Source organism: Veillonella sp. Ser01, assembly GCF_053850375.1.
On record NZ_JBSPUA010000001.1, the window covers coordinates 230,687 to 692,059 of the forward strand.

The 461,373-nt window shown below is 36.9% G+C and carries 438 protein-coding genes, 6 tRNA genes, 1 other RNA gene, 2 pseudogenes, 4 riboswitches and 1 other annotated feature (2 of these 452 only partly in view); of the genes and pseudogenes, 218 read left to right on the forward strand and 229 right to left on the reverse strand.

Translation table 11 applies throughout. The features are described 5' to 3' along the window. Both ACWTVK_RS01075 and ACWTVK_RS01080 read left to right on the forward strand, forming a co-directional pair. Window positions 1–694, forward strand: partial view of a DUF2971 domain-containing protein gene (locus ACWTVK_RS01075; protein WP_456045673.1) — the 3' portion only. Its footprint begins 596 nt before the window's first position; 694 of the gene's 1,290 nt are visible here — the last part of the coding sequence; its start codon lies off the left edge, out of view; the stop codon is at window positions 692–694. A gap of 124 nt (window positions 695–818) precedes the next feature. Next, window positions 819–1,499, forward strand: coding sequence for a hypothetical protein (locus ACWTVK_RS01080; RefSeq protein ID WP_456045674.1), 681 nt, complete (start codon window positions 819–821; stop codon window positions 1,497–1,499). A gap of 406 nt (window positions 1,500–1,905) precedes the next feature. Here the strand turns inward: ACWTVK_RS01080 and ACWTVK_RS01085 are convergent, their stop codons facing one another. Beyond that, window positions 1,906–1,983, reverse strand: coding sequence for a putative holin-like toxin (locus ACWTVK_RS01085; RefSeq protein WP_223209338.1), 78 nt, complete (start codon window positions 1,981–1,983; stop codon window positions 1,906–1,908). Window positions 1,984–2,204: 221 nt separating this feature from the next. On the opposite strand from ACWTVK_RS01085, the gene ACWTVK_RS01090 reads away from it, so the two are divergent. Next, window positions 2,205–3,416 (forward strand): hypothetical protein, encoded by a 1,212-nt coding sequence (locus tag ACWTVK_RS01090; protein WP_456045675.1) that lies wholly within the window; start codon window positions 2,205–2,207, stop codon window positions 3,414–3,416. A gap of 208 nt (window positions 3,417–3,624) precedes the next feature. On the opposite strand, the gene ACWTVK_RS01095 is transcribed toward ACWTVK_RS01090, so the two are convergent. Further along, entirely contained in the window at window positions 3,625–3,702 is a 78-nt protein-coding gene (locus ACWTVK_RS01095) for a putative holin-like toxin (RefSeq protein ID WP_414008492.1), read from the reverse strand. Window positions 3,703–3,922: 220 nt separating this feature from the next. On the opposite strand from ACWTVK_RS01095, the gene ACWTVK_RS01100 reads away from it, so the two are divergent. Beyond that, complete coding sequence (locus ACWTVK_RS01100; RefSeq protein WP_456045676.1) at window positions 3,923–5,185, forward strand: hypothetical protein; 1,263 nt, start codon at window positions 3,923–3,925, stop codon at window positions 5,183–5,185. Between the two features lie 445 nt (window positions 5,186–5,630). Here the strand turns inward: ACWTVK_RS01100 and ACWTVK_RS01105 are convergent, their stop codons facing one another. Beyond that, window positions 5,631–6,842, reverse strand: a complete 1,212-nt coding sequence (locus ACWTVK_RS01105; RefSeq protein WP_456045677.1) for an L-lactate MFS transporter — start codon at window positions 6,840–6,842, stop codon at window positions 5,631–5,633. An 86-nt stretch (window positions 6,843–6,928) separates the two neighbouring features. Beyond that, window positions 6,929–7,016, reverse strand: a riboswitch (ZMP/ZTP riboswitch). A gap of 621 nt (window positions 7,017–7,637) precedes the next feature. On the opposite strand from ACWTVK_RS01105, the gene ACWTVK_RS01110 reads away from it, so the two are divergent. Next, window positions 7,638–8,408 carry a hypothetical protein gene (locus ACWTVK_RS01110; RefSeq protein WP_456045678.1) on the forward strand — a complete coding sequence of 257 codons (771 nt, stop codon included), beginning with the start codon at window positions 7,638–7,640 and terminating at the stop codon, window positions 8,406–8,408. A 226-nt stretch (window positions 8,409–8,634) separates the two neighbouring features. Here the strand turns inward: ACWTVK_RS01110 and ACWTVK_RS01115 are convergent, their stop codons facing one another. Further along, window positions 8,635–8,712 carry a putative holin-like toxin gene (locus ACWTVK_RS01115; RefSeq protein WP_223209338.1) on the reverse strand — a complete coding sequence of 26 codons (78 nt, stop codon included), beginning with the start codon at window positions 8,710–8,712 and terminating at the stop codon, window positions 8,635–8,637. Window positions 8,713–8,933: 221 nt separating this feature from the next. Between ACWTVK_RS01115 and ACWTVK_RS01120 the strand changes: the two genes are divergently transcribed. After that, a complete protein-coding gene (locus tag ACWTVK_RS01120; protein WP_456045679.1) occupies window positions 8,934–10,280 on the forward strand; it encodes a hypothetical protein in 1,347 nt (448 codons plus the stop codon). 120 nt (window positions 10,281–10,400) lie between these two features. After that, the gene (locus tag ACWTVK_RS01125; protein ID WP_456045680.1) at window positions 10,401–10,997 is read left to right on the forward strand and encodes a hypothetical protein; all 597 of its coding nucleotides are present in this window, start codon (window positions 10,401–10,403) and stop codon (window positions 10,995–10,997) included. 125 nt (window positions 10,998–11,122) lie between these two features. On the opposite strand, the gene ACWTVK_RS01130 is transcribed toward ACWTVK_RS01125, so the two are convergent. The 3 genes from ACWTVK_RS01130 to ACWTVK_RS01140 all read right to left on the reverse strand — a co-directional run bounded on the left by ACWTVK_RS01130 (window position 11,123) and on the right by ACWTVK_RS01140 (window position 14,838). Further along, window positions 11,123–12,352 (reverse strand): threonine/serine ThrE exporter family protein, encoded by a 1,230-nt coding sequence (locus ACWTVK_RS01130; protein ID WP_456045681.1) that lies wholly within the window; start codon window positions 12,350–12,352, stop codon window positions 11,123–11,125. Between the two features lie 14 nt (window positions 12,353–12,366). Next, on the reverse strand, window positions 12,367–13,770 hold the full coding sequence (locus tag ACWTVK_RS01135) for a YkvI family membrane protein (protein WP_456045682.1): 1,404 nt from the start codon (window positions 13,768–13,770) through the stop codon (window positions 12,367–12,369). Window positions 13,771–14,178: 408 nt separating this feature from the next. Next, the gene (locus tag ACWTVK_RS01140; RefSeq protein WP_456045683.1) at window positions 14,179–14,838 is read right to left on the reverse strand and encodes an HAD family hydrolase; all 660 of its coding nucleotides are present in this window, start codon (window positions 14,836–14,838) and stop codon (window positions 14,179–14,181) included. A 139-nt stretch (window positions 14,839–14,977) separates the two neighbouring features. Here ACWTVK_RS01140 and ACWTVK_RS01145 point away from each other — a divergent pair, with 139 nt between their 5' ends. Then, window positions 14,978–15,817 (forward strand): hypothetical protein, encoded by an 840-nt coding sequence (locus ACWTVK_RS01145; protein WP_456045684.1) that lies wholly within the window; start codon window positions 14,978–14,980, stop codon window positions 15,815–15,817. A 224-nt stretch (window positions 15,818–16,041) separates the two neighbouring features. Here ACWTVK_RS01145 and ACWTVK_RS01150 read toward each other — a convergent pair whose 3' ends face one another. Together ACWTVK_RS01150 and ACWTVK_RS01155 are read right to left on the reverse strand one after the other, a co-directional pair. Then, window positions 16,042–17,349, reverse strand: a complete 1,308-nt coding sequence (locus ACWTVK_RS01150) for an APC family permease (protein ID WP_456045685.1) — start codon at window positions 17,347–17,349, stop codon at window positions 16,042–16,044. 15 nt (window positions 17,350–17,364) lie between these two features. Next, complete coding sequence (locus tag ACWTVK_RS01155) at window positions 17,365–18,105, reverse strand: gamma-glutamyl-gamma-aminobutyrate hydrolase family protein (RefSeq protein ID WP_456045686.1); 741 nt, start codon at window positions 18,103–18,105, stop codon at window positions 17,365–17,367. A gap of 237 nt (window positions 18,106–18,342) precedes the next feature. Here ACWTVK_RS01155 and ACWTVK_RS01160 point away from each other — a divergent pair, with 237 nt between their 5' ends. The 3 genes from ACWTVK_RS01160 to ACWTVK_RS01170 all read left to right on the forward strand — a co-directional run bounded on the left by ACWTVK_RS01160 (window position 18,343) and on the right by ACWTVK_RS01170 (window position 21,625). Next, window positions 18,343–19,380, forward strand: a complete 1,038-nt coding sequence (locus ACWTVK_RS01160; RefSeq protein WP_456045687.1) for an AEC family transporter — start codon at window positions 18,343–18,345, stop codon at window positions 19,378–19,380. A 192-nt stretch (window positions 19,381–19,572) separates the two neighbouring features. Then, the gene (gene tnpA / locus ACWTVK_RS01165; protein WP_005380067.1) at window positions 19,573–20,034 is read left to right on the forward strand and encodes an IS200/IS605 family transposase; all 462 of its coding nucleotides are present in this window, start codon (window positions 19,573–19,575) and stop codon (window positions 20,032–20,034) included. A 223-nt stretch (window positions 20,035–20,257) separates the two neighbouring features. Further along, on the forward strand, window positions 20,258–21,625 hold the full coding sequence (locus tag ACWTVK_RS01170) for a hypothetical protein (protein ID WP_308522894.1): 1,368 nt from the start codon (window positions 20,258–20,260) through the stop codon (window positions 21,623–21,625). A gap of 77 nt (window positions 21,626–21,702) precedes the next feature. Here ACWTVK_RS01170 and ACWTVK_RS01175 read toward each other — a convergent pair whose 3' ends face one another. The 3 genes from ACWTVK_RS01175 to ACWTVK_RS01185 form a co-directional block, all read right to left on the reverse strand. Further along, window positions 21,703–23,259, reverse strand: coding sequence for a putative polysaccharide biosynthesis protein (locus tag ACWTVK_RS01175; protein WP_005386176.1), 1,557 nt, complete (start codon window positions 23,257–23,259; stop codon window positions 21,703–21,705). A 3-nt stretch (window positions 23,260–23,262) separates the two neighbouring features. After that, window positions 23,263–24,192 carry a class II fructose-1,6-bisphosphate aldolase gene (gene fba, locus ACWTVK_RS01180; protein WP_155086741.1) on the reverse strand — a complete coding sequence of 310 codons (930 nt, stop codon included), beginning with the start codon at window positions 24,190–24,192 and terminating at the stop codon, window positions 23,263–23,265. A 252-nt stretch (window positions 24,193–24,444) separates the two neighbouring features. Next, window positions 24,445–25,344 carry an RluA family pseudouridine synthase gene (locus ACWTVK_RS01185; RefSeq protein ID WP_456045688.1) on the reverse strand — a complete coding sequence of 300 codons (900 nt, stop codon included), beginning with the start codon at window positions 25,342–25,344 and terminating at the stop codon, window positions 24,445–24,447. A gap of 217 nt (window positions 25,345–25,561) precedes the next feature. On the opposite strand from ACWTVK_RS01185, the gene ACWTVK_RS01190 reads away from it, so the two are divergent. From ACWTVK_RS01190 to ACWTVK_RS01245, 12 genes are all read left to right on the forward strand, one after another. Then, a complete protein-coding gene (locus ACWTVK_RS01190) occupies window positions 25,562–27,178 on the forward strand; it encodes a WG repeat-containing protein (RefSeq protein ID WP_456045689.1) in 1,617 nt (538 codons plus the stop codon). A gap of 311 nt (window positions 27,179–27,489) precedes the next feature. Next, entirely contained in the window at window positions 27,490–27,984 is a 495-nt protein-coding gene (locus ACWTVK_RS01195) for a YajQ family cyclic di-GMP-binding protein (protein WP_456045690.1), read from the forward strand. 71 nt (window positions 27,985–28,055) lie between these two features. Beyond that, on the forward strand, window positions 28,056–29,174 hold the full coding sequence (gene cbiD / locus ACWTVK_RS01200) for a cobalt-precorrin-5B (C(1))-methyltransferase CbiD (RefSeq protein WP_456045691.1): 1,119 nt from the start codon (window positions 28,056–28,058) through the stop codon (window positions 29,172–29,174). Continuing rightward, a complete protein-coding gene (gene cbiE, locus ACWTVK_RS01205) occupies window positions 29,150–29,776 on the forward strand; it encodes a precorrin-6y C5,15-methyltransferase (decarboxylating) subunit CbiE (RefSeq protein WP_456045692.1) in 627 nt (208 codons plus the stop codon). Before cbiD ends, cbiE begins: the two co-directional genes overlap by 25 nt. Further along, entirely contained in the window at window positions 29,773–30,360 is a 588-nt protein-coding gene (cbiT, locus tag ACWTVK_RS01210) for a precorrin-6Y C5,15-methyltransferase (decarboxylating) subunit CbiT (protein ID WP_287521616.1), read from the forward strand. The genes cbiE and cbiT overlap by 4 nt, the downstream gene beginning before the upstream one ends. Window position 30,361: 1 nt before the next feature. Continuing rightward, window positions 30,362–31,123, forward strand: a complete 762-nt coding sequence (cobM, locus tag ACWTVK_RS01215; RefSeq protein ID WP_105089359.1) for a precorrin-4 C(11)-methyltransferase — start codon at window positions 30,362–30,364, stop codon at window positions 31,121–31,123. A 4-nt stretch (window positions 31,124–31,127) separates the two neighbouring features. Next, on the forward strand, window positions 31,128–32,273 hold the full coding sequence (locus ACWTVK_RS01220) for a cobalt-precorrin 5A hydrolase (RefSeq protein ID WP_456045693.1): 1,146 nt from the start codon (window positions 31,128–31,130) through the stop codon (window positions 32,271–32,273). A gap of 29 nt (window positions 32,274–32,302) precedes the next feature. Beyond that, window positions 32,303–32,992, forward strand: coding sequence for a precorrin-3B C(17)-methyltransferase (gene cobJ, locus ACWTVK_RS01225; protein ID WP_004697003.1), 690 nt, complete (start codon window positions 32,303–32,305; stop codon window positions 32,990–32,992). Continuing rightward, window positions 32,989–33,777, forward strand: coding sequence for a precorrin-6A reductase (gene cobK, locus ACWTVK_RS01230; protein ID WP_129823128.1), 789 nt, complete (start codon window positions 32,989–32,991; stop codon window positions 33,775–33,777). The genes cobJ and cobK overlap by 4 nt, the downstream gene beginning before the upstream one ends. Then, a complete protein-coding gene (locus ACWTVK_RS01235) occupies window positions 33,764–34,429 on the forward strand; it encodes a precorrin-8X methylmutase (RefSeq protein ID WP_105085833.1) in 666 nt (221 codons plus the stop codon). The genes cobK and ACWTVK_RS01235 overlap by 14 nt, the downstream gene beginning before the upstream one ends. Before the next feature lie 239 nt (window positions 34,430–34,668). Continuing rightward, window positions 34,669–35,664, forward strand: a complete 996-nt coding sequence (locus tag ACWTVK_RS01240) for a FecCD family ABC transporter permease (RefSeq protein ID WP_456045694.1) — start codon at window positions 34,669–34,671, stop codon at window positions 35,662–35,664. Further along, window positions 35,664–36,452, forward strand: a complete 789-nt coding sequence (locus ACWTVK_RS01245) for an ABC transporter ATP-binding protein (protein ID WP_456045695.1) — start codon at window positions 35,664–35,666, stop codon at window positions 36,450–36,452. Before ACWTVK_RS01240 ends, ACWTVK_RS01245 begins: the two co-directional genes overlap by 1 nt. A gap of 157 nt (window positions 36,453–36,609) precedes the next feature. Here ACWTVK_RS01245 and ACWTVK_RS01250 read toward each other — a convergent pair whose 3' ends face one another. Both ACWTVK_RS01250 and ACWTVK_RS01255 read right to left on the reverse strand, forming a co-directional pair. Then, complete coding sequence (locus ACWTVK_RS01250; protein ID WP_456045696.1) at window positions 36,610–37,551, reverse strand: ABC transporter substrate-binding protein; 942 nt, start codon at window positions 37,549–37,551, stop codon at window positions 36,610–36,612. Between the two features lie 52 nt (window positions 37,552–37,603). Beyond that, window positions 37,604–38,593, reverse strand: a complete 990-nt coding sequence (locus ACWTVK_RS01255) for a sirohydrochlorin cobaltochelatase (RefSeq protein ID WP_456045697.1) — start codon at window positions 38,591–38,593, stop codon at window positions 37,604–37,606. 1,667 nt (window positions 38,594–40,260) lie between these two features. Here ACWTVK_RS01255 and ACWTVK_RS01260 point away from each other — a divergent pair. The 29 genes from ACWTVK_RS01260 to ACWTVK_RS01400 all read left to right on the forward strand — a co-directional run bounded on the left by ACWTVK_RS01260 (window position 40,261) and on the right by ACWTVK_RS01400 (window position 76,720). Continuing rightward, window positions 40,261–41,142, forward strand: a complete 882-nt coding sequence (locus tag ACWTVK_RS01260; RefSeq protein ID WP_456045698.1) for a sirohydrochlorin cobaltochelatase — start codon at window positions 40,261–40,263, stop codon at window positions 41,140–41,142. A 207-nt stretch (window positions 41,143–41,349) separates the two neighbouring features. Then, window positions 41,350–42,204 (forward strand): sirohydrochlorin cobaltochelatase, encoded by an 855-nt coding sequence (locus tag ACWTVK_RS01265; protein WP_456045699.1) that lies wholly within the window; start codon window positions 41,350–41,352, stop codon window positions 42,202–42,204. A gap of 86 nt (window positions 42,205–42,290) precedes the next feature. After that, window positions 42,291–42,998: a precorrin-2 C(20)-methyltransferase gene (gene cobI, locus ACWTVK_RS01270; protein WP_105085826.1), complete on the forward strand. Its 708-nt coding sequence runs from the start codon at window positions 42,291–42,293 to the stop codon at window positions 42,996–42,998. A 29-nt stretch (window positions 42,999–43,027) separates the two neighbouring features. Beyond that, window positions 43,028–44,407 carry a cobyrinate a,c-diamide synthase gene (locus tag ACWTVK_RS01275; RefSeq protein WP_456045700.1) on the forward strand — a complete coding sequence of 460 codons (1,380 nt, stop codon included), beginning with the start codon at window positions 43,028–43,030 and terminating at the stop codon, window positions 44,405–44,407. A 2-nt stretch (window positions 44,408–44,409) separates the two neighbouring features. Next, window positions 44,410–44,952 carry a cob(I)yrinic acid a,c-diamide adenosyltransferase gene (cobO, locus tag ACWTVK_RS01280; RefSeq protein WP_456045701.1) on the forward strand — a complete coding sequence of 181 codons (543 nt, stop codon included), beginning with the start codon at window positions 44,410–44,412 and terminating at the stop codon, window positions 44,950–44,952. Window positions 44,953–45,100: 148 nt separating this feature from the next. Then, window positions 45,101–45,490: a class II SORL domain-containing protein gene (locus ACWTVK_RS01285; RefSeq protein ID WP_265138870.1), complete on the forward strand. Its 390-nt coding sequence runs from the start codon at window positions 45,101–45,103 to the stop codon at window positions 45,488–45,490. Between the two features lie 220 nt (window positions 45,491–45,710). Beyond that, window positions 45,711–46,940 carry an aspartate kinase gene (locus ACWTVK_RS01290; RefSeq protein ID WP_308522908.1) on the forward strand — a complete coding sequence of 410 codons (1,230 nt, stop codon included), beginning with the start codon at window positions 45,711–45,713 and terminating at the stop codon, window positions 46,938–46,940. 7 nt (window positions 46,941–46,947) lie between these two features. Beyond that, entirely contained in the window at window positions 46,948–47,265 is a 318-nt protein-coding gene (locus tag ACWTVK_RS01295) for a hypothetical protein (protein ID WP_005386222.1), read from the forward strand. Window positions 47,266–47,431: 166 nt separating this feature from the next. Then, entirely contained in the window at window positions 47,432–50,341 is a 2,910-nt protein-coding gene (locus ACWTVK_RS01300; protein WP_456045702.1) for an insulinase family protein, read from the forward strand. 117 nt (window positions 50,342–50,458) lie between these two features. After that, a complete protein-coding gene (gene gluQRS, locus ACWTVK_RS01305) occupies window positions 50,459–51,427 on the forward strand; it encodes a tRNA glutamyl-Q(34) synthetase GluQRS (protein ID WP_456045703.1) in 969 nt (322 codons plus the stop codon). Window positions 51,428–51,548: 121 nt separating this feature from the next. After that, window positions 51,549–51,923: a CoA-binding protein gene (locus tag ACWTVK_RS01310; RefSeq protein WP_456045704.1), complete on the forward strand. Its 375-nt coding sequence runs from the start codon at window positions 51,549–51,551 to the stop codon at window positions 51,921–51,923. Between the two features lie 9 nt (window positions 51,924–51,932). Continuing rightward, window positions 51,933–52,253, forward strand: a complete 321-nt coding sequence (gene trxA / locus ACWTVK_RS01315; RefSeq protein WP_060924199.1) for a thioredoxin — start codon at window positions 51,933–51,935, stop codon at window positions 52,251–52,253. Window positions 52,254–52,631: 378 nt separating this feature from the next. Next, on the forward strand, window positions 52,632–60,554 hold the full coding sequence (locus ACWTVK_RS01320) for an ESPR-type extended signal peptide-containing protein (RefSeq protein ID WP_456045705.1): 7,923 nt from the start codon (window positions 52,632–52,634) through the stop codon (window positions 60,552–60,554). Between the two features lie 264 nt (window positions 60,555–60,818). Continuing rightward, a complete protein-coding gene (gene mraZ, locus ACWTVK_RS01325) occupies window positions 60,819–61,250 on the forward strand; it encodes a division/cell wall cluster transcriptional repressor MraZ (RefSeq protein WP_009351750.1) in 432 nt (143 codons plus the stop codon). A 9-nt stretch (window positions 61,251–61,259) separates the two neighbouring features. Beyond that, on the forward strand, window positions 61,260–62,192 hold the full coding sequence (gene rsmH / locus ACWTVK_RS01330; protein WP_456045992.1) for a 16S rRNA (cytosine(1402)-N(4))-methyltransferase RsmH: 933 nt from the start codon (window positions 61,260–61,262) through the stop codon (window positions 62,190–62,192). A 21-nt stretch (window positions 62,193–62,213) separates the two neighbouring features. Beyond that, window positions 62,214–62,618 (forward strand): cell division protein FtsL, encoded by a 405-nt coding sequence (gene ftsL / locus ACWTVK_RS01335; protein ID WP_060924202.1) that lies wholly within the window; start codon window positions 62,214–62,216, stop codon window positions 62,616–62,618. Window positions 62,619–62,673: 55 nt separating this feature from the next. After that, window positions 62,674–64,158, forward strand: coding sequence for a UDP-N-acetylmuramoyl-L-alanyl-D-glutamate--2,6-diaminopimelate ligase (locus ACWTVK_RS01340; protein WP_456045706.1), 1,485 nt, complete (start codon window positions 62,674–62,676; stop codon window positions 64,156–64,158). Between the two features lies 1 nt (window position 64,159). Beyond that, the gene (locus ACWTVK_RS01345; protein ID WP_456045707.1) at window positions 64,160–65,518 is read left to right on the forward strand and encodes a UDP-N-acetylmuramoyl-tripeptide--D-alanyl-D-alanine ligase; all 1,359 of its coding nucleotides are present in this window, start codon (window positions 64,160–64,162) and stop codon (window positions 65,516–65,518) included. A 58-nt stretch (window positions 65,519–65,576) separates the two neighbouring features. Then, window positions 65,577–66,563, forward strand: a complete 987-nt coding sequence (mraY, locus tag ACWTVK_RS01350) for a phospho-N-acetylmuramoyl-pentapeptide-transferase (RefSeq protein WP_456045708.1) — start codon at window positions 65,577–65,579, stop codon at window positions 66,561–66,563. Window positions 66,564–66,647: 84 nt separating this feature from the next. After that, complete coding sequence (murD, locus tag ACWTVK_RS01355) at window positions 66,648–68,018, forward strand: UDP-N-acetylmuramoyl-L-alanine--D-glutamate ligase (RefSeq protein WP_456045709.1); 1,371 nt, start codon at window positions 66,648–66,650, stop codon at window positions 68,016–68,018. After that, window positions 68,018–69,127 (forward strand): undecaprenyldiphospho-muramoylpentapeptide beta-N-acetylglucosaminyltransferase, encoded by a 1,110-nt coding sequence (gene murG / locus ACWTVK_RS01360; protein ID WP_287533551.1) that lies wholly within the window; start codon window positions 68,018–68,020, stop codon window positions 69,125–69,127. Before murD ends, murG begins: the two co-directional genes overlap by 1 nt. Before the next feature lie 14 nt (window positions 69,128–69,141). Beyond that, the gene (gene murC / locus ACWTVK_RS01365) at window positions 69,142–70,524 is read left to right on the forward strand and encodes a UDP-N-acetylmuramate--L-alanine ligase (RefSeq protein ID WP_456045710.1); all 1,383 of its coding nucleotides are present in this window, start codon (window positions 69,142–69,144) and stop codon (window positions 70,522–70,524) included. Continuing rightward, complete coding sequence (locus tag ACWTVK_RS01370) at window positions 70,521–71,453, forward strand: D-alanine--D-alanine ligase family protein (RefSeq protein ID WP_303939167.1); 933 nt, start codon at window positions 70,521–70,523, stop codon at window positions 71,451–71,453. The genes murC and ACWTVK_RS01370 overlap by 4 nt, the downstream gene beginning before the upstream one ends. Window positions 71,454–71,480: 27 nt before the next feature. After that, window positions 71,481–72,338 (forward strand): cell division protein FtsQ/DivIB, encoded by an 858-nt coding sequence (locus ACWTVK_RS01375; protein WP_456045711.1) that lies wholly within the window; start codon window positions 71,481–71,483, stop codon window positions 72,336–72,338. Between the two features lie 23 nt (window positions 72,339–72,361). After that, window positions 72,362–73,057, forward strand: a complete 696-nt coding sequence (locus ACWTVK_RS01380) for a DUF881 domain-containing protein (RefSeq protein ID WP_105085810.1) — start codon at window positions 72,362–72,364, stop codon at window positions 73,055–73,057. Beyond that, window positions 73,054–73,398 (forward strand): small basic family protein, encoded by a 345-nt coding sequence (locus tag ACWTVK_RS01385; protein WP_295203248.1) that lies wholly within the window; start codon window positions 73,054–73,056, stop codon window positions 73,396–73,398. Before ACWTVK_RS01380 ends, ACWTVK_RS01385 begins: the two co-directional genes overlap by 4 nt. Window positions 73,399–73,536: 138 nt before the next feature. Then, window positions 73,537–74,580, forward strand: coding sequence for a cell division protein FtsZ (ftsZ, locus tag ACWTVK_RS01390; protein ID WP_456045712.1), 1,044 nt, complete (start codon window positions 73,537–73,539; stop codon window positions 74,578–74,580). Window positions 74,581–74,661: 81 nt separating this feature from the next. Beyond that, entirely contained in the window at window positions 74,662–75,231 is a 570-nt protein-coding gene (locus tag ACWTVK_RS01395; RefSeq protein WP_105085807.1) for an outer membrane beta-barrel protein, read from the forward strand. A 241-nt stretch (window positions 75,232–75,472) separates the two neighbouring features. Further along, on the forward strand, window positions 75,473–76,720 hold the full coding sequence (locus tag ACWTVK_RS01400) for a pyridoxal phosphate-dependent aminotransferase (protein WP_303939179.1): 1,248 nt from the start codon (window positions 75,473–75,475) through the stop codon (window positions 76,718–76,720). A gap of 61 nt (window positions 76,721–76,781) precedes the next feature. Here the strand turns inward: ACWTVK_RS01400 and ACWTVK_RS01405 are convergent, their stop codons facing one another. Beyond that, window positions 76,782–77,051 carry a DUF896 domain-containing protein gene (locus ACWTVK_RS01405; RefSeq protein ID WP_295838175.1) on the reverse strand — a complete coding sequence of 90 codons (270 nt, stop codon included), beginning with the start codon at window positions 77,049–77,051 and terminating at the stop codon, window positions 76,782–76,784. A 123-nt stretch (window positions 77,052–77,174) separates the two neighbouring features. On the opposite strand from ACWTVK_RS01405, the gene nth reads away from it, so the two are divergent. From nth to ACWTVK_RS01605, 40 genes are all read left to right on the forward strand, one after another. Next, complete coding sequence (nth, locus tag ACWTVK_RS01410) at window positions 77,175–77,810, forward strand: endonuclease III (RefSeq protein WP_370816127.1); 636 nt, start codon at window positions 77,175–77,177, stop codon at window positions 77,808–77,810. 1 nt (window position 77,811) lies between these two features. Then, window positions 77,812–79,251, forward strand: a complete 1,440-nt coding sequence (locus tag ACWTVK_RS01415; protein WP_456045713.1) for a hypothetical protein — start codon at window positions 77,812–77,814, stop codon at window positions 79,249–79,251. A gap of 110 nt (window positions 79,252–79,361) precedes the next feature. Continuing rightward, on the forward strand, window positions 79,362–79,631 hold the full coding sequence (locus ACWTVK_RS01420) for a YdbC family protein (protein ID WP_005386267.1): 270 nt from the start codon (window positions 79,362–79,364) through the stop codon (window positions 79,629–79,631). A 79-nt stretch (window positions 79,632–79,710) separates the two neighbouring features. Further along, window positions 79,711–79,908 (forward strand): 50S ribosomal protein L31, encoded by a 198-nt coding sequence (gene rpmE / locus ACWTVK_RS01425; RefSeq protein WP_004696185.1) that lies wholly within the window; start codon window positions 79,711–79,713, stop codon window positions 79,906–79,908. Between the two features lie 57 nt (window positions 79,909–79,965). After that, entirely contained in the window at window positions 79,966–80,871 is a 906-nt protein-coding gene (locus tag ACWTVK_RS01430; protein ID WP_303938465.1) for a DUF1385 domain-containing protein, read from the forward strand. 2 nt (window positions 80,872–80,873) lie between these two features. Further along, window positions 80,874–81,956, forward strand: coding sequence for a peptide chain release factor 1 (prfA, locus tag ACWTVK_RS01435; protein ID WP_005386269.1), 1,083 nt, complete (start codon window positions 80,874–80,876; stop codon window positions 81,954–81,956). Next, a complete protein-coding gene (gene prmC / locus ACWTVK_RS01440; protein WP_456045714.1) occupies window positions 81,949–82,818 on the forward strand; it encodes a peptide chain release factor N(5)-glutamine methyltransferase in 870 nt (289 codons plus the stop codon). Before prfA ends, prmC begins: the two co-directional genes overlap by 8 nt. Window position 82,819: 1 nt before the next feature. Next, window positions 82,820–83,851, forward strand: coding sequence for an L-threonylcarbamoyladenylate synthase (locus ACWTVK_RS01445; RefSeq protein ID WP_456045715.1), 1,032 nt, complete (start codon window positions 82,820–82,822; stop codon window positions 83,849–83,851). A 112-nt stretch (window positions 83,852–83,963) separates the two neighbouring features. Then, entirely contained in the window at window positions 83,964–84,410 is a 447-nt protein-coding gene (locus tag ACWTVK_RS01450; RefSeq protein ID WP_456045716.1) for a low molecular weight protein arginine phosphatase, read from the forward strand. Window positions 84,411–84,421: 11 nt separating this feature from the next. Beyond that, complete coding sequence (gene rpiB / locus ACWTVK_RS01455; RefSeq protein ID WP_105093888.1) at window positions 84,422–84,859, forward strand: ribose 5-phosphate isomerase B; 438 nt, start codon at window positions 84,422–84,424, stop codon at window positions 84,857–84,859. Between the two features lie 45 nt (window positions 84,860–84,904). After that, window positions 84,905–86,137 (forward strand): serine hydroxymethyltransferase, encoded by a 1,233-nt coding sequence (locus ACWTVK_RS01460; RefSeq protein ID WP_105085798.1) that lies wholly within the window; start codon window positions 84,905–84,907, stop codon window positions 86,135–86,137. A 187-nt stretch (window positions 86,138–86,324) separates the two neighbouring features. Beyond that, window positions 86,325–86,951 (forward strand): uracil phosphoribosyltransferase, encoded by a 627-nt coding sequence (gene upp / locus ACWTVK_RS01465; RefSeq protein ID WP_060924220.1) that lies wholly within the window; start codon window positions 86,325–86,327, stop codon window positions 86,949–86,951. 207 nt (window positions 86,952–87,158) lie between these two features. Continuing rightward, complete coding sequence (locus tag ACWTVK_RS01470; protein ID WP_060924221.1) at window positions 87,159–88,184, forward strand: sugar-binding transcriptional regulator; 1,026 nt, start codon at window positions 87,159–87,161, stop codon at window positions 88,182–88,184. Between the two features lie 58 nt (window positions 88,185–88,242). Then, window positions 88,243–89,253: a type I glyceraldehyde-3-phosphate dehydrogenase gene (gene gap / locus ACWTVK_RS01475; RefSeq protein WP_456045717.1), complete on the forward strand. Its 1,011-nt coding sequence runs from the start codon at window positions 88,243–88,245 to the stop codon at window positions 89,251–89,253. Window positions 89,254–89,266: 13 nt separating this feature from the next. After that, window positions 89,267–90,445: a phosphoglycerate kinase gene (locus ACWTVK_RS01480; RefSeq protein WP_105085796.1), complete on the forward strand. Its 1,179-nt coding sequence runs from the start codon at window positions 89,267–89,269 to the stop codon at window positions 90,443–90,445. 1 nt (window position 90,446) lies between these two features. Continuing rightward, complete coding sequence (tpiA, locus tag ACWTVK_RS01485; protein ID WP_105085795.1) at window positions 90,447–91,217, forward strand: triose-phosphate isomerase; 771 nt, start codon at window positions 90,447–90,449, stop codon at window positions 91,215–91,217. A gap of 13 nt (window positions 91,218–91,230) precedes the next feature. Continuing rightward, window positions 91,231–92,757 (forward strand): 2,3-bisphosphoglycerate-independent phosphoglycerate mutase, encoded by a 1,527-nt coding sequence (gpmI, locus tag ACWTVK_RS01490; protein WP_456045718.1) that lies wholly within the window; start codon window positions 91,231–91,233, stop codon window positions 92,755–92,757. Window positions 92,758–92,872: 115 nt separating this feature from the next. Continuing rightward, window positions 92,873–94,156: a phosphopyruvate hydratase gene (eno, locus tag ACWTVK_RS01495; protein WP_456045719.1), complete on the forward strand. Its 1,284-nt coding sequence runs from the start codon at window positions 92,873–92,875 to the stop codon at window positions 94,154–94,156. A gap of 188 nt (window positions 94,157–94,344) precedes the next feature. Continuing rightward, a complete protein-coding gene (locus ACWTVK_RS01500; RefSeq protein ID WP_456045720.1) occupies window positions 94,345–95,355 on the forward strand; it encodes a GspE/PulE family protein in 1,011 nt (336 codons plus the stop codon). Next, window positions 95,339–96,358, forward strand: a complete 1,020-nt coding sequence (locus tag ACWTVK_RS01505) for a type IV pilus twitching motility protein PilT (RefSeq protein ID WP_456045721.1) — start codon at window positions 95,339–95,341, stop codon at window positions 96,356–96,358. Before ACWTVK_RS01500 ends, ACWTVK_RS01505 begins: the two co-directional genes overlap by 17 nt. A gap of 8 nt (window positions 96,359–96,366) precedes the next feature. Continuing rightward, complete coding sequence (locus tag ACWTVK_RS01510; protein ID WP_308522150.1) at window positions 96,367–97,542, forward strand: type II secretion system F family protein; 1,176 nt, start codon at window positions 96,367–96,369, stop codon at window positions 97,540–97,542. A 94-nt stretch (window positions 97,543–97,636) separates the two neighbouring features. Next, the gene (locus tag ACWTVK_RS01515) at window positions 97,637–98,083 is read left to right on the forward strand and encodes a competence type IV pilus major pilin ComGC (protein WP_060924230.1); all 447 of its coding nucleotides are present in this window, start codon (window positions 97,637–97,639) and stop codon (window positions 98,081–98,083) included. 206 nt (window positions 98,084–98,289) lie between these two features. After that, window positions 98,290–98,856 carry a prepilin peptidase gene (locus tag ACWTVK_RS01520; RefSeq protein WP_456045722.1) on the forward strand — a complete coding sequence of 189 codons (567 nt, stop codon included), beginning with the start codon at window positions 98,290–98,292 and terminating at the stop codon, window positions 98,854–98,856. After that, window positions 98,811–99,272, forward strand: coding sequence for a hypothetical protein (locus ACWTVK_RS01525; protein ID WP_412414874.1), 462 nt, complete (start codon window positions 98,811–98,813; stop codon window positions 99,270–99,272). Before ACWTVK_RS01520 ends, ACWTVK_RS01525 begins: the two co-directional genes overlap by 46 nt. Window positions 99,273–99,279: 7 nt before the next feature. Continuing rightward, a complete protein-coding gene (locus tag ACWTVK_RS01530; RefSeq protein ID WP_456045723.1) occupies window positions 99,280–99,636 on the forward strand; it encodes a hypothetical protein in 357 nt (118 codons plus the stop codon). Then, window positions 99,633–100,208 carry a hypothetical protein gene (locus tag ACWTVK_RS01535; RefSeq protein WP_456045724.1) on the forward strand — a complete coding sequence of 192 codons (576 nt, stop codon included), beginning with the start codon at window positions 99,633–99,635 and terminating at the stop codon, window positions 100,206–100,208. Before ACWTVK_RS01530 ends, ACWTVK_RS01535 begins: the two co-directional genes overlap by 4 nt. Further along, window positions 100,189–100,596: a hypothetical protein gene (locus ACWTVK_RS01540; RefSeq protein ID WP_456045725.1), complete on the forward strand. Its 408-nt coding sequence runs from the start codon at window positions 100,189–100,191 to the stop codon at window positions 100,594–100,596. Before ACWTVK_RS01535 ends, ACWTVK_RS01540 begins: the two co-directional genes overlap by 20 nt. A gap of 9 nt (window positions 100,597–100,605) precedes the next feature. After that, entirely contained in the window at window positions 100,606–101,460 is an 855-nt protein-coding gene (locus tag ACWTVK_RS01545) for a hypothetical protein (RefSeq protein WP_456045726.1), read from the forward strand. Further along, window positions 101,444–102,040, forward strand: a complete 597-nt coding sequence (locus tag ACWTVK_RS01550) for a fimbrial assembly protein (RefSeq protein ID WP_456045727.1) — start codon at window positions 101,444–101,446, stop codon at window positions 102,038–102,040. Before ACWTVK_RS01545 ends, ACWTVK_RS01550 begins: the two co-directional genes overlap by 17 nt. A gap of 205 nt (window positions 102,041–102,245) precedes the next feature. After that, window positions 102,246–102,437, forward strand: coding sequence for a hypothetical protein (locus tag ACWTVK_RS01555; protein ID WP_082717862.1), 192 nt, complete (start codon window positions 102,246–102,248; stop codon window positions 102,435–102,437). A gap of 127 nt (window positions 102,438–102,564) precedes the next feature. After that, window positions 102,565–103,449, forward strand: a complete 885-nt coding sequence (locus tag ACWTVK_RS01560; protein WP_456045728.1) for a shikimate kinase — start codon at window positions 102,565–102,567, stop codon at window positions 103,447–103,449. Then, complete coding sequence (locus ACWTVK_RS01565; protein ID WP_456045993.1) at window positions 103,421–104,335, forward strand: ATP-dependent 6-phosphofructokinase; 915 nt, start codon at window positions 103,421–103,423, stop codon at window positions 104,333–104,335. Before ACWTVK_RS01560 ends, ACWTVK_RS01565 begins: the two co-directional genes overlap by 29 nt. Window positions 104,336–104,507: 172 nt before the next feature. Continuing rightward, the gene (locus tag ACWTVK_RS01570; protein WP_105085731.1) at window positions 104,508–105,590 is read left to right on the forward strand and encodes an efflux RND transporter periplasmic adaptor subunit; all 1,083 of its coding nucleotides are present in this window, start codon (window positions 104,508–104,510) and stop codon (window positions 105,588–105,590) included. A gap of 12 nt (window positions 105,591–105,602) precedes the next feature. After that, a complete protein-coding gene (locus ACWTVK_RS01575) occupies window positions 105,603–106,325 on the forward strand; it encodes an ABC transporter ATP-binding protein (RefSeq protein ID WP_456045729.1) in 723 nt (240 codons plus the stop codon). Then, on the forward strand, window positions 106,318–107,529 hold the full coding sequence (locus ACWTVK_RS01580) for an ABC transporter permease (RefSeq protein ID WP_456045730.1): 1,212 nt from the start codon (window positions 106,318–106,320) through the stop codon (window positions 107,527–107,529). Before ACWTVK_RS01575 ends, ACWTVK_RS01580 begins: the two co-directional genes overlap by 8 nt. A 225-nt stretch (window positions 107,530–107,754) precedes the next feature. Next, window positions 107,755–108,219 carry a PaaI family thioesterase gene (locus ACWTVK_RS01585; protein ID WP_298632623.1) on the forward strand — a complete coding sequence of 155 codons (465 nt, stop codon included), beginning with the start codon at window positions 107,755–107,757 and terminating at the stop codon, window positions 108,217–108,219. Window positions 108,220–108,255: 36 nt separating this feature from the next. Next, window positions 108,256–109,278, forward strand: coding sequence for a phenylalanine--tRNA ligase subunit alpha (gene pheS / locus ACWTVK_RS01590; protein ID WP_456045731.1), 1,023 nt, complete (start codon window positions 108,256–108,258; stop codon window positions 109,276–109,278). Window positions 109,279–109,287: 9 nt separating this feature from the next. Continuing rightward, a complete protein-coding gene (gene pheT / locus ACWTVK_RS01595) occupies window positions 109,288–111,732 on the forward strand; it encodes a phenylalanine--tRNA ligase subunit beta (protein WP_456045732.1) in 2,445 nt (814 codons plus the stop codon). A gap of 88 nt (window positions 111,733–111,820) precedes the next feature. Continuing rightward, entirely contained in the window at window positions 111,821–114,244 is a 2,424-nt protein-coding gene (locus tag ACWTVK_RS01600) for a DUF3656 domain-containing U32 family peptidase (RefSeq protein WP_456045733.1), read from the forward strand. Between the two features lie 13 nt (window positions 114,245–114,257). After that, entirely contained in the window at window positions 114,258–116,636 is a 2,379-nt protein-coding gene (locus ACWTVK_RS01605; RefSeq protein WP_456045734.1) for an endonuclease MutS2, read from the forward strand. 172 nt (window positions 116,637–116,808) lie between these two features. On the opposite strand, the gene ACWTVK_RS01610 is transcribed toward ACWTVK_RS01605, so the two are convergent. After that, window positions 116,809–118,899 (reverse strand): transglycosylase domain-containing protein, encoded by a 2,091-nt coding sequence (locus ACWTVK_RS01610; protein WP_303939244.1) that lies wholly within the window; start codon window positions 118,897–118,899, stop codon window positions 116,809–116,811. A gap of 162 nt (window positions 118,900–119,061) precedes the next feature. On the opposite strand from ACWTVK_RS01610, the gene tyrS reads away from it, so the two are divergent. The 6 genes from tyrS to ACWTVK_RS01640 all read left to right on the forward strand — a co-directional run bounded on the left by tyrS (window position 119,062) and on the right by ACWTVK_RS01640 (window position 126,146). Continuing rightward, window positions 119,062–120,270, forward strand: coding sequence for a tyrosine--tRNA ligase (tyrS, locus tag ACWTVK_RS01615; RefSeq protein WP_287513395.1), 1,209 nt, complete (start codon window positions 119,062–119,064; stop codon window positions 120,268–120,270). A gap of 230 nt (window positions 120,271–120,500) precedes the next feature. After that, window positions 120,501–121,142 carry an NUDIX hydrolase gene (locus tag ACWTVK_RS01620; protein WP_456045735.1) on the forward strand — a complete coding sequence of 214 codons (642 nt, stop codon included), beginning with the start codon at window positions 120,501–120,503 and terminating at the stop codon, window positions 121,140–121,142. A gap of 76 nt (window positions 121,143–121,218) precedes the next feature. Beyond that, complete coding sequence (ppsA, locus tag ACWTVK_RS01625; RefSeq protein ID WP_456045736.1) at window positions 121,219–123,600, forward strand: phosphoenolpyruvate synthase; 2,382 nt, start codon at window positions 121,219–121,221, stop codon at window positions 123,598–123,600. 98 nt (window positions 123,601–123,698) lie between these two features. Next, a complete protein-coding gene (locus ACWTVK_RS01630; RefSeq protein ID WP_233188286.1) occupies window positions 123,699–124,328 on the forward strand; it encodes a helix-turn-helix transcriptional regulator in 630 nt (209 codons plus the stop codon). A gap of 10 nt (window positions 124,329–124,338) precedes the next feature. Further along, window positions 124,339–125,160 (forward strand): pyruvate, water dikinase regulatory protein, encoded by an 822-nt coding sequence (locus ACWTVK_RS01635; protein WP_105085717.1) that lies wholly within the window; start codon window positions 124,339–124,341, stop codon window positions 125,158–125,160. After that, on the forward strand, window positions 125,157–126,146 hold the full coding sequence (locus ACWTVK_RS01640; RefSeq protein ID WP_456045737.1) for a deoxyguanosinetriphosphate triphosphohydrolase: 990 nt from the start codon (window positions 125,157–125,159) through the stop codon (window positions 126,144–126,146). The genes ACWTVK_RS01635 and ACWTVK_RS01640 overlap by 4 nt, the downstream gene beginning before the upstream one ends. A 105-nt stretch (window positions 126,147–126,251) precedes the next feature. Here ACWTVK_RS01640 and rpmB read toward each other — a convergent pair whose 3' ends face one another. Continuing rightward, window positions 126,252–126,440, reverse strand: coding sequence for a 50S ribosomal protein L28 (gene rpmB / locus ACWTVK_RS01645; protein WP_005386334.1), 189 nt, complete (start codon window positions 126,438–126,440; stop codon window positions 126,252–126,254). A gap of 223 nt (window positions 126,441–126,663) precedes the next feature. Between rpmB and recG the strand changes: the two genes are divergently transcribed. The 32 genes from recG to ACWTVK_RS01805 all read left to right on the forward strand — a co-directional run bounded on the left by recG (window position 126,664) and on the right by ACWTVK_RS01805 (window position 156,524). Continuing rightward, a complete protein-coding gene (recG, locus tag ACWTVK_RS01650; RefSeq protein ID WP_456045738.1) occupies window positions 126,664–128,706 on the forward strand; it encodes an ATP-dependent DNA helicase RecG in 2,043 nt (680 codons plus the stop codon). A 132-nt stretch (window positions 128,707–128,838) separates the two neighbouring features. Beyond that, window positions 128,839–129,024 (forward strand): 4-oxalocrotonate tautomerase, encoded by a 186-nt coding sequence (locus ACWTVK_RS01655; RefSeq protein ID WP_060924254.1) that lies wholly within the window; start codon window positions 128,839–128,841, stop codon window positions 129,022–129,024. Window positions 129,025–129,099: 75 nt separating this feature from the next. After that, window positions 129,100–130,554, forward strand: coding sequence for an IMP dehydrogenase (gene guaB / locus ACWTVK_RS01660; RefSeq protein ID WP_129823092.1), 1,455 nt, complete (start codon window positions 129,100–129,102; stop codon window positions 130,552–130,554). Window positions 130,555–130,569: 15 nt separating this feature from the next. After that, window positions 130,570–131,292 carry a WecB/TagA/CpsF family glycosyltransferase gene (locus ACWTVK_RS01665; protein WP_060924256.1) on the forward strand — a complete coding sequence of 241 codons (723 nt, stop codon included), beginning with the start codon at window positions 130,570–130,572 and terminating at the stop codon, window positions 131,290–131,292. Window positions 131,293–131,306: 14 nt separating this feature from the next. Then, window positions 131,307–131,948 (forward strand): phosphatidylserine decarboxylase family protein, encoded by a 642-nt coding sequence (locus ACWTVK_RS01670; RefSeq protein ID WP_060924257.1) that lies wholly within the window; start codon window positions 131,307–131,309, stop codon window positions 131,946–131,948. Beyond that, window positions 131,941–132,612 carry a CDP-diacylglycerol--serine O-phosphatidyltransferase gene (gene pssA, locus ACWTVK_RS01675; RefSeq protein ID WP_456045739.1) on the forward strand — a complete coding sequence of 224 codons (672 nt, stop codon included), beginning with the start codon at window positions 131,941–131,943 and terminating at the stop codon, window positions 132,610–132,612. Before ACWTVK_RS01670 ends, pssA begins: the two co-directional genes overlap by 8 nt. A 19-nt stretch (window positions 132,613–132,631) precedes the next feature. Then, a complete protein-coding gene (locus ACWTVK_RS01680; protein ID WP_456045740.1) occupies window positions 132,632–133,894 on the forward strand; it encodes a glycosyltransferase family 2 protein in 1,263 nt (420 codons plus the stop codon). 17 nt (window positions 133,895–133,911) lie between these two features. Further along, entirely contained in the window at window positions 133,912–134,673 is a 762-nt protein-coding gene (surE, locus tag ACWTVK_RS01685; protein ID WP_298633014.1) for a 5'/3'-nucleotidase SurE, read from the forward strand. A gap of 54 nt (window positions 134,674–134,727) precedes the next feature. Then, a tRNA-Leu gene (locus tag ACWTVK_RS01690) sits at window positions 134,728–134,811 on the forward strand. Between the two features lie 103 nt (window positions 134,812–134,914). Beyond that, window positions 134,915–135,706 (forward strand): hypothetical protein, encoded by a 792-nt coding sequence (locus ACWTVK_RS01695; RefSeq protein WP_456045741.1) that lies wholly within the window; start codon window positions 134,915–134,917, stop codon window positions 135,704–135,706. 68 nt (window positions 135,707–135,774) lie between these two features. Beyond that, a complete protein-coding gene (gene acpS / locus ACWTVK_RS01700; RefSeq protein WP_456045742.1) occupies window positions 135,775–136,146 on the forward strand; it encodes a holo-ACP synthase in 372 nt (123 codons plus the stop codon). Window position 136,147: 1 nt separating this feature from the next. Further along, complete coding sequence (locus ACWTVK_RS01705; protein WP_456045743.1) at window positions 136,148–137,719, forward strand: NAD(P)H-hydrate dehydratase; 1,572 nt, start codon at window positions 136,148–136,150, stop codon at window positions 137,717–137,719. Between the two features lie 2 nt (window positions 137,720–137,721). Further along, on the forward strand, window positions 137,722–138,666 hold the full coding sequence (locus ACWTVK_RS01710) for a ComEC/Rec2 family competence protein (protein ID WP_456045744.1): 945 nt from the start codon (window positions 137,722–137,724) through the stop codon (window positions 138,664–138,666). A 245-nt stretch (window positions 138,667–138,911) separates the two neighbouring features. Next, window positions 138,912–140,009: an N-acetylmuramoyl-L-alanine amidase family protein gene (locus tag ACWTVK_RS01715; RefSeq protein ID WP_303940723.1), complete on the forward strand. Its 1,098-nt coding sequence runs from the start codon at window positions 138,912–138,914 to the stop codon at window positions 140,007–140,009. Window positions 140,010–140,012: 3 nt separating this feature from the next. Then, complete coding sequence (locus ACWTVK_RS01720) at window positions 140,013–140,573, forward strand: GerMN domain-containing protein (RefSeq protein WP_456045745.1); 561 nt, start codon at window positions 140,013–140,015, stop codon at window positions 140,571–140,573. Between the two features lie 105 nt (window positions 140,574–140,678). Next, a complete protein-coding gene (gene thiL, locus ACWTVK_RS01725) occupies window positions 140,679–141,659 on the forward strand; it encodes a thiamine-phosphate kinase (RefSeq protein WP_456045746.1) in 981 nt (326 codons plus the stop codon). Continuing rightward, window positions 141,649–142,143, forward strand: a complete 495-nt coding sequence (gene tsaE / locus ACWTVK_RS01730) for a tRNA (adenosine(37)-N6)-threonylcarbamoyltransferase complex ATPase subunit type 1 TsaE (RefSeq protein ID WP_456045747.1) — start codon at window positions 141,649–141,651, stop codon at window positions 142,141–142,143. Before thiL ends, tsaE begins: the two co-directional genes overlap by 11 nt. Then, on the forward strand, window positions 142,127–142,885 hold the full coding sequence (gene tsaB, locus ACWTVK_RS01735; protein WP_456045748.1) for a tRNA (adenosine(37)-N6)-threonylcarbamoyltransferase complex dimerization subunit type 1 TsaB: 759 nt from the start codon (window positions 142,127–142,129) through the stop codon (window positions 142,883–142,885). The genes tsaE and tsaB overlap by 17 nt, the downstream gene beginning before the upstream one ends. Then, the gene (gene rimI / locus ACWTVK_RS01740; RefSeq protein ID WP_456045749.1) at window positions 142,885–143,334 is read left to right on the forward strand and encodes a ribosomal protein S18-alanine N-acetyltransferase; all 450 of its coding nucleotides are present in this window, start codon (window positions 142,885–142,887) and stop codon (window positions 143,332–143,334) included. The genes tsaB and rimI overlap by 1 nt, the downstream gene beginning before the upstream one ends. Continuing rightward, window positions 143,331–144,362: a tRNA (adenosine(37)-N6)-threonylcarbamoyltransferase complex transferase subunit TsaD gene (gene tsaD, locus ACWTVK_RS01745; protein WP_456045750.1), complete on the forward strand. Its 1,032-nt coding sequence runs from the start codon at window positions 143,331–143,333 to the stop codon at window positions 144,360–144,362. The genes rimI and tsaD overlap by 4 nt, the downstream gene beginning before the upstream one ends. 2 nt (window positions 144,363–144,364) lie before the next feature. Beyond that, a complete protein-coding gene (locus tag ACWTVK_RS01750) occupies window positions 144,365–145,753 on the forward strand; it encodes a sensor histidine kinase (RefSeq protein WP_456045751.1) in 1,389 nt (462 codons plus the stop codon). Continuing rightward, window positions 145,754–146,320: an ANTAR domain-containing response regulator gene (locus ACWTVK_RS01755; protein ID WP_105089276.1), complete on the forward strand. Its 567-nt coding sequence runs from the start codon at window positions 145,754–145,756 to the stop codon at window positions 146,318–146,320. It abuts the gene before it with no gap. Between the two features lie 201 nt (window positions 146,321–146,521). Further along, window positions 146,522–146,803 (forward strand): co-chaperone GroES, encoded by a 282-nt coding sequence (gene groES / locus ACWTVK_RS01760; RefSeq protein ID WP_004696047.1) that lies wholly within the window; start codon window positions 146,522–146,524, stop codon window positions 146,801–146,803. A 111-nt stretch (window positions 146,804–146,914) separates the two neighbouring features. Continuing rightward, window positions 146,915–148,540, forward strand: coding sequence for a chaperonin GroEL (gene groL, locus ACWTVK_RS01765; protein ID WP_024066582.1), 1,626 nt, complete (start codon window positions 146,915–146,917; stop codon window positions 148,538–148,540). Window positions 148,541–148,911: 371 nt separating this feature from the next. Then, complete coding sequence (locus ACWTVK_RS01770; RefSeq protein WP_456045752.1) at window positions 148,912–149,328, forward strand: DoxX family protein; 417 nt, start codon at window positions 148,912–148,914, stop codon at window positions 149,326–149,328. A 58-nt stretch (window positions 149,329–149,386) separates the two neighbouring features. After that, complete coding sequence (locus ACWTVK_RS01775; protein WP_456045754.1) at window positions 149,387–150,643, forward strand: diaminopimelate decarboxylase family protein; 1,257 nt, start codon at window positions 149,387–149,389, stop codon at window positions 150,641–150,643. A gap of 296 nt (window positions 150,644–150,939) precedes the next feature. Further along, complete coding sequence (sufC, locus tag ACWTVK_RS01780) at window positions 150,940–151,683, forward strand: Fe-S cluster assembly ATPase SufC (protein ID WP_308522117.1); 744 nt, start codon at window positions 150,940–150,942, stop codon at window positions 151,681–151,683. Window positions 151,684–151,691: 8 nt separating this feature from the next. Further along, window positions 151,692–153,101: a Fe-S cluster assembly protein SufB gene (sufB, locus tag ACWTVK_RS01785; RefSeq protein ID WP_060924274.1), complete on the forward strand. Its 1,410-nt coding sequence runs from the start codon at window positions 151,692–151,694 to the stop codon at window positions 153,099–153,101. Window positions 153,102–153,110: 9 nt separating this feature from the next. Further along, entirely contained in the window at window positions 153,111–154,157 is a 1,047-nt protein-coding gene (locus tag ACWTVK_RS01790) for a SufB/SufD family protein (RefSeq protein WP_456045755.1), read from the forward strand. Window positions 154,158–154,169: 12 nt separating this feature from the next. Beyond that, window positions 154,170–155,399 (forward strand): SufS family cysteine desulfurase, encoded by a 1,230-nt coding sequence (locus ACWTVK_RS01795; protein ID WP_060924276.1) that lies wholly within the window; start codon window positions 154,170–154,172, stop codon window positions 155,397–155,399. Between the two features lie 14 nt (window positions 155,400–155,413). Beyond that, a complete protein-coding gene (sufU, locus tag ACWTVK_RS01800; protein ID WP_024066921.1) occupies window positions 155,414–155,839 on the forward strand; it encodes a Fe-S cluster assembly sulfur transfer protein SufU in 426 nt (141 codons plus the stop codon). A 1-nt stretch (window position 155,840) separates the two neighbouring features. Beyond that, entirely contained in the window at window positions 155,841–156,524 is a 684-nt protein-coding gene (locus ACWTVK_RS01805) for an HAD hydrolase-like protein (protein ID WP_105093854.1), read from the forward strand. A gap of 108 nt (window positions 156,525–156,632) precedes the next feature. On the opposite strand, the gene ACWTVK_RS01810 is transcribed toward ACWTVK_RS01805, so the two are convergent. Further along, window positions 156,633–157,139 carry an S-adenosylmethionine decarboxylase family protein gene (locus ACWTVK_RS01810; protein WP_005386379.1) on the reverse strand — a complete coding sequence of 169 codons (507 nt, stop codon included), beginning with the start codon at window positions 157,137–157,139 and terminating at the stop codon, window positions 156,633–156,635. Between the two features lie 214 nt (window positions 157,140–157,353). Here ACWTVK_RS01810 and ACWTVK_RS01815 point away from each other — a divergent pair, with 214 nt between their 5' ends. The 26 genes from ACWTVK_RS01815 to ligA all read left to right on the forward strand — a co-directional run bounded on the left by ACWTVK_RS01815 (window position 157,354) and on the right by ligA (window position 189,058). Beyond that, window positions 157,354–157,833 carry a CtsR family transcriptional regulator gene (locus tag ACWTVK_RS01815; protein WP_456045756.1) on the forward strand — a complete coding sequence of 160 codons (480 nt, stop codon included), beginning with the start codon at window positions 157,354–157,356 and terminating at the stop codon, window positions 157,831–157,833. 48 nt (window positions 157,834–157,881) lie between these two features. After that, window positions 157,882–158,379, forward strand: coding sequence for a UvrB/UvrC motif-containing protein (locus ACWTVK_RS01820; protein WP_456045757.1), 498 nt, complete (start codon window positions 157,882–157,884; stop codon window positions 158,377–158,379). Window positions 158,380–158,391: 12 nt separating this feature from the next. Next, a complete protein-coding gene (locus ACWTVK_RS01825) occupies window positions 158,392–159,459 on the forward strand; it encodes a protein arginine kinase (RefSeq protein WP_456045758.1) in 1,068 nt (355 codons plus the stop codon). Window positions 159,460–159,562: 103 nt separating this feature from the next. Continuing rightward, window positions 159,563–162,010: an ATP-dependent Clp protease ATP-binding subunit gene (locus tag ACWTVK_RS01830; protein WP_456045759.1), complete on the forward strand. Its 2,448-nt coding sequence runs from the start codon at window positions 159,563–159,565 to the stop codon at window positions 162,008–162,010. A gap of 168 nt (window positions 162,011–162,178) precedes the next feature. Further along, a complete protein-coding gene (radA, locus tag ACWTVK_RS01835) occupies window positions 162,179–163,552 on the forward strand; it encodes a DNA repair protein RadA (RefSeq protein WP_024065771.1) in 1,374 nt (457 codons plus the stop codon). Between the two features lie 15 nt (window positions 163,553–163,567). Then, window positions 163,568–164,719, forward strand: a complete 1,152-nt coding sequence (locus ACWTVK_RS01840) for a PIN/TRAM domain-containing protein (RefSeq protein ID WP_308522111.1) — start codon at window positions 163,568–163,570, stop codon at window positions 164,717–164,719. Further along, on the forward strand, window positions 164,703–165,878 hold the full coding sequence (gene ispD / locus ACWTVK_RS01845; RefSeq protein WP_456045760.1) for a 2-C-methyl-D-erythritol 4-phosphate cytidylyltransferase: 1,176 nt from the start codon (window positions 164,703–164,705) through the stop codon (window positions 165,876–165,878). The genes ACWTVK_RS01840 and ispD overlap by 17 nt, the downstream gene beginning before the upstream one ends. A 2-nt stretch (window positions 165,879–165,880) precedes the next feature. Beyond that, the gene (gltX, locus tag ACWTVK_RS01850) at window positions 165,881–167,350 is read left to right on the forward strand and encodes a glutamate--tRNA ligase (protein ID WP_456045761.1); all 1,470 of its coding nucleotides are present in this window, start codon (window positions 165,881–165,883) and stop codon (window positions 167,348–167,350) included. Between the two features lie 134 nt (window positions 167,351–167,484). Further along, a complete protein-coding gene (locus tag ACWTVK_RS01855; protein WP_227282943.1) occupies window positions 167,485–168,438 on the forward strand; it encodes a bile acid:sodium symporter family protein in 954 nt (317 codons plus the stop codon). A gap of 157 nt (window positions 168,439–168,595) precedes the next feature. Then, window positions 168,596–168,801 (forward strand) — a binding site (T-box leader). Between the two features lie 49 nt (window positions 168,802–168,850). Continuing rightward, entirely contained in the window at window positions 168,851–170,299 is a 1,449-nt protein-coding gene (cysS, locus tag ACWTVK_RS01860) for a cysteine--tRNA ligase (protein ID WP_456045762.1), read from the forward strand. Continuing rightward, on the forward strand, window positions 170,289–170,765 hold the full coding sequence (locus ACWTVK_RS01865; protein WP_308522107.1) for a Mini-ribonuclease 3: 477 nt from the start codon (window positions 170,289–170,291) through the stop codon (window positions 170,763–170,765). Before cysS ends, ACWTVK_RS01865 begins: the two co-directional genes overlap by 11 nt. Window position 170,766: 1 nt before the next feature. Continuing rightward, on the forward strand, window positions 170,767–171,498 hold the full coding sequence (rlmB, locus tag ACWTVK_RS01870) for a 23S rRNA (guanosine(2251)-2'-O)-methyltransferase RlmB (protein ID WP_060924287.1): 732 nt from the start codon (window positions 170,767–170,769) through the stop codon (window positions 171,496–171,498). A gap of 2 nt (window positions 171,499–171,500) precedes the next feature. Next, window positions 171,501–172,034: an NYN domain-containing protein gene (locus tag ACWTVK_RS01875; protein ID WP_004697429.1), complete on the forward strand. Its 534-nt coding sequence runs from the start codon at window positions 171,501–171,503 to the stop codon at window positions 172,032–172,034. A gap of 72 nt (window positions 172,035–172,106) precedes the next feature. After that, on the forward strand, window positions 172,107–172,781 hold the full coding sequence (sigH, locus tag ACWTVK_RS01880) for an RNA polymerase sporulation sigma factor SigH (RefSeq protein ID WP_105085683.1): 675 nt from the start codon (window positions 172,107–172,109) through the stop codon (window positions 172,779–172,781). A gap of 5 nt (window positions 172,782–172,786) precedes the next feature. Further along, on the forward strand, window positions 172,787–173,023 hold the full coding sequence (gene secG, locus ACWTVK_RS01885; RefSeq protein ID WP_105086005.1) for a preprotein translocase subunit SecG: 237 nt from the start codon (window positions 172,787–172,789) through the stop codon (window positions 173,021–173,023). Between the two features lie 55 nt (window positions 173,024–173,078). After that, window positions 173,079–175,442, forward strand: a complete 2,364-nt coding sequence (rnr, locus tag ACWTVK_RS01890; protein ID WP_456045763.1) for a ribonuclease R — start codon at window positions 173,079–173,081, stop codon at window positions 175,440–175,442. An 8-nt stretch (window positions 175,443–175,450) separates the two neighbouring features. Further along, window positions 175,451–175,921 carry an SsrA-binding protein SmpB gene (gene smpB, locus ACWTVK_RS01895; protein WP_004697155.1) on the forward strand — a complete coding sequence of 157 codons (471 nt, stop codon included), beginning with the start codon at window positions 175,451–175,453 and terminating at the stop codon, window positions 175,919–175,921. A gap of 154 nt (window positions 175,922–176,075) precedes the next feature. After that, entirely contained in the window at window positions 176,076–176,576 is a 501-nt protein-coding gene (locus tag ACWTVK_RS01900; protein ID WP_105085681.1) for a hypothetical protein, read from the forward strand. Beyond that, window positions 176,576–177,307 carry a 6-carboxyhexanoate--CoA ligase gene (locus ACWTVK_RS01905; protein ID WP_456045764.1) on the forward strand — a complete coding sequence of 244 codons (732 nt, stop codon included), beginning with the start codon at window positions 176,576–176,578 and terminating at the stop codon, window positions 177,305–177,307. The genes ACWTVK_RS01900 and ACWTVK_RS01905 overlap by 1 nt, the downstream gene beginning before the upstream one ends. A 1-nt stretch (window position 177,308) precedes the next feature. Next, the gene (bioF, locus tag ACWTVK_RS01910; protein ID WP_456045765.1) at window positions 177,309–178,469 is read left to right on the forward strand and encodes an 8-amino-7-oxononanoate synthase; all 1,161 of its coding nucleotides are present in this window, start codon (window positions 177,309–177,311) and stop codon (window positions 178,467–178,469) included. 175 nt (window positions 178,470–178,644) lie between these two features. Then, window positions 178,645–178,986: a transfer-messenger RNA gene (ssrA, locus tag ACWTVK_RS01915) on the forward strand. Window positions 178,987–179,257: 271 nt separating this feature from the next. After that, window positions 179,258–180,385, forward strand: a complete 1,128-nt coding sequence (locus ACWTVK_RS01920) for an efflux RND transporter periplasmic adaptor subunit (RefSeq protein ID WP_303939776.1) — start codon at window positions 179,258–179,260, stop codon at window positions 180,383–180,385. A gap of 14 nt (window positions 180,386–180,399) precedes the next feature. Then, entirely contained in the window at window positions 180,400–183,582 is a 3,183-nt protein-coding gene (locus ACWTVK_RS01925) for an efflux RND transporter permease subunit (protein ID WP_456045766.1), read from the forward strand. A gap of 155 nt (window positions 183,583–183,737) precedes the next feature. Next, window positions 183,738–184,679 (forward strand): manganese-dependent inorganic pyrophosphatase, encoded by a 942-nt coding sequence (locus ACWTVK_RS01930; RefSeq protein WP_456045767.1) that lies wholly within the window; start codon window positions 183,738–183,740, stop codon window positions 184,677–184,679. A gap of 104 nt (window positions 184,680–184,783) precedes the next feature. Next, window positions 184,784–186,973 carry a DNA helicase PcrA gene (gene pcrA, locus ACWTVK_RS01935; protein WP_456045768.1) on the forward strand — a complete coding sequence of 730 codons (2,190 nt, stop codon included), beginning with the start codon at window positions 184,784–184,786 and terminating at the stop codon, window positions 186,971–186,973. 81 nt (window positions 186,974–187,054) lie between these two features. Beyond that, window positions 187,055–189,058 carry an NAD-dependent DNA ligase LigA gene (gene ligA, locus ACWTVK_RS01940; protein ID WP_456045769.1) on the forward strand — a complete coding sequence of 668 codons (2,004 nt, stop codon included), beginning with the start codon at window positions 187,055–187,057 and terminating at the stop codon, window positions 189,056–189,058. Between the two features lie 215 nt (window positions 189,059–189,273). Here ligA and ACWTVK_RS01945 read toward each other — a convergent pair whose 3' ends face one another. Next, a complete protein-coding gene (locus ACWTVK_RS01945) occupies window positions 189,274–189,798 on the reverse strand; it encodes a hypothetical protein (RefSeq protein WP_456045770.1) in 525 nt (174 codons plus the stop codon). A 26-nt stretch (window positions 189,799–189,824) separates the two neighbouring features. Then, the gene (locus tag ACWTVK_RS01950; RefSeq protein ID WP_456045771.1) at window positions 189,825–190,352 is read right to left on the reverse strand and encodes a hypothetical protein; all 528 of its coding nucleotides are present in this window, start codon (window positions 190,350–190,352) and stop codon (window positions 189,825–189,827) included. A 202-nt stretch (window positions 190,353–190,554) separates the two neighbouring features. On the opposite strand from ACWTVK_RS01950, the gene gatC reads away from it, so the two are divergent. From gatC to trmFO, 28 genes are all read left to right on the forward strand, one after another. Next, the gene (gatC, locus tag ACWTVK_RS01955; RefSeq protein WP_456045772.1) at window positions 190,555–190,845 is read left to right on the forward strand and encodes an Asp-tRNA(Asn)/Glu-tRNA(Gln) amidotransferase subunit GatC; all 291 of its coding nucleotides are present in this window, start codon (window positions 190,555–190,557) and stop codon (window positions 190,843–190,845) included. Window positions 190,846–190,856: 11 nt separating this feature from the next. Continuing rightward, a complete protein-coding gene (gatA, locus tag ACWTVK_RS01960) occupies window positions 190,857–192,317 on the forward strand; it encodes an Asp-tRNA(Asn)/Glu-tRNA(Gln) amidotransferase subunit GatA (RefSeq protein WP_456045773.1) in 1,461 nt (486 codons plus the stop codon). Then, window positions 192,314–193,762, forward strand: a complete 1,449-nt coding sequence (gene gatB, locus ACWTVK_RS01965) for an Asp-tRNA(Asn)/Glu-tRNA(Gln) amidotransferase subunit GatB (protein WP_105093834.1) — start codon at window positions 192,314–192,316, stop codon at window positions 193,760–193,762. Before gatA ends, gatB begins: the two co-directional genes overlap by 4 nt. A 169-nt stretch (window positions 193,763–193,931) precedes the next feature. Further along, window positions 193,932–194,348 carry a DUF4229 domain-containing protein gene (locus ACWTVK_RS01970; RefSeq protein WP_456045774.1) on the forward strand — a complete coding sequence of 139 codons (417 nt, stop codon included), beginning with the start codon at window positions 193,932–193,934 and terminating at the stop codon, window positions 194,346–194,348. A 63-nt stretch (window positions 194,349–194,411) separates the two neighbouring features. Beyond that, a complete protein-coding gene (locus tag ACWTVK_RS01975) occupies window positions 194,412–196,250 on the forward strand; it encodes a DUF4080 domain-containing protein (RefSeq protein ID WP_456045775.1) in 1,839 nt (612 codons plus the stop codon). 39 nt (window positions 196,251–196,289) lie between these two features. Then, complete coding sequence (locus ACWTVK_RS01980; RefSeq protein WP_456045776.1) at window positions 196,290–197,255, forward strand: TIGR01212 family radical SAM protein; 966 nt, start codon at window positions 196,290–196,292, stop codon at window positions 197,253–197,255. Between the two features lie 8 nt (window positions 197,256–197,263). Beyond that, window positions 197,264–198,277: a PhoH family protein gene (locus ACWTVK_RS01985; protein WP_005386516.1), complete on the forward strand. Its 1,014-nt coding sequence runs from the start codon at window positions 197,264–197,266 to the stop codon at window positions 198,275–198,277. Window positions 198,278–198,279: 2 nt separating this feature from the next. Further along, the gene (ybeY, locus tag ACWTVK_RS01990; protein WP_005386517.1) at window positions 198,280–198,756 is read left to right on the forward strand and encodes an rRNA maturation RNase YbeY; all 477 of its coding nucleotides are present in this window, start codon (window positions 198,280–198,282) and stop codon (window positions 198,754–198,756) included. Further along, entirely contained in the window at window positions 198,749–199,648 is a 900-nt protein-coding gene (era, locus tag ACWTVK_RS01995) for a GTPase Era (protein ID WP_456045777.1), read from the forward strand. Before ybeY ends, era begins: the two co-directional genes overlap by 8 nt. 53 nt (window positions 199,649–199,701) lie before the next feature. Then, window positions 199,702–201,033, forward strand: coding sequence for a hemolysin family protein (locus tag ACWTVK_RS02000; RefSeq protein WP_303939791.1), 1,332 nt, complete (start codon window positions 199,702–199,704; stop codon window positions 201,031–201,033). After that, window positions 201,020–201,724: a DNA repair protein RecO gene (recO, locus tag ACWTVK_RS02005; protein ID WP_456045778.1), complete on the forward strand. Its 705-nt coding sequence runs from the start codon at window positions 201,020–201,022 to the stop codon at window positions 201,722–201,724. The genes ACWTVK_RS02000 and recO overlap by 14 nt, the downstream gene beginning before the upstream one ends. Window positions 201,725–201,789: 65 nt before the next feature. Continuing rightward, the gene (locus tag ACWTVK_RS02010; protein ID WP_456045779.1) at window positions 201,790–202,311 is read left to right on the forward strand and encodes a hypothetical protein; all 522 of its coding nucleotides are present in this window, start codon (window positions 201,790–201,792) and stop codon (window positions 202,309–202,311) included. A gap of 96 nt (window positions 202,312–202,407) precedes the next feature. Next, window positions 202,408–203,211: a DUF3100 domain-containing protein gene (locus ACWTVK_RS02015; RefSeq protein ID WP_456045780.1), complete on the forward strand. Its 804-nt coding sequence runs from the start codon at window positions 202,408–202,410 to the stop codon at window positions 203,209–203,211. Beyond that, window positions 203,204–203,665, forward strand: coding sequence for a hypothetical protein (locus ACWTVK_RS02020; protein WP_308522093.1), 462 nt, complete (start codon window positions 203,204–203,206; stop codon window positions 203,663–203,665). The genes ACWTVK_RS02015 and ACWTVK_RS02020 overlap by 8 nt, the downstream gene beginning before the upstream one ends. 132 nt (window positions 203,666–203,797) lie before the next feature. After that, window positions 203,798–205,117, forward strand: a complete 1,320-nt coding sequence (locus tag ACWTVK_RS02025) for an amidohydrolase (protein WP_456045781.1) — start codon at window positions 203,798–203,800, stop codon at window positions 205,115–205,117. A gap of 494 nt (window positions 205,118–205,611) precedes the next feature. Further along, a complete protein-coding gene (locus ACWTVK_RS02030; protein ID WP_371444418.1) occupies window positions 205,612–205,782 on the forward strand; it encodes a hypothetical protein in 171 nt (56 codons plus the stop codon). 711 nt (window positions 205,783–206,493) lie between these two features. Beyond that, window positions 206,494–206,859, forward strand: coding sequence for a hypothetical protein (locus ACWTVK_RS02035; RefSeq protein WP_456045782.1), 366 nt, complete (start codon window positions 206,494–206,496; stop codon window positions 206,857–206,859). 368 nt (window positions 206,860–207,227) lie between these two features. Then, complete coding sequence (gene glyQ / locus ACWTVK_RS02040; RefSeq protein WP_039969172.1) at window positions 207,228–208,103, forward strand: glycine--tRNA ligase subunit alpha; 876 nt, start codon at window positions 207,228–207,230, stop codon at window positions 208,101–208,103. Between the two features lies 1 nt (window position 208,104). After that, window positions 208,105–210,156 carry a glycine--tRNA ligase subunit beta gene (glyS, locus tag ACWTVK_RS02045; RefSeq protein WP_456045783.1) on the forward strand — a complete coding sequence of 684 codons (2,052 nt, stop codon included), beginning with the start codon at window positions 208,105–208,107 and terminating at the stop codon, window positions 210,154–210,156. A 167-nt stretch (window positions 210,157–210,323) separates the two neighbouring features. Further along, window positions 210,324–210,710: a MarR family winged helix-turn-helix transcriptional regulator gene (locus ACWTVK_RS02050; protein WP_005386549.1), complete on the forward strand. Its 387-nt coding sequence runs from the start codon at window positions 210,324–210,326 to the stop codon at window positions 210,708–210,710. Window positions 210,711–210,841: 131 nt separating this feature from the next. Further along, window positions 210,842–211,183 carry a 50S ribosomal protein L19 gene (rplS, locus tag ACWTVK_RS02055; protein ID WP_005377523.1) on the forward strand — a complete coding sequence of 114 codons (342 nt, stop codon included), beginning with the start codon at window positions 210,842–210,844 and terminating at the stop codon, window positions 211,181–211,183. Window positions 211,184–211,250: 67 nt separating this feature from the next. After that, entirely contained in the window at window positions 211,251–212,156 is a 906-nt protein-coding gene (ylqF, locus tag ACWTVK_RS02060) for a ribosome biogenesis GTPase YlqF (protein WP_456045785.1), read from the forward strand. Next, window positions 212,149–212,946 carry a ribonuclease HII gene (locus ACWTVK_RS02065; RefSeq protein ID WP_456045786.1) on the forward strand — a complete coding sequence of 266 codons (798 nt, stop codon included), beginning with the start codon at window positions 212,149–212,151 and terminating at the stop codon, window positions 212,944–212,946. Before ylqF ends, ACWTVK_RS02065 begins: the two co-directional genes overlap by 8 nt. 277 nt (window positions 212,947–213,223) lie before the next feature. Continuing rightward, the gene (locus ACWTVK_RS02070; RefSeq protein WP_060924313.1) at window positions 213,224–213,622 is read left to right on the forward strand and encodes a YraN family protein; all 399 of its coding nucleotides are present in this window, start codon (window positions 213,224–213,226) and stop codon (window positions 213,620–213,622) included. A gap of 11 nt (window positions 213,623–213,633) precedes the next feature. Continuing rightward, window positions 213,634–215,214, forward strand: coding sequence for a YifB family Mg chelatase-like AAA ATPase (locus ACWTVK_RS02075; protein WP_456045787.1), 1,581 nt, complete (start codon window positions 213,634–213,636; stop codon window positions 215,212–215,214). A gap of 8 nt (window positions 215,215–215,222) precedes the next feature. Continuing rightward, window positions 215,223–216,449: a DNA-processing protein DprA gene (gene dprA, locus ACWTVK_RS02080; RefSeq protein ID WP_456045788.1), complete on the forward strand. Its 1,227-nt coding sequence runs from the start codon at window positions 215,223–215,225 to the stop codon at window positions 216,447–216,449. After that, on the forward strand, window positions 216,439–218,865 hold the full coding sequence (topA, locus tag ACWTVK_RS02085; RefSeq protein ID WP_456045789.1) for a type I DNA topoisomerase: 2,427 nt from the start codon (window positions 216,439–216,441) through the stop codon (window positions 218,863–218,865). Before dprA ends, topA begins: the two co-directional genes overlap by 11 nt. After that, window positions 218,858–220,174 (forward strand): methylenetetrahydrofolate--tRNA-(uracil(54)-C(5))-methyltransferase (FADH(2)-oxidizing) TrmFO, encoded by a 1,317-nt coding sequence (gene trmFO / locus ACWTVK_RS02090; protein ID WP_456045790.1) that lies wholly within the window; start codon window positions 218,858–218,860, stop codon window positions 220,172–220,174. The genes topA and trmFO overlap by 8 nt, the downstream gene beginning before the upstream one ends. 137 nt (window positions 220,175–220,311) lie before the next feature. Here trmFO and lgt read toward each other — a convergent pair whose 3' ends face one another. Further along, a complete protein-coding gene (gene lgt / locus ACWTVK_RS02095; protein ID WP_456045791.1) occupies window positions 220,312–221,136 on the reverse strand; it encodes a prolipoprotein diacylglyceryl transferase in 825 nt (274 codons plus the stop codon). A 151-nt stretch (window positions 221,137–221,287) separates the two neighbouring features. Between lgt and ACWTVK_RS02100 the strand changes: the two genes are divergently transcribed. The 3 genes from ACWTVK_RS02100 to ACWTVK_RS02110 all read left to right on the forward strand — a co-directional run bounded on the left by ACWTVK_RS02100 (window position 221,288) and on the right by ACWTVK_RS02110 (window position 226,007). Beyond that, the gene (locus ACWTVK_RS02100; RefSeq protein WP_456045792.1) at window positions 221,288–222,892 is read left to right on the forward strand and encodes a glycosyl hydrolase family 18 protein; all 1,605 of its coding nucleotides are present in this window, start codon (window positions 221,288–221,290) and stop codon (window positions 222,890–222,892) included. Window positions 222,893–222,982: 90 nt separating this feature from the next. Then, complete coding sequence (leuS, locus tag ACWTVK_RS02105) at window positions 222,983–225,451, forward strand: leucine--tRNA ligase (protein ID WP_456045793.1); 2,469 nt, start codon at window positions 222,983–222,985, stop codon at window positions 225,449–225,451. Between the two features lie 76 nt (window positions 225,452–225,527). Next, window positions 225,528–226,007, forward strand: a complete 480-nt coding sequence (locus tag ACWTVK_RS02110; RefSeq protein ID WP_009352594.1) for a deoxycytidylate deaminase — start codon at window positions 225,528–225,530, stop codon at window positions 226,005–226,007. An 88-nt stretch (window positions 226,008–226,095) separates the two neighbouring features. Here the strand turns inward: ACWTVK_RS02110 and ACWTVK_RS02115 are convergent, their stop codons facing one another. Further along, window positions 226,096–227,325, reverse strand: coding sequence for an aminopeptidase (locus tag ACWTVK_RS02115; protein ID WP_456045795.1), 1,230 nt, complete (start codon window positions 227,323–227,325; stop codon window positions 226,096–226,098). 111 nt (window positions 227,326–227,436) lie between these two features. Here ACWTVK_RS02115 and ACWTVK_RS02120 point away from each other — a divergent pair, with 111 nt between their 5' ends. From ACWTVK_RS02120 to ACWTVK_RS02145, 6 genes are all read left to right on the forward strand, one after another. After that, window positions 227,437–228,006: a helix-hairpin-helix domain-containing protein gene (locus ACWTVK_RS02120; protein WP_456045796.1), complete on the forward strand. Its 570-nt coding sequence runs from the start codon at window positions 227,437–227,439 to the stop codon at window positions 228,004–228,006. Beyond that, window positions 227,963–230,185, forward strand: coding sequence for a ComEC/Rec2 family competence protein (locus ACWTVK_RS02125; RefSeq protein ID WP_456045797.1), 2,223 nt, complete (start codon window positions 227,963–227,965; stop codon window positions 230,183–230,185). Before ACWTVK_RS02120 ends, ACWTVK_RS02125 begins: the two co-directional genes overlap by 44 nt. 11 nt (window positions 230,186–230,196) lie before the next feature. Continuing rightward, the gene (holA, locus tag ACWTVK_RS02130) at window positions 230,197–231,174 is read left to right on the forward strand and encodes a DNA polymerase III subunit delta (RefSeq protein WP_456045798.1); all 978 of its coding nucleotides are present in this window, start codon (window positions 230,197–230,199) and stop codon (window positions 231,172–231,174) included. A 2-nt stretch (window positions 231,175–231,176) separates the two neighbouring features. Continuing rightward, a complete protein-coding gene (locus ACWTVK_RS02135) occupies window positions 231,177–234,965 on the forward strand; it encodes a PolC-type DNA polymerase III (RefSeq protein ID WP_456045799.1) in 3,789 nt (1,262 codons plus the stop codon). Window positions 234,966–235,091: 126 nt separating this feature from the next. Beyond that, complete coding sequence (locus ACWTVK_RS02140; RefSeq protein ID WP_456045800.1) at window positions 235,092–235,301, forward strand: hypothetical protein; 210 nt, start codon at window positions 235,092–235,094, stop codon at window positions 235,299–235,301. A 56-nt stretch (window positions 235,302–235,357) separates the two neighbouring features. After that, window positions 235,358–235,816: a hypothetical protein gene (locus ACWTVK_RS02145; RefSeq protein ID WP_456045801.1), complete on the forward strand. Its 459-nt coding sequence runs from the start codon at window positions 235,358–235,360 to the stop codon at window positions 235,814–235,816. A gap of 97 nt (window positions 235,817–235,913) precedes the next feature. Here ACWTVK_RS02145 and poxB read toward each other — a convergent pair whose 3' ends face one another. After that, window positions 235,914–237,656 carry a ubiquinone-dependent pyruvate dehydrogenase gene (gene poxB / locus ACWTVK_RS02150; RefSeq protein ID WP_456045802.1) on the reverse strand — a complete coding sequence of 581 codons (1,743 nt, stop codon included), beginning with the start codon at window positions 237,654–237,656 and terminating at the stop codon, window positions 235,914–235,916. 287 nt (window positions 237,657–237,943) lie between these two features. Next, window positions 237,944–238,059, forward strand: a riboswitch (FMN riboswitch). 68 nt (window positions 238,060–238,127) lie between these two features. Between poxB and ribD the strand changes: the two genes are divergently transcribed. From ribD to ACWTVK_RS02200, 10 genes are all read left to right on the forward strand, one after another. Beyond that, the gene (gene ribD, locus ACWTVK_RS02155; protein WP_456045803.1) at window positions 238,128–239,342 is read left to right on the forward strand and encodes a bifunctional diaminohydroxyphosphoribosylaminopyrimidine deaminase/5-amino-6-(5-phosphoribosylamino)uracil reductase RibD; all 1,215 of its coding nucleotides are present in this window, start codon (window positions 238,128–238,130) and stop codon (window positions 239,340–239,342) included. After that, a complete protein-coding gene (locus ACWTVK_RS02160; RefSeq protein WP_456045804.1) occupies window positions 239,323–239,979 on the forward strand; it encodes a riboflavin synthase in 657 nt (218 codons plus the stop codon). Before ribD ends, ACWTVK_RS02160 begins: the two co-directional genes overlap by 20 nt. A gap of 18 nt (window positions 239,980–239,997) precedes the next feature. After that, a complete protein-coding gene (locus ACWTVK_RS02165; protein ID WP_438320119.1) occupies window positions 239,998–241,200 on the forward strand; it encodes a bifunctional 3,4-dihydroxy-2-butanone-4-phosphate synthase/GTP cyclohydrolase II in 1,203 nt (400 codons plus the stop codon). Between the two features lie 72 nt (window positions 241,201–241,272). Further along, window positions 241,273–241,734, forward strand: a complete 462-nt coding sequence (gene ribH, locus ACWTVK_RS02170; RefSeq protein WP_456045805.1) for a 6,7-dimethyl-8-ribityllumazine synthase — start codon at window positions 241,273–241,275, stop codon at window positions 241,732–241,734. A 196-nt stretch (window positions 241,735–241,930) separates the two neighbouring features. Further along, window positions 241,931–242,809, forward strand: coding sequence for an Hsp33 family molecular chaperone HslO (gene hslO / locus ACWTVK_RS02175; RefSeq protein WP_456045806.1), 879 nt, complete (start codon window positions 241,931–241,933; stop codon window positions 242,807–242,809). 109 nt (window positions 242,810–242,918) lie between these two features. Beyond that, window positions 242,919–243,713 carry an S-methyl-5'-thioadenosine phosphorylase gene (gene mtnP / locus ACWTVK_RS02180; protein WP_456045807.1) on the forward strand — a complete coding sequence of 265 codons (795 nt, stop codon included), beginning with the start codon at window positions 242,919–242,921 and terminating at the stop codon, window positions 243,711–243,713. A 42-nt stretch (window positions 243,714–243,755) separates the two neighbouring features. After that, on the forward strand, window positions 243,756–244,820 hold the full coding sequence (gene mtnA / locus ACWTVK_RS02185; protein WP_295793603.1) for an S-methyl-5-thioribose-1-phosphate isomerase: 1,065 nt from the start codon (window positions 243,756–243,758) through the stop codon (window positions 244,818–244,820). A 75-nt stretch (window positions 244,821–244,895) separates the two neighbouring features. Beyond that, complete coding sequence (locus tag ACWTVK_RS02190; RefSeq protein ID WP_295793604.1) at window positions 244,896–246,140, forward strand: adenosylhomocysteinase; 1,245 nt, start codon at window positions 244,896–244,898, stop codon at window positions 246,138–246,140. Between the two features lie 120 nt (window positions 246,141–246,260). Further along, a complete protein-coding gene (locus ACWTVK_RS02195; RefSeq protein WP_456045808.1) occupies window positions 246,261–247,550 on the forward strand; it encodes an amidohydrolase in 1,290 nt (429 codons plus the stop codon). A gap of 104 nt (window positions 247,551–247,654) precedes the next feature. Next, window positions 247,655–248,317, forward strand: a complete 663-nt coding sequence (locus tag ACWTVK_RS02200) for a hypothetical protein (protein WP_456045809.1) — start codon at window positions 247,655–247,657, stop codon at window positions 248,315–248,317. A 111-nt stretch (window positions 248,318–248,428) separates the two neighbouring features. On the opposite strand, the gene ACWTVK_RS02205 is transcribed toward ACWTVK_RS02200, so the two are convergent. Continuing rightward, on the reverse strand, window positions 248,429–249,178 hold the full coding sequence (locus ACWTVK_RS02205; protein ID WP_456045810.1) for a class I SAM-dependent methyltransferase: 750 nt from the start codon (window positions 249,176–249,178) through the stop codon (window positions 248,429–248,431). A 145-nt stretch (window positions 249,179–249,323) separates the two neighbouring features. Between ACWTVK_RS02205 and ACWTVK_RS02210 the strand changes: the two genes are divergently transcribed. From ACWTVK_RS02210 to ACWTVK_RS02220, 3 genes are all read left to right on the forward strand, one after another. Beyond that, a complete protein-coding gene (locus ACWTVK_RS02210; RefSeq protein WP_456045811.1) occupies window positions 249,324–250,262 on the forward strand; it encodes a DUF1848 domain-containing protein in 939 nt (312 codons plus the stop codon). Window positions 250,263–250,400: 138 nt separating this feature from the next. Further along, complete coding sequence (locus tag ACWTVK_RS02215) at window positions 250,401–251,309, forward strand: HAD family hydrolase (protein WP_456045812.1); 909 nt, start codon at window positions 250,401–250,403, stop codon at window positions 251,307–251,309. 1 nt (window position 251,310) lies between these two features. After that, a complete protein-coding gene (locus tag ACWTVK_RS02220; RefSeq protein WP_456045813.1) occupies window positions 251,311–252,054 on the forward strand; it encodes a DUF4241 domain-containing protein in 744 nt (247 codons plus the stop codon). Window positions 252,055–252,165: 111 nt separating this feature from the next. On the opposite strand, the gene ACWTVK_RS02225 is transcribed toward ACWTVK_RS02220, so the two are convergent. The 3 genes from ACWTVK_RS02225 to ACWTVK_RS02235 all read right to left on the reverse strand — a co-directional run bounded on the left by ACWTVK_RS02225 (window position 252,166) and on the right by ACWTVK_RS02235 (window position 254,998). Further along, window positions 252,166–252,315, reverse strand: a complete 150-nt coding sequence (locus ACWTVK_RS02225; RefSeq protein WP_024066213.1) for a hypothetical protein — start codon at window positions 252,313–252,315, stop codon at window positions 252,166–252,168. A gap of 514 nt (window positions 252,316–252,829) precedes the next feature. Further along, window positions 252,830–253,447, reverse strand: a complete 618-nt coding sequence (locus ACWTVK_RS02230; RefSeq protein ID WP_456045814.1) for a phosphatase PAP2 family protein — start codon at window positions 253,445–253,447, stop codon at window positions 252,830–252,832. Window positions 253,448–253,642: 195 nt separating this feature from the next. Beyond that, window positions 253,643–254,998: a VanW family protein gene (locus ACWTVK_RS02235; protein WP_456045815.1), complete on the reverse strand. Its 1,356-nt coding sequence runs from the start codon at window positions 254,996–254,998 to the stop codon at window positions 253,643–253,645. Between the two features lie 105 nt (window positions 254,999–255,103). On the opposite strand from ACWTVK_RS02235, the gene ACWTVK_RS02240 reads away from it, so the two are divergent. Further along, complete coding sequence (locus tag ACWTVK_RS02240) at window positions 255,104–256,114, forward strand: site-specific integrase (protein ID WP_456045816.1); 1,011 nt, start codon at window positions 255,104–255,106, stop codon at window positions 256,112–256,114. A gap of 122 nt (window positions 256,115–256,236) precedes the next feature. Here ACWTVK_RS02240 and ACWTVK_RS02245 read toward each other — a convergent pair whose 3' ends face one another. Beyond that, window positions 256,237–256,545, reverse strand: a complete 309-nt coding sequence (locus ACWTVK_RS02245) for a LysM peptidoglycan-binding domain-containing protein (RefSeq protein WP_105094378.1) — start codon at window positions 256,543–256,545, stop codon at window positions 256,237–256,239. A 253-nt stretch (window positions 256,546–256,798) separates the two neighbouring features. On the opposite strand from ACWTVK_RS02245, the gene lexA reads away from it, so the two are divergent. Next, window positions 256,799–257,470, forward strand: coding sequence for a transcriptional repressor LexA (gene lexA / locus ACWTVK_RS02250; RefSeq protein ID WP_005386617.1), 672 nt, complete (start codon window positions 256,799–256,801; stop codon window positions 257,468–257,470). Between the two features lie 70 nt (window positions 257,471–257,540). Here lexA and ACWTVK_RS02255 read toward each other — a convergent pair. The 27 genes and pseudogenes from ACWTVK_RS02255 to cobU form a co-directional block, all read right to left on the reverse strand. Then, window positions 257,541–257,642, reverse strand: a pseudogene (locus ACWTVK_RS02255) (aspartate 1-decarboxylase); the annotation flags it as partial. Window positions 257,643–257,665: 23 nt separating this feature from the next. Continuing rightward, window positions 257,666–258,553, reverse strand: coding sequence for a 4-hydroxy-tetrahydrodipicolinate synthase (dapA, locus tag ACWTVK_RS02260; protein WP_456045817.1), 888 nt, complete (start codon window positions 258,551–258,553; stop codon window positions 257,666–257,668). Window positions 258,554–258,574: 21 nt separating this feature from the next. After that, a complete protein-coding gene (locus ACWTVK_RS02265; RefSeq protein ID WP_295783303.1) occupies window positions 258,575–259,606 on the reverse strand; it encodes an aspartate-semialdehyde dehydrogenase in 1,032 nt (343 codons plus the stop codon). A 23-nt stretch (window positions 259,607–259,629) separates the two neighbouring features. Further along, a complete protein-coding gene (dapB, locus tag ACWTVK_RS02270) occupies window positions 259,630–260,427 on the reverse strand; it encodes a 4-hydroxy-tetrahydrodipicolinate reductase (protein ID WP_456045818.1) in 798 nt (265 codons plus the stop codon). Between the two features lie 74 nt (window positions 260,428–260,501). Beyond that, window positions 260,502–260,673: riboswitch (Lysine riboswitch) on the reverse strand. Between the two features lie 41 nt (window positions 260,674–260,714). Beyond that, on the reverse strand, window positions 260,715–262,379 hold the full coding sequence (gene recN, locus ACWTVK_RS02275) for a DNA repair protein RecN (RefSeq protein ID WP_456045819.1): 1,665 nt from the start codon (window positions 262,377–262,379) through the stop codon (window positions 260,715–260,717). A 4-nt stretch (window positions 262,380–262,383) separates the two neighbouring features. Further along, window positions 262,384–262,839, reverse strand: a complete 456-nt coding sequence (gene argR / locus ACWTVK_RS02280; RefSeq protein WP_303938411.1) for an arginine repressor — start codon at window positions 262,837–262,839, stop codon at window positions 262,384–262,386. A 320-nt stretch (window positions 262,840–263,159) separates the two neighbouring features. Beyond that, complete coding sequence (locus tag ACWTVK_RS02285; protein WP_060924590.1) at window positions 263,160–263,735, reverse strand: class I SAM-dependent methyltransferase; 576 nt, start codon at window positions 263,733–263,735, stop codon at window positions 263,160–263,162. 27 nt (window positions 263,736–263,762) lie between these two features. Continuing rightward, a complete protein-coding gene (locus ACWTVK_RS02290) occupies window positions 263,763–264,647 on the reverse strand; it encodes an NAD(+)/NADH kinase (protein ID WP_105085621.1) in 885 nt (294 codons plus the stop codon). A 9-nt stretch (window positions 264,648–264,656) separates the two neighbouring features. Further along, a complete protein-coding gene (locus tag ACWTVK_RS02295; RefSeq protein ID WP_303938408.1) occupies window positions 264,657–265,460 on the reverse strand; it encodes a TlyA family RNA methyltransferase in 804 nt (267 codons plus the stop codon). Further along, entirely contained in the window at window positions 265,457–265,936 is a 480-nt protein-coding gene (locus tag ACWTVK_RS02300) for a divergent PAP2 family protein (protein ID WP_370815988.1), read from the reverse strand. The genes ACWTVK_RS02295 and ACWTVK_RS02300 overlap by 4 nt, the downstream gene beginning before the upstream one ends. A 28-nt stretch (window positions 265,937–265,964) precedes the next feature. After that, on the reverse strand, window positions 265,965–266,843 hold the full coding sequence (locus tag ACWTVK_RS02305; protein ID WP_298631577.1) for a polyprenyl synthetase family protein: 879 nt from the start codon (window positions 266,841–266,843) through the stop codon (window positions 265,965–265,967). 9 nt (window positions 266,844–266,852) lie between these two features. Next, a complete protein-coding gene (gene xseB, locus ACWTVK_RS02310; protein WP_298631581.1) occupies window positions 266,853–267,059 on the reverse strand; it encodes an exodeoxyribonuclease VII small subunit in 207 nt (68 codons plus the stop codon). Further along, complete coding sequence (gene xseA, locus ACWTVK_RS02315; RefSeq protein ID WP_370815984.1) at window positions 267,034–268,257, reverse strand: exodeoxyribonuclease VII large subunit; 1,224 nt, start codon at window positions 268,255–268,257, stop codon at window positions 267,034–267,036. The genes xseB and xseA overlap by 26 nt, the downstream gene beginning before the upstream one ends. A gap of 2 nt (window positions 268,258–268,259) precedes the next feature. Continuing rightward, window positions 268,260–269,213, reverse strand: coding sequence for a metallohydrolase (locus ACWTVK_RS02320; RefSeq protein WP_456045820.1), 954 nt, complete (start codon window positions 269,211–269,213; stop codon window positions 268,260–268,262). Then, on the reverse strand, window positions 269,213–269,617 hold the full coding sequence (gene nusB / locus ACWTVK_RS02325) for a transcription antitermination factor NusB (protein ID WP_105089189.1): 405 nt from the start codon (window positions 269,615–269,617) through the stop codon (window positions 269,213–269,215). The genes ACWTVK_RS02320 and nusB overlap by 1 nt, the downstream gene beginning before the upstream one ends. Next, window positions 269,607–270,002, reverse strand: a complete 396-nt coding sequence (locus ACWTVK_RS02330; RefSeq protein WP_456045821.1) for an Asp23/Gls24 family envelope stress response protein — start codon at window positions 270,000–270,002, stop codon at window positions 269,607–269,609. Before ACWTVK_RS02330 ends, nusB begins: the two co-directional genes overlap by 11 nt. Before the next feature lie 12 nt (window positions 270,003–270,014). Then, window positions 270,015–270,395, reverse strand: coding sequence for an Asp23/Gls24 family envelope stress response protein (locus tag ACWTVK_RS02335; protein WP_105085612.1), 381 nt, complete (start codon window positions 270,393–270,395; stop codon window positions 270,015–270,017). Window positions 270,396–270,529: 134 nt separating this feature from the next. Continuing rightward, window positions 270,530–271,087: an elongation factor P gene (gene efp / locus ACWTVK_RS02340; protein ID WP_060924599.1), complete on the reverse strand. Its 558-nt coding sequence runs from the start codon at window positions 271,085–271,087 to the stop codon at window positions 270,530–270,532. A 15-nt stretch (window positions 271,088–271,102) separates the two neighbouring features. Beyond that, a complete protein-coding gene (locus ACWTVK_RS02345; RefSeq protein WP_156719123.1) occupies window positions 271,103–272,176 on the reverse strand; it encodes a M24 family metallopeptidase in 1,074 nt (357 codons plus the stop codon). Window positions 272,177–272,246: 70 nt separating this feature from the next. Next, a complete protein-coding gene (locus ACWTVK_RS02350; protein ID WP_213467976.1) occupies window positions 272,247–272,945 on the reverse strand; it encodes a pseudouridine synthase in 699 nt (232 codons plus the stop codon). Next, window positions 272,945–273,583, reverse strand: coding sequence for a histidine phosphatase family protein (locus ACWTVK_RS02355; protein WP_024066067.1), 639 nt, complete (start codon window positions 273,581–273,583; stop codon window positions 272,945–272,947). The genes ACWTVK_RS02350 and ACWTVK_RS02355 overlap by 1 nt, the downstream gene beginning before the upstream one ends. A 7-nt stretch (window positions 273,584–273,590) precedes the next feature. Then, complete coding sequence (locus ACWTVK_RS02360; RefSeq protein ID WP_456045822.1) at window positions 273,591–274,721, reverse strand: pyridoxal phosphate-dependent aminotransferase; 1,131 nt, start codon at window positions 274,719–274,721, stop codon at window positions 273,591–273,593. Window positions 274,722–274,745: 24 nt separating this feature from the next. Next, a complete protein-coding gene (locus ACWTVK_RS02365) occupies window positions 274,746–275,630 on the reverse strand; it encodes a GHMP family kinase ATP-binding protein (protein ID WP_456045823.1) in 885 nt (294 codons plus the stop codon). A gap of 65 nt (window positions 275,631–275,695) precedes the next feature. After that, window positions 275,696–276,589: an adenosylcobinamide-GDP ribazoletransferase gene (cobS, locus tag ACWTVK_RS02370; RefSeq protein ID WP_456045824.1), complete on the reverse strand. Its 894-nt coding sequence runs from the start codon at window positions 276,587–276,589 to the stop codon at window positions 275,696–275,698. After that, window positions 276,589–277,581, reverse strand: a complete 993-nt coding sequence (cbiB, locus tag ACWTVK_RS02375) for an adenosylcobinamide-phosphate synthase CbiB (protein ID WP_105094364.1) — start codon at window positions 277,579–277,581, stop codon at window positions 276,589–276,591. The genes cobS and cbiB overlap by 1 nt, the downstream gene beginning before the upstream one ends. Window positions 277,582–277,593: 12 nt before the next feature. Continuing rightward, window positions 277,594–279,111 (reverse strand): cobyric acid synthase, encoded by a 1,518-nt coding sequence (locus ACWTVK_RS02380; RefSeq protein WP_303939962.1) that lies wholly within the window; start codon window positions 279,109–279,111, stop codon window positions 277,594–277,596. Further along, complete coding sequence (gene cobU, locus ACWTVK_RS02385) at window positions 279,104–279,682, reverse strand: bifunctional adenosylcobinamide kinase/adenosylcobinamide-phosphate guanylyltransferase (RefSeq protein WP_295215423.1); 579 nt, start codon at window positions 279,680–279,682, stop codon at window positions 279,104–279,106. Before cobU ends, ACWTVK_RS02380 begins: the two co-directional genes overlap by 8 nt. A gap of 63 nt (window positions 279,683–279,745) precedes the next feature. Here cobU and ACWTVK_RS02390 point away from each other — a divergent pair, with 63 nt between their 5' ends. Then, window positions 279,746–280,081 (forward strand): hypothetical protein, encoded by a 336-nt coding sequence (locus ACWTVK_RS02390; RefSeq protein WP_105085603.1) that lies wholly within the window; start codon window positions 279,746–279,748, stop codon window positions 280,079–280,081. A 47-nt stretch (window positions 280,082–280,128) separates the two neighbouring features. Here ACWTVK_RS02390 and ACWTVK_RS02395 read toward each other — a convergent pair whose 3' ends face one another. The 11 genes from ACWTVK_RS02395 to ACWTVK_RS02445 form a co-directional block, all read right to left on the reverse strand. Further along, complete coding sequence (locus tag ACWTVK_RS02395) at window positions 280,129–280,644, reverse strand: cob(I)yrinic acid a,c-diamide adenosyltransferase (RefSeq protein WP_156719116.1); 516 nt, start codon at window positions 280,642–280,644, stop codon at window positions 280,129–280,131. 65 nt (window positions 280,645–280,709) lie between these two features. Further along, a complete protein-coding gene (gene ndk, locus ACWTVK_RS02400) occupies window positions 280,710–281,117 on the reverse strand; it encodes a nucleoside-diphosphate kinase (protein WP_005386668.1) in 408 nt (135 codons plus the stop codon). 22 nt (window positions 281,118–281,139) lie between these two features. Beyond that, a complete protein-coding gene (htpX, locus tag ACWTVK_RS02405) occupies window positions 281,140–282,015 on the reverse strand; it encodes a zinc metalloprotease HtpX (protein WP_456045825.1) in 876 nt (291 codons plus the stop codon). 55 nt (window positions 282,016–282,070) lie between these two features. Next, entirely contained in the window at window positions 282,071–282,985 is a 915-nt protein-coding gene (gene thrB / locus ACWTVK_RS02410; RefSeq protein ID WP_456045826.1) for a homoserine kinase, read from the reverse strand. A gap of 3 nt (window positions 282,986–282,988) precedes the next feature. Further along, window positions 282,989–284,278: a homoserine dehydrogenase gene (locus ACWTVK_RS02415; RefSeq protein ID WP_105089177.1), complete on the reverse strand. Its 1,290-nt coding sequence runs from the start codon at window positions 284,276–284,278 to the stop codon at window positions 282,989–282,991. 24 nt (window positions 284,279–284,302) lie between these two features. After that, entirely contained in the window at window positions 284,303–284,752 is a 450-nt protein-coding gene (locus ACWTVK_RS02420; protein WP_005386672.1) for an ACT domain-containing protein, read from the reverse strand. 15 nt (window positions 284,753–284,767) lie between these two features. After that, window positions 284,768–285,760, reverse strand: a complete 993-nt coding sequence (locus tag ACWTVK_RS02425) for a lysylphosphatidylglycerol synthase transmembrane domain-containing protein (RefSeq protein ID WP_456045827.1) — start codon at window positions 285,758–285,760, stop codon at window positions 284,768–284,770. Then, window positions 285,757–286,611 (reverse strand): ChbG/HpnK family deacetylase, encoded by an 855-nt coding sequence (locus ACWTVK_RS02430; RefSeq protein ID WP_456045828.1) that lies wholly within the window; start codon window positions 286,609–286,611, stop codon window positions 285,757–285,759. The genes ACWTVK_RS02425 and ACWTVK_RS02430 overlap by 4 nt, the downstream gene beginning before the upstream one ends. 185 nt (window positions 286,612–286,796) lie before the next feature. Then, the gene (locus ACWTVK_RS02435; RefSeq protein ID WP_456045829.1) at window positions 286,797–287,591 is read right to left on the reverse strand and encodes a TrmH family RNA methyltransferase; all 795 of its coding nucleotides are present in this window, start codon (window positions 287,589–287,591) and stop codon (window positions 286,797–286,799) included. 1 nt (window position 287,592) lies between these two features. Beyond that, the gene (locus ACWTVK_RS02440; RefSeq protein ID WP_456045830.1) at window positions 287,593–289,338 is read right to left on the reverse strand and encodes an ABC transporter ATP-binding protein; all 1,746 of its coding nucleotides are present in this window, start codon (window positions 289,336–289,338) and stop codon (window positions 287,593–287,595) included. Continuing rightward, window positions 289,325–291,052: an ABC transporter ATP-binding protein gene (locus ACWTVK_RS02445; protein WP_456045831.1), complete on the reverse strand. Its 1,728-nt coding sequence runs from the start codon at window positions 291,050–291,052 to the stop codon at window positions 289,325–289,327. Before ACWTVK_RS02445 ends, ACWTVK_RS02440 begins: the two co-directional genes overlap by 14 nt. A 286-nt stretch (window positions 291,053–291,338) precedes the next feature. Between ACWTVK_RS02445 and tpx the strand changes: the two genes are divergently transcribed. Both tpx and ACWTVK_RS02455 read left to right on the forward strand, forming a co-directional pair. Then, the gene (gene tpx / locus ACWTVK_RS02450; RefSeq protein WP_287499895.1) at window positions 291,339–291,854 is read left to right on the forward strand and encodes a thiol peroxidase; all 516 of its coding nucleotides are present in this window, start codon (window positions 291,339–291,341) and stop codon (window positions 291,852–291,854) included. A gap of 111 nt (window positions 291,855–291,965) precedes the next feature. Next, window positions 291,966–292,361 (forward strand): phosphate-starvation-inducible protein PsiE, encoded by a 396-nt coding sequence (locus ACWTVK_RS02455; protein WP_105089170.1) that lies wholly within the window; start codon window positions 291,966–291,968, stop codon window positions 292,359–292,361. Window positions 292,362–292,454: 93 nt separating this feature from the next. Here the strand turns inward: ACWTVK_RS02455 and ACWTVK_RS02460 are convergent, their stop codons facing one another. The 50 genes from ACWTVK_RS02460 to ACWTVK_RS02705 form a co-directional block, all read right to left on the reverse strand. Next, window positions 292,455–294,359: a type I glutamate--ammonia ligase gene (locus ACWTVK_RS02460; protein WP_303938952.1), complete on the reverse strand. Its 1,905-nt coding sequence runs from the start codon at window positions 294,357–294,359 to the stop codon at window positions 292,455–292,457. A 238-nt stretch (window positions 294,360–294,597) separates the two neighbouring features. Next, the gene (locus tag ACWTVK_RS02465) at window positions 294,598–295,041 is read right to left on the reverse strand and encodes a GatB/YqeY domain-containing protein (protein WP_456045832.1); all 444 of its coding nucleotides are present in this window, start codon (window positions 295,039–295,041) and stop codon (window positions 294,598–294,600) included. 81 nt (window positions 295,042–295,122) lie between these two features. Beyond that, on the reverse strand, window positions 295,123–295,302 hold the full coding sequence (gene rpsU / locus ACWTVK_RS02470) for a 30S ribosomal protein S21 (RefSeq protein WP_004695751.1): 180 nt from the start codon (window positions 295,300–295,302) through the stop codon (window positions 295,123–295,125). Window positions 295,303–295,459: 157 nt separating this feature from the next. Then, complete coding sequence (locus ACWTVK_RS02475; protein WP_105089168.1) at window positions 295,460–295,804, reverse strand: histidine triad nucleotide-binding protein; 345 nt, start codon at window positions 295,802–295,804, stop codon at window positions 295,460–295,462. 11 nt (window positions 295,805–295,815) lie between these two features. Then, window positions 295,816–297,111 (reverse strand): tRNA (N(6)-L-threonylcarbamoyladenosine(37)-C(2))-methylthiotransferase MtaB, encoded by a 1,296-nt coding sequence (mtaB, locus tag ACWTVK_RS02480; RefSeq protein ID WP_456045833.1) that lies wholly within the window; start codon window positions 297,109–297,111, stop codon window positions 295,816–295,818. 24 nt (window positions 297,112–297,135) lie between these two features. Beyond that, window positions 297,136–297,867 (reverse strand): RsmE family RNA methyltransferase, encoded by a 732-nt coding sequence (locus ACWTVK_RS02485; protein ID WP_456045834.1) that lies wholly within the window; start codon window positions 297,865–297,867, stop codon window positions 297,136–297,138. Further along, window positions 297,864–298,727: a 50S ribosomal protein L11 methyltransferase gene (locus tag ACWTVK_RS02490; protein ID WP_456045835.1), complete on the reverse strand. Its 864-nt coding sequence runs from the start codon at window positions 298,725–298,727 to the stop codon at window positions 297,864–297,866. The genes ACWTVK_RS02485 and ACWTVK_RS02490 overlap by 4 nt, the downstream gene beginning before the upstream one ends. Before the next feature lie 55 nt (window positions 298,728–298,782). Then, a complete protein-coding gene (dnaJ, locus tag ACWTVK_RS02495; RefSeq protein WP_456045836.1) occupies window positions 298,783–299,940 on the reverse strand; it encodes a molecular chaperone DnaJ in 1,158 nt (385 codons plus the stop codon). A gap of 16 nt (window positions 299,941–299,956) precedes the next feature. Next, window positions 299,957–301,798 (reverse strand): molecular chaperone DnaK, encoded by a 1,842-nt coding sequence (dnaK, locus tag ACWTVK_RS02500; RefSeq protein ID WP_119207150.1) that lies wholly within the window; start codon window positions 301,796–301,798, stop codon window positions 299,957–299,959. A gap of 28 nt (window positions 301,799–301,826) precedes the next feature. Next, window positions 301,827–302,372, reverse strand: a complete 546-nt coding sequence (gene grpE, locus ACWTVK_RS02505; protein ID WP_456045837.1) for a nucleotide exchange factor GrpE — start codon at window positions 302,370–302,372, stop codon at window positions 301,827–301,829. Between the two features lie 12 nt (window positions 302,373–302,384). Next, window positions 302,385–303,401 (reverse strand): heat-inducible transcriptional repressor HrcA, encoded by a 1,017-nt coding sequence (gene hrcA / locus ACWTVK_RS02510; RefSeq protein ID WP_456045838.1) that lies wholly within the window; start codon window positions 303,399–303,401, stop codon window positions 302,385–302,387. Between the two features lie 398 nt (window positions 303,402–303,799). Continuing rightward, the gene (locus ACWTVK_RS02515) at window positions 303,800–304,402 is read right to left on the reverse strand and encodes a nitrite/sulfite reductase (RefSeq protein WP_456045839.1); all 603 of its coding nucleotides are present in this window, start codon (window positions 304,400–304,402) and stop codon (window positions 303,800–303,802) included. Between the two features lie 81 nt (window positions 304,403–304,483). Next, the gene (hemW, locus tag ACWTVK_RS02520) at window positions 304,484–305,668 is read right to left on the reverse strand and encodes a radical SAM family heme chaperone HemW (RefSeq protein ID WP_456045840.1); all 1,185 of its coding nucleotides are present in this window, start codon (window positions 305,666–305,668) and stop codon (window positions 304,484–304,486) included. A 4-nt stretch (window positions 305,669–305,672) separates the two neighbouring features. Further along, window positions 305,673–307,472, reverse strand: a complete 1,800-nt coding sequence (lepA, locus tag ACWTVK_RS02525; protein ID WP_456045841.1) for a translation elongation factor 4 — start codon at window positions 307,470–307,472, stop codon at window positions 305,673–305,675. A gap of 38 nt (window positions 307,473–307,510) precedes the next feature. Beyond that, complete coding sequence (gene mnmA / locus ACWTVK_RS02530) at window positions 307,511–308,572, reverse strand: tRNA 2-thiouridine(34) synthase MnmA (protein WP_105094344.1); 1,062 nt, start codon at window positions 308,570–308,572, stop codon at window positions 307,511–307,513. 199 nt (window positions 308,573–308,771) lie between these two features. Then, complete coding sequence (locus ACWTVK_RS02535) at window positions 308,772–310,010, reverse strand: methionine gamma-lyase family protein (RefSeq protein ID WP_295232025.1); 1,239 nt, start codon at window positions 310,008–310,010, stop codon at window positions 308,772–308,774. Next, the gene (gene miaA / locus ACWTVK_RS02540; protein WP_456045842.1) at window positions 310,007–310,936 is read right to left on the reverse strand and encodes a tRNA (adenosine(37)-N6)-dimethylallyltransferase MiaA; all 930 of its coding nucleotides are present in this window, start codon (window positions 310,934–310,936) and stop codon (window positions 310,007–310,009) included. Before miaA ends, ACWTVK_RS02535 begins: the two co-directional genes overlap by 4 nt. After that, entirely contained in the window at window positions 310,933–311,745 is an 813-nt protein-coding gene (locus tag ACWTVK_RS02545) for a class I SAM-dependent methyltransferase (RefSeq protein WP_456045843.1), read from the reverse strand. The genes miaA and ACWTVK_RS02545 overlap by 4 nt, the downstream gene beginning before the upstream one ends. Before the next feature lies 1 nt (window position 311,746). Beyond that, on the reverse strand, window positions 311,747–313,810 hold the full coding sequence (mutL, locus tag ACWTVK_RS02550; RefSeq protein ID WP_456045844.1) for a DNA mismatch repair endonuclease MutL: 2,064 nt from the start codon (window positions 313,808–313,810) through the stop codon (window positions 311,747–311,749). After that, entirely contained in the window at window positions 313,810–316,443 is a 2,634-nt protein-coding gene (gene mutS / locus ACWTVK_RS02555) for a DNA mismatch repair protein MutS (protein ID WP_456045845.1), read from the reverse strand. Before mutS ends, mutL begins: the two co-directional genes overlap by 1 nt. 2 nt (window positions 316,444–316,445) lie before the next feature. Then, window positions 316,446–317,762, reverse strand: coding sequence for a tRNA (N6-isopentenyl adenosine(37)-C2)-methylthiotransferase MiaB (miaB, locus tag ACWTVK_RS02560; protein WP_456045846.1), 1,317 nt, complete (start codon window positions 317,760–317,762; stop codon window positions 316,446–316,448). An 8-nt stretch (window positions 317,763–317,770) separates the two neighbouring features. After that, complete coding sequence (locus ACWTVK_RS02565; RefSeq protein ID WP_129822993.1) at window positions 317,771–318,646, reverse strand: Asp23/Gls24 family envelope stress response protein; 876 nt, start codon at window positions 318,644–318,646, stop codon at window positions 317,771–317,773. A gap of 15 nt (window positions 318,647–318,661) precedes the next feature. Further along, window positions 318,662–319,471, reverse strand: coding sequence for a PHP domain-containing protein (locus ACWTVK_RS02570; protein ID WP_233188272.1), 810 nt, complete (start codon window positions 319,469–319,471; stop codon window positions 318,662–318,664). A 135-nt stretch (window positions 319,472–319,606) separates the two neighbouring features. Continuing rightward, a complete protein-coding gene (locus ACWTVK_RS02575; protein ID WP_456045848.1) occupies window positions 319,607–321,325 on the reverse strand; it encodes a proline--tRNA ligase in 1,719 nt (572 codons plus the stop codon). Then, complete coding sequence (gene ispG / locus ACWTVK_RS02580; protein ID WP_456045849.1) at window positions 321,319–322,404, reverse strand: flavodoxin-dependent (E)-4-hydroxy-3-methylbut-2-enyl-diphosphate synthase; 1,086 nt, start codon at window positions 322,402–322,404, stop codon at window positions 321,319–321,321. The genes ACWTVK_RS02575 and ispG overlap by 7 nt, the downstream gene beginning before the upstream one ends. 18 nt (window positions 322,405–322,422) lie before the next feature. Then, on the reverse strand, window positions 322,423–323,439 hold the full coding sequence (gene rseP / locus ACWTVK_RS02585) for an RIP metalloprotease RseP (protein WP_456045850.1): 1,017 nt from the start codon (window positions 323,437–323,439) through the stop codon (window positions 322,423–322,425). An 8-nt stretch (window positions 323,440–323,447) separates the two neighbouring features. Further along, a complete protein-coding gene (locus tag ACWTVK_RS02590) occupies window positions 323,448–324,593 on the reverse strand; it encodes a 1-deoxy-D-xylulose-5-phosphate reductoisomerase (protein ID WP_456045851.1) in 1,146 nt (381 codons plus the stop codon). A gap of 18 nt (window positions 324,594–324,611) precedes the next feature. After that, entirely contained in the window at window positions 324,612–325,436 is an 825-nt protein-coding gene (locus ACWTVK_RS02595) for a phosphatidate cytidylyltransferase (RefSeq protein WP_303940408.1), read from the reverse strand. Between the two features lie 3 nt (window positions 325,437–325,439). After that, the gene (locus ACWTVK_RS02600) at window positions 325,440–326,204 is read right to left on the reverse strand and encodes an isoprenyl transferase (RefSeq protein WP_456045852.1); all 765 of its coding nucleotides are present in this window, start codon (window positions 326,202–326,204) and stop codon (window positions 325,440–325,442) included. After that, window positions 326,185–326,436 (reverse strand): hypothetical protein, encoded by a 252-nt coding sequence (locus ACWTVK_RS02605; protein WP_105085568.1) that lies wholly within the window; start codon window positions 326,434–326,436, stop codon window positions 326,185–326,187. Before ACWTVK_RS02605 ends, ACWTVK_RS02600 begins: the two co-directional genes overlap by 20 nt. Next, entirely contained in the window at window positions 326,436–326,996 is a 561-nt protein-coding gene (gene frr, locus ACWTVK_RS02610; protein WP_005386731.1) for a ribosome recycling factor, read from the reverse strand. The genes ACWTVK_RS02605 and frr overlap by 1 nt, the downstream gene beginning before the upstream one ends. Window positions 326,997–327,001: 5 nt before the next feature. After that, a complete protein-coding gene (pyrH, locus tag ACWTVK_RS02615; protein WP_024066541.1) occupies window positions 327,002–327,727 on the reverse strand; it encodes a UMP kinase in 726 nt (241 codons plus the stop codon). A 62-nt stretch (window positions 327,728–327,789) separates the two neighbouring features. After that, entirely contained in the window at window positions 327,790–328,470 is a 681-nt protein-coding gene (gene tsf, locus ACWTVK_RS02620) for a translation elongation factor Ts (RefSeq protein ID WP_105085567.1), read from the reverse strand. Window positions 328,471–328,585: 115 nt separating this feature from the next. Further along, window positions 328,586–329,299 (reverse strand): 30S ribosomal protein S2, encoded by a 714-nt coding sequence (gene rpsB / locus ACWTVK_RS02625; RefSeq protein WP_060924643.1) that lies wholly within the window; start codon window positions 329,297–329,299, stop codon window positions 328,586–328,588. 248 nt (window positions 329,300–329,547) lie between these two features. After that, window positions 329,548–330,198 carry a ribulose-phosphate 3-epimerase gene (rpe, locus tag ACWTVK_RS02630; RefSeq protein WP_303940417.1) on the reverse strand — a complete coding sequence of 217 codons (651 nt, stop codon included), beginning with the start codon at window positions 330,196–330,198 and terminating at the stop codon, window positions 329,548–329,550. Window position 330,199: 1 nt separating this feature from the next. Beyond that, the gene (gene rsgA / locus ACWTVK_RS02635) at window positions 330,200–331,063 is read right to left on the reverse strand and encodes a ribosome small subunit-dependent GTPase A (RefSeq protein WP_105085565.1); all 864 of its coding nucleotides are present in this window, start codon (window positions 331,061–331,063) and stop codon (window positions 330,200–330,202) included. 7 nt (window positions 331,064–331,070) lie between these two features. Beyond that, the gene (gene pknB / locus ACWTVK_RS02640; RefSeq protein ID WP_456045994.1) at window positions 331,071–332,996 is read right to left on the reverse strand and encodes a Stk1 family PASTA domain-containing Ser/Thr kinase; all 1,926 of its coding nucleotides are present in this window, start codon (window positions 332,994–332,996) and stop codon (window positions 331,071–331,073) included. A gap of 27 nt (window positions 332,997–333,023) precedes the next feature. Beyond that, the gene (locus ACWTVK_RS02645) at window positions 333,024–333,725 is read right to left on the reverse strand and encodes a Stp1/IreP family PP2C-type Ser/Thr phosphatase (protein WP_303940418.1); all 702 of its coding nucleotides are present in this window, start codon (window positions 333,723–333,725) and stop codon (window positions 333,024–333,026) included. Next, entirely contained in the window at window positions 333,718–334,764 is a 1,047-nt protein-coding gene (gene rlmN, locus ACWTVK_RS02650) for a 23S rRNA (adenine(2503)-C(2))-methyltransferase RlmN (protein ID WP_105085563.1), read from the reverse strand. Before rlmN ends, ACWTVK_RS02645 begins: the two co-directional genes overlap by 8 nt. 18 nt (window positions 334,765–334,782) lie before the next feature. Beyond that, window positions 334,783–336,138, reverse strand: a complete 1,356-nt coding sequence (gene rsmB / locus ACWTVK_RS02655; protein WP_456045854.1) for a 16S rRNA (cytosine(967)-C(5))-methyltransferase RsmB — start codon at window positions 336,136–336,138, stop codon at window positions 334,783–334,785. Continuing rightward, window positions 336,131–336,913 (reverse strand): DUF116 domain-containing protein, encoded by a 783-nt coding sequence (locus tag ACWTVK_RS02660; RefSeq protein ID WP_456045855.1) that lies wholly within the window; start codon window positions 336,911–336,913, stop codon window positions 336,131–336,133. Before ACWTVK_RS02660 ends, rsmB begins: the two co-directional genes overlap by 8 nt. After that, window positions 336,897–337,907, reverse strand: coding sequence for a methionyl-tRNA formyltransferase (fmt, locus tag ACWTVK_RS02665; protein ID WP_456045857.1), 1,011 nt, complete (start codon window positions 337,905–337,907; stop codon window positions 336,897–336,899). The genes ACWTVK_RS02660 and fmt overlap by 17 nt, the downstream gene beginning before the upstream one ends. After that, window positions 337,900–338,388, reverse strand: a complete 489-nt coding sequence (gene def, locus ACWTVK_RS02670) for a peptide deformylase (protein ID WP_005386746.1) — start codon at window positions 338,386–338,388, stop codon at window positions 337,900–337,902. The genes fmt and def overlap by 8 nt, the downstream gene beginning before the upstream one ends. Window positions 338,389–338,401: 13 nt before the next feature. Further along, a complete protein-coding gene (gene priA / locus ACWTVK_RS02675) occupies window positions 338,402–340,585 on the reverse strand; it encodes a replication restart helicase PriA (RefSeq protein ID WP_456045858.1) in 2,184 nt (727 codons plus the stop codon). 62 nt (window positions 340,586–340,647) lie between these two features. Next, a complete protein-coding gene (metK, locus tag ACWTVK_RS02680; RefSeq protein WP_105085557.1) occupies window positions 340,648–341,838 on the reverse strand; it encodes a methionine adenosyltransferase in 1,191 nt (396 codons plus the stop codon). A 49-nt stretch (window positions 341,839–341,887) separates the two neighbouring features. Continuing rightward, window positions 341,888–341,988, reverse strand: a riboswitch (SAM riboswitch). Between the two features lie 101 nt (window positions 341,989–342,089). Continuing rightward, window positions 342,090–343,283: a bifunctional phosphopantothenoylcysteine decarboxylase/phosphopantothenate--cysteine ligase CoaBC gene (gene coaBC / locus ACWTVK_RS02685; RefSeq protein ID WP_456045859.1), complete on the reverse strand. Its 1,194-nt coding sequence runs from the start codon at window positions 343,281–343,283 to the stop codon at window positions 342,090–342,092. Window positions 343,284–343,336: 53 nt separating this feature from the next. After that, window positions 343,337–343,552, reverse strand: a complete 216-nt coding sequence (gene rpoZ, locus ACWTVK_RS02690; RefSeq protein WP_060924653.1) for a DNA-directed RNA polymerase subunit omega — start codon at window positions 343,550–343,552, stop codon at window positions 343,337–343,339. Window positions 343,553–343,556: 4 nt separating this feature from the next. Continuing rightward, complete coding sequence (gmk, locus tag ACWTVK_RS02695; protein WP_105085555.1) at window positions 343,557–344,186, reverse strand: guanylate kinase; 630 nt, start codon at window positions 344,184–344,186, stop codon at window positions 343,557–343,559. An 8-nt stretch (window positions 344,187–344,194) separates the two neighbouring features. Continuing rightward, complete coding sequence (gene remA / locus ACWTVK_RS02700; protein WP_005386753.1) at window positions 344,195–344,464, reverse strand: extracellular matrix/biofilm regulator RemA; 270 nt, start codon at window positions 344,462–344,464, stop codon at window positions 344,195–344,197. A 14-nt stretch (window positions 344,465–344,478) separates the two neighbouring features. After that, complete coding sequence (locus ACWTVK_RS02705; protein ID WP_119208187.1) at window positions 344,479–345,360, reverse strand: YicC/YloC family endoribonuclease; 882 nt, start codon at window positions 345,358–345,360, stop codon at window positions 344,479–344,481. A 127-nt stretch (window positions 345,361–345,487) separates the two neighbouring features. Between ACWTVK_RS02705 and ACWTVK_RS02710 the strand changes: the two genes are divergently transcribed. Continuing rightward, window positions 345,488–347,203: an Rqc2 family fibronectin-binding protein gene (locus tag ACWTVK_RS02710; RefSeq protein ID WP_456045860.1), complete on the forward strand. Its 1,716-nt coding sequence runs from the start codon at window positions 345,488–345,490 to the stop codon at window positions 347,201–347,203. A 41-nt stretch (window positions 347,204–347,244) separates the two neighbouring features. Here the strand turns inward: ACWTVK_RS02710 and ACWTVK_RS02715 are convergent, their stop codons facing one another. The 13 genes from ACWTVK_RS02715 to ACWTVK_RS02775 all read right to left on the reverse strand — a co-directional run bounded on the left by ACWTVK_RS02715 (window position 347,245) and on the right by ACWTVK_RS02775 (window position 358,300). Beyond that, window positions 347,245–347,712 (reverse strand): hypothetical protein, encoded by a 468-nt coding sequence (locus ACWTVK_RS02715; protein WP_005386756.1) that lies wholly within the window; start codon window positions 347,710–347,712, stop codon window positions 347,245–347,247. 11 nt (window positions 347,713–347,723) lie between these two features. After that, the gene (coaD, locus tag ACWTVK_RS02720; protein WP_119206422.1) at window positions 347,724–348,215 is read right to left on the reverse strand and encodes a pantetheine-phosphate adenylyltransferase; all 492 of its coding nucleotides are present in this window, start codon (window positions 348,213–348,215) and stop codon (window positions 347,724–347,726) included. A 4-nt stretch (window positions 348,216–348,219) separates the two neighbouring features. Further along, a complete protein-coding gene (rsmD, locus tag ACWTVK_RS02725) occupies window positions 348,220–348,771 on the reverse strand; it encodes a 16S rRNA (guanine(966)-N(2))-methyltransferase RsmD (protein WP_119206423.1) in 552 nt (183 codons plus the stop codon). Between the two features lie 67 nt (window positions 348,772–348,838). Further along, a complete protein-coding gene (locus ACWTVK_RS02730) occupies window positions 348,839–349,837 on the reverse strand; it encodes an NAD(P)H-dependent glycerol-3-phosphate dehydrogenase (protein WP_456045861.1) in 999 nt (332 codons plus the stop codon). 3 nt (window positions 349,838–349,840) lie between these two features. Continuing rightward, a complete protein-coding gene (plsY, locus tag ACWTVK_RS02735) occupies window positions 349,841–350,437 on the reverse strand; it encodes a glycerol-3-phosphate 1-O-acyltransferase PlsY (RefSeq protein ID WP_024066174.1) in 597 nt (198 codons plus the stop codon). Then, window positions 350,437–351,771 (reverse strand): ribosome biogenesis GTPase Der, encoded by a 1,335-nt coding sequence (gene der / locus ACWTVK_RS02740; protein ID WP_060924659.1) that lies wholly within the window; start codon window positions 351,769–351,771, stop codon window positions 350,437–350,439. Before der ends, plsY begins: the two co-directional genes overlap by 1 nt. A 113-nt stretch (window positions 351,772–351,884) precedes the next feature. Further along, window positions 351,885–353,783, reverse strand: coding sequence for a bifunctional 4-hydroxy-3-methylbut-2-enyl diphosphate reductase/30S ribosomal protein S1 (locus ACWTVK_RS02745; protein WP_456045863.1), 1,899 nt, complete (start codon window positions 353,781–353,783; stop codon window positions 351,885–351,887). Then, a complete protein-coding gene (locus tag ACWTVK_RS02750) occupies window positions 353,774–354,394 on the reverse strand; it encodes a lysophospholipid acyltransferase family protein (RefSeq protein WP_105085548.1) in 621 nt (206 codons plus the stop codon). The genes ACWTVK_RS02745 and ACWTVK_RS02750 overlap by 10 nt, the downstream gene beginning before the upstream one ends. A 1-nt stretch (window position 354,395) precedes the next feature. After that, the gene (cmk, locus tag ACWTVK_RS02755; RefSeq protein ID WP_456045864.1) at window positions 354,396–355,070 is read right to left on the reverse strand and encodes a (d)CMP kinase; all 675 of its coding nucleotides are present in this window, start codon (window positions 355,068–355,070) and stop codon (window positions 354,396–354,398) included. An 8-nt stretch (window positions 355,071–355,078) separates the two neighbouring features. After that, entirely contained in the window at window positions 355,079–356,326 is a 1,248-nt protein-coding gene (locus tag ACWTVK_RS02760) for an NAD(P)/FAD-dependent oxidoreductase (RefSeq protein WP_456045865.1), read from the reverse strand. Further along, complete coding sequence (locus ACWTVK_RS02765) at window positions 356,323–357,051, reverse strand: pseudouridine synthase (RefSeq protein WP_456045866.1); 729 nt, start codon at window positions 357,049–357,051, stop codon at window positions 356,323–356,325. The genes ACWTVK_RS02760 and ACWTVK_RS02765 overlap by 4 nt, the downstream gene beginning before the upstream one ends. A gap of 1 nt (window position 357,052) precedes the next feature. Beyond that, a complete protein-coding gene (gene scpB / locus ACWTVK_RS02770; RefSeq protein WP_105085544.1) occupies window positions 357,053–357,562 on the reverse strand; it encodes an SMC-Scp complex subunit ScpB in 510 nt (169 codons plus the stop codon). Window positions 357,563–357,574: 12 nt separating this feature from the next. Next, on the reverse strand, window positions 357,575–358,300 hold the full coding sequence (locus tag ACWTVK_RS02775; protein ID WP_456045867.1) for a segregation and condensation protein A: 726 nt from the start codon (window positions 358,298–358,300) through the stop codon (window positions 357,575–357,577). Between the two features lie 167 nt (window positions 358,301–358,467). Here ACWTVK_RS02775 and ACWTVK_RS02780 point away from each other — a divergent pair, with 167 nt between their 5' ends. After that, window positions 358,468–360,300 (forward strand): phosphoethanolamine transferase, encoded by a 1,833-nt coding sequence (locus tag ACWTVK_RS02780; RefSeq protein ID WP_156719556.1) that lies wholly within the window; start codon window positions 358,468–358,470, stop codon window positions 360,298–360,300. A 109-nt stretch (window positions 360,301–360,409) separates the two neighbouring features. Here ACWTVK_RS02780 and ACWTVK_RS02785 read toward each other — a convergent pair whose 3' ends face one another. The 34 genes from ACWTVK_RS02785 to ACWTVK_RS02950 all read right to left on the reverse strand — a co-directional run bounded on the left by ACWTVK_RS02785 (window position 360,410) and on the right by ACWTVK_RS02950 (window position 389,854). After that, window positions 360,410–360,865: a DUF523 domain-containing protein gene (locus ACWTVK_RS02785; RefSeq protein WP_105086000.1), complete on the reverse strand. Its 456-nt coding sequence runs from the start codon at window positions 360,863–360,865 to the stop codon at window positions 360,410–360,412. A gap of 133 nt (window positions 360,866–360,998) precedes the next feature. Then, window positions 360,999–361,087, reverse strand: a tRNA-Leu gene (locus ACWTVK_RS02790). A gap of 14 nt (window positions 361,088–361,101) precedes the next feature. Continuing rightward, window positions 361,102–361,176: transfer RNA gene (locus ACWTVK_RS02795), tRNA-Cys, on the reverse strand. A gap of 9 nt (window positions 361,177–361,185) precedes the next feature. Further along, window positions 361,186–361,260, reverse strand: a tRNA-Gly gene (locus ACWTVK_RS02800). A gap of 7 nt (window positions 361,261–361,267) precedes the next feature. After that, window positions 361,268–361,343, reverse strand: a tRNA-Phe gene (locus ACWTVK_RS02805). Between the two features lie 5 nt (window positions 361,344–361,348). Beyond that, window positions 361,349–361,424: transfer RNA gene (locus ACWTVK_RS02810), tRNA-Asp, on the reverse strand. Between the two features lie 50 nt (window positions 361,425–361,474). After that, the gene (locus tag ACWTVK_RS02815) at window positions 361,475–362,071 is read right to left on the reverse strand and encodes an MBL fold metallo-hydrolase (protein WP_119208202.1); all 597 of its coding nucleotides are present in this window, start codon (window positions 362,069–362,071) and stop codon (window positions 361,475–361,477) included. 13 nt (window positions 362,072–362,084) lie between these two features. Beyond that, window positions 362,085–363,572, reverse strand: coding sequence for a TrkH family potassium uptake protein (locus ACWTVK_RS02820; protein WP_308521990.1), 1,488 nt, complete (start codon window positions 363,570–363,572; stop codon window positions 362,085–362,087). A gap of 12 nt (window positions 363,573–363,584) precedes the next feature. Next, window positions 363,585–364,925, reverse strand: a complete 1,341-nt coding sequence (gene trkA, locus ACWTVK_RS02825) for a Trk system potassium transporter TrkA (protein ID WP_303940513.1) — start codon at window positions 364,923–364,925, stop codon at window positions 363,585–363,587. Between the two features lie 5 nt (window positions 364,926–364,930). Then, complete coding sequence (locus ACWTVK_RS02830; RefSeq protein ID WP_295198978.1) at window positions 364,931–365,839, reverse strand: CvfB family protein; 909 nt, start codon at window positions 365,837–365,839, stop codon at window positions 364,931–364,933. 1 nt (window position 365,840) lies between these two features. After that, window positions 365,841–366,203 carry a ribosome silencing factor gene (gene rsfS, locus ACWTVK_RS02835; protein ID WP_024066146.1) on the reverse strand — a complete coding sequence of 121 codons (363 nt, stop codon included), beginning with the start codon at window positions 366,201–366,203 and terminating at the stop codon, window positions 365,841–365,843. Between the two features lie 12 nt (window positions 366,204–366,215). Then, window positions 366,216–367,337: an LCP family protein gene (locus ACWTVK_RS02840; protein WP_119208207.1), complete on the reverse strand. Its 1,122-nt coding sequence runs from the start codon at window positions 367,335–367,337 to the stop codon at window positions 366,216–366,218. Window positions 367,338–367,349: 12 nt separating this feature from the next. After that, the gene (yqeK, locus tag ACWTVK_RS02845; protein WP_456045868.1) at window positions 367,350–367,919 is read right to left on the reverse strand and encodes a bis(5'-nucleosyl)-tetraphosphatase (symmetrical) YqeK; all 570 of its coding nucleotides are present in this window, start codon (window positions 367,917–367,919) and stop codon (window positions 367,350–367,352) included. Between the two features lie 3 nt (window positions 367,920–367,922). Then, window positions 367,923–368,537, reverse strand: a complete 615-nt coding sequence (nadD, locus tag ACWTVK_RS02850; RefSeq protein WP_456045869.1) for a nicotinate-nucleotide adenylyltransferase — start codon at window positions 368,535–368,537, stop codon at window positions 367,923–367,925. A gap of 139 nt (window positions 368,538–368,676) precedes the next feature. Continuing rightward, a complete protein-coding gene (locus ACWTVK_RS02855) occupies window positions 368,677–369,936 on the reverse strand; it encodes a glutamate-5-semialdehyde dehydrogenase (RefSeq protein WP_456045870.1) in 1,260 nt (419 codons plus the stop codon). A gap of 9 nt (window positions 369,937–369,945) precedes the next feature. Continuing rightward, the gene (gene proB / locus ACWTVK_RS02860) at window positions 369,946–371,067 is read right to left on the reverse strand and encodes a glutamate 5-kinase (protein WP_456045871.1); all 1,122 of its coding nucleotides are present in this window, start codon (window positions 371,065–371,067) and stop codon (window positions 369,946–369,948) included. Window positions 371,068–371,133: 66 nt separating this feature from the next. Beyond that, a complete protein-coding gene (yhbY, locus tag ACWTVK_RS02865; RefSeq protein WP_024066152.1) occupies window positions 371,134–371,418 on the reverse strand; it encodes a ribosome assembly RNA-binding protein YhbY in 285 nt (94 codons plus the stop codon). Window positions 371,419–371,426: 8 nt separating this feature from the next. Beyond that, window positions 371,427–372,698, reverse strand: coding sequence for a GTPase ObgE (gene obgE / locus ACWTVK_RS02870; RefSeq protein ID WP_060924669.1), 1,272 nt, complete (start codon window positions 372,696–372,698; stop codon window positions 371,427–371,429). A gap of 17 nt (window positions 372,699–372,715) precedes the next feature. Further along, on the reverse strand, window positions 372,716–373,855 hold the full coding sequence (locus tag ACWTVK_RS02875; RefSeq protein ID WP_456045872.1) for a S41 family peptidase: 1,140 nt from the start codon (window positions 373,853–373,855) through the stop codon (window positions 372,716–372,718). Window position 373,856: 1 nt separating this feature from the next. Further along, entirely contained in the window at window positions 373,857–375,062 is a 1,206-nt protein-coding gene (locus tag ACWTVK_RS02880) for a murein hydrolase activator EnvC family protein (RefSeq protein WP_456045873.1), read from the reverse strand. Beyond that, complete coding sequence (gene ftsX, locus ACWTVK_RS02885) at window positions 375,062–375,949, reverse strand: permease-like cell division protein FtsX (RefSeq protein ID WP_105085529.1); 888 nt, start codon at window positions 375,947–375,949, stop codon at window positions 375,062–375,064. The genes ACWTVK_RS02880 and ftsX overlap by 1 nt, the downstream gene beginning before the upstream one ends. Further along, complete coding sequence (gene ftsE / locus ACWTVK_RS02890; RefSeq protein WP_303939547.1) at window positions 375,939–376,625, reverse strand: cell division ATP-binding protein FtsE; 687 nt, start codon at window positions 376,623–376,625, stop codon at window positions 375,939–375,941. Before ftsE ends, ftsX begins: the two co-directional genes overlap by 11 nt. A 14-nt stretch (window positions 376,626–376,639) precedes the next feature. Further along, on the reverse strand, window positions 376,640–377,572 hold the full coding sequence (locus ACWTVK_RS02895; RefSeq protein WP_456045875.1) for a transketolase family protein: 933 nt from the start codon (window positions 377,570–377,572) through the stop codon (window positions 376,640–376,642). Next, window positions 377,572–378,408 carry a transketolase gene (locus ACWTVK_RS02900; protein ID WP_060924672.1) on the reverse strand — a complete coding sequence of 279 codons (837 nt, stop codon included), beginning with the start codon at window positions 378,406–378,408 and terminating at the stop codon, window positions 377,572–377,574. The genes ACWTVK_RS02895 and ACWTVK_RS02900 overlap by 1 nt, the downstream gene beginning before the upstream one ends. Window positions 378,409–378,441: 33 nt before the next feature. Further along, window positions 378,442–379,542, reverse strand: a complete 1,101-nt coding sequence (gene csaB / locus ACWTVK_RS02905) for a polysaccharide pyruvyl transferase CsaB (RefSeq protein WP_105089106.1) — start codon at window positions 379,540–379,542, stop codon at window positions 378,442–378,444. After that, window positions 379,535–381,577: a DUF5693 family protein gene (locus ACWTVK_RS02910; protein WP_456045876.1), complete on the reverse strand. Its 2,043-nt coding sequence runs from the start codon at window positions 381,575–381,577 to the stop codon at window positions 379,535–379,537. The genes csaB and ACWTVK_RS02910 overlap by 8 nt, the downstream gene beginning before the upstream one ends. A gap of 12 nt (window positions 381,578–381,589) precedes the next feature. Then, window positions 381,590–382,285: an LmeA family phospholipid-binding protein gene (locus ACWTVK_RS02915; RefSeq protein WP_024066682.1), complete on the reverse strand. Its 696-nt coding sequence runs from the start codon at window positions 382,283–382,285 to the stop codon at window positions 381,590–381,592. Between the two features lie 8 nt (window positions 382,286–382,293). Then, a protein-coding gene (gene prfB / locus ACWTVK_RS02920; protein WP_456045877.1) for a peptide chain release factor 2 occupies window positions 382,294–383,401 on the reverse strand; the annotation gives its coding sequence in 2 pieces (ribosomal slippage) (window positions 382,294–383,343 and window positions 383,345–383,401; 1,107 coding nt in all). A 121-nt stretch (window positions 383,402–383,522) separates the two neighbouring features. After that, window positions 383,523–385,958: a preprotein translocase subunit SecA gene (secA, locus tag ACWTVK_RS02925; RefSeq protein ID WP_456045878.1), complete on the reverse strand. Its 2,436-nt coding sequence runs from the start codon at window positions 385,956–385,958 to the stop codon at window positions 383,523–383,525. Window positions 385,959–386,174: 216 nt separating this feature from the next. Further along, complete coding sequence (gene hpf, locus ACWTVK_RS02930; protein WP_024066679.1) at window positions 386,175–386,702, reverse strand: ribosome hibernation-promoting factor, HPF/YfiA family; 528 nt, start codon at window positions 386,700–386,702, stop codon at window positions 386,175–386,177. A gap of 240 nt (window positions 386,703–386,942) precedes the next feature. Continuing rightward, complete coding sequence (locus tag ACWTVK_RS02935) at window positions 386,943–387,140, reverse strand: cold shock domain-containing protein (RefSeq protein ID WP_005386847.1); 198 nt, start codon at window positions 387,138–387,140, stop codon at window positions 386,943–386,945. A 523-nt stretch (window positions 387,141–387,663) separates the two neighbouring features. Further along, the gene (locus ACWTVK_RS02940) at window positions 387,664–388,383 is read right to left on the reverse strand and encodes an amino acid ABC transporter ATP-binding protein (protein ID WP_024066677.1); all 720 of its coding nucleotides are present in this window, start codon (window positions 388,381–388,383) and stop codon (window positions 387,664–387,666) included. Beyond that, a complete protein-coding gene (locus ACWTVK_RS02945; protein WP_024066676.1) occupies window positions 388,380–389,036 on the reverse strand; it encodes an amino acid ABC transporter permease in 657 nt (218 codons plus the stop codon). Before ACWTVK_RS02945 ends, ACWTVK_RS02940 begins: the two co-directional genes overlap by 4 nt. 11 nt (window positions 389,037–389,047) lie before the next feature. Next, window positions 389,048–389,854 carry a basic amino acid ABC transporter substrate-binding protein gene (locus ACWTVK_RS02950; RefSeq protein ID WP_456045879.1) on the reverse strand — a complete coding sequence of 269 codons (807 nt, stop codon included), beginning with the start codon at window positions 389,852–389,854 and terminating at the stop codon, window positions 389,048–389,050. An 896-nt stretch (window positions 389,855–390,750) separates the two neighbouring features. Between ACWTVK_RS02950 and ACWTVK_RS02955 the strand changes: the two genes are divergently transcribed. After that, window positions 390,751–391,353: an HD-GYP domain-containing protein gene (locus ACWTVK_RS02955; protein ID WP_004693025.1), complete on the forward strand. Its 603-nt coding sequence runs from the start codon at window positions 390,751–390,753 to the stop codon at window positions 391,351–391,353. A 47-nt stretch (window positions 391,354–391,400) separates the two neighbouring features. On the opposite strand, the gene ACWTVK_RS02960 is transcribed toward ACWTVK_RS02955, so the two are convergent. The 16 genes from ACWTVK_RS02960 to polA form a co-directional block, all read right to left on the reverse strand. After that, window positions 391,401–392,096, reverse strand: coding sequence for a ComF family protein (locus ACWTVK_RS02960; protein ID WP_456045880.1), 696 nt, complete (start codon window positions 392,094–392,096; stop codon window positions 391,401–391,403). Next, a complete protein-coding gene (gene recD2 / locus ACWTVK_RS02965) occupies window positions 392,096–394,249 on the reverse strand; it encodes an SF1B family DNA helicase RecD2 (RefSeq protein WP_456045881.1) in 2,154 nt (717 codons plus the stop codon). The genes ACWTVK_RS02960 and recD2 overlap by 1 nt, the downstream gene beginning before the upstream one ends. Then, window positions 394,249–395,013, reverse strand: a complete 765-nt coding sequence (locus ACWTVK_RS02970; protein WP_105085516.1) for a shikimate kinase — start codon at window positions 395,011–395,013, stop codon at window positions 394,249–394,251. Before ACWTVK_RS02970 ends, recD2 begins: the two co-directional genes overlap by 1 nt. Window positions 395,014–395,026: 13 nt before the next feature. After that, window positions 395,027–395,959, reverse strand: coding sequence for a riboflavin biosynthesis protein RibF (gene ribF, locus ACWTVK_RS02975; protein WP_456045882.1), 933 nt, complete (start codon window positions 395,957–395,959; stop codon window positions 395,027–395,029). 2 nt (window positions 395,960–395,961) lie between these two features. After that, a complete protein-coding gene (locus ACWTVK_RS02980) occupies window positions 395,962–396,903 on the reverse strand; it encodes a tRNA pseudouridine synthase B (RefSeq protein ID WP_456045883.1) in 942 nt (313 codons plus the stop codon). Then, window positions 396,903–397,847 (reverse strand): DHH family phosphoesterase, encoded by a 945-nt coding sequence (locus ACWTVK_RS02985; protein WP_456045884.1) that lies wholly within the window; start codon window positions 397,845–397,847, stop codon window positions 396,903–396,905. Before ACWTVK_RS02985 ends, ACWTVK_RS02980 begins: the two co-directional genes overlap by 1 nt. Window positions 397,848–397,864: 17 nt before the next feature. Continuing rightward, window positions 397,865–398,221 carry a 30S ribosome-binding factor RbfA gene (gene rbfA, locus ACWTVK_RS02990; protein ID WP_005386857.1) on the reverse strand — a complete coding sequence of 119 codons (357 nt, stop codon included), beginning with the start codon at window positions 398,219–398,221 and terminating at the stop codon, window positions 397,865–397,867. A 9-nt stretch (window positions 398,222–398,230) separates the two neighbouring features. Next, window positions 398,231–400,681: a translation initiation factor IF-2 gene (gene infB, locus ACWTVK_RS02995; RefSeq protein ID WP_105094294.1), complete on the reverse strand. Its 2,451-nt coding sequence runs from the start codon at window positions 400,679–400,681 to the stop codon at window positions 398,231–398,233. Window positions 400,682–400,696: 15 nt separating this feature from the next. Further along, a complete protein-coding gene (locus tag ACWTVK_RS03000) occupies window positions 400,697–401,002 on the reverse strand; it encodes a L7Ae/L30e/S12e/Gadd45 family ribosomal protein (RefSeq protein ID WP_105094293.1) in 306 nt (101 codons plus the stop codon). A gap of 12 nt (window positions 401,003–401,014) precedes the next feature. Further along, on the reverse strand, window positions 401,015–401,284 hold the full coding sequence (gene rnpM, locus ACWTVK_RS03005; RefSeq protein WP_105085510.1) for an RNase P modulator RnpM: 270 nt from the start codon (window positions 401,282–401,284) through the stop codon (window positions 401,015–401,017). A gap of 2 nt (window positions 401,285–401,286) precedes the next feature. Beyond that, window positions 401,287–402,363, reverse strand: a complete 1,077-nt coding sequence (gene nusA / locus ACWTVK_RS03010; RefSeq protein ID WP_456045885.1) for a transcription termination factor NusA — start codon at window positions 402,361–402,363, stop codon at window positions 401,287–401,289. Window positions 402,364–402,380: 17 nt separating this feature from the next. Further along, window positions 402,381–402,839, reverse strand: a complete 459-nt coding sequence (locus ACWTVK_RS03015; RefSeq protein ID WP_105094291.1) for a ribosome maturation factor RimP — start codon at window positions 402,837–402,839, stop codon at window positions 402,381–402,383. A 263-nt stretch (window positions 402,840–403,102) separates the two neighbouring features. Then, window positions 403,103–403,798 carry a hypothetical protein gene (locus tag ACWTVK_RS03020; RefSeq protein WP_456045886.1) on the reverse strand — a complete coding sequence of 232 codons (696 nt, stop codon included), beginning with the start codon at window positions 403,796–403,798 and terminating at the stop codon, window positions 403,103–403,105. After that, on the reverse strand, window positions 403,782–404,336 hold the full coding sequence (locus ACWTVK_RS03025; protein WP_105094289.1) for a lytic transglycosylase domain-containing protein: 555 nt from the start codon (window positions 404,334–404,336) through the stop codon (window positions 403,782–403,784). The genes ACWTVK_RS03020 and ACWTVK_RS03025 overlap by 17 nt, the downstream gene beginning before the upstream one ends. 147 nt (window positions 404,337–404,483) lie before the next feature. Then, window positions 404,484–405,098, reverse strand: a complete 615-nt coding sequence (gene coaE, locus ACWTVK_RS03030; RefSeq protein WP_456045887.1) for a dephospho-CoA kinase — start codon at window positions 405,096–405,098, stop codon at window positions 404,484–404,486. A 34-nt stretch (window positions 405,099–405,132) separates the two neighbouring features. Beyond that, window positions 405,133–407,754, reverse strand: a complete 2,622-nt coding sequence (polA, locus tag ACWTVK_RS03035; protein WP_456045888.1) for a DNA polymerase I — start codon at window positions 407,752–407,754, stop codon at window positions 405,133–405,135. Between the two features lie 273 nt (window positions 407,755–408,027). On the opposite strand from polA, the gene rpsT reads away from it, so the two are divergent. Both rpsT and ACWTVK_RS03045 read left to right on the forward strand, forming a co-directional pair. Continuing rightward, entirely contained in the window at window positions 408,028–408,288 is a 261-nt protein-coding gene (rpsT, locus tag ACWTVK_RS03040; protein WP_009351773.1) for a 30S ribosomal protein S20, read from the forward strand. A 144-nt stretch (window positions 408,289–408,432) separates the two neighbouring features. After that, window positions 408,433–410,637 (forward strand): RNA ligase, encoded by a 2,205-nt coding sequence (locus ACWTVK_RS03045; RefSeq protein ID WP_456045889.1) that lies wholly within the window; start codon window positions 408,433–408,435, stop codon window positions 410,635–410,637. A 249-nt stretch (window positions 410,638–410,886) separates the two neighbouring features. Here the strand turns inward: ACWTVK_RS03045 and ACWTVK_RS03050 are convergent, their stop codons facing one another. The 30 genes from ACWTVK_RS03050 to ACWTVK_RS03195 all read right to left on the reverse strand — a co-directional run bounded on the left by ACWTVK_RS03050 (window position 410,887) and on the right by ACWTVK_RS03195 (window position 444,030). After that, window positions 410,887–412,059, reverse strand: a complete 1,173-nt coding sequence (locus tag ACWTVK_RS03050) for a phosphopentomutase (RefSeq protein WP_456045890.1) — start codon at window positions 412,057–412,059, stop codon at window positions 410,887–410,889. A gap of 21 nt (window positions 412,060–412,080) precedes the next feature. Next, on the reverse strand, window positions 412,081–412,614 hold the full coding sequence (locus tag ACWTVK_RS03055; RefSeq protein WP_195186035.1) for an NUDIX hydrolase: 534 nt from the start codon (window positions 412,612–412,614) through the stop codon (window positions 412,081–412,083). 157 nt (window positions 412,615–412,771) lie between these two features. Further along, entirely contained in the window at window positions 412,772–414,628 is a 1,857-nt protein-coding gene (locus ACWTVK_RS03060) for a hypothetical protein (RefSeq protein WP_456045891.1), read from the reverse strand. Window positions 414,629–415,210: 582 nt separating this feature from the next. Continuing rightward, complete coding sequence (locus ACWTVK_RS03065) at window positions 415,211–416,113, reverse strand: hypothetical protein (protein WP_456045892.1); 903 nt, start codon at window positions 416,111–416,113, stop codon at window positions 415,211–415,213. 1 nt (window position 416,114) lies between these two features. After that, window positions 416,115–416,915 (reverse strand): hypothetical protein, encoded by an 801-nt coding sequence (locus ACWTVK_RS03070; RefSeq protein WP_456045893.1) that lies wholly within the window; start codon window positions 416,913–416,915, stop codon window positions 416,115–416,117. Then, on the reverse strand, window positions 416,890–417,063 hold the full coding sequence (locus ACWTVK_RS03075; protein WP_456045894.1) for a hypothetical protein: 174 nt from the start codon (window positions 417,061–417,063) through the stop codon (window positions 416,890–416,892). Before ACWTVK_RS03075 ends, ACWTVK_RS03070 begins: the two co-directional genes overlap by 26 nt. An 18-nt stretch (window positions 417,064–417,081) precedes the next feature. Next, complete coding sequence (dut, locus tag ACWTVK_RS03080; RefSeq protein WP_054747232.1) at window positions 417,082–417,531, reverse strand: dUTP diphosphatase; 450 nt, start codon at window positions 417,529–417,531, stop codon at window positions 417,082–417,084. Between the two features lie 10 nt (window positions 417,532–417,541). Beyond that, a complete protein-coding gene (locus ACWTVK_RS03085) occupies window positions 417,542–419,611 on the reverse strand; it encodes a polyribonucleotide nucleotidyltransferase (protein WP_316596118.1) in 2,070 nt (689 codons plus the stop codon). A 123-nt stretch (window positions 419,612–419,734) separates the two neighbouring features. Next, the gene (rpsO, locus tag ACWTVK_RS03090; RefSeq protein ID WP_005386879.1) at window positions 419,735–420,001 is read right to left on the reverse strand and encodes a 30S ribosomal protein S15; all 267 of its coding nucleotides are present in this window, start codon (window positions 419,999–420,001) and stop codon (window positions 419,735–419,737) included. A gap of 172 nt (window positions 420,002–420,173) precedes the next feature. Then, the gene (locus tag ACWTVK_RS03095; protein ID WP_024066235.1) at window positions 420,174–420,971 is read right to left on the reverse strand and encodes an ABC transporter ATP-binding protein; all 798 of its coding nucleotides are present in this window, start codon (window positions 420,969–420,971) and stop codon (window positions 420,174–420,176) included. A 10-nt stretch (window positions 420,972–420,981) separates the two neighbouring features. Then, window positions 420,982–421,854, reverse strand: coding sequence for an ABC transporter permease (locus ACWTVK_RS03100; protein ID WP_105094266.1), 873 nt, complete (start codon window positions 421,852–421,854; stop codon window positions 420,982–420,984). A 14-nt stretch (window positions 421,855–421,868) separates the two neighbouring features. Continuing rightward, window positions 421,869–422,846: an ABC transporter substrate-binding protein gene (locus ACWTVK_RS03105; protein WP_287533620.1), complete on the reverse strand. Its 978-nt coding sequence runs from the start codon at window positions 422,844–422,846 to the stop codon at window positions 421,869–421,871. A gap of 24 nt (window positions 422,847–422,870) precedes the next feature. After that, entirely contained in the window at window positions 422,871–423,848 is a 978-nt protein-coding gene (locus ACWTVK_RS03110; protein ID WP_119209000.1) for an ABC transporter substrate-binding protein, read from the reverse strand. 131 nt (window positions 423,849–423,979) lie between these two features. After that, window positions 423,980–424,357, reverse strand: coding sequence for a hypothetical protein (locus ACWTVK_RS03115; RefSeq protein ID WP_456045895.1), 378 nt, complete (start codon window positions 424,355–424,357; stop codon window positions 423,980–423,982). Window positions 424,358–424,407: 50 nt separating this feature from the next. Next, window positions 424,408–425,799 (reverse strand): aminopeptidase, encoded by a 1,392-nt coding sequence (locus tag ACWTVK_RS03120; protein WP_456045896.1) that lies wholly within the window; start codon window positions 425,797–425,799, stop codon window positions 424,408–424,410. A 70-nt stretch (window positions 425,800–425,869) separates the two neighbouring features. Beyond that, the gene (locus tag ACWTVK_RS03125) at window positions 425,870–426,853 is read right to left on the reverse strand and encodes an exonuclease domain-containing protein (RefSeq protein ID WP_456045897.1); all 984 of its coding nucleotides are present in this window, start codon (window positions 426,851–426,853) and stop codon (window positions 425,870–425,872) included. 6 nt (window positions 426,854–426,859) lie between these two features. After that, window positions 426,860–427,900 (reverse strand): glycosyltransferase family 9 protein, encoded by a 1,041-nt coding sequence (locus ACWTVK_RS03130; RefSeq protein ID WP_456045898.1) that lies wholly within the window; start codon window positions 427,898–427,900, stop codon window positions 426,860–426,862. After that, complete coding sequence (locus tag ACWTVK_RS03135; protein WP_456045899.1) at window positions 427,900–428,919, reverse strand: glycosyltransferase family 9 protein; 1,020 nt, start codon at window positions 428,917–428,919, stop codon at window positions 427,900–427,902. Before ACWTVK_RS03135 ends, ACWTVK_RS03130 begins: the two co-directional genes overlap by 1 nt. 92 nt (window positions 428,920–429,011) lie before the next feature. Next, complete coding sequence (locus ACWTVK_RS03140) at window positions 429,012–429,506, reverse strand: D-glycero-alpha-D-manno-heptose-1,7-bisphosphate 7-phosphatase (RefSeq protein WP_060924701.1); 495 nt, start codon at window positions 429,504–429,506, stop codon at window positions 429,012–429,014. Next, window positions 429,506–430,471 carry an ADP-glyceromanno-heptose 6-epimerase gene (gene rfaD, locus ACWTVK_RS03145; RefSeq protein ID WP_105085490.1) on the reverse strand — a complete coding sequence of 322 codons (966 nt, stop codon included), beginning with the start codon at window positions 430,469–430,471 and terminating at the stop codon, window positions 429,506–429,508. The genes ACWTVK_RS03140 and rfaD overlap by 1 nt, the downstream gene beginning before the upstream one ends. Then, window positions 430,468–431,946, reverse strand: a complete 1,479-nt coding sequence (rfaE1, locus tag ACWTVK_RS03150; protein ID WP_456045900.1) for a D-glycero-beta-D-manno-heptose-7-phosphate kinase — start codon at window positions 431,944–431,946, stop codon at window positions 430,468–430,470. The genes rfaD and rfaE1 overlap by 4 nt, the downstream gene beginning before the upstream one ends. Window positions 431,947–432,042: 96 nt before the next feature. Continuing rightward, on the reverse strand, window positions 432,043–432,612 hold the full coding sequence (gene gmhA, locus ACWTVK_RS03155) for a D-sedoheptulose 7-phosphate isomerase (protein ID WP_060924703.1): 570 nt from the start codon (window positions 432,610–432,612) through the stop codon (window positions 432,043–432,045). Further along, on the reverse strand, window positions 432,612–433,538 hold the full coding sequence (locus ACWTVK_RS03160; RefSeq protein ID WP_456045901.1) for a dipeptidase: 927 nt from the start codon (window positions 433,536–433,538) through the stop codon (window positions 432,612–432,614). The genes gmhA and ACWTVK_RS03160 overlap by 1 nt, the downstream gene beginning before the upstream one ends. Before the next feature lie 25 nt (window positions 433,539–433,563). After that, the gene (gene nrdR, locus ACWTVK_RS03165) at window positions 433,564–434,040 is read right to left on the reverse strand and encodes a transcriptional regulator NrdR (protein WP_119209008.1); all 477 of its coding nucleotides are present in this window, start codon (window positions 434,038–434,040) and stop codon (window positions 433,564–433,566) included. Between the two features lie 198 nt (window positions 434,041–434,238). After that, window positions 434,239–437,685 (reverse strand): pyruvate carboxylase, encoded by a 3,447-nt coding sequence (locus tag ACWTVK_RS03170; protein ID WP_456045902.1) that lies wholly within the window; start codon window positions 437,683–437,685, stop codon window positions 434,239–434,241. A 285-nt stretch (window positions 437,686–437,970) separates the two neighbouring features. Next, window positions 437,971–439,317: a M18 family aminopeptidase gene (locus tag ACWTVK_RS03175; protein ID WP_456045903.1), complete on the reverse strand. Its 1,347-nt coding sequence runs from the start codon at window positions 439,315–439,317 to the stop codon at window positions 437,971–437,973. A 234-nt stretch (window positions 439,318–439,551) separates the two neighbouring features. Beyond that, window positions 439,552–440,952: an anion permease gene (locus ACWTVK_RS03180; protein ID WP_456045904.1), complete on the reverse strand. Its 1,401-nt coding sequence runs from the start codon at window positions 440,950–440,952 to the stop codon at window positions 439,552–439,554. Window positions 440,953–441,089: 137 nt separating this feature from the next. After that, window positions 441,090–441,923, reverse strand: a complete 834-nt coding sequence (locus tag ACWTVK_RS03185; protein ID WP_009350926.1) for an Mrp/NBP35 family ATP-binding protein — start codon at window positions 441,921–441,923, stop codon at window positions 441,090–441,092. Window positions 441,924–442,046: 123 nt separating this feature from the next. Beyond that, the gene (locus ACWTVK_RS03190; protein ID WP_456045905.1) at window positions 442,047–443,240 is read right to left on the reverse strand and encodes an aminotransferase-like domain-containing protein; all 1,194 of its coding nucleotides are present in this window, start codon (window positions 443,238–443,240) and stop codon (window positions 442,047–442,049) included. Window positions 443,241–443,292: 52 nt separating this feature from the next. Beyond that, complete coding sequence (locus ACWTVK_RS03195; RefSeq protein WP_005386912.1) at window positions 443,293–444,030, reverse strand: TVP38/TMEM64 family protein; 738 nt, start codon at window positions 444,028–444,030, stop codon at window positions 443,293–443,295. Window positions 444,031–444,308: 278 nt separating this feature from the next. On the opposite strand from ACWTVK_RS03195, the gene ACWTVK_RS03200 reads away from it, so the two are divergent. Further along, window positions 444,309–444,701, forward strand: coding sequence for a thioesterase family protein (locus ACWTVK_RS03200; protein WP_456045906.1), 393 nt, complete (start codon window positions 444,309–444,311; stop codon window positions 444,699–444,701). Between the two features lie 159 nt (window positions 444,702–444,860). On the opposite strand, the gene ACWTVK_RS03205 is transcribed toward ACWTVK_RS03200, so the two are convergent. Together ACWTVK_RS03205 and ACWTVK_RS03210 are read right to left on the reverse strand one after the other, a co-directional pair. Then, window positions 444,861–445,883, reverse strand: a complete 1,023-nt coding sequence (locus ACWTVK_RS03205) for a branched-chain amino acid aminotransferase (protein ID WP_456045907.1) — start codon at window positions 445,881–445,883, stop codon at window positions 444,861–444,863. Between the two features lie 87 nt (window positions 445,884–445,970). Further along, a complete protein-coding gene (locus ACWTVK_RS03210; protein ID WP_456045908.1) occupies window positions 445,971–447,161 on the reverse strand; it encodes a hypothetical protein in 1,191 nt (396 codons plus the stop codon). 158 nt (window positions 447,162–447,319) lie between these two features. Between ACWTVK_RS03210 and ACWTVK_RS03215 the strand changes: the two genes are divergently transcribed. Then, entirely contained in the window at window positions 447,320–447,985 is a 666-nt protein-coding gene (locus ACWTVK_RS03215; RefSeq protein ID WP_456045909.1) for a fumarylacetoacetate hydrolase family protein, read from the forward strand. Window positions 447,986–448,186: 201 nt separating this feature from the next. Here ACWTVK_RS03215 and ACWTVK_RS03220 read toward each other — a convergent pair whose 3' ends face one another. The 18 genes and pseudogenes from ACWTVK_RS03220 to ACWTVK_RS03305 all read right to left on the reverse strand — a co-directional run. Continuing rightward, complete coding sequence (locus tag ACWTVK_RS03220) at window positions 448,187–448,684, reverse strand: methylated-DNA--[protein]-cysteine S-methyltransferase (protein WP_456045910.1); 498 nt, start codon at window positions 448,682–448,684, stop codon at window positions 448,187–448,189. A 102-nt stretch (window positions 448,685–448,786) separates the two neighbouring features. After that, window positions 448,787–449,566, reverse strand: a complete 780-nt coding sequence (locus ACWTVK_RS03225; RefSeq protein ID WP_456045911.1) for a protein-ADP-ribose hydrolase — start codon at window positions 449,564–449,566, stop codon at window positions 448,787–448,789. A 111-nt stretch (window positions 449,567–449,677) separates the two neighbouring features. Beyond that, a complete protein-coding gene (locus tag ACWTVK_RS03230) occupies window positions 449,678–450,445 on the reverse strand; it encodes a putative quinol monooxygenase (RefSeq protein WP_456045912.1) in 768 nt (255 codons plus the stop codon). Window positions 450,446–450,466: 21 nt separating this feature from the next. After that, a complete protein-coding gene (locus tag ACWTVK_RS03235) occupies window positions 450,467–450,952 on the reverse strand; it encodes a prolyl-tRNA synthetase associated domain-containing protein (protein WP_456045913.1) in 486 nt (161 codons plus the stop codon). 78 nt (window positions 450,953–451,030) lie between these two features. Further along, window positions 451,031–452,047 carry a DMP19 family protein gene (locus ACWTVK_RS03240; protein WP_456045914.1) on the reverse strand — a complete coding sequence of 339 codons (1,017 nt, stop codon included), beginning with the start codon at window positions 452,045–452,047 and terminating at the stop codon, window positions 451,031–451,033. 147 nt (window positions 452,048–452,194) lie between these two features. Beyond that, a complete protein-coding gene (locus tag ACWTVK_RS03245) occupies window positions 452,195–452,773 on the reverse strand; it encodes a hypothetical protein (protein WP_456045915.1) in 579 nt (192 codons plus the stop codon). 120 nt (window positions 452,774–452,893) lie between these two features. Next, window positions 452,894–453,259 carry a hypothetical protein gene (locus ACWTVK_RS03250; protein WP_233188263.1) on the reverse strand — a complete coding sequence of 122 codons (366 nt, stop codon included), beginning with the start codon at window positions 453,257–453,259 and terminating at the stop codon, window positions 452,894–452,896. 178 nt (window positions 453,260–453,437) lie between these two features. Then, on the reverse strand, window positions 453,438–454,964 hold the full coding sequence (locus ACWTVK_RS03255; protein ID WP_456045916.1) for an SMI1/KNR4 family protein: 1,527 nt from the start codon (window positions 454,962–454,964) through the stop codon (window positions 453,438–453,440). Between the two features lie 30 nt (window positions 454,965–454,994). Next, window positions 454,995–455,465: a glycosyl transferase family 4 gene (locus ACWTVK_RS03260; RefSeq protein ID WP_456045917.1), complete on the reverse strand. Its 471-nt coding sequence runs from the start codon at window positions 455,463–455,465 to the stop codon at window positions 454,995–454,997. 138 nt (window positions 455,466–455,603) lie between these two features. Further along, on the reverse strand, window positions 455,604–456,023 hold the full coding sequence (locus tag ACWTVK_RS03265; RefSeq protein ID WP_456045918.1) for a bacteriocin: 420 nt from the start codon (window positions 456,021–456,023) through the stop codon (window positions 455,604–455,606). 28 nt (window positions 456,024–456,051) lie between these two features. Next, window positions 456,052–457,113: an ankyrin repeat domain-containing protein gene (locus ACWTVK_RS03270; RefSeq protein ID WP_456045919.1), complete on the reverse strand. Its 1,062-nt coding sequence runs from the start codon at window positions 457,111–457,113 to the stop codon at window positions 456,052–456,054. A 116-nt stretch (window positions 457,114–457,229) separates the two neighbouring features. Next, on the reverse strand, window positions 457,230–457,883 hold the full coding sequence (locus ACWTVK_RS03275) for a DUF4304 domain-containing protein (protein ID WP_456045920.1): 654 nt from the start codon (window positions 457,881–457,883) through the stop codon (window positions 457,230–457,232). A gap of 105 nt (window positions 457,884–457,988) precedes the next feature. Next, window positions 457,989–458,264, reverse strand: coding sequence for a pyridoxamine 5'-phosphate oxidase family protein (locus ACWTVK_RS03280; protein WP_456045921.1), 276 nt, complete (start codon window positions 458,262–458,264; stop codon window positions 457,989–457,991). Between the two features lie 347 nt (window positions 458,265–458,611). Beyond that, window positions 458,612–459,082: an SMI1/KNR4 family protein gene (locus ACWTVK_RS03285; RefSeq protein ID WP_456045922.1), complete on the reverse strand. Its 471-nt coding sequence runs from the start codon at window positions 459,080–459,082 to the stop codon at window positions 458,612–458,614. A 181-nt stretch (window positions 459,083–459,263) separates the two neighbouring features. Continuing rightward, complete coding sequence (locus ACWTVK_RS03290; RefSeq protein ID WP_456045923.1) at window positions 459,264–459,812, reverse strand: methyltransferase domain-containing protein; 549 nt, start codon at window positions 459,810–459,812, stop codon at window positions 459,264–459,266. Between the two features lie 150 nt (window positions 459,813–459,962). Next, a pseudogene (locus tag ACWTVK_RS03295) lies at window positions 459,963–460,529 on the reverse strand (23S rRNA (uracil(1939)-C(5))-methyltransferase RlmD); the annotation flags it as partial. Window positions 460,530–460,600: 71 nt separating this feature from the next. Beyond that, complete coding sequence (locus ACWTVK_RS03300; RefSeq protein ID WP_308522567.1) at window positions 460,601–461,080, reverse strand: pyridoxamine 5'-phosphate oxidase family protein; 480 nt, start codon at window positions 461,078–461,080, stop codon at window positions 460,601–460,603. A gap of 92 nt (window positions 461,081–461,172) precedes the next feature. After that, on the reverse strand, window positions 461,173–461,373 hold the 3' end of the coding sequence (locus ACWTVK_RS03305; RefSeq protein WP_456045924.1) for a BdrN protein. It continues 240 nt past the right edge of the window; only the last 201 of its 441 coding nucleotides appear in the window; the start codon falls outside the window, past its right edge; it ends in the stop codon at window positions 461,173–461,175.

The window sequence follows — 461,373 nt, forward strand, 5'->3', positions numbered from 1 at the left end:
AAAAAAATTACTTAGTAATGATATATCAGAATATGAGTATAAATTAAATTGGTTAAGATATGAGTTTCCATATCATTATATTGACGCACTTCTTAATGTTGTAACACCCAATATTTATATTACTTGTTTTTCAAAAACATATGACAATAGTGCTATGTGGGCCTATTATGCTGGTAATCATAAAGGAATATGTTTAATTTTTGAAGAAGCTGATTTAGTCTCAGATTTATTTGATTATAAGGGTACTTCTTTACAAGATGTGAATTATAGTGATGATGGAAGTTATGGGGAGTTTTTTCAATTACTATTAGACGAGATTCAAGATAAATTATTTTATCCTAAAATTGATACTTCTATGTATAGAAATCAAGATTCTTTTAATGATTTTTGGATTAAGAATTCTATTAAAAAATCTTCGTATTGGATGCATGAAGCTGAATCTAGATTATTAATTCTAAGTGAGACTATTGAAAGTGGAATAAAGATTTTTTATAATCCCCGCTGTTTGAAAGGAATAATTTTCGGAGCAAATTGTAGCACAGAGGATAAAATTAAAGTTATAAGAATATTAGAAAGCTGGAAACGTGAGTCTAAAATTGATGAGTTACCTAGACTATATGATATATATTTTGCTGAAAGTAAAGTAGATCCTTATAAATATAAACTTGAATTATATGATTACAATATTCTATAAATTTATTTATTATGAATATAGGTAGGAGTATTTAATCAATAATTTTTTATGAAGTATAAAGGTTATATGATGATTAGTGAATTTATATAATATTTTAATTATTCTTAGTAAAGGGGAGTATGGCATGAAGAGTGATTTAATTACAGTAATATCAATATTTATTTCTTTATGTACGTTAATTTTTACTGTATATAAGTTTCAAAAACAGAAAAAATGGAATTCTGAACTTGAAAAGTTAAAATATACATTTGAACATAATTTGACAAGTTATAAGATTTATATAGAGTTAAAACACAAGAGAATTATAAAAGTTAATCAATGCATGATCGAGGCATATAGTGCGGTTATGAATATATCTTCATCTTTTCAAACATACCCAGACTTCTCTAGATATACTATGATTCAAATTTCTAACTTTTTAGATAAGATATCTTTAGGAGAAAACGAGAAAGACCATATAATGAGTCATTGGGATTTAAATAAAGAATATGCGATTAAAGAAGTATTATATTGGTATAATAGATATAGATGTAAAAAAGCTACCAAATTAGTTAATAAATTAAAAAGACATATATTATATGTTCGCTTATATATAAAGGAAGATGATTTTAAATCTTTATTTGAATTTACACATAAACTAGATAGTATTTTAATACATACAGAAACACTTTTAGATGAAATTAGAGGTTTAAGTTTTGATAATCGTGATTTAAATCGAGATATTCAAAGTATGGTAGAAGAAGCTTCACTGTTAAATGATTCTTTGGTTTCTTTGTTGAGAAATTCATTAGAAATTGACTTTTGATATAAGTTTCATCAAGCTAAATTATTGTATGCGGTATTTTAAAGGCAAATATAGTTTAAATATATTATATAATCAAATTTTTTTCTTACTGATTTAGTATTAGATTGCTAGGATGATAACAATGGACAACCTTTTATAGATTTAATTAGACGTATTGATAGTAAACTAAGAGAAGTTATTGAAGCTTTTGATTGGAAAAGTTTTAAGTTATAACAATAAAATAGGGAAAGAAATCATATGATTTCTTTCCCTGTTTAGATATGATATAATTATATCAAAGTGAGGCATAAATGGTTTCGACGTCAGACTTCGCTTCTAAAGTAAAAATTTGAAGAAACGGTCTGACTTCTATGTCGGGCCTTTTTTCATGCCACGATTAGAAAGCTAGCTTTTAGCTAGAGGTCAATCACTTTGCTGCCATGATAATGGTCGCCACAAGTATGCCAAAGGAAATCATTAACGATAACACTTTGAATGTACTCATATTGATCACCGCCAATCCTCGAGTTGATTAGCAAAGACTGGACCCATTTAGAGGCCTCAAGTTCAATATAGTGCTGTTAATTATAAAAGTAATTAGATTAGAGGTTCCTAATAGTCACCTAGGTGACCAATAGGAACCTTTTTCGTTTTGTAATCGTATTCATAATTGTGTTCTTATTATGTTACAATACAGTTAAAATTACTTTTTGTGGAGAGATGTATATGTTAAAACGATTATTATTAAGTGCTATTGTATTGAGTACTGTTAGTGTATCTAGTTATGCTGTTGATGTAAATATTCCCGGTGCAGATCTAACTATTCCTAAGAATGCGTATGAACAAGAAATTTATAGGACTGAGACAATTAAGAGTGCTTATGATGTAGAAACTCGAAAGATAATAGACTCGATTATTTTAAAAGAGGGAATGCCTAAAGAGTTTGGTACTAATGTTAATGATGCTGAAGCTGAAAGCTTTAAAAATGAGTTATATTCTATTAAGCGTCGTCAATTTGACGGCAATACAATTGTGAATTTACATAATAATGATGGTGGACTATCGGTTACACTTCCATTTAGCGCAATACAGAAAGAGGCTATAACTGATTTCCCTAATTCAAATGCTCATTATTTAGTAGAATCACCTATGATTGTTGCAGGTATTATTGAAAATAAAACACCAAATACTACTGAAAAAACTGATATCATTTTTAACTATGATGGCTTAAGTAAAAGTTCTTTGAGAAAGACCACGCTTAGAGGGGCTGTTGAGATGGAGATTATTGGTTTAAAATTTGAACTAAGTAAACATCCAAATCAGGAGTATAATGTTATCCTTTATCCGCGTGCAACGAAGCTGGTTACATCTAATGATATTAATACAATAATGGCAAATTATATATTGCCTTCAATTCATTCTCTTAAAGATTTAGATGACTATAGCCGAGTAGAAAACTATAAGAATTACTCTTTTAGAGTACCTAAAACAGCAGTAAAAGATAAAAAGATAAATGAAAGAGTAGACGGTGTAACCTTTACAATAGACAAAGATATAAATCAACGGATTCGTATTGAACCTAATAATGAATCTGAAAAAGGATTATTTAGTACAGTTGATGAGATTAGTATATTAAATAAGATTGATAATAAGTCAGCAGAGCTTTTTGGTATCCCTGGAGCAAAAATGATAACAAAGGGATTCCATACTTATGTTTGGAATGATGGTATACCAGGGTTATTACTAGATCTTGAACTAGATAATCAACAGGGAATATTGATGTTTATTACTTATGATGAAAACTATAAGTATGTAAACACAATCCAATACCCGCTAGATACTGGTGTATATAGTAAAGCACAATTACGTAGATTAATTACTGATGTAAAATTATCATCTACTGGTAATCTGTATGAAGGTGATGTTTGGATTATTTAGTTAAAACTATCTATAAATGAAACAAGGAAAGAAATCATACGATTTCTTTCCCTGTTTAGATATGATATAATTATATCAAAGTGAGGCATAAATGGTTTGGACGCCAGACTTCGCTTCTATATTGATTTAATTGAAGAAACGGTCTGACTTCTATGTCGGGCCTTTTTTCATGCCACGATTAGAAAGCTAGCTTTTAGCTAGAGGTCAATCACTTTGCTGCCATGATAATGGTCGCTATAAGTATGCCAAAGGAAATCATCAACGATAACACTTTGTATGTACTCATATTGATCACCGCCAATCTCTAGAAGATTAGCAAAGGCTGGACCCATTTAGAGGCCTCAAGTTTAATATAGTTCGGTCAAAAATAAAAGTAAATAGATTAGAGGTTCCTAATAGTCACCTAGGTGAGCAATAGGAACCCTTTTCGTTTTGTAATCGTATTCATAATTGTGTTCTTATTATGTTACAATACAGTTAAAATTACTATTTGTGGAGAGATGTATATGTTAAAACGATTATTATTAAGTGCTATTGTATTGAGTTCAATTTGTGTATCTTGTCATGCTATAGATGTAGACCTACCTGGTGCAAACTCCAAAATACCTGAAGATGAGTATAAAGATTATGTATATCTTAGTCCTCAAATCGCATTGGAGCAAATTGCTAGTACACAGGCTATGATTAATCAAATTAAAGCTGATGGTACTTTTGAAAAATTAAAAGAATGGCGTAAGATATCTGATGATGCTGAATTGGAGAAAACGTTACGCCATGATTTTAAGCAGTTTATGACGCCAATAGATGGACAAACAGAAATAATAGAACATACAGAAAATAGTGGGATACAGCTCACAGTTCCATTTTCAAGTGTATTTAAGATTCAAAATAGTGAACATAACTATACCTTAGAAGGTCTTACTGGCAGTACATATGTCGCTAGAGATTATAATGTTGTTGAAAAAGGTGGTTCTGAAAGAACATTTATTTATAAAAAATTAGATAATACAAAATATTGGAATCTAAACGTTACTAATTTAGATAAATCAAATCAAGGTACTATTGTAGGCATTACTTTTACAAGCAAAGATAATCCTAATACTAGTCATAGTATTGGTACGTATGTTGCAGGATCTGAATCAGAGTCAGAACGTAATATAAAAGCGAATAGAATTCTTGCCAATTATGTGTTGCCTTCGGTACGTTCGTTGAATAGACTTAACGAATTTTCTACTATTACGATGTCGAAGAATTTACAGTATCGGGTACTAAATGGTTCAACTCGTACAGAATCGACAGATAAGGACAGTATATATGGATCTAAATCTTATACTATAACGCATAAAGGACCACATGGAGTAAATCAAGTCCTTCAGATGATTCCACTACATGATAAGCAACAGCATTTTTTATTGAATGCCAAACCAGATGATCCATATAACTTTGAGACCCATATTGAGTATATTAATTCTTTATATGGTCATACCTTAAATAAAGAGATTAGATTGTCTCGGATTAGTAAAAGTTTCGTCTGGTTTGATGGTATTCCGGGGTTATTATTGGATTATGAATTATCTAATGGAGAGGGGAGATTAGAATTTATTACACGCGATAAAGACTATGAATATCGTCATATTGCTTCATATCAAGTAAATGGCTATTATACTTTGGAGCAACTAAAAAATATGTTGTTAGATGTAAAGTTGTTAAATACTGGAGATATGTATAATAGAGATATTGACTTATTTAATCTAAGATCAAAGTCTTAGCTTATTTTGAATTGCAATAAGTAATAAAATAGTAGAGCCTAATAAACATATATATGCCTATTGGGCGCACAATGATAACAGGGAAAGAAATCATACGATTTCTTTCCCTGTTTAGATATGATATAATTTATATCAAAGTGAGGCATAAAGGGTTTCGACGCCAGACTTCGCTTCTAAGGTTTAATATTGAAGAAACGGTCTGACTTCTATGTCGGGCCTTTTTTCATGCGTCCACTCACCGCCAATCTCTAGAAGATTAGCAAAGGCTGGACCCATTTAGAGGCCTCAAGTTCAATATAGTGCTGTAGATAATAAAAGTAAATAGATAAGAGGTTCCTAATAGTCACCTAGGTGACTAATGGGAACCTCTTTCGATTTGTAATTAATTGGGGAAATTTTGGTTGTGATTATTCACTTACAATTTTTATATTACTAGAATTAAGTATCAGTTATGGAGCCCTCGTTTGCCGTATATTTTTAAGATTATAGCAATTATTGTATTTAATACGAATAGAAGCGCAAAGCATATTAAGGCTGTAGTATATCCATATCCTGCTTCGTGAAAGTATGAAACGAGCATGGGCCCAACGATGCCTGCTAATCCCCAAGCAGTTAAAATGCGGCCGTGAATAGTGGAGAGTTGGCGTATGCCATAGAGGTCTGCGAGATATGCTGGCATACAGGCGAATCCGCCGCCATAGCAGGTGATAATGAGAAGAATTAAAACTTGGAATGTAAGAGCATTATTGGTTTCGGCAAGTACGTAGAATGCGATGATTTGTATAATAAAGAATAGTATGTAAGTTTGTGCACGGCCAAAGTAATCGGAGATAGTAGACCATGCAATGCGACCTCCACCATTGAATATGCCGATGATACCAACTAGTGATGCAGCTGCTGCAGGTGTCATACCAATGGTTTCTTGTGCCATAGGGGACGCTAAGGATAGAAGACCTATACCACAGGTAATATTAATAAAGAAGATCCACCAAAGGGCACCGAATTGCCAAGTTTTCATAGCATCATTGGCTAGCATGCCATGGTTATGGACATACATAGTGGATTTATCTTTCGTAGTTCGAGGCGGTTGTTTTGGTTGCGGTGCTTTTAAATAAAGCGAAGAGGTACCCATAACTATGAGGTAAATTATGCCGAGAATAATGAAGTTATTCACTAAGCCTACCTGAGCTACAAGGAATTGCATAAGCGGTCCTGCAATGAGTGAAGCAAATCCAAACCCCATAATAGCTAATCCCGTAGCAAATCCTGGGCGCTTAGGAAAATATTTTACGAGCGTAGATACCGGTGTTATATAACCAATACCTAGTCCGATACCGCCGATGATACCATAGAAGAGATAGAGTAAGGTAAGATTATGAATGCTAAGAGCATAGGCCGTACCAAATAGGCCTGCTACCCAGAACACCATGGAAAGAAGTCCGCTTTTCTTGGGACCTATTTTTTCTGCAAAAGATCCTAAAAAGCCTGCAGATAATCCAAGCATCAGAATAGCTAAGGAGAAGGTCCATGTTGTTTGTGACATGGTGAAGCCCATATCAGCCATGATAGGTCGTGTAAGCACGCTCCACGCGTACACACTACCGATGGATATATGTAGACCAATAGCTGCTAGTGCAATAAGCCAACGATTTCTCATAAGAAAACTCCTTTCATATAGGTGAAATAATTAATGATTTCTCCAACATATTTGCTATGAGAGAACAAAAAAAGACCGTCTGAACAAAATTTTGCCCAGACGGTCGGCTATCACACGATGTGTGCTACTGTGCATGTAGTCAATTCTACTTATCCGTCAGCCCAGTAGGAATATATTACTAATATAGCAATTGAGAGGATATCTTGTCGGTGATATAATTCACTATCGTATGCACCATGAACATTTATAAGTGAAAACAGAGAAAGAAATCCTTGGATTCCTTTCCCTGTTTAGATATGATATAATTTATATCAAAGTGAGGCATAAATGGTTTGGTCGCCAGCTCTCGCTTCTCGAAAATGAAATTGAAGAAACGGTCTGACTCCACTGTCGGGCCTTTTTTCATGTGTTCTCTCACCGCCAATCTCTAGAAGATTAGCAAAGGCTGGACCCATTTAGAGGCCTCAAGTTCAATATAGTGCCGTTAATTATAAAAGTAAATAGATTAGAGGTTCCTAATAGTCACCTAGGTGACCAATAGGAACCTCTTTCGTTTTGTAATTATTTTAATCAATATCTTTTTATTTGTCGCAATATATTTTAGAATTCATCTTATAGTAAAAAGAGTCTTATCTATCGTTCTGAATTTTGGGTTTTATAGATTTATTTCAATAAATTTTTACTATATAATGAAATTATTATGAGCTGCACGTTGTATGATTTATTTTATTGTAGTCAATTCAGTTATTAAGGAGCTAATGATTAGTTTTTCTTTTATTGAAGGCGGTGTCCTAGATGAATGTAAATCATGTATTATTAATATTTAAATCTGCATTAGAATATGCTGATTTTAAGGGGATTAATAATTTGTTAGCAGATAATTGTCAGTATATTAATGTTGAGAGGAATATATTAAAAAATGGAAAGATAGAAGTATATGATTTTCTAAATTCAATGGCAAAAAGGACCAGAGATGATAATTTAGCTGTGTATGCACATATGATGACACTTAGTGAGGGAACCAACAAAAAAGAGTTGTTTTATAAAGGTCAAAGAGGACTCGCTATTGCATACAATGAAATGGACAATTATGCTATAGGTATGTTTATTGAGTTAGATTCAAATAATTTTATTAACAAAATTATTGTTAGTAATAATATTCCGAGTTTTAGACTTGATAAACATCGTGCTGAAAATAATTCCCCTCCTATAGATTACATTTTTTATAAGGAGCCTGTTGATTTTTTGGATTGGCTTACAGCCATTAGTATTTGGTTAGAAACTGGATATGTAGATAAGCATTCTTTTTATGATTCACTTGCTGATGAGTGCTGTGTACATTTTCAAAGAAAAAATCAAGAACCTATTTTGTTGTTAGGTAAGGAAGAAATTATAAATGACTTTGATAAGATGATGAATTTATTTTTCTATACTATGCCACATATAATTAATGATAAGAATAATAGATCCTTTATAAAGTATGGACCTATGACGATTGAAATCGGTCGTAGTTTAGCGGGACCAGCAAATTCTATACATATTTATATTGACGACACTGGAGATTAGTTTGCATATTATTTCTTGTATAGGTTCATTATGCTTTAAAACAAAAAAGAAATCATAAGATTTCTTTCCCTATTTAGATATGATATAATTTATATCAAAGCGAGGTATAAATGGTTTGGTCGCCAGACTTCGCTTCTAATAAGAAAAATTGAAGAAACGGTCTGACTTCTATGTCGGGCCTTTTTTCATACCACGATTAGAATGCTAGCTTTCAGCTAGAGATCAATCACTTTGCTGCCATGATAATGGTCGCTACAAGTATGCCAAAGGAAATCATCAACGATAACACTTTGAATGTACTCATATTGATCACCGCCAATCTCTAGAAGATTAGCAAAGGCTGGACCCATTTAGAGGCCTCAAGTTCAATATAGTGTTGTCAATTATAAAAGTAAATAGATTAGAGGTTCCTAATAGTCACCTAGGTGACCAATAGGAACCTCTTTCATTTGGTAATTATTTTCATAAAAATATATTAACTATGTTACAATACAGTTAATATCATTATTTTGTGGAGAGAAGTATATGTTAAAACGATTATTATTAAGTACAATTGTAGTAGGCGTTGTTTCTGGTTCTAGTTTCGCTATTGATGTGAATATATCAGGGGCAGATCCAAGTATTCCACATGATGCGTATCAAAGTTATGTATATACCGATAAGTATATACAAATGGATAAGCATAAAATAGTAAGTGAATCTTATCGGACTATTAAAGATGACCCACGAATGGTAGATTTTAGAAAAGAACATTCTATATCTGACCAACAATTACAAAAGGTGATAGAAGATCATGCTCTAAGGTTACAAGGTGTAGTTGAAGGAAAAACTGATGTAATTTTACATTCTAAGGATGGTGGGATACGATTTACAGTGCCATTGGTATTAGATTATAAAGCTAAAATTAATAATCCATATGATTCTATTATATATTCTTGGGATACTAGATATATACCATTAGTTGTAGAAATTGAAGATTATCCATATGAAAAAAGTCGAGATTATATGGGAAAACCAGCTGAGTTTATAACTGTCTCTGACATTAGAAAAGCCATTAAACGTGCAATTCAACAAGCTAATAAATCTGATGTACGCTTAGTTGAAGATTCTTTAAAAGGTGGCCCTTTCACATATTCAGGTTTGAGAGACTCCTACTGGGAAATATCTGCATTTAATGATATAAAAGAAAAAGATGTGTTCTGGGGAAATTCAGTTAATTTTTCTCTTGAAAATGAGCCAAATGTTCAATACCACATTGGCTTTATTATAGAACCAAAAGCAGATAATAACCCTTCTATTGATAAAGCTAATAGTTTATTGGTTAATTATATGTTACCATCTATCAAACCATTAGCTAATATGAATGGATATTCTAAACAGATAGGATCAAAAGATAATAGTATATTTACTTATAGGGTGTTAAATAATAGTTCAGTTGGATATAGAGAATTTAATGGTCGTTATATTAAATCTTATAATTATAACGATGTGATTTTTCAATATGTAGATTATGTTAGAAAATTAGAAAGTAACAATGAAGACCCATATGGCTATGTTCATGATATACTTTCTTTGGGACGAGAGAGTGCAGTAAAATCGAATCTTATTAAAAAATATGATTATAATTTAGTCTGGAATGATGGTACTCCAGGTATTTTTCTAGAACAGGAGAATTTTGATGGTAGTGGTGTAATGCAATTTATAACACAAAATGGAAAGGATAGGTTTGTTAATACTATTTACTATAAAAAACTAGATGGAAATCTCACAAAGCAACAGCTACGTGAAATGTTAATTGATGTAACTATATCTAAACAATATAATAAAAACTCTGATTCTATTGATATATTTAATATTGTAGAAAATGGGTAATATATGAAGAGGAGCCTAAGATAAATGAGCTTTTAGGTTCCTTTTTTATAATGATTAGATTCATTAAAATAAATCATGTTACAATACAGTTAATATTAGAGTTCAATGAGGGATATTTGTATGAAGCGTTATATTACACTACTTAGTCTAGGCTTGTGTTTAGTAGCACCGATGCTTTCACAAGCCAGCGATACAAAGACTGTTATGCATGTTACGAATGTACATAATGGTCAATATGATGCGGCATTAGATGCTATTACAGATACAAAGTTTTATGGACCGTATCAATTCCGAGTATTAAAGGATGCTATTGAAACGCAGGGCGAAACAAAGGACATTGATGGTAGGGTGTTTAGAACCTCTGATGGGGTATTTATGCATGTAAAGGCTAGATCTATCGATAGTACGAGTTCCACGTTAGATGCTGAGGTTAATGAGCTTGTTAAAGATAGGACGATTCCTGAACCTACAGTTAAGATGATATTGCCTGTTAAGCATGATGTAATAGAGGTCAACAATGATGGCGTGCGTAGTTTACTAGTTGAATTTATGTATGGGTGGCCATTAGAGTATCGCACGGATATGGTATTAGTGACGGATTATGAAGACACTCGATACTACTATAATTTACAGTTTTATCGACATAAGTTACCTGAAGGTATTCGTATGGAACAGTTACGCCAAATGATTATGGATGCGCAGTTCAGTTATAAATAAGTGATATCTAATTAGCACAATATAGTTATAAATAAAAGAGGTTCCTAATGGTCACAGTAGTGACTCATAGGAACCTCTTTTATCGGGCAAGTAATTTATATAAATTTGTTATAGGGGTATATTATTTATAAGTGTTTTTTTTTGATTAGTGGTGGTTTTATATATTTTACAATTGCGATAGATATAGCAATTGTAAAAGCTATCAAAAAGGATTCTTTTGCGAAGCTAATGGCAATAGTTTCTTGTCCCATTAGCATATAATAAATGGATCGATAAAAGCTGAGCCCTGGTAGTAAAGGGAATAAGCTAGTCATTAGGAAAACTATAGCAGGGCATTTCCGTTTAACAGCCAATATTCTTGATGCTATGGCGATGATAAAACCACTGATGAATATGGAGAGCATAACATTAGACTGTAGTGAAGATAATGTTAAGAACAAGAACCATGAGATGAATCCTAATATTGTACAATCGATAAAATGTTGTTTAGCTACACGGAATAAGATTGCAAATGCTGTCGTACCAATACCAGCCATTATACTACGCATAAACATAGAGGTTAAGGAATTAGTATCTAAATTAGAGGTATAAAGAGGAATCATTTGTGTGTTGAAGAGTAGTGATTGTACTACTGCGACCCCTACAGCCATTGAAATACAGGTGAGTAACGCGCCCATCATAAGGGTTATTCCTGTATTATAGTTATTCTGGCTATACTCTCTAATAGCATTGACGAAAGGAACTCCGGGAACAATGTCAATCATGGCTCCTAGTAATATAACTGATAGGTTGGAGCCTAATTCAAAGTGGATAAAGAGATTACCCAATAAGGCTATTAGAATACTACCTAAAATGGTAATCAATACATCAGAGCTAAGTATGCGTTTGATGGTACACATATAGACGCCTAATATTAAGCCTATAATACCGGCAATTATAGAGTCTGTTATAGAACTACCAATTGCATAGCTAAAGCCCGAAGCTCCTAACGTATAAGCTACTAATCTCCAAAAAAAAGAATAGTCTGACATGGTATCAATTTGATTAAGTTCACTTTCAATCTCCTCAATAGTAATATTTTTTTGTGTGATACGTCGGGAGAGAGCATTAACAGATTCAATTTTACTGAGGTTAATATCGACTTCAGGAACGTTATAAATACGAGTAATTTCAGTTCCATCAGCTTTCTTAGCAGTTGCAAAAATACCTCTATTGGATACGTAGGCTTCTAAATCTTTAAAATTCATAGCTCGTGCTATGTAGTTCATAGTATCCTCTGTACGACTGATTTCGGCGCCACTGCTAAGTAGTATTTTTCCAGCTTTTAGTATAATTTCTAATTCCACACCTGTCATTATTTCCTCGTTATTCATTTTACTTCATTGTTATTTATATTGGACTTTTTGATAGGTCTATCTTTAGAAGATTCAGTTGATTTTGATTCTTCCTGTTGTTCTTGTAGAATATTGATATTTTGATGTATAACTTCTTCGTCTATTGAGAGATGCTCTTCCACATAGTCTTTTAGCTCTTGAACTGTTTCCGTATTTGAAAGTATTTCTTTTGCTTCATTATGAATATCTTCTTTAAGAGATTTTGTATCTGCTTGACTAATATCACCTAATGTATGGAATAGTTCACGTTCTTTTTCTGAAAGATTTTTGTGAGGACTATGTTTTTTTAATGATAAATGGAGCATCTTTCTTCGGAAGAGTTTTTCCATAATGATATCTTTACGATCACGGAGCCAGCCATAAATAAGAATAATTAGGAGCAATAGTCCCATATAACCGAGAATTGGGTAGAGGATACTAATCAAATCTTTAAAACCAAAGAAACTACATATATATCCTATGATTACTACAGAAATAATAATAATTCTCATTCTTTTTGTGCTGCCGTTGGCAAAACGTCTAGCAATAGAATAAAAAAGAGAGAATGCTGTATTAAAAATAAGTGAAAAGACTGTGATTGCATATATATATGCTAGCCAAGGATGAATTTGATTGGCAATAGCAAGAATCGGCAAATCTGCATCTTTTACGGTATCTAGATTTGCAAAAATAGAGATAGCAGCTATAAAAACAACTAATCCGACTAATAGGCCGCCACGAGTGCCACCTTTTTCAGCAATACCAATACGAACAACAGAACCACCTAAAATAAAGGCCATAGAAACAGCTGTCATAGCACATAGAGAATAATAATTAATGACAGAAAACCATACATTGCTTGTGGCTGGTTTGATTGTGTGGGCTAAAGCCTCTAATGTAGTCCAATCATGACTTTTACCAATAAAAGAGTAGCCTGTAATGATGAATATCATAACAATCATGATAGGAGTAAAAACACCTAAAACATTAGTTATTTTGTCAAAGTTCATAAATGATACGGTTATGATTAAAAGTGAGCAAATTAATCCACCAACCCAAAAAGGGAATCCAAATTGTTGTTCTAAGTTTGAGCCTGCGCCAGCAATCATAACAAATCCCATAATAAAGCTACCAGAGATTAGTACAAAATCAAGTATTCTTGTAATAATAGGATGGGAAATCTGTGTAAAAACTTCTTCATGATTGTCTGCACGATAGTAACTCCCCAAAGAAAGCATGATTTTACCAAATGCGGCATTTAATAGACCTAGTAATAGAACACCAATGAGACCTATTTGGCCAAAACTTATGAAATATTGTAGAAGATCTTGTCCACTCGAGAGTCCTGCACCTACAATAACACCTATGTAGGCAAATGCAATTTTCCATGATTGTTGCATTATATTTTCCTCCTTCCAAATACATAACTTAGTATACAAAATAATATTATATCATACTAATGATTCAGGTGATGGAAACCTCACCGCCAATCTCTATAAGATTAGCTAAGAATGGACCCATTTATAGACCTTAAGTTCAATACACTAACTATTGAATTGACGGCGTGTCCATGTGAAAGTACTGCCTCATAAATGTAACATATATCACATTTTTTAGGCAATAGATTGGAGATAGTATCTATGCGTAAAAAATATAATGTAAAAGTTAAAATAAATTAGAGAAAATAAAAGAAAAACCGCGAAAAATGAGAGATCAAATATTTTAATTCCCGTTTTTGAGCGGTTTTAAGATGTAAATCGTTTATTTTATATGAATTTGTTATGGATTAATGATTATAATTTAGGATGTTATTTATTTAAGTTTTCCACAATGCTTAGAATATCTTCTGCTTTACGAGCAATGTGTGTTACGCCTAGTTCTTGGTGGAGAGATTCTTCTCTAAAGCCCCAGGTAACACCGATACAGAGTAGACCAGAGTTTTTTGCAGTAGCTACGTCAACTTCAGAATCACCTACATAAATAGATTCTTCTGGTGTAGAGCCTAGTTCTTTTAAGGCTTGGAGTACCATGTCTGGAGCAGGTTTACGTTGTAAGCCAGGTCTTTCACCGATGGCAACAGGTAAGCGATCGCCAAAGTATTCTTTGTTGAGAGGTGTTACACCTTCTTGGATTTTGTTAGATACGATAGCCAATTTATAGCCTTTTTCACGCAATGCATCTAGCATATCTAAGATGCCAGGATACGGTGCTGTAGTATCTTTTAGATGTTCTCCATAGTAGGTTTTGAACTCCTCAATATATGGTTCTAATTCATGATCTCCTACTGTACTAGGCAAGCATTGACGCATCAAGTACGTTACTGCATTACCAAGTGCTGCCTTTACCTCTGCTAGAGACTTTTCAGGAAAGTTATGTGTACGTAGTACATAATTTACAGCATTCGCTAAATCTGTAGCCGTATCGAGCAATGTGCCGTCGCAATCAAAAACGATGGTTGTATATTTCATGGGAACCTCCGATGTTAAATCAATATGTACTTTATAAGTATATGATAAATATGGAGAAAATCAAGAGAATAGCCGTATTAGTTACTATAATTATGTTACAATAGTAGCAGTAATTATTACAGTGTATTGGAGGCGTAGTATGACTGAAATACAAGCTCTTTTATTGATAAAATCGATTCTCGAATCCGCAGATATTCATGGTGTCGAATCTTTCTTGGCAGAGGATTGCGAATACATGTCCACTGGTCGTGGTATTATTGGCCGCAATCGCAATGAAACGATTGAGTTCTTATCCTCCATGGCTGAGTCTATCAAGGCAGATAATGTGCCTGTTACGTGCAAGGTCATGCATATTACCGATGTGTACGAGGAGGATGCGTTATTCCATGAGGGCCGTCATGGTTTGACTGTTTCTTATGAAAGCGGCGATAATTATGTGTACATGATTTTTGTAGATGTAAATGATGAAGGGCTCGTAGACCGCATCGTATCTAGTCAGGAAAACTATAGTATTGAGTATGATGATCTTCGCTTTGGCGATGATGAAAGCGAGTATGCATTCATTTCTGCACCAACTACTGTGAAAGATTGGATTACAGCCCTCAGCATGTGGCTTGAAACCGGGAATGTTGATGTAGACGATTTCTACCAATATATAGATGAAGACACACGTGTTGTATTCCAAAAGGGGGATGCTGAATCGATTACCCTTGAAAGCGGCCTTGATGTAGAAGATTACTTTGATCAGCTCATGAACCAACACTTTGATGCGGTACCTCATATCATTCGCGATGAAGAAGATGCCCTTATTTTAACCTATGGTCCTATGAGTGCCATTGCAACCCTCAATGAAGAAGGCGCACTAGCGCTTATTAGTATCTATATTGACACACGCGACGAAGATGAAGCCACTGATGAAGTTGGCTATATCGAAGAAGAACTAACCAAAACAACAACTACTGAAGAAGATTTATTTTAATTAACTCTATCAGTAACATGTACTAGACTTAGTCTAAATATATATGGTTAGTGTGATACTACCAGTTAAAAGTATTATATTTAGTCTAGAAATGTAAAAAACTACCAGTTAATTTCACGTTGTAGTAGATCGCCCTCCTGTTATTGAAGATCGGTTTACAAAACAACATGACTAACTGGTAGTTTTAAATTTAATTAGAAATAATTATTTTTAACTGGTAGTATCTACATTTCATCATGGTCTTTAATGAGACCAGCTTTTTTCTTTTTCCAATAGGAGTAGTAGAATGGCAAGATTACGATACAGCCACCTAGACCCCATAGTAATTGGTTAGTTTGTGCTTGGGCGAGCATCCAAAGGGATGTGCCAATAGCGATGACTGGGATTAAGTAGCCACCAGGGATGGTGTAGGACCGAGCTTTATCTGCCCATTTGCGACGGAAGATAATAACGGCCAAACATGTTGGTAGGTATTGTGTAAAACGAGATACTGCACTAATAGCTGCTAGTGTAGTAAAGGAACCAGACCATGCGAGTAATACACTAGCAATGGCTGTAACAATAGCTGCGACATATGGTGCATTGTAACGATTGCGTTTGGCTAGAGCACTTGGCAACATACCATCTTCTGCCATGGATGTTGCTACACGAGGTGCATAGTAAGCTTCTGCAAAGTTGATACCACCCATAGAGATTAAGGTACCTATTAATACGATATACATACCAACAGGACCAACGATTGCATTAAACGCATCTTGTACTGGAGCTTTTGTATTTGCTAAGTCAGTACCAAGTACACCAATTGATACGGCAAGGATAGCCATATATAGGACAGATACAAGAAGCATGCACATGATAATAGCACGAGGCAAATTCTTTTTAGGGTTTTTCATATCCTCTGCAGCAATGGCAATAACTTCAAATCCTGTATAGGCAAAGAATAGAAGAACTGCTGCTTGTGCAAATGATCCATCTACATAGATGTCTTGAGGAAAGAGTGGTGTAAAGTTAGCACCATTTATAAAGAAGATACCAATGGCAATAAATAGAGCAAGAGGAACAAGTTTAGAAATGGTAATTAAGTTATTAACGAATTTAGATACATTAACACCAAAGATATTTACAATCGTAAGACCTATGATTAAGATACCTGAAATGACATCTTTTGCAAAATCATTACTTAATGCTGGTACTGCTGCGCCGAGTGCGGTAGCAAAGCCAACGGCCATGGCCGCCCAAGCAATAACAGTTACAATCCATTTGAGAACGCCCACTTCAAAGGCCCAAAAGTCACCTAATGCGTGCTTTGCATATAGATAAGGACCGCCATTACGTGTGAATAGGCTAGCTGCTTCTGCAAAGCAAAGGGCGATACAACCTGCAATAACGGCGTCAAATAGTAGGACGCCTAAACTAGCGGAACCAATGATAGAATACGCTTTGTTTGGTAGTAGGAAGATACCAGTCCCTACAATACCATTGATGCCTAGGAGTACAATACTCCAAAAGCCAAATTTTCCTGTTTCTTTCATACTAAAACCTTCCTACTATTTAGTTATATTTTCTCGAGCTGCTGTTACAAAGGCAGTAAATAAACGTTTTGCATTCTCATCTGTTTCAGACATCATTTCTGGATGGAATTGGCAGGCTACTAACCAAGGATAGGAGGAGTCTTCTAAACCTTCTACAGTACCATCCTTAGCTCTTGCTACTACTTGTAAACCTTTACCAACATGTTTTACTGTTTGATGATGGTGAGAGTTAGTAATCCATGTGGAGCGACCAATTGCACTGGCTAGTTTTGATTCAAATTCAATATCTACTGTATGAGTGCCAAGAGAAGGTGTTTGGTTTTGTGAATGTTTTATCGTACAGTTTTCGTCATACTTTAAATCTTGGTATAGAGAACCTCCACGATATACATTTAAAATTTGAATGCCTCGGCAAATACAAAAGATAGGAATCTGTTTTTCTTCCGCTGCTTTCAATAATGCAAAATCAAATTGATCTCGTTCAGGGAATACATCGCCTAGACCTTGCAATGGTTCTTCACCATAATTAAGTGGGGATACATCGTGACCGCCAGATAATAATAAGGCGTCGAGTTTTGCCACTGTTTCACGGGCTACGTCGAGATTTTTTGTAAATGGAATGATAACTGGAATGCCACCAGCCTCTTCAATGGAGCGTGGATAATCATGGTTTACATAAGAACGTAACAAATCTACATAGGCACCACTAGTATCTCGTAAGATATTACCAGATACACCAATAAATGGTTTTGTCATAATATCACCTCATATGTGTAAAATATTGTACAATTAGTATAATTTTAGTATATCAAATATTCGTGAATAAATAATACTACTATTGTAATTAATTATAAAACTTATACGTACTAAAATATGTTAAGAATGATACATTTTCTAAAATTCATATTGCTTTTGTAGGAAAATCATATACATATATGTTTTGTTAAAAACATGGTATGATAGATTACGAATAAACTGTACGGGAGGTTTACTATGGTTTTTCTTACATCCTTACAGAGCATCATACCTATTGTATTGCTAATCTCGCTAGGGTATATATTAAAAGGGCGAGGGATGTTTCACCCTATATTTAGTGGTAACCTATCTAGATTTATCATGTCTGTTGCGTTACCAGCCGGTGTATTCGTATCTGTATTGCATCATCTACATACATCGGATTTATGGAATCTTCGATATGGGATGCTAGCCGTTACATTAACCTATGTAATTGCGTATATCGTTGCTTTTATCATGATGAAAGTACTGAAAGTACCTCGAGGTAGGCGTGGTATTTTTATAAATATGGTAGTTAATGATAACTGCTTATTTATTGGATTGCCAGTGCAAATCGCCCTCTTTGGTCAAGATGCGCTACCATATTTCTTGTTATATTACATCGGTAATACCATTTCAGTATGGATGGTAGGGGTATTCCTTATAGAATTAGATCCACTACCTAATGTCGAATTAGGTTTTGATAATAGTAAAACGGATGGTATAAGTAATAGCACAGTAGATACAGAAACAAAGCGTAAGAAGTTTAAATTTGATTTAAAGAAGTTATTACCTCCACCATTGTTAGGGTTCTTTGTAGCATTGATATTCTTATTCTTTGAAATTCCTTTAGCACCAATTTTACATACTACATTGAATTACTTAGGTGATATGGTAACCCCATTATCTTTGATTTATATTGGTATCGTACTTCATGATGCGGGGCTAAAAAGTATGAGTCTTAATAAAGATTCTATTGGTGGTATTATCGGTCGTTTTGTAATTTCACCGATTATTATGTTCTGTGTCATTCTGGGTTTGCAATATGGCGCAGGTATCGTCCTAGAACCAATAGCAATCATTACCTTTGTTGTACAATCGGCAGGGCCCGTTATTGCAGTATTACCAATTGTAGCCAATGAATCGAAATCTGACTTGCCATTTGCTACAGGGCTTGTCATGATTAGTACTATATTATTTGTAGTAGCTATACCAATTATTATGGAAATCCTAACTATGATAGGCATAACAGCATAAACAATAAAAAGGTCTGACTATAATGTCGGACCTTTCTTATTATTGTCTTTAGACTGGTTCGCGACGTAGTCGCGAATTATTAAACCACCCGCTATGCGGGTGCGGCAACGAAAGTTATACAAAAAAATCACCTTGCTTAAGTATAATGTAGGTGTTCAAGCCGCATTATATGCAAAAGAAAGGTGATTTTATATGGCAACAAAGACACAGAGCCTTGCGCACACAAAATGGTTATGCAAATACCACATAGTATTTACACCTAAGTATAGACGTAAAGTTATATATAATCAATACAGAAATAGTTTACGTGAAATACTGAGACGTTTATGTGAATATAAGGGCGTCAAGATTATAGAGGGGGAGCTTATGGCTGATCATGTGCATATGCTAGTATTAATCCCACCTAAAATATCAGTATCATCTTTTATGGGATACTTAAAAGGGAAAAGTGCATTAATGATGTTCGATAAACACGCAAACTTAAAGTATAAATTTGGAAATAGACACTTTTGGTCCGAGGGTTATTATGTTAGTACAGTAGGTTTAAATGAGGCTACAGTAAAGAAATATATACGTGAGCAAGAGTTACATGACCAAATGAAAGATAAACTTAGTGTAAAAGAATATGAGGACCCTTTTAAGGGTAGCAAGTAATACACATCCCCTTTAAGGGGAACGTTACGAGTCAATGGCTATGCGGCTTGAACGTAGTGAAAGCCAGCGCCTTTAGACGCTGGCCTAGTACTACGGGCTTATAGCCCGTGAGCAAACCACCCGTTTTACGGGTGGTTCTGATTTACCTAAATATGTAAAAATGATAAACTATAAAATAAGTGTTAAAAGTATAAAATATCCTATTGCGTTTGAGGAGAGAATTATGAAGTTAAGGCGTTTACTAATATTAAGTTGTATTGGTGTTATAGGTGCAATGGGCATTTCTCAAGCCATTGAGGTTAATATTCCGGGAGCGCATCCAGATATTCCTAAAGAGGCCTATCAAGAATATCGTATTCAGGGGGACGTGGCAAAAAAAATTGATGACCGTCAAGCAAGGGAAGTAAAAAAATGGGCACAAAATCAACCAAATTATAATAATGAAAAATTAGCTGATGATATTTATAGATCACAAGAATTAGTGAGGGCGATTTATCAGTCTAAAACTGTATATATTATTACAGATAATGGGGCAGATATTAAATATACTAGTCCAAAAGAAAGTATATTAGGATGGTCTATTGATCCTAAACATTTTTCTAAATATCCTATTAAGAATGGTGGCATAACTTTGTCAGGAGTAGCTGATTATGGCTATGAAACAAGACCACAACCTAAAGGTTCTAAGTGGGAAAATACAAATGTTGAGTATGCAGACGTAAATAAATCTATCATACAGGATGTGATTAGAAAGAATTTAGAAAAAGAAAAGATAGTTCCTCGGTTTGTAGATGGAGGTGTTTTTACATATCCTGGTCTAGAGAAAGCAACTTGGGATGTAATAGGCTTAGATAATCATCATGTAGAGGGGACAATTAATTTTACGTTACCGAAAACACCGACTCTTTCTTATCATATAGGGCAATCTCTCAATAATGATATTATAAAAAATATTATTAAAGACGATACGCAACGTTCCATCTCGGACACAATGGGACCATTGGCTAATTTTGTGTTACCTTCGATTAAGTCTGCTAGTGATGTGTTGGAATATACTGATCCAGTACGTCTTGGACCTTATACATTCAGAGTATTAAAAAATAGTAAATTTAAGGAGCATGAAGTTATAGGTAAAGCGGATTATGATATCTATCAAGCAGGACGTATTAAGGCTGTATTGGGTAAGCAACCTTTAGCAGAAGGTCTTAGTGTTGAGAAAAAGAATATTCTATATAGTTATTTAAGAATGATTGTTGAAAATCATGGATTAAAAGGGCATAAACGATTACAATATGCCACAGTTTGGAATAATAGTGTACCTGCATTATACTTTGAAGCGGTTAAAGAAAATTCAACACTCTTTGGTATGGTATTATATGATAATCAAAATATATATACGTATTATTTATATAAACCACATGATGTTCATGTAAGTAATTATAAATTGCGTGATGTGATTCAATATGTAGATATTAAATCTAGTAAAGGGTTATTTGACAAGGCTACTGTAGGGATTGGTTTTACTCCGAATCGAATCCAATTTATGGAAGTACGTCCAGATAATAAAAAAGTTGTTAATGATAAAAAATAAGTAGCAATAAAAAATAATGTAATAGTTAGCGTAAAAAAGAGGTTTAACACTTAAGTGTTAAACCTCTTTTGTTATGATTATCTAAAGAATCTACCAATGAGTGGCATGCTTGCACCATCATTTTTATTAAGTCCTTTTAGAAGAACCATGATAATAACATAGAGCAATAAGCCTTCGATACCTGTGAGTATGAAGTTAACCCACATTGGTAAGATATCTGTTAAGTAGTGGTAACTCATAAAGATGAGTATACCCATGACACCGGCACTGACCACATTTTTCCATAGAAGGGAAATATCGAGGAAGTAGCCTGTATATTTTTTGATATAAATCAAGTTTAGCAATGCAGCAAAGCCAATATCAGCAACTGTTGCCCAAGCAGCACCGCCGATACCAAGCCATGGGATGGCCGTTAATGTCCAGTTCAAGATGACTTTGATTACTAACGCAATACCCATATTAATTACAGGAATACGCGGTTTGTTAAGACCTTGTAAGATACCTGTTGTTACTTGGTGTACACCGAGGAAGAAGATAGAGAACGCTGTAATTTGCGTTGCTAATTCTGCCTTAGGTGCATTATAAATCAAGGTTACTGTTGGGGCAGCTAAGACATATAATAGTACCGTAAATGGTACAGTAGCCATAAATGTCAATCTCATGGAGCCAGAGGTACGTTCATAAATACCTTGATGATCGCGTTTGGCAAAGGCATGAGAGATAGCTGGAACAATGCTTGTTGCAAGAGCCGCTGTAATAATGGTTGCCAAGTTGATGAGCGGCACTGCCATACCTGTAAGATAACCGAACAGTTCTGTTACTTCATTCATCGGAAAACCAGCATCTAAGAGTCGACGTGGTACGATGAGCAAATCGAGGTTAGCCGTCAGTGGCAACATGATACTTGCTAAGGAAATTGGAATAGACAATGTTAAGAGTCGTGACAAAATTTCTTTAGCTGACTCACGGGGACCATCGTAGCTTTCACCAGTGCTACTTGCCTTAGGCAATTTGTAGTAATAGTACAAGAGCACTAAAAAGGCACCAAAGGCACCGACACCAGCACCTAAGCTAGCACCACCTGCAGCAGCTGGTAGACCATAAGGTAACAAGATAGCTGCGGCACCGAGCATGACGATAACACGTAACAGTTGTTCTACGATTTGGCTGACCGCCGTTGGCGTCATCATTTCATAGCCTTGGATATACCCGCGGAAGCAGGAAATCCACGTTACAAAGAATACTGCCGGAGCGAGCGCGATGATAGAGTAGTAGGCACGGCTTTCAGCAATGAGACCACTAGAGATTAGCCAATCTGCACCAAAGTACATGGCAAGACTGGCGATAAAGCCTGTAATGGTTAACATTGTAAAAGATATATTGAATACTCTCTTAGCACCACCAAAGTCGTGTAAGGCTAATCGTTCTGCCGTCAAAATAGAGATGGCAATCGGCACACCTGCGCTCGAAATTTGTAATAGTAACAAATAGATAGGAAAGGCCATCTGGTAGATACCGATGCCTTCACCACCCAAAATGCGGGATAGAAGAATCCAGTTAATACTACCGATGGCTTTCACTACGAAACCGGCAATGGTTAAAATTAAGGTTCCTTTTAAAAATCCACTAGCCATTGATTATAGTTTGTTGGAAGAACCTAATACATTTTTGATTTTGTGAGCTACCATGCCTTTAATAGCATCACGAGCAGGTCCTAAGTATTTACGAGGGTCAAATTCGGATGGATTTTGAGCCAAGTATTCACGTACAGATGCAGTCATAGCAAGACGAAGGTCTGTATCGATGTTGATTTTGCAAACTGCCATTTGAGCTGCTTGTCGAAGCATTTCTTCAGGTACGCCTTGTGCACCAGGAATGTTGCCACCGAATTCGTTACATTTAGCTACGAATTCAGGCAATACGGAGGATGCACCATGCAATACGATAGGGAAGTTAGGCAACAATTCGCCAACTTTTTTCAAACGATCAAAGTCGAGGTAAGGGTCGCCTTTGAATTTATAAGCGCCGTGGCTAGTACCAATAGCAATTGCTAAGGAGTCTACACCTGTAAGATGTACGAATTCAGCAGCTTGTTCTGGGTCAGTGAAGCGAGCATCTGCATCGGATACATTTACATCATCTTCAACACCAGCTAAACGGCCCAATTCTGCTTCTACTACAACGCCATGAGCATGAGCATATTCAACAACTTGTTTAGTGATTTTTACGTTTTCATCGAAATCATGGTGAGATGCGTCAATCATAACAGATGTAAAACCGCCATCTACACAATCTTTACAGATTTCGAAGGAATCGCCGTGATCAAGGTGAAGAGCGATAGGTAAGTTGCTGTCTTCAAGAGCTGCTTCTACGAGTTTTACAAGGTAAATATGCTTAGCATATTTACGAGCACCTGCAGATACTTGCAAGATAAGAGGGGATTGTTCCTCTTTTGCAGCATCTACGATACCTTGTACGATTTCCATGTTGTTTACATTGAAAGCGCCAACAGCATAGCCGCCTTCATAGGCTTTTTTGAACATTTCTGTAGTAGTAACTAATGGCATGTTGTCCTCCTTGGCCATAGGGCCTGTCATATCATGTTATTAATACTGTGACTGCTAGTATTTCTAGCGCATATGAGCTAGATAAAAAACTAGTGTTATTGCAATCATATATCAATTCAAGTTAAGTATATCAAGAAACACTATAAAGGGCCAATATTTTTTGTATAACTTATGCATAAAATTCGTTAAATTTTATGGCCCATGTGGGCTAATTTTTATGTATTAGTGTTTATTTTGTAAATAATGATTACCTTAGTAGGTCAGTAATGCCTTCATATCCGATGGTATTGGTGCCTGTAGTTCTAACCATTCATCTGTCATGGGATGGTAAAAGCTAACTCGTGATGCATGGAGTGCTTGGCGTCCAATATAGTTTAAATGACCACCATATAAATCATCTCCCGCTAGGGGATATCCCAGTTGAGATAGATGGACACGAATTTGATGGGTTCGCCCTGTATGTAACAAACATTGAACATGAGTGAAGTATTGGTCTCCCATATTTTGACTAATGACATTACTACCAAGAACCGTTATATCTGTGTGAGCTGGTTTACCTTCGCTCGTACAACAACGCTCGATAATACTACCTGGTTTGCGTCCGATAGGCCAATGAATGCTTATAGAATTAGCAGGTAATTGACCTTCTACAATAGCATCGTAGTTTTTATGAAAATGAGTTAGCTTTTTATCAAACGCATGTTGTACTACAGAGGTTTTTGCAATGATAACAATGCCAGAGGTATCCTTATCCAATCGATGAACAGGATGAAAATCATAATGCTGATTTGTCTCTTGGTAGTAATGTAGAACACCATTTGCTAAGGTATGATCTCGTACCGTAGAGGTGGGATGCATGAGTACACCAGCCTCCTTGTTGATAACTAGAATATACTCATCTTCGTAGACAATATCTAGATTCATAGGGCTTACACTAAATTCTTGCTCAGGTGTTAATTCCATAACGAGATGATCACCACCATGTACTAGGGTGTTCCACGTAGAAGCATTGCCATTGACTGTTATGATACCGTCATTTCGCAATCGCCGCCTCATACGTTGTGAAATATGCTGTTGTTTTATAATATGATTCATAGATTGCGTATGTACGTCAGAATCTACAATCAAGTCGATTATGGTTGCTGTTTTCATGGCTTTTATTATATCAAATAAATAGTAAATGAAGAATTTTTCATTATTTGTTGTATTTATATAGTCTCGTATAGTATAATCTTTATTAATGTATTTTATATATTTTTTATATGTAAGCATGTAAGCTTTTTATGGTACTGCAATTTTGTTTTAGCAGTTCAATTTCTTAGAACCATATAGAGAGTCAATATGGTTTACTTTGTAAAAGGAGAGGTTTATGAATCTTAACAAGAAATCCTTATTAGTCGCTTGTGTGTTGGCGGCTATGTCTACAAGTGCTTTCGCAGCATCTACTACAACATCTACTACTAGTACAACAGTGATGAATCAAGATACACCAACATCTACTAGTACAAAAGTTACACGTGAACAACATACTTCGACTCTATCTACATCTACAACAACAACTACAGAAAAATCTTCAAACCGTTCTAGTAGTACCTCTGTGGGCGTAGGTGTTGGTATTGGTCGACTTGATACCTTCGTACCTATTTCTGGCGCTGTTAAAGAGCCACCAGCAGGTGTAAAAAAGGCTATGAAGGTATTGAAAGATGACTCCTTATTACAACAAGGATATTTAGGCCTTGTTAAAGAAAAAGGAAAATGGGGTATCGTAGGTACTAATGGTCAAGTCGTACTTGCGCCAGCCTATAAATCTTTAGACGCATCTAGTAAAAAGGATGGTACTTTCTTTGTTGAGGAAGGTAAAAATAAAATTTCTCACATTAAAGGCGATGGTACTGTATTAGAATCCGGCAAAGAAGCGCAAGAAGCTTTATATAGCAGCCTTAATGAGAAGAATACAGCTGTTAAAGAGTTGAATGATTTTGATCCTAAAACTGTTAGTCAAAACTATCCAAGTGATTCTTATGTAGCTTTCACAGAAAAAGGTAAATTAGGATTTAAAGATGCTAATGGCAATGTAGTAATTCAGCCTCAATTTAAAGCATTATCCGATGTAGAAACTAAATTTAGTGAGGATCGCGCCTTTGTAAAAGCTAATGGTAAAGTGGTAGCTATCGATGGTAAAGGTACTGTATTGTTTAACGCTCCATCTAATGAAGTATACCCATATAAAAATGGCTTAGCTGAATTCCGCCGTAAGGTTAGTCACTTTGGCCTTGGTGGTATTCTAGGTCTTGTAGGTATGGGCTACTTGTATAATCATGGTGGTGTATATCTTGATGGCCTTGGCGGTCTTGTAGATGACGGCATGAAGCGCGGTTATATTGATCGTAATGGTGCTGTTGTAATCGATAGCAAAAACGATTATGTGTACCCTATGGAAGAACATGGTACCTTGGTTCGTAATGAAGGCAAATTAGGCTTTATGAATCGTCAAGGTCAATATGTAATTCAACCTGGCAACTATGAAGCTGGTACAATCGATGTAAACAACGTGTTGTTAACATTAAAAAATAAAGATACTAATAAATATGGTATTTTCGATATGGAAACAGGCAAACAAGAGGTACCGTTTAAATACGATACTATTGAGTTTGTAGGTGAACATGAAATGTCTGTCACTAACGATACAAATCGTTATGTAGTAGATATGGCTACTGGTCGCGTTATCTATAAAGGTGATAAATCTATGAACGTAAAAACCTTCCTTGGTGATACGTATACATGGGTATATAACAAAGACGGCAATTATAAGATTCTATCCCTTGATGGTACAGTGACAGAAACTCCAGTTATGAAAGATATTTCTGGTACTGGTAGCTTCTCTCATGGTTACAGCCCAGTAAAAATTAAAGGTAAATGGGGGGTTATTAATTCTAAAGGCGAGTTAGTAGTTCAACCTTCTTACGATGAAATTACAATTTTATAATGATTATGTTAAGACTGTACTTGTAAGAGTGCAGTCTTTTTCTATTTCTTGACTATATTGATTATATGTATAAATTTTTTGTATTTATCTATATATTTATTCAATAGATATTCAATGGACAATCCTCTTATGATTAATAATAGTTATAATTAAAAATATCGATTTACCTAGAAAATAAGCCTGTTATAAGGTATAATTATAGAGATATATTCCGATTTGGTGTACATTTACACTTTCACTTGGGATATGAGGATGATGAAAGTAATGCTATGAACCCCATGCCCAACGGGTTCAGGTGTAGGAGGTATAAAATGGCTAAAGATTGTTCCTTTGACGTTGTGTCCGAAGTGGATATGCAAGAGGTAGATAATGCGGTAAACCAAGCTAAGAAAGAGATTGGTACGCGTTATGATTTCCGTGGTTCTAAAGCGGAAATTAGTCTTGAAGGTGACACTATTAAAATCATCGGTGATGATGAATATAAATTGAATACCATTATCGATGTATTAAAAGGCAAAATGGTTAAACGTAACGTAGCGATTAAAAATCTTGACTACGGCAAAGTTGAACCAGCTGCTGGTGCTACAGTTCGCCAAATCATTACTATTAAAAAAGGCATTACAAAAGAAAATGCTAAAGAAGTAGTAAAAGCAATTAAAAACATGAAAATTAAGGTACAAGCATCTATCCAAGAGGATCAAGTGCGCGTATCTGGTAAGGATAAAGATGATTTGCAAGCAGTAATCCAAATGTTAAAACAATTGGATATCCCTGTAGAATTGCAATTCGTTAACTTCCGTTCCTAATAACATATGTCTATAAGATAGGGTTAGTTAAATTCGCATGAGTTGCTAACCCTATTGGTGTAGGAGGCCTTATGAGAGTAGAGGACATGAAGGGTGGCTATACCACAGGTTCATGTGCTACGGCAGGTATGAAAGCTGGTTTATTGGCCCTCTTAGATAAGAACATCGTGGACCAAGTGGTCATTGAAAATCCTCAAGGTCAGTATATTGAAGTGCCTATTAAAGCCGTAGAGGTTATATCCGATACAGAGGCTAAGGTGACCGTTATGAAAGACGGCGGCGACGATCCTGATGTAACTCATGGCAATGATGTGGAAACGACGGTGACTCTTGATAATACTGGTGAACTACGATTCCGAGCGGGATTTGGCGTTGGAACGGTAACTAAACCGGGCCTTGCGATGCCGCCAGGAGAACCGGCTATCAATCCAGGGCCTAGGGCGATGATGAACATCGTCTTTGAAGAGCATTGTGTACATGGTCAAGGTGTAACGGTAACGGTGAGCGTACCAAACGGTATGGTTTTAGCTAAGAAAACGTTAAATCATACCCTAGGTATCGAAGGTGGTATTTCCATTATCGGTACTACGGGTATCGTTAAGCCTATGAGTGAAGAAGGGTTCAAGAACTCTTTAGTACCTCAGCTAAAGGTTATGAAAGCTAATGGTTGTGAAACGGCTGTTCTTGTGCCGGGCCGTATTGGTCAAGATTTAGCTGAACAAGTATTAGGTATTCATAAGAACCAAATGGCCGAAACGAGTAACTTTATTGGCTTTATGCTTGAAAAAGCCGTTGAAATTGGTTTCAAGCGTATCTTGATCATCGGTCATATTGGTAAGCTCATAAAATTAGCTAGTGGTAGTTTCCATACCCACAATCGCATGAGTGATGGCCGTATGGAAAGCATCGTAGCCTATGCCGCTTTAGAAGGGGCATCCCAAGCGGTGTGTGAAGAGCTATTTAATTGCCAAACCACAGAGTCTACGTTCCCTATTTTAGAACGAGAAGGACTGACTGGCGTATACCAACGTGTTGTAGATCGTGCATCATTACGTAGTGAGCGATATATTGCTAACGAAGCGGAGGTAGGTATCATTATTACCACCTTAAAAGGTGAGATTTTGGCAATGGATAAGCATGCAAAAGAGATAGGAGAGCTTGAACAATGGCACATACCTTGTATATCGTAGGCATTGGTCCGGGCAATCCTGATTATGTGGTGCCTAGAGGCCTTAATTTAATTAAACATGCCACTATATTGGTCGGTAGCGAACGGGCCCTAGAGGACTTTCAAGAGCCTGGCCAAATTACATACCCTGTAACAGGTAAGCTTAGCCTACTGGCTGAGCAAATTGAGCGTGAGCTCAACGACCATGATGTTGTAGTTATGGTAAGCGGTGATACAGGCTATTATAGCTTGTTACCGTATTTGAAAAAGAAAATTACCGCTAACCCTATTGAGGTGGTACCAGGCATTAGTTCTATGACCTTTGCCTTCGCACGACTCAATGAGGTATGGCATGATGCGGATTTAATGAGCTTTCACGGTCGCCAACCGGCACCAGAGAAACTCGTATATGAAGCAGGTAAAAAGATGGGGTTCTTAACGGATCCTGAATATAATCCGGCGCATATTGCGCGTATTTTAATAGATGCAGGTTGGCCAAAAGAAACGAGAGCAGCAGCCCTTGAGCGCTTAAGCTATGATGACGAAAAAATCGTAGACTCCACGCTAGAGGTGTTAACTGAGCTTGAAGGCTTTGGTCATTCTGTAATGGTGGTACTAGGATGAGACATTTTTTCGGAATTCCTGATGAGGAATTTATCCGCGGCGACGTGCCGATGACGAAATGCGAGATTCGCAAAGCCGTTATGAATGAGGCGCGTATCGAAGAGGATAGCATTGTCCTTGACGTAGGTGCTGGTACTGGATCGATTTCTATCGAAGCAGCCTTGGCAGCTCCTAAAGGGCATGTATATGCGATTGAACGCTTTGATAAAGGCATCGACCTTATCAATGAAAATATGAAGAAATTCAATGTAAATAATATGACAGTCATAAAGTCCAAAGCTCCAGAAGGCATGGAAGAATTGCCTGACCTTGATGCGGTTATCATCGGTGGTAGTGCTGGTGGTATGACTGGCATCATGGACGAAGCACAACGTCTATTAAAAGTAGGCGGTCGTTTAGTAGTTACTGCGGTAACGATGGAAACAGGTTATACCATCTTAAAAGAATTGAAAGGTCGTCCTTTCACTTATGAAGGGTACCAAATGTCCATCAGCCGTTACCGCAAGGCTGGTCCATATCATTTGTTAGACCCATTGAGTCCGATTTTCATTGTATCTGCAACGCGTATCGCAGAAGGAGAGTAATATGGTTGACGTACATATCGTAGGCGCAGGCCCTGGGGATCCCGAGTTAATTACTCGCAAAGGGTATCGTTTAGTGCAAGAGGCAGACGTTGTTATCTACGCTGGCTCCTTGGTAAACCCTGCCATTTTAGAGGCTTGTAAACCAAGCTGTGAAATTCATAACAGTGCTACTATGAACCTTGATGAGGTGTTGGCTGTTATGAAAGCTTCTGTTGAGGCTGGTAAAAGCGTAGTTCGCCTTCACACAGGTGACCCGGCAATTTACGGTGCGATTCAAGAGCAAATGGATGCACTGGCTGGCATGGGTATTTCTTATGAAGTTGTGCCAGGTGTAAGTTCTTTCCTTGCTACAGCAGCGGCTTTGAAACAAGAATATACACTACCTAATGTATCTCAAACAGTTATCATTACACGCATGGAAGGCCGTACACCGATGCCTCCAAAGGAAAAATTGCGCATGTTAGCATCTCATGAAGCAACTATGTGTATTTTCCTTAGCGTTCAAATGTTAGATAAGGTTGTAGCTGAACTCATCGAGGGTGGTTATGACAAAACGACTCCAGTGGCTATCGTGGTAAAAGCGTCTTGGCCAGACCAACGCATTATCCGCGGCACATTGGAAACCATTGCGGAAATCGTAGCGAAAGAAGGCGTATTGCGCCAAGCTATGATTGTAGTAAGCCATGTATTAGATAGTGAATACGAATTATCTAAACTTTACGACAAAGGGTTTGCTCACATGTACCGCAGTGCTAAGGACTAGTATAATGAAAGAACTAGAAACTGGTGCGCCTATGACGGGAACTAAGAAAAATAGAACGGCTATTCTTTCCGTTTCTGAACGAGGCGCAAAGCTAGGTCAACGCATCAAGTCTTTGGTGGCACCTCATGCGGATTGCTTTGAAAAAGAAAACCGTTCTTCTGGTGGAGAGGCTATTTACTTTGACTCTCTTAAAAACCATATTGGACAGATTTTCAAAGATTACGACCAAGTGTTATGTATTATGGCACTCGGTATCGTAGTGCGCATGATTGCACCATATATTGAGCATAAATCCAAGGATCCTGCTGTAGTTGTAATGGACGAAGTAGGACACCATGTAATTAGTTTATTATCTGGTCACCTTGGGGGCGCCAACGAATGGACGCAGTCCATTTCGCTGGCTATCGATGCGGACCCAGTCATTACAACTGCTACGGATGTAAACGGATTGCCAGCGCCTGACGTGTTGGCGCGCCATGAGCATTTGTTGGTGGATGATTTTCAAACCTTAATCAATGTGAACTCTGCCATCGTAGGGGGAGAGCCGGTTGATTATTATATCGATGCAAGCTTAGAGAATGCTGAGCATTTAGCGGAAGTTACAAAAGCTCATATTGGTGAACATGGCATGGTTCACCTTGTTTCTTTGGAGCAACTAGAGTCTATGCCATGTAAAAATGAAAGCTCTGAAGAGGGTGCTTCTCGGGTGGTCATTACGGACAAAGTAATAACCGAGTATGGTCATCAATTGATTTTGCGCCCTCGTACCTATACGATGGGTATTGGCTGTCGTCGAGATACACCGAAGGAATTAATCCTTGACGCCATACAACAGTCTCTGGCAGCGCATAAGCTTTCACCAAAGAGCCTTGTAACGGCAGCATCGGTTATCGTTAAACAAGACGAAGTAGGCCTCTTAGAGGCTATGCAAATTATGGGGTGGCCTATCGTGTTCTATACACAGGACGAGATGGCACCACTCATTGAAGAACAAGAATTAAAAGAATCTAATTTTGTAAAAGGAACTATAGGAGTAGGAAACGTATGCGAGACAACGGCATTATTAGCGGCCAAGAGCCGAACATTAATACAGCACAAAACAATTTATCCCAAAACAACGGTAGCCATTGCACAGGTAACATCAAAGTAATCGGCATCGGCCCTGGCGATGAAGAGTTTATGACACCTCAAGCGCGCGAAGCTATCTTAGCGGCTGATCGCGTTGTAGGTTATTTGACATACCTTGACTTGATTAAAGACCTTATCGAAGGTAAAGAAACTGTAGGTACTGCAATGATGCAAGAAGTTGATCGTTGCCAACAAGCTGTTGATTTGGCGGTAGAAGGTCATCAAGTAGTTGTAGTATCCTCTGGTGACTCTGGCGTATACGGCATGGCAGGCCTCGTATTGGAACTTGCTAACAAAGTACCAGCAGAAAAACGCCCTTCCGTAGATATCGTGCCAGGCCTTAGTGCTGTAAACGTAGCAGCATCTGTATTGGGTGCACCTTTGATGCATGACTTTGCAGTAATTTCCTTGAGCGACTTGATGACTCCATGGGATCTTATTAAAAAACGTGCTGACCTTTGTGCACAAGGCGATATGGTTATCTCCTTGTACAACCCACGCAGTAAAAAACGCGTTACTCACTTAGATGAAGTTCGCGAAATCGTCCTTAAATACCGCGACCCTAAAACACCTGTTGGTATCGTGCAAAAAGCAGGTCGTCCAGGTCAACATATGGTAATTTCTGACCTTGAAAACTTCACAAAAGAAGAAGTAGATATGCAAACACTTGTTATCATTGGTAACAGCCAAACCTATGTTGAAAATGGTCGCATGATTACACCTCGAGGCTACAAATTATGATTTGGGTCATTGCCGGTACTTTGGATGGTCGTACCTTAGCAGTAGAAATCCAAAAACGGACTGGTGAAGATGTGCTTGTTACGGTTGTCAGTCAATATGGGGCAGAGCTTGCTGCCCATAAAGGCATTACCGTACATACGGGCCGTCTTGACCAAGAGGCGATGCAAAACTTGATTAAAGAGCACAATGTACGACTCTTAATTGATGCAAGTCATCCGTATGCTGCTATTGTTACAGCTACGGCTCAAGATGCAGCAAAGGCCGAAGGTATACCTTTTGTTCGCTTTGAACGTAAAGAGGTACCATTACCAGAGTATGATAAATTACATATCGTAGTGGATGAAGTTGAAGCAGCGAATTTGGCAGGCAAGTTAGCAAAAGAAAATAATAACCATGTGTATTTGACTACTGGTAGTAAGACAATGCACATCTTTGCTAAATCTGAAGCCTTGCAAGATTGTGAAGTATGGACACGCATTTTGCCAACTGCAGAGGTGTTACAAATGATGGAAGACCTCAATGTGAGTCCAAAACGCATCGTTGCTGTACAAGGTCCATTTTCTTACGATATGAACCGCATTATGTTCCACGATACAAAGGCTAGCGTTGTAGTTATGAAAAACTCTGGCCTTGTAGGTGGTGCTGATACAAAATTACAAGCAGCCATGGATCTTGGCATCCATGTTATTGTTATCGATCGTCCACGTGTTAAGATTGAAAGCCACGTGGTATCATCGAATGATGAATTTTTCAAATTATGGGAGGACACTAATGGATTACGTTAAAAATCCTAAAGAGATTGAAGATAAAAGTATGCAAATCATTTACGACTATGTAAAAGATTTAGGTTTAACAGATGATGAAGTACGTGTAGTATCCCGTACTGTACATGCTTCTGGTGACGTTGAATACGCTCAACTCGTAAGAATGAGCCCTGGTGCTGTTCAAAAAGGTATCGAAGCCTTGGAAAATGGTGCTAATATCTACACTGATGTAGAAATGGTGCGCACAGGTATCTCTAAACCAGCTCTTAAAATTCGCGGTAATGAAGTACACTGCTTGATCAAAGATGAAAACGTAGCTAAAATGGCTAAAGAATTGGGTGTAACTCGTTCCATTGCGGCTATGCGTACATTTGGCAAACAATTAGAAGGCCAAATCGTTGCTATCGGCAATGCTCCTACTGCATTGTACGAAGTATTGCGCTTAGCTCTTGAAGAAGGCATTAAACCAGCTCTTATCATTGGTATCCCTGTAGGCTTCGTAGGCGCTGCAGAATCCAAAGATTACTTGATGGAAGTATCCCCAGTTCCTTACATCACTGTAAAAGGTAACAAAGGTGGTAGCCCAATTGCTGCTTCCGTATGTAATGCATTGCTTTACACAGACGTTAAACGCAATGACATGCTCTTCGTAGAAGGTAAAGAGTCTAAATAATACAAAACCCGAATCGTATTTTTGTAGTTCTGCGATTCGGGTTTTACTGTATATTTTAGATACTACCAGTTAAAAGTAATATTTTTTACTAGCAATAGTGTGCTCTTTTCTTAGATACTACCAGTTAAAAATAAATATTTTTAACTGGTAGTATCTCTATAATTGGTGGTACTAGGTCTAAAATATAGAATTTTCAAAATGACTTATTTTGTATATGAAGATATGGAGAGGGGGTTCGTATGGCATCTATTAACGAACGAAAAGCTTTTCGTTTATCAGTGATTTTTATCTTACTTATAGCCGTTATAGCTTGTATGATTATATCTCTTATCTGGGGTTCTACACCTGTATCGCTAGCAGAGATATGGAGAACGTTATGGTCTGATGAATTAACAGATACGGCTTCACAGATTATTTGGAATATTCGCTTGCCCCGTAATATTGTGGCTGCTTTGGTAGGGGCCTGTCTTGCAGTATCGGGGGCTATATTACAAGCGGTTATGAAAAATCCGCTGGCGGATCCACAAATTGTAGGAGTATCCTCTGGTGCGGGCCTTGCCGGTGTTATCGTTCTCATATTATTCCCTGGTTACGATTATATTGTTCCTTTAGTAGCCTTTTTAGGTGCCATGGGGGCGGCCCTTATGGTATACGCACTGGCCTGGAAAAATGGGGTTAGACCTAGCCGTATTATATTAGCTGGTGTGGCTGTAGCTGCCTTCTTAGGCTCTGGTATTTCAGCGCTTCTCGTATTTTACGGGGACCGTGTACAAGGTGCTTTGCTCTGGATGGTAGGGGGCTTATCGGCTCGTAGTTGGCCACAGGTTGAGGTTATATTCCCGTACGCCATGATAGGTCTTTTCCTAGCTTGTTTAGGGGCAAAACGACTTACCATTTTAAGCCTTGGCGATGAGACTGCAAAAGGTCTCGGTCTTAAGGTTGAACAAACACGCTTTATGATGACTGCTGTAGCTGCTTTGTTAGCGGCGGGTGCCGTTAGTATTGCAGGCCTCATCGGCTTTGTCGGCCTTGTGATTCCTCATATGCTACGGCTTATTATCGGTAACGACTATGCGTATCTATTGCCAGGGTCTGCACTATTAGGTGCTTTTGTTCTCGTTGTGAGCGATACAGTAGGGCGCGTTCTCATGAGCCCTATTGAAATTCCTGTAGGCATTATCATGGCCTTCTTTGGGGCACCGTTCTTCTTGTATCTATTAAGGAGGGATAGCTGATGAGTACAAATAATTCTGCTATTGCTGTAAAACAGCTATCCGTAACGCTTGGAAATCGCCATATTTTACACGATATTTCAGTATCGATTCCAATGGGGAAAGTTACGACCTTAATAGGCCCTAATGGTTGTGGTAAAAGTACGCTTTTACGAACTATGATTGGGTATATTTCTAGTCCTAGTGAGTGTGTAACCATCTTTGATAAGCCATTATCCTCTTATTCACAAAATAAACTGGCTCGTCAAATGGCATTCTTACCACAAGTACCGAATATGCCGAAGGATATGACCGTAGAGGAGCTGGTGTACTGTGGTCGTTATCCGTACCAAAACTGGTGGAAGAATACGGCAAAAGAGGATAGAGAAATCGTAGATTATGCATTGTCTATTACGAAAACAGATCATCTTCGTCATCAGCTCATACCATCTCTATCTGGTGGTGAGCGGCAACGAGTTTGGATTGCTATGGCATTAGCACAAGAGCCAAAACTCCTTGTATTAGATGAGCCAACAACCTATTTAGACATCAATCACCAACTTGAAATTATGGAACTTTTAAAACGCCTTAACAAAGAGCAAGGTTTAACAGTTCTCATGGTGTTACACGACTTAACACAGGCGGTACAATACTCTGACTATATGGCTGTTATCAAAGCCGGTCACTTAATCGCAGCAGGAAACACAAAGGATATTACCTCGGATTCACTTTTTAAAGAGGTGTTCTCTGTAGACGTGCAAGTAGATAACTTTGATAATAAACCATATGTACGTGTGAAGGGCTTATTGTAGTTGTTGTTTGATAACTAGTATTATAGTGGTAACAAACATTATGAAAAGCATAAAATGGTAGTTATCAAAATATAATTAAGTTTGAATAATAGATATGAAAAAAAGGGCTATAACTAGAATGTACTAAATGCATTCTGTTATAGTCCCTTTTTTGTTTTTAAAACGTTACGTCTATGCCGTATGCTTCTTTTACTAAACGAGCCATAGCCTCAGGTGTTTGTAGACCTGGGTTTAATAGGAATAGTTTGGAAGGTAAATAAATAACGCGGTTATTTTGTACTGCTTTCAAATTAGCCCATGCAGGATTATCTGTCATGGCTTTTTTCATTGATTTAGTGATTTCTTCTTCTTTACCCATTGTTACAACAAAGATAATGTCAGGATTATCTGCTGCTAATGTTTCTAAAGAGTAAGGTACTGTTTTATCTGTTGTTGTTTTGTCCAAATGACTAGTTACAACATTTGTCATACCTAAGTCTTTAACCATCGAGGCTGTGATAGCAGTATCGGTTTCAGCTGTTACACCTTTACCAGTAGCACGTAATACAGCTACGCGGGCTGGTTGTTGGCTTTTAACGGCATCTTTTACTTTGGCAATGTTATTTTCATAGGTGGCAATGACAGTTTTTGCTTTATCTTGATGATTAGTTAACTCGCCAAGGAATGTTAAAAGTGGCACATTATCCTTAATACCATCATAGTCAATTAGAACGGTTGGAATTTTGCTAGATTGCAGTTGCGCTTCATACTTTTTATGTTGGTTTTCAAGACCTAATACTACATCTGGATTCAGACCTAGTAATTGCTCCATGTTAATGTTTGCAGTTTGCCCAAGAGCGGGTAGAGCTTCAATTTCAGGTGGCAATTTATCTGTAGTACTCACACGACTAATAGCTTTACCATCTACAGCATAGAGCATAGATAATACAGAATTAGATAAGACCGCAATTTTTTGAGGATCCTTTGGCACTGTATAAGTTTGACCATTAAAGGTCAATTCTTTTGTAGTAGCAGAAGAGCTGGATGTGGATTTACCACACCCAGCTAGTGCTAGTACAATCATAACCAAAGCGATACTACCAAGTAGTAGTTTTTTCATGATGTACTCCTATGTACGTTATGTAACGATACTAGTTAAATTGTAAAACTAATTATTTTTGTAATGCATCCCAAGCTTCATTAGCACGTTCCACGAAGATATTACGGATATTTTGGTTTTCACCTAGACCGTGAAGATAAGTATCTACTTTGAAACCGTCTTTTTCAAGAATGGATTTATGGGAATCTGGTTCATTACCTGCCATGTCGTTATTAGCATGGTCACCAGCTACCATCATGAATGGCATCAATGTAACATGTTTAATGCCATGCATTTTCAATTGAGGTACAACTTGTTCAAGATTTGGAGTGCCTTCTACTGTGTAGATGTATACGTTTTTCAACCCAAGGGAGTGAATACGATCTTGGATTACAGAGTAGTAAGCATTGGAAGGATCTGGAGTACCATGAGCCATGATAAGAAGGGCATCTTCTTTACCTAATTTAGGGAATTGAGATTGAACGGCTTTAATTGTTTGTACAACTTCATCGGTTTGGCCTTCTTGACCCATCCAGTACATAAGTGGAGTACCAAGGGTCATTTTTTTGAAGTTATTTTTGTAAAGGTTATAAACTGCTACATCATAGTTATATTCCATACCAGGAATAACATCTAAAGATGTTAAAGCTACACGAGAATAACCTTCAGATTTTAATGTATCTAATGCCTCTTCAGGTGTAGGATAGGTAATACCTTCTTTTTGTTGGATACGGTCACGGATGATATGGCTAGTGAAAGCAGTTACCACTTTAGTGTTTGGATGTGCTGCTTTAATAGCGTCTACAGTTGCATCAATAGTTTTAACGCGAGTTTCTTTGTATGTTGTACCAAAGCTCATAACAACGATAGCATCTTTGTTTTGAAGATTTTGAAGCTCTTTAGTTTCATGTGTGCGAACACCAATAGTAGATGCCTCTTTTAATGCTGGTGTAGGATCTTTGACTTCTTCATTTAATTGGTATGCTGCATGAGATACAACAGGTGTACCAACGGATACTGCTAAACCTAAAATGGCGGATGCTAATGCTAATTGTTTTTTCATTTTAATACTCCTATCCATAACTAAACTACAGTCTATACAATAATCTTAGTAGTGTAGATAAATTAATATAAATCCTTATAGGTTTATAGACTACTATAGATTAATTGCATATATAACCTCAAGCCAATCGTAACAAAGGGTAATAGGGGTGTCAATAAACCCCATACCCCTAGAAGTATAGGAAAAATAAGGTGTTTTTAAGAAATTAATGTGATGAACATAGTATAGTATTAGCTTTTATAATTACATTCTTTTTGGTTATAAGGATATGAATATGTGAATACATGAGTAATTTTATTTGATCTTTATTTAGGCATATTTTGATGGGGCCCCATAATATTACTACAAATATATTAAAAATGATGCCCTATACTTGTTTGCTCCTCGTTCCTGATGTCGCTACACAAGTACAGGGCATCATTTTTATTACTGTAGTTATGTAGGCGTCCCATCAAAATATGATATATAATAAATATAAATATAAAATTTTAGTAAAATAAAATTATCATTTAAAAGAGAGAAGGACTATGTTTGTTTTTTGAGAGAGAACAAATCCTTTTAAAACAGAATGTATACGATCTACTACATAATACTAGGATAGGTGGAAAAGCTTTTTTATTTATTATTTGGTAAGAGCTCTTGGCAATTTGTAAAAGACCTCTAGGTTTATATTCTATGAAATAGGAAATAGTTTATGATATATGATTTATTAATTTTAGGCATTAGCATATGGTTATTGTATGATATTTTTCTTATGTATAAAGTAAAGAATAAATCACAAGTCCTAATAGAGTTTATATTGTTTGCTGTATTAATTGCTGGATACTTAATAAATAAACTGTATGAAATTAACTATTTTGTATCAGATACATATTTTTATTTAGGTATGGTATTAGCGGTTATTATATATTGTTGTATATTATGGTTACATAGGTATAGATATATAAATACTGACGACGAGAGAAAAAAGAAAAGTATAATTAATTCAATTCTAACAATTCATGCAATCATATTTTTATATGGATTAGTGATAGTTTGGGTAGTATTCTTTTAGATTTTAATATGATTCTTAATTAAAAAATGGTGTTGGACTCCTTTGCGTTCAACACCATTTTGTGTATCTTGAAGTAATAGTGTAATGTATATATTAAATAGATTAGAGTACTATGGTTTTAAATTAGTAGGGTAGATATATTTGTGAATATTCTAATTGGTCTCTTTGGCTTATTAATGGTGAATTATCTCGTCATTATGGCTAGGTAACGAATAGTTAAAATTGTAATTGGTATCTTAGGGAATTGTATCTTTGGACCTTCATTATTTAGCGATTATATTGCTTTACCAAGTTATATGATTGCTTTGAAGTATATTTTAATTATTATTCTTTGTGTTGCTTGTGTCTTTGATCTATGGCGTCATAATCGCTCTGGCAAAATTACAGCTGGAGACAAGAGAAGGTATGATACCTTTACAGGTCGAATTAAGTTTATTGTTATATTTTTCCTTCTTTTATGTGGTGTTGCATCAGTTATACATTGTTTTGGTTGATTTTGATATTTTTTCTCATTGACTTCTATACATTAATCTTGTACTATTATTACATAGTAGTTGATAACAATTTTCAGTTATGAAGGTTGTATCATGTATGAGCGATATGGAGGTCACATATGAAAGGCATAATTATTGCATCCTTTGGATCAATTTATCAAGATGCTGTGGAGAAATCCATCGGCAGTATAGAGAAAAAAGTACGTTCCATGTATAGCGATATGGAGGTACGCCGTGTATTCTTATCTGATGCATTAGTAGAGAAGTGGAACGAGAAGTACGACGATAAGATTTCTTCTTTCACAGAAGCTATGCAAGATTTTGCTCGTCTTGGCATCGATGAAGTATACATTCAACCTGTAACATTAGTAGCAGATCAGTGTTACCAACAAATGCGTAAACAAGCATTGAAGTTTTTACATAGTAATGAATATGGTTTTAATCAAGTAAATATTGGTAAACCATTACTTACATCATTAGGTGTAAAAAACTATGCTGACGATTATGAAGCGACATTAGAAAGTATCGTGCGTCATGTTAATACAAAAGCACTTAATAAATCTGTAGTGCTCATGGCAAATGGTCAAAATCAATTAGAGTTTAGTACATTACAATTGAAAGCCATGTACGGCGCAGCACCAAATGTAGTAGTATTTACTACAAATGGGTTCCCTACATTTAAACAAGTACTTACATTATTAGATCGTATGGGACATAAAGACTTGTTAGTAGTACCATTAGCTCTTATTGGTTCTACACATTTAATGGACTACCTTGGTGGTGAGCGTTCTGACTCCATTTATGCATTGCTCGCTGAAGAAGGGTACAATGTAGATATTTGGAATGAAGGTCTTGGTGAAAACCCTTATGTACAAGATTTATTTTTGAAACATTTAGGCCAAGCTATCCGCATGTCTGATCGGAAGCGTCCCATGCCTCGTGAATCTGTAAAACCTGTAATGACAAACTCTCGTATGGAAGCACAAGGTATGATTTCTTAGTTTGATCTCTCATATAATTAGACATACATCTCTCCACACTCCTTTATATACGTAAAAGTCCTCCTTGTTGGAAATCCAATGAGGAGGATTTTTACTTTTACTATGAAAAATATTTATAATATCCATTTTATACGTCCTATGGTATGCCCCTAATGTGTCGTCTATGGTATGATTAAGATACATTATTAATTAGATAAGGAGACTTTCATGAAACAAGCTATTTTAGTTGTTGCTTTTGGGTCCACTGTTGACAGTGCTCGTGAACATAATATTGACTCCGTTGTGGAGCATATCCGTAAATCCTATCCAGATTATACTGTGGAATTAGCATTTTCTTCTCGTATTATCGTCAAGCGTTTACGTGAACGTGGTATTGAGGTACCTACCGAACAAGGGGCGTTAGAAAAACTTATCCAAGCAGGGTATACGCATGTGTATGTACAACCACTTCATTTCACTGGCGGTGAAGAGTTTGATAAATTGAAAAATAATATCCTTGCTCATGAAGGGGAAGGTCAGCTGGAAGTGCTACGTGTAGGTAGACCTCTTGTATACTATATGGGCCAAGAAGAGCATCCAGATGATTACCAAATCTTAATTGACCGTTTCATTAAATCTCTCAATATTTCTAAGGACGACGGTTTATTACTTGTTGGTCATGGTGGCCTAGGCTCTGGCAACTCCTCGTATGGTAATTTACAGTTTAAATTAATTCGTGATGGCCTTACAAATGTACGTATCGCCGTTTTAGAGAATGCTCCTTATGTGGCTGATGTAGCTATGCCATGGGAATGGCTTGATGGGAAGCGTCCAAATACAATTTATGTGCACCCATTATTATTAGTTCTTGGAGATCATGCACAAAACGATCTTTTTGGTGACGAAGAAGATAGCGTTATTAATGAGCTTGCCGATTATGGTTATGAAGTTAAACCAATCCATAGCGCACTTGGTGAATATGAAGCAATACAAGATATCTTCCGTCAACATGTGCAAGATTGTATTGATGATTTGTATGGCAAACGTAGTCCACATCGCCCAACAATTCCAAATATTAAATAGTAGTTTTGTATATCTTGCATAAATTAGTTATAATAAAAGATATGAAATTTATAAATAGAATGTAACTATAAGAATAGGAGAACCCCATGAAAGGTAAATTATATGGCATTGGCGTAGGCCCTGGCGATTCTGAATTAATGACTGTAAAAGCTGCTCGTATTGTAGGTGAAGCAGATATTATTATCACACCTAAAACAGAAAAGAAAGATGGTTCTGTAGCACTTAATATTGCTTCCCCATACATTCAAGAACATACAGAAATCGTTCCTGTAGTATTCCCAATGGTATTGGATGATGCTACACAAGAGGAAGGCTGGCAAGAAGCAAAACGCATTATCTTGTCCTACTTAGATCAAGGTAAAAGCGTTGTGTTCTTAACATTGGGTGATCCTATGTTCTACAGCACATACATGTATGTATATCGCTTGATTGAAAATACTGGTCATGAAATCGAAACAATTCCTGGCGTTACTGCTTTCTGTGCTATTGGTTCCCACCTTGGTTATCCAATCGTAGAGAAGGAAGAAGTATTAGCTATCGTTCCTGCTACAGCACCTAAAGAAAAAATCGATGCTGTATTAGCCGTAGCTGATGATGCAGTAATCATGAAAGTGTACAAAAACTTTGATGAAGTACAAGAAACATTGCTTAAACACAATATGGCAGATGATGCGGTTATGATTAGCCGTGTAGGTTTGCCGGATGAGCAAGTATATGTAGGCCTAGACAATATGCCAAAAGATACTAAACTCAACTACTTATCTACAATCCTTGCAAAACGTAAGGACCGTTAACAAACACGTCGTATTACGAGGTAATATCTATGAACACAGTACAGATTCCACGTGTTGTCATTGCTGGCACTAACTCTGGTGTAGGGAAAACAACTATCGTAGCGGGCTTATTGGCTGCTTATGCAAATGGTGGACGTACGGTGCAATCCTTTAAAGTGGGCCCGGATTATATTGATCCGGGCTTTCATAAAATTGCATCCGGCCGTGACAGCTACAATTTAGATACGTGGCTCGTGCCACCTCACAAATTAAATCCTTTCTTTGCTACTATGGCGCATGGAGTAGACCTTGCTATTATTGAAGGTGTTATGGGCCTTTATGATGGTGGTCGAGAAGGCGTTAGTTCTACAGCTCAAATTGCTAAGCAATTGAATGCACCGGTGGTGCTTGTTATCGATTGCAAAGCTATGGGTGAAAGTGCGGCAGCTATTGCTAAAGGTTTCCGTGATTATGATCCAGAAGTAAATTTTGGCGGTGTTATCTTGAACCGTTTAGGTTCTGCTAACCATGAGCGCATGGTTCGTGAAGGCATGGATAAGATAGGTGTACCTGTTATTGGTGCTATTTATCGAGATGATCGTATGCACTCTCCGGAGCGCCATTTAGGACTCACACCTATTACTGAGATTGATCCAACAGAGGCAATCAACACGATTCGCGAAGCCGTTGAGAAAATGGTAAATTTAGATCAATTGTGGGATATTGCATTTAGTGCACCTGCTATTGAGTTGCCAGAGGCTGTAGATGCTAAATCCGTTGAAAAGCGAGTTAAAATTGGCGTAGCCTATGATGAGGCGTTCTCTTTCTACTATCCTGCAAGTTTATCTGCCTTAGAAGAGAAGGGGGCCGAGCTCGTTTATTTTAGCCCTCTTAATGATTTAGTGATTCCCGAAGTAGACGGCCTTGTATTTGGTGGTGGCTTCCCTGAAATGTTCTTGTTCCAACTCTCTAGTAACGAGTCAATGAAGGAATCTATCCGTGAAGCTAATGAAAAAGGTATGCCTATTTATGCAGAATGTGGGGGCCTCATGTATTTATGTGAAAGTATCCATGATTTTGAGGGCGCCGTATATGATACAGTAGGTATTGTACCTGCTAATTGCATTATGCAACAAAAGCTACAAAAAGTAGGGTATGTTACGGCTACAGCTAAGCGAGATACCTTATTAGGTGCCGCAGATACATCTCTTCGTGGGCATGAGTTCCATTTCTCTACGATGGAACCAACTGTAGAGAATTTCCCTTGGGCCTTTCACTTAGAAGGAGGTCGAAGACCTCAATCTTATGATGGTGGCTATGCAACTGATAATGTATTAGCATCGTATTTACATTTGAACTTTGCTGGTTCTGATGAAGGTGCACAGCATTTTGTTGATATATGTGCTAACTATAAAGCTAAAAGGAGCTAAATATGAGTGAACGAGGCTTAATTTTAGTTAATACTGGCAATGGTAAAGGAAAAACTACGGCTGCTTTAGGTGTTGCATTGCGTGCTGTTGGTCAAGGCTTTAAGGTTCTCATACTACAATTTATTAAAAGTGGTAATGGTTATGGCGAACTAGCGGGGCTTGCCAAATTAGGTGACCAAGTAGAAATTCGTTCCATGGGTAAAGGCTTTATTTACTATAAACGGGATGAGGTTAGCGACGCTGAATTGGCACGTCACAAAGAGGCAGCCCAAGAGGCTTGGCGTACACTGATTGAAGAGGTAAATTCAGACCGATGGGATCTTATCATTATGGATGAAATCAATAATGCCATTAATTATGAACTTATTGATGTAAATTCTGTAGTAGATATGCTTAAATATAAACCTGAGCGTTTACACGTTATTTTAACGGGTCGTTATGCGAAGCCTGAAATCATTGATATAGCTGATACAGTAACAGAAATGAATGTAGTAAAACACGCCTATGAAAAAGGAATTAAGGCTGCTAAAGGGATTGAGTTCTAATACGCAGAGCTTGAATATAAATAAATCTAAAATTTTCGAAAAAGTTCTTGCTAAAACTATATCGAAAATGTATAATATAGTCATAAGCACAAGGTGCTAAATATTCTTGACATTAAGTATGTATATAACAATAACCAGGAGGTTAACTATGGCTGTACATGATTACATTAAATCCGGCGATTTCGCTACTGAAAAACACGTTCCTGTTATCGAGACTGTTGACACTGTAAAAGCAGGTGAAACTTTCCACGTAACTTTGTCCGTTGGTAAAGACATTGCACATCCAAACACTGTAGAACATCACATTGATTGGATTAAATTGTACTTCGTAGCTGAAGGCACTCAATTGCCATACGAAGTTGGTACTATCGCATTCAACGTTCATGGTGACGGTGCAACTGCTAACGAAGGTCCTGTAGTTGCAGTTTCCGAAGGTACTTTAGCAGTATCTTTGAAAAAATCCGGTAAATTGATTGCTGTATCTTACTGCAACATCCACGGTTTGTGGGAATCCGAAAAAGAAATCACAGTTGCTTAATTAACTGAATCAACTAATAAAGACCAGCCTTAGGGCTGGTCTTTTTGTATGTAAATTTTAATAATAACAGAAATAATCACACTAAAGTTATGTCCGCACTCAAAAGAGTTTTGTTTTTGCTCAATGGATAAATTACCTTATATCCCTTTACAGTGCTATTTGTTTGTGGTAAAGTATATGCATATTGATTTTTAGTAGATAAGTTAAATGAGGGATTATTGTGGCCTTAATCGTTAAAAAATTTGGTGGTAGTTCCGTAGCTACACCAGAAAAAATATTTAATATTGTTGATCGCGTCCTTCGTGAGAAGCAAGCAGACGATAAAATCGTTATTGTTGTATCCGCTATGGGTGATACAACAGATGACTTGGTAGCATTGGCTAAAGAAGTAACATCTAAGCCTTATGGTCGTGAAATGGACCGCTTGTTATCTACAGGTGAGCAAGTAACGATTGCATTAATGGCGATGGCTTTCAACGAACGTGGTCATAAAGCTATGTCCTTAACAGGTGACCAAGCAGGTATTACAAGTAGTGATACATTCAATAAAGGCCGTATTTTAGGCGTTGATCCCAATCGCGTATTTGAAGCTTTGGATGAAGGCAATATCGTAGTAGTTGCAGGTTTCCAAGGTATTACTGAATATGGTGATATGGTTACATTAGGTCGCGGTGGTTCTGATACAACTGCTGTTGCATTGGCAGGCGCTATGAAAGCTGATGTTTGTGAAATATTCACAGATGTTGAAGGCGTTTACTCTACAGACCCTCGTGTTGCAAAAGAGGCTTTCAAATTAGAAGAAGTAACATATGGCGAAATGCTTGAGATGGCACGTCTTGGTGCAGGTGTAATGCAACCTCGCGCCGTAGAAATGGGTTTCCGTTATGGTGTACCTATTCACGTACGTTCAACATTTAGTGACAATACAGGTACTATTATTCGGGAGGATTATACTGTGGAAGCAAATAAACACGTAATTACTGGCGTAGCTGATGATACTAATACAGCAAAAGTAGCCCTTGTAGGCGTTGAAAATAAACCAGGTGTTGCAGCAACTGTGTTCAAAGCATTGGCTGCAAAAAATGTGGATGTTGATATGATTGTTCAATCTATCCGCGCCGTAGGTGAACCTAAAACTGACCTCATCTTCACTGTAGCTATGGATGATGTTGTACTAGCTCGTGAAGTATTGGCAGAATTACAAAAAACTGTTGATATTGAAGCTGTAAATATCGACGAACGCATGGCAAAAGTTTCTATTATCGGTGCTGGTATGCTAGGTCAACCTGGCGTAGCTGCGCAAATGTTTGATATTTTGAGCCAAGAAGGCATCAATATTGAAATCATTTCTACTTCTGAAATTAGTATTTCTTGCCTTGTTGCTGAAGACCGCGTTAAAGATGCTGTTCGTGTAATTCACAATGGCTTATTGTTAGACCAAAGAGGTTAATCTATTTATGGATAGTCTACGTAGTTTTATGGATGAAATGCTCAATGACCAAGGTCGTAAGGAAGGTTTCATTAGTGATCTACTAGGAAATCTAAAAAATCAGCCTATTCCAACATTGGAGCAAGCTCAAACTGGTTATACTACGGTAAGTAATTTACATGGCATTTTCTACGATTATGATAAGGCCGAAGTTACTATTTCTTATAAGGTGGTACCTGATATGTACCCACCGTATACGTTAAGCTTTGTACAATTCCAAGCAGTGTTAGAAGGCTTATTAACCTTGCGCCGCAATCAAAAGTGGCAAATGCAACATAATAAATAAAATGAACCCCATAGGTAGTAATGCCTATGGGGTTTTGTGTTTCGATAATTATTCTTAACATCTATATTCGATAATTATTCTTAACATCTATATATAGAGTTGTCGATGTGTTATAATGAATTGTTAGGAAGAAATTAATTATATTTATATAGAAAGAAGGGACAGCATGGAAATAAATAAGGTTTATTCTGGCTTTCGCCTTGACCGCATTGAGCGCATTGATGAGATCAATGGTACCGCTTATGAAATGAAGCACGAAAAGTCTGGTGCTCGTTTAATTTATATTGATTCACCAGATTCTAATAAAGTATTCAATATTGCGTTTAGAACAACACCTCACAATAGTACAGGTGTGGCACATATTATGGAGCATTCTGTTCTATGTGGTTCTCGAAAATTCCCATTGAAAGAGCCCTTTGTTGAACTTGTAAAAGGTTCTTTAAACACGTTCCTGAATGCTATGACATATCCGGATAAAACAATGTATCCTGTAGCCAGCAAGAACGATAAAGACTTCCATAATTTGATGGACGTATATCTTGATGCAGTATTCTACCCACGTGTTCGCGAAGATGCAGAAATCGTAATGCAAGAAGGTTGGCATTATGAGCTAGAAAATGCAGATGATGAACTCACCTACAAAGGCGTTGTATTTAATGAGATGAAAGGTGTTTATTCATCTCCTGACTCTGTATTGGAACGCCAAATGATGCGCGAGCTTTTCCCAGATACGACTTATGGTGTTGACTCTGGTGGGGATCCTGACTATATTACAGATTTAACGTATGAAGAATTCCAAGAGTTCTATCGTGTTCACTATCATCCATCTAATAGCTATATCTTCTTGTATGGTGATATGAATATTGAAGAGCAATTAGCATTCTTGAATGATGAGTATTTAAGCCATTTTGATGCTATTGAGGTTCATACTGAGGTAGCTCTACAAGCTCCATTTACAGAAGGTAAAGTGGTGAGCTATCCGTATAGTGTAGGTTCTGAGGAGCCAACAGACAATCGTACATTGCACTCCTTTGCGTATGTATTGCCTGATGTAACACCAGAACACAGCTTGGCATTTGAAGTGTTAACACATGCTTTGTTGACATCTCCAGCGGCGCCTTTGAAACAAGCTTTGGTAAAAGCTGGTATCGGCTCTGACGTAAGCGGCTATTATTTAGATAGCATTCGTCAACCTATGTGGACTGTACAAGCTACAGGTTCTAATTTAGATAAACAAGCTGACTTGCAACGTATTGTAGAATCTACCTTACAAGATCTTTGTGACAAAGGCTTAGATAAAGAATTATTAGAGGCTTCTTTGAATAGCATTGAATTTGCTCTTCGTGAAAGTGATTTCGGTGGACGTCCTATCGGTTTAGCGTATATTATTCGTATGATGGATAATTGGCTATACGATAATGACCCGTTGGAACTATTACACTATGAAGAGGCGTTAACGAATATTCGAAACGGCTTAGCTGGTACATATTTCGAAGATTTAATTCGTCATTCTATCTTGAATAATAACCATAAAGTTCTTGTATCTATCTATCCTGAACGTGGTCTTCAAGAGCGTAAAGATGCAGAGGTTAAAGAACATTTAGCTGCTGTAAAAGCGAATATGACAACAGAGGAGATTGACGCGATTGTAGAACAAACAAAACGCCTTAAAATTCGTCAAGAAACTCCAGATAGTGATGAAGCTCTAGCGTCTATTCCATTGCTCGAGTTATCTGATTTAAATCCTAATATGGAAGCTGTAGAACGCCGTGAAAGTAAAATTAGTAATACGACAGTACATTTTGTGCCTACTTTCACAAAAGGTATCAATTATGTAGGCTTGTACTTTAAATTGAACTGCCTCACAGAAGAGGACTTATTCTACGCTGATATTTTAAGTGATATCCTCGGGCGTGTTGACACATCCGAGCGCGGTTATGAAGCACTAGCTAAAGATATCAATATGAATTTAGGTGGATTGAGTTCTGACATTACGGCCATTAGTAAAGATGGTAAGCGCGATGAGTTTACACCTCTTATGATTGTACGTGCAAAAGCATTACATGCTAAACTACCTGATTTATGTCGCTTGATTAATGAAGTGGTACAAAAGGCAGATTACAGTGATGATAGCCGTTTAACTGAGCTTGTTCAAGAAAGCAAAGCTATTTGGGATAATGAGGCATTCCGCCGCGGTAATTCTATCGTGAGTCAACGTGTTATGGCTCAAGTTTCTGCAGTTGGTAAGTTTAGAGATAATGGCAATTTAGGTTACTATCAAAAAATCAGCGAATTAGCATCTAATCCAGCAGCGTTGCCATTATTACCGGAAAAATTAGCTGAAGTAGCTCGTAAAATTTTCCGTGCTAATAATGTAGATATTATGTTTGTTGGTGAAGAAGGCGAATTAGGAGCTTTTGAAAACCTAATGAAGCCATTGGTTGAGACTTGGGATACTACTGAATTGAGTAATGATGTATTACAAATCACTCGTCTTTCCGGTAATGATGGTATCGTTACAGCTGGTAAGGTTCAATACGTAGCTCAAGGTGGTAATTTCATCGATCATGGTTTCAAACATGTTGGTCCAATGAGCGTGTTAGAAACGATATTACGTTATGAATACCTTTGGATTCGTATTCGTGTTCAAGGTGGTGCTTACGGAGCATTTGCTAATTTCTATGATGATGGCAATATGATTTTCTGTAGTTATCGTGATCCTAACTTGTTAGAAACTTTAGATGTATATAAAGAGTTGCCTCAATATCTTCGTGACTTCACATTGACTGATCGTGAAATGCGTAAATATATTATTGGTACTATGAGTTCTTTAGACTTGCCAATGACGCCAGCGTTGCGTGGACCACGTGCAATGGGTATGTACTTCAGTGGTGCTAAACTAGAGGACAAAGTAGAGTTCCGTAAACAAGTGATTGCATGTAAGCCAGAAGATATTGTTGCACTAGCAGATGTAGTAGAACCTGTATTGAATGATAATCATATTTGCACAATGGGTAACGAACAAAAAATTAAAGATGCTGGTAATGTTTTTGATAACATTGTGTCTTTAGGCTAAATAATTTCATATCTATAAATGATATTGCTTTAATTTTTAGTTTGACATATCTTTAGATGGATAAGTGGCATATTCATAATGAATATGCCACTTGTTTTCTGCTATAGGAGAGTTCTCATGAAAGGTAGATTTGCGCCTAGTCCAACAGGATATATTCATCTTGGTAATGTGTGGATAGCACTTTTATCATATATCTCTACACGCCAACAAAAAGGAGAATATGTTGTACGGATGGAGGATATAGACCTGCAACGGTCAAAACGAGAATTAGGTGAAGCTTTACTAGATGATTTAGAATGGCTTGGCTTTGAATGGGATGAAGGGCCTCGTGTAGGTGGACCTGAGGTATCTTATTGGCAAAGTGAAAGACAAACATATTATGCGGACATATTAGAACATCTAGCATTAGAAAAGCTAATTTATCCTTGTTTTTGTAATAGAGCACGGCTACAATCTATAGCATCAGCGCCTCATGCAGGAGAAGTAGTTCATCGTTACGATGGTAAATGTAGGCATTTACGTGATTTTGAAATACAAGATTTACGTAATACTAAAGAGCCATCCTTGCGCCTAGCTGTGAATACTTGTGATTTAAATTTTTATGATCGCTGGCAGGGGGCTCAACATATCCATTTAGAATGCGAATTAGATGATTATGTACTACGTCGTGGTGATGGTATGTACGCATATAATTTGGCAGTCGTATTAGATGATATAGCTATGGGAATAACTGAAGTGATTCGCGGTAATGATTTACTTGATACAACAGGGCAACAATTATATTTATATAATACATTACAACAATGCTATTCTTATAAAGATATAGAAGTTCCTAAGTATGGTCATGCACCACTTTTAGTAGATACAGATGGAAATAGACTTTCTAAGCGTCAAAAGAGTATTACAATCCGTGAACTACGAGAACAGCAATGGTCAGCATCTAGAATTTTATGGGAATTAGCTGTCGCTGGTGGTCTTATAGATGAAAACAGATATACTCATCGAGAAATAAACCTTTCTGAGTTAGTGAATTTAGATCTATCGTGTTCTAGTTTAAGAGAAAAAACAATTGTTATTAAGCGATAATAGATTGATTTTAGTTCTGAAATATTTGCTAAAAGAGTATAATTCTTTAACTATAAAATTCGATATGCTATATTGACAATATTCGATATCCTGTTATAATAGTATACAAGAGGTGGTCAAAATGACAATTCAACAAGCTTTAAATCAAAAAGTGTGGGCCGTTATTGGAGCCACTCATAAAACCGAAAAGTTCGGCTATAAGATTTATAAATGTCTTAAAGATCACGGATATGAAGTATATCCAGTTAATCCTAATATTGCAGAGATAGATGGTAACAAATGTTACCCTAGTCTTTCTGCACTTCCTGTTGTACCAGCTGTGGTAGATTTTGTTGTGCCAGAAACAGCGGGTTTAGCTTCATTAGATGAATGTAAAGAACTTGGCATTCCTACTGTGTGGTTACAACCGGGAGCGGATAAACCATCTGTTGTTGAAAAAGCACATGCTTTAAACCTGCATGTCATTCAAGATTGTGTATTAGTTCAACTACCGTAGGAGGGTACAATGAGCGAATTAAAAGAATTAAAAACTGCTGAATATCAAGATTTAGTAAATCAAGGTGGCGTTACTGTTATTGATTTCTGGGCTCCATGGTGCGGTTACTGCGTACGTATGATGCCAATCATCGAAGAAATCGCAGGTGAGCTTGAAGGTAAAGCTAACTTTGTAAAAGTGAACACTGATGAAGAACCTGAATTAGCACGTAACTTACAAGTTGAAGTATTGCCAACATTCGTTATTTTAAAAGATGGCGAAGTAGTAGATCGCAAAATTGGCTTCATGCCAAAAGGCGACCTTCAAGGTGCCATTGAATCTAAATTCTAATAATCGGTATAAAACTATATAAATAGAGGCAAAAAAACCTCATCAATGTATAAAACATACATTGATGAGGTTTTTTTCATAATTTCTATAGAAGTAAATAAAAAGTATCGCATAAATATAAAATTAAAATAAAATATAAATTTTCATTTTACATAATTCAATATTATTAATAACACAGTGTTTATGCGGGTGATTCCTTGATTTTTAATGAGTAAAAAATGAAGCATAAGTTTAACTTATTAATTTTTTAATGGAAATTTAAAATAATATATGGTAGTATTATGTTAAATATTGTGAATATTTAGTGAAAAGAGTGCAATATTTGATTTATTTCTTCATTGTGGGGTGAGAGCCACAAATGTTGGGAGGGAACTTAATATGAATAAGGTATTCAAAGTTGTATGGAGTGCAACGAAGCACGCTTATGTCGTAACGTCTGAGTTAGCTAAGTCTCACCAAAAATCTGCTACTACAATTGTAGCAGCCGTTATTTTGGCGGCTAGCTTTTCTGGAGGTGTTGCTAATGCATCCAGCCCTGAGGATTGGGCTAGAGCTGATCTTATTGGTAGCCAAAGATGGTTAACACCTGATCAAAATGCTTGGGGTCATATGCAAGATCAACATCAAGTTGATCCACAACAATTAGACCAACAGCAACAACAGCAACAACAACAGCAACAACAACAATGGCAACAACAAGTGCCGCAACAAGAGCAACAGCAGCAACAAAGACGTCCACGTCCACAAGTGCCGCAACAACAGCAACAATGGCAACAACAAGTGCCACAACAGCAGCAACAACAAATCCCTAAAAAAGGCGGTTCCAATGGTAATACCGTAATTAATAACTACTATACAGTTGTAACTACTGATGTTGAAAATGTTAAGAAAAATACACATAACATTAACGTTGTAAATAAAAAGGTAGATATCAATACTACTAATATTAATACTGTTAATAATAAGGTTGAGAGTGTAAAAACTGACATTAATAAAATCAATGCTAATATTACTAATATCAACGCTAAAGTTGATAAAAATAGCAAAGATATTGAAGGATTAAAAGGTCATATTGGCACTCAAATCACTAATATTAAGCAAGACATCACAAATATTAACAATAATATTGATGCTAAATTTACTAAAATTAACAACGATATTGATGTAAAAATAGATAATAAAATCACTAATATTACAAATAATGTTGTTAATAATGTAAATACTAACATTGATGCTAGTGTAAAAAAACATATTGAAGCTAATAATACTAATATTATTAATCAAGTAAATCAAAATATTAAAAATGAAATACAAAACAATAACACTACAATTCTTAATCAAGTAGATCAAAAAATTGAAAATAATAACACTACTATTATTAACAATGTGAACAAAGATGTAGATGTTAAGATTAATGATATTAAAACAACTATCAATAATACGAAAAATGAGTTAAATACTAACATTTCTAATGTTAAAAATGAACTCAATCAAAATATCAATAATGTAGATGTTAAAGTTAGTGATAATAAAAAAGCTATTAACAACTTAACTGTAAATGTTAATAATAATAGCAAATCTATTGCTGATTTAACTGCTAAAGTTAAAAATAACACACAAAATATTGACGCTAATAATACTTTCATCATGGAAAACCGTAAACTTATCGGTGATAACAAAAAAGCTATCAACGATAACAAAAAAGCCATTGATGATTTGAAAGGTAAAGTTGGCACAACAATTAATAATATTAACACAACTATTGATAATAAAATTAGTGAAAATAACACTAAGATTATCAATGAAGTTAATAAGAATGTAGATGTAAAAATCAACGATAGCAAAACAAATATTATTAATGAAGTTAACAAAAATATTAATACTCAAATTGAAGCTAACAACACAACTATTATCAATCAAGTAAATACTAACGTTGATAATAAAATTAATGCTGTTAAAGCTGATATTACTAAGATTAATAATTCTGTAACTGATTTAAGTGCTAAAGTAGATGCTAATACTACTAACATCACTAATAACACTACGAATATCAACAAAAATGCGACTGCAATCACTGAATTAAATACTAAAGTTGATAAAAATCATACTGACTTGATGAAACGATTCGACTATCACAATGAAGCGTTAAGCAATCATGAAGGTCGCATCCAGGCGCTTGAACAAGATAATGAAACAATTAAAACTGACGTAGCTAATACTCAAAATCAAGTTAATATCAATACTAAAGATATTGCTGACTTAAAAGGCAAAGTTGGTCAAAACATCGGTAATGTTCAAGTAGATATTAAAGATATTAAAAACAATATCACTAATATCAATAGCAAAGTGGACGCAAATGTAACTGCAATTAATAACGTTAATGTAAAAGTTGACGGTGTTAAAGGTGATTTAAATGGCCTTAAAGACCGTGTAGATCGTCATGACCAACGTTTAGACTACTTACAAGATAATATTACTGATAACTCTACACGCATCTCTGTTGTAGAAGATGGTGTAAAAGCTAACCAAAAAGCTATCGATGCATTAAAAGGTCATGTTGGCACACAAATCACCAATATCGAAAATACAATTACTAATAAGATCAATGAAAACAATACAGTAATTAATAAAAATATCGATACTAAGATTGAAGCTAACAACACTGTTATTAACCAAAATATTGATAAAAAAATCAATAATAATAACACAACAATTATTAATAAAGTAGACCAAAACATTGATGCTAAGATTACTGAAAATAATAAAGTAATCAATAATAATATCAACAATGTAAATGTAAAAATTGATGGTGTTAAAGGCGACTTAGATGGTCTTACTAAACGTGTAGCTCAAAATGAAAAAGACATCAATGTAGCTGGCACAATTGCTATTGAAAACCGTACACTTATCGGTGCTAACAAAAAAGCTATTGATGAGTTAAAAGGTCATGTTGGTAATCAAATCACAAATATCGAAAATACAATTACTAATAAAATCAATGAAAACAATACGGTAATTAATAAAACTATCGATAATAAGATTGAAGCTAACAATACTACTATTATCAATAAAGTAGATAATAATATTGATGCTAAAATCAATGCTAATAACACAACAATCATTAACAAAGTTGATAAAAACATTGATGTGAAAATCAACGAAAATAATACACAAATTAACAATACAATCAACAAAAAAGTTGGTGAAGTAAATGTTAAGATTGATGGTGTTAAAGGTGATTTGGATGGACTTAAAGGTCGTGTAGATCGTCATGATCAACGTTTAGACTACTTACAAGGTAATATTGAAGATCATTCCACACGTATTTCCGTAGTTGAAGATGGTGTGAAAGCTAATGCAAAAGACATTAATGTAGTTGGCAATATTGCTTTGGAAAATCGTCAATTCATCGGCAATAACAAAGCTGCTATTGATAAAAACACTAAAGCTATTGATGCATTAAAAGGTCAAGTTGGTACTACAATTAAAAATATCGAAACTACAATTAATAACAAAATTACAGAAAACAATGTAACTATTAATAAAAATATCGATACTAAGATTGAAGCTAATAACACTGTTATTAATCAAAATATTGATCAAAAAATCAATAATAATAACACAACAATCATTAATAAAGTAGATCAAAACATTGATGCTAAAATCAATGCAAATAACACTACTATTCTTAATAAAGTTGATAAAAATATCGATGTAAAAATCAATGAAAATAACAAACAAATCAACAACACAATCAATACTAAGATTGGTGATGTAAATGTTAAGATTGATGGTGTTAAAGGTGACTTGAACGGTCTTAAAGGTGATTTAGATGGCCTTAAAGGTCGAGTAGATCGTCATGATCAACGTTTAGACTACTTACAAGACAACATTGCTGATCACTCCACACGTATCTCTATAGTTGAAGATGGTGTGAAAGCTAATGCAAAAGATATTAATGTAGTTGGTACAATTGCAATGGAAAACCGTCAATTCATTGGCGATAATAAAGTTGCTATTGCAAACAATACTAAAAATATCAACATCAATGCTAAAGCTATCGATGAGTTAAAAGGTCAAGTAGGTCAATCCTCTACAGTTATCAACGATATTAAGAAACAAATTACTAATATCAACGGTAAAGTAGAAAACAACACTACAAGTATTGCTAATAACACAACTAATATTGCTAAAAATACTACAGCAATTAACAACGTAAACGTTAAAGTTGATGCTAATGCAAACGCTATCGTAGACAATAGCAAACGTATCGATGCAACTAATGTGAAAGTAGAGGCTAACACTACTAACATTGCTAACAATACAACTGCCATTAACAATGTGAACGTTAAAGTTGATGCTAATGCAAAAGCAATCGTAGACAATAGCAAACGTATTGATGCAACTAATGTAAAAGTAGATGCTAACACTACTAACATTGCTAACAATGCTACTGCAATCAACAACGTAAACGTTAAAGTTGATGGTGTTAAAGGTGATGTAGCTGGCCTTACTAAACGTGTAGAACAAAATGAAAAAGACATCAACGTAGCTGGCACAATTGCTCTTGAAAACCGTAAATTCATTGGCGACAACAAAGTAGCTATTGCAAATAACACTACAAATATCAATGTTAATGCAAAAGCTATTGATGAATTAAAAGGTCAAGTAGGTAAATCTTCTACAGTAATCAACGATATTAAAACCCAAATTACTAATATCAATGGTAAAGTAGAAAATAATACTACTAACATTGCTACTAATGCTACAAATATTCAAGCTAATGTAGTAGCAATCGCTGATAATAGCAAACGTATCTCTGAAAATTCTACAAACATCGCGAACAACACTACAAACATTGCTAATAACACAACAACTATTAACAATGTAAACGTTAAAGTTGACGGTGTTAAAGGTGATGTAGAAGGCTTGAAAGGTCGCGTAGATCGTCATGATCAACGTTTAGACTACTTACAAGATAACATCGTAGATAACTCTACACGTATCACAGCAGTAGAAGATAGTGTTAAAGCTAATACTAAAGATATCAATACAGTAGGTACTATTGCTCTTGAAAACCGTAAATTCATTGGCGATAACAAGAAAGCTATTGATGATTTAAAAGGTCAAGTTGGTAAAACAGTTCAAAATATCGAAACTACTATTAATAACAAAATTACTGAAAACAATGTAGTTATTAATAAAAACATCGATACTAAGATTGAAGCTAACAACACTGTAATTAAGCAAAACATTGCAAATGCAATCAATGAAAATAATACAACAATTATTAACAAAGTTGATAAATCTGTAGATGTTAAGATTGCTGAAAACAACAAAACGATTGACAATACAATCAATAAGGTAAATGTTAAAGTTGATGGCATTAAAGGTGACTTGGATGGTCTTACTAAACGTGTTGACCAAAATGAAAAAGACATCAATGTAGCTGGTACAATTGCTATCGAAAACCGTACATTCATTGGCAATAACAAAGCTGCTATCGACAAGAATACAAAAGCTATCGAAGCATTGAATGGCAAAGTTGGTACTACTATCACTAACATCGAATCTACTATCAATAACAAGATTGAAGCTAACAATACTACAATTCTTAACAAAGTAGATCAAAATATCGATGCTAAGATTACTGCTAATAACACAACAATCATTAACAAAGTTGATAAAAACATCGATGTAAAAATCAATGAAAACAACAAACAAATCAACAATACAATCAATACTAAGATTGGTGATGTAAATGTTAAGATTGATGGCGTTAAAGGTGATTTGGATGGCCTTAAAGGTCGTGTAGATCGTCATGATGAACGTTTAGACTACTTACAAGGCAATATCGTTGATCACTCTGGACGCATTAGTGCTAATGAAGATGCTATTAAGAAATTACAAGGTCAAGTTGGTACAACAGTTACTAATGTTGAAAACACAATCAACGCTAAGATTGAAGCTAACAACACAGTAATTAGAAACGATATCAACACTGCAATTACTAATAACAACACTGTTATTAACAAAAACATTGAAACTGCAATCAACGAAAATAACAAAACAATCATTAACAAAGTAGATCAAAATATTGATGCTAAGATTGCTGAAAATAATACAGTAATTAATAACACAATTAATAACAAAGTTAATGAAGTAAATGTTAAAGTTGAAGCTAATGCAAATGCAATTGCTAATAATAGCAAGTCTATTACTGACGTCAAAGCAAATGTTGCTAATATTAACAATAAAGTAGAGTCTAACACTACAAATATTGCTAATAACACTGCAGCTATTGCTAATGTAAGCAAACAAGTTACAAATAATACAACTAACATTGCTCACAATGCAACAGCTATTGCAAACATTAGCAAACAAGTTGCTGGCAACACTGCTAACATCACAGATGTAACTGCTAAAGTAAATGCTAATACTGGTCGTATTGAATCTAATACAACAGCTATTAATAACTTAACTGGTAAAGTTGATGCTAACTCTCAAGCTATTGAATCCTTGAAAGGTCAAGTTGGTAAAGGCAATACTACAATCGTTAATGTAGCTCAAAAAGTAGAAAATATTACTCAAAACATTAACGCTCAAAATAGTAACATCCAAGCTAATACTGTAAACATTCAAAATAACACTTCCAATATTAATAACATCAAAGCTAATGTTGTTAACGTTGAAAAGAATGTAAACAATATTAAAGCTGATGTGACAGTAGTTAAAGCTGATATCACAAACATCAATGCTAAAGTTGATCAAAAAATCAATATTGTAAACAACAACATTACTAACGTTAAAAACGATGTGAAGAGTATTGATGCTAAAGTTACAAATATTGATAACAAAGTTACTAATATTAACAATAAAGTAACTAATATCGATAGCAAGGTAAATGATATTGATGTAAAAGTTAATAATCAAAATACTGTAATCAACAATATCAAAACTGATGTATCTGGTTTGAAAGATCAAGTTGGCAAAAATACTGAAGCAATTAAGAACTTACAAAATGTAAGCGCTGATGTAAACAAAGTGAAAGAACAAGTTAATGTTAATACTCAAAAAGCAAATGCTAACGAAGAACGCATTAAAAATGTTCAAAGCCAAGTTTCTGTTAATACTGAAGCGATCAAACATAACACTGAAAACATCAATATTAACAAAGCAGCGATCAAACAAAATGCTGAAGCAATTCAAAATACTAATGTAACTGTACAAAAAGTAATCAACAAAGTTGATGAACATAGTAAAGTTATTAACGATGTATCTAAACAAGTTAATACTAATACAACTAATATTGCTAATATTAATAATGTTGTTAACCAAAATACAACTAATATTACAAATGTAACTAACCAAGTTAATGCAAACACAAGCAATATTAGCAAAGTATCTAGCCAAGTTAATACAAATACTACAAACATCAATACTCTAAATGCTAAAGTAGATACTAATGTTACTAATATTACTAAGGTAGATAATCGTGTAACTGCAGTAGCTAACCAAGTTAATGAAAATGCACAATTAACAAAAGCTGTTGGTACTCTAGCACTAGAAAATCATGAAAAAGTTAGTGTATTAGGTTTACAAGTAAACAAAAATACAGAAGACATTTCTAACAATGCAACAGCAATTGCAAATGTAAACACTAAAGTTGATGAAAACGTTACATTAACTAAAAACATTGGTGCTATTGCATTAGAAAATAATGAAAAAGTTAATGTATTGGGCTTACAAGTAAATAAAAATACTCAAGATATCAGTACATTAGCAGAAGCTGCAAATTATAGCTTGAAAGCTTCTAACATTGCATTACAAGATCATGCAACACTTGTACAACATGATGCACAAATTGCAGAAAACTCTCGTCGCATTAGCAGCGTAGAACGTGATGTTAAAGTGGTAGGTGCTAATGCAGCAGCTTTGGCAGCATTGAAACCTATCGAATACCATGAAGGTCAAAAAGCTCAAATTATGGCAGCTGTTGGTACTTACAAAGGTAAAACATCTACTGCGTTGGGTGTAGCTCATTATGCAAATCCTGATTTGTTAATCCATGCTGGTGCAGCTTATGGTGGTGACCATAGCGTAATGGCAAATGCTGGTGTAACAATCGGTATTGGTAATGCTCCTACAGCTCCTAAAGCATCTCCTGCAACTGTAAAAGTTCTTGAAGACAAAGTGGCTGATTTGCAAGCACAAAACAAAGAAATTCGTGAACTTCTTGATAAAGTGATTGCACAACAACCACAACAAGCTCCAAAAGCAGCTGTAAAAACAACTAAATAATATGCCTCCCAACCGATGGATTACATAATAATCTATCGTAGGTATAGAAACCGCGTAGCAGAAATGCTACGCGGTTTTTTTATGATCCAATTATTATTTATTTTCGAACATATGTATCGAAGAAAAAACGAGAAAAATAGAGATTATGAAAGAAAAATATAAAAAAGTGGGATAAAAATGGATTTTTTATTGTGAATGGTGGGGAATTGTGGTAGAATTTACCATATAGTGGTGGATAAGGAATAGTAAAGGGCGGTGATACGTATGTTCATGGGAGAATATAATCACACCATTGATACAAAAGGGCGGATGATTATACCCGCGAAAATACGTGAACAACTAGGTGATTTGTGCATAGTCACAAAGGGCTTAGATGACTGCTTAGCTATTTACACCCAAGAGGCGTGGAAGAAAATTTCTGATGCCTTACAATCACAATCCTCCACTAAAGCTAGCGTACGTGCCTTAAAACGTTTTGTTTTCGGTAGTGCTGCTGAGCTTGAATATGATAAACAAGGTCGTGTCCTCATTCCTGTACCACTACGTGAATATGCGAGCCTTGATAAACAGGCCGTTATTGTTGGTGCTGGGGATCACGTTGAAATTTGGAGCCGCGAAAAATATGATTACTATGATGATCAAGTGGCTGAAAGTATGGAAGAATTAGTCGAAGGGCTTGAAGGGATTATGTTATAGGAGGCTATGATGGAATTTAATCATACCAGCGTACTTTTACGCGAAACGGTGGACTCCGTCGTAACTAATCCAAAAGGCATTTATGTGGACTGTACCCTTGGTGGGGCAGGACATGCGCACGCAGTGGGCGAAATGCTTGACCCAGAAGGCATGATAATCGGTTTAGATCAAGATGAAGATGCATTGAGCGTAGCTCGACAGCGTCTATCTGATTTAAAGTGTCAGGTGTTAACGATACCGACAAACTTTTCTAACTTAAAGGAAGCCCTTCAAAATGAGGGCATCTATGAAGTAGATGGTTTTATCTTTGATCTTGGCGTATCAAGTTATCAATTAGATACACCAGAACGTGGCTTTTCATATATGAATGATGGTCCACTTGATATGCGGATGGATAAGGAAGCACCATTAACAGCAGAGGAAGTTGTTAATGAATATGATGCTGAAGCACTATTGCAAATTATCCGTGACTATGGTGAAGAACGATGGGCTAAGCGGATTGTTGAATTCATCGTTAATGCACGTCAAGAAAAACGAATAACCACTACTGGTGACTTAGTTAGAATTATTAAACAAGCAATACCTGCGAAGGCGCGTCAAGATGGACCGCATCCGGCAAAACGGACGTTCCAAGCCATTCGCATTGAAGTAAATAGAGAATTAACTATCTTGCATGATAGTTTTGTAGATGCTGTATCCATGTTGAAACCAAAGGGGAAAATTGGGGTTATCACATTTCACTCCTTGGAAGATCGAATTACAAAACAAACTTTCAAAGAGTTGAGTACAGCATGTATATGTCCTCCAGAACTACCGATGTGTGTATGTAACCACAAAGCTGTTGTGAAGGCGAAGAATAAGGCTATAGAGCCAAGTGCAGGGGAGATTGAGGTTAATCCGAGGGCTAGAAGCGCGAAGTTGCGCGTAGCCGTCAAGTTGTAGAATTGGAAGGGGTTAGTGTTTATGTTAGCGAGAAAGGCTGTTGTGGGCCAAGTAAAAAGCGATGTGTTGGTCGCTTCACAAGGGAGAAAACGTAGTGCAAGTGTGGCTCTAGATTTGAGTCCTATGATGTGGCAAGTTGTATATGGTATTGCTGCATTGGTTGCATTTTTGCTTATTATGATGGTTATGAATGCATACAGCACAAAATTGGGCTACGAAGTAGTTAAAACACAGCAAGCTGTAGTACAATTAACAAAAGATAATGATGCTTTGGATGTTGAAGTGGCTTCCTTGAAGTCGCCCGTTCGTATCCAACAAATCGCAGAACAACAACTAGGGATGGTTTTGCCTGATTCTTTTGTTTATAGCACAAAAAGCGCTGTTACTGAACGCACTGTACAAGAGAAACAGCAAATTATAGACTAGCAGGCAAAGCAGCTCGTATTGGGCTGCTTTCCTTTGCGTGTAAAGGAGATTGTATATGAAACAATTACAAGATATAGTAAAAACCTTACAAACAACGCATGTAGAAGGTAATACAGCTGTTAAAGTATTAGATATTACAGCTGATTCTCGTGCTGTAAAAGTAGGTAGTTTATTTATTGCTTTAGATGGTGCCACTGTAGATGGTCATAATTATGTAAATAAAGCCGTAGAAGCTGGCGCAGTAGCAGTACTTGTATCTAAACCAGTAGAGGTAAGTGGTGATGTTTGTGTTATCACTGTAGAGGACACTCGTAAAGCTATGATGGCATGTGTGCCGTATTTCTTTGATTATCCAGCAAATTCCATGCGTATGATTGGCGTTACTGGTACGAATGGTAAAACGACTACAACACATATGATTCGTCATATTTTAAAAGCTCAAGGTCATAAAGTGGGCGTTATTGGTACTGTTCATATTATGATTGGTGATACAACATATCCAATTCATAATACGACACCTGATGTAGTGGATTTGCAACATATTCTTCATCAAATGGTAGAGGAAGGTGTTACACATTGTGTAATGGAGGTTTCTTCACACGCATTGGCATTGGGGCGAGTTTCTGGTGTTGAATATGATACAGCGGTATTTACAAACTTAACACAAGATCATTTGGACTTTCACAAGACCTTTGAAAATTATTTGGCAGCTAAGTGTAAATTATTTGAACAAGTTAGCGCACCTAATCAAAGTAAATCTGGTAAAGGGGCTATCATTAATATCGATGACGAATATGGTCATCGAGTAATTGAGAAAACAACGGCACCTATCATTACTTACAGTATTGATGGTAAAGGTACGTTGAATGCTCATGATGTAGAAATGACACCTAAGTCTAGCCGTTACACTGTCTCTTATGATGGCCATGACTATACAGTAGCTATGAATACCACAGGTTTATTTAATGTATATAATACTTTGGCTGCTATTGGTGCTTGTCTATTAGAAGGCATATCTATGGAAGATATAGATAAAGCATTGAAAACATTTAGCGCTGTACCTGGTCGCTTTGAGTTAATCGAAGAAGGTCAATCATTTGCAGTTGTTGTAGACTATGCACATACACCGGATGGTTTAGAAAATATTTTACAAACTGCAAAGGCTATTCAAGAAAATCGCATTATCGTAGTCTTTGGTTGTGGTGGTGACCGAGATGCGACAAAACGCCCTATCATGGGTCGTATTGCTGCACAATATGGTGATGTAGTATATGTAACATCTGATAATCCTCGTACAGAGGATCCTGTACAAATTGTGAAAGATGTAGAAGTAGGCGTTAAAGAAGGCCTTCGTGAAGGCTCTCATTATGAAGTAATCGTTGATCGTCGGGAAGCGATTCAACATGCAATACAAAATGCAAAACCTGGGGATATTGTACTAATTGCTGGTAAGGGGCATGAGGATTACCAAATCTTAAAGGATAAAACGATTCATTTTGATGATCGTGAAGAGGCGCGAGCAGCCCTCAAGGAGATCTAATATGGCAGAATTTACATTGTCTCAAGTGGTAGACGCCACAGAAGGGACGAGTACACATACCGAAAATATTAAGTTCTTAGATGTATCTACTGATACAAGAACGATTGAATCAGGCTTTTTGTTTGTAGCCTTAAAAGGTGATACCTTTGATGGTCATGATTTCATCAACACGGCCATTGAAAAGGGCGCTACAGGTGCAATCGTAGAAAAAGGTCGTGCCGTAAAAGGTATCGCATGTATCGAGGTTGAAAATACCTTGGTAGCGTATCAGAATTTGGCTCGCTATCATCGCCGTCGCTTTGATATTCCTGTAGTGGCTATAACTGGTTCTTCTGGTAAGACTACAACAAAGGAAATGGTGGCTGCTGTACTTGGTACAGAATTTAATGTTTTGAAAACTGAAAAAAACTTTAATAATGAAATTGGTTTGCCAAAAACATTGTTGCGCTTAACTGCAGAACATCAAGCATGTGTCGTAGAGATGGGCATGCGTGGTCTTGGTCAAATTGAAGAGCTTGCATTGATTGCGGAACCAACTATGGGCATTATTACCAATGTTGGTACTAGCCATATTGAGTTGTTAGGCTCTCGTGAAGCCATTGCACAAGCTAAAGGTGAATTAATTCGTTGTTTGCCTGAAAATAGTGTGGCTATTCTCAATGAAGATGATCCATATGTTAAGGCTATGGATAGCCTTGCTAAAGGTAAAACTATTACTTATGGTATCGAACGCAATGCTACATGTATTGGTAGCCATTTGCGTTATAAAAAAGACGGTATTAAGTTTACTTGCAAATGTTATGACGAAGTTTTCGATATCTTCTTACCTATGATTGGTGAACACAATGTATATGATGCATTGGCAGCAATTGTAGCTGGTCGTGTTTTGGGGATTAAATCCAACACCATTCGCAAAGGCTTAAGCGAGTTTACCGGCACTCCTATGCGCCAAGAAATCGTACCATTTGAAGATATTGTTATCTTAAATGATGCATATAATGCAAATCCTTCCTCTATGGCTGAAGCGATTAAAGCATTAGGTCAACTAGAAGGTAAACGTAAAATCGCTATGCTTGGTGATATGCTTGAGCTTGGTGATTATACTGAACAAGCGCATCGTGAAATAGGTCAATTGCTTGCTGAAGAAGGTTATAGTGTAGTATTCACATTTGGTGATGCTGCGGCCTTCATCGCTAAGGAAGCAAAAAAAGCAGGTTTAACTACATTCCGTTGTAATAGCCATTTAGAAATGGCTAATGCCTATAGCGATATTCGTGAAAAAGGGGATGTTATCCTTGTCAAAGGTTCCCGAGGCTTGCGAATGGAACGGGTTGTTGAAGAGTTAAAAGATCGAGAATAAAAGGTTGCGGCTAGTTATATCTAGCCGTCATCTGTTTATTAATGAGTAGAGGGTTCATATGATATATCATATTCTATTAGCCTTTGTAGTGACCTTTATCATTACAGTAGTGCTAGGTAAAATTGCTATTCCTATGTTGCGTTCTTTACACGCACAACAAAGTATTCGTGAAGAAGGTCCAGAAAGTCATCAAGCGAAAGCGGGTACGCCAACAATGGGTGGTGCTTTCATGATGATTGCCCTTGTTCTTGGTGTTGCTATTTTCGCACCATGGAATGTAGGTACAGGCATGTTATTATTTTTAACATTGGGCCATTGTTTATTGGGCTTCTTTGATGATTTTGTAAAAGCAGTTAAAAAACGTAATCTTGGCTTAACAGCTAAGCAAAAGTTGCTAGGTCAATTTATTTTGGCGGCCATATTCTGTTACTGTATTACTGAAATTATGGTTATTCCTACCACATTGTGGATTCCTGTAGCAGATATACATCTTCAATTAGGTTGGGCTTATTATGTTTTGGCGTTTTTAATTATCGTAGGTGCTACGAACGCAGTAAATCTTACAGATGGTCTTGATGGATTAGCTAGTGGTACCTCTGCTGTAGCTGCCATTGCTTTCTCCGTGATTGGTCTTATGGCTGCATCTACAACAAATTCTGCTGGTGCTGAAAGCGTTGCTTACTTTGGCGCCATTGTAGCCGCTGTTTGCCTTGGTTTCTTGGTATACAATGTAAACCCTGCGAAGGTGTTCATGGGGGATACTGGATCCTTAGCTTTAGGTGGTGCTTTTGCGGCTATGGCTATTTTGACTAAAACAGAATTGCTACTCGTTGTAATTGGTGGCATTTTTGTTATGGAAGCATTGTCCGTTATTATTCAAGTTATATCCTTTAAAACTCGTGGTGTGCGCGTATTTAAAATGAGCCCAATTCACCATCATTTTGAGTTGTCTGGTTGGGCTGAGCAAACTGTTGTTAATCGCTTCTGGTTTGGTGGCGCTGTATTAGCTGTTATTGGCGTCGTTTTAGCGACTATAACTTTGTAAGATAATACTTAACGGAACACGCAAATAATGGTATGCTTATAAGATAGGAATACATTATTTTTGTTGATAATTTAGGTGATATAGATGGAATACGGAGATAAACATATACTTGTTCTTGGCGCTGGTGCCAGCGGTATAGGCGCATCTTGGGTATTAGCTCAAGTTGGGGCCCATGTAGTGTTAAATGATTATAAGCCTGTTACACTGCCTGCAGATGAGGAAAAAAGACTTGTATCAGCAGGTGTAGATATTATTACAGGTCGACAAGATGAATCCTTGCTTGATGGCGTGGATCGCATTGTTATTTCTCCAGGTATTTCTCTAGATATTCCCATTGTAAAAGCCGCTCAAGCTCGTGGTATTGATGTGGTTAGTGAAGTAGAAGTGGCTTATGAGTTATCTAAATCGCCAATTGTAGCCGTTACAGGTACAAATGGTAAGACCACTACTACAACATTATTAACTAAGGTATTGGAAGGAACTGGAAAGCCAGTTCGCGTTGGTGGCAATATCGGCGATTCTCTTAGTGAAGTAGCTTATTCCATGCCAGCAGATGGTTTTTTGGTAGCTGAGTTATCTAGCTATCAACTAGAAACAATTAAGCATTTTAGACCGATTGGTGCTATTATGCTCAATATTACACCAGATCATTTAGCTCGTCATAAGACGATGGAAAATTATATTGCTGCGAAGGAACGCATCTTTGAAAATCAATTGAGTACAGATTTTATGGTGCTTAATATTGATGATCCTATTGTAGCAGACATGAAACATCGTGCACCTAGCCATATCCTTGAAATTAGTCAACATCAAGTGGTTTCAAATGGTGCTTACTATGATAAAGGACAATGTTATGTAACAAAGAATGGTACAGCAACACCTGTTATTGGTAGTGCTGATATCCACATTCCAGGTAGCCATAATATTGAAAATATTTTAACTGTTATCGCTTTAGCTTATGCGTTAGGTGTACCGGTAGAAACCATTCATCGTATTATAAGCGAGTTCCATGGTGTTGAACACCGATTAGAGCGAGTTAAAACTCTTGATGGAATTACATTCTATAATGATTCTAAAGCTACTAATGTAGATTCTGTTGTAAAAGCATTGGAATCCTTTGATCAATCCGTTATTTTATTAGCTGGTGGTCATGATAAAATGACTCCGTTAGAAGACTTTATGCAGCTTGTTAAAGAGCATACAAAAGCTGTTATCTTTATGGGGGAAGCAGCGGATCGATTTGAAGCTGCTGCAAAAGAGGCTGGTGTTCAGCCTATTTATAGAGCTTCATCTATGAAAGATGCTGTAGAACAGGGGTATAAATTGGCTGCCCAAGGTGATATTGTATTATTATCGCCAGCTTGTTCAAGTTTTGATTGGTATAGCTGTTTTGAAGAACGTGGCGATGATTTTAAAAACTGTGTTCATATGTTGCAAGAAGGGAGACACCATTAATGAAACGTATCATTATTTCAGGTGGTGGCACTGGTGGACATATATACCCAGCAATAACTATATATAAGGAAATTATGAAACAGAACCCTGATGCACAGGTTTTATATGTAGGAACGGAAAGGGGCTTAGAGGCTACCTTAGTGCCTAAAGAAGGCATTGAATTTACTACGTTACCTGTACAAGGTTTGCAACGTAAATTATCTTTTGGTACGTTGGTGACGTTAGGCAAGACTGCTTTTTCTCTTGTGAAAGCTAATGCAATCATTTCCAACTTTAAGCCTGATGTAGTTATTGGTACGGGTGGTTATGTTTGTGGTCCTATTCTTATGGCCGCAGCATTGCGCAATATTCCAACGTTGATACAGGAACAAAATGTCATTGCAGGCATTACAAATAAAATTCTAAGCCGTTTTGTTGATGTAGTCGCTATGGGCTACAAGGATGCAGAATCATCTTTTTCAAAGGCAAAACGCGTAGTATATACTGGTAATCCAGTACGTCCTGATGTATTAGTAGATACTAGGGAAGATGGACGTAATTATTTTAATTTAAGTGATGACACGTTCACCGTTCTTATAGCCGGTGGTTCTCGTGGGGCGAGAACTATCAATAATGCTATGATAGATGTACATAAGCATTTTCAAGGAACAGAAGGAATTAAATTAATCCATATTACAGGGGATGGGGAATATCAATCTGTGTTATCTCAGCTTGGTATTACCGATGGTGATGGTTTAGGTAATTCCTCATTGATCTTGCCATATTTACACGATATGCCAAAAGCATTAGCGGCAGCTGATTTAGCGGTCTTTAGGTCTGGTGCTATCGGTCTTGCTGAACTAGCAGTTCGAGGTATTCCGTCTGTATTGGTACCATATCCATATGCAGCGGAAGATCATCAAACCTATAATGCCCGTATTTTTGTTCAAGAAGGGGCAGCGCATATGATTGTTGACCAAATGTTAAGTGCCCATGATTTGATAGGGGAAATTGAAATGTTTATGGCCAATCGTGATTTATTGTCACAAATGGGAGAACGAGCGCTGCAGTTAGGTAAACCTAATGCAGCTCATGATATTGCAAAATTAGCATTATCTATTGCAAAGTAACAAGGAGAGGTTTTATGTTAGACGGTATTCATAAGATTCATCTTATTGGTATAGGTGGGTCTGGCATGCGTGCTATAGCGAATATTTTAATTCAAAAAGGTTATGACGTATCTGGTTCAGATGTAGCTGATTCTGCAGTTATTGAAAAGTTCAGAAATATGGGCGCTACAGTTCATATTGGCCATAATAAAGATTATGTAAAAGGCGTTGATGCTGTAGTTCGTTCTACGGCTATTCGCGAAGATAACCCTGAAATTCTAGCTGCTAAAGAGCAAGGTATTACAATTTTACACCGTTCCGATATTGTAAAAGCTGTGTTAGACGTAACAGATGGCATTGCAGTAGCTGGTGCTCACGGTAAAACTTCTACTACATCCATGATTGGTCAAATTTTAGTAGAAGCAGAAGCTGATCCAACAGTTATTATCGGTGGTGAAGTAGATTATTTAAAAGGTAGTAGTTGCCTTGGTAAAGGCCATTTCTCTGTAGTAGAAGCAGATGAAAGTGATGGGTCTTTCTTGAAACTACGACCACATACTATTGTTATTACTAACATTGAAGATGATCACATGGATCACTACAAAACAATGGATAATTTGTTAAATGCATTTTGTGAGTTTGTCGAAACGTTACCAGAATCTGGCAAAGCAATCGTATGTGGAGATAATGAGAATATTCGTTATGTTATGAGCCGTGTAAATCGTAATTTCATTACATATGGCTTAAGTGATAATAATGACTATGTAGCTAAAAATATTCACTATGTAGACTCTACTTTGGTCTATGATGTATACCATAATGGTGTGAATGTTGAGCGCATTCGCTTACGAGTTCCTGGTGAACATAATGTATTGAATTCGTTGGCTGCCTTTGTTGTTGCTCATGATTGCTGTGGTGTAGAAACGCGCACCATTACTAAAGGTTTAGGTAAGTTTATCGGTGCAAAACGTCGTTTCGAAACAAAAGGTCACGTAGCAGGTGTATGGGTTGTTGATGACTACGCTCATCATCCTACAGAAATTAAAGCAACATTGAAAGCAGCAAAAGAGTTGGAAAAACATCGTGTTATCTGTGTATTCCAGCCACATCGCTTTACTCGCACAAGCTTGTTAAAGGATGAATTTGCTACTGCTTTCACAAGCGCTGATGAAGTATATATGACAGATATCTATAGCTCTGGTGAAGATCCAATCCCTGGTATTGATGGCAATACGATCCCAAATGCTATTAAAGCGGCCACAGGTCAAGACGTAAATTATGTACCATCTGTTGACGATTTGCCTGAGGTATTAGCGAAAATAGTAAGACCTAACGACCTAGTTATCACCATGGGTGCAGGTTCTATTAATCAATATGGACCAAAATTATTAGCTATATTGGAGGAAGGCTTACAATGAAAGATAAAAAAATAATCGTATTAATGGGCGGTCCTTCCAAAGAGGCTGAGGTATCTCGTCGTACTGGCGCTGCTATTGCAGAAGCACTTGAAAGCAAAGGTTATAATGCCCAAACTTTAGAACTCAATCCGCGCACTGTATTAAAAGATATTGAAGACTTAGGTGGCGAGGTTGTATTTAATGCAATTCATGGTCGTTACGGCGAAGATGGTGCGTTGCAAGGTCTATTAGAAATGGCTGAAATTCCATACACTGGGTCAGGTATTATGGCTCATGCAGTAGGTATGAATAAAAAAGTAAGTAAAGATGTATTTAAAGGTGCTAATATTCCTACTGCAGCATCCGAGTCCTTTAATGGTAATCTTGAATCTGCAGAAGCTATTATTAAGCATATTCGTAAGGATTTTACAATTCCAGTAGTTGTGAAGTCTGCTACGCAAGGTTCTAGCATTGGGGTTACTATTGTTCGCGATGAAGCTCAGTTAGAAGAGGCTGTAACGGAAGCTCTAAAATATGATCCTATTCTTGTGGTAGAACAATTTCTTGATGGTCGTGAATTTACAGTATCTGTATTAGATGGTAAAGCATTGTCTGTTATTGAAATCCGTCCACATTCTGGTGAATATGATTACAAGAGTAAGTACACTGTAGGTGCTACTGAGTATTTAGTGCCAGCGCCTATTAGTGCAGAAATGACTGCTGAAATGCAACGCATTGGGGAGCTTGTGTATCGTGAAGTACAAGGCAGTGGGGTAATTCGTGTTGATGTTATGACAGACCATGCAGATAATATGTATGTTCTTGAATACAATACTGTGCCTGGTATGACAGCAACATCTTTAGTACCAAAAGCAGCAAAAGAAATGGGAATTGACTTCCCAACATTATGTGAAAAAATTCTATTAACAGCTAGTATAGGGAAATTTTAAGGGCTAATAGAAGATAAGGAGTTAACTATGGATGATAAGCAAAACCATCCATCCAACTCTGGGGAGATGCAGTCTTCTACACCTGTTCGTGATGAACGGGCTGTATTTAGAAAACGAGTGTTAAAAATCGGTGGTGCAGTTACTCTCGTGTTGGTGGGGTTGTTTACACTACCTATTCCTTTTGGATCCTTAAAAGTTACTGGATCGGATAAGGTAACTGTACAAGATGTAATGGTAGCTGGTGATATTCATGAACCTGTTAATATATTGCAGATTAGTACAGAAAAATTAAAAACTAGATTATCAAAAGATTTACGTGTCGAAGAGGCTCAAATTAGCTATCAGTTGCCACTGACAATGGTGGTAAATGTTGTAGAACGCAAGGCAGTTGCAGTCGTACCGGCTCAGTTTGGATACTTAACCCTTGATAGTAAGGGACAAGTGATTGCATCTGAGCCAGCTATACAAGACACATCCGTTCCTATGATTTCTGGTGTGAAAGCTGGAAATATACTATTAGGTGATACGGTAGTAGATAAACCGATATTGGCGGCTCTTGAATATTTGAACTCACTCGATGAGGAGACATTCAAGAATATTGCAGAGGTTAATATTGGAGATCCTGATGCGATAATGGCATATACTGTTTCAGGTATACAGATTCGACTGGGAGATGGCAAAGACTTAGCTAAAAAAGCAGAGCTAACTCAGTCGATGTTACAAGATATTAAAAAGACACATGGTAATGTACAGTATATAGATGTTAATGTTTCATCGCCGTACATTAAAACCGATGTGATGCCTGAAGTTAAAAAGCATCAGAATGGAGCACCGACTATAGAAAATTCATCTACTAAGAAGGATGATAAAAAACAAGATAGATAAGGTCATGTTGAATATAAAGGTAGATGATTGTCGTGAGACACGAACGGTGGGCAATTGCCATAGTCAGCTGTATATTAGGGTTCATGGTTGTTACCCAATATAAGATGACTCAAGATAATATAGAAGAAAATATTCGCTTACAACGGACTGGCGATTTGGCGGTACAATTGAGAGAGGCCCAGAGTGAACGTGATGCTTTGTTAAAGCAAATTGAGTCACTAAAAAAATCTGGTGCCAATGGCGGTGGTAAAGCTGATGAACAGCTCATGATGAAAGCGGCTTTAACTAATGTTAAAGGGCCGGGCGTTAGTGTATTGATTGAAGATAGCTTAAAGCCTGTACAAAGTGGGGAAAATCCCAATTTGTATGTAATTCATGATGAAGATATTCTAAGAATTGTTAATGAATTACGGGCTGGTGGGGCTGAAGCGATAGCTATTAATGATCAACGCCTCATAGGAACGTCTGAAATACGATGTTCAGGCCCGACTATTACTGTAAATGGAAAGGTTTTTGGAGCTCCCTTTACGGTGAAAGCTATTGGAGATCCAAAGACATTAAATTCTGCGCTCACTATGCGCGGTGGTGTAGTAGATTCACTTAAACATTGGGGAATAAAGGTAACTATAAAGCAAGAAGAGGATGTAGCGATTCCTGCTTTCACAGGTACTTTTAGAGAAGAATATATGAAGCCTAATGAGTTAGGAGGTAAAGAATGAATATCTATATCTTTGCCATCATTGGCCTAATTATAGGGGCTACCTTAGGATGGATAGCACCACTTCATATCCCTGCTAGTTATTCGAATTATACTTCTGTAGCTGTTCTAGCAGCTTTAGATGCAGTATTTGGTGGCAGTCGAGCAGCATTGGAAAGAACCTTTGATCTCAGTAACTTTGTCATTGGGTTCTTTTCAAATATGGTATTAGCTGTTATTCTTGTATATGTTGGTGATTTAATAGGCATTAACTTATACTATGTGGCTCTTATTGGATTTGGGTTACGTGTATTTATTAATGTAGGCGCTATACGCAAAATAATTATGACTAAGCGGTTCTAATAAATCCCATTCTATATAGTGGAAAGTTTTCAAATTTTAGTGTAAAATAAATGTAATTGTTATAAGATAGTCAGTATATAAATCGATACATTGGGACGTATATTGATACAATAGATAACGATAAGAGGAGGAAGTTCAATGTCTGATTTTGCAAATATTAAAGTTATCGGTGTTGGTGGCGGCGGTAATAACGCTGTTAACCGCATGGTAGATAGCGATCTTAAAGGTGTTCAATTCTTGTCTGCTAATACAGAAAGCCAAGTGCTTGAATTGTCTAAAGCGGATGTAACAATTCAAATCGGCGAAAAAGTTACTAAAGGCCTTGGTGCTGGTGCTAATCCACAAATCGGTGAAGAAGCAGCTCAAGAAAGCCGTGAAGAAATCATTAAAGCTCTTGAAGGTGCTGATATGGTATTCGTAACTGCTGGTATGGGCGGTGGTACTGGTACTGGTGCTGCTCCAATCGTAGCTGAATGTGCTAAAGAAATTGGTGCATTAACAGTAGGCGTTGTAACTAAACCTTTCGCATTTGAAGGTAAACGTCGTCGTGCACAAGCAGAAAAAGGCATTGAGTTCTTGACTCAAAAAGTTGATACAATTATCGTTATTCCTAATGATAAATTGTTACAAGTTGTAGATAAAAAATGTTCTTTGAGTGATGCATTCCGCACAGCTGATGATGTACTTCGTCAAGGTATCAAAGGCATTTCTGATTTGATTCAAGTTCCTGGTTTAATCAACCTTGACTTTGCAGACGTAAAAACTATCATGACTGAACAAGGCGAAGCTTTGATGGGTATTGGTATTGGCGAAGGTGAAAACCGCGCTGCAGATGCTGCAAAAATGGCTATCAATAGCCCATTGTTGGAAACTTCCATCGATGGTGCTAAAGGCATCTTACTCAACATTTCTGGTAGTGCAAACTTGAGCTTGTTCGAAATCAACGAAGCAGCTGAAATCATTTCTGAAGCAGCAGACCCTGATGCAAATATCATCTTCGGTTCTGTTATCGATGAAAGCTTGGGCGATAAAGTTCAAATTACAGTTGTGGCTACTGGCTTTAATTCTAATGCAAAAAGCGTACCAGAATTCGGTAAAACAACTACTACATCTCGTCCAGCATCCACTACAACAACAACTAACAGCGGTATCCCAGATATCCCTGTATTCATGAAACGCTAATTTATAGAGTGTATAATAAAAACATTCGTAAATAAGTAACTTAGTAAGACATATCTTGAGATATGTGTATAGGAGGTACAAATGAAGAAATTAGTATTATTAACTCTAGCAGCTACAGTTGTGGCAGGTAGTGCATTTGCAGCGGCACCTGTAACAAAAATTAGCGACGGTTCCACTAAAGTACAAGCTGATTATGCATTTAAACAACATGTATCTAAAGGTGGCGGCAATAGCAACGACGGTTTCGGTGTTTCTTTGCAACACGATCTTTCCAATAAAACTGCAGTTCAATATTCTTATGATAAATTGAATGCAAAAAATGGCGACATTAAAGATCATCAATTAGCATTAGTTTATAAAGTGCATCCAAACGTAAATGTATATGGTGCTGGTACTGCAATTCGTACAAATGATACAGAATTAGGTTTCCAAGCTGGTGTTATTGGTCATGTGCCATTGACAGAAAAAGTAAACGGCTTTGCTAAAGCTGGTTGGGGTAACGATATTAAACAAACTTACCAAGTAGGTGCTCAATATGAAGTTCGCCCTGATGTAGACTTGAACGTATACTATGGCTATGATAAATATAGCGTAAACAACAATGATAAAACTGTAAATGGTTTACACGCTGGTGTAGGCTACTCCTTCTAAGGATACTAAAGACCACTCAAATGAGTGGTCTTTTTTTTATAAATACTAGCATATGATTTATAAAAATATTTTGTATAGGATATTGTATATATACTATATACCTTAGCTTTTTTACAATTCAGATTGTAATTAGTATTTTTTCTTATGTATACAATATATTTCTTAAATACACATTGTATAATTAAATAAGTTTAGGTATGATAGGTGTGTAATATTCATTTTAGATAGGATGGTGCAAGTTATGACAAGTGTTGCTGCAAAGCATGCAAAAGGGAAAAAATTAAAGGACGTGATCTTTGTTACTGCTGGACAAGCAATAGCTGATGCAAAAGAAAATGGTCGTGAGAATGTTGTAAACGGTACTTTAGGTGCTATTTATGATGAAGAAGGTAACTTAGTTTTCCTCAAAACTGTTAAAGAAGAATATTTGGGGCTTTCTGACATGGAACATATTGGTTATGCTCCGATTGCAGGTGTACCTGAGTTCCTTGCTGCTGCAGAGGCGGAATGCTTTGGACAATCTCGTCCAGAAGGTCATATCCGTAGTATTGCTACTACAGGTGGTACAGGCGGTATTCATCACTTAGTTCATAACTATACAGAACCTGGTGATGAGGTGTTGACTGCTGATTGGTACTGGGGTGCCTATCGTATACTTTGTAGCGATGTAGGTCGTACACTTGTTACCTATTCTCTATTTGATGAACATAATAACTTTAACCATGAAGCGTTCCAAAATCGTGTAAATGAATTAGCTGCGAAACAAACAAATGTTGTAATTTTGTTTAATACACCTGGTAATAACCCAACAGGTTACTCTATAGAGGACAAAGATTGGGAATCTATTCTAAATTTCTTAAAAGAACTCGTTGCTATAGGCCGTAATAATGTAATCATTGGCATTGATGTTGCATACCTTGATTATTCTGGTGAAAAAGAAGAAGTTCGTGCATTCTTTAGTAAATTCAGTCATTTGCCAAAAGAAATCCTCACATGTGTATGTTACAGCTTGTCTAAAGGCTTCACTATGTATGGTCAACGTGTAGGTGCTATGATTGGTATCTCTGATGACGAAGAAATTGCTGATGAATTCTTAGAAATTAATAAATCTACAAGTCGTGCTACGTGGTCTAATATTTGCCGTCCTGCAATGCGCACGATGGCTAATATTGTAGCAGATCCTGTTAAATTTAAGGCCTATGAAGATGAGCGTAATAGCTATTATCAATTGATTCGCGATCGTGCTGATATATTTAAACAAGAGGCGGCACAAGTTGGTCTTCCTATGTTGCCATATCGCGGTGGTTTCTTTATTACGATTCCTACAGATTCTGCTAATGCTATCTGTGAAGAATTGAAGAAAGAACATATTTATGTTATTGCCTTAGCAAATGGTATTCGCGTTGCAGCATGCGGTATTCCTAAATTCCAAATGACAGGTCTTGCCGAAAAAATTTATAATGCCATGAAACGCCTTGGTAAATTATAATAGATAAGTAAAACTTATGTGAAAAGCCACTTGATACATGGATCAAGTGGCTTTTCTTACATTAGTGAATGTCTTTATGTTCTTTAATATCTTTGTCAGCTTCTTTAGCCAAGTTTTCAAGTGCTCGTTTAGGCGCTGTACGTTCACCTGTTTCTGGATCCACGAATTCAACACGATCCAATGTATCTGTGATTTGGCCTCGAATGAAGCTTAAGTAAATCTCATAAAGTTCTTTTTTTTCTGCTAATTCCTCTGGTGTGAGTTGTTGCCCAGATTTTTTCTTTGCTGCTAGTTCATTTATACGTTTTAATGTATCGTTAATATTGCTCATATTGACCTCCTGTATTCTATATTAGAATAACTTGATTTATTATAACATAGAACTAAATGAATACGTATGGTAAGATATAAGTTGTACGCGTCTGTACTTTCACAAGTGAGAAAGGAGAGCTGTATGCGTGTAACAAAAGCAATAAAGGCAGAACAATTGAAATTATTGGAAGAGCATTATTTTGATGCAAAACCTGCCCTTGAGTATACAAATGAATTTGAATTATTAGTGGCAGTTGTATTATCTGCACAATGTACGGATGAGAGAGTTAATATCGTTACTAAACGGTTATTTCCTGAACTAAATCATCCGGCTAAGATGCTAGCAGTTGGGGTTACCAAATTAGAAACTCTTATTAAGGACTGTGGCCTTTATAAATCTAAAGCCAAAAATTTGATTGCAACTTGTCAGATTCTAGTAGAACAATACCATGGGGAAGTGCCACGGGAATTTGACCAACTCGTTGAATTACCTGGTGTAGGTCGTAAGACTGCAAATGTGGTAGTATCTGTATTGTTTGGTACGCCAGCGATTGCTGTAGATACTCATGTATTCCGTGTGTCTAACCGATTAAAACTGGGAATTGCTAAAACACCAGAAGAGATGGAATTAAAGTTGCAGAAGGCAATTCCTAAAGAGGATTGGGCTGCTGCCCATCACTGGTTAATTTACCATGGACGTAAACTATGTAAGGCTCGTAAGCCTTTATGTGAAGAATGTTTTTTAAATCACTTATGTCCTTCAGCTGGAAAGGTTTAATATGAAAGTAAATAACGAAGAATTTATTGCCCTTTGTGCTACTCATGGCATTGAAGGTATTGATATTGTAAATGAGTTAATGCGTTTTAAAGTGTTAGATCAATTAATTTCTAGTAATGCCAGCTCCCGTGAGTGGGGCGTTACGGCTGATGATTTATATGCGTTAGCGGAAAAATCTACAGTAGAGTCTTTTGGCCCTGTTCCATATGATTTGAATACATTCCAAGCTCTATATGGCCCTTCCTTTAGAGTCGAATTATTTGATTTTATTAGCGATACAGGTATTTTAGATGGTCTAGATGTTGGTACTATCTGGGAGACTCCTGTTCGTGAAAGTATCGAAGCCCATAGTAAAACGGGAGAACTCGTTCTATATGCTTATGTAGAAGAATACGCAGGTATGATTGAAGAAATCCTTCAATCTTATGAAGATAAAAAAGTTGTGCTTTATACGGCATCTCCAGTGTGCTATAGCATTTTGACACGTTTATATCCGATGGCGCAAATTATTAATCAATGGCCTCATCGCAGCTATTTTGATCATATCTTTACAGGAACGGTTGGCATGTTCCAATCCTCTGAAGATATTGTGGAAGAAGTGGCTAATGGTTTACATAACTTGGTACCAGAAGGGACGGCTCAATTGTTCTTACCGGCTACGATGGCACAAAATCAATTGGGTTTGAACAATATGGCATTACAATTCTTCTTGAACCAAAAACGTGTGGAAGCTATCCGTGAGTGGACTCCATTAGGAGCATACGAAATTGTATATGGCAAATATGATGTTAAAAAGATGCGTGTTGGCCTTCGTGAACGCGTTGGCGAAGAATGGAAAACGATTAATTATATTCCATTGCCTCATGGTGTGTTCGCTCAATTGCCCGTCTTTACCGTATTAAATTATGGCTTGTCTTTGCGTTCTATTTTGCTACCAGGTGGTCAAACTGATGTAGCCTTAGGACAAGATGGTATTTACTGTATCGACAGCCGAGTTTCTGAATTAGGTCGTAATGCTCTTGTTGAAAATGGCGCTTATTTCCTTACATTTAAACGTCATACAGACCATGTAGATGTAGATATTACTACAGAAGCACCAAAAGAGGACATCTATTGGATGTTCCCAGATGCTGAATTAGCCTATATGTGGTATGCATACTTCTGTAGCACTATTGGTCAAACATTGATTCAAGAAGTTTCCATGCTCGTTCAAACAGATGAGTCATTCGGTTATATGCTTAGCAGCGTACGTCGACGCGTGTTAGATGTTAACGACGAGGCTCAACTAATCACATCTGTTCAAGCAGCTGATGAAGCGTATATCAAGGCTGTGACAGAAGCGACAGAGGATTGGAAATCTACAGTAGATGAATTAGGCGCTCAAGTTATGCCACCAACAACATCTATTGATATTGAAGATTATAGCGATTATAAAAATTAATTGTAAAAGTCTAATATTTAGTTTAAAATATATCGTATCCTAAAAAATATAAACTACTAAATATAGTAGGTATGAAACATACTACACGAATGTGTAAGAAAGGAGGACTCATGGCTGTTATTAATTTTGAAATCTTCAAAGTTATTGGTACTTTATCTGAAGATAAAGACGGTTGGAAAAAACAATTAACATGCACTAGCTGGGGCAAATATAATCCTAAGTTTGACCTTCGTGCTTGGGATAGTGAATATACAAGCATGAAAAAGGGTATTACCCTTTCTTTAGAGGAGCTCATCGCATTGCGTGACATCCTTAATGAAAGTGACTTAGAGACCATCCTAGCTGAGTCTATTGAAGAAAAACAAGCATCCAAGGAATAGTATTGGCAACTTGCATTTGTGCATATGTCATGCTATAATCTATAAGAATAATATTGATTGTCGGAAAGAGGTGTATAGAATGAAACAAGGTATTCATCCAGACTATAAAGAAGCTACAGTAACTTGCGGTTGTGGCAACACATTCAAAACTGGCTCTGTAAAAGAAGACCTTCGTGTAGACGTTTGCTCCAAATGCCATCCGTTCTTCACTGGTCAACAACGCGCAGCTCAAGCTCGTGGTCGTATTGAACAATTTAACAAACGTTACGGCAAATAATTTGTCATGTAATGTAGCATCTATTGGCAGGGCTATGGGCTCTGCCTCTATTTGTTTATGAGAGGAGCTCTTGTGAACACAGAACGTATTAAAAAGTTTGTCGGTGGACAAGCTGTGATCGAAGGTGTCATGATGAGGGGGCCTGGTGTTACAGCAACAGCTGTACGAGAACCATCAGGAACCATTGTAGTTCAAAAAGAGCCTACAAAATCTATTGCTGACACATATCCAATTTTGAAAAAACCATTTCTTCGTGGCTGTGTAGCCCTCTATGAATCTCTAGTCATTGGCATGAAGGCATTGTCCTTCTCCGCTAAAGCCGCTGGCGATGAAGAGGAAGAAATGTCTAATAGTGAAATTGCCATTACGATGGTTATTTCCACCATATTTGCGATAGCTGTATTTTTGGCATTGCCTACATTTATCGTAAAATTTATTCCTGGTGTACAGGATAATCATGTAGTATTAAATCTCATTGAAGGTGTCATTCGTTTAGTTCTTTTTCTACTCTACATTTGGGGTATTGGTCTTACGAAGGATATTCAACGAGTTTTCCAATATCATGGGGCAGAGCATAAAACAATTCATACCTATGAATTAGATTTGCCTCTTACCGTAGAAAACGTTCGTCAACAAAGTCGTTTACATGCTCGATGTGGTACAAACTTCTTACTCATCGTTATGGTAGTAAGTATCTTTGTATTTGCCTTTTTAGGTTGGCCTAATTTGTTAGAACGTATTCTGAGCCGCGTACTGCTTATGCCCGTAGTAGCAGGTATTGCGTACGAGGTTATTCGTCTTGCTGGTCGTAGTGAGCATTCCTTTGTGAAAGCTCTTATCAAACCAGGTCTTGCATTACAGTACATGACCACACGTGAACCAGAAGATGATCAAATTGAAGTCGCTATACGAGCTCTTGAAGAGGTTCGCCCTCCTGAGAGTGATGCATATGAAGAGGAATAAACATGTTAGTAGATAAATTACAAGTTATTGAAGATAAATTTATGGACCTGGAGCAGCGCATCAGTGACCCTGAAGTGATTGCACGCCAAGATGAATGGCGTAAATTAACACGTCAACATGCTCAATTATCTGAAACAGTTGAAACATTCCGTACTTATAAAAAAGTATTAGCTGGTATTGATGAAGCTATGGAAGTTATTGAAGATAAATCCATGGATGAAGAATTCCGTGAAATGGCACAAGAGGAATTAAAAGAGCTAAAACCTCAAAAAGAGGAATTAGAAGAGAAATTACAAATCCTTTTATTGCCTAAGGACCCTAATGATGATAAGAATATTATCATTGAAATTCGCGGTGGTGCCGGTGGTGATGAAGCAGCACTATTTGCAGGCGATTTGTTCCGTATGTACACAAAATATGCGGAAAGCCAAGGTTGGCGTTGCGAGATTATCGATGCCAATGAGCCTGAATTAGGTGGCTTTAAAGAGGTTATTTTCTCTGTAGATGGTGAAAATGTATACTCCAAGATGAAATTTGAATCTGGTGTACACCGTGTACAACGTGTGCCTGCTACAGAAACACAAGGCCGTGTACATACGTCTACCGTTACAGTAGCGGTATTGCCAGAAATGGAAGATGTTGATATTGAAGTTAATGAAAAAGACTTAAAAATCGACACCTATCGTGCGAGTGGTGCGGGCGGTCAGCATATCAATAAAACGGAGTCTGCTGTTCGTATTACCCACTTACCATCTGGTATCGTTGTAGCATGTCAAGACCAACGTTCTCAATTACAAAACCGTGAAAAAGCTATGCGTGTATTGCGTGCAAAATTGCAAGACCAAGCTGAACAAGAGGCTATTTCTAGCATGGCAGCAGACCGTAAGAGCCAAGTTGGTACAGGTGACCGTAGTGAACGTATTCGTACCTATAACTATCCACAAGGTCGCGTAACAGATCATCGTATTAACTTAACATTGTATAAATTAGATGCTATTTTAAATGGCGATCTAGATGAAATCATTCAAGCCTTAAATGCTGCTGACCAAGCGGCAAAAATGCAGGAGGCTAATACAAATGTATAAGGAGATTTGGACAATCGGTCGTATTCTCCAGTGGACAGAGCAGTACTTTCAAAGCAAGGAGATGGATACACCTCGACTTGATGGGGAAGTACTGCTTTCTCACGTTTTAGGCAAGGATCGTATTTATCTATATACCCATTATGACCAACCGCTTATTCAAGAGGAACTCGATGCTTTCAGACCTCTCGTTCAAGAACGAGCTAAGGGGCATTGTGTAGCGGCTATTATTGGGGAAAAGGACTTTATGGGATTGACCTTTAAGGTTAATGATAAGGTATTGATTCCACGACCTGATACAGAAACGTTGATTGAGCATGTACTAGGCACGTATCAAAAGGATAGTAATATTCGTATCCTTGATGTATGTACGGGCCCTGGCACGATATTATTAAGTCTATTACACTATTTGCCGAATGCGTGTGGCATGGGTATTGAAATATCTCCCGATGCTTTATCATTGGCTAAGGTAAATAGTGAAAGATTTAACTTAAATGATCGTGTTCAATTGTTAGAGTCTGATATGTTTTCTGCTCTAGATGGTAAAAATGAACAGTTTGATCTCATCGTATCAAATCCACCTTATATCCGTACTGGGGATGCTAAATTATTGTCTCAGGACGTATTAAATGAGCCCCATATTGCCTTGTTTGGTGGTGAAGATGGACTTGATTTCTATCGTATTTTGGCTAAAACATGTGGCACATATTTAAAATCGCAAGGCCATATTGCCTTTGAAATAGGTTTTGATCAAGCTGAGGCTGTAAAGGATTTATTAGAAGAAACAGGGCAGTACTCTAATATTCGATGTATTACTGACCTCGGCGGAAATGACCGCGTTGTAACAGCTGTGTATGAGGGATAATATGGATACTCAAATTATTACAAATCCATCAGATCAAGAACTAGATATGCTTGCTCGCGCTTTGCGTAATGGCGAATTAGTGTCCATTCCTACAGAAACTGTATATGGACTTGGCGCTAATGGGCTTGATCCGGAGGCAATGGATAAAATCTACGCCGCTAAAGGTCGTCCATCCGATAATCCACTTATTTTACATGTTCCTAATAGTGAAAGTATAAAACCTTTAGTAACAGAGGTTTCAAATACGGCACAATTATTAATGGATACATTTTGGCCTGGTCCATTGACAATCACATTGCCTAAATCAGATTTAGTGCCAGATCGTGCTACAGGCGGTTTATCTCGTGTTGCTTTACGTTGTCCTGATCATGCGATTTGTCGAGTTTTATTAGAGCGTACCGGTGTACCGGTAGCAGCTCCTAGTGCTAATATATCTGGACGTCCAAGTCCGACAACGGCACAAGATGTTTACCATGATATGAAGGGCCGTATTTCCTATATTTTAGATGCAGGACCATGTATGATTGGTGTAGAGTCTACTGTTGTGGAAGTACATGATGACAAGGTCATTATATTGAGACCAGGTGGAATTACAAAAGCACAGCTAGAAACTGTTGTTTCTACTGTAGAGTACGACACAGCCTTAGTGAGTACTGAAACTAAGCCTAAGGCACCTGGTATGAAGTATACCCATTATGCTCCTGATGCACCTATGACAGTTGTTGTAGGTAGTCCAGAGCGGGTGGCAAGTACTTTTAAAGAGCTATCAAAGGGGATAGAAGGTCCTATAGGTTGTTTAGTGAGTCATGAAACGTATAACCTTATGAAAGAGGATACACGCTTTATATTCCATTGTTTTGGCAATTATGGTGATGCCTTATCATTAGGCCATGACTTTTATAAAAGCCTATTATATTTTAACGAAAATCATGTTACCTTAATCTTGGCAGAAGGTGTTGATGACGACGGTTTTGGTGTTGCCATTATGAACCGCATGGAAAAGGCATCGAGTCATCATATCATTTATAAGTAAATTTACTGAAATAAAAATGTCCACTGATAATAGAAATATGTCTTTACATATTGGATGAATTTGCTATAATGTATAAAGTAATCACAAAATGTGATTAAGTAAGGATGTTATTATGAATATTTTATTTGTATGTACCGGTAATACTTGCCGTAGCCCTATGGCTGAAGGTATTACACGGGCCCTTGCAGCGGAGCAACATAAGGATGTGACGACTGTATCAGCTGGTCTATTTGCCGCCTATGGAGCAAAACCAACTGAACAAGCCGTGGAAGCCGTCCGTTCCATTGCAGATATTTCTGATCATGAATCGAGACCATTGACAATGGAGCTCGTAAATGCAGCAGATCTTATCATTGGTATGACGAAAGATCACAAATCTGTACTACTTCGCCAATTCCCGTTTGAGGAAAGTAAAATCAAAACGATTTCCGAGTGGGGTGGTCACGATGGTGATGTTACGGACCCATATGGGTCTGATCAAACCGTATATAATCAATGTGCGGAACAAATTTATCACTTAGTAGAGGCTGGTCTTACATCAGTGCCTCAGAAGGCGTAGGAGATGAAATTATGAAAGTTGCAATCGGTTGTGATCATGGCGGATTAAATTTAAAAGCATCCGTTAAGGAATTGTTAAATGCATTGGGACATGAAGTAGAGGATTTTGGCTGCCATACAGCTGATTCTTGCGACTATCCTGATATTGCTGTACCTGTAGCAAATGCAGTCGTATCTGGTCAAGCAGACAGAGGTATTTTGATTTGTGGTACTGGTATTGGTATCGGTATTGCAGCAAATAAGATTGCAGGTATTCGCGCTGCTCTTTGTCATGATACATTCTCTGCTCATGCATGTCGTGAACATAATGACGCTAATATTCTCACAATGGGGGAACGCGTTATTGGTCCAGGCCTAGCTAATGATATTGTTGCCATCTTTATGAAAACAGAGTTCGAAGGTGGCCGTCACGCACGCCGTGTAGAGAAAATTAAAACATTAGAGAAGTAATACATCATTACCTATATATATTCGTTTTGCACGAGGAGGATACTCATGAGTTTCTTAGAAAAACAAGACCCTAATATTCAAGCTGTTATCAATCAAGAATTAGCACGCCAACGCGATAAATTAGAAATGATTGCTTCTGAAAACTTTGTTTCTCAAGCAGTAATGGAAGCTCAAGGTAGCGTATTAACTAACAAATATGCAGAAGGGTATCCTGGTAAACGTTATTATGGCGGCTGTGAAAATGTTGATGTTATCGAAACATTAGCTATTGAACGAGCAAAACGCTTGTTCGGTGCAGAACATGCTAACGTACAACCTCACTCTGGGTCTCAAGCAAACTTTGGTGTGTATTTCGCATTATTACAACCAGGTGATACTATTGTGGGTATGAATTTATCCCATGGTGGTCATTTAACTCATGGTTCTCCTGTTAACGTATCTGGTACATATTTCAATGTAGTACCTTACGGTGTAGATGCAGAAACACAACAAATCGATTATGATGAGTTCCGTAAAATCGTTTTAGAAGCAAAACCTAAATTGATTATCGCTGGTGGTAGTGCTTATAGCCGCCAAATTGACTTCAAAAAAATGGCTGATGTAGCTCATGAAGTTGATGCTATCTTCATGGTAGATATGGCTCACTTCGCAGGCCTTGTAGCAGCAGGTTTACATCCAAATCCTGTAGAATATGCTGATATCGTTACTACAACAACTCATAAAACATTGCGTGGCCCTCGTGGTGGTATGATTCTTTGCAAAGAAAAATATGCAAAAGCAATCGACAAAGCTATCTTCCCTGGCATTCAAGGTGGTCCTTTGATGCATGTTATCGCTGCTAAAGCTGTAGCATTTGGTGAAGCATTACAACCTGAGTTTAAAGTATATGCACAACAAGTTATCGATAATGCAAAAGCATTGGCTGCTGCATTGCAAGAAAAAGGCTTAACAATTGTTTCTGGCGGTACAGATACTCACGTTATGCTTGTAGATGTTCGCAATACTGGTTTAACAGGTAAAGAAGCAGAACACTTACTTGATGAAGTAGGTATTACATGTAATAAGAATACAATTCCATTTGATCCAGCTAGCCCATTTGTAACAAGTGGTATCCGTCTTGGTACACCAGCTCTTACAACACGTGGTTTACAAGTAAAAGATATGGAAGAAATTGCAGACATCATTGCAACTGTTCTTAAAAATCCTGAAGATAAAGCAATTCATGAAGAAGCAAGCAAACGTGTGGCAGCACTTTGTGAAGCGTATCCTTTATACTAATCTATTAGACTAACTATAGCAATTACATATTTGTAGTCCTATAAACCTATAAGTAGCATAAAAGGGGTGTGCCTAGGCATATCCCTTTTAATATTTTTATGGCATGATTTATCAATCTGTGATAGAGTAAATATGAATATTAAATGGATACCAATAGGGTATGTAAATTATTTATAGGAGGACAGTCATGAAAGTTAATGTTATGACACATCCATTGATTCAACACAAAGTTACATTGATGCGTGATGCAGAAACAGGCTCTAAGGATTTTAGAGAATTACTTGATGAGATTACTATGTTGATGGGTTATGAAATCACTCGTAACCTTCCATTAGAGGATGTAGAAGTACAAACACCTTTAACTAAAATGACTGGCAAACGTATTGCAGGTAAAAAATTGGGTATTATCCCAATTCTTCGTGCTGGCCTAGGTATGGTTAATGGTATGCTTAACTTGATTCCAACTGCAAAGGTTGGTCATATCGGTTTATATCGTGATCCTGAAACATTGAAACCAGTAGAATACTACTGCAAGTTACCTTCTGATGTAGGTGAACGCGACTTTATAGTTACAGATCCAATGCTCGCTACTGGTGGTAGTGCAGCAGCTGCTATTACATTGTTAAAGGAAAAAGGCGCTAAAAATATTAAGTTAATGTGTCTTGTTGCGGCTCCTGAAGGTGTGGAAGCAGTAAATAAAGAACATCCTGATGTTCCTATTTATGTAGCGGCCCTTGATGAAAAACTTAATGATCATGGTTACATCTTGCCTGGTTTAGGCGATGCTGGTGACCGTATCTTCGGTACAAAATAATATAATCATATAAAACGACATAGTTTAGGTACAAAGTTGTATAAAATATCTAAATTATGTCGTTTTCTACTATAAAGTCTTGAATAAAATCTACATAGGGTATACAATACAAGTGTAAAAGTATTTTTTTATTTTAGGTGGGACGAATTTTGTTCACATGGGACGAAAAACGATTCATACAATCCCAACGGGTAAAGGAGGGACCCGATGAACGAGTTTCTAATGATATGTGAACGTATTGTTCCTGAAATCGTTAGTGTATTAAAGGAGCGATACAAAATATTAAACCACCTAGTTTATGAAGAGCCTATAGGCCGTAGGACATTAGCTACTGCAACGGACCTTCCAGAGCGAACCGTACGAAGTCATATTGAGTTGATGCGTGCTAATGGTCTTGTAGACATTTATAAACCAGGAATTTTTCTCACTGATGAGGGACATGCAATTGTTCCAAAGTTGCGAAATTTTTTAAATGAATTAGATCGTATTAACGAGCTAGAACATCGATTGACTGAAGCACTTCATATCGATAGGGTTATCATCACGCCTACAGAAGGAACGTTGATGGTTAAAAAGTTAGGTTTTGCAGCAGCAAAGCTATTACAGGAATTATTAGAACCTGACTCTGTAGTTGCTATCAGTGGTGGCAGTACAATGGCTGCAGTAGCTGAAGAGATGCCTGTATTACCATTTAATCCTATTGTTGTACCTGCCCGTGGGGGCGTTGGTGAGGTAGTTGAATATCAAGCTAACGTAATTGCTTCAGTGCTGGCTGAACGACTTCGTGGGACCTATAAAATGCTCCATTTACCTGATGGGCTTTCACAAGACTCATTGCATATGCTCATGACTTGCGAACCTCAAATTAAGGAAATAGGGGATCTCATTAGTAGGACTGACGTATTATTGTTTGGTATTGGTACAGCTATGCGCATGGCGGATCAGCGCCATATAGCTGATGATGTGCGTAAGCAGTTAGTAGATAATCATGCTGTTGGCGAAGCTCTTGGTCAATATTGCGATATAGATGGCAAGTTGATTTATTCCACTAATAATATTGGGTTATCACTTCCGGATGTTGCAAAAATTCCAAATGTGATTGCTGTGGCTGGTGGCCAAGACAAATCGAGTGCCATTATTGGTGTTATGAGAGCTTGTCAAAAAGGCATACTTATCATTGATGAGCAAGCTGCAGAAGGTATGCGTCAATTGTTACAAATTTCAGCGTTATAAGTGAAGTTAGTAGTTAAATATTTTGTTAGAATATTTTTGTTATTAGGAGGATCTAACAATGGCAGTAAAAGTTGGTATTAACGGTTTTGGTCGTATCGGTAAATGTGTAGTTCGCGCAGCGATTAACAATCCTGACGTAGAAGTTGTAGCAATCAATGCTACTGGCGATAATGAAGGTACTGCATTATTATTAAAATACGACTCTGTTCATGGCACAATTCCTAACGAAGTAACATTCGATGAAGACAACATTTATGTTGATGGTAAAAAAATCCGCGTATTCCATGACCGCGATGCTTCTAAATTGCCTTGGTCTGAAGAAGGCGTAGAAATCGTTATGGAATGTACAGGTAAATACCGCGATGCAGAGGAAGCAAAAGTTCATTTGAATCAACCTACTGTTAAAAAAGTATTGATTTCTGCACCTGGTAAAAATGAAGACTTAACTATGGTTATGGGTGTAAACCAAGATATGTATGATCCTGCAAAACACCACATCATCTCCAATGCATCTTGTACAACAAACTGCTTGGCTCCATTTGCTAAAGTTTTATGCGATGAATTCGGTATCAAACGCGGTATGATGACTACAATTCATTCCTATACAAATGACCAAAAAATTCTTGATGCACGTCATAAAGACCCTCGTCGTGCTCGTGCAGCAGCTATGTCTATCATTCCTACAACTACTGGTGCAGCAAAAGCTGTTGCTAAAGTATTGCCTCAATTAAAAGGTAAATTAGATGGCTTTGCATTGCGCGTTCCAACTCCAGACGTATCTGCTACAGATCTTGTTTGCGAACTTGAAAAACCTGCAACTAAAGAAGAAATCAATGAAGCATTCCGCAAAGCAGCTGCTGGCGAATTAAAAGGTATCTTAGGTGTATCTGATGTGCCATTAGTATCTTGTGACTTCAGCTCCGATCCACGTAGCTCCATTGTTGACGTTGATTTAACAATGGTCATGGATGGCAACATGGTAAAAGTTGTTTCTTGGTATGATAACGAATGGGGTTACTCTGAACGTCTTATCGACATGGCAGCATTCGTAGCAAGCAAAGGCTTATAATCGGGAGGCTTTGATGAAACAAACAATCGAAGGTTTACAAGTAGATAATAAAACAGTATTTGTTCGTGTTGATTTTAATGTTCCTATGAAAGACGGTGTCATCACTGATGACACTCGTATTCGTAGTGCATTACCTACTATCAATTATTTAATTGAAAAAGGGGCAAAGGTAATTCTTGCTTCTCACTTTGGTCGTCCAAAAGGGGAACGCAAACCTGAAATGTCTTTGGCACCATGTGCAAAACATTTATCTGAGCTTATCAACAAGCCAGTAGCATTCGTAGATGACTGCATTGGCCCTAAGGTTGAAGAGGCTGTAAAAGCATTACAACCAGGCGATGTATTGATGCTTGAAAACTTGCGTTACCATAATGAAGAAACTAAAAACGACCCTGAATTTGCTAAACAATTGGCATCTCTTGCTGATGTAGCAATCAATGATGCATTCGGTGTATCTCACCGAAATGCAGCATCCGTAGTTGGTATTGCTGACTATATCCCTATGGCAGCAGGTTTCTTGCTCAAAAAAGAAATTGATGCATTAAGTGCAGCTGTTGTACATCCTAAAACACCTATGGCGGCAATCATTGGCGGTGCAAAAGTAACGGATAAAATCTCTGTTATTTCTAACCTTTTGCCTAAAGTTGATGTAATGATCATCGGTGGCGGTATGGCTAATGCGTTCATTAAAGCACAAGGTTGCAATATTGGTAGCTCCTTATTTGAAGAAGGTCAAGAAGCTATTGCTACCGATCTTGTTATGGAAGCTCGTGTAGCAGGAGCTAAATTATTAACACCTATCGATGCTGTAGTAGCAGATGCTTTCAGCAATGACGCTAACACTAAAATCGTTGACGTTGAAAATATTGAAGATGGTTGGATGATTCTAGATATTGGTCCTAAAACACGGGAGCTCTATGTAGAAGCATTGGCGCCAATGAAGACTATTATTTGGAATGGTCCTATGGGCGTATTTGAAATGGAAAACTTTGCAGCTGGTACTAATGCAGTAGCAAAAGCTGTAGCTGAATCCGATGCGATGACTATCGTTGGTGGTGGCGACTCTGTAGCGGCTATTGAAAAAAGTGGCTTAGCAGATAAAATTAGCCATATCTCTACAGGTGGTGGTGCATCTTTAGAATTCTTAGAAGGCAAAATTCTACCAGGTATTGCTGCATTGTCTGAGGCATAATATGAGAAAACCCATTATTGCAGGAAATTGGAAAATGAATGGCACCATTGCGTCTGGATCTATTCTGATCGAAGCGTTTAACAGCGTGTTACAAGATATGGAATTATCCTGTGATGTAGTTGTTTGTCCGCCTTTCACAGCTATCGAACGTGCTGTAGCACTAACACGAGATACAGCTATTGAAGTAGGCGCACAAACCATGGATTATCATGATGCTGGTGCATTCACTGGTGAAATTTCACCGCTTATGCTTACAGAGGTAGGCGTCAATTATGTTATTATTGGTCACTCTGAACGCCGTGAATATTATGGTGAAACAGATGAGACGGTAAATGCAAAAATTAAAAGTGCATTCCATCATAATTTGACTCCTATTGTCTGTGTTGGTGAAAGTTTAGAACAACGTGAATCTGGTCATACTCTAGACTGGATTACGTCTCAACTTAAAGGGGCTTTGGTTGACGTTCCTAAGGAACAAGTTAGCCAATTGATTATTGCGTACGAACCAATTTGGGCTATAGGCACTGGAAAAACAGCAACCGCTGATCAAGCAGAAGAGGTATGTAAAGAAATTCGCGAGTATATTCGCTCTTTGTACGATGATGAGACTGCTGATGCCGTGCGCATCCAATATGGTGGTAGTGTTAAATCCGAAAATGCTCGTGAAATCCTTGGGGAACCAAATATTGATGGTGCCCTTGTAGGTGGTGCATCATTAGTAGTTGATGAATTTATTGATATTATTAAAGCGGCGAATCAAGTAAGCGCTTAATATGAGGTTAAAAATGGCTAAATTAAAGGCTCCCGTAATGCTAGTCATCCTAGATGGCTTTGGCATGGGAGATCAATCAGATACAACCAATGCTGTAGTACAGGCGAAGCCGCACTGTTTTAATCAATTGTGGGATATGTATCCCCATACAAAATTAGAAGCTTCAGGGCTTGCAGTAGGACTTCCAGAAGGACAGATGGGGAATTCTGAGGTTGGCCATTTAAACCTTGGTTCTGGTCGCATTGTATACCAAGATTTGACACGTATTACTAAAGACGTTGAATCTGGTGAGTTTTATGATCGCTCTGTTATACAGGAACTATACGAAGTCGGTAAAAAACAAAGCTTACATCTTATTGGTCTAGTATCAGATGGCAATGTACATTGCTCCTTAGAGCACATTAAGGCAGTTGTCAAAGGGGCTCATGATCATGGTATTGACCGCGTTTATGTACATGCCTTGCTCGATGGTCGTGACGTAGCCCCTCAATGTGCACAAGGCTATTTAAAAGACTTAGAAGAGTATATGGCAGAGCTAAACTGTGGCAAGATTGCTACTGTGAGCGGTCGATACTATGCGATGGACCGCGATAATCGTTGGGACCGTGTGGAACTTGCTTACAATGCGATTGTAAATGGTCAAGGTGAAAGAGCCGCATCAGCCTGTGAAGCGGTGCAACAATCTTATGACAAAGATGCGGCAGATGAGTTTGTTCTTCCTACAGTAATTGATGCTGAAGGAACGATCAAAAGTGGTGACGCTGTAATCTTCTGTAACTTCCGTCCAGACCGTGGTCGTGAGCTTACAAAAGCCTTAGTGTTGCCAGACTTTGATGGCTTTAACCGTGAACCATTATCTTTATACATGGCGACTATGACTAAGTATGAAGATGGTTTACCAGTTCATATTGTGTATGAAAAGGACATTTTATCTGAAACACTAGGCGAAGTACTAAGCGTAGGTGGCTATCGTCAATTGCGTATTGCTGAAACAGAGAAATACGCTCATGTAACGTATTTCTTCAACGGTGGTAAAGAGGAACCATTTGAAGGTGAGGACCGCATACTTGTGAAATCTCCGCAAGTGGCAACCTATGATTTGCAACCGGAAATGAGTGCTTATGAAGTAACTGATAAGGTTGTAGAAGCCATTCAAGATGAAACGTATGATATGATTATCTTGAACTTTGCAAATCCAGATATGGTAGGTCATACAGGTAGTTTTGAAGCAGCTGTTAAAGCAATTCAGGCTGTAGATACTTGTTTAGGTCGTATCGTTGAGGCTATACGCAGTAAGAATGGTCACTTGTTAATTACGGCAGACCATGGTAATGCTGAGCTTATGGTTAATCATGAAACTGGCAAAGTTCATACGGCGCATACAACAAACTTGGTTCCTTTAATTTTAATGAGTGATACCTTAAAAACAGCTACATTAGAGGCTGGTAAATTATGTGATATTGCTCCTACGTTATTAGACTTGGCTGGTATAGAACAACCAGAATCTATGACAGGTCATAGTTTAGTACAAAAAGCATAATATAGAACTTTTACTATATTAGTAGTTAACTAGAGTTATAACCTATATGGTTTTGCTCAATATATAATATCTGTCGCATGACAGTTATCCCATTAGATTTTTATGAGGTGAAGAAATGGCAGTAATTGAACAAGTCATTGCAAGAGAAATTTTAGATTCCCGCGGTAACCCAACTGTTGAAGTTGAAGTATGTTTAGAAGATGGCACTATTGCAACAGCTGCAGTTCCATCTGGTGCTTCTACAGGTAAGTTTGAAGCTGTAGAATTACGTGATGGTGATAAATCCCGTTATTCCGGTAAAGGTGTATTAACAGCTATCGATAATGTAAATGCTAAAATCGGTCCTGCCATTATTGGTTATGATGCGACTGAACAAGTAGCCATCGATAACTTGATGTTGAAATTAGATGGTACAGACAATAAATCTAACTTAGGTGCTAATGCAATCCTTGGTGTATCTATGGCAGTAGCTCGTGCAGCAGCTGAATCCTTAGACTTGCCATTGTTTGCATACCTTGGTGGTTTCAACGCAAAAGAATTGCCAGTTCCTATGATGAACATCTTAAATGGTGGTGCTCATGCGGATAATAACGTAGATATTCAAGAATTCATGATCATGCCTGTAGGCGCTACATCCTTCGCAGAAGCTCTTCGTAGCTGTGCAGAAGTATATCATACATTGAAATCTGTACTTCATGATAAAGGTCTTAGCACCGCCGTAGGTGACGAAGGTGGTTTTGCTCCTAACTTGGCATCCAACGAAGAAGCATTAGAAGTAATTTGTGAAGCTATTAAAGCGGCAGGTTATGAACCTGGTAAAGACTTTAAATTAGCTCTTGATTCTGCATCTTCTGAATTCTATGAAGATGGCAAATACAATTTAGCTGGCGAAGGCAAAGTTAAAACAGCTGCTGAAATGGTGGAATTCTACGAATACTTAGTAGGTAAATACCCAATCGTATCCATCGAAGATGGTCTTGCTGAAGAAGATTGGGATGGTTGGAAATTGTTGACAGAACGCCTTGGCGATCGCGTACAACTCGTTGGTGACGATTTATTCGTAACTAATACAAAACGTTTGGCTCGCGGTATTGAGCTTGGTGTAGGTAACTCTATTCTTGTAAAAGTAAACCAAATCGGTACTTTAACAGAAGCATTCGACGCTATGGAACTTGCTAAACGCGCAGGTTATACATGTGTAGTATCTCACCGCTCTGGCGAAACAGAAGATACATTTATCGCTGATATTGCAGTAGCTGTAAATGCTGGTCAAATTAAGACTGGTGCACCAGCTCGCTCTGAACGTGTAGCTAAATACAATCAATTGCTTCGCATTGAAGAAATGTTGTACGAAACAGCACAATATAAAGGTAATGACGTTTTTTATAACTTTAAATAAAAATTGTCTTAGCTAAAAGTCCAATAAGGGCGCCCTTCGGGGCGCCTTTTTTGTATGCCTAAAAATAGAAAAGTTTTCGCTTCGTGGATTTTTAAAAATAAAAAAGGGATTTTGGTGATGATGTCGAAACCTATAACGCCATACGCTAGTGTGAGGTAAAAACATACCGCAAGGTATAGGAGGTGACCATGTATGTAGACGTAACATTAGACGACATTATCCTATATGCTTTAGAACATCATGTGAGCGATATTCACTTTGATCCCACAAAAAGGGGTGTCCAAGTTCGGTTACGACAAGATGGATTACTACGAACAAATATGACTGTGTCTTCTGAAGAGGCTGAACTTATTATCAACCGCATCAAGGTTTGTAGTGCATTAGATATTAGTGAAAAGAGATTGCCTCAAGATGGTCGATGGGCTTGGAGCCATAAGGACAAAGCCGTAACTATGCGCGTATCTACTTTGCCCAGCTTATATGGTGAGACTTTGGTCTGCCGACTTATGGGAAATGAAGGAAGTCACAAAGACTTAACAGCATTAGGTATGCGTGCAGATATTTTTGAGCATATTAAACAATTACTAAAACGTCCTTATGGCTTACTTCTAATCTGTGGACCTACAGGTAGTGGTAAAACGGCTACTTTATATGCCATGTTACGCATGTTAAATCTAGAGGAAACAAAGCTCATATGTCTTGAAGATCCCGTAGAGGCTGAAATTAAAGGAGCCATACAAATTGGCATTAATGAGAAGATTGGCTTTACATTTGCCAAAGGGCTTAGATCAGTGCTACGGCAAGATCCAGATACGATTATGATTGGTGAAATCAGGGATAAGGAGACTGCAGAGCTGGCCGTTAAATCTGCTTTAACAGGGCATCGAGTGTTATCTACAATTCATACTAACACAGCTATTGGTGTTGTAACGCGTCTCATGGATATGGGGGTAGAACCGTATTTAATACGGGCTACTTTAATGGGGGCAATAGCGCAACGTTTAGTTCGAAAATTTGATGGCACCACGTATCATGGACGGACTGCGCTCTTTGAATATTTAGAAATACCAACCAATTCAGTACACTGGGATCAATTAGAATCACATTTACTTTTGTCACTAGAGGATTCCGCTCGTGAAGCTGTATCTCAGCATGTTACATCGATAGAGGAGGTGCATCGTTGTGGACTCATGCTGTAATAGTGGAAATTTAGAAACCATTGTTGAACAAGCAATACAATTATCATCCACAGATATTCATCTACAATGTGGTGAGCCTATCTATTTGCGACATGGTGATGGATTGAAGGCTACTTCGTTTATATGTACTACTATCTTAATTGAAGATATTTTACGACGTTGTGGTATAGCCTCTTATGAATGGCAATCTCTCGATGAGGCTTGTTCCTGTTGTGGCGTGCGTATACGTGTTCATCTATATAAGGCTAATCAAACGATATGTGGGACACTGCGGTTATTGTGCCATCAACAACTTAAGCTAGAGGATAACAGTGAAGGACATTTACTTCAAAAACTATGTGAAGCACATGATGGTCTATTGCTTGTATGCGGACCTACAGGTAGTGGGAAAAGTTTTACCTTAGCCTGTTGTATTGACTATATAAATCAAACTATGGAGCGCCATATCATTACCTTAGAAGACCCCATAGAATTTGAGTTTAAGCCTAAGAAATCTTTAATTCATCAACGTCAATTAGGTGCCGATATTAAGTCTATGTCTGACGGCATTCGAGATGCATTGCGGGAGGACCCAGATGTCATTATGGTAGGGGAACTGCGCGATAGAGAAACCTTGGAGGCTGCTCTTCATGCGGCTGAAACGGGGCATCTTGTGATGGCCACTATGCATACGCAAAGGGCTGTGATGGCTGTTCACCGCATGATTTCACTATTTCCTGGTGAACAACAAGAGGAGATTCGCAGTCAAATATCTCAAGTGTTACGTGCTGTTATATGTCAACGACTCCTTAGGTGGAATAAAAAATTTATTACCATTCGTGATATTTTGTTAAACAATCATGCAGTGGCAAATTTAATACGCACCCGTAAGGAACCGCAAATTATCTCTATTCAAGAAACACAACTGCCTATGAAAACACTAGAAATGGCCGTAAGAGATGTAAAAGCACAATATGGAACGCAGCATCAACTTCATACGCTATTAGATCAACAATTATTGTAGGTGCAGATATGGAGGCTTATGAATATGTCGTAAAAAATGAGAATAATGAAACAGTAAAAGGTTTGATGTGGGCTGATTCAGAACAGGAGGTCGGTACACGGTTAAAGCGCGATGGATACAAGATTTATAAAATTACTTTACAAGTAAATAAGAAAAAGCATAAGTGGAATCATACCATGGTGGTAGATGTAACCTATCAATTAGGACTACTCATCGAGTCTGGTGTGCCTTTACGGAGGGCATTACAGTTACTATGTCATGGGAAGAGAGGGCTTTTATATACAGCCCTCTATGAATCGATTGAAAGAGGCCAAACCTTATCGCAAGCATTGCGTAGTGAAGGCTGCCCTGCGATAGCCTTAGCACTACTAGAAAGTGGAGAGGCCGCAGGCACTTTAGGTGAAAGCTTACAATACATTTCACGTCACTATGACTGGGAGCGACAATTGCGACAAAAGGTTATCAGTGCTATTTCTTATCCTATATTTCTTCTTCTCATGATGAACGTATTCTTTCTCGTTACCATCCTGTTTATCATTCCATCCTTTGAGAAGGTTTTTACTACCATGCATATTACATTACCATTGATGACACGAGCCCTCTTTGCATTAGGACAAGGGTTAAAGAGTCATCCTATATTGGTCTTTATTATGCAGTGTGTAGGGATAGGTGCTTTAGTCTTTGCATACCATCAACATAGTATAAAACACAAAGTACATCGTTGGCTTTGGCTGTTGGCTCACCGATACCAATGGATGACCTGCATTTACTATACAAGTATGCTAAAGGTTTGGGCCCTTTTGTTAGATTCTGGAATTTCTATTATTCATACTATGAATATCACAAGACCTTTATGGGGTAATATGTATGGAGCCGAATGTAGTGAAAAAGTAGAGGCAAAGTTATTAACTGGACATTCTTTTGAAGAAAGCCTTAGAACTGAGAATATTGGAAATTCCTTTATATGGCAAATGATTTCTATTGGCGAGGAAAGTGGAGAGCTCGTTAAAATGCTACATCATTGTGGACATTACTATGAATCTATACTTTCAAAATATATCGCCCGACTAGAGAGACTTTTAGAACCAATTTTGCTAACTGTAATGGGAATTGGTGTAGCCGTTTTAGTTGTATCTGTTATGTATCCATTATTTACGTCTATTGCTAAGTTGGGAGGGCAATAGCTATTTATAGTTAGCACAATAGCTATTTATAGTTAGAACAATAGAGGTCAATATAAATGGATAGCTGTTATTTAATCATTAGAAGGAGGATATTATGAGTTCTGTTATACATATGGTTCATGGTTTAAATTCTCGATTAGAATTATGTGGTCAATGGGTTTTAGACCACTTACATATTTCTCGTGTTCGGGAAAATCTCAAGAAGTCGAGAAAAGGGGGCTTTACCCTTGTTGAGTTAATGGTTGTGGTAGCCGTTATTGCTATATTGGCAGCTATTGCGATGCCACAATTCTTATCGGCTGCTGATAGAGCACGAAATGCGAAGGAAACGGCAGATATTCAAATAATTAAAAATGCAACGCAGCTCTATATGATTGATAAGAATGTAGATACACCACCAACTGTAGAAAATCTATATAAAGAAGGTTATCTTACAGAACATGTTAAGACTGCAAAGGATAAGGAATATACCATTACTTATGAAGTGGTTAATGGCGGTACTGCAAAAGCAGTTGTAGTTAAAGCACCTGATGCACCTTAATGTAACTTATATCTAGCATTTAGTATCTAGCATCTAATATCAGTATCAAGTAACTGGTATTTAGTATTTAATATTTAATATTCAATATTTAATATTTAATGTGCATGTATTAATGATAGGAATGTAGATTCAGGTTTTCATATATATGTAGTTATATCAATCGTTAGATTTACATATCTATAGTTGATTGTATGGAAGGACAAGGTATGAAAGGGACTCATTATGTTATAGCACTGATCGTGTATATAGCATCCATAGTACTACCTATTATAGTTTCATCTCAGGTAATATCCTTTATTCACGTTGCTTTGTATGCTGTGTTTTCACTCATCATCATAGCAGGTGCTACCATCGATATGCATTACTATATATTACCTGATGAAGGGGCCTTAGTGCTTGTTATAGGTGGCATTTTGTATAGCTTTCTAAATGATAAGTCTATGCTTATAACAATCATAAGTGTTATGACTGTAGGTACTATTACATATGGACTTCGTCTTATTAGTCATAAAGGTTTTGGACTAGGCGATGTGAAATGGTTTTCTGCTATTTCCGTGTGGCTTACGCCTTGGGAGATTATATGCTTTTTTTACGTAGCCTTTTGTGTTGGTTCTCTCTATCTCTTACTAACGAGCTATCGTAATCGATATATTCCATTTGGTCCCTTTCTATGCTTTGGTGGTTGGTGTGCCTTACATGGCGGATCCTATATGGAGGTGTTATATCAATGGTTAAGGCACAACCTATACATCATCAGTTTGGCTCTTTGTTAGCCGAGTGGATTATTGCTATTAGTTTATTTTTACTTTTGATTTCTCTGTCTTTGCCTATTGTTACGACGCCCAGTCGTTATACCTTAAATGGAAGTACTCAAGAAGTGGTATATATGTTAAAAAAGGTTCAACTTTGGTCCATGCTTGGTCATAAGTCGAATGGGAAAGGGCGCATGTTATTCATATTAAATAAAGATAGCTATACCTTAGAGGAGGATGCGCATCATCATACAGTCGATATATCGTTACCTACAGGGATTGAAAACGTACAACCTTTAACGGTTATCTCTTTTTCTTCTCTAGGATTGCCTTATGATGGAACGGAACTTATTTTACGGGATCGAGAAAGTGGTGAGAGAAATCGTATATGGATATCTGTGCAGACGGGACGTATTCGTTGGGAAGAAGTACACTAAGGGATTTATGTATGGAGATGCCTTAGTATCAACAGCCATTATTATGTTTATATTGCCTGTTATATTATCTGTATTTTGGATGGCTACCTTGACAATCTATAAGGCTTATTATTGGGATTATATAGTACAAGACACTGTAACATATTTAGAGGAAAGTAAGTCCCAGTATTACAAAACAGGTCACATTCAAGAAGGGATTTATAACTCTCAATTTATTATGAGCCCTAGGGAATCTATTACTTATAAAACACACATAGAACCTACCGTAGAGAATGGCATTGCCCTACAACGATTAACTGTACAGGCCATAGATAATGAAACTATTGTGTATAGCTTATCTCTCGTTTTGGAGGAAATACGTTGAGTACTCATGATAAACAAAGTGGTTTTATTTTGTATTCCACACTTATGAGTATAACTATTTCTACTATCGTTCTAACCTTATTATTAGGGATAGTTTTTTACGGAGTTATGTGGAATGCAAAATTAATAGATAGTGTTGCGATGATGGAGGATGGCAGGTATACAAGGCGTATGGTTGTAGCTCAAATTATATGGAATCCTGTACAGGTAACTGTAGAGGATAGAAATAAGACTTTATGTGTTCACGATACTAAACGGACTACACTAACTGTACAACGCCATGCGCTGTATAGAAAACTTACGGATGGTAGCTTGCAGCCGGTTAGTGGTAGCCGCATTATAGGTACAAAAGACAAGCGAAATGTTGGGTATACACAAGAGCATCCATTTAGTATAGATGAAAGTGAAACTATCCACATGCGTTGGTATATTACTAATCGATTTACTGGTGATAAGCAATATACTGCTGGATATGGAGGATTAGCTATATATGAAGTTGCTATAGGTCAAAGTAGTATATATGATTGGTATAAATATCATGAAGAACCGAGTCATGAATATGGGAGCCCATAATGCTGGATTTATTACATATGTAGCAATACTTACAATGTCTTTTTTATTATTGTTAGCCTTTATGGGGCTGCGTATTGGTCAAATTTGTGAAGGTAATGCCATAGATGAATTGCATTTAGAAGAGGCACACTATGCAGCTCAAAGTGGAGCACATTGGTTTGTAGGCTATTGTAGAGCGGGTAATACGTGGGACTTTCAGCAAAAGCTAATAGTAGCTGATGATGCGGACGTGGAAATAACGATTGAAGCTGACCCAGTATCAGAAAACCCTCGTCATGTTATGAGTTATGGGAAATTGAAGGGTCACAAAATTGTCAGTCGAATACATATGTATGTGACGGTAGATAAGGATAATAATATGCATGTTATAAAGGTGAAACCATATTGAGGTGAATCTATGAAACGAAAAAAGAAAATACATACTGGAGTATGTATTACAGATGAACGTATTGTATGTGTTACAGCTCATGTAGAAAATAAAACTATGGTCATTACCGATGCACTAGAAATGAAACGCGGTGCACCTATTGATGAGGATATTCGAAAATTTATTGAAATGTATGATTTAGATGATGGTGCCTACAGCATTGTTGCAAATATTGATACACAAATGCATGTGGCACCTTATGATCCTCACGATTTTGATATGAAAGAGTTCATCAAGTGGAATGTAGAGGATTACTTTAGCTTTGATGGAGATAGCTTCCAAATGGATGCGTGTCGTCGAGAATATCCAAGACATAATTATCATATGTTTATGGTAGCTGTAGAGCGTCATTCATTAGAACTGTTAAAACAAGGAATACGAGACACTTATGCTCCAGTAGATGTAATCGATTTTTGGCCTATCCCTATTTGTTACAGTTTGATGCGGCGTAGTGGGACTGTAACTGGCGTTGTTGAAAAGGGTGATTTACACTTATGGCTATGGTGGAACGATATATGTATTCAAGAATGTAGAATTCCAATTACTAGTACCGATGTATCAGAAGGGATAGAACAGCTTGAGGCTAGATTGCAGGAGTTTGGCGTAGATGAAATACAAGGCATTAAGCTGTATGGTTTAGAACAGTTAACTGAAGAGGAACGAAAGGATATGGAAGCTATTATTTCTATATATGGAGAGACGGAGTATATTCCTCTACTATTTTTAGGTCGTGGTCGTAATCGGTGTAAACAAGGCCAACTAGATTGGGATATGGCCATTGGTATGGCAGCAAGGGGGCTTAAATGGATTGGCTTGGGCTGGTAAGGATAGACACATTAATCTAATGCCTCGTTCGTTACATTGGCATAGTATATGGCACAGATATCGATATTATCTATATGGAATGAGTATTGTATACGGGATAGTAGGATTATTATCTTTAGGTTATTGCTGGACTAGTTACGAACATTATAAAGCTGAAAAATCAGAACTATTGAGTCTATTAGAAAATCCACAGTATCAGTCTATAGAAAAACAGTATGCAGATATAATAGCCGTTAAGGATCAAATTCTTAAGAATAGTTCAAAAAATAATACATCATCTGTGATTCAAAATACTGTAGTCCTATATGTCATTGATATAGCTATGGAGCAAGGTATTAGTTTACAGCACCTCCATATAAAAGATGGGCAGATTAGTGTGGATGGTGCAGGTGTTACTGATGACGCGTGTCGTAAGTTTATAGCTAGTCTTCAACACAGACTAATAGGAATGGAGTGTCATGGAACAGTTAAAGCAGATAAAGGTATATATACATTCCATGTGGAAGGATCTAAAGGAGAGCACAACACATCCAGTAGAGAAGATACTAATGATCGTAATAGTGTGGAGCATCATCATTAGTAGTTCACTATATGGATGTATTAGTTTAAATCAGAAAGTTACTCAATTAAAAGTGCGACAAGAAAACTATGTTATTAAAATGCATGCTGAGTCAGATTATATTGTATCTAAGGAAGCCAAATTGTTAGAGTCATTTACGCAAAATAAGGTATCTAACACGAGTTCTAATACAAGTGTTTTTGATTCTTTGCAAGGAGAACCATTAATGATTGTTAGTACTGATGAGCATGAAGGTGTATTAGAGTTAACTGTATTAGGGAGTACAGAACGACTTATAAACTGGATAAATACTGTTGATGAGAAAGAACCTTCACGCCGTATAGAAATAGAGGACATAGAACGGAAAGGCAATGTAGTATATGTACATTGTGCAGTAAAACCAACTATGAGGTCTTAACATATAAATTATTTTTAGTAATACTAATAGAGACAGATTATAGAGAGTTAATCTATAGTCTGTCTTTGTTTTTGTACCATTTTATAGTACAATGAAGGATATGAAATAATAAGGGGCACATAAATAGATGATAATAAAACGCAATATTATGCTCATCGGTTCTATGGGAAGTGGCAAAAGTCATTTCGGTCGTAATCTTGCAGAACGCAAGGGATGGCAATTTGTAGATACTGATCGCGTATTAGAAGGTCGTTTTGGGTTGCCTATTGCTGAAATATTCAAGAAAATTGGAGAAAAAGCATTCCGTCGTGCTGAAATGGATGTACTTAAAAAGGTATGCTTATACCATGAAGCGGTTATATCTGTAGGTGGTAATTTTCCGATTGAACATCGTACGTTAAAAGTATTAAAAAAATACTCATATATTATTGGTATTCGCGCTGCACAATTTCGTATTGTGAGCCGTGTAAATCGCCGAATTGGGAAGCGGCCAACTATGGATTACAATAATGTACATGCTTTTGTACACGCTATGATACAATCCTGGAAACCAGTATATAAGCAGTGTGATTTTGTACTAGATACAACAAATGGTCGGACCTATGATTTTATGCAACGTATTGAAGATGAATTAGTTGCTTCAGGTGTGCAATTTAAAGCAAGACGTCAACCCAATGATATGGACAATGGAGATGATAAAGAATCATCTCAAGAACTAAAACTAAATAATTCTGTTACTAGAAATACAAATGATAGAAGAATACCTAAGAAAATAGAAGCTCATAAACGAACTTCTCATACATTAGGTTCTAATAAGGTAGTATCTAATACATCTTGCTATGATAAACGTCGTAAACATAAGACGTCTAATCAGTCAGGTAAAGGACGTAAGTCAGAAGCTATATCCAAACAACATGCACCACAAGGGGGTAATGGATATGAGAAGAATCGCAATACTAACAAGCGGCGGAGACGCACCTGGCATGAACGCCGCCATCAGAGCGCTAACTAGAAAAGCAATCCATGAAGGTTTTGAAGTATTCGGCGTTGAGCGTGGCTATTTAGGCATTATGGAAGAGCAATTTATTCCATTATCAAACCGCTCTGTAGGAGGCATTATTACTCAAGGTGGAACGATGCTAAAAACAGCTCGTTTTCCAGAATTCCAAAATGAAGAGGTTCAGAAAAAGGCCTATAATATTTTAAAAGCTCACGGTATAGATCATCTCATCGTTATCGGTGGGGATGGTTCCATGCGTGGTGCTACAAGTTTGGCAAAACTTGGTATGTCCACCATGACTATTCCTTGTACCATTGACAATGATATGGGTGGTACTCAATATACTATAGGCTTTGATACGGCGCTCAATACTGTGGTTGATGCGGTTGGTAGAATTCGTGATACTTCTAATTCACATGAACGAGTAGCCATTGTCGAAGTAATGGGACGTAAGGCAGGTCATATTGCGCTTAAAGCTGGACTTGCGTGTGGTGCTGAAATTGTACTCGTTCCTGAAAATCCTATGCCTTTACATGAGGTATGTCGCCATTTAAAGGAGACACAGATTCATGGTAAAGAATATAGTGTGGTGCTCGTTGCAGAAGGTGCTTATAATAGTGGAGAAGTTAAATCCTATATTAAGGATCATACGGAATTTGATCCGAGCTTGACCGTATTGGGGTATTTACAACGCGGTGGCGGTCCATCTGCGTTTGATGCTATTTTAGCGGCTCGTATGAGTGAAGCTTGTATCAATCTTTTGATGAGTAGTGTGGATAATCGATTAGTAGGCTATATAGATGGACATATTCGTTCTATATCCTATCAAGAGGCTGAACGTCTAGAATTCCCAATTAATGAAAAGGACTATACACTACTATCTATATTGAGTAGTTAAGACGATTTAAAAGTGACCCGAAAGGGTCATTTTCTTTTTATCATGATTTATTCATTAATGAAATTATATTGCATAAAAGTAATTGGTACTGTATAATTTAAAAATACTAATAGTATCATCATAAATAGATACTTTATTGGCAATATCTTCATCTTTTTATAAGGAGATTATAATGAAAGAATTCTTACAAAAGCATCGTAAACGCATTATTGCTGGTGCTGTTGTTCTTTGTGTTCTTGGTGGTGGTACATACTACTACATGCATAGTGAAGGTTCTAAGCAAACACAAAACTTATATACTACTGGCAAGGTAGAAAAGGGTGATGTAAAAACGAGCATTAGTGCTACGGGTACTATTAACCCTGTTAATTATGTAGACGTTTCTACGAATGTGGCTGGTAAACTTGAAAAAGTTTTAGTTAAAGAGAATGATCAAGTTACAGCTGGTCAAGTGATTGCCTATATTGATACACGTCAATTACAAGCCTCTGCAGACGATGCTCGCGCTGCATTAGCTAAGGCAGAACTTGATATGAATCGCTATAAAGCATTAGCCGATCAAAATGCCATTGCTCAACAAACCTATGATGATTCTGTAACAGCTTATGAACGCGCAAAATCTACGTATGACCGCGCAGCAGCAGATTTAAATGATGCTACTATTACGGCGCCAATGTCTGGTACTGTTATTGGTACACCATTGAAAGCTGGTCAAACTATCAGTACTGGTATTTCTACACAAATGATTATCGCTACGATTGCAGATTTAAGTGATTTAGAAATTTACCTAACTGTAGATGAAACAGATATTGGTAGTATTAAACAAGGAGCTAAAGTAGAATTTACTGTAGATTCTAAGCCAGGTGAAACTTTCACAGGTTACGTGTCTGAAATTGCAAAAGGTACAAAAGGCAATATGGGCGCTACAAGCAATAGCGTTGTGTACTATACCGTAAAAGTTCAAATTCCTGAAAATATTTCTAACAATTTCTTACCATCTATGACGGCTCGTGCAACTATCTTTGGTGAAGATATTAAAAATACATTGGTAGTACCTCTTACTGCAGTGCGTACAGATAAGCAAGGGGAATATGTATATGTTATTAAAGATGGTCAGCCAGTACGTACAGCTGTTTCTACAGGTGTGACTGGTGATACTAATGTACAAATTCTAAAAGGTTTATCTGAAGGTGATGAAATCATCGTAAGTGGTGATGTAACAGCACCTAAGAATAATAGCCGTGGACCATTCTAATAGTAGGTGAATATGAATCAAGCAGTAATCGATATACAAGGGATTACGAAGACCTATGTAAATGGTAAATTATCGGTGCCTGTTCTGCATGGTATCGATTTACAGGTCAACAAAGGCGAATTTGTGTCTATTATGGGGCCATCTGGTTCTGGTAAATCTACCTTTATGAACATACTTGGTTGTTTAGATAGACCGACAACAGGTTCATACCGCCTAAATAGCGATGAGGTTGCTACCTTATCCGACGATGAATTGGCCTTTGTACGAAACAAACAAATAGGCTTTGTATTCCAAAGTTTTAACTTATTAACAAAATTGACAGCCTTAGAGAATGTGGCGCTTCCTATGATTTATGCAGGGATGGATAAAAAGTCACGTAATGAACGTGCTGCTGCATTGTTATCCTCTGTTGGCCTTGGGGATCGTATGGATCACTTGCCATCTGAGTTATCTGGTGGTCAGCGTCAACGTGTAGCCATAGCTCGCGCGTTAGCGAATAATCCGGCTATCATCATGGCCGATGAACCGACAGGTAACCTTGACTCCAAGTCGACTATTGATGTTATGAATATCTTTAGAGGTCTCTATGATGAAGGGCGTACAATTATTCTCGTTACTCATGAACCTGAAATTGCAACCTATGCAAGTCGTAATGTAGTATTGCGCGATGGTTTGATTGTAGAGGATTCTCAAAATCTCAATATGACGCCTGTACAGGAGGTGCCACATGTATAAAGAGAGTTTCTTAATGGCATGGGCATCCCTCATTGCTAATAAAATGCGTTCCATTTTAACCATGTTAGGCATCATCATCGGTGTAGCTGCCGTAATTGCCTTAGTATCTATTGGTAATGGTGTAAAGCAAGATATTCAAAACTCCATCTCTAGCTTAGGATCTAATCTATTGATGGTTATGCCTGGGGCTCCACGCACACCAGGGGTTCGACCTTCTGCAGGCTCTATGAAGTCTTTAAAGGTTTCTGATTACGAAGCTATTTCAAAATTGGATGGTGTGAAAGCTGCCAGTCCAATGACAAACGGTTCGTATGTAGTAATTTATCAAAATAAGAATTGGACTACTTCTGTATCTGGTGTTAGTTATAACTATTTAGATGTAAACAATTGGTCTATGAAATCTGGGCGCTTCTTATCTGAAAAGAATGTACAGAATCGTGAACGTGTGGCAGTAGTAGGTAAAACAGTTGTTAAAAATCTATTTGGTGATGAAGATCCAGTAGGTGCAGAAATTCGTGTTAAAAATATTCCGTTCCGTATCATTGGTGTCCTTAATAGTAAGGGTAGTGGTGCTATGGGTAATGACCAAGATGATATGGTTATTATCCCGTATACTACAGCCATGGAACGGGTAGAAGGTGTTGATTATCTTCGAATGATCTACGTAACAGGTAAGGATGAAAACGGTATCGATCGTTTACAATCTGATATTGAAAACCTATTGCGCGTACGTCATGGAATCAAGGATACTAATCTTGATGATTTCAATATTCAGAACATGAACTCCATCATGGAAACTATGGAGGAAACTACAGGAACATTAACATTATTCCTTGGCGCTGTAGCTGCTATCTCGCTCGTTGTTGGTGGTATTGGCATTATGAATATTATGCTCGTATCAGTAACAGAACGGACAAGAGAGATTGGAGTACGTAAAGCGCTGGGTGCTACTTATAGTGTTATCGTTACACAATTCCTTATCGAAGCTGTTGTTATCAGTTTGATGGGGGGCATTATAGGGATTATACTCGGCATAGGCTCATCTAAGCTGATTGGCATGGCTTCAGGCATGAGTACAGTTATATCTATACCAACTATTGTAATGTCCTTTGCCTTCTCTATGGCAATTGGTTTGATCTTCGGTATTTATCCAGCTCGCAAGGCGGCAAAACTTAATCCAATTGATGCATTACATTATGAATAGTCTTGAATTGTAAGTGTGTATTTTTAAGAACATACTAATAAATAGATAGAGTTATTCGCATATGGTGCGTTGCATGATACAATATGTATGATGTAACGCACCATTTTTATATGCTTGTATGTAATTTATGCTATATACTTATGAAAATTTCATGCAAGCAATTTGTAATAAACGGGGTATGTAGATTACCTAATCTACAGGTAAGTATATTGAATGGAGAACCTTATGGCTACAACATTGTTAGAATATTTCAACGAATTACGAAATCAGAATCCATTTTCTTGGGTAAAAGATTCTGAAATTACAGCAGTTGAACCAGGTCATGCAGAAATGACCTTACAAACAAATGATACAGAGTATTGTAATTTCCGAGGGGATTTACATGGTGCCGTTTGTATTGGTTTAGCAGATAGTGTAATGGGGACCGCTTGTTTCACATTGGGCAAATCTGTTAGCACTATTGATCTTAATGGTAACTATGTGAAAGCTGTTAAGGGTGGTACTGTATTGCGTGGTGTAGCCAATGTAGAGCATAATGGTAAAACAACTATTGTTGCTACAGCACGTATCTATAATGAGTTAGGTGAACTTGTTCACTTGGCACGTGGTACATTTTTTGTACTAGAAGAGAAGTCATTACCTGAATTACCATGGCGTTTTATTGAAGAAGACAACCCTGATTTGGTATAATATAGTTTAGACTTTTAAATATAGGAGGATGCTTTAATGGAACAAGAATTACAACGTCTTAAGGCAGAAGCCCTTGAGGCTATTAAAGGCGCTGCTATCAAACAAGCGTTGCAAGATATACGTGTAAAATATCTAGGTAAAAAAGGTGAGGTAACAGCATTACTAAAAGGTCTTGGTAAATTATCTCCTGAAGAACGCCCTAAGGCTGGTGCTCTTGTTAATGCGGTTCGTGAAGCATTAGAGGCTGAAATTGATGCTGTAAAAACTCGTATGGAAACGGCAGAGTTAAATGCTCGCTTAGAACAAGAACGCATCGATATTACATTGCCTGGTCGTGCACAAAAATCTGGTCATATCCATCCATTAACTAAGGTTAATGAAATGATTGAGGACTTCTTCATGAAAATGGGGTATACCGTTGAAGAGGGTCCAGAAATTGAACAGGATTACTTTAACTTTGAATGCTTAAACTTGCCTAAAGATCATCCTGCACGTGATATGCAAGATTCCTTCTATATTACAGAAAACTTCTTATTACGTACGCATACATCTCCAGTACAAGCTCGTACAATGCAACGTCATGAGCCTAACAGCCCAATCCGTATGATTGCGCCGGGTAAGGTTTATCGTTGGGATTATGATGCAACACATTCCCCAGTATTCCATCAAGTGGAAGGTCTCATCATTGATGAGCATATTACATTTGCTGATTTGAAAGGCACATTAGAGTCCTTCTTGCGTCACATGTATGGGGATGAAACAAAAGTACGTTTCCGTACAAGCTTCTTCCCATTCACAGAGCCATCTGCAGAAGTAGATATTTCCTGTGTAATGTGTGGTGGTGAAGGTTGCCGTGTATGTTCTCATACAGGTTGGCTTGAAATCTTAGGATGCGGTATGGTTCATCCTGATGTATTGCGTATTAATGGGTACGATCCTGAAAAGGTTAAAGGCTTTGCCTTTGGTATGGGCGTAGAACGTATTGCTATGCTTTTATATGGCATTAATGATTTACGTCTATTCTTTGAAGATGATGTACGATTCTTGGAACAATTTTAGGAGGAACTCATGAAAGCAAGTTTACAGTGGATGAACGAATACGTGCCTGTGGATATGAATCGTCCTGCTCAAGAATTGGCCGATGAATTAACACAAGCAGGGATTCCTGTAGAAGATGTCATTGCTATGGATAATGGCATTAAGAAAATTTATACTGGTAAAATCGTAGAAATTACGAAACATCCAGATGCAGATAAATTACAAGTATGTCAAGTTGAATGCCTTACTGAAGAAGGTGAGCCTGTTACAAAACAAATCGTAACAGCAGCAACAAATGTAGCGGTAGGTCAAATCGTACCTGTAGCGTACCATAAATCTCGCTTAGCTGATGGAACAGAAATTAAAAAAGGTAAATTGCGTGGTGTTGTATCCGAAGGTATGTTCTGTTCTGTTGCAGAATTTGGTATCTCCAGCGATTTAGTATTGCCAGAAGAAGCACAAGGTATTTATATCTTTCCTGAAGGCACACCAATCGGCCTTGATGTAAAAGATGTATTAGGATTAAATGACACAGTATATGAATTTGAATTGACTGCAAACCGTGCGGATTGCTTCTCCATGGTTGGTTTATCCCGTGAATTCGGCATGATGACAAATCAAAAAGCTTTATTCCCTGTTATCATGGTTAACGAAAATGGTGAGTCCATTGAAGGCAAAGCATCTGTATCTATCGAAGCGGATGATCTTTGCACACGATTCATGTCTCGTATCGTTACAGATGTAAAGGTTGAAGCATCTCCATTGTGGATGCAAAATCGTTTGCGTAACAGTGGCATTCGTCCTATTAATAATGTAGTAGACGTTACTAACTACGTTATGTTAGAACTTGGTCAACCTATGCATGCCTATGACTATGACCATGTAAAAGGTCATCAACTAGTGGCAAGACGTGCTAAAAATGGTGAAGTTCTTGTTACACTTGATGGTTCTGAACGTGAATTAAATGAATCTATGCTTATTATTGCCGATGCAGAATGCCCAGTAGGTGTAGCTGGTATTATGGGTGGCTTTGATAGCGAAGTAACAAATGAAACTACTACTGTTATGCTTGAAGCTGCTGTGTTTAATGGACCATCTATTCGCCGCACTGCAAAAGCACTTGGTATGCGTTCTGAAGCATCTGGACGTTTTGAACGTGGTGTAAACCATAAATACACTGCCTATGCTATCGACAGAGCAGCACAGTTGTTGCAACAAATTTGCCCATCCTGTAAAGTTGACGTAGGCATTATCGATGTGTACAAGAACCCTGTAGAGCAACATACAGTTACTTTCACAGCAAAACAAATCAACGATTACTTGGGTACAAATATCAAAAAAGACGAAATGGTTCGCATATTGACTGCTCTTGAATTTGTTGTAACTGAAGAAGGGGGCCAATTATCTGCCCTCGTTCCAACATGGCGCGGTGACGTAACAGTAATGCCTGATATTGCTGAAGAGGTAGCTCGTATTTATAACTACGATAATATTGCTCCTACAATTCCTGTAGCCGTATTGTCCTCTGGTGGTATGACGCCTAAGAAAGCTCTTACGAAAGAGGTAACACACGGGTTAGCTAAATTGGGTATGACTCAAATCATTACATTTAGCTTTATGCATAAAGATGGCCTTTCCAATATGATGCTTCCTGAAGGAGATAGCCGTTATACAGCCATTCCAATTTTGAATCCTATTTCCGAAGAATTCCCTTATATGCGTACTACATTGGTGCCAGCTGTTATCGAAGCTGCCAAACGCAATATTGCGCAACAAAATAAGGATCTTTGGTTGTTCGAAACAGCAAATGTATATGAACCAAAAGCATTGCCTTTAACAGAGGTACCTCATGAACGCCCTATGGCTTGTGGTATCTTGATGGGCAAAGCAAACCAAGCTGGCTGGAATCAAGCAGAACGCACTACAGATTTCTATGATGTAAAAGGTATCGTAGATGCGTTGTTGGCTGAACTTGGCGTTACAGACTATGAAATTAATCGTGGCACTGAACCTTACTTCCACCCGGGTGTAAGTGCTCAATACGTAGTTGATGGTAAAATGATTGCTCAATACGGAGAATTACATCCACAAGTGAGCAAAAACTTTGATTTACCAGGAAAAGTATACATGTTTGAAATCGATTTGGAAGCAGTATTATCCTTAACGATTCCAGCATTCCGCTATACATCCTTCAGTAAATTCCCAGGTACTAGCCGTGACCTTGCTATTGTAGCACCTGTGTCCGTATCTAGTGGTGAAATTTTATCCATCATTAAAGAGCATGGTGGTGAATATTTAGAAAGTGCATCTATCTTCGACGTTTATGAAGGTGAACATATCGAAGCTGGTTACCGCAGTCTTGCATACAACTTGCAATTCCGCTCTATGGAAGGCACGTTGAATGATGAAGATATTGATGGTAACATTCAAGCTATTATCGATGCATTAGCAGAAATTAACTGTAGATTACGTTAATCTCAAGCAGTATATTGAAAGGGTTTACCGTATGGTAAACCCTTTTAGTACTATAGTTATACCTTTAGTTAGGTAGAAAGGATTGTCCATGGAATTATTGGCTCCTGCCGGTACGATGGAAAACTTTATGGCCGCCTTAGAATCTGGCGCGGATGCGATTTACCTGGGCGGTAAAGGCTTTAATGCCCGTGCTCATGCAGCAAACTTTGGCATTGAAGAATTGGCTGAGGCTATTCGTTTGGCCCACATTCTAGATGTGTCCGTATATGTAACCGTAAATATCCTCATAGGTGATTCTGAATTAAAGGCTCTCGAGGCGTATTTGAAGGACTTAGAGCGCATCGGTGTGGATGCTATTATCGTTCAAGATTTAGCAGTTGCTAAATTGGCACAACGAGTGGCTCCTAAACTTCACTTGCATGGCAGTACGCAGATGACGGCGGCTACATTAGATGCTGTTCGTTTTTATGAAAGCCTCGGTTTTACCCGTGTTGTATTGGCTCGTGAATTGAGCCTAGCTGAAATTGAACATATTTGTAAAAACTGTACAGCTGAAATCGAAGTCTTTGTACATGGTGCCTTATGTGTGTGTTATTCTGGTCAATGCTTGATGAGTTCCTTTATCGGTGGTCGCAGTGGTAATCGTGGTGCCTGCGCACAACCTTGCCGCTTGCCTTATGAACTATTGGATTCATCTGGCACTAGCTTGTTGCCAAAACACGAAGCCTATCTATTAAGTCCGAAGGATCTTAACTATAGTGAGCATATGAATGAGCTCGTAGCTGCTGGTGTTACGTCCTTTAAGGTAGAAGGGCGTATGAAAAAGGTTTCTTATGTGCGACAAGTCATTGGGACCTATCGTCATATTTTAGATACAGCTCATATGGATGCTGCTGATGCCGATGCATTGGCATCTGGGTTTAATCGTGGCTTCTCTACAGATTACTTAACAGACCATGTAGGGAAATCTATGATGACTGTTGTAGCTCCAAATAATCAAGGTAAATTAATTGGTAAAGCAGAGGTCAAAAAGGGACAAGTTCATTTATTCCTAACAGAATCAATTGAAAAAGGATCACTTTTAAAGGTAATGCAAGCTTCTGGTAGTATTACGTATTATCAAATTGATCAGAATTGGTCCTTAATGGATGAAAAGCATTTTGTAGGCAAACCTGATGAAGGGTTTGCAGCGGGGCAAGTATTTTTAGCATCTACGCCAAAATCCCAAAAGCAACGAGGCTTACAAGATTTTAGTGCTAAATTAGAGGTACATGGATACTTATCTATTAATACAGACCGAGAAACGCCATGTACAGAACTTACCTTTGTATTGAATGATGGGCGTACTGTGATAGTATCTAATGAATTTGAACCTGTTTATGCGAATAATAAACCGACTACATTAGAGAAGGTTACAGACCAAGTAGGTAGATTAGGGAATACATTGTTTACGCTTGGCTCTATGTCTATTCCTGATGGACCTTATATGTGGCCAGCTAGTGTGTTAAATGCATTGCGCCGCGATGCTGTAGAAGCGCTAGAAAACTTGTTGATTACAGACCATGAAACGGCTTGGGCTGAGCTGGCTGTAGAGCCTCAAGATATGTCATCTATGGTTGCTAAGGGTAAGGTTCTATATTCTGAGCCTATGGTGAGTGCTCGTGTTGATGAGCTAGAGGCCGTGAAAGCAGCTATTGACGGGGGCGCTAAGAAGATTATCTTCGGTGGTGACCGTTTACAACGTAAGCCTTATGAAATTAGCATCTACGGACAGGTAGCTAAACTTTGCAAAGACCATAATGTACTTTGTGTATTTGCTACCCCTCGCGTCGTGAAAGATGATGAAGTAAAGGCGTATATGAATACCCTTAAGGCCATAGTTGAGGCGAAACCAGATAGCATTTCTATTCACGTCCCACAAGCGTTATTGTGGCTTCGTGACTTAGGGTATACAGGTGCTATTGAAGCTGATACAGGTCTTAACATATTTAATGGCTCTTCCTTACAAGTATGGGAGGACTTACATATGAGTAGCATCGCACCATCCTTAGAGTTAACATTAACGCAACTCGTAAGCTTACAAAAATCTACTCATTTGCCATTAGAGGTTATGGTTCATGGTTATACGGAAATGATGATTTCTGAATACTGTGCCATCGCTAGCTTTGTAGGGACTGGTAAAAAAGAAAATTGCCCTATGCCGTGTGTAAAGGAAGATTACGCATTAAAGGACCGTAAAGGGGAAGTGTTCCCATTGCGTACCGATCCTTATTGCCGTATGCACATCATGAATAGTCATGAAATGGACATGCGTGCCTACGTGCCAGAGTTACATCGAAAAGGGCTACATATTTTGCGCATCGATGGACGTCATATGGATCCACATCGCTTGCATTCTATCGTAGCAGATTATGTATCCATTCAAAATGGAACAAAAGAGGCTCCTCCTAAGAGTGTAGGTAAAGATGATACACCTATTACAAGGGGCCACTATTTTAGAGGTATTTTATAAAAGAGGTAGTACATTGTTTAACGAAGATGTATTAGACTTTCACCATATAAAAGAACAATTACAACAACATTGTAGTTCTACCATTGCTAAAGAATTAGCTATGCACATCGAACCTATGACAGATGCGAAAGCCATTCAAGAGAACCTTGATGAAACGGCAGAAGCCATGCGTTCTTTGCAAACTGAGGTAGAACAACCGTTAGGGGGAACTCGTGATATTCGTGAGTCCTGTAAGAAGAGTCGTAAAGACTTTGTCCTTACTCGTGAAGCATTGTGGGATATTTACTTAACCATTGGTGCTTATAAGCGGATGACAAAGTTCTTTAGAACTAAATATATGGAATATCCGTTGCTATCCTTATGGGTACAGGATATGCCGAATACAGATCGCATTGAAAACCGTTTTAAACGTGTCTTTGATGAAAAAGGGGAATTGCTAGATACTGCATCTCCTAAGTTGGCGAGCCTTAGAAATACGATTATTAAAACTCGTGAAAAGATTAAAAATGATATTCAAGCTATCTTACACGACAAGGATAATCAGAAGTATTTCCAAGAAGCAATCATTACACAGCGTAACAATCGCTATGTAATCCCTGTAAAACAGGAATATCGCCAATATTTTGATGGTCTTATTCACGACCGTTCTGCAACGGGTCAAACACTCTATATTGAACCGATGCGCTTGGTGAATCTAAATAATGAATTACAAGAGGCATTGATTGGTGAAGAGCAAGAGGTATTGCGTATTTACCGTGAATTGTCTGCCCTTGTAAAACAACATAGTAATGATTTGATGGATGCTTGTGAAAAGGTATCCCATATCGAATTTGTATATGGTAAGGCGAGCCTTGCTATTTCCTATAAGGGTGTACCGGCCATCTTGAGTACTGATAGAACAGTTAATCTCATGAGAGCTCGGCACCCATTAATTCCACCGAATGTGGTGGTGCCTACGAATATTTTATTAGGCACATCATATCGCATTCTGTTAATTACTGGTTCTAACACAGGTGGTAAAACAGTATCCCTTAAAACATTAGGGTTATTGAGTTTAATGAACCAATGTGGTCTATTTATCCCTGCTGATCACGGTTCTATGTTACCAGTATTCCAGAATATCTTTGCCGATATTGGAGATGAACAAAGTATTGAGGCTAGCCTTAGTACGTTCTCTGCTCATATGACACAAGTTATTTCCATCATTAAACATTGTGGCCCAAATGACTTGGTATTGTTGGATGAGCTTGGATCTGGTACAGATCCAGAGGAAGGTAGTGCACTTGCTGTATCTATCCTTGAATTCTTCCGTAAAAAGGGCGCTCTTATGATGGTAAGTACTCATTATAATGAGCTTAAAAATTATGCATACCATACGGAAGGTATTGAAAATGGCCATGTAGAGTTTGATGAGCGCACCTTAAAACCAACATATCGACTTCATATCGGTGTAGCTGGTAGTAGCCATGCATTGAGCATTGCGGCCCGTCTAGGCTTGCCAAAAGATATCGTAACTCGTGCGGCAGAATATAAGTCTCAATTTGGTAACCATGAAATGGAAGAAGTTCTTTCAGATTTGAATGAACAACTTCGTAAGGCATCTGAACGTGAAAGAGCCTTAAAAAAAGAGCTTGATGAAACACGTCGTATGCGTGGCCAGTTAGAGAAGGAAAAGAAACAGTTTAACGAAAAACGTAAACAAATCTTATCCAAAGCTCAAGCTGATGCTGAAGCTATGAAGCGCAGTTTACGCGTCGAAGGGGAAGCGATTATTAAGCAATTGAAAGCACAATTCTCTGAAACAAATAAGGATAAGCGTCAATCTGCTATTAATGCAGCACGTAAGGGTATCTCTAATGTACATATACCAGAATCTCCAGTAGATGATGATCGTAAATCTTTGACTGCAGATGCTATTAAGGTAGGCCAAGCAGTATATGTTACATCTTTACGCTCATTAGGTACCGTATTAGCTATCAATGGCAATCGTGTGAATGTAGATATTAATGGACTAACAGCTACTGTAAAGGTTAGCGAATTACAATCTACTACACGTGAAGAAGGAAATAAGCTTGCACGGGAACAAAAGGCAGCTATGCCTAAGACTAGAAAACGTATGGGTGGCTCTGCCGTACAACGCCAAAAAGAGGTTCGTACTGAAATCAATATTCTTGGACAAACGGTAGATGAAGCGACAGTTTCTGTTGGTAGATTTATTGACCAAGCTTTACTTGGTGGTGTTAATCAAGTGCGCATTATTCACGGTAAGGGGACTGGCGCATTACGAGAAGGTGTACATCAATATTTGCGTACCTTACCGCATGTAGCTCATTTTGAAACAGCAGGCTATGACGAAGGTGGTGCAGGAGCTACCAATGTAGTTCTGAAATAAAAGAGTATACTTTCTCTAATTGATCTCTAATTGATCATTGCGTATCTGTATGCTGCGGATAATTATGTAGTTATAAAGCAAATAAAAAAGGTAGTAAGTTCTTAGAGCTTACTACTTTTTTTACGTAAAAGAAAGGAGCGGAACACATGTTCCGCTCCTTTAGCGTATGTGATTAACGATCTTTTTTACTAGACTTTTTACTTTTCGATGAATTAGATTTTTGTTCAGTTGCATCATCTTTTGAGCCACTGTCATCTTTTACAGCTTCATCTTTCGATTTGTCTTTATCGTCTTTTTTGTCTGCTTTTTCGTCCTTAGCAGCTTCTTTTTTAGGCTGTGCTTTTACAGGATTATAATAACCTTCAGAAACAGCTGATTGAGCGCTAGCAGGAACGGAGAAGTCAGATGCAGGGGTGTTGGCAAGTGCATTAGCCATGAATTGACCCCACATAACAGCTGGTGTAGTACCACCTGTCATACCGTGTAATGTTTCAGAACCGTAGTCGTCACCAATCCAAACGGCAGCTACGAGATCAGGTGTATAACCAATGAACCAAGCATCTTTGGAATCATCTGTTGTACCTGTTTTACCAGCTGCAGGGCGACCGATTGCTGCATTACCACCAGTACCGCCACTGATAACAGATTCTAGCATGCTAGTAATGATGGCTGCATCTTTTTCATCTACAACGCGTTTTTCTTGAATAGAGTTTTCTTCCACAACTTGACCATTGCGGTCTACAATTTTAACGATTGCCGTAGGTTGAACCTTGATACCACCATTAGCGAGTACACCATAAGCTTGAACCATTTCAAGAGGTGTCACACCATGAGTTAAACCACCAAGTGCAGTAGACAAGTTATTATCTTGATCTGTAAGGGTAGTGATACCCATTTCTTTGGCAAGTTTAATAATCTTAGACATGCCTACTTCATCAGCAACTTTTACGGCAGCTACGTTACGAGAATGTTGTAATGCATAGCGATATGTAATATTACCTACGAAGTCATTTTCATAGTTTTTAGGGCTCCAGTTACCAAATGTAACAGGGCTATCATCTACGATAGAACCAGGAGTTTTACCAGATTGAATAGCTGCTAAATATACAAATGGCTTCATAGCGGAACCTGGTTGACGTTCTGCTTGTGTAGCACGGTTAAATGCATCATCACCGCGGCCACCAACCATAGCCATAATGTAACCATTATGAGGGTTCATAGCTACGATAGCACCTTGTGGTTGATGTAAACCATTGCTATCAGTGTAGTAATTAGGCAAGTTTTGCATTGCTGCTACAGCTGCATTTTGTGCATCCATATCAAGAGTTGTATAGATTTTTAAACCATCTTTATAGATTGCATCGTCGCCATATTTTTCAGAAACTTGTGCAATAACATAGTTAATGAAGTAAGATGCATTAGATTTTTCATGCGTTTGTTCTTGTTTTGCCACTAAGCCTAAATCTGCTTGACGTGCTTCATCAGCTTGCTCTTGTGTAATGTAACCGTATTTAACCATTTGGCCTAATACAACAGCTTGACGTTTTTTACTAGCTTCCAAATCATTGAATGGAGAGTAGTAGTTAGGACTTTGTGGTAAGCCTGCAATAAGTGCTGCTTGGGCTAGCGTTAATTGGCTAGCATCCTTACCAAAGTATACATGAGCTGCAGATTGTACACCGTATGCACCTTGGCCAAAGTAAATTTGGTTCATGTACATTTCAAGGATTTCATCCTTAGTGTAATGTTGTTCAATTTTAAGTGCTAGCAATGCTTCAGAAATTTTACGTTTAAATGTTCTGTCTTGAGATAAGAATGCATTACGCGCTAACTGTTGAGTGATTGTAGAACCACCTTCAGATACGCCACTATGAACAATGTTAACCCATACAGCACGCAAGATACCAACAGGGTCGATACCGTGATGGGAATAGAAGCGAGAGTCCTCAGTAGCAACAAAGGCATTTTGTAAATCCTTTGGTACATCTTTTAAAGGTACAGGTAATCTGTTCTCTGTGGAATGAACCGTTGTGATAAGATTACCATGGACATCGTAAATTTGAGACGATGCAGAAGGACGTACATTGGATACATCTGGTAGGTTAGACAGTGTAGCACTGATGAAACCACAGCCACCTCCGGCTACGATGAGTATAAGGAGAAGAGCACAAATCCAAAATAGACGCTTCGGACTTGTTTTCTTCGGTGTAGAGCCGCTACCATTAGAACGGCGGCTACTTCTCGCATTTGAGTTATTACTCATAGAGTCACCTCTTTTTTCTTTTGTTAGTAAATATAACGTAAATTCTATTACGCAGTTATAAATATTATATCATAAAAGGGTTAAAACCAATACTATATATATAATTGTGAAAGTTTTTAGATAATGGTATACTAAAACAATAGTATTTCGAGGAGGATTATCATGGTTAGTGCTCAAGAACAAGTGCGCCAAATTAAACACGGCGTAGCAGATTTAATTAATGAACAAGATCTTGTAAAGAAAATAGAAAAATCCATTAAGGAAAATAAACCTTTAGTTGTAAAATTGGGTTTGGACCCAACAGCGCCAGATATTCATTTAGGCCATACAGTACCACTTCGTAAACTACGTTTGTTCCAAGAATTTGGTCATCAAGTAGTGATCGTTATCGGCGGTTTCACTGCTCGTATTGGTGATCCTACTGGTAAAAGTGTAACTCGTCCACCACTTACAAAAGAAGAAGTATTGAAAAATGCTGAAACCTATAAAACACAAATCTTTAAAGTGTTAGATCCTGAAAAAACTATCGTCCGCGACAATAGTGAATGGCTAGAATCTATGAATTTTGCTGATGTGCTTCGCTTGGCAAGTTCTTACACTGTAGCACGTATGATGGAACGTGATGATTTCAATAAACGTTTCAAAGAAGGCCGAGCTATCGGTGTTCATGAATTTATGTATCCATTGATGCAAGGTCATGATTCCGTTGCTTTACATGCTGATGTTGAATTTGGTGGTACAGACCAAACTTTCAACTTGTTAATGGGTCGTCATTTACAAGAATTAGAAGGTCAAGAACCACAAGTTGTCATCACAATGCCATTGCTTGAAGGCCTTGATGGTGTTCAAAAAATGAGTAAATCTTTAGGTAACTACATCGGTATCGATGAAGAACCTAAAGAAATGTATGGTAAAGCAATGTCCATTCCAGACGAATTGATGATGCGATACTTTATGCTCGTTACAGATATGCCAATCGAAGAGCAAGAGGACATGGAAAAACGTCTTGAAAGTGGTGAACTACATCCACGTGATGCTAAAATGCAATTAGCTCGCACCATCGTTCGTTTGTACCATGGTGAAGAAGCTGCTCTCGAGGCAGAAGAAGAATTCAAGCGCGTATTCCAACAACGCGCGTTGCCTACAGATATTCCTGAATACGCTATGGATGCGCCAACAGAACCAATCTTTGTACCACAATTTTGTACAGATGCTGGTTTGACTGCCTCTAATGGTGAAGCACGTCGCTCTATTAAAGCCGGTGCTTTCAAAGTAAATGGTGAAAAATATACAGAAGAAAACCTTACCCTTGAAGAGGGCATGATCGTTCAAGTAGGTAAACGTAAATTTGTAAAAATTAAATTTAACTAATATAAAACTGTGATGAGATAGAAATCTCATCACAGTTTTTTTCTGTCTATTTTATTGTTAAGATTTTTTCTCTATTGTATCGCTATTGTATCTACTAATAGTAACCCCAAAAATTGACTTACAAGTTAATGTATAATGAATATAAAGGATAAATATAAAATACAAATTTGATACATAAAACATTTATACAGATATCGTATAAAATTTACTATAAAGTAAGAGGACCTTATATGGATAAGAAATTAAGCAACTTTTTAAAACAAAGAAAACATACTGTTCTCACTGATATCGATGTTATTACTGCGGCAGTAGCAGTTCCATTATTAGAAGTGGATGGAGAAGATCACGTAGTCTTTACTGTGCGCAGTAATAAGCTACGCCGTCAGCCAGGGGAGATTAGCTTTCCAGGAGGTCATTGTGAACCTAATGATAAAAGTGGTGCTCATGCTGCCATGCGTGAATGCTCTGAAGAATTAGGTATAGATTTAGACCAAATAGAACTACTTGGCAATTTAGACTGTTTAGTATCTGCTATTGGGGTAAAATTATATACAGTTGCAGTACGGTTACATACAAAAGACTTAAAACCAAATCCTGATGAAGTAGGAGAAGTGTTTACCGTACCTTTACAATATTTACTAGACATGGAACCTACCGTAGGTCATCTAGACATCGCTACAAGACCATTAAAGGACTTTCCATTCCATTTACTAGAAGGCTATAACATTGACTGGAAAATTAGACAAAACTACTCCGTCTATTTCTATCCCTATGAACAATACACCATATGGGGACTAACAGGACGAGTGCTGAAAAACTTTTTAGATATATATAAGGAGATTTATTTGCATAATAATCCTCATATAAATTGACAGATTACAAATTAAGGTATACTATTTATGTGTAAAGGGTTTAATGTGTTGCACTAATTAACTAGGAGGTTCTCACATGAATCGCGAAACAGCATACGTACTATGGTTTGATGAATTAAAACGTGAAGATGTTAATTTAGTAGGTGGTAAGTCTTCTTCTTTAGGGGAATTGACGTCCTCCACTAATGTACCTGTACCTTACGGTTTTGCTACAACTGCTCATGGTTATCGTGAGTTTATGAAAGCAACAGGTTTGGAAGATAAAATCCGCGCTGAACTTGATGCGTTAGATGATGTAGAAAATTCTGCATTATTGCGTGAAGTATGTGCTAAGATTCGCCGTATGATTTGCGAAGAAGAAATGCCTAAAGAGTTGGCAGATGCTATCCGTCATGCTTATGAAGAACTTGGTAAAAAAGTAAACGAAGAAAATCCATTCGTAGCAGTTCGTTCTAGTGCAACAGCAGAAGATTTGCCAGATGCAAGCTTCGCAGGCCAACAAGATACATATTTAAATGTACGTGGTGCTGACGTTATCATCGAAAAAGTAAAAGAATGTTATGCATCTACTTTCACCGACCGCGCAACATACTACCGTGTAAAACAAGGTTTCGATCATATGACAGTAGCATTGAGTGCTGCCGTTCAAATGATGGTATTCTCTAAAGCTGCTGGCGTAATGTTCACAGTTGACCTTGTAACAGGCAACGATAACAACATCCTTATCGAAGGTTCTTGGGGTCTTGGTGAGTACGTTGTACAAGGTACAGTTACACCAGATAATTTCCATGTAGATAAAGCCAAAATGGAAATTACTGATCGCATGATTAATGACAAACATATCCGTTTAGTTCGTAAAGCTGATGGCGACTGTGTTGAAGAAGTTGTACCACCAGATGAAGCTAAAAAGCAAGTTATTACAGATGCTCAAGTATTGGAACTTGCTGAATATGCTAAAGCAATCGAAAAACATTATGGTTGCTACATGGATATGGAATGGGGCGTAGACGAACGCAATGATAAGATTTGGATTTTACAAGCTCGTCCAGAAACAGTATGGTCCCGTAAAGAAAAGCCAAAAACAACTGAAAAACCTAGCACATTAGATGCAGGCAATCGTGATATTATCGTTAAAGGTTTGCCAGCATCCCCTGGTAATGCAGCAGGTAAAGCTCATGTTATCATCAACCCTGAGGATATTGATGAATTCAAAGAAGGCGAAATCCTTGTCACTGCTATGACTGCTCCTGACTGGGTACCAGCGATGAAAAAAGCAAAAGCAATCGTTACAGATGCTGGTGGTATGACTTGTCATGCGTCTATCGTTAGCCGTGAGCTTGGTATTCCTTGTATCGTAGGTACTAAGAGCCGTAGTCATGAAGCGACAACATCTATTAAAGATGGTCAAATGATTACTGTGGATGCTACAAATGGTATCGTATACGATGGCGTATTGGAAGATATCGTTAAAAAGCCAGAAGCACAAGCTACTGCAGGTGTTGCTACTGAATATGTTCCTGTAACAGGCACTAAAATTTATATGAATTTAGGCAATCCTGATTTGGCTGAAAAACATGGTGTGTTGCCATGTGATGGCATTGGTCTCATGCGTGAAGAGTTTATTTGGACTACTTTCATTCACGAACATCCATTACACCTTATCGAAACTGGTCGCAGTGACTTTGCATTAAATACATTGGCTGAAGGTATGCGTAAAGTGTGTCAAGCTTTAGCTCCTCGTCAAGTAGTAGTTCGTTTGAGCGACTTTAAATCTAGTGAATACCGCGACCTTAATGGTGGCGATAAATATGAACCACATGAATCCAGTGCATTACTTGGCTGGCGTGGTGCAGCCCGTTACTATGATCCAAAATATACACCTGCTTTCAAATTAGAATTAGAAGCAATCAAAAAAGTACGTAATGAATTTGGTTTCAAAAACTTGCAAGTTATGATTCCTTTCTGCCGTACTGTAGAGGAAGCTGAATTAGTAACTAATTTGATGGCTCAAGAAGGCCTTGTGCGCGGTAAAGATTTCAAAATCTGGCTCATGGCTGAAATTCCAGCAAATATTATCTTAGCTGATCAATTCAATAAATATGTAGATGGTTACTCCATCGGTTCTAACGATTTGACTATGCTCGTTCTCGGTTGTGACCGTGATAATGAAACAGTTCAACATATCTATGATGAACGAAATCTAGCAGTTCGTAGAGCGATTCGCCATCTCATCGAAGTGGCTCACAAAGATGGTAAAACTGTATCCATCTGTGGTCAAGCGCCAAGTGTATATCCTGAACTTTGCGAATTCCTCGTAAAGAGCGGTATCGACTCCATTTCTGTTAACCCAGATGCTGTTGTGAGCACTAAGAAAATGGTGGCTCAAATCGAACAAAGAATTATGCTCGATGCTATGACTGGTCGTGGTCGTCAAGAAACTGATGACTTAACTTGGTAATCATATAGTAATATTGAAAGAGGAGGCCCGTAGGTCTCCTCTTTTTCTGAATGGTAAGTTAGGATATAATACAAACAGAGATGAAAGGGGGTTACCGTGTGAAACTGTCGAAACGACAAGAACAAATTGCTCAAATTGTTCGTGAAGAAGGCCCTGTGACAGGTAGTGCTATTGCTGAGCATTTAGAGGTTACGCGATCTGCGTTGCGTTCAGATTTATCTGTTTTAACTATGTTAGGTGTTCTCGATGCACGTCCAAATGTAGGGTATTACTATGTGGGGCTTTCAAAAGAAACACAAACAGCGGAGCGATTAAAATCATTTCTGGTAAGTGATGTATTATCCCAAGCAGTCGTAGTCAATGGGGATACAAGTTTGTATGATACGATTGTCACTATCTTTACAGAGGACGTAGGGACAATTTTAGTGTGTGACGACTCGTATTTAGTAGGTGTAGTATCTCGCAAAGATTTATTACGAGCATCTATGGGGCAAACAGATTCGCACACAATGCCTATATCTATGATTATGACCCCTGTTAGTAAGGTAATAACTGTGGAGCCTACAGATACATTAGTAGAGGCTGCACAGAAGATGATAGAATATGAGGTGGATTGTTTACCTGTTGTCGTTCGCGAGGATGTGGAGAATAAGAAGCGCCTAAAGGTTGTGGGCCGCGTATCTAAAACAACGGTGGCAAAAGTATTTTTAGAATGTAGCATACATTGAGGTTGATAGAATGGCAGAAAAAATTATTTATGCAATATCGGACTCCCTTGGGGAGACCGCAGAGGCTGTAGCAAGAGCTACGGCGAGTCAATATGATAAGGAACAAATTGAAATTGTTCGTATTCCTTATATTGATAGTGAAAGCCAAATTGATGAAATTATAGAAGATGCAAAACGTGGTAATCATGTTATTTGTCATACCATCGTATCTGAGACTTTACGTAAATATCTTCATGAAAAAGTGGCGGAATACAATATTCCTGCTGTAGATATTATGGGCCCAGTTCTCGCTGCTGTAGGTACTGTTGCATCCACAAAGCCTCGTATGACAGCAGGTATGGTTCATAAGCTTGACCAAGAATACTTCAAAAAGGTAGAAGCCATTGAATTTGCCGTAAAATATGACGATGGTAAAAATCCATCTGGCTTTGAAAAGGCGGATGTAGTTATTATTGGTGTATCTAGAACAAGTAAGACACCATTGTCTATGTTCTTGGCGTACAAAAAGATTAAAGCTGCCAATTTGCCATTAGTACCTGAGGTACCATTACCAGAGGAACTATTTAAAATTCCAGCAAAAAAAATTGTGGGCCTTATTATTGACCCATTCAAATTAAACAATATTCGTAGTGAACGTTTGCGTGCTATCGGTCTTGAAGACGAAGCAAATTATGCTTCTATTGAGCGTATTCAATCTGAATTAGAATATGCAAAAGCTATTATGCGTCGCTTACATTGCCAAGTGCTAGATGTTTCTAATAAATCTATCGAAGAAACAGCATCTCTAGTTATGCAATTGATCGATAAAAACCGTGCATCGGAGGGTAAATGAATATACGGGAACAAATAGAGGAGAGGGAGGCATTACTCCTCTCTCCTTATGCTGCAAAAAGCCGTGATGCCATCCGTGATTTAGAGGAAGCACCCGATCCACTTAGAACTGCCTTTCAACGTGATCGAGACCGCATTATTCACAGTAAATGTTTTAGGCGGCTAAAGCATAAGACCCAAGTTTATATTGCGCCAGGTGACCATTATCGTACGCGCATGACCCATACCCTTGAGGTAGGACAAATAGGTCGTACAGTGGCTCGTGCGTTGCGACTAAATGAAGATTTAGTAGAAGCTATTGCCATGGGCCACGATGTGGGCCACACGCCTTTTGGTCACGTTGGTGAATATGCATTGCGCGACATGGTGGGGCACTTCAATCATAATGAGCAAAGCTTGCGAATGGTAGAAGTCTTAGAAAAGCATGGTGACCACCAAGGTCTTAATTTAACCACTGCTGTACGTGATGGCATTTTAGGCCATACAGGGGCACATATCCCTATCACTTTGGAAGGTCAAATTATTCGTATTGTAGACCGCATTGCCTATTTGTGCCACGATTTTGATGATGCACAGCGCGCTGGTATGTTGACGGCTGAGGAATTACCTTTTGAAGTGCGTGAACACTTTGGAATGACTCCTTCTAGTATGATTACCGCTATGGTTGAAGATATGGTGCGAGAGTCTTTAGATAAACCTGTTATTTCTATGTCTAGTGATATAGAGATGACCATGAATCTATTCCGTCAATTTATGTTTAAAAATGTTTATTTGGCGCCGGCTTTAATTCCAGATCGAAATAAGGCATCTCATGTGGTGAAAAACTTATTTACTCACTTTATGGAGCATCCTGACGATATGGAGGGTTGTGAAAGTACAAGAGAGTTTTATTCTACCCGTGATGTGGTGGATTATGTAGCAGGTTTAACTGATCAATATGCTATTAAGCTATTTAAACAGTATTACATTCCTAATATTACCTTGTAACTTTTAGTAATAGGTACATAGATAACAAAAAAAGCAGTTAGTTCAAATGAACTAACTGCTTTTTTTGGGGCTCTAGAACCCCAAAGAGTACATGTACTTTTTATTTTACGCGCGTGTAATTTTATTAGAACGAAGGCAGCGAGTGCATACGTTTACTTTTTTAGTAGCACCGTCTACAACCGCCCGTACTCTTTGAATGTTCGGTTTCCAAGTTTTTCTTGTGCGAATGTGAGAGTGACTCACGTTCATACCGCTAGATGTGGATTTGCCACATACTTCGCAAAGGTTTGCCATAGTTTCCACCTCCAAGCTTAATCTATAACATAACAAAAGTATATTATCATAAAGAGTAGCTTAAAGCAAGTGTTTTTATCGTACATATTGCTCTTTTTATGAAATATACTACAATATAAGGTATACTATATATCATATTCTATGATATGAGTGGGCTTTTACACAAGGATATACAGAAATTGGATATATTTCATGTGTTTATCGTATATTTAAAGGAGTTTCTATGGATGAACGGTTGACGACCATAAAGGGGATAGGTCCTGGTCGAGAGAAACAATTACATAAGTTGGGAATTACCAATATAACATCCTTGTTAACGTATTTCCCAAGAACCTATGAAGACCGCCGTACGATTTATAGAATTGGTGATTTAAAATCTGGCATGACTGGTGGCGTGGTTGGGAATGTTATTGCTGTACAAGAAAAACGCCCTCGTCCCCGATTATCTATTTTAGAAGTAGTCATTGCAGATGGTACAGGTCCGTTAAAGATTGTGCTATTTAACCAAGGGTATAAGAAGAACTTTTATAAAAAAGGGCAGCGTCTATATGCATATGGTAAAGCAGAGTTCCAATATGGCGCTATGCAAATGAATACGCCCCAAATAGAAAATTTGGGAGACGGTGGAGAGCCTGACCGAGGTATCGTTCCCATTTATGCTCTTGCAGATGGGGTATCTCAGTTTGTAGTGCGCTCATCGGTACGAAATTGGTTTGCCGCTAATCACGAGTTGCTAGAGATTTTGCCTGCTGAAGTTCGTGAAGCACATCAATATATGACACGTTATGATGCATTTAAAATGATGCATTTCCCAGAGTCTTCAGAGCGATATGAAGAGGCGCGTCATCAACTAGCTTATGAGGAGTTATTTGTCATGCAATCTGGATTGGCATTGTTACGAAATAAAGAACAATGTCATAAAGGTCCTAAGATGGGTCCCAATGGAGACTTAATGGCTCAGTGTATAGAAAATTTACCGTTCTCCTTAACAGGTGATCAACAGCGTGCATTAGAGGACATTCGTATCGATATGGAAGATGAACGGCCTATGCAAAGATTATTGCAAGGTGATGTAGGTTCCGGTAAAACGGTTGTAGCTACCTTGAGTTTGTTGAAAGCCATTGAAAATGGGTACCAAGGGGCGTTAATGGCTCCAACGGAGATTTTGGCGACACAACATTACGAAGGTATAACAGAAGTATGTGGTAATTTGGGGATTACCATAGAGCTATTAACGGGTTCTACTACAAAAAAAGAAAAAGAACGAATCTATGAAGGCTTAGCTGATGGATCCATTCATATGATTATTGGCACCCATGCTCTTATTCAAGAAGGCGTTAACTTCCACAACTTAGGACTCGTTATTATCGATGAACAACATCGCTTTGGTGTAGAACAACGGGCTCGGTTGCAACAGAAGGGGACATATCCTCACGTACTTATTATGACGGCTACACCAATTCCACGAACCATGACATTATCTGTGTATGGTGATTTAGCAGTATCCTTAATCAAAGAAATGCCACCGGGACGTAAACCTGTCAAAACCTATGCTGTAGATAGTTCGTATAAGGAACGATTAAGAACATTCTTTGGCAAGGAGATGGCAGAAGGTCGTCAAGTTTATGTAGTATGTCCACTTGTTGAAGAATCTGAAAAGTTAGATTTACAAGCAGCTGAGGAATTATATCTGGAGTTAAAAGAGTACTTTTACAAGGCTTATGAAATTGGTCTTGTACACGGGCGCATGAAACCAAGTGAAAAGGATGAAGTGATGAATGCCTTTCATAAGGGTGAGATTTCATTGCTCGTTTCTACTACCGTTATCGAGGTTGGAGTTAATGTGCCAAATGCGACGATTATGTGTATTGAAGGGGCAGAACGTTTTGGCCTATCTCAATTGCATCAGTTACGTGGCCGTGTAGGTCGTGGATCTCATCAATCTTATTGCATTCTTGTGAGTGATTCTAAAAATGATGTGAGCCAAGAACGATTAAAATTGATGGAACAGACTCAGGATGGCTTTGAACTAGCAGAGCAAGATTTACTGCTTCGCGGTTCTGGCCAATTATTTGGATTAGCTCAATCAGGATTACCTGATTTGCGGGTTGCTAATATTATTAAAGATATTGAAATATTGGTACAGGCTCGCAAGGATGTACTAGAGTTTGCAAGTCAATATGGAATGGAAAAACTTGAATCTGTAATGAAAGAAGAATTAGAAAAAAGATTTGGTGAAAAATTTCTTAGAATATTGTATAATTAAGAGGTAGGAATAATAAGTACATAAGTAGCGATAATATTAGATTTTATCTGGGTTTTTCCCTTGTGTATCTGTTCCTCATACCGTATAATAGAACAAACAAATTTATTTCATTTTTCATCTATGGAGGTCAATATGCCACTTATTCATGTAGAGCTCGTTGAAGGGCGCACAAAAGAACAAAAAAAACAATTAGGTGAAGCTATCACTAAAGCTGCGGTTGATATCGTTAATGTACCTGCTGACGCAGTAAAGATTATCTTCGTAGATATGAAAAAAGATGATTATATGGAAGGCGGCATTTTGCGGTCTGAACGCTAAGCTACGACTGACCGCCTAGTCCAGATGGACTAGGCGGGTCGTAGTTTTGTTTTATTATACGGAAAGGAATTAAATATGAGAGACGATAAATTCGGTATGCGTGGACTAACTTTTGACGATGTTTTATTAGTACCAGCGGCTTCTGATGTGCTACCACATCAAGTAGAGTTAAAAACTCAATTAACTCGTGACATTACTTTGAATATCCCTATGATTAGTTCTGGGATGGATACAGTTACTGAATCCCGTATGGCTATTGCTATGGCTCGTGAAGGTGGTCTTGGTGTTATCCATAAAAATATGTCTATTGAAGAACAAGCCCATGAAGTTGATAAGGTAAAACGCTCTGAACATGGTGTTATCGTCGATCCTATTTTCTTAAGCCCTCAAAATTTACTATCTGATGCAGCAGAAATTATGGAAAAATATAAAATTTCTGGTGTACCTATCACAGAACATGGTAAACTAGTAGGGATCATTACAAATCGCGATATGCGTTTTGAAACTGATTTAACTCGCCAAATCGGAGACTGCATGACAAAGGATTCCCTTGTTACTGCACCAGAAGGCACCTCTCTTGAAGAGGCGAAAGCAATTTTAAGTGAACATCGCATTGAAAAATTACCTCTCGTAGATGGTGATGGAAACTTAAAAGGATTAATTACTATAAAAGATATTGAAAAAGCGACAAAATATCCAAATTCAGCTAAAGATAGTAGTGGCCGCCTATTAGTTGGTGCTGCTGTTGGTGTGTCTAAAGATTTATATGATCGTCTTGATGCACTTGTATCTGCAAAGGCTGATGTAATCATTGTAGATACAGCACATGGGCATTCTGCAGGTGTACTACGTACATTGAAAGAAATTAAACAAGCTTATCCTCATATTCCTGTTATTGCAGGCAATGTTGCTACTGCAGCTGGTACAGAGGCTCTTATTGAAGCTGGTGCCGATGCTGTTAAGGTTGGTATTGGACCTGGTTCTATTTGTACAACTCGCGTTATTGCAGGTATTGGTGTACCTCAAATTACTGCTGTTTACGAGTCTGCTCAAGTAGGTCGTCGTTATGGCATTCCTATCATCGCTGATGGGGGCATTAAATATTCTGGCGATATTGCTAAGGCTATTGCTGCTGGTGCTAATGTAGTCATGATGGGGAATATTTTAGCTGGTACTGATGAAAGTCCAGGAGAAACAGTGATTTACCAAGGTCGTTCCTATAAAGTATACCGTGGCATGGGTAGTCTAGGTGCTATGAAACTTGGTAGTAAAGATCGTTATTTCCAAACAGAAGCTAAGAAATTAGTTCCTGAAGGTATTGAGGGTCGCGTGCCTTATAAAGGTATGTTGGCTGATACAATTTTCCAAATGGTTGGTGGTTTGCGTGCAAGTATGGGGTATTGCGGATGTCATAACATCCAAGAAATGATTGAGAATACTCAATTCATTCAAATTACAGCGGCTGGTTTAAAAGAAAGTCATCCGCATGATGTAAGCATTACCGTTGAAGCACCAAATTATAGTGGTTGATAATGGAGTATTACATTGAATAAACGTATTTCTGTTTTATCTGTGCCTATCGATTGTGTAACAATGGATGAGGCTGTTCAACGTATTTTACAATTAACTGAAGAGCCGGGACTACATTTAGTAGCCACGGCTAATGCAGAAATGGTTATGTTGGCAAATGAAAACCCTACATTGCACACCATATTGAATAATGCTAGTCTCGTCGTTCCTGACGGGGCTGGCATTTTGTGGGCTGCAGAGCGTCAAGGTGAACATGTTCCTGAACGCGTAACTGGTGTAGACGTAACTAAACGATTATTTAAAGTTGCGGCTGAACGGCAAATTCCTGTATACTGCTTAGGGGCAGCACCTGGTGTTGCTCAACGAGCAATTGATAATTTATCTGCCCAAGTTGGACCGTTAAATATAGCAGGGATTCATGATGGATTCTTCGATAGCACAGAGGAACAAGAAATCGTTAAAGCTATTAGTGAGTCTAAGGCAAAATTAGTCTTTGTTGCCTTAGGCGTACCAAAGCAAGAACAATGGATTTCAGAAAAATTGAGTCACCTGGATGGCGTTGTTGCTATCGGCATAGGTGGTTCCTTTGATGTCTTGGCAGGTAATATTCCTCGGGCTCCAGAATGGATGCAACGCAATCGTCTCGAATGGTTGTATCGATTATATTTAGAACCTCAACGGATTGGCCGCATGTTGGCTATTCCGAAGTTTATGTGGACCGTTATTAGAAATAAATAGAGGAGTGTTGAATCGTGCCTACAGGACCAATAATTAAGGAAGGGTTTCCACTGATAGGGGCTATGCTCATTATCGCGGTGGTATTAGGATTTTTAGGACATTATGTAATTGCGATTATTTCATTTATTCTGGCATTATTTTTCGTCAATTTCTTTAGAAATCCTAAACGTGTAATCCCTCAAGATCCAGATTTAATTTTATCTCCAGCAGATGGTAAAATTATGGATATTTCTGATGTATACGAAGATATTTACTTACATAAAGAGTGTAAAAAAGTAACTATTTTCCTATCTGTTTTTGACGTACATGCTAATCGTGCGCCTATTGATGGTAAAATTACATACCGTCACTACACAATGGGCAGTTTTTTGCCTGCTTTTAAAGATAGTGTAGGTTTTGAAAATGAACGTCATACTATTTGTATTGAAAATGATCGTACTTCCGTATTGGTAACACAAATTGCAGGCCTTTTAGCGCGTCGTATCGTATCTTGGACAGACCTTGATAGCGTGCTTGAACGCGGCCAATTGTACGGGATGATTAAATTCGGTTCTTGTACTGAAATCTACATGGATAAGGATGTAGAGTTGTTCGTGGAAAAAGGTCAACATATTACAGGTGGAGACACTGTTATCGGGAGGTTGCGTCATGAATAAATCTATTATTCCAAATTTGTTTACCAGTGCTAATTTAGCTTTTGGTGTGCTAGGTATCACATTCTCTGCCACAGGAAATACCTTCTATGCTGCTATCTGCGTACTATTATCCTTAGTTGCTGATGGTTTAGATGGTCGTGTAGCGAGAGCTTTAGGTGTGGCAGGACCTATGGGTCGTGAATTAGACTCTTTGTCAGATGTTGTAGGCTTTGGTGTAGCACCAGCTTATATGTTATATATGAAAGAGCTTTATGGTTTGGGATGGATTGCCTATGTACCATTATTAGTATTTGCTGTATTAGGCGCATTCCGTCTTGCTCGCTTTAACATTAAAACTGAAGAAGTTCATGGTTACTTTGAAGGGTTGCCAATTCCAGCTGCAGGTTGCTTGGCGGCTACCTACGTATTGTGTGGTGTAGAGGTTCCTCAATTTGTATTAGTAGTTTGCATGATTGGTGTAGGCTTCTTAATGGTTAGTGAAGTAAAATACCCAGACTTCAAAGGTAAAACTGCAATCAATATTAATAAACTTTCCATTGTACTAACTGCTATTTTTGTCATAGCTTGTCTCGTATATGATTGGCATACATGGGCAGTGATGATTTTTGCTGGTTATGTAGTATTTGGCCTTGTTAATGGGGCGTTAAATATAGTGCGTAAATAAGTGTGTGGAGGATAATAGTATGAATTACCTACTGGATCTGATATTGATCCCTATGCAGGTAATAATCGTAATTTATACGGTTTATTATTTTGTGCTCGCCGTAATTGGTATGTGGCGGTCTCGAGTACATAAAAACTATACCCCTAAAAATTCCTTTGCTATCGTTGTATGTGCTCATAATGAGGAAGCAGTAGTTGGTGAGTTAGTAAAAAACTTACGTAGTTTGGACTACCCTGATGAGTTGTACGATATCTTTGTTGTTGCCGATAACTGTACAGATAAGACTGCTGAGGTAGCAAGTGCTGCAGGTGCCAATGTACATGAACGATTCAATAAAGAAGAAGTAGGCAAAGGCTATGCCATGGGATGGATGTTTGATCGTGTGGAAAAAATGGATCGGAAATATGATGCCTTTCTTATCTTTGATGCCGATAATTTAGTACATCCACAATTTATGTTAGAAATGAATGATCATCTTGAAAAAGGTGAGTCTGTAATTCAAGGTTATTTGAACTCTAAAAATCCAACAGACTCTTGGGTTGCGGGTACATTTTCCATCATGTTTTGGATGGTTAATCATATGTGGCATTTGGCAAAATACCGCATTGGCTTGTCCACAGCACTAGGTGGTACTGGTATGTGTATACGTACATCTGTCATCCGTGAATATGGCTGGGATTGTAATAGCTTAACTGAGGATATGGAATTCTCTATGAAGCTATTAACACATGGTCTTAAAACTACTTGGGCTCACGATGCCATTGTGTATGATGAAAAAGTTACGACTATGATGGCTTCTTGTAAACAACGTTTACGTTGGGCACAAGGTCAATTTGACTGTGCGGATCGATATATTCCTAAATTATTTGCCGCAGGCATTAAACAAGGAAATATCGTTATCCTAGATGGCATTTTACAAGTTAGTCAGCCTTATTTCTTGTTGTTGACAACTATATATTTAGTATTTTCATATATCAATGCATATGTGCCAATTTATACAAATATTTTGTATCAAATTATGCCGATGTCTGTATGGCAAATTATCGGTATTGGTCAATATTTGTTCCCACTTATTGTGTTGTTAAAAATTAAGGTTCCACCTAAAATTTGGTTCTACTATTTGTTATATCCAATTTTTGTATACTCTTGGGTTCCTGTAAATATTTTAGGTTGGTTCCGTCGTCATAATAAGGAATGGTCTCATACAGTTCATACGCGAGCCGTTGGTTTGAATGACGTAAAATTAACACGTATGGGCAATATGAATAAGAATAAAAAATAGAATCTGTAGGAGTGACTATGCATATTTTAATGTGTAATGATGATGGTATTTTAGCAGATGGTTTACGCCGTCTTGCATCGTACTTAAGTCAATATTATCGAATTACCGTTGTAGCACCTGCAAATGAGCAAAGTGCTAAATCCCATGCATTGACGACTGAGATTCCTTTAAAATTAGACGCGTACAATGGCGAGGATGAAAATCCTCGCCTTTATGCTCTAACGGGAACTCCTTCTGATTGCATGAAGTTTGGCCTTAGTTATTTATTGAGTGATGATATGCCTGATCTTGTGATTTCAGGTATTAACCATGGCTTTAATCTGGGCTCAGATGTGCTATATTCTGGTACTGTATCTGCTGCTATGGAAAGTTGTTTTTACGGCATTCCAGGGTTAGCATTATCTGTGGAACGATATTCTCCTGAACGAGGGGATGAACTGCATCCCTTTATCCATGAATTGATAGAAAAGATTTATGTGAAAGGGAATTTTGATGGCCTATTAAATGTGAACTTTCCGTTACGTGGCGTATGTGATTGGGATCATTTTAAAATGGTTAGCCAAGGTTTACAAACTTATAGCAATATTATTGATGCTCGCATTAATTCAAGAGGGCAGGATTACTATTGGCTGGCAGGCGAGCTAGATTATGGTGCTGAAAGTGTTCCCACTGATGTGGAATATGCTCGTAAAGGCTATATAACAGGTGTAGCTCTTACGTGGAAGCAACAATGTGACATCGGTATGGAAACGGTTAAAAATATTTTAGATAAAATATAAAAAATGTGTTGACATTGTTTTGGGATATCTGTATAATAACAAATGTTCCAAGACGCCGGAGTGGCGGAATGGCAGACGCACTTGACTCAAAATCAAGCGGGTAACACCGTGTGGGTTCAAGTCCCACCTCCGGCACCAACTTTAGGCGGTAAGACTTTTGTCTTACCGCCTATTTTTTATATATTTATATTTGTGAATTAATATACGATTATATACATTTTTGTTCGCTTGAGGTGATAATATGGATCAAGGTATGATTGATTATATTGCTAATGTCTTTGATATACCAAAGCTTGCACAACCTGTAAGTGCTGTTCAAATGCCTTTACCGTTAACACGATTGGCGGAGATACCATTAGATAATTCTGTTAATCAGTGCCAAGGCTTTTGTTATAACTCAAAAAAAGATGTATTTGTCCTCGCATGTATAAATGCTGATAATACAAAGCAAATTATTTATGAAATTAATCCCACAACGTTGCAAGTGGCTGCTAAGTATGAGTATAGTCAAAAACGTTTATTAGGTCATATGAATACGTTAACCTATAATCCGAATAACAATCGTTACTATACTACTAATGCTGTTGTAGATGGATATATTGTTACACCTATTGAAGCTAATAGTATGATTGTTGAAGCGCCTATTAAATTGAAAGAAAAGGTATTTAATTTTGCCTTTGATAAAGACCGTAATGAATATGTGTCGATTGTGCCTTTAACAAATTCTCATCGTACTATTAACTACTATGATTCAAATTTTAATAAGGTAAAAACGTATACGATTGATGCAGAGCATACCGACTTAAATAATAATGGTGCTTATGCTGCTAATGGTAACACTATTTTTACAACCTTAACGACCTTCGTTTTCGTCGATGATGAAGGCGTAGTAAAGAATATAAGCCCTTATACTTCAGGAATGGAAGTAGAGGATATGGATTACCGTAATGGTCAGATGTACGTGGCGGTTAACCGTAAAGGTAAGGTAGAAATTTACAGTCTATCCACATTGCCATTCTCTGTAAATGCCTAGATTTTATCTATGTTTTTATCCACTTTAAGAGTGTATAATATAAATGTTAGGATAATTTAGGAGTTATTATGAAATTAGGGAATGATATTATAGAAATTGACCGCATCCGTCAAGCTTTAGAGAAATCTCAATCATTTCGCGACCGTGTATATACGCCTCATGAAATTGATTATTGTGAAAGCCGAAATAAGGGGCGTTACGAGTCTTATGCCGGTATATATACCGCTAAAGAGGCTTTCATTAAAGCATTAGGTACGGGAATGCGTCATGGTTCATGGCAAGATATAGAAATCGGTCATGATGAATTAGGGGCTCCCTTAATTCGTTTACAAGATACTTTTAAAGATATTTATGAAACATTAGGCTATACGGATACACATGTATCGATTAGTCATTGCAAAGCATATGCAATGAGTACAGTTATACTTGAAGGAGCATAAGATGCAAATATTAACAACTGAAGATGCTCGATATATAGATCAAGAAGTACCTAAGCAATTAGGTGTCTCTTTAGAAATTTTAATGGAAAATGCAGGACGTGGCATTGTGGATGCTTTGTGGGGACAATATGACTTGTTTTCCTTAGATAATGCCCGTTCTATCAATAGTTTTGTACTATTTATCTGTGGTACAGGTAACAATGGGGCAGATGGCTTTGTAGCAGCTCGTCATCTTTTAGAGCAAGGTGTACCGGTACAAATTGCACTAGTAGGTGATACGAGCAAATGTAGCGAACTTTTTGCAGTTCAACTCAAGAGATGTGAAGCAATGGGCTGTATCATTGATATGTATGATGATTTTAATGATTGGTCAAATGTAGCTATAGTTGTAGAAGGCATTATGGGAACAGGGTTAGCTGGACGTCTTCGAGATACGACAATAGACATATTGCACGTTATTGATACTATGCGTAGTCAATATAATTTTAATTTGTGGGCTATTGATGTACCTGCTGGCTTAGATGCCACAACAGGTCAAGTAGCTGAAGGTACTTTAGTCTATGATTACACAGTTACCTTTGGTGCTATCAAACAAGGTTTATTACTATATCCTGGCAAGGCTGTAGGGGGTACTGTAGTGGTTGCTCCTTTGGGAGCTCCTTGGCAGCAAGTATTAGTTAATCGTGATAGTACTATAACTATTGATTCAGATTTAGCAGAAACACTAATTAATTATCGAGTTCCAATGGCTCATAAAGGAGTAAATGGAAATACCCTAATTATTGGTGGCTCTAGTGATATGGTGGGAGCCCCTATGTTAACTGCAGAAGCTGCTGTTCATAGTGGTGCTGGTAAAGTTACATTGTGTGTTCCAGAGATAATTAAACGGGCAGTACAAGGACGTATCATACCAGAAGTGATGGTTACCACTATCAATGAAAATCACTCCATTTATGAAAGCCGTCAAGTAGTTGCTATTGGACCCGGTTTGGGACGTACAATAGATATTCCGGATTTAGTAAATCATGTTATTGATTGCTATGAAGGTGCTCTGGTCATTGATGCTGATGCGTTGTATGCATTAGGTCATGTGGGATCTGTAGATAAAGATGCATTGCGAGATGGTAAGGTTGAGTCTATATATAAGATGGAACGACAGTTACCATATTGTGTGATGACACCTCATTTAGGTGAATTTAGTAGACTTATTGATTTGCCTATAAAATGGATTGAACGTCACTATATTACATTGGCACGAGCATTTGCTAAGGCTCATCAGGTAGTACTTGTTCTAAAAGGAATTCCTTCTGTTGTGGCACTACCTGATGGTACAGTATATGTTAATACTATGGGAAACGCTGGTATGGGAACTGGCGGTATGGGGGATGTATTAACGGGAGTCATTGCAGGCTTTATCAGCCAAGGCTATTCCTTACAGGATAGTGCCATTTTAGGGGTCTATGTACATAGCCGCAGTGCAGATATACTAAGTGATACGAAAACTTGGGGATATACACCTAGTGATGTAAGTACTTCTATAGGCTGTGTCATTAGTGAATTATTGGGAGAATAAGAATGACAAATAAAATACAACGCTTTATAGCCTTTTTACTAGTGCTATGTATTCCAATTTTTGCTATTGCAGGATGTACGAATAAAGATGTAGCTAATGCAGCATCTCAGACTAGTTCTAGTACAAATGAAGGCTATTCTATCGATACTAAGCAAACGAACCCTGAAGGCCATCTAGACGTATATATGTTAGATATCGGTCAAGGGGATGCTATACTGCTTAAGGTTGGCGATGAATATAGTATGATCGATACAGGTGACATAGAGCATCGTGAAAATATTGTAGCTCAGCTAAAATCTATGGGTGTTACTAAGTTAAAAAATATTATCATTACACATCCACATGCTGATCATATGGGGGGCTTCTACGCTATTGCGAAAGCTATGCCCATTGAACATGTGTATGATGATGGCATTTCTGTTGATAATAATATGTATAAAACCTATGAGAAATGGATTGATAAAAATAAAATCCAACGCTCCACATTGCGTAGTGGAGATATAGTTGATTTTGGACATGGTGCTGTATTTGTAGTATATGCACCATGGGCGGAACCTTTAACAGATAAAAAAGGGGAGCCAGATCTTAATAATAACTCTATTGTAGGTAAATTAATTTTTGGTAAATTCTCTATGCTCTTTACTGGTGATGCAGAATTACAAGAAGAGAAAAAACTCATAAAAGAGCAGAACTCTAGACTGTTTGCTCGTGTTCTTAAGGTAGGACATCACGGTTCTCGTACAAGTAGCTCTGAAGATTTTTTGAAATCTATTAAACCAGAAAGTGCATTAATTTCAAATGGCATGTATAATAGTTATGGTCATCCTCACGATATAACATTGCGTCGTTTGCAGGAGAACAATATTGCCATTTACCGTACAGATACGATGGGACGTATTCACATTAGTACGGATGGGAATGAATGGCAAATTACAACTGAACGTTAGTATCGATTGTATAGCACAAAAAATAATTTTAAGCAACTGATTTTTGTGTTTACTGTATAAAGACTTTATATAGTAATATGTATAATCGGCATACTAATCTTCATGTTTGTATGAAATAATCTATCTATAATCTAACATTAGTTTATGGATAGATTGGAACGATGAGACTTTGATTCACAAAGATATCATCGACTCATCTCTATGGTTTGGACACTACGTATGTCAGTTAGATTGGAGTGAATGTATTGCGTAAACTATTTTTTATGTGCCTTGCTGTCTTGATGGCTTTACCTCTATTCTTGACTCAAGCAAAGGCAGCTAATCTTGAAGATGCTCGATGGGTGACACGAACTGATGCACCTGTACCATATGTTCGTATGGTAATGGATTTATCAGCACCTGTGAAAGCGTCTGCATCGATTAGCAAAGATGGGAAAACGACGACTGTTACCTTAAAGAACACAAAGCTAAAAACTGCTAAAGCGAATATTAATATGGATTCTAGCATAGCTAGTTCTGCTAGACTTACAGAGGACGGCAGAGATGTGAAGGTAACAATCAAGACACCTTCATCTATCGATACGAGTGATGTAAAGGTATTTTCCCTAAAGAAAGATACGGTTAATAAGAAACCGTACCGCATCGTTGTAGATGTACAGAAAAAAGGTGTGGCACCTAAACCTGCTTACTATGGCAAACGTCCATCTCCTTCTGCACATCCTGCGAAAAATATGCCCACAGGATCTGGTAACTATTCTATTAGCGGTGGTTTATCTGGCAAGACAATTACTATTGACCCAGGTCATGGTGGTAGTGACTCTGGTGCCGTTGGACCACATGGTGTACAAGAGAAAAATATTACACTACCGATTTCTATGTACTTGAAAAAAGCCTTAGAAAATCGTGGCGCTAAAGTGCTTATGACTCGTACTACAGACGTAGACGTATATGGTCCTAATGCAAGTGGTGTTGATGAATTAGGCGCTCGTGTTAATGTAGCGAACCGTAGCAATTCTGATGCGCTCATCAGTGTGCATATTAACGCATTTAACAACCCAAGTGTTGGTGGTATTGCAACATACTACTATACTAAAACAGGTAATGATGCTCGTTTAGCACAAAAGGTACAATCTCAAATTGCTAGTGTACCAGGATTCAATGGTGACCGTGGCATTCAAGAAGGCAATTTGTATGTATTAAGACATACTAATATGCCTGCCATTCTTGTAGAGCTTGGATTTATTTCTAACCCTAATGAGGAACGTGCATTGCAATCTCCTCAAACACAAGAAGACTTTGCTAATCGCATTGCCAATGGTGTTGCTAGTTACTTTGGAGGTTAATCGATGAAATTACGTAAACAAGTTCTGTCGATCCTCTGTGTAGGCTTGCTTGCATTTGTAGCGGGTTGTACACCTAATCAAGCTCCTACAACAGGTAAAAGTGAACCTGCGCAAGAGACGAAAGTCAATAAGGATGCAGAAACAACAAAAGTATCTCAAGAAAAGGTTAAGATGGCCTTCTTTGTTCCAACAGAGGATGGCTCAGGGGTAACACAATCAACCGTTGAGATGGAGGCGGATAAAGTAACGCCTAAAGCCGCTCTTCTAGCGATGCTAAAAGCTGATAGAGCACAAAAATATCCAGTATTCTCTAAGGATATTGAAATCACATCTGTTACTGTAAAGGACGGTATTGCTTCTGTAGAAGTGAATGACGCTTTCGTAAAAGGTAATGGTGGGGACTTAACTGTTAAATTGCAAATGGCTGCCATTGTAAATACATTGACATCCTTTGATAATATTAATGGCGTTCTATTCGTTAATAATGGTAAAAAGGTTCTTACTGTAGGTTCCTTTGATACGAAAGATCCTGTTAAACGGATGACAAACCTAATTAAAAAATAATTTCATTGATAGCAGATAGTTGATATATCAACTATCTGCTATTTTTGTTGTCTTTTATATATGTTACAATACAATATGTATACTAATCGGAAGCCAGGTGATGAGATGCAATTAAAAGAGGTAGGGGAATTCAATTTCATAAGCCACATTCAAAATGATACGATACATGATTCGAGCACTGTAATTACAGGGATTGGTGATGATTGTGCAGTGTATCGTGCTACAGATGAAACAGATCAACTAATTAGTACAGATACGATGGTGGAAGGTGTTCATTTTAGCTTTCGCTATATGAAACCTTATGATGTAGGCTATCGTCTCATGACAGCTAATTTAAGTGATATTGCTGCTATGGGTGGGACCCCTCGACAAATAGTGTTATCTTTGGCGGCACCTGAATATGTTGATACTGCTATTCTAGATGAAATCTATAGAGGCATTAAAGCTCAATGTGCTAGATATCATCTCAATATACTTGGTGGAGATACGGTGCGTACGGAAGGACCTATGGTGTGGACTGTTACCATCATAGGCGAGGTTCCTACTGGCACTGCTATTATGCGTAGTGGTGCACAAGTTGGCGATATTGTGGGCATTACAAATTATGTAGGTTATGCTGCCACAGGTTTAGGTGCGTTATCCTATAATTTAGATGGCTATGCTATGACGAAGGTTGGTCATCAACGACCTGATCCACAAATTGAATTAGGTCAACAATTGAGACAACTGGGAATTCATAGTATGAATGATATTAGTGATGGTCTTGGTAGTGAATTAAATGAAATTGCATCGGCTAGTAACGTATCTATTGTTATAGAGGAAAAAGCTATTCCACTTCATGAAGAAACTTATGAATTAGCCAAGTATTTACAGACTAATCCAGTGGATTATGCATTATATGGTGGTGAGGATTTTCAACTAGTATTCACGGCTCCTAAAGCATTGATTCCTAAATTAGAGAATTTATCTGGCATTACTATAATCGGTGAAGTTATATCTGGACCATGTCATGTTCAGATGGTAACACCGGATAAAACGATTAAGACCATAGAAGCGAAAGGATATAATCATTTTCATGAATCATAAGGCACATGTTCAATTAGAAACTCATACAGTAGAAGATACACAACAATTTGGACAGTTATTAGGCAGATGGGCCAAACAAAGCGGAGAACCTTTATGTATTGCTTTAATTGGTGATTTAGGGACAGGAAAAACGCACCTATCCCAAGGTATTGCGAAAGGCTTTGGAGTTACAGAGGAGATTACAAGCCCTACCTTTGCAATCATGAATACTTATGATGTGGATAGAACACATTTATATCATTTTGATGTATATCGTTTGGATGATATAAGCGAGCTTGAAAATATTGGCTTCTACGAATATACAGAGGATTGCGTATCCATTGTGGAATGGGCGGATAAATTCCCAGATGAATTACCAGATGAAACATTATGGATTTATTTGACGCGCATTGATGATACAAGCCGATCTATCACATTAGGTAGTGATTACCTTTCAGAGGATGATTTAGTAGAAATAGGAGGCCCATATGTGGTTGGGAATTGAGACAAGCTCACTCGTTTCGAGTGTGGCTTTAATGGATGAGCATAACCTTATTGGTGAGTTGACTATCCAAGCTGGATTAACTCATTCTGAGCAACTAATACCTCACATTGATATGTTATTGCGTGCCTCACAAGTAAAAAAGAATGAGTTAAAAGGTATTATCGTTAGTATCGGGCCTGGTTCTTTCACTGGATTGCGTATTGGCATGGGGACCGCTAAAGCAATGGCTTACGCCTTACAAATTCCATTGTATGGTGTGATGACAATGGACAGCTTAGCTCGTAATGTTTCATATACAAATCGTACAATTTGTACCGTTATCGATGCTCAGAAAAAGCATGTATATGCTGGTTTATATAGATATGAAAATAATAAACTAGTATGTAAAGAGGAGCCATTTGTTATTGCTGCTAGTGATTTATTAGATAAATTTAGAGAAACAAAGGAAGAGGTTCTATTCTTAGGGGATGGTATCAAGCGCATTGAAAAGCTCTTAGAGGAAGGCGATACTAATTTGACTGTACTAGATATTTCTCAACGTATTCCAAAGGCAAGTTCATTACTATTAGCGGGGCGTGAATTGGTCGAACGTGAAGAGATATGTGATCCAATGGATATGGTTCCTTATTATATTCGTCGCTCTGAGGCAGAGGTGTTATGGGAGGAACGACATAAGGATAATCCTGAAATGTTAAATCAAAATCCTACTGTGGTAGTGACTGAAGCGGCAGGAGCAGAATAATGGAGATTCGGTTAGCGACTATCGATGATGCTCAGGTCATTTATGATATAGAACAGCAGTCCTTTTCAGTTCCATGGAGTTTGGAATCTGTACTTGCTGAACTTGAAGGGACCGATAATAAATTATATATGGTTATTTACGAAGATAATCATATTGTTGGTTATGCTGGTGCTTGGCTCGTATATGATGAAGGACAAATAACAAACATTGCCATTATTCCTTCTGCTCGTGGTAAGGGATATGGGTCAGAACTTACTAAACAATTAATAGATGAATGTTTCAAGAGAGGTATGCATGAAATCTTCTTAGAGGTACGCATATCCAATTTGCCCGCCTTAGCGATGTATAGAAATCTTGGATTCTCTGTTAAAGGGATTCGTAAAGATTATTATTCAGAGCCAAAAGAGGATGCTTATATTATGTCTCTTGTTTCAGAGGAAATAGAATGAGTATATACACATTAGCCTTGGAAAGTAGTTGTGATGAAACATCTGCATCTGTCTTAAAGGATGGTCGCACTGTTTTATCTAATGTAATTTCTAGCCAAGTGCCTATTCATAGAAAATTTGGTGGTGTTGTGCCAGAAATCGCATCACGTCACCATATAGAACAAGTTATACCAGTTATAGATCAAGCGCTACGCGATGCAAATGTAACGTTACAAGATATTGACCATATTGGTGTTACCTATGGTCCTGGTCTCGTAGGGGCCTTATTGGTTGGTGTAGCAGCTGCGAAGGGATTATCCTTTGCTACAGATATTCCTTTGGTGCCAGTTCACCATATGGAAGGTCATATTTTTGCTAACTTCTTAGCTAATCCAGAATTAGAACCTCCATTTTTGAGTCTCGTTGTATCTGGTGGTCATACCATGCTAGTTCATGTGAAAGGATATGAAGAGTTTGATATTCTCGGTCAGACTCGCGATGATGCAGCAGGTGAAGCATTTGATAAAATTGCTCGTGTTATGGGCTTCCCTTATCCAGGTGGACCTCATATCGATGCTCTCGCCATTGAAGGCAATCCAGAGGCTATTGAATTTCCAAAGGCGTTGAGTGAGCCCGGTAATTTTGAATTTAGTTTTAGTGGCTTAAAATCTGCTGTATTAAATTATCTAAATAGTAAGCAGCAAAAGAATGAACCTATTAATCAAGCCGATGTTGCGGCGTCCTTCCAAAAGGCTATTGTTGATGTATTAGTTGAAAAAACGAAAGATGCAGCTCATACATTAGGTGAAACGCGTATTACCATTGCGGGCGGCGTATCTGCTAATAAAGGCTTACAACAAGCCTTAGAGGTTATGTGTAAGGAAGAAGGCTTTACCTATTACAAGCCTCATAAAATTCTGTCCACCGATAATGCAGCCATGATTGGTTGTCGTGCCTATTATATGGCTCAAGCTGGTAAATTTGGCGATTTAACATTGAATGCAAAACCAAGTGTTGAAATTGGCCATGTATCTTGGAAAGAGGATTAATTGTGGATATTGGTCAAGATATTTTAAATACAACACCATTAGGTCCCTTACAAACCTCATTACTAGAGCATATTAGTAAACTTATATCCTTTGGCGAGTCATTGACCCGTCAAAGGATACAGATTTTTACGCCTCTTCTAGAAAAACCACAAGGTGATATGCAGCAACGTTCAGATATGCTATGCATTGAACGGACCGAGCAAGGTGTTATTACTCGACAAATAAAAGGAAATAATACGTGGCATTCTATGATGGAAAATGGTCAACCTCTTATTGGGGGAGAGCATGATCAACGACAACATGTTTTTCCTGTTGTCGATAATGGTGGTCGTATTATTGGGGGGATAGCTTTTACAGTATCTCCATCTATTAAAAAAAATCAATATGAACAAGAATATATCTTATCTGATACGATGCAACGGCTTATGCTAACTGCTACAGATGAGCAAATACAATCGTATGAGCCAATTTCTTATTTTGATGGTTTAATCATCTTCGATGATTCTCATAGAATTCTCTATGGTAATGAGTCGGCTATACAATTAGTAGATTTACTAGGCTTTGATCGACGACTAGTAGGGTCATCAATTTATAGCAGTACCTTAAAAATTTCCGCCATACAACAAGTGTTGGATGATAGAACGATATACACTAGTGAAGAAATTTATCAAGATATGGTAATTCGTCAGCATATGATTCCTATTGCGATGGGACGCAATGAAACACGTTGTTTCCTCGTGCTTCACGATTGTACCCGTGAAAGTAAGCAGCAACAAGAATTGCTAGTAAAGAATTCTATTATCAAAGAGGTTCATCACCGTGTAAAAAACAATTTACAAACTGTAGCGGGATTACTACGTATGGAAGCAAGACGTTCTAGCCTGCCAGAAGTTAAACAAGCCTTACAAGAGGGAATCAATCGTATTGAAAGTATGGCTTTGGTTCACGATATTGTGTCCCATTATGATGAGGATTATATTGGTATCCGATCAATCTATGACGAGTTATGTCGTTTGTTGCGCATGAGTATGATCAGACAAGACCAAGAGGTTACCTTTACCTATAGTGGAGAAGATATATTGATTTCCTCTCATATGGCAAGTTATGTATCCCTCATAACTAATGAATTAATTACTAATAGCCTTGAACATGGTTTAGATGGTAAAGCAGGGGAGATTCGTCTAGCTGTTTCGGAATTAGAGGAATATATTGTATTAGATTTTTCTGATACGGGAAAAGGGTTACCTCAAGATTTCTCTATTAACTCGAATAAGCGTTTAGGATTAACTATCATTAATAATTTAGTTACCCATGAGTTAAAAGGGCGTCTATCTGTTAAAAATACTGATACCGGTGTTCTAGTGACAATACATATGAAGAAGGAGAAGTAAATGCGCGTTTTAATAGTGGATGATGAATCCCTTATACGTATGGATCTACGCGATATTATTGAATCCTGTGGTCATGAAGTTGTGGCAGAAGGGACTAATGGTGTTGAAGCCATCAAGCTTTGCAAAGAATATAAACCTGATATTGTTTTAATGGATGTAAAAATGCCAGAATTAGATGGCATCGAAGCAGCACGTCAAATTGGCTTTCACCATGAAGCACCTGTTGTGTTGTTAACCAGTTATAGTCAACAAGATTTAATAAATAAGGCTAGAGAATCTGGCGTATATGGATATTTAATTAAGCCTGTTCGTGAAGAACAATTGGTTCCAACCTTAGAAATGGCATTAGGGCGTTATCATAGTGATGCTGAGTTACGCGAAAAAATGGCTGAATTAGAACAATCATTAGAGGATCGTAAAATCATTCAAAAGGGGACTGGTATATTGATGGAGCTATACTCTATATCAGAAGAGGAAGCCTATAATCGTATTCGCGCCCTAAGTATGAAGAAACGAGATAGTATTGTTAATATCTGTAAAGCATTAATTAATCAAGTTTCAAAATAGATATAAAGACTAGTATAAGAATCAAAGCTTATACTAGTTTTTTTGTGTCTAACATCAAATAAAAACTAAAAAGTCAAAAAATCAAAATTTCTACTTGCATTTATTTTGACATAGGTTATAATAATACATGTGATTAGCACTCGACTACTTAGAGTGCTAATGAATTGTAAATAATAACTAGTAAATAAGGAGTGACATCATATGTTAAAACCATTAGCTGACCGCGTTCTTATCCGTTTAGAAGCAAAAGAAGAAAAAACTAAAAGTGGTATTTTCCTTCCTGATACAGCAAAAGAAAAACCTCAAGAAGGCGTAGTAGTAGCTGTAGGTGCTGGTAAAGTTTATGACAATGGTCAACGTGTAGCTCCAGAAGTTAAAGTTGGCGATACTGTTATGTTCGCAAAATATGCTGGTAGCGAATTAGAAATCGATGGCGCTACTCATTTGATCATTAGCGAACGCGATATCTTAGCAGTATTATAATAGCTAATATATCTGTATAGGGCTAAACATACTATTGATACATTCTATACTGCCTACGGGCATATACATTCCCTTACATTAGATACTGTTATTATCTAGGAGGTAATACATATGGCAAAAGAAATCTTGTTTAATGAAGAAGCTCGTCGCGCTTTAGGTCGTGGCGTTGATCAATTGGCAAACGCTGTAAAAGTTACATTGGGACCAAAAGGTCGTAATGTTGTATTGGATAAAAAATTCGGTTCCCCAACAATCACAAATGATGGTGTAACTATTGCTCGTGATATCGAACTTCCAGATCCATTTGAAAACATGGGCGCTCAATTAGTTAAAGAAGTTGCTACTAAAACTAACGACGTAGCAGGTGATGGTACTACTACTGCAACAGTATTGGCACAAGCTATGATCCAAGAAGGTATGCGCAACGTAGCAGCTGGTGCTAACCCAATGATCTTGAAAAAAGGTATTGAAACAGCAGTTAAAACTTTGGTTGAAGAAATTAAAAAACGTTCTATTAAAGTTTCTGGTAAAGCTGAAATCGCTCAAGTTGCAAGTGTATCCGCTGCAGACGAAGAAATCGGTGGCTTAATTGCTGAAGCTATGGAAAAAGTAGGTAACGACGGCGTTATCACTGTAGAAGAATCCAAAGGCTTGCAAACTGCATTAAACGTAGTAGAAGGTATGCAATTTGACCGTGGTTACATTTCCCCATACATGGTAACTGATCCTGACCGTATGGAAGCTGTAATGGATAATCCATACATCTTGATTACTGACCGTAAAATTAGTGCTATCGCTGATATGTTGCCAACACTTGAAAAAGTGGTAAAAGTAGGTAAAGAACTTCTTATCATCGCTGAAGATGTAGAAGGTGAAGCTTTGGCTACATTGGTAGTGAACCGCTTGCGTGGTACTTTCAAAGCTGTAGCTGTAAAAGCTCCTGGCTTCGGTGACCGTCGTAAAGCTATGCTTGAAGATATTGCTATTTTGACTGGTGGTACTGTAATTACAGAAGATATGGGCCGCAAACTTGATTCTGTAGAACTTACAGATCTTGGTACAGCTCGTCAAGTTCGCATCACTAAAGATGAAACTACAATCATCGATGGTGTAGGCGATAAAGACGTAATTGCTAAACGTGTAAGCCAAATCCGTGCACAAGTAGAAGAAACAACTTCCGAATTCGACCGTGAAAAATTACAAGAACGTCTTGCAAAATTATCCGGTGGTGTTGCAGTTATCGAAGTAGGTGCTGCTACAGAAGTTGAAATGAAAGATAAAAAACTTCGTATCGAAGACGCATTGAACGCAACTCGTGCTGCTGTTGAAGAAGGTATCGTAGCTGGTGGTGGAACTACATTTATAGATATCATCCCTGCATTGAACACATTGGAAGAAACTGGCGACGTTCAAACTGGTATCAACCTTGTAAAACGTGCAGTAGAAGAACCACTTCGTCAAATCGCTTACAATGCTGGTCTTGAAGGTTCCGTTGTAGTAGAAAAAGTTAAAAATACGGAAGCTGGTGTTGGTTTCAACGCATTGACTGAAGAATATATCGACATGGTTAAAGCTGGTATTGTGGACCCTGCTAAAGTAACACGTTCTGCACTTCAAAATGCTGCATCTATTGCATCTCTTGTATTGACTACTGAAACAATCGTAGCTGATAAAGTAGAAGAAAATGCTGCAGCACCTGCAATGCCTCCAATGGGTGGCATGGGCGGTATGATGTAATCAACTGCTTAGCGCATAATCTATAAGATTTAGAATAATCCTAATGAATTGGGAACTATATGTTCACTTTTTCATTAGGATTATTTTTGTATTTAAGAAGATTATTCCTGTTAGTTTACAATATATATGGTACAAATATTATAGATACTACTAATAGTATAGATAGTATATGAGTATTCTTGACGATTAAATATTTGAATCAGAATAGTATGTGAGGTTTATCAAATCGATAAAATTGATTTTGTATACAACATATGTTATAATTCTATAGAATTTAATATTGAGTCTAGTTTGACATGGTAGTTTTTCTCCTCTATAATAACGATATCGAATTATTTCGATTTTTATTTTGATTTGAAAGAAGGATTACTATGTTAAGCTTTATTTTTAAAAGTAAACCTAATTATGTTAATTTTGGCCTCTTAATTTACCGTTTGGCACTTGGTATTTCCATGTTTTATCATGGTTATCTAAAATGGTTAAGTGGTTCTGAAGGCCTTTATAAAGTTGGAGCTATGTTGGCTCCATTAGGCGTACCTGGTGGGTATGAAATATTAGGTACTATGGCATCTTGTGCTGAAATGATTGGTGGTATCCTTATTGTTTTAGGCCTATTCACTAGAATTGGATCTCTTATGCTCATCGGTACATTAGCTATGGCAACAACTTTGAGTATTAACGGTAGTTTCTTTAGTTGGGATTACCCATCTCAAATGGGCTTCGGTGCTCTTATGTTGTTCTTCGGTGGCGCAGGCCGCTATAGCCTTGATAAAGCTTTATTTAAATAATAATTAGGATAATAGACTCATCGTTTGATGGGTCTTTTATTTGTATAGCGAGGTTATTATGAATACAAAAACAGTTCCGTTTACAGCTGAACAATTGGAAAATATTATTGCCCAATACCCAACACCATTTCATATTTATGATGAAGAAGGTATCATTGAAAATATGAAAGCATTCATCAATGCATTTTCTTGGAATAAAGAGTTCAAACAATATTTTGCTGTAAAAGCAACTCCTAATCCATATATTATGCGTGTATTACAAAAGCTTGGTGTAGGTGCCGATTGTTCTTCCTTAGCAGAGTTAATGCTATGTGAAAAAGTGGGCATTACAGGTCATGATATTATGTTCACATCTAATGACACACCATATGTGGAATATAAAAAAGCACTTGAATTAGGTGCTATCATCAACCTTGATGATATTACTCATATTGAATATTTGGAAAAAAATCATGGTTCTTTGCCTGATACATTCTGCGTACGTTATAACCCAGGCTCCTTAAAAGAAGGGGGCAATACAATTATCGGCCTTCCTGAAGAAGCTAAATATGGTATGACACGTGAACAGATTCTTGAAGCTTATAAACAATTGCAAGCTAAAGGTGTAAAACACTTTGGTATCCATACAATGGTTGTATCTAACGAGCTTGATATTGATGGCTTAGTTGGTACTGCTGAACTTTGCTTCAATCTAGCAGTAGATATTAAAAATGAACTAGGCATCAATGTTGAGTTTATCGACCTTGGTGGTGGTGTAGGTGTTGCTTATAAACCAGAACAAACACCTGTAGATTTCAATGCACTTAGTAAAGGTGTAGAAGAGGCCTATAATAGAATTCTAGTAGCTAATGGCCTTGGTGATGTAGCATTGGCTTATGAATGTGGCCGTATGGTTACAGGTCCATTTGGTTACTTAGTTTCTACAGCAATTCACAAAAAGGATATTTACCGTCACTACATCGGTTTAGATTCCTGTATGGCAAACCTTATGCGACCAGCATTATATGGTTCTTACCACCATATTACTGTAATGGGTAAAGAAAATGCACCTAAGGATCACGTGTACGATGTAACTGGTTCTTTATGTGAAAACAATGATAAATTTGCTATTCAACGTGAGTTGCCAAAAATCGATATTGGTGATCGTATCATCATTCATGATGCTGGTGCGCATGGTCACTCCATGGGCTTCAACTATAATGGTAAATTGCGCTCTGCTGAGTTGTTATTACATAAAGACGGTTCTGTTACACAAATTCGTCGTGCTGAAACATATGATGATTTGTTTGGCACCCTCGATTTCTCTAACCTATAATTTAATATTGAGAATCGAATAGGATGAGAATGAATATTAATAAAAACCTATCAATATATGTAATATATGATATTCTTTTAATTCCTGTATATTTTAGTAGGAATATCTTGCTATCATTTAGATAAGAATGTATAATGATTATAGATTGTTATGCACATACTTGCTAAGTTGGCGAGAATTACGGCGGTATTCACGTTAGTGCGTACCGCCTTTTTATATGTGTCAATATATACGTTTTACATATAATGCTTGTATGTTTCTTATTAATACATACATTATGAGAAGGAGTGAACATTTTGGCTGAATTACTTCAGATAAAAGATTTAAAGGTATCCGTTGAAGGTAAACAAATCTTAAAAGGTATCAACTTAACAATTAATAAAGGTGAAATCCATGTTGTAATGGGGACAAATGGTGCAGGTAAATCTACACTTGCCAATGCTATTATGGGTAACACTACATATACTGTAGATAGCGGCTCTATTGTTTTTGATGGTAAAGATATTACGGAAGATGCAGTAAATGATCGTGCGAAAGCAGGTATTTTTATGTCCTTCCAAAATCCAATTTCTATTCCTGGCATTACAGTAGAAAACTTCATCCGTACTGCGAAATCTACAATTACTGGTGAAAATGTACGTGCTTTATCTTTCAAAAAAGAATTGAAAGAAAAAATGGATGAATTATCCTTCGATGTATCTTATGCACAACGTTATGTAAATGAAGGGTTCTCCGGTGGTGAACGCAAGAAAAATGAAATTCTTCAAATGTCCATTTTAAATCCTAAATTGGCTATTCTTGATGAAACAGACTCCGGCCTTGACGTAGATGCGGTTCGTATCGTATCTGAAGGTGTACAACGTTTCCACAACGAAGAAAATGCTGTATTGATCATCACTCACCACAACCAAATCTTGCAAAAATTAAAACCTGATTTCGTTCATATATTGATCAATGGTAAGATCGTTAAAACTGGTGATGCTTCTCTTGTACGTGAAATCGAAGAAAAAGGTTACGACGCATACAAAGCATTAGCATAGGAGGCACAATGGAAGAAAGAAAGAAAACCCAAGTCGCGGATATGGACCGTGGTGTCTACGATATTAAGAATGACTTTGAATATTCTTATATTTCTGATGCTGGTTTAACAGAAGATATTATCCGTGAAATTTGGTCTAATAAAAATGAACCTGAATGGATGCTTGACTTCCGTTTGAAATCTTTAGAAATCTATAATCGCATGGGTATTCCAAATTGGATTCCTGATATTTCTGGCTTAGATATGGCAAATATCCATACTTATGTTAAGCCAAAAGTAGATATGAAAGAAAACTGGGACGAAGTTCCAGAAGAAATTAAAAGTACTTTTGACCGCTTAGGTATTCCAGAAGCGGAAAAAACATCTCTTGCAGGTGTTGGTGCTCAATATGACTCTGAAGTTGTATATCACAGTATCCAAGAAGATCTTGTTAAACAAGGCGTTATCTATACTGATATCGAAACTGCACTTCATGAGCATGAAGAAATCGTAAAAAAATACTGGATGACATTGATTCCACCTACAGATCATAAATGGGCTGCTCTTCATGGTGCCGTTTGGTCTGGTGGTTCCTTCGTATATGTTCCAGCAGGCGTACAAGTAGAGATTCCATTGCAATCCTATTTCCGCTTGAATGCACCAGGTGCTGGTCAGTTTGAGCATACTATGATCATCGTAGAAGAAGGGGCTAAATTGCACTTCATCGAAGGTTGTTCTGCTCCTAAATATGACGTATCTAACCTTCATGCCGGTGCCGTTGAATTGTTTGTAAAGGATAATGCTACATTGCGTTATTCTACAATTGAAAACTGGTCCAAAAACATGTACAACCTTAACACAAAACGTTGTGTAGTTGGTAAAGGTGGTACTATTGAGTGGGTATCTGGTTCCTTCGGTTCTAAAGTATCTTGCTTATATCCAATGAGTATCCTTAATGGTGAAGGTGCACATGCTGAATTCACAGGTGTAACATTTGCTGGCGAAGGACAATTCCTTGATACTGGTTGTAAGGTAGTTCATAATGCTCCTTATACAACTAGTAATGTAAACTCTAAATCTATTTCCAAATCCGGTGGTGCTGCTATTTATCGTGGTCTTTTGAAAATTGGCCCTAAAGCAGAACATTCCAAAGCGACTGTATCTTGTGAATCCTTGATGCTTGATGCAGAGTCTCAATCTGATACAATTCCAGCTATTATCGTAGAAAACGATAATGTGGATTTAGGTCATGAAGCTAAAATCGGTCGTATTTCAGATGAAGCGATTTTCTATCTCATGACACGTGGTATTAGCGAAGAAGAAGCTCGTGCAATGCTCGTTCGTGGTTTCGTTGAGCCAATCTCCAAAGAATTACCACTTGAGTATGCTGTAGAAATGAACAATCTAATCAATCTTGAATTAGAAGGTTCTATCGGTTAAGGAGGAATTATGAGCGAATTACTATTTAATGAACTCCCTAGACCGACATTCAGATGGTTGCGTGTTAACCATACTGTAAGCTCTCTAGCTGGAGAAGATACATCTGTACAATCCATCGCTGTAGAAGCGAATCAAAATATACTTTCACCATTGCCTACAGGAACAGCACTGTTAGATGTTAAATATGAAGGTGCTAATAAGGATGCTGTTCAAGCGTTGGTAGATAATGCAGAAGGTTATGCTATCAATGTTCCTGCTAAGGCAAAGGAAGTTGTAGGCATCCGCATTGATGCTAATGCACGCGTAGCTAACCGTTTTCAATTCATCGTTGGTGAAGGGGCAGAGCTAGAGGTACAATTCTATGTAACTGGTTCTGGGGAAGCTTTAACAAATGTTAGCTATCTAAATGAATACGATGTAAAAGAAGGCGGTAAAGTTGTAGTTAAAAAGGTAAATCTTTTACCTGAACATGTACAACATATCGAACATCGTTATACAAAATTGGAAGATAAAGCAGATGTAGAATACATCAATATTGAACTTGGTGGTAGCGAAAATATTTTGAACTACTATCATGATTTAGTTGGTCAAGAATCTCGTATGGTTCATGATATTGCTTATCTTGGCAACAAAGAGCAAAAATTTGATATCTCCATGGTTATGAGTCATGGTGGTAAAAAATCCTTCAGTGATATTCATACATTAGGTGCTCTTAGTGGCAATTCTAAAAAATCTTTCCGTGGTACTCTTGATTTCCTTCATGGTGCAACAGCTTCTGAAGGTGCGGAAGAAGATACTTGCTTATTGTTAGATCCAACTGTAAAATCTGTTTCTTTACCTCTATTATTGTGTAAAGAAGATAATGTAGTGGGTAATCATGCAGCGAGTGCAGGCCAAATTGATCATAATAAATTGTTCTATATCATGAGCCGTGGCTTTAGTGAAGTAGAAGCAAAACATATCATTGTAGAATCTATGATTCGACCTATTATTGATCGCATTGGTGATGAAACGGTTGAAGAAGCAGCGTTAGCAGCTGTACGTAATAAAATTTAAAGAGGCGTTTTTATGAGACCAATTGCAGAAGCATACAAAGACTTTCCTATACTACATAAAGAGCATAATGGGCACCGCGTTATCTATTTAGATAGCGGTGCTACTGCACAAATTCCACAATCCGTAATTGATCGTGTTGTGGAACATATGACACAACGTAATGGTAATCCACATCGTGGCTCTCATATTTTAGCTATTGAAGCGTCTGAAGACTATGAAAATGCACGTGATCGGGTAGTTGAATTTATCAATGCTCGTGAACGTGAAGAAGTTGTATTTACACGTAATAGTACAGAATCTATGAACTTGATTGCTCATAGCTATGGTCTTCATAATGTGAAGAAAGGTGACAAGATTGTCATTACTGTTGCGGAACATCATGCCAATCTTGTAACATGGCAATATGTAGCAGAACAAACAGGGGCAACCTTAGAATATATGTACCTTGATGAACATGGGCATTTAAAAGATGGTGAAATCAATAAAATTGATGAGAACACTAAAATTGTAGCCTTTGCTCATGTTAGTAACGTGCTTGGTATGGAATTCCCTGTAAAGGAATTAACTGAAAAAGCGCATTCCGTAGGTGCTGTAGTAGTTCTCGATGGTGCTCAATCTACACCTCATAAAAAAATTGATGTCCAAGAATTAGATTGTGATTTCTTCGTATTCTCTGGTCATAAAATGTGTGCATCTCAAGGTATTGGTGTACTTTATGGTAAACGTGAGTTATTAGAGGCTATGCCACCTTTCCTATTGGGCGGGGATATGATTGAATATGTAAAAGAACAAACTGCTACATTCAATGAGCTTCCATATAAGTTCGAAGCAGGTACACCAAATGCTGATGGTGCCGTTTCCTTGCATGCGGCAATTGATTATTTAGAATCTTTTGGCATGGATGCTATTGAGGCTTATGAGGAGGAACTAGTAGCATATATTCTTCCTAAAATTGTTGCATTGCCACATGTTCACGTGATTGGCTCCCAAAATCCTAAGGAAAAACATGGTGTAATCGCGTTCACTGTAGATGATGTACATCCTCATGATGTAGCTACAATTTTGGACTCTAAAGGCATTTGTGTTCGTTCTGGACACCATTGTGCACAACCATTAGGTGCATTCTACAATGTATCTGCATCTACTCGTCTAAGCATGTACTTATATACTCGTAAGGAAGATTTAGATGCATTCCTAGAAGTATTGAAGACTGTTCGTTCAGTAATGGGTTTTAAAGATTAGGAGATTTACCATCAATGGAAATGGATCAATTATATACGGAACTTATTTTGGAGCATAACCAAGATAAGCGTAATAAACATGAATTAGCTCATTTTACAAATTCTGAGCATGGCCATAACCCAAGTTGCGGTGATGATCTAACGTTACAACTCAATGTGGAAGATGGCATAATTAAAGATGCTGCTTATACAGGCTCTGGCTGTGCTATTAGCCAAGCATCTGCATCTATGATGATTGATATTATTAAGGGGAAATCTGTTGAGGAAGCTCTTCGTTTGGTAGAAATTTTCTTAGGTATGATCAAAAAAGAAATTACCGATGAAAATGAGTTAGAAGAATTAGAAGATGCTATGGCATTGCAAAATATTTCTAACATGCCAGCACGTGTTAAGTGTGCGGTTCTTGCATGGCATACATTAAAAGAGGCTTTAAAGAAATAATATGAAGAAAACAATATTATTTGATTTAGATGGAACTTTAACAGATTCTCAAGAAGGTATTCTTAAAAGTATTAAATTTGCATTGGAACATTTTGGCTATGATGTTCCTGATGAAGAAACATTGCAATTATTTTTAGGACCACCATTAGTAGATGCTTTTCAAGAGCATTGTGGCATGACCTTTGAGCAAGCGGAAGAAACGTACTTTAAATTCCGCGAACGATATGGTACAATCGGTAAATTTGAAAATCAAGTGTATCCGAATATTGTAGACTTGTTGGCTAAATGCAAAACAGAACAATATACTATTGCCGTTGCTACTGCAAAGCCTGAGCATTATGCTAAGGATATTTTAGATCACTTTGAATTAACACCTTACTTTGATGTAATTGTGGGGGCTAATTATGAAAGTGGTTTATTACATAAAAAAGAGATTCTCGAAAAAGCTCTTAAACTTTGCGGCAATCCTTTAACTGATGAAAATGGTCGTCGTTTGGCCTTTATGGTAGGCGATCGCAAGTATGATGTAGAGGCAGCTAACGAACTTGGTTGTATTTCTATCGGCGTTACTTATGGTTATGGTACAGAAGCTGAACTAAAAGAAGCCGATGCAGAATACATCTGTGATGATGTTGATGAAATTGCTGATGTTCTCGATCTTGAAGAAATGATGGTTCGTAGATAAGCAGCTATTATAAATAAAATATTAACCTTAAAAAGGCTAGAGGGATTTCCTCTAGCCTTTCTGTATCTATCTAATAAAAGGACTAACCAATAAGGTTAGTCCTTTGTACTATTTTTTTAGGCCGCTTTTTTTAGCTAATGTTTTGATAACCTTAGCACTTTGTTTTTTCAATTTGCCGCCTGTTTGTTTGAGTTGAATACGTGTACGAGAAACACGACCAAGTGTAGTAATCTTTGTTTTACGACGTGGCTTCATATCGCGTTCGTTACCAAAGTCGCCACGTTGTACACTTGTTGCTTTTACCTTTTCTGCTCTGAAAGATTTACGCAACGCTTTCATAATTAATGTGAGCGGTAGGGATTGCTCAAAAGAATACAAATCAACAGCCACATAACCTAGCGCAGGATACGTGTGCAATGTAAAGTGAAAGCCTGGTGCAACAGATAGAAGGGCGATCTCCTCGTCCATAACTTGACAACTGATTTCATCAACATCAAGATCAGCTAAATCAAATGCGGTTGCTACACTTTCTTGTACAGCTGTAGCGGATGAGATTGCATCTTCATCGCAGGAATATAAATCAATTAACAGTTCTTGTCCTAATGCTTCTGCCATAACAACACCTTCTTTCATAAAAATATATCTCATTTATTATACCTATAATTTAAGATTAAGTCCAATTATAGGGGGATGTATTAAAAGGTCAAATGTATAGTATAGAAATTTGACCTTTATATTGACTAAAGTCAAAAAGTCAAATATAATAGATATATGTAAAAAGCAAATAGTCAAAATATATATTAAATAAAATGTTAAAGAGGTGTTTTTTATGAGTATGATAGCTGATAAAATAGAAAAGTTTATATTGGATCGTATGCGTGAAGAACAAGAGAAATTAATTTTAAAGCGTAACGAATTAGCTGATGAATTAGATTGCGCACCATCACAAATTAGTTATGTTCTAAGTACGCGTTTTTCCAATGAGCGTGGGTTTGATGTGGAATCAAGACGTGGCCTAGGTGGATATATTCGAATCACAAAATTAAATCCAGAAAGTTCTGATTCTCTACCAGCTGTAACAACCTATCGTATTTATGAAGGTCAAAATACAATGGATCGTTTAATTGATATAAAAGATGTAGACCAATCATTATTTCAATTACTACAAGCAGAAAAAATTACTCGTCGTGAGGCTCAATTAATGCATAATTCTTTTGCTACATTGATTGAGAATACCGATATTGAACATCGTAATGATGCAATTCGTGAGCTATACGCAACAATGGTGGATACACTACGGAAGGAGTGATGATCAGTGATATGTGATCATTGCCATAAAAATGAAGCTACTATCCATATGACAAATATTGTAAATAATCAGAAGACGGAAGAACATTTATGCAATACTTGTGCTACAGCACTACAACAAGAGGGAAAATTATCTCCCTATAGTTCCTTTATGAATGATATGTGGGATGATAGCTTTTTTACTAATGATTTCTTTAAAAATATGGTCTATCCTGATAATTTATTAAAATCTCATCAATCTAAACGGTGTCCTCAATGTGGTATTACCTATGATGAGTTTAATCGGGTAGGCAAGTTTGGTTGTGATACATGCTATGAAACCTTTGCTAGTGAAATAAAACCGTTATTACAACGTTTGCAAGGTAGTTCTGAATATGAAGGGTCAGTTCCTAGTCATGGTAATAATGTGTTTAAAGCTAAGTATGAAGTTAAACAATTGCGTAATCAATTAGAGACGGCAATTCAAGCAGAGAAATTTGAAGATGCAGCTATTTTAAGGGACAAAATTAAAGAATTGGAAGCCATCATTGGTAGAGATAAAGAGTAGGAGGTTCTTATTATGTTAGATGTTATATTAGACTCTCCTCTAAGTCCTTGGTTACAGCATGATATAGATGCAACTGATCATATTGTTATTTCTAGTCGGATTCGATTAGCAAGAAACTTTGATGGTGTGCTTTTTACAAATCGAAATGATATGTCGTCATTAGAAAAAGTAAATTCTATTTCTAGAAGTTTGCTTAAACCCTTAAAAGACGTAGATGGACATCAATATTCCAATATTAACCTAGAGCAATTAAGTCAAGGTGAGCGGGCTGTATTAGTAGAGAAACACTTAATGAGCCCTGCTCTTGAAGAAAAATTACCATATCGTAACTTGGTTGTATCTGATGATGCATCCATCGTAATTATGGTGAATGAAGAGGATCATTTGCGAATTCAATCTATGGTTTCTGGACTTCAATTGCAACAGGCTTATGACCGTGCAGTGAAAATTGATAAGGCTATCGAGTCAAAGCATCCCTATGCTTTTGATGAACGCTTTGGTTATTTGACGGCATGCCCTACAAATGTGGGAACTGGATTAAGAGCATCTGTAATGCTACATTTGCCAGCCTTGACTATATCTGGAAAAATTACACGCCTCATTCGTAGTATTATTCAGTTGGGCTACTCTGTGCGTGGATTATATGGTGAAGGTTCAGAAGCATTAGGAAATATATATCAAATTTCTAACCAACGTACCATGGGTACTAGTGAAGAAGATACAATAGAACAATTAACAAAGATTGTAGAAGGCATAATTGCAGAAGAGCGAAAATCTCGTCAGTTATTATTACATAATGATAAAGAAGGCTTAGAAGATGTGTTATGGCGCTCTTATGGGGTTCTACAGAATGCACGCCGTGTAAATGGTAAAGAGGCCTTAACAAAGCTTAGTGATATCCAGTTAGGCGTTGACTTAAATATTTTACCTCAATGGGGTAAGGATTCCTTTAATGAGTTGATTGCTATAACTAGACCTAATTTCCTTTCAAAGTATGCAGGAAATGATGATCTAACAGATATTGAGCGTGATAGCTATCGGGCAAAAGTAATACGTCAAAAACTTTCAAAACAACATTAATTTTACAGATAATCAATTGATATTCCAATGGTGTTTCCCACCATTGTTTACATATATTTGAAGAGATACAATTACAATTTACATAGATAGATGAGGTGATATTATGATGCAACGGTTCACAGATGATGCACAGCGAGTCCTTTCTTTAGCACAAGAGGCTGCTTTAGAGCTAGGGCACGACTATGTGGGAACTGAACACGTACTCATCGGCCTTACAAAGGTTAAAAATAGTGTAGCTGCTAAGGCTTTAGAAGAGCTTGGCATAGTTACAGAAAATATTTTTGAAGCTGTAGAGGAGCATGTAGGTCGCGGTAATAAAAAAGCGACCTCTATATACATGACCCCTCGGGTTAAATATATACTTGAACTTGCAGTTCAAATAGCAAACCGCATGAACCATAATTATGTAGGTACTGAGCATATTCTACTAGGCTTACTAAGTGATGGTAGCGGTGTTGCAGCTGCCATATTACAATCTATGGATGTTAGAACTAATGATATAGTAGATGCTATTCGTAATATTCTTGGTTCTAATTCCAAGGGCCATAATGATGGTCAAGAAGGCTCTCATGGAGATGGCGAATTAGGTGATTTATCTGATTTTGCCACAGATCTTAATGAGTCTGCAAAACAAGGTAAAATTGACCCTGTTATTGGTCGCGATACTGAAATTCAACGAGTTATTCAAATTCTAAGCCGTAGGACCAAAAATAATCCTGTTCTCATTGGTGAGCCAGGGGTAGGTAAGACTGCCATTGCTGAAGGTTTGGCGCAGCGTATTGTTACAGGTAATGTACCTGAGATTTTACGGAATAAGAGAATTATTTCCCTTAGTATAGGGGCTATGCTTGCCGGTGCTAAATACCGTGGTGAATTTGAAGAGCGTTTAAAAAAAGCTATCGATGAAGTACAACAACATGATGACATGATTATCTTCATTGATGAAATTCATACTTTAGTTGGTGCCGGTGCAACTGAAGGGGCTATGGATGCGGCTAATATTTTGAAGCCTGCCCTAGCACGTGGTGAGTTCCAAGTTATTGGTGCTACGACACTTGATGAATATAAAAAACACATTGAAAAGGATGCTGCTTTAGAGCGTCGGTTCCAACCTGTTCAAGTAGGAGAACCTAACGAAGAGGATGCTCTTGAAATTCTAAGGGGCTTACGCGATCGATATGAAGCCTTCCATAAGGCTAAAATAACGGATGAAGCATTAAAAGCTGCTGTTACTTTATCTAGTAGATATATTACAGATCGATTTTTGCCGGATAAAGCTATTGATGTAGTGGATGAGGCTGCATCTAAGGTACGTATGGAAGTATTTTCTGCAGCACCTGATGTTAAGGCTCTAGAAGAACGTCTAAAGGTAGTCAAAAACGAGAAAGAAGCAGCCGTTACAGCCCAAGACTTTGAAAAGGCTGCTAAACTACGTGATGAAGAGAAAAGTCTAGTAAAAGACATTGATGATAAAAAATCTGTAGCAAAAGAAGAAAGTGATCAAAAGTTAGTAGTTACGGAAGACGATATAGCAGCAGTAGTGGCGCAGTGGACGGGGATTCCAGTGGCTAAAATAGCAGAAGAAGAATCTGAAACGTTGCTCCATTTGGAAGAAGAACTTCATAAACGGGTAGTAGGTCAAGATGATGCTGTTACTGCTGTAGCTAAAGCTGTGCGCCGTGCAAGGGCTGGATTAAAGGATCCGAAACGTCCTATTGGTTCATTCTTATTCCTAGGTCCAACAGGGGTAGGTAAAACTGAGCTAGCAAGAGCACTTGCATCCTCATTGTTCGGCGATGAATCTGCTATGATTCGACTTGATATGTCTGAATATATGGAAAAACATACTGTTTCCCGTTTAGTTGGGGCGCCTCCAGGCTATGTGGGCTATGAAGAAGGCGGTCAACTAACAGATGCGGTACGTCGTAAACCATATAGTGTTATTCTTCTTGATGAAGTGGAGAAAGCACATGCAGATTTCTTTAATATCCTATTACAAGTTCTTGATGATGGCCGTCTTACAGATAGTCAAGGGAGAACTGTAGATTTTAGAAATACAGTTATCATCATGACGAGTAACTTAGGTGCAAAAGCATTACATAAGAACTCTACAGAATTAGGTTTCTTGGCACCAAAAAAAGCAGAATCTCATTCTAATGATTCTAAAAGAATAGATTTTAAAGAAGCTAAGAAATCTGTTATGGATGCTGTAAAACGTCATTTCAGACCTGAGTTTTTAAATCGTATTGATGAAATGATTGTATTCCAACCATTAACTGAAGAGGACTTACAACAAATTGTCTCTATCTTGATGAGTGATGTTATAAAACGTCTTAAAGAGCGTGAGCTTCAATTAGAAATCACGTCTGAGGCGATGCAATTACTCGTTAAGGAAGGTTCTGATTTTACAATGGGGGCTCGACCACTAAAACGAGCTATTCAACGGTTGATTGAAGACCCTGTATCAGACCTTATTTTGAAAGGAGATGCTACAGAAGGAAAAACTATAAAAGCAGATGTCAAGGATAACGAGATCGTTGTCAGCGTATAGAAAAAATACAAAATATACAGTTAATGACTACCTTTCATATAAATTATATGGGTTAAATGGTATACTATAGAATAATGATAGTAACCATGTAGTAAAATTATGCATAAAAGGTCATGAATGGTTATCATTCATGACCTTTTTTATCTTTTATAACAGTTTTGAGGTATTATGGCAAAAGCAAAATCAGTATTCTTCTGTCAAAATTGTGGAGCAGAATCTTCTAAGTGGATGGGACGTTGTCCACAATGTGGTGAGTGGAATACATTAGTTGAAGAGATAATTAAAGAAACTAAACATAGCCGCACACCTTCACGAGGTGTGGGAAATCAAACAACAAAACCAACAGCTTTACCAGATATTGAAATTTCATCTATCGCTCGTGTATCTACTACCTTTGGTGAAATCGATCGCGTATTAGGTGGTGGGATTGTTCCTGGGGCTCTTATGCTCTTAGGTGGTGATCCTGGTATAGGTAAGTCTACACTACTTCTTCAAGTATCCCAAAAGGTGGCCGATACGGTAGGTACTGTACTATATGCATCTGGAGAAGAATCTCAATTACAGCTTAAGCTTCGGGCAGAACGACTTCATATCAATAGTGAACGACTACAAGTTATTGCTGATACAGATTTAGATCATATACTTGAACAAGCTGATGCAATGACTCCATCCTTACTTGTCATTGATTCTATTCAAACTATGTATACTGGTGATATCGATGCTGCCCCAGGCAGTGTTAGTCAAGTTCGAGAATGTACATCTCGACTTCTTCGCTTTTGTAAAGAACGCAATATTCCGACGGTTATAATTGGTCATGTCACAAAAGAAGGCAATATCGCAGGCCCACGTATGTTAGAACATATGGTGGATGTAGTGCTTTATTTTGAAGGCGAACGGTCTTACCAATTCCGTATTTTGCGCTCTATTAAGAATCGTTTTGGCTCTACATCTGAAACAGGTATCTTTGCCATGGTTGAGGAAGGGTTACAAGAGTTATCTAATCCATCAGCTTCCTTATTGGCAGAACGATCTGATGAGGAAAGCGGCAGCGCCGTTATGATTTATCTTGAAGGGGTTAGGCCTATCCTTGTAGAGGTACAAAGCCTTGTTGTTACGACTGCTTTTGGTATGCCTAGAAGGACGGCAATCGGTTATGACCTTAATCGTTTAATAGTACTTTTGGCAGTATTAGAAAAACGTTGTGGTTTTACATTAGGTAATAAGGACGTGTACGTTAACGTTATTGGTGGTCTCAAGGTAAATGAACCCGCTTGTGACTTGTCTATGGCCGTTGCGATCGTATCTAATTTAAAAAATCGCATTGTTCCTACGGATATGGTCATTTTAGGTGAAGTAGGACTTACTGGTAATGTTCGTAGCATTCCACGCATCGAGCAGCGTATCAATGAAGCGAAGAAATTAGGCTTTAAAAAGTTTATTATCCCTGAAGGCAATTATAAGCAGATCAAGGATAATGATAGTTCTATCAAGATTAGAGGCGTTAAATCTATTCAAGAAGCAATGCAGTTGGTATTTTCTTAATTAGGAGGTGATGTGATGATTTATCGGATTTTGCGCTATGTAATAGCCATTCTTGTGGGCACAGCGGCCTATGTTGGAATGGATAGCTTAGCACCTATTATCGACCCATATTTGGTTTCTCAATTTGAGTCTTTTGGGGATATGTCATTGACTATTGCACGTATTTCAGTATTAATTTTTGGTACTTTATTAGGCGTTATTATTGGGTATTTAATTTCTTCATTTATTTTAAAGCAAGGCTTAGTCATTGCTAAACGTTTAGAACGCATTCTTACTCATATTCCAAATCAAGAATTGATTGCAGGCACCATCGGTTTATTATTCGGTCTTATTATTGCAAATTTAATTGGTGTTGCATTCCATCAAGTACCTATTATAGGACCTTATATTCCTATTATATTGAGTGCTATCTTTGGATATAGTGGCCTTAAAATTATGGCTCGTAAAGGCCCTGAAATATACTATAACTATGTACAACAATGGGGTGGAGAAGGTACTAAAAAAACAAGTCGTTTTAAAATGTTCTCTACTCATAAATCTGATAAAACTACGAGCACACCAAAACTACTAGATACATCTGTTATTATTGATGGACGTATTAAGGAACTATGTAATACAGGATTTATTGAAGGTCCTCTAATGGTTCCCCTTTTTGTATTGAATGAGTTACAAATTATTTCTGACTCTGCTGATGCTACAAAGCGAAATCGCGGTCGTCGTGGCCTCGATATTTTGAAAGAGATGCAAGATGCTAACAAGGTAGCCATTGAAGTGGTAGAAGATGATTATGATGATCTTACAGAAGTAGATTCTAAATTAATGCGTCTTGCTTTGGATAAGCAGTGGAAGTTGATGACTAATGACTTCAACTTAAATAAGGTGGCTCGAGTGCAAGGCATTGAGGTGCTTAATCTGAATGAATTAGCCAATGTACTGAAACCAGCCCTCATTGCAGGCGAATGGATTCGTGTGCAAATTATGAAAGAAGGCAAGGAAATACACCAAGGTGTTGCTTATCTCGATGATGGTACCATGATTGTTGTTGAAGATGGTAAACCTTATGTGGGTCAAACCGTAGAGGTTATGGTTACATCCATATTACAAACTAGTGCAGGTCGCATGATCTTTGCTCGTGTAGATGGAGGACAAAATGGACAAGGTAATTAGTTGTATTGTTCTCGCCGCTGGTGCAGGGCGTCGCATGGGATACAAAGAAAATAAGATATTTATTCCTTTGGGACGATTCTCTATCATTCAGCGTACATTGCAAAATGTAGCAAATGTTGAAGGTTTGAAAGAGATTATTCTTGTTGTAGCCGAAGGCGAACAAGAATATATGACAAAACATATTCAAGAGTTGGATTTGACTGTTCCCATTCATATAGTGCTGGGTGGAAAAGAGCGTCAAGACTCTGTAGCATGTGGTTTACAGGCTGTATCAGAGGATACCAATATTGTCCTTGTTCATGATGGAGCGCGACCATTAGCCTCTACAGAAATGTTTAATAATGTTGCTGACTCGGCTAATACCTATGGTGCTGCTACGGTAGGTGTTCCGGCTACAGATACCATTAAACGAGTTGATACAGACCATAATGTTCTAGAAACATTACAGCGTAGTGAACTATACCAAATTCAAACACCACAAGGCTTTCAAAAAGAGTTATTTGTAGAGGCTCATCAAGCGGCATATGAAACTAAGTATCTTGGTACTGATGATGTATCACTAGCTGAGTATGTAGGTAAGCCTGTGCATATAGTTAAAGGGGATTATTGTAATATTAAAGTGACAACACCAAATGATATTGCAGTAGCTAAACGATATTTAGGAATTGAGGATACACGTATGCGCGTTGGATTTGGTTATGATATTCATCAATTAAAAGCAGGTCGCCCATGTATTCTTGGCGGTGTTCATATCGAATCTGAACTCGGCCCTGATGGTCATTCCGATGCGGATGTTCTCATTCATGCATTGATGGATGCTATGTTAGGTGCTGCAGGTTTGCGCGATATTGGATATTATTTCCCGCCTGAAGATGACCAGTATAAAGGGATTTCTAGCATGCTTTTACTAGAAAAGGTTAATTCCTTATTGAAAGAACGTGGGTTACAAGCCTATAATATAGATATTATGGTTATTTCAGAGACACCTAAGTTAAAGCCACACATCGACACGATGAAGGCTAACTTACAATCTGTTTTAGAAATACCATTAGAACGTATTAGTATTAAAGCGACAACAAATGAAATGCTAGGTGCCATTGGGCGCCGCGAAGGCATTGCTGCACAAGCTGTCGTTTCTGTATATGAAGGAGAGGTATAATCATGAGTTCCATGAAAGTTCGTTTTGCTCCAAGCCCTACGGGTCCATTCCACATTGGCGGCGCTCGTTCTGCTTTGTTTAACTGGCTATTAGCACGTAAAGAAAAAGGCACATTTGTATTGCGTATTGAAGATACAGATTTGGCTCGTTCTACCCGTGAAAGTGAAGAAAATATCAAAGCTTCTTTACAATGGCTTGGCATGAACTGGGATGAAGGCATTGATGTAGGAGGCGATAATGGTCCTTACCGTCAAACAGAACGTCTTGACTTATATAAAGAAGTAACACAACGTTTGTTGGACGAAGGCAAAGCATATGAATGCTATTGCACACCTGAAGAATTAGATGCTGTTCGCCAAGAACAAATGGATCGTGGTGAAACACCTAAATATAATGGCCATTGCCAACACTTAGATGAAGAAACAAAGGCTAAATATATTGCAGAAGGTCGCAAACCAACCATTCGCTTACGCGTTCCTTTGAATAAAACATATGCTTTCGATGATATGGTACGTGGTCATGTATCCTTTGAATCTAATGGTGTAGGTGACTTTGTAATCGTAAAATCTGATGGTATTCCTGTATATAACTTTGCAGTTGTAATGGATGACCATATGATGGGTATTACTCACGTTATTCGTGCAGAAGAACATTTATCTAATACGCCACGTCAAATGGCTATTTATGAAGCTCTAGGCTGGGAAGTACCTAAGTTTGGTCACATTTCCTTGATTCTTGGCAAAGATTACAAAAAAATGTCCAAACGCCATGGTGCTACATCTGTTGAACAATACAAACAATTGGGCTATTTGCCAGAAGCACTTGTAAACTTCTTGGCACTTCTTGGTTGGGCTCCAGAAGGGGAAGAAGAATTCTTCACACAAGATGAATTGATTCAAGCCTTCTCTATGGATCGCGTAGCTAAAAACCCTGCTGTATTTGATATTGATAAATTGAATCATATCAACTTCCACTACATGAAAAACTTAAGCGATGAAGAGCTATTCCATCTTTGCTTGCCTCATTTGAAAGAGGTGGGTTTGGCTCCAGATAGCTTGAATCAGGCGGATATTGATTGGTTGACATTGTTATGCTCTACATTCCGCGACCATATTAGCTATGGTGCTCAAATTAAAGATCACGTAGGCATGTTTATGGGTGAAACTGTATTCCTTGAAGAAGGTCACGAAGAGGAATTGCGTGCTGTATTGAATGAAGAAACAGCTCCAACAGTTCTCGGCGCATTCCGCAGTGCATTGGCGGAACTTGATGAAATTACGCCTGACGTTGTAAAAGCAACAATTAAAGCAGTTATGAAAGAAACTGCTTTGAAGGGTAAATTCGTATTCATGCCAATCCGCGTTGCCTTAACAGGTCAAATGCATGGTCCAGATTTGAATAATATTGTTACATTGCTTGGCAAAGAAAAATGCTTACATCGTTTAGATAATGTCAGTGCTTTAACAAAATAGTAACGTAAGTTAATTTAAAAGCTCTCATAGCTATGGTTATGAGAGCTTTTTTTATGTATATTGAGATTATTCAATAGAAATGCTATAATAATCGGCGTCTTTTATTTTTATTTATTATGAAAGTGAGTGCTTTTATGAGTATTATTCGTTCTCTTAACCACTTATTCAATAGCTATCTTTCATGGATAGTGCTATTGATGGCAGTGTTAGCGTATTTATTACCAACTGTATTTTCTTGGATGACGCCGTACATTGCGTACATGCTACAATTTGTAATGTTTGCCATGGGGCTAACATTAACAGCTCAAGTGTTCCTTGATGTATTTAAGCAACCGATGAAAGTTATCCTCGTATCTGTTATCCAATTTTTATGGATGCCATTAGCAGGTTTCTTAGTAGCCTTAATCTTCAATTTCCCACCAGAAATTGGTATCGGATTCATCTTGTTAGGTGCATGTCCTGGTGGTACTGCTTCTAATGTTATGACATTCCTTGCAAATGGTAATGTTCCATTATCTGTATCTGCAACGACTGTTTCTACATTATTGGCTCCAGTATTAACACCTTTATTCGTTGTATTGTATGCAGGTGCCACATCTTCTATTGAAATTCAATTCATGCCGATGTTTATTTCTATCGTAAAAATCGTATTGGTACCAATCATCTTAGGTATCGTATTGAATTACTTCATTGGCTCTAAGATTGAACCTGTTAAATCTGTATGTCCTACAATTGCGGCTATTGCAGTATTGTTAATCTTGGCTGCTGTTACTGCAGTGAATCAAAAACAAATTGCTGAAACTGGCTTCATCATTTTCGTAGCGTGCTTAGTACAAAATGTGAGTGGTTATGTAGTAACGTACTTTGTATGTAAAGCGTTGAGCATCGATGTTTCTTCTCGTCGTGCAATGCAAATCGAAGTAGCAATGCAAAATTCTGCATTATCCGTATCTTTAGCACTTAAACATTTTACTCCTCAAGCGGCAGTAGCAGGTGCAGTATTCTCTATCATTCATAACTTTACAGGATCTATCTTTGCAGGTATTTGCCGAAAACATGATGATCAAGAAAAATTGGAAAATGCTTAATAGTTAATTCATCATCCTCATCTTTCAAATTTATATCCGAAATATGCATGTCTAATATATTATTTGGATATATTGAAAGATGAGGGTTTTCTTGTTTTTATTGACATTTTATAGGATAATTGATACAATATCTATATATCTGAATATGGATTTAATAGTAAAAGCTGAGACTGAAAGAAGTACTCTACAACTAACTTTTTAGCGAGAACCGATGGTGGGAGGGTTCAAGGATAGGTAGACGAAATGCATTCACGAGCTGACATTCCGATTATAGGTAGGTTTGTCCGGTGACGCGCCGTTATGCGATGAGTGGGTACTACATTGGTACCTAACAGAGTGGAACCGCGGACCATCGTCTCTGTATGAGATGAGGGGTCTTTTTTATTTTACGAAGATGGAGGCATCGGTAACGATGAGAGAAATTACAGTTTATAATACTATGACGCGCCAAAAAGAGGTGTTCAACCCTGTAACACCAGGTGAGGCAAAGATGTACGTATGTGGTGTTACACCATATAACCATCCTCACATTGGCAATGCACGTCCATTTGTAACTTGGGACGTAATTCGTCGCTATATGAAACATGTAGGCTATAAAGTAACTTATGTACAAAACTTTACTGATGTGGATGACAAAATCATCAATACATCCAATGGTGAAGGCGTATCTTGGGATACTATTGCAAATCGTTATATCGACAGCTATTTCGAAGTAATGGATGCCCTTGGTGTACAACGTGCTGATATTTATCCACGTGTTTCTACACATATCGAAGATATTATTGCTATGATCTCTACATTGATTGAAAAAGGCTATGCCTATGAACTCGATGGTGATGTATATTATAGCGTTGATAAATTTGAACAATATGGCGAGTTATCTGGTCGTACCTTAGATGATATGGAAGCTGGTGCACGTATCGAAGTTGATGGTCGTAAGAAAAATCCTATGGACTTTGCATTATGGAAAGCTGCAAAACCAGGCGAACCATATTGGGAAAGCCCTTGGGGTAATGGCCGTCCAGGTTGGCATATTGAATGTTCTGCCATGAGCCAAAAGTACTTAGGTACAGAATTTGACTTCCATGGTGGTGGTAGTGATTTGATCTTCCCACATCATGAAAATGAAATTGCTCAATCTGAAGGCTGCTCTGGTCAACATCCATCTGTACGCTATTGGTTACACAATGGTTTCATCACTATTAATTCTGAAAAAATGTCTAAATCATTGAATAACTTCTTCTTGGTAAAAGATATTTTAGAACAATATAGTCCAGATGCGTTACGTTACTTCTTATTAAGTACACATTATCGTAGTCCATTAGATTTCTCTGATGAACGCTTAGAAGAAGCAAATAAATCCTTAGAACGTTTAAGTACTGCTATTGAAAATCTATTGTACCTTGAAAAATGTGAACCAGGTCCTTGTGATGAGGCTCAACATTTATTAGAAAAAGCTAAAGAGTATGAAGAAGAATTCGAAGCAGCAATGAGTGATGATTTCAATACTGCTTTAGCTACATCTAGCATGTTTGGTCTTGCTAAAGAAATCAATATCTATTACCAAGCTGTGACAGGCCGTGAAGGCGTTGTTTGCCAAGAAGCAATTGCTGAAGTTAAACGTATTTTCAAGTTCATGACAGAGGTTATTGGTATTCTTGAAAAAGCATGGGAAGGCAACACAGGTGCCAATGCTGCTGAATATGAAGAATTAATGCAGGTTATCTTGTCTGTACGTCAAGCATGTCGTGATCAAAAACAATGGGCACTAGCTGATTGTATCCGCGATCGTTTGGCTGAAATCGGTATTACTATTGAGGATTCTCCTCAAGGTGCACGGTGGAAAAAACGTGAAGTTTAAACAATTTCAATTCTTAAAGAATGAAGCAATAAAAAAGTTGACGGCTCTTGAACAAGAGCCGCTTCGTTTGCGTAAAAGAACTACAGAGGAATGCCTTAGTACAGATGCAGTCATGCTTGCCTATATTGGTGATGCAGTATACTCCATGTATGTGCGTGAACGAGTGGTACAAATGAATATAACGAAGGTGCAAGTGTTGCACACAATTGTTACTGAGTTTATTTGTGCTAAGTCACAAGCGAAGGTATTGGTAGAAATAGAGGATACTTTTACAGAACAAGAACAAGCTATTGCACGACGTGCTAGAAATAGTAATGTAAATGTACCGAAAAGCAGTTCAGTTCAAGAATATCGTAGTAGTACGGCCTTTGAAGCAGTACTGGGGTTTCTTTATGAAACGCGTCAAGATGAGCGATTACAAGATGTTATGAAGCAAGCCTTTTCAATAACTCTACGAGGTATGTAGTATGGATAATTATATTGTAGGTCGCAATGCAGTTAAAGAGGCCCTTAGAAGCGGACGCTCTATTCAACGCATTATGGTCAGTGAAGATAAGGTTAAAACTGGTCTAGCTGATATTGTTGGTCTTGCTAAATCTCAAGGTATTGAAGTACGTCCAACGCCTATCAAACAAATGAATAAATATGATTTAGAGGTACCACATCAAGGTGTTATAGCTCTTGTTTCTGCCGTTCAATTTAAAGAACTAGGTGAAGTGCTACAGGAGACGAATCATGAAGTGCCTTTGCTTATTTTAACAGATGGCGTTGAGGACCCTCATAATATGGGGGCTATCATTCGTACTGCTGAATGTGTGGGTGCTACAGCGGTACTTATTCCGAAGCGACATAATGCCCCTATTAATGCGACAGTTGCTAAAACATCAGCCGGTGCTATTGAACAAATTCCACTAGTGCAGGTTGGAAATGTAGCTCAAACCATTAAACAACTTCAAAAACAAGGATTTTGGGTTATGGGCGCTCATATGGAAGGGGATCGCACTTTATATGAGGCAGATATGACAATTCCTACTGTTATCGTCATTGGTAACGAAGGAAAGGGCATTAGCCGCGTTGTGAAAGACGCATGTGATTTCCTCGTTACTATTCCTATGTATGGAAATTTAAATTCTTTGAATGCATCTGTGGCTGCTGCTGTTCTTATGTATGAAGCTGTGCGTCAGCGCCAAGCGAAATAATTATGCTAAAAGATATTTTAATTGTAGATGGATATAATGTGATATTCGCCTGGACTCATCTAAAGAAACTCGCTCATGAATCATTAGAACATGCCCGTATGGAGCTTCGAGATAGATTGTTGAATTACGGAAAATTCAAGGGATACGAAGTTATCCTTGTATTTGATGGTAAATATACAAAATCTGGCGGTTCTGTAGAGGCTATTACGAGTGGATTCCTCGAAGTGTATACTGAGGACGGGGAAACGGCGGATTCCTTTATTGAGCGAGAGGTGTTTTTGCGAAAAGGTAAATACACCAATGTATATGTTGTGACCTCTGATGGAGCTGAACAAAATCAAATTCTTGGATCTGGAGGCTTGCGCATTCCAGCTCGAGAATTACAAAATATGATTCGCATAGCTAAGGAAGAGGAACGACTACAATACGCTCATGAACATAGACGAGATCAATTTAGCTTGCGACGTAATGAAGTAGGAGGGTTATTATCTCCTGAAGTAGCTGAAAAGCTAGAGAAATTACGGCGTGGCCATTGATAGTTGAAAATCACATATAGTTCCAGTATAATGAATATATTGGTTTTTCTGCTCAATTGTAAGGAGGAGCATATGAACACAATTCATACAGGCAAGCCCGATTACAATTTCAAAGAAATGACCGATGAGCAAGTTGTGGTCATAGCTCAAGAAGAGCAAAATGAGTTTGCAATCGATTATATTGTTAATAAATATAAAAACTTTGTTCGTGCAAAGGCGCGCTCTTACTTTTTAGTAGGCGCAGATCGTGAAGACATCATTCAAGAAGGGATGATTGGTCTTTATAAGGCTACGCGGGATTTTAAACATGATAAATTGGCGTCCTTTAGAGCTTTTGCGGAGCTTTGTATAACTAGACAGATTATTACGGCTATTAAGTCGGCTACTAGACAAAAACATGCGCCTTTAAATTCCTATGTATCTTTAAATAAACCAGTTTATACAGAGGAATCAGAGCGTACATTGATCGAGATGCTATCTTCAGCAAAGGTTACCAATCCTGAGGACCTTATTATCAGCCAAGAGGAATTGGATGATATTGAGCGCAATATTGGTCATATTTTAAGTGAACTCGAGTGGGAGGTCTTGGAAGGATATCTAGACGGACGTTCTTACCAAGAAATGGCTGAGGTCACTGATCGCAGTGTCAAATCTATAGACAATGCGTTGCAAAGGGTTAAACGTAAATTAGAGAAGTATTTAGAACATCGGGTTTTGGATTCTCCAAGAACCACACAGGAAGGATGACAGTCGTGACAAATTTCTTAATGATTGTAGAACTTATTGTATCTATTTTATTAATCGTAGTAGTTGTTGCACAAGAGAGTAAAAACGCAGGCATGGGCGGTGCTGTATCTGGTGCGGCAGACTCTTCTTTTGGTGGTAAGCAACGCGGTTTAGACGCTTTCTTATCTAAATGTACGATTATATTGGGGATTATCTTTGCTGTGTTGAGCTTAGTGTTAGGGGCAATGATTAATCAATTCTAATGATGAAAGCCTGCTTTGCAGGCTTTTTCTTTTTATCAAATGAGGAGGTGAAAATTTGAAGAAGAAAGTATTAGACTTTTATAAATCTATACAACCACATGCATATCATATTGAAGATGCTGCCATGGATAACCACATCCGTGGTGGTAAAGATCTTGAGATGTTTATTCGTTCTGCAAAAATGCTTGCTCGAGAAGGGGTATTAATATCTTCACGACCTGATGTATATCAATATGCAGAGCAACAATATGAAGAATATGAAGGTATTTATAAGGGCTATCGTAAGTCTTTTGGCTTTGTCATTATGCCTGAAGATGAAGATATATATGTAGCAGAACAAAATAAAGGTACTGCCATGCATAATGACAAGGTTCGTGTTCGCGTCGTACCTTCTAATTATACAAAGCATAAACGAGAAGGCATTATCGTTGATGTTATTGAACGAGCTAATGAAACTATAGTGGGTACTTATGACCGACAACAACACTTTGGCTTTGTTATCCCTGATGATGAGCGAATTGGGACTGATATCTTTGTAGATTTAAAAAATACATTAGATGCTCGTAGTGGCGCAAAGGTATTAGTGAAAATTACTAAATGGCCCGAAGGTGATAAAAAGCCAGAAGGTGTTATTACTGAAATTCTTGGTTATAAGGGCGATGTGGGTCTTGATATTAACTGTATCATGGCTAATCATAAGATTCCATTTAATTTCCCTGATGATGTTATCAAAGCGAGCCAGAAAATTGATACCCTTATTCATGAAGACCCTGCCGGTTGGGATCTTCGTGACTTACAAATGGTCACTATCGATGGGGAAGATGCAAAAGATTTAGACGATGCTGTGAGTGGCCGAAAATTACCAAATGGTAATTATGAGTTAGGTGTACATATTGCAGATGTGAGTCATTATGTAGTATCCGGACAGGCTATTGATAATGAGGCCTATAAACGCGGTACATCTGTGTATTTAGTAGATCGTGTAGTACCGATGTTACCTGAGGTCCTATCTAACGGCATTTGTAGTTTAAATGCTCATGAAGACCGTTATGCTATGACGTGTATGATGGAAATAGATAAAGATGGTAAGGTTGTAAATTATCGTATTCGTCCATCTATTATCCATGTAGGACGTCGTTGTAGCTATAAAGAGGTCTATAAAGCATTAGAGGAAAATATTATTCCTGACGATTTAGTAGATTTTATACCTATGCTTCGCGATTTAGCAGAGATTTCAAAGATTTTAAATCGAATGCGTCGTCGTAGAGGTGCTTTAGATTTTGATTTTCCTGAATATAAAGTATTACTCGATCATGATGGTACACCGTTACGTATTGTAAAACGAGATCGTACCATGGCAGAACGACTTATCGAAGAATGTATGCTCATTGCCAATGAAACAGTGGCGACACACTTAAAGAATACGCATCGTACATCGGTATATCGTATTCACGAGAACCCAAGTGAAGAAAAGTTAGATTTATTCCAAAAGGTATTAAATTACTTGGGGCAAAATCTCGTCCTTAGTGCTGATGGTGTAACACCAAGAGATTTCCAAAAAATCTTAGATGTAGTAAAGGGCCAAGATATTGAGCAAGTAGCTCAAATTATGACATTGCGTTCTATGCAACAAGCTAAATATAGTATTAACAATGTGGGACACTTTGGCTTAGCATCTACATGTTATACGCATTTTACATCTCCTATTAGACGATATCCAGACTTAATGGTTCATCGCCTTTTAAAAGCGGATATGCATTGGAAAAATGGTTATTCTAAACGGGATGTAGACGAAGCATTCTTAGCTGGAGCTGTTGAACATTCTTCTATACAGGAGCAAGTAGCTACTGAGGCTGAACGAGATACAGTAGATCTTAAAAAGACTCAATACATGGTTCCATTTGTAGGGGAAGTCTTTGAAGGAACTATTTCTAGCATTACATCCTTTGGGATGTTTGTAGAATTAGAAAACGGTATCGATGGCCTTGTGCATATGAGCATGATGAATGATGATTACTATTTCTTTGATGAAGAACATTTTGTGCTTGTAGGCAAAAGAACAGGTAAAACCTATCACTTAGGTGAAAAGGTAACTGTTACCTTAGTAAAAGCCGATGTAGAAAAGAAACAGATCGACTTTGTACTTGGTGAAGTCAATAACCTAATGGCTATACAAGAACAATTGCAAAACGGTTCTGACTATGCAAGTAGTCGCGATGGCTATGGTAGTCGTAAAGGTCGTAAATCTTCAGGAAAATCCAGTAAAAAATCTTCGCGACGTGATAGTAATAAATCTAGTCATTCTAGGTACGATGCTTTCAGTAAAAAATCTAGTAAAGGCAAATCAAGTCGTAAGAAGTCTAATAAAACGACTAAGCGCAGTCAATCTAAGAAATCTAAAAGTAAACGTAAACGATAGAGGTACATATGGCAAAACAATCTAGTCCATCTCTTATTGCTGATAATCGTAAGGCCCGTCATGATTTTAATATTCATGAAACCTATGAAGCAGGCATTGCTTTGACAGGTACTGAAATTAAATCGATACGTCAAGGTAAACTGAACTTAAAGGATAGCTTTTGTCGTATTGATAAAGGCGAGCTTTTGTTGTATGGTGTTCATATCAGTCCATACGAACAGGGCAATCGTTTTAATCATGAACCTGAACGGACCCGTAAATTGTTGATGCATAAATCTGAAATCAATAAATTACATGCGCAGGTTAAGGAGAAAGGATTCTCTTTAGTGCCGCTAAACTTCCATTTTAGCCATGGTTATGTAAAGGTAACTGTAGGCCTTGTAACTGGTAAAAAGTTATACGATAAGCGTCAAGATATGGCGGAACGCGATGCTAAGCGAGATATTGCAAAGCGTCTTAAAGAGCAACAAAAATATTAAGATATAAAGATCGAGTCGTTTTGGCTCGGTCTTTTTTTTGTGATATTTGTTAACTTTGGTAATATTTTTGGTTGATAAAAATACACGTTAAATTTATAATGTTAACAAAGAGGTGTTTGTGTAGTTGACATTTTCTGAGTAGAGGAGAAATATCATGAATCAGAACATTCGGTACATTACAGAAGTTGCTATTTTAACGGCTATGATTACTGTATTAGGTGCTATTAAAATACCTAATGTCATTCCAGGTATAGAGTTTCAACTGTCAGCTCCATTGGCGGTAGCCATATGTGCCGTATTCGGATTTAAGAAATATATTATTAGCGGATGTCTATCTAGTTTAATCGGTTTAGCACTAGGTACACAAACTATTTTGAATGTTATGATTGCTATGCAATTTAGACTTATCGTAGGGCTAATTCTTTGGATGTGTCACAATCATATGATAGGTATTATGATTTCTGGCCCGATTGCATCTGCATTAGCGCGATTGACCTTGTCTGTATATATCGGTAAGGCTGCATTGCCTATGGTTGCATTAGCAGTGCCAGGCATGATTTTTACTGTTATTATGGCACCAGTATTTGTGAAAGTATTCCGTAAAATTCACAGCCAAGTACCTCAAAATGATCTTGTTAAAGGGAAGGTGTCATAATGGCTGAGTTATATAGTGTACGCATGCGTGCTGCTCAAGGTGGTCCCCATGAAAAAGGGGGCCACCATATTTCTGGGGCAGAGCGGATTGTGAAGTTAGAAGAAGTAGGGGCTATAGCTCAATCGTTAGCTGATCGCGCACTGCATCACAGTAAAGGAACAGCTGATTTTATCAATATTACTGTAGATTTAATCCCACCGGAGAAGATTAGATATATTGACTGTCTAAAGGTAGAGGAACATAAAACTAGTAGCATTTCTGAATCTCATCAATTGGCGACTGAGCTTTTACAAGGTCCTAATATTAGTAAGGCAGCTATTCATAAAGCTATATCTTTGTTAAAAGGTTTAGATAAATCTATGCGCGGCGCTATGTTAGTGGATACAATTACTGGCGAGCGCTTAGATACAGGTGACCGCGGAGTACGTGTTAGTCATATGGACTCCTTTGATTCTTATGCATTAGGTGATAATGAACATATGAGAGAGGCTTTAGTATTAGCTTCAAAGGTTCAATCAGCAGATGGTATTGTTGGCGAATTATGTTGGTCTGATGATCCAGACTATACAGTAGGTTATGTTGCTTGCAATGGTGTATACCATCGCATTCCTAATATGAAAGAATTAGGCTCAAATATAGGGGGCCGTGTTTTCTTTGTACGGTCTGATATAGATAGTGAAAGTGTAATTGAGTATTTGGAGAGTGCTCCAGTACTTGTTCAACGGAGATAGAATGTACAAATTTTTTAAAGAACAATTGGACTCTAAGATAGAGAACCATAATTTACGAACCTTAAGAGAATACTGTCCTCTAGATGCAGTGCGAGTAAAACGAGATGATAAAGAATATTTAATGATGGCTTCAAATAATTATTTGGGCTTAACTTTTGATACTCGTGTAATAGAAGGGGCTCTGAAAGGGACTCAAGAATATGGTACTGGCTCAGGTGGGTCTCGACTTGTGTCTGGAACATTTCCATTGTTTACAGAGCTTGAAAATGCATTAGCAAAATTTAAGAATACAGAAAAAGCGCTCGTATTTAATACAGGTTATATGGCTAATGTAGGAACAATTTCAGCTATTGCGGATAAGGACACTATTATCTTTAGCGATGCTTTAAATCATGCTAGTATTATTGATGGTTGTAGATTAAGTCGAGGTACTATAAAAACATATAGCCACTGTGATATAGACGAGTTAAAGTATCTGTTGAAACAGGTAGATCGAAACACTCGAAAGCTTATAGTTACAGATGGCGTATTTAGTATGGATGGGGATATTGCACCATTAGATAAGCTATATGAACTGAGCCGTGAATATAATGCACTGCTCATGGTAGATGATGCCCATGCAACTGGAACTATCGGCAATGGCCATGGTACAGCTGCCTATTTCGGTCTTGAAAAAGAGATAGATATACAACTTGGCACATTAAGTAAATCCCTTGGTTCGGTGGGGGGCTATGTGGCTGCTAATAGTACAATTGTTGATTATCTTGTTAATACGAGTCGTAGTTTTATATTCTCTACCGCATTGTCTCCAGCAGATATTGGGGCTGCTCTCGTTGCACTACAAATCATTGATTCTGATACATCTGTTTTAGAACGTTTGCAAGGCAATGTAGGCTATATGTCAGACCGATTAAATTCTCTGGGCATTGATGCTACAGATGATACGCCAATTTTTCCAATTCTTATTGGTAAGAATGAAGATGCTTTAACTGTATCTAATTATCTATATGAGGCTGGAATCATTGGCACAGCTATTCGTCCACCTACAGTACCTATTGGCGAAAGTAGAATTAGACTAACGGTGACTGCTGCGCATAATAAAGAACAAATAGATTATGTGTGCCAATCACTGCATAATGCTATGAAACAATTAGACTCATGATAGTACATAATATATCTAATAAAGATAGAATTGAAAGAAACCGATATTTGATTAGTTAAGTCGTCGCTATTAGGTAAGCAGAGTAGTCTAACAATAGTGGATATATCTGAGTTGTAAAGGCTTCATATAATTGACAGCAATATTAAATAGGCTTATAATTATTAGACCGACGCACGGGGATGTAAAGGTTTCGACAGGGGTGCGTGTGGTATAGATAGCGAGTCGGCGTTCCATGAGGCCGTTAAACGGTGGGAAAACATTTAAACGCAGAAGAAAATTTTGCATTAGCTGCATAAGCTACGTCCCTCATACTTGTGCCTACCAAGTGTGAATGGACGTCAAACCGTAGGCTGGCTTAATTCAGTTGTTCATATGAATTAGGCGAGACAACATGAACTGGGGTTGTGTAGCTTGTCTGTGAGCGGTAGCAACCTGAGAGCTAAATCATAGACTGTGCTCGGAGAAGTCTATATGGCAACACTTCTGGACAGGGGTTCGACTCCCCTCATCTCCACCATATTGAATATATATGCTAGTAGTATGGAATACTTAATAATGTTTCTATGCTTCTAGCATTTTTTTGTACACAAAAAATTTAAAAGTCAATAATTTTTGTCGCTTTGATTGTGCACAATGAATATGAATTTATATAGATTTTATCTATGTTTTATAAAGGTAGAGGGGTATCGAAAAAATTGACTTTGTCTATAGAATCCTGTAAAATATATAAAGATAATTATGCAATTATGAGACATAGATGATTAGTTTCGTGTAAAGGAGTACATATAATGAAGTTCCGTTATTCCCGTATGTTAGCGGCTCTCGTTGTATCCGCTGTAATGGTTGCTGGTTGTGGCAGTAATCAACAGCAAGCAGGCGACGTGAGTGTCAATGCATACAAAATTACTGCAAGTGATGCACAGGTAAACCAAACCTATGCTGGTACAGTAGTTGCAGAAAACTCTGTAGCTGTACATGCTCGTGTAACGGGTTACGTAGTTGAAAAATTTGTTAAAGGCGGGGAGCAAGTTGTAGCTGGACAGCCATTATATCGCATCGACTCTCGTCAATACGAAGCTGCTCTTGCCAATGCTGAAGCACAAGCTGCTCAAGCTAATGCAAACTATAAAAATGCTGAAGTAGACCTTAATCGTTATGAAACATTGGCTCAACAAGATGCTATTGCGCAACAACGTGTAGATACACAACGCAGTACTGTAGAACAAGCTAAGGCAGCCTATGAAGCATACCAAGCATCCGTAAAAATTGCTCAAGATAACTATGGGGATACAATGGTATATGCACCATATTCTGGTACATTACGTATGGATGATATCGATATGGGTACATTTGTACAAGCTGGTTCTACAACTTTAGTTACAATTGACTCCATTGATCCTATTTTTGTTGAATTTAGTATGACAGAGCAAGAATACCTTGACTTCATGAAAAATCCAACTGGCGATGATTCCAATGGTCCAAATATTCAATTAAAACTTGCTGATGGCGAAACGTATAATCAACCAGGTTCTATTGTTCAAGCTGCAAAAAGCCTCGACCAGTCTACAGGTAAGCTCGTGTTAAAAGCGTCCTTCCCAAATCCTGATCATTTGTTATTGCCAAATATGTTTGCCACAGTAATTTCTCCTGGTCAAAAACTTAAAAATGCTATTCTTGTTCCTAGTCGCGCTATTCTTCAAATCATGGATAAAAACTTTATCTTTGTTGTAAATGCTGATGGTGTAGTAGAACAAAAAAGTGTTGAAGTTGGCGGTACAAGTGGTAGCGATACAATTATTAAAGCCGGTTTAGCACCTGGAGACACAATCATCGTTGATGGCTTAACTAAGGTTAAAAACGGTGCGAAGGTTAATGCTAAATTGCTTTCAAAAGAACAATTAAAAGCTACAAAATAGAAGGGGGCTAGATCGTGTCGAAATTCTTTATTAATCGACCTATCTTCGCCATCGTAATAGCCATTGTTATTACCTTGGTAGGTCTCATTTCTATGATGAACCTTCCGATAGCTCGATATCCACAAATTTCTCCACCTACAGTTCGTGTAAACACTGCCTATACAGGTGCAACGGCTCAAGTTGTAAATGATACAGTGGCCAGTGTTATTGAAACACAAATTGTAGGCGTACAAGATATGGACTATATGACATCTAGTAGCTCTAGTAACGGTAGTTACTCTTTGACTGTTCAGTTCAATCAAGGCACAGATGCCGATATGGATACGGTTAATACTCAAAACCGTGTTCAAGCAGCACTTGCACAATTGCCTGCAGAGGTACAAGCAGTTGGTGTTACAACTACTAAATCATCTGGTGATATGGCAATGGTATTCTCCTTGAGCTCACCTGATGGTACTTATGATTCTACATTCTTAAAGAACTATGGTACCAACTATATGATGGATGCTATTAAAGCCATTAAGGGTGTTGGTTCTGTACAAGAGTTTGGTTCTGACTATGCTATGCGCATTTGGTTAGATCCAGCGAAGATGCAAAATCTTGGTGTTACCATTTCTGAAGTGACTGCAGCTATTAAGGGGCAAAACTTACAGGCTGCGGCAGGTACAGTTGGTCAAAATCCTACTAATGGGGAACAAGCATTCCAATATCCTATCAAAATTGAAGGTCGTCTCGTAACACCTGAACAATTTGGCAATATTGCTATTAAAAGCTCTAATGGTAAGGTATTGCATCTAAAAGATGTTGCTCGCATTCAAATTGGTGCTAAAGGATATGACTTTGTTGCTAAGTCCGCTCATAAAGAGGTAGCAGGTTTTGCTATTTCCTTACAAAATGATGCCAATGCATTAGAAACTATTGCGAATGTTAAGAAGGTACTAGATGAACAATCTAAATCTTTCCCACCAGATATGCAATATAACGTGGTTGTAGATAATACTAAATTCGTAAGTGCTTCCATTAATGAGGTAGAGCATACCTTTGTAGAAGCATTACTACTCGTTCTTTTTGTAGTATATGTATTCTTACAATCCTGGCGATCTACAATTATTCCTATGATTGCCGTACCAGTATCCTTGCTAGGTACATTTGGTGCTTTCGTATTACTTGATTTCTCTATCAATACGTTAACATTATTTGCCATGGTATTGGCTATTGGCCTCGTTGTTGACGATGCTATCGTTGTAGTAGAAGCGGTAGAGTATGAATTAAAATATAATGGCTTACCTCCTAAAGAGGCGGCTATTAAAGCGATGGAAAATGTACAAGGCCCTGTAATTGGTATCGCTTTCGTATTGGTTGCAGTATTCGTACCAGTTGCCTTCATGGGTGGTATGACTGGTATCTTATACAAACAATTCGCTTTAACAATCGCTGTATCTGTTGTTATTTCTGCGATTATCGCCCTTGTATTAACACCAGCATTGTGTGCCACGATGTTAAAACCTCACACGCCAAAAGAACGTGAGGACTGGGTACATCGTCAGTTAAACAAATTTAATGCAGGCCTAGAACGTTTCAGCAATTGGTATGGTATCCAATTAGCTCGTTTAAGCCATCGTTTGAGCTTAACCGTTATTGCACTTTTAATTTTTGCAGGTGGTACAGGCTTAGTATTTCACTTCTTACCAACATCCTTTGTACCTGCAGAGGATAGCGGTTACTATATGATCGCCGTTAATGAGCCACCTGGTGCTACATCAGAACGTACTATGGCTACACTTGAAAAAATAGCATCTTTCTTGGAAGGTAAAAATGATCCTGAAAAACCTAAGGATGAGCAATTGTTCCAAGAAGTATTTACTGTAGCTGGCTTTGACCTCTTAGGTGGCGGTCAAAAATCAAGTGCTGGTGTAATCTTTGCCACAATGTCCGATTGGAAGTATCGTACAACACAAGCTACATCTATTAATGCAATGATTGGTCAAACCTTTGGCTTTGCAGCTCAAGCTGTACCAGAAGCAACTGTAGTTGCTTTGAATCCACCATCTATCCCAGGCCTTGGTACTACAGGTGGCTTTAGTATGTACCTCATTAACAAAGCTGGTGACAGCCCACAAGTTATGGCTGAACGTGCCAATGAGTTTATTGCAGAAGCTCGTAAGAGTCCAGCTATTCAATCTATTTACACTACATTTGACACATCTACACCATCCTTACAATTTGATGTGAATCGTGAAAAAGCGGCTCAAGATGGTGTGGCATTAGCTGATATCTTTACTACATTGCAAGGTTTCTATGGTAGTATTCAAGTCAATGACTTCACTACATATGGTAAAAACTATAAAGTAGTAGTTCAAGCTGAAGACGCTTACCGTCAAAATGCGGAACAGCTTAATATGCTAGCTGTTCGTAATAGCAAGGGCCTTATGGTTCCAGTATCTAACTATATTACAAAGGAACAAACTGGCACTCCATCTAGTATTACTCGTTTTGATAATGCAATGGCTGTACAAATCGGTGGTTCTCAAGCGAATGGTTACTCCTCTGGTGATGCGATTAATGCATTGAAAGAGGCGGCAGCTAAAACTTTACCAGCCGGTTATACATATGACTGGGCAGGTCAATCTCGTGAAGAGTTGAAAGCTGGTTCTCAAACCATCATGATTCTAGGTTTAGGTCTAGTATTTGTATTCTTAATCTTGGCTGCCTTGTATGAATCTTGGAAGGTTCCATTTGCCGTATTGTTCTCTGTACCATCTGGTATGATTGGTGCTTCTTTAGTTCCATTCTTGTTGAACTTTACAGGTAGATATTCCTTAGCTAATGATATTTACATGCAGATTGGTCTTTTAACACTTGTTGGTTTGGCCGCAAAAAATGCGATTTTGATCATTGAGTATGCTAAGATTCGTGTTGACGAACGTGGCATGAACGTTGTTGATGCTGCTATTGAAGCTGCAAAAATTCGTTTGCGTCCAATCTTGATGACATCCTTTGCGTTCATTCTTGGTGTATTGCCATTGGCAGTATCTACTGGTGCTGGTTCTGGTGCTCGTACATCCATGGGTATTACTGTAGTAGCAGGGATGACAACAGCAACATTGTTTGGTATCTTTATCATTCCAATGCTGTTCATCATCATTGAAACACTTGGACCTGGTTTGTTTACAAACCGCAAAAAAAATCACGACTAATCATTTACATTAGATAATTTTGTAGAATGACAAAAACACGTCACTACTTAGTAGTGGCGTGTTTTTTTATATAATTTATGATATAATAGTATAGTTAAAAATCGGATTGACGTAAGTCGATATTAAGTATGAAATTTATATAAAAGAGGTATATTATGAGTGATGTAAAAACATATGTAGCAGGTCATAAAAGCCCTGATACAGATTCTATTTGTTCTGCTATTTCCTTTGCTAATTTCTTAACACAAATGGGTACACCAGCTACTCCAGTATGTGCAGGTGAAGCAAATAAAGAAACAACATATGTATTGAATCATTTTGGTTTTGAACACCCTCAAATCGTTAAGAATTGGGAAGAATTCGCTCCAGAAGGCGGCAACTTGTACTTAACCGACCATAACGAATCTAAACAAATCATTGATGGTTACAAATCCATGAATATGTGTGGCGTTGTGGATCATCACCGCATCGGTGACTTTGAAACTGATGGTCCTGTATTTATGCGTTTAGAACCAGTAGGTTGCTCCAATACAATCATTACTAAATTGTACATTGAAAACAATCAAGCAATCCCTAAAGCTATTGCAGGCTTGATGTTGTCCGCTATCATTTCTGATACTGTTTTATTCCGTTCTCCAACATGTACTGAAACAGATAAAGAAATGGCTCATAAATTGGCAGAAATCGCTGGTGTAGATATCGAGTCCTATGGCCTTGATATGTTAAAAGCTGGTGCAGATATTTCTGATTTGACTAATGACGATATCGTTCGTACAGACATGAAAGAATTCTCCGAAGCAGGTAAAACGATTTCTATCGGTCAAATTTCTGTTATGGATACTACAGATGTATTGGCTAAACAAGCTGAACTTGTAGCTGCATTAGAGGCTCTTCGCAGCGCTAATAACTATGATGCATCTTACATCATGATTACAAATATTCTTGATGAAAGCACTACATTGTTATTCAGTGGTGATGTAGAAGCAGTAGTAACAAAAGCATTTGAAAAAGAAGTTAAAGACAATGGCGTATTCTTGCCAAATACTATGTCTCGTAAAAAACAAATCGTACCACCAATTCTTGGTGCTATGAAATAGTATAGTAGTATACAAAGGAAAAAGAACGTTGCTTGCAACGTTCTTCTTCTCTATTTATATGATTATGAAACTATAGTATATGTAAGGGCGATAGGGGTGTTCCGATGAATTCATTACTAACAGGTTTAAATAAAGAGCAGCAACAAGCCGTTCAACATACGGAAGGCCCTTTATTGATTTTAGCTGGTGCTGGATCTGGTAAAACAAAGGTGTTAACCGTTCGTATTGCACATTTATTGGCTCAAGGTGTCAATCCTTATGAAATTTTAGCCATTACTTTTACCAACAAAGCGGCTAAGGAGATGAAAAGCCGTGTAGAAGGTTTAGTAGGTGATGTAGCCAATCGTATTTGGCTCAGTACGTTCCATAGCTTCTGTGCTAAGTTTTTACGTTTTGAGTTAGATAACTTCTTAGGGTATAACAGTAACTTTACAATCTACGATACATCTGACTCTCAAGCTGTTATTAAGGCCGCTTTGAAAGCATTAAACCTCGACGATAAATACTATCCTGTAGGTGCTATGATCGCCGCTATATCTGATGCAAAAAATAAATTGTTATTTGCTTCAGATTTTAGAAAGCAAGCGAGAGACTTTTACCAACAAAAGGTTGCTGATGTATACGAGTATTATGAACGGGAATTGCGTAAGAATAATGCCCTAGATTTTGATGATCTTTTATTGGTAGCCGTTAAATTATTGCAGTCCAATGAGGCTGTGTTAGATAAATATAGTAAGCGTTTTCGTTATGTTATGATTGACGAATATCAAGATACGAACCATGCTCAATATTTATTGGCTAAATTATTAGCTTCTTATTGGAAAAATATTGCCGTTGTAGGCGATGCTGATCAAAGTATCTACGCATGGCGTGGTGCAGATATTCAAAATATCCTGGACTTTGAAAAGGATTATCCAAACTGCACATCTATCAAGTTGGAACAAAACTACCGTTCTACAAAGATTATTCTTGATGCAGCCAATGCAGTAATTGAAAATAACGAAGGTCGTCCTAAGAAAAATTTATGGACAGATAAGACAGAAGGGGCTAAAATTCAGCATTTTACGGCTCAGTCTGAACATGAAGAAGCTGCTTTCATCGGCGATACTATCGCTAAAAAGCACGATATTCACGGTGTTCCTTATGGGGATATGGCCGTTTTATATCGTACGAATGCTCAGTCTCGTGTGCTTGAAGAGGCACTTATCAAACGTGCTTTGCCATACACAATGGTGGGGGGCACAAAGTTCTATGATCGTAAAGAAATTAAGGACGTATTAGCGTACTTGCGCGTATTATATAACCCATTCGATGATTTGAGTCTATTGCGTATTATCAACGTCCCTAAACGAAGTATCGGCGCTACGACTGTAGCCAAACTACAGGATTATGCCCGTGCTAATGGAACGTCTTTATTTATGACCTTAACGCAGCTACATTTAGTAGATTCTATTAAGGGGAAAACAAAAGAAAAGTTAGAAGAGTTTGGCATTCTTATCTTTACTCTCGTAGCTGAAATGGAAGATAAAACTGTGCTTGATATCTTAGAATCTATTCTCGATAGAACCGGTTACTTGGCACAATTAGAAGAAAGTACAGATCCACAAGATCAGGCACGTGCTGAGAATATCGGTGAACTTTTATCTGTAGCTAAAGACTTCCAAGATACAAATCCAACTGGTACAGTGGAAGATTTCTTGGAACAAGTAGCACTCGTAAATGATGTTGATTCTTTCGAGCAAGAAGAGTCTAAAGTTACATTGATGACATTACATGCTGCGAAAGGTTTGGAATTCCCTATTGTATTCTTAGGTGGCTTGGAGGAAGGTTTATTCCCTCATAGTCGCACCTTGATGAACCCTGAGGAAATTGAAGAGGAACGCCGCCTTGCTTATGTAGGTATTACTCGTGCTGAAAAGGAATTATATATTTCTAATGCCACTACGCGTACCGTATTTGGACGCACTAGCAGCTATTTACCATCTCGTTTTATCGATGAAATTCCAGAAGAGTTAGTAGATGGTTTGCGTGCTAAGCGTAAAGTACCTGATGATATTAAGCGTCATGTGCCACAACATATGAGTGTCACAAGTCGACCAGTTACAAAGCCAATCGTTCGCAATGAAGTAATTGCCGATTGGAAGGTTGGCGATACGGCTATTCATAGTAAGTGGGGCAATGGTAAAGTCATCAATGTTGCCGGCGAAGGGGCTGGTATGAAGCTGACAATTGAATTTCCCACACAAGGTGTACGTGTAGTAATGGCAAAATTTGCACCTGTTAAGAAGGGATAAAATTTGTGTATGGCAGTTAACCTCTCTACATTACTTGTTAGGAACGTATAGAGTGTTACTGCACAGTAAAAGGGATGTAATATGAATCCAAAAGATAGAATTAAAGAGTTACAACAGGAGTTAACTCATGCGCAGTATTTATACTACGTAAAAGATGCTCCTACGATGAGTGACTTTGAATATGATAAAAAATATCGTGAGCTTGTTGATTTGGAAACAGCTCATCCTGAATATATTGTGCCATCGTCTCCAACACAACGGGTAGGTATGAAGGTGGAAGGTTCCTTTGAAAAGGTCGTTCATGGACGCCCTATGTTGAGTCTTTCCAATGTATTCAATGCTGATGAAGTTCGAGCATTTGCTAGTCGCGTAGAAAAGGAATTAGGACATAAGCCTTCTGCGTACGTAGTAGAGTTAAAAATTGATGGATTGGCTGTCAATTTGCACTATGAAAATGGCATGTTTGTACGTGCCGTTACGCGAGGTGATGGTCGTGTTGGGGAAGATGTAACCGCCAATGTACGTACTATTAAATCCATTCCTTTATATCTAGAGGATGCGCCAGAATTTATCGAGGTTCGCGGTGAAGCGTATATGCCTCATAGCGAGTTTAAACGTATAAATGAAGAACGTGATGAAGAGGGGTTGCCAACCTTTGTGAATCCTCGTAATGCTGCGGCAGGCTCCTTGCGTCAACAGGATCCTGCTATTACAGCAAGTCGTAACCTAGCCTTCTTTGCTTATGCTTTAGGTTCCGAAGTAGGTGCTAATATTCATAGCCAAGAGGAATTGCTACAAAGTTTGGAAACTTTTAAGTTTTCTGTAAATCCTCACTATCGCGTGTGTCAAACCATTGATGAAGTTATTGAAACTATCAATTACTGGGATGAAAAACGCCATGACTTGCCATACGATACGGATGGTATGGTTATTAAAGTAAATAGCTTTGATGATCAAGAGGCACTTGGCAGTACTGCCAAAGATCCTAAATGGGCTACAGCCTATAAATATCCTCCAGAAGAGGTAGAAACCATTCTTAAGGATATTACTATCAATGTGGGGCGTACAGGGGTTCTTACACCTACTGGTGAATTGGAATCTGTATTTGTGTCCGGTACAAATGTAAGTCGTGTTACATTACATAACCAAGACTTCATCAATGAAAAGGATATTCGCATTGGTGACCATGTCATCATTCACAAGGCAGCCGAGATTATTCCAGAGGTTATCCGCGTAGTTCCAGAAAAACGAACTGGTTCTGAAGTGCCTTTCACAATTCCTAATACATGTCCTGTATGCGAATTTCCTGCAGTCCGACGTGAAGGTGAAGCCGCTGTTCGCTGCACCAATAAACATTGTCCTGCCATTGAAAAGGAACAAATTATCCATTTTGCATCTCGCGATGCTATGAATATCGATGGTCTTGGGCCTAGCATTGTAGAAAACCTAATCAATAACAAATTAATCACCAATGTTGTTGATTTATATCATTTAACGGTGGATCAACTAGTTACCATGGACCGAATGGGTAAGAAGTCTGCTGAGAATTTGGTAAAAGCCATCGAAGATTCTAAATCTCGCGGATTAGATCGTGTACTATATGGTCTTGGTATTCGTCTAATTGGATCTAAAGCAGCCGGAACAATTGCAAGTGTTGTGAAATCTATGGAACGATTCATGACTATTACTAAGGAAGAACTCGTTGCAGTAGAAGAGATTGGTCCTACAATGGCAGATAGTATTGTTGAATACCGTCAAGATCCTGCTCATGTGGCTATTATTGAAGGCTTAACAGCGGCAGGACTTAAGATGACTGTAGATGTTGTTGAAGCAGCAGGCAACCAAATGGAAGGGCAAATCGTCGTTCTCACAGGTAAACTTGAAGTTATGGGCCGCAGTGAAGCTGGTAAGATTCTTGAAGCTCATGGGGCTAAGGTGACAGGTTCCGTCTCTAAGAAAACAACCCTTGTTATTGCTGGCGAAGACAGTGGTAGTAAACTTACTAAAGCAAATGAATTGGGTATTCGTGTTATGAATGAAGAAGAGTTTGTAGAACTATTAAAAGAATTAGGGGAAGTTAATTAATTTTTTGATGGGGCCCGTTAGCTTTTCTATGAACTAGTTAAAAAGAACTTGCTACACCTGTTTGCTCCGTCCTGCGTAATGTCGCTGCACAGGTATAGCAAGTTTTTTTATAACTGTTGAGACAAACTAGTCCCATCAAAAAATTGTATCCTTTATAAAATGAAGCCCAAAATAATCATAATATATAAATTATGGCTATTTCGGGCTTTAAATAGTTAGAACTTCTGATTTAGGGCAGGTGGATTAAAATACTTATTATATGCTTTATAAAATGTAAACATAGCTGCTGTATATGCTGGAGAGAGAAGTGTAGGAGTAGTTATACTTTCAGAATAAGGCGTAATAGATATTGCTGTACCATCAAAATTATATGTTTGCATAGAATTTATTCGATATTTTACACCTGCATATTTTAAGATTTTATTTGTAAACTCAGTTTTATTTTCACTTTTTTCTAAAGTAGAACTTACATTATTATTGTAGTCATAGAAATATGTACTATTTAATTGACCTATTGCATTATTGCTATAGTCAACCAAATATAGTGAGGAATTTATAACGTAATATGGAGGCGCATATCTTATAACATTTATACTGTTTATATCAATATAGCCATCTCCCTTATTATCAGCATATATGTATTTAAATTTTGATGGATTATCTTTTATTTCTTGGAGAGAAATAGCGTTAGTTGTTAGTGGAAGTAAAATTAAAAATATAGCAAATAAAAATTTAATCATAATATTACCGTACTCCTTAATGAAACTTAGAATTTTTGGATCTTTGAAGGTAAGTTAAAATACATATTATAAGATTTATAAAAAGAATACATCGCTGATTCATATGCTGGTGACAATATTTTAGGAATTTTCGGCCCTTTGTTAGTTGTAATTGGTCCTTCATATAATTCACCATTGTAATTATAAATAGTTAGAATATTTGTCTGATATTTAACACCAGCATATTTTGTAACTTGATTACCAAATTCTGCTTCTGAATGAGTTTTATTTAATAAGACTGAAACATTATTACTATAGTCATAAAAGTATGTATTATCTAGTTCTGAAATTACATTATATTGATAAGAAACCAAATAAGCTGTAGATTTTATAATATAATAAGGTGGTGCATATCTAATAACATTAATAGAGTCATTATTAACATATTGATCACCTAAACTATCAGAGTATACTAGTTTATACTTAATAGGATTATTTCTTAATTCATTTAATGATATAGCATTTGATGAAAACGGAATTAAAATGAATACGAATAAGAATAAAAATCTAATCAATTAAATCACTTCCTAAAAAAACTTAATATTATATATATTATTTACTTTAATAATATATATAATATTATTAAAAGACAAGAATAATTGAAGTAGCTTTTAAATCTTAATTTTTATATTCATATATTTAGCATAGATGTGTTATTTCCTTTGAAAATAACGTATCTATGCTATATAATAATAAGATATGAAAGGATGTGTCTCGATGAAAATCAGCCAAGAGGAAATTAAAAAAATCGCCTTACTTTCACGCTTGGAAGTTAAGGAAGAACATATGGCACATGTAGAAAAAGAGTTGTCCGACATCTTGACTTATGTTGCTGAACTAGATGCATTAGAACTTGATGGCGTGGAGCCTATGGCTCATGCAGTACCATTGCACAATGTATTTAGAGAGGATGAAACAAAACTATCCCTCGATCATGATTTAGCTTTATCCAATGCTCCAGAAGCAGAGGATGGGTACTTTAAAGTACCTCGCGTTGTACAAGAATAGGAGGTTTCGCTGTGGCAACAATTCATGAATTACACAAGAAACTAGTGAATAAAGAAATCAGCGCTGTTGAATTGACGAATGCTGTTATTGCACATAAAGCGAAAGTGGAACCGACTGTACATGCGTACTTATCCGATTCTCATGATCGTGCTTTGGCTACGGCTAAGCTTGTAGATGAAGCAATTGCTAAAGGTGAAGCTATTTCCCCATTGGCAGGTATTCCTGGTGCCATTAAAGATAATATTTGTATTAAAAATGAACCTGCAACATGTGCATCTAAAATGTTAGAAAACTTTGTGCCTCCATACAATGCGTCTGTTATTGAACGTTTACAAGACAATCATTATATTAGCCTTGGTAAACTTAACATGGACGAATTTGCTATGGGTGGATCTACAGAGAATTCTGCATTAGCTAAAACATCCAATCCTTGGAATGCTGATTGCGTACCAGGCGGTTCTTCTGGCGGTAGTGCAGCAGCTGTATCCAGCGGTTCTGCTATTTGGGCTCTTGGCTCTGATACAGGTGGGTCTATTCGTCAACCAGCATCCTTCTGTGGCGTTGTAGGTTTAAAACCAACATATGGTAATGTATCTCGTTATGGTTTAATTGCTTTCGCATCTTCTTTGGATCAAATTGGCCCTGTTACTCGAGATGTAACTGATGCTGCTTTAGTATTAAATGCTATTTCTGGCCACGATGCTAAAGACTCCACATCTATTCCTGGTGCTCGTGTAGACTACACTACAGCACTTGTAAATGATGTAAAAAATCTAAAAATTGGTGTACCAAAAGAATTCTTTGGTGAAGGTCTCAATAGCGAAGTTCGTAAAGCTGTGGAAGAAGCTATCGAAACATACAAAAAATTAGGTGCTGAAATCGTTGAGGTTTCCTTGCCTAATTCTAAATATGCATTGTCTGCATACTATATCATCGCATTGGCAGAAGCTAGCTCCAATTTGGCTCGTTATGACGGTGTAAGTTATGGTATGCGGGTACCTGCAGATAACTTAGTAGATATGTCTACTAAAACTCGCACAGAAGGCTTTGGTCCTGAAGTACAACGTCGTATCTTGTTAGGTACCTATGTATTGAGTGCTGGTTACTATGATGCTTATTATTTGAAAGCATTGAAAGTTCGTCGCCTTATTAAAAACGAATTTGACGAAGCATTCTCCAAGGTGGATTTGATTTTGACACCAACTGCACCTAATACGTCTTATAAATTTGGTGAAAAAGCAAATGATCCATTAGCAATGTACTTAGAAGATATCTGTACAGTACCAGCTAACCTTGCAGGTATCCCAGGTATCAGCATTCCAGCAGGTATGAGTAGCAGCAATTTACCAATTGGTATGCAATTGCTTGGTCCTGCTATGGGTGAAGAAACATTGTTACGTGCTGCTTTCACATTTGAACAAGCACGTCCAGACTGTCAATTAGTAGCACCAACTGGGGAGGTTTCTCTATGAGTAGTAAATACGAAACAGTCGTTGGTTTAGAGGTTCATACAGAGCTTAAGACTAAGTCTAAAATCTTCTGTGGTTGTACCACTGAATTCGGCGGCGATCAAAACACACATGTATGCCCAGTGTGCCTTGGCTTGCCTGGTGCTATGCCTGTGTTAAATAAACAAGTAGTAGAATTTGCTATTAAAGTAGGGTTAGCATTGAACTGCGAAATCCTTAACTTTAATAAATTTGACCGTAAAAACTATTACTATCCAGATTTGCCTAAAAACTATCAAACATCTCAATATGATTTGCCAATTTGCTTGAATGGTCATTTGGACATCGAAGTAAATGGTGAAACTAAACGCATTGGTATTACGCGTATTCACATGGAAGAAGATGCAGGTAAACTTGTTCATAGTGGCAACACTATTTCCGATTCTAAATCTTCTAACGTTGACTACAACCGTACAGGTGTTCCTCTTCTTGAAATCGTATCTGAACCAGATATTCGTTCTGGTGCAGAAGCGAGAGCATATGTTGAAAAACTACGTTCTATCTTGCAATACTTAGAAGTATCTGACGGTCGTATGGAAGAAGGTTCCTTACGTGGTGACTGTAACGTATCCGTACGTTTGCGCGGTACTAAAGAGTTTGGTACGCGTACAGAAACTAAGAACGTAAACTCCTTAACAGCTATTCAAAAGGTTGTTGAATACGAAGCCTTGCGTCAAGCTAAGTTGATCGAAGCTGGCGGTAAAGTAGATCAAGAAACACGTACTTGGGATGATGCTCAAGGCATTACTATTGGTATGCGTAAGAAAGATGAAGAAAACGATTACCGTTACTTCCCTGAACCAGACTTGGTACCAATTGTAATTACGGACGAAAAAATCGAAGAAGTACGTCGTGCGTTACCTGAATTGCAAGATGCTAAGATTGAACGCTTTGTATCTGAATATGGTTTGTCTCGTGAAGATGCAACAATCCTTACTGTATCTCGTAAAACTGCAGATTTCTTAGATGCTACTGTAAAAGCAGGTGCAGATGCTAAGACTGTGGCTAACTGGATGCTTGGTGACTTGTCCAAGATGATTAATGAAAGTGGTTTAACATTCGCTGAATCTAAAGTAAGCCCAGAAAACTTGGCTGGTATGATTGCCCTTATCGATAAAGGTACAATCTCTGGTAAAATTGCGAAAAAAGTTATCGTATCTATGTGGGAATCCGGCAAGGATGCCGATACTATCGTAAAAGAAGAAGGTCTTGTTCAAATCACAGATACTGGTGCTATTGAAGAAATCGTTAAGCAAGTTATTGCTAACAACCCACAACCAGTGGCAGACTTCAAGAGCGGTAATGGTAAGGCTATTGGCTTCTTAGTTGGTCAAGTTATGAAAGAATCTAAAGGCCGTGCTAACCCAGGTATGGTAAATGAATTGCTTCAAAAATTCTTGAATGACTAATTTGTGCGTTAGCATACATTAGCTACAAATAACACCAATATAATACGTCCCCTATAGATATATGAATTTATATTTGTAGGGGATATTTATTTGCATTTTTTTAGCTAAAATATGATATAATAGGTTGTATAAAATTAATTATTATTTTGGTCATATAGAGGAATTAACTATGTCTGATCAACAGAATATACATAACAATCAAAATACATATAAAAATAGTCAACAACGTAGTAGTTTTGGAGGCAATTCGGGAACTACTGAGCCTAATACGCGTGTATTATCCGATGATGAACGCCGAGACTTTGATGGGGTAACTATTGAAGAGGTAGGTGACTCTGTGCACGTTGATTCAACGCCAACTTACATGGATGAAGAGCGTCAACGTTACGAACAGTATAATCAATATGGACCGCAAGTAAAGGTGTATAGCTTTAATAGTACAAGCTGGCTTAGTCGCATTATTTTGATTATCCTATTAGCTGTCATTTTAGCAGCTGTAGTATTCTTTGGTGGCATTATCCTATCCGTAGTAGGTGTTGTCATATTAGTGGGGGCTATTGTTTCCTTTATCTTTGGCCTCTTTTAATGGTATAATATATATATTATGACTAGACGGTGGCTGAGCCATTCGATGATATAAAGGGGACCTATGAACGTAGTTTTATCCACATTAAACTCAAAATTTATACATTCCTCCCTGGCTTTGCGGTATCTCAAAGCCTACGGGCAGGCTCACGGACAGGCATACGATATAGTAGAATATACTATTAATATGCCTGTTTTACATATTCTTAGCGATATTACAGAGCGCAATATAGATGTATTGGGCTTTGCTTGTTATATCTGGAATATTGAAATGACCTTACATGTGGTGGACATGGTAAAAGCTGTTCGACCAGATATTAAAATTATCTTAGGCGGTCCAGAGGTATCTTTCACAGCCGATGAAATTCTAAATCGCTGTCATGCTGTTGACTATGTTGTACAAGGCGAAGGGGAAGAAGCCTTTTATCAACTTATTAGAGCTTTAACAAATGGCAAGGATGGCCTTACAGAGGAAATTGCTGGCATTCGTGGCCGTCATATTTCTGGCCAACTTATGGGCTCTACTGAGGCTGTAGAGGTTAAAGATCTTAGTACCATTCCATTCCCATATGTAGACGAGGATATGGAGGATTTAGAACATAAAATCATCTATTATGAATCCTCTCGCGGATGTCCATTCTCTTGTCAGTATTGCTTATCTGGCAACAAGAATACAGTGCGATTCTTCCCACAGGAGAGAACCTTCAAAGAACTACAATGGTTTATCGATCACAAGGTAAAACAAGTTAAATTCGTAGATAGAACATTTAACTGTGCACCACATCATCATCGCCCTATGATGGAATTCATGCGAGATGCTAATACAGAGACGAACTTCCATTTAGAAATGGAGCCTGAGCTCATGACAGAATGGGAAACAAATATTCTCTGTGAAACACCACCAGGGCGTATTCAAATCGAAGTGGGCGTACAAAGTACACATAAGAAAACTTTAGATGCCATTAACCGATATAATGATTGGCCGTACATTCAAAAGGCAATTCGCCCTATTATTGAGGCGGGACGCACACATGTACATATGGATTTAATTGTAGGCTTACCTCATGAAAATAAAGCTCGATTTGGATTATCCTTCAACGATTTATTTAGCTTACAACCTCATGCGCTGCAAATCGGTTTCTTGAAATTATTAAAAGGGTCTGGTGTACGCCGCATGGAGGAATACCAATATATTAGTGATCCTTTAGCACCTTATGAGGTTTTGAGCACTCATGTATTACCATATAATGATGTACGCTTCTTAAAGCATTTTGAAGATGTATTTGAACGCTTCTATAATAGTGAACGCTTTAGAACTGTTTTTGGATATATTGGAAGCAAGCTCATAAAAGAACATACTGACACATCCATAACTGGTGAAGATACAGCAACAAATCATGTACCACCTATGAAAAAGTATGATCCTAACAAGGTAGAACCTAAAAAAGATGCCTTTTCTTATTTCTGTGAAATGACACAGGCTTGGCTCGATGCTGGAAATCATAAGGTTAATTTGAAAGATATCGACCAAATTGAGTTCTTGTATAATTTCTTCTTGTCTAAAGGTGACAAAGTAGCAGCCGAACTATTGCAATATGATACACTTGTTAGCTATCGAGGTAAGGTTCGCAGCGAAGCCGTTGGTTTGCCGAAGCAGACAAAGGAACTTTTACAAGAAGGGGAAGCATTCTGGCGCAACGAAGAAATTGCATCTCAGTATATTCCAAACTATACCTTCAAAGAATGGCGTAAAATTCGCCAACAATATGTAGAAATGCCAATGTCTGAAGATACGGCACATGTATTAGGCATAGAGAATGTACCTAATACACCATTTACAGTAGTTATCGACGTTAATAAAGAGGTAAAACCATTTATACGTCCTGAAATAGAGGCTTGTTAAATTTCACAAGCGATGATTGGTTAGTTAAATAGGAGTGTTATGACCGATACAACGAGACCAAAACGATACCGCATGGTATCTAAATATTATAAAGAAACCTATGGGGAAAAGGTTTATAAATTGCCTGTTGCGTTGCCGTTGACTTGTCCAAATCGAGATGGTTCGGCAGGCGTAGGAGGCTGCACCTTCTGCGGAGAAATTGGTGCTGGTTATGAAAATCGTCCTGCGTGGATGACAGTGCGTATGCAATTAGAGGAAAACATTGCCCACATAGGTCCAAAATACAAGGCGAAAAAATTTATACCTTATTATCAAAACTTTAGTAATACCTATTTGGGACTTGATGATTTTAAAAGCTATATGGAGCAAGGCTGTATTGATGAAGCAGTAGGCATTGCTATTGCTACGCGACCAGATTGTATTGCTGATGAATACTTAGACATTTTAGCTGATATTAGAGATCGCTATCAAAAGGATATTTATATTGAATTAGGCCTGCAAACGGTCAATTATGATACGTTAGAGAAGATTAATCGTGGCCATGATTTAGCGCAGTTTATTGATGCTGTACTACGCATTAAGAGATATGGATTTAATGTAACAACACATATGATAGTAAATCTTCCATGGGATACTATGAAGGATACTATTGAAGGAGCCCGTATTTTGTCAGCTCTTGGCGTAGATCAAGTTAAATTACATGCCTTATATATCGTTAAAAATACATTGATGGCCAAGTGGTACCAAGAAGGTCAATTCACCTTAATCAGTGCAGAAGAATATGCTGACCGGGTAGTCAACTTTGTCCGTCATTTACACCCTGACATTGTATTGCAACGTCTTGTGGGGCGCGCACCTGAAGATAATACGCTCTTTACAAATTGGTCTATGGGATGGTGGCGAGTTCAAGACTTAATTGATGATAAATTAGACGAACTGGATGCCCATCAAGGTGATTTATGCGATTATTTAAACGGTAAAGCCGTTCGTAAGTTTATAGATTAGGAGGTTGTATGAGCGAACAAGTATTTACATTTCCTACATATGACCTAGCACAATCCATACTAGGTCAACATAATCGATATTTGCATATGATGCTTGAAGTCATCTCTGTAGATGTAGTGGCACGCGGAGATACTGTGGTTATCAAGGGCGATGAAAAGCAAGTAGAGGCCCTGTATCGCACCTTAGAAGAACTAGTATTCCTATACAGAGAAGGTAGTACCATCACTGAGTCCCAAGTTCGTATTGCGGCCAAACTTGTAGCGAACGGTAAAGCTGATGCTGTACATACTATGTTTGAAGATACCTTATCTGTTAATATGCGCGGTAAAAATATTACGCCTAAAACGGAAGGTCAAAAATACTATGTAGATAGCATCCGTAAAAACACCATTACCTTTGGTATAGGCCCTGCTGGTACAGGTAAAACATTCTTAGCCGTAGCGTTAGCTGCATTCTATTTAAAAAACCGCAATGTAGATAAAATCATTTTGACTCGTCCTGCTGTAGAGGCTGGTGAACGATTAGGCTTCCTACCTGGTGAATTACAAGACAAGGTAGATCCTTATTTGCGACCTCTTTATGATGCATTACATGAAATGTTTGGCATCGAACAAGTACAACGCTTTATGGAACGTGGTACTATTGAGGTAGCACCATTGGCATATATGCGTGGTCGTACCTTAGAAAACGCTTTTGTTATTCTAGACGAAGCTCAAAATACGACAGCTGAGCAGATGAAGATGTTCTTAACCCGTTTAGGTAACAACTCTAAAATGGTAGTCAACGGTGATAAGACACAAATTGACTTGCCACCACGTGTTGTGTCTGGTCTTGGCGAGGCTGAAAAGGTATTGCGTCATGTACCTGGTATTAATATGGTTTACTTTAGCGATCAAGACGTTGTTCGTCACGATTTAGTTGGTCGTATTGTAAAAGCTTACGATCAGTATCATGAACGTAAATTAGCTGGTGAGACTGCGGAAACTAACGCAGCATCTAAAGAGCATGTAGCGAAAGGATAAGCATGTATATACATATTAGCTATGATGAAGGAATTCAAGAGGATTCCAATATTGAGGCTGTTATACGCAAGGTCTGCGATGAAGTGAGTCGCGTATATGGTCTTGAAGAAGATGAAATGAGTATTTTACTTTGCGATAATGCTAAGATTCACGAGCTTAACAAAGAATATCGCGGCATCGATAGACCTACCGATGTATTGTCCTTTGCCCTTAATGAAGGGGATGACTACGAAGGCAGTGAAGAGGAACATCACTTACTTGGCGATATGATTATTTCCTTAGAGCGCACTCGTGAACAGGCTATTGAATATGGACATAGCTTTGAACGAGAACTAGCGTATTTAACGACTCACAGTTGCTTACATATTTTAGGCTATGACCATATGAACGATGAAGATAAAAAAGAGATGCGTACTGAAGAAGAATTTATCTTAGGTAATCTCGGTTATGTGCGGGAGGATGCACCATATAATGAATAAGAACGAATATTTTAAATCTGGCTTTGTTGCCGTTGTAGGACGCCCTAATGTTGGTAAATCTACATTAATTAATGCCCTTATTGGCGACAAAATCGCTATCGTATCCGATAAGGCTCAAACAACGCGTAACCGTATTATCTGTGTATATACAGATGAAGCAAAACAAATTGTTTTCATGGATACACCAGGTGTACATAAGCCAAAACATAAATTAGGTGAATTCATGGTAGATGCTGCCATTGAGTCCTTGAAAGAAACGGAAGCTGTTTTATTTGTAGTAGCAGGCAATGAAAAACGCGGCCCTGGGGATAACTTTATTATTGAGCAATTAAAACGTGTAAAAGTTCCTGTTTTCTTAGTCGTTAACAAGATTGATACTCTAAAAAAAGAGGAGCTTTTAGAAGCTATCGTGTCTTATCAAGATGCATATCCATTTGCAGGGGTTATTCCTATTTCTGCAAAGGATAAAGAGAACCTAAACGAAGTTCTAAATGTATTAGAAGAAACATTACCGGAAGGTCCACAATACTTCCCAGAGGATATGATTACGGACCAACCAGAACGTCTTATCATTTCTGATATTGTTCGTGAAAAAATCCTATTGGCTACACGTGATGAAATCCCTCATGCTATCGCTGTAGACGTAGATGAAATGAAAACACGTGATGATGGTACAACCTATATCCGTGCTACTATTTACTGTGAACGAGACTCTCAAAAGGGAATTATCATCGGTAAGAAAGGTGCCTTGTTGAAACAACTCGGTGCTGAAGCCCGTGTAGATATTCAAAAATTATTGGCTACAAAGGTGTACTTAGACCTTTGGGTTAAGGTTAAAAAGGATTGGCGCAATAAATCCGGCATGTTATCCGAACTTGGGTATCGAAAATAATTTGATATAATATATAGATAACGTATTTCCATAGTTAAATGAAAGGAATTGTAATGGATAGTGTAGATGGCCTGTTACCCATAGGGTTTGGTCTTGTATGTATTTTCTTAATTAACTTTTTTGTGGTTGCAAAGTTCTCCTTTGCCCGCCTTCGTAAAGAACATGTAGAGGATATGGATATCCTTTTAGAGAAGGATCGAGAGTTTTTATTAAAACTCTATCAAAACCCTGAGTATTTTTTAAATACGACGCAGTTTTTGATTTTATTCTTTATTTTGGCTCTTGCTGGTACAGGCACCTATGTATTTGATAATATCGTAGATCAACTTGTAGCGGTATTTAATGTGCATAGTACATGGATGCACCTCGTACTAGATATACTTTTATTGCTATTAATTAGCTTAATCGTTTTAATCTTTGGTGAAATAGTACCTAAAGCATTGGGATTATCGTTCCCAACAAAGTATGTAAATACTTATAGCCGTATCGTAGTGGCTGCTGGTCGTTTGGTATATCCGTTCATTTGGATTGCTAGTAAAATTTCCACTGTTATTTTGGGCTTTTACAAAACTAAATATTTAACTGAGCTAGATCTTGTGTACTCTGAAGAAGAAATCCGTATGATGATTTCTCGAAGTCATGAAGAAGGTCAACTAGACCAAGTAGAATCAGAGTTGATTGACAATGTATTTAACTTTGTAGATCGTAGAGCTAAAGAGGTTATGGTACCGCGTCAAGATGTGGACTGTATTTTCGTTGAAGACGGTTACGATGAAGCAATGAAATTTATTCGTTCTAAGGCTCATACGCGTTACCCTCTATGTGTGGAGGATAAGGATCATATCATTGGTCTAGTTCATATTAAGGACCTCATGGAACGTCCTAACCAAGCGCGTAAGGATTTGCGTAATGTAAAACGAGATATCTTAACTGTTCCAGAAGTAATGAAATTGTCTACATTACTACAATACATGAGAACACGTCGTATTTATCAAGCTGTTGTTGTAGATGAGTACGGTGGTATGGTTGGTCTCGTAGGTCTTGAGGATATTATTGAAGAGCTAGTCGGCGATATTCAAGATGAACATGAACCACACTTACCAGCTAAAATTGCTTATGCAGATGGATCCTTTGAGTTTGATGGTAAGGTCCTCGTAGACGAAGTAGAGGAAATGATGGACGTTGAAATCGACGATTCCGATTCTGATACAATTGGGGGCTATGTATTTGGTCTCTTAGAACGGACACCAATCGTTGGTGATACTGTGGATGCATTGGGATATACCTTTGAAGTAACACAAATGCAAGGCTATCGCGTATCCCGTATTAAAGTAACACCTTTACCTGAAGAGGAAACAACGGAAGAAGAACATGAAGAAGCTTAATGGTGGTTTTAACACGCCTGCCATCGTCATTAGTCGAAAAAAACATAAGCTATACTCTGTATTTACTTTTATCACACCTAGCTTAGGGATTATACGTGCATCCATACCGCATAAGCGTATGATGACCATGCGTAACAGTTCCTATTTACGTCCCTTTAGTGCCATGTATATAACGGTCGTACCTGATGGTGAATATGTAAATGTTACACAAATTGATGGTTCCTATGTGGTAGAATCGTTAGATGTGAATTTAGATAATATTGCTTACGCTGCAGTAGCCAGTGAGCTGATTCAAGAACTATTTGCTATGTATGATGTAGATCGCAAGGTGTTTGATACCGTTGTAAACTATTCCAAGCAAATTAGACGCCGCAATGTGCAATTGGGAACTATTATGCTTGGTTGGCAACTATTATCTCTTGCTGGTATTGTACCAAGTGCTAATGCTTTCACTCATCAAGATGGCATCGATCCATTCTGGTTGCAGGTGAAAGAAACGACGAATCTTAGTGTTTCGCGTTCTGTGAAAGCTGGATTACCTCAAATTATCGCTTACCAGTGGGGCGAAGATACGCCTATAGAACTTCCTAAAACAATATGGAAGGAACTTGAAAAACTACTATTTGCATACTGCGAGCAAGAAATTGGTAAACCATTACAAAGCGTTAAGTTTTTAAATTCCATAATTTAATGATAGTCAAAAGGCAGTTTGAGAAATCAAACTGCCTTTTGTTGAAATATATTATGAGGTACTATATGGATACAATATACTCTTCGTTGCCTATCGAAAAAATAAATGAAGATAAACCTTTAGATTTACAAGAAATCCAACAGATATATAATTTACTATTAACTAATGACTATTATATGTCTGATGATTATGGGGTAATAAATAAGTTATTTCAAACGATGGTTTTAAATAATAGTTGGGATCCCAAAATGGCACTCAGATACTTTGACTATTTATGTTTCTTAAGTTGGGAATATGAAGCCATCATTGTTAGAGATCTTCTATTAGATAATTATGTTAGCTTAGCTGGGGAATTTTGTTTAGAAACAGAATTAGTAAAAGATGGACTAAGTTATTTTAGAGATGATGCTATTTGGAGGGGGAAGGATTATGATAGTGACACTATTCCGGCATCTATGTCTGAATGGGCCATTTATTATGATGAACAAGATCAAAGGTTTCATAAAGTGGACCCGTCAATGATAGAACATATTATTATTAAGGAAATTGATGCTGAAAAGGGTATTTATATGATTGAAAAAAGATAATCCAAATAGACATATGTTCATCTGTAGTTGACACTTTTAATAACAATTATTTATAATATAACAATATTATATTATATGTTTTTATAGGAGGTCATTATGCAGCTTTTGGGAAATCTCAAAATACATTTTCTAGCGCTCGTACTAACTGTAGTCGCTGAATTTATAGGCATAAAAAAGCTAGGTCCTGTTGTATTATTGCCATTATTGTACACATTGATTCTAGGTTTATTAATTTCTATTCCTAAGTTTAAGATTCTTACGATTGAACAAATGGAAAAATCCGCAGATTATATCGGTATCGCCGTTATGATCTTGATGGTAAAAGTAGGTTTAGGTATCGGACCAAATCTTGGTATTCTCACTAGTGCTGGCTGGGCATTGTTATTACAAGAGCTTGGTCATTTCTTTGGTACTATTGTATTTGGTTTACCTGTAGCATTATTAGTTGGTATGCGTCGAGAAGCAGTAGGTGCTTGTTACTCCGTAGACCGTGAACCAAATGTAGCGATTATTATCGACAAATTTGGCTTTAGCTCTCCTGAGGGCCGTGGTGTTATGGGCATGTATATATGTGGTGTTCTTATTGGCGCTATGTGGTCTTCTGTATTAGCAGGTATGTTGGCACAATCTGGTTGGTTCCATCCTTTGGCATTAGCTATGGGTGCTGGTGTAGGTAGTGCTAGTATGATGGCTGCCGCTACGGCTCCAATCATTGCAGTATATCCAGATTATGAACAACAAATTATGGCTCTTGCTGGGGCAGCAAACTTGTTGACTACAGTATTAGGCGTATACTTCGGCCTATTTATTTCCTTACCGGTAATGGAAAAAGCTTACAACTTCTTTACTGGTCGTACCCGCGAACAAGATTTAGCAGAGGAGGCAGCAAATCATGAGTAAAAGTGAAAAATTAACACAATTTGTCATCGTTATTTGTATTGCTGCTATCATTACTGCAGTAGGTAACGTAATGGATGGTAAACACCTATTTGGGGACAGCTTAATCGGCGTTGCCGTATTAGCATGTCTTGCTACTATTGGTGCTTTGATCTCTTACTTGCCATATGCTAATAAATTGCCTATGGTATTCTGGGTTTCCTTAGTCGGTGTTGTTGCATCCTTACCAGGTATGCCTGGTCAAGAATGGATTATAGCTAAAACTAGCCAAGTTACATTCCTTGCTACTACAACACCTGTACTTGCTTATGCAGGTCTATCCTTAGGGAAAGACCTTGGTGCATTCCGTCGCTTATCTTGGCGCATTATTCCTGTTGCACTAGCTGTAACAGCAGGTACTTTCATCTGTGCAACAGCATTAGCCCAATTAGTACTTCACTTAGAAGGTTTAATTTAATACTAAATCATAATGTTAGATGTCTAAATTATGTTAAGATATAATTATAGATTTATATTTTAGAAGATATCTATACATCATGATGACATGATCGACCGTATTTTATACGGTCGATTTTATAAAGGAGATATTATGAGCCGTATGACAAAGCAAGAAGTAAAACAACTTGTTTGTAAAGCTATTGTTGATGCACAACTGCGTTTACAAGAATTGGCTGAATCTATTATGGCTGAACCTGAACTAGGTTTTAAAGAGGTAAAAACATCTAAAAAGGTTCAAGCTATGTTTGATGAACTTTGCATCTCTTATACTACAGGGCATGCATTGACAGGTGTAAAAGGTAGAATGAAAGGCCGAGATAGTAAATATACGGTTGCAATGGTGGGAGAATTAGATGCCATTCTCTGTCCTCGCCATCCTCGTGCCGATGATTTAACAGGCGCTGCCCATTGCTGTGGTCATAATGTACAAATTACGAATATGTTTGCTGTTGCTATAGGCTTACAAGCTGTGATGGATCAACTCGGTGGGGATGTCGTATTATTCGCTGTTCCAGCAGAAGAAATGATTGAAATTGATTACCGCAATAAATTGCGTGAACAAGGAAAACTGAAATATATGGGCGGCAAGCAACAGCTTATCTATGAAGGTGCTTTCAATGATATCGATATGGCTATGCAAATGCATGTGGAGACTGCCAAAACTCCAGCTGGTGAAATGGGGCTTGGCAGTACCTCCAATGGTTTCGTATCTAAACTTATTGAGTATCACGGCAAGGTGGCTCATGCGGCTCAAGCACCTCATGAAGGTATCAATGCTCTTAATGCTGCTTTGATGGGTGTTATGGGGGTTAACTCCATTCGTGAAACTTTCAAAGAAAGCGATTATTTCAGATTCCATCCAATCATTAATCAAGGCGGTACACTGGTGAACTGTGTGCCTGATTATGTTCAAGTTGAAAGCTATGTGCGTGCCTCTAATATTCAAGCTATTGTAGATGGTAACCATCGTGTCAATCGTGCCTTAAAAGCCGGTGGCGATGCACTAGGGGCCAAATGTGTTATCCAAGATCTACCTGGCTATTTACCGATGCGTAATGATGAACGTATGAATGCTCTATTACGAGAAAATTCAAACCCTATTTTTGGTGAAGCCAATGTATATCAAGGTCCACATATTACAGCTAGTACAGACATGGGGGACGTATCTCACTTGATGCCGGTTATCCATCCATGGGTTGGTTGTATTAGTGGTGTATTACACAGTGCAGAATATGAAATCTCTGTACCTGATGTAGCATACATTAAAACGGCACAAGCATTAGCTATGACAATCGTAGACTTACTATACGATGACGCCGCAGGTGCTAAGGATGTATTAGACAACTTTACACCAGCATTAAACAAACAAAGCTATATTGAACTCTTAGATAATATTGCTAAGGGTGAATAAAATAAACCACCTATCGAAGATGAATTGATTATCTTTGGTAGGTGGTTTACAATTTTATTAAATGATTTCAAAAAAATTTACTAATTGGTGATTAATAGAAAGTATACGTTTATGTATAGTAAATTATTGTATTCGGATGCGACACTTTATATAGTTATTGGTTTATTGATAGGTAACTATATGTTATTTAAAAATCAATATAACAATCCTAAAAAGTTTATTCCTATATTTTTATTTACTAATATATGGGGAGGAATAAACCTCTATTCTATATATGATTACATTAGTATTATAGAACAGGTTAATTTGGTAGTAACTTTAGTACTCGTTTTTCTTGGTGAATATATTTTTTATCGCCGATATAAAAATGGAACATTAGTGGGGGTATCTAAAACTTATTTTGATATAAATAATTCTTTGTCTGTTATTATAGTTGTATGATTTAGTATTATTGGAATAGTTTTTCTATTATGGGAATTATTGAAGTGAATATTATGAAACGATTATTTTTCTATGCATTTGCATTATTTAATTTAATTTCGCTTATATATGCTGTGGCTTATGATTATATGACCGGTGCTGAAATCCACTATGATTTCTATGGAGCATTCTTTGTTTGCGGGTTAATATTCTTTGGTATATTGAAAGCAATTTTAGGCATATAAATAGTGTTAATTAAAAATTAGAGATTTTATCGAATGATACAACTAGCGTTTTATGTAATCTTTTTGATTTTATTATTCTCTATTATGGGAGAAATAATATATGACTATATTAAAGGTGGTAAGCTAAAATATAAAGCTTATGGTATTGCTTTCGTAAGTTGGCTGATCATTTTTGCTTTATTAAAAGCTGTTTTGGCTATGTAAGAAAATCTTTTAATTATAAAAGAATAATTTAATGCTAGATAGGAGATAAGTTGGTTAAATGATAAATAAGTTTGATTATACTTTTGGAGTAGTATTATTTATTTTGGTTTGGGATCTTCGTGCGTATTATAAAAATGTATTACAACGGAATTTGACTCGTAAGCAGCAAGAATGGGTAAATAATATGCGATACCCACATTTATATAAATTTACAAATTTAGTAAGTATAGTGACTGGAATTGTTTTTTTAATATTCTATATGTTCTTTAATTTTGGATATGCTTATTTTTATCCATTAGGTGCAGTCCTAGTAATTCATTTTTTTAAAGATTTCATCAGAAATATACAGAAAAAGGAATCTAGTACATATAAAGATGGACGTAATGAAAATTATATATACATAATTGGAATCGTGTTTATCTTATGGATTATATTTCACTAATTTAATAATGCTATTAAAATACACTTTTATTTTATGGCCTTAATATCTCCTTAGAAAGCAGACGAATGGAAAAACAAATAGTAAATATATTTTTACTTTTAGGTTTTAATTATTATATGATTAAATCTTGGGGTACACGGAAGGTTACAATTTTAACACTAATTGGCAACTATTTCTTAATCAGTATTTTAATAGAATCGTATTTTGGGTTACCTAAATTCATTGAGGACTTTAATGCACTATTTATGCTTGGAATAGGTATGGTAGGTACTTATATCTTATGGCGTAAAAATAAAGCTGGAACACTAACGGAGTATGAAAAAAGAGGATGGATTCTGACTCGTACTTTCTTAGCATTATTTGTCTTAGCTGTATTAGTAGGTGTATTAGTTTTTTTGTTTATGAAGTATATTTATGGGGTATACATCTAGACTTATTTTTTGATTTAGATATCTTAGATATCTTTAATTAAAATTAAATTAATTATATATTATGAGTGATTGACATTCTTCCCCCTGTATTGCTACAATATTGTGTATAATATATGCGATGAAGCAGAGTAGTAAACCTCTCTAGCGAGTGAGGATGGTGCAAGCTCACATTTGGTTGAAGGCGCTGTAGAGCATTGGCAGGAACGCAGGTGTCTGTTAGTAAAGGCCAACATAGAAAAAAGAGGGCGCAAGCCAAATAGGGTGGAACCGCGGGTATACTCGTCCCTGTAACGTTTTTCGTTACAGGGACTTTTTTGTTTGTAACGAAATGGTTGATTTTATGTCGGTTGTGTAAAGTGGAGGCAGCAATGACATTTCAAGAGATTATTTTAAATCTACAAAAATTCTGGAGCGATCAAGGTTGTATCGTTCAAAATCCATATGACATCGAAAAGGGTGCAGGTACAATGAATCCTGCTACATTCTTGCATGCAATTGGTCCTGAACCATGGGCTGTATGTTATGTAGAGCCTTCTCGTCGTCCAGCAGACGGTCGTTATGGTGATAACCCTAACCGTTTGTTCCAACATCATCAATTCCAAGTTATTGTGAAACCATCTCCTGATAACATCCAAGAATTGTACTTACAATCCTTAGCAACCCTTGGTATTCATGCGGAAGATCACGATATCCGTTTCGTAGAGGATAACTGGGAGTCTCCAACATTGGGCGCTTGGGGCCTTGGTTGGGAAGTATGGCTTGACGGTATGGAAGTAACGCAGTTTACATATTTCCAACAAGTTGGTTCTATCGACTGTAAACCAGTTTCTGTAGAAATTACATACGGTTTAGAACGTTTGGCTATGTATATTCAAGGCGTTGAAAACGTATATGACCTTAAATGGAATGAAAATGTTACATATGGTGACGTTTGGCATGCTAACGAAGTTGAGCAATCCGTTTACAATTTCGAATTAGCAGATACAGATATGCTTTTCAAATTGTTTGATATGTACGAAGCAGAAGCAAAACGCGTTTGCGAAGCGGGCTATGTATTACCAGCTTACGACTATGTATTGAAATGTTCCCACACATTCAATTTGCTTGATTCCCGTGGCGCTATTTCTATCAGCGAACGTACGGCTTTCATCGGCCGCGTACGTGCATTAGCTCGTATTTGTGCGCAACAATACCTCGCTAAACGCGAAGAATTAGGTTTCCCACTTTTGAAAGGAGATAAATAAGATGGCAAAAGATTTATTATTTGAAATCGGTGCAGAAGAAATTCCTGCCGGCTTTATGCCAAATATCTTAGGTCAATTAAAACAATTGGCTGAAACAAAATTAAATGATGCCCATCTTCCTTTTGAAAGCATCGCAACATACGGTACACCACGTCGTTTGGCTCTTATCGTGAAAGGTCTTGCTGACACATCTGCTGAAATCAGTGAACGTCATAAAGGCCCATCCGCATCTATCGCATACGATGCTGACGGCAATGCTACAAAAGCGGCTATCGGCTTTGCTCGTGGTAAAGGTCTTGATGTAGCTGATCTCGTTGTAGAAGACGGTTATATTTATGCTGAAACTAAAACTGCCGGCGTGCCTGCAAAAGATATTGTTACAGACATGTTGCCACAATTGATTACAGGTCTTAACTTCCCTAAATCCATGCATTGGGGTAATTTAGATGCTAAATTTGTACGTCCAGTACGTTGGCTTGTAGCATTACTTGATGAAGAAGTAATTCCTGTAGAATTTGCTACTGTAAAATCTGGTAATGTAACACGTGGTCATCGTTTCTTAGGTGCTGATGAAATCACTATCAAAAATGCAGCATCCTATGTAGACACATTAAAAGAAAACTTTGTTATGGTCGATCAAGACGCTCGTCGTGAGTTGATCTCTAAACAATTACATGATATTGCAGCTTCTAAAAATGCATCTATCGTTTGGGATGATGATTTGTTAGAAGAAATTAACTACCTTGTTGAATGGCCTACAGCATTGTGCGGTGGCTTCGAAGAGTCCTACTTAGCACTTCCTGATGCAGCTATCATTACACCAATGAAAGACCATCAACGTTACTTCCCATTGGTTGGTCAAGAAGGTAAATTGTTGCCAATGTTCTTAACAGTGCGCAATGGTTCTGATTATTCCATTGAAGTCGTTCAAGCTGGTAATGAACGCGTATTGCGTGCTCGTCTAGATGATGCTAAATTCTTCTTTAACGAAGACCGCAAGAAACCTCTTATCGACCGCCAAGATGGTTTAACTAAAATCGTATTCCAAGAAGGTCTTGGCAACTTAGCAGATAAAACTGAACGCTTGCTTAAATTAGGCCGTGTGTTTGGCGAAGAATGTGGCTTGCACGAAGATGCAGCTGTTGTATTGGAACGCGCTACAGAGCTTGCTAAAACTGACCTTACTACAGGTATGGTTACAGAGTTTACCGAATTACAAGGTGTAATGGGTAAAGAGTACGCTTTACTTGATGGTGAATCTCCTGAGGTAGCAGAAGCTATTTTCGAACAGTATTTACCACGCTTTGCAGGCGATGTATTGCCTCAAACTGAAGCAGGTAAAGTATTGTCTATCATCGATAAAGTAGATAACATCGTAGCTACTTTCAGCCGTGGCTTAATCCCTACAGGTTCTCAAGATCCATATGCATTGCGTCGTCAAACAATTGGTATCTTGAACATCTTGCTTGGTAGTGAATGGAATATCAGTTTGCGTCCAATCTTCAAAGCATCTATGGAGTTATTGAATGTAGCTGCTGATAAACAAGAGGAATTGCTTAACCAAGTTGAAGAGTTCTTCACACTTCGTTTGAAAAATATCTTCCTTGATCGCGAAGTTCCTCATCATGTGATCGACTTGTTGTTGTCCAACAACGAATTGTCCGTTGCTGATGCAGAAGGTCTTGTAAATGCATTGTTAGCAAATCGCATCGATGAAAATGTTGAGCTTGTTCAAGCCTATACTCGTATGTACAATCTCGTAAAAGATGTAGAATATACAGGTGTTAATAGGGACTTGTTGAAAGAAGATGCCGAAAAAGCATTGTTTGAAGCCGCCTCTAAAGCATCCGAAGCTAGTCTTGCCGCATGGGAAGCGAATGATTACACTGCAGTTGTAGCTGTTCCTGCTACTCTAGTTCCTGCCATCAATAAATTCTTTGAAGATGTAATGGTTATGGACAAAGATGAAGCTATTAAAGCTAACCGTTTGCAACTTGTTCGTTTAGCTTATAGTGTAATGGCTATTATCGGCGATATTAGTGCATTAAAATAATATATTGGTAAAAGCTAGATAAAACTTTTACAGTAATATATGAAAGAAGAGGTACCATTTGGTACCTCTTTTTGCTTTTACGAAGAATATACAAATTTTATGCAGGATTTTTTGAGACTATGGCGAATATCTTATAATATACAAAGTTGTATGAGGAGATAACTGTCATGAATCATGATGAATTATATAAAGCCTTATGTAAGGTGCCAAATGGTAAAGAAAAGTCTCGTGATAAAATAATTATAGAATTATATATGCGATCTGAAGGAGCATCTCAAAAACAATTAGTAGATGCTCTTAATATGCGTCCTGCTACAGTATCAGAGCAGACCGATATTCTTATTGAATTAGGGTATGTCACAAAGCACATCGATTATATGGATAAACGAATTTCCGTAGTAGGGCTCACTGAAGAGGGAAAACGATTGGGTAAATCACTATTACATTCATATGACCAATTTCTTAATGTACTATTTTCTGATTTTTCTGATGATGAAAAAGATGATTTATACCGTTTGTTAGGTAAGTTAAAGCGCCCAATTTTAAGTAAATAATCAGTTTCTTAAAATTATATAGAAAATACTTGCGAACAGTACGTGATTTATGATACTATATTGCTGTTAATTTGAGACAGTCCGCTGCCTATAAGGTGTAGGTATTGAATGTCTGCAAACAGGAGGAAACAATGAACATTATTAACGTACTTGAACAAGAACAACTTCGTACAGACATCCCTACTTTCCGCGCTGGTGACACAGTTCGCGTACACGTAAAAGTAGTGGAAGGTTCTCGTGAACGTATCCAAGTATTCGAAGGTTTGGTAATTAAACGTCAAAACGGTGGCGTACGTGAAACTTTCACAGTTCGTCGTATTGCATCCGGTGTAGGTGTAGAACGTACATTCCCACTTCACAGCCCACGCTTAGCTAAAATCGAAGTTATGCGCCGTGGTGTTGTTCGTCGTGCTAAATTGTACTACTTACGTAACCTTACTGGTAAAGCTGCTCGTATTCGCGAAAAACGCTAATGTTCATAAAAGGCTGCCGTTGGCAGCCTTTTATTTTTGCTAAAATTTAGATATGAAAGGAAATACTATGGCAGATTCACCTATCGTACATTGGTTCCCTGGGCATATGGCGAAAGCCACACGTATGATTACGGAGTATATCAAAAAGGTAGACGTAGTTATCGAGTTATTAGATGCACGTATTCCTCGTTCTAGTGCGAATCCTGTAATCACAGAACTGGTTGGTCAGAAACCTCATATTGTACTATTAAATAAAGTAGATTTAGCAGATCCTAAAGCTACAAAGGAATGGACTGAGTTCTTTACTAAGCAAGGTATCACAGTATTGGCTATCGATTCTAAATCTGGTAAGGGTAATAAGAAGTTAATATCTACGGTAGAGCGTTTAAGCAAGCCCATCATCGACCGTTGGGTTGCAAAAGGCATTCGCAGTCGTTCTGTACGTACTATCATCTTAGGGATTCCTAACGTTGGTAAATCTACGTTGATCAACTCCTTAGCTGGCTCTGCAGCAACGCGTACAGCTAATAAGGCTGGTCATACACGTGGTCAACAATGGGTTAAAATTGGTAAAAACCTTGAGTTGCTCGATACACCAGGCGTATTATGGCCTAAATTAGAGGACCAACGCGCAGCGGCTCGCCTTGCTATGACGGGTGCTGTTTCTGATGATGTGTATGATTTAGAGCATGTCATTAAACAGCTAATTAATCACTTATTGACGAATACACCAAATATTTTGGTAGAACGTTATAAATTAAAAGAAGAAGAGATGACAGATGTGGATACAATTCTTGAAAGTATCGGTCGTCGTCGCGGCTGTCTCGTTAGCGGTGGCATAGTAGATTTCGATAAAGCACGTCGCATTATCTTGCAAGACTACCGCAATACTAAACTAGGTACAATTACTCTCGATAAAGTTGATGAAGAACCATACTATCCTGAAAATGGTGAGGACACGCAAAATGGATAAGGATGCATTTAGTAAATTAAAAGTAGCAGATATAAAAGCGCTTTTTGAAACTGAACAAGCCTTAGAGATTTTGCCTTTAGCTCAAGAGGATACTCGTACTTCTGTACAAAAATTGGCCGCTTCTTACATTAAGCGTCAAGAAAAAGAGTTAAAAGAACAGCAACGGCTCATGAGCATGTATGACTATGAAGGCATGTTCTACGATCAAGGTATGTATCATGTAGCTGGTGTCGATGAGGTAGGTCGTGGCCCTATTGCAGGACCTGTAACGGTAGCTGCCGTTATATTGCCACCTATGACATTAATTCCTGGTTTAAATGACTCTAAAAAGCTAACCGAAGAAAAGCGTGAAGCCCTCTACGATATCATCATGAAAGAAGCCGTAGCAGTAAGCTGTATTTCCTACGGTCCAGAAAAGATTGATGAGCTCAATATCTATGAAGCAACGCGACAAGCGATGTATGAGGCGATTCGAACTCTCAGCGTACCCGCTGAAGCAGTAGTGGCGGATGCTATGAAATTGCCTGATTTGACGATTCCTGTGGAGTCCATAATTAAGGGCGATAGTAAAAGCGCTAATATTGCGGCTGCATCCATCATTGCAAAGGTTACGCGAGATCGATATATGAAGAGCCTTGATGATGAATACCCTGGTTATGGATTTGGTATTCATAAAGGCTATTATACGGAGCTCCATAAAGAAGCTGTGGAACAACAAGGGGTAACACCACTTCACCGTAAGAGCTTTGAACCTATTAAATCTATCGTACGTTGGGTTAAGCCAGAGTAATTCTTAATAATTTTATTTTATTATTCGAGTATTAAGTTAAGTTCAATATTTGCATTAATTGTATTAGTTTTATCATACAAATTGCATATAGTTCATAACCGTAAAGAGGTTCCTATTGGTCACCTATGTGACTATTAGGAACCTCTTTTCTATTTACTTTTATAGTCTCCATATTCTACGCTACAAGTAAGTGTTACCTGTTGAAAGTTTAGATGTAGATTGAGTGATAACTATTCTATAAATTATTGTAGTTACTACACGTAAATAGGAGGTATATATGAAAACGATTAGTACAGGTAAAGCATTCAATGAACTCGATTCCAAGGAACTTGGAAAATGGGGTGAACGGGTGGCCATTAAATATATTGAAAAAATAGGCCTTACTGTAGTAGATACGAATTATCGAACTAGATTAGGTGAAATTGATATTATTGCTAAACGTGATTTAGTGTATCACTTTATTGAAATTAAAGCCCGTCGAGGAATGCAGCATGGATTGGCTCGAGAGGCGGTAACAAAGAAGAAACAAAAGCATATTAAACGGGCAGCCATGTTATTTTTGTATGATCTACACCAGAAAAGACGGCGCTGGAAAGAGTTATCTTTTGATGTAATCGAAGTGTACTTGCATGAAGACTTTCAAAGTTCCATTCATTATTTGCCGCAGTGCTTTTAGAGAGGTTACTTATGTATGCAAAACTTTATGGAGCCACCTTACATGGTATAGATGGATGCATTATTACGGTTGAAGTTGATATATCGCAAGGCTTACCTGTCTTTGATATGGTAGGACTGCCTAATCAGTCCGTAAAGGAAGCTCGTGAACGTGTGAGGGCGGCTATCAAAAATAGTGGCTATGACTTCCCTATGAGGCGTATCGTAGTCAATCTAGCACCTGCTACAATCCGTAAAAGTAGCGCAGGACTCGATTTAGCGATTGCTTTAGGGGTTCTCGTTGCATCGGGACAGATAAAAGGGCGTAAAGCTAATATTTCAGCTTTATTGAATAGATGTCTATTTATGGGTGAGCTAGCCTTAGATGGTTCACTGCTACCTACCTTTGGAACTTTGGCGATGTCGTTAGCAGGGTTAGAAGCTAATTACTCTACAATATATACAAGCGTAGAAAATGGATATAACTTGAAAGCTATTCCAAATCTTACTATATATGGCGAGTCTTCATTACAAAATATTATTACCGTCTTAGAAGATCAAGTTAAATCTAAATCTATTTCAACTTCCAAAAAGGTAAAAATAGGAAAAAATCAAGATGAGATATTAACAGATACGATGGATAATAAAAACCATAATACTATGTATGATGTAGATTTTGGTGATGTACAAGGTCAAGAGCTTGGTAAACGGGCCATGCTCATTAGCGCAGCAGGACATCATCATTGTATTATGATAGGTCCGCCTGGTGGTGGTAAAACGATGATGGCTGAACGATTACCGACCATATTGCCACCTATGACTTGGAATGAGATGGTTGAGGTCAGTCGCATCCAAGATGTGATCGGTTTACTTGGTGATAATGGACTCGTTAGAAATAGGCCTTTTAGGCATCCACATCATACGGCGACTTTGGCGAGTATGGTGGGCGGAGGTATACAAGGACGCCCAGGAGAAATCACACTTGCTCATGGAGGTGTTTTATTTATGGATGAAGCACCAGAGTTTCAGCGTCAAGTTATTGATGCCCTAAGGCAGCCTTTAGAGTCTCGCACAATTACTATCAATAGGTCTCAAGGCAATTATATGTATCCCGCCAATTTTATTTGTATATTGGCTGCAAATCCATGTCCCTGTGGTTACTATCATGACCCACATAGGGAATGCATATGTTCTGAAACGATGGTTAAAAACTATCAGCAACGGTTGTCAGGGCCTATTATGGACCGCATTGATTTACATATTCCCGTTGAAAGGCCTACACTAGAACAATTATTAGATCATTCGATGTCTACTATGACAAGTGAAAGCATGAGGCAACAAGTGATTATGGCAACTACTTTACAACAGAAACGTTATGAACACTTAGAGTTTAACTCTAATGGAGCCGTACCTCATAAGGCCATAGGTGAGCTGTGTAATATTACTGATAAGGCATGGAGTGTATTAGGTAATATATTTGATCACTTTCATTTAAGTGGACGTGCCTTTGATCGCATATTAAAGGTGGCTCGTACTATAGCGGACCTTGAGGGAAATCCACAAGTGGAGCCTCATCACATTTCCGAGGCTATGTTGTTTAGAACAGGTAAATAGGTGTAAAGATGACTAGATACGATGATACTATTTATATTGCAGGCTTGCAAAGTTTATATAATGTGGGAGCCACACATGTACGGCGTTTTATAGAGGATTTTGGGTCGCCCTATGATGCTTGGCAAGCAGTTAAGAAGGTGGAAAATTTAAAGCCTTACGCACATATTCCTACCGCTGATAAACGTGCTATTGCATCATCTGCTAAGGATGAAAAGTTAGATTATATAATTCATAAAATAGACGAATATAAGATGGATGTTACTACCTTTTTAGATAAAGACTTTCCATCTATTTTGAACCATATCTATAATCCACCGGCTATATTGTTTATGCGAGGTAATAGAGCTCTTTTAGATAAACGATTAAATCGGATTGCCCTTGTAGGGGCACGGCGCTGTTCCTTGTACGGCCGTAATGTGGCGAGAATGCTAGGTAAAGAGCTTGGTAAATACAGCACTATTATAGTCAGTGGCGGCGCACGAGGTATCGATGCACATGGTCATGAGGGACTGTTAGCTAGTCAGGGGTATGGTATTGTGGTCATGGGTTGTGGCTTAGATATAGCATATCCTCGAGAGAATACAAAATTATTTGACCGAATCTTAGAAAACAATGGTTTACTTTTATCTGAATACCCACCTGGTACGCCACCATCGGCTAAACATTTCCCAGCTCGTAATCGTATTATTAGTGGCCTTAGTAGAGGTGTAATCGTAGTAGAGGCAAAAGGAAGTAGTGGTTCATTGATTACGGCGGATATGGCTGTTAGCGAAGGTCGGGATGTATTTGTAGTACCTTGTAATTTATTAGACCACACGGCAGATGGCAATAAATTCCTCATGCGTAATGGCGCCTTTGTATTAACTGGTTATGAGGACATCGTTAAGGAATATCATTTAACCTTGCGAGATATGTTTAGTACTAAAGAGAAACTTTCATCACCCAATAAAAGAGATGCTATGGGTGTAAAAGATTGTAATCAAATAGGGAATAATGGTCGGGGTGTTGATACACAAGGGCTCTCTATGTTAAGCTTTAGTTTGGATAAGAGTTTACTATTGAGTGAAATTCCTCATGATCGATGTATCACCGTTAGTGATATTTTGAAAGCAACTCATATTCCATTACAACAACTGCAGCCCTTATTACTAGAGTTAGAAATGGAAGGGGCTATAGAGAATCATCCGCCGAGAGGCTATATTAATATGACTAGGAGTGATATACTTGTCCATTAAACGATCGATCGTTATTGGCGAGCCAAAAGCAGCTAGTACTAGTAAAGATAGTAAAAAGAAAAGTACTAAGAAAGAGAGTACTACCATAAAGCGTAAGGTTACTAAAGAAGCCCTTACTCCAATGGGGATTGTACGGGATAAATCTGTACTACAAACCTCCGTGCCACCAGAACAACGGGAACCACGCGTATATAATCCTGATGGCAAAGTATTGGTTATTGTAGAGTCTCCTGCTAAATCTAAAACAATTGAAAAGTTCTTAGGTCCTAACTACGTTGTAAAGGCGAGTATGGGCCACTTACGAGATTTGCCAAAGTCTCAAATGGGCATCGATATTGAACATGATTTCACGCCTCGTTATAGCAATTTGGTAACTCGTAAAAAGGTTATTGATGAACTAGTTTCTTATGCCGATGAAAGCAGTGCCGTATTGCTCGCAACTGACCCTGACCGCGAAGGGGAAGCTATTTCTTGGCATTTAGCGTACATTTTAAACGTAGATCCTACATCTACATGTCGTATTACGTTCAATGAGATTACTAAAAATGCTGTTGCAGAGGCCTTAGAATCTCCACGTACTATCGATATGAACATGGTTGATGCTCAACAAGCACGCCGTGTATTAGATCGTATCGTAGGTTATAAATTGAGTCCTTTATTATGGAAAAAGGTTTGTAAAGGCCTTAGTGCAGGTCGTGTGCAATCCGTTGCAGTTCGACTTATCTGTGAACGAGAGCGAGAAATTCAAGCTTTCGTACCACAAGAATATTGGACTATTGAAGGCAATTTTGAAACGCCTAAAAAAGAGGCTTTCACAGCAGAATTGACTCATATTAAAGGCGAGAAAATCGATATTACTACTGAAAGTGAAGCACAAGCCGTAGTAGATGCTATTGGCGGAGCCGATGCAGTAGTGACAAATATTGAAAAGCGCAAACGTTCTCGTAAAGCGGCACCTCCGTTTACAACGTCTACGTTGCAACAAGATGGTGTGCGTAAATTGAACTTTGGTGCGAAGCGTACCATGATGATTGCTCAACATCTTTACGAAGGTCTTGAAATTGGATCCTATGGCCACGTAGGTTTGATTACGTACATGCGTACAGACTCAACGCGTATCTCTAAAGAGATGCAGGTCATGGCTAAGGACTATATTATTCGTAACTATGGTGAAGATTATTATCCTTCTAAACCTAATATGTATGGTGCAAAAGGTTCTGCTCAAGATGCGCATGAAGCAATTCGTCCAACATCTCTTGAGCTCACACCTAAAATGGTTGAGCCCTTCTTGAGTCGTGATGAGCTTAAATTATATACATTGATTTGGAATCGTTTTATGGCGAGTCAAATGGCACCACAACAAAATGAATCTACAACTATTGAGCTGATTGTTCAAAATGATTATACCTTTAAAGCGACAGGCTCTCGTGTTATCTTCCCAGGCTTTAGCGCCGTTTATGAAGATGCGAAAAAAGAGGATGTTCCTCAATTGCCTGTGCTTAAAAAGAATGATGCTGCTCATACAGTAGAGGTATTGCCTGAACAACACTTCACACAACCACCTCCTCGTTACTCTGAGGCGAGTCTTATCAAAACATTGGAAGAACTCGGTATTGGTCGTCCTAGTACGTATGCACCAATTTTAGATACAATCGTTAGCCGTAACTATGTAGAAAATACGAATAAACAATTTATTCCCACAGAGTTAGGATTTGTAGTAGTAGACTTCTTGATTGCGTACTTTGAAAAAATCATCAACACTGGCTTTACGCGAGACCTTGAAGAAGAGCTTGATGCTATTGCATCTGGCAAGGATACGTATGTAAAAGTATTATCTGACTTCTACGAGGTATTTGCTAAAGAGCTAGAAGATGCGAGCGATGTAGATCGCATTGAAATTGCATCTATGGAAAGCGATGAAACCTGTGAACTTTGTAATAGCCCAATGGTATATAAATTTGGTCGCTATGGTAAGTTCCTAGCATGTTCTAACTTCCCAGAATGTAAAAATACTAAACCTATTACAGTAGGTACAGGTGTAACTTGTCCTAAATGTAAAGAAGGGGAAATCGTAGAGCGTAAGTCGCGCCGTGGTCGTTTATTCTACGGCTGTAATCGATACCCACAATGTGACTTTACATTATGGGATAAACCAACCCATGATTTCTGTGAAACATGTGGTTCTATTATGGTTGAAAAAACATATAAAAATGGGACAACTAAAAAGTTCTGTTCTAATGAAACTTGTCCAACTAGACCACCAAAGAAAACAAGAAAGAAAAAAAGCGAAGCTAGTGAAGAAACTGTAAAAGAATCTAAAGAGTCTAAAGAGTCTAAAGAATCTAAAGAATCTAAAGAATCTAAAGGGTCTAAAAAGTCTAGCAAAGCTAAAAAAGAGGAAACAACAGTTGAATAATAAAAATGTTATTGTTATTGGTGCGGGCCTAGCAGGTTCTGAGGCGGCTTGGCAACTCGCTAATCGAGGCATTCATGTAGACTTATATGAAATGCGCCCCGTGAAGAGTTCTCCTGCGCACCAAACAGATCAATTTGCAGAGCTCGTATGTAGTAATTCCTTGCGGGCTGGCAATATTGAAAATGCAGTAGGTCTTTTAAAAGAAGAAATGCGTCGTTTAGGTTCCCTTATTATGGAATGTGCCGATGCAACTGCTGTACCTGCCGGTGGCGCCTTAGCCGTTGATCGTCATTTATTTAGTGAAATGGTGACGGAGAAGGTAAAAGGCCATCCTAATATTACAGTTCACCACGAAGAGGTGACGGAGATTCCTGAAGAAGGCACTGTTATCTTTGCTTCTGGTCCACTTACGTCTGAAGCATTAGGCGATAAGATTAAAGCATTAACAGGGGAAACAGGTTTTTATTTCTACGATGCAGCAGCTCCTATTGTTACGGCAGAATCTTTGAATTACGACAAAGTATTTGCCGCTTCTCGTTACGACAAGGGCGATGCAGATTACCTTAATTGTCCTATGACAGAAGAGGAATACAAAGCATTCTGGCGTGAGCTCACTACGGCTGAAGCCGTGCAACCGAAGGATTTTGAAAAGGAAATCTACTTTGAAGGTTGCATGCCTGTTGAAATCATGGCGAGCCGTGGGGAAGACACCTTGCGCTATGGTCCACTTAAACCAGTTGGATTAGTAGATAAACGGACTAATGAGGAATCTTATGCAGTAGTACAATTGCGTAAGGAGAATAAAGAAGGCACCATGTTTAACTTGGTAGGCTTCCAAACTCATTTAAAATGGGGCGAACAAAAGCGTGTGTTTGGTATGATTCCAGGTCTAGAAAATGCTGAATTCGTTCGTTATGGCGTCATGCACCGCAATACGTATATTAACTCTCCTGAGTTATTGAATCATGCGTTCCAACTCAAAAAAGAACCGCGTTTATTCTTCGCTGGTCAAATGACAGGCGTAGAAGGGTATTTAGAATCTGCTGCGAGTGGTCTCATGGTAGGCCTTCAAGTAGAACGTTATTTAGAGGACCGTTCATTTATTGATTTCCCTAAAACTACGGCGATCGGTTCACTCAGTCACTATATTTCTAACTACGAAGGCTCTAATTTCCAACCGATGAATGTCAACTTTGGCATCATGGATCCATGGCCTCAAAAAATACGTAAGAAAAAAGAGAAAAATGCACTCATTGCTAACCGAGCATTAGAAGAACTGGATGCATTAAAAGCTAAAGAAAATTTATAAGCTTTACTCTAATAAATTAAATTACTCAATACTATATGAGTTTTTAAGATTTATAAAGAAAAATCCTTCATTCAAAGGGAAGCCAATGAATGAAGGATTTTTTATTATTTATAATAGATGTTTCTTATTATTTGTTATTATTTATGTTTTTTTGTTTTAGGTGCTGTTTCTGTAGTTTCCAGTACAGGTTGATTTTTCTTTTCTAAGTAACCTAAGTAGATAAATAAACAAATACCGATGATGATGACAATCAAGCTAGTCATTTGCGCAGATTTTAAGCCTAATGTTAAGTCTACATAGTCACCGCGCAAAAATTCAAGGAAGAATCTAGCTGTAGAATAGAGAATCGCATAAAGCACGAATACTTGACCTTTAGCATGTTTAAAAGAGCTAAATAATAGGAGGGCTACAAAGATAAGAATGTCGATTTGACCTTCCCAGATTTCGGCTGGCCATAATGGTTGATTGCCGTAGGTGCGATGAGCCAACGTGCTTTCAGGATAGAGAATACCAAAATTACCGCCCGTAGGATGACCAAAGGCATCGCCATTTAAGAGATTTGCCATACGGCCTACAGATTGTGCCAAAATCAATGCTGGTGCGAATAAATCGGCAAAGGCCCAAAAGTCGATATTATTTTTACGTAAGTACCAATAGCCTGCAATGGTGCCAAGAACGACACCGCCTTGAATGGCCATACCACCTTGCCATACAAAGGGGATTTCTAATAAATGATTGCCATAGTAGTGCCAATCAAAGAAGAACACATCCCATAATCTGGCACCAATGAGACCCGCTACGGCAACAGTAATAGAAAAGTCGATGATATGTTCATGCCAACCTCGTCCATCTTTTTTTAATAAAAAATAAGCAACAGAGGCACCACAGATGATAGCTAATGCTAACATGGCACCATAGGCTCTAATAGGGAAGTCCCCTATAAAAAATAGATATTGATGCATATAAAACTCCTTATGTGTTAACTTTTATTATATAAAGTAAATTATAAATTACATGTACCCTTCATGCAACAACTGAGATGAATTCTATATAATATGGTATAATATAGAGATTGAAATTATATCCCCTTATGGGCTAGCGTTAGGAGAGTTCATGATTCGTAAATCTACTATTTTAAAATCCTTAACAGCTTTAGTAATGGCTGCATTATCCAGTACTGCAGTACAAGCTGAGGTATTGGTTCCCATTGACCAATTCTTAGCAAACACAACACGTCATTACGAAGCTAATCAATATAAAACATCCTATACAGTGTATGTACCTCAAACAGAGTTACAAGGAAATGCTGTTGTTTTAAATCCTGCTGCCGTTGGTGAACCTGTAAAATTGCCAATTACTAGTAAAAATGGCATGACCTATGTCGATATTGAGTCTGATCCAGCTATGCTCGGTGTGAGCTATACAAAGGTCAATGGTCAATTAACATTAGGTCCTGCACCGCAAGCTTCTACGGTAAAAGCTCCGTATACAATGCAAACACCATTGTCTTGGGCCTTTGATCCATGGCCAACACAGGGGACTCCATATCAAGCAAAACTGAATACTAGTGGTGATAATATCATTTCTCCAAGCTGGTTCAAATTGCATAGCCTTGGCCTCGAAGCAAGTCCTAATGTAAGTATTGATTATGTTAACGATTATAAAAGTAAAGGTTACCACGTATGGCCTTTGATTACGAATCGATTTGATCCTGGCTTTACCAGTGGCATCTTAGCAGATCAATCTGTATGGAAAAAATATGCTCATAACCTTGTGCAATATGCCTATATTTACGGATTTGATGGGTATAACTTTGACTTTGAAAATATCGATTATGCCGACCGTGATCGTTTAACAGCGTTTGTAGCATATTTATCGAATCATTTACATCAATACAATATTAAAACATCCATTGATGTAACTGGTTATTCTGATAGCCCAGAATGGTCCTTAGTATATAACCGCAGTGCCTTTGCTAATTCCGTAGACTATGTAGTTCTCATGGCCTATGACGAAACATGGGCTAAAAGTACAACAGCAGGTCCTGTAGCAAGTTATCCATGGGTTCGCAACCATACAGAAAAAATGCTTTCTGAAGTACCATCTCAAAAATTGGTGCTTGGTGTACCATTCTATATGCGCTTATGGCATGATACTAATGGTTATGCAAAAGGCGAAACTTTGGCTATGAAAAACACAGGTAGCTATTTTGCAAATTACAAAGATAAAATGACTTGGGATGATCGATTAAAACTATATTATTTATCCATCCCCACTGGCTCTGGTTCTGACCGTATCTGGTTTGAAGATAATACGTCTTTAGGTTTGAAACTAGATCTCGTAAAAGAATTACAGCTCGGTGGTTTTGCTGCATGGCGTAAAGGCTTTGAAGATGAAAGTACTATCGCTATGATTCAAGGTAAAGACTTAGGTCGTGGTATTCCTAAATCTCCTACAGCGGTTGTTTCTGAACCTGTAGTAGAAGAAACTAAGCCTTTAACTAAGCTTGAACAATATAAATTACGCCTAGAGGAAAAAGAAAAGGCCAAAGCTGCTAAAGCGGAAGCAAAACGTAAAGCAAAAGAAGAAAAAGAATTAGCTAAACGCAAAGCTAAAGAAGAAGCGCAGCAAGCTAAAGCGGAGAAAAAGCGTCAAGCCGAGGAGGCCAAGGCAGAGAAAAAGCGTATCACAAATTCTGTACAAGTAGTAAAACGCTAGAGTTTGACTGCTTTCATAGTAAGTAGTAAAATAAAAATATTGATTATAAAACGGCAACTAATGAGGTTGACTATATGAGGAGGCCCCTACATGAATGAAAAATATGTAGCCCAAGATATTGAGAAAAAGTGGCAACAGTATTGGGAAGATAACCATACATTTAAAACAGAATATGATGAATCCAAAGAAAAATACTATGTATTAGAAATGTTCCCGTACCCATCTGGTAACTTACACATGGGTCACGTGCGTAACTATTCCATTGGTGACGTAGTAGCTCGTTTCAAAAAAATGAAGGGCTTCAACGTGTTGCATCCAATGGGCTGGGACTCCTTTGGTATGCCTGCTGAAAATGCGGCTATCAAACATGGTATTGCACCTAAAACATGGACTCTTGATAATATCGAGAACATGAAATTGCAACAAAAAGCACTTGGCTTGTCCTATGACTGGGACCGTGAAGTTGCAACATGTAAAGAAGATTACTATAAATGGACACAATGGTTCTTCCAACAGTTCTATAAAAAAGGCTTAGCATACAAAAAAGAAGCTAAAGTAAACTGGTGTGAAACGTGCCATACTGTATTGGCGAACGAACAAGTTATCGACGGTGCTTGCTGGCGCTGTGATAACCCAGTTGAGAAAAAAGATTTGTCTCAATGGTTCTTGCGTATTACAGAATATGCTGATCGCTTGTTAACTGATTTAGACACTCTTGATCACTGGCCACAACGCGTTAAATTGATGCAAAAGAACTGGATTGGTCGTTCTGAAGGTACAGAGTTCTCCTTCGAAGTTCCATCCATTAACGAACGTGTATCTGTGTATACTACACGTGTTGATACTATTTATGGCGTAAGCTATGTAGTATTGGCTCCTGAACATCCATATGTAGAACGCCTTATTGAAAATGCGCCTAACAAAGCTGAATTGGAAGCTTTCATTACGCGTATGCGCAATATGAGCGATATCGATCGTACATCTACAGATGCACCTAAAGAAGGTATGTTTACTGGTTCCTATGCAGTAAATCCTATGTCTGGCGAACAAGTTCCAGTATGGATTGCAAACTATGTATTAGTAGACTATGGTACTGGTGCTGTAATGGGTTCTCCTGCACATGATGAACGTGACTGGGAATTTGCTCATAAATATGACTTGCCTATTAAACAAGTTGTTGCTTCTGAAGGCGAAGAATATAGCCTTGAAAAATGGCAAGAATGGTACCATGAAGATGGTATCCTAGTTAACTCTGGTGAATTTAACGGCCAAACATCTGAAGAGGCTCGTAAAAATATTACAGCTGCTCTTAATGAACGCGGCATTGGTGAAGGTAAAGTAAACTTCCGCCTTCGTGACTGGTTGATTTCTCGTCAACGTTACTGGGGCGTGCCAATTCCTGTAGTATATTGCGAAAAATGCGGTGAACAACTCGTTCCTGAAGACGAATTGCCAGTACGCTTACCAGAGGATGTTAAATTTGAATCTGGTGCCGTATCTCCATTGGCTACATCTGAAAGTTTCTTGCACACTACATGTCCTAAATGTGGTGGTCCAGCACGTCGTGAAACAGATACAATGGATACTTTCATTGATTCCTCTTGGTACTTCTTGCGCTATACAGATGCTAAAAATGACCAAGCTCCATTCGATAAAAAGATCGCTAACTACTGGATGAACGTAGACCAATATATCGGTGGTATTGAACATGCGATCTTGCACTTGTTATACTCTCGATTCTTTGTGAAAGTTATTCATGATTTAGGTCTTATCGAAGCTAACGAACCATTCCGTGGTTTGTTAACACAAGGTATGGTTCTTAAAGAAGGCAGCAAGATGTCTAAATCCAAAGGTAATGTAGTTTCTCCTGAAGAAATTATCAATACTTATGGCGCAGACACTGCCCGTTTATTTATTCTCTTTGCGGCTCCTGTAGATCGTGACCTCGATTGGTCTGACCAAGGTGTTGAAGGTTCTTACCGTTTCTTAGGCCGTGTATGGCGTATCGTTGATGCATACAACGAAGAAGCTAAGAAAAATGTAATTGGTGAACTTACAAAAGACGAATTCGCTTTGCGTCGTGAATTGCACCGCGTTATCAAAAAGGTAACAGAAGACCTCGATAACAACTTCAACTTCAATACTGCCATTTCTGCCATCATGGAACTTGTAAATGCTATGTACGCTCATAAGGATAAAGCTGAAACAATCAATAGCGCTTTGGCTAATGAATTGACTCATTCCTTATTACTTCTTTTAGCACCATTTGTTCCTCATATGACAGAAGAGTTGTGGCATGAATTGGGTGAAACTACATCCATCCACACTGAAAACTGGCCTGTATACGAAGAATCTGCCCTTGTAGTAGATGAAGTAGAAGTAGTATTACAAGTAAATGGTAAAGTTCGTGATAAACTTACTGTTTCCGTAAATATTACGAAAGAAGAATTAGAAACAATGGCTAAAGAATCTAGCCGTGTTCAAGAGTTTACAGAAGGTAAAAATATTGTAAAAGTTATTTACGTACCAGGTAAACTTGTTAATATCGTTGTTAAATAATGATATTCTATTTGTTTAATACTGTAAGCCCCCAACTACATAGGTAGAAGGGGGCTTATTTTTAAGTGAGGTAATTATGGCAAAACGTAGCGATTATATTTCTTGGGATGAATACTTCATGGGCGTTGCCATTTTAGCGGCACAACGTTCTAAAGATCCTAATACACAAGTAGGTGCCTGCATCGTAAGCAATGACAATAAAATTTTATCTATTGGTTACAATGGTATGCCTTTAAATTGTAGTGATGATGATTTCACGTGGGAACGCGATACAGCAGATGATAATAAATACTTTTATACTGTACATAGCGAACTCAATGCCATACTTAATTATCGGGGCGGCTCTTTAGAAGGTTCTAAAATATATGTAACACTATTCCCTTGTAATGAATGTGCAAAAGCCATTATTCAAAGTGGCATTAAAGCTGTTATCTACCGAGATGATCTTTACAAGGATACAAAAGAGGTTAAAGCATCTAAACGGATGCTAAAAACAGCAGGTGTAGAAATTATTGAATATAAACCTACGGGACGTACTTTACATATTACGGTGTAACATGTGTTACTACTTGAAAACCCCTATCTACTATAAGTAGGTAGGGGTTTTCTTTATCTCAGTTACATAATAGGTTGTGGCCTAACAATTATACTTGTAAACGACCGTCAATCATAATATCAATAGCTTGACCATCACGAGTGTATCCCTTAATATTCATGCGTTCATGACCAATCATAAAGTCCACATGTGTTAAGGAGTGGTTAAGGCCGCGTTCCTTTAATTCCTCTTCAGATAAACCATCGCTGTTTTTTAGGCATGTAGGATAAGATGCACCAATTGCTAAATGGCAGGACGCATTTTCATCAAATAATGTTTCGTAGAAGATTTGGTTAGATTGGCTAATTGGGCTGAAGTGATCCACTAATGCTACTTCGCCAAGGTAGTGGGAGCCTTCATCAGTTTCTACTAATTCTTTTAGAACTTCATAACCTTCTTTGGCTGTATATTCAACGATTTTACCTTCTTTAAACGTGAATGAAAAATCTGAAATCGTATTGCCATGATAAATTAATGGTTTTGTGCTGTACACAACTCCATTTACACCATTATATTGAGGAGCAGAGAAAACTTCTTCTGTAGGAATATTAGCATTGAAAATAGTACCATCTTTAGATGATTCTTCCCCACCTAGCCAGATATGGCCTTCTGGTAATTCTAATAAAAGGTCGGTGCCGTTATCACAAGTGTAACGCAACGATTTTAAGTCTAATTTATTCAATGCTTCACAGCGGTGACGCAATTTTGCCATGTGATGACGATATGTATCTTTCGGTTCAATACCTTCAATGCGACAAAGTTTTAATAATGTTGCCCATAATTGATCGATTTTTTCTTCGTCAGTACCTTCATAGCCAAGTAAATTTGCCCATAGAACGGTCGGTACAGATGCAACACACCATGTAACAGAAGAGTTCATGATAGCTGTGTGATAGAAGGATAATGCTTTATTTAAATTGCGAGACTGTAAGGAAATACGATCTGTTGGGATACCTTCTAATGCTTTAGGATTAGCACTGATCAAAGATAAAAATGCTGCCTTATCATCGATGTATTGTTTGTAGAATTCAGGAATCCAGTTAGCAGGTTTTTCTAAAACAGACTCGTTAGCATGTAATAAACGTTGACGAGCGATAGGGGAACATCTCCAGTTAAGAACAACCTCCTTAGCACCTAGTTCATATGCTTTTTCAGTAACGATTACTGCAAAGTCTTTATTTTCTACATCAACAGAAATAACTAATGTTTGATCTTGCTGTAAATTTACGCCGTACTTTAGTAATGTATAGGCGTATTTTTTTAATGTTTCTTGATTCATAAATACTCCTTTTATTCGACATCAATTATAAAAGTCCTGCATATGTGACTAATAGAGTCAACGATAGGACTTTACTATTTTATAGGGAAATCCTTCAGTAGGAGGTGCACTATGAAATATAAATTGAAGCCGTATATGACAATTATATTAATCCTATGTATTTTAGTAGGAATTTATTTCCTATGGCCTATTATAACAGATGAAAGCGATTCTGTCCTTGTTGAAGGGGGAGTAGATGGAAATTCTTCTATATCAAATGTAGCAGACATATCCAATAAACCGATTGCTTATATTACGGGTGCCGTAGTTTCACCTGGTCTATATGAGCTTGAAAATTCTGCAACAGTAGGCGATGTTATCAAGCTAGCAGGAGGACTGTTACCGTATGCAGATGTAGAGTCTATTAATATGGCTAAATCAGTTACCGGAGGAGATCATATCCACGTAGTATTTAACTTTCACGGAAATCCTGAAGCATTATTGCGTGGTAATAAGATAAATATTAATACCGCCACTGCTAAAGAACTAGATGCGTTGCCCGGCATTGGGCCTGCTATGGCAAAGAGAATTGAAGAGTATCGTTCACAAAAGGGTCCCTTTACATCTGTTGAAGGCATCAAGGGGGTGAAGGGCATTGGTGACGGCCTATTTAAGAAGATTAAAGACAAAATTACAATTTAGTCATCAAGATAGCAACAATGATGGACACTTCCATGATGTAAATGATATTAATGGGAACAGTAAGGTTTTAACCCATAGCCTATGGGCACATACTATATTGGGTTCTATAATAGTGGGTACAATATTAGGTTATAGTCAGTATTATCCAGTACTTAATCAGATGCGATACATCTTTGCTATTGGGTTAGCTATTATAGTTGTAGGTGTTTTCAAAGCATTTCAATCGTCTAATAGATGGCATTTACTTAGCAAGGTAATCAGTTTAGTCATTGTTTTAGTTGGTTTATCTTATTATCAAACAGATTTACGGATTGTAAATTTTAATAGTTATACATCATATTATTTACAACAAGAAGGGGAATATCTTTGTACGGTTGTAGAGGCTCCTGAAAAAGTAAATTTGAATGGACAGGAGTATTACAAATATACTATTGAAATCCATGGTCTACATCCCTATAAAGATACTGCAAAAAATGACTATATTAAAGCACAGGGGCGTTTGCAGGTATACTCAAAGGTATCTACTACGAACTATCCCATACGACTAGGAGAATATGCAATTATTGAAGGTACACCAAAGCCCTTATTTCTCATTGAAGAGGAAGGTCGTATTAATCTTAGAGGCCGATATATGAGTTCTAATACAAGAGGTCGAATCTATGATGGTGTATATCGCTCTGCTAGTAACAAAGATTTACAAATGTTCCGCCATCAAGACACATTTGTGGGAGAACTATATAGGAAAGGCCTATTAATTTCTGGTGTATTACGGGAATCTATAGATAAACATATTGGAGATAATCTAGAGGGACCAGAAAAAGTATTAGCTCAAGCCTTAGCTTTAGGTGGTCATTATAGTGAGCTCGGAGAAGAACAGATGAAGGATTTCTCCTATACCGGCCTTATCCATATTTTATCCATATCAGGTTCACATATTGCTTTGTTGTTAGCACTTGTGTATGGGTTGGGACGACTTATTAAATTAAGAAAGCGTACATGCTTAATTCTTGGTATTATAGTTGCTTGTATATATTGTGGTATTGTAGGCGGCGATGCACCTGTTGTACGTGCTACGATGATGAGCATACTCATGTGTATGGCCTATATAAAGGGACGATTATACCAGGCTAAACAAGCCTTATGTATATGCGCTATATTATGTGTCATATATGATCCGTTCTCCTTGTTTGATGTGAGCTTTCAACTGTCCTTTGGGGCAACTTATGGCTTACTCATATGGGGAAAGGTATTATATGAGCGAATACAGTGGCTACCAAGATGGATAAAAACACCGCTAGTATTATGTGTATCTGCACAGTTATTAATTTTGCCGTTACAGCTCTATTACTTTCACTATATCAGCATTGCTAGTTTGCTAGCAGCATGTATAGTAGCGCCCTTATTAGATATATCTATAATTTTAATTTTTGTAAGTACTCTAGTCAGTTACGTACTTCCTATATCGCTAATGTGGTCTTTAGTAGACGTACTATTGCGAATATCCTTATATTTAAATCATGTGTTAGGACATAGTGGTAGTCTACTATGGCTTGGCATGATGTATCCTTATTGTGCTTATCTATATTATGTGCTATTAGGCTTATTTACGTACTTTTTGACGCATAGAAAAAGATATACTGTACCTGTAGTCATATCTTTATCTTTAATGATGGTAACCTTTGGTACGTCCTATTATGTTACGCATCATCACCAGGAGACATTAGTTCATTATATTCCAATGAAGCAATGCAATGTATTACTTTGCATAGAACCTAATCATGAAGGGGCTCATCTATTAATTGATGCGCCAGACCATATTAAAACGACGCCTAATGAAAGGCTTGTTAATCAAGCTATAAGGGCATATGGTGTGAATCCTAAAGTTGTAAAGGTAGACTACTTTCATAGTAACGGATCTGCAAAAACAATATATAAAAATAGTATGAAAGAAATCGATGTATATAATGGACAAAGAGGAGAAAAAAATCTAAAATTAAATGATAAGATTAATACATTATTTATTACGAGTCGATCTAGTTCAATGAATGAAATTGGCAGATTACTGCCGCATAATATAGTTCTATTTGGCAGTCCACATGGGGCTTTACGCGATGTGGATCCATCATCAGAACATATGTATATTATGGGGTACAGTTTTATCGATGATATGTATCTGTGAAAGGAGGATGTATGGCTGAAATTAAACTCATCTATGGCGATGAGCCACAATTAATTGAAGAAGAAAAACGCAAGTTTCTTAGTGCCTATCCTGACCTTCCAGTGACCGTATTAGATGATGAAGCTGGTCCACAGAAGATAAGTGAAAAACTATGTGAAGATTCTCTCTTTGGCGATCAAAAGGTATTCTGTTTAGTTAACTTGCCTATTATTCGTAAAAGCGGTAAAAATAGTGATGCCTGGGTTCCATTGTATGAACTCCTTATGGAATATAATGGGGATAATCCCATCCTTTTGATTTATCATGATATGATTGATAAACGGATTAAACAGAATAAAGAGATTCTGGATAAAATCCCAAATCATCAATGCAAGCGCCTTGAAGGGGCTGACCTAGTGATGTGGATTCGTAAATATTGTACATCTAATGGATTTAAAATGACTCCTGATGCACAAGAATATGTAGCTCATCTCATCGATTTGTGGCAAGATGTACCAGTTTCTTTTATGAGAACCGAATTTGACCGTTATTTCTTGCAAATTACAGGGGAAAAAGTCATTACCAAAGAATTCCTTGAAGAAAATGGCAGTGACTATGGAGCTAAAAATATTTTTACCTTTAAAGAGGCGCTGTTGAAACGAGATATTGATACATTGCTTGAATTATTTCCGTTTATGTTCGGCTATAAAGAATTAGATCGTGCTATGAGCTATATTGAGGGGCAGTTACGTTTGCAGCTACTGGTTAGCGAATGTCGCCAAGCGGGAATGTCTGTTCAAGCCATACAAAACTTATGTAAGGATCATGATTCGTCATTTAAACCATATCCGATTAAGTTGGCTTACGAAGCAAGTGCTAGAATTTCAGTTAAGGCCTTGCGAGCTTTATTAAAAGGGCTCTATGAGATTATTTTAGATAGTCGAAGTAGTAAGGGCGATATTTGGCGATTTAGAGATTTATGTATTACCTATTGTGGGTATAAAGGATAAAAATGAAAGTACGTTATCGTGTTGTACCAAAACAGAATAAGAAATCATCCTTCTATGTAAACTGTCATAGCCAACATGTGACGATACAAGCTGCAGATTCTGCGTTTTCTACATTGCTTAGTTTGCGTGAAAGATTATCTGCATGGTATAAGGAAAAAAATATTTCTTTTGATAATATTCCAACGAATACAGATACAGCTTGTTGTTTCGCCTGGAAGGTAGATACTGAAACAGGGGAAGGCTTAGATACCTATTATTATGGTGGTGGCTGTGGTGCTGGTGAATGGATTGAAGCGGCAGAAGCGCAACGGGAAGCTGAAGAGGCTAAAAACCAAGCGCCTAGAGGTAAGTCTTTTGCTGGCTATGATCATGAAGATGACTATGCCGAGTTTGATGATGATTTTGCACCCTTCGTTGAAGCTGTAGAACTTGGTTATTTTAATAATAGTCCAGTCGTTGTTTCTCGACCTAATCAAACAGCGGCAGCGTCTAGTGGTAATGATACAGTGGCATCTGTTAGTAGTGCGCCTAAAACAAGTAAAGGTTTTGCTCCTAAAAGTGCTACAAAATCTACTGCTAAAGGTAGTGAAGGGGATGGAAAATACCCTCGTCGTGCACCGAAGGATGCTCCTACTGATGAAGGAATGATTTTAGGGCCTAAAATTGAGGGAGTTACCTCTAAAATTATGGGCACTTTGGATACGCTTAGTGTTATTTTTGAAGGTGTATTTGTTGGTCTAGATAAACGTGATACTAAGACTGGTAAAAGTATCGTTAACGGTAGTATTGTAGACGATACGAATAGTATCAAATTCATCAAGTTTACAAACAGCCCTGAAGAAGGGGATGCGCTACTTAAACAATTAAAAGGTTTACAACGTGTACGCGTACAAGGTAGCGTCAGCTTTGATGATCGATTTGATAAGGATTATATCTTATCTATTCGAAGTATTGAAGCTATGGAAACTAATAGCGTGGAGCGCACTGAAAATCGTCCAGACTCACGTGTAGAGCTTCACTTGCACACTAAGATGAGTGATAAGGATGCCCTTGTATCTGTTAAAGACCTATTTAAAACAGTAAAAAAATGGGGTCATCCTGCGGTAGCTATTACAGATCACGGCGTTGTACAAGCCTTTCCAGAAGCCCAAGCTCTTGGTAAAGAGTTGGGCGTTAAGGTTATCTACGGTGTAGAAGGTTATCTCATTGATGATGAAATTGTTGCTCGTGATGAAGAGCCTGTAGTAGATAAGAAGAAGAAAAAAGAAAAAGATAAACGTTACCATATTATCTTATTAGCTAAAAATATGGTAGGTTTGCGCAATCTGTACAAGATGATATCTATTTCTCACCTTGAACATTATAAGGTGAGACCTCGTTTGCCTCGTTCTGTTATTGAAGAACATCGTGAAGGCATTATTATAGGCTCTGCTTGTGAAGCTGGTGAACTTATGCAATCCATTGTTCGCGGTGCTACAAAGGAAGAACTATTAGAGATTGCATCTTTCTATGACTATCTTGAAATTCAGCCACATACAAATAATATGTTCTTGGTTCGTAAAGGACTTATGCCAGATGAGCAAGCCCTTATCGATATGAACAAAACGGTTATTGAATTAGGGGAAGCATTAAATAAGCCTGTTTGTGCAACGTGTGACGTTCACTATTTAACGCCTGAAGAGAAAATTTATCGTGAAATCATGTTAACTGCCTGTGGTTATCCAGATGCAGATGAACAACCAGATTTACATTTACGTACCACCGATGAAATGCTTGAATCCTTCCCTTATTTAAGTGAAGAAAAAGCTTATGAAATAGTTGTTACCAACACTCGTGCAATCAATGATAGCATTGAAGATATTAAACCAGTTCCAGATGGCACATATTCTCCAAAGATCGAAGGTGCTGATGAAGCTTTCACAGAAATGTGCTATCGAAATGCGAAAGCTATTTATGGTGATCCATTGCCACGTGTTGTACAAGAACGTTTAGACTATGAATTGGATTGTATTATCTCCAATGGTTATGGTGTATTGTATTACATTGCGCATAAACTGGTAAAAAAATCTCTTGATGATGGGTACCTCGTAGGTTCTCGTGGTTCTGTAGGTTCTTCCTTTGCAGCAACCATGTCTGAAATTACCGAGGTAAATCCATTACCGCCACATTATGTATGCCCAAACTGTAAATATTCAGAATTCTTTGAAAAGGGCGAATACGCAGGTGGTTTTGACTTGCCTCGTAAAGACTGTCCTGAGTGCGGTCATGCGCTACAAACTAACGGACATGATATTCCGTTTGCTATCTTCCTTGGTTTCGAAGGTGATAAGGTTCCAGATATCGATCTTAACTTCTCCGGTGATTACCAAGCAAAGGCTCACAAATATACGGAAGAGCTGTTTGGTCGTGACAATGTATTTAAAGCGGGTACTATCGGTACTATTGCGGATAAAACCGCCTTTGGTTATGTTAAAAAGTACGCTGAAATAAGAGATATTCAAGCTCGTAGTGGTTTCTTTGAACATCTAGCAAAAGGTTTTACAAACGTAAAGAATACTACTGGTCAACATCCAGGTGGTATTATGGTATGTCCGCGTGACATGGATGTGCATCACTTTACACCGATTCAGCATCCTGCGAATAAGAAGGAAAGTGGCGTATTAACGACACACTTTGACTATCACTCCATCGAAGGGCGTATGACTAAGCTCGATATTTTGGGCCATGATGATCCAACAATCATTCGTATGCTAGAGGATTTGACTGGTATCGATGCTAAAACTATTCCGTTTGATGATCCTCGTACTTTAAGTCTATTCTCCTCTACAGAGGGTATTGGCTTAACACCTGAGCAATTACAAGGTGACCAAGTAGCTAGCTTGGCCGTGCCAGAATGTGGTACGAAATTCGTACGGGGCATGCTTGAAGACTCTCGTCCTCAAACATTCTCCGACTTAGTACGTATATCTGGTTTCTCTCATGGTACTAACGTATGGCTCGACAATGCACAAGACCTCATCAAAAATGGTACTTGTAAGTTGAACGAAGCCATCTCTACTCGTGATGACGTAATGAACTTCTTAATCCATCGTGGTATGGATCGAAAGCACAGCTTCTTCGTTATGGAGAACGTACGTAAAGGGAAGGGCATTGAAAAACGGAATAAACAAGGTCAAGCGACGACTGAGTTTGAAGCAGAAATGCGGGAAAATAACATTCCTGAATGGTTCATTGAATCTTGTAAAAAGATTTCTTATCTATTCCCACGGGCCCATGCGGTAGCTTATGTAATGATGGCCTTCCGCATTGCCTGGTTTAAGGTATATCATCCATTGGCATTCTATGCGGCATACTTCTCCATTCGGGCAAAGGCCTTTGATTTGCGCATTATGACGGGAGACCTTAAAACGCAAATGACTGAGTTTAACCGTATTAAGGCTCTTGATCGAGCAGCCAGTCCTAAAGATAAGGATCTTATGAGCGCCTTAGAAGTATCTATGGAAATGTACCAACGAGGCTATCGATTTATTAATGTAGATATTCAACACTCCGAAGCTAGACGTTTTAGTATTAAAGATGGTGCTTTATTGCCGCCATTCTTGGCTATCGATTCTTTAGGTGAAACGGTAGCTGATGCTATTGTAGCGGAACGAGAAGAACGTCCGTTTACTTCTCTAAAAGACTTGCAACGTCGTTGTAAGGTATCTAACACCATCATTGATCTTATGAAAGAACTCAAATGCTGTGGTGAACTACCTGAAGACGAACAAATGTCACTCTTTGGAGCATAACTTAATACAAGATTAGACTTAAATACAAAGTAAGCACTATACCTGAAAACAGATATAGTGCTTATTTTTGTATATTTTGCTACAATACAATTAAGATATATTATTTGTACTAGGGAGTGTTGTAATTTGACAAAGGAATGTAAAAATAAATCTGTGGAGATAGAATTTTGGGATATTGAGTCAGAGGATATACCTGAACTAGAAGAATCAGATATTCCAGGTGTATACTTTAATGAATTTCGAGAGTATGTAGATGAAAATGGTAATGTATTATCTCCATCAGATCTTGATGCAATACGGTATAAAGATGATTACGAGGACGATTATTATAGATAGAAATTATTAGAGTGTCATATTTATATTGTTTTTATTTTGTAACGAGTTGGTTAATTATGAGAGTTCCAATATATGAAGCTGTAGCTCACTATAAAAAGAATAATGAGTTACCTTATACAGAGTATTTTGGTCTAGGCTTTTATTCTAAATTATCATTAGCAGAAAAAGCATTAACTGAGTCAAAAAATTTGATAGGTTTTTCTGATTTGGCTGATGATTCATTTTCGATAACAACTCATTATTTAAATGATTGTGCTCATATAGGTAATGAAGTTAGTTATGAAATAATAAACAATAAAGTTTATGGTGTTTGGTATGATTATGATATAGATGATTATTATACATGTTCAGGATACATAGGTTTATTTAGTACTTTAAAATATGCAGAGAAAGCAATAGAGTGGTATAAAACCTGGGATATATTTAAAGTATATGGCATAGATTGTTTAGGAATAGATACTATCACTCTTAATTTAAGGGGATGGACTGAAGGTTTTATAACAGTATATGATTAAAATTAATTTCAAAAAGAGGTGTCATCAAATGATGACACCTCTTTTTTGAAAGTTTTGCAGTTTGTTTATTTTGGCAGGTTTTGTAAATTTGGCAGATTTAGTATAGAGATTTATATTTCATCCAGTTTGTTTTGGCCATTTCTTTTAGTTCTGTACCGCGGCCATCAAGGATTGCATTGATCAAGTATTTGCTGAAGCCTTTAGCTTGTTGGTAGGCAATTTTAGGAGGCATAGCAAGTTCTTGTTTGTCTACGCGAACATTGACGATAACGGGACCATTATGGTTGAGAGCTTCCATGATTTTTTCGTCTACTTCGCTAGAGTTTGTAATGCTTACACCTTTGATGCCTGCTGCTTCAGCGAGTTTACCAAAGTCTGGGTTTACAAAGTCCGTAGCATAGTCTAGGTAGCCAGAAGCTTTCATTTCCATGGCGATGAAGCTAAGTTCTTCGTTGTTGAATACAAAGATTTTAACTGGTAAGTTAAGTTGTTTCAATGTTAACATTTCGCCCATCATCATTGTGAAGCCACCATCACCGGAGAGGGAAATGACTTGACGATTAGGACATGCATTTTGTGCACCGATAGCATGCATCATAGCATTAGCCATAGAACCGTGGTTATAAGAACCTAAGATACGACGTTTGCCATTTGTTTTTAAGTGACGCGCAGTCCAAATTACTGGAGTACCTACGTCAAAGGTAAATATAGCATCATCAGCAGCTAATTTATTAAGACGATTTACAAAGTATTGAGGATGAATTGCGACACCATCTGGTTCAGGTACAGCATAGCTGTCTAAGTCACCTCTAAATTTAGTATATGCTTTGCGTACAGTGTCGATAAATTCAGTATCACCACGTTGACCTATAAGAGGTAATAATTCATTCAATGTATCTTTTACGGTACCAATAATACCTTGAGTAAGTGGTACACGACGACCTAATGCACTAGGATCTCTATCAACTTGGATTACCTTTGCATTCTCTGGGTAGAAAGGTCGGTAAGGGAAGTCAGTACCAAGCATAACGAGTGTATCGCATTGCTCAATCGCACGATAACCAGATGTATAGCCTAATAGACCTGTCATACCTACATCATATGGGTTATCCCATTCAACCCATTCTTTACCTCTAAAAGCATGTACAACCGGTGCTTGTAGGCGTTTAGCTAACTCTATAACTTCATCATGTGCACCTTCACAGCCTGCACCACAGAATAGGGTAATACGTTTACCTGTTTCTAAATGAGCTGCCATTTCTTCAATATCATCGCGTTGTGGAACGATATGAGGTAAACGAGGTGGTGTCCATACAGGTAATTCATCAATTTCCATTTCCATTACTGCCACGTCCCCAGGAAGGACGATAACGGCAACATCTTGATTACCAACAGCGGCATTCATAGCACGGAAAAGGATTTCAGGCATTTGTTTAGGATTAGATATAAGCTCACAGAAGCAAGAGCACTCTTTGAATAAATTTTCTGGATGAGTTTCTTGGAAATAATTTAATCCTACTTCAGATTGTGGAATATGAGACGCTATAGCCAATACTGGAACTCGATTGCGATGACAATCGAATAGGCCATTAATTAAATGCAAGTTACCTGGTCCAGAGCTACCAGCACATACAGTTAATTTATGAGTTAAGGATGCTTCAGCACCGGCAGCAAAGGCTGCTGTTTCTTCATGTCGCACATGCTCAAAGACAATCTTACCATTGCGACGTAAACTATCGTTTACGGAGTTTAAACTATCGCCAGTGATACCGTAAATGCGTTCGATACCCGCATTGGCTAAGACTTCTATAAGTACATCAGAAATTCGTTTTTTTGCCATATTATCACCTACATTTAATAAATAATATCAATTAAGTATAGTTGTTAAAACCATATAAATTTATATTAGACCTATTTGTCATCTTATTATGTGATAAATGTTACTATTTAGTGTATACATGGTTTATATATGTTTATATTGTTAATATATTTGCAATCTAAAAAATAGAAATATAATAATAGTTATTTTATTATAGGTACATTTTTTTAATATCTTTTCTCAATACAAAACTCTTATTCTTGCATAACCCTTATAAAAGTGTTACTATTAATTCAGAAAGAAAATAGATGAGTCTTTGGGGATAGGTGAAATTCCTTACCGGCGGTATAGTCCGCGAACCTTTTAGGTATGAATCGGTGCAATTCCGATACCGACAGTATAGTCTGGATGAGAAAAGACGAAGCACATTTGACGTGCGTATTTATGATTACCCAAGGACTATGTATATAGTCCTTTTTTTATTGAGGTGATATGGTGGATGACGTAGCATATATGAAACGCGCCATTGCACTGGCAAAATTAGCCACAGGTCACACTTCGCCAAATCCTTTGGTTGGTGCCTTAGTGGTTAAAGACAATACAATAATCGGTGAAGGTTATCATCATAAAGCTGGTACAGCTCATGCTGAGGTTCATGCCTTAAACCAAGCTGGTGATAATGCTAAAGGTGCTACTTTATATGTAACATTAGAGCCATGCTCTCATTATGGTAAAACTCCACCTTGTGCGCTGCGTATTATCGAGGCTGGCATAGCTAAAGTCGTAGTAGGTAGTACAGATCCTAACCCACTAGTGTTTGGAAAGGGCATGGATTTACTCCGTGAAGCAGGCATAGAGGTTGTTTGTCCCGTATGTAGTGAGGAATGTGCTGAATTAAATGAGCATTTCTTTACGTATATACAGACCGGCAAACCTTTTGTAACTATTAAAAGTGCTATGTCACTAGATGGTAAGATTGCTACTTTTACAGGTCAATCCCAATGGATTACAAATGAGTCCTCCCGCCGAGATGGACATGTACTGCGTGCCACACATGATGCTATGCTCGTTGGTATAGGCACAATTTTAGCAGACAATCCTCAATTAAACTGTCGTTTAACTGAGACTGAATTATCTGAGGCTTTATTAGATACGAGCATACTTGATGAGCCCATACATGTTCATCAGCCAGATGTAATTATCTTGGATAGTCTAGGAAGAACGCCTACTAACAGTCAAGTTTTTGACGTAGAAAATCGGAAGGTTCACATCTTTGTATCTAAAGGCTGTCCAAAGGAGCGAATTCAAGCTTTAGAAAAGGTAGGTGCCATTGTTACGGTTGTAGAATCTATTTCTACACGTAAAAGTAAAAGTACAGATATCGTAATAGATATTAAAAAACTATCTATTGATGATATTCTTACGAAGTTGGGCGATTTTGGTTATACTTCATTATTAGTTGAAGGTGGCTCTGCCATTATAAGTTCATTTGTAGAAACATTGAACTTTGATAAGGTTGTTACTTATATAGGTAATACTATAATCGGTGGAACAGAGGCTACACCTGCTGTAGGTGGTCGTGGCTTTGAAAGTTTAGAAGCTTCACCTCAATTAACTTTCACAAAAACTAAAGTATTAGATAATAACATTCGCATCGAAGCGTATCGTCAAGGAAGGAGGGGCGCTTATGTTCACGGGAATCGTTGAAGAAATTGGCCGTGTAGAGAGCATTAAAAAGGGCCCTAAATCCTTAGCCATAACAATTCGGGGAAATAAAATATTTAGCGATTTAAAAATAGGTGACTCTGTAGCTGTAAACGGCGTATGCTTGACGGCTACAACGATTGGTAATGGCATCTTTACAGCTGATGTTATGCCAGAGTCAATCAAGATGACTACTTTTACAAATTTGAAAGTTCATCAACCTGTCAACTTAGAGCGTGCTATGCTCGCTAATGGTAGATTTGGTGGTCACATTGTGGCAGGTCACGTAGATGGGACAGGCCGCATTATTAATCGGGAACAAACGGATAATGCCATTATTTTTACAGTAGAGGCCTCTAAGTCCGTTATGGATTACGTTATTTATAAGGGTTCCATTACGATCGATGGAATTAGCCTCACCATTATGCGACGAACGGACAGCAGTTTTTCCGTATCTATTATTCCACATACCTTGGGTGAAACAATTTTAGGCTCTGCCCATATTGGTACGGAGGTTAATTTAGAAACGGATATCGCTGGTCGATACATTCGTCATTTTATGAATCTTGGTAGTGAATCTACCGAAGATAAACCTAAGAAATCTATGCAATCCCTCTTAGTAGAGAATGGATTTATATAAAGAGTAAGGAGCGTTCCTATGAGCGAACAATTACATTCTATTACAGAGGTCTTAGAAGACCTTAAAGCTGGTAAACCTGTTATTATTGTTGATGATGAAAGCCGTGAAAACGAAGGCGATCTTATCATTGCTGCTGAGTTTGCTACACAAGAAAATATTAATTTTATGGTTAAATACGCGCGCGGTATCGTATGTACGCCTATGCGCCGTGAAGCTTTAGAAAAACTTGGCATTCCTGCTATGGTTGCTAAAAATACAGATAATCATGAAACAGCTTTCACTGTTACTGTTGACCATGTAGATACTACAACAGGCGTATCTCCAGCAGAACGTGCTTATACAATTCAAAAATTACTAGATCCTAATGCTAAACCTGAAGACTTCCGTCGTCCTGGTCACGTGTTCCCTTTAGTATATAAAGAGGGTGGCGTTTTAGTACGCCAAGGTCATACTGAAGCTTCTATCGACCTTTGCCGATTAGCAGGTCTACAAGAGGCAGCTGTAATTTGTGAGATTACAAAAGATGACGGCGATATGGCACGTCTACCAGATCTTATGAAATTTGCGAAAGAACACGATTTAAAAATTGCTTCCGTAGCAGAGCTTATCGAATATCGTAAACAGCATGAAGACATGGTTGAACTTGGTGCTTGTTCTAAATTACCTACTAAGTTTGGTGATTTCAATATCTTTGTATTCAAAAATGAATTAGATAAAAAAGAGCATTTAGCTATTGTTAAAGGTGATGTGCAAAACTGTAGCGATGTGCTTGTACGTATTCACTCTGAATGTTTAACTGGCGATGTGTTTGGCTCTAAACGTTGTGATTGTGGCGAACAACTAGATAATGCGCTACGTGCTATCGAAAAAGAAGGCAAAGGCGTTGTAGTATACATGCGTCAAGAAGGCCGAGGCATTGGCTTAACAAATAAAATTAAAGCCTATGCATTACAAGAGCAAGGCCTAGATACTGTAGAAGCAAATGAACAATTAGGTTTTCCTGCAGATATGCGCGAATATTCCTTGGCTGCTCAAATTATCCGTTTCTTAGGGATTAAGAGTATTAGATTGTTAACAAACAATCCAGAAAAACGTCATGGCTTAGAACATTGGGGTATTGATGTCACTAGTCGTGTACCGCTCATTATTGCAGCTAATAAATTTAATGCAGGGTACTTAAAGACAAAAGAAGAAAAAATGGGTCATATGTTAGAAGACTAATCATTTAGTTTTACTTAACAAATTGCTCGTCACATAAGAATTTCCCTTACTGGAATATAGGAGGTCAACATAATGAAGGTTCAAGAAGGTAATTTACTAGGTAGTGGTAAAAAGTTTGCTATTATCGGTTCACGTTTTAATGAGTTCATTACTTCCAAATTAATCGGTGGCGCTGAAGATTGCTTATTACGTCACGATGTAAAAGAAGAGGATATCACTGTTATTTGGGTACCAGGTGCTTATGAAATTCCATTGATTGCTAAAAAAGCTGCTTCATCTGGTCGCTTCGATGCGGTTATTTGCGTTGGTGCTGTTATTCGTGGTGCTACTACTCATTATGACTATGTATGTAATGAAGTATCTAAAGGTATTGCTCATGTTTCCTTAGAAACTGGTATTCCTGTTATGTTCGGTGTAGTAACTACTGAAAATATTGAACAAGCTATTGAACGTGCTGGTACTAAGGCTGGTAATAAAGGTTATGATTGTGCTATGGGCGCTATCGAAATGGTTAACCTTATCGATCAATTCTAAGAAGACTATTAAAAACACTCAGTATCCTATGGTACTGGGTGTTTTTATAATATCGAAAATATGTTCTTTTACATTGAAAGTAATCTAGACGAACATATATTCTCTATAATTTGAAATGTAATTCTATGACATGATATACTATATAAGCACATAAAAGTGCAGTTTTAAACTTTAATTACTAATAAGGAATGATAGAATGGATTATATAAAACGTTTTACTACCCGAGAAGGGGTACGTATGTCTTTAGCGGTAACAACGGATACTGTTGAAACGGCTCGTGTACGTCATGATTTATGGCCTGTCGCAACGGCTGCTTTAGGTCGCGCTATGACGGGGGCCATTTTATTAGCTGGTGATTTTAAAAATCATGAAAATGTAAGTTTGCGTATTAAAGGCGATGGCCCTCTAGGCGTTGTTCATGTAGATGCTTTTGCAGATAATACGGTTCGTGGCTATGTAGATGAGCCACATGTAGATGTACCTTTAAAACGAGCTGGTAAGCTTGATGTAGGTGCTGCTGTTGGACATAATGGTGAAGTACAAGTTACTCGCTTTACTCAACTAGCACAAGATTATACCTCTACAAGTCCAATTCAAAGTGGTGAAGTAGCAGAGGATTTGGCCTACTATTTATATGCCTCTGAACAAGTACCTTCTACTATTAGCTTGGGTGTATTGGTAGACCCAGATTATCATACAGTTGTAGCTGGTGGTTTTATCGTACAAGCTTTACCAGATGCTACAGACGAAGCATTAGCACAAGTAGAAAAGAATATTAACGAACTTGGTCCTATTACAGAATATTTAAAAGCTCATCCAGATGGTAAGGGTCTAATGGAACGCGTTCTTGATGGCTTAACTGTGAATGAAGTATATAATGAACCAATTCACTTCCAATGTCGTTGTGGACGGGATCGCTTTGGTGCCGTACTTATGACATTAAGAGAAGAAGATAAACAGGCTATTTTGGAAGATGAAGTAACAGAGCTTGTTTGTCACTATTGTAATGAAAAATATCATTTCACACGTGAAGAGTTACAAGATATGTTTGCTCCTAAAGGTCCAATTCAATAAAATCTATATAATATGCAGAAAAAATACAGGCTACGAGGTTTTTCCTATAGCCTGTTTTTCTATTCTATGAGAAAATAAAAGATAGAGTGATTAATAATAGGAGGTCACAATGAGTGCAATTGGCGTAATTGGTGGTACTGGCGTTTACGATCCGTCCATCTTTGAAAATATTCATGAAGAATCCTTAATGACACCATATGGTGAAATAGATTATGTACAAGGTACATACCATGGGAAAACAGTAATCTTTGTTGCTCGTCACGGCAAAGATCATACAATTCCTCCACACAAAATTAACTATCGTGCTAATATTTGGGGTCTCAAAAAATTAGGCGTTACATTTATTATCTCTACGACTGCTGTAGGTTCCTTGAATGAAAACTTCAAGCCTGGTCATTTCGTGTTGACTGACCAATTCTTAGATTTTACTAAGAACCGCATCACTACATTCTATGAAGGTGGTGACCGACCTGTAGCACATCTAGACGTAACAAATCCATATTGTCCAGAACTACGTGATATTCTTCAAAAGGTTGGTACTGAACAAGGTTTGTCTGTTCACAATGGCGGTACTTATGTATGTACAGAAGGTCCACGCTTTGAAACACCAGCGGAAATTAAAATGTTCCATATGCTCGGTGGTGATACAGTAGGCATGACAAATGTACCAGAAGTAAATTTAGCTAATGAAGCTGAAATGGCATATGCTACGATTTCTATGATTACCAACTATGCAGCAGGTATTTCTGAATCTGCTCTAACACATAGTGAAGTTGTAGAAATGATGGGCGATATGGCAGCTCAACTTAAATCACTTATTTTAGGTGCTATTGATGCAATTGATGTAGATGCTCGTTATGATGCGCATAATCGCATGCACGAATATGGTGGCTTTAAACTATAATCCATTTATAACGAAGCACAATAGTTCATCGAAGGAGAAGGTATGATTAATATTGAATGGCGTAAAGATACGCTGGTGCTATTAGATCAAACTAAATTACCTACTGAAATTACTTATGTTCACTGCACGGATTGGCGTCAAGTGGCTGAGGCTATTAAAATGCTTCGAGTTCGTGGGGCACCTGCTATTGGTGTAGCTGCTAGTTATGGTCTAATTTTAGCTGCTATGGAAGCAAGCCGTTTAGAGGCTCCATTTAGTGAACAACTTACAAGCTTATATGAATTTAGCGAGACTTTAAAAGAAACTCGGCCTACTGCAATCAACTTGGCTTGGGCTATAGATCGGGTGATTTCTTTAGTAAAAGGTCAAGTTGAAAGCATGTTCTCAATGAGTGATGTGGTAGACCTAATTACGAAGGAAGCTATTATTATTCATGAAGAAGACGTATCTTTGAATCGTCGTATGGCAGAAGCAGGAGCAACTTTATTTGAAGGTCAAAAGAATATTCGTATTTTGACCCATTGTAATGCTGGTGCATTAGCTACAGGTGGTTTAGGTACAGCACTTGGTGTTGTCCGTAAGCTTCATGAAAATGGTCAATTGGAAGGGGTTTATGCTGATGAAACACGACCATTATTGCAAGGTGCTAGACTTACCGCATTTGAGCTACATGAGGATGGCATTCCTGTAACTTTAGAAACCGACAATATGGCGGCCTATGCGATGCAACATGGCCTCATTGATGCAGTTATCGTAGGCGCAGACCGCATCACTACTAAAGGTGATGTAGCAAATAAAATTGGTACTTATGGTGTGGCTGTGTTAGCTAAATTCCATAACATTCCATTCTATGTGGCGGCACCGTATAGTACATTTGACTTTACCTTAGAAAATGGTAGCGATATTCCTATTGAGATGCGCGATGAGTATGAAGTGACATCGTTACATGGTGTTCAAATAGCACCTAATGGCATTGATGTTCTTAATCCAGCCTTCGATGTGACACCACATGAGCTAGTGACTGCCATCATTACAGAAGAAGGTGTTTTAAAACCAAACTATGAAGAGTCTATTGATAAGCTGCGTCAAATTGTAGAATCTAAATAACAAATAAATCCAAGTGGGTTTACTATCAAATCTTTATTTTAACTATATCAACTCATATTAGTAAAAGGAGTTATTATGCAATCTTTAATTAAAGATATTAATTTAGCTGCAGAAGGCCGTAAAAAAATTGATTGGGTTTCTAACTTTATGCCTACTTTAAATACATTAGGTGATCGTTTTGAAGCTGAACAAACTTTCAAAGGCCAAACTATTGTTGTTAGTGTTCACTTAGAAGCAAAAACAGCTTATCTTGCCACTGTTTTGAAACGTGGTGGTGCTGATGTTATCGTAACTGGTTCTAATCCATTGTCTACACAAGACGATGTTGCCGCTGGCCTTGTAGATATGGGTATCACTGTATATGCTTGGTATGATTGCACAGATGAAGAATATTTTGATTTCCTTCATAAAGCATTGGATCATAAACCGCATATCATCATTGATGATGGTGGTGACCTAGTAAACTTGTTACATACTACACGTCAAGACGCTAAAGAACGTCTTATCGGTGGTAGCGAAGAAACTACGACAGGCGTACATCGTTTATATGCATTAGAGAATGCTAAACAATTAACATTCCCTATGATTGCCGTAAATGACTCTTACTGTAAATATCTTTTCGATAATCGTTATGGTACTGGTCAATCCGTTTGGGATGGCATCATGCGTACTACTAACTTGACTGTAACAGGTAAAAATGTTGTCGTTGCTGGTTACGGCTGGTGCGGTAAAGGCGTTGCTATGCGTGCAAAAGGCCTTGGTGCTCATGTATATGTAACTGAAGTAGATCCAATTAAAGCCGTTGAGGCTGTATTTGATGGCTTCAAAGTGTTACCTATGATTGAAGCTGCTAAAGTGGGCGATATCTTCTGTACTGTAACAGGCTGTAAAGATGTTATTGTAAAAGAACATTACGAAGTGATGAAAGATAAAGCCATCATGTGTAATGCGGGGCACTTCGACTGCGAAGTAAACGTAGCTGAACTAGCTGATCTTGCTGTAAGCCATGAGCGTGTTCGTCAAAATATCGAAGGCTATACTATGGCTGATGGTCGTAAACTATATGTATTGGCTGAAGGTCGCTTAGTTAACCTTGCAGCTGGTGATGGTCACCCTGCAGAAATCATGGACTTGTCCTTTGCTATGCAAGCTCTTGCTGCAGAGCATATCTTGAAAAACGGCAAAGAAATGGAGCCAAAAGTATATGTATTGCCTCATGAATTAGATGTGGAAATCGCTAAACTTAAATTGAACTCCATGGGCTATGATTTAGACTCTTTAACACAAGAACAAATCGATTACTTAACAAAAGTAAACTAATATTGAATAGAAATGTAATAGTAAATGATAGGCTTAGGTGTATTATTACTACTATAAACTTTCAGAATTAATAACTATAACCGAGCTATAATGGCTCGGTTATACCTATGAGGGAAGACTATGTCTGATTTATTGATTACTCATGTAGACGTTCTCACCGATGAGGGCGTTCTTAAAAACCATGCCATTGAAATTGAAAATGGCTATATTACAGCTATTTTAAATGACAGTGAAGCTATTAAGGCAAAAGATACTACTAAGGAAGTGCTAGATGGTAAAGGCCAATTAGCAGCACCAGGTCTTGTAAATACGCACACTCATATTGCGATGGGCCTATTTAGAAACTATGCAGATGATCTTGAGCTTATGGAATGGCTAGAAACGGCTATTTGGCCAACTGAGGCAAAGCTTAACGATGAATATGTACGGTATGGCACACAACTTGGCATCGCTGAAATGTTGCGCTCTGGTACAACAACCTTTAGCGACATGTATTTCTTTATGAATACTACCGCTGAGGTAGTAAAAGAAACGGGCATTCGTTCTGTATTATCTCGTGGCTTAGCAGGTGTTTCTCCAACAGCAGATCAAGCATTAGTTGAGAATGCTGATTTATTCCGCACTTGGAATGGCTTTGATAATGACCGCATCAAGGTATTATTAGGACCACATGCGCCATATACTTGTCCAGATGCTTATATGGAGAAGGTTATCTCCTTATCTCATGAATTAAATTGTGGCATTCACATGCACTTGTCCGAAACTAAAGGGGAAGTGGAGAATGTTATGAAAGCTACAGGTAAAACTCCAATCGCTCATATGCATGATTTAGGGTTATTCTGGAATACTACATTGGCCGCACACTGTGTTCATGTTACAGCTGAAGATATGGAAATTATGGCTGAAAATAATGTAGCTGTTGCCCATAATCCACAATCTAACCTTAAATTAGCAAGTGGTATTGCACCAGTGCCTGAAATGATTGGTAAAGGTATTACGGTTGGGCTTGGTACTGATGGCTCTGCATCTAATAATAATGCGGATATGCTTGAAGAAGTACGCCTTGCTGCAACCTTACATAAAGCACGTCTCTACGATCCTAAAGCCATTCCTGCACAAGCAGCTTGGCATATGGGCACTGTAGAAGGAGCGAAAGCACTTGGTTATACAGACCTTGGTGTATTAGCGAAAGGCTATCGTGCAGATATCGTGCTATATGACGTATCTGGTATGCACTGGATGCCTCGTTACAACGATTTAGCAGCACTTGTATACTCTGCAAATAGTTATGATGTAAATACTACAATTGTAGGTGGCAAAGTTCTTATGAAAGACAAAGAATTGCTTACTATTGATGAAGAAAAACTTCGCGCAGAAATCACTAAGGCTCAAGCGTATTTCAGTAACTAATATTAGTAAAAATTATATCTGTAACAGATTTGCTTTTTGCTGTCTATTGTAGTATTTTTCAGGTTTGTATTTAAATAATATAAGTTTGTATGCGAGGTACTGCTATGCTAAAAAGAATACTTCAATACCTTTCACTTTGTATGGCCTTAGTTAGTTTATTGATATTAGCTGGTTGTAGTAGTAATAGTGCGTCTTCTCAGTCTAAAGGACCTGAAGGGGAATGGATTGCTTACTCAGGCTATACCGTTCAAAATGTAGTGAGTGCTGTTGACACGCCTATTTTTACGATGAATCTTACAGCTCGAAATGATAGTAAGACGATTTATACTGCAGATATGAAAGCTTATAATTATCAATATACGACGCCTGAAAAGAGACCTGTAATTGAATCTACTCAAATGGTAGGGGATATAAAGGAAGCTCGTCTAAATTATATTACAGCACTTACACTTGTAATGAGTGCTAACGATATAGTAGGTAACGCAGATAGCTCGAATTTAAATACAATTAAGATGGATATTAGGGACATACCCAATACTGATCTTATTTATGATTCAAAAACAGATACTATTAAATTTATGGATCAAACCTTTAAACGAGTTAGCGATACGAACAATTTACAATCATTGGCCGATGCATATAAGAAAGACCTTCAAGTAGCTTCTAATAAATATTTAGAAGAGATTGGGAATGCAGCAAATCCTAAAACAAAATTTATAACAACCTATAACTTTGATGACTCTATCATTAAAGACAATAAGAAATGATTTATAAAAGAAAACCCACTTCTATTATGATATATTCCTTTATTAGATACTTAATAAAGGGGGGATATATCATATGGAGTGGGTTTATTTTGTAATGTTTTATTTTTAATGTTATTTTATTACTTTCACCAAGAACATTGGTACAGGAATATAAAATTCATCTTCTTCACTGTAAATACGAGGTCCTACTGTGGAATCAATGGTGACAGAGCTAGCACCTAATTTTGTGAGCACTTCTTTGTCCCATTGAGGACGTGTGTAGGATGAAATTTCAAGCATATGATAAATAGTATGGCATCGCTCTTTTAACTCATTGCTTACATGTTCATGGGCATGATGTACGGATTTCGGCAAATCATGATGATTGCGAGCATATTCCGCATCATAATTGAGGATTAAACCGCCTGGACGAATGATACGTAACCATTCAGCATAGGCTTTATCTGGATGTGGTAAATTCCATGTTACATTGCGGGCTACAACAATATCAAAGGTATTAGAATCAAAGCTGAGATTTTCTGCATCCATAACGGAGAAGGTAGCATCACAATCAAGGGATTCTGCCAGTTGATTTGCTTCGTCTATCATATTAGGCGTAATATCGATGCCGTGCACTGTATGTCCTAGTTGAGAGAGGATAATACTAAAGAAGCCTGCACCACAACCAATATCTAATATACGTAAAGAGCGATCAGAATCAAAGATATGACTCGTTAGTTCATCTCTCCATAATTTAAGTTTAGGGCTCTCTAATTCTTTAGCTCGTAAGGCTCCAAAATCGTGAGCTCGATCTGTCCAATAGGATGTAATAAATTCTTTATCGTCCTTCATAGGATGGTTGTGTTCAAAAATATCGTTCATACGTAAAATCTCCTCATATTCTATAGTGTTTATAGTACCATAAAATATGAATAAACTATACAGCAAAAATCACATTTATACTATAAATACATAGGGGTTGATATGTTATAATAATTTTATATTTTGTTTAATGAAAGGCAGGGCTATGATATTACAAACTGGACAACGTACAGATATACCTGCCTTTTATGGTCAGTGGCTAATTAATCGTATACATGAAGGTTACGTAGATGTTCAAAATCCTTATAATCCACTACAAGTAACGCGTTATACTATTAACCACGAAGTAGTAGATGGTATTGCTTTTTGTACGAAAAATCCATTGCCATTTATACCATTACTAAATGAAATTAAAGATTATCGACAATATTGGCATATGACCATAACCCCTTACGGACGTGATATTGAGCCCTATGTACCACAATATGAGGCTGTAATAGAAGGTTTTAAACATATTTCTAATAATCTTAACCATCAGTCTATGGTGTGGCGCTATGATCCAATCATTTTAACTAATGACTATACAACAGATTTTCATTTTGAAAGCTTTTATAAAATGGCAAAGTCCTTAATGGGCTATACCGATACAGTTATTGTTAGTTTTTTAGATATCTTTGATAAAGTAGCTCATAATTTTCCTGAAGGTTATAGACCAAGTTTAGCTATTCAAAAGAAGATCATTAAAGAATTAGTATCTATAGCTCATTCTCATCATATGATACTTAAAACCTGTGGAGAAGGGGATGTTTTCAAAGAATTAGGTGTTAATACGGAGGGCTGTCTTACACTAGACTGTTATGAACGAGCTTGGAACATAACATTAAAAGCACCGAAACGAACACCAGCTAGACCTGAGTGTAATTGTTATTTACATGGGGATATTGGCGCTTATGATAGCTGTAGTCACTTCTGCCGTTATTGTTATGCCAATACGAATCAAGCTGCAGTTCGTCAACATCGAATGGAACATGATCCAAATTCTAGCTTACTAATTGGCACACTTTCAAAAACAGCAATTATTAAAGAAAGTACCGAAAAGAGCTGGGTTGTAGACGAAACTTTTACACAAGAGAGCCTATTTTAACTAGAAATACGAGGAATTACGAAACTCAAATAGTTGACGTATCGTGTAAAATATAAACAAAAGGGTTGGGGCACCTAAAGAATATAAGAGAGTTAAACGATTTTTAACTGTTTATGTATTATTACAAGGAGGTGGATTATGATCACCTATAAAACTGACAGTAAAGCAGCCTTACAATCATCTGAATCGTCTATGCCAGTACTAGCTATGTGTTACGATTTTGATAAAACCTTAACCCCTGATGATATGCAGGCACAAGGTTTTATTCAATCTGTTGGCTATAACGAAGAGCAAATTAAACAGTTCTGGCAAGAATCGAATGAATTAGCTAAAAAGAATGATATGGATAATAACTTAGCCTATATGTACAAGATGATTCAAGAAGCAGTAGGTCATTTCTATGTAACGAAAGAAAAGCTTATGGAATATGGCAATCAAGTAGAACTATACGAAGGCGTTCGTACTTGGTTTGAACGTATTCGCGACTATGGCTTAGAACATGGTGTACGCATTGAGCATTACATCATTTCGTCGGGCTTAAAAGAAATGATTGAAGGTACTGAAATGGCTAAAGAGGGGGCTTTCACCAAAATCTATGCTAGTGCATTCTTGTTTGATGATAAAGGCGTAGCTGTATGGCCTGCACAAGCTATTAACTATACAAATAAAACACAGTTTTTATTCCGCATACAAAAAGGGATTCTAGATATTAATGACACAGGCGTTAATGATTATATTAAGCCTGAAAATCAACGAGTGCCGTTCCGCAATATGATTTATATCGGAGATAGCGATACAGATATTCCATGCATGAGCCTTGTAAATGCCAATGGCGGTCATTCCATAGGTGTGTATGATCCTATTAAAAAGGATAAAGATAAGGTCTATAAAATGATGCGTCATCACCGTATCCGGTATTATGCACCAGCAGATTATTCAAATGGTTCAAAGCTAGATACCTTAGTAAAGCAAATTATACGTAAAACAGCAGCCTACGAAGTATTAGAAGGCGAATATATTCATTGTAAATACGAAGCAGAGGAGTAATATGGATAAATCTAAATTAACTAGCGAATGGATTCAAACATTTAACAGATTAGGTTCTGAAGGCAAATTAAAACCTACCGTACCATACCATGATTTATTTAACCGTAAAGAACTAAAAGGATTCCCTTTGCATACATTGCCTATGTGGACTGTAAACTTCCCAACAGGTCATATTACATGTTGTGACCCTTTGGTAACGTTACCTAATAAACCAGACACGTATATTAGAACGGTAGAACCAGGTACGTATTTGTTAGAAACAAAAATAATTGAAATGGAACCTAATGAATATCGATATGTAGCTAGCCGTATTGTTTTTAGTGGTAATGAGCCTGTGAACTACGAATTAGCATTAAAAGGTACAGAAGATTTAACAGATCTCGATGATGGTGAAAGCTATATTGGATTCCCTGTAGATTCTGGTCTTGCTACAGTAGTTGATGCTGAAACAATTGAGACCTACAGAAAGTTTTACGATCAATGGCATACTAACTATCCGGATAAGAACATTTACGATGATTACTATAGCGATTTATTCCAATTAAATGCTATGGCATATCCTCAATACCAACGCTCTAAAGGGGACTGGATTAACTTTACAATTCCTGAAACCGAATTGACTGTGCCAATGATTCAATCTGGCTTTGGTGATGGTTTATACCCTGTATACTGGGCATTTGATAAAGATGGGCAAATCTGCCAATTGATTATGGAATATATTGATTGCAGCGAAGCATATCAATAATTTAATCTAGCGATATATAAAGATATATAAAGCTTGATAACTTAATAACATACTAAAAAAGACGCTTAGATTACTAAGCGTCTTTTATATATTTCTATATAATTGTAAGGTCTAAATACCAAAAATCCAGTTTACGAATACACGTAGGATACTAAGACCTACAATGATTTCTGCTAGAAATCTTAAAGAACCTTCCATACCATTACCTAAATGTTTTAAACTGCCAATTTTAGCTTTACTTACGATATCACACCAGCACATATAATACCTCCATGAGAGTTAATATGAGTAAATTACATAATTTATATGCTTATTTTACAACGTTATATCAAAAATTTCAATATGTATTTAAAATTAAATAATAATAATTCTACACATATATCTATAATAGTAAAACTGTAGTAACCATAGATCCTCGTAAAATAAGGATTATTAAGTGTTAAGTTGCTTTGATATATATTAAAACTATATAAGACTTATAGAAATAAATATAGGATAATACAGTATCATTTTTATATGAAATCTCAAAGGTTATATAAGAGTTTATATAAGTCTAAGGCATAGGCCGAAGACATAGGATTTATTGACATATAGTCATTTTTATTGATTATTATAGTTGGAAGATAAATAAACTAGGATATAGATATAAAGGCTTATTTTTATTTGTTTGTATTTTACTTCCGATAACGATATATTATCGGAAGTAATTATAACAAGAAAATTGGGCCTGAATGGCCCAATCCCTTATGTTATATGTTTTTTTAGCTTATTAAGCTTATTTACGTTTAAATGTATATGGTTCGTATTCTACATCATTATGGCGATTAGTCCACCAGTTCCAACCAATTCTTGCAAGCTTCCATGCAATGAAGCCTACGATAATTCCCAATACTAAGCCTGTTAATACATCTGTTGGATAATGTACAAATAGATATACTCTAGAAAATGCTACTACTAATGACCCAAGTAATGCTATAATTCCCAAATATCGCTTCTGAGGCGCTATTTGGCTCAAGCCTAGGTAAATGGTCATGGCTGATGCAAATGAACCAAAACTATGGCCTGACGGGAATGAATAACTACTAGCTTTTGGTAATGCAGACTCTAATGGTACTGTTACATTAGGAAAATCTACAAATGGTCTTAAACGAGCCACATTAGGTTTTAATCCTTGGTCACCGATGATGAATACAAATCCTAATGCAATTATTATAGCTACGCCTAATACACGATATTTTTTCTGTAACATCAATAATAAGGCAATTACAATCCATAAGGCACCGCTGCCAGTAATTTTTGAAATAAATGCCATAATAGGTGTTAAAAAACTATATACAAGGTGATCATGTACATAGAAGATTAAAGAGTGATCAAATTGTAAGATTGTGTCCATAGCTTCCTCTTCTATTTTGTTAAATGATAATTAGTGAGAATGGATGAATGTAGATTATATCCTTAATATTCTTTATTGGATTCTTAGATATTTTATACTATGTATATATCGCTTTCTCATTTACATCCAAATAATAGCCTAAACTATTTATACATCATGGTCAATAGCTTAGGCTATATTTAATAAAATCTTTAATTATGATTTCTTTTTGTCCGGTTTTTTCGGTGGATTTGGTGGTGCTGCAGGTGTTGCAGGCATTGTAATAATCGTATCTACTGGATCATATACGGACTCAAAGGAATCTGTTTGCGTTACCCAGTTACCATAGGTAATGGTTCTATACGTATTCATTGTTAAACCTACATGCCCCTCCTGCACTTCTTTTTCTTTTAATGAAGGATCTACCCTAGTGATAGTTTTGTTAGGAATTTCGCCATAGTCTCCTACAGAAATAGAAACATTTTTAGGCTTATCTTGAGCCGTACCTATAATATAGATCGTTAACGTTCCGTTGTTCATAACACTAAGGATATAAATAGATTGTTGATAAGGATTTCTAAACTTAAAGTCTAAATAGCCCCAAGCTACTGTAGCATCACGACCAGCTTGAATATATCCTACTGGCTCAAAGTGTGGTGTACGCTCGATAATATTCATACCGGATAGTAAAGCTGTATTAAATATGGTAGAACTTACTTGGCAAATGCCACCGCCAATACCTGGAACTAATTTACCATCAATCATAACAGGTGCATCATCATAGCCCGCCTCTGCAGTACGTTCACCTACAACATCGTTAAAGGAGAATTGTGCACCTGATTTAATTAGGGTACCGTTTATTTTATCAGATGCTAATTGGATATTATGGGTTCTGCTTTCATTACCAGGATCATACTCTGTAGTGTAAGAAGCTAATACCGTATTTAAAGATTTTAAATCGGCATCACTTACTTTTACAGTATTCTGTGTAGTAAATACCATAGATAAGGAATTAATACTATCACCGGACTGTAAATCATCTTTTAATTTCTTTAGCGTAGCATCAATATCAATACGTTTACCTTCTTTAGCCGCATGAAATACAACTTGTCCATTCTCAAGCGTTAGATATGCATCATGTCCTGGTGTATCAATTGTTTTAGCCAATTCACTTAGATAGGTTTTACCTTTTACCTCATCAAGCTTATATTGTGGCTTAAAATGATGACCGTAGAATAAGGCATTAAATCGATTTGAAAGTAGTGTCCATATATCATCTTCATAGCCATATGTAGAAATAGCTTTTACCATAGCATCTGAATCGATTTGGATCCCTAAATCATGATAGGTAGCTTGTTGTTTTTTATTATTGCCCATATCAATAGATATAGTTTGAGGGATTTTACTATTTAACTCTTGTAAGCGAGCCTGTAATTCATTCTTAGGTGTATTAGATAGATCTGTATCATTGTAATATACACCATAAGAAATATTTTCTGTTGGAATGTATGAACAGCCGCTCGTCCCTAAGAGAACAAGCATAGTTCCTACTAAAATATATTTCTTCGTCATTATTTATAAAATCTCCCGAATTAGTTATCATATTCTCTAATTATAGCATATTACTGTCTAATGTATGGTACAATTATATTGATAATTTTAGGGTAAGGGTGAACTATGTCAAAGTCTAAAGAGCAACAGAAACATTTCTATTTGCGCAATAATGATGCGCTTATGAATAGCACTAAGTTGTCTATGAAAGCAAAACAAAGCATATTATTATCTAAGGCTGAAAATACTGTTGATGCGTACGAATCGGATTGGGACGATTTCGTAGATTGGTGTACCTATCAAAAGGTATCTTATTTTCCAGCCACACCAGAAACCATAGTAAACTATATAAATGATCTAGCTGATTATGCTAAGGCAAATACAATCTCTCGTCGTATTAGCGCTATCTCAGAGAATTATAATGCTTCTGGACATCGGGATAATCCATGTATGGCACCAATTGTAAAACAAGCGTTACGCGGGATTAGACGTTTAAAAGGTACATTTCAACAAGGTAAAACACCAGTACTATTAGAGGATATTGAAGATATTCTAGATTGTATGACTAAACTAGATGTACCCGAATTACAGTTATTACGAGATAAGGCTATTCTTTTAATTGGTTTTATGGGTGCTTTTCGTCGTAGTGAAATTGCAGCTATTACAGTAGAACATCTACAGTTTTCTCCACAAGGTGTTGAAATCTTTGTACCATCCTCAAAAGCAGACCAAGAAGGTCAAGGTGCTGTTGTAGCGATTCCTCATCTATCTGGTTCTCCTCTAGACGCAGTACGTGCCCTACAGCAATGGTTACGTGCCTCTGGTATTACTGAAGGGCCTGTATTTAGAGGTTTTACTAAAAATATGTCACTTCGTAAAACAGCCATATCCGATAAAATGATTGCAGAAATTGTAAAGAAATATATTTCTCTCATTGGTCTTGATCCAACTATGTATGGTGCCCATAGTTTACGTCATGGCTTTGCAACCACTGCCGCAGCTTATGGTGTGGAAGAACGTAATATTATGAGACAAACACGTCATCATAGTGTTAACATGGTTCGCCGTTATATTAATGAAGCCAATAAGTTTGTCGATAATCCTATTTCTACAATTTTTGAAAAACGATTTAGATGATAATTATAGATCAATTGATTAAGACAATATCTATAAATCGTATAATAACATATATTAGATAACAAAAAGCAGCTATCTCTATTGAGTAGCTGCTTTTTCGTGTGGGTTATACCCATATATATTTAGTTTTGAGCCACATAGTCCAAAGCTCTAACTGGACTATCAGAATTATGTGCTGGTACCTTTAATACTGTACCAGGTACAAGTGTACCAGAATCACTAATGTTGTTGAGTTCTTTCATGGCATATACCATTTCTCGAACATCCATATCTTTATGAGCTGTACGAGCTGCAATATCCCACATAGTATCGCCTGCTTGTACCTTTACTTCACGTACTGCATGTGTATTTGTAGCTGTTACAGGATTTGTCATATTATAGCCGAACAAGATTGTTAAGCACATTCCTACCATCATCAATATATTTTTCATCTCATACCTCACATTTAAATCGAACATAATATCTGAGAACATTTGTTTGTTTACATGCTTATATTAGCACACGAACGAATGTTCGGTCAAGTGTTTTAGAACAAATGTTTGCAAAAACTTTTAAAATTGCCTATAATAGGTATATAAGATTAATAATTATCTTATGTATTTATTATATAGTACAAATGAGTAAATTTTTCCACATATATATATTGATATTATTTTGACGTTACATTGACTATGGAGGTTTATCGTGAGACGCCCTGCTACAGATATTAATACAAAACAGCGCCGTATATTAGATTTTATTAAGGACTCTTTACATAATGAATATCGTTGTCCTACTGTTCGAGAAATCTGTACGCATGTAGGCCTTAGTTCTACTTCTACTGTGCAATCTCACTTGAATGCTCTTGAAAAGTTTGGTTATATTAAGCGTGATCCTAATAAAAATCGCGCTATTACAGTATTAGAGGATACAAAACCTTCTATTTCTGTAGACGGTAATGAAACATCTAGTTCTGATAATTTTGAATTCTTAGGGGCTGGATTAAAACAAGTTCCTCTTATTGGTACTGTACAAGCAGGTATGCCTATTACAGCGGTAGAAAATTTAGAGTCTACTCTTACATTACCTGTTCAATTAACTGGTGATTCTGACTGCTTCTTACTACGTGTTCAAGGCGAATCCATGATGAATATTGGTATGTATGAAGGTGATATGCTCATCGTACGCCATCAAAATACGGCTAATAATGGTGATGTAGTTGTAGCACGTATTGATGACGAAGCTACAGTAAAACGTTTTTATAAAGAAAATGGACATATTCGTTTACAACCAGAAAATGATGATTTCGATCCAATCATTGTAGATGATTGTCATATTGAAGGTCTTGTCATTGGTCTTGTACGAGATAGAATATAGAAAAAACCGGCAACTTATGGTTGCCGGTTTTTTATTGTATCTATTAAGTTTATATATTATGTTAAACTATATTAATATTTACAATTTGAACTTGCTCATATTCTCGTATTCCAGATGCATTCAATAGGTCTGTATCAATAGTAATGCTCCCTACATAAAAAACAGAAGCTATATTAAATAGCTCCTGTTTTTATTTTATTTTACATATTCTGTTAAAGCTTTATCAATATATGCTGCTTCTTCGGCACTAGGGTCACACATTGGCAAATTAAATACGCCAGCAGGTAAACCTATTTTACGGACTGCATATTTAACAGGAATAGGATTTGTAGTAATAAACATAGCTTTTATGATATCCGCTAAGCTTTGATGAATACGAAGTGCTTCGTGATTATGACCAGATTCATAAGCTTGAATCATAGCATTCATATCTTTTCCTGCTACATGAGAAACTACGGATACAACACCACATGCACCTACAGATAGCATTGGCAATGTAAGACCATCATCTCCACTATATACCATGAAGTCATCCTCAGGCATTAAGCGTTTAATTTCAGATGAAATCATAAGATTGCCACTGGCCTCTTTAATCGCGCATACATGTGGATACTCACTATGTAATTGTGCTAGTGTTGTTGGGAAAATGCCTGTTCCTACACGGCTTGGTACATTATACACCATGATTGGCAGTGTAGTAGCCTCTGCAATAGCTTTAAAGTGTAAGTATTGACCTTGTTGATTTGGCTTATTGTAGTAAGGTACTACAACTAATAAACCATCGATTCCATCAATTTTAGATACTTCTTTTACAAAGTCTACAGAAGCTTTTGTGTCATTTGAACCTACATTAGCAATAATGGAACCTTTATGACCACATTCTTTAGCGATAGCTGTAAATAATGCTAATTTATCCTCTTTTGACATGGATGGATTTTCCCCTGTTGTACCGCATACAACGAGTCCATCAGATCCATTATCTAATAAATGATGAGCAATAGCTACACTATTTTCTATGTTAAGGGATCCATCATTATTAAATGATGTAATCATAGCCGTTAATACTCGACCAAAGGTTTTCATATCTGTCCTCCCCTTGATAGATTAAAATGCTTGTTTTTCTACCAAGTACTCAGCAATTTGCAACGCATTAAGTGCTGCACCTTTACGAATTTGGTCCCCTACAATCCAAAAATTCATACCTTTGTCGTTATATAAATCTTTACGAATACGACCGATTTCACAGTCATTTTGATTAGACGTATATAATGGCATTGGATAAATTTGTTCTGCAGGATTATCTTTTACTTGTAAACCTGGGAATTTTTCACATGCTGCTTTGAAAGCTTCTACAGAAACTGGTTCAGCTGTTTCTACTAAAACAGATTCAGAGTGGGAACGATATACTGGAACACGTACAGTAGTTGGTACTACTTGAATTGTGTCATCATGAAGAATTTTTTGTGTTTCATGGACCATTTTCATTTCTTCTTTTGTATAATCATTGTCCAAGAATACATCAATTTGTGGCAACAGGTTAAATGCTACAGGATAATGTTTAGGTGCAGATCCTGTTGGCAATAAATTTGCAGTCATTTCTTCGCCAGCAGTATATTGTTTTACTTGATTTTCAAGTTCTTCAATACCCTCTTTACCAGCACCTGATACTGCTTGATATGTACTTACAACGATGCGTTTAATTGGAGAAATATCATGTAGTGGTTTTAAACCTAAGCTCATAATAATAGTAGAGCAATTTGGGTTAGCAATAATACCTTTATGTTTTAAGATATCTTCTGGATTTACTTCAGGTACAACTAGAGGTACTTCAGGATCCATACGGAATGCACTAGAGTTATCGATAACAATTGCACCACGTTTAGCTGCTTCTGGTGCTAATGTTTTAGAAATAGAACCACCTGCAAATAAAGCGATATCAATATTTTCAAAGGATTCTGGTTTTGCTTCCTCTACTACATATGTTTTTCCATTCACTGTAAGTTCAGTACCTGCAGAACGAGCAGATGCCAACAATTTTAAATTTTCATATGGGAAATTACGCTCTTCAATAAGTGTAATAAATTCAGCACCTACTGCACCAGTAGCACCAAGAATTGCAACATTAGGTTTTTTCATTACTATATCTCCTTGCTCTAATATTATAAATAATGCTCTAAGCCGTAAGTTAAACCAGTTTTAGTACTAATTTTTTTACATGCTAATACTACACCTGGCATAAAGGAAAGTCGGCTTAAACTATCGTGACGAATTGTTAACGTTTCATCATAGCCACCAAATAGTACTTCTTGGTGAGCTACGTAACCAGGTAAACGAACGCTGTGGATTGTTACGTCATCAACCTTAGCGCCACGAGCACCTGGTAAACTTTCACGAGTCAAATCCTCATCAGGCGTTGCATTCGCCACTTGTTTAGCTTCGTTAATTAATTTAGCTGTTAAAATAGATGTACCAGATGGGGCATCGTATTTATGGTTATGATGTAGTTCAATAATCTCTACATTAGGGAAATATGGTGCCAATTCTGCAGAAACCTTCATCATCATAACTGCACCAAGAGAGAAATTAGGTGCAACAAGGCAGTTTGCATTATTTTGGCGACCAATAGCATCTAATTCGTCACGTTGTTCCGCAGTTAAACCTGTAGTACCAATAACTACATGAATACCTGCAGATAACATTTTTTTAGCATTTTCATAAATAACAGCAGGATTTGTAAAATCTACAATTACATCAGGTTTATTAGTACCTAGAACCTCATCGATGGAGGCATTCATTGTAATTCCTAATTGTTCGATGCCTGCTACGGAGCCTACATCTTGACCTGCCTTAGTAGGATCGATGCCGCCTACTAATGTTAATTCAGGATCATTATGTACTGCTTTGACTACTTCGCGGCCCATTTTACCGCCAGCGCCATTTACCATTACTCGAATCATATATACCTCCAAAAAAGCCAGTGGATGCATCCACTGGCCTTATAGTTTATATAGCTTATAACTGTTACTAAAAGCTCAATGATAGCACTCCACCAATTCAAATTGATGACAGTCGTCCATTTATTAAATAGACAACCAGAACGATGAGTCGCAATCACCGAACTTCGGCAAGCATCCCTTTTATCATGGATCAATGCATGCCTACTCCTCATGATTACTATTTATACTCGCACCTCTATCAACATATTCACTTAATACTATTAGTATAAGTAATTATGCGATTTTAGTCAATTAAAATGGGCAATTAGTTCTTTAGCTGCTGCTAATGTTGTTGACGACATACCTCGACCAGACATCATGGAAGCGATTTGCGTAACTCGTTCATCCTCATTAAGTACAGATAATGTTGAAATTGTACGGTCATCTTGCTCTATTTTAGATAAGTGATAATGTTGTTTTGCAATACTTGCTGTTTGAGGTAAATGAGTAATACAGAATACTTGATTAGTTTTAGATAGATGTAGAATCTTTTCAGCTACTTTTAACGCTATATCTCCACTGATACCAACATCGATTTCATCAAATACCATTGTTTTGAAAGTGTCAGTACGGAATACAGATTTAAAGGCTAGCGCAATACGAGCCAATTCACCACCAGAGGCTACCTTGTGAAGTGGTAACAATTGTTCCCCTTTATTGGCGGAGAATAGTAGTTCAATAGATTTTGCTCCTAAAGGAGATAATCCTTCACCATCCTCTATATGGAATTCAATATCCCCTTTAGGCATACCTAAATCTACTAATTCTTGATGTAATGCAACAGCTATAACTTTTGCATTTTTTAGGCGTATGTCACGTAAAGCTGTTAAAGCTTCTTCTGCGACTTTTTGAGCTTTATCTAAACGAGCCTCTAATTCATCTTGAGCAAATACGAGGCCTTCAAGCTCCTCTAAACGAGCTTGTGCTTTTTCTTCGTATGCTAGAATTTCTTCTATGGTTTCACCATATTTTTTCTTTAACCCATAAAGTAATGTGTCACGATCTTGGCAATACTTGTAGCGCTCTTCATCATAGCTGATAGTATCTCTGTAGCGATCTAATGATTGGGCTGCTTCCTCTAATTGAAAATAAGCAGAATCAACCATTTCAGATACTTCCTTTAATTCACTATCATACTTTACAAGATCATTAACCTCTACCTTGATAGAGTTAATAGTGTCTAGTAATGGTTGGCGTCCATTATAGAAGGCGTCATAACAAGAACCTAATACCTTATCAATATGCTCAAAGCTATCAAGACGCTTTAATTCTTCTGCAATAGAGACATCCTCACCCATAGTGAGACCGGCTTCTTCAATTTCATCAATTTGGTATCGTAGCATATCGAGCTCACGCGCTCGTTCAGACATATTTTCTTGTAAGTGATCCACATCTTGTTTAGCTTGCTTATATACTTTATAGGCATCTAAATAGGCCTTATAAGCTACTTGTCCTTCTTTATTATACGTATCCAAATATTCATGATGAGTATCTGCATCTAACAATCGTTGATTGCTATATTGACCATGAATATCTGCTAAATGTTGACCAATTTCTTTTAATGCTTTTAATGGTATAGGTTGATCATTAGCTAAGATAGTAGATTTACCATTGCGATTAAATGAACGGGAGAGAATTAATTCCCCTTCTTCAACCATAATATTTTTAGATTCTAATAGTTCTTGTATACTTTGGTGATCGGCAATATCAAAGATTCCATCTATAACAAAACTATCTTTACCGTGACGAATGAACTCGCTGCTTGCGCGTTCTCCCAAAAGGATACTAAAGGCATCCATTAATATGGATTTCCCTGCCCCAGTTTCGCCGGTAAAGATAGTTATGCCATCATTAAATGAAATATTCATTTGCTCAATCAACGCAAAGTTGCGAATGCTCATTTGCGTTAACATCTATTTAGTCCTTCATTAAATCTTGAATTTTAGCTAAAATCGCTGGAACTTCAGCTTCAGATCTTGCAATTAACAAAATTGTATCATCACCAGCTAATGTACCAATAATTTCAGACCATTTTGCATGGTCAATAGAAAATGCTACGGATTGAGCTGAACCAGGAATTGTATGTAATACAACTTGATTCAAGCTATGATCTACCTTAATTAGAGAATCTTGGAATAATCGATTGATTCGACTACGAGATAGAACTACATTTTCTTCTGGAGATAATGCATATCGATAGTGTCCATCGCCTGTAGGAATTTTGATTAACATCAATTCCTTAATATCACGAGAAACTGTAGCTTGCGTTACTTCAATACCTTCTTCTAATAAGGCCGCTGCTAATTCCTCCTGAGTTTCAATCGCCTTGGACTGCACGATTTCTTTGATTTTGTTATAGCGATAGCGTTTCATTTTGAACTCCCTTTTTTAAACCTTGCACATAAAAGAGAATAGTATCTTTCTGCTATTATTATACCATATATTCATAATTAATATATGGTATAAATTGCATGTCTCATACTAGTTATGCATATTATATTAATATTTAAAATATTGTTAACTTTCTATATATTGATAGCGTATAAACACATATCCTATAGGCTTCATCTATTTATATGAAATTAATAATTTAAAATTAGAAGATTATACATGTATAAATAAAAGCCCCTATAAAGGGGCTTTTACATATTTCTTATGACTTTTATTCATAATGAATAAAGATATATTTCGTTTTATCGTTTTTGCAATATAAATAACTCAGGTGGATTATTGATTTGATTCATTGGATGCCAATGACATACATTATACAATTTTTGTTCTAAATCTGATAAATACGATTTAAGCATCTGCATTTCTTCAAACCCTTCTGTTGTTCCAGGGTAAGCAACAATTGTGATAACTCCAGACTTCGATAATTTTTCTAAGCCTTCATTTATGGCATCAATAGTTTGATGCGGTTTAGTTATAACTTGATGATCACCACCTGGTAAATAGCCTAGGTTAAAGATCATTAAATCAATAACTTCATCTTTTAATTGATTAGCTAATGCACGATCATGGGAGTCATGAATAAATGTTAGACTTACATCTTGTGCTATATCATTTGACTGCAATAACTCTTGGCTGCTATTAATGGCTTTCATTTGAATATCGATGCCATATAGATGACAGCCCTTTTTTGCTCGTTCTGCCAAATATAGTAAATCATGGCCATTACCACATGTTGCGTCTACCACTATATTAGCGTGTTTCATTACTCGATCCCAGATTAAATGTTGAAACTGAACAGCATTGTTAATGTTAATCACAAAATCACCCCACTTGAGATTTTAGTATTACAACAACTCGTCACGACGAGATGCTAGTTTTTTAAATAATGTACCGAAGAAACATTGATCTTTAAAACGTACGAATAAACAATAAACAGGATTAGAGCTTATATGTAGTGTTTCTTTATTGGTAAACGTATAGTCAAATGTACCGTCTATACAGATATGTAATTGTGGTTCACGTTCTGGCATCGTGATTTGGATTGTATCATGCTCTTCTAATACAAGTGAAACACCTTGAATTAGATGTGGCGCTACAGGTGTAACAATAATGGATCTATTATCAGGCTTCATAATAGGACCACCTGCGGATAGATTATATCCCGTAGACCCGGTTGCAGAGGAAATAATCAAACCATCTGAAGGATACATTTGTGTATGTTGATTATTGATGGACATGTTAATACGTGCCATTTTTGCTGGTTCAGCACGGGTAATAACGATTTCATTAATAATAGGTACTAACTCTTCTTCATTACCATTATTTCGGTCAATATATGCATATAAATGTCCACGTTTTTCTATATTATAATCACCATTTGCAATACGTTTAATATGACTTTGCATTTGATGAACTTCAATTTGGTTTAAAAAGCCTAGCTCACCAAGGTTAATACCACAAACAGGTACATTATATGGGTAAATTTGTCTTGCCAAATGGATGATGGTGCCATCACCACCAAAACTAAAGGCAATATCAATTTGTTTAAAGATTTCTGGACGACTTAAAATATGAGTTTCAGGAATCTTAAGTACTCGTGCAGGTGCATCTGATTCGAGATCATCTGGCAAAAATACTTCGATACCTTCATCTTTACAAATATGTGCAGCCATTTTTAGAACTGCCATAATATTGCTTTTCCCCATGTTTGGGAAGAATCCGATACGCATAGTAATCTCCTATAATGAATGGGCTTCTGCAACCACTGTATCAATTAATGCATCATCAATGGCTAAAGCCCCTTCTTTGTACTTTTTAAAATAACCTAAAAACTCAATATTACCTTCCATGCCTTTAATTGGTGAGAACGTTAAGCCGTGAATATATAATCCACAATCGAGAGCAACATGTAAGATACGATGTAAAACTTCTTTATGGATTTCAGGATCTCGCACTATACCGCCTTTACCTACATTCTCTTTCCCCGCCTCAAATTGAGGCTTAATCAAAGCAACAAGAGCTCCTGTATCCTTTAATAAGGTAGTCGCAACTGGCAGAACCTTGTCCAAAGAAATAAATGCTACATCAATAGAAATAAAGTCCACAAGTTCACCAAGTTGCTCAGGTGTAACAGTACGGATATTTTGCTTTTCCATATTAATCACACGCGGATCTTGACGCAATTTCCAAGCTAATTGATTATAGCCTACGTCAATGGCAAAGACTTTAGAGGCACCATTTTGTAGGGCGCAATCTGTAAAACCACCTGTGCTAGCACCAATATCAACCATAACAGCATCCTGTAAGTTGATAGGATATGTTTGAATAGCTTTTTCTAACTTTAATCCACCGCGACTAACATAAGGCAACGTATTACCCTTTACTACAATATTGGCATCTACAGGAATTTTTGTACCTGCTTTATCAATACGCGTAGTATCCATGAAGATTTGGCCAGCCATTATGGCCGCTTTTGCCTTTTCTCTACTTTCAAAAAGTCCTCGGTTAACGAGGAGTATGTCTAAACGTTCTTTACTGCTCATATAACACCATTATAAATATAATAAAATTGAACACATGCAACAAGAATACCGAGGATTAATCCTCCAAATACCTCTATTGGTGTATGTCCTAATAATTCTTTTAAGGCCTCTTTACGAGTAATGACAACAGGTATGTTTTTCTTTGTAAAATAATCTACAATTTGATTTAGAATTTGAGCTTGACGCCCAGCTTCTAATCGCACCCCAGATGCATCATACATAACTACAATAGAAAATACTAAGGATAGAATAAATAGATCCGAAGCCCCACTTTTTAGATATATAGCCGTAGTTGTAGCGATTACAAAGGATGTATGGGAACTGGGAAATCCCCCAGAGCCCACAAGGCGTTCTGGACAAAATTTACCATGCCGAACTAGTTGCCATACAAATTTGATAGCCTGCGCAGTAAACCATCCCCAAAATGCAGCTTGCGCTATGTAGTTGTGTGCTATTTGTGGTAATATATCAATCATTATTTATACCTTCTTCAGGTAATACCAATTAATTAGTTCGTTCTAAAAGATAATCAATTAGAGCAGATAATATAGATGTATCATAAGAAACAGAGTTTAATGCATCGTGAGCTTGTTTGCCAACTAATAGGGCTTGCTCTTTTGCTCCTTCTAAACCAAGCAAAGATACATACGTCGATTTATGTTGTCGAATATCACTACCAGGAGTCTTTCCTAATTCTTCAATAGTTCCAGTTACATCTAGAATATCATCAGTAATTTGGAATAACAATCCTAAACAATTAGCATATTCCATAAGCGCTGTTCGAGTAGTCGTATCTGCATTGCCTAAAATAAGGCCTAATTCTACTGACGCATTAAATAATGCACCCGTTTTTCCACTGTGCAAAACCTTTAACTCTTCTAGTGGGATATGCTTATCTTCACTGAGCATATCGAAGGCTTGACCACCGACCATACCTTCCGGGCCTGCTGCAGCAGCTACACATTGAATAGCATCTATTTTTTGCTGAGGCGTAGCAGTTTTATTCTCAGTCATTAGTTGAAAAGCATAAGTTAATAAACCATCACCAGCTAGAATAGCCATACCTTCACCATAAACTTTATGATTTGTTAAATTACCTCTGCGATAATCATCATTATCCATAGCTGGTAAATCATCATGTACTAAGGAATATGTATGGATACACTCCATGGCGCATAGAAACTCCTTATAATCAGCTGGATTTTTATGAAGCATTTCTAACACAGCTTTAGATAAGATTGGTCGGATTCGCTTGCCGCCTTGCATTAAGCTATAACTCATGGATTCATAAAGAGGTTTAAATTCTTGATTTGGGCTACTTAAGACCTCACCTAACCATTGTTCAATATGTTGTTTGCTAGACCCTAAATAATCTTTGAACATAGAATCTCCTTATTCGCTGATGCGGACTTCTTCGATAATTTGTTGAACTTCATTTTCAACCGAATCGAGCATTTCTGCACATTCTTTTACTAATGTTAAGCCCTTTTTATATTGAGTTAAGAGTTCAGAGATGGTCATATCACCATCGTCTAATTGTTTCACAATATCCTCTAAGGCTTTATATTTCTTTTCATAATTTTTTAGTGATGCGGCCATCTTTGTGCGCCTCCTTTACCGTAGCATTCACATAACCATCAGCAAGTGTAACTCGTATATCATCCTTTGGATGTAATTGAGTAACAGACGTTATAGGTTTATCATTATGTTCAACCTTTGCAAACCCTTTTACCATCATTTGTAATGGATTTAGAGATTCTAATTGTTGAGCTAATAATGCTAAACTATGTTTCTCTGTATTGCATCGTTCTTTTGTAGCATTAGTTAATGATTGTGAAAGCTCTTGTAAATGCGTTTTCTGTTTATGCAAAAATTGTAGAGCTGGAATACCTAATTTACGATTAAAGAGCAATGTTAAATCTGTACGTTTCTGTTGTAATGTATAACGTATAAACTCGTGTAGGTATTCTTCTTTTTCTGTTAATTGATCTTGTAGTGTAATGATAGGAAGTACAGCCATTTCTGCAGCGTGACTTGGCGTTGCTCCACGAGCATCTGCTACATAATCACATAAGGTATAATCTGTCTCATGACCTACTGCTGAGATTACCGGTGTATTAGCAGTATAAATAGCCTCTACAACTGCTCTATCATTGAAACACCATAAATCCTCCATAGATCCGCCACCACGACCAACGATGATAAGGTCTACCTCTGGGTCAGCATCAGCCGCTGCTATTCCTTTAGCTATAACAGGTCCTGCTGTATTACCTTGGACAGGAACGGAGAACAATTTAAATCGAACTAATGGGTTTCGTCTTTCACTGACATGTAAAATATCATGTAATACGGCGCCAGATTGAGATGTAACAATCCCTATGCAACTTGCCATATACGGTAAATTTTGTTTATGGCTATCATCAAAGTATCCTAAGGCAGTTAATTCTCGTTTTAAAGCGTCAAATTCAAGCTGTAATGGGCTTTTAGAACCTATTTGCATATCGGATGCAATGAGATTTAAACGGCCCATTTTATTGTAAAAATTAACAGATGCTTTTACAGTTACTAATAGACCATTTTGAATGGCATTAGCCAACCCTTTTTGCATAACAGTGCTAGACCACATGGTAACATCAATAGCGGCTTCTTCATCTTTTAAAGAGAAATACATATGACCACTACTATGACGCTTTGCATTAATAATGGTGCCGCTAACATAAAGATTCTTAAGTAGATATTCACGGTCTAAGGTGCGCTTTATAAGATTGTTTAATTGTGTAATGGTTAATACATTCACGATTATCCTCTAGTTTCCTCTAAAAAAGCAGCGCCAAAAGCATTGCCAGTGGCATTATCAACAGAAAATTGTGGCTGTGCCACGTGTAATGTAATGTGATTACGTCTACAATAATGATCCATACGATGACGAAGTATACTATTGCTCATTACACCACCAACGGCAATTAATGTTTTAACAGGTTTATTTTTTAAATGATAGTTAATCATTTTTTCTAGTGCATTTCCAATAGAGGTGAATACAGCTCGCGATAGATTAAATTTTTCTATATCATTCATGGAATCACTAATGCGTCGCATAGCCGCACTACATGGCCCAGCAAAGCTTATCCAACCTTCTTTTACAGAAGATGGTAATGGTTCATATTCTGTAGTTTGTAATGCTAATGCCTCTAGATGCTTACCTGCAGGAAATGGCAAACCCATTGCAACACCAATACGATCTACATATTGACCGCCTTGTAAATCCTTAGAGCCGCCAATAATGTGAGACTCAAATATGCCTTCTCCTTTATAATGACAATATACGAGCTCCGTAGTACCACCTGATAAATGAAGTGCTAAAAATGGATCTTTAGGAATTGTTTTTAGTTCTCGAAGGGCAGCTAAAATATGATTTTCTTGATGTGCAAAAACTTGTAAAGGTACATTCATCATATGACTTAGAGATTGACCATACCCTAGCCCTACCATAAAGGCTGGCATATAGGAATTTTCCTCACGTCTAGGAAAACCACTAACACCGACACCACTAATTGGTAGTTGTGGCAATTCAGATATCAACTTAGGCAATGCCCTTGTATGTTGAAAGACCATATTTGATTGTTGTAGTCCTCGCTCACCCTGTTTGACCTCTAATATTTTGCGGGCTTCCCCAACCATTTGAAAGTCGCTATCTATAATGGCACAACTTGTAGTGTAGCAACTAGTATCAATGCCTAAGTAATATCGTTTCATTATTTACTCTTATTATATGCATCTAGAATTGCATTAATTAATTTATAAGAAGAATCAGAACCAAAATCTTTAGCTAATTGAATAGCTTCATTAATAGCTATAGATGGTTCTAAAGGTTCATCTTCATTTGTCATTTCCCATAGAGCAATACGTAAAATAGCACGATCAACCTTGTCTAAGTTTTCAACTTTACGTGATTTACAAAATGGCTGTAATGTTGCATCTATAATTTCAGAAGTGGATAATACACCATTTATAATATTATTCGCATAGGCCTTATCCATAGATTTATGCATATGTCCTTCTGGAAATTGAACATCACTTTGGTCTGAATGAAATTCATTAGCATATAACATTTGAAATGCGTATTGACGTGCTTCACGTCGATTTCGCTTAATTACCATGTGGAGTTGGCTCCTTTTCTTTAACAATACCTTCAATATGAACATCAACCTTAACATGATTAAGATCAAGCATATTCTTTAAGGTTTGTTTGATTTCTAACTGCAACTGTTTGGATAATTCAATTAAATTGTATCCATATAATGCTTTAATATAAATATTGACTTCAATAAAATCTTTACGATGTTTAACATTAATACCTGGTAAACTGCGTTGACCAAAGGCATGTGTAATACCCTCTACTAGTTCATCGTAAAAGCGAGGGCTTAAAGAATGAATACCTGGTATAGTGGTTAAAGTTTTTGTTGCTACATCTATGATGACAGAGTCTGCAATATTAATAGTATCCATATCTAATCCGTAGTTTAATTCTTTATCTGAACTCATATAGATTCTCTCCTAAGGCTGTGATGGTGTTACTAAATCATCAAAAATAATGTCTTGTACCACTACATCAATAGTTTGAACTTCAATTTCTGTATAAGAAACTAAAGCCGTTTTTATACGTTCTTGTAAACGTAAAGCCACATCAGGAATACGATATCCATACTGAATGCAAACATATAATGTTACAGAAAGAGCTCCTTCATCGTTAAATGATATCTTTACACCTTCATAATCAGATTTACGTCTAAAGAAGGCATTTACATCATCATTAAAAGTAGAACTCATATGATGTATACCCTTTGTTTCAAGCGCTGCTATAGTAACAATCGTAGCATATACATCTTCACTAATCTTAATTTTACCAGACTCTAGTTCAGTATTTTTCTTGGTCATACTGGCCTCTTTCAAAAAAAGCACTTGTCCCTATATATAATTACATAGACGACAAGTGCTTACAGTGCAAATGTTAGATATATGGGGAATCAGATTCCATGAAAAGATCTAGCCCCAATACATATCAATAAGTATTAGGCACGTTCGATGTATTGACCTGTACGAGTATCAATACGAAGTACATCATCTACTTCAATGAAGAGAGGTACTTTTACAGTGTAGCCTGTTTCCAATACAGCTGGTTTGTTACCACCAGTAGCAGTATCACCACGGATACCAGGGTCTGTTTCAACTACTCGAAGTTCAACAGCTACAGGTAAATCGATACCGATTACGATACCTTGGAAGAACATGATGGATACTTCCATATTTTCAAGAAGGAAGTTTTTAGCATCACCTAGTTGTTCAAGGTTAAGTTCAACTTGATCGTAAGTTTCGTTATCCATGAATGTGTAAGCGCCATCAGATTCGTATAAGTATTGCATACGACGACGGTCAACATGTGCTTTAGGCACTTTTTCACCAGCATTGAACGTACGTTCTACTACAGAACCAGTTTGCAAATTTTTCATTTTAGTACGTACGAATGCAGCACCTTTACCTGGTTTAACGTGTTGGAAATCAACTACTTGCCATACATTACCGTCGATTTCAACGGTTACACCTGGACGAAAATCATTACTGGAAATCATCTAACTCTTCTCCTTCTAAATACCTATTTCAATTAACTCTTTTGGACTATGTGTCAACACCTCATAGCCGTCAGATTTGACGATGACACTATCCTCTATTCTCAATCCGATAGTACCTGTAATATAAATACCAGGCTCTACCGTAATGATCATATTTTCTGTAAATACCGTATCGGATTTTGTATTAGCCACTGGTTCTTCGTGAATCTCAAGACCTACGCCATGACCAGTACCGTGATTAAATTCCTTGGTATATCCATGTTCTTTGATATAATCACGACATACTGCATCGAGTTCTTTACCGGTAATACCAGCCCGAACAGCAGCTACGCCGCGTTTTTGTGCTTCTAAAACTATACTATACAGCTTTTTTTGTAATTCAGAGGCAGGACCCATTACAATAGTTCTAGTCATATCGGAATGGTAACCCTTATATACGGAGCCAAAGTCGAAGGTAACAAAATCACCTGCTTCAATGACCTTATCACTAGCTACACCATGAGGCATACTAGAACGGTTACCAGAAGCAACGATGGTTGCAAAGGAAGGCTCCTCTGATCCACGTTTTAACATTTCTGTTTCTAATATGATGCGCGCTTCGTTTTCTGTCATTCCTACCTTTAATTGTGGTAATAATGCAGCAAAGGCGTCGTCACCAATTTTAGCAGCTTTTCGCAATAATTCTAATTCATCTTCTCGCTTAACTGCTCGTAGTTTAGCAAAATTGATAGAAGTAAAATTAAAGCGTTCATCTAATGTATCACATAAGGTTTCATAAGTATCTACCGGCATTTGCTTGCCTTCAATACCGAATAAACCTTCGTGAATATGATGCTCATTGAATATATCTACAAGAGTATCCATAACAGAGGATTCATATTGAATGACTGTATATCCTTCACATTGTTTTGTAGCTTGCTCAGTATATCTGAAATCAGTAATCATAAAGGCTTTATCTTGTGTAATGATAGCAAAGCCTGTAGTACCAGTAAAACCAGCAAAATAATGTAAATTTATAGGGCTCATCAAAATGACGCCTGTTAATTCTTGCTCTTTAATATACTGTTGTAGCAGATTTAAACCATTCATAATCATGCTCCTAGTCTATAAAGTACAATTAATCTTACCATAAAATACCTATATTGAATAGAATTTTATGCTATTTTTTGAAAGCCTCTATATCACCAATGGTTAAGTCCTGTATAGAACCAACCTCTTCTATGCCGGTTAAATCTATATGGCCTATAGTTAACCGTTTTAAATATGTAACAGTACCGCCTGCTGCACCAATCATACGTTTTACTTGATGATATTTGCCTTCTTCAATGGTAATATGCAGAGATTGAGAAGATACAACATCAATTAAAGCAGGCTTGCAATGGGTTCCGTCACCTAGTACAATCCCCTCTTTTATACGTTGAATTCCTTCTTCTGTTAACTCACCATCATATTCTACGTAATAAACCTTGGATACATGTTTATTACCATTGATGATTGAATGTCCCCAAACACCATCATTGGTAAGCAACAGTAATCCTTCTGTATCCTTGTCTAACCTTCCGACTGGAACTACCCCCATTTTAATATATTCAGGTGGCAATAAATCCATTACAACAGGATGATTTGCATCCTCCACAGCGGTAACATAGCCTTTGGGTTTATGAAATTTTACATAATACTGCTGCTTAGTATTAACTACTTGTCCATCAACCGTTATTACATCAGACTCAATATCAACGTGGATATCTTTTTTTGTTGTTATTTCACCATTAATAGTAACTCTTTGATCCTTTAAGAGTTGATGAACTTCTTTTCGACTGCCATAAGCTTTATTAGCTAATAATTTATCGAGTCGCATCATACATGTCCTTGGAGTAATTCAACATGAGCTGTATCATTGAGCAAATTCAAAATATTATGATCATATTCGCCCATACCATTATAGAAAATACGGTTAATAGCTGTATTACCTTGGCTGAAATTCCAACAATGACTAATAGAAATATCTAATAATTTACATAATAAGGTTCTAATAGTTCCGCCATGACATGCTATTAAAAGAGTCTCTTCCTCATCATTAACATTGAGGAATTCTTCCAGACCTGCCCAGGCACGATCTTGCAAATCTTTAAAGCTTTCGCCATTTGGTACTTTTACAAGATGAGGCCGCAAATACATCTCATCAATAAGGCCGGGCCAACGTGCTTCAATGTCTGAAAATAGCATAGCTTCCCAGTCACCAAAATTAAGCTCTCGCAATCGTTTATCTACTGTGATAGATGTTGTGCGGTCACCTCGAATCGTTTCGGCTGTAACTAAGGCACGACTTAAATCACTAGATAAGATACGGTCAAAGGTAACATCTTTAAGGGCATTGCCACATGCTTTAGCCTGATTCAAACCATTTTCATTGAGGGGAATATCTGTAATACCTTGATATTTCCCCATTTTATTCCAATCAGTTTCACCATGACGTACAATATATAATGTCTTCATAATCTTCCTATACTTTCAAAATATTTGTCAGTTTATCCACCAGTTTAATATTAGTATCATGATCTTTAATAGCAATGCGTACCCAGTGATTAGTTAAACCTACATAGGAGTCACAATTGCGCACAATCATATTATATTTTTTTAGCTCTTCATTAATATAGTTTGCTGTAATTCCTTCTTGATTAACTTGGAACAAAATAAAGTTAGCTGAAGGTGGATATACAGTAATTCCTTCTAAAGCATCTAATGCATTGTACATGAATGCTCTTTCTTCATTCAATTCTTGTTTTGTTTGTTTAATGTAATCCACATCATTTAAGGCAGCCTTTGTATAAGCTTGCGCTAATGTATTTACAGACCAACTAGGGATATATTGCTGTAATTGAGTAATTAATGTTTTGTTAGTAAAAGCGGCACCAATGCGTAAACCAGGTACAGCATAGAATTTTGTAAAGGAATGAACTACGATGATATTATCGAATTCATTTACTAAAGAGCGCATAGAATGCGCATTATCTTGTAATGGATCATTTCCAACAAAATCGATAAATGATTCATCTATAACAAGTAAGCTATTTGCATCTTTTAACATGCTCGCTACAGTGCGAATATGATCTTTATCAAGTAATGTACCATCTGGATTATTAGGATTACCTAAAAATACAATGATGCGACCATCTTGCCCTTTTAGTTCAGCTGCAAAGGTTTCTAATGCCAAATATGGTACCTCAAAATAAGGTTTTCCATTATCCTCTTCCCGAGGTCGATAAAAAATATCACGTACAGGAATCTTACTTGCTTCAAGAGCCTCTTTATACTCAGAAAATCCTGGTGCTGGTACAAAAGCACCTGTATATCCAGGTAAACGGCAAATAGCATATAATAGCTCGGCTGCACCATTACCAACTATAATTTGATGTTTATCCATTCCATATGTATCAGCAATAGCATTTAATACATCATCATTGGTAGCATCAGGGTAATGAGAAATATAGCGTAATTGTGCATTTAATGCATCTAATCCACGTTGACTAGGTCCAAGGGGATTAATATTAGCGCTAAAGTCGACCACCTCATATGGTTCAATTCGTTGTTCATGGGCAAACTGAAATATATTGCCCCCATGTATCTTAGACATTTAATTCTCTTTCTATTAAATATATTATCGTTTAATATAGGTTAATCCTTCATTTGTGGTTTCTACTGTATCCACATAGGATAAGTGAGGTAACTTACGTATGATTTCTTGCTTACAATCATCAATGCGACCATAATCTACTGGAAATAGCAGTCCCATAATAGTACCACTATGAGCTATGATTGTACCAACACTGTTATAGTAATTTCCTATATCGTGAAAATCATATAAGTTTGCTTTATATAGTATGCGTTGATTACCAAAAGCACTCAATGTAGCTGCTTGACCAATTAAATTGATATCATGTGTTTTTAAGCCTTGTTTAAATAAATCTAGTGACTCACGTATAATAGGCTCTTTTTCTAAAATTTTAGTTTGTAAATCTACTTGTTGATTAAAGGTAATGGTATCTATACTACCGCCTTCATCAAATACAAGAATTTTCAATGGCGGACACATTCCTAGTGATTGAGAAATGGTACCTTTAATATAATCAAACTGCGTAACACCTTGATAAAATGAAGCATCTGTAGGTTCTACGGATAAACAGATTTGCTCTAGTTCTTTTAGTGATAAATTATAATCCATAGCTAAAGCGGTAGCCATAGCCGTTACAGAAATATCCGCAGAACTTGAAGCCATCCCTTTACCTTGTATAATGTCAGAACGTACATATACAGGTGGACAAGTTTGATCTTTATTATTTTTCTTTAATAATCGTTGTACTAATTGTCTTGCCAGAGCTGACTTAGGTTGTAATGCACAATAATGTTGTGAAAATGGATGTTTTACATTACTTAATGCGTAGGAGTAACGATTAATAGGACAAGTCACTAAAAATGACTGGCCATTAATAGAACCTTGTAGAAATTCCCCACATGTACCTGGGGCTCTTACATAATAGGTCACATTAAACTCCTTTCGCATTAAACAAAAATAGTAATTATTTTTACAAAACAATGGATAAATAATTATTAAAACATCGTAGTGTTAGAGGCCACAGAAGCAGATAATACAGATAATATAATAATATAAATTAAAAGTAGTAAAACCTCTGTAATTTCAACAACAAATCCGTAAGTATCACCTGTAGTACCACCAAGTTGCTTAACAATATAATGGTTGAGTATACGATTGATAATATAGGTAATAATCATACTTACAATATTGATTTGAAAAATACCTAATGTAGCGTAAACCAATACACCTAATCCAACAACATAGCCTACATCAGCTACAGAAAAAATAGAATATACACCATATAAAAGGGTATATAAAATTACACCAATTAGTAATATTACAATAGGCATAAAGAAGGTTGAAAGTGTATTGTACGTAATAACATGCTTTGGTGCTAAATTAGCGAATGCAGCCCCCATCCCCTGCTCTCTTGCATAGGGATAGGATCGAATACTCAAAACAAGGGACCAACGACTCATTAATGGCATCATAATTAGTGCCATTGGAATAAATTCCGCTGTTGGAATCGCTGTTAATAATTGCCATTTTAAAAGCGTAACAAATACAAAAGCAACAACACCAAAAGATCCTATACGGCTATCTTTCATAATTTCTAACTTACGGTCCCTTTCACGTCCAGAAAATAAACCGTCACTGGTGTCCATTAGGCCATCAGCATGGAGACCACCTGTAATTAAGAATTCCGCTATCACAAGGATTAACATCAATGGTACTAACGGTATAAATGGTGATAATATACCATACAATAATGCTAAAATAAGGCCAATAATTAAGCCTACATAGGGAAAGGCTACAACGGATTTACCAAAATCTTCTACAGACCATTCTGTTTGATTAACGATTTTTAAACGTGTTAGAAACTGTAATGCTATGAAAAAAGGTGTCATTATACATTCATCCCATAAGTAATGGCTGTACTAATTATAATCATTAGTATAGTCGTAAAATACATCATATAAATTGTACGTGTAATGTGGTTACGATTTAATTTTTCAATGGGATCTCCCATGTATTCACGGAAGGTCATTTTTTTGAAATATTGGTTATAACCACCTAATCGAATATGTAAGGCTCCTGCAACTGGTGCTTCTGCATAACCGCCATTAGGACTTGGATGCTTATGGGCATCACGCAAGCCAATTTGTAGGGCTTTTTTTGCATCAAAGCGTAAAAAGAATGCAGAAATTATTAATAATATAAAGGTAATGCGTGCAGGAATCCAATTGAGCACGTCATCAAAGCGAGCTGCTACTCGACCAAAGTATAAATATTTTTGGTTCTTATACCCAAGCATAGAGTCCATAGTATTGGCAGTTCTATATAGAATTGCACCCATTGGACCGCCAAGGATAAAGAAGAATAAGGGAGCAATAATTCCATCCACTGTGTTTTCAGCAATGGTTTCTACCGTAGCTCGTGTAATTTCACTTTCATCTAATTCTTCTGTATCGCGACCTACAATCCAAGATAATCGCTTGCGTGCCTCTACAATATTATCTTGTTTAATTAATTGGCTAATAGTAAAGCCTGCACCAGCTAGTGAACGTGGAGATATAGCAATATATAAAATAATTACTTCAAGAGCATATTCTACCCATTCATCAATTACGCCACCAAGCCATAGTATTAAAGACACTATAATATATACAGAAACGAGGATTAAGCCAACCGCAATACCACCGTACCATAATTTTTTAGTATCGTTATCAGTATCTTTATAGAGAACTGCTTCAAAAAAAGATATGATGCGACCAATAATAGCTACAGGATGGTATTTACTATTAGGATCTCCAATGAGTAAATCTAATAAAAATGCTAAGACTGGTATACATACAAAGCTATACTTTGTAAACCAATGCAAGATTGTTAAATGTTCCATATATCTCCCCTATTACCCCAAGGTAGACATAATATAATCCATATCTAAGTGTTCCTCTACAATATCAGCTAATCGATTATAAGCTGCATTCTTGTGTTCGAAATAATGGAATACTACATCTAATGGTTCTAAACCCTTACGTTCACGTAACTGATTGATAATAAAGCGTCTAAATTCATCATTATCAAACACACCATGAATATATGTCCCCATTACTTGGTGATTACCATCGATAAAACCATCAACTACATTAACGGCTTCTTCACTGCGACTTGTAATGGTGAAACAACGGCGTACAGTATCTACTAATGGTGTAGTATCACCCATATGGATTTCATAGCCTACTAGTTTTTCACCTGTAAATGTACCATTTAAAAATTGAAGATTTGAAACATTGAATTCTACTTGATGTGTTGTTTTTTGATCCTTCATAGTCGTAGCAGAATCGACTAAACCAAGACCTTCAATTTCTTCAATATCTCCTTCCATATGATGCGGATCATAAATCGTTTTACCCAACATTTGATTGCCCCCACATACACCAATAACAGGTGTACCTTGGTCAGCAAGTTTTTTTATTTCATCGGCAAAACCAGAGTTACGAAGATATGTAAGATCTGCTAGTGTGTTTTTGGAACCCGGTAAAATGATTAAGTCCGGCTTGCCTATAACATCGCCAGGGCCGACGAATCGAACAGATACATCTGGTTCATAATTTAATGCATCAAAGTCAGTAAAGTTAGAAATTTTAGGTGTTTGCATAACCACTACTTGAATTTCTTTAGCTCCACTATTGCGTTTATTTTCCAGTGCAACAGAGTCTTCTTCATCAATATCAAGGTTTTCAATGGCAGGAATGACACCAACTACCTTTTTACCAGTTTTTTCTTCAATAAAAGTAAGAGCCGGTTCTAATAATTTAATATCACCACGGAATTTATTGATAACAATACCTTTAATAAGATCTCGTTCTTCTGGTTCGAGCAATTCTAATGTACCCACAATAGATGCAATAGCACCACCACGATCGATATCAGCGATGAGATATACAGGTGCTTTCGTCATCTTGGCAATGCGCATATTTACTATATCATTAGCCTTGAGATTCACTTCTGCAGGGCTACCTGCACCTTCAATAACCATCATATCAAAATTGGAATCTAAGAAATCGATAGATTCTTTTACCTTATCAAGAGCGGTTAAGGAATATTTTGTATGGTATTCTTTAGCACTATAAACGCCCACAGGTTTACCCATCAATACAACTTGAGAAGATTGATTGCCTGTAGGTTTTAATAACACAGGGTTCATTTGTACAATTGGATCTATGCCAGCAGCCTCAGCTTGCGCTACTTGAGCACGACCAATTTCATCGCCCCATTTTGTCACATAAGAATTGAGGGCCATATTTTGAGCTTTAAATGGAACAGTTTTAAAACCTCTTCTATAAAAGATACGGCATAATGCAGTACATAAAATACTTTTGCCTACATTGGAACTTGTTCCTTGGAACATAATTTTCTTAGCCATTTATATGAACCTCCTGGGATTTTAATTCAATGGTAACGCCACTAATCGTTAAGTATAATTTGTCAGCCTCAGTTGCTACTGTTCGATTGACGCGGCCTGCAATATCTCTAAAATATCTTGCTAGCTTATTATCTGGTACAATACCTAGACCAATTTCATTAGTTACAAATATAACTATTTTATCATCACTTACTTTGATTAGATTTAATAATGCTTCTAATTCTGAAAGTACCATATCTTCTAACCGATTTGCATCTTGTTGGCCTTGAATTGACCCATGAGCCATCATATGATTTGTTGTAAACATGGTTAAACAGTCTATGAGTATTACATCCGCTACACTGCTAATATGTTGCCACTCTTCGGCCAAATATAATGGTATTTCAAAATTCGTCCATATATTACCACGTCGCTCTTGATGTTTCTTTATACGATCAACCATTTCATCATCAAAAGCTTGTCCTGTTGCTACATAAGCTTTTCGACCTTCTGTAGCAAGGGCTAAACGTTCTGCAAATTCACTTTTTCCACTTCGTGCCCCACCGGAACACAATATAATTTGTGATTTCATAATGCACCTATACAAGAATTTATAATTTCAGTATCATTATAAGTATAACAAAGGAGCGATACTATGGAAATTATGAATATGAAACTAAAAATGATGGCTACTTTATGGGATAATACCTATCGTGTTGCCATTGACGATGGACAAGGTAAATATATTGGCACCGCACGTGTAGTAGTAAATGTTCCACTACCACCAGAAATGTTACCAGAAAATGCACCTCAAGTAGAACCACAGTTATTGGTTTTGGTAGAAGATTTTGATTTCGGAGCTGATAAAATTATAAACTTCGAAACAACACTTTCTGATCTATTGAGAGAAAAATTCCGTTATGAAATTCCTCATATTTTCTTCTACTATCCAAGTCCTCACGATGTTTTAAATCAAACAATTTCACAATAAGGTCTATAACGAGCAAAAAGCTATGTAAAATACATAGCTTTTTTTGTTTATTCAGCTCCAATTTCCTCTTCTACGCGACACATAATAAAGCAAAGGTCGGATAGACGGTTTAAATATTTTAAATTAGATTCGTGAACGCTTTCACCAGCATCTAATACACGCCATAAAGCACGTTCAGCACGTCGAGTAATCGTTCTCGCTACATGTAAATAAGCTGAAGATTGTTTTTCACCAGGAATCACAAAATTAGATAATGGTTCAAGCTTTTCGTCAAAGCGATCAATAACCTTTTCTAAATGTTTAACATGTTGCTCTGTAATGACTGGCGCCGCATTTAAACTAGCAATATCTGCCATTAAAGTCCATAAGTTGCGCTCAATATCATATAATTCAGTAGCAACTCGTGCATTTTCAGCATAGGAACGAGCCAAGCCTAAAAAAGCTTGTAATTCATCGATTGTACCATAAGCTTCTACGCGTAATGAGGATTTAGGTACTCGTTCACCGGTATATAAACCAGTTGTACCAGCATCGCCTGTTTTTGTGTAAACACTACTTGCCATATGTATTACCTCCTATAGAAATACATAAATGTAGAATGAAAAGCTATATGTTCTCAACCTTGAGATTATTTATATTCTGGGAACCAAAGATGAATTTCACGAGCAGCAGCCTCCGGAGAATCAGACGCATGTACTACGTTAGCATCCATTGTTAGGGCATAGTCACCACGAATACTACCAGGGGCAGCATCTACAGGATTTGTGGCACCGTTTAAAGCACGTACGGATACGATGGCATTATCTCCGGCCAATACGAAAGCAAGAACTGGACCAGATGTGATGAAATCAACTAATTCACCGAAGAATGGTTTTTCTTTGTGCTCAGCATAATGCTCTTCCGCTAGTTCACGAGGCACTTGTAAAAGTTTTAATGCTTTAATTACAAGACCTTTACGTTCATAACGGCTAAGAATTTCACCACTTAATTGACGCTTAACTGCATCTGGTTTGATTAAAACTAATGTTTCTTGCATGATATCCTCCTGTAGATATTAATTAAAATAATGCTTTCTCTTTATATTTAGGATTCATTGCTTGTTGTTTCAATTTTGCAATACGTTCCTCTGTACGAGGATGTGTACTAAAAAGATTGCTCAAGCTTTCACCAATACCAACCATAGGGTTGATGATAAACATATGGGCTGTTGCATTACTTGCATTTGGCAATGCACCATGTTTTGAATAGTAATCAATTTTTGCAAGGGCAGATGCCAACGCTAAAGGATTGCGGCACATCTCTCCGCCCCCCTCATCAGCTAAGAACTCACGAGCTCGAGAGATACTCATCTGAATAAGAGCTGCTGCGATAGGTGCAATAATAATTACACCTATAAGAGCTAAAGGATTAGAGCCTTCTCGATCATCAGAACGACCAAAAATTGCTGAGAATTGAAGTACATTTGCAATCATGGAAATTGCGCCTGCCATCATGGCAGCAATAGTACTAATCAATGTATCACGATTCTTAACATGAGTTAATTCATGTCCTAAAACACCTTCTAGCTCGTCATCTGTTAATAGTCGTTGAATACCTTCTGTAACAGCAACTGCTGCATGACTCGGATTTCTGCCTGTTGCAAATGCATTAGGTACATCACTTGGAATGATATAAACTTTTGGCATTGGTAACTTACCATTCTTAGCCAAACGTTCTACCATGCCATATAATTTAGGGTTAGATTGTGCAGTAACTTGTTGTGCATCATATTGTGCTAAAACGATTTTGTCGCTATACCAATAGGACATAAAATTCATGCCCATGGATATAACGAACATAATCATCATACCACTTCTACCACCAATCATATCACCTAAGACCACTAAAATGGCCGTCAAAGTCGCTAATAAAAGCGTTGTTTTAATATTGTTCATAGTTTCCTCCAATTATAGTTATGGACTATGCCTAACACTATAATTATACCACAAACTAGATAATTGACGCTCCTGTACTATCGGCTTCTAAGCAGTAGGTTTTATTTTCAATACCATTAGCTGTAAATACAGCGCCCATAGCATCTGCTACGGCTTGTACGTGGGTTTTATCTACATAGGCAATTAAAGTAGAACCTGATCCACTAATAGTTGCACCATATGCGCCAGCTGCTTTAGCAGCATCAAAGGCTGCATCACAATGTGGTATTAATGTTTTTCGATATGGTACATGCAAATTATCATCTAATGCAACAGATAAATTGCTTAATTGATGTGTAATCAAACTAGTTACAAATAAAGATGCATGGCTTACATTTTGCACAGCCTCTTTAAATGGTACATGATTAGGTAACACAGAACGAGCGTATTCTGTAGAAACCATAACCTCAGGTACGACTACGGCAAAATGCAATTCAGATGGAACAGAGATAACTGTATTTAATACCTTTGTTTTTAAGCCTGTAGCACAGCATAAATTACCGAAAATAGCAGGTGCTACATTATCTGGATGACCTTCCATACGGTTTGCAATGACTAATAATTCCTCTTTTGAAAGTGGATGTTTAACTAACGCGTTAGCCAATAATAAGCCACCTACAATTGCTGTACTACTACTACCGAGCCCACGAGATGGAGGAATTAAAGTTTCAGACGTAATATGTCCATATTGAATTGGTTCTTGCACAGTAGCAAAAACTTGATCCATTGCAAAGCCAATAAGATTTTTTTTAGGATCTTCAGCACGTAAAATGTCTGCGCCAAAACCTTTAAAAGTATAGGTGTATTCAGTAGCTTTTACATCAGGTGTAAAGCTAAAAATATTGTATAGATTGAGTGCCAAACCTAAGCAATCAAAACCAGGTCCACAATTAGCACTAGTGGCTGGTACTTGTACGCGAACAGTGTTCATAGTTTAAGCTTCCATAATACGAATTACACTATTAACAGACTTAACGGAACGCAAGCTGTTAAAGGAATCAATAAGATTTAAAATATAAGATCTAGGACATTTAGATGTTACAATCGCTAATACAGCCGTTTCTGGATCCATATTTCTTTGAACGATGGATAAAACAGAAATCTTTTGTTCTGCTAATTTGGCAGAAATTTTAGCTAATACACCTGTTTTATTATCTACTTCCAAACGTAAGTAATAGCTAGATTGAATCTTACCAGGAGCGTAAATATTCTTTTGGTCATAATAGAATGGTTTCAAACGACCTGTTTCGTTGTATGAAACATTTTTAGCCACTTCCATAATATCGGATACTACAGAGCTACCTGTAGGTAAGCTACCAGCACCACGACCGTATAGCATTACATCATCAATACCATTACCTTTTACATAAATCGCATTATAAGAACCGCGAACAGATGCTAAAGGATGTGTGGTAGGAATAAATGCTGGGTATACATTTAGAGATAAACCTTGACTAGTTTCTTTTGCAATACCTAATAGCTTGATGTTATAACCAAATTCTTTACCGAATTTAATATCTTCCGTATCAATACAAGTAATACCTTCTACGGATACATCTTCAAAGAAAATGCGACGATTGAAACTAATAGATGCAAGGATAGCAAGTTTACGTGCCGCATCTAGACCTTCAACGTCTGCTGTAGGATCGGCCTCAGCATAACCAAGATCTTGCGCTTCCTTTAGTACGTCTTGATAGCTTAAACCCTCTTCAGACATTTTAGTTAAAATAAAGTTTGTAGTACCATTCATAATACCGATGAGCTCAGTAATACGGTTGCCAGCTAAGGACTCATATAATGTACGGATAATTGGAATCCCACCTAATACAGATGCTTCAAAGCGTAAATCTACGCCGTTTTTGCTAGCTAAGTCTAATAGATATGGACCAGATTCTGCTAACAAATCTTTATTTGCAGTTACTACATTTTTTTTAGCCTTTAAAGCACCTTCTACACAATCTTTAGCAAAGGTTGTACCACCCATTAATTCCACAACCATTTGAATGGAATCATCTTTTAGTACTTCATCAATATCTGTTACATATTGAGCTGTTTCAGGCAATGTAATATCGCTATATTTATCAGGATTACGTACAAAGATTTTAGAAATTTCAACATTAACACCTGTGCGATTTCTAATTAACTCAGCATTATCTTGCAATAAATTAAATGTACCTTGTGCAACAGTACCAAAACCTAATAACGCAATTTTTATAGTGGTCATAATTGTCCTACTCTCTTAATTAGCCTATGCTTGGCCTAAAATTTCTACTTTAATAATGCCCTTCATAGAGCGAATATCTAATAATAAATCTTCTAATGAACCTTGTAAGTCTTTAGTTTCAAAGGAAATGCTGCTATTAGCTATACCTTGTAGTGGAATGTCTTGATTGATAGTCAGTATACTACCATTGCGTTCTGCAATTGCTTTTAACACACTAGATAACATACCTGATTCATTAGACATTGAAACATAAATGCTTACAATTTTACCTTGAGCAATTTCAAAAAATGGGAATACATAGTCTTTATACTTATAGTATGCAGAACGACTCAAATCCATCTTTTCCACTGCTTCGTTAATAGTTTTAACCTCACCTAGTTTCAAAATTTCTTTTACCTTAATCGTCTTTTTTATCGCTTCTGGTAAAATATCTTCTTGCACCAGATAAAACTTATCTTTTTTTGGTTTAGTCATAGAACACACACTCCCTTATTGTTCTGTTGAAGTTTCTTGGGCTACAAATTGACGCCCATATAATGTTAACACCGCATACATGCCGACAAAAAATGGCAAATACTCTGCCATAACACGCCATGCTACAGCAATAATACCAACCGTTCCATTAGGGACAAAGGTACTAAACAATACTACAAATAGTCCTTCTGCAATCCCTGTTCCCCCTGGTGTTGGTGCAAAATATAAAATAAGATTCAATAGAATCATTCGATCTAATATATTAATGATCGGAATATCTGGTGTAAAAGCATACATTAATGCTGGCGCAATACAGTATAAGCATAATAGACTCAACCCAGATTCAATAAATACAATTAACGATTGAATTGGTTGTTTATATAGTAATCCTAAACCTTGATTTAACGTTTCTAATTTAGAAAGCCAATCTTTCGTTTTATGTGCTTTAAACCGTTGCGCTAAGTTATATACAAATTGACGCATATATTTGGTTTGTAAGATATAAGTACCTACCAGTATTGCAATGACCGATAGTACTGCAAAAATTAATAGCATATCTCTTGAAATATATGGAATTTCAATAGCATCTCTTAAGAATACGAAGGGTAACATAATAACAAGGAACATAATAGAAAATACGGTACGTATTAACACAATAGGAGTCCCTCTAGATATTGGCACACCATAACTCCGTAATACTAATACTTGAGCAACAGCCCCTCCACTAGCACCTGGGGTTAACATAGCCATGAAATAATTACTAAAGATTACACGAAGTACAGCCTTTATAGATAGCTTATATCCTCCGATTTTTACGAGTCTTTGTAACCGTAAACCATCAAAATACATGCCTGCTATTAAGGCCACTAAAGCCAATAATAAAGAAATACTATTAAATGATGAAATTGTTTTTAATGCATCTAGATCAATAGTGTAGTAAATGATACCAATTGACACAGCCAATAGTAAGAGAAACATAAAAATGCCTCTCTTCATCATTTTACTCATATCAAGTCTCCATAATTAATTAGCTCAATATTATGTTGTCTAATATATAAATGCGTATGGTTTGAACATACAGCTTGTAATTCATCTTCCCAATGATAGCCCCATTTATATTGATTTCCAAGAAGCGTATTATTTAAACCTGGATGAATCATCAATTCATGAGTACCCGATTTTTTAGATACGGATTTTAATATACCCATTAACGTTTTTTGGTTAATGTGTCCCCCATTTACCATACCCCAAAAATATTGTGTGGAATACATGCCATTATCACGTATTGTAGGACGTGCTTTGGCAGCCACAGTGGATAACCCTACCTTACCTAACAATCGCACCGGAGAGTACATATAATTGACAAATAAAGAAGATTCATCTGGAATGCGTATAGCATTAATACCATACTGTTTAGCTTGCTCTATTACGATTGGTAGTACTGTCGGTAATACATGCATATGTTGATGACCGTCGATATGCGTTACATGTAAACCAGATTCCATAATACGTTCCATTTGAGCGTGAATTTCTTTGCGCAATTCACTATAGTTAATCTTTCCAGTATAAATTCGCTTCATAAAATCGATATATGTTTCTGGAAATACGCCTTCAGAGGTCAGCAGCGATGGAACTTCAGCTGGATTACATACTGGTTTAAGTCCACCTACTAAGGCAATATGAACACCAATGCCCAACTTAGGGTTATTTTTTGCCATACTTACAGCTTCTGTAAAAGCTTCGCCTCCCGCTAATAGAGAGGTGCTCGTAATGATACCTGTACGATGACCATCAATGATGGCAGCATTAACTGCACTATGAAGACCAAAATCGTCGGCATTTACTATTAATTTGGACATAGTTTTCTTCCTTTTCATTAAAAAAGGGGAGAACTTTGTTCTCCCACAAAGGATATATGTTATTGTACCAAATACAGAACTATAAAATCAATACAAAAGCCCTCTACTTGTATACTAGTAGAGGACTTTCGATATACTTATAAATTTTTCTCATAAATATGTAATGATAATCTAAGGCATTTTGATTAGCTCATCAATTGTTCTTGTGCCTTATACATACATAGAGCCGCTGCCACACTCACATTTAAGGATTCTATATCCCCATACATAGGAATCATGATACGGTGTTTACATAGATTCATAACCTCTGGTGTTACACCATTCCCTTCATTGCCTAAAATCAACATACTTCGTTTATCATAGGCCACCATATGGTATGGTTTTGAATTATCTAGGGCAGTTACATAGGTAGATATATTAGATTCTGCAATAAGATCATTAAGCATAGATAATGTAACATCTTCATAAACTGGTATTTTATGTAGAGCACTCATTGTACTACGTACCGTCTTATCATTAAAAGGATCTACAGTACCTTTCATCAAAAAAATACCTTTTACACCTGCTGCAACTGCAGTACGAATAATAGTGCCTAGGTTACCAGGATCTTGAACACCATCTAGTGTAATATATAAACCATCTTCAATAGAAACAGAATCAATATCATGTTTTGGCTTGGCTATTATGGCGACAACACCTTGACCATTTACAGTATTATCTACTTTATCAAATACAGGATCTTGAACAATATACGTAGGTACAGATTGAATAGACTCTAATGCTAATAAATCTAACACATTTTTATCTTGCGATTTAGATTCACGAATAACAATTGTTTTAACTGCCCCCATAGCTGCAATATCACGAATAGAGCGGATCCCTTCAACAATATATTGCCCACTTTTTTGACGATTCTTACGCTGACCTAATGAGATAATGTGCTTTATAGTTTTATTATCTTTCGATTGGATAAATTCCATACTAACACCCGCTTTGTTGATTACTCCAGAGATGATAAAAGGCACCTTTTGAATTGATAAGTTCTTCAAAAGATCCACTTTCTATTATTTTACCATATTCCATATACACTATTTTATTAGCATCCTGTACCGTAGAGAGTCGATGAGCAATGCTTACAATAGTTTTAGTACCACGGATATTTTCAATACTGGCTTGTATTTGTTTTTCTGTATGGCTATCAATATTCGCAGTTGCTTCATCTAATAAAAGAATAGGCGTATTTCTTATTAATGTACGTCCAAAAGCTAAGAGTTGCTTTTGTCCATCAGATAATAGTGAACCTAAGTATCCTACAGGTGTATTGTAACCTTCAGGTAATTGTTCAATCATGGCATCTAAATTTACTTGTTTAGCAGCTTTTACCATTTCATCATGACATATAGAGTTATCAAAAAGTGTAAGATTATCTTTAATGGAACCTTTAAATAGGTAAGCCTGTTGGAATACATAGCCCATTAAATGACGAAGTACAGAACTATCATATTTTGAAATATCAATACCATTAATGTAGATAGAACCCTTTGTAGGTTTATAGATACCCATTAGTAAGGACAATAATGTCGACTTACCACTACCAGATGGACCTACAATACCGGTAAAATCGCCAGCTTTAATATGTAAGGTGAAATCTTGTAATGCATAGACATCGTTATTTTCATAGGAAAACCAAACATGATCAAATTCAATTGATTCTACAGGAATCAGTTCCTTTGGAACTTCGTCAGCTATTTTTCTATCTTTTTCTTCTAGTAAAGGAACTAAACGTTCAGCACCTGCTAATGCACTTTGTAATGAATTATACTTATCAGCAATATCTTTTAATGGTTGGAAAAATCTATCCATATACTGAATAAAGGCAAAGACTGTACCTGCATCAGCAACTGAATCAATAAGATTTGTAGTAGTAAAAATAACGATTAATGCCACAAAGAATAGACCATCTACGAGAGGTCTAAAAATAGAAAACGTAGTAACTTCAAAAAGGCCAGCCTCTAAGAAACCTTTATTAACCGTATTATAACGTTCCTCGATTTCATTCTCACCGCCATAAGATTTAACAATGACTATGTAGTTTAATAGCTCTTTAATGCTTGCATTAGAAGCCGCTACAGAACGGCGAACTTGACGGAATGCTTTACGAGAAAACTTTTGGAATACCCATATGATTATGCCCATTATTGGTAATAAAATTGTCATGATAATCGCTAAAGGTACGTTAATAGCATACATAAATCCTAAAATACCGACAATCATTAGAACGCTACTCGCTAAATTCAGTAATACATCTGTATATAAGGTACGCAAAGACTCTACATCATTTGTGATACGAGTTACCCAATTACCAATGGGTAATTTATAAAACTCATCATGGGACTTATGAAGTATTTTTTGAAATATAATGGCACGTATATTATAAATAATTTTTTGTCCAAAGCTTTTCAAAAAATAATTTTCTACAAATATAAATAACACACTACCAATAATAGTAAGACCATATATTACTGCATAATATTCGATAACATTAATATCGTTATTAGTAAATCCGAGATCAATAACTTGCTTAGTTAAATAAGGTCTTAAAAGCAATAGTATTAAATTGCCTGCTAGTGCAATGGTGGCTAACAATAAAATACCCAAATAAGGCTTAATATACGCAGTTATGTAGGAGAACAAAGCCCAATCATTTTTAAAACTACGCTTTTTCATAATGGGCCCCTCCTTTCTGTGCTTCATATAATGTGTGATATAGGCCTTTTTTAGCTAATAATTCTTCATGAGTACCTTCTTCTACAATACGACCTTCATCAAAGACAATAATTTTATCAGCTTTTTCAATAACCTCTAATCGTTGTGAAATACATAATATAGTTTGTGTATTTGCCATATGTAATGTCTCTAAAATAGTATTTACTGTTACTGCATCTAAAGCTGAGAAACAATCATCTAATAATAAATATGGTGCATTTTTATAAAAGCCTCGAGCCATACTAATACGTTGCTTTTGACCACCAGATAAATCATGTCCTTCTTCTGCAAGAGTATGTAAGTCATTATCTAATAGATTACCTAAATCTCTATATAGGTCGGCTTTTTTAGCAGCCACCTCTACAGATTCATGCATAGGTAATTCTTTACCAAATTTAATATTATCTTCAATAGTAGTACTCAATAAGTAAGATTGAGTTGGTACATAAGCTATTGAATTTCGAAGCTTAGATAAAGGTATATCTGAAATATCTTGGTTCCCAAAATAAATAGCTTTAGCGGGGCTTTGTTGCAAACCAATGAGTAATTTAAAAAGCGTACTTTTACCAGAACCAGGTTTACCAACAATGCCTATAAAAGAGCCTTTACGAATAGTTGTAGATACTTGAGACAATGCATGACCTTTAGAATTTTCATAATTAAAATCTAAATATCGTATATTAATATCCTCAAGTGGTAATACTTCAGTTGAGTCATCAATTGACTCTATTGGTAGTCGTAAGAAATCGGTAATACGATCTAACGATGCCAAGCCTTTTTGTACAATCGAAATGAGTCCACCAAAGCCAATTAAAGGTCCTACGATTAGCATAATGAATGAGTTGATAGTTACAAATTCACCTATAGACATTTGACCATCTACAGCTAGGTGACCACATATAAAAATACTGATACTAATACAAATAAAAGGAGCAATTCTCGTTAACGGTGTTAGTACAGAATCTAATAAAGCTACATCCATATTTTTCTTATAGTTCAATTTATTTATTTTTTCAAAAGAGTCAGAAATAATACGTTCTCGATTAAAGGCTCTAATTACATCTATACCTTGGAATAATTCTTGCCCAAATTCTGTCATATCACTATAAGTAGCTTGAGCACTACGCTGTTTAGCACGTAATTTTCTGCCCAACACAAATATTGCAACAATGATGAAGAATACAGGTGTCATGATTTTAAAAGCTAATAGACCATCTATTTTTTGTATTAAAATAATCGATCCTACAATGGAATAAAATATAATATCCACCACGATCATTACACCTAAACCTAACGCTACACGAAGAGATGTAACATCATTTGTCATCAACGCCATCACTTTACCAGGTCCATTTGCCTCATAGTATGTTGTCTTTATTTGCAGTGCCTTTCTACACAAGATTTCACGAAAAAGATATTCCATACGACGGATGGATCCTAATAATGTACGACGTGAAATAACTTTCAAAATCGTTATTATAATAAATAATAAAATAAAATAAATAATATAATTGACTAAGCCCTCTTTATTGTGACTTAGTGTATCGATGGCATTACCAATTAATTGTGGAACAAATAAAAATGCTATATCAATAGCAATTAGCATAGTTAATCCGATGGCGTACACCCAGCCTTCTCGGCGAAAAAATTGCATAAATAACTCTATAGGTTTCATAAATCCTCTCAGTCAGGTTTCTATATTACAAGATTATCATTATTTAAATATACTCCTTATAGTATACACATTTTTTTTACATATCTTAATACACCTATACGTATATAATGTAGTAAAAAAAAACATTCACTCATTAATAGTAATCAATGATATAAATTTTATACTCCACAATAACACTATATCGAATTTTTTAGTTTACTTATGGTAATGTAAATGTTATACTATGCATAGATACAAAACGTATCCTTACATAAATTAGAATTGAAACTCTTAGGAGGAATACAACATGGAAAAACGTACTGGTGTAGTAACATTTGCAGGTGGCCCTATCACATTGGTTGGCCCAGAAATTAAAGTAGGTCAACAAGCTCCTGACTTCACAGTTTTAAGCAACGACTTGCAAGCTAAAACATTAAAAGATTTCGAAGGTAAAGTAAAAGTTATCTCCGTTGTTCCTTCCCTTGATACAGGCGTTTGTGACGCTCAAACTCGTTGGTTCAACCAAGATGCTACAGCACTTTCTGATGATGTTGTAGTATTGACAATCTCTATGGACTTACCTTTCGCTCAAAAACGTTGGTGTGGCGCTGCCGGCGTAGATAAAGTTATTACTTTGTCTGACCACAAAGACGCTTCCTTCGGCGAAAACTATGGCTTCTTGATCGAAGAACTTCGTCTTTTAACTCGTGGTGTAGTTGTAATCAACAAAGAAAACAAAGTAACTTATGTTGAATACGTTCCTGAAGTAACTCAAGCAGTTAACTTCGATGCTGCATTAGAAGCAATTAAAGCTGATATCTAATTCTTAGGTATTCTCTTGATTATACTGTAGTGTAATCGTAAAAAGACCGTACGTTGTACGGTCTTTTTTATGTGGTATAGTATTTAGATTTTTATTGTAGGTAAATTATAAATGTGGATTCGTATTTCTAAATTATTATTAACTATAAAAAATATAGCTCTTGTTGGCGTAGGCATTGCACTATGTATTGCTCTTATTAATACATTAATTAGCCTAGGATTTATTACGTGGGCAAATATCCAAGGCTATAGTACTTACTCTTTATTAATTGAAGAATTAATTACCTTCTTCTTATACTTTGAGTTTATTGCTCTCATCGTAAAATACTTTAAAAATAACTTCCACTTCCCTCTTGATTTCTTTTTATATATTGGTATTACAGCAATTGTAAGACTTCTTATTATTGATCATGAATCAGCATTTGATAATTTGATTTGGTCTGTTGCAATTCTTGTACTTGTATGTAGCTTAGTTTTAGTAGAGAAGTTCATTGGACATAATGAGTAATATCTTTAATAACTAAATTATAAAAAAGTTAATATAAATAAAAGGGCTCCTACATATGTAGGAGCCCTTTTTGAGCAATAAAATCAACCAATATTAAAAGATGTTTTTTGCATAGTTAGAATATTTAGCTTCTAATTCTTCCATTTTATCGTTCATTTCAATTTGCAATTGAGATGCTAAGTCATATTCACCAGCATTAAGTGCATCGATTAAACGAGTGAATAAAGATTTGCGATCATCGCTATCTTTAGCAAGATAGAAACGTAAGTCATTAACTTCTGCAAAACGTTTATCATCTACACTATTACGGCTATCAGTATGAATAGCTACCATCTTACGAACTGTATCAAGATTATCAGGAATTAAGCGGTGAGCCAATACAAGTTTCCAACGTTTCAAGATAGATGCGATGAAGGAATCCATCAAGTCTTTAGCGAATGCATTGCCTTGAGCTAATGTTTCAACTAATTCAGGATTATTATGGTAACCTTTAATATTTTCCCATACAGTGGCTGGTGCAACACCAAACATTTGATTACGTTCTTCTTGAGTGAAATCATCGAATACGTCTTTTTCTGTACGATATGCACGATTTGTAGCAAGGTAATCAGCAGATTCACCCACTTCTTTGGAAAGCTCTGCTTCTAATTGTGCTTGTGTTTTACCAGATGTAATAGCATATTTCATACCATCAAATGCAGAGATGAAGATCAATGCTAATGCAGTATATGTATTTGTGTAAGGGTTTGGAGAACGCAATTCATAACGTGTAGCCATAGGGTTGTCGATATCACGAATCAAACCACAAAGGATTGTACGGTTACGGCTTGGTTCGGAAGGATCAGTACCTAAAGATGTAACGATACATACAGGAGCTTCGAAGCCAGGTTTTAAACGATTTAAGGAGTCTGTTGTAGAACTGATAAATGGATTGATTGCTTCATAGTGTTTCAATAACCCCATGATAGCACCAATACCTAAGGAGCTAGCAGATTCTTTACGCATATCTTCTGGGCTGAACAAGTTTACAAGTTTACCAGATTTCAATTTAGCCATAACACCAAAGTGTGTATGTTCACCAGAACCAGCTACGCCAATAATAGGTTTTGCATTGAATGTTACATCAAGACCATTTTCACGGAACACTTCACGAACGATAATACGAGCTTGTAATTCATTATCTGCTGTTTGTAATGGGTTATTAGAGAATTTCCAGTCAATTTCTAATTGTTCTAAAACAACTGCTTCATGACCATCTTCATCAAGTTTAGCTTTAACGCCACCTACTTCTTTATGGCCCATTTCTGCAACCATACCGTATTGGTCTAAGCGTTCAACTGCTTGTTCTAAGGCAGTACGAACTGTACCATGAGTACGTTGCCAGTATTGTTCTTGTAATTTTTGAGATACGGACAATTCTTTTTTAGTAACAGTTCTAGATGGAGTTTTTACCCAGAATTCCAATTCTGTAGCAGATGTAAAGATAATATCTACAACGTCATCAGCTTTCACATGAGGCATACCAGGTAGACCATGTTCTTTGATTAAGGATAATAGTTCTGCACGAACATAATCACAGCTGTTTTTTAAGATAGAACGAGAGTCAACATAACGGTAGTTATGCATCAAGAATGCAGGAATACGAAGTGTACCAGTTGGTAAACCTGTTGCTTCATCGATATTTTCATAGTTATAATCAACAAACCAGTTTACACTTGGATCGCCCCACATATCTACACGTGCATTATTCAATGTTGCAATATTTGTAAGTACTACAGAAGAACCATCTGTTTGAACAGCACGACCTTCGAAGAATGCTTCATAATCATCAAAGAATGCAGCCATAGGGATTTTTTCATCTGTATCATTACCAGCTAAATCAATACCTACAAGAGATACGAATTTAATTTCTGGATGTTGTTCTAATAATGCAAGAACGCCTTCCTTACCATATTGACCAGCTGGAATATAATACAATAAATCTTTAGTATTTGTCATAATGGTTCCTCCTAAACATAAAAAGACTCCAACAAATAGATATATTTTTCTATATATCTAAAGTGGAGTCTTCGTTGACCAATTATTTTGTTGAAATCATAATATCATATAGTGAAAATACATGTCAATAACTTTCTATAGAATTTCATAATTTTCTTAACTATGGGGTTAAGAGTTCAATTTTGATGTATCGAAAATACTGACTATATGAAATGTTTACTTCTATATTTATAATTGATTATCCAAGTAATTCTTTAACGATATTATTAACTACTTTACCATCTGCACGGCCTTTAGTTTTTGGCATAACATGTTTCATAACATTACCCATGTTTACAGCATCGCCACAAGCTGCAATAGCTTCTTTTACAACAGTGCGGATTTCATCTTCACTCATTTGAGCTGGTAAATATTTTTGAAGCACAGCCATCTCTTCTTTTACATGAGAGATCAAATCTTCACGGCCAGCTTTTTCAAACTCAGTTAAAGAATCTTGACGAGTTTTCATTTCTTTTGCCAAAATACCAAGAATACCATTATCATCAAGTTCTACTTTATCATTGATTTCTGTATTTTTAATAGCACTATTAACCATGCGAATTACAGAAAGAGCGATTTTACCTTCTTCACGCGCTTTCATAGCCGCTTTCATATCTTCTTTTAATTGATCTTTTAAGCTCATAGTTCCTCCTATTTTATATATAAAGAAACCCTAATTCTGGATTTCATGAAGCCATGAAAAGGCAGAATTAGGGTAATCATCTTATGCTCTGAATTTGCGTTTTCTTGCTGCTTCAGATTTTTTCTTTCTTTTTACGCTTGGTTTTTCGTAGTGTTCGCGTTTTCTTACTTCAGACAAAACACCCGCTTTTTGGCAGGAGCGTTTGAATCGACGAAGAGCACTTTCAAGCGTTTCGTTTTTACCGACTTTGATTTCAGACATCTATATCCCTCCCTCCAAAAATAATCTCGGGAAGTGCTGATAATTTACATACGCACATATAATATTATATGTATAGGTATAGATGTTGTCAATATTTTCCGGTATATTTTATAGGAATTTTAATAAGTATTATAAAAAGAATACATTATACTCATTTTTAAGCTTCTGGCCAGCCCATTTCTTCGCCACCTAAAAGATGTGCATGCATATGGAATACAGTTTGACCTGCTTTTGCGCCAGTATTAAAAATCAAACGATAACCATCTTTGGAAATACCAAGTTCTTTTGCTACATCACGCACGAATGGCAATAAACCTTCTACATAGTCTTCATTTTTATCAGTAAGATGAGCAATGTTAGCTACGTGATTTTTTGGCACAATAAGAACATGTACTTTTTTTACTGGTTCAATATCATGAAATGCATAAAATTTATCGTTTTCTAATACTTTTTTAGATGGAATTTCACCATTGATAATTTTACAGAAAATGCAGTCACTCATACGATAACTCCTTATTCAATAATTAAATAATTATCTTCTAAACCTACAACAGTACCTTCGACGAGATCACCAATCTTATGTAATCCATCAGCCTTTACTTTACCATTTACATACTCATTTGTTAAGCCCATATAGTATCCATTCTCTTCCTTTTCGATGAGAATCTCCCCAGGCTTACCAATGCGAGATTTTGCGTATGCTTCATAGCCAGATTGACTAAGGCCATTTAACAGTGCTACACGAGTCTTTTTAACGGCTTCTGGTACTTGATCTGTCATAGTAGCTGCAGGTGTGCCCTCACGAATAGAGTATGGGAAGGCATGAATATGGGTAAATCCAATTTCGCGTACTGTATTTAAAGTTTCTTCAAAGTCTTCATCTGTTTCTTGAGGGAATCCTGCAATAATATCAGTTGTAATAGATAAATCTTTAATACGAGAGCGTAAACTAGCAATTAAGTCTTTATATTCTTGTAATGTATAATGGCGTTTCATCAACTTTAAAACGTGATCAGAACCGGCTTGTAGAGGTAAATGCAAGTGTGGACATACACGTTTATTAGTAGCCATTAATTCTACTAACTCATCAGAAACCTCTACTGATTCAATAGAGCCGAAACGAATACGGTATAAATCAGGTATTTCTAACAAGGCTTTTACTACATCAGCTAATGTAGGACGACCTGGCAATTCTACACCATAATTGCCCAAATGTATACCAGTTAATACAATTTCATGGAACCCATGTTCTACTAAGCGTTTTGCCTCTTGAACAATATCATCCACTTTACGAGATTTCAATTTACCTCGAGTATAAGGAATGATACAAAAGGCGCAATAGTTATTACAGCCTTCTTGAATTTTCATGAAAGCACGAGCTTTATCAGATTCATTGCCATATAATGGCATTTCCTCAAAATTGGATTCGTTCATGATATCGCGCACAGCATTAATTTGACGTTCTGTAGATTCTAATTGTTCTACTAATTCCACAATTTTAGAGCGATTATTTGTACCTATAACAAGGTTAACACCATCAATAGCAGCAATTGCATCGGGATCGAGTTGAGCATAACAACCTGTAACGATTACATAAGCATCTTCATTTTGACGCTTTGCTTTCCGAATCAATTGACGGGATTTCTTTTCCCCCATATTCGTAACAGAACATGTATTAATTACATATATATCAGCTTTTTCATCGAAGTCTACGGCTTCGTAATTATTTTGTAAAAATAAACCTTTCATAGCATCTGTGTCATACTGATTGACACGACAGCCTAAGGTTGTAAAAGCAACGGTTTTCATTGCACCTCTCTATTCTTATTTAATTTATAGTTCTAATTCATATTGAATCATTGCTAATGATCCAAGAGCGGCAGTTTCTGCTCTTAAAATAGTAGTACCAAGAGAAACCGATTTTCCACCACTCTCTATAATAGCATTGATTTCCTTCTCTTGATAGCCCCCCTCTGGACCAACACAGATTAGAATATCAGTTATAGTTTGATTAGTGTGTACTGATTGTAGTGCAGACTTAATAGTATGACCATCTTCATTTTCATAAGCTACTAATTTTAATGCGTCAGCTTCGATTGCTAATACTTGTGAAAGCGTTTCACCTACTACAAGTGTGGGTAGTTGATTGCGTCCACATTGTTGGGCTGCTTCTAGCATAATTTTTTCCCAACGACTGACTTTTGATTGTAATTTTTTATCATCATATTTAGCTACACAGTTAGCAGTAGATACAAGATAAATGGTATCTACATTTAACTCCGTCGCCTTTTGTAATACCCATTCTAACTTTTCACCTTTCAATAAGGATTGAACTAGAATAGTTCGATACGACGATACATCAGTCGCTACATATTCAATAAGTTTAGCTTGTGCTATACCATCAACTTCATCGGTAATCTGATAGATACCACAACGATTATCACTGCCCGTTACAGTAATGGGTTTTTCCATATTATGACGAAATACATGTAACACATGATGTGTCACATCTTTCGGTAATTCTATTCTTTCATCTAATGGTGTAGGGATAAATATTTTCTTCATAGCTTTTCTAACGCAAAGGTATGCCAAGGGCCCGCCACGCGTTCCTCTATAATATGCCAATATTCAGTGATATACGGCAAGATTTCATCATACCGATCATCAATAATACCACTAATAATTAAGATACCATTATCATCAAGTTTATTACCAATTTGAGGTAATAGTGTTTTAAGTGGATCCACTGTTAAGTTAGCTAAAATTAATTGGGCCGTACCATTGAAATCACTATCCAAATTACCACAAATAATCTCTGCAGATACATGATTATTCTCACAGTTAATGCGAGCTTGATTGGCAGCATATTCCTCAATATCGATCCCAACCAAATGCTTAATTCCTAAATGTGCTGCTACCAATAAGAGAATACCCGTTCCTGTACCAATATCTAAACAAGTAACTTGATTAAGATCCATGGATTCACTATAAGATTTCAATAGTTCGGCACATGTACGTGTTGTTTCATGAGAGCCAGTACCAAAGGAAATATCGGAATCGATTTCTATAATTGTTTTATTGTCGACGTTATCATATTCTTGCCAAGCAGGTTTAATAATTAAATTAGGTAGAATTTCTGTAGGTTCAATATATTGCTGCCAAGAATTAAGCCATGTAGATTCATCTAATATATTTGTATCAACAGATGTGACACTAATATTTGCTTCTGTAAGACGTTTTTCTAAGTCTGACTTAATTGTATTAGAGTTCAATGATGGATCTGCATACATAGTTAATTTAATTAAATTTGGTTGATTTTCTACATCTTCTTCTATAATTCCATTGTCTGCATAATCGTCAAAAAGAGTAGTCACCTCATCGGTGGCTACTCTTTCACAGACAATGGATACTTCTATCCACTGCATATATGCTCCTTTATAGGGAATGTGACGGAACAAACCATTCCTTCACATGAGCTGTTCATTTAGTCAAACGTTCCTTAATTTTTTCAAAAAGACTTTTGCTCACTTGTAAGTTATTTACATCTTCGTTACTTTCGTTTGCAAAGCGTAATAACAACTCACGTTGAGTATCTGTCAACTTCTTAGGAGTTTGGACAGTTACCACAATATGTTGGTCCCCTCGTTGTTTAGGGTTACGCAAATATGGAATACCTTTTCCCTTTACGCGGAATGCCGTTCCCGTTTGAGTACCTTCCGGAATCTTTAACTCTACTTTACCATCTAAGGTGTTAACTTGTATAGTCGCACCTAATGCAGCTTGAGCAAAGCTAATATTCACACGGCTAATAACGTCATTACCATTTCGTTCAAATTCCTTATGAGGACGAACAAAAATATATACATAAAGATCGCCTTTAGGGCCACCTAAGATACCTGGTTCACCTTCATTAGCAACGCGTAAGCGAGAACCACTATCTACACCTGCTGGAATTTTAATAGAAATCTTGCGTTTTGCAAGCATTTCACCTGTACCACGACATTTAGAACAAGGTTTTTCAATGCTTTTACCAGTACCATGACAGCGAGAACAAGTGCGAACGGATTGCATACGACCAAATGGAGTATTTTGAATAACCGCTTCTTGACCAGAACCATGACAGTTTGGACAAGTATCGACACGAGATCCTGGTTCACCACCAGTACCATGACAGTGATCACATTCTTCATGACGATGCACTTCTATTTCCATAGATTTACCAAAGGCTGCATCTTCAAAGGAAATATCAATATCTTCGCGCAAGTCATTACCTTTTTGAGGACCTTGTTGCTGGCGACCACCGCCAAACATGCCACCAAAAATATCGCCAAAGATATCACCAAAGCCTCCAGCTTGACCACCGAAACCGCCAAAGCCACCTTGGAAACCACCGGCGCCAGCACCGCCTCCTTGTTTGAAGGCGTCGTGGCCGAATTGGTCATATTGAGCTTTTTTAGTTTCATCAGACAATACTTCGTAAGCTTCGTTTGCTTCTTTAAATTTTGCTTCCGCTTCCTTTGGATTATCTTTATTTACATCTGGATGGTATTGGCGTGCCTTTTTACGGAAGGCCTTTTTGATTTCATCTTGAGAGGCATTTTTACTGACCCCCAAGATGTCATAATAATCACGTGCCATTAGTTACCAACCCTTCTTATTTCTTGTCGTCATCCACTACTGTGTAATCAGCATCAACTACATTGTCATCAGATTTTGTTTGTTGTTGACCTTGCTCTGCACCACCAGCTGCTTGTTGAGCTTGTTGTGCTGCTGCATACATTTGTTCAGCTAATTTATGTAATGGTTGTTCCAAAGCTTCACTGTCTTTTTTGATATCTTCGATGTTGCCAGCTTCGATAGATTTTTTCAATTTATCTTTTGCTTCTTCAACTTCTTTCAATAAAGCAGTATCGCCTTTACCATCAAGTTCTTTCAATGCTTTTTCAGCTTGGTAAACCAAGGAATCTGCATTGTTTTTAACATCTAATTCTTCTTTTCTAGCTTTATCTTCTGCTGCATGAGCTTCAGCTTCTTTAACCATGCGTTCGATTTCGTCTTCTTTCAAGCCGCTAGAAGAAGTAATTGTAATTTTTTGTTCTTTTTGAGTACCCAAATCTTTAGCTTTTACGTGTACGATACCATTAGCATCGATATCGAATGTAACTTCGATTTGAGGAACCCCACGAGGAGCTGCTGGGATACCATCCAAGTTGAATCGACCCAATGTTTTATTATCTGCTGCGAACTCACGTTCACCTTGCAATACATGGATATCTACAGATGGTTGGTTATCTGCTGCAGTAGAGAATACTTGAGATTTAGATGTAGGAATTGTAGTGTTACGATCGATAATACGTGTGAATACACCACCCATTGTTTCAATACCAAGAGACAATGGAGTTACATCAAGTAACAATACGTCTTTTACTTCACCTACTAATACACCACCTTGAATAGCAGCACCAATAGCTACACATTCATCAGGGTTAACGTTTTTAGTTGGTTCTTTACCCAATACTTTTTTAATAGCTTCTTGTACAGCTGGAATACGGCTAGAACCACCAACTAACAATACTTTATCGATATCGGATGCAGATAAACCAGCATCGTTCATAGCTTTACGAGTAGGTTCGATTGTAGCTTGTACCAAATCAGCAGTCAATTCTTCGAATTTAGCACGAGTCAATGTTACATCCAAATGTTTAGGACCAGTAGCATCAGCTGTGATGAATGGCAAGTTGATATTTGTGCTAGCTACGCCAGACAATTCAATTTTAGCTTTTTCAGCAGCTTCTTTTAAACGTTGATCAGCTAATTTATCATTGGATAAATCGATACCAGTTTCTTTTTTGAATTCTTCAATAAGGTAGTTCATGATGCGTTGGTCGAAGTCATCGCCACCAAGATGGTTATTACCAGATGTTGCCAATACTTCGAATACGCCATCACCAAGTTCAAGGATAGATACGTCGAATGTACCACCACCAAGGTCAAATACAAGAACTTTACCGTCTTCATCTTTATCTACACCATATGCAAGAGCAGCTGCTGTAGGTTCGTTGATGATACGAAGTACTTCAAGACCTGCAATCGCACCAGCGTCTTTTGTAGCTTGACGTTGAGCATCTGTAAAGTATGCAGGAACTGTGATAACTGCTTGTTTAACAGGTTCGCCTAAATATGCTTCTGCATCAGCTTTGATTTTTTGAAGAATCATTGCAGAAATTTCTTGAGGAGTATAAGACTTACCTTCTACAGTTACTTTGTAGTCTGTACCCATGTGACGTTTAATAGAAATGATTGTGTTTTCAGGGTTAGATACAGCTTGACGTTTAGCCAATTGACCAACTAAACGTTCGCCATTCTTTGCAAAACCAACAACGGAAGGAGTTGTACGAGCGCCTTCTTGGTTAGTAATAACTGTAGGTTCGCCACCTTCCATAACCGCAACACAAGAGTTTGTAGTACCTAAATCAATACCAATTACCTTTGCCATAATATATGCCTCCTAAAACCTTTATAATCTATTCAACAACTTTTACCATTGCTGGACGAATACAACGACCATCAACAGTATAGCCAGTTTGTAATACTTCACATACCGTATCAGATTCATATTCATCTGACGGCACTCGCATAATTGCTTGATGGAAATTTGGATCAAATGGTTTACCCACCGCATCGATAACGGCTAAACCGTGTTTAGATAACATAGCCATCAAGTTTTGATGGATCATGATAAATCCATCAAGGAATACCTTTGCATCACCTTCTACTGGACTTTGAACAGCTCGTTCAAAGTTATCTAATACAGGAAGTAGATCTGTAAGTACATCGCCTTTAACATATCCTGCAAGTTGCTCTTTTTCTTGATTAGTACGACGTTTGAAGTTGTCGAAGTCCGCTTGTAAACGCTTATAGCGATTATCAAAGTCTGCTTTGAGCTCCTCTAATACTTGAGCTGCGTCCGCCACAACTTCGTCAGCTTCCTCAACAGCTGGCGTCTCTACATTTGTAGTTTCCACTATTTCGTCAACTGTTTCTTGTTTAATGTCTTGTTCTTCAGCCATTATATGCCCTTTCTATTTTTGTTCTTTTACCATAGATTCCATTATATGTTTCATATGAGACAACATGCCAATGATACGACCATATTCCATTCGTGTCGGTCCTAGAATAGCAAGAGTACCGATAGGTTGATCTTGATTTGTAAAATCAGCTTGTACTATACTCATTGATTGAAGTGCTTCGGTATCATTTTCATTGCCAATCTTTACCTTTACAGGTGTAGGTGAATCATCCTTTAATAATTGTCCCAATTGATTTTGTTCTTCCACTAATGAAAGCAAGGGTTGCACTTTTTCAACAGACTTAAACTCTGGTTGATTTAACAACTCCGTGGTACCTACAGAATAGAACAACTTACGTTTATTAATTGCTCGTAATAATGTTTCTGAAAGGATCATCAAAATCCCTCGTGGACCTTCCATATGAATCAATAGTGTTCCTAACGCTTCAGCTGTTACATGACCAATACTTATATTCTGTAAAGCATTGCTAAATTGCATAGCTAAACTTTGTAATACATCAGGCGAAACGCCTTCAGTAAAGTACATTAATTCATTATCAAGAGCACCAGTTTCAGTAATAACAACCATGACAGCTTGATGTGAATCAAGCGGCAATACATGAATGTATTTGATTAATGCTCTATCATGGGCTGGAGCTAAGAACAAACTCATACTATGGCTCACTTGTGATAATAATTTAGCCATATTTAAGAAGAGCTCACTGGTAGATCCATTAGAATGTTTCCATAACATTTCAATTTTCTCAGCATCCTGTAATGGAACAGGTTGTTGACTCAACATAGAATCAACATATAAGCGATAGCCTTTAGCTGAAGGAATACGTCCCGCCGATGTATGAGGTTGCTCCAAATAGCCTAACTCCTCTAAATCGGACATTTCATTGCGTACTGTTGCAGGACTAATACCAAGATTATAATTCTTTGCAATCGTCCTGGAACCTACAGGTTCAGCAGATTTAACGTAGTCTTCAATTATGGCTCGCAAGATGCGCTGTTTTCTTTCATCCATAATGACACCTCTTGTTAGCACTCATAAACTTTGAGTGCTAATCGCATGTATAATATTATCACATAGGAAAAAATTGTCAAGCAAAAAAATCCTTAAAAAGTCAAATAATATCTATTTAGTCAAAAAGACAATTTAATATTTTAAATTAATTAGTCAAAAAATCAAAGTGCAATAATAAGAAAACACTTATACTATCTACATTTATGCCATATTCTAAAATCTAAATAGTAGAATATGATGGTCTAATAACATTTTTATTATTAAAACCATAAAATAGTATAAGTGTTTATATATGTAATAATTTTATTGTTACTAAAACTCAGAGAAAAACCAATCACTCTCTAGATAAACGAACAGATTAAGAACTATAAAACCATTAGCACTTAAAATATAGCAACTTATAGTTCTACACCTTCTAAGGGATTACCTAAGCGTTCTAATAGTTTTCCCATACGCTCACGGGGCTCGCCATGTTCTGCATACCAATCTACTAAGATATCTACAGCTTTTTTGGATTGCTCAACAGTAAGCTTTCTAGCCAAAATTTTACCAGCCTCTGGTCGCATTCCTGTATTGCCACCAACAGCCAGCATGAAACCTTGAGATGTACCAATAAAAGCAATATCTTTTACCATTGCATCTGGGCAGTTACGACCACAGCCACTAATTCCAATTTTGCACTTGTGAGAGGTTTTTCGGCCGTAATGTTTTCTCTCTACATAATCAGCCAATTCTTTAGTTTCCATTTGGCCATTTTTACAATAGCCTTTACCTACGCAAGCAATTAAAGAATTTACACCTCTATGAACAACTGTAGTTACGCCTTCTGGTAATTCAGAGATAAGTTCTTCCTTATCGTCTTTTTCAATACCTGTAATTTGTATACCTGTTACAACATGACGGAAGGATCCTCCATATTTTTCAGCTAGTTCTATGCATGCTTTCATTTGATCTAAAGTAAATTCATTATGTAAACCGTGTAATATGACAGATGTCTTCATCGTTCCTCCTCAAATCTAGCATGCTTATTCATCATCATCCTATTTATACTAACATATTAGATTTTGAGAAACTGTGAGAAATTACTCACGAATAAATTGACTAAATACATAGTTACCATGCTTGGCGCCTTCTGAAGTTAAATGATAACTACCATTTTGATATTCTAATAAGCCTTTATTAACTAAATCTTCTAATACAGTGCCAAATAAGTTATGTACAGATACGCCAAATCTTTCCTTAAATTTTTGTTCATCAAGGCCCCACTTAGTGCGAAGCGCTAAGAAGCAAAAGTCCTCTTGAGCTCGCTCTACAGTAATAGTCTCCGTATCGATAGTAGGCATAGTATATCGATCTACCGCTTGTATATAAGGCATCACATTTCGATTGTTACTACGGCGTATACCATCATAGAAGGAATGAGCTCCAGCACCAAATCCTAAGTAGTCTACATAGTGCCAATATTTTAAATTATGACGACTATAAGAACTAGCTTTAGCAAAATTAGAAATTTCATATCGTTCAAAACCTAACTCTTTTAATCCTTCCATCATTGTGTCATACATCGCTTCATCAATGCTTTCACTAGGAATAGAAATGAGATTCTTTTGTACTAAGTGGTATAAATAGGTTCCTACTTCTACCTGTAGTCCATAAGTAGAAATATGGTTTATAGGCAAATCTTTTACAATCTCTAAATTACGCTTTATGCCTTCTAAAGACTGTCTAGGTAATCCATAGATCAAATCTATATTAATATCTGTAAAGCCAGCCTCTTTAGCTTCATAAACAGCTTGTTTAGCTTTTTCCCCATTATGACTGCGATGCAGCATGGTAAGCGCCTTATCATCAAATGTTTGAACGCCAAAACTAATACGATTAAAGCCTAGTTTAACTAACTTAGTGAGATACGGTAGATCTACCTCACCAGGATTAGACTCTATAGTCATATGACAATCGTCAGTAATAGTAAAAGTACTTTTGATTTTATCGACAATCATCTGTAACTGTTGAATTGATAATTCAGTAGGTGTACCACCACCAAAATAAATAGTATCAATAGGTTTAGATTTAGACTCTGGGTGTTCTGACACCCACAAATCTATTTCTTGTATTAATGCATAGACATAGGTTTCGTAATAATCTTGTAAATTTTGATAGGCTGGAAAATCACAGTACATACATTTCTGTTTACAAAAAGGGATATGGACATACAAGCCCATATCCCCAAGTGTAACCAGATTCAAAGTATTAGAATCTGTTTTCATTATATTAGTCCTCAACCTTGAGAATAGCCATAAATGCTTCTTGCGGAATTTCTACAGAGCCCACAGACTTCATACGTTTCTTACCAGCTTTTTGTTTTTCTAAGAGTTTACGCTTACGAGAAATATCACCGCCGTAACATTTTGCTAAAACGTCTTTACGCCAAGCCTTTACAGTTTCACGAGCCACAATTTTCGTGCCCACCGCTGCTTGAATTGGAATTTCAAACATTTGACGAGGAATCAATTCTTTTAATTTTTCAGCTAACGCACGACCACGTGTAGCAGCACGGTCCTTATGTACGATAATAGACAATGCATCCACAGGATCACCATTTAATAGAATATCCATCTTAACCATTGGAGATTGTTTATATCCAATCAACTCATAGTCAAGAGATGCATAACCCTTTGTAGCAGATTTCAATTTATCAAAGTAGTCGTAAATAATTTCACTCAAAGGCAAGTGATACACAACAGATACACGTGATTCATCCAAATATTCCATGGATTGATATTCACCACGTTTATCTTGAGATAACTCCATAATAGTACCTACGAAATCTTTAGGCACAATTGTAGTAGCTTTTACATATGGTTCTTCAATGTAGTCGATTTCTGTAGGAGGTGGCAATTTAGCCGGATTATCTACTTCTAGCATTTCTCCATTTGTTTTATATACCTTGTAGTTTACAGATGGAGCTGTCGTAATGAGCGTTAAATTATATTCTCGCTCTAACCGTTCTTGAATAACGTCCATATGTAACAAACCGAGGAAGCCACAACGGAAACCAAAACCTAACGCCAAGGATGTTTCCGCTTCATATTCCAAGGCAGCATCGTTAAGCTGTAACTTTTCTAATGCATCACGAAGGTTTTCGTAATCTTTAGACTCTGTCGGATAGAGACCACAATATACCATAGATACAGCTTTACGATAGCCTGGCAATGGCTCTGGTGCAGGATTATTAGCTAATGTTACCGTATCACCTACGTGACAATCTTTTACATTTTTGATACTAGCTGCAATACAACCTACCGATCCACAAGGTAATTCTTGTACTGGTACGAGATTTGGTGTAAAGATTCCAAGCTCAGTAACATCAAAATCTTTTTTATCATGCATCATACGAATTGTATCTTTTGTCTTGATAGTGCCTTCTTTTACCCGTACATACGCAATAGCACCTTTATAGGAGTCAAAGCGGCTATCAAAAATCAAAGCTCTCGTAGGTTGATCAGATTTATCTGGTGGCGCAGGTACTTTATTTACAATAGCTTCCAAAATATCAGGGATACCGATGCCTGATTTAGCAGAACATAACACTGCTTCTGATGCATCTAAGCCAATGATATCTTCAATTTCATGTTTAACTCGATCAGGATCTGCAGAAGGTAAATCAATTTTGTTAATAACAGGAATGATTTCAAGATCATGTTCTAAAGCGAGATACACATTCGCCAACGTTTGAGCCTCTACACCTTGTGCAGCATCTACTACCAGTAGTGCACCTTCACAAGCTGCAAGAGAACGAGATACTTCATAGCTGAAATCCACATGGCCAGGAGTATCGATAAGGTTTAAAGTATACTCTTCTCCATCTTGTGCTTTATACAAAATACGAACAGATTGAGCTTTAATGGTAATACCACGTTCTCGTTCAAGATCCATGGAATCCAAAACTTGAGCTTCCATTTCACGCTTTTGTAATGTACCAGTATATTCAATTAATCTATCAGCGATGGTAGATTTACCATGGTCAATATGAGCTATAATACAGAAGTTTCTAATCTTTTTCGTTGACATACTATGTAAACAAGTTCAAGGAACTTGTATTCTCCTTTCTAACATACGCGATCGATAACAGCACCTCCTAATAGTTGAGTGCCATTATAAAAGGCTACGGACTGACCTGGTGTAATAGCCCGTTGTGGTTCTTCGAAGATAACTTCCATCGTATCATCATCTAAGATACGTGCAGTACAAGGTGAAGGATTTGCTGCATAGCGAATTTTACCTTCTGCTTTTAATTCTTTATGAATTGTATCATCTAGGAAATTATAGAACTTGCAAATCATACGATTCGTAAAAAGTCGATCATTAGGACCTACAATGACTTCATTACGTTCACCATTAAAGCCAATTACATATAATGGATGCTTATATGCAATGCCAAGGCCCTTACGTTGGCCTATAGTGTAGTTAAATAAACCATTATGCTTACCTAATACCTCACCATCTTCAGTAACGATATTACCAGACTTTGGTTTATCTTTCATTTCTTCTACTACAAGCTTTTGATAATTCCCATGAGGCAAGAAGCAAATATCTACACTATCTGGTTTTTTAGCTACTGGCAAATCATATTCAGCAGCTAATTTACGTGTTTCAGTCTTACATTGGCCACCTAGTGGGAACATGAGGTGACTCAAAATGCGTTGGTTCATATTGTACATAACATAGCTTTGGTCTTTAGTAGGATCAACGCCTTTATGTAATTCATATAAACCAGTTTGTTCATTATAATTAACCTGTGCATAATGGCCAGTAACCATATGTGTGGCACCAAGTTCAAGGGCTCGATTGAGCATCAAATCAAATTTGATATTTTTATTACAGAATACACAAGGATTTGGTGTACGACCATAGGCATATTCTTTTACGAAGTAATCTACTACATTATCGTAGAATACATCACGAGCATCAATAACATGATGCTCAATACCAAGAAAATCACACATCTTCTTAGCATCTGTAACAGCGAGAGGCACTGAATCATAAGGTGTACCACTCACCCATAGCCATAGGGTAATACCAAATACTTTATAGCCTTGTTTTAGTAGCATTGCAGCAGTTAAAGAACTGTCTACGCCGCCACTCATAGCTACAGCGATAACTTTTTCCATACTTTCTCCTTTTAATGATCTCTTGATCATAAAACTAATCAGGGTGAAAGCCTGACGTGTAAAACACTAGTTCGGTGTAAAAGTCCGAGTAGTATTGCTATGAAATTATAGCAACTTATATTATAGCCTAGAATTAGGTACATTGAAAAGATTTGAAATAAAAAGAATCCCTTTCTTATAACAAAAGGGATTCAAATCATTATCTATGTTTTAAAAGCTCTTCAGCGGCTCCTAAAATACCAAGCATGGAATGTTCAAATACTAAGCCACCTTGCATAAAAATCGTATACGGAGGACGAACAGGACCATCTGCACTCAATTCAATAGATGAACCTTGTACAAAGGTACCACCGGCCATGATGATTTTATCTTCGTACCCAGGCATATCACCAGGAATTGGATGTACGTGGGCATCTACAGGAGAATAGGCTTGCATGCCTACACAGAAGTGCTCCATTTCTTCCCCGTTTTTTAGATTAATAGCTTGGATTAAATCGTAGCGATCAGCATTTACTTTTGGGAATACATCATATCCTAACAGTTCACCTACTGCAGCCGTATATACAGCACCTTTAAGAGCTTGTAATACTACGTGAGGAGCCATAAATAAACCTTGGAAGAACAATCGGTAACCAGGTGCATAAGAGCCCATATGATCACCCAGTCCTGGCGCAGTAAGTTGATATGCTGCATCCTCTACTAAGTCTTCACGACCTACGATGTAGCCACCTGTTGGTGCTAAGCCGCCCCCTGCATTTTTAATGAGAGAACCAGCCATAATATCGGCGCCTGCTTCTAAAGGTTCTTGCAGTTCTGTAAACTCACCATAACAATTATCTACAAAACAAATAGTATTCGAGTTTTTAGCTTTTACAGCATCTACAATAATCTTAATATCTGCAATAGATAATGGTTCGCGCGTACTATAACCACGGGAGCGTTGAATCACTACTACTCTCGTATTATCATTAACAGCATTAGCAATAGCTTCCACATCATAAGTATTATCTTTTAAAGGTACCTCAGTATAGGTAAACCCCTTTTCTACAAGAGATCCACGCACTTCACGAGCAGCACCAATTACGGATTGCATTGTATCGTAAGGAGCCCCAACTGCATAGATAAACTCAGTCCCCTTAGATCCATTACCCATTAAAGCAATAAGAGTTGTTGCTAGTGCATGCGTACCAGATACGAAATGAGGACGAACAATAGCCTTTTCACCTTTAAATACATAAGCGAATACTTCATCTAGTTTTTCGCGGCCCACATCGTTATAACCATAGCCCGTAGTGCCTGTAAAGTGATAATCAGATACTTGGCACTCTTTAAAGGCTTCTAATACCTTTTTTGTATTGGCCAATGCAATAGGTTCAAACTTTTTAAATTCAGGTTCAGCCATCTCAAGGGCTTTACTACGTATTTCTTCTAATGTCATGCTAATCCTTCTCTACGAATTAATTCCATAGCTTTATTAAATATAAAATCTTTAGATGTATTATTATCAATATGAATCCATTCAATATATGGCATACGCTTATACCAAGTAATTTGTCGCTTTGCGAAATGACGAGTATTCTTCTTGATCAAATCTCTACATTCATCAAGGTTAATACTGCCATTTATATAATCTACAACCTCTTTATAACCAATCCCCTTAAAGGCTTGGCAGTCAGGATTTACACTGGACTTAACTAGTTGCTCAACCTCTTCAATTAAACCTGCATCAAACATCATATCAACGCGTAAATTAATGCGTTCATATAACTGATCACGATCTCTCATAAGACCAATAACAGGCCCTTTATAAGATACACCATCTTTTGTCTGATTACGTAACGAATCTACATCACCATGATGCAATATTTCAATAGCTCGATACAAACGATGTTTATCACTATATTGAATTTCTATATTATATTTTCTTCCTAATGTGAAAGCATAGTCTCGTAAACCATCTATACCTTTAGCATTAAATAACTCATCTAGTTCTAATCGTAAATTTTCATCAGGCTTAACTTCATTAAAGTTATAGTTCTCTAATAACGATTGAACATATAACCCTGTACCACCAGACAGAATAGGTAGAATATTCCTATCATTTAATCTACCAATTATCTCTTTAGCTTGATTTTGGAAAATAGATACTGAATATGAATCATTTGGTTCTAATATATCGATAAGATGATGCTTCACACGGTTAAGTTCATCCGCCGATGGTTTAGCGGTACCAATATTGAGTTGTTTATATACTTGATAAGCATCACCAGAAATAACCTCAGCATGTAGCTGTTCTGCTAAGTTCAAGGTAAGATCTGTTTTGCCTACCGCCGTTGGTCCAACGATGGTAATTAAGGGATTCACATTAACTCCTTCATATATACACCATAGCCTATACGACTATATTTTCCACCCACCCATTGATGGGGCGGATACTTTTGAAAGACCGAACTAAATGGTCGTTCTTTAATAATAACACCATAAGTGGCAACACGCATAGCTTGTGCCATGATTTTATCATCTATATGACTTTCCACAGTATGTCCCCGAAGAGGTTTGAATTGAGGACTTTCCTCTACAGGAACTTCAAACATAGGATCAAAATAAATAATATCAATACTATTATCAGGTAGGTTTGGTAAATAGTGCTCAAAGGTATCATGATTTACTTTAATACGTCGCAATACATTCGTTACACTATCATCAGTATGAATATAATGAGCTAAACCATGACAAGTGGCAAGCCATATAGGTAAAGACCCTTCTAGGCCAGTTATTTGAGCCTGTGGGTAACCATAACTCACTACAATACTGTCACTACCAAGGCCAATTGTACAGTCTAAAAACGTAAATTTATCTCTATTAGATAATCCTTTTGTATCTAATATGACTTGTACCGCATTAACGAGATGATCGCCTTCACCGCGTTGTAAACGTAATATACGTAATTGAGCCATAGACAAATGAAAGGTATGTTGTTGATTATCTGGGAAATGAATAGTTAATCCAGAACCAGCAAGAACTGCAATATATTCGCATTGATACTTACCGAATAAGGCTGGTATCGATGTTTTACCTCGTTTAATATATGTCATATGCATAGAGGAAGCCAGTGCCTTGGCTTCCTCCTGAATGACCTCATTAGATTTTTGAGATGTCGTTAGTATATTCATATTAAGACCGTAAGAATAATTTACCTAATTCATCAGGTGTAAACTTGATTATCGTTGGACGACCATGAGGACATACGTACGGTTTTTCTGTACTAAACAAATCCTCAATTAAGGTAGTCATTTGATACATATTTAAATTATGACCTGCCTTAATGGCCCCTCTACAAGATGCATACGCTAGCATTTCATGTCGCAACTGAGCCTTAGTAGGCTGTTGATGATCATGTAAGTAAGAAAATACATATTGGAGAATTTCAAAAGCTTTAGATTCAATTAAATCTACAGGAGCGCCTACAAGTTTTATCTTAGTAGGGCCACCTAGCTCTACATCAAATCCAAGATCAAGTAAGGTATCTCGTTCTTCTTCTACCAAATTCATTTCATCATCTGTAGCCTCACTATATTGAGGCACAAGTATAGATTGCATAGGAATGGATTCAGAAGACTTACAAAGCTTATCATAACGCACACGTTCATGAGCCGCATGTTGGTCTATTATGTAGAGATCATCACCCTTTTTAGCCAAAATATAACAAGAAGCAACTTGCCCCATAGGTAGGAATCCAGAATTTTGAATGGTACGCTCCTCTGTATTATCTTCACGAATATCTTGAGCTAAAGACTTAAATTTCTCAACGTCTTCCTTCGTATAACTAGTATATTCAGTAGGAACAGCAGCGAAGCTTTCGTCTGTAAAGGATGACTGTTCATAAGTAGCCTTTGGCGGAGGTGGTGTAAAGCCCTTAGTCTTAAGACTCTCTACAAACTGTGTAGTCTCGCCGCGCATGACTTCGTATCCTTTAGTACGGCGACTACCAAATACTTTGTCATAATCTACCGCAGTAGCTATATGTTCAGCAGACTGCATCTCATCTTGTACCACAGAAGGTGTTCTATAGGAATCATATGTACTATTGTCATGGTGAGATAAACTACCATAAGAACTAGAATTAGTAACTGTAGCATTACTGTTAGTATTTACGTCATTACTATTGGTTTCATTATTATGGAAATCAGCTCCATTATTAATTGTGCCATTTATATAAGAAGATGATTCTCGTTCGTATCGCTCATGTAGAGGATTATTTAAAGCGTTTAAAATGCCATGATAAACAGCTTTAAATATAATCTTATCATCAGAGAATTTTACTTCACTCTTCCGTGGATGAACATTAATATCAACCATACCAGCAGGTACAGTGATATTAAGTACCACTAAAGGATGACCGTTTTTAGGTAATAATGCATGGTATGCATTATCGATAGCCTTCATGATGGTTTTATCAGAAATAACACGGTTATTAACGATAATAGTTTGCCAAATTCTTGTACTTTTAAGAAGCGTAGGTTTACTAACTACACCATCGATATAAATAGAGTCACTTTCATAAGCAACAGTGAAAATGTCATCCTTCGTTTTATATCCATATAATGCAGCTATCGTATCACCAATATTACCATTGCCAGGTGTAATAATAGCTACCCGATCATCTACGATGAGTTTAAAAGAAATATGTGGGTTACTAAGGGCCAATTTGCCTACAATATCTTGAATTTTAGAAGATTCGGTACGCTCTGTTTTCAAGAATTTGCGACGGGCTGGCGTATTATAAAACAAGTCTCTAATTTCAATTGTTGTACCAGGTGCCGCACCATAAGGAATACAATCGGTGAAAGTACCACCATCTACGGTAATACGAGTGCCCAAATCAGAGTCAGCTTTACGTGTAGTCAAAGAAAAATGAGACACCGAGGCAATACTAGCCAAAGCCTCGCCACGGAAGCCGAGGGATGCTATATCAAATAAATCCTCTACCTGTTGTATTTTAGAGGTAGCATGACGTAGGATTGCTAACCGTGCATCCTCTTCAGTCATGCCAACACCATTATCGGTAATGCGCATATATGCCACACCACCATCTCCAATTTCTATCTCAATATTGGTCGAAGAAGCGTCAATGGAGTTTTCAATGAGCTCTTTAATAACAGATGCGGGACGTTCCACAACTTCGCCAGCAGCTATTTTATTGATTGTGGTTTCATCCAATACATGAATGGTAGCCATTATTTCCCGCCTCCTTTACGAGCCTCCTCTTGTAGTTCATATAATTTATTTAATGCTTCAATCGGTGTCATACTCATTACATCCACTTCGAGTAAGCTATCGACTACAGAATGAGTAAATAAATTGCCTAGTGGTGAATCACTCACTTGTTTTGTAGTCGTTTTAACCACATTAGTAGATTGTCCACCAATTACGCGGTTATTTAAATCACTAGCATCATGACTTTGATCTTCCAATGACTCCAAAATTACCTCTGCTCGTTTTAACACAGAATTTGGTAATCCTGCTAATCTCGCCACATGAATACCATAGCTACGGTCTGCACCACCTCTGATGATGCGGCGCAAGAATGCAACATCTTTACCTTTTTCTTTTACAGCTACTGTGTAATTCTTTAATTTACTATAGCTTTCTTCTAAACCAATTAGCTCATGGTAATGGGTAGCAAATAATGTCTTGCCGTGAATATGCTTACAAATATGCTCAACTACGGCTTGAGCAATACTTAAACCATCAAATGTACTGGTGCCACGACCAATTTCATCTAAGATAATTAAGCTGTTATGTGTAGCATTCTCTAAAATATAGGCTACCTCTTTCATTTCTACCATGAACGTACTTTGACCAGTAGAAATATCATCACTAGCACCTACACGTGTAAAGATACGATCTACTGGAGAAATAGATGCTTCACGGGCAGGAATAAAGGAACCAATTTGAGCCATAATCATCAAAATAGCAGCTTGACGCATATATGTTGATTTGCCGGCCATATTAGGACCTGTAATGAGCAAAAATTCCTCATCATCATGATTTAGAACGATATCATTTGGTACAAACACTTCACGCTTCAAGAATTTTTCAATAACAGGATGACGACCATCTCGAATATTGATTTGACCATTCATAACGATGGTAGGGCAAATATAATTCTCTTCGTAACCTACTAGTGCCAAAGAACACAATACATCAAGCTCAGCAAGAGCACGAGCTGTTTCTTGTACCTCTTTAATAACAAGTTTTATATCATTTCGTAATTGTTGATATAATTCATGTTCTAAAGCGATTATCTTGTCTTTAGCGCTAAGAATTTTGATTTCAAACTCCTTTAACTCAGGCGTAATATAACGCTCTGCATTAGCTAAAGTTTGTTTTCGAATAAAGTAATCAGGTACTTGTTCAGATTTACTATGAGATACTTCGAAATAATAACCAAACACTTTATTATAGCCAGTTTTTATTTTAGATAAACCTGTAGCCTCTTTAATGTCGGCTTCCATCTTAGCTAGCCACTGCTCGCTATTAGTAGCTAAAGAACGTAGTTCATCTAAATCTGGATTAAAACCATCTTTAATGATGCGGCCTTCTTTTAATGTCAATGCTGGTTGATCTGCAATAGAACGACATAACAGATCATATATATCTTTATGGTCTTGAATGCGGTCATTAATAGCGGTTAAGGCCAAGCTTGAACATGTGCCTAATACATTTTTAATATCTGGCAATACTGCTAGGGATTCACGAAGAGCCGTTAAATCTCTAGGTGACACAGAGCCAGTTTCTACACGACCTACGATACGTTCAAAGTCATAAATACAATCTAGTAAGCTACGGATATGAGACCGCTCTGCTCCACGTGTAATAAGTTCTGCTACGGCAGCTTGTCTACGTTGAATTTGATTTACATCAGTCAACGGACTTTCAAGCCATTGCTTTAATAGACGCGCCCCCATTGGTGTCAACGTACGATCTAGTACATCGAGTAATGTACCTTTTTGACCACCATCACGTAGATTATGGGTAATTTCAAGATGACGTAAGGAAGATGTATCTAAGATTAGGCGATTACCTACACTCAATTGATGTACATAGTTAATATGGGAAATTTCAGACTTAATAATATCCTCTAAATATAAAAGCATATACCCTAATGCTTCCCATACATCCTCTTCCATAAGACCTAGGTCACCAAAGTGAGTAACTGCTTTTTCCGCCACCTCTCGTTGTGTATGATATGTACTAAATGGAGATAATACAATATTGCTGAATTGATTATCCATAAAGTCTTTTATATCTTGCGGTAATACAGTTCCTTCAGGCAATATAATTTCACTTGGACGATACATACTGAGCGCATCAAACATATCACTTCGTTTTTCACAATCAGTAATACGATGCCAAATAACTTCCCCAGTTGATACATCTGAAAATACGAGTATCCATGCATCTTTTACCATATAAAATAATGATAAAAAATTGTTAGACCGTGCATCATTACCATTTTCAGTCATCACAGTTCCCGGTGTAATAACTTTAATAACGTCACGCTTAACGATACCCTTAACTGCTTTAGGATCTTCTAATTGTTCACAAATTGCAACCTTGTACCCTTTTTTTACTAATGTTTCTATATAGCTTTCAGCAGCATGAAAAGGAACGCCACACATTGGTGTGCGTTCCTCATCTCCTGTAGGGCGTCCTGTTAAGGTAATATTTAGTTCACGAGATGCAACTAGAGCATCATCATTAAATAATTCATAAAAGTCACCTAAGCGAAAGAACAGTAATTCATCAGGATATCTAGATTTAATATCTAAATACTGCTCCATCATAGGTGTTTGCTTTTTTGCCATACTTACCCCTTTTGTATTGTACCGTAGCAAACCCAAGTTTGTGCTTTATCAATATAGGCTGGTACTGTTTCACCAATTGATAAGGAATCGTCTTTCGGGAATAACACCATTTTATTGCCCGATGTCCGACCAAACCACATATCTTCATCGCGAGGACTTGGTCCCTCTACAATAATATCAAATACTTGCCCTTCCATAGGTTTATTTAGTTCATAAGAGATTTCATTTTGTACATCCATCAATGTTTGTAAACGCACGCGTTTAACCTCTTCTGGAACTTGATTATCCATAGTCGCTGCTGGCGTACCAGAACGTTTAGAATAGATAAACGTATATGCCATATCATAACGTACGTCTTTCAATAATTGTAATGTAGCTTGGAAATCTTCCTCTGTTTCCCCTGGGAAGCCTACAATAATATCTGTAGTAACCACTACATCTTTAATTTTCTCACGACAGTAAGAGAGTAATTCTTTATAATGCTCCACTGTATAGTGGCGATTCATCTTTTTAAGAATACGATTAGATCCAGATTGAATCGGTAAATGTAAATGAGTAACAATATTAGAAGATCGACCAAGGGCATCTATCATCGACTTAGTCATATCTTGAGGATGACTTGTCATATAACGAATACGTTCAATACCTGGAATACCATCTAAAGCATCTATGAGTGTCCCAAAATCGGTACCATCTTTAAAATCTAAGCCATAAGAATTTACATTTTGCCCCAATAAAGTGATCTCTTTAAACCCTTTTGCCCCTAGTTCGGTTACCTCTTTTACGATGGCCTCTACAGGACGGCTGATTTCTCTACCACGAACGTGAGGAACGATGCAGTACGTACAGAACTTATTGCATCCATTCATAATAGGTACCCATGCATAAAAGGTACCATTAGGTTTTGCCTCCAATTCAGGTAACACGGAATTATCCATGTCTACATTGATTTGGTGTGTATGACCTCGTTGTACCTCTTCAATCATTTCATTAATATGCTGAATATTATGAGTACCTAAGACAATATCAATATGTGGAGCGCGCTTAAACATTTCTGCTTGATTCTTCTGTGCCATGCATCCTGTAACAGCAAGAATCAAGTTTTTATTTTTTCTCTTCAGTCTCATTAGCTCACCTATGCGGCCATAGACTTTTGTTTCTGCATTCTCACGCACTGCACAAGTATTTAATAAAATTAAATCTGCAGTTTCCACGTCTTCTGTCGGCGTATACCCAACAGATTCGAGCTGATGCGATAAGCGCTCAGAATCGGCAGTATTCATTTGGCAACCATAGGTGTAAATATAATAAGACTTCATTCTAACTCCTACACTTTAACAATCTTACGTTTAGTTTCTATAATATTTTTAACTTTTATGGACATCCGTTCAATAGACATGCCTGTAATATATTCGATTTCATTACGAACAGACTTTTGCACCTGTTGCATTAATGATTTAACAGGATAACCATGTTCAATAACAACAGCCATATCTACAACTAGACCATTTTGACCTTTATCGCTTTTTTTGAAAGAAATAACACTTGATTCATCAACACCGACAACTTTTTTTAAGCCATTGCGAATCAATTTAATAATTACATCATCATCAAAGGTGAGTCGTCCATAATAGCTGAAAGCAGGGCGTACTACAGAACGTTCAAAGCCTTCTGACCCAATTTGCCCCAATGTATCTTGGTCTTGTTTTTTTAATGTACGTCGACGCCACATAGTTTTGATTGGATCAATTAGGTACCCTCTAAAATGAGGTTTCAATTCCATCGTTGGAACTGGAATAATATGTTTACCTTCTTTTAGACGAGCATGTTGTGCCTTTTCAATCTCTTTAGGTGTAGCAACGTCCTCGATACGAATATATCGATCAGGATCTTGCAAGCCTAATGCTTTCGTAATTTTCTTAACCATATTATCGGATGTACCAATAATCATAAGTTTATTAGGATTGATTTTATCTAATTGCTCACGTACTGATTTTACTTGTACTTCATCTTGGAAAATAGCACGACGAACAGCTTTTAATCGGCTAGATTCCTTTTTAGCAGAAAAACCAGCTACAATCTTATTATCGTGAATTAAAATACCATCATCGATAATACATTCAATATTGTTTTCATGAGCAACTACGAGCGCACGATGGCTTTTACCAGTGCCACTACTACCTACAAATGCAACGACTTCCATAGTCAACCTCATTATTTATAACAAACTAATAAATTCTGATACATCATGTCCAGATACTAAATAATCACCAAAATTATCTGGTTCTTTTCCTGGAATTCCATGATAATCAGAACCACCAGTGATAAAAAGTTTATACTGTTTAGCTAACGCTTTGTATCGTTCTACATCTTCATCATTATGTTTTGAATGATACACCTCTATACCATCAAAATTAAAATCTAACATTTCTAGCACATATTCATCACTGGAAACTAATTTGGGATGTGCCATAACGGCAAAACCACCAGCTTTATGAATAATATCAATAATATGTTGAACCTCAACTTTTACCTTAGGCACATAGCAAGGACTGTTCTTACGTAGAATTCCTCTAAAGACTTCATTAACATCCTTAGCATATCCACCATCAATTAAAAGTTTACCAATATGTGGACGTCCATAAGCTTTAGTGTCAGGAAATTGTTTGATTAATTCTTCTTTTGTAATATGATATCCTTCGCTATTACAGCGTCTTATCATTTCATCAACACGTTCTTCACGTTTTCCTTTAAAGAACGTAATAAAATCATTTAACTCTTTATTATTTTCATCAAAACAATATCCTAAAATGTGAATAGACTTATCTTTATAATCAGCACTAAATTCACAGCCGTTTATAATTTTAATCGTTTTATTAGGATCTAAATCTTGTTGAGCAGTACGCAATGCTTTTATGCCATCAATTTCATCATGATCAGTTAAAGCCATCATAGATAGATTACAATCTAAGGCATGACGCAATAATGCCTTTGGTGTTTCAATACCATCGGAATAAACGGAATGCATATGAAAATCTACAAGCATAGAGCACCTCCCATTACAAATATCCTATCTTTTAATTATGACTGATTTAGTCTATTAATTCAAGTTTAGAAAGAAAAATTGCGACCCTAATGAGTATTCACTAGAATCGCAATTTAATTATAAATCTTGAAGCAATTCAGTAACCTTAGTTGCTACAGAATCAATGGCACATGTAATGGCCTCTCCAGACTTACGAATTTGAATTTCTACTTCATTATTTTCAAGTGTGTTTTTACTTACTGTAATACGAAGTGGATAACCAATTAAATCAGCATCCTTAAATTTTACACCAGCTCGATCTTTACGGTCATCAAGTAACACATCTACACCTGCATTTTGTAATGCAGTATAAATGGTTTGACTTGTGGACATCAATGCTTCATCTTTAGCATTAATAGGTACGATAACAGCTTCAAATGGTGCAATAGAACGAGGCCAAATAATACCATTTTCATCGTGGTATTGCTCAATAGCTGCAGCTAATGTACGAGATACACCAATGCCATAACAGCCCATAATCATTGGATTAGGACGACCATTTTGGTCTAAGAATGTAGCTTGTAATGCTTCAGAATATTTTGTGCCTAATTTAAATACTTGACCAACTTCAATACCTTTAGCATGTTCTAATGCACCACCACAAGTTGGGCAAACATCGTCATCTGTAATTAAACGAATTGGTGCAACAATAATATCTTCTACATTAAAGTCACGTTTAGGGTTGATATTAACATAGTGCGCATCTTTTTTATTGGCACCGCCACAAACATTGTAAGATTCCATAACAGATTCATCTACAACAATAGCAAACTCCTCTGTTTGTTTTAATCCTACTGGACTGATGAAGCCAGCTGTTAAGCCCACTTTTTCTAATTCTTCAGGTGTAGCCATTTCAGGTTCTACAGAACCAAGTACAGCATGTTGTACAGCCACTTCATTTACTTCATGATCGCCACGAACAATGGCTAATACAACTTTACCATCAATAGAGAATACAACGGCTTTAATCGTTTTTTCTAGTGGTAAATTTAACATATCTGCAACAGCTTCAATAGTGCTTGCATTTGGAGTATCGACAACGGATAACTCTTGCAGTGCTTCTTCTTCCTGTTTCATAACACCAGGTTTACCAATTTCAATGTTTGCAGCATAGTCACATTTAGTGCAATATACAATATCAGCTTCACCAGCTTCAGCAATTGCCATAAATTCATGTGTTCCACTACCACCGATGGCACCACTATCAGCTTCTACAGGACGGAATGTAAGACCACAACGCGTAAAAATACGTGTATATGCATCATACATAGATTTATAAGATTCGTCTAAACCAGCTTCATCCACATCAAAAGAATATGCATCTTTCATAATAAATTCGCGACTACGCATCAAACCATAACGTGGACGACGTTCATCACGGAATTTACTTTGGATTTGATATAAATTTACTGGTAATTGACGGTAGGAGTTAATCTCATTTTTTACAAGAGTTGTAATCATCTCTTCATGAGTAGGTCCTAGGCAGAACTCATTATCATGACGATCATTAATACGCATCATTTCTGCGCCATATGCGTTCCAACGGCCAGACTCTTTCCAAATTTCTGCAGGTTGTAAGATAGGCATCATAATTTCTTGAGCACTAGCACGATCCATTTCTTCACGTACAATGGCTTCAATTTTTTTGATACTTCTCCACCCCAATGGCAAAAAGCTATATAAACCATTTGCAGTTTTGCGCATAAAACCTGCGCGAAGCATAAGCTGTTGGCTAACTACATCGGCGTCAGATGGAACCTCCCGCAATGTAGGTGCATATAATTTAGTGGCTAACATAAAGACTCCTCATTTAAGTTTTCTAAATATTGATCAATTTCTCTAAATAATGTATCGACTAATTCAGCTTCTGGTACAGTCTTGATAACTTCACCCTTTCGGAAAACAATACCTTGACCATTACCACCAGCAATACCAAAATCAGCTTCACGAGCCTCACCGGGCCCATTTACGACACAGCCCATTACAGCAACCTTAATGGGAGCTTTAATAGATGCAAGGCGTTCCTCTACAATCCCTGCCATGTCAAATAAATTGACTTGGCAACGACCACAGGTAGGACAAGATATCATGGTGGCCCCAAAGTTTCGTAAACCTAGGCTGCTTAAAATACTGCGACCTACTTCGATTTCATGTATTGGATCACCCGTTAAAGATACCCGTAATGTATCACCAATGCCGTCTAATAATAAAGCACCAATGCCCATAGCAGACTTGATGGTACCTTGTTTTATCGTCCCAGCCTCAGTAACACCTAAATGCAAAGGATAAGGAATCTTATCGGATAACTTACGATAGGCTTCTACCATTAAAGGAACTTCCGTTGCTTTAATGGATAATTTCATTTGGCGATAGTCGAGCTTTTCAAGAATTCGCACATGTTCTAATGCAGTCTCTACCATGCCATCTGCTGTAGGATGGCCACCATGAGCATCGAGGATATGCTTAGGTAAAGAACCAGCATTGACACCTATACGAATTGGAATTTGTTTAGGTTTAGCTTTTTCAATAACAGCTAACACTTTATCCTCTCCGCCAATATTTCCCGGGTTAATACGCAATCCATCAACATTATTCTCAATAGCTTCTAAAGCTAATTTATAGTCGAAATGAATATCAGCAATTAAAGGAATATCGATACCAGCACGAACTGCTTTTAAAGCTTTTGCAGATGCCATTGTAGGTACTGCAACACGTACTAATTCACAACCAGCCTCAGCTAAGCGATTTATTTCAGCAATAGCCTTTTCCGTGTGAACCGGATCAGTGGTAATCATTGATTGAATGCTTACCGGTGCATAATCACCTATTTTAACTGTACCTACATAGATACCATTTGTTGGTTTACGTACAATCATTGTAATCTCCCATCTATCTTATAGTAATCGGAATATATCCTGAGTTGTTACATATAAGAATAATGCTACCATCAAAGCAACACCAACCATTTGAATATACATAAGTGCCTTAGCAGGTAACTTACGACCTGTGATAGCTTCAGCCAAAATAATAATTAAATGACCACCATCTAATACAGGTAATGGCAAAAGATTAATAACCCCTAAGTTAATACTTAAAAATGCTGCAAAACTTAATAGTGGCGCAAAGCCAGATTGTGCAATAGTACCAGCCATTTGTGAAATCCCTACAGGTCCAGATAGCTCTGCTGCCTGTGTGCCTCGAATCATATCATATAAGCCACTTAACATAGCAACAATTGTTTGACCTGTGCGAGTAACGGCTAAACTAAAAGATTCTCCAATACTATAAGTTTCTCGAGTAAAACTAGGATAAATACCAATTTTAGGGCTATCTTGCTCCATTTTTGGAATTACAGTAGTTTCAACAGTTTGTCCATCTCGATCTACCACAACAGTAACACCATGATTTGCCGTACCTTGTAAACTAGGACGGATTTCATCCCATGTAGAGATCTTTTTACCATCGATGGTAAGAATTCTATCGTTAGATTGTAAATGTGCCTGTTCAGCGGCGCTACCTGGGATGATATTACCAATAACAGGATCATTTGTATACGTGAGATTGCCTACTGTTGCATTGAGACCAAAGAATAAAACTATGGCTAATAAAAAATTGAATACAGCCCCTGCAGAAATAACAATAAATTTCTTCCATGCAGGTTTAGTATAAAATGAGCGCTCATTAAGAGGCTCATCAGGTGTCATACCTGCAATACGATTAAATCCACCAAGAGGAATGATACGAATCGAGTATAAAGTTTCCCCTTTTTGAACCTTGAATATGGCAGGTCCAAAACCAATGGCAAATTCGTCTACTTGCATACCTGACATTTTTGCTGTAATAAAATGGCCTAATTCATGAATAAACACGATTAAACCAAATACAAATATTGTGGCTAATGCCGTTGTCATATATACTCCTATACCATCAATGATGTGGCCTTTTCTCGAGCCCATCTATCAATGGCCAATAAATTGTCTAATGTAAAGTCATCTTCAGGTCCCATAGATTCAAGGACTGATGTGACGACTTTATAAATATCACCAAAGGCGATTTTATCATCTAAAAATGCATAAACTGCAGTTTCATTTGCAGCATTAAACACAGCTGGTTTAAAACCGCTTGATCGGCCCACTTCATAAGCAAGACGAAGAGCCGGGAAATCATCATATCGAGGTGGCAAGAATTCTAATTGTAAAGCCTTTGAAAAATCTAGGTGATTCATATGTAAAGTTTCACGTTTAGGATATGTCAAAGCATACTGAATAGGCTCCCTCATATCAGGATTACCCATTTGTGCTAAGATGGCCCCATCTTTCATTCGTATCATTGAATGAACAATGCTTTGTGGATGTACCACTACGTCAATATGATCAAAATCAAAACCAAATAGCCAATGAGCTTCGATTACTTCTAACCCTTTATTAAATAGAGATGCAGAGTCAATCGTAATCTTGTTGCCCATATTCCAAGTTGGATGACATAGGCAATCAGCAGCTGTGGCAGTTTGAATTTTATCAGAATCCCAAGTGCGTAAAGGGCCACCAGAAGCGGTAACAATTAAGGAATCAACATTCTCGCGATTTTGCCCTTCTAAACACTGGAATATTGCGCTATGTTCACTATCAATAGGTAGAATTTGTACGCCATACTCCTTAGCCAAAGATGTAATCAATGGTCCACCAGCAACTAATGTTTCCTTATTAGCTAGACCTATAGTCTTACGTTTCTTTATAGCCTCTACAGTAGGTTCAATACCTGCAGCACCAACAATAGCAGTTACAACCATAGTTGCTTCTTGAATCGTAGCAGCAGCTATGAGTGCTTCCTTACCGCCCACAAGTTTTGTAGGACCTGTATAGCGTCCTTGTAGTTCTTTAAAAGCACTTTCATCAACTAGACCGGCTACTAATGGCTGGTATTCTTTAATTTGTTTTTCTAAGAGGTCAATATTATGATGTGCCACTAAGGCAACCACCTTGAATTGATCTGGATGTTGAGACACTACATCTAGTGTCTGTGTACCGATTGAGCCAGTACTGCCAATAATACTTAGGTATTTCATAAGCTTACCTCTATTAGATTAGAACGAGAATAGTAATATATAAATTAATGTAATAGGTGCCGTAAATAACAAGCTATCAAATCGATCCAATACACCGCCATGACCTGGTAATAAAGTACCAGAATCTTTCACATTACATAATCGTTTAATCTTTGATTCAAATAAATCACCTAATGGTGCAAGTATACCGCTAATCATACCAACATGAATACCCATCCACCATGGAATACCCACGATATACGAAAATACAGCACCTGTAATAATACAGCCAATGAAGCCACCAATAAAACCTTCTAATGTTTTATTAGGACTAATGGATGGAACAATTTTATGTTTACCAAAGGCACGACCCGCAAAGTACGCAAAAGTATCACTAGCCCATGTGGTAAACAATACTAGCCAAAGAGTAATTGTTCCCCAATTATATAATTCAAATGGCATTGATAAAGACATGTAAATAGAGTCATGACGAATCATGAGCAAAGAAATCATGCCAATACCAACATATAATAAACCAAATACACTAAAAGAAACGCTAGCTAAAGAGTATTTATTTTCACCAAATGTACATAACATATAATTGGCTGATAAACTCAATACTAATATAGCAATTGCTAAAATATACTGATGACATGCAAAGGCAATCATCAATAATAAAATACTAATATAACCCCATAAAATGGACATTCGCACATGTTTAGCTTTACCTAGTAAAACAAACTCACGCCATCCCAATAGAGCTAATAATGTAATAAGAACATCATACACAAATCCGCCTAATGTAATGGCCCCTAAGGCAATAATAAAACCTATAACAGCGGTTATAACACGTGTTTTTAACATTTTTTATTCCTCATCGCGTAAGCCACCAAATCGGCGTTCTCGTTTTTGATATGCTGCAACAGCTTCCAATAATGTTTCTTTAGTGAAATCCGGCCAATGTAAATCAGTAAACCAGAATTCAGCATAAGCTAGCTGCCACAATAAAAAGTTACTAATTCTAAAATCACTACTTGGACGAATTAATAAATCTACATCACTAAACTCCTTCGTGAAAAGTTGGGAGCTAACATAGTCTTCTGTAATATCGTCTGTAGTAATAGTTCCATCTACAACAGAGTTTGTAATGTTGCGGATAGTTCTTACTATTTCATCACGCCCACCATAGTTAATAGCTAACTGTAAGGTAAGGCCTGTATTATTCTGAGTTAATAATTCTGCATCGCGAATAATCTTTTGAAGCTCCTCTGAAAGAGCACTAATATATCCAATAAAGCGAATGCGTACATTATGTTCATGCATATACTTAACATTATTGTTTAAGTATTCTTTTATGAGAGCCATAAGTAAAGAAACTTCCTGTTCAGGACGCTTCCAGTTCTCTGTGGAGAAACCATATACCGTAAGAGCTCTAATTCCAATCTCATCTGCAGCAATAACAATCTGCTTTAATACGTCGGCTCCTGCACGGTGCCCCATAGATCGTGGCATCCCTCTTCGTTTAGCCCAACGACCATTGCCATCCATAATAATAGCAACGTGTTTTGGTATCGCATTACTATCAATATCAGGCGTATCAGATGGTTTACGGTTAAATAATTTCTTTAGCATAGTCTACCTCGATAGAATTTCCGAAGTCGCTGGCAATCATTGGTCTATACACTAGTATATGTAAACACTCATCAACCTTGGTAATACGTGCTACATAAAGTCCTTTATCGGCAATATCAAAAAAGCGATTAAAGGATCCCCCAATCATTACCTTAAAAGGAATATGGGCAGCCTGCAAACGAGACTTTGCAAGCTGCCATGGCATTCCAATAAGGCTATTAGAATCTAACATTATACTTCTAATACGTCCTTTTCTTTTACTGCTTTTAACTCATCAATCTGCTTAATTTTAGCATCTGTAAGTTTTTGGATTTGATCTAAACCGTCTTTAGCATCATCTTCAGTAATTGTTTTAGCTTTTTCTTCTTTTTTCAATGCATCATTTACATCACGACGAATATTACGTACTGCAACTTTAGCATCTTCAGCTTTTTTATGAACAACCTTAACGATTTCTTTACGGCGCTCCTCAGTTAATTGAGGAATAGTTAAACGAATTTGAGCACCATCATTACCTGGGTTTAAACCAAGATCGGATTGTAAAATTGCCTTTTCAATGGCACCAATCATAGTTTTATCCCAAGGTGCAATTACAATCATGCGAGGCTCAGGTACAGAGATATTCGCAACTTGGTTAATTGGAGAAGGGCTACCATAATAATCAACCATTACTTTATCAAGCAATGCTACACTAGCACGGCCTGTACGAATAGATGCGAATTCATGTTTTAAAGCCTCAATAGACTTATTCATGCGTTCTTCTGCTTGTTGTAACAATTCTTTAATTTCCATTTGAATTATTCTCCTCGAACAATGGTACCAATTTCTTCACCTTTAGCGGCTTTTGTAATGTTACCCGGAATGTCCATGCTAAATACGATAATAGGAATATTATTATCTTTACATAAAGTTGTGGATGTTGCATCCATAACCTTTAATTCTTTTGTAATGATATCGTTATAAGTTAATTCATCAAATTTAACGGCATTAGGATTCGTTTTAGGATCGGAATCATATACACCGTCAGCAAATTTCTTCGCCATCAAAATTGCATCTGCTTCAATCTCAGCAGCGCGTAATGCAGCAGTCGTATCTGTAGAGAAATATGGTTTACCAAGACCAGCACCGAAGATTACGATACGTTTTTTCTCTAAGTGACGAATGGCACGACGACGAATATAAGGTTCTGCAATTTCTTGCATTTCGATAGCAGTTTGAACGCGTGTATCTACGCCTGCTTGTTCTAATGCATCTTGCAATGCTAAGGAGTTCATTACTGTTGCTAGCATACCCATATAGTCAGCTGTAGCACGATCCATACCTTGGTTACTACCAGCTAACCCTCTCCACAAGTTACCGCCACCAACAACAATTGCGATTTCTAAATCGGTGGATTTTGCTAAAGCCGCAATTTCTTTTGCAAATTCTTCAACAACATCAGGGTTAATACCAAAACCTTGTTCACCCGCTAATGCTTCACCACTTAACTTCAAAACAATACGTCTAAAGTTTCTCTTTGCCATGTGTTTACTCCTCTATTGCAAAATAAGAGAACACTGTACGGTGTTCTCTTATTATATCTTAATTATTTACCAACAGATGCCATTACTTCAGCTACGAAGTCATCTTGGCGTTTTTCAATGCCTTCACCCAAACCGTAGCGAACAAAACGACGTACGTTGATGTTTTCACCGATTTTTGCAATATTTTCATTAATGATATCAGTAACGGTTTTGTCACCATCTTTAATGAACGCTTGTTCTAATAGGCAATTTTCTTTATAGAATTTTTCAATACGGCCATTAACCATTTTTTCCAAAACAGCTTCAGGTTTTGGTTTACGACCAGCTTTTACGTCTTCTTCAGCTTCTGCTTTAGCTTGTTCCAACAATACTTGTTTTTCATGTTCGATTACTTCAGCAGGAACTTCTTCACGATTTAAGTATGTAGGATTAACAGCTGCGATTTGCATAGCGATATCGCGTGCCAAGTTTTGGAAATCATCAGTTTTAGCAACGAAATCAGTTTCACAGTTAACTTCTACCAATACGCCGATACGACCACCAGCATGGATGTAAGATTGTACAACACCTTCAGCTGCGATACGACCAGCTTTTTTAGCTGCAGCAGCTAAACCTTTTTCACGAAGAAGGTCAACCGCTTTTTCGATATTACCGTCAGTTTCAACCAATGCTTTTTTAGCGTCCATCATACCTGCGCCAGTCATGTCGCGCAATTCTTTTACCAAAGCAGCAGTAATTGCCATTATTTTATTCCTCCTAGTACTAATTAAGGTAAGGATATAGTCCTTACCCTAATTATATATGTTATAGATTTATCTTTCAAATGCTAATCAGAAATGATTAAGTAGCTTAACAGAATTATTCTGCAGCTTCAGCACCGTCTAAGGATTCGCCTTGACGACCTTCAAGAACAGCGTCAGCCATTTTACCAGCCAACAATTTTACAGCGCGGATAGCGTCATCATTTGCTGGGATTGGGAATTCTACTTCATCAGGGTCACAGTTAGTGTCAACTGTTGCAACAACTGGAATACCCAATTTTTTAGCTTCTGCAATAGCGATTTTTTCTTTTTTAGGATCAACTACGAAAAGAGCACCTGGCATTTTAGGCATATCTTTGATACCGCCAAGGTATTTTTCCAATTTTTCCATTTCATGACGAAGACCGATAACTTCTTTTTTAGGCAATACTTCGAAAGTACCATCTTCTGCCATAGCTTCCAATTGTTTTAAACGTTTAATACGAGTTTCAATTGTTTTAAAGTTAGTCAACATACCGCCCAACCAACGTTCGTTAACGAAGAACATGTTAGCACGGATAGCTTCTTCTTTAATAGCTTCTTGAGCTTGTTTTTTAGTACCTACGAACAAGATTACTTCGCCTTGGGAAGCAACTTCGCGTAAGAAAGAGTAAGCTTCTTCTACTTTTTTAACTGTTTTAGACAAGTCAATGATATAAATACCATTGCGTTCAGTGAAGATGAATTTCGCCATTTTAGGGTTCCATCTTCTAGTCTGATGACCAAAGTGTACACCAGCCTCTAATAATTGTTTCATTGATACTACTGCCATTGTGGCACCTCCTGTTAATTAACCTCCGCCGCTTCATCCTTCGGGTCACCCAAAATTAGGCACAGTACCGAAGTCCACCGACGTGCATATTTTTCATACTTGATAATTTTAACAAATAATTATTGTAAAAGCAAGCAAGGAGTGAGGATTTCTTTAAGAATCCATCACTCCTTATTTTAATTTAATGAATGAATCATCAATAGACTATATTAAAGCTTGTACTCTATATTGCCGATACGATATAAATCTTAGTTATTGCGAATAGATTCAATCATATGTGCTCGATCATCAGCGCCAAATACAGCAGATCCTGCTACTAAAACAGTAGCACCTGCTCTTTTAATTGGGACACATGTAATATCATTAATGCCACCATCTACTTCAATAACTGCAGTTGTATTATCAACTTCCTCTAGTAGCATTTTAGCTTGCTTAACTTTTTTAATAGCATTTGGAATAAAAGATTGTCCACCAAAGCCAGGATTTACAGACATAATTAAAATCATGTCTAGGTCAGCAGCCACATCCTCTAACAAGGACACTGGTGTACCCGGATTAAGTGCAACCCCTGCTTTCATGCCACATTGTTTAATATGTTGGATTAAACGATGCATATGTGGCACAGTTTCTTGATGAAATGTAAAATACTCTACACCAATCTTTGCAAATTCTTCTACATAGTCACCAGGATTTGTAACCATTAAGTGAACATCAAATGGTAATTGTGTATAAGGACGGATTGCTTTCACGATAGGTGCACCAAATGTTAAGTTTGGTACAAAATGACCATCCATAACATCAATATGCAATAAATCAGCTCCAGCTAATTCAATAGATTTTATTTCTTCGCTTAATGTTGCAAAATTTGCAGAGAGCATAGATGGTGCAATTTTAATCATTTTAAAACCTCTTTCGTTGACTTTCTATGTCATTACGTATAGACATATATGCATCATATCGTCCTTGATGAATATGGCCTGCATCTAAAGCATCTTTTATGCCACAAATAGGTTCATGTTCATGATAACAAGGATTAAATTTACATGTATCAACATAATTACTAAATTCAGGGAATAACGTGGGTAACCGTTCTAACGAAACATCGTTAAACTCAATCGCACTAAATCCAGGTGTATCCATAATAAAAGAATCTGAATCCAAACTATATAAAGAAGCATGACGAGTGGTATGTTTACCGCGCTTTATTTTGTCACTAACCTCCCCCGTTTGGAATGCAAACTTAGGATCAACAGCATTTAATAGACTACTTTTACCAACACCAGAAGGGCCTGCAAAGGCAGTTACCTTATGCTCTAACACATGACGTAACTCATCAATACCTGTCATATTATATGTAGATGTCATCAATACTTCATAGCCGATAGATTTATAAAGCTTTACCATGGCTTCTGTATCTGGGTCCATCAAATCACATTTGTTAATACATAATACAATCGGGATATCTGCATGTTCAATCATGACAAGCATTTTATTTAGTAAAAGCTCATTAATATCTGGTTCATGAGCAGCTACAACCAATACAACTTGATCAATATTAGCTACTGCAGGTCTAACCATGGAATTATGACGATCGAGGATAGATTCAACGAATCCATCCTCAGAAATCGTAACACGATCACCGACAAGTAAACTATAGCGACCTTTCTTTAATCTACCTCGAACTTTACATTCATGAACAGTACTTGCATCGTCTTGTACATAAAAGTAACCATTCATATTTTTGACAACAATACCTGTAATCATAATTCCCCTATAATGCTGTTTCTTGTACTAATGCACCATTGAGATAAACCTCAATACGAACATTACCTACACCAGACACTTTTTTAACAATACGATCTCCAGGTTTATTTGTATCATCGTAGATAACAGCTGAACCGTCATCATCTTTTACGACAATTTTTAACTCTTGGTTTTTAGAGCCTGCCGGCACTGTAATATCTACCGTACCAGTAGTTTTATTACTACTGCTGTCAGATTTTTTATCATCTTTCTTTTTGCCATCTTTATATTCAGTAGTTAGATTTACTGCAGTACCTTCATCAATTTCATCGCCAGCTTTTATGCTTTGTTCTGTTACAATAGATTTCTCCTCTACAGAACCAGCGACTTGATTAACACCAAGATGAGCATTACTCAATGTATCTCGTGCATCTTTTAAAGTCATACCAATAACATTTGGCATTTGAATCTTTTTAGCTTTTGCTTTATTTACAACGAGATCAATTGTTGTACCTTTAGAAACTTTAGAATCACCAGATGGACTTTGAGCTATGATAACACCATCAGGTTTATTATCTACAGACTGTTGTGTTACTTTACCAACAACTAAACCAACATCTTTAAGTCGTTGTCGAGCTTGATCTACTGTTAAACCAGACAAGTCCGGTACTGTAATATCACCAACACCTTTAGATACAACAAGATGAATTGTACGTTGTTCTTTAACCTTCTCTCCTGCACCTGGTGTTTGAGAAATAACTTGACCAGCTGGTACATCAGGATTAGTAACCTCGCTTGTAGAAACACGCAAATGTTTATCTTCTAAAATATTTTTAGCTACAGAAACTTGTTTCCCCACAACATTAGGTACATCTACAGTTGTGTTACTCCAGAAATTACCATAACTCAAGAAGGCACCTAAGAAAGCTACTAAAAAAATTACGGCAGCCCCTAGGACGATATATTTTTGTGGGATAGATGCTATTTTACTTAACATGCTCTTCTTTTTACCCTCATCTTTTTGCTCTTCTTGAATATCACTGAAATCCTCAAGTGCTTCAGGATCAACAGCAGGAATCATTTGAGTTGCAAAATCATATGGTTCATGACGTTGAGTTTTACCCATTGTAAAGCCTTGAGACAATCGTAAATCACTTATCATGTCAGAAATAGAATCAAAACGATCTGCAGGGTTTTTCGATAATGCCTTCATTACGACAGCTTCTAAAAGCGGTGGGATTGAAGGATTATATCGAGTTGGAGGAGCTACTTTTTCACGTACATGTTTTAATGCTACTGCAATTGGAGTATCCCCTTCAAAAGGAACTTTACCTGTAAGCATTTCATATAAAACTACGCCTAAAGAGTAGATATCAGTATTACCATCTACTGGTTTCCCACTGGCTTGTTCAGGTGATAAATAGTGAGCAGAGCCTAAAATTGAATTCGTGTACATAACTGTATTAGTAGCATTCATGGCTCGAGCAATACCAAAGTCAGTTACTTTTACACGCCCCGTACGAGTAATAATGACATTATGAGGTTTAATATCACAATGAACAATTCCCATCGTATGCGCGTGTTCTAAGCCCTCTGCGATAGCAATAGTGAATTTTACAGCCTCGTCTATGGATAGTCTTCCATGTCGGGTTATATACTCTTTTAATGTTTCACCATCTACATATTCCATAATGATATAGTGTAAATCTTGATCAAACCCTACATCATACATATTTACAATATTAGGATGATTTAGTTTGCCCGCCGCTTGTGCTTCTCGTTTAAAACGCGTAACAAACTCATCATCATTAGCAAAGTTAGCATGCAATACTTTAATTGCTACTTGTCTACCTAATAAGGTATCTTCTCCAAGGTATACGTCAGCCATTCCGCCAACGCCAATTTTGTCAACAATTCGGTAGCGGTTATCTAGAAGTATACCTTTTATATTCATAGTACTCATTATTTCTCCATTTCTAGATTAGATTGTTCCCACCACAATGGTCACATTATCTCCTGCTCCGACATCATATACGGCTTTCATCAATGATTCTACAACCTTCATATCATCATTATTAGATTGTAATGCACTAGCAATAACATCATCTGATACATAACCACATAGTCCATCAGTGCAAAGTAAAATACGATCACCTGGAAGAATAGATTCTACACCACTATCAACCTCTAAAGTATCATCAACCCCAACTGCACGGGTCAATAAGTTTCGTTGAGGGTGATTTAGCATTTCATCCTTTGTAATCTCTCCAGCAGTTAATAATTCTTGTACCATAGAATGATCTGTAGTAATTTGTCGTAAAAGACCATCTCTATATACATACAAACGACTATCACCAACACTTGCCCAGTATAATTGGTCACCATTAACGGCCGTAACAACAGCAGTAGTGCCCATACCAGCAAGACGTTCTTCATGAGCTACGCGATTGGCTATACGTTCATTGGCATGAATAATAGCATCACATAAATCTTGTTGCCCCACTGTTTCAAGGGAGGCCAAATACTCTTTAATTTCATCAACAGCATAGGTACTAGCGATTTCACCGCCACTATATCCACCCATGCCATCAGTGACAGCACAAATAGGACCGTCTATAAAAAATCGATCTTCATTGCGCTGACGTACAAGTCCAATTTTACTTAAACCAACAAAATTATTCATGATTCTCCTTTTTCCGACCATGAGCTGCTTTTAATTGCCCACATGCGGCTTGGATAGCATCGCCCATCTCTTTGCGTACTGTTACAGATACGCCATAGGAAGCAACGATGTCTTTAAATGTATTCATATTCGTAATAGATGGTTTATATAATTCTATATGTTCATTGCCATTAACAGGTATTAAGTTAACATGACAATTTGGGAAATCTTTACAGATTCTCCCCAATTCATGAGCCTCCTCCATAGATGCATTTACTGAATCTATAAGAATATACTCAAAGGTGATACGACGTTGAGTCGTATCATAATAATATTTTACCGCATCTAAGACTTCCGTCAATTCATAACGAGCCCCAACTGGCATAATACTACGACGCACTTCATTATTTGTAGCATGTAATGAAAGGGCCAACGTTATAGGCAAACCTTCATCAGCTAATTTATAAATATTAGGAACCCACCCACAAGTGGAAATAGTCATCTTACGATAACTAATATTACAAATCATAGGATCATGTAATAGTTGCAGTGACTGCAAAACATTATCATAGTTTTGTAATGGTTCCCCTGCCCCCATAACTACAACAGAGTGGATTTGCTCTTTTGTAAGAGCTCCGAAAATAACGACTTGTCCAATGATTTCAGACACTGTTAAATCACGATATAAACCACCCTGTGTAGAGGCGCAGAACACACAGCCCATGGCACAGCCAACTTGAGAAGAAACACATACAGAGTATCCATAATGTTGCTCCATTAAAACGGCTTCTACCCGGCTTTGATCTGTCATTTCAACAAGGATTTTACGAGTCTTCCCATCTGGAGATACAGACTCAGTAATTAATGTTGGTAAAGAAATAACACAGTTATCACTTAACCATTGACGCAATTCTTTAGGAAACTGCGTCATCTCTTCAAAATCAAATATATATCTATGATAAATATAGTCTATTAACTGTTTCGCTCGAAACTTTTGTATATTATGGGTCTTAAAGATAGATTGTAACTCTTCTAAAGACTTACCCAATAATTCTATCATGGTACTCCATTTCTATTATTATGATATGCGTTTTACACGAGCCATAAAGAATCCATCCATCTGATCTCGTGGCGGATATGTTGTAATCATACCCTCTACAGCTTGTGGCAATCCATCAAATGATACAGGATCAATGATAAAGTTCTTATGAGTTGCTAGGAATTTTTCTAGTACATCCTCATTTTCCCCACTATTGATAGTACAAGTAGAGTATACTAAATATCCATCAACTTTAACCATTTCAGCAGCTTTTTCTAATATTTCAAGCTGTAATGGAGGCAAGTCAGTAAGTAAAGATTGTGTTTTACGCCAACGCATATCCAACTTTTTTTGTAATATGCCAAGACCAGAACACGGTGCATCTACTAAGACGCGATCGAATTGTTTTTTCCAATGATCGGGTAAATAACGACCGTCTTGTAGCTTAGTTGAAACTATGGATACTCCAAGTCGTTCAGCATTTTGATTCATAAGCTCCAATTTATGATCGTATATATCACAACTCATAATAGCCCCCGTATTATTCATGAGACTTGCCATATGCATAGACTTACCACCTGGTGCAGCACAGCAATCCAAGATACGGTCCCCTGGTTGGGGGTCTACTACATGAGCAACTAGCATAGATGCTTTATCCATAAAGGTAATATGACCTTCTATAACTGGTTTTACTCTTTCTAATTGACCTTGGTGACTATCAATATAGACTACTTCGTGAATATCATTGTCCTGTTCAATAGTCCAACCTAAATCTCGTAGTTCTTTTAAACAATCCTCAATAGATACTTTTACAGTATTTATACGTGCTGTCAAACGAGGTTGTTCATTAAACCAAGCACAAAGATCTATAGTCTTATCCTTCCCCATTTCATTCATCCATAAATTAACTAACCATAAAGGTTGATTATAAATGAAAGAAATTTCTTCAGCCTCAGACTTAGCAAGTTCACCAATAGAAATAGTATCACTTTCACGTAATACTGAACGTAATACGGCATTTACAAAGCCAGATAATCCTCTAGTTAACTTTTTTGCCAGTTTTACAGATTCATTGACCGCTGCACTTTCAGGGACTTTATCCATATAGATAATTTGATAAATGCCAAGTCTAAGAATTTCTACAACCATGGACGATAATTTCTTTAATGGTCTTTTCGCGAAATGAACAATAATGGCATCTAAATAATTTTTTCTACGGATGATACCATAGACCAACTCCGTGAAAAACCTTCGATCTAAATCGGATAAATGATATTTTTGTAAATACTCTTGTAACTTGATATTAGCATAAGCACCATTACGATTAATATCACTCAAAGCTTTCACTGCGAGCAATCGAATATTTAGTTGTTGATTCGTTTTAACTTCAGTCATCGTTTTTCCTACCAATTAATTGTTCAACTGCTGCTCGAACACGTTCAGGATCTACTGTAGTATTGCAACACGGCCCATTAGGTCTTTCATTTAAAACGCCAATGACAGGTATGGGAAATACATCAGCCATGCCACTTGCTAAATCACGTTCACAAGCAATAGCTACAATAGCCTTCGGTCGTGCTTCTTTTACCTTCATTCGCGCTAATGTACCACCTGTTACCACTATAAATTGACAGCCATACTCTTTAGCAATTTGCAATAAACTTCCAACTTGGCATCTACCACATTGCTTACAATTGTACACATCATGTGTAACCTTATGAACACAAGAACTTTCTTGTAAACAATGAGGTGTCAATAACAATATACGTTCTGGATCAACTGTATACATATCAAGCATCACTAGATGATTAATCAAGTCAATCATAGACTGACGCAATTGATCCTTAGTAACCCCTCTCACTTTACCAATCAATAGGGACACTGGAAACAGTCCATATATAAACTGGTTAGCAAGCCTTAAAACAATAGGATGTAACCGTAGTATACCGAAACTAGCAATAATTAAGGATGCGCACAATAACCATATAACACAAATGCATACAGAAAAAATCACTGTACTTATTATGGGTGCTATAGGATGTAATTGTGAAAGTCCAGGCTCTAATATATACATTAGAAATCCCATAATTACAGTAATTATGGCACATGTAATTGATGATAATATCAGGTATAATGGATACGTTTCGTACTGCTTATATTGAGTCTCCAAAAACGATACCTTCCTTTATCTGATGTCCATTAATAAAATCAATAGCAGAAATGCGCTTTTTATTTTCTGGTTGGACTTCTGTCAATAAAATTATATTTCCATCCCCACAGAATACGCCTAAACCCGCTATTTTAGATACGACTGTACCAGGTCTAGTTTCAGCTGATAACGCAATTGAAACAAGTTTTCCATGAATATTTATCAAGCAATGAGTCGTATCACTTGGAACTACTTCTCCAGACCATACTTTTAAACGTTTTCCATCGAGGTAAGTATAACATCCAGGTGCTGGATTAAGTCCTCTAATGAGATTTACAATTTTATTAGCAGGCTTAGACCAGTCGATCTGCCCCATTTCCTTTGTAATCTTAGCAGTGTGTGTTGCCATTGTATCATCTTGTGGAGTAGCCACAATTTCTCCATTAACCCAACGATCTAATATAGGAACTATAGTTTCACCCCCAAGTACAGCTATACGTTCAAATAGTTGTCCTGTCGTTTCACCTGGTAAAATGTCAGTCTCCACGATATCGATGATATCACCTGTATCAAGACCGTCATCCATATGCATAATGGTAACACCTGTTTTAGTATCTCCATTTAAAATGGCATAGTGAATCGGTGCAGCCCCTCTATAATTAGGCAAAATAGAAGCATGTACATTGATACACCCATATTGAGGCAATCGAATAAGCCAAGGCGGTAAGATTTTACCGTATGCAATAACTACTACTACATCGGGTTTTAATGCTTCTAATTCTGCTTGTACTTGTTCATCACGTAATGTTACCGGTTGGAATACAGGTAAATTATGTTTTAAAGCTGCCACTTTTACAGGTGGCATTTGAACTTGTTTACCACGACCTTTTTGTTTATCTGGCTGACAGTATACACCAACAATAGAGTGACCAGCCTTTATTAATGCTTCCAAAGTAGGAACCGAAAAGTCAGGAGTCCCCATAAATACGACGCGCAATTGTTTTTGATTAGACAATTTCTTTCTCCTCTGGGTGATCAGTAATCAATCGTAAGTTAGTTGCTTTTTCAATAAACAAATGACCTTCTAAATGATCAATCTCATGTTGAAAAATACGCGCTAAAAATCCTTCAGCTTTAATTGTTACCTTTTTATTATGAGGGTCTATACCTTTAACGGTAATTTTGTCGAATCTTTCCACATCGCCAAAATACCCTGGTACACTTAAACAACCCTCTGGTCCCACTTGAGATCCCTCAGCATGTGTAATTTCAGGATTAATTAATGCAATGAGACCACTACCGGCATGATCATCTACGACGATAATTCGTTTTGACACCGCTACTTGAGGTGCAGCAAGTCCAACGCCTTCAGTCTCATACATTGTTTCCGCCATATCATCGATAAGGGCTCTAAGTTTTTTATTAACATGTTCTACAGGTTCCGCAATTTGTTTTAAAACGGGGTGACCTGCTTTCACAACATCTAATACTGCCATTTATACTCCTATACTAAACAGGATCTACATCAATCAAAAGTCCTTCTTGTGTGAAGATCCATGAATTATATATATATTCTTTTAAATTTGATAAGTCAGTACCTCGAATCATAATCGCTAAACGATACATATCCCGTACTTTTTTGATACTTGCTTCATAAGGTCCATTAATAAGAATATCGGTATCACCTTTATGAGCCTCTAAATCGCTTACAATGCGATTAGCAATGGTCTCCAATGTGTCCATATTCTGATGACGCACTACCATATGTATCATCTCTCTAAATGGAGGATATCCTAAGGCTTTACGATTTTGAATTTCTTCATTGTAAAAGCCTACATAATCATGAGCCTTACTCTTTATTATAGCATAATTTAACGGATTATATGTTTGTATTACTACACTGCCCGGTTTATCACCACGACCAGCCCTGCCAGATGTCTGTGTAAGTAAATCAAAAGTTCTTTCGGATGCTGAATATACAGGAATATTTAAAACTGAATCAGCTGTTAAAATACCAACAGCTGTTACATCTTTAAAGTCATGACCTTTTGACACCATTTGTGTTCCCAGTAAGATGTCATATTTATGAGTCCCAAAATCATGTAAAATATCTTCTGCTAATTGTTTGTTTTTAGTTACGTCTTGATCAAGGCGGGCAATGCGAGCCGATTTAAAATGACGTCGCAACTCTTCCTCTACCTTTTGTGTACCTGATCCAAAGAATTTAATGCGTTTACTATTACAATTAGGACATATAGTAGGAATTGGTTCATGATGTTCACAATAATGGCACCGCAATTCTTCACCTGCTTGGTGATACACCATAGCTACATCACAATGAGGACACATAATAGTTTCCCCGCAATCGCGACACATTACAAAGGTACTATAACCACGTCTGTTCAATAGAATAATCATTTGGTTATGTTCATTCAATGTTTTTTGAATTAAGCTACTCATAGCATCAGAAAAAACAGAATAGTTGCCATGAAGAATTTCTTCCTTCATGTCCACAATAGTTACTTTTGGCATTGGTTGTTCAAAAATACGATGTGGTAATTCAAGCAAATGATACTCCCCTTGCTTAGCTTTGTAATAGGAGGTTACAGATGGTGTTGCAGAACCTAGTATTACAGGACAACCATGTGCTTCCCCACGCCATAATGCAACATTTCTAGCATGGTAACGAACCATGTCCTCTTGCTTATAAGAAGTATCATGCTCTTCATCTACTACGATAAGTCCAATGTCCTCAGCTGGAGCAAATACTGCTGATCGTGCACCAATGATAATATGACTATCCTTCCGACGTAAACGCTCCCAGTTATTATTGCGTTGTTGAACTGTTAACTTACTATGAAATACTACAACTTCATCACCAAAGGTTTCTACAAAACGACGCACTATCTGATCTGTCAAAATAATTTCTGGAACCAGAATAATAGCAGTTTTATCTTGGCTAATACATTTTGCCGTAGCTTTTAAATACAATTGGGTTTTTCCACTACCTGTTACACCATGCAACAAAAAGGTTTTATGCTGATGTGTATTCATCACCATTTTTATAGGTTCATACACAGCTTGTTGTGCATCAGTCAATGGTATATTTACTTCTTCTGTAAATAGTTCATCAAAAGAAGTTTTTGTTGCTTTAAATCTAGATTCAATAGTAATCCCCTTAGCTTCACTAACTTGTTTAATGACCATTCGAGAAAAACCTTTAGCCAATAATAAAGCTTTTGATGCGCCCCCTACTTCAAGTAAATATTTTGCCAAATCTCGTTGTTTCTTTTTTCGTTCACTAAATTGTTCTACCGTGAAAGCAGGTGTAACGACAAGCCATTCTTCCTTAGGCGCTTCATAAGATTTTAGGGTTTTATTAACTGTAAATAAGCGCAATGCATCGCCATAAGAAAATAAATAATATTCATTTAAACGACGAGCAGTATCCATCATTTCAGGTGTGAACCAAGGTTCATTGTCTAATACTTGAACAATATTTCGCAATGTAAACTCAGGGGGCTCTCTTAATTCTTCATAACCAATGAGGATTCCCTCTTCGCGACTATTGCCTAAAGGAATAAGTACACGTGTACCAGGTAAGACATTACCAAACTTTTCAGGCATTAAGTAGCTTAACGGTTTATGAAGTTGTTTGGCCGCTCTATTAATAATAACTTTTGCGACACGCATACATTATATCCTTTCATTTACTATAAAAGGTCTCAGTAGAAATTCTACTAAGACCTTTTGTATTATAAGCCAGCTTCAGCTTTTAAAATTGCTGCTTTGTCAGTACGTTCCCAAGGTAAATCTACATCAGTTCTACCGAAGTGACCATATGCTGCAGTTTTGCGATAATGAGGTTTTAACAAATCAAGCATTTCTATAATACCTGCTGGACGAAGGTCGAAATGTTTCTTAACGAGTTCTTGAATTTTAGTTTCCTCAACATGACCTGTACCAAAGGTATCAACTAAGATAGATACAGGATGAGCAACGCCGATTGCGTAAGCAACTTGTACCTCACATTTATCAGCAAGACCTGCTGCAACAACGTTTTTAGCTACATAACGAGCTGCATATGCCGCAGAGCGGTCCACCTTGGATGGATCCTTACCAGAGAAAGCGCCGCCACCATGACGAGCCATACCACCATAAGTATCTACGATGATTTTACGGCCAGTTAAACCAGCATCACCATGAGGACCACCGATTACGAAACGGCCAGTTGGGTTAATGAAATATTTTGTGTTTTCATCAACAAATTCAGCAGGCAATGCTGCGTCGATAACAAAGCGTTTTAAATCAGCTTTAATTTGTTCTTGCGTAACTTCAGGGCTATGTTGCGTAGAGATAACAATTGTATCAATACGTTTTGGTTTACCATCAACATATTCAACAGTCACTTGAGTTTTACCATCTGGACGAAGGTAAGTTAACGTGCCGTCTTTACGAACTTCTGTAAGACGACGGGATAAACGATGAGCCAAAGAAATAGGCATTGGCATAAGTTCAGGTGTTTCATTAGATGCATAACCAAACATCATACCTTGGTCACCAGCACCGATTTTATCTAGTGCTTCACCATTACCATCTTTAGATTCAAGAGCTTCATCTACGCCCATCGCAATATCAGCAGATTGTTCATCAATAGAAACAAGTACACCGCAAGTGTCGCAGTCAAAGCCAAATTTTGCACGTGTATAACCAATTTCACGAACTGTATCACGTACGATGCGAGGAATATCTACATATGTATTAGTAGATATTTCACCTACTACATGAACTAGACCAGTAGTAACTAAAGTTTCACAAGCTACACGAGCAGTTGGATCCTTTTCAATAATCGCATCCAAAACAGCGTCAGAAATTTGGTCAGCTATTTTATCTGGATGGCCTTCAGTAACAGATTCAGAAGTAAAAAACATATGTTTTTCAGCCATTTTATCCTCCTAATACGAAAAAAAGCCTCTCATGTACTCATGAGAGACCCTCCCATCTAACGACATTTGTCATAGGAATTAGCACCTTTTCCTCTTGGAATGGTTGCTGTAGCTTCACAGGGCCTATCCCTCCACTACTCTTGATGAGTTACAGAAATATTATAGTGTATTTACATTGATAAAGCAAGTCATTATTACATATCTTTCTATCAATTACAAACTACAAACATAAGATTCTCTCATGTATCGTGTTATTTATTTTTTACTAATTCCACAACTTCTTTCATAATATTATGGGCCAATTCAGATTTTTTCATATTAGGCATTTCTTTAGGATCTTTATGAGGATATAAGAAGTATCCTTCATTTGTATCTACATTAAAGCCTGCATTAGATTTACTAACATCATTTGCTACGAGCATATCTAAATTTTTTCTAGTAACCTTATCTTGACCGTATTTAATAACATGCTCAGTTTCTGCTGCAAAACCTACAAGAATTTGATGATTCTTTTTAGCACCTAAACCTTGTAATATATCTGGATTTTTAACAAGTTCTAATGTCATGGACTCCATTTTCTTTATTTTTTGTTTTGCCTTGTGAAGAACTCTAAAATCAGATACTGCTGCCGCCATGATAACCACATCTACCTCGCCATATCGAGATTCAACAGCATTTTGCATAGATAAAGCAGAGTCAACAGGAACAAAATCTACTCCACTAGGTACGGCTAAAGATGTGGGTGCACTGATCAAAATAACGTTAGCCCCCATCCGGGCTGCTTGCTCAGCAATAGCATACCCCATCTTTCCACTCGACCGATTACCGATATAACGAACAGGATCAATATTCTCTTGTGTACCACCGGCTGTAACAAGCACTGTAATACCTTCAAGTTCATTAGATTTGCACATCTGTGATTCAAGCCAATCTACAATGGCTTCAGGCTCTGGTAAACGTCCTATACCGGTAACCCCACAAGCAAGCCATCCTTCAGCAGGTTCCATAATATGGTAGCCAAGAGAACGTAAACCTTCCAAATTACGTTGAGTAATCGGATTGTTATACATTTCTGTATTCATAGCAGGGCAAAGATATTTTGGAGCCTTAGTAGCCATTATTGTTGTTGTTAGCATATCATCTGCAATACCGGCATATATTTTACCAATTACATTTGCCGTAGCTGGAACAACCACATATGCATCTGCCCATGTAGCTAATGCAATATGCTCCACATCCCATTGATGTACTTGTTCAAACATGTCGATAGCTACAGGATGTCCACTAATTTCACCAAATGTAAGAGGTGAAGCTATATGAGTGGAATTTTGAGTCATAACCACCTTTACTTCAGCACCTTTTTTACGAAGCCTGCTCACTACTTCAATTGCCTTATATGCGGCAATACCTGCAGATACAGCGACAATGATATGTTTTCCTCGCATTTTCTTCTCCTTTTAAAAATTCCTTGTATCAATGATACAAGGAATTGTTGTTCTTATTTAATGCCTTCTTTAGTGCGTTTATAAGTTACTTCACCTTCGGCGATTTCATAGAATGCCAAGGATACAGGCTTGTCAGTTGCATGTGTAGATTCAGCTAAGCATGGCTCGCCATCTGTTAATTCACGAGCACGTTTAGCTGCCAATGTTACCAAAGTATATTTACTATCTACTTGATTTTCCAATTTTTTCAATGGAGGTTTTACCATCATACTATCACTTCTCCTTAGACTCTTGATACTGTTTATAAATAAATTGAATTTGCTCTTTATTGCGACTAATCTTACAGGATTCAGCTCGTAAGATAGATGCAACCTTCTCAGATGCCTCTCCGAGATCATCATTTACAACTATATAGTCATATCGATGAGCTAATGCCAATTCAGAACAAGCTAATGACAACCGTTTATCAATAACTTCTTTCGCATCTGTACCGCGATTATGTAAGCGCTCAGATAACTCAGTTAATGATGGTGGTACTATATAGATAAATACAGCATCACTAAAACGTTCTTTTACTTGCATAGCACCTTGAATATCAATTTCTAACAGTACACTTTTACCATCATCCAATAAATCCATTACATGTTGCTTCGGTGTACCGTAGTAATTATCATATACTTTTGCATATTCTAAAAATGCATCTTCACTTAATAGAGTTTCAAACTCTTCTTTCGAGCGAAAGAAGTAATTAATCCCTTCCACTTCACCAACACGAGGTGCCCGTGTGGTCATTGAAACGGAATATACTAAATTAGGCATTTCCTTTCGAATATTCGCACAAATCGTACCTTTACCTGCGCCAGATGGCCCGGATATAACGATTAATAATCCTCTGTCTGACATATGTACTCCTATGATTCTACTGTATCTTCGTCTACATCATATTGCACAAGTCGATGTGCTACGGTTTCTGGTTGAATTGCAGATAATACAATTTGACCACTATCCATAACTAATACAGCACGAGTCTTACGACCATATGTAGCATCAATGAGTAGGCCCTTGTCACGCGCATCTTGAACCATACGTTTTATCGGTGCAGATTCGGGACTAATAATAGCCATAACACGGTTAGCAGATACCATATTACCAAAGCCTATATTCAATAACTGAATACTCATTTATGGACCTCCTATTACTCTACATTCTGTACTTGTTCTCTAATTTTCTCTAACTCACATTTTAGCTGAACCACAAACTCTGTAATACTTGAATCCATAGCTTTGGAACCAATTGTATTCACTTCACGATTCATTTCTTGCAAAATAAAATCCACCTTACGACCAATGGAATTCTCATCTACAAGTGTGTTTTTTAATTGTACCACATGTGAGGTAAATCGGACAATCTCTTCCGTAATATCAGTCTTATCAGCTAATAAAGCAATTTCCTGCAAAAAACGATCTTCACTTATACTCGCCTCTAAAGACACTAAATATTCTTGAATTTTTCCCTTTATATGCTCACGATACGCATCTACAGCACCGGCCTTTTTCTCATCAATACTCTTGATTATATTTTCCAAAGTAGTAATACGAGACAATAAATCTTGTTCAATATGTTTACCTTCTATAGTACGCATTGTTATTAAGGCATCTAGTGCTTGGTTTGTAGATTCTTGTACTATTTCTGAAAGCACATCTTCTGCAATCGGAGTATCTTGTTGTTGTATCCATTCATTAGAAATGGAATTGACCGCTTGTAAAGGCACTTTTTTAGGGTCATCATAAAACTCTTCTTGAACAAGCAATTCTTGTATCTGCTTTCTCAACACACTATTTATTGTAAAGGTTTTAGGTCTTTCCCCTGCATCCTGAATAGAAACAGATACTTCAACTTTACCACGAGTAATCCGATCTTGTACTAATCCACGAATAATACTTTCAAAAGGGTTGATTTGCTTTGGACTACGTATAAATAAATCCAAGAATCGTGCATTTACAGACTTAATTTCTACCGTACAGGTAATGCCATCTTTGGTCGCCGTACCAGAACCAAAACCGGTCATACTTTTCATATGATATCCTCCTTAGCAGTTTTTATTATTGTACCACGAATTATACATTCCGTGTTTAAATACTAAGAATTATATGTGCATTATGTTATACTAAACTATACTTCTAAATAGAATTGAAAGGAGTACTATGAATTTAGACGGACTTACCATGTCTGTTCTCGCTAAAGAATTAAATGAGCGATTACAAACAGGTCAAATACAAAAATTATATCAAATAGATAAAACTACATTACTATTTAAAATTCGTGCACTTAACGAAGATCAAAGCTTGGTCATCACTGTTGGTGCAACCCCTGCAATATATCTCAGTAAACCTATTCAAGATTTACCAAAGGAACCTAGTTCTCTATGTATGTTTCTTCGCAAACATATTGAGGGTAGCCGTATTGTAAAGGTTGAACAAATCAATGGTGACCGGATTATGTGCATCCAAACGGATAAGCTTGAAATGGATGGTTCTATTACGAGTACATTTATTTATGTGGAACTAATGGGCAAGTATTCAAACTGTATCTTTGTTCAAGATGGAGTTATTCTAGAATCTTTAATTCACGTATCTCCTTTAATGAATCGTGAACGTTCTATAAGTCCTAAACTACACTATGAATTACCACCTAATGCTAATCGTGTAAGTTTAATGGATTTTGATTATGATGAAATCAAAAATTTACTTACCTCCTTCGGTGATGGCACTGTACAACAATCTATACGTGCCATCTTTAACGGTTTTGGTAAACCTTTGTTGGATGAAGTATTATTGACTTCAAATCTTAGCGGTAATGAGATCATAAGTGACTTAATTCCCACGCAAGTTGATGCCTTAGCTAAGGCGTTATATGAGTTAAAAATTAAGCTCAATGAAAGTAATGGTTTGCTTACTTTAATTAATGATAATAATAAAAAAGCACATGCCACTTTTATCCTACAAAATTATAAAGTACTTAAAGAATATAGTACGATTTCAGAAGCCTTAGAAGAATCAATTCATAATACAAAATCCATTCACACTGCAGATAAAGAACTAGAAAAGATCTTAACAGCAGCCATAAAAAAAGAAGAAGGTCGTCATCAAAAGATTAAAGATGAATTAGATGACACCAATAAAATGGATACATATAAACTATATGGTGATATCTTAATGATTAATGCTCACTTACAAGTTCAATATGAACCTTCTATCCAATTACCAAATCTTCTTTCTGAAGATGGAGAATTATTAACAATTCCTCTAAAGCCAAATCTGACAATTGTAGAAAACGGTCAATGGTATTATAAGCTCTATACTAAATTAAAAAATCGTAAGGTCAGTGGTGAATATCAACTTAATGCTAGTACTACAAAACTTGAATATCTCAAATCAATTTTATATAGTATTTCATTAGCCACTACCCGTGAAAGCTTAGAAGAAATTCGTAAAGAATGTATGGATGCAGGCATTATCAAAAAATCGAAGAAGCCATTATCATATAAATTAGGTAAATCAAATTACATTCATTTAACCATCGATGAAGGTGAAATATTTATTGGCCGTAACAATCAACAAAATGAATATTTGACTCATCGATTTGCGAAACCAACAGATATTTGGTTCCATACACAAGATATTCAAGGTTCACATCTCATATTAAGACTGAATGTAGAGCCTGATGATATGATTCTATCTAAAGTTGCTCAATACGCAGCCTACTTTAGTAAGGCACGTGAAAGCAGCAAAGTACCTGTAGATTATACATACATTAAAAATATCAAAAAGCCACCAGGGTCTCCACTTGGTTTTGTTATTTTTAATACTCACCAAACAATGATCGTAGAACCTAAAAAGCCTGATAATTATAATGAATAAAAAAGAAGCGAAGGAAATCCTTCGCTTCTTTTCTTATAATATTATTGGTTTTCTTCTGTACGTTGTTCAGTTTGTTTCAAACTTTCACGATTTTGACGTAAGCTTTCCAATGTTTTTTCTAAATTGTTTTCCACATATTTAAGAACATCACCAGCATATTGAATGGAACTGGATTTCAATTCCTCAGAGGATTGGTTAGCTGCATTGATAATTTGATTAGCTTGTTCTTGAGCTTGTTTAACTAGTTCACTTTCAGCAGTTAATTTAGCAATGTAGTCTTTAGCTTGATCAATTAAAGTTTCAGCTTGACGTTGAGCATCAGCTAGTACTTTATCTTTATCGGCTACAATACGACGAGACTCTTCAAGTTCCAATGGTAAAGACTCTTGAATAGAATCAATAATACGCATAATTTCGTCTTCCTCAACCATACGTTTTGTAGTCATAGGAATACGGCTGCTAGATTCAATAAGAACCTCTAAATCTTCTAATAATTTTTCTGTTTTCATACATTTCACCCCTATTTATTATGGACCGTATTAAAGCGTTCTTCAAGTTTTTCCTTAACATCATCCGGAACTAAACCATCTAGCTTACCACCAAATTTTGCAAGTTCACGAATACCTGTGGAGCTGACGAAAGAGTATTTGTTATTTGTCATAATAAATACAGTTTCAATATCATCATCCAAATATTTTGCAAACAACGCACGTTGAAATTCATATTCAAAGTCACTTAAAGCTCGCAATCCTCGAATGATGATAGTCGCATTCTTAGATTTAACATACTTGTTAAGTAGACCACCTGTACAATCAATTTCAACATTAGGAATATGTTTGACAGAATTTTGAATCATCTCAACCCGTTCTTCCATGGTAAATAAGGAATTTTTATTTGGGTTAGAGCTGACAGCAATGATTAATTTATCAACTAATCGACTGCCTCGTTCAAAAATATCAACATGTCCATTTGTTACTGGGTCAAAACTACCCGGACATACACCTATACGCACAGGTTTAGCTCCTTTCAGCTGTGTTTACAAAATAGGAAACCATGGTATAACCAAATTTCTGTTCTTTTATACATTTCCATGATTCAGGCAAGGTAAATGCCTCGTCCTTATGGTGCTCTAGTAGTAAAACACCATCAGGCTTTAATAAATCACAGTCTACAACCATATCTATGGTCTCTTGTATAAATCCATTTTCATATGGTGGATCAGAAAAAATATAATCGAACTGTCGTCCCATTATATAATTTTTTAATTGTGAAAGTTTCCTCGGAATGATTTCTAACCGATCCTCCACATGACAATGTTTGGCATTCTCTAAAATCAATCTTCCTGTTTTAAAGTCTACCGCTACTGCATGTGCTGCACCACGACTTAAGGCTTCAATAGCTACTGCACCTGTACCTGAAAAAATATCTAATACATGAGTACCAAATATACCTCTATTAGATAATACGTTAAACACACTTTCACGTACACGATCAAGTGTAGGTCTAGTATCTACCCCTTTAGGTGCTTTTATAGTATGTCCCTTTGCAGTTCCGCCAATAATTCGCATACAACCCTCACAAGATTATACTCAATAATTATATTATATAAAGCAGTAAATTAAAAGTATCTTTTATTTATGATACTTCAATTTTAATATCTCGTCCCATCAATTCAGCTAGAGCTAAAGCAGGAGATTTTTCTTCATATAAAACTTCATACAATGCCTTAGTTATAGGCATTTCAATTTGATGCTCACAAGCCATTTTATAAATAATGTCAGTAGCAAAGAAGCCTTCTACAACCATATTCGTATGATTAATGATGTAATCCATCGTCTTTCCATCTGCTAATTGTTGGCCAGCTGCTCGATTGCGACCATGGGGACTCATACATGTAGCAATTAAATCACCCATTCCAGCTAGGCCGGCATAGGTCTCTTTTTGTGCCCCTAAGGCTACACCAAAGCGGGTCATCTCATGCAACCCACGTGTTAAGAGCAATGCTTTACAGTTATCCCCTAACTTTAGACCGTCTACAATACCAGCAGCGAGAGCAATAATATTCTTTGTAGCCCCTGCTAACTCAACACCAGTAATATCAGTGTTTGCGTAAATTCTAAAGTTTTGACTACATAATGCTTTCTGTAGCATCGTAGCCACATCAAGATCTTCTGTACTTAAAACAGATGCAGCCGGTAAATCTCGTCCGATTTCCTCCGCATGATTTGGACCAGATAAAACAGCGAGATTACATCCAACTGTTCCTAGAACCTCTCTCATAACTGTAGTCAGCAATTTTCCAGTAGTACGCTCTACACCTTTTGAACAAAGTATATACGATTGTTCTTTATGAGCATATGGTTTAATAGACTCTAAACTAGTACGTACATGTACAGATGGCGTAACCATGAGAATGATATCAGCCCCTTTAATACAGGTAGCAAGATCTGAACTATATACTAATTCATTTGGCAATGTTACGCCAGGTAAATACTCTTTATTCTCTTGATCTTTAGCTAATTGATCTGCAAATTCTGGGCGACGACAATATAAAGTTGTGGTATTTCCAGCTAATACGGATTTAATAGCAAGAGCAGTACCCCAGCTACCAGAGCCGACAACAACAACATTCATATATTAATCCTTTTTGATACGTTCTACTTTTAACTCATTACCTGCAAGTAAACGTTTGATATTATCCCAATGGCGAACAATGACAAACAAAGCAGCCAAAGCGCCAAAGCCAACGAACCAATACGATTCGCCTGTAAAATACATTAAGATTGGCACCAAAGCGGCAGCTATAATTGATCCTAGTGATACGAGCTTAGTGAAATAGACAATAACGCCCCATACCAAGAAGGCAATCAAAGCAACTAATGGTGACAAAGCAATTAATACACCTAGTCCTGTAGCTACGCCACGACCACCTTTAAAGCCTAAGAATATAGACCAGTTATGGCCCATCATAGCAAGGATACCACCTAAGATCATATACATAGGTCCATAAGAGGATAATAATACTACCCCAGCCGCGCCTTTTAAGGCATCACAGAGAAATACAGGTAATGCAGCTTTGAGACCTATAACGCGATATGTGTTAGTGGCACCTATATTTTTAGAACCATATTGGCGGACATCTGTATTAAAGAAGGTTTTACCGATAATTAAACCACTAGGAATTGAACCAATAAGATATGCCAATATAGCATATACGATAACCATAATATCCATTAGTCTTCATCATCCCGTTTCTTACCACGCAACACTAAACGAATTGGTGTTCCTTCAAAGCCAAAGGACTCACGTAATCTATTTTCCAAGAAACGCATATACGAGAAGTGAATTAACTCTGGTTCATTGACAAACAAAATAAAAGTAGGTGGTTTAACACTTGCTTGTGTCATATAGTAAATCTTTGGAATTCTGCCATTACGAGATGGTACAGGATTTACTGTTTGAGCATCTTGCAACAATTGATTTAATGTACCTGTAGATACACGGCGATACTGTTGTTCAGAAACAAATTTCAACATATCAGCTAAGCGATGGATACGTTGCTTAGTCAATGCAGATGCAAATAGAATCGGCGCAAACTGTAAGAACCCTAATTCATCATAAATATCTTCAGTAAAGCGCAGTGTTGTTTTATCATCTTTTTCAACAAGATCCCATTTGTTTACAACAATAATTACACCCTTGCCTGCTTCATAGGCATAACCAGCAATTTTCTTATCTTGTTCTGTAACACCATCTTGAGCATCAAGCACAAGAACAACAATATCTGAACGATCTACAGAGCGTAAAGAACGCACAATACTATATCGTTCAACAGCTTCTTCGATTTTAGATTTACGTCGCATGCCTGCAGTATCGATAAGGACAAATTTTTGATCTCCATGAGTCCAATATGTATCGATGGAATCACGTGTTGTCCCTGCTACATCAGATACGATTACACGGTCTTGTCCTAATAAGGCATTAGTCAAAGAAGATTTACCTACATTAGGACGGCCAATAACCGCTACATGAATAGTATCTTCATCATCAACATTTGTACCAACTGGAGGGAAATGTTTAACCGTATCGTCTAGTAAGTCACCTAAATTCATTAAATTCTTAGCGGAAATACCAATTGGATCACCTAAGCCAAGATTATAGAATTCATAAATATTAGGTTCTTGATTAACACTGTCAATTTTATTAACAACTAAAACTACAGGTTTGCCGCTAGCACGTAATATATTTGCAACTTCTTCATCGGCAGGAACAATCCCTTGTTTACCATCAACAACAAATAATATTACATCCGCTTCTTCAATTGCTAATTCAGCTTGTAAACGCATCATCTTAGGAATAACATGACTATTATCTGTTATGAATTCGATACCACCTGTATCTATCATTGTAAATTCACGATTTAACCACTCTGCGTCAAAGTAAATACGATCCCGTGTTACACCAGGAATATCTTCAACAATAGAGATTCGTTTATTAACAATGGCATTAAAAAGTGTAGATTTCCCTACATTTGGACGACCTACAACAGCCACTAATGGTTTTGCCATGGTTTCACCTCATTATCTAATCTAATACATTACTATATTTTATCATATTCTACGTAAAGTACGCAAAAAGGCTAACCAAGGAAACCTTGGTTAGCCTTATATTAGACAATGAATTATTCAGCGTCTTCTGCAGTTTCTTTTGCTTCCATCAATTCAGTTAAAGCCAAACCCAATTTCTTTTCGTCTTTGTTAAGAGAAATGATTTTAACTTCTACTTCTTGACCGCGGTTTAAGTAGTCTTCAACTTTCGCATTACGTTGTTTTGTAATTTGAGAAATGTGAAGTAAACCTTGAATGTCGTCGTTAACAGCTACGAATGCACCGTAAGCTACCAAACGAACAACTTTGCCGTTAATAACATCGCCAACATGCAATGTTTCTTCAGCTACGTCCCATGGGCTCTTAGTCAAAGCTTTTAAGGACAAGGATAATTTGTTGCTTTCAGCGTCGAAGGATTGTAATTTAACTTCGATTTCTTGACCAACGGAAAGAACATCTTCCACTTTTTTGATTTTTTGCCAAGAAATGTCGGAAATGTGAAGTAAACCTTCAATACCACCGATATCTACGAAAGCACCATAAGGCATGATTTTACGAACAATACCTTTATAGTTGTCGCCAACGTTGATGTTTTTCAATGCTTCAGCTAATTTAGCTTGACGTTCTACTTCCAATACTGCACGACGGGAAAGAACCAAACGGTTTTTCTTTTCGTCGATTTCAAGTACTTTAGCTTCGAATTCTGTACCAACCAAGTTGTCCAAGGATTTTACGAAATGAACATCACCTTGGGACAATGGAATGAAACCACGAAGGGATTTAACTGTTACTACCAAACCTGCTGGGATAGCATCAATACCTTTACATACGATAGCTTCATCTTTTTCTTGTGCTTCGATAACATATTGCCAATCTTCATCTTTAGCCAAGCGAGTCATGGAAAGATAAATAGGATTATCTTCTTTGATGTGGTTCATGATAACTGCTTTAATTTCATCACCATTTTTCAACACATCTTTGGCAGATTCTGGTGCTGGATAAGAAATTTCAGTTCTGTTCAAAATGGCTTCAGTTTTGTAGCCAAAAGATACATAAGCGCGTTCATCTTCAACTTGAACTACTGTACCTTCTACAACGTTCCCTTTCTTAAATTCTTCTTGACCTTCTGCTGCTAATAATTCTGCAAAATCTTTCATTGTCTCAATGACCTCCTTAATAATCCAGTCGGGAGTCGATGCTCCTGCTGTAACTCCTACCGTCTGTACTCGGTTAAACCATTCCAGTTGTAATTCAGTAGAAGTTTCAATGTGATAAGTTGTACATCCAACGTCACGACAAACCTCTGCCAATCGGTTTGTGTTGCCGCTATTCTTACCGCCTATCACTATCATAAGATCTACATTACGTGCTAAGTCAACGGCAGAGTTCTGTCGTTCTTGCGTTGCATTGCATATCGTTTTGAAAACCTTAAGATTCTTAGATTTTTTCTCTAATATCTCTATTATACTGTTAAATTTGAATTGTGAAAAGGTTGTTTGTACAACTACACCCATTTTTTCCACAATTTGTAGTTTTTGCGCGGATTCTTCATCTTCGATGATTATTCCTTTGTTATTTGCCCATAAATTGATACTTTTTACCTCAGGATGGTTTTTTTCGCCCAAAATCAACAAAGTCATTCCATCTTCTATGACAGACTTAGCATCTTGTTGCGCTTTTTTTACATGAGGACATGTAGCATCTAAAATATGTAATCCCTTTTCTTCAGCTTCTGCATAAATAGCAGGGCCTACACCATGAGACCGAATAATCATTGTCCCTTCGTCAATATCTGCTACCTCTTGAATAGGACTTACACCTTTACTTTCAAGGCGACCTACAACTTGAGGATTATGAATGATAGGACCTAATGTATAACTTTTACCCTTACCATCGGCAGCTTCATTAGCCATTTCAACAGCTCGCTTAACACCATAACAAAAGCCATGGTTTTCAGCCAAAATTATTTCCATAAAGTCTCCTCTATACGATTTTCATGATACGAATCTATCATGCGTTGAATTTCACCTTTAACACGATCATTAACCTCTTTGATTGCTTCAGGTGTTGGTTTAGCTTTATTAACAGGAACTTGTTTACCAATAATACAAGCTACTTGATTTTTCTTCATATTATGAGATCCAATAATAGCAACTGGTGTTATACCAATGCCTGTACGCAATGCAATTGATGCTGCGCCATCATGAAATCTTCCAAGCTTACCGCTCTTTTGGCGGTTTCCTTCAGCAAATATCCCCAGTACCTTATTATCTTTCAATAATCCTAAGGCATGACGTATAGCTACCTTGTCGATAGCACCGCGATTTAGTGGAAACGCACCAAGCCATGTACAGAAAAATCGAGAAATGGGATTCACAAATAATTCCTGTTTCGCCATGAAATGTACATGTCTAGGTAATGCATAGCCGCAGATAGGTGGATCATTGTTACTCAAATGATTTGGTACAACAATAACGGGACCTTCCATAGGAAAATTATCACGCCCATATACCTTTAGTCCATAGCCGACTTTATAGCGCAACCAAAAGGCAGTACGCCAAAGCCATGTAGAAAATTTATTCATCTTAGATTCGCTCCTGTACTAGATGTAATATATGTTTCACTGTTTCATCAAACGTCATGTTACTAGAATCCACAACAATAGCATCCTCAACGCACACCAGTGGAGATTCATCGCGATTTTTATCCATTTCATCGCGACTTTCAACATTATTTTTGATGTCTTCTAATGATTGTTCATTAGAAGTACCTTGAACTTCAAGCCATCTACGTTTTGCTCGTGCATCTACAGACGCTGTTAAATATATCTTCAACTCAGCCTTTGGTAGTACAACAGAACCTATATCGCGACCATCTAAAATAACACCACCAACAGCAGCCATAGCTTGTTGGCGTTCAACTAAGTATTCACGAACACCTTTATAAGAGGCAATAGTTGATACATTCTCATTGATTTGTTGTTGTCGAATTAGATCTGTCACGTCTTGACCTTTTACAAATACTTTACAAGCATTTGCAGTAGGCTCTAATGTTAAATCTAATGAAGGGAGCAATGATTCTACATCTTTTTGATTTTTCACATCAACATGGCTATCGAGAACTGCCCATGTTACACCTCGATACATAGCGCCTGTATCGATATATAAATACCCCAATTCATTGGCCACTACTTTTGAAATACTACTTTTACCAGCCCCTGCAGGACCATCAATAGCAATGGCAATTTTTTTTGTATTCATAATAACCTCTATTCTTCATCACCATGTACAGCATGCATAGCCGCCACATAACCAGTAGAAAACGCAGCTTGTAAATTATAGCCGCCCGTAAAGGCATCAATATCCAGAACCTCACCAGCACCATATAAACCTTTCACCAATTTAGATTCCATGGTTTTGGGACTAAACTCTTTTAACGAAATACCACCGGCTGTAACAATTGCTTCTGCTACAGGGCGTAACTCCTTTACAGTTAATGTCATATGTTGTAGTACATGACATAAACGCATACGTTCTTCTTTTGTAATTTGATTAATTGGTTTGCTTGGATCTAATTCAGCAAGCTTAATAACAATAGGAATGAGATTTACCGGCAACAAATCCTTCATACCATTAGCTAATTGTTTTTTTGAATATAAATCAAAGTCCTTCTGTAAGCGTTTGTCTAAAACTTCTGCAGTTAATGCAGGCTTCAGATTTATTTCAATAGTGATTTGTGGATTTTTCTTACGCAACAATTTACCTACTGTATGACTTAAAGACAAAATCGTAGGACCCGTAAGGCCGAAATGAGTGAACATCATTTCCCCAAATTGTTTTGCTTGTACCTTATTTTTAGAAATAACGGATACCTCAACATTACGAAGACTAAGCCCCATAATATCTTTCACCCAAGATTCTCCTGTTACAATTGGTACCAATGATGGTCTTATATCTGTAATGGTATGACCAACTTTTTTAGCTAAAGCATATCCATCACCAGTAGAACCAGTTAACGGATAAGAAGCACCACCTGTACAGATGATAGCAGCATCACAAGCATATTGTTCCTTATCTGTTGCAACTCCTACAACATGACCATCCTTAACAGTAATAGATGTAACAGGTTCATTTAAATGAACTTGTACTTTATACCTTTTAAGGATTTTCATGAATATATTGCGTACTTCTAAAGCAGAATCAGATTCTGGGAATATACGTCCCCCTCGTTCAACCTTAGTTTTTAAGCCCCAACTATGTAATAATTCAAGCAAGTCTTCATTACTAAAGCGTTCATAAGCGCCATATAGGAACTTACCATTACCAGGCGTATTTTTAATGAACTCGGTCATATCTGCACTATTTGTAATATTACAGCGGCCTTTACCTGTAATGCCCATCTTCTTACCAACCATATTCATTTTTTCTAGTAAGATGACACGTGCCCCTTCACGACCAGCTATAACAGCTGCCATAAGACCTGCTGCACCACCGCCAATGACTACAATTTGTTTCATTCCTTACCTGCTCCTAACGCTTTTAGGGCTTTTACTTCACGAATTGTAAGCTGACGAGAACCACCACGTTTAACACCACCTAAGGTAAGCCCAGCATAGGCAATTCGTTTTAAGTTATGAATACGGTACCCAAAGCGTTCAAACATACGACGAACTTGTCGATTACGACCTTCATGGATTGTAATTTCTACTTCATGAACACCATTATGATCATCAAAACCGAGATCTACAATTGTTGCAGGAGCTGTTATACCATCTTCCAGTTCAACACCATTGGCAATAACCTGTAAATCTTCATCACGAACACGGCCCTTAATACGCACTTCATATGTTTTTTCTACGCCCTTAGACGGATGAGTTAAGTTTTGCGCCAACTCACCATCATTTGTCAACAACAATAACCCTTCTGTATATAAGTCAAGGCGACCTATTGGATAGATTCGTTTTGATTCATTTTTAATATAATCTAAAACAGTTTCACGACCTTGAGGGTCAGACACAGATGTAATAACCCCTTTTGGTTTATTTAACAAGTAATAAACTGGTTTCTCTTGGGCTAATAATTGACCATTAACCTTAACTTTATCCTTTTGAGGATCAATTTTCACACCTAATTCAGTGATTCTACGACCATTAACCTGAACTTTTCCTTCTGTAATCAATTCTTCTGCCTTGCGTCGTGATGCTACACCACAACTAGCAATAAATTTTTGTAATCGTTCCATATTATCCTTCTGTTTCTGAAACTTCTTGATGTAAAGCTTCAATAGATTCTACGCCAGCACTCCTTAAAAACTCGTCAGTTGTTCCGTAAAGAATAGGTCTTCCTACAGTATCTTTATGACCTAGTTCCGCAATAAGAGATCGAGTGAGTAATTGTTTAATAATCTTATCACTATTTACACCGCGGATTTCTTCAATTTCAGCTTTAGTTATAGGTTGTTTATAGGCTATGACAGCTAATGTTTCCATCGCTGCATTAGATAATTTATCTTCTCTCTTACGGATATGACCTACATAGTCAGCACTTTCCATGGCACTAACTAACTCAATACCTGCTCCAGATACTCTCAAACGGATGCCGCGATTTTGCTCTTCTAGTTCCCGTTGTAATGTATCAATATAATCTTGTACTTCCTCTTTTGAAAGTTCAAATACTTCTTCAAGCATTTCTATTGATATAGGTTTTGCCGCTGAGAACAACACGGCCTCTAAATGCATTGTTGGTAAGCTCATATAGCCCCCTTTCTATACGGTACCTTCTAAGGCTGCAGTGAATATAATATCATTCTCTTCATAGCGCATTTCCATAACTTGTTGCTTCAACAATTCTAAAACAGCCATAAAGATTGTTACCATACCACTTTTTGTTTCAATTGCTACTAATAACTCTCTAAAATATAAACTTTCACCACGTCGTACACGACTAGATAAAGACAAAATCATATCCTCTAGACTATAACTGTCTTTTTCAACCTTGACCTCGCGAATAGGCTCCTCTTCAGGTAATTCCTTAGCGCGTTTTATAGTCTGATAAAAAATCTCATATAATCGGGAAAGTTCTAAATTATATACATTATCTAACCCAAGTACGCTTGTTTCTTCAGGTCTACTAAATATATTGGCGGATACAGCCGTACGTTCCATCAGTAAAGCTGTAAAATCTTTGATTTTTTTAAACTCTACTAATTTAGCTACCAATTCATCACGTGGATCTTCAGCATCCTCTGGCTCAGGTTCAGCTTTAGGTAATAGCATACGCGATTTAATCTGTAACAAAGTAGAAGCCATTACAAGAAACTCACTACTATAATGAATATCAAAGTGATTCCAATTATCTAAATATTCCAAGTATTGACTCGTAATTTCAACGATAGGAATATCGGTGATTTCTATTTTATGTTTTTCAATAAGATGCAAAAGCAAGTTCAAAGGACCTTCAAAGACATCTAACTTGTAATTATAATCTCCCATAAACCCCAATCCTTAGAAAATATACTTTAACTATATAATTATAAAGCATTTATAGTAGTACTTTCAAATAATTGTTTTTTTTACAGTCATCTGCTATCTTTATTATAGTAATTATTATATATTATAGAAAAAAATTTATTGTGTATTCCTTCAAGAGGGGATTTATTATGTCATCTAGTTTAAAGCAAATTGGGAGAAACCCCATCTTTCGCTTTGGTATCATTGGTATTGCTTTATATATAGCTCTATTTTTCATCTATGAACCTATTACACTAGGTCTAGATGTTGAAGATATAACGATTTTAGCAGTCCCAACAATTGTAGGTACTTTTTTATTTCAATATTTTATGGGATGTACCGTTTTTCATAGACCATTTTTGGGATATGGCTTAGTCGGTATTCTTTGGGCCCTTACATTCCCACTTCTGTTCCACTGGTCCTATGTAAAACCTTTATATTTTTATGAATTTGCTAATGACTTTTTATTTGGCTTATTAATCTTTATGGGTTTATCGGGGATTCAATTTTTACTGAACCAAACAAATCGTCTCCATAAAACTACATCATTAATCATGGCAATTATTACCATGATATTGAGCCTTATCCCATTCTTACAAATAGGATACTATCTAACTACATGGCATTGTTTAACGCCAGCTAGTTTACTAGCAGTATACATGACAAATCCTGAAGAAGCATTTGGTTTCTTAAAAAATGCTGCTGGTATTCCTGGTCTTATCGCTGTTGGTATTGGCCTTGTAATATGGACCTATCTACTCTACTGGTCTAATCTAGGAATGAAAGCGGTAGTAAACTTAAATACTACACGACCTATGCGCTCTACATTGCTCATTGCATCCATAGTAGCATTCTTAGTATACGTACCATTCTTCTTATTCCCGAAAACATGTATTGTAGCAAACTGGATTGCAGCTGGCGACTATGTAAAACAAATGCAACAATATAATGATAACCATCATTTAGTATTTGATTCCTTCAATTTGGATACAAAGGAAACCTCTGCTAATAAAACACCAGGGACCATCATATTAGTCATCGGTGAATCTAGTTCTCGTGATTATATGAAGGTATATAATCCAAACTTCCCTTATGATGATACGCCATGGCAAGGTACTATGCGTGCAGATAATAAAGATTTTGTCTTCTTTGATAACGCATATTCATCGTATGTACAAACAGTACCTACCCTTGAACGTGCTTTATCTGAACGTAATCAATACGACGATAAACCATTCCTCGATTCTGCAAATATCTTAGATGTTGCTAAAAAAGCAGGATATACTACTTCTTGGTTTAGTAACCAAGGTGTATTTGGCGAATATGATACAGCTATTTCATTAATGGCTAAAACAGCGGATACCACTAAATGGTCACATGAATCCTATGCTTTCTCTGATCGCTATGATGAATCACTCTTACCATTATTACAGTCTGTTGATCCAAGTAAAAATAACTTTATCGTCATTCATATCATGGGTAGTCATATTTACTACAATGACCGTTATCCACATGAATTTAGTAAATGGAAACAAGGTCCATATCCTGATGGCCAAGAAGCATATGCTAATAGCCAATTATATACAGACTGGTTATTACAACAGATTTATACTTATGGTAAGGAAAAATTGAACTTGCAAGCCATGGTGTATTTCTCTGACCATGGTGAAAGCTTGGATAAATCTCATAATCCAGATACATTTGACTTTGTTATGACTCATATTCCATTCTGGATATATTTATCACCTCAATATCGTGCTGAGTATCCTCAAACAGCTGAAGAACTCTCTAAACACGAACATCAATACTTTACAAATGATTTACTATATGACACATTGATTGGTCTTATGCACGCACCTAATCAACGGTATGATGTAACAAGAGACTTTAGTAATGGTAAATATCGATTCAATTTACATAACCTAACTACCTTACTAGGGGAACAACCATTAACTAATGATCCTGTAAACGCAGGAAAATAAACTTTAACATTTCTAATAATATAAAAATTTTATTATGTTAGTATAATGTAGTTTAGATTTAATGTAGTTTAGGTTTCACTAACACGAAAAAAAGAGATGAGTTAAAAACTCATCTCTTTTTTTGTTCCATTAATAGGTCTATTTCTTCTTCCGTATAAACCTCAATATTATTCATTAATAAGGCCTCTACAGTACATCCGTGCCCCTCTCGCAGGGTTTTACTAAAGGTACCATCATAAATGCGCTTATAACCGCAACTAGGGCTTTTTGCTTTCATTAGTGCCTGCTTACATCCCTGTTGAATTGCTATATGCAATGCAATTTGAGCTCCTTTATGGAATTCTGTGGTTACATCAGTTCCATTAGCCGTACATACACGTTTACCTTGTCGTTCCGCAGGATCTCGAGGTATGGTAAGACCACCTAATACTTCTGGACATACGGTTACTAAATCAAAAGTATCCTTTAACAGTGGTAACTGTTCTATAAGATTGTCTTTCCCATCATAACGACAGGATACGCCACATAAACATTCACTAATTAATAATTTTGCTTTATTATTCATAACATTATTAAACATAGAGAATCCTATTTGAAATAGATCATCTAATAACAAACGCACTCTCATATTTTTAAATTATACACATTTAAAATTTAGATTTACATAAGAAAAAAGACTAACCGAAGTTAGTCTTAATTGGTGCCGAGGACCGGAATCGAACCGGTACGGTTGTTTCCAACCGACGGATTTTAAGTCCGTTGCGTCTGCCTGTTCCGCCACCCCGGCATGGGTAACGATTGTGGAGGCGGCACCCAGAATCGAACTGGGGAATAAAGGTTTTGCAGACCTCTGCCTTACCGCTTGGCTATGCCGCCATATAAAGTTGGAGCGGGAAACGAGATTCGAACTCGCGACCCCCGCCTTGGCAAGGCGGTGCTCTACCGCTGAGCTATTCCCGCATGTACATGGTGCCTCAGGACAGAATCGAACTGTCGACACACGGATTTTCAGTCCGTTGCTCTACCAACTGAGCTACCGAGGCATGAATGGCGACCCCGATCAGATTTGAACTGACGATCTTCGCCGTGACAGGGCGACATGTTAACCGCTACACCACGGGGCCGTATCCAAAGTACTTGCTTAGTATATCGGTTATCAGGACTTTTGTCAACACTATCCTACAATATTTTTGATGAATTCTTCTTCATCTTTTAATGTTGTAGATTCTTTATGTCCTGGTTCGACAATTAAATCCTTTGATAACGTTAATATATGCTTCAAACTAATGATTAAATCACGGGGATTACTCTTATAGTTGTCGGTATTTCCTACATTTTGTTTGAATAAAGTATCTCCAGAAAATAGATGTCCACCAATCTCCAAACAAACTGAGCCAGCACTATGGCCTGGTGTATGATGTACGATTATTTTAAAAGGCCCTACTTCTAATTTACCGGCCACTAAATCTTTACAATTCGTGTACATTTTCTTTTTATATACACTAGGTCTACGTCGGATTAGTTGTAATAACTCTTGATCCAAAGGATGTAAATAAGCGGGAATATTATAATACTCACAAACCTCATCAAGAGCCGACACATGATCACAATGACCATGTGTTAATAATACTGCTATAGGCTCAGAATCTCCTACCATTTCAATTATATGCTTACTATGAAACCCGGGATCAATAATAAGAGATTTTCCATCTTTAATTAATACATAACAATTTGCTTTATAAAGCCCTAGAGGGCGTTTTATAATATTCATATTATTCGCCCTCCTATAGGATACGATACCGTTTAGCAGATTGTTTTTTTATAAAATACCCTTCCCAGAATTGAGGATGAAGCATAACAAGAATTGTAAATAATTCCAAACGACCTAATAACATGTCTGCCATTGCTACGCATTTAGCACTATCAGACATACTACCAAAGGCATCTGTAGGCCCAAAACCACCAAATCCAATGCCTACATTACTAAGAAAAGCTGTTATAATTTGCATCGCATCATAAGTAGACATTCCAGAACAAGTCATAAGGAAAACAGATATAACGTAAATCATTAAATATAAAAATAAAAATTGCTGTGACATCTGTATCCATTTAGTAGGCATCGGTTTACCATTAATGCGCACGACTTGTACCATCTCAGGATGAATTGATTTTCTTAAATAAATAATGCTGCTCTTAATTAGAATAATGAGGCGAATAATTTTTACGCCCCCTGTTGTAGAACCACTACAACCACCAAAAAATGATGAAATAAATAACATCATCTGTGCAGCGGCTGGCCATAAATCATAATCGCTTACAGCAAATCCACTACCAGTTTGAATCGATACATAATTAAAGGAAACATCTCTAAAGATTTGAATTGGATCATTAATATTTGATTGTACTGCCATCGAAATTGATATGATAGCAATTCCAATAAAAATAACTAGCCAATACATACGTGTTTCAAAATCATCAATCAAAACACGAATGCCTCTTTGCAGTGCATTATAATATACTGCAAAATTACCACCAGCAAGTATCATGAAAAATATAAATACAAAACAGATATAGTTGCTTTGTTCATAAATAAATGTACCTGCAGATGTAGGTGCAAAACCACCTGTAGCAATAATGGAAAATGCATAATTTAATGCATCAAAAGGCTCTATACCACCAGCCCATAGCATAACGAAACAAATGGCGGTAAAAGCAACATATAAACGCCAAAGTTTACTGGCCATTGATTGAATACGAGGCATAACAACACCAGGTTTTGGTACCGATGCTTCTGCATTAAACATATGAGCTGCATCTGCACCTAAGTTCTTTAAGAACGATAAAATAAGGACAATAATCCCCATCCCACCAATCCAGTGCATTAATCCACGCCATAAAACATATGTCTTAGGTAAATCATCTACGCTATTAATAATTGTAGCACCAGTTGCTGTAATCCCTGATGTAGCTTCAAATAGAGCATCAAATACATTGGTTAATATACCACTAAGAATAAATGGTAAGGAACCTAAGATAATTGTTAATATCCATGTAGATGATACAACTAAAAACCCATCACGAAGACTAAAGCTTTGAGTTTCATGACCATAATAAGATAAAAGTCCACCTAAGCCAAATGAAATACCAGTAGTAACCAAAAACGACCAATATGCAGTTTCAAATACAATACCATATATAAAAGGAATTAATGTAAAAATCCCAAAGATATATAATAATCGCCCCACTAAGGACATGACAATTTGAATGCGCATAGTCCCTCCATACTAGGTAAGATATTTAAGTAATTTACTTACAGATTCAGGTAACGCAAATAGAACAATGTGATCTCCATCTAAGATTTCAGTATTACCACGTGGTACGATAGCTTCATCTCCACGTAAAATTACACCAACTAACGCCTTCCCTGGTAAACGGATGTCCTTTAATTGTTTACCAGCCACAGGTGATTCACTTGTAATGGCAACCTCTATAGATTCCGCTTTTCCACCTTCAAAGGTCGAAATAGATAAAACACCTTCTCCACTACGCACGAAACGTAAAATTTGACTCGCTGTAAATAAACGTGGCGAGAATACCACATCAATCCCCACTTGTTCCATAAGCATAATGTATTCAGGTCGACCTACGCGCACAACTGTCTTTGGTATGCCCATATGCTTGCCTACAAGAGCAACGAGCAAGTTGAGCTTATCATCATCTGTAACAGCAATTATAACATCACTATCTGCAATTTCTTCTGCTTCTAAAAGGTCAAAGTCTGTAGCATCTCCATTGATAACCATAGACTTATCTACAAGATTAGCAAGTTTTTCACAGCGGTTAAAATCTTTTTCAATAACCTTAACAGAGAATCCAGCTTGTTCTAAAAGAACTGTTAGATTTCTACCTAATAGACCAGCCCCAATGATAACAGCCCGTTTATAAAATGTACTGTGATTATGGAACCAAAGATTTTCTACTTCTTCAACAGACTCTTTTAAGCCTAAGAAGAATACACTGTCATCAACTTGTAGAATACTTTCACCATGGGGAATAATCATTTCACCATAACGTAAAACCCCTACTAGTAAAACACCTTCAGGGAATTTAATTTCTTTTAAAGGTTGACCTATTAATGGAATATCATCTGTAATCTTAAATTCCATAAGGCGTACAGTACCTTGGCCAAATTCTTCTACATCAATAGCTGATGGAGTCTCTAGAATTTGTAAAAGCTCTTGAGCCGTAACCATTTCAGGATTGATAAATAAATCGACCCCTAATTTAGCACGCATCTCATCATCCATATGTTCTGCTACGGTATTATCTCGCACACGAGCAATCGTTGTAGGAACACCTGTAATTTTAGCTACAGAACAAGATAACATATTTACTTCATCAGAATCGGTAACAGCAATAAACATTCCTACATCATCCATACCGATTTCGTTGAGCAATTGTATATCACTGCCATTTCCTTGAACAAGGCTAACATCTAGTGTATTTTCAAGATTTTGTATACGTTCTGGAGAACGATCAATCATATATACATCATGATTATCTTGTATCAAGCGTTGTGCTAAGGAATAGCCAACCTTACCAGCACCTACAATGACAATTTTCATCGCCTTTATTCCTCTTCTTGTGATTCATTACCAACAGGAGGTGTCCATTGACGTCCTGTTTCAGTTAACAATGTCCAACCATTATCTTGAACAATTTTTTTCTCTTTCATCAAATGCCCTAAAGCACGCTTAAAGGCAGCTTTACTAATATTAAATTTATCTTTAATCAACATCGCAGAAGATTCATCGCTATATGGCATCTTGCCTCCACGATTAAGAAGGTACTCCATTATAATGTCTCCATCAGAAATGAGTGCCTTTTCCTTAGTAGGACGCATCGATACGTTGACACGACCATCTTCACGTTTGAAAGTAATACGACCTTCAACCATTTCTCCTACATTTAATTTTCTAGTCATCTCAGAACGATGTAAAAAGGCAATCCATCGTTCAGGAGTGATGAAGAATGCCCCATCACTAGTCAAGTTGTAGATAGCGCCTTTAACAAGTTGTCCTACTTTAGCATCTGTAGCAGCCTTAGATGCGCGACGCATTTCGTCATCAACATCCATAGATACTGCAAAACGACCAGATTTATCTGTATAGAGACGAACCCAAACTTTTTCGCCCACTTGAGGACGACCACGCATCTCCGCGTGAGGCATGAAGATACCACGCTCAGTACCAACCTCTACGAAACAGCCAAAGTTTGTAGTATTGATTACCTCAACATACCCAATTTGCCCTACCTTCATCGCTGGTAAACGCATAGAAGCAGTCAAACGCCCCTTTGGATCGCGATATAAAAATACCTCTACTTCATCACCAATGGCAACAGGAGATGTTTGTTGATCCTTATGAAGCAAAATATCATCATTTGTATTGCCAGTTTGACCATCTAGAAAAGCCCCTTGATCACTAGTACGCAATACTTTTAATGTGGCAATTGTATTTTCCAACAATTCTGTAGCCATACTATACTCCTTCAAATGGAACTCGAACTGCATCATTCCATAATTCTTCTAAACCGTAGAATTCTCGCAACTCATCACCACCAAAGACATGACAAATAATATCGCCAAAATCAAGTAAAATCCATTCACCTTCACGATAACCTTCTCTATGATTTACTGTCATGCCCAATTCTGCTGCTTTATCTTCCATTTCATCAGCAATACTCTGAGATTGCTTAATATTATTTGCACTAGCAATTAGGAAGTAATCCCCTAACATAGATACACCTTCTAAATCGAGAATTTCGATATCTCTGCCTTTTTTATCAAAAGCAGCTTGTGCTAATTGTAATACGATTTGTTTAACTTCTTCTTTATTTTTCATACTATTCCCCTTTTAACGTTTATTAGTACTCTCATCACCCGGTTCTGATGGCTTTGTGATAGTGCCGCCATTATGTTCTGATTCAGGTGCAACCTTAGCTGTGCTATTGGTTGGAGCCGTTACAAATTGTGTCATTTCATTGGCTGGTAGATTTCCCATCGTAATGCCTACTAATCGTTGTGCTTCCGTTGGATTTACCTTCCAATATGTCATATCGCCAACTAACTCTTTTTCACCAGGAAGAATATAGAAATGAATCTCTTCCTTATTAATTTTGCTAGCATTATACACAAGCTTAATGGCATCTAATGTAGAAATATTACTATCATAATGATCCCAAATTCTCCAAATATGCCATGCATTTGTTAAGAAGAATGAATTATGCTCTTCTTCTACCCAAAGTTTCAAAAATCTTTCTTGTCGTTGTACACGTGTAAATGTATCGTGTTTTGGATCAGAATACCGTAAATAGGATAAAGCCTTATCACTATCTAATGTTTGATATCCTCGTTGCAAATCAATATCTTTATTTCCCTCTGCATCCACGTGTTCCATAGTCTGTTCTACATAGATTTGTTGATTTCCTAATACATCGTTAGTCTTTTTGAAAGCATTTTGATTAACTACAACATAATATGGTATAGAAATATGGAACATATCTTCAATGACAGCCTTTGTTAGATCAATACCACCTTTTTCATAGATGCTATTGAGCATACTTGCATCTGTCTGATCTCTATTATCAATTTTACTATTACTAGGAATGCCAATAACATCCATTGTTTTTTGATCTAAATTAATGGATAACAAGAATAGACTATCACTTTGACTAGGATTATTATCATCAGTACCGACAACAAGAATGTATAATGGTTTATCTAATCCTTTTTGTTCTACAGATACAGTATTACCATCTTGTTTATTTCCATTATCTACGGCTGTGTCAGTTGTCTCAGTAGTACCTGTAACAGCTCTATACACATAAGATACCCCAGTATACAAACCATAGCCTATACCACCAAGTAGGGCAAGTACTACAATAACAGCTACTATAAATCTAGGCCATTTAACAGATGACTTTTGTTGACGTCTTCTTCTACGACGGCGAGCTCTTGCTCGTTCACGTTCTTCCATATATAAACTCCATTATTTACAAGATTGTAACACATCATTACGACCAAGAATGGTCAACGGATAAATCGATAAATTTTGCTCTATAAGATGAATAATAGTATTATCAAAACCAAGCAATACAGCCTTATCTAAATCTAGTTCTGAAACGTTACGCAACTCATCCACACCGGGAAAATCTCGATTAGGCTCAATATAGTCTGCTAAAAATATCACCTTATCTAGCATAGACATATGTACCTTTCCAGTCGTATGAACTCGAATAGCTTCTAAAACCTCATCATCAGATATAGAAAACTCTTTTTTTGCTCGAATCATACCAGCTAAGCCATGTAAAAGATTGCCATTACTTAATAATTCTTGATCAGCATCATAAGATTCACTTTTCACAAGATTTTGCATATCTGGTAAAGGCAATTCTTTAGCGCAATCATGTAGTAATGCGGCTAATCTAGCCTTTTCAACATCAACGCCATAAAGCTTAGCTAAATGAGTAGCCGATTCCACAACGCCAAGAGTATGCTTAAATCGTTTCATGCTCAGCCATTGACTCACTCTAAGTTGTATTTCATCAAATGATAACATCCTTTATTCCTTCCCATAAATATGGTTTTCCTCTATATATTCCACCACACATTTTGGCAACATATATCGAACTGTTTTACCAGAGCGTAGACGTTCTCGTAAATACGTAGCAGATAATTTCATCTCAGGAACCTCCATAAGATGTATTTTTTCACATGCTTTAGGGCCTAAAATTGCTAATGTTTCGTCAATTGCACTTGATCCATCAGGTCTTGTAGCGCCAATAAAGTGGACCTCATCTAATAATTCCTCAATAAACTTCCACGTTGGTAATGCACGAATTGTATCAGTACCAGCGATAAAGTAAAATTCAACATTCGGTCCATAAAGGACCTTAAAATGTTGAATAGTATCAACTGTATACGAAGGGCCTTCTCGACGCATCTCTACATCAGAAATCTCAAAATTAGGATTATCTGATACGGCTGCTGCCGTCATAGCATATCGATGACGACTATCTATTACATCATGTTGTTTGTGAGGCGGAATCTTGGCAGGTACAAAAATTACCTTTTCTAGGTTAAAGCTTTCACAAGCCACCTCAGCAATCATTAGATGCCCTAAATGGATAGGATTAAATGTTCCACCTATGATTCCTATACGACGTTTCTCTACCATAATAATGCCACACCCTTAATGACAATGACACAGATAACGATAAACAAGAGCAATGCCTTTCCATAGGATATCCATTCGTATCGACCTTTTGGTGTTTGAATATATCTGTAGTATGCCCTTATTAAGTAATATACGGTCTTCACTTTCGAACTTGGCCTTCTCCAAATACAAAGTATTTATATGATGTTAGTGCTTGTAATCCCATTGGTCCGCGAGCATGAAGCTTCTGGGTACTAATACCAATTTCCGCACCAAAACCAAATTCAAAACCATCAGTAAAACGAGTTGATGCATTGTGATAAACTGTAGAACAATCTACTAAGTTCATAAATACTTTTGCACGCATTGGTTCATCTGTTACTATAGCTTCTGAATGATGTGTAGAATATAAATTCACATGATCGATTGCTTCCTCAAGAGTATCAACGATACGCACATTTAAATCCAAATCATTGTATTCTGTGTTAAAGGACGTCTCTGTTAAAGGAATTATATTTTCCATATATTGAGCTACTGCTTCATCACCGTGAATACGAACGCCATATTCTTGTAACCCTTTATCAAGGCGAGGTAAAAATTCAGCAGCTACTGCTTGGTGAACTAACAAAGTTTCCATAGCGTTACATACCGATGGACGTTGCACTTTAGCATTAACAGCAATGTCTAATGCCATATCGAGATTAGCATATTCATCTACGAACGTATGACATACACCACTACCTGTTTCAATTACAGGAATACTACTTTCATCTACAACACGGCGGATGAGTCCAGCCCCGCCACGAGGAATAATGACATCAATGTATTTACGTTGTTGTAACAGTACACCAACCATATCGCGATCAAGAACCTCGACCAATTGGATAGCATTCCCATTAATGCCCAAAGATTCTAGAGTATTACGCATGATAGACACGATGATTTGATTCGTATGGAATGCCTCTTTACCACCGCGCAATATAGTAGCATTTGCAGTTTTTAAACAAAGTACACCAGCATCGATAGTCACATTGGGGCGCGCTTCAAAAATAATACCAATCACACCAAAAGGTACTGCTCTTTTTTCTATAGTCAAGCCGTTAGGACGTGTAATCGTTTCCATAACAGATCCCACAGGGCTTTCAAGAGTCGCCACTTGACGAACACCTTCTGCCATTTGAGCAATACGATTAGGTGTTAATGTTAATCGATCAATCATGGTTTGAGGCACATTATAGTCCCCAGATTTGTCTAAATCTTGCTTATTAGCGGCCATAATTTCATCAGTTTGTGCTTCCACAGCATCAGCAATTGCTAATAATGCAGCATCTAACGTACCTTGATCAAGTTGAGCCAATTCAAAAGCAGCTGCTTTAGCTCTTAGCCCCATATCTTTACAAATTTCTTCATACTGGTTCATATAGTATCCTCAGTGTAATAAAACTAGATTATTACGATGTATTGCTTCATCATAGGTTGTATTAATTCCTAAAATTTGAGCTATATCATTTGTATTATGACCTTTAATGGCCTTCATATCTTCAATGCCATAGTTAATAAGTCCTCGACCGATTTCTTTACCATCATGGTAAATAGAGATTGTATCACCAGGCCCAAATGCCCCATCTACATCAATAATACCAGCTGGTAAAATACTAGCACCTTTATCTAATACAGCACGAGCACAACCATCATCAATAGTGATTGACCCTTTTAATCGTTTACCAAAGGCAAGCCAGTGATGTTTTCCTGATAAGCCAGCATCATGTGCTTCAAAAAGGGTACCAATATTTTCACCCTTACATACGCGGCGCACAGAATCCTCCACTTCACCAGATGTAATTACCATAGGTACACCAGAATTTGTAGCCATATGGGCTGCCTTTATCTTGGTATACATGCCACCTGTACCCATATTAGATCCAGCTCCACCTGCAATAGCATAGGTTTCATCAGTAATTTCAGAAACGATTTCTATCAATGTTGCATCAGGATGAGTTGCTGGATTAGCTGTATATAATCCTTCAATATCGGATAAGATGATAAGCAAATCAGCATCTACAATGCCTGCCACAGTAGCAGATAAAGTATCATTATCACCAATTTTAAATTCCTCAATAGCAACTACGTCATTTTCATTGATAATAGGAATAACATTGAGTTGCAATAACGTATGTAGTGTATTGCGCAAGTTTAGATAACTATGGCGGCTTGTACTATCTTCTTTTGTTAATAGAATTTGACCTACTGTACGACCATATTCACGAAACATACGCTCATACATATGGATGAGGATACCTTGTCCTACTGCTGCAGCAGCTTGTTTCAAAACAAGGTCTCTAGGTTTTTCTTTAAATCCTAGAGGAGCAAGGCCAGCTCCCGTTGCACCAGAAGAAACAAGGATAACCTCTTTACCTTGATTAGCTAAATCTGACAATTGGCGTACTAATCGTTCTATGCGCTCTAAGTTTAAATGTCCATTAGCATAACATAGCGTACTACTGCCTACTTTAACTACTATTCTTTTTGCGTCGATGATAGCACTGCGCATAGATTAACCTCCTAGGCCAACAGGTTATGACGTTCCCACTATAATAAAATTCAGTAATATGACGATTTACTTAGGTAAAATAATTTTAGGTTCTTTTTTAGCTTTATATAAAACACCATTAAAGCCAATGACTTGGACTAATTCAGCACCTAACATATCGGCTAACTCTTGGAAAATCGTCTTATCTTCAGGGCTATTGTTGTGTAATTTCACCTTGATTAATTCACGAGCCATTAAGGCTGCACGAGCACTATCAATAACACTATTTTCTAAACCATTTTTACCAATTTGAACTACTGGTGGCATTGTTGCTGCCAAAGAACGTAAATACCGTTTTTGTTTTCCTGTCATTATTACTCCTACTCTTGGAATGTAAAGCGTTGATCGCCAATCACAACTTCATCACCGTCTTTACAACCTTTTTCTTTTAATTTAGCATCTAGCTCCATAAAGCGCCAAATGCGTTGGAATCTACGAAGAGATTGATCATCACTTAAATTTGTCATTGCTACTAAACGTTCAATACGTTTACCTGTAATATAGAATGCAGCATCGTCACCACGGGTGATAACGAATTCTACATCTGGTTTTGCTTCGTATACTACTGTATCATCAGTTGCTTCCGGTTCTGGCTCAAAGTTTTCTACATAGTAGTACGCTCGTTCCATAAGTTCTGGTAAACCTTCGCCACTTAATGCATTGATAAGGAATACTTCGTAGCCTTTATCTTCAAAATATTTTTTTGTATCAGGAATTGTTGTATCATCAAAGACCATATCAATCTTATTGAGTGCAACAATCTGTTTTTTATTGGCTAATTTTTCAGAATATTTACGAAGCTCTTCGTTAATTGCATCAAAATCAATCTTTGGATCGCGACCTTCCATACCAGATACATCAAGGACGTGAATTAAAATATTAGTCCGTTCTACGTGACGCAAGAAGTTATGTCCTAAACCAACACCTTCGCTAGCACCTTCAATAAGGCCAGGAATATCTGCTAGTACAAAACTACGGTCCCCAGAGATTGTAACTACCCCAAGTACAGGTGTCAATGTAGTAAAGTGATAAGCCGCAACCTCTGGTTGAGCTTTAGAAACTTTACGCAATATACTGGATTTACCAACAGATGGATAGCCTAATAAACCTACATCTGCCAATACTTTTAATTCTAATTGTAACCAGAACTCTTCGCCCGGTTCACCTTTCTCTGCAAATGTCGGTGCACGGTTAGCACTTGTTTGGAAACGTGCATTACCACGGCCCCCACGACCACCTTTAGCAATAACAAATGTATCACCATCATTAACGAGATCACAGAAAATTTTTCCCGTTTCTTCTTCTTTAATTACGGTGCCCAACGGAACTGGGATAATAAGTGGCTCAGAACCGCGACCATGCTTATTGGAGCTTTCACCATTACCACCAGCAGGCGCCTTAAACTGACGTTTATATCTAAAGTCTACAAGAGTATTAATATTCTTGTCCGCTTTAAAAATAACGTCTGCCCCTTTACCACCATCGCCGCCACTAGGGCCGCCATTTGGCACGTATTTCTCACGGCGGAAACTAGACATGCCGTCCCCACCATCACCGGCCTTAACAAAGACACGCGCTCTATCTATAAACATATTTTAACTCCTACGCATTATTGCTGTAATAACTCTAATGCCTTTTTAATTTGAATATCATCTACTGTACTAGATGGATTTACACCTTTTGGTAGATCAAGTTCTACATCTGGTTTAATACCAATGCCATCAATAACACGGTCATTTGGTGTATGGTATTTAGCTATAGTTACCTTAACGCCCTCATTATCAAGGCTAGGGTAAATAGTTTGAACTGTACCTTTACCATATGTATTAGTACCTAAAATAGTACCTAGTTTACGGTCTTGAATAGCACCAGCTATAATTTCAGATGCACTAGCAGATCCTTTATTAACAAGAACTACTAATGGCATAGCTACTTCTGGGCCGTTCGACTTATAAACATCTTTTTTACCAGCTCGATTTTGTACCGTTACTAGTGTACCTGGAGGCATAATATAGTTAGAAATCTTTTCTGTTGTAGATAACAAACCACCAGGATTATCACGGAGATCTAACACCAGTTCCTTCATACCTTGAGATTGCAATTCTTTAAACTGTGTTTCAAAATCATCAGCTGTATTTTCAGCGAATTGACTAATACGAATGTACCCCACTGTACTTGTGAGCATTTTACTTTTAACAGTTGGTAACACAATAGATTCACGAGTGATATCAAAGTGCAATGTTTCACCATTGCGCTCTATATCAAGGGCTACAACAGTACCTGCCTCACCGCGAATTCGAGAGGATGCATCTTCTACAGTTATATCACTTGTGGATTGACCATCGATAGCAATAATATGGTCTCCAGGTTTAATGCCTGCTTTGAAAGCTGGTTGATCTTCCATAATACTAACTGCATATAAACCTTTATCATCATGCCCAAGAACCATGCCTACACCAGCATAAGTACCAGATGTTTGCATTTTCATGGCCTTAAATTCATCAGCATCTAAATAAACACTATGAGGCTCTCCCAAAGAGCCAATCAAACCTTTTAACATACCATCATAAAGGGTAGCTTTAGACATAGGTGTCATAAAGACTTGACTCGCAGCATAGTAGGCTACAAATAGTCTTGGTAACCCCCAGAATGAACCAGATAGATACCAAAACATGAGCCACATAATAACGATGCCAGAGCCTATATATTTCAATAGGCTCCATAACACCGTACGTGTATCAAATTTCATATTATAAATATCCCATAGGATCCACAGGATCCCCACTTATACGAACTTCAAAATGTACGTGTGGCCCAGTACTATTACCAGTGCTACCAGCATAGGCTATAACTTGACCTTTAGATACATCTTGACCTTCAGAGACAGCAAGCTCAGAATTATGGCCATAAAGGGTAGACATGCCATTGCCATGGTCGATAACTACGGCATAACCATAGCCGCCCATCCAACCAGACCAAACAACAGTACCACCATCAGCAGCATGAACAGGTGTACCTTCATCAACACCAATATCTATACCAGAATGGTAAATTGTTGTTCCCCAAATTGGATGTGTACGATAACCATATGGGGAAGTAATTTCACCACTTACAGGCCACCCCAGTTGACCAGAACCTTGCACCCAAGAGTAACTTGGTGCAGACTGTTGAGCTGCTGCTGCGGCCGCCGCTTCTGCAGCAGCACGAGCCGCTGCACGTTCCGCTTGACGTGCTTTTAATAGCGCAGTAATTTGAGCGGAAGAAGCATTGAGTTCTTCCACAGCTTGCATTGCAGTGGCACGATCATTTTGTGCTTTTTGAAGAACGACTTCCCGTTCTTTCTTCTTTTGTTCAATTTCAGCTTGTTTAGCTACTGCTGCCTTTTCAAGCTCCACTAATTTAGCTCGAGATTGCTCAAGAGCTTGTTTACGTGTAGCAATTTCAGCACGTTCTTTTTTGATTTCATCGATTAATTTAATGTCAGCATCAATAATGCGTTTTAAAATCTCTAGTCGATTTGCAAAATCACTAAAGTCTTTAGAACCAATAACAACATCTAAATAACTTAGACGACCATTGATATAAATGTCACGTACACGCTTATAAAATACGGACTCCCGTCCTTCTAAACGTTTTTGTGCTTCTGCTAGTAACTTTTCATTAACAGTAATATCATTTTCAACGGCTACACGTTGTTGTTGAATAGACTCTAACTGTTGTTGAGCTTGACGCAATTGCTCTTCAATTTGACGCAACTGTTCAGATACGCTTACAATGACAGTTTCAGCATCAGCTTTAATAGAGTTTTGTTGATTAACTTGTTGTTGAATTGAATCTAATTGATTCGTTAAATCCTCATCTTCCGCAACAATGTATAGTGGTGTTCCCAGTACTACTATACCTGTTAAAATTGTTGCCACCAGACGGGATTTGATTGTGTTGTATTTCATAAACATTACACCTTCATGTATTGTTTTAAAGAAATTGTACTACCAATAGCACCTACTATAATACCGCCAACTAAAATATAGATAGCCACATCATAGAAGAATGGGAACATTGGTACTAATGGGAAGAATGCTAAAGACTCAGAAACTTCCATAGTAATAAAATGGTAGAATTCACCTACACAAAGAACGGCAATAATAGCTCCAACTAAACCTAATAACATGCCTTCTATCAAGAATGGCCAACGGATAAAGCCATTTGTTGCACCTACATATTTCATAATGGCAATTTCTTTACGACGAGCGAACACAGTCAAACGAATTGTATTAGAAATGATGAATAATGTAGCTGCTGCTAAGAATGCAATTAATACGATACCACCAATTCTGATAACTTGAGTTATACGGAAGAGTTCTTCCACAATATCTTGACCATAATGTGTACTTTCAACACCTTGGAATGTGGTAGCTAATTTAGCTGTAGCCTTAACATCACTAGGATTATCAAAGGTTAATACATAAGAATTTGGCAATGGATTTACATCACCTAAGGCATTTACTAATTGTTGTTGATCACCAAGACGAGCTTTGAATTCCTTCATAGCTTGCTCTTTATTAACAAACTCAAGCTTTTTAAGGTTTGGTATGGCCTTAATTTGCTTACCTACCGCCATAATTTGGTCAGTTGTTAAGCCGTCTTTTAAGTAAATGCTTAGCTGTACTTGGTTTTCCAAGCTAGATGCCATGTTATTCAAATTGATAACACCGCAAAGGAATACACCAAGCATAAATAGAGATAAAGCCACTGTAGAAATAGATGCTAACGTCATAAGACCGTTACGCTTCATAGATTTGAGGGCTTCTTTAAAAAAGTATTTCAATGTTCTAGGCTTCATTAATTTCAGCACCTCTCATATTATCACTTTGAACGCGACCATCTTTAAGACGAATAACACGTTTATTTAAATACGAAACAAGATCCATATTATGGGTAACCATAATAACAGTTGTACCAAAATTATTGATATGCTTAAACAAATCTACAATACCTTTACTTGTATCAGGATCGAGATTACCAGTCGGTTCATCAGCAATGAGCACAGATGGTCGATTTACAATGGCGCGGGCAATAGCAACACGTTGTTGTTCACCACCAGATAGATCCTCTGGTAAATCATTTGCCTTGTCAGTTAACCCAACAAGCTCTAGTACATGACTTACCTTTTCTTTAATTACCTTTGGTTTCTCTTCAATTACCTCAAGTGCAAAAGCAATATTTTCTGATACCGTTTTATTCGGTAATAACCGGAAATCTTGGAATACAACACCAAGTTTTCTACGTAATTTTGGAATTTTACTACGCTTCATACGCGTAACATCAAAATCATCAACTATAACAGTACCCGTGTCAGGTACTACTTCATGAGTTAATAATTTAAATAGAGTTGATTTCCCTGCACCGCTGTGACCACAAATGAGGACAAATTCGCCGTCATTTATAGTTAAACACACATCGTCTACTGCAACAGAACCATTATCATAGACTTTACTAACATTCTTAAATTCAATCATGGGATCCCCTTTGATTATTTACGAGTGATTACACGTTTTACTGCTTCTACAATGTCTTTTGCTGTTAAACCATATTTAGCCATTAATTCTTTTGGTGTACCACTCTCCCCAAATGTATCTCGGACACCAACGAATTCCATAGGTACTGGCTTATTAGCAACAACAACTTCAGACACAGCAGAACCTAGGCCACCAATGATATTATGTTCTTCAGCTGTAACAATAGCACCTGTTTCAGTAGCTGCCTTTACGATTGCATCTGCATCAATTGGTTTGATAGATGCCATATTAATAACGCGTGCAGATACATTAGATTCAGCTAAGGTTTTTGCCGCCTCAACAGCAGGACCAACCAAAGCACCACAAGCGATAATTGTTACATCAGAACCTTCAACTAAAGTAGTAGATTTACCCGGTACAAAAGTATAACCTTCAGCTGTTACATCATCTACACCAGCACGGCCTAAACGAACATATACAGGACCCTCATAAGCTGCAGCCCATTCAACTACAGCTTCTGTTTCACGTTCATCCGCAGGTACTACTACAGTCATATTAGGTAGTGTACGCATACAAGAAATATCTTCCAAGCTTTGATGTGTAGCACCATCTTCACCTACTGTAATACCCGCATGTGTAGCACAAACTTTTACATTCAATTTTGGATAACATACAGCATTGCGAATTTGTTCAAATGCACGACCTGTTGCAAACATTGCAAAGGAAGAAACAAATGGGATTTTACCAGCTGCTGCAAGACCAGCACCAACAGAAATCAAATTTTGTTCTGCAATACCTACATTAAAGAAACGATCAGGGCAAACATTTTTAAATGTATCAGTTTTAGTAGATTTTGATAAATCTGCATCTAATACGATAATATTTGTATTTTCTTTACCAATGCGAGCTAACGCATTACCATATGCTTCACGTGTTGCTTTACCCATTATTGTACCCCCATAATTTCATTAACAAAGGCTATACCTTGCTCAGCGCTTGGTGCTTTGCCATGCCAACCTGCTTGGCCTTCCATTTCTTCAACGCCCTTACCTTTTACAGTATGCATTACAATGCAAGTTGGGCCTTCTGTAAAAGCTTTAGCGGCTTCAATAGCATTATGAAGTTCATCAAGATCATGACCATTTACTTCAATAACATTCCAGTTAAAAGCTTTAAATTTCTCAGGAATAGGCAATGGAGAAAGAACTTTAGTAATATCCCCATCAATTTGAAGACCATTAAAGTCGACAAAAGCAGTTAAATTATTGAGTTTATAATGGCCAGCAAACATAGCAGCTTCCCATACTTGACCTTCTTCAAGTTCACCATCACCAAGAATGGAATAAACACGGTAATCAGCATTGTCGATTTTACCAGCCAATGCCATGCCACATGCTGCAGAGATACCTTGACCCAAGGAACCTGTGGACATATCAACACCTGGAATATGTTTCATATCAGGGTGACCTTGTAACATATGGTCAATTTTACGTAAATTCAAAAGTTCATCTTTAGAAAAGTAACCTTTTTCAGCCAATGTAGCATATAATGCAGGCGCTGCATGACCTTTAGAAAGGACAAAGCGATCTCTATTAGGAGCTTTTGGATTTGCTGGATCTACATTCATTTCTACATAGTACAACAAGGCCATCACATCGGCGATGGATAGAGAACCACCGGGGTGACCAGATTTCGCTGCCGTTACAGACTGAACAATACTCACGCGAATAGCTTTTGCCTTCTCTTGAACTAGTTGTTTAACATCTTGTGTTAATGTAGCCATAGAGACCTCACTTTCTGGATTAGATCCAATATATTAATAATTTTTAAGTAATGAAATAGCGATTTCTGCATTGCGTTGAGAGTTAACACGTAATGCTTCAATACGATCATAAGATGCTTGGTACTCTTCTCTTGAATTTAAGAGCTTATGACATCTCTGATATAAAGCCTCTTCTCTAAGATGGGTCATTGTACCAATTGGTTCTTGACCAATCATATGTAAGAAACTAGTGATTTTAGGATCGTAGGAAATGCCAATTACAGGTTTCTTCATTAAAGAACTAAATACTAATGCATGAAGACGTATGCCAATCATAAGGTCTACATTACCAGACAAGGATACTTGTTCCTCTGTAGAGAATGGTCCTTCAAGAACAATAGCTCCTTTTGGCATATAACTAGCAATAATTTTAGCTTCTTTTGTATCCTCTGGATGAGACATAGGTATAAATATAATCTCTACATTATCCTGTTCTTGCAGTCGACTTAACACATTGGCTAGTGATTCACGGTATTCTGTATCATCTTTCCAACTACGAACAGCTACTCCGATTCGTTTTGGAGCTTCTGTAGATATAGGTAGCTTTGATGTATAGCCATCTAGAATGCGTTTTCCAATATATAAATCAGCTGGTTGCATGGCTAATACAGCATCAGCCGTAACCTCAACATCTTCAATTCCTAAGGAATCTAATTCAGATTTAGAAATAGAATCACGAACCGTTATAGTATCCACAAAACGTAAAATAAAGCTAACAGCTTTTCTTGTAGAAGGACGATTTAAAGGTCCAATACCTTGTGAGTATAGCATCACCTTTTTACCCATCATTTTTGCTAAAGCCATAATGCTTAAGTAGTAATATGTATTGCGAATACTAGTAGCATCTTGTAACAGGCTGCCTCCGCCACTGATAACTAAATCAGAATTTGAAATAGCCTTTAGAATACCGAATGCAGAAAAGGTTCCTACCGCATGAATATTGTGCTTTTTGCTCGTCTCTGTAGGATTACCAGAAATAACAGTAATATGCGCATCTGCTTCCTCTTTACGAATGGCATCGATAATAGCACAAAGCATTGCTTCATCACCAGCATTACCAAAACCATAGTAGCCGGAGATAACAATATTACTCATGGTCAACCTCCCGAGCTTGGAACCATTGTGTTACATACATCATGAAACGAACAGCAATGATAAGAAGCAAACCTAAGAGCGCACCAATTAACAAACCATCATATCCACGCATAATAGACATGAATACAGGAGTTCTAATATGACAGAATGTTTCAACCATAGACGCTATGCCAATAACACCAGCAATAGTTAATAAGAAATGAATCACTGTAGGCCATTTTCGTAAGAATGCAAAAGTAGCCAACATTAATGCAGGGTGACCAATAATAAACTCTTTTTCTCTAGGTCTTGCATACAGTGTATTTTCAAGGAAACGACGAAGCATGAGCTCAAAGCCTGGTACAGGAACACCTGCTGTATGACCACTGCGGCCAACAAACACCCATGCCACGCCACCAAGAGCAGCCATTACAAAGAATACGTAGAATTTAACATCCATTGTTAAGAATTCAACTACAAATTTCTTTGCTTCTTCTTTAGAGTTAATCATACGACCTTTCCACAATGGGAAACGTTGTAAATAAGCGATAATCACCAATAGAACTGGAAGTACAAATGTTAATTTAACACCTCTAAAGATAGCAAATTCCATGAAGAATTTTGTATTACCTAGTAAAGATGCAATATACATTCCTCCAATAGCTGCAAAGAGTGCAGCAATAACGAGATAGAATACTGCTAATACTGTTGATTTAATAGCACCTAATGGACGAGACCCATTATAACGACGCCATTCTTCCATCAAACGGATCATAGCACCTACAGGAGCCATAATAGCACTAGATAATGCCCAAATTTGAGTAATCAGTGTGCCACTTGTAATGATGAACAATACAATAGATAGTAATGAAATACCGAAAAATGCTACCAATTGTTTATGTTTACTCATTGGAATTAGCATTTGACCAACGTAAACGAAAAGTGCAATAGCACCTATCATAGTAATAACCACTAACAATGGATTAGGTGTATATGCTGGATAAATATCAGCAGGACCAAATTCATAACCTTTTGTAGATAGTTTTTCAGTAGTCATACCAATATAGTTAATGGTAGTTTGTAATACTGTTTCATTATTTACACCAGTTTCATACATAGGGAATAAATTGAAACGAATATTTCGTTCAATATCACTAATATAGAAACGTTGTGCGGCTTCTTCAGGAGTAATTTTCTTTAATTCGTCCTTAGCAATTGTATATACACGACCAACGCTATAATTCTCTTTAGCAGCCATTTCTAAGAAACCTTGTTGTGGCTCATATTGAAGTTGGTTAACAGCTTCGATACCAACTAAAGGAATATGATTTTTATGTAATAATTCTAAGGTTTCATCAGTTAAGTTAGGCGCACCAAGAGCTTCTTTGCCAGCAAAAATCATACCAGTAACATGTGGAATTCCTTCAAGACGTTTAAATAGATATTGAAGATCTTCAGACGTTACATTTCTGTAATTTGTAGGTCGAACAATAACATTAAATCCACGATTAGCAACTTCTTGTGCTTGTAACTTGGAAATACCAAGGTTCATTTGTAAATAACTATCTGCAGTGGCACCATATAATTCAAGGACTGGACCAATACTAGTATTAAGTTCTTTTACCTTATCTTTACCTATACGATGATATAAATCCTCGCGAATTTCTTTATAATAGCCTTCTTTACCAGAAACTAAGCCTACATAAAGTGCACCGTGTTTAACGGACGCACCATTGACCCGGACAGAGTCCATTTCTTCGGAGGTTAACACCTTAACTTGACCAGCATCTTTTGCTTTTTCTAAAGTACGATCATAAATAGCAAATGCTGTTACACCTGCATTTCTAAGCGCATCAAAGGCCTCTTGTTGACTACGTTTTTCAAAGGCATTAGCCCGTAAAACAGCATCATAATCTACGATATTTTCAATATGATTTTGAGATTTTTCAATCTGATGGCGTTCAAATACTAAGTATAAAGAGGATACAAGACCTACAATGATACATAATATAAGAATCCAAGAGTACTTACTTTTTTGGGTGTTCCGATGATTCACGACAAATCCTTTCTAGTTGAGCACTGGTTTAACTTTAATGTGAATTTCACCATTATCGATAGTTAAGCTTTCTGCTTTTACAGGAATAGGGAAGTTATTGAAGTTATAGATTTCAGTAGCTTCTAATACATTAGATGTTAAACCTGGGATAGTTGCACCATTAATGGTGAATTTCTTAGGTGCAAATAATAACGTATTATCCTTTAATTCTAGATTGCCATCTAATTTAACAGCGCCTTTAAATACCATACCTACATTCATCTTGCCAGTTAAACTAATGTTATCTTTACTAATATTTACTTGTACATCTTGAATTTCACTGCCTGCTTGAGTGCTTAAAAATGTTGCTAAATCTTCATTAGTAACTATACCGTCAATACTTGAGTTTCCTACTCTAACAACATCTATTTCTTGGCTAGCCAATAATGAAATTGGATTAACTAGAATTTGTGTTGCATCATATTTGAAGTTTGCAAAATTTAATTTACCAAGTTTTACATCATCTAAAGAACCGTAAACATGATCAGCTTCACCATAAAGTAATTTGAATCCTGGTTGAGACTCAACATTTACAGTTTGAGCAGATGGTTTTAGGGAATCATTTAATTGTTTTTCAATACGAGAACTAATATAAGAAGGTAATAAAAATTGTGTTGCTGCTGCCAAGGCAATAATCAGCACTAGTAGGAATAGTAAAAACTTTTTCATAAGAGCTCCTAAATTATTAAATTTGCTTCTTTTTTCAAGAAGCCTTCCATAAATTGATCTAAATTACCATCCATAACGGATTGTACATTCCCTGTTTCAACACCTGTACGATGATCCTTAACGAGATTATATGGGTGGAATACGTAGGAGCGAATTTGACTGCCCCATTCAATGGCTTGGTATGTACCACCTATTTGCTCTTTAAGTTCTGCTTGTTTTTCTAATTCTAATTCAAATAATTTTGCTCGTAATAAGCGTAGTGCTTGTTCCCTATTTTGCATTTGGGAACGTTGTGTTTGACATTGTACTACGATACCAGTTGGTCTATGCGTCATACGTACAGCAGAATCAGTTTTATTAATATGCTGACCACCAGCGCCACTAGCGCGATATGTGTCTACTTGTACATCCTTCATGTCTATATTAATTTCTACTGTATCATCAATTTCTGGCATTACATCAACAGCAGCAAAGGATGTATGACGACGTGCCGCAGCATCAAACGGTGAGATACGAACAAGACGGTGTACGCCTTTTTCAGATTTCAAATAGCCAAAAGCATTTTCACCTTTAATTAAAAATGTAGCAGATTTAGTGCCCGCCTCATCACCGGGCTGTTCATCCATCAATTCAATAGAAAATCCTGCTTTTTCAGCCCAACGTAAGTACATGCGAATGAGCATAGAACACCAATCTTGTGCTTCTGTACCACCTGCACCAGCATGGAATGTTAAGATCGCATTATTAGCATCATACTCACCACTAAGCAATAAAAGAACTTCTTGTTTTTCTACAGTTTCTTCTATTTGTTGAACATAATCCTTTATTTCTCCTTCTAGAGAGCGATCATCTTCCTCTATAGCCATCTCAAGCATTACATTAGCATCTTCAATATCACTAACAAGTTGTTTATAGCTTTCTACAGCATTCTTTAATTGTGTGGCTTCTTGAGAAATCTCACGAGCTTTATCAGGGTCATCCCAAAATGTAGGATCGCTCATTTGCACATCTAATGTAAAGATTCTATCTTCTTTCTGAGCAATGTTAAAGTGAATCCCTCATTCCATAAATACGTTCTTCTAGATTAGAAATAATCGGTTTTAAATCTTCTAACAATTTATGTTCACCACCTTTAACTTATTAGCTTATTACATCGATAAACTATCACCTTAATAAAATAGAAAAATGGCCATTGCCCAGAAGGAAATCCCCTTGAGCAACGTGCCATTCACAAATCTTAATCTATGTTTTGTGGCTCCAACACATCTTCATGATGGGATTGTGCACCTTCTAAGTGGTCAACTGGTTCTTCAATTTCTTGAATCAATTGTGCACGAATTTTGTATAACGCCATGATTGTTTCATCTTGAATTGCAGCAATCATGTTTTGGAACATCTCAAAGGCTTCAAATTTATATTCCACCAATGGATTTTTTTGACCATATGCACGAAGTCCAATACCTTCACGCAACATATCCATATTGTCCAAATGTTCCATCCATTTGTTATCAACAACGCGCAACATAATAGCCTTTTCAAGTTGGCCAAACATAGCCTCGCCAAGCATATCAACGCGATCTTGATACTCAGCATGAGCAATTTCAAGTAAACGTTCTAACAATTCTTGACGGCTATATTCTTCCATATCTTGAGAGGACATAATCTCTTCTGTTAAGAAATATTGACTTAAATGCTTATAAAGACCTTCATAATCCCATTCTTCTGGATATAATTTTTCATCTGCATAAGCATCTACAGATTCAGTAACAAGTTTATCAATCATTTCATTGATTGTGTCACGTAAGGATTCGTTACGTAAAATACGACGACGTTGTTCGTATAATACTTCACGTTGTTGATTCATAACATCATCATACTCAAGGACATATTTACGAATATTATAGTTATGATCTTCTACTTTCTTTTGAGCACGTTCAATAGATTTAGTAATCAAAGAATGCTCAATAGGCTCATCTTCTTCCATGCCTAATTTATCCATGATACCTGTGATATTATCAGCACCAAAGATACGCATTAAATCATCTTCTAAGGATAAGAAGAATTGAGAGGAACCTGGGTCACCTTGACGACCAGCACGACCACGCAACTGATTATCAATACGGCGACTTTCATGACGTTCAGTACCTAAGATAGCCAAACCGCCTAATTCAGGGACACCTTCACCAAGTGTGATATCAGTACCACGACCAGCCATGTTTGTAGCAATTGTTACCATACCCATTTGACCTGCATTTGCAACAATTTCCGCCTCTTTTTCATGGTGTTTAGCATTCAATACATTATGAGGAACCCCTGCACGTAATAACATATCTGAAAGTTCTTCAGATTGTGTAATAGATGTAGTACCAATCAAAATCGGTTGACCAGTTTGATGGCGTTCTACAGCATTACGTACTACAGCACGATATTTAGCAGCCTTTGTTTTAAAGATTTGATCAGGCAAATCTACACGAGCCAATGGTTTATTTGGAGGAATAGGTAATACTTCCAAACCGTAAATATCGATAAATTCTTTTTCCTCTGTTTTGGCTGTACCAGTCATACCAGCAAGCTTTTTATACATACGGAAATAGTTTTGGAATGTAACAGAAGCTAATGTTTGGCTTTCACGTTCTACCTTCAAGCCTTCTTTAGCTTCGATTGCTTGGTGTAAACCATCGGAATAACGACGACCAAACATCAAACGACCTGTGAATTCATCGACGATAACAACTTCACCATCTTTAACTACATAATCAGTATCGCGATGCATCATAGCATATGCACGAAGAGATGCACCAAGTAGATGATTTAACTCAATGTTTTCTGCATCATACAAGTTTTCAACACCAAGCATTTTTTCGACTTTAGCAATACCAGAATCTGTAGGTGCAATAGTTTTTTGTTTTTCATCAATTGTATAATCTTCATCTTTCACAAGATGAGGAACAATTTTAGCTAACTTATAGTAATTATCTGTAGAACGTTGACCAGGACCAGAAATAATTAGTGGAGTTCTCGCTTCATCGATAAGGATGGAGTCAACTTCATCGACAATTGCATAATTCAATGGACGTTGTACCATTTGTGATACATCAGATACCATGTTATCGCGCAAATAGTCAAAACCGAACTCATTATTTGTACCATATGTAATGTCGCATGCATATGCTTCTTTACGTTGGTTAAAATCGAGATTCGCTACAATAAGACCTGTAGAAAGACCTAAGAAGTTATATAAACGCCCCATTTGTTCGCTATCGCGAGTCGCTAAATAATCATTTACTGTAACAACATGCACCCCATTGCCTGTCAAAGCATTTAGATATACTGGTAATGTAGCAACTAATGTTTTACCTTCACCAGTACGCATTTCTGCAATATTACCTCTATGAAGGCAAATACCACCAATCAACTGTACATCAAAATGACGCATGCCTAACACGCGTTTAGACGCTTCACGAACTACGGCAAATGCTTCTGGTAAAATGTCGTCTAACGTTTCCCCTTTTTGCAAACGACGTTTAAACTCATCGGTTTTTGCTACTAAGTTAGCATCACTTAATTTAACATAATTCGGTTCAATTTCATTAATATGATCAGCAATAGCACGCATTTTCTTAATTTCTTTTGCGTTATTATTGCCTAATAGCCTTTGTAAAAAGCTTAACAAACAAATCACTCCTCTATAGGACATCTTACATTATTTTATCTAATTTATTATAACGAAAATGCCTTGAATAGTCAAAGAATTCAAGGCATTTCACGATTATTTATAGGTTTTTATAAAAAAGGTGGATGACTCAAAATGGTCATCCACCTTAGTATAATAATCGGCTGATTAAAAAAGTAGAAAGGAGTTAGGATTATTGTCAGCCGACATTATAGGTTATTGTAATTCTGGCTCGATCAAGCCATAGAATCCATCATGTCTACGATATACTACATTCATTGCTTCTGTTTCAGCATTGAAGAACATAAAGAAGTCATGACCAATAAGATTCATTTGTAAAATAGCTTCTTCTACATCCATAGGACGCACTGCAAAGCGTTTGCGTTTTACAACTTCGATAGCTTCTTCTTCTACAGGAGCCGCTAAAGCTTCTGGATGGAAAGCCTCTTGTTTTTTAAAGCGTTTAGCTAAACGAGTTTTATGTTTGTGAATTTGACGTACAATTTTGTCTATTACCAAATCAATAGCAGCATACATATCATCGTTTGTTTCTACACCACGAAGAACAATTTTATTAACGAAGCATGTAAGTTCAACAGTAGATTTATCTTTTACAACGGATAAAACCGCTTGTGCATCTAACTCATCATCGAAGTAACGAGTTAATTTGCTCAATCTCTTTTCGATGTATGCTCTTAAAGCATCTGTCACTTCAATGTTTTTACCTCTGATTGCTACTTTCATAAGTCAACACCCTTTCTAAAAATCATCCACGAGATACGAGTGTGTAGTATTTTTTTACTTATCTCTCGTGTTATATTTAGTATTTCTACATTCACATATAAAACTCCTCTTTTTTTCAAAAAATTTTTATATTTTTTGTAGAATTATAAATATTACTTTCAGTAATAGCAAAAAAACTCTGATATCGTGCGATATCAGAGTTTTATTATATGTTGCTTTTATGTATTTTTTGGTATGTAATTACGCTTTTACAACGTTAGCAGCTTGAGGGCCACGGTTACCATCAACGATATCAAACTCTACATTTTGACCTTCTGTCAAAGATTTGAAACCTTCGTCTTGGATCGCAGAGTAATGTACGAATACATCGCTACCGTCTTCGCGTTCAATAAAACCATAACCTTTTTCTGCGCTAAACCATTTTACTTTACCTAACATGGTAACATCCTCCTAAAAATATATATATTGTCTTACTGTCTTGCACTACACTTGTATCATAACACAGCATGTATAAAATATCAAACAATAATATTAACACTTTTAATGAATATACAAATATATCTTATTTGTATCCCACCCTACAAAAATCACATAAAACCCTTGATTTATCAACGTTATAAATATTTACGAACAACATATTAATTTATTGCATAATTTTATAATCATAAAATTATATGAATTAAAAATTATTGTCATAAGATATGTATGTATAAAATATTTATATATCACAAATATTTATGGCAATAATCGTATTTCATAGATTAATTAATACCTAGAATGGCTTATTTATAGGGGCTAATTGAATGAATTGACATCAAGTTATCAAATATATTAATAGATATAAATAGATTCATATATCATAAAATCTAATATGTACAAATTCAGTTAACTTTAAAAATAGTCAAAAAAGGAAGCAAACTCTGTAAACAGAATTTACTTCCTTTTATGTTAGAAATTATTATTATAAAATTTTCGATAAGAACAATTTTGTTCTATCATTTGTTGGTGCATCAAATACTTTTTCAGGAGTATCATCTTCAAGAATTAATCCACCATCTACAAATAATACTCGGTCCGCAACCTCTTTTGCAAAGCCCATTTCGTGAGTAACAATAACCATCGTCATACCTTCTTCGGCTAGAGACTTCATTACATCCAGAACTTCGCGAACCATTTCTGGATCCAATGCAGAGGTAGGCTCATCAAAGAGCATAACCTTTGGTTTCATTGCTAAAGCACGAGCTATAGCAACACGTTGCTTTTGACCACCAGATAATGAGTCAGGATAAGCATTTGCTTTATCTTTCAAACCTACTCGATCTAATAAAATTTGACCAATTTTTTTAGCCTCATCACTAGATGTTTTGCGGACTTTAGTTTGTGCTAAGGTCAGATTTTCCATTACAGTCATGTGTGGAAAAAGATTAAAGTTTTGGAATACCATTCCTACTTCCGTACGGACTTCATTAAGTTTAGATTTATCTGAAAGATCCATACCATCTACAATGACCTTACCAGATGTAGGCTCTTCTAAGTAATTCATAGTACGCAATACTGTACTTTTACCAGAACCTGATGGACCAATAATAACTACAACTTGACCTTTTTCGATATGTAAATCTATGCCCTTTAATACTTCATTTTTACCAAAGGATTTATGTACATTTTCTAACTTAATCATTTAATGCTATATTTCCTTTCAAGGTAACCAACCAATTGTGAAATTGTTACTGTCATAATAAGGTAGATAACAGCAACTGTCCCCCAAATTTCAAATGATGCATATGTTTTGGCAATGATTAGTTGACCACGGCGTGTCAATTCTTCGAAACCAATTACAGAAACCAATGAGGAGTCTTTCAACATAGCAATAAATTCATTACCCAATGGTGGAATAATTGCTTTGAAAGCTTGCGGCATGATGATATAGCGCATAGTTTGGCCCCAAGTCAAACCAAGAGATCGCCCCGCTTCCATTTGGCCTTTATCAATAGACTGAATGCCAGCACGGAAGATTTCAGATACATAAGCACCAGAGTTAATACTACATGCAGTAACAGCAGCAATAAATGGATCAATACGTTGTCCAGTAATCATTGGCAATGCGAAGTAAATCAAGAAGATTTGTACCAATAGTGGTGTACCACGAATGATATCTACATAGCATTTTGCTAATAATCTAACTACAGTAAATTTAGATAAATTTGCTATGGCAACTAATAGACCGATAAAGAAACCACAGCCTACAGACATGGCTGTAATTTCAACGGTTACAAGTGCACCTTGTAATAAAAGCGGTAAATTATCCGCAATTAACCCCCAATTAAAACTCATAATCTCTCCTATTATTTAAATTCTAACACTACTGGCATATCAGCTGGTGCATCTACATTAAACCATTTTTTATATAATGTATTAAATTCACCATCGGCCTTCATATCGGCGATTGCTTTATTAATTTGTTCTTGCAAGTCTTTGTTGTCTTTATTGATTGCTAAGCCCAAATATTCTTTCGTATTTGGATATGCCATAAATTTAATATGTTGGTCTGGATGTTTAGTACTATAATATTGAGCTACCGGCAAGTCAATTACAGTTGCATCAGCACCGCCATTTTGTAATTCTAACAAAGCTTCATTACTATGGTCAAACTCTTTTACAGTAGTACCTTCAATTTTATGAGCTAAATCAGCACCAGTTGTACCTAATTGAGCAGCAATCTTTTTACCTTTAAGATTATCAAGGGATGTAATATTGGCACCATCTTTATATACTACAGCAAGTGCATTTTCATAATATGGAGAAGAGAATAACACCTTTTCACTTCTAGCTTTTGTAATAGTCATACCAGATGCTGCTACATCAATATCATGTGTATTTAACGCTGGAATTAAAGCATCAAAGGCAACATTCTTAAGCTCTACATCTTTATTGATACGCTTACCGATGGCACGAATAAGATCAATATCAAAGCCTGTATAGTCTTGAGTTTTTTCATCTTTAAATTCAAATGGAACAAATGTGGCATTAGTACCAACGATTAATTTATTAGAAGTTGTTTGTGTAGAAGTTCCACAACCGCCAATTACAGTACCAGCCATTACTAACATACAACCACCAATGATTAATTTTTTTAACTTCCTATTTAACATCAAATCATCCTCGTTCACTAAACTAACTATTTTTATTACACTAGTATATCACTTAGTATAATTATGTCAACAATTTTGTATATAAATTTCATTAATATCAATAAATCACTATATTTGTATTTTATTTTTATACACTTAATGTATAATTATAACACTAATGTATAAAAACTTTCCCATAGTTAGTGGTTTTCTATAGATTTTTTAATATACAGATGTATAAAAAGAAAAAAGCACATGAGAAAAGCCTCATGTGCCCGTATACGGCTGACCTGGTCTTTGCCCCCACACTCGCCTGCTGGAAGGTTCGCTCATAAGTCCGAGACTCCCCACTACTACTCCTCTCGGTTTTACCGGCAGGACTTACACCTAAGCCGCACCATGCTCACAACCCCTTGGGTTGCTTATGTGGATCGTTTTGCCTGCGACTGGCATCGACTTTCAACCACAGACCCGTATAGACGTATTATAAAGAATAACATAATTCATGTCTAGATTTACGAAGATATATAATTTAATACAATCTACAAAACTTGTATCTTTGTCGAACATATTAACGTTTATTTCTCATTGAAATGAGAATGAAATTTGCAACCCATTTTTTCCGATGTATAGAAAATTGTAATAGAAAACCTAAAATATTCTTCATATTATTTTAATATTTATAAAATTAATTTTTCAAGGTACTATATTTAGTGCATTCCTAAAATGTCAATTATTTTTAGTATGCTAAATATGAATACAACATGTATAACAGAACATACGTATCATACACAAAATATTATTTATGGTGTATAATTTGTATACTATTAAATAAGAACGGCCTAAAGTTGTACGATATGAACATAAGTACGAGGGGTTGTACCATATGTTCTACATGTTAGTTAAAGGGGTTTATTATGTTTATGTTATCATTAATGCAACCATCAGGGTTGTACGAACTGGAGAAGGACAGTTTAGAAGCCATTAGTGCTCAGCTCTTACAAATGATACAAATGAAGAGCTATCATCTATACACTCATTCTATCCAAGTTTCAAACTATGCAGTTAGTATTGCTGCTAAGATGGGTTTACCATTAAATGAAATTGAGCAAATTCGCCACGCAGCTTTACTTCATGACGTAGGGCTATTAATGGTACCTAATGCATTAATTCAAAAATCTCCATATCTTAACAAGCAAGAAATGTCCAAGTATAAACAACATGCTGCTAGTGGTGCCAATATGATTGAAAACTACCCATGTTGTCAACAAATCTTGCCTTATATTCGTTATCACCACGAAAAATGGGATGGCTCTGGTTATCCTAAACATTTACGTGGTGCTAATATCCCATTAGGAGCTAGAATTATCGCTGTAGCAGATTATTACGATACGACAGTGAATCCTTCTACTGAATTTTGGGCAAAAACTAAAGCTAAAGCAAAAGAAGAACTCTTTAGTGCGTCTGGCTCCCTTTTCGATCCAGATGTAGTAAAAGCATTTATCGATGTTCTTGGTTAGTCTCATGATTAAGCGTTCACCATAAGGTGAACGCTTTTTTTATATACTTAAAAACTACCACTAGCTAATGTTAATGCATCAATTTTACAAGGTTTATATGCTCTAATGACCTTTGCTACGGCTTCAATCGTAGCCCCTGTAGTATATATATCATCTACTATAAGTATTGTCTTATCCTTTAATTCAATATCTTGATAGTTAGCACCAATGACAAAGGCCTCCTCAATATTTTGATGTCGTTCCTTATTCGTTAACGCCCACATATCATTAGAAGTATCAAATTTGTATAAACAGTCTAACCAAGCAAAGTGTTTATTATCTATATTTTGTAAAGATTTAGCCCACTTGATAAAAAATAAATCAACTTGGTTATATCCTCTCTTAGATTTTTTCCTTTCGCTAGACGGAACAGGAATAATATAATCATAAATAACAGAGCACTTACTATTAACAATATGAAACTCATCATATTTCATGTAAAGGTTGTACGATGCTAAAAAAGGAGCAGCCCCTTTGGACTGCTCCTTTTTTTCGTTGAATTTTACATCGTAAATTATTGACTTTAAACCACCACGGTATTCAGCCAATATACATACATCCTCTACATAATGTAGAAATTTGTTTGGTACATGACGAATATGCAGTAGATCAGTAAAACAAGATTTACACCAATCCCCTTGTGTTGCTACAGAGGCCCCACAGTGAGGACATACAGGTGGAAATAGGAAATCCCAAAGACTCATTAAGAATCACATCTCCCTTGTAGTCGTTCTTTAAACAATGTATATCGTTCATCACCGTTTACAGTACGTACAGCACGTTCTATAGCGCTCGTTGTACCAACGATAATAACCTTCCGTTTAGCTCGTGTAACAGCAGTATACAACAAATTACGTTGCAACATACCACCATAACGTGGAACAAATGGAATGATAACCACACCATACTCACTACCTTGGCTCTTATGAACCGTAATAGCATAAGCTGGCATAATCATATGTGCTTCATCAATAGGTAGACGAACCTCTTTATGAATAAATCGGATACAAATATCGGTCCGTGTAATGGCATATATAATTCCAATCTCACCATTAAAGACTTCTAACTCATAATCATTGAGGATTTGGATAACTTTATCCCCTACACGGTATGTAATACCATTAACGCGTGCTTCCCCTTTTAAACTATCTGGAGGATTAACTGCTTGTTGTACATACTGAGAAATGAGTATACTTCCAGCTTCACCACGTCGCATAGGAGAAATAATTTGAATATCTAATTCATCCTCAATATGCTCCTGTTCTCGCTTATATACATCTATGATAGCTTTCATCATCATATCGTAAGACTTAACAGGTATAAAGGAAAACTCTTCACTTAGACTATCAAGTTTTGGCATTTCACCACGGTTAATAGCATAGGCGCTTTCTACAATAGTATTACCAGAACTTTGCCGATAAATCTGGTTAAGTCGCGTATAAGGCACACAGTCACTATCGAGCAAATCTTTTAATACAAAGCCTGCTCCAATAGGCGGTAATTGATCTACGTCACCTACGATAATAACATGAGCTTCCTTTGGAATAGCTGCCATTAACGAATAGAATAAACGTACATTGAGCATAGATGCTTCATCAATGATGATAACATCTATATCTAAAGGATCATCTTCATTCTTAGTAAAATCATAAGAATCACTGCCCTGAACAGGTACTAATAAGCGATGTATCGTTGTTGCTTCGAACTCAGTCGCCTCAGTAAGCCGTTTTGCAGCACGCCCCGTAGGTGCACATAGAATAATGCGCCCCAAGCCACCAAGTTGAAAGCCTTTTACTAGGGCCTTTATAATCGTCGTTTTACCCGTACCAGGACCACCGGTTATGAGGGAAAACTTCTCAAAGAAAGATAACTGAATAGCCTCTTTTTGAGCATCACCAAATGTAATGTGATTATCTGCTTCAAATTTCTCTATAAAACTTGGAATATCTAGAGAAATTGGATCTGCCTCTAATAAAAAATCCTTTGTATAATGAACGCTTTCTACTTCAGACACGTACATTTCTGGAGGGTAAATATATAAGATATCTTCATAATAAGTACTATATAAAGCACCTTGCTCCAAAAGACCTTCAATAAAGTTAGCAATATCATCTGCATCAGTTTGTAACAGATCATCTAAACGGCCAATAAGTTGATCTACGGGCAAACAAGTATGACCTTGATTATCTAAACTGCGTAAAATCCATTCTAAACCAGCCTCTAAACGGCGAGAGTCACTGCCAGTAATACCTAAATGTTCCGCCAGTGTATCAGCCGTACCAAAGAGCATATCTGGTGCAACACGTAACAAAGTATAAGGATTATCTTCAATAACAGCCACAGACTGAACACCATAATAAGTGTATACCGTTCGACTCCATTTAGATGAAATATGATGACTTTCAAAAAAGTGATTTAAATCGGACAAAATACCTTCACCAAGTAACGTATTAAATAGTTCATCCTTAACACTTTTTCGAAGACCAGGAACATACTTAATTTCTTCAGGACGTTCCTGTCGTAAAATTTCTAATATACGAATACCAAAATAATCAAGTACCTTTTCTACGGACTTTTCACCAAAACCTTTAATCCCTAAGTTCAATAAGTAGGTCTTTGCAGCACCCATATTGTCAGGTTTTAACTTCTCTACACTAGTAGCATCAAATTGTCGACCATATTTTTCATGTTCTACATAACGGCCGCGAACTTCGATATCTTCCCCCTCTTTAGGAGACTCAAATTTACCAGTACAAGTAATGTATTCCTCATTATAATCCTTAAGGACAAACACGCAATACGTACGTTGTGTATTCTCATATATAGTTCGGTACACAAATCCTCGTATAGCGTCCATTATTTCTCCGTATTAGGTAGGGCTTCAATAATTTCTTGTACCGCATCGGTAATGCTACCTTCATTGCCAATCTTGATATGAGCCACTTCTTCGTATAAAGGGTATCGTTCTTCATATACATTAAAGATATACTCGATACTTTCTTTTACAAGTGGACGAATTTCAAGATCCAAATCATCTAGTATATGATTTACATCGCGGTTAACAAATACAACAAGACCATTATTGCGCATTAACTTTACTGTTTTGTCATAGGTAACAGTACCACCACCGGTAGCAATAACAGATGGCTTATTATGAATTAGTTCTTTAATTGTACTGTATTCATACTCGCTGAAAGCATCTTTACCATCATAAATATAAATATTTTGTACAGATTTCCCTACTTTATCTTGAATTGTTTGATCTAAGTCGTAAAAGTCTCGGCCCAATTCTTTGGCTAACATTTTACCAACTGTAGTCTTACCAGCTCCTGGCATACCGATGAGAAAAATATGCTTATGCATATGCTCTTTTAAAAACTCATTGCTCATAGAAACAACAGTCTTTATATAATTTTCAACATACGGTGATAACGTTTTATCTTTGCAATTTGCAGTATGCAATGCAACAATACTTTCATCACGCGCTTCATCTACTAAGGGTAAATGATGTTCATCTTTATATTTACCAATTTCTTTGATTAAAGATAGTCTTTTTTCAAATTCAGCGACTAATACAGCATCAATGCTATCTATTTGTTTACGAGCTTCTTTAATATCCATGAGAACCCCCTTATTATGCATTAGCCAAAATAGCTAAAGCCTGTTCTTCATCCACCTTCATTTGATCAATAAGATCTTGTAAGTTATTAAATTTAACTTCTCCTCTAATATAGGAAATAAATTGTACAAGGACTACTTTTCCATATATATCTTGGTCAAAGTTAAACAGATGTACTTCGCATCTATGGTACTGATTTTTAAATGTAGGATTATCCCCAATATTACCTACCCCATCATACCAAATGCCATCAATACACACGCGATTAGCATACACTCCATCTGGAGGTGTAGCCATTTCATTAGGAAGTAATAGATTTAAAGTAGGAAATCCTAATGTACGACCTCGTTGATCACCTTTTATAACAGTCCCTTTAAATTGAAATGGTCGACCAAGCCAATGAGTGGCATCTTCTAAACGCCCTTCTCGAATCGCTTTTCTGATTTCAGTACTTGAAATAGGTGTACTAAGACCATCACAAGGCAATAAAGGCTGTACTAGGACTTGTATATGCTTATCAGCCAATGCTTGTTTCATATATGTAGGATTACCTAATCCTTTTGCACCGAATGTAAAATTCTCACCTATTACGATGGCTTGAACATTCATATCCGTACAAAGAGCATCTAAAAATTCATCAGCACTCATTTGAAGTAATTCTTCATTCATAGGTAATCGCAAAATATAATCTATATTCAAATCATCAAGAACGGTATCCATAACCTCTTCTTGAATAACCCTCTTAGGAACACGTTCTGGATGTAGAATTGTCAACGGATGATGTTCAAAGGTAATGATAATGCTAACACCATTAACTAGTGCAGCTTCTTCAACAGCCTTCCGTATAACTCGTTGATGACCTCGATGAATGCCGTCAAAGGTACCTAGGGCATATACTTTTGTATCTTTGATTTGACGTAGTTCATCAAACGAATGTAATTGCTTCATACTTATCCTTCAATAAAAATATTTTTTTCCACCTTTAATGTGTGGTTTGTTCGTTTCATAATACCAATGAATCCATTAGGACCATAGGCTCTATAATAATGATCTGGTTCGGTATAGGAAAATTCACTATCAATAGATAATTGTTTACCTTGAACCATCATCTTTAATTGTACACTATTTACCGTTACTTTTGAAAGATGTGAAACTGCTGTATCCGTTGGTAACAATAGGCTTTCACCATGAATCATCAGTTCCTCAGCCATTTTTGCATAACCAATATCAAAGGGCCCTACTTGAGTACGCGCCAAAGATGTCATCGTTCCTGGTATACCTAATGAAACACATATATCACGTAATAATGAACGAATATAAGTGCCTCCAGAGCATGTTACACGAACTGTAAAATATGGAAAGCCATACGCTACAAGCTCAATATTTTTTATATGAATTTTCCGTAATGGCAATTCTACAGGAATACCTTTACGGGCATATTCATAAGCACGAATACCATTTACTTTAATAGCGGAATATTTTGATGGTCTCTGATTTTGAACTCCAGAGAACGTATTCAATGTATTGACTAATTCTTCAAAAGTTGGTTTTACTATAGCATCAGCAAGTTCTGAACTTTGAGACAATTCATTTAATAGAACGCCATCTCGCAATACCATGTCATTATCAGGTAATACTGGTTCACCTGAACTATCTTCAGTATCTGTAAAAGTCCCAAATTTACATTCTGCCACATAGGTTTTATCAAAACCATCAGTGTATTCAATAAGTCGCGTAGCCTTACCAAGAAATACTGGCAATACACCATATGCCATAGGATCTAAAGTACCACTATGTCCTATACGCTTCTCTTTTAAAATGCGGCGACAAATAGCAACAGCATCATGGCTTGTTATTCCAGGAGGTTTTAAAAATGGTAAAACGCCATCCATTATTTAATCACCTCAATAAGAGCTTGTTTTGCTTCCTGTAATGGTAAATTAATGATACAACCGGAAGCTCGAATATGTCCGCCACCGCCAAAGTTACTAGCTATAGCATTCACGTCGGTTCCTTTAGAACGCAAGCTTACTCGCGTTCTATCATCAGCTTCAGCTTTTAATAAAATAGCTATATCAACAGTATCGACGTTTCTAATAATATCTACAAAACCATCCGTATCATCCCCAAGAATTGTCATAGCTTCACGATTCAACTCGATTGTAGCCACTGTGTTATTCTTGTAAAACTCGATAGTTTGCATAACTTGTTTTGTTAATTCAAGACGAATGGCAGACACAGCTTCAATCGTTTCAGAAATAACATTAGGTCTAGCACCAGCTGCTACACATTTTGCAGCCATTTCTAAAGTATTGGCTGTGGTATTACTGAACTTAAAGAATCCACAGTCTGTAGCAATAGCCATATATAATGCAGTGCCCATAGACTCAGTGATAGGCCAATTCCATTTTGTACATAAATAGGTAATAATTTCACCAGTAGCAGCAAAATTAGGCTTTAAATATAGATGATCCGCAAACTCCGTATTAGAAATATGGTGGTCTATATTAAAAATAGGTGCACTCCATAGTGCACCTACTTTGCCAATTCGCTCATACGTGCTAGCATCCAATACCATTAGCATATCAATATCAACAGGATTTGTTTCAAAATACGCTACATCATGGATGTGGTCCGTATATCGTAAGAATGAGTACTTTTCAGGAACTACATCATCCACTACCATATATACAGTTTTACCTTGCCCTACAAGAGCTTCGTAAAAGGCCACCATGGACCCGATAGCATCACCATCGGGTCTAACATGGACGGTTAGCATAATAGAATTAGCTTCACACAGAGCCACATGTAATTGATTAATAGTAATCTTACTCATGTTCTCTATCCTTTGTGTTAATTTTTTTCTTCGTCCTTTTTGATTTCATTCAAAAGGGATTCAATATGCATGCTATAGTCTAAAGACGTATCCTTATCAAATGTGATAGAAGGAATATGGCGCAACTTAAGTACTTTGCCAAGCTCAGTACGAATATGGCCTGCTGCATGCTTTAAAGCGATAAGAGTATCTTCTTTTTCCTTATCGGAACCAAACAAGGAAACGTAAATTGTAGCCTCTCGTAAATCACCGGTTACATGAACATCGGTAATAGTAGTAAAGCCGATGCGAGGATCTTTCAATCCACGCATCAACATTTGACTTACCTCTTGTTTGATGAATTCTTGTAATTTTCTGACACGAACGTCACTCATATAAACCTCCTATATTTGAGGTGCAACTTCTTCCATCAAGTACGCTTCAATTACGTCGCCTTCCTTGATATCGCGGTAACCTTCTAAGGAGATACCACATTCGAAGGATGTTTTAACTTCTTTTACTTCGTCTTTGAATCGACGTAAAGAGTCAACCTTACCTTCAAATACAACAATACCATCACGGATCAAACGTACTTCAGAATCGTTAGTAATACGACCTTCTGTTACATAAGAACCGGCAACGATAGCTTTAGGTGTAGAAATAACTTGACGTACCTCTGCACGACCAACGACAACCTCTTTGAATTGAGGCGCCAACATACCACGCATCGCAGACTCAACGTCATTAATAGCATCGTAGATTACGCGATATGTACGAAGGTCAACTTTTTCATTCTCAGCAGCGCGACGTACATTAGCATCAGGACGTACATTGAAGCCCATAACGATGGCATTAGATGCAGAAGCCAACATGATATCGGATTCATTGATAGCACCTACTGCAGCATGAACGATAACGATACGTACTTCAGGATTTTTAATACCTTCCAAGGATTGACGTAATGCTTCTACAGAGCCTTGAACGTCTGCTTTAATGATGATATTAAGATCTTTCAACTCACCTTGTTGAATTTGGTTGAAGATATCATCCAATGTAACTTTGTGAGTAGCTTGCAATTCTTGAACGCGTTGTTTAGCAATACGTTTTTCTGCGATTGCACGTGCTTCGTTATCATCCATACCATTGATGATTTCACCAGCTTGTGGAACTTCTGAGAAGCCCAGGATTTCTACTGGCATAGAAGGACGAGCTACTTTTACCTTTTCGCCGCGTTCATTTGTCATGGCACGTACTTTACCATAAGCAGTACCAGCAAGTACAGTGTCACCTACACGAAGGGAACCTTTTTGTACTAATACGGTACATACAGCACCACGACCTTTATCAAGTTGAGCCTCGATAACTACACCGTAAGCTTTACGGTTAGGGTTCGCTTTTAATTCCATAACTTCTGCTACGAGCAAGATATTTTCGAGCAAGTCGTCGATACCTTGTTTTTGTTTAGCAGAAACTGGAACCATGATTACATCGCCACCCCATTCTTCTGGTAAAAGGCCATGTTCAGACAATTGTTGTTTAACATGGTCTGGGTTAGCACCTGGTTTATCCATTTTGTTGATAGCAACAATAATTGGTACATCTGCAGATTTAGCATGGTTTATGGCTTCAATAGTTTGCGGCATTACACCATCATCAGCAGCTACAACGAGAACCGCGATATCTGTAGATTTAGCACCGCGTAGACGCATAGCTGTAAACGCTTCATGGCCAGGAGTATCAAGGAATGTAATTTTATTGTCGTTATAACGAACTTGGTAAGCACCAATATGTTGAGTAATACCACCTGCTTCGCCAGCTGTTACATTAGTTTGACGAATTACGTCCAACAAGGATGTTTTACCATGGTCAACGTGACCCATGATAGTAACAACTGGAGGACGAGGTTTTAATGTTTCTGGTGCATCTTCAATTTCGATGATATCAGTAGGATCTTCTTCAGGTTCTACTTCTGTTACAGTTACACCAAATTCTTCAGCTACAATTGTAGCAGTATCAACGTCAACCTCTTGGTTAATGCTAGCCATAACACCTAAAAGCATCAACTTTTTGATGATTTCAGATACTTCGCGGCCCATTTTTTCGGCTAATTCTTTAACTGTTAAAGGACCGGATAATTCGATTTCCGTAGCAATCGCTGCTTCAGCCTTACGTTCAGCCTCAGCTTTTTGTTGTAAGTACTGTTCATTACGATGTTTTACGCGATTCTTTTTCTTTTGCATAGATGTAGATAACAAGGATTGAGGACGGTTGTTACCGCCTTTTTTATTTTTCTTGTTACGACGATCATTGTTATTAGAATTGCGGTTATCATTGTTTCGATTATCGTTATTGCGATTATCATTATTACGCGCATCATTAGGACGACCATTGTTATTGCGGTTGTCATTATTGCGATTATTATTGTTAGGGCGGTTGTTAGCGCGGTCACCAGATTGTTGGTTACCTTCGGATTTACGTGTAGGTTCAGAGATTTGTACATGACGTACATTGCCCTTTTTATGGTCATTTTGTTTAGATTGATCGTCTTGTTTTTGACCACCTTGTTTGTAATTATCCTTTTTGTGTTCCTTAGAACGATTTGGATTTTGTTGTTTATGTGGTGCAGCTTCTTGTTTATGTGCTGCTGTCGGAGCAGATTTTTGTTCTACCTTTTGTGTAGATTTAGGTGCTTCAGATTTCTTACCTAATTGTTTTTTTACAATATCATAACCTGAATCATCTACAGAATTCACTGCTTTCGTAACATTAATATTATGTTGTTGCAAGATAGAAATGACCTGCTTACTTTCTACGCCGAACTCTTTGGCGATTTCATGGACGCGCTTTTTGGACATCTACATACCCCCTTATTATCGATCAATCTCTTTTACTATTGCCTTTGCAAACCCATCATCTAGTACGGCGACTACTACCCTAACTTCTTTACCAATAGCTGTTCCTAACACCTCTTTATTGGCAATACTATGAAGTGGAATCTGATGTGTTTCTGCTAATTGAGTATATTTCTTTTCATTGTTGGCTGCACAGTCACTAGCGAGAAGTACCAATTTTGGTTCCTTTCTCTTTATAGCCTTTTCTACGATAAAATCACCGGAAATAACCTTACCTGCTCGTTGTGCTAAACCTAAGAGATTCAAAATTTTATCTTCATTCATGTATATCAGTGATTACTCATGCTCTTGTAAATCACGTTGTAACGCTTCGTATATCTCTTTCGATACACTATGCTTTAATGACCGTTCTAATCGTTTTGCCTTATAGGCTTGTTCAAAGCACGACATGGATTCACATAGATAGGCTCCACGTCCTGGTGCTTTACCAGTGCGATCAATACTAATGTTACCGTCTGGGCTCAAGGCTACGCGAATCAATTCACGTTTTACCTTTGGCTCACCACATCCTACACAGGTGCGCATAGGTTGGGATTTCGGTTTCATGACTATTCTCCATCCTCAGCATTGCCAAAACCTGCAAAAGGTTCTTCAGCTGCTTGAGTTTCACTCTTAATATCGATTTTCCAGTTAGTTAATTTGGCTGCTAATCGAGCATTTTGACCAGCTTTACCAATTGCTAAGGATAATTGATAATCAGGAACTACAACGTAAGAGGATTTTTCTTCTTCACTTATATCAACAGATACAACCTTTGCTGGACTCAAAGAGTTTGCGATATAAATTGCTGGATCTTCATCCCATTTAACGATATCAATCTTTTCATCATGTAACTCATCAACGATATGTTGTACACGTTGACCTTTAGGACCTACGCAAGCACCTACTGGGTCAACATTTTCATCGCGGCTATAAACAGCAATCTTAGAACGCATACCTGGCTCACGAGCTACGGATTTAAGCTCTACCACACCTTCATAAATTTCTGGTACCTCTAATTCAAAGAGGCGTTTTAATAAACCAGGATGTGTGCGGGAAATCATGATTTGAGGCCCTTTCGTAGTTTTCTTAACCTCTACGATATAGCATTTAATACGATCTCCTTCGCGATATGTTTCTGTAGCAATTTGCTCTGTAGGAGGCAAGATTGCTTCTGTTTTACCTAAATCGATAAATACATTTTTACCTTCAACACGTGTAATAACGCCAGTAATGATATCGCCTTCACGGCTATAGTATTCTTCGTATACTACGCTTCGTTCAGCCTCTTTCAAACGTTGAATAAGCATTTGTTTTGCAGTATGGGCAGCACTACGGCCAAAGTTAGCTGGAGTAACATCTACTTCTACTACGTCGCCAATTTCAAAACGTTTGTCAATTTTGCGCGCTTCTAACAAGCTAATTTCTGTTTCTGGTAATTCCACAGTTTCCACTACTTGTTTTTTAGCCATTACTTTGTAAACGCCTGTTTCACGGTCAATCACAACGTACGCATCTGGATTAGATGTTGGTTCTTTGCGATATGCTTGCAACAATGCAGCCTCTAAGGATTCAAAAATAACCTCAGGAGCAAAACCTTTTTGCTTTGTAAGCACCATTACCGCTTGAATTAATTCTTGACTCACTCGTATGCCTCCATATATTAAAAATCAAGATGTAATCGAATTTGTGCAATGGCAGACCGTTCGAATGTCATGCTTTCACCATTGATAGTAAAATCGATAGTTGTGTCTGTAAAACCTTCTAATACACCAGTAAATTGCTTACTGCCATTAATCGGTTTAAATAGTTGGATATCAACATCACGACCATTATAGCGAACCAAATCCTTATCCTTCTTAAGAACTCGATCTAGGCCTGGAGAAGATACTTCCAATAAATAGTTTTCCGTAATTGGATCTTTTTCGTCGAGCACGGCACTTAGTTTTTCGCTAACCAACTGACAGTCATCCAAATCTACACCACCTGGTTTATCGAGATAGACACGTAAATACCAATCGCGTTCACGAACGTAATCTACATCGACCAGTTCCATGTCGGTGCCGGCTATAATACCTTCAACTACAGAGGATACAAATTCCTCTACTGCTTCTCTCTTCATAGCCATCGCCTCCTTTATTACTACATCTTGTATATATCTCTTGATTACAAACACCTTAAAATTAGGCTAATCATAAATGAAAGAGTGGACATAAGCCCACTCTTTTAAAAGATTTATATAAAAGTCATATATAGTATATCACATTTACTGTGTATATACAAATTCTACGCTTTCTTATGGGCTTTAACCAAACATTCCCACTTAGATTATTTCATATAAATATAAAATAACTCAAAAAATAGCATAGTCACACTTTACAATTATTAGTCAACACGCTCATTTAACCCTTTTAATATAGGACCTAGGTGCTCACGAAGAACAGCGGTTAAATCAACTAAATTTTTAGCATCTAAATGATGGTCTATTTCAGGATAGTTTTTATAACGAAGCTCTGCAAAGTACTCATCACGTAATTCGTTATAATATAGCAATAATCCAGTACATTCATCCATCTTACGATATTCACCGATAATAAAAGAACCATTAATCATCCGAATTCCGTGAGCTGGATCAACATCACATATAAAACCTTCCAATTCTTTAGGCATGACCTCGGAAAAATCCCATTCAGGTATTCCTCGGCGACGATACGTAAAGGTAAAGTTATTCGCTGGCTCGATTAACATATTAGTTAAACCTTTGACACATCGATCTTGTAACCCCTTCCAGAACGACTCTAAATCAGCCCGTACAAAGGAAATATCCACAAAAGAAAAGAGTGGCATTTCAATATGAACCGTATAGTCCTCTACCTCTTTATCATATAAGGCAGACCATCGCCACCCTAGATCATTTTGATAATGGAAAATAGGTACCTTTAATACCTCTTCACCTGCTGTAAGGCGTTCAAGTAGCGCAGTGTAATTAGATTCATTGGATGCTACTAAGTTAAATCCCTCAATCTGCTGAGGCAACCATGAATAATCTAATGCTTTACAAGCTTCAATAATCGTTTCCATATAATGCCTCATATTTCTGTTGATACTGTAAAACAGCTTTTACATAGCTACGTGTTTCTGGAAATGGTATAGTATCAACCATGCCATTCCATTTATTCTCATTAAGCCAGGATTCAACATGGCCACGTCCCGCATTATACGCCGCTAATGCCTGCACCTCATCGCCATTAAATTCTTTTAACAAATGGCCTAGATACCATGTTCCTAACTCAATATTTGTTTCAGGCTCTTTTAGCTGACGATCTGTATAATTACCATGACCAACTTGTTGAGCAACCCAACGTGCTGTATCTGGCATGAGTTGCATCAATCCAAGAGCACCTGTTTCAGACTCAGCAGTATTCTTATATTTGCTTTCAGCTAAGATAACACTAGCCACCAAGGATGGTGGAACCTGTTCCTTCTCAGCTGCAGCCATCACTACATCTCTATAGTTAAAGGGGTACGCCACTTGACGCGCTAAAGGATCATCTAAATGAGTAAAATAAAACCACCCAAGTACGACGCACGATAACGCCGTTGCCGTTGCACGTTTCATATATCCCCCTTTCTACATATAATTTCTATAATATTTACCATAATCTAGCTATATCAAATGCTAGGATACTATAATACTAAATTTCATGGGCTTATTATACCATTTAATACTATTTTTTATATACCAATTTTGACACATGTACTGTAATTATTGAGTTTTTTGTAAAAGCGGTTCTAGATGCTTACGCCAAATTGTATCTAATTGTGCAATCAAAGCCTGAGGAGTAATATTATTATCAATAATTAGATCTGCAAAAGCTCGTTTATCGTCAAGACGCATTTGACTATTGATGCGAGCCAAAGCATCCTCTCTGGTATATCCATTGCGACTCATTAAGCGATCTATCTGAGTAGGCTCGTTTACATAAACAAGCCAAACCTCATCCATCATGGTATACCATTCCCCCTCTATGAGTAATGGAATATCATAGATTAAAATCGGTGTATTAACCGATTCATATTGAGATGTTAGTTCCAAAATACGATTGCGAATATGTGTTTTTAGACATCCATTTAACAATTGTCGTTTTTCTTCATTGTGAAAGACAATAGCGCCTAATACTTCACGATTTAATGTACCATCATCATGCAATACATTAGAACCAAAGGCATCCACAATTGCTTTTAAACCTTCAGTACCAGGCTCTACTACCTCACGAGCGACAATATCTGCATCGATATAAGGTATTCCTTTGTCCTTAAAATAGGTAAGGACAGTACTCTTGCCTGATGCAATACCACCAGTTAATCCTATTTTAAACATATATATCTTCCAACATTTAATATTAATATGTAAACTATTTTACCAATGCCCAGTTCTCAGCATGGTGCACATCTACAATAAGAGGAACATGTAATTCCACAACGGATTGCATAGTCGTACGTAATAATTCTTCTACTGCTTCTAATTCAGAATTTACTACCTCTAATACAAGTTCGTCATGTACCTGTAGTAAAAGACGAGATGTAAAGTTTTCTTCTTCTAGCTTTTGCTCTACTTGGTTCATAGCCAACTTAATAATATCTGCCGCAGTACCTTGAATTGGTGTATTCATGGCTGTACGTTCTGCAAAGGAGCGACGGTTAAAGTTACGGCTGTTAATATCAGGCAATTCACGTTGACGGCCGAACATAGTGCGAACCTTACCAGTTTCATGAGCCTCTTGCACCATACGATCCATATATTCTTTAACCTTAGGATAACGGCTGAAGTATAAATCTATATAATTCTTAGCTTCACCCCGTGTAATGCCAAGGTCACGAGACAAGCCAAAGTCAGAAATACCGTAAATGATACCGAAGTTAATCGCCTTCGCATGGGAACGCTCTTCACTCGTAACATCCTCTTGAGATTTTCCTAGTACCTCCGCAGCAGTAAAACGGTGAATATCCTTGCCATCAACGAAGGCTTTAATTAAAGCTTCATCGCCAGACAAGTGAGCCAAGATACGCAACTCAATTTGAGAGTAATCGGCACTCACCAAAGTATCGTATCCTGCACCTGGATAGAATAAGGCACGAATTTCTCTACCCTTTTCAGTACGGACAGGAATATTTTGTAAGTTTGGATCAGAGGAGCTCAAACGACCTGTAGCCGTAACCATTTGATTAAAGGTCGTATGAATGCGTTTAGTCTTATCATTAATAAGGACGGCCAATCCTTCACAATACGTAGATACTAGCTTGGCTACAGAACGGTATGCCAAGATTTTCTCTACAATCGGACTTTCATGACGAAGCATATCAAGTACTTCTGCATCTGTAGAATAGCCAGTCTTAGTTTTCTTAATGATTGGCAAGTTCATCTTTTCAAACAAGATAACCCCTAATTGTTTAGGCGAGTTAATGTTGAAAGTTTCCCCTGCGATATCGTAAATCTCTTGCTGTACTTGCGCTAGTTCCTCTTTAAAACGAGCCGTAGTTTCAGCTAATTTTTCTGTATCAATGTAAATACCATTTTTCTCCATTACTACTAAAGTATGAATCAATGGTAACTCAATTGTTTCATATAGAGACCAAAGCTCTTCACGGCGTGCAGATTCACAAGCTACTTCGTTCATAGCGAGTAAAGCTTTCACCATGGACACGCATTCTACATCTACACTACCACTAGCAATGCTTGGCACGGAGAAACGTTCCGTTAAATATAGATAACCATAGTTAGTACGCGTAGGATCTAACAAGTACCCGAGAAGAGACATATCATGAACACGAGCTGTTGTATCGTCATTAAATAAAGAAATCTCAGCTGGCGCATCTTCACCAAAGGCTTCAATAATTTCTTTAGTTTGAGTAGTAACGATAGCATTTGCACCTTGTAAAACAGCTAATACAGCTTTAGTATCATCTGTTTTTACAATAGTATCACCATTAGATACATACGCATTCGTTACTGTTCTAAATGGAGTTTTACCATCTAATACAACATGTATTGCCACCGTTTTATCTGTATAGAACTCAGAGGTTAAAGCCTTAGCATCTGCTAAATCATCTAGAGAAATTTCCTCTTGTGGGGCAAATAAAGAACCAGGATCACCAAAATCGGCTTCCTCTCCGCCCATTACTTGTACGATACGAGGTGTTAATTTAGTAAAGCCTAATGTTTCAAATAGAGGATGTACCTCAGAGGTATGGAAATTTTGTACAAAGTCTTCTACTTTATAAGATAAATCCATATCTGTCTTAATGGTTGCCAATTCACGAGATAAAAACGCTAAGTCTTTATTTTCTACGAGTCGCTCTTTTAATTTCTTACCGGAAATATCTTCGATATGGTCATATACGGACTCAAGATCACCGTATTCTGTAATCAATTTAAGGGCTGTTTTTTCACCTACACCTGGTACACCTGGAATATTATCAGAGGAGTCACCCATAAGGGCTTTCATTTCGATAACCTTATCAGGACCATAGCCATAGAGTTCTTCCATGTTATCAAGAGTAACCTCTAACATGTCAGAAATACCTTTTTTAGTTAAGAATACGTGACTATGCTCTGTAACGAGCTGCAGATTATCGCGGTCACCAGTAATGATTTGAACCGCCATCTCTGGTGTACCAAATTTCTTACTTAAAGATCCTAGGATATCGTCCCCTTCAAAGCCTTCTTCTTCAATAACACAAATACCTAAGGCTTTTAATACATCTTGAATAAGACTAAACTGTGGACGTAAATCCTCTGGTGCATCTGGACGATTGCCTTTATATTCGCTGTACATTTCAGTACGGAATGTCTGACGACCTTTATCAAAAGCTACGGCAATATAATCAGGGTTAATTTCTTCATACAATTTGATGAGCATTGTTAAGAAACCATACACTGCATTCGTTGGAGTCCCCAAAGCAGACTTCAACGGTGGTAACGCAAAAAATGCACGGAATAACAAACTACTGCCATCTATAATCATTAATTTTTTCATAATACACCTCGCTTAATTCTATCCTTTATTATAACATAAGGGAGCTAACTAACTTTTAAAATCAAAATAATTAACTAATTACAACGCTAGCAAATATATTAATAATCTTGATTTCATAAAACTGACTTATATGCTATAGTTAAAGAACAGTAGAAAATGTTTTATACTTCATACTAACAAGGAAAATATTGGGCTGAAAAGTCCTTGCGTATCAATATGTGGTATGATATAATCATTCAGGTATAAGAAACGATTTTTAAGGAGGTGACTCAATTGCCAAACATTAAATCCAGTATTAGAAGCGTAAAAACGGATGCTGAACGTCGTGCGAAAAACGCCGCTGTAAAATCTCAAATCCGTACAGCAAGTCGTAAAACCGTAGAAGCTGTTCAAGCAGGCGCAGTAGAAGAAGCAAAACAAGCACTTGTTCATGCTACTAGCGTAATTGATAAAGCAGCCTCCAAAGGTGTACTTCATAAAAACACTGCAGCTCGCAAAAAATCCAACCTTGCAGCTAAAGTAAACGCTTTATAATTTTAAAAGCAAGTAAGACAGTCTCTCGGATTTCCGTTGAGGCTGTTTTTTTATGCCCTTTTTCATTTTTTATATAATGATTGTTTCGTTTTTTATACAGTTATATTTTATTACGCCCTATGGGCAGATTAGAGGACTATTACTATGAGAACACTATTATTAATGCGTGGTGCTCCTGCTAGTGGTAAGTCTCAGTGGATTCGTGACAACAATCTTGAGGCTTACACCTTAGAAGCCGATCATTTCCGTATGCTATTACGCAGCCCTTCCCTTGGTGAAAACGGCTGGTATATTTCACAAGAGGATAATGGTCCGGCCTGGGAACTCCTACTAGATTGCTTAGAGAAACGAATGAGCAATGGCGACTTTATCGTTTTAGATGCTACCCACACTACATCTAAAGCTGTTAATGCATATAAAGAATTGCTTAACAAATATAAATATACTGTATATTACTACGAACCAGATACCTCATTAGAAGAATGTTTAGCTCGTAATGCTACACGAACAGATTACAAACGAGTACCTGAGCAAGTTATACAACGCATGCACAAGATGATTAAAACAACTACATTACCAAAATTTTGTAGGAAAATAAATTCTATCGATGAAATCAATAATTACTTTACTGTAAATGTAACGGATCGATATGAACGAGTGCGTGTCATCGGTGATATTCACGGCTGTTACACCGCATTACAACAAGCTATCACGCCATGGGATGAAAAAAAACTTTATATCTTCTGCGGTGACTATTTGGAACGGGGCATCGAAAATAAGGAAATGATGTACGAAATGATGCGCCTCAGCACATTACCAAATACGATTATGTTAGAAGGCAATCACGAACGACATATTGCAAACTTTGCATTCAATACAAAGTTAGATCATTCCAAGCGATTTATGAAAGAAGTAGTAGCACCTATCGTAAAAGATATGACGAAAAAAGATGTAGAATCACTTCAACGAGAATTACGTCTCTTTTATAAATCACTTCGTCAATGCTATCCTTTTAGCTTCCATGGTAAAAAGTATTTAGTATCCCATGCTGGTCTTTCCTATGTACCTAACATGACCTTTATAGCTACCTCTACCTTTATCAATGGTTTTGGAGCTTACGAAACAGATATTGCTAAAATATATGATAATAATTACGAAAAAGGTATGTGTCAGAACTTTATTCAAATTCATGGTCATCGTGGTGTTCCAGATGGTAAATATTCCTTCTGTTTAGAAGGAGAAGTAGAGTTTGGTGGAGAACTCAAATACATTGATATTTCTGCAGATGCTTTTACTAAAAATGGTATCAAAAATGATGTATACGATAAAGATTACATGCGCCATGAATACCAAAACATGACACAACATGTCATTTTCACACAAAATGAAGATATTAATATTTTAGGTAATTCTAAATTAGTAAAAGTAAAAAAATGCTCCCCTAACCTATATTCCTTGAACTTTACATCACGTGTATTCCACAAACGATTATGGAATGAAAATACAGTACAAGCTCGAGGATTATTTGTAGATCGTATGACAGGAGATGTAAAATTACGTAGTTATAATAAATTCTTTAATCTCAATGAACGACCAGAAACTGAGTTAAATAATTTAGCTAACACTCTCTCCTTCCCTGTAGAAATTCGAACTAAAGAAAATGGATACCTCGCTATTCTAGGTGTCATTAATGATGAATTAGTCTTTGCGTCTAAATCTACTACAGAAGGTATGCACGTAGATTTGTTTAAAAATTTATTCCAAAAATTGCCTACAAGTTTACAAGAAGAAATTAAAGAATTATTAAAACGTAATAGCTGTTCTATGATGTTTGAAGTTATCAGCCAAGAAGATACACATATTATTAAATACGACCAAGATCATCTTTATGTACTTGATATGATTCAAAATACGTTAGATGTAAATGGTAAACATATTGATGTATCCTTCTCTAGGGAAAGGCTAGCAGAACTAGACTCCATCCTTAAGAAATATGACACTCAGTTGATATCTATTGTAAAAACAGTTCAACAAGTAAATACTATGGACGAACTGACAAACATCATAAATAAAGAACTCAATTCACATCATGAGTCTGAAGGCTTTGTATTAGTCGATAGCAATGGTTTTATGACAAAATTTAAAGGTCCTTATTATAATACTTGGAAGTATCGGCGAAATAGAATTCTAGAACCATATCAACAAAATGGTAAAATTCCTTATGAAAACTGTAAAAACGAAGATGATAGAAAATTTGCAGATTTCTTGAGTACACTAGAATATGATGTAGTTTGTAAATCCACCTTACTAAATATAAAAGAAATGATGGAACATAAGGGCTTACTATAATTAAATAAGCATATCATTTTAAAATATGCAGCACCAATATAAGAAGACCAACCTATGATATACATAAGTTGGTCTTTCATTATGATTCAACTATCTATTTTAAAGATACTACCAGTTAAAACTATTTATTTTTAACTGGTAGTATCTCATTTATAGCATATTATCTTTGTTATTTTGAAATTATATCAGTGTCATACATAGGTAGTAATATAGATTCTGAGCCTAAAAATTGTAAAGTATCTTAGAAAATTATTTACTAAGTTTCTCTAAGAATGATGTTCCAATGTCCCATTGTTTTAGGCCAAAGTTTTCTAATATGGTTTCTCCAATATCAGCAAAACTTTTTCTATCACCAAGGTCTATAGGTCCAACCATACGTGGACTATATCCAAGAATTGGTACTAATTCACGAGTATGATCTGTTCCCTTCCAAGTTGGGTCATTACCATGGTCAGCGGTGATGAGTAGTAAATCATCATCATTTAGTAATTCCAATAAACCGCCAAGCTGGTAATCAAAGTCCTCAATAGCCCGTTTGTATCCATCTACATTCCTGCGATGACCATATAAGCTATCAAATTCAACAAGATTAACCATCATTAAACCACGTTCAAAGGAGGAGCCAAGTAAGTATGGAACCATATTCATACCATGTGAATTAGTCTTTGTTGGATAGCTTTCATCCCATCCTACGTGAGCGTAAATATCCCCAATTTTACCAACTGCTACTGTTGGCACACCAGCATCTTGTAACTCTTGTTGTACCATCTTTTTCTCTGGCATACGACTATAATCATGACGATTTGAGGTACGTACAAAACTGCCAAGCTCACCTACGAATGGACGTGCGATGATACGGCCCACATAATAATCGCCAACGCAAACCTTATCACGGGTAATTTGACAAATACGGTATAATTCATCGATAGGAATCACATCTTCATGAGCGGCAATTTGGAATACAGAATCTGCAGAGGTATATACAATAGGCTTACCTGTTTTGATATGCTCTGCCCCAAGACGTTCAATAATCTCTGTACCAGATGCTACTTCATTGCCAAGATAACCATAGCCAGTTTCCTTTGTGAAAGTCTCCATTAATTCTTTAGGAAAACCTTCGTAAAAGGTTGGGAATGGAACAGTAACGGGATGCCCCATCATCTCCCAATGACCACTAGTCGTATCTTTACCAGTACTGAGCTCAGCCATGCAGCCAAAGGCACCTTTAATGCTTTCACCAGTATCAGAAATATCAGCAATGCGACCTAAGCCAAGAGATTTTAAATTAGGACAATGAATCTGGCCTGCCACCGATTCAATATGGCCTAAAGTATTAGAACCTTCATCACCAAATTTTGCAGCATCAGCAGCGTGACCGATACCAACAGAATCCATAACTAATAGGATAATTCGTTTAAACATATATCCTCCTATTACGTAATACTATTTAAGGTACGGCATGGCAAGCATAAGGGCTGCTAAGGATTTACTATCCTTAATTTGTTCATTCTTAATAGCCTCTAGTAGTTCAGGTAATGTAAAGTACTCAAGTTCTACATACTCATCTGGATCCCAATTAGTTTCACCCATAGTGAGATCTTTTGCTAAATATAAATGTAGCACTTCATTACAGAAACCAGGACTTGTTGCAATAGTACCTAATGGAATCCACTCGTTAGCACGATATCCTGTCTCCTCTGCTAACTCACGTTTAGCACAAGTTAGAGGCTCCTCATTAGGATCCAATTTACCTGCTGGGATTTCAAGCAAAGGCTGTTGCAGAGCATAACGGAATTGGCGCTCCATTACGATTTTATTATCTTCCGTAACAACTACAATCGCTGTAGCGCCAGGATGATGAACTACCTCTCGCCACGCTTCATTACCATTAACATCAGCTATATCATAAGTAACTTTAATTAATTTACCATCAAACTTCATTTCGCTAGATTTTTGTATCTCTTTGCTAATTGCCATAATATCCTCCTTGTTATTTATATCTATTATCATAACACAAGATAAAGTAAACAAGTTAGCAAATAAATACATAAATGATAAATATAATAAGGTGACAATTTACCTTACAATAAATTGTCACCTATAATAAAGTTTAAAACTATTATATGAACTAATTCTATAATGATTTTTTTAACTGTTCTAGTTTATCAATTGTAAAACCTAATAGACTTTTTGCCGTTTTTTTAGTTACTTTCACTAACTCCTCTTTATAGTATTCATTAGTAAATTGTTCATTTTCATCATTATGACTTTTAACATCATGATTTTCTATAGTTTTCTTCTTATTATTAATAATATCAATTGCTTTAGCATTTCCAAGTTCTGCAGCTTTTTCTAACCAAAAGTTTGCATTTCTCTCTCTATCATCAATTGACCAGTGAATCCCCATATGCACAATATCGTAATCTATATTTTCACTTGATCCATTTTCTAAATTAGATGTAATCTTAGATAATTCATCTATTATATTACGTAATTCAGTTTCTTCGCCTTCACTATCTAAATCATTTTCATCTAGGAAGTCTGAGTCAAACGAATACCTTCGTTTGACAGAAAACTTTTTAAATTCATTTATAGCTTCATAAATATTAATACACACATTTGAGTTTCTGATGTCAAAAACTAATTCATTATTATGACAACAAAAATCAGATTTTTTATCAAAAAGATTTTCCTCAACTAATAAATTATATAATTTAGGCTCAGTGTAATAAGCAATTTCTAAGATTTTATAATAGTTTAAATCTGACAACCTACCACTTAATAAGCTTAGTGCTATTAATCTTTTTTCATCGTCAGTTAAATCAGCATAAGCTTCATCATCAGATATTATCCATGATAACCACTCTAAGCATTCCTTGGAAGGTTCATAAATTTCTTCATCACATAATTCATATAAAAAATTGGACACATTTGCTCGTTGAAAACCAGAATCTAATAATTCATTAATTAATATTTTACGTTCTTCTTCATCTACAACATATGAAATAATATATTTATCAAATAAGTCACCTTTTAGCATTCCTAATACATTATCACCATAAGCTCCAGGAATTTTAAATTTATTCATATATTGATTAGCTTTGCTTCCAATAAAGTTAATATCTAGAAATTCAGAAATCTCTCTGATACTAATATTATCAGACTCATCTAGGTTATATGATTTATAATTTAATAAAACTTCTGGTTTAAATGGCCACAAATCATAAATCAGATCAGGAAGAACAACTTTGATTTGCTCTGTAGGCAATATACCATCTAAAATATTTTTATATATATGTTCAGACTCTAAAATAGATCTGCCATTATTATAATCAAATTTAAGAATTGACTCCCACAAAATTGTTCCAATATAATTTATAATTTCATTTAATTTTAAAACCAATGATTCTAAAATTCTATTATCATTATATAGTTTTTCAGCCTCATTGCGCATATTATTTTTACTAATAGTATTCCCTATACTATTAAATAAACTATGAGCAATGCCAGTAGCTGCATTAACTGCTCCAGCAGTCAATATGCCTTGAGTAGCACCAGATATACCAAAACCACCACCAACAATTCTACCACGTGCCTCCTTACGAAATTCACGTCTTTCAGCATCAGATAAACATTCCTCTTCTAAAGTTAAATATAAATTTTCAAAATTACTCATAATATTTGACCAATCTTGAATAAAGTTAATATTACGCTTATCATATGACACAAATGTATCTCTATTAATACTATATACATTATATCTAATAGCAATCATTATAGCTTTATCAACGGCTACTGAAATAAAGTTATATCCTAACTGCCTTGTATTTTCAAATGCATTTTTTAAATTTCCAAATTGATGATATTTCTCCTTAAACTCACCCTCAATTTGAAGTGATAATTCATAGAATTCTCTTCGTATGTCAATAATATCAATAATATCGTCATTAAATGAAATCGTTTCATTACATAATTCAAAAGTTTTTCCCATTTAAATCCCCTTTTTCAATAATAAATAAACACCAATCCAAACCAATTTATGAATTAAAGATGAATTAATTTTATCATTCTATTTCAAAATGTCAACTAAGCAAACAATTTTACTTTTAAATAATATTTAAAAATAGTTATCTACATACTCTCAAAAGAAGTTATAAGTATTGAATCGTATCTTCTAAAATATCTAAATCATAGTATTAATATTTGTATCATATTTCTTATATAAAGACTTAAGATAAAAGTACCTAATGAAACTATATAATTCCGTTAAATAAAAGCTAACAACACAAATACATAATATAACAAAGAAAAAACGCTATCCTCCAAAGTATCATCAAAAATAATTGGATAATAGCGTGATTAAAACTCATTTTGAATATAAAATTAGAATCATTATATTAAGAAAGTTACACTACTTATAGGTACTTAATTATTATTTTAAGGATTATATTAATTACTATAATACTAAACGAATTAAATTTAAATTAAAAGAAAGTTTTTTTAACATAATAATTTATGATCTTTGAAATTTCATATAAACAGTACAACAATATAAGTCAAAACGATTAATATATCATGTATTTAATAATTTATAAATTTGATTAGAAATATCTAATTGTAAAGATAACTCTAACCATAACCATTGTCCATTTGGATTTAGTTCTAAAAAAATCCAAGAACCCTGCTTATTAACAATAAAATCAAAAGCACCGAATTTTAAACTATAATGTTTTAACATATTATGACAGAAACTTTTAATATTATCAGGGCAGTCAATAATTTCATATTCATGATTTATATAGTCTCGTCTCCAATCTAATTTATTTTTACACTGAATTTTGACACTATATATTTCATCATTAATACAGATTATTCTAACTTCAAATAATTTTTCAATATATTCTTGTAAATAAATAGGTGTTAGAGAAATATCAACATCACATTTACGTAAGTAATTTGTATGAAATACCTCGATAGAATTATCGTTTGTAATTTTAGCTTTAGATAAGGGTTTAATAATACTTTTAAACTTACAAAACTTTTTATATTCAGATAACGAATTTCCAATATATGATTTTGGTGTTTTTATATCATAGTGACTTGCATAAATTAATTGATTAACTTTATTCTCACTAATCTCTAAAATACTAGGCTTTGTTAAAACAGTCCTAGGAAAAGTTTCAATTAATCCTTTAATTAGGGTTAATATATCTTTTTTTATTAATGAATGATAAATAGGCTTATAGTTTTCTAAATTAGGAAATACTGGCTTTCTATAATAAATAGATTTAATTTCATTATTATGTAGCTTATTATTATTTTCGTCAATAATAGTCCATCCTGCTCCATCAATGTTAATAATATAGTTGCTTATCTTATCAATATTTAATCGAAAAAAATTCGTTTCGTTAAAGTACTTATTAATTATATGAGTACTCGTTTGATCATAAGAACTTGTAATTATCAATATATACATACTATGAGACCTTTTTAGATATCAATAGAAAGATAAAAAATAAAATAACTAAAGTTATAATAAGCCATTTAATACCATATTCTAAAAAACTAGCAAAATAATCAGCTTTTCTTTTAACTTGCTGCCAGTCATAATAAACATGCCAAAAAAGCTCAAACTCTTTATTAGTAGAACTTTTTAAATCTGAAAATTTCATTGTTCCAAAGCTTCTAGTTTTTGTAGCTTGATAGAATATAAACAATAGGTTAGTAAAGCTATAAATAAAAGCTACTAGAATTACAGTTAGAAATGAGATTTGTTCAAAGGCATCAAAAAATATTAAAAAAAAGTCAAGTTTAGTTATAGCTAGGGTTATAAATCCTATTGATAATGTTATTAAAAAATTAATTTTTTGGTAACTAATAGATTGTCGACCTAAATTAATCTTATATTTACTAAGAAGAGCTTCTTTTTCTATGTTAAATTCGGCTTTTGATAATGTATTATAATGTCTTAATAAATTTTCTCTTAAATTTGCTTCTAACTCAGAATTTATCTGATAACTATAATGTTTCTCTAATGAGAAAATATTAAAACAATTTTTTTTAGTAAATTTAACTTCAATTCGATATATACCTAATGTAATATTAATAAAAGTTAAATACTTTTTTGATGTTACATCTCCAAACCAAAAAAAATCATTATTAGTATATGCTAGAAAAGGAATTTTTCCCCATACAATTAAGAGTATTTTTAATACATATTTACTAATTTTAACTAACCTACACTTAAATAACCTACATTTCATATACATTAAATTCATCAGGATCTGAATCTTCTAAAGCTTCAGTAATCATTGTGGGTCCCATTTTAATAATCTCAACACCATATTTATTATAAATCGAATTTAATTCTAATACAGCACAGTTATCATTGCATAAGGATAACAAATGCAACTCTTTTCTTTTCATAAATTATCTCCCCATAGTTTACATAGTCCCAGTGCTACCAATACCACCTGTGCGAATGCCTGTAGCATCGTCATCGTTGGTGATAAGGTATTTAGAGAAAATACCTTGGGCCACGCGTTCGCCTTTTTCAAGAGAAACGGTTTCTTTACCGTAATTGAGTAACGCGATCATAATATGACCTTCGTTTTCCTCATTATTATAGTAATCACTGTCGATGATACCTGTGCTATTCACAAGTGCTAGATGTCGTTTAATGGCCATGCTAGAACGAATGTGAATGGCAAGGTATTCATCGTATGCCATGAAAGCTTTGATACCTGTAGGCACTAATACTACTTGACCTGGTTCTAATGTAACAGCTTCAGCGCATTCAATATCATAGCCTGCGCTTTCTGTTGTTTTGCGTGTCGGTAAATTGATATCTTGTTCTTCAAAAGCAGAAACTACTTCAAAGCCACGAATATCCATGTAACACCTCTTATTTTAAACAATCTTTACGGGACAAGTTGATACGGCCTTGTTTATCGATTTCGATAACTTTTACCATAATCTCATCCCCTACATTTACTACGTCTTCTACATTTTCAACGCGTTCTTTCGCAAGTTTGGAAATGTGTACAAGACCTTCTTTACCTGGTAATACTTCTACAAAAGCACCAAATGCCATCAAACGAGTTACTTTACCAAGGTATACTTCACCTACTTCAACCTCTTTAGTAAGATTTTCAATGATTTGTTGTGCTTTAGCAGCACCATCTTGATCTACAGAAGCGATGAATACTGTGCCATCATCTTCAATGTCGATTTTTGCACCTGTTTCGTCAATGATACCACGAATTACTTTACCGCCAGAACCAATTACATCACGAATCTTATCTGGATCAATTTTCATTGTAATAATACGTGGAGCGTATTGAGACATTTGTTGACGTGGTTCAGCAATTGTATCAAGCATGATACCCATGATATGCATACGGCCTTTATGAGCTTGTTCTAATGCTTCATGAAGGATTTCACGGGATAAGCCGGAAATTTTGATATCCATTTGAATTGCTGTTACACCTTTTGCTGTACCAGCCACTTTAAAGTCCATGTCGCCAAGAGCATCTTCCATACCTTGGATATCAGTTAAGATTGTATAGTGTTCACCTTGCGTTACGAGACCCATAGCGATACCAGCTACAGGAGCTTTAATAGGTACACCAGCATCCATCAAGGATAATGTGGAACCACATACGGATGCCATGGAGCTAGAACCGTTAGATTCCAACACTTCAGATACTAAGCGCAATGCATATGGGAATTCTTCTTCGCTAGGGATTACAGGTACCAATGCACGTTCAGCCAACGCACCATGACCAATTTCACGACGACCAGGACCGCGAGAGGAACGAGTTTCACCTACGGAGAAGGATGGGAAATTATAGTGGTGAATATAACGTTTTTCTGTTTCTAAACCAATGCCATCAATTGTTTGAGTTTCAGATAATGGTGCTACAGTAGCAACGTTCAATACTTGTGTTTGACCACGTGTAAATAAGCCAGAACCATGTGTACGAGGTAATACACCTGTACGGCAAGAGATAGGACGTACTTCATCAAGCTTACGACCGTCTGGACGGATTTTTTCAACAGTAATCATATGACGAACGATTTCTTTTGTCATAGCATCAAATGCTTTATTTACATCAGCTAAGTTATCTGGATAGATTTCTTCAAAGTGAGCTAATACATCTGCACGCACTTCACTTTCTTGCGCATCACGTTGTTGTTTATCAGCACAACGTACTGCTGCATCAAGTTTATCATGACCATACGCACGAACTGCATCAGCGATTTCAGCTGGCACGTCTTTACTTTCAAATACGCGTTTTTCCTTGCCCACTTTAGCTTTCATATCTTCTTGGAAAGCTACGATTTTTTTGATTTCTTCATGAGCTGCCATGATGACTTCAAGAATAGTTTCTTCTGGAACCTCTTGAGCACCACCTTCAACCATGAGGATAGCATCTTTTGTACCAGCTACAACAATGTTAAGATCTGTTGCTTCTAATTGTTCTTTTGTTGGGTTTACAACAAATTCACCGTTGATACGCCCCATGCGAACGCCTGCAATAGGACCATTCCAAGGAATATCAGAAATAGATAATGCAGCAGAAGCGCCAATCATACCACAGATTGCAGGATCACAATCTTGGTCAACGGACATAACAGTTGCCACTACGTGTACTTCATTACGTACTCCTTTATCAAATAATGGACGAATAGGACGGTCAATCAAACGGCTATTCAAAATCGCAGATTCAGGTGGACGCGCTTCACGTTTAATGAAGCCACCTGGTAAACGACCAACAGCGTACATTTTTTCTTCATAGTCTACTGTAAGTGGGAAGAAATCGATATCCTTCGCCTCTTTAGAACCTGTAGCGGTAACGAGTACACGTGTATCACCGTAACCAACCATTACAGCACCGCCAGCTTGTTTTGCAAGTTCCCCAGTCTCGATCGTAAGCGTACGACCAGCTAGGTCCATTTGGAATTGTTCCATTCCTATTCCTCCTAAAAATCTTCTTATATGTATACCTTCTTATTATATATCATCAGAAAAAAATAAGCGAATTATTATAGCAAATAGCACAAAAAAAGCCGTCCAATAGGACGGCTAATTTTATTATTTACGAAGACCAAGACGTTCGATAAGGGAACGGTAACGTTCGATATCTTTACGACGAAGGTAGTCAAGCATGTTACGGCGTTGACCAACTAATTTCAACAAACCACGACGGGAATGATGGTCTTTTTTGTGTTCTTTCAAGTGATCTGTTAAGTATTGGATGCGGCTTGTTAAAATCGCAACTTGTACTTCTGGAGAACCAGTGTCACCTTCATGAGTAGCGTATTCTTTAATTACTGCTAATTTAGCTTCTGTAGTTAACATTAATGTTACCTCCTAAAAAAATAAATAATCTCGATAAGCTTAAGTAACCGTTGGAGATTCGAATACTTCGCTTACGATATGTCTTACGACCTTATTTAGTATACAGTATCTACCTTATCTTGTAAAGAATAAATACAGTAAATAAACAAAAGAGGGCTTATGCCCTCTTCTATTATTTTGCACCAAGCACCATACGGTCGCTCAACGCATTTTCCCCAGCTACTTCAAATTTTTGTAATAAATCAGCAACTGTTAATTTTTTCTTTTCTTCCCCTTTTACATCATAGATAATGCGGCCAGCATCCATCATGATAAGGCGATTACCAAAGCGCAATGCATCACGCATGTTGTGGGTAATCATAAGAGTCGTTAAGTTATGTTCAGCAACTAGTTTATCAGTCAATTGCAAAACATTTTCTGCCGTCTTAGGGTCAAGAGCCGCTGTATGTTCGTCAAGTAATAAAAGTTCAGGACGAAGCATAGTAGCCATCAACAATGTAATGGATTGGCGTTGACCACCAGATAACAAGCCCATACGAGCAGATAAGCGGTCTTCAAGGCCTAAACCTAATAGTGCAAGGCGTTCTTTGAAGAATGCTTGTTCGCTATCTTTGAAAGCCCATTTTAAACCTAAGTTTTTACCACGGCGCATAGCAAGGATCAAATTTTCCTCAATTTGCATGTTACCTGCCGTACCAACCATAGGGTCTTGGAATACACGGCCAATGTATTTAGCACGTTTGTATTCCGGCATTTTAGTGACATCAATATCATTGATTGTAATAGAACCTTCATCTACCGGGAATACACCAGCGATGGAGTTTAGCAACGTACTTTTACCAGCACCATTACCACCGATTACAGTACAGAAATCGCCTTCTTCTAAACGAAGATCAATACCTTGAAGAGCAGTTTTTTCATTGATTGTACCCTTAAAGAAGGTTTTTACCATATTTTTTACTTCTAACATAGTGTCCTCCTTAGCGAGCCAACCATTTTGCTTTCAATGTAGGCAAGGAAAGCGCGATGGCAACAAGAATAGCAGTAAATAATTTCAAGTCGTTTGGTGGCATACCCATGTAGAGTACAGCGGCAATAACGATACGATATACGATAGAACCAAGTACTACAGCGATAAGGCTACGTACGAAGGATTTTGTACCAAATACTACCTCACCGATAATTACAGAAGCCAAACCAATTACGATGGTACCAATACCCATACCTACGTCGGCAAAGCCTTGGAATTGACCTATTAAAGCTCCAGACATACCAACAAAACCATTGGAAATCAAAAGACCAAGAACGATCATATTGTCAGTGTTTACGCCTTGAGCACGAATCATTTGTGGGTTAACACCTGTTGCACGTAATGCTGTACCAATTTCAGTACCGAAGAACCAGAATAAAAATAAGCATACGACAACAGCTACAATCACACCTACGATAGCTGCAGACCACATATTTGGTGTGTGAAGTACGCTACCAATAATTGTATAAATTGTATCCATACGAAGCAAGGATACGTTAGCTTTCCCCATAATATGAAGATTAATGGAGTATAAAGCAATCATTGTTAAGATACCAGCGAGTAATGCAGGAATCTTTAATTTTGTATGAATCCAACCTGTTACGGCACCTGCGGCCATACCGCCAATGCCGGCAATCAAGATAGATAAGATTGGGTTCATACCACTAGTAATTAAAATTGCAGAAATGGCCGCCCCCATTGGAAACGTACCTTCTACAGTTAAGTCAGCTACATCTAATACACGGAAGGTGATAAATACACCAACCGCTAACAAAGACCATAAAAGGCCAGTTGTTATGGTGCCTACCACTAAATCTAACATCAAAATCTCCTCTATTATTTCATATCTTTACGAAGTGCTTCAGGAATTGTAATACCTAATTTTTTAGCACGTTCTTCATTCACAGTTAACTTAATATCTTTTTGTGTTTCAATGGCTAAATCAGAGATTTTAGCTTCACCAGAAAGTACTTTTGCCGCCATTAAACCAGTTTGATAGCCTAATTTATAGTAGTCAACAGAATATGTTGCTACACCACCAGTCATTGTCATACCTTCATCGGCAGCAAATACAGGAATTTTAGCTGCATCTGTAATTTGTGCTAAGTTAGCCATAGCAGATGCCAACACATTATCAGTTGGTGTATAAATGGCTTGTACATCTTGATTTACAAGATTTGTAGCCGCTTGTTGGATATCGTTTACATTAGATACAGTAGCTTCTACAACGGTAATACCTTTTGTGGCAGCATAAGCTTTCATTTTTTCAACTTGAAGTTGGGAGTTGATTTCAGAGGATGTGTAAATAGCACCAATACGTTTTACATTTGGTACTAACGCAATAATAAGATCAACCTCTTTTTCTACAGGTGTCATATCAGATGTACCAGAAACATTACCACCTGGATGTTCATTAGATTGAACAAGTTTTGCTGTTACGTAATCTGTAATAGCAGTACCCATGATTGGAATATCATGAGATGCATTTGCCATTGTTTGTGCTGCTGGCGTTGCAATGGCTAATACTAAATCTTTTTTATCAGATACAAAACGTTGAGCAATACTATTCAAATTAGATTGATCAGCTTGTGCATTTTGTTGGTCTAATTTGATGTTTTCCCCATCTTTATAACCTTTAGATGCAAGACCATCAACAAAACCTTTATTCGCAGCATCAAGAGATGGATGTTCTACCAATTGAATAACACCAATTTTCTTTTGCTCATTAGTTGCTGTATTTGAACCGCAACCTGCCACAATTGCCATAATAGAAATAGCACTAAGTGCTACTGCAATACCTTTTTTCCAGTTCATATGTAACTCCTTACCAATTGTTTATTAAATCATAGTTGCTTTGTTCATCAATTCTTCTGGTAATGTGATGCCCAATTTTTGTAATTTATCTTTACTTACAACTAATTTAAATTCTTTTTGCATTTCAATAGGCATATCTTCAACTTTAGCTTCACCAGTTAAAATTTTAGCTGCCATTAAACCTGTTTGGTATCCAAGTTTGTAGTAATCTACGGACAAGGACATAACAGCACCACCTTTTACGTGGTTGTCTTCACCGCCAAATACAGGAATTTTTGCTGGGTCGGTAATCGCTACGAGATTACTCATAGCAGAAGCTACTACATTATCTGTTGGCACATAAATTGCATCTACATGTTGAGAAACAAGATTTTGTGCTGCTTGTTGAATATCGTTTACATTAGAAACTGTAACCTCTTCAACCTTAACACCTTTTGTAGCTGCGTAAGCTTTCATTTTTTCAACTTGAATTTGAGAATTTACTTCACTAGAGCTATAAATAGTACCGATAGTTTTTGCGTTCGGCAATACTTGTAAAATTAAATCAACTTGTTGTTCTACTGGGTTCATATCAGATGTACCAGATACATTACCACCTGGTTTTTCATTAGATTTAACAAGTTTTGCTGCTTCGTAATCAGTAATAGCAGTACCCAAGATTGGAATATCATGAGTTGCATTCGCCATAGATTGAGCTGCAGGTGTTGCAATCGCTAAGATTAAGTTTTTACGATCAGATACAAAACGCTGTGCAATACTGTTCAAATTAGATTGATCAGCTTGTGCATTTTGTTGGTCAAAGGTAATTTTATCTGCCAAGCCTTTTTCTTTTAAAGCATCAACAAAACCTTTGTTTGCTGCATCAAGTGCAGGATGTTCAACCAGTTGTACTACGCCAACCTTATATTCACCATTAGATGTTGTTCCATTTGATCCACAGCCTGTGAATGCCATCAATGCTGCCGCCGTGAGCGCTAGGGCAATACCTTTTTTTAAATTCATGGGGATTTCCTTCCTATCTGCAATGACTATAATACATCTATTATAAACAAATTTCTTTACTACATCAATGTAGCAGATTAAAGTATTTTACATTTGTCCATTTATAGAACACATTAAGATATGAAATCCTCTTATTTTTCGAGAGATGCTAACATGTCTTCTGTTAAATCATTAGCTGCTAAAATATAGTCTTTAAGGGTCCCCTTATCAAGTGCTACCTTCATAACAGGTACTTCAAATGGATCGAGAATGACACACATTAAGATTTCACCCGTTACATAATAACCAACTACAGCTTCCCCTTCATCAGGATCTAAAGTTTCACGCTTTACCGTTACACAGTATGGTTTCATGACCTGTGCTGCAGCTTCTGCTACTTCTTCACGATTAGCAACATATTCTTCAGCCTTTGTTTCAGGAATATCAAAAATATCGACCTTTACAGTCTTAACCTCTGTTGCCTCTCCCTTCGCTGCCTCTATGGCTGCGCCTAATTCTGTTTGATTCATATATACCTCACATAGAATGGACTTTCACCATTGGTGAAAGCCCCATTAATTTAGATTGATTCATCAGCTGCATTTAAAAATGCCACATAGCATTGTTTTGCCTCGTAAATATCGGCTTTAGAAGTAACCTCCCAAGGAGCATGCATGCTAAGCACAGCCACGCCACAGTCGATAACATTCATACCATATAAGGCCATGATATACGCAATGGTACCACCACCGCCAAGGTCGACTTTACCAAGTTCAGCTGTTTGGTATGTTACATTGTTAGATTCCATAACACGACGAATGAAGCCCATGTACTCAGCATTGGCATCATTAGAGCCAGCTTTACCACGAGAGCCAGTAAATTTATTGAATACTACCCCCATACCAAGGTAAGAAGCATTTTTCTTTTCATACGCAGATGCATAAAGTGGATCGTAGCCAGCGCTAACATCAGAAGATAACATACGAGATTTTTCTAATGTACGACGAACACTAACAGAATTTGGTTTACCCATGAGTGTTAGAATTTCAGCTATTGCATTTTCAAAGAAGCGAGATTGCATACCTGTAGCACCTACAGAACCAATTTCCTCTTTATCGACGAGTAAGCAGCAAGTCGTACGTTTTACATTATCTACTTCAAGCATAGCCACTAAGGATGTGTATGCACATACGCGATCATCTTGACCATAGGCCATTACCATAGAGCGGTCAAATCCCATATCTCGAGCCTTACCTGCTGGTACAATTTCGAGCTCTGCAGATAATAAATCACGTTCTACAAAACCATATTCTTTTTCAAGAAGGTTATTAATGAATTTAGAAACTCCTTCTTTTTCCTCATCCTTTACAGGACGACTGCCTATGAGTAAATCAAGGGCTTCCCCTTCAATTACTTTAGCTGCATTCTTTTGCATTTGTTCTTGCCCTAAATGAGGCAACAAGTCTGTAATACAGAATACAGGATCACTTTCTTTATCGCCAATATTAATATTGATACGAGTTCCATCTGTTTTTACCACAACGCCATGAATGGCAAGTGGCATGGCTACCCAATGATATTTTTTAATACCACCGTAATAGTGCGTATCCCAGAATACAAGGTTACTATCTTCGTATTGAGGGTTTTGTTTTACATCAATGCGAGGAGAGTCGATATGAGCACCTAAGATATTCATACCTAATTCAATATCATCTGTACCAATATTAAATAAAGCAATGGATTTATCCATATGTGTGTAATAAATCTTGTCCCCTGCTTTGATTGGTGTATTGGATTTAATAATATCTTTTAAATTTACATATCCTTTTTCTTCTGCAAATTCTACGGCCTGCACTACGCATTCCCGTTCTGTTTTACCATTATCTAAAAATTGACGATATGTATCACTTAAGGCATATACCTTTTCCATAGTGGCATCGCCATAATTATGCCATGCATATTTGCGTTCCATAATCTATCCTTTCTAAATGCTCACAAGCTAATAATTAAGAAACTATAGATGTGAACAGGAATTAATAAAATTATTTTTGGCGGTCTTTTTCAAGTTCCGCCCGGCGAAATTCCAAATACTTTCGCTCTTTCTCTCGATTAATTTCGGACTTCTGAGTATATAGAGAACGAATTTCGTCCGTACAATGGGTTAATACCTTTGTAACGTAGAATTTAGTACTTCCGGACTTAATCGTATATTTTCCAACTTTAAGTTGCACTGCAAAATCGCCATGTTTCGGGCAAACCCCAATAGCGAGATGCTTGTCCCCTTGTAGTCGTTCTGGCCTAGTCATTTCTAAACGAGTCTGACAATAGGGACAGAAGGATAAACGTACACGTCTATCGTGAACGATACGCTTCTTCTCAGGGAAATTTTCATACATAAAAAATGTCAAAATCGGTGGATATAAGAAAGGATTACTACCTTCCTTGCGAATTTGGTCGTAATGCAAAATTCCTTGTGGAATATCTAGTTTCTGACATATATGAGCCGTAAATACGGCATCATGCAAAGCGTTGTGAGCAGACAAATGCTCCGTTGATATATTGAGATCCTCCATAGCATGTGCCACAGAATACTGCTGATTTGTACCATATCGCTGATAAGCATAAATCATCTGTGCATCTACCCATTGATCATAGGATAAGGCTTTCATCTTATGGAGCATAAGATTTTCTCTTAAAATAAGAATATCATCAGAACCCCAAGACAGTAACATATATTCATCACCACACCAGTTTTGAAAGTATTGCATAGCCGTCTTAAAGGGCACACCATGATTCAGTTCTCTAGAGGTTATTCCCGTCAGCTCTCGTACATGCTTATGCATCCGTGTCAGGTATTGTGGTTTGATGAACATTGTAAAATGATCTACAATGTCCATCTTTTCATTCAGTTTTACCGCTCCGATTTGAATGATTTCCCCTGTTAGTGGCATTTTTGTGCGCTTCATAAAACTAATGTCATTGCTATAGGGTTGATTCCACTCTAAATCAAATACTATATAATTCATAGGCTTTTATTTCGATTCTGAAAGCAACGTTTCCGCTGCTTTAATAACCTGTTCTTCAGAAATTACAGATAACCCTTTGTAATTTCCTTCTTTAATAATCTTTTTCATGCTTTTACCAACCTCATAGGAGTCCATCGTTTCCAGAACGATAGCATGAGCTTGGTACGGACCATAAAAGAATGGGTTTGATGGCCCATAGAGCGCCACAATTGGCACCTTTTGACTAATGGCCACATGCATAGGACCAGAGTCATTTGTAATCAATAGATTACAGCGACTCATAGCCGCCGCTAATGGTCCTAACTGGAATTTTCCAGTAGCCACAATCGGTTTCGTTTCCATTTGTTCTACTACAGGTTGCACCATTTCAAGATCCATAGGGCCCCCAAAGAATACCGTCTTATACCCTAAACGTCCGAAATGATCGGCTACATGGGCAAATCGTTCAGCAGGCCACCGTTTCTCAGGAACAGCACTACCAATATTAAAACCGATGAGCGTATCACTATCTGTTAATCCATGACTAGCATAGAAATCTTGAGCCTCACGGCGCCATGCTTCACAAGTTTCAATGTGTAAGCCAGAGTTAGAAGTATCGGTTACACCTAATTGCTCTAGTACATTGATGTACATATCTGCAGCGTGACGAGTTTTACGGTCTAGACGGGTATACTTTGTCATAAATGGTCTAAACAAAAAATGACTCATACCAGTTGTAATGGGCGCATGAATCTTCCAGGCTAAATAGGAAGTACGTTCATTAGGATGTAAATTGATAACGATATCAGGTCTACCCTTTTCATTAATCTCACGAGCAATCTCATTGAGCCCAGAAATACTATTATGACGCCCCTTTTTATCTACAACGATAAGTTCATCAATATTTGGATTATATTGCATCACTTGTTGCAGTTTTTCATCTATTACATACGTAATATGGCTATGTGGAGCAGCTTTACGTAGCACCTCTAGGAATGGAGTCGTTAAAATAACATCACCTAAGTGCATAAGAAAGGTGACCACAATGCGCTTATAATCTAGTTCCATTATAGTTCCTTTCCAAGTACTTGTTCATACACAGACCATACTGCATCTACAGGGATTTGAGCCATACAATCCGGATCATCTACCAGAGGTTGCTCAGGTGTAGCCTTTGATGTAGGTGAAATAATGAGATGTACATGACTACCACCATATGGACCCGTCCGCTTAGGAGACGTAGTACCAAACATGGCAATCAATGGTCGCTTCAGAGCATTAGCAATATGCAAGGGACCCGTATCAGCACTGATGAAAATTTCACAGTGTCGAATCAACTCAATTAGCTCTGGCATGGATGTAGATCCCACTAGGTTGATGAGATTTTTATTTTTTACATAGTTTTCTATGAAAGCTCCTTTATCTGCATCATCTGGAGCACCGGCAATAACGACCTTTTTACCAGATTCACATAACCGAATGCAAAGTTCCCCAAAATTAAGAAGAGGCCACTCCTTAACAATCCAACGAGCCCCTGGTACAACTACTACATACTCATCTTCTACACCATGAGATTGTAACTTATGCTTAACGGACTTCTCCGCCTCCACATAAGCAGGCATAGGAAACTCTACGCCTTCTACATCGCCTCCAAGAGCACGTACGGTATCGAGGTATCGTTCGATAACATGATCGTATTTATGTTCACCAACAAGTGCTTTATTAACTAAATTACTGCCTTCACGAAGCTCCCAGTAGCCATATTTTTCAGGCGCACCAGATAATAATGATACAATGGCGCTCTTTGCAATACATTGAAGGTCTAAGGTCATATCAAAGTGACGACTATGTAAATCTTTACGTAATTGCCATAAATAGGCAGGCTTTTTAAGTTGTTTTTTGTCGATAATAATCACATCATCTACCCATGGTTTACCAGGTAGGAGACTCTCAAATTGTTCATGAATAGCCCATGTAATATGCGCATTAGGCCAATTTTTACGCACTGCATACAAGGTAGGCAATGCATGAATCACATCACCTAAAGAACTCATCTTAATGATGAGTATATTCTTGTAATCTTTCATATAGCCTCCCAAAATACAACACCACAACTAAAAAGCCTCATAACACCGTTGAATCTGATTTACTCTTGAGTAAACGTAAAATAAATAATGGACTAAATAATAGTCTTAATAAAATCTAACAAATTTGTACCTGTAAATAGATAGCCTTTTACACCAGCCGCTTCTGCTGCATCAACATCGCGCTGACTATCGCCAATAAGGAAACTACTTTTAGGGTCTACATCATAATCCTTAATAGCTTGATTAATCATGCCAGGCTTTGGCTTTCTACATTCACAATCGACAGCATAAAGTTGCACAGATCCTTCTTTATGGTGAGGGCAATAATAAAAATGTAAAATTGGTGCCCCACTGCGATCTAGTTCATGAGCCATGTGATCATGTAAAATCTGAACATCAGATTCCTTATAATAACCTCTAGCTACACCACTTTGATTTGTCACTACAATGAGATCATAGCCCTTGCTATACGCATAAGCTAGTGCTTCTTTAGCTCCATCCACCCATTCTAAATCGCTGATTTTATATAAATAGCTAACGTCTTTATTTATAACACCATCGCGATCTAAAAATAATACCTTGCGCATTAACGTAAATACCCTTCGTTATTATCGAGTAGTTCACAATATTCTTTAACAGCATCTTCCATTTTATGGAACCCTTTATCATAACCAGCAGCCAATAATTTAGTAGTATCAGCCTCTGTAAAGCTTTGATATTTGCCTTTTAATACCTCTGGGAACGGAATGTATTCAATTTTGCCTTTGCCATTATAGTCGATAACAGCTTGCATAAATTGGTTAAAGCTATGAGCATTACCTGTACCACAGTTAAAAGTACCAGAAATTTCAGGGTGTTCCCAGAAATAGAAGTTTACATTAACTACGTCTTTAACATAGATAAAGTCACGTGTTTGACCACCATCTTCGTAGCCATCTGTACCTTCAAATAAATTGATAATACCAGTTTCTTTATTTTTGTAGAACATTTGGCGAACTAAGGAAGCCATTTTATCTTTATGAGCTTCATTAGGACCATATACATTAAAGTAACGTAAGCCTACAACTTGCGCTGTATACTCACCTTCATATTTACGCACATAACGGTCGAATAACAATTTAGAGTACGCATATGGATTGAGGGCTTCTTCGGCTTCTGGTTTTTCTACGAAACCATTAGTACCATTGCCATAAGTAGATGCAGAAGATGCATAGATGAATGGAATACGACGGTCTTGGCAATAGTGGAATAGATTTTTAGAACCTTCATAGTTGTTCTTCATCATATATTTGCCGTTATATTCCATTGTGTCCGCACAAGCACCTTCATGGAACACTACTTCAATAGGACCTACATCAAATGTACCGTCAGCAATAGCACAATCAAAATCTTCACAATCGATATAATCTAAGAATTCTAGATTTTGAATATTTCGGATTTTACGACCATCTGTAAGGTCATCAACAATAAGAATATCTGTACGACCGCGGTCATTTAACGCTTTCACAATATTACTGCCAATAAAACCAGCACCGCCTGTTACGATAATCATAATTTACCCTCCTTAGCCATAGTAGCTATTTTCCCTACAATATCTGATGTAGAATAACCTTCTTTAAATGAAAGCACCTCTACATGATCTACGGACTCACGCCCAATAATGTCTTCTATCTTATAATCGCCGCCCTTAACAAGCGTATTAGGACGTAAATAAGCTAGTATTTCAGCTGGTGTATCCTCTTCGAATAACACCACACCATCGATACAACGCAATGCGCTTAATAATGCTGCTCTATCCTCTTCACGTACGATGGGACGCGTTTCCCCTTTTAGGCGTCTAACCGAAGCATCGGAATTTAATCCAATAATTAAATGATCACCTAACTGAGCCGCCTCTTGTAAATACGTAATATGTCCGCGATGAAGAATATCAAAACAACCATTAGTAAACACAACTGTTTCACCTTTGTTTTGCCATTGTGCAATAAGTTGCTTCATCTCTTCATTTGTGTATAAAGGTTTAGATTGAACACTATGCTTATAAGAATGCCATAAATCCAATAGTTCAGATCGGTGGATTGGATATGTGCCCACCTTAGATACGACAATGCCAGCAGCACCATTTGCGATATGTAATGCCAAACGCATAGATAGACCGCTAGCAAGGCATGTCATCATCATAGATACAACCGTATCGCCTGCACCACTTACATCGAATACCTCTTGTTGTGTAGCCGGATTATGCCATGTGCGTCCATCCTTTGCAATAACAGTAATCCCTTTTGCTGACCGTGTAGCTACAATATATTCTAAATCAACATTAGCCAGTACTGACTTAGCTGCCTCTACGATGGTGGCATCATCATTAGCTAACTTATGACCTACACATTCACCTAGTTCTTTTACATTCGGTGTAATGCAGGTTGCACCATTATATTTAGACCAGTCTGAACCTTTAGGATCAACAATGGTTTGTACGTCATACTCCTTAGCTAAACTAAAGATTTTTTTAAGCAATGTTGGGGTACAAACGCCTTTGCCATAGTCAGATACAACAATACCATCGATACCAGCCTTACATAGATTTTCTAGCCAAGCAGACAGTCTTTCCTCTTCCTCACTTGTTAAATCTGTAATCGTTTCAAAATCAAGGCGCATCATCTGTTGGCGATCGCCTAGAATACGCATTTTAGTAATGGTAGAACGATCATCACTCGTTAATAAACCTGTTGTATCAATCTTATCAGCCTTTAGCAATTGTTGTAATAAACGACCATGGTCATCATTACCAGCAATAGCACCAAGATATACTGTGCAATCTAAATTTGATAAGTTTGACGCAACATTACCGGCGCCACCAAGCACTTCTTTCATCTTTGCCACGCGGTTTACAGGAACCGGTGCTTCCGGAGAAATACGACTTACATCACCAAAAACATAACGATCTACCATCACATCACCTATAACGGCAATCTTTAGATTGGGTAGTTGTTTTGTCAAAAATTGATTAATGGTAGCATTTATCATAATCCACCTATTCCTTACCACAATATACATGTATAACGAGTTATCTAAAAAACAGGGTTTCAAACATGTATCTATTTATAAATATGACCGTAACGGTTAATAATCTTCTTCAATGATTTCGCACATTATATGACCTGCTAGAATGTGCATTTCTTGAATACGAGCTGTCACATTGCTTGGAATAGCTAATGTAATATCACATAATTCAGCTAGTTTTCCACCGCCTTCACCTGTGAAAGCTATGGTGTGCATGCCGATAGAACGGGCCATTTCTGCAGCTTTTACAACATTCTTGGAGTTCCCAGATGTAGAAATTCCAATGAGAACATCACCTGTACGGCCTAAGCCCTCTACTTGACGTGCAAAAACAGATTCAAAATCATAGTCATTTGCAATAGCTGTTAATGCAGATGTATCAGTAGTCAATGCAATACCTGCAAGAGAGCGTCGTTCCTTTTTAAAGCGACAAATCAATTCAGCTGCTAAATGTTGAGAATCAGCAGCAGAACCACCATTCCCACAGAACAAAATTTTATTGCCATTCTCTAAAGCCGCCTTACAGCGATATGCAATCTCTTGAATGGTATCCATATGCTCCATTGTCTTACCAAAGACTTCCAAATGCTCGGTAAAACGATCTGCAATGATTGGATTTAAATCAGTCATTATAAAATCTCCTTTAACAGTCTATCTGCATTTTTCCAGAATAATTTTTCACATTGTTCCACAGATAAACCAGCTTCTTTAAATGCATCGTATAATCGATACATTTCAGAAGTGTCTTTAATTTCTGTATCCGGCTTAATACCATCAAAATCGGTTCCTAATGCAACTACATCCTCCCCGCCTTTATTAATGAGATATAAGCCATGCTTTACGATATCTTCTATGCGACTAACGGGTGATGTTCCTAAGAAGGATTGAGCAAAATTAAGTCCAATGACTCCACCTTTATTGGCTATGAGTTGAATTAATTTATCAGGCAAGTTTCTAGTATGAGCAGTAACTTCGCGTGCATTGGAATGTGATGCTACAAAAGGTACATCTAATATGTCACCTAATTGCTCTGTACCTGCATCATTAAGATGAGAGCAGTCAACGATTATCCCTAAATCTTGCATAGCCTCTACAAATTCAACGCCTTTCGGTGTTAATTTTTTATGCTGCTCACCACAATGTGGCTCCCCCAGTCCATTTGGATAATTCCAGGTAAGCGTAATAAGTCGAACCCCATCTTGATAAGCTTGTTTAAGTTTATCTAAGTCACCACCTAGTACGCCGCCCTCTTCAATAGACATGAGAGCTCCAATCTTACCAGTTTCATATACAGACTCTACATCTTGATAAGAGAGCACATGCTGAATGTGCTCTCCATAGTGATGAATTTGTGATGTACATAAATTACGCATCGCTTCATAACGACCATAAGGGTCATTTGTATCACCAAGATTGATAAATAATGCAAAATCCTGCACCTTGCTGTGAGCCTTTTGTAATTTTTCTATATCGATTTTCCAAGTATTACGATACAAATCTCCATTACTAGGATAATCTATTAATTTCATAATCGTATCGCAGTGTAAATCTATCATAAAGCCTCACATATACTATTAGTAATTAACCACGTTTTGGTTTTTTAGCATCTAATTTTTTTAATGCTTTCAGTTCTTCCATAAAGCTGTCAATATTATCAAACTTACGATATACGCTGGCAAATCGAACGTATGCAACTTGGTCAATATCTTTTAATTGTTGCAATACAAGTTCACCTATACGATCAGTAGTTACCTCTTGGTTGATTTCATTACGAATATCGCGCTCTACATCATTCACTACTTGTTCCATCACAGACATTGGTACGGTACGTTTATCACAAGAGCGCAATAGACCATTTAATAATTTACCGCGATCAAATAATTCACGACGTCCGTTTTTCTTTAATACCATAAGTGGTACTTCTTCTATAATTTCATAGGTAGTAAAGCGACGGCCACAATTGATACATTCGCGGCGACGGCGAATACTATTACCTTCATCAGTCGTTCTAGAGTCTGTTACCTTCGTGTCTGTGTGTTGGCAATAAGGACATCTCATCTGTTACTACTCCTTTTTTAATAATCACTCTAAAATAGTGCATAATACGTCCATTTTCTCTACTATATATAGTACCATGAAAGCCTTTAAAATACAAAGAATCCCTAGGATTTCCTAGGGATTCTTCCATTATTCTAGAGCATTTTATGTTATGAAATACTTTAGAAATAATATTTTTAATTTTATCTACTATTCTAACTATCGTTTAGGAGCATCTTCAACGCGAAGCAAGCAGTCGCCAGATTCGATGCGGCTACCTTCACGAACTAGGATTTCTTCTACGATACCATCGATAGGAGCAGTAATTGTAGTTTCCATCTTCATCGCTTCTGTAACGATCAATGGCTCACCTTTAACTACAGATTGACCATTTTTAACGAGAATCTTAACAACGGAACCAGACAATGTAGCACCAATTTCACCAGGGTTAGATTCATCCGCTTTACGACGAACAACGCCAGTAGTCTTAGCATGTTTATCATGAACTTTAATACCACGAGGTTGACCATTGAACTCGAACAATACGATACGGTTACCATCTTCATCTGGTTCAGATAAGCCATTCATTTTGATGATAAGTGTTTTACCTTTTTCGATAGTTACTTGAATTTCTTCGCCCCGTTTCATACCGAAGAAGAATGTTGGAGTATCAAGTACAGATACATCGCCAAAGTCTTTTACAAATTTATTGTAATCTTGGTAAACCTTAGGGTACAAGCAGTATGCACTGATATCTTCATCAGTTGTTTGAGCACCCATTTCACTCAATTCATTGCGAACATGTTCAAAGTCTTTTGGAGGCAATACTGCACCTGGACGAACTGTGATTGGTTTTGCACCTTTCAAGATAATTTTTTGTAACTCTTCAGGGAATCCTTGGTACGGAGTGCCAAGACGACCTTCAAAGAATTCAACTACGGATTGAGGGAAGTCTAATACATCGCCCTTTTCGTAAATATCTTTTTCAGTCAAATTATTTTGTACCATGTACAAGGTCATATCACCTACAACTTTAGAGGATGGCGTTACTTTAATGATATCACCAAACATCATGTTTACTTGGTGGTACATTTTCTTAATATCAGCCCAACGATCACCAAGGCCTACCATCTTAGCTTGTTGTTGCAAGTTGGAATATTGACCACCTGGCATTTCATGTTGATATACTTCAGTGTTAGGATATGCTTCTGCTTTATCTACACCTTTGTAGTAAGGACGAATGCTGCCAAAGTAATGCGACATTTCTTCCATGTAATCAATGTTCATTTCAGGTTGACGGTCATGTCCACTCAATGCATAGTACATGGAGTTCATGCTAGGTTGAGATGTACCATTAGCAAATGCAGAGTATGCTAAGTCGATAACGTCTACACCAGCATCTACAGCGCGACCATAGGAATAGATAGCATTGCCAGAACCTTCATGTGTATGCAAATGAATCGGTACAGTAACAGCATCTTTTAAAGCAGATACAAGATTATAAGCAGCTTGAGGTTTCAATAAACCAGCCATATCTTTGATAGCAATAATATTAGCACCCGCTTTTTCAAGCTCTTTAGCCATATTTACATAGTAGTCTAAATTGTATTTAGGACGGTTGCTATCAAGAATATCCCCTGTATAGCACAATGCTACTTCAGCAATTTTGTTTTGTGCACGAACTTCATCAATAGCTACATGCATATTATCAAGGCTATTTAAGCTATCGAATACACGGAATACATCAATACCATTAGCAGCAGCACGTTGGATAAATTGACGAACTACATTATCTGGATAAGATGTGTAACCTACAGCATTAGCGCCACGAATAAGCATTTGAAGTAATGTATTAGGCACTTCGCGACGGAACATACGTAAGCGTTCCCATGGATCTTCATGTAAGAAACGATAGGATACGTCGAATGTAGCACCGCCCCAACATTCCAAGGAGAATAAGTTAGGAACACCTTTTGCAGCACGACCAGCTACGCGTGCCATATCAATGGTACGTAAACGTGTAGCAAATAAGGATTGGTGAGCATCACGCCATGTTGTATCTGTAAAGAATACTTGTTTTTGATCAGATAACCATTTACTGAAGCCTTCTGGTCCTAATTCATCAAATTTTTGTTTTGTACCAGCTGCTGGAGATACATCTAAATCAGATGGCATTTGAATTGGTTCAAAATCAGGTACCACTTGAGGACCTGCACCAGAGTAACCATTGATTGTTACGTCAGCAATGTAACGTAATAATTTAGTACCACGATCGCGGTCTGGTTTTAATTCAAACAATTCTGGATGGTCTTCAATGAAGTTAACAGTGTAGTTACCGCTTTGGAATTCAGGATTTTCAAGAACGTTAATCAAGAAGTGAATATTAGTTTTAACGCCACGAATACGGAATTCTTTTAAACAACGAAGCATTTTACGAATAGTTTCTTCGTTGTTAGGACCGAATGCAGTCGCTTTTACAAGCAAGGAATCATAGTAAGGTGTTACTACAGCACCTGTGAAAGCATTACCAGAGTCTAAGCGGATACCAAAGCCACCGGAGCTACGATATGCCAAGATTTTACCTGTATCAGGCATGAAGTTATTTTTAGGGTCTTCTGTAGTGATACGACATTGGATTGCAGTACCTTTACAAGGAACTTCATCTTGTGCTGGAATACCTACTTCTGGGCTATGTAAGTCATAACCTTCAGCAATACGGATTTGAGAATGAACGATATCAATATCTGTAATCATTTCTGTTACAGTATGTTCTACTTGGATACGAGGGTTAACTTCGATGAAATAGAAGGAGCCATCAGCAGTTACCAAGAATTCTACAGTACCCGCATTAACGTAGCCAACATTTTTCATGATTTTTACAGCTGCATCACATACGGCTTTACGAGTTTCCAATGGCAATGCAAAAGCTGGAGCCATTTCAACAACCTTTTGGTGACGACGTTGTACAGAGCAATCACGTTCATGTAAATGAACTACATTACCATGTTCATCACCTAAGATTTGTACTTCAATATGTTTAGGTTCAACAATAAGTTTTTCTACATATACATCATCATCGCCAAAGGCAGCTTTCGCTTCAGATTTAGCGCGATCATATGCATCACGAAGATCTTCTTTACGATGAACCTCACGCATACCACGGCCGCCACCGCCATTTACGGCTTTGATCATCAATGGGAAACCATGAGTATTTGCAAATTCTTCTAATTGTTCAAAATCACGCAATGCCCCATCAGAACCTGGAATCATTGGGATATCTGCCAATTTAGCTTGTGCACGAGCATTAACCTTATCGCCGAACATATTTAAATGTTCTACATGAGGTCCGATAAAGATGATACCTTCTTCAGCACAACGACGAGCGAACTCTTCGTTTTCAGACAAGAAACCATAACCTGGGTGGATAGCATCAATATCATGTTCTTTTGCAATACGGATAATATCTTCAATATCAAGATATGCTTCAACTGGTTTTTTACCTTCCCCTACGAGATAGGCTTCGTCAGCTTGGTTACGGTGCAAGGATAATGTATCCTCTTTGGAGTAAATGGCTACAGTTTTAATGCCCATTTCATTACATGCACGGAACACGCGGATTGCGATCTCACCACGGTTGGCAACCAATACGGATTTAATTTTTCTCATGTATTGCCTCCTACTAGCTTCCACTAATGTGAACTATCAGCTTTCAATTTTATTAATATATGAATATTTCCTATACTTATAGTCAAAACAATATATTTGGATAGCTCATCATTTTTTATGATGAGCATTATATTCATAATTACATATAACTATTATACAATATTTTCTACATATTTAAAGGATTATATTAATTACGAAATCATAAAATACATTAGTTGCTGTACATGACAAAAACTCATATGTCTTTTATCGATGCACATCGAACTAATTCTATATTCTACGTTATTAATCACCTAAGAAATGATTCATTAATCGATTGAGTTGTTCTTGATCATTTGCACCCATTAATTCCCGTGCAGAATGCATCGCTAATAATGGTAAGCCCACATCCATTGTTCTAATCGGTAACATAGCAGATGAAATAGACCCAACTGTAGATCCACCAGGTATATCAGAACGATTTACATAAATTTGATACTCTGCACCTGCTTCTTCACAAAGTCCCTTAACTATAGCAATTGCTCTTGCATCACCTGCATAGGATTGGCTACATGCTATTTTAAGAGCCACCCCTTTATTAAGTGTAGGAATATTAGTGATATCATTTTTTTCAGGATAGTTTGGATGTAAACCATGTGCTACATCGGAGGAAATCATAAATCCTTTTGAAATGAAACTATCCATCTCTTGATTAGAATATCCTAATGCATCATATACTCGTTTAATAAGGTTTGGTAAAAGCATACCTGCTCCGCCCTGTTTAGTACGACTCCCTACTTCTTCATTATCAAAGAGAATAGCACAACGTACACCATCAGCATTAGCCTTACGAGCCTGAATAATTCCTGAAAGTACACCAAAGCAAGATGTTAAATTATCTAAACGAGGCGCACTTATAAAATCGCCTTCAGTCCCTAATACACAGCCTTGTTCTGTTGGGTATAATGTCATTTCATAAGATAAAATTTCAGATGGATCACAGTTGACTTCATCAGCCAAGAACGTAGTCCATTCATCGTATTGAATATTAGACTCTGGGAATAGACTTGGATTGTTGCTATCATTTAAAGATGTGCGAGAATTCTCCTTATCCTTACGATCCATCATCAATATAGGAAGCATTTCCTTTTGGCGATTCAATTTAACACCATCATTAACGGAACGGTTCATATGTATAGCTAAGTTTGGAACGATTGCAATAGGACGTTTTGTATCAACCAATACAGAGTCTACATCAAAAGCATTATCACCTTTTAATACGACTGTACCCGCAGCCCCTAAAGGACGATCAAGCCATGTATTTTCAATGAGACCACCGTACATTTCCACATTTAACTTGGTATAACCTTTTACTGATGTAATAGGATTTGGTTTAACCCGAATTGCAGGAAAGTCCGTATGCGCTGAAGCAATACGTAATGTAGGTTCTGGTTTCTTTCCTATATGAAAGGCAAACAAAGTAGTACCAAACACATTAACTACATAAGAACCAGAGTCTAATTGCCACTCATCATCTAAATTAAGTTCTGTAAAACCTGAGTCCAATAACATTTGTAAACTTGTATCTACTGTATGATACGGAGATGTACAAGCACCAATATATTTCAATAACTGTTCATTATCAAATTTCATAGATTCCTCCTATGTAAAATAATGATGCTATTCGTATATTCACAATGAATAGTTCATTTACGTATAATTTTACAACATATACATTAATAATATATTAACTGCTCTTATTTTATCACAAAAAAGCCGCCCCAAGTGGGACGGCTTTCCGTATATTTTGTAACCACACTATAATCAAACTATGACATACATAGTTTTTAATGTATTACAAGTATATAAAATTCTGAGTATCTAGTCTTACCACATACCAATCAATTTCATCCATACGGAACCAAGGCCCATAAAGATAATTAAGTTGATTACGGATGCGAAGAAACCTAATTTCCACCATGTATTTTGAGGAACATAACCAGTATTGAAGATTACAGGAGATGGACCTGCTGCATAGTGAGTCAAAGACATACACAAGTTAGATGTGAATGCAATCATCAACAATGTCAACATTGGTGGTGCACCTGCAGAGATAGCAATTGCAGAAAATGCTACGAACATTGCAGAAATATGTGCAGTTAAAGATGCAAATACATAGTGGGAATATGTATTAATAAGTACAGCTATAACGAAGGCAATAATCCATGATCCTTCTGGAATATAACCGCCTACAAGTACTGTTGCCCATTTGATGAAGCCCAATTTGGACAAGAAACCGGCAAAGCCCATTAATGTACCCATCCAAACTAATGTATCCCAAGCACCTTTTTCACTTTTAACATCGTCCCAAACAAGAACGCTTGTAGCAAGCAAAATGGAAATGCCTAAGAATGCAACAGTTGTAGCATCAATTTTAGTGAACTGAGAAGTAGCCCATAATACTAAAGCTAAAACAAATACGCCTAGCATAACCCATTCTTGGAAGGACATTTTACCAAGGCCTTTTAACTCTTCTTTAATCATTTGTTGTGCTTCGCGAGCATCTGTAATTTCAGGTGGATATACTTTGTAAATAAAGTACGGCATAATGATCAATGCAATAATACCTGGCACGATGGCAGCCATAGCCCAATCACCCCATGTGATACCAATACCAAAAGATTGAAGCGCCAATGCTGCAACCAATGTGTTACCAGCCATGGATGTTTGGAACATAGCAGATGTAATTGTATTAACTTGATAAATAGATTGCATCAAGAAGGAACCAATTTTACGAGGACCATCTTGAGGTTCAGAACCGAACGCTTTTGCCAAGCTTGTAGTAATTGGCATGATAACACCACCTACACGAGCTGTATTAGATGGAGTTGCTGGAGCCAAAATTAAATCAGATAATGCTAATGCATAAGCCAAACGTAAGGAGCTACTACCAAAAGCAGCAATCAAATTATACGCAATACGTTTCCCCAAACCAGTTTTGATAAAGCCACGAGAGAATAAGAACGCACCTACGATTAACCAAATAGCAGAGTTAGCAAAACCAGAGATAGCCTCACCGATTTTCAAAGTACCAGTCAAAGCTGCCACAGTAATTACAACGATAGATACGCCACCAATTGGTAATGGCTGAGTAATAAAGCCTACGATTGTAGCTACAAAGATGGCGAATAAATGCCAAGATTGAGGAGTTAGCCCCTCTGGCGTTGGAATAAACCAAAGGCCTAACCCGAAGGCCGCTGGAATAATCCAGTTTAATAGTTTTTTCATACACATACCTCCTACATAGGAAAAAACAAAAATATATTTACATCCTCTTATCATAATATAATATATTACAACATAAAAAGAAATCAGAAAAAGCTGTGCATCACTAGGTATGCACAGCTTTCATCATCATATAAATCCTACTCTGGTAGAGATACGTTCTCTAAATTTGTTTTTTCGATAGACTCAATATCACCTTGGTCGCATAGATTTGCAATTGTTGGATCAATTGGTAAACGGTTTAACAATAATAGACCGTATTTTTGAAGGATTTCTTCAATGTGGCTTTCACCAAAGATTTGGTAATCCTTACCGTTATCTGGGCAATGGAAGTAAGAGTAGTTTTCCACTACACCAATAATAGGCACTTGCATTAAATCAGCCATTTTTACTGCTTTTTCAACAATCATGGATACCAAGTCTTGAGGAGATGTAACGATGATAATACCATCCAATTTCAAGGATTGGTAAACTGTAATCGCTACGTCACCTGTTCCTGGTGGCATATCAACGAATAAATAATCGATGTCTTTCCAAATTACATCTGTATAAAATTGTTTTACAACATTGCCTAAAATAGGACCACGCCATAAAACTGGATCTGTATCGTTTTCTAAAAGAAGGTTAACAGACATAACGTCAATACCGCCTTTAGATTTTACAGGATACATGCCAATTTCGTCAGCATATGCTTTTTCCTTGATGCCGAACATCTTAGGAATTGAAGGACCTGTAATATCCGCATCGAGGATACCTACTTTGTAACCTTTACGCGCCATAGTAATGGCCATCAAGCTTGTAACGGAGGATTTACCTACGCCACCTTTACCAGATACTACGCCGATTACATGTTTAACAGAACTAAGCTCATGTAATTGAGCTGTAAGATCTTGAGGTTGTTGAGGAGCGCCGCCACCGCAACCAGAGGATTGAGATGGGCATCCGCCACAATCACTGCTGCTACCGCAACCCATAGTAAACACCTACTTTCTTTGAGGAACTACCTCACATCTATATGTAAAACCTTTTGTTTATATGGTAAATACAATGTATCTACTGTTACATTGTATCATGTCATATCAAACTTTATCAATATATTACTCACCACAGAATTCTTTAGTTAAAGCTCCAAGAATTTCCATGCCTTTTGTAATTTCTTCTACTGTTGGTACTGTATAGCTCAAACGGAATGCATGACCTTCTCCTGCTCCATCAGCTGCAAAGGCACCACACTTAATAATCCCTATATTTCTGTCCATACATGCTTCGAAGAATTCATCACAATTTACATCCTCAGGCATCGTCATCCATGCGAACATACCACCAGTAGGCTGTGTTAACTTAACCTTAGAGCTTGCATACTTGTTAAAAGCATTTAACAAGGCATCACATTTTGTTTTATAAACTTTACGTACATTTTCTAAATGTGCGTCGTAATCGATTGTATCGAGCACTTTAGCTGCCACTTTTTGCGTAACTAATGGCATTTGCCCTGCTGTATTATTTTTTAATGCTTGAATAGCTTCAATAACTTTAGCTGGGCCAAATAAGAAACCTACACGCAAACCAGCAGATAATGTCTTTGAATACGAACCTGCATAGAGAACACGATTTTCTGTATCAAAGGATTTAAATGTTGGAATGTACTCGCCAGCAAAGCGAATCTCACCGTATGGATCATCTTCATAGATAAACAAATCATATTTAGACGCAATGGCGTAAATTTCTTTACGGCGTTCCAACGGCATTGTAATACCTGTTGGGTTTTGGAAGTTAGGAATGAGATAAATATATTTACCTTTACCAGATTGAGCCGCTTTTTCTAATTCGCTTGGAATCATGCCGTGCTCATCTGTTTTAATACCTAATGCTTTACCACCCATGTTTCGAACGGAATTAATAGCACTAGTGAAAGTAAACTCATCCATGTACACTTCATCGCCTGGTTCTAATACAGTAATCGGTACAAGACCTAACAATTGACCAGCCCCATTAGAGATAATTAGGCCTTGACCTTCTGGGTTCATCTTATGTGTTTTTACTAAACGTTCCAATGTAAGCTCTGCTAGACGTGCATCACCTTGCATAGGACCATATTGTAAAAGACTCATAGGATTGGAGTGAACCACTTCGTCAAAAGCCTTTTCAATAACTTCTACAGGAATCGCTTCTGGCGCCGGATTACCGATACCAAAGCTGATAAAACCTTCTACGCCTACACCACGTTCAAAAACTTCACGAATAAAATTAGGACCTTTTAGGGTTACCCGTTCAGGAAGAGAAAAGCTCATACTATCGCCTCTTTCATATATACTAAATTGAATAAGATTTAATTAGAGATTGTTAAGCATTAGGATCGTGCTCTTGCTCAGCATTTTTCTTATTGATGTAGTTCTTATATACTTTCCAAAGAATGAAATATACAATACCTGCAACAACTACGATGATTCCTAATCGCCCCATATTCTCTTGGAAATTTACGATATCTGTACCGATAGCTACTTCAAGCGCTGTAGATGGGAATTTACCGATTAAATTCGCTAAGATATAGTCTCTCGGTTTGATTTTACTAATGGCACCAAGTGCTGTGATCACACCAGATGGAAAATATGGTAAGGATCTGGCAAATAACATGACCACAAAACCATTTTTACCGGAAAAATCATCTACTTTCATCAATACTGTACTCTTAGCAATAAGCTTATCTGCTGTATCACGTAAAAAGTAACGCATAATATAAAAGCTAATGACCACGCCAATCGTTTCTGCAAGCCAAGAAATAATTATGCCTGGCCACATGCCGAATACGAGACCGTTTGCGGTAGATATAAAGATAGATGGTAGAAAACCAACAGCATTAACAAAAATATCAAGGAGCATACTGACAACCATGGCCATTGGGCCAAAGCCTTGAATATACTCTGCTATTTCATCCATGGATCCACTTGTAGCTAAATGCCACATGGTAGGATAAAATGTAGGATCTACTATATTGATGGCAATTAATAGAATGACAAAACCAATGCCTGCTATTAACTGTACCCAACCTTCACCAGAAGGCTTTAATTTTTTTGTACTCATATATACCTCGTTTTATAAAAAACTAGTTCCATTATATCACGGATTCTATAGAACTGTTATACGTAAGAACCTAAACATTCTATTTATCTAATTACTACCAGTTAAAAATATTAGGATTATAAGTTATATAGGCTAGTTTTATAGATACTACCAGTTAAAAATAATTACTTTTAACTGGTAGTATCTATAAAATATGTATAATAGCATTAGCATAAAAATTATCGAAAGATGTATAATACTATTATAACGAGAATATTCTTAATGAAAGAAGGTATATTATGGTATCAGCAGGTCAAACAGCTACAGCGACTGTAACAGTTACAGAATCTAATATTGCTAAAACAATGAAATCCGGTTCTTTAGAGGTCTTTGCCACACCAGCTATGTGTGCATTAATGGAAGAAGCAGCACAAGCAGCAGTACAACCATATTTAGAAGATGGCGAAGGCACTGTAGGTATCGCTCTATCCATTACTCATGAGGCCCCTACTCCACTTGGTGCAATAGTAACTGCTAAAGCTACAGTTAGTGCTGTAGAAGGACGTAAAATAACCTTTGATATTGAAGCATCTGACGGCGTTGGTATCATTGGTCGTGGAACTCATGAACGATTTGTTATTAATAACGAAAAATTTATGGCTAAAGTAGTAAGTCGTGCAAAATCTAACTAATAACAAGTTTTACTAATTAGTCTATAACTAATTGTACAATACCCTAATTTTTAATTTAACATAATAAAATAAGACAAAAAATGGCATCTATCCAACGATAGATGCCATTTCTATTTACATGTTAAATTATATAATCTACTAGATTAATCTATTAAAAGATTAGCAAATTTTAACTACCCAGCCTTCAGGAGCTTCAATTTCACCATGTTGAATGCCAAGTAATGTATCATATAATTTTTTAGTGATAGGACCCATATCATCCATACCAGCCGGTACATTAATCGTGCCTTCTGGAGTATCGATTTGACCTACTGGAGAAATAACAGCTGCTGTACCACAAAGACCCATTTCAGCAAAGTCTTTTAATTCATCTTTATGAACAGGGCGATGCTCTACAGTCATACCAAGGTAATGTTCTGCTACATACATCAAAGAACGACGTGTAATGGATGGCAAAATACTATCGGATTTAGGCGTTACTAATTTACCATCTTTAGTGATGAAGATAAAGTTCGCACCACCAGTTTCTTCTACATGTGTACGAGTAGCCGCATCAAGGTACATGTTTTCTGCATAACCTTTGTTATGAGCATCAGTGATAGCATACAAACTCATAGCATAATTCAAACCAGCTTTAATATGACCAGTACCATGAGGAGCTGCACGATCAAAATCAGTGATACGAATTTTGATTGGTTTAGCGCCACCTTTGAAGTAAGGGCCTACTGGTGTAGTAAATACACGGAATTGATATTCATCTGCAGGTTTTACACCGATAACGGAGTTTGTACCCATCATGTATGGACGAATATAAAGGCTTGCACCATGACCATAAGGAGGAACAAAGTCTTTGTTTGCTTTTACAACTTCTTTTACAGCTTCAAGGAAACGACCTTCAGGTAATGTAGGCATTACAAGGCGTTCACAAGATTGATTCAAACGAACTGCATTCAAATCTGGACGGAAGCATACGATGTGACCATCTTTAGTGTAGTATGCTTTCAAACCTTCAAAGACAGTTTGAGCGTATTGGAATACACCAGCACATTCATTAAGAACAACGTTAGCATCAGTAATTAATCCGCCTTCGTCCCATTTACCATCTTTATATGTAGTTAAATAACGGTAGTCGGTTTCTACATAACCAAAACCGAGATTATCCCAATCGATATTCTTGCTCATAACAATAACCTCCATGCTTATTAATATACTTATAATCTTAACACTATGAGCAAGTTATTTCAACATATTCTATAGAGTTTATGATTATTAATCACATAAGAAGTCTGTATCTTTATCGATAATAAACTTAGTTCGATATAAATCATAAGGTACATTTGAACAAGTATGATATGTAACTGATTCGACGCGACCACTACGGACCTCATTATTTGAGCCAAAAGGTACTTTTACAAGATCTCCTTCTCGAACATCATTTCTATCCGTCCGATAGTAAAATTCTTTATCAAACTTAAAAATATAAACAGAACAATAGGTATAGATTTTTTTGTCTGACTCTTTAGTGGATGGTAAAAATTCTTGCAATAATCTATCGTCTATATAAACACTCATAAAACCAATCAAACTTTTATACCACGATGGTATATATCGATCAGTTAAATTTCCTATATAATGAGTATCCTCTTTATGAGTCCATTTAATCCTAACTGTTACAATGCCCCCACGTGCGGGACATTTATCAAACTGATTACTTTCACCAAGAGTAAAGATATCCAAATCATATAATGTATCCCCTATGTGAAAGTTAATATCTTTTTGCAACTGATGAATCATTTTTCCATCTACATACTCACTTTGACTATTACTAGAGTGTTTAAATTGGTGACTCTTACCGTCAATAGAGATAGAAGATGTATTCCAATCAAAGCTTAAACTGTTAACATCCCCATATTCTTCATATATATTTTTACGCACTTCAATATGAATTTGTTGAATCTTGTCTATTTCACGATGGCCATCAAATAAGAGCAATCTATTAGCACCTATTATTTGACGTATCAATATAGACAAAGCCGTCATTTCATTAGCAAAAGAAAACTCATAGATAAACTCTTGATTATCATTGTTCATTAGCTTGACACTAACATTACAATCAGCTTTATCCTCTTGAAAAAATACACAATCAGAAAATCTAGAGCCTATAAGGTTTAAAATATAATTTCTATCAGATTCACTAATTGAGTACTCCTCAGTAGCAACAGAGTCTATCTTCCCCTCATCGGCTTCTATTATATTCTCCCATTTGATACTATATACAACCTTAACGGTATCCTTAATAGAAATATGTTGTATCTCTTCAATATAATAATCTTTACGATTTAACTTCACTTCCTTTGGAACGCCATCTGGTAAATCACCATACCAACTACCTGTACTTATAATGTTACAGGACGCTACGGAACCTATAAATTCATCTGTCATATTTCTATGCATGTACATAGGATATCCCCCTTTTATTACTTTTTTTTAATATAACAAATAGGATGTGACAAAAATGCCTCTATATAATTATTCCGTCAACAATATTCTTTACATACCTATTTATATTATAATTAGCTTAAGATATATATGTCCCATCTCTTAAGGAGGTATCTCTCATGAAAGAATCTACTAACCGTACCCTAATTTCCAATTCGAAAAGTATCATTTGTATTGGTTTAAATTATGCAGATCATATTGCAGAAACTAGTCTTGCTACTCATGATTTTCCAGAAATCTTTATGAAAACTTCTAATGCCCTAGCAGGTAATCACGATACGATTACTATTGAAGACGAATCCTTCCATTATGATTACGAAGGTGAACTGGTACTCATCATCGGAAAATCTGGTAAAAATATTCCTCGAGAAAAAGCTATGGATCATATCTTAGGATATACCGTTGGCAACGACGTATCTGCGCGTACATTACAATTTAGAGGCTCCCAATGGATACTCGGTAAATCGTTAGATAATTTTGCCCCTATTGGCCCTACTATTATTCCTCCACATGCATTTGATTTTGAAAGCGCCACTATTACGACCACTGTAAATGGCGAAGTACGTCAACAAGCCAAACTAGAACAAATGATTTTTAAACCTTATGACATTATTACCTTTTTATCGTCTTATATGACACTCCAGGAAGGTGACATCATATTTACAGGTACACCTAGTGGTGTGGTATTAGGTAAAAATGAAAGCAAATACTCTTGGTTAAAACCAGGGGATACAGTTAGTGTTTCAATAAGCGGTATCGGAACCTTAGAAAACAAATTTATTTAAAATAGATACTTTATTAAAGTTCTGTATTTTGCTCATATTCTAATTATTACCTTATCTATTTACTTTACAATTAAATATAAATAGCCACAAAAAAGAGATTACCTATATATATCTAACTATACATAAGAGTAATCTCTTTTCTTATTTTTACTTTGTTATTAATTTGTTTGTTATTATCTATAGTTTATATTAACTACTACATTATTTATGCTTCGCCTCTAGGTCTAGCATATATTTCTTTCGTTCAATGCCCCCTGCATAGCCTGTCAATTTACCATTACTACCGATAACACGATGACAAGGAATAATGATCGAAATAGGATTATGACCTACAGCACCTCCTACTGCTTGGGCAGACATCGTATCTGTTCCTTGCTGTTTTGCAATCTCTTTACCTATATCTCCATATGTTGTAGTTTCACCATAAGGTATGGTTTGTAATATAGACCATACAGACTTACGGAACTCTGTCCCCTCTAACTGAATCGGTGGTGCAATAAAAGGCTTTTTACCATTAAAGTATTGGTCTAGCCACATAATGGTTACTTCAAATGGACCTGTTAGTTGCTCTATATACTCCGCATCATCATAACTTGGTGCATAATCTTCATCAATAAAAAACAAATCTGTTAAGTATGATAATGTACCAAGCATAATCATAGTTCCTAATGGGCTTTCATAGGTGTATTTATAATTCATAGTACATTATCTCCTTCTTAAACTAACAAATCATTCATAACCTTTTGTATGTCATTATTAAATGATACAGTATTTTTATGAATTTCAAAAGGAGTATATTATTTATCCCAATAATTTGTTGTAGATATCATAATCTATATCCTTAAATACATTAAATACCACTTGTATTTTACTATTTGTTTCTTTTAAATATGTTCGTACCGTATCTATGGCAATCTGTGCTGCTTCTTCATTAGGGAATCTAAATTCACCAGTAGAAATACAACAGAATGCAATGGAGCGTAAGTTATAAGCATTAGCTAACTTTAAACAGGATTGATAGCAAGAAGCTAATTCAATTCTTTCCTTATCTGTCACACCTTCATAAATAATAGGACCTACCGTATGAATTACATGCTTTGCCGGCAAATTATACCCATAGGTCATACGAGCCGCACCCGTTTTTTCAGGCATCTCCATATACTCAGTCATTCTAGCACATTCCATACGAAGCTCTATACCAGCAAAGGTATGGATTTCATTATCGATACACTTGTGATTTGGAGCAAAACATCCGAGCAATTTATTATTGGCTGCATTTACAATGGCATCTACAGATAATCGAGTAATATCTCCTTGCCACAAATAAATCTGAGGCTCTCGCTCTTCCATATCATTAATGGTTACGATTCCCTTTTCATGGGCCAATATATTTAAATATTCAGACTCTATCTTCATCCATTCAAGAGACATACCACCTGCAGGACGAATATTACATAAAGATCTAAAGAGAGTAAATTGCTCTTCTTCGCTCACAGGAATTTCTAAATGTTCGTTATTCCTCTCTTTGTATTCTGCTACTAAGCCTTCAAGTAAATAGCGTAACCGTTCTTGCTGTGTCATATGTAACTCCTTTTAGTATAAACTATACTTTCACTTATTATATAACAAAAAACTGCTAGCACATTTGTATATGCTAGCAGTAACTTTACTGGAATTATATCTTATTTAGTTTTAAGGTCTTACAAATGCTTGCCCCCCATGGTTGACGAGAACATCCCCATCTAAAACCTTTGTGGTAACATTTTGTAGACTACCTTGTATTTGGCTCATCATGAAGCGATAGCCAGGACTATTCAAATGTTTTGTTAAAGCTTCTTGATTACTATAAATTTGAATCACATACCAATGATTTTTTGCATTTCTTTCACGAAGCACATAACCGGCCTTATAACCCGCATCATCCCGTACGGCCCGTTCAATATCGAGTTGGTATTGACGTTGTACTGTGTCGATATCATTACTATTAACAGTAAACTCTGTTAATGTCACTACAGCTTTACCATCATTGACCATAGATAAAGCATCTTTTTTCTCATACAATAGTACAGACTGTACGTCGTACATTTTACGGTTTGTTAATTTAGCACCTACTTCATTAACAAAGGCTTGATAATGATTAGATTTGCGATGTGTTTCAATGGCAGCTAAATCTTTATAAATCTCTACTACATAAGACTCGGATGGATTACCTTTTACATGGGCTACATTCATAGATAATGTATTAGGCTCTTTTTCCATAGATGCTGTTAGATTGGCAACGCTTGCACTATTATATATGCCCTGTAACTCTGTAGGCACTTGATATCGATACATGCCTACACTAGGTGCTGTATCTAACCCTTCATCACGTTCCATAACAAGCGCTGCAAAGGATGTACTAACACCTAATACAGCAATCGCAGAGGTTACAAGAATACGTTTTAATAATTTTCTATTCATACATACTCCAGTTCGACTAAATTACAATGTAATATATTCTACTATTGTACCATGTTCTTCAATTAATTTAACTAAGTCTTTTCCTTGTAGCCATACGGTAGCATCATTTTGATTTGGATGTATACCAATTAGATTATCTTTATAATCCGCATCAATATAATAATGAACCTTATGCTCTTCATCGTGGAGCAAGCAGAATGGAGATACGTGACCTGGTTTAATCTTTAAAATATCCCATAGCTCTTCTTCGGAACCAAAGGAAATCTTTTTAAGCTTATGATCCTTACGGAACTGTTTTAGATCTACACGCTTAGAACCACGAACAGTAATCAAATAATAATGTTCACGTTTATGGTCTCGAATGAATAAATTCTTTGCATCCCACTCAGGATATGGCAACTCTACATTGGGCTTATCATCCATACTAAATAACGGTGCGTGATCCGTAATTTCAAAATCGATATGATGGTCACGTAGGCAATCATATACGCCTTGTTTATCTAACATGTAATACCTCTAATATAATTTGGTGAAAGTAAACATCATAGTGAAAGCAACTATATATGTGTTAATTATACACCAATCTTATTCTGAGACTGTATAGGTTCCATCAAATACAAATAATTCAGGATGTTCATGTACAAATACATCTTCAAAGATGCCTTCATATTCATAGACTACATCGTCTTTTTTATCGAGGAAATCAAATATTTCATCGTCCCAATCTTTTAAAATGGTCCATCGTTCTTCTCTATCAAATGGAACAGAACCGCCAAAGTAATCGATTACTGATTGTAAATTATCTGCTAGTATATCCATCTTGAAGAGGCGTAACCCTGCAAGAGCATCTTCCCATACAATACCTGTAGAGTTATAGAAGAACTGATGATGCCCACCATTATTAACCTCAGCAAAATACCAACATATAGCGTTAAGATATCGCTGCTCAATAGTGAAGCCTTTTGCAGAGTCTAAATAGTCATCATAGGAACCATAAATATTGATAGTCCAATAGGCAGGCTCATTTATAGTCCACATATCATCGGTAGCTAAAATTTCTTCTACAGTAATCGTTCGTTGACGAGGTACTCCTTCTCTTTTCTTCTTTTTTTCTGCTATATACTTGCTATAGTTTAAGCATAAATCAGGATAGTCAACCTCACACGTTTCAAAATCCATTTGTAGACGGCACATGTCCATGACTTCAAAGCAGTATTCTCTTATATCATTCCGACCTTCCTTAGTAGCTAATTGTACACCATTATCTACTAAAGCTAACATCTGTTGCATGTTCTCTGATGTATAAGCCTCACGATTAGAAGAAACCATAGAACCATAGGAGTACGCACAGCGATAATACCATACTGCATCTCTATGTATTTTGTCTATAGCCTTAAATACTTTAATAGCTTCTTCCGGTTTATCGTTATTGTTATACGCTCTACCAAGCTCACCTAATAAAGGCGCAGATAAGTTATCGATGCCAACCCCCGTCAATACATCGATAATAATGTCCTCTTGACCGATATCATTAAGGTCTTTAATCGTTTGTAACTGTTCAGCATCAGATAAAGATAAAAATTGTTCAACACTCATAGACATACAATACACGTCCCCTCATATCATTAATATGTATATGAACTCATCTTATCATAATAATAACAAACAACACAAAACAATAAGTTACAGATTTTAAAATAATAGTTTATAACAAAATAGTCTATAACCAAAACAGCTATTTACTATTTACTAGCTACCAAGCCATACAACAAATACAGGAGTACCTTCATCATTATCGTCGACATCATCGGCGTCGTCAGCGTCGAATTCGTGATCATCATAGGCTAGATTTTCAAAGAATACATGATCACCGAGCTCTTTATTAGCCAATGCGTTATGTATCTTGAAAAGAATCTCTTCAGTAGTAAAATACTGGCCATTATCTGCTTTGAAGCGAGCATAGATTTCTACTTGCCACATGCCGTCTTCTTTATCGTATTCTTCTAATTCATCGTCTTCGTATAAGTACTCATTAGGGTGAAGCTGACTTTTACTTTCAATCCAAGCTTCATAGCTTACAAGAATTTCAGGCTCTACTAATGGCGGTAATGTATCAGGGTTAACATTATGCTCTTCTAGACATTCATAAAACTCCTTATCGAACTCTTCTCTAGTATAGGTAGTTTTATTAAAAACCCAAGGAATGCCCTTAAACTCATGATAGTAACCTTCATATATTTTATTACCATCTTTATCAGTACCGAGATATTCAATCTGCTCAGTATTCTCATCCTTGTTAAACATTTTTTTTATGGCATTAAAAATCATAAGATAATCCTCCTTGTAATCCTTTGAACTAATAGAGGTTAATACATACTCTACTACTTCACATCACTAAACTAATCTATGTATCTAAAGTAGCTCTTTTGCCATTTTTATGACAATATATCAGCCATCAATAGCAAAGTAATTTAAATCTTCAAACTCGTCGTCCCAAAATTCAAAGCAAAATATATGAGTATAATCAAAGGTTTGTTCACAATAGGTTACAGTACCTAGCTCTGGTTCAATCTTAGGGACACCTATCCGTTCTTTCACATCATCTATAGTAATGGATTCATCATACATTTCTTGAATGTCTTCAAGCATGAAAGCTGCAATTTTATCAATATTTTTATGATAATTTTTTGCCAAGACTTTTACAGTATCTAAATAATCACCCGATGGTTTCTCATCCCAACAGAATTCTATACCTTCACAAAGAAGTCTATATTCACAATATTTCTCATCATATATGAGTTCATTTTCTATCATAGGCATCCTCTCTCTCTTTACAATGCTTTGATTTCAAAAATACTAAAATTCTTTCTCAATATTTTACACGAAGGCTATATAAAATAACGTAGCCCAAAGCACAAAAGTATATACTTTCTAAGTATATAGTAAAAGCCCTTCGCATAAGCGAAGGGCTGATCTATTATTTCTCTATTAATTAGCTACCACAGCATATATAGAATACAGGTATACCATCTTCGTTATCTATAAGCCCATAACCTTCACATTCATGGCCTTCGTATTCAATACCTTCAAAGAATACGTGATCACCCAGCTCTTTATTAGCCATTAGATTATGCAATTTAAAGAGCAACTCTTCTCTTGTAAAATATGTACCATTATCCGCTACGAGATGAGCCATGATTTCTACTTGCCACATACCATCTTCTTTATCGTCTTCAAGTAGTTCTTCATCGGATACACGTTCATTATCAAAGAGTTGGTCTACACTTTCAATCCAAGCTTCATAGGTTACTAGAATTTCCGGTTCTTCTAATCTATCGTCGTCTGCTTCATCATCTACATATTTCTCTACTTCTTTATTGTATTCTTTAGAAAACTCTTCTCTGCTATATGTTTGCTTATTAAATACCCAATGTACTACATCATATGTAGGATACTTATCTTCTTCGCATTCATTAATATCTCCAGTAACTTTACCTTCCGTAGTAACTTTATCGTCTATAGTATCTTTGCTATTTTTCTTATCAAAGACATTCTTAATAGTTTCATATACCAAAGGATAATCCACCTTGTACTCTTTTGGCTTAATTTTAAATAGGTGATATTTTACCACTTCACAGCACCAAACAAGCTGTTTATCTAAATGGGCTTCTTTCGTCATTTTTATGCCTGTTTCTATTAATTGTAATGCCTTCTGTACATGTTCAGATTCATAGCTTTTACCATACCCTAGCATCCCATGAGCATAGCCACAACGATAATACCAAGACCAATCGCGATGTGCCTCATCGATACGTTCAAATAAATCAATAGCCTCTGCTGCGCGGCCAGTATTGTTATACATACGTCCTAAGGCGCTTAACAATGTAGGCGACAAATTATCAATGCCTATGTTAGTTAATAACTCCATCGCACGCTTGAAATCGATACCCTCTTGTTCATTAAGGAGCTTAACCTTTTCCACATCACTTAAAGATTGAAACTCTTCATCTGTAATCTCTTCTATACTGAAATATAAGTTCTTAATAAAGTCACCAAAGTTATCTGCTAACAGAGTAATTGAGTAATCACCCTCTTGGTCTACACGAACTACCTTAGGTTCACCGGTTGGACCGCACTCACGATAATCGAGGAAAATCATGTCGTGACCGCCGGAAATTGTATCGGCTACAACGATACCGATAGGGGGATATTTTACTTTTGAAATCCAAAATTCATTACCCATCTCACCTAAAAGAGAGTATTTTTTATCTCTATCGATGCCATATATTCCTGTTATATATACACAATCGTCATCATCGTTAATAAAACAATTCTTATTTACTACACCACCATTATGGTTTTTAAGTAGCTCTATATATGCTGTAGGCAATGTATAACCTAGTTCAGCTTCAGCATTCTTAATATCCTCATCCATAACAGGTTTACCTATATAGGACTCAAATGCATAATCGGTGTCTTTCCAAAATCCAGTCCAATTGAAATCTTTTAGATTACTCATGATACTCTCTCCTAGCCAAATAGATATAATTTAACCACATTTTATGTCATCAATAGAATATTTTTTTATTAAAGCTTTCACCTCTCGCCGTATTAAAATGGTATCTATAATATAGGAAAAAATGATATAAGGAGATACGTTAATAATCCCGACAGGGGCCAATATAAGGGCTGCCCACAATAAATTCAGTGAATACGCATACCACTTAAAATCAATGGTATTTAAAAATGGTATAACATAGTCAATAACTCTTACTTCCCATTGCATTAATGGGTTCAATTCCTCACTTGTGCCTAATAGCCAAGTGAAAGTAAGGGCAAATATCAAACCATATACTATGCCAACAGGAATCAATATCTTCGCTCTCTTTTTTAAAAGATCACGGCAAATCTCATCTTCTTCCTCTGGTGTTACATCGTATACCATATTACATTCTATCTGAATCCGTCTAAATCGATAGCGAATATACTTATACAAACGGTTATTCGGTGTATATAGCATAGTAGTCTCCGCATATAAGTCAAAATAGCTAAATCATTAAGAATATATCATCCATCTACAGCAAAGTAGTGCAAATCTTTAAATTCATCATCCCAAAATGTAAAGGAAAAAATGTGCGTATCATCAAAGATTACATAATTAGTCATTTTCAGAATCCTTTATATAGCTTTCCATCTTCGGTCTTAAATCTAGTACAATTTTCCAACTATCTAATGCTGGCACCTTATGATGAGCAATAAAATCTTCTATAATCTGTAATACCTCTTGATGGCCCAGCTCATTTTTACCGTATATGATGGCGCCTCGATCACCATCATTAGTTACACTAAGCTCTATATGTAATAAATCGGTATCTTGATCACTACAAACCTGTACAAAGTTATATAGTTTATTATCTATGGAGATTGCCTTTGATGGAGAAATAACTACAAAGTCTTGCTCTTGATCCTCAATAGCATACAGATTTTGTTCAACTTCATTCAGTGTAATACCTTCATATTTATAAGTTCCTACATCAATGGACCAATCCGTATATGTTTTCTCAAATGTATCTGTCATATATATTGCCTCTCCTTTACGATATACATTAAAATAAGGTTTCTAATTGACCTGACATATCCGCCATAAATTCATCAAATTTACAAAGTTCTCGTAACTCTTGATGTTCTATATCATAACAAGAAATCTTTTTACTTTTAGGGTCCCATACAATTTGCCACTCATTATACTCGCCTAGTTCTTTAGATAAACGCAATAGATTACGGCGACCTAATTTAAACGGAATCGTATCAATAAGTGGGAAGAACTCTATAGATATAAAATCAGAGTCTGGCAATTCAAAATAGAGAGTATCTCCCTCTAAAAACGATACTAACGCTTTTGGTAGTTTAAATGGCTTTAACTGATCCAATTTATTCTGTATATCATGGAACTCAGCAGGCTCTAAGGATTTAAAATACTCGCCCATTTCTATATCGCCTTTTTCAATAGCAATGCTATAAGGGCGCATACCATCCTTTTCCGTGATAGTCACATCAGCACCATGTTCTACCAAGTATTTGCACATCTGTAAATCCACATAACGAGCTGCTACACACAATGGGGTTGGCTTAAAGGGATATACAGAATCAGGCTTATTGTAATTAATATCTACACCGTTATGAATAAAGAAATCTAGAACCTCATAATTTCTATCTGTAATAATATTTCTGAAAGCTTTACCGCCATATTTCTGCACACTATGACCTAAGTCATGAATGATTTGTAGGTTCTCATATTTCTTGCCATATAAGGCAGCTTGAAAGGCATCTACTTTCACACGGTTCAAGGCGTGAACATTAGCACCATGAGTCACAACATAGTCAATAATCTCTTTATTACCATACCGTACAGCTAATAAGAAACTTGGATTTTCTTCATCATTAAGATCAGCGCCATTCTCCACTAACCATTGAATACTTGGCAAGCAACACATAACAAGAGCTAATTCTAAAGGTGTATGCTCACTATACTCACCAATTTCTATAGGTATATTAATATCCCAACCATTGGCTAATGCATTTTCTAAAGCCCTAATATTTCCTGTTACAATATCTGTTACGATGTGAGGCACAGATTCAAACGTACCTAAGTCTTTTATCTGTATCATGTCTCTCTCCCATGAACTATATTTTTAAAATGATTATCACTAATTACATTATATTACATTTATAAGTATGAGTGTATAGTAAAAGCCCTTCGCTTATTATGCGAAAGGCTTAACTATTATTTGTCTATTTCAAGTCCATTGATAAAAGCAAATTTAATCATATCGGCTCCATAAAACTCGCCTTCATCTAATAAGATACTTTCCTTCGGCAAGTCTTTCAAATGATTATAAAAGCCAATATATTTACTTCTTAACTTATCTTTTTCAATTATCTTATTAAAATACTGCTGAGCCTTAGCTTTCCCACCAAAGTGATAAATATAATACAGTAAGTTATGATCAATTATATCTCCATCTATAAGCTTTTCAATATTACTTTCTGTATCTTCAAAATCATCAAATACCGGGATGATATGTTCCTCAAGTAATTTACTAACTTCATCTACAGTATACTGATAGCTTGCTCCTGCTAATTGCCACCAGTGCCAAGCTTTTCTATTTAATAAGCTTCCAAGCTCTCCGCCATAAACAAATCCATTATGATAATTTGCCTTCTTCATATCTTTTGAATAAATAAAAATATGTGGAACAAATTCTACACTACACGCATAATTATTTCTGTTAGCCTGAAAACAGATTTCAAATGTAAGATCTTTATTTTTAGAGATTTTCTTTAACTTCTGTCCTTTGCCAGTCACCTTAAAATCTGGAAAATGACTCGCTATATCTTGCCACGCTTTTTCACATACTTCTCTAGGCTTCAATGTCATACTAATACTCCTCAAATATCTTATAACTTGTTTATTTTAATTATATTACATCTACTAGTATGAGTGTATAGTAAAAGCCCTTCGCCTATGCGAAGGGCTAATCTATTATTTCTCTTGTACTTGTTTTCCACTCATATGTTCAATGGTAATTTCAAACATTTGTGTTGCTCTCCCATTACGAGCAATTTGTTCATCAGCTAAAGTTTCATCAGGATAATACTTCATAGCAAATTCTTTTAATCGCTCTATAGATTCGGGGCCAGCCTCTAATAAACGACACCGTCCAAACACAACTACACTTTGTACATACGGAGCCCAGGATTCAGATTCTTCAATACGCTTATTACCATATACGGTAAAACATACCTTATCTGAATTCAATACATCTTTTCTCCAAATAAACCGAGAGTTTCATTAAATTTCTAATGAAATTATCTCCATAAATTTTGATTTCTCTTTGCTTAAAAATAAATACCATTATATAATTCCATAAACTCTTTAGCAAACTTTGCGATAAGTTCATGATCAAGTGTAGTAGCTAAGATTTCTTCACTATCATTAGCTGTTGATGTCCAAGATTCGCTGTTACAGAAACGCTATCGCATAAAGCATTCGTAATTAAGGACTTCGGTCTATTCCCTTGTCATTAATACAACCGTCTCCTCAACAAATTCAAGTTAGCAAGTACACATTATATCAATAAGAACTTCACGAATGTCCATTATTGGCTATTTAATTTGGTTGTAAAGCTCAATACCCTGTTCCGCTAAACCAAAAACTAACTCCTTAAAACTTTCTGCAATAATTTCTAAATCATCAACCGATGTCACATATACATCATGTGGCAAAACAACAATTTTGTCTGTTTCCTTTAAAATACAAACTAAACTTCCATCACCTAAACCGCCTATAGGAAAAACAGTATCATTTGATATGTTGCTTTCTTCGTCGTCGCTATAGTTTGCAATAAAAGCAGGGTATACACAACCTAATTCCTCTAAAGTGAAAATCCATGGATCAACAAAATGGCAGCCACCAAATTCCTTGAGTAAATATCGATATTCTGACGGAATTGGTTCGAATTTGTTTTCAAACTCAGATATGTCTTTTTCGGACTCCGGGTGATATTTGTTGTGCGTGTCAGCCATAACGCTATAAGCTTTTCTTAGTAATTTAATCTCTGCTTTTGTTAATTCCATATGCTTTCTCCAATCAATACGATGAATTATCTTTTGTTCACCTTATCCGCCTTTGAAAATCAGCCCAACAAACGGGAATTGGTTATCCTTTTCCGCAAGCTCCTTTTCCAATATTGCCCTCAACATTATGATAAAATATCCGGCACTTTTCCTGCGTAAATGCTTGCACAATTCCATTCAACTACTGAAAATCCATATTCTTTAATAAAATCTTCAAAATTTTTTCCCATTCTTGATACATCTTAAATCCTAAAATAGACATCAAACTTTTTATCATTTTTCTTTGCTTTCCCTCTTTCCATAGAAAAGTGGGGGCGAACAAAGTCCCATTAGGTTTTAACACCCTATATATTTCTTTCATCGCCTCATCCGGTTTAGGCATAATATGAAGTGCATTAGCAATTAACACACAATCAAATTTTTCATGCGAATAGGATAATGCTACTACATCGGCTGTTTCAAATGTAAGATTTTCGTATTCCCCACGCTTTTTAGCTTCCTGAATCATTTGCTCGGAGAAGTCTGTACCGATCCAACTTTTCATATGCTTTAAAAGATTAAACGATAATTGTCCTGAGCCACAAGCAAGTTCAAGTACTTCCATGTCTTTATTCAAATGAGGACGAATGTATTCGCAAACTTTATCATATACTCCTTTGTCTTTTTTCATGAAAGGAGCATATAGCTTAGCAAATTTATCCCAAAATTTTTTATTGCTTTTATCAATCATTTCAACGCTTCTTTAAATATAAAAATAATCCTATCAATCTTTATATTGAGCCTATTTTCTCATTGATACCTTGCAAGAAAGGAATAATAGCTGTTCCTATACCAAGTAGGAATGTCATAAATGCAGAAAGTCATATGCTGTCATTCTTTTCTATTCAATCATTTTGAAGTGTCTCAAGGCATCCATGATAGCTTCTTCTTTTTCAGGTGTACACTGTGGAATAATTTGTTTCTCCTTTTTAGACTTGTTGTAATGTTCTCGTAATTCTATTCCACATTTCCTTTTTATCTGTGCAATATATAATGTCGGAACTTTTAATTCAAATTTATTCCAAACATATTCTTTGATTTGAGCATATGTTGCCTTACTTTCAGCACTGGTCAAATCAAGCTCATCCAGCTCAATTTCAACTTCTATATGCTTATCGACATCGAGTTTGGACAAAAGTGCTACCGTCTCAACATGCGCTGTCATTGGAAACATATCCACTGGTTGTACTTCTTTTAGTTCATAGCCGTAGTGTGTAAGGATTTCAATGTCTCGAGCCATGGTGGCTGGGTTACAGGATACGTAGACAATGCGTTTTGGTTCCATGCCCGCTGCAGAGGTTAATACTTCTTCTTTACAGCCTGCGCGAATTGGATTGAATACGGCAACATCTGATCGAACGCCTGCTTTATAGAGTTTTGGCATTTCTACTTCTGCATCACCGACTACATTATATCATATTACATTTATAGGTATGAGTGTATAGTAAAAGCCCTCCGCATAAGCGAAGGGCTAATCTATTATTTTTCTTGTACTTGCTTTCCACTCATATGCTCAATGGTAATTTCAAACATCTGTGTTGCTCTCCCATTACGAGCAATTTGTTCATTAGCTAACGATTCATCAGGATAATACTTCATAGCAAATTCTTTTAATCGCTCTATAGATTCGGGACCAGCCTCTAATAAACGACACCGCCCAAACACAACTACACTTTGTACATACGGTGCCCAGGATTCAGATTCATCAATACACTCATTACCATATACGGTAAAACATACCTTATCTGAAGTTTTCAATGCATCTACTTTATGACCCGCTTTAGCTCCATGAAAGTAAATTTTCTGCCCTGCACAATCGTAAAAATAATTAATAGGAATAGCATAAGGGTAGCCGTTATCGCCATTCATAGCAATAATTCCACGACGATTAGATTGTAATAAAGCTTCTGCAGCACTATGGTCTATTTCATTTATTTTCTTGCGAACTGGTTTAAACATATATATCTCCTGATTTTAATTACTAATTGTATTTACAAGATACATGAAAGTACCACTATTAGTATCATCAACTTTAGAATACTCTTTCCAGTTTAAAGATTTCCCTCAACTACTATAATAGATGTATGTTGAAGTGCTTCCTTAATCCAATCAATAAATGTCTTTAAAAAATCTTGCTCTACTTTACTATAGTTTATAAGATCAAATTCAATATTATGAATTATTTTAATCCAGGCGTCTTGCTTAATCCAATTATCAAAGCATATATCAAATCTATCTCTTTGAGTATTATC

What these genes read in the sequence shown, in the direction of transcription:
- ACWTVK_RS02935 (WP_005386847.1), bottom strand. Translation starts at nt 387,140, where the DNA reads ATGTTAGGTAAAGTAAAATGGTTTAGCGCAGAAAAAGGTTATGGTTTT.
- ACWTVK_RS01805 (WP_105093854.1), top strand. Translation starts at nt 155,841, where the DNA reads ATGAAGAAAACAATATTATTTGATTTAGATGGAACTTTAACAGATTCT.
- ligA (WP_456045769.1), top strand. Translation starts at nt 187,055, where the DNA reads ATGAATCCAAAAGATAGAATTAAAGAGTTACAACAGGAGTTAACTCAT.
- radA (WP_024065771.1), top strand. Translation starts at nt 162,179, where the DNA reads ATGGCAAAAGCAAAATCAGTATTCTTCTGTCAAAATTGTGGAGCAGAA.
- glyQ (WP_039969172.1), top strand. Translation starts at nt 207,228, where the DNA reads ATGACATTTCAAGAGATTATTTTAAATCTACAAAAATTCTGGAGCGAT.
- cbiD (WP_456045691.1), top strand. Translation starts at nt 28,056, where the DNA reads ATGAGAGTAGAGGACATGAAGGGTGGCTATACCACAGGTTCATGTGCT.
- ACWTVK_RS01970 (WP_456045774.1), top strand. Translation starts at nt 193,932, where the DNA reads ATGTCTGATCAACAGAATATACATAACAATCAAAATACATATAAAAAT.
- ACWTVK_RS01300 (WP_456045702.1), top strand. Translation starts at nt 47,432, where the DNA reads ATGGAAATAAATAAGGTTTATTCTGGCTTTCGCCTTGACCGCATTGAG.
- ACWTVK_RS02815 (WP_119208202.1), bottom strand. Translation starts at nt 362,071, where the DNA reads ATGAATATTATAAAACGCCCTCTAGGGCTTTATAAAGCAAATTGTTAT.
- ACWTVK_RS02220 (WP_456045813.1), top strand. Translation starts at nt 251,311, where the DNA reads ATGGATAAATCTAAATTAACTAGCGAATGGATTCAAACATTTAACAGA.
- hrcA (WP_456045838.1), bottom strand. Translation starts at nt 303,401, where the DNA reads ATGGATGAAAGAAAACAGCGCATCTTGCGAGCCATAATTGAAGACTAC.
- trkA (WP_303940513.1), bottom strand. Translation starts at nt 364,925, where the DNA reads ATGAAAATTGTCATTGTAGGTGCTGGTAAGGTTGGCTATTCCTTAGCA.
- ACWTVK_RS02230 (WP_456045814.1), bottom strand. Translation starts at nt 253,447, where the DNA reads ATGGACACAATCTTACAATTTGATCACTCTTTAATCTTCTATGTACAT.
- ACWTVK_RS01710 (WP_456045744.1), top strand. Translation starts at nt 137,722, where the DNA reads ATGACAAATAAAATACAACGCTTTATAGCCTTTTTACTAGTGCTATGT.
- ACWTVK_RS01875 (WP_004697429.1), top strand. Translation starts at nt 171,501, where the DNA reads ATGCTAAAAGATATTTTAATTGTAGATGGATATAATGTGATATTCGCC.
- ACWTVK_RS02025 (WP_456045781.1), top strand. Translation starts at nt 203,798, where the DNA reads ATGAGCCGTATGACAAAGCAAGAAGTAAAACAACTTGTTTGTAAAGCT.
- ACWTVK_RS01770 (WP_456045752.1), top strand. Translation starts at nt 148,912, where the DNA reads ATGTTAAGCTTTATTTTTAAAAGTAAACCTAATTATGTTAATTTTGGC.
- ACWTVK_RS02955 (WP_004693025.1), top strand. Translation starts at nt 390,751, where the DNA reads ATGTTTATGTTATCATTAATGCAACCATCAGGGTTGTACGAACTGGAG.
- ACWTVK_RS01930 (WP_456045767.1), top strand. Translation starts at nt 183,738, where the DNA reads ATGAGTGATGTAAAAACATATGTAGCAGGTCATAAAAGCCCTGATACA.
- ACWTVK_RS02050 (WP_005386549.1), top strand. Translation starts at nt 210,324, where the DNA reads ATGAATCATGATGAATTATATAAAGCCTTATGTAAGGTGCCAAATGGT.
- pheT (WP_456045732.1), top strand. Translation starts at nt 109,288, where the DNA reads ATGAAAGCAAGTTTACAGTGGATGAACGAATACGTGCCTGTGGATATG.
- cobS (WP_456045824.1), bottom strand. Translation starts at nt 276,589, where the DNA reads ATGACACCTTTTTTCATAGCATTACAGTTTCTAACACGTTTAAAAATC.
- rbfA (WP_005386857.1), bottom strand. Translation starts at nt 398,221, where the DNA reads ATGAGTGACGTTCGTGTCAGAAAATTACAAGAATTCATCAAACAAGAG.
- ACWTVK_RS01185 (WP_456045688.1), bottom strand. Translation starts at nt 25,344, where the DNA reads ATGAAAACAGCAACCATAATCGACTTGATTGTAGATTCTGACGTACAT.
- rsfS (WP_024066146.1), bottom strand. Translation starts at nt 366,203, where the DNA reads ATGAAAAATAAAGAAGAAGTTAAACAAATCGTATTACAATTAGCACAA.
- ACWTVK_RS01285 (WP_265138870.1), top strand. Translation starts at nt 45,101, where the DNA reads ATGGCTGTACATGATTACATTAAATCCGGCGATTTCGCTACTGAAAAA.
- nadD (WP_456045869.1), bottom strand. Translation starts at nt 368,537, where the DNA reads ATGGTAGAGAAACGTCGTATAGGAATCATAGGTGGAACATTTAATCCT.
- ACWTVK_RS03235 (WP_456045913.1), bottom strand. Translation starts at nt 450,952, where the DNA reads ATGTTAGATAAACAAGGCGTATATGATTGCCTACGTGACCATCATATC.
- ACWTVK_RS02565 (WP_129822993.1), bottom strand. Translation starts at nt 318,646, where the DNA reads ATGGAAGTCGTTGCATTTGTAGGTAGTAGTGGCACTGGTAAAAGCCAT.
- ACWTVK_RS02000 (WP_303939791.1), top strand. Translation starts at nt 199,702, where the DNA reads ATGGATAGTGTAGATGGCCTGTTACCCATAGGGTTTGGTCTTGTATGT.
- ACWTVK_RS01125 (WP_456045680.1), top strand. Translation starts at nt 10,401, where the DNA reads ATGAAGCGTTATATTACACTACTTAGTCTAGGCTTGTGTTTAGTAGCA.
- ACWTVK_RS01580 (WP_456045730.1), top strand. Translation starts at nt 106,318, where the DNA reads ATGTATAAAGAGAGTTTCTTAATGGCATGGGCATCCCTCATTGCTAAT.
- ACWTVK_RS01545 (WP_456045726.1), top strand. Translation starts at nt 100,606, where the DNA reads ATGAAACGAAAAAAGAAAATACATACTGGAGTATGTATTACAGATGAA.
- ACWTVK_RS01620 (WP_456045735.1), top strand. Translation starts at nt 120,501, where the DNA reads ATGGATAAGAAATTAAGCAACTTTTTAAAACAAAGAAAACATACTGTT.
- rpoZ (WP_060924653.1), bottom strand. Translation starts at nt 343,552, where the DNA reads ATGATGGTAAAACCTCCATTGAAAAAATTGGAAAATCAAGTAGATAGT.
- mtnP (WP_456045807.1), top strand. Translation starts at nt 242,919, where the DNA reads ATGAGTGCAATTGGCGTAATTGGTGGTACTGGCGTTTACGATCCGTCC.
- thiL (WP_456045746.1), top strand. Translation starts at nt 140,679, where the DNA reads ATGCAATTAAAAGAGGTAGGGGAATTCAATTTCATAAGCCACATTCAA.
- rpmB (WP_005386334.1), bottom strand. Translation starts at nt 126,440, where the DNA reads ATGGCAAACCTTTGCGAAGTATGTGGCAAATCCACATCTAGCGGTATG.
- ACWTVK_RS02915 (WP_024066682.1), bottom strand. Translation starts at nt 382,285, where the DNA reads ATGAAAAAGTTTTTACTATTCCTACTAGTGCTGATTATTGCCTTGGCA.
- ACWTVK_RS02215 (WP_456045812.1), top strand. Translation starts at nt 250,401, where the DNA reads ATGATCACCTATAAAACTGACAGTAAAGCAGCCTTACAATCATCTGAA.
- ACWTVK_RS01265 (WP_456045699.1), top strand. Translation starts at nt 41,350, where the DNA reads ATGAAACAAGCTATTTTAGTTGTTGCTTTTGGGTCCACTGTTGACAGT.
- ACWTVK_RS03215 (WP_456045909.1), top strand. Translation starts at nt 447,320, where the DNA reads ATGAAAGAATCTACTAACCGTACCCTAATTTCCAATTCGAAAAGTATC.
- ACWTVK_RS03190 (WP_456045905.1), bottom strand. Translation starts at nt 443,240, where the DNA reads ATGAGCTTTTCTCTTCCTGAACGGGTAACCCTAAAAGGTCCTAATTTT.
- tsaB (WP_456045748.1), top strand. Translation starts at nt 142,127, where the DNA reads ATGTGGTTGGGAATTGAGACAAGCTCACTCGTTTCGAGTGTGGCTTTA.
- ACWTVK_RS02600 (WP_456045852.1), bottom strand. Translation starts at nt 326,204, where the DNA reads ATGCTAAAGAAATTATTTAACCGTAAACCATCTGATACGCCTGATATT.
- der (WP_060924659.1), bottom strand. Translation starts at nt 351,771, where the DNA reads ATGGCAAAACCATTAGTGGCTGTTGTAGGTCGTCCAAATGTAGGGAAA.
- cobI (WP_105085826.1), top strand. Translation starts at nt 42,291, where the DNA reads ATGAAAGGTAAATTATATGGCATTGGCGTAGGCCCTGGCGATTCTGAA.
- ACWTVK_RS02775 (WP_456045867.1), bottom strand. Translation starts at nt 358,300, where the DNA reads ATGGGAGATTATAATTACAAGTTAGATGTCTTTGAAGGTCCTTTGAAC.
- ACWTVK_RS03095 (WP_024066235.1), bottom strand. Translation starts at nt 420,971, where the DNA reads ATGTTAGAAGTAAAAAATATGGTAAAAACCTTCTTTAAGGGTACAATC.
- dnaJ (WP_456045836.1), bottom strand. Translation starts at nt 299,940, where the DNA reads ATGGCACGTGATTATTATGACATCTTGGGGGTCAGTAAAAATGCCTCT.
- ybeY (WP_005386517.1), top strand. Translation starts at nt 198,280, where the DNA reads ATGTATATACATATTAGCTATGATGAAGGAATTCAAGAGGATTCCAAT.
- rplS (WP_005377523.1), top strand. Translation starts at nt 210,842, where the DNA reads ATGAACATTATTAACGTACTTGAACAAGAACAACTTCGTACAGACATC.
- ACWTVK_RS01720 (WP_456045745.1), top strand. Translation starts at nt 140,013, where the DNA reads ATGAAATTACGTAAACAAGTTCTGTCGATCCTCTGTGTAGGCTTGCTT.
- tpx (WP_287499895.1), top strand. Translation starts at nt 291,339, where the DNA reads ATGGAAAAACGTACTGGTGTAGTAACATTTGCAGGTGGCCCTATCACA.
- ACWTVK_RS01385 (WP_295203248.1), top strand. Translation starts at nt 73,054, where the DNA reads ATGAATATCTATATCTTTGCCATCATTGGCCTAATTATAGGGGCTACC.
- ACWTVK_RS02210 (WP_456045811.1), top strand. Translation starts at nt 249,324, where the DNA reads ATGATATTACAAACTGGACAACGTACAGATATACCTGCCTTTTATGGT.
- pssA (WP_456045739.1), top strand. Translation starts at nt 131,941, where the DNA reads ATGAATAAATCTATTATTCCAAATTTGTTTACCAGTGCTAATTTAGCT.
- ACWTVK_RS02120 (WP_456045796.1), top strand. Translation starts at nt 227,437, where the DNA reads ATGAAATATAAATTGAAGCCGTATATGACAATTATATTAATCCTATGT.
- ACWTVK_RS01420 (WP_005386267.1), top strand. Translation starts at nt 79,362, where the DNA reads ATGGCTGTTATTAATTTTGAAATCTTCAAAGTTATTGGTACTTTATCT.
- ACWTVK_RS02475 (WP_105089168.1), bottom strand. Translation starts at nt 295,804, where the DNA reads ATGAGTGACTGCATTTTCTGTAAAATTATCAATGGTGAAATTCCATCT.
- ACWTVK_RS03210 (WP_456045908.1), bottom strand. Translation starts at nt 447,161, where the DNA reads ATGTACATGCATAGAAATATGACAGATGAATTTATAGGTTCCGTAGCG.
- ftsZ (WP_456045712.1), top strand. Translation starts at nt 73,537, where the DNA reads ATGTCTGATTTTGCAAATATTAAAGTTATCGGTGTTGGTGGCGGCGGT.
- ACWTVK_RS01115 (WP_223209338.1), bottom strand. Translation starts at nt 8,712, where the DNA reads ATGAGTACATTCAAAGTGTTATCGTTGATGATTTCCTTTGGCATACTT.
- ACWTVK_RS01240 (WP_456045694.1), top strand. Translation starts at nt 34,669, where the DNA reads ATGGCATCTATTAACGAACGAAAAGCTTTTCGTTTATCAGTGATTTTT.
- ACWTVK_RS03265 (WP_456045918.1), bottom strand. Translation starts at nt 456,023, where the DNA reads ATGACAGATACATTTGAGAAAACATATACGGATTGGTCCATTGATGTA.
- pknB (WP_456045994.1), bottom strand. Translation starts at nt 332,996, where the DNA reads ATGAATATAAAAGGTATACTTCTAGATAACCGCTACCGAATTGTTGAC.
- ACWTVK_RS02820 (WP_308521990.1), bottom strand. Translation starts at nt 363,572, where the DNA reads ATGCGCATTCAAATTGTCATGTCCTTAGTGGGGCGATTATTATATATC.
- smpB (WP_004697155.1), top strand. Translation starts at nt 175,451, where the DNA reads ATGGCAAAACAATCTAGTCCATCTCTTATTGCTGATAATCGTAAGGCC.
- ACWTVK_RS02765 (WP_456045866.1), bottom strand. Translation starts at nt 357,051, where the DNA reads ATGGAACGATTACAAAAATTTATTGCTAGTTGTGGTGTAGCATCACGA.
- ACWTVK_RS02380 (WP_303939962.1), bottom strand. Translation starts at nt 279,111, where the DNA reads ATGGCTAAGAAAATTATGTTCCAAGGAACAAGTTCCAATGTAGGCAAA.
- rpsU (WP_004695751.1), bottom strand. Translation starts at nt 295,302, where the DNA reads ATGTCTGAAATCAAAGTCGGTAAAAACGAAACGCTTGAAAGTGCTCTT.
- ribF (WP_456045882.1), bottom strand. Translation starts at nt 395,959, where the DNA reads ATGAAGCAATTACATTCGTTTGATGAACTACGTCAAATCAAAGATACA.
- ACWTVK_RS01810 (WP_005386379.1), bottom strand. Translation starts at nt 157,139, where the DNA reads ATGGCAGAAGCATTAGGACAAGAACTGTTAATTGATTTATATTCCTGC.
- ACWTVK_RS01105 (WP_456045677.1), bottom strand. Translation starts at nt 6,842, where the DNA reads ATGAGAAATCGTTGGCTTATTGCACTAGCAGCTATTGGTCTACATATA.
- gluQRS (WP_456045703.1), top strand. Translation starts at nt 50,459, where the DNA reads ATGAAAGGTAGATTTGCGCCTAGTCCAACAGGATATATTCATCTTGGT.
- ACWTVK_RS03285 (WP_456045922.1), bottom strand. Translation starts at nt 459,082, where the DNA reads ATGGAATTAACAAAAGCAGAGATTAAATTACTAAGAAAAGCTTATAGC.
- ACWTVK_RS01295 (WP_005386222.1), top strand. Translation starts at nt 46,948, where the DNA reads ATGGATAGTCTACGTAGTTTTATGGATGAAATGCTCAATGACCAAGGT.
- ACWTVK_RS01500 (WP_456045720.1), top strand. Translation starts at nt 94,345, where the DNA reads ATGTATGTAGACGTAACATTAGACGACATTATCCTATATGCTTTAGAA.
- cbiT (WP_287521616.1), top strand. Translation starts at nt 29,773, where the DNA reads ATGAGACATTTTTTCGGAATTCCTGATGAGGAATTTATCCGCGGCGAC.
- ACWTVK_RS01515 (WP_060924230.1), top strand. Translation starts at nt 97,637, where the DNA reads ATGAGTTCTGTTATACATATGGTTCATGGTTTAAATTCTCGATTAGAA.
- ACWTVK_RS02070 (WP_060924313.1), top strand. Translation starts at nt 213,224, where the DNA reads ATGAAAACGATTAGTACAGGTAAAGCATTCAATGAACTCGATTCCAAG.
- htpX (WP_456045825.1), bottom strand. Translation starts at nt 282,015, where the DNA reads ATGAACAATATTAAAACAACGCTTTTATTAGCGACTTTGACGGCCATT.
- ACWTVK_RS01400 (WP_303939179.1), top strand. Translation starts at nt 75,473, where the DNA reads ATGACAAGTGTTGCTGCAAAGCATGCAAAAGGGAAAAAATTAAAGGAC.
- murC (WP_456045710.1), top strand. Translation starts at nt 69,142, where the DNA reads ATGTTAGACGGTATTCATAAGATTCATCTTATTGGTATAGGTGGGTCT.
- rlmN (WP_105085563.1), bottom strand. Translation starts at nt 334,764, where the DNA reads ATGATAGAATTATTGGGTAAGTCTTTAGAAGAGTTACAATCTATCTTT.
- ACWTVK_RS01130 (WP_456045681.1), bottom strand. Translation starts at nt 12,352, where the DNA reads ATGACAGGTGTGGAATTAGAAATTATACTAAAAGCTGGAAAAATACTA.
- infB (WP_105094294.1), bottom strand. Translation starts at nt 400,681, where the DNA reads ATGTCCAAAAAGCGCGTCCATGAAATCGCCAAAGAGTTCGGCGTAGAA.
- ACWTVK_RS03045 (WP_456045889.1), top strand. Translation starts at nt 408,433, where the DNA reads ATGAGAACACTATTATTAATGCGTGGTGCTCCTGCTAGTGGTAAGTCT.
- ACWTVK_RS02420 (WP_005386672.1), bottom strand. Translation starts at nt 284,752, where the DNA reads ATGACTAAACCAAAAAAAGATAAGTTTTATCTGGTGCAAGAAGATATT.
- rsmB (WP_456045854.1), bottom strand. Translation starts at nt 336,138, where the DNA reads ATGACTGAAGTTAAAACGAATCAACAACTAAATATTCGATTGCTCGCA.
- coaBC (WP_456045859.1), bottom strand. Translation starts at nt 343,283, where the DNA reads ATGCGAGGAAAACATATCATTGTCGCTGTATCTGCAGGTATTGCCGCA.
- ACWTVK_RS02980 (WP_456045883.1), bottom strand. Translation starts at nt 396,903, where the DNA reads ATGGATGGCGTTTTACCATTTTTAAAACCTCCTGGAATAACAAGCCAT.
- ACWTVK_RS03185 (WP_009350926.1), bottom strand. Translation starts at nt 441,923, where the DNA reads ATGGGTTGCGGTAGCAGCAGTGATTGTGGCGGATGCCCATCTCAATCC.
- glyS (WP_456045783.1), top strand. Translation starts at nt 208,105, where the DNA reads ATGGCAAAAGATTTATTATTTGAAATCGGTGCAGAAGAAATTCCTGCC.
- ACWTVK_RS01585 (WP_298632623.1), top strand. Translation starts at nt 107,755, where the DNA reads ATGGCTACAACATTGTTAGAATATTTCAACGAATTACGAAATCAGAAT.
- prfA (WP_005386269.1), top strand. Translation starts at nt 80,874, where the DNA reads ATGTTAGTAGATAAATTACAAGTTATTGAAGATAAATTTATGGACCTG.
- ACWTVK_RS02430 (WP_456045828.1), bottom strand. Translation starts at nt 286,611, where the DNA reads ATGTCCAAATTAATAGTAAATGCCGACGATTTTGGTCTTCATAGTGCA.
- ACWTVK_RS02165 (WP_438320119.1), top strand. Translation starts at nt 239,998, where the DNA reads ATGAGCGAACAATTACATTCTATTACAGAGGTCTTAGAAGACCTTAAA.
- ispD (WP_456045760.1), top strand. Translation starts at nt 164,703, where the DNA reads ATGGACAAGGTAATTAGTTGTATTGTTCTCGCCGCTGGTGCAGGGCGT.
- ACWTVK_RS03140 (WP_060924701.1), bottom strand. Translation starts at nt 429,506, where the DNA reads ATGCGCAAGGTATTATTTTTAGATCGCGATGGTGTTATAAATAAAGAC.
- rlmB (WP_060924287.1), top strand. Translation starts at nt 170,767, where the DNA reads ATGGATAATTATATTGTAGGTCGCAATGCAGTTAAAGAGGCCCTTAGA.
- ACWTVK_RS03275 (WP_456045920.1), bottom strand. Translation starts at nt 457,883, where the DNA reads ATGACATTGAAGCCTAGAGAAGTATGTGAAAAAGCGTGGCAAGATATA.
- ppsA (WP_456045736.1), top strand. Translation starts at nt 121,219, where the DNA reads ATGAATCGCGAAACAGCATACGTACTATGGTTTGATGAATTAAAACGT.
- ACWTVK_RS02460 (WP_303938952.1), bottom strand. Translation starts at nt 294,359, where the DNA reads ATGACAAATACTAAAGATTTATTGTATTATATTCCAGCTGGTCAATAT.
- yqeK (WP_456045868.1), bottom strand. Translation starts at nt 367,919, where the DNA reads ATGTTATCATTTGATGAAATACAACTTAGAGTGAGTCAATGGCTGAGC.
- ACWTVK_RS01260 (WP_456045698.1), top strand. Translation starts at nt 40,261, where the DNA reads ATGAAAGGCATAATTATTGCATCCTTTGGATCAATTTATCAAGATGCT.
- ACWTVK_RS01695 (WP_456045741.1), top strand. Translation starts at nt 134,915, where the DNA reads ATGGATCAAGGTATGATTGATTATATTGCTAATGTCTTTGATATACCA.
- ACWTVK_RS02950 (WP_456045879.1), bottom strand. Translation starts at nt 389,854, where the DNA reads ATGTTAAATAGGAAGTTAAAAAAATTAATCATTGGTGGTTGTATGTTA.
- ACWTVK_RS01640 (WP_456045737.1), top strand. Translation starts at nt 125,157, where the DNA reads ATGAATATACGGGAACAAATAGAGGAGAGGGAGGCATTACTCCTCTCT.
- ACWTVK_RS01635 (WP_105085717.1), top strand. Translation starts at nt 124,339, where the DNA reads ATGGCAGAAAAAATTATTTATGCAATATCGGACTCCCTTGGGGAGACC.
- rnpM (WP_105085510.1), bottom strand. Translation starts at nt 401,284, where the DNA reads ATGAAACCGAAATCCCAACCTATGCGCACCTGTGTAGGATGTGGTGAG.
- ACWTVK_RS03055 (WP_195186035.1), bottom strand. Translation starts at nt 412,614, where the DNA reads ATGGCAATTAGCAAAGAGATACAAAAATCTAGCGAAATGAAGTTTGAT.
- mtnA (WP_295793603.1), top strand. Translation starts at nt 243,756, where the DNA reads ATGATTAATATTGAATGGCGTAAAGATACGCTGGTGCTATTAGATCAA.
- sigH (WP_105085683.1), top strand. Translation starts at nt 172,107, where the DNA reads ATGAACACAATTCATACAGGCAAGCCCGATTACAATTTCAAAGAAATG.
- xseB (WP_298631581.1), bottom strand. Translation starts at nt 267,059, where the DNA reads ATGGCCGCATCACTAAAAAATTATGAAAAGAAATATAAAGCCTTAGAG.
- fba (WP_155086741.1), bottom strand. Translation starts at nt 24,192, where the DNA reads ATGCCATTAGTTACTACTACAGAAATGTTCAAAAAAGCCTATGAAGGC.
- hpf (WP_024066679.1), bottom strand. Translation starts at nt 386,702, where the DNA reads ATGAAAGTAGCAATCAGAGGTAAAAACATTGAAGTGACAGATGCTTTA.
- ACWTVK_RS02240 (WP_456045816.1), top strand. Translation starts at nt 255,104, where the DNA reads ATGTCAAAGTCTAAAGAGCAACAGAAACATTTCTATTTGCGCAATAAT.
- ribH (WP_456045805.1), top strand. Translation starts at nt 241,273, where the DNA reads ATGAAGGTTCAAGAAGGTAATTTACTAGGTAGTGGTAAAAAGTTTGCT.
- ACWTVK_RS03100 (WP_105094266.1), bottom strand. Translation starts at nt 421,854, where the DNA reads ATGTTAGATTTAGTGGTAGGCACCATAACAACTGGCCTTTTATGGTCT.
- cbiB (WP_105094364.1), bottom strand. Translation starts at nt 277,581, where the DNA reads ATGGAACATTTAACAATCTTGCATTGGTTTACAAAGTATAGCTTTGTA.
- ACWTVK_RS01525 (WP_412414874.1), top strand. Translation starts at nt 98,811, where the DNA reads ATGGTTAAGGCACAACCTATACATCATCAGTTTGGCTCTTTGTTAGCC.
- efp (WP_060924599.1), bottom strand. Translation starts at nt 271,087, where the DNA reads ATGATTTCCAGTAATGATTTTCGTCCAGGTGTAACCGTTGAAATCGAC.
- guaB (WP_129823092.1), top strand. Translation starts at nt 129,100, where the DNA reads ATGAGAGACGATAAATTCGGTATGCGTGGACTAACTTTTGACGATGTT.
- ACWTVK_RS01140 (WP_456045683.1), bottom strand. Translation starts at nt 14,838, where the DNA reads ATGAAATATACAACCATCGTTTTTGATTGCGACGGCACATTGCTCGAT.
- groL (WP_024066582.1), top strand. Translation starts at nt 146,915, where the DNA reads ATGGCAAAAGAAATCTTGTTTAATGAAGAAGCTCGTCGCGCTTTAGGT.
- ACWTVK_RS03050 (WP_456045890.1), bottom strand. Translation starts at nt 412,059, where the DNA reads ATGTTTAAACGAATTATCCTATTAGTTATGGATTCTGTTGGTATCGGT.
- ACWTVK_RS03125 (WP_456045897.1), bottom strand. Translation starts at nt 426,853, where the DNA reads ATGAATTATATAGTATTTGATTTAGAGTGGAATCAACCCTATAGCAAT.
- ACWTVK_RS02855 (WP_456045870.1), bottom strand. Translation starts at nt 369,936, where the DNA reads ATGAACCAGTATGAAGAAATTTGTAAAGATATGGGGCTAAGAGCTAAA.
- tnpA (WP_005380067.1), top strand. Translation starts at nt 19,573, where the DNA reads ATGGCAACAAAGACACAGAGCCTTGCGCACACAAAATGGTTATGCAAA.
- ACWTVK_RS02490 (WP_456045835.1), bottom strand. Translation starts at nt 298,727, where the DNA reads ATGCAGTGGATAGAAGTATCCATTGTCTGTGAAAGAGTAGCCACCGAT.
- ACWTVK_RS01985 (WP_005386516.1), top strand. Translation starts at nt 197,264, where the DNA reads ATGAGCGAACAAGTATTTACATTTCCTACATATGACCTAGCACAATCC.
- ACWTVK_RS02330 (WP_456045821.1), bottom strand. Translation starts at nt 270,002, where the DNA reads ATGAGTTCAGATAAAGAATTAAACTACGGATTAGATATGGATACTATT.
- rsgA (WP_105085565.1), bottom strand. Translation starts at nt 331,063, where the DNA reads ATGATTACAGGTATTGTTGTCAAAAATATGAATGGTTACTTTTATGTA.
- ACWTVK_RS01160 (WP_456045687.1), top strand. Translation starts at nt 18,343, where the DNA reads ATGGTTTTTCTTACATCCTTACAGAGCATCATACCTATTGTATTGCTA.
- ACWTVK_RS01195 (WP_456045690.1), top strand. Translation starts at nt 27,490, where the DNA reads ATGGCTAAAGATTGTTCCTTTGACGTTGTGTCCGAAGTGGATATGCAA.
- ACWTVK_RS01945 (WP_456045770.1), bottom strand. Translation starts at nt 189,798, where the DNA reads ATGATTAAATTTTTATTTGCTATATTTTTAATTTTACTTCCACTAACA.
- ACWTVK_RS03200 (WP_456045906.1), top strand. Translation starts at nt 444,309, where the DNA reads ATGGTATCAGCAGGTCAAACAGCTACAGCGACTGTAACAGTTACAGAA.
- plsY (WP_024066174.1), bottom strand. Translation starts at nt 350,437, where the DNA reads ATGGATATTATGGTTATCGTATATGCTATATTGGCATATCTTATTGGT.
- ACWTVK_RS01085 (WP_223209338.1), bottom strand. Translation starts at nt 1,983, where the DNA reads ATGAGTACATTCAAAGTGTTATCGTTAATGATTTCCTTTGGCATACTT.
- gltX (WP_456045761.1), top strand. Translation starts at nt 165,881, where the DNA reads ATGAGTTCCATGAAAGTTCGTTTTGCTCCAAGCCCTACGGGTCCATTC.
- ACWTVK_RS01380 (WP_105085810.1), top strand. Translation starts at nt 72,362, where the DNA reads ATGATTGTCGTGAGACACGAACGGTGGGCAATTGCCATAGTCAGCTGT.
- ACWTVK_RS02445 (WP_456045831.1), bottom strand. Translation starts at nt 291,052, where the DNA reads ATGAAACCTATAGAGTTATTTATGCAATTTTTTCGCCGAGAAGGCTGG.
- ACWTVK_RS02360 (WP_456045822.1), bottom strand. Translation starts at nt 274,721, where the DNA reads ATGTCTAAGATACATGGGGGCAATATATTTCAGTTTGCCCATGAACAA.
- prmC (WP_456045714.1), top strand. Translation starts at nt 81,949, where the DNA reads ATGTATAAGGAGATTTGGACAATCGGTCGTATTCTCCAGTGGACAGAG.
- ACWTVK_RS01795 (WP_060924276.1), top strand. Translation starts at nt 154,170, where the DNA reads ATGAGACCAATTGCAGAAGCATACAAAGACTTTCCTATACTACATAAA.
- ACWTVK_RS02435 (WP_456045829.1), bottom strand. Translation starts at nt 287,591, where the DNA reads ATGGAATTTATCCAATCGAAAGATAATAAAACTATAAAGCACATTATC.
- acpS (WP_456045742.1), top strand. Translation starts at nt 135,775, where the DNA reads ATGAAATTAGGGAATGATATTATAGAAATTGACCGCATCCGTCAAGCT.
- dapB (WP_456045818.1), bottom strand. Translation starts at nt 260,427, where the DNA reads ATGATTCGAGTAATGGTAAATGGCGCTGGCGGTAAAATGGGCCGCGAA.
- eno (WP_456045719.1), top strand. Translation starts at nt 92,873, where the DNA reads ATGGCAGTAATTGAACAAGTCATTGCAAGAGAAATTTTAGATTCCCGC.
- ACWTVK_RS02485 (WP_456045834.1), bottom strand. Translation starts at nt 297,867, where the DNA reads ATGAAGAAAATATTTATCCCTACACCATTAGATGAAAGAATAGAATTA.
- ACWTVK_RS02875 (WP_456045872.1), bottom strand. Translation starts at nt 373,855, where the DNA reads ATGAAATTTGATACACGTACGGTGTTATGGAGCCTATTGAAATATATA.
- lepA (WP_456045841.1), bottom strand. Translation starts at nt 307,472, where the DNA reads ATGTCAACGAAAAAGATTAGAAACTTCTGTATTATAGCTCATATTGAC.
- gpmI (WP_456045718.1), top strand. Translation starts at nt 91,231, where the DNA reads ATGGCTAAATTAAAGGCTCCCGTAATGCTAGTCATCCTAGATGGCTTT.
- ACWTVK_RS02225 (WP_024066213.1), bottom strand. Translation starts at nt 252,315, where the DNA reads ATGTGCTGGTGTGATATCGTAAGTAAAGCTAAAATTGGCAGTTTAAAA.
- cobJ (WP_004697003.1), top strand. Translation starts at nt 32,303, where the DNA reads ATGACACCTCAAGCGCGCGAAGCTATCTTAGCGGCTGATCGCGTTGTA.
- ACWTVK_RS02415 (WP_105089177.1), bottom strand. Translation starts at nt 284,278, where the DNA reads ATGACCACTATAAAAATTGCGTTATTAGGTTTTGGTACTGTTGCACAA.
- nusB (WP_105089189.1), bottom strand. Translation starts at nt 269,617, where the DNA reads ATGGTAATTAAGCGAAATCGACGTGAAGCACGTCAATACGCATTTCAA.
- csaB (WP_105089106.1), bottom strand. Translation starts at nt 379,542, where the DNA reads ATGAGTAATATTGTTATCTCCGGCTACTATGGTTTTGGTAATGCTGGT.
- ACWTVK_RS01310 (WP_456045704.1), top strand. Translation starts at nt 51,549, where the DNA reads ATGACAATTCAACAAGCTTTAAATCAAAAAGTGTGGGCCGTTATTGGA.
- ACWTVK_RS01530 (WP_456045723.1), top strand. Translation starts at nt 99,280, where the DNA reads ATGTATGGAGATGCCTTAGTATCAACAGCCATTATTATGTTTATATTG.
- bioF (WP_456045765.1), top strand. Translation starts at nt 177,309, where the DNA reads ATGTACAAATTTTTTAAAGAACAATTGGACTCTAAGATAGAGAACCAT.
- ACWTVK_RS01905 (WP_456045764.1), top strand. Translation starts at nt 176,576, where the DNA reads ATGGCTGAGTTATATAGTGTACGCATGCGTGCTGCTCAAGGTGGTCCC.
- tsaE (WP_456045747.1), top strand. Translation starts at nt 141,649, where the DNA reads ATGAATCATAAGGCACATGTTCAATTAGAAACTCATACAGTAGAAGAT.
- ACWTVK_RS01170 (WP_308522894.1), top strand. Translation starts at nt 20,258, where the DNA reads ATGAAGTTAAGGCGTTTACTAATATTAAGTTGTATTGGTGTTATAGGT.
- ACWTVK_RS02645 (WP_303940418.1), bottom strand. Translation starts at nt 333,725, where the DNA reads ATGAATAATTTTGTTGGTTTAAGTAAAATTGGACTTGTACGTCAGCGC.
- ACWTVK_RS03120 (WP_456045896.1), bottom strand. Translation starts at nt 425,799, where the DNA reads ATGGAACGCAAATATGCATGGCATAATTATGGCGATGCCACTATGGAA.
- hemW (WP_456045840.1), bottom strand. Translation starts at nt 305,668, where the DNA reads ATGAAAACAGATTCTAATACTTTGAATCTGGTTACACTTGGGGATATG.
- ACWTVK_RS02295 (WP_303938408.1), bottom strand. Translation starts at nt 265,460, where the DNA reads ATGAGCAGTAAAGAACGTTTAGACATACTCCTCGTTAACCGAGGACTT.
- ACWTVK_RS01255 (WP_456045697.1), bottom strand. Translation starts at nt 38,593, where the DNA reads ATGAAAAAACAATTAGCATTAGCATCCGCCATTTTAGGTTTAGCAGTA.
- ACWTVK_RS03085 (WP_316596118.1), bottom strand. Translation starts at nt 419,611, where the DNA reads ATGGAACAATTCCAAATGGACCTAGCTGGTCGTACGCTTACGATCGAG.
- ACWTVK_RS03160 (WP_456045901.1), bottom strand. Translation starts at nt 433,538, where the DNA reads ATGATAGATTTACACTGCGATACGATTATGAAATTAATAGATTATCCT.
- trxA (WP_060924199.1), top strand. Translation starts at nt 51,933, where the DNA reads ATGAGCGAATTAAAAGAATTAAAAACTGCTGAATATCAAGATTTAGTA.
- gatB (WP_105093834.1), top strand. Translation starts at nt 192,314, where the DNA reads ATGAGTAGTAAATACGAAACAGTCGTTGGTTTAGAGGTTCATACAGAG.
- ACWTVK_RS03025 (WP_105094289.1), bottom strand. Translation starts at nt 404,336, where the DNA reads ATGAAACGTGCAACGGCAACGGCGTTATCGTGCGTCGTACTTGGGTGG.
- gatC (WP_456045772.1), top strand. Translation starts at nt 190,555, where the DNA reads ATGAAAATCAGCCAAGAGGAAATTAAAAAAATCGCCTTACTTTCACGC.
- pcrA (WP_456045768.1), top strand. Translation starts at nt 184,784, where the DNA reads ATGAATTCATTACTAACAGGTTTAAATAAAGAGCAGCAACAAGCCGTT.
- upp (WP_060924220.1), top strand. Translation starts at nt 86,325, where the DNA reads ATGAAAGTTAATGTTATGACACATCCATTGATTCAACACAAAGTTACA.
- ACWTVK_RS03115 (WP_456045895.1), bottom strand. Translation starts at nt 424,357, where the DNA reads ATGAATCAAACAGAATTAGGCGCAGCCATAGAGGCAGCGAAGGGAGAG.
- ACWTVK_RS01470 (WP_060924221.1), top strand. Translation starts at nt 87,159, where the DNA reads ATGAACGAGTTTCTAATGATATGTGAACGTATTGTTCCTGAAATCGTT.
- ACWTVK_RS02115 (WP_456045795.1), bottom strand. Translation starts at nt 227,325, where the DNA reads ATGAATCAAGAAACATTAAAAAAATACGCCTATACATTACTAAAGTAC.
- ACWTVK_RS02985 (WP_456045884.1), bottom strand. Translation starts at nt 397,847, where the DNA reads ATGAGTAAGATTACTATTAATCAATTACATGTGGCTCTGTGTGAAGCT.
- ftsX (WP_105085529.1), bottom strand. Translation starts at nt 375,949, where the DNA reads ATGAAGCCTAGAACATTGAAATACTTTTTTAAAGAAGCCCTCAAATCT.
- cobK (WP_129823128.1), top strand. Translation starts at nt 32,989, where the DNA reads ATGATTTGGGTCATTGCCGGTACTTTGGATGGTCGTACCTTAGCAGTA.
- ACWTVK_RS01820 (WP_456045757.1), top strand. Translation starts at nt 157,882, where the DNA reads ATGACAAATATTGTAAATAATCAGAAGACGGAAGAACATTTATGCAAT.
- metK (WP_105085557.1), bottom strand. Translation starts at nt 341,838, where the DNA reads ATGGCTGAAAAACATATGTTTTTTACTTCTGAATCTGTTACTGAAGGC.
- ACWTVK_RS01540 (WP_456045725.1), top strand. Translation starts at nt 100,189, where the DNA reads ATGAATATGGGAGCCCATAATGCTGGATTTATTACATATGTAGCAATA.
- ACWTVK_RS03290 (WP_456045923.1), bottom strand. Translation starts at nt 459,812, where the DNA reads ATGATTGATAAAAGCAATAAAAAATTTTGGGATAAATTTGCTAAGCTA.
- ACWTVK_RS02545 (WP_456045843.1), bottom strand. Translation starts at nt 311,745, where the DNA reads ATGAATATACTAACGACATCTCAAAAATCTAATGAGGTCATTCAGGAG.
- ACWTVK_RS01460 (WP_105085798.1), top strand. Translation starts at nt 84,905, where the DNA reads ATGAGTTTCTTAGAAAAACAAGACCCTAATATTCAAGCTGTTATCAAT.
- ACWTVK_RS03195 (WP_005386912.1), bottom strand. Translation starts at nt 444,030, where the DNA reads ATGAGTACAAAAAAATTAAAGCCTTCTGGTGAAGGTTGGGTACAGTTA.
- ACWTVK_RS01220 (WP_456045693.1), top strand. Translation starts at nt 31,128, where the DNA reads ATGAAAGAACTAGAAACTGGTGCGCCTATGACGGGAACTAAGAAAAAT.
- ACWTVK_RS02750 (WP_105085548.1), bottom strand. Translation starts at nt 354,394, where the DNA reads ATGAATAAATTTTCTACATGGCTTTGGCGTACTGCCTTTTGGTTGCGC.
- murG (WP_287533551.1), top strand. Translation starts at nt 68,018, where the DNA reads ATGAAACGTATCATTATTTCAGGTGGTGGCACTGGTGGACATATATAC.
- ACWTVK_RS02245 (WP_105094378.1), bottom strand. Translation starts at nt 256,545, where the DNA reads ATGAAAAATATATTGATGATGGTAGGAATGTGCTTAACAATCTTGTTC.
- ACWTVK_RS01920 (WP_303939776.1), top strand. Translation starts at nt 179,258, where the DNA reads ATGAAGTTCCGTTATTCCCGTATGTTAGCGGCTCTCGTTGTATCCGCT.
- ACWTVK_RS02705 (WP_119208187.1), bottom strand. Translation starts at nt 345,360, where the DNA reads ATGAAAAGTATGACCGGTTTTGGTTCTGGTACGGCGACCAAAGATGGC.
- ACWTVK_RS02190 (WP_295793604.1), top strand. Translation starts at nt 244,896, where the DNA reads ATGCAATCTTTAATTAAAGATATTAATTTAGCTGCAGAAGGCCGTAAA.
- ACWTVK_RS02455 (WP_105089170.1), top strand. Translation starts at nt 291,966, where the DNA reads ATGTGGATTCGTATTTCTAAATTATTATTAACTATAAAAAATATAGCT.
- ACWTVK_RS03180 (WP_456045904.1), bottom strand. Translation starts at nt 440,952, where the DNA reads ATGAAAAAACTATTAAACTGGATTATTCCAGCGGCCTTCGGGTTAGGC.
- ACWTVK_RS01245 (WP_456045695.1), top strand. Translation starts at nt 35,664, where the DNA reads ATGAGTACAAATAATTCTGCTATTGCTGTAAAACAGCTATCCGTAACG.
- ACWTVK_RS02425 (WP_456045827.1), bottom strand. Translation starts at nt 285,760, where the DNA reads ATGAGTAAAATGATGAAGAGAGGCATTTTTATGTTTCTCTTACTATTG.
- dut (WP_054747232.1), bottom strand. Translation starts at nt 417,531, where the DNA reads ATGGATATTCGTGGCTTTGAAGTAGTTTCTGCTTTTGAAGAACAAGAT.
- ACWTVK_RS01680 (WP_456045740.1), top strand. Translation starts at nt 132,632, where the DNA reads ATGAATTACCTACTGGATCTGATATTGATCCCTATGCAGGTAATAATC.
- ACWTVK_RS02355 (WP_024066067.1), bottom strand. Translation starts at nt 273,583, where the DNA reads ATGAAGACATTATATATTGTACGTCATGGTGAAACTGATTGGAATAAA.
- ACWTVK_RS01250 (WP_456045696.1), bottom strand. Translation starts at nt 37,551, where the DNA reads ATGAAAAAACTACTACTTGGTAGTATCGCTTTGGTTATGATTGTACTA.
- sufB (WP_060924274.1), top strand. Translation starts at nt 151,692, where the DNA reads ATGGAAGAAAGAAAGAAAACCCAAGTCGCGGATATGGACCGTGGTGTC.
- ACWTVK_RS02265 (WP_295783303.1), bottom strand. Translation starts at nt 259,606, where the DNA reads ATGAAAAAACCTAATGTTGCAATTCTTGGTGCTACTGGTGCAGTAGGT.
- ACWTVK_RS02840 (WP_119208207.1), bottom strand. Translation starts at nt 367,337, where the DNA reads ATGGAAGAACGTGAACGAGCAAGAGCTCGCCGTCGTAGAAGAAGACGT.
- cobM (WP_105089359.1), top strand. Translation starts at nt 30,362, where the DNA reads ATGGTTGACGTACATATCGTAGGCGCAGGCCCTGGGGATCCCGAGTTA.
- ACWTVK_RS03175 (WP_456045903.1), bottom strand. Translation starts at nt 439,317, where the DNA reads ATGAAATTTGATAATGAACAGTTATTGAAATATATTGGTGCTTGTACA.
- def (WP_005386746.1), bottom strand. Translation starts at nt 338,388, where the DNA reads ATGGCAGTATTAGATGTTGTGAAAGCAGGTCACCCCGTTTTAAAACAA.
- nth (WP_370816127.1), top strand. Translation starts at nt 77,175, where the DNA reads ATGCGTGTAACAAAAGCAATAAAGGCAGAACAATTGAAATTATTGGAA.
- ispG (WP_456045849.1), bottom strand. Translation starts at nt 322,404, where the DNA reads ATGATTGTACGTAAACCAACAAATGGTATCTATGTAGGTACAGTTAAA.
- ACWTVK_RS01135 (WP_456045682.1), bottom strand. Translation starts at nt 13,770, where the DNA reads ATGCAACAATCATGGAAAATTGCATTTGCCTACATAGGTGTTATTGTA.
- recN (WP_456045819.1), bottom strand. Translation starts at nt 262,379, where the DNA reads ATGTTAACGCAAATGAGCATTCGCAACTTTGCGTTGATTGAGCAAATG.
- ACWTVK_RS02305 (WP_298631577.1), bottom strand. Translation starts at nt 266,843, where the DNA reads ATGTTCAAAGATTATTTAGGGTCTAGCAAACAACATATTGAACAATGG.
- ACWTVK_RS02760 (WP_456045865.1), bottom strand. Translation starts at nt 356,326, where the DNA reads ATGAAACAAATTGTAGTCATTGGCGGTGGTGCAGCAGGTCTTATGGCA.
- rseP (WP_456045850.1), bottom strand. Translation starts at nt 323,439, where the DNA reads ATGACAACGGCATTAGCCACAATATTTGTATTTGGTTTAATCGTGTTT.
- ACWTVK_RS01155 (WP_456045686.1), bottom strand. Translation starts at nt 18,105, where the DNA reads ATGACAAAACCATTTATTGGTGTATCTGGTAATATCTTACGAGATACT.
- ACWTVK_RS02960 (WP_456045880.1), bottom strand. Translation starts at nt 392,096, where the DNA reads ATGAGTCTTTGGGATTTCCTATTTCCACCTGTATGTCCTCACTGTGGG.
- ndk (WP_005386668.1), bottom strand. Translation starts at nt 281,117, where the DNA reads ATGCAAGAAACATTAGTTTTAATCAAACCAGATGCAGTTAAGCGTCAA.
- frr (WP_005386731.1), bottom strand. Translation starts at nt 326,996, where the DNA reads ATGGAAATTAAAGAATTGTTACAACAAGCAGAAGAACGCATGAATAAG.
- argR (WP_303938411.1), bottom strand. Translation starts at nt 262,839, where the DNA reads ATGAAACGCTATCGCTATAACAAAATCAAAGAAATCGTGCAGTCCAAG.
- ACWTVK_RS02320 (WP_456045820.1), bottom strand. Translation starts at nt 269,213, where the DNA reads ATGAAACGATATTACTTAGGCATTGATACTAGTTGCTACACTACAAGT.
- ACWTVK_RS01340 (WP_456045706.1), top strand. Translation starts at nt 62,674, where the DNA reads ATGAAACAATTACAAGATATAGTAAAAACCTTACAAACAACGCATGTA.
- coaE (WP_456045887.1), bottom strand. Translation starts at nt 405,098, where the DNA reads ATGTTTAAAATAGGATTAACTGGTGGTATTGCATCAGGCAAGAGTACT.
- ACWTVK_RS02145 (WP_456045801.1), top strand. Translation starts at nt 235,358, where the DNA reads ATGAGAGTTCCAATATATGAAGCTGTAGCTCACTATAAAAAGAATAAT.
- obgE (WP_060924669.1), bottom strand. Translation starts at nt 372,698, where the DNA reads ATGTTTATAGATAGAGCGCGTGTCTTTGTTAAGGCCGGTGATGGTGGG.
- ACWTVK_RS02745 (WP_456045863.1), bottom strand. Translation starts at nt 353,783, where the DNA reads ATGGAAATAATTTTGGCTGAAAACCATGGCTTTTGTTATGGTGTTAAG.
- ACWTVK_RS03075 (WP_456045894.1), bottom strand. Translation starts at nt 417,063, where the DNA reads ATGAAAAGAAAAGAGTTGCATTTGTTATCCTTATGCAATGATAACTGT.
- ACWTVK_RS02895 (WP_456045875.1), bottom strand. Translation starts at nt 377,572, where the DNA reads ATGGGTAAAGCAACACGTGAAGCATATGGTAATGCGTTAGCTCGCATT.
- ACWTVK_RS01900 (WP_105085681.1), top strand. Translation starts at nt 176,076, where the DNA reads ATGAATCAGAACATTCGGTACATTACAGAAGTTGCTATTTTAACGGCT.
- ACWTVK_RS02030 (WP_371444418.1), top strand. Translation starts at nt 205,612, where the DNA reads ATGAAACGATTATTTTTCTATGCATTTGCATTATTTAATTTAATTTCG.
- ACWTVK_RS01395 (WP_105085807.1), top strand. Translation starts at nt 74,662, where the DNA reads ATGAAGAAATTAGTATTATTAACTCTAGCAGCTACAGTTGTGGCAGGT.
- ACWTVK_RS03230 (WP_456045912.1), bottom strand. Translation starts at nt 450,445, where the DNA reads ATGAATAGAAAATTATTAAAACGTATTCTTGTAACCTCTGCGATTGCT.
- tsaD (WP_456045750.1), top strand. Translation starts at nt 143,331, where the DNA reads ATGAGTATATACACATTAGCCTTGGAAAGTAGTTGTGATGAAACATCT.
- ACWTVK_RS03250 (WP_233188263.1), bottom strand. Translation starts at nt 453,259, where the DNA reads ATGATAGAAAATGAACTCATATATGATGAGAAATATTGTGAATATAGA.
- ACWTVK_RS02940 (WP_024066677.1), bottom strand. Translation starts at nt 388,383, where the DNA reads ATGATTAAGTTAGAAAATGTACATAAATCCTTTGGTAAAAATGAAGTA.
- cmk (WP_456045864.1), bottom strand. Translation starts at nt 355,070, where the DNA reads ATGAATACAAAAAAAATTGCCATTGCTATTGATGGTCCTGCAGGGGCT.
- ACWTVK_RS02880 (WP_456045873.1), bottom strand. Translation starts at nt 375,062, where the DNA reads ATGTTTATGAAATACAACACAATCAAATCCCGTCTGGTGGCAACAATT.
- ACWTVK_RS01755 (WP_105089276.1), top strand. Translation starts at nt 145,754, where the DNA reads ATGCGCGTTTTAATAGTGGATGATGAATCCCTTATACGTATGGATCTA.
- gmk (WP_105085555.1), bottom strand. Translation starts at nt 344,186, where the DNA reads ATGTCAGACAGAGGATTATTAATCGTTATATCCGGGCCATCTGGCGCA.
- ACWTVK_RS03260 (WP_456045917.1), bottom strand. Translation starts at nt 455,465, where the DNA reads ATGCTATATACACCGAATAACCGTTTGTATAAGTATATTCGCTATCGA.
- tpiA (WP_105085795.1), top strand. Translation starts at nt 90,447, where the DNA reads ATGAGAAAACCCATTATTGCAGGAAATTGGAAAATGAATGGCACCATT.
- ACWTVK_RS03240 (WP_456045914.1), bottom strand. Translation starts at nt 452,047, where the DNA reads ATGTCTATGAGTGTTGAACAATTTTTATCTTTATCTGATGCTGAACAG.
- ftsL (WP_060924202.1), top strand. Translation starts at nt 62,214, where the DNA reads ATGTTAGCGAGAAAGGCTGTTGTGGGCCAAGTAAAAAGCGATGTGTTG.
- ACWTVK_RS02350 (WP_213467976.1), bottom strand. Translation starts at nt 272,945, where the DNA reads ATGCGACTCGATAAATTATTAGCTAATAAAGCTTATGGCAGTCGAAAA.
- ACWTVK_RS01840 (WP_308522111.1), top strand. Translation starts at nt 163,568, where the DNA reads ATGATTTATCGGATTTTGCGCTATGTAATAGCCATTCTTGTGGGCACA.
- ACWTVK_RS02780 (WP_156719556.1), top strand. Translation starts at nt 358,468, where the DNA reads ATGTCATCTAGTTTAAAGCAAATTGGGAGAAACCCCATCTTTCGCTTT.
- ACWTVK_RS01560 (WP_456045728.1), top strand. Translation starts at nt 102,565, where the DNA reads ATGATAATAAAACGCAATATTATGCTCATCGGTTCTATGGGAAGTGGC.
- ACWTVK_RS01415 (WP_456045713.1), top strand. Translation starts at nt 77,812, where the DNA reads ATGAAAGTAAATAACGAAGAATTTATTGCCCTTTGTGCTACTCATGGC.
- ACWTVK_RS03205 (WP_456045907.1), bottom strand. Translation starts at nt 445,883, where the DNA reads ATGAGCAAGAATATCGATTGGGATAATCTCGGTTTTGGTTATGTAGAA.
- mutS (WP_456045845.1), bottom strand. Translation starts at nt 316,443, where the DNA reads ATGGCAAAAAAGCAAACACCTATGATGGAGCAGTATTTAGATATTAAA.
- ACWTVK_RS01575 (WP_456045729.1), top strand. Translation starts at nt 105,603, where the DNA reads ATGAATCAAGCAGTAATCGATATACAAGGGATTACGAAGACCTATGTA.
- mraY (WP_456045708.1), top strand. Translation starts at nt 65,577, where the DNA reads ATGATATATCATATTCTATTAGCCTTTGTAGTGACCTTTATCATTACA.
- recO (WP_456045778.1), top strand. Translation starts at nt 201,020, where the DNA reads ATGAAGAAGCTTAATGGTGGTTTTAACACGCCTGCCATCGTCATTAGT.
- ACWTVK_RS02710 (WP_456045860.1), top strand. Translation starts at nt 345,488, where the DNA reads ATGAATTTAGACGGACTTACCATGTCTGTTCTCGCTAAAGAATTAAAT.
- ACWTVK_RS02785 (WP_105086000.1), bottom strand. Translation starts at nt 360,865, where the DNA reads ATGAATAATAAAGCAAAATTATTAATTAGTGAATGTTTATGTGGCGTA.
- scpB (WP_105085544.1), bottom strand. Translation starts at nt 357,562, where the DNA reads ATGAGCTTACCAACAATGCATTTAGAGGCCGTGTTGTTCTCAGCGGCA.
- ACWTVK_RS02515 (WP_456045839.1), bottom strand. Translation starts at nt 304,402, where the DNA reads ATGAAGACATCTGTCATATTACACGGTTTACATAATGAATTTACTTTA.
- poxB (WP_456045802.1), bottom strand. Translation starts at nt 237,656, where the DNA reads ATGGCAAAAAAACGAATTTCTGATGTACTTATAGAAGTCTTAGCCAAT.
- ACWTVK_RS02235 (WP_456045815.1), bottom strand. Translation starts at nt 254,998, where the DNA reads ATGACGAAGAAATATATTTTAGTAGGAACTATGCTTGTTCTCTTAGGG.
- dprA (WP_456045788.1), top strand. Translation starts at nt 215,223, where the DNA reads ATGACTAGATACGATGATACTATTTATATTGCAGGCTTGCAAAGTTTA.
- ACWTVK_RS01790 (WP_456045755.1), top strand. Translation starts at nt 153,111, where the DNA reads ATGAGCGAATTACTATTTAATGAACTCCCTAGACCGACATTCAGATGG.
- ACWTVK_RS02195 (WP_456045808.1), top strand. Translation starts at nt 246,261, where the DNA reads ATGTCTGATTTATTGATTACTCATGTAGACGTTCTCACCGATGAGGGC.
- recD2 (WP_456045881.1), bottom strand. Translation starts at nt 394,249, where the DNA reads ATGGACGCTATACGAGGATTTGTGTACCGAACTATATATGAGAATACA.
- ACWTVK_RS01610 (WP_303939244.1), bottom strand. Translation starts at nt 118,899, where the DNA reads ATGAGTAATAACTCAAATGCGAGAAGTAGCCGCCGTTCTAATGGTAGC.
- ACWTVK_RS03245 (WP_456045915.1), bottom strand. Translation starts at nt 452,773, where the DNA reads ATGATTTTTAATGCCATAAAAAAAATGTTTAACAAGGATGAGAATACT.
- ACWTVK_RS01110 (WP_456045678.1), top strand. Translation starts at nt 7,638, where the DNA reads ATGAATGTAAATCATGTATTATTAATATTTAAATCTGCATTAGAATAT.
- pyrH (WP_024066541.1), bottom strand. Translation starts at nt 327,727, where the DNA reads ATGGCAAAGAGAAACTTTAGACGTATTGTTTTGAAGTTAAGTGGTGAA.
- ACWTVK_RS02065 (WP_456045786.1), top strand. Translation starts at nt 212,149, where the DNA reads ATGGATAAGGATGCATTTAGTAAATTAAAAGTAGCAGATATAAAAGCG.
- ACWTVK_RS01775 (WP_456045754.1), top strand. Translation starts at nt 149,387, where the DNA reads ATGAATACAAAAACAGTTCCGTTTACAGCTGAACAATTGGAAAATATT.
- cbiE (WP_456045692.1), top strand. Translation starts at nt 29,150, where the DNA reads ATGGCACATACCTTGTATATCGTAGGCATTGGTCCGGGCAATCCTGAT.
- ACWTVK_RS02575 (WP_456045848.1), bottom strand. Translation starts at nt 321,325, where the DNA reads ATGTTAGCCACTAAATTATATGCACCTACATTGCGGGAGGTTCCATCT.
- ACWTVK_RS02075 (WP_456045787.1), top strand. Translation starts at nt 213,634, where the DNA reads ATGTATGCAAAACTTTATGGAGCCACCTTACATGGTATAGATGGATGC.
- ACWTVK_RS03060 (WP_456045891.1), bottom strand. Translation starts at nt 414,628, where the DNA reads ATGGGAAAAACTTTTGAATTATGTAATGAAACGATTTCATTTAATGAC.
- ACWTVK_RS02440 (WP_456045830.1), bottom strand. Translation starts at nt 289,338, where the DNA reads ATGAAAAAGCGTAGTTTTAAAAATGATTGGGCTTTGTTCTCCTACATA.
- ACWTVK_RS03105 (WP_287533620.1), bottom strand. Translation starts at nt 422,846, where the DNA reads ATGAACTGGAAAAAAGGTATTGCAGTAGCACTTAGTGCTATTTCTATT.
- groES (WP_004696047.1), top strand. Translation starts at nt 146,522, where the DNA reads ATGTTAAAACCATTAGCTGACCGCGTTCTTATCCGTTTAGAAGCAAAA.
- ACWTVK_RS02465 (WP_456045832.1), bottom strand. Translation starts at nt 295,041, where the DNA reads ATGAGCTTAAAAGATCAATTAAAAGAAGATATGAAAGCGGCTATGAAA.
- grpE (WP_456045837.1), bottom strand. Translation starts at nt 302,372, where the DNA reads ATGGCTGAAGAACAAGACATTAAACAAGAAACAGTTGACGAAATAGTG.
- ACWTVK_RS02015 (WP_456045780.1), top strand. Translation starts at nt 202,408, where the DNA reads ATGCAGCTTTTGGGAAATCTCAAAATACATTTTCTAGCGCTCGTACTA.
- rsmH (WP_456045992.1), top strand. Translation starts at nt 61,260, where the DNA reads ATGGAATTTAATCATACCAGCGTACTTTTACGCGAAACGGTGGACTCC.
- rimI (WP_456045749.1), top strand. Translation starts at nt 142,885, where the DNA reads ATGGAGATTCGGTTAGCGACTATCGATGATGCTCAGGTCATTTATGAT.
- ACWTVK_RS01100 (WP_456045676.1), top strand. Translation starts at nt 3,923, where the DNA reads ATGTTAAAACGATTATTATTAAGTGCTATTGTATTGAGTTCAATTTGT.
- mutL (WP_456045844.1), bottom strand. Translation starts at nt 313,810, where the DNA reads ATGGCTACCATTCATGTATTGGATGAAACCACAATCAATAAAATAGCT.
- nrdR (WP_119209008.1), bottom strand. Translation starts at nt 434,040, where the DNA reads ATGAGATGTCCTTATTGCCAACACACAGACACGAAGGTAACAGACTCT.
- ACWTVK_RS01975 (WP_456045775.1), top strand. Translation starts at nt 194,412, where the DNA reads ATGAACGTAGTTTTATCCACATTAAACTCAAAATTTATACATTCCTCC.
- recG (WP_456045738.1), top strand. Translation starts at nt 126,664, where the DNA reads ATGGATGAACGGTTGACGACCATAAAGGGGATAGGTCCTGGTCGAGAG.
- ACWTVK_RS03170 (WP_456045902.1), bottom strand. Translation starts at nt 437,685, where the DNA reads ATGAGAAAAATTAAATCCGTATTGGTTGCCAACCGTGGTGAGATCGCA.
- ACWTVK_RS02345 (WP_156719123.1), bottom strand. Translation starts at nt 272,176, where the DNA reads ATGAATGGTTTAAATCTGCTACAACAGTATATTAAAGAGCAAGAATTA.
- remA (WP_005386753.1), bottom strand. Translation starts at nt 344,464, where the DNA reads ATGAGTATTCAGTTATTGAATATAGGCTTTGGTAATATGGTATCTGCT.
- ribD (WP_456045803.1), top strand. Translation starts at nt 238,128, where the DNA reads ATGGTGGATGACGTAGCATATATGAAACGCGCCATTGCACTGGCAAAA.
- ACWTVK_RS03015 (WP_105094291.1), bottom strand. Translation starts at nt 402,839, where the DNA reads ATGAAGAGAGAAGCAGTAGAGGAATTTGTATCCTCTGTAGTTGAAGGT.
- ACWTVK_RS02020 (WP_308522093.1), top strand. Translation starts at nt 203,204, where the DNA reads ATGAGTAAAAGTGAAAAATTAACACAATTTGTCATCGTTATTTGTATT.
- ACWTVK_RS02160 (WP_456045804.1), top strand. Translation starts at nt 239,323, where the DNA reads ATGTTCACGGGAATCGTTGAAGAAATTGGCCGTGTAGAGAGCATTAAA.
- ACWTVK_RS03110 (WP_119209000.1), bottom strand. Translation starts at nt 423,848, where the DNA reads ATGAATTTAAAAAAAGGTATTGCCCTAGCGCTCACGGCGGCAGCATTG.
- ACWTVK_RS01510 (WP_308522150.1), top strand. Translation starts at nt 96,367, where the DNA reads ATGGAGGCTTATGAATATGTCGTAAAAAATGAGAATAATGAAACAGTA.
- ACWTVK_RS01815 (WP_456045756.1), top strand. Translation starts at nt 157,354, where the DNA reads ATGAGTATGATAGCTGATAAAATAGAAAAGTTTATATTGGATCGTATG.
- ACWTVK_RS02135 (WP_456045799.1), top strand. Translation starts at nt 231,177, where the DNA reads ATGAAAGTACGTTATCGTGTTGTACCAAAACAGAATAAGAAATCATCC.
- ACWTVK_RS03065 (WP_456045892.1), bottom strand. Translation starts at nt 416,113, where the DNA reads ATGTATATATTGATAATTACAAGTTCTTATGATCAAACGAGTACTCAT.
- pheS (WP_456045731.1), top strand. Translation starts at nt 108,256, where the DNA reads ATGGAACAAGAATTACAACGTCTTAAGGCAGAAGCCCTTGAGGCTATT.
- rpe (WP_303940417.1), bottom strand. Translation starts at nt 330,198, where the DNA reads ATGATTAAAATTGCACCATCTATGCTCTCTGCAAATTTTGCAACATTA.
- rpsO (WP_005386879.1), bottom strand. Translation starts at nt 420,001, where the DNA reads ATGTTAACTACAGAAGCTAAATTAGCAGTAATTAAAGAATACGCTACT.
- mnmA (WP_105094344.1), bottom strand. Translation starts at nt 308,572, where the DNA reads ATGGAAAAAGTTATCGCTGTAGCTATGAGTGGCGGCGTAGACAGTTCT.
- ACWTVK_RS01345 (WP_456045707.1), top strand. Translation starts at nt 64,160, where the DNA reads ATGGCAGAATTTACATTGTCTCAAGTGGTAGACGCCACAGAAGGGACG.
- murD (WP_456045709.1), top strand. Translation starts at nt 66,648, where the DNA reads ATGGAATACGGAGATAAACATATACTTGTTCTTGGCGCTGGTGCCAGC.
- lgt (WP_456045791.1), bottom strand. Translation starts at nt 221,136, where the DNA reads ATGCATCAATATCTATTTTTTATAGGGGACTTCCCTATTAGAGCCTAT.
- gmhA (WP_060924703.1), bottom strand. Translation starts at nt 432,612, where the DNA reads ATGACTGATTTAAATCCAATCATTGCAGATCGTTTTACCGAGCATTTG.
- ACWTVK_RS01555 (WP_082717862.1), top strand. Translation starts at nt 102,246, where the DNA reads ATGATTGTTAGTACTGATGAGCATGAAGGTGTATTAGAGTTAACTGTA.
- ACWTVK_RS02605 (WP_105085568.1), bottom strand. Translation starts at nt 326,436, where the DNA reads ATGTTAGATTCTAATAGCCTTATTGGAATGCCATGGCAGCTTGCAAAG.
- ACWTVK_RS03255 (WP_456045916.1), bottom strand. Translation starts at nt 454,964, where the DNA reads ATGAGTAATCTAAAAGATTTCAATTGGACTGGATTTTGGAAAGACACC.
- yhbY (WP_024066152.1), bottom strand. Translation starts at nt 371,418, where the DNA reads ATGACAGGAAAACAAAAACGGTATTTACGTTCTTTGGCAGCAACAATG.
- mtaB (WP_456045833.1), bottom strand. Translation starts at nt 297,111, where the DNA reads ATGAAAACCGTTGCTTTTACAACCTTAGGCTGTCGTGTCAATCAGTAT.
- ylqF (WP_456045785.1), top strand. Translation starts at nt 211,251, where the DNA reads ATGGCAGATTCACCTATCGTACATTGGTTCCCTGGGCATATGGCGAAA.
- tyrS (WP_287513395.1), top strand. Translation starts at nt 119,062, where the DNA reads ATGGTTAGTGCTCAAGAACAAGTGCGCCAAATTAAACACGGCGTAGCA.
- ACWTVK_RS01655 (WP_060924254.1), top strand. Translation starts at nt 128,839, where the DNA reads ATGCCACTTATTCATGTAGAGCTCGTTGAAGGGCGCACAAAAGAACAA.
- ACWTVK_RS03270 (WP_456045919.1), bottom strand. Translation starts at nt 457,113, where the DNA reads ATGATACAGATAAAAGACTTAGGTACGTTTGAATCTGTGCCTCACATC.
- ACWTVK_RS01570 (WP_105085731.1), top strand. Translation starts at nt 104,508, where the DNA reads ATGAAAGAATTCTTACAAAAGCATCGTAAACGCATTATTGCTGGTGCT.
- ACWTVK_RS01705 (WP_456045743.1), top strand. Translation starts at nt 136,148, where the DNA reads ATGCAAATATTAACAACTGAAGATGCTCGATATATAGATCAAGAAGTA.
- mraZ (WP_009351750.1), top strand. Translation starts at nt 60,819, where the DNA reads ATGTTCATGGGAGAATATAATCACACCATTGATACAAAAGGGCGGATG.
- ACWTVK_RS03300 (WP_308522567.1), bottom strand. Translation starts at nt 461,080, where the DNA reads ATGTTTAAACCAGTTCGCAAGAAAATAAATGAAATAGACCATAGTGCT.
- ACWTVK_RS01520 (WP_456045722.1), top strand. Translation starts at nt 98,290, where the DNA reads ATGAAAGGGACTCATTATGTTATAGCACTGATCGTGTATATAGCATCC.
- dapA (WP_456045817.1), bottom strand. Translation starts at nt 258,553, where the DNA reads ATGAAAACCTTTGGTCGAGTATTAACGGCTATGATTACATCATTTAAT.
- ACWTVK_RS02200 (WP_456045809.1), top strand. Translation starts at nt 247,655, where the DNA reads ATGCTAAAAAGAATACTTCAATACCTTTCACTTTGTATGGCCTTAGTT.
- proB (WP_456045871.1), bottom strand. Translation starts at nt 371,067, where the DNA reads ATGCGCAGTGCTATCATCGACGCAAAAAGAATAGTAGTTAAAGTAGGC.
- ACWTVK_RS01445 (WP_456045715.1), top strand. Translation starts at nt 82,820, where the DNA reads ATGGATACTCAAATTATTACAAATCCATCAGATCAAGAACTAGATATG.
- ACWTVK_RS03220 (WP_456045910.1), bottom strand. Translation starts at nt 448,684, where the DNA reads ATGAATTATAAATACACCTATGAAAGCCCATTAGGAACTATGATTATG.
- ACWTVK_RS02390 (WP_105085603.1), top strand. Translation starts at nt 279,746, where the DNA reads ATGGAAATTATGAATATGAAACTAAAAATGATGGCTACTTTATGGGAT.
- rfaE1 (WP_456045900.1), bottom strand. Translation starts at nt 431,946, where the DNA reads ATGATAAATGCTACCATTAATCAATTTTTGACAAAACAACTACCCAAT.
- surE (WP_298633014.1), top strand. Translation starts at nt 133,912, where the DNA reads ATGCATATTTTAATGTGTAATGATGATGGTATTTTAGCAGATGGTTTA.
- ftsE (WP_303939547.1), bottom strand. Translation starts at nt 376,625, where the DNA reads ATGATTGAATTTAAGAATGTTAGTAAAGTCTATGATAATGGTTCTGTT.
- ACWTVK_RS02100 (WP_456045792.1), top strand. Translation starts at nt 221,288, where the DNA reads ATGATTCGTAAATCTACTATTTTAAAATCCTTAACAGCTTTAGTAATG.
- polA (WP_456045888.1), bottom strand. Translation starts at nt 407,754, where the DNA reads ATGAAAAAATTAATGATTATAGATGGCAGTAGTTTGTTATTCCGTGCA.
- ACWTVK_RS01095 (WP_414008492.1), bottom strand. Translation starts at nt 3,702, where the DNA reads ATGAGTACATACAAAGTGTTATCGTTGATGATTTCCTTTGGCATACTT.
- gap (WP_456045717.1), top strand. Translation starts at nt 88,243, where the DNA reads ATGGCAGTAAAAGTTGGTATTAACGGTTTTGGTCGTATCGGTAAATGT.
- ACWTVK_RS01405 (WP_295838175.1), bottom strand. Translation starts at nt 77,051, where the DNA reads ATGAGCAATATTAACGATACATTAAAACGTATAAATGAACTAGCAGCA.
- ACWTVK_RS02570 (WP_233188272.1), bottom strand. Translation starts at nt 319,471, where the DNA reads ATGCATTCCGTTTATTCCGATGGTATTGAAACACCAAAGGCATTATTG.
- ACWTVK_RS01825 (WP_456045758.1), top strand. Translation starts at nt 158,392, where the DNA reads ATGTTAGATGTTATATTAGACTCTCCTCTAAGTCCTTGGTTACAGCAT.
- tsf (WP_105085567.1), bottom strand. Translation starts at nt 328,470, where the DNA reads ATGGCAATTACTGCTGCTTTGGTAAAAGAATTGCGCGACATGACTGGC.
- priA (WP_456045858.1), bottom strand. Translation starts at nt 340,585, where the DNA reads ATGCGTGTCGCAAAAGTTATTATTAATAGAGCGGCCAAACAACTTCAT.
- era (WP_456045777.1), top strand. Translation starts at nt 198,749, where the DNA reads ATGAATAAGAACGAATATTTTAAATCTGGCTTTGTTGCCGTTGTAGGA.
- ACWTVK_RS03000 (WP_105094293.1), bottom strand. Translation starts at nt 401,002, where the DNA reads ATGAATGAAGATAAAATTTTGAATCTCTTAGGTTTAGCACAACGAGCA.
- ACWTVK_RS01080 (WP_456045674.1), top strand. Translation starts at nt 819, where the DNA reads ATGAAGAGTGATTTAATTACAGTAATATCAATATTTATTTCTTTATGT.
- ACWTVK_RS02300 (WP_370815988.1), bottom strand. Translation starts at nt 265,936, where the DNA reads ATGATTGATATATTACCACAAATAGCACACAACTACATAGCGCAAGCT.
- ACWTVK_RS02730 (WP_456045861.1), bottom strand. Translation starts at nt 349,837, where the DNA reads ATGAATGTTGTTGTTGTCGGCTCTGGTAGCTGGGGTACTGCTCTTGCT.
- ACWTVK_RS02595 (WP_303940408.1), bottom strand. Translation starts at nt 325,436, where the DNA reads ATGTTAAAAACACGTGTTATAACCGCTGTTATAGGTTTTATTATTGCC.
- cobO (WP_456045701.1), top strand. Translation starts at nt 44,410, where the DNA reads ATGAGTGAACGAGGCTTAATTTTAGTTAATACTGGCAATGGTAAAGGA.
- ACWTVK_RS02830 (WP_295198978.1), bottom strand. Translation starts at nt 365,839, where the DNA reads ATGGCTACAGAATTGTTGGAAAATACAATTGCCACATTAAAAGTATTG.
- ACWTVK_RS03225 (WP_456045911.1), bottom strand. Translation starts at nt 449,566, where the DNA reads ATGACACAGCAAGAACGGTTACGCTATTTACTTGAAGGCTTAGTAGCA.
- ACWTVK_RS02590 (WP_456045851.1), bottom strand. Translation starts at nt 324,593, where the DNA reads ATGAAATACCTAAGTATTATTGGCAGTACTGGCTCAATCGGTACACAG.
- rfaD (WP_105085490.1), bottom strand. Translation starts at nt 430,471, where the DNA reads ATGATTATCGTAACAGGCGGTGCTGGTTTTATTGGCAGTAATATTGTG.
- rpmE (WP_004696185.1), top strand. Translation starts at nt 79,711, where the DNA reads ATGAAACAAGGTATTCATCCAGACTATAAAGAAGCTACAGTAACTTGC.
- ACWTVK_RS02970 (WP_105085516.1), bottom strand. Translation starts at nt 395,013, where the DNA reads ATGGATATTAAAGAAGCTCGTAAACAAATAGATAGCATTGATGCTGTA.
- ACWTVK_RS02010 (WP_456045779.1), top strand. Translation starts at nt 201,790, where the DNA reads ATGGATACAATATACTCTTCGTTGCCTATCGAAAAAATAAATGAAGAT.
- thrB (WP_456045826.1), bottom strand. Translation starts at nt 282,985, where the DNA reads ATGAACACTGTTCGCGTACAAGTACCAGCCACTAGTGCTAATTGTGGA.
- ACWTVK_RS01175 (WP_005386176.1), bottom strand. Translation starts at nt 23,259, where the DNA reads ATGGCTAGTGGATTTTTAAAAGGAACCTTAATTTTAACCATTGCCGGT.
- ACWTVK_RS01235 (WP_105085833.1), top strand. Translation starts at nt 33,764, where the DNA reads ATGGATTACGTTAAAAATCCTAAAGAGATTGAAGATAAAAGTATGCAA.
- ACWTVK_RS02945 (WP_024066676.1), bottom strand. Translation starts at nt 389,036, where the DNA reads ATGAGTTTTAATTGGGGGTTAATTGCGGATAATTTACCGCTTTTATTA.
- ACWTVK_RS01565 (WP_456045993.1), top strand. Translation starts at nt 103,421, where the DNA reads ATGAACGCCGCCATCAGAGCGCTAACTAGAAAAGCAATCCATGAAGGT.
- ACWTVK_RS01450 (WP_456045716.1), top strand. Translation starts at nt 83,964, where the DNA reads ATGAATATTTTATTTGTATGTACCGGTAATACTTGCCGTAGCCCTATG.
- ACWTVK_RS03020 (WP_456045886.1), bottom strand. Translation starts at nt 403,798, where the DNA reads ATGGAAACGATTATTGAAGCTTGTAAAGCATTAGATTATTCATGGTTG.
- ACWTVK_RS01980 (WP_456045776.1), top strand. Translation starts at nt 196,290, where the DNA reads ATGACCGATACAACGAGACCAAAACGATACCGCATGGTATCTAAATAT.
- cobU (WP_295215423.1), bottom strand. Translation starts at nt 279,682, where the DNA reads ATGAAATCACAAATTATATTGTGTTCCGGTGGGGCACGAAGTGGAAAA.
- ACWTVK_RS01275 (WP_456045700.1), top strand. Translation starts at nt 43,028, where the DNA reads ATGAACACAGTACAGATTCCACGTGTTGTCATTGCTGGCACTAACTCT.
- ACWTVK_RS01370 (WP_303939167.1), top strand. Translation starts at nt 70,521, where the DNA reads ATGAAAGATAAAAAAATAATCGTATTAATGGGCGGTCCTTCCAAAGAG.
- ACWTVK_RS01190 (WP_456045689.1), top strand. Translation starts at nt 25,562, where the DNA reads ATGAATCTTAACAAGAAATCCTTATTAGTCGCTTGTGTGTTGGCGGCT.
- leuS (WP_456045793.1), top strand. Translation starts at nt 222,983, where the DNA reads ATGAATGAAAAATATGTAGCCCAAGATATTGAGAAAAAGTGGCAACAG.
- sufU (WP_024066921.1), top strand. Translation starts at nt 155,414, where the DNA reads ATGGAAATGGATCAATTATATACGGAACTTATTTTGGAGCATAACCAA.
- ACWTVK_RS01430 (WP_303938465.1), top strand. Translation starts at nt 79,966, where the DNA reads ATGAGAGGAGCTCTTGTGAACACAGAACGTATTAAAAAGTTTGTCGGT.
- ACWTVK_RS01090 (WP_456045675.1), top strand. Translation starts at nt 2,205, where the DNA reads ATGTTAAAACGATTATTATTAAGTGCTATTGTATTGAGTACTGTTAGT.
- holA (WP_456045798.1), top strand. Translation starts at nt 230,197, where the DNA reads ATGGCTGAAATTAAACTCATCTATGGCGATGAGCCACAATTAATTGAA.
- ACWTVK_RS02290 (WP_105085621.1), bottom strand. Translation starts at nt 264,647, where the DNA reads ATGCGTATCGGATTCTTCCCAAACATGGGGAAAAGCAATATTATGGCA.
- ACWTVK_RS02110 (WP_009352594.1), top strand. Translation starts at nt 225,528, where the DNA reads ATGGCAAAACGTAGCGATTATATTTCTTGGGATGAATACTTCATGGGC.
- ACWTVK_RS01855 (WP_227282943.1), top strand. Translation starts at nt 167,485, where the DNA reads ATGAGTATTATTCGTTCTCTTAACCACTTATTCAATAGCTATCTTTCA.
- ACWTVK_RS02395 (WP_156719116.1), bottom strand. Translation starts at nt 280,644, where the DNA reads ATGGCAAGTAGTGTTTACACAAAAACAGGCGATGCTGGTACAACTGGT.
- ACWTVK_RS03070 (WP_456045893.1), bottom strand. Translation starts at nt 416,915, where the DNA reads ATGAATTTAATGTATATGAAATGTAGGTTATTTAAGTGTAGGTTAGTT.
- rpsB (WP_060924643.1), bottom strand. Translation starts at nt 329,299, where the DNA reads ATGGCAGTAGTATCAATGAAACAATTATTAGAGGCTGGTGTACACTTT.
- ACWTVK_RS02535 (WP_295232025.1), bottom strand. Translation starts at nt 310,010, where the DNA reads ATGACATTAGAAGAAATACGTAGTAAAGCCCTTGAGATGGCTGAACCT.
- ACWTVK_RS01145 (WP_456045684.1), top strand. Translation starts at nt 14,978, where the DNA reads ATGACTGAAATACAAGCTCTTTTATTGATAAAATCGATTCTCGAATCC.
- ACWTVK_RS01375 (WP_456045711.1), top strand. Translation starts at nt 71,481, where the DNA reads ATGGATGATAAGCAAAACCATCCATCCAACTCTGGGGAGATGCAGTCT.
- hslO (WP_456045806.1), top strand. Translation starts at nt 241,931, where the DNA reads ATGGATTATATAAAACGTTTTACTACCCGAGAAGGGGTACGTATGTCT.
- ACWTVK_RS01320 (WP_456045705.1), top strand. Translation starts at nt 52,632, where the DNA reads ATGAATAAGGTATTCAAAGTTGTATGGAGTGCAACGAAGCACGCTTAT.
- ACWTVK_RS01120 (WP_456045679.1), top strand. Translation starts at nt 8,934, where the DNA reads ATGTTAAAACGATTATTATTAAGTACAATTGTAGTAGGCGTTGTTTCT.
- ACWTVK_RS01830 (WP_456045759.1), top strand. Translation starts at nt 159,563, where the DNA reads ATGATGCAACGGTTCACAGATGATGCACAGCGAGTCCTTTCTTTAGCA.
- rsmD (WP_119206423.1), bottom strand. Translation starts at nt 348,771, where the DNA reads ATGCGAATTATTGGCGGAACTGCAAAGGGACATACTATAAAAGCACCT.
- ACWTVK_RS01600 (WP_456045733.1), top strand. Translation starts at nt 111,821, where the DNA reads ATGGAATTATTGGCTCCTGCCGGTACGATGGAAAACTTTATGGCCGCC.
- ACWTVK_RS03130 (WP_456045898.1), bottom strand. Translation starts at nt 427,900, where the DNA reads ATGGAACTAGATTATAAGCGCATTGTGGTCACCTTTCTTATGCACTTA.
- rpiB (WP_105093888.1), top strand. Translation starts at nt 84,422, where the DNA reads ATGAAAGTTGCAATCGGTTGTGATCATGGCGGATTAAATTTAAAAGCA.
- ACWTVK_RS02335 (WP_105085612.1), bottom strand. Translation starts at nt 270,395, where the DNA reads ATGACCAAGAAAAATACTGAACTAGAGTCTGGTAAAATTAAGATTAGT.
- ACWTVK_RS01150 (WP_456045685.1), bottom strand. Translation starts at nt 17,349, where the DNA reads ATGAAAGAAACAGGAAAATTTGGCTTTTGGAGTATTGTACTCCTAGGC.
- ACWTVK_RS02900 (WP_060924672.1), bottom strand. Translation starts at nt 378,408, where the DNA reads ATGGCTACATTAACACAAGATGTTAAACAACTAGTTCAAGAGAAGGCA.
- ACWTVK_RS02205 (WP_456045810.1), bottom strand. Translation starts at nt 249,178, where the DNA reads ATGAACGATATTTTTGAACACAACCATCCTATGAAGGACGATAAAGAA.
- dnaK (WP_119207150.1), bottom strand. Translation starts at nt 301,798, where the DNA reads ATGGCAAAGGTAATTGGTATTGATTTAGGTACTACAAACTCTTGTGTT.
- miaB (WP_456045846.1), bottom strand. Translation starts at nt 317,762, where the DNA reads ATGAAGTCTTATTATATTTACACCTATGGTTGCCAAATGAATACTGCC.
- ACWTVK_RS01480 (WP_105085796.1), top strand. Translation starts at nt 89,267, where the DNA reads ATGAAACAAACAATCGAAGGTTTACAAGTAGATAATAAAACAGTATTT.
- ACWTVK_RS02035 (WP_456045782.1), top strand. Translation starts at nt 206,494, where the DNA reads ATGGAAAAACAAATAGTAAATATATTTTTACTTTTAGGTTTTAATTAT.
- ACWTVK_RS02715 (WP_005386756.1), bottom strand. Translation starts at nt 347,712, where the DNA reads ATGAAAACAGAAAAATTATTAGAAGATTTAGAGGTTCTTATTGAATCT.
- ACWTVK_RS03135 (WP_456045899.1), bottom strand. Translation starts at nt 428,919, where the DNA reads ATGAAAGATTACAAGAATATACTCATCATTAAGATGAGTTCTTTAGGT.
- cysS (WP_456045762.1), top strand. Translation starts at nt 168,851, where the DNA reads ATGAGAGAAATTACAGTTTATAATACTATGACGCGCCAAAAAGAGGTG.